General features: G+C 74.6%; 367 protein-coding genes, 3 tRNA genes, 27 pseudogenes and 1 riboswitch (2 of these 398 cut by a window edge). Of the genes and pseudogenes, 204 read left to right on the forward strand and 193 right to left on the reverse strand.

Annotated features, from left to right (window positions below; genetic code table 11):
• The 6 genes from VSR01_RS31420 to VSR01_RS31445 all read left to right on the forward strand — a co-directional run.
• Positions 1–1,416 carry the final stretch of a lectin gene (locus tag VSR01_RS31420; RefSeq protein WP_326452391.1) on the forward strand. It extends 1,821 nt beyond the left edge of the window, so 1,416 of the gene's 3,237 nt are visible here — the last part of the coding sequence; its start codon lies off the left edge, out of view; its stop codon occupies positions 1,414–1,416.
• A 152-nt stretch (positions 1,417–1,568) separates the two neighbouring features.
• Positions 1,569–1,728, forward strand: a riboswitch (cobalamin riboswitch).
• A 148-nt stretch (positions 1,729–1,876) separates the two neighbouring features.
• The gene (locus VSR01_RS31425) at positions 1,877–3,817 is read left to right on the forward strand and encodes a hypothetical protein (protein WP_326452392.1); all 1,941 of its coding nucleotides are present in this window, start codon (positions 1,877–1,879) and stop codon (positions 3,815–3,817) included.
• A complete protein-coding gene (locus VSR01_RS31430; RefSeq protein WP_326452393.1) occupies positions 3,814–4,893 on the forward strand; it encodes a hypothetical protein in 1,080 nt (359 codons plus the stop codon). The genes VSR01_RS31425 and VSR01_RS31430 overlap by 4 nt, the downstream gene beginning before the upstream one ends.
• 188 nt (positions 4,894–5,081) lie before the next feature.
• A complete protein-coding gene (locus VSR01_RS31435) occupies positions 5,082–6,353 on the forward strand; it encodes a CbiQ family ECF transporter T component (protein ID WP_326453924.1) in 1,272 nt (423 codons plus the stop codon).
• Complete coding sequence (locus tag VSR01_RS31440; protein ID WP_326452394.1) at positions 6,350–8,149, forward strand: ABC transporter ATP-binding protein; 1,800 nt, start codon at positions 6,350–6,352, stop codon at positions 8,147–8,149. The genes VSR01_RS31435 and VSR01_RS31440 overlap by 4 nt, the downstream gene beginning before the upstream one ends.
• Positions 8,146–8,952 carry an ECF transporter S component gene (locus VSR01_RS31445; RefSeq protein ID WP_326452395.1) on the forward strand — a complete coding sequence of 269 codons (807 nt, stop codon included), beginning with the start codon at positions 8,146–8,148 and terminating at the stop codon, positions 8,950–8,952. The genes VSR01_RS31440 and VSR01_RS31445 overlap by 4 nt, the downstream gene beginning before the upstream one ends.
• Positions 8,953–9,076: 124 nt before the next feature.
• Here the strand turns inward: VSR01_RS31445 and VSR01_RS31450 are convergent, their stop codons facing one another.
• The 6 genes from VSR01_RS31450 to VSR01_RS31475 form a co-directional block, all read right to left on the reverse strand.
• A complete protein-coding gene (locus VSR01_RS31450) occupies positions 9,077–9,751 on the reverse strand; it encodes a maleylpyruvate isomerase N-terminal domain-containing protein (RefSeq protein ID WP_326452396.1) in 675 nt (224 codons plus the stop codon).
• Between the two features lie 101 nt (positions 9,752–9,852).
• Positions 9,853–11,232, reverse strand: coding sequence for a nucleotidyl transferase AbiEii/AbiGii toxin family protein (locus tag VSR01_RS31455; protein ID WP_326452397.1), 1,380 nt, complete (start codon positions 11,230–11,232; stop codon positions 9,853–9,855).
• Positions 11,229–11,981 carry a hypothetical protein gene (locus VSR01_RS31460; protein WP_326452398.1) on the reverse strand — a complete coding sequence of 251 codons (753 nt, stop codon included), beginning with the start codon at positions 11,979–11,981 and terminating at the stop codon, positions 11,229–11,231. Before VSR01_RS31460 ends, VSR01_RS31455 begins: the two co-directional genes overlap by 4 nt.
• A gap of 93 nt (positions 11,982–12,074) precedes the next feature.
• Positions 12,075–12,284 (reverse strand): DUF397 domain-containing protein, encoded by a 210-nt coding sequence (locus tag VSR01_RS31465; RefSeq protein ID WP_326452399.1) that lies wholly within the window; start codon positions 12,282–12,284, stop codon positions 12,075–12,077.
• 82 nt (positions 12,285–12,366) lie between these two features.
• Positions 12,367–12,579 (reverse strand): DUF397 domain-containing protein, encoded by a 213-nt coding sequence (locus VSR01_RS31470; RefSeq protein ID WP_326452400.1) that lies wholly within the window; start codon positions 12,577–12,579, stop codon positions 12,367–12,369.
• A complete protein-coding gene (locus tag VSR01_RS31475) occupies positions 12,576–13,391 on the reverse strand; it encodes a helix-turn-helix domain-containing protein (RefSeq protein WP_326453925.1) in 816 nt (271 codons plus the stop codon). Before VSR01_RS31475 ends, VSR01_RS31470 begins: the two co-directional genes overlap by 4 nt.
• 129 nt (positions 13,392–13,520) lie before the next feature.
• On the opposite strand from VSR01_RS31475, the gene VSR01_RS31480 reads away from it, so the two are divergent.
• Positions 13,521–13,970 (forward strand): ATP-binding protein, encoded by a 450-nt coding sequence (locus VSR01_RS31480; RefSeq protein WP_326452401.1) that lies wholly within the window; start codon positions 13,521–13,523, stop codon positions 13,968–13,970.
• An 84-nt stretch (positions 13,971–14,054) separates the two neighbouring features.
• The gene (locus VSR01_RS31485; RefSeq protein ID WP_326452402.1) at positions 14,055–14,435 is read left to right on the forward strand and encodes a hypothetical protein; all 381 of its coding nucleotides are present in this window, start codon (positions 14,055–14,057) and stop codon (positions 14,433–14,435) included.
• Positions 14,436–14,648: 213 nt separating this feature from the next.
• Here the strand turns inward: VSR01_RS31485 and VSR01_RS31495 are convergent, their stop codons facing one another.
• Together VSR01_RS31495 and VSR01_RS31500 are read right to left on the reverse strand one after the other, a co-directional pair.
• Positions 14,649–15,635: an AraC family transcriptional regulator gene (locus tag VSR01_RS31495; protein ID WP_326452403.1), complete on the reverse strand. Its 987-nt coding sequence runs from the start codon at positions 15,633–15,635 to the stop codon at positions 14,649–14,651.
• A pseudogene (locus VSR01_RS31500) lies at positions 15,611–16,523 on the reverse strand (MBL fold metallo-hydrolase). Before VSR01_RS31500 ends, VSR01_RS31495 begins: the two are co-directional and overlap by 25 nt.
• Positions 16,524–16,722: 199 nt before the next feature.
• Here VSR01_RS31500 and VSR01_RS31505 point away from each other — a divergent pair.
• Complete coding sequence (locus VSR01_RS31505) at positions 16,723–17,823, forward strand: YihY/virulence factor BrkB family protein (RefSeq protein ID WP_326452404.1); 1,101 nt, start codon at positions 16,723–16,725, stop codon at positions 17,821–17,823.
• 176 nt (positions 17,824–17,999) lie between these two features.
• The gene (locus tag VSR01_RS31510; RefSeq protein ID WP_326452405.1) at positions 18,000–20,648 is read left to right on the forward strand and encodes a glycoside hydrolase family 9 protein; all 2,649 of its coding nucleotides are present in this window, start codon (positions 18,000–18,002) and stop codon (positions 20,646–20,648) included.
• 93 nt (positions 20,649–20,741) lie between these two features.
• Here the strand turns inward: VSR01_RS31510 and VSR01_RS31515 are convergent, their stop codons facing one another.
• A complete protein-coding gene (locus tag VSR01_RS31515) occupies positions 20,742–21,989 on the reverse strand; it encodes a PP2C family protein-serine/threonine phosphatase (protein WP_326452406.1) in 1,248 nt (415 codons plus the stop codon).
• A gap of 508 nt (positions 21,990–22,497) precedes the next feature.
• On the opposite strand from VSR01_RS31515, the gene VSR01_RS31520 reads away from it, so the two are divergent.
• Positions 22,498–23,232, forward strand: a complete 735-nt coding sequence (locus tag VSR01_RS31520; RefSeq protein ID WP_326452407.1) for a class I SAM-dependent methyltransferase — start codon at positions 22,498–22,500, stop codon at positions 23,230–23,232.
• 59 nt (positions 23,233–23,291) lie between these two features.
• Here the strand turns inward: VSR01_RS31520 and VSR01_RS31525 are convergent, their stop codons facing one another.
• The 6 genes from VSR01_RS31525 to VSR01_RS31550 form a co-directional block, all read right to left on the reverse strand.
• The gene (locus VSR01_RS31525) at positions 23,292–24,737 is read right to left on the reverse strand and encodes a sensor histidine kinase (protein WP_326452408.1); all 1,446 of its coding nucleotides are present in this window, start codon (positions 24,735–24,737) and stop codon (positions 23,292–23,294) included.
• On the reverse strand, positions 24,734–27,796 hold the full coding sequence (locus VSR01_RS31530; RefSeq protein WP_326452409.1) for an MMPL family transporter: 3,063 nt from the start codon (positions 27,794–27,796) through the stop codon (positions 24,734–24,736). Before VSR01_RS31530 ends, VSR01_RS31525 begins: the two co-directional genes overlap by 4 nt.
• Positions 27,797–27,927: 131 nt before the next feature.
• Entirely contained in the window at positions 27,928–28,149 is a 222-nt protein-coding gene (locus VSR01_RS31535) for a DUF7489 domain-containing protein (protein WP_326452410.1), read from the reverse strand.
• A gap of 171 nt (positions 28,150–28,320) precedes the next feature.
• Positions 28,321–29,001 carry a TetR/AcrR family transcriptional regulator gene (locus VSR01_RS31540; protein ID WP_326452411.1) on the reverse strand — a complete coding sequence of 227 codons (681 nt, stop codon included), beginning with the start codon at positions 28,999–29,001 and terminating at the stop codon, positions 28,321–28,323.
• A gap of 60 nt (positions 29,002–29,061) precedes the next feature.
• Positions 29,062–30,705, reverse strand: coding sequence for a glycoside hydrolase family 88 protein (locus VSR01_RS31545; protein ID WP_326452412.1), 1,644 nt, complete (start codon positions 30,703–30,705; stop codon positions 29,062–29,064).
• A gap of 129 nt (positions 30,706–30,834) precedes the next feature.
• Positions 30,835–31,341, reverse strand: coding sequence for a GNAT family N-acetyltransferase (locus VSR01_RS31550; RefSeq protein ID WP_326452413.1), 507 nt, complete (start codon positions 31,339–31,341; stop codon positions 30,835–30,837).
• Between the two features lie 388 nt (positions 31,342–31,729).
• On the opposite strand from VSR01_RS31550, the gene rsgA reads away from it, so the two are divergent.
• A complete protein-coding gene (gene rsgA, locus VSR01_RS31555) occupies positions 31,730–32,842 on the forward strand; it encodes a ribosome small subunit-dependent GTPase A (protein WP_326452414.1) in 1,113 nt (370 codons plus the stop codon).
• 61 nt (positions 32,843–32,903) lie between these two features.
• On the opposite strand, the gene VSR01_RS31560 is transcribed toward rsgA, so the two are convergent.
• The 4 genes from VSR01_RS31560 to VSR01_RS31575 form a co-directional block, all read right to left on the reverse strand.
• On the reverse strand, positions 32,904–33,035 hold the full coding sequence (locus VSR01_RS31560; protein ID WP_326452415.1) for a hypothetical protein: 132 nt from the start codon (positions 33,033–33,035) through the stop codon (positions 32,904–32,906).
• A 134-nt stretch (positions 33,036–33,169) separates the two neighbouring features.
• On the reverse strand, positions 33,170–34,204 hold the full coding sequence (locus tag VSR01_RS31565; protein WP_326452416.1) for a LacI family DNA-binding transcriptional regulator: 1,035 nt from the start codon (positions 34,202–34,204) through the stop codon (positions 33,170–33,172).
• Positions 34,205–34,351: 147 nt separating this feature from the next.
• Positions 34,352–34,837 (reverse strand): DUF456 domain-containing protein, encoded by a 486-nt coding sequence (locus VSR01_RS31570; RefSeq protein WP_326452417.1) that lies wholly within the window; start codon positions 34,835–34,837, stop codon positions 34,352–34,354.
• 167 nt (positions 34,838–35,004) lie between these two features.
• Positions 35,005–35,991 (reverse strand): helix-turn-helix domain-containing protein, encoded by a 987-nt coding sequence (locus VSR01_RS31575; RefSeq protein WP_326452418.1) that lies wholly within the window; start codon positions 35,989–35,991, stop codon positions 35,005–35,007.
• A gap of 2,957 nt (positions 35,992–38,948) precedes the next feature.
• On the opposite strand from VSR01_RS31575, the gene VSR01_RS31580 reads away from it, so the two are divergent.
• Together VSR01_RS31580 and VSR01_RS31585 are read left to right on the forward strand one after the other, a co-directional pair.
• Positions 38,949–39,977 carry a protein phosphatase 2C domain-containing protein gene (locus tag VSR01_RS31580; RefSeq protein ID WP_326452419.1) on the forward strand — a complete coding sequence of 343 codons (1,029 nt, stop codon included), beginning with the start codon at positions 38,949–38,951 and terminating at the stop codon, positions 39,975–39,977.
• Between the two features lie 93 nt (positions 39,978–40,070).
• Positions 40,071–40,586: an ATP-binding protein gene (locus VSR01_RS31585; RefSeq protein ID WP_326452420.1), complete on the forward strand. Its 516-nt coding sequence runs from the start codon at positions 40,071–40,073 to the stop codon at positions 40,584–40,586.
• A gap of 132 nt (positions 40,587–40,718) precedes the next feature.
• Here the strand turns inward: VSR01_RS31585 and VSR01_RS31590 are convergent, their stop codons facing one another.
• Entirely contained in the window at positions 40,719–41,843 is a 1,125-nt protein-coding gene (locus VSR01_RS31590; RefSeq protein WP_326452421.1) for a DUF2637 domain-containing protein, read from the reverse strand.
• A 177-nt stretch (positions 41,844–42,020) separates the two neighbouring features.
• Positions 42,021–42,950: a (2Fe-2S)-binding protein gene (locus tag VSR01_RS31595; RefSeq protein ID WP_442785592.1), complete on the reverse strand. Its 930-nt coding sequence runs from the start codon at positions 42,948–42,950 to the stop codon at positions 42,021–42,023.
• Positions 42,951–43,052: 102 nt separating this feature from the next.
• Here VSR01_RS31595 and VSR01_RS31600 point away from each other — a divergent pair, with 102 nt between their 5' ends.
• Positions 43,053–43,700, forward strand: a complete 648-nt coding sequence (locus VSR01_RS31600; protein WP_326452423.1) for a GntR family transcriptional regulator — start codon at positions 43,053–43,055, stop codon at positions 43,698–43,700.
• Positions 43,701–43,917: 217 nt separating this feature from the next.
• Here VSR01_RS31600 and VSR01_RS31605 read toward each other — a convergent pair whose 3' ends face one another.
• Together VSR01_RS31605 and VSR01_RS31610 are read right to left on the reverse strand one after the other, a co-directional pair.
• Positions 43,918–44,622: a hypothetical protein gene (locus VSR01_RS31605; RefSeq protein ID WP_326452424.1), complete on the reverse strand. Its 705-nt coding sequence runs from the start codon at positions 44,620–44,622 to the stop codon at positions 43,918–43,920.
• A 420-nt stretch (positions 44,623–45,042) separates the two neighbouring features.
• A complete protein-coding gene (locus tag VSR01_RS31610) occupies positions 45,043–45,930 on the reverse strand; it encodes an NAD(P)H-binding protein (protein WP_326453926.1) in 888 nt (295 codons plus the stop codon).
• 301 nt (positions 45,931–46,231) lie between these two features.
• Here VSR01_RS31610 and VSR01_RS31615 point away from each other — a divergent pair, with 301 nt between their 5' ends.
• Entirely contained in the window at positions 46,232–46,849 is a 618-nt protein-coding gene (locus VSR01_RS31615; RefSeq protein ID WP_326452425.1) for a TetR/AcrR family transcriptional regulator, read from the forward strand.
• A 143-nt stretch (positions 46,850–46,992) separates the two neighbouring features.
• Here VSR01_RS31615 and VSR01_RS31620 read toward each other — a convergent pair whose 3' ends face one another.
• Entirely contained in the window at positions 46,993–48,849 is a 1,857-nt protein-coding gene (locus VSR01_RS31620; RefSeq protein ID WP_326452426.1) for a PucR family transcriptional regulator, read from the reverse strand.
• Between the two features lie 440 nt (positions 48,850–49,289).
• On the opposite strand from VSR01_RS31620, the gene VSR01_RS31625 reads away from it, so the two are divergent.
• From VSR01_RS31625 to VSR01_RS31645, 5 genes are all read left to right on the forward strand, one after another.
• Positions 49,290–50,186: an FAD binding domain-containing protein gene (locus tag VSR01_RS31625; protein WP_326452427.1), complete on the forward strand. Its 897-nt coding sequence runs from the start codon at positions 49,290–49,292 to the stop codon at positions 50,184–50,186.
• Entirely contained in the window at positions 50,177–50,653 is a 477-nt protein-coding gene (locus VSR01_RS31630) for a (2Fe-2S)-binding protein (protein ID WP_326452428.1), read from the forward strand. Before VSR01_RS31625 ends, VSR01_RS31630 begins: the two co-directional genes overlap by 10 nt.
• A 4-nt stretch (positions 50,654–50,657) precedes the next feature.
• Positions 50,658–53,057, forward strand: coding sequence for a xanthine dehydrogenase subunit D (pucD, locus tag VSR01_RS31635; RefSeq protein WP_326452429.1), 2,400 nt, complete (start codon positions 50,658–50,660; stop codon positions 53,055–53,057).
• Between the two features lie 154 nt (positions 53,058–53,211).
• The gene (locus VSR01_RS31640) at positions 53,212–54,678 is read left to right on the forward strand and encodes an NCS2 family permease (RefSeq protein WP_326452430.1); all 1,467 of its coding nucleotides are present in this window, start codon (positions 53,212–53,214) and stop codon (positions 54,676–54,678) included.
• Between the two features lie 76 nt (positions 54,679–54,754).
• Entirely contained in the window at positions 54,755–55,915 is a 1,161-nt protein-coding gene (locus tag VSR01_RS31645; protein ID WP_326452431.1) for an XdhC family protein, read from the forward strand.
• Positions 55,916–56,388: 473 nt separating this feature from the next.
• Here VSR01_RS31645 and VSR01_RS31650 read toward each other — a convergent pair whose 3' ends face one another.
• Positions 56,389–57,603 (reverse strand): DUF4132 domain-containing protein, encoded by a 1,215-nt coding sequence (locus VSR01_RS31650; RefSeq protein ID WP_326452432.1) that lies wholly within the window; start codon positions 57,601–57,603, stop codon positions 56,389–56,391.
• Between VSR01_RS31650 and VSR01_RS31655 the strand changes: the two genes are divergently transcribed.
• Both VSR01_RS31655 and VSR01_RS31660 read left to right on the forward strand, forming a co-directional pair.
• Positions 57,598–58,245, forward strand: a complete 648-nt coding sequence (locus VSR01_RS31655; RefSeq protein ID WP_326452433.1) for a hypothetical protein — start codon at positions 57,598–57,600, stop codon at positions 58,243–58,245. The genes VSR01_RS31650 and VSR01_RS31655 overlap by 6 nt on opposite strands.
• A gap of 5 nt (positions 58,246–58,250) precedes the next feature.
• On the forward strand, positions 58,251–59,396 hold the full coding sequence (locus tag VSR01_RS31660) for a winged helix DNA-binding domain-containing protein (protein ID WP_326452434.1): 1,146 nt from the start codon (positions 58,251–58,253) through the stop codon (positions 59,394–59,396).
• Between the two features lie 43 nt (positions 59,397–59,439).
• Here the strand turns inward: VSR01_RS31660 and VSR01_RS31665 are convergent, their stop codons facing one another.
• From VSR01_RS31665 to VSR01_RS31675, 3 genes are all read right to left on the reverse strand, one after another.
• Positions 59,440–61,488, reverse strand: coding sequence for a sigma-70 family RNA polymerase sigma factor (locus tag VSR01_RS31665; RefSeq protein WP_326452435.1), 2,049 nt, complete (start codon positions 61,486–61,488; stop codon positions 59,440–59,442).
• 150 nt (positions 61,489–61,638) lie between these two features.
• The gene (locus VSR01_RS31670) at positions 61,639–63,036 is read right to left on the reverse strand and encodes a cellulose binding domain-containing protein (protein ID WP_326453927.1); all 1,398 of its coding nucleotides are present in this window, start codon (positions 63,034–63,036) and stop codon (positions 61,639–61,641) included.
• Between the two features lie 182 nt (positions 63,037–63,218).
• On the reverse strand, positions 63,219–64,760 hold the full coding sequence (locus VSR01_RS31675) for a beta-N-acetylhexosaminidase (protein WP_326452436.1): 1,542 nt from the start codon (positions 64,758–64,760) through the stop codon (positions 63,219–63,221).
• Between the two features lie 226 nt (positions 64,761–64,986).
• On the opposite strand from VSR01_RS31675, the gene VSR01_RS31680 reads away from it, so the two are divergent.
• Positions 64,987–65,844 carry a GntR family transcriptional regulator gene (locus VSR01_RS31680; RefSeq protein WP_326452437.1) on the forward strand — a complete coding sequence of 286 codons (858 nt, stop codon included), beginning with the start codon at positions 64,987–64,989 and terminating at the stop codon, positions 65,842–65,844.
• Between the two features lie 155 nt (positions 65,845–65,999).
• On the opposite strand, the gene VSR01_RS31685 is transcribed toward VSR01_RS31680, so the two are convergent.
• From VSR01_RS31685 to VSR01_RS31720, 8 genes and pseudogenes are all read right to left on the reverse strand, one after another.
• Positions 66,000–66,512 carry an SAV_915 family protein gene (locus VSR01_RS31685; protein WP_326452438.1) on the reverse strand — a complete coding sequence of 171 codons (513 nt, stop codon included), beginning with the start codon at positions 66,510–66,512 and terminating at the stop codon, positions 66,000–66,002.
• Between the two features lie 172 nt (positions 66,513–66,684).
• A complete protein-coding gene (locus VSR01_RS31690) occupies positions 66,685–67,278 on the reverse strand; it encodes a hypothetical protein (RefSeq protein WP_326452439.1) in 594 nt (197 codons plus the stop codon).
• A 444-nt stretch (positions 67,279–67,722) separates the two neighbouring features.
• Positions 67,723–69,252: an MFS transporter gene (locus VSR01_RS31695; protein ID WP_326452440.1), complete on the reverse strand. Its 1,530-nt coding sequence runs from the start codon at positions 69,250–69,252 to the stop codon at positions 67,723–67,725.
• 325 nt (positions 69,253–69,577) lie between these two features.
• On the reverse strand, positions 69,578–70,300 hold the full coding sequence (locus VSR01_RS31700) for a LysE family translocator (protein WP_326452441.1): 723 nt from the start codon (positions 70,298–70,300) through the stop codon (positions 69,578–69,580).
• Between the two features lie 162 nt (positions 70,301–70,462).
• A pseudogene (locus tag VSR01_RS31705) lies at positions 70,463–70,939 on the reverse strand (dienelactone hydrolase family protein); the annotation flags it as partial.
• Between the two features lie 103 nt (positions 70,940–71,042).
• Complete coding sequence (locus tag VSR01_RS31710) at positions 71,043–71,660, reverse strand: hypothetical protein (protein WP_326452442.1); 618 nt, start codon at positions 71,658–71,660, stop codon at positions 71,043–71,045.
• Positions 71,657–73,012, reverse strand: a complete 1,356-nt coding sequence (locus VSR01_RS31715) for an MFS transporter (RefSeq protein ID WP_326452443.1) — start codon at positions 73,010–73,012, stop codon at positions 71,657–71,659. Before VSR01_RS31715 ends, VSR01_RS31710 begins: the two co-directional genes overlap by 4 nt.
• A 50-nt stretch (positions 73,013–73,062) precedes the next feature.
• A complete protein-coding gene (locus tag VSR01_RS31720) occupies positions 73,063–73,935 on the reverse strand; it encodes a helix-turn-helix transcriptional regulator (RefSeq protein ID WP_326452444.1) in 873 nt (290 codons plus the stop codon).
• Positions 73,936–74,060: 125 nt separating this feature from the next.
• On the opposite strand from VSR01_RS31720, the gene VSR01_RS31725 reads away from it, so the two are divergent.
• Together VSR01_RS31725 and VSR01_RS31730 are read left to right on the forward strand one after the other, a co-directional pair.
• A complete protein-coding gene (locus VSR01_RS31725; RefSeq protein WP_326452445.1) occupies positions 74,061–75,782 on the forward strand; it encodes an AMP-binding protein in 1,722 nt (573 codons plus the stop codon).
• Positions 75,779–77,392 (forward strand): AMP-binding protein, encoded by a 1,614-nt coding sequence (locus VSR01_RS31730; RefSeq protein ID WP_326452446.1) that lies wholly within the window; start codon positions 75,779–75,781, stop codon positions 77,390–77,392. Before VSR01_RS31725 ends, VSR01_RS31730 begins: the two co-directional genes overlap by 4 nt.
• Here the strand turns inward: VSR01_RS31730 and gcl are convergent.
• The 4 genes from gcl to VSR01_RS31750 form a co-directional block, all read right to left on the reverse strand.
• Complete coding sequence (gcl, locus tag VSR01_RS31735; protein ID WP_326452447.1) at positions 77,376–79,160, reverse strand: glyoxylate carboligase; 1,785 nt, start codon at positions 79,158–79,160, stop codon at positions 77,376–77,378. The genes VSR01_RS31730 and gcl overlap by 17 nt on opposite strands.
• Before the next feature lie 402 nt (positions 79,161–79,562).
• Positions 79,563–80,465 carry a hypothetical protein gene (locus VSR01_RS31740; protein ID WP_326452448.1) on the reverse strand — a complete coding sequence of 301 codons (903 nt, stop codon included), beginning with the start codon at positions 80,463–80,465 and terminating at the stop codon, positions 79,563–79,565.
• Between the two features lie 268 nt (positions 80,466–80,733).
• On the reverse strand, positions 80,734–81,633 hold the full coding sequence (locus tag VSR01_RS31745) for a 2-hydroxy-3-oxopropionate reductase (protein ID WP_326452449.1): 900 nt from the start codon (positions 81,631–81,633) through the stop codon (positions 80,734–80,736).
• Positions 81,634–81,824: 191 nt separating this feature from the next.
• Complete coding sequence (locus tag VSR01_RS31750) at positions 81,825–82,643, reverse strand: TIM barrel protein (protein ID WP_326452450.1); 819 nt, start codon at positions 82,641–82,643, stop codon at positions 81,825–81,827.
• 525 nt (positions 82,644–83,168) lie between these two features.
• Here VSR01_RS31750 and VSR01_RS31755 point away from each other — a divergent pair.
• From VSR01_RS31755 to VSR01_RS31800, 10 genes and pseudogenes are all read left to right on the forward strand, one after another.
• A complete protein-coding gene (locus tag VSR01_RS31755; protein WP_326452451.1) occupies positions 83,169–84,509 on the forward strand; it encodes an AfsR/SARP family transcriptional regulator in 1,341 nt (446 codons plus the stop codon).
• Between the two features lie 5 nt (positions 84,510–84,514).
• Positions 84,515–85,282 (forward strand): hypothetical protein, encoded by a 768-nt coding sequence (locus tag VSR01_RS31760; protein WP_326452452.1) that lies wholly within the window; start codon positions 84,515–84,517, stop codon positions 85,280–85,282.
• A 5-nt stretch (positions 85,283–85,287) separates the two neighbouring features.
• Positions 85,288–87,726 (forward strand): TOMM precursor leader peptide-binding protein, encoded by a 2,439-nt coding sequence (locus tag VSR01_RS31765; protein WP_326453928.1) that lies wholly within the window; start codon positions 85,288–85,290, stop codon positions 87,724–87,726.
• The gene (locus VSR01_RS31770) at positions 87,716–89,716 is read left to right on the forward strand and encodes a TOMM precursor leader peptide-binding protein (RefSeq protein ID WP_326452453.1); all 2,001 of its coding nucleotides are present in this window, start codon (positions 87,716–87,718) and stop codon (positions 89,714–89,716) included. The genes VSR01_RS31765 and VSR01_RS31770 overlap by 11 nt, the downstream gene beginning before the upstream one ends.
• A gap of 161 nt (positions 89,717–89,877) precedes the next feature.
• Positions 89,878–91,487, forward strand: a pseudogene (locus VSR01_RS31775) (nitroreductase family protein).
• A gap of 119 nt (positions 91,488–91,606) precedes the next feature.
• Positions 91,607–94,630, forward strand: a complete 3,024-nt coding sequence (locus tag VSR01_RS31780; protein ID WP_326452454.1) for a lantibiotic dehydratase — start codon at positions 91,607–91,609, stop codon at positions 94,628–94,630.
• Positions 94,631–94,730: 100 nt separating this feature from the next.
• Positions 94,731–95,738: a lantibiotic dehydratase C-terminal domain-containing protein gene (locus VSR01_RS31785; protein ID WP_326453929.1), complete on the forward strand. Its 1,008-nt coding sequence runs from the start codon at positions 94,731–94,733 to the stop codon at positions 95,736–95,738.
• Positions 95,739–97,201: 1,463 nt separating this feature from the next.
• Positions 97,202–98,125 (forward strand): ABC transporter ATP-binding protein, encoded by a 924-nt coding sequence (locus VSR01_RS31790; protein ID WP_326453930.1) that lies wholly within the window; start codon positions 97,202–97,204, stop codon positions 98,123–98,125.
• The gene (locus tag VSR01_RS31795; RefSeq protein WP_326452455.1) at positions 98,122–98,877 is read left to right on the forward strand and encodes an ABC transporter permease; all 756 of its coding nucleotides are present in this window, start codon (positions 98,122–98,124) and stop codon (positions 98,875–98,877) included. The genes VSR01_RS31790 and VSR01_RS31795 overlap by 4 nt, the downstream gene beginning before the upstream one ends.
• Before the next feature lie 137 nt (positions 98,878–99,014).
• Positions 99,015–101,104, forward strand: a pseudogene (locus tag VSR01_RS31800) (YcaO-like family protein).
• Positions 101,105–101,202: 98 nt separating this feature from the next.
• On the opposite strand, the gene VSR01_RS31805 reads toward VSR01_RS31800, so the two are convergent.
• A complete protein-coding gene (locus VSR01_RS31805; RefSeq protein WP_093711265.1) occupies positions 101,203–101,391 on the reverse strand; it encodes a thiazolylpeptide-type bacteriocin in 189 nt (62 codons plus the stop codon).
• A gap of 239 nt (positions 101,392–101,630) precedes the next feature.
• Between VSR01_RS31805 and VSR01_RS31810 the strand changes: the two genes are divergently transcribed.
• The 6 genes from VSR01_RS31810 (at position 101,631) to VSR01_RS31835 (ending at position 107,803) form a co-directional block, all read left to right on the forward strand.
• Positions 101,631–102,959, forward strand: a complete 1,329-nt coding sequence (locus tag VSR01_RS31810) for an amidohydrolase (RefSeq protein ID WP_442785593.1) — start codon at positions 101,631–101,633, stop codon at positions 102,957–102,959.
• Positions 102,960–103,261: 302 nt separating this feature from the next.
• Positions 103,262–103,525, forward strand: coding sequence for a hypothetical protein (locus tag VSR01_RS31815; protein WP_326452456.1), 264 nt, complete (start codon positions 103,262–103,264; stop codon positions 103,523–103,525).
• Positions 103,526–103,986: 461 nt separating this feature from the next.
• Entirely contained in the window at positions 103,987–104,307 is a 321-nt protein-coding gene (locus VSR01_RS31820) for a helix-turn-helix domain-containing protein (protein ID WP_326453932.1), read from the forward strand.
• 83 nt (positions 104,308–104,390) lie between these two features.
• Positions 104,391–105,416 carry a 2-oxo-4-hydroxy-4-carboxy-5-ureidoimidazoline decarboxylase gene (gene uraD / locus VSR01_RS31825; protein ID WP_326452457.1) on the forward strand — a complete coding sequence of 342 codons (1,026 nt, stop codon included), beginning with the start codon at positions 104,391–104,393 and terminating at the stop codon, positions 105,414–105,416.
• A 5-nt stretch (positions 105,417–105,421) separates the two neighbouring features.
• Positions 105,422–106,330, forward strand: a complete 909-nt coding sequence (gene pucL, locus VSR01_RS31830; RefSeq protein ID WP_326452458.1) for a factor-independent urate hydroxylase — start codon at positions 105,422–105,424, stop codon at positions 106,328–106,330.
• 66 nt (positions 106,331–106,396) lie between these two features.
• Positions 106,397–107,803 carry an 8-oxoguanine deaminase gene (locus tag VSR01_RS31835; RefSeq protein WP_326452459.1) on the forward strand — a complete coding sequence of 469 codons (1,407 nt, stop codon included), beginning with the start codon at positions 106,397–106,399 and terminating at the stop codon, positions 107,801–107,803.
• 291 nt (positions 107,804–108,094) lie between these two features.
• Here VSR01_RS31835 and VSR01_RS31840 read toward each other — a convergent pair whose 3' ends face one another.
• Positions 108,095–108,952, reverse strand: coding sequence for an SCO2400 family protein (locus VSR01_RS31840; RefSeq protein WP_326452460.1), 858 nt, complete (start codon positions 108,950–108,952; stop codon positions 108,095–108,097).
• A gap of 114 nt (positions 108,953–109,066) precedes the next feature.
• Positions 109,067–110,041 (reverse strand): SDR family NAD(P)-dependent oxidoreductase, encoded by a 975-nt coding sequence (locus VSR01_RS31845; protein WP_326452461.1) that lies wholly within the window; start codon positions 110,039–110,041, stop codon positions 109,067–109,069.
• 295 nt (positions 110,042–110,336) lie between these two features.
• On the opposite strand from VSR01_RS31845, the gene VSR01_RS31850 reads away from it, so the two are divergent.
• Positions 110,337–112,487, forward strand: a complete 2,151-nt coding sequence (locus VSR01_RS31850) for a hypothetical protein (protein ID WP_326452462.1) — start codon at positions 110,337–110,339, stop codon at positions 112,485–112,487.
• A 47-nt stretch (positions 112,488–112,534) separates the two neighbouring features.
• Here the strand turns inward: VSR01_RS31850 and aceB are convergent, their stop codons facing one another.
• Both aceB and VSR01_RS31860 read right to left on the reverse strand, forming a co-directional pair.
• Positions 112,535–114,163, reverse strand: a complete 1,629-nt coding sequence (gene aceB / locus VSR01_RS31855) for a malate synthase A (protein ID WP_326452463.1) — start codon at positions 114,161–114,163, stop codon at positions 112,535–112,537.
• Positions 114,164–114,493: 330 nt separating this feature from the next.
• Positions 114,494–115,102 (reverse strand): annotated as a pseudogene (locus VSR01_RS31860) (nucleotidyltransferase family protein); the annotation flags it as partial.
• A 378-nt stretch (positions 115,103–115,480) separates the two neighbouring features.
• Between VSR01_RS31860 and VSR01_RS31865 the strand changes: the two are divergent.
• Positions 115,481–117,721, forward strand: coding sequence for a serine/threonine-protein kinase (locus VSR01_RS31865; protein WP_326452464.1), 2,241 nt, complete (start codon positions 115,481–115,483; stop codon positions 117,719–117,721).
• A 150-nt stretch (positions 117,722–117,871) separates the two neighbouring features.
• Positions 117,872–118,210 (forward strand): DUF5955 family protein, encoded by a 339-nt coding sequence (locus tag VSR01_RS31870; protein WP_326452465.1) that lies wholly within the window; start codon positions 117,872–117,874, stop codon positions 118,208–118,210.
• Between the two features lie 80 nt (positions 118,211–118,290).
• On the opposite strand, the gene VSR01_RS31875 is transcribed toward VSR01_RS31870, so the two are convergent.
• Entirely contained in the window at positions 118,291–119,064 is a 774-nt protein-coding gene (locus VSR01_RS31875) for an IclR family transcriptional regulator (protein ID WP_326452466.1), read from the reverse strand.
• A 247-nt stretch (positions 119,065–119,311) separates the two neighbouring features.
• On the opposite strand from VSR01_RS31875, the gene allB reads away from it, so the two are divergent.
• Complete coding sequence (gene allB, locus VSR01_RS31880; RefSeq protein WP_326453933.1) at positions 119,312–120,712, forward strand: allantoinase AllB; 1,401 nt, start codon at positions 119,312–119,314, stop codon at positions 120,710–120,712.
• A gap of 100 nt (positions 120,713–120,812) precedes the next feature.
• Here the strand turns inward: allB and VSR01_RS31885 are convergent, their stop codons facing one another.
• From VSR01_RS31885 to VSR01_RS31900, 4 genes are read right to left on the reverse strand one after another with little or no spacing between them, the layout of a single operon-like run.
• Entirely contained in the window at positions 120,813–122,168 is a 1,356-nt protein-coding gene (locus tag VSR01_RS31885) for a GH1 family beta-glucosidase (protein WP_326452467.1), read from the reverse strand.
• Positions 122,169–122,188: 20 nt separating this feature from the next.
• Entirely contained in the window at positions 122,189–123,067 is an 879-nt protein-coding gene (locus VSR01_RS31890) for a carbohydrate ABC transporter permease (RefSeq protein ID WP_326452468.1), read from the reverse strand.
• Positions 123,060–124,064, reverse strand: a complete 1,005-nt coding sequence (locus VSR01_RS31895; RefSeq protein WP_326452469.1) for a carbohydrate ABC transporter permease — start codon at positions 124,062–124,064, stop codon at positions 123,060–123,062. Before VSR01_RS31895 ends, VSR01_RS31890 begins: the two co-directional genes overlap by 8 nt.
• A 16-nt stretch (positions 124,065–124,080) precedes the next feature.
• Entirely contained in the window at positions 124,081–125,424 is a 1,344-nt protein-coding gene (locus VSR01_RS31900; protein WP_326452470.1) for an ABC transporter substrate-binding protein, read from the reverse strand.
• A gap of 151 nt (positions 125,425–125,575) precedes the next feature.
• Between VSR01_RS31900 and VSR01_RS31905 the strand changes: the two genes are divergently transcribed.
• The 4 genes from VSR01_RS31905 to VSR01_RS31920 all read left to right on the forward strand — a co-directional run bounded on the left by VSR01_RS31905 (position 125,576) and on the right by VSR01_RS31920 (position 130,321).
• Positions 125,576–126,991 (forward strand): ROK family transcriptional regulator, encoded by a 1,416-nt coding sequence (locus VSR01_RS31905; protein WP_326452471.1) that lies wholly within the window; start codon positions 125,576–125,578, stop codon positions 126,989–126,991.
• A gap of 74 nt (positions 126,992–127,065) precedes the next feature.
• Positions 127,066–127,899 (forward strand): AIM24 family protein, encoded by an 834-nt coding sequence (locus VSR01_RS31910; protein WP_326452472.1) that lies wholly within the window; start codon positions 127,066–127,068, stop codon positions 127,897–127,899.
• A 332-nt stretch (positions 127,900–128,231) separates the two neighbouring features.
• A complete protein-coding gene (locus tag VSR01_RS31915) occupies positions 128,232–128,858 on the forward strand; it encodes a bifunctional 4-hydroxy-2-oxoglutarate aldolase/2-dehydro-3-deoxy-phosphogluconate aldolase (protein ID WP_326452473.1) in 627 nt (208 codons plus the stop codon).
• Between the two features lie 122 nt (positions 128,859–128,980).
• Complete coding sequence (locus VSR01_RS31920; RefSeq protein WP_326452474.1) at positions 128,981–130,321, forward strand: cytochrome P450 family protein; 1,341 nt, start codon at positions 128,981–128,983, stop codon at positions 130,319–130,321.
• Positions 130,322–130,496: 175 nt separating this feature from the next.
• Here the strand turns inward: VSR01_RS31920 and VSR01_RS31925 are convergent, their stop codons facing one another.
• From VSR01_RS31925 to VSR01_RS31935, 3 genes are read right to left on the reverse strand one after another with little or no spacing between them, the layout of a single operon-like run.
• Positions 130,497–131,459, reverse strand: a complete 963-nt coding sequence (locus VSR01_RS31925; RefSeq protein ID WP_326452475.1) for a GlxA family transcriptional regulator — start codon at positions 131,457–131,459, stop codon at positions 130,497–130,499.
• A 35-nt stretch (positions 131,460–131,494) separates the two neighbouring features.
• Positions 131,495–132,004 carry a DUF6907 domain-containing protein gene (locus VSR01_RS31930; RefSeq protein WP_326452476.1) on the reverse strand — a complete coding sequence of 170 codons (510 nt, stop codon included), beginning with the start codon at positions 132,002–132,004 and terminating at the stop codon, positions 131,495–131,497.
• A complete protein-coding gene (locus VSR01_RS31935) occupies positions 132,001–132,516 on the reverse strand; it encodes an ATP-binding protein (RefSeq protein WP_326452477.1) in 516 nt (171 codons plus the stop codon). The genes VSR01_RS31930 and VSR01_RS31935 overlap by 4 nt, the downstream gene beginning before the upstream one ends.
• Positions 132,517–132,812: 296 nt before the next feature.
• Between VSR01_RS31935 and VSR01_RS31940 the strand changes: the two genes are divergently transcribed.
• Positions 132,813–133,652, forward strand: coding sequence for a helix-turn-helix domain-containing protein (locus VSR01_RS31940; protein WP_326452478.1), 840 nt, complete (start codon positions 132,813–132,815; stop codon positions 133,650–133,652).
• Complete coding sequence (locus VSR01_RS31945) at positions 133,649–133,858, forward strand: DUF397 domain-containing protein (protein ID WP_326452479.1); 210 nt, start codon at positions 133,649–133,651, stop codon at positions 133,856–133,858. Before VSR01_RS31940 ends, VSR01_RS31945 begins: the two co-directional genes overlap by 4 nt.
• A 21-nt stretch (positions 133,859–133,879) precedes the next feature.
• On the opposite strand, the gene VSR01_RS31950 is transcribed toward VSR01_RS31945, so the two are convergent.
• Positions 133,880–134,755 carry a LysR family transcriptional regulator gene (locus tag VSR01_RS31950; RefSeq protein WP_326452480.1) on the reverse strand — a complete coding sequence of 292 codons (876 nt, stop codon included), beginning with the start codon at positions 134,753–134,755 and terminating at the stop codon, positions 133,880–133,882.
• Between the two features lie 132 nt (positions 134,756–134,887).
• On the opposite strand from VSR01_RS31950, the pseudogene VSR01_RS31955 reads away from it, so the two are divergent.
• Together VSR01_RS31955 and VSR01_RS31960 are read left to right on the forward strand one after the other, a co-directional pair.
• Positions 134,888–135,885: pseudogene (locus VSR01_RS31955) on the forward strand (NADP-dependent oxidoreductase).
• Positions 135,882–136,283, forward strand: a complete 402-nt coding sequence (locus VSR01_RS31960; RefSeq protein ID WP_326452481.1) for a nuclear transport factor 2 family protein — start codon at positions 135,882–135,884, stop codon at positions 136,281–136,283. Before VSR01_RS31955 ends, VSR01_RS31960 begins: the two are co-directional and overlap by 4 nt.
• An 82-nt stretch (positions 136,284–136,365) precedes the next feature.
• Here VSR01_RS31960 and aroA read toward each other — a convergent pair whose 3' ends face one another.
• A complete protein-coding gene (gene aroA, locus VSR01_RS31965) occupies positions 136,366–137,607 on the reverse strand; it encodes a 3-phosphoshikimate 1-carboxyvinyltransferase (RefSeq protein ID WP_326452482.1) in 1,242 nt (413 codons plus the stop codon).
• Between the two features lie 337 nt (positions 137,608–137,944).
• Between aroA and VSR01_RS31970 the strand changes: the two genes are divergently transcribed.
• Both VSR01_RS31970 and VSR01_RS31975 read left to right on the forward strand, forming a co-directional pair.
• Positions 137,945–138,616: a HEAT repeat domain-containing protein gene (locus tag VSR01_RS31970; protein ID WP_326452483.1), complete on the forward strand. Its 672-nt coding sequence runs from the start codon at positions 137,945–137,947 to the stop codon at positions 138,614–138,616.
• 3 nt (positions 138,617–138,619) lie between these two features.
• Positions 138,620–139,623 (forward strand): annotated as a pseudogene (locus tag VSR01_RS31975) (MerR family transcriptional regulator).
• 104 nt (positions 139,624–139,727) lie between these two features.
• Here the strand turns inward: VSR01_RS31975 and VSR01_RS31980 are convergent.
• Positions 139,728–140,609: a helix-turn-helix transcriptional regulator gene (locus VSR01_RS31980; RefSeq protein ID WP_326452484.1), complete on the reverse strand. Its 882-nt coding sequence runs from the start codon at positions 140,607–140,609 to the stop codon at positions 139,728–139,730.
• Positions 140,610–140,826: 217 nt separating this feature from the next.
• On the opposite strand from VSR01_RS31980, the gene VSR01_RS31985 reads away from it, so the two are divergent.
• Both VSR01_RS31985 and gap read left to right on the forward strand, forming a co-directional pair.
• Positions 140,827–141,780, forward strand: a complete 954-nt coding sequence (locus tag VSR01_RS31985; RefSeq protein ID WP_326452485.1) for an aldo/keto reductase — start codon at positions 140,827–140,829, stop codon at positions 141,778–141,780.
• Between the two features lie 199 nt (positions 141,781–141,979).
• On the forward strand, positions 141,980–142,975 hold the full coding sequence (gap, locus tag VSR01_RS31990; protein WP_326452486.1) for a type I glyceraldehyde-3-phosphate dehydrogenase: 996 nt from the start codon (positions 141,980–141,982) through the stop codon (positions 142,973–142,975).
• Positions 142,976–143,024: 49 nt separating this feature from the next.
• Here gap and VSR01_RS31995 read toward each other — a convergent pair whose 3' ends face one another.
• Positions 143,025–144,716, reverse strand: a complete 1,692-nt coding sequence (locus tag VSR01_RS31995) for a hypothetical protein (RefSeq protein WP_326452487.1) — start codon at positions 144,714–144,716, stop codon at positions 143,025–143,027.
• 745 nt (positions 144,717–145,461) lie between these two features.
• On the opposite strand from VSR01_RS31995, the gene VSR01_RS32000 reads away from it, so the two are divergent.
• The 12 genes from VSR01_RS32000 (at position 145,462) to VSR01_RS32055 (ending at position 157,890) form a co-directional block, all read left to right on the forward strand.
• Positions 145,462–146,469: a sugar ABC transporter substrate-binding protein gene (locus tag VSR01_RS32000; protein WP_326452488.1), complete on the forward strand. Its 1,008-nt coding sequence runs from the start codon at positions 145,462–145,464 to the stop codon at positions 146,467–146,469.
• Entirely contained in the window at positions 146,466–147,518 is a 1,053-nt protein-coding gene (locus VSR01_RS32005; protein ID WP_326452489.1) for an ABC transporter permease, read from the forward strand. The genes VSR01_RS32000 and VSR01_RS32005 overlap by 4 nt, the downstream gene beginning before the upstream one ends.
• Before the next feature lie 67 nt (positions 147,519–147,585).
• A complete protein-coding gene (locus VSR01_RS32010) occupies positions 147,586–148,356 on the forward strand; it encodes an ATP-binding cassette domain-containing protein (RefSeq protein WP_326453934.1) in 771 nt (256 codons plus the stop codon).
• Between the two features lie 105 nt (positions 148,357–148,461).
• Positions 148,462–149,616, forward strand: coding sequence for an ROK family glucokinase (locus tag VSR01_RS32015; RefSeq protein ID WP_326452490.1), 1,155 nt, complete (start codon positions 148,462–148,464; stop codon positions 149,614–149,616).
• Positions 149,613–150,497, forward strand: coding sequence for a hypothetical protein (locus tag VSR01_RS32020; RefSeq protein WP_326452491.1), 885 nt, complete (start codon positions 149,613–149,615; stop codon positions 150,495–150,497). The genes VSR01_RS32015 and VSR01_RS32020 overlap by 4 nt, the downstream gene beginning before the upstream one ends.
• 154 nt (positions 150,498–150,651) lie before the next feature.
• A complete protein-coding gene (gene pcaDC / locus VSR01_RS32025) occupies positions 150,652–151,890 on the forward strand; it encodes a bifunctional 3-oxoadipate enol-lactonase/4-carboxymuconolactone decarboxylase PcaDC (RefSeq protein ID WP_326453935.1) in 1,239 nt (412 codons plus the stop codon).
• A 114-nt stretch (positions 151,891–152,004) separates the two neighbouring features.
• Positions 152,005–152,631, forward strand: a complete 627-nt coding sequence (locus tag VSR01_RS32030) for an MBL fold metallo-hydrolase (RefSeq protein WP_326453936.1) — start codon at positions 152,005–152,007, stop codon at positions 152,629–152,631.
• A 149-nt stretch (positions 152,632–152,780) separates the two neighbouring features.
• Complete coding sequence (locus VSR01_RS32035; RefSeq protein WP_326452492.1) at positions 152,781–153,560, forward strand: exodeoxyribonuclease III; 780 nt, start codon at positions 152,781–152,783, stop codon at positions 153,558–153,560.
• A 197-nt stretch (positions 153,561–153,757) separates the two neighbouring features.
• Positions 153,758–154,009 (forward strand): TfoX/Sxy family DNA transformation protein, encoded by a 252-nt coding sequence (locus VSR01_RS32040; protein WP_326452493.1) that lies wholly within the window; start codon positions 153,758–153,760, stop codon positions 154,007–154,009.
• Between the two features lie 40 nt (positions 154,010–154,049).
• Positions 154,050–154,811: an amino acid ABC transporter ATP-binding protein gene (locus VSR01_RS32045; protein ID WP_326453937.1), complete on the forward strand. Its 762-nt coding sequence runs from the start codon at positions 154,050–154,052 to the stop codon at positions 154,809–154,811.
• Between the two features lie 254 nt (positions 154,812–155,065).
• On the forward strand, positions 155,066–156,940 hold the full coding sequence (locus VSR01_RS32050; RefSeq protein ID WP_326452494.1) for a transketolase: 1,875 nt from the start codon (positions 155,066–155,068) through the stop codon (positions 156,938–156,940).
• A 29-nt stretch (positions 156,941–156,969) separates the two neighbouring features.
• Positions 156,970–157,890: a DNA polymerase domain-containing protein gene (locus VSR01_RS32055; protein ID WP_326452495.1), complete on the forward strand. Its 921-nt coding sequence runs from the start codon at positions 156,970–156,972 to the stop codon at positions 157,888–157,890.
• Between the two features lie 364 nt (positions 157,891–158,254).
• Here the strand turns inward: VSR01_RS32055 and VSR01_RS32060 are convergent, their stop codons facing one another.
• Complete coding sequence (locus tag VSR01_RS32060) at positions 158,255–158,650, reverse strand: DUF6479 family protein (RefSeq protein WP_326452496.1); 396 nt, start codon at positions 158,648–158,650, stop codon at positions 158,255–158,257.
• A 174-nt stretch (positions 158,651–158,824) separates the two neighbouring features.
• Between VSR01_RS32060 and VSR01_RS32065 the strand changes: the two genes are divergently transcribed.
• Both VSR01_RS32065 and VSR01_RS32070 read left to right on the forward strand, forming a co-directional pair.
• Positions 158,825–159,907: a cation diffusion facilitator family transporter gene (locus VSR01_RS32065; RefSeq protein WP_326452497.1), complete on the forward strand. Its 1,083-nt coding sequence runs from the start codon at positions 158,825–158,827 to the stop codon at positions 159,905–159,907.
• A gap of 293 nt (positions 159,908–160,200) precedes the next feature.
• The gene (locus tag VSR01_RS32070) at positions 160,201–160,956 is read left to right on the forward strand and encodes a ZIP family metal transporter (protein ID WP_326452498.1); all 756 of its coding nucleotides are present in this window, start codon (positions 160,201–160,203) and stop codon (positions 160,954–160,956) included.
• On the opposite strand, the gene VSR01_RS32075 is transcribed toward VSR01_RS32070, so the two are convergent.
• Entirely contained in the window at positions 160,922–161,683 is a 762-nt protein-coding gene (locus VSR01_RS32075; protein WP_326452499.1) for a hypothetical protein, read from the reverse strand. The genes VSR01_RS32070 and VSR01_RS32075 overlap by 35 nt on opposite strands.
• 334 nt (positions 161,684–162,017) lie before the next feature.
• On the opposite strand from VSR01_RS32075, the gene ggt reads away from it, so the two are divergent.
• From ggt to VSR01_RS32125, 10 genes and pseudogenes are all read left to right on the forward strand, one after another.
• Positions 162,018–163,811, forward strand: coding sequence for a gamma-glutamyltransferase (ggt, locus tag VSR01_RS32080; protein ID WP_442785731.1), 1,794 nt, complete (start codon positions 162,018–162,020; stop codon positions 163,809–163,811).
• A gap of 182 nt (positions 163,812–163,993) precedes the next feature.
• Positions 163,994–164,836, forward strand: coding sequence for a nitrilase-related carbon-nitrogen hydrolase (locus VSR01_RS32085; RefSeq protein WP_326452501.1), 843 nt, complete (start codon positions 163,994–163,996; stop codon positions 164,834–164,836).
• Positions 164,837–164,840: 4 nt separating this feature from the next.
• A complete protein-coding gene (locus tag VSR01_RS32090) occupies positions 164,841–166,172 on the forward strand; it encodes an aspartate aminotransferase family protein (RefSeq protein WP_326452502.1) in 1,332 nt (443 codons plus the stop codon).
• Complete coding sequence (hydA, locus tag VSR01_RS32095; protein WP_326452503.1) at positions 166,169–167,596, forward strand: dihydropyrimidinase; 1,428 nt, start codon at positions 166,169–166,171, stop codon at positions 167,594–167,596. The genes VSR01_RS32090 and hydA overlap by 4 nt, the downstream gene beginning before the upstream one ends.
• Before the next feature lie 26 nt (positions 167,597–167,622).
• Positions 167,623–168,633: pseudogene (locus VSR01_RS32100) on the forward strand (TIGR03842 family LLM class F420-dependent oxidoreductase); the annotation flags it as partial.
• Between the two features lie 105 nt (positions 168,634–168,738).
• Complete coding sequence (locus VSR01_RS32105; protein WP_326452504.1) at positions 168,739–170,253, forward strand: NCS1 family nucleobase:cation symporter-1; 1,515 nt, start codon at positions 168,739–168,741, stop codon at positions 170,251–170,253.
• A 270-nt stretch (positions 170,254–170,523) separates the two neighbouring features.
• Positions 170,524–171,351 (forward strand): annotated as a pseudogene (locus tag VSR01_RS32110) (inositol monophosphatase family protein); the annotation flags it as partial.
• 182 nt (positions 171,352–171,533) lie between these two features.
• The gene (locus VSR01_RS32115; RefSeq protein WP_326453938.1) at positions 171,534–172,961 is read left to right on the forward strand and encodes a phytoene desaturase family protein; all 1,428 of its coding nucleotides are present in this window, start codon (positions 171,534–171,536) and stop codon (positions 172,959–172,961) included.
• A gap of 189 nt (positions 172,962–173,150) precedes the next feature.
• Positions 173,151–173,557 (forward strand): annotated as a pseudogene (locus VSR01_RS32120) (YciI family protein).
• 8 nt (positions 173,558–173,565) lie between these two features.
• Positions 173,566–174,729 (forward strand): RNA polymerase sigma factor, encoded by a 1,164-nt coding sequence (locus VSR01_RS32125; protein ID WP_326453939.1) that lies wholly within the window; start codon positions 173,566–173,568, stop codon positions 174,727–174,729.
• A 58-nt stretch (positions 174,730–174,787) separates the two neighbouring features.
• On the opposite strand, the gene VSR01_RS32130 is transcribed toward VSR01_RS32125, so the two are convergent.
• Positions 174,788–175,162, reverse strand: a complete 375-nt coding sequence (locus VSR01_RS32130; protein ID WP_326452505.1) for a hypothetical protein — start codon at positions 175,160–175,162, stop codon at positions 174,788–174,790.
• A gap of 254 nt (positions 175,163–175,416) precedes the next feature.
• On the opposite strand from VSR01_RS32130, the gene VSR01_RS32135 reads away from it, so the two are divergent.
• On the forward strand, positions 175,417–175,887 hold the full coding sequence (locus VSR01_RS32135) for an SCP2 sterol-binding domain-containing protein (protein ID WP_326452506.1): 471 nt from the start codon (positions 175,417–175,419) through the stop codon (positions 175,885–175,887).
• 6 nt (positions 175,888–175,893) lie between these two features.
• Here VSR01_RS32135 and VSR01_RS32140 read toward each other — a convergent pair whose 3' ends face one another.
• Positions 175,894–176,406 carry an NUDIX hydrolase gene (locus VSR01_RS32140; protein WP_326452507.1) on the reverse strand — a complete coding sequence of 171 codons (513 nt, stop codon included), beginning with the start codon at positions 176,404–176,406 and terminating at the stop codon, positions 175,894–175,896.
• A gap of 189 nt (positions 176,407–176,595) precedes the next feature.
• Here VSR01_RS32140 and VSR01_RS32145 point away from each other — a divergent pair, with 189 nt between their 5' ends.
• A complete protein-coding gene (locus tag VSR01_RS32145) occupies positions 176,596–177,699 on the forward strand; it encodes a glycerate kinase (RefSeq protein ID WP_326452508.1) in 1,104 nt (367 codons plus the stop codon).
• Between the two features lie 3 nt (positions 177,700–177,702).
• On the opposite strand, the gene VSR01_RS32150 is transcribed toward VSR01_RS32145, so the two are convergent.
• Complete coding sequence (locus VSR01_RS32150; protein ID WP_326452509.1) at positions 177,703–178,101, reverse strand: VOC family protein; 399 nt, start codon at positions 178,099–178,101, stop codon at positions 177,703–177,705.
• Positions 178,102–178,251: 150 nt separating this feature from the next.
• Between VSR01_RS32150 and VSR01_RS32155 the strand changes: the two genes are divergently transcribed.
• The gene (locus tag VSR01_RS32155) at positions 178,252–179,211 is read left to right on the forward strand and encodes a helix-turn-helix transcriptional regulator (RefSeq protein ID WP_326452510.1); all 960 of its coding nucleotides are present in this window, start codon (positions 178,252–178,254) and stop codon (positions 179,209–179,211) included.
• A gap of 94 nt (positions 179,212–179,305) precedes the next feature.
• Here VSR01_RS32155 and pssA read toward each other — a convergent pair whose 3' ends face one another.
• The 10 genes and pseudogenes from pssA to VSR01_RS32205 all read right to left on the reverse strand — a co-directional run bounded on the left by pssA (position 179,306) and on the right by VSR01_RS32205 (position 192,057).
• Complete coding sequence (pssA, locus tag VSR01_RS32160) at positions 179,306–180,172, reverse strand: CDP-diacylglycerol--serine O-phosphatidyltransferase (protein WP_326452511.1); 867 nt, start codon at positions 180,170–180,172, stop codon at positions 179,306–179,308.
• Positions 180,159–180,815, reverse strand: a complete 657-nt coding sequence (locus VSR01_RS32165; RefSeq protein ID WP_326452512.1) for a phosphatidylserine decarboxylase — start codon at positions 180,813–180,815, stop codon at positions 180,159–180,161. Before VSR01_RS32165 ends, pssA begins: the two co-directional genes overlap by 14 nt.
• A 192-nt stretch (positions 180,816–181,007) precedes the next feature.
• A complete protein-coding gene (locus tag VSR01_RS32170; RefSeq protein WP_326452513.1) occupies positions 181,008–182,222 on the reverse strand; it encodes an acyl-CoA dehydrogenase family protein in 1,215 nt (404 codons plus the stop codon).
• A gap of 1 nt (position 182,223) precedes the next feature.
• Positions 182,224–182,754, reverse strand: coding sequence for a MaoC family dehydratase (locus VSR01_RS32175; RefSeq protein WP_326452514.1), 531 nt, complete (start codon positions 182,752–182,754; stop codon positions 182,224–182,226).
• A gap of 1 nt (position 182,755) precedes the next feature.
• Positions 182,756–184,999, reverse strand: a complete 2,244-nt coding sequence (locus VSR01_RS32180) for a protein meaA (protein WP_326453940.1) — start codon at positions 184,997–184,999, stop codon at positions 182,756–182,758.
• A pseudogene (gene ccrA / locus VSR01_RS32185) lies at positions 184,929–186,152 on the reverse strand (crotonyl-CoA carboxylase/reductase); the annotation flags it as partial. The pseudogene ccrA and the gene VSR01_RS32180, both read right to left, overlap by 71 nt.
• 448 nt (positions 186,153–186,600) lie before the next feature.
• Positions 186,601–187,395 carry a TetR family transcriptional regulator gene (locus VSR01_RS32190; RefSeq protein ID WP_326452515.1) on the reverse strand — a complete coding sequence of 265 codons (795 nt, stop codon included), beginning with the start codon at positions 187,393–187,395 and terminating at the stop codon, positions 186,601–186,603.
• A 151-nt stretch (positions 187,396–187,546) separates the two neighbouring features.
• A complete protein-coding gene (locus VSR01_RS32195; RefSeq protein ID WP_326452516.1) occupies positions 187,547–189,523 on the reverse strand; it encodes a 3-hydroxyacyl-CoA dehydrogenase family protein in 1,977 nt (658 codons plus the stop codon).
• Positions 189,524–190,134: 611 nt separating this feature from the next.
• On the reverse strand, positions 190,135–190,905 hold the full coding sequence (locus tag VSR01_RS32200; protein WP_326452517.1) for a GNAT family N-acetyltransferase: 771 nt from the start codon (positions 190,903–190,905) through the stop codon (positions 190,135–190,137).
• Positions 190,906–190,923: 18 nt separating this feature from the next.
• Entirely contained in the window at positions 190,924–192,057 is a 1,134-nt protein-coding gene (locus tag VSR01_RS32205) for an Rv2578c family radical SAM protein (protein ID WP_326452518.1), read from the reverse strand.
• A gap of 196 nt (positions 192,058–192,253) precedes the next feature.
• Between VSR01_RS32205 and VSR01_RS32210 the strand changes: the two genes are divergently transcribed.
• Positions 192,254–192,709 (forward strand): SRPBCC family protein, encoded by a 456-nt coding sequence (locus tag VSR01_RS32210; RefSeq protein ID WP_326452519.1) that lies wholly within the window; start codon positions 192,254–192,256, stop codon positions 192,707–192,709.
• 148 nt (positions 192,710–192,857) lie between these two features.
• The gene (locus tag VSR01_RS32215) at positions 192,858–195,494 is read left to right on the forward strand and encodes an MFS transporter (protein WP_442785594.1); all 2,637 of its coding nucleotides are present in this window, start codon (positions 192,858–192,860) and stop codon (positions 195,492–195,494) included.
• A 17-nt stretch (positions 195,495–195,511) separates the two neighbouring features.
• Here the strand turns inward: VSR01_RS32215 and VSR01_RS32220 are convergent, their stop codons facing one another.
• Positions 195,512–197,236, reverse strand: coding sequence for an MFS transporter (locus VSR01_RS32220; RefSeq protein ID WP_326452520.1), 1,725 nt, complete (start codon positions 197,234–197,236; stop codon positions 195,512–195,514).
• Between the two features lie 513 nt (positions 197,237–197,749).
• Here VSR01_RS32220 and VSR01_RS32225 point away from each other — a divergent pair.
• The 6 genes and pseudogenes from VSR01_RS32225 to VSR01_RS32250 all read left to right on the forward strand — a co-directional run bounded on the left by VSR01_RS32225 (position 197,750) and on the right by VSR01_RS32250 (position 206,391).
• A pseudogene (locus tag VSR01_RS32225) lies at positions 197,750–200,153 on the forward strand (SpoIIE family protein phosphatase).
• A gap of 49 nt (positions 200,154–200,202) precedes the next feature.
• A pseudogene (locus VSR01_RS32230) lies at positions 200,203–200,945 on the forward strand (class I SAM-dependent methyltransferase).
• Positions 200,946–201,016: 71 nt separating this feature from the next.
• Positions 201,017–201,850 (forward strand): M55 family metallopeptidase, encoded by an 834-nt coding sequence (locus tag VSR01_RS32235; RefSeq protein ID WP_326452521.1) that lies wholly within the window; start codon positions 201,017–201,019, stop codon positions 201,848–201,850.
• On the forward strand, positions 201,843–203,402 hold the full coding sequence (locus VSR01_RS32240; protein ID WP_442785595.1) for a M20/M25/M40 family metallo-hydrolase: 1,560 nt from the start codon (positions 201,843–201,845) through the stop codon (positions 203,400–203,402). The genes VSR01_RS32235 and VSR01_RS32240 overlap by 8 nt, the downstream gene beginning before the upstream one ends.
• Positions 203,399–205,393: a prolyl oligopeptidase family serine peptidase gene (locus VSR01_RS32245; RefSeq protein ID WP_326452522.1), complete on the forward strand. Its 1,995-nt coding sequence runs from the start codon at positions 203,399–203,401 to the stop codon at positions 205,391–205,393. The genes VSR01_RS32240 and VSR01_RS32245 overlap by 4 nt, the downstream gene beginning before the upstream one ends.
• A gap of 59 nt (positions 205,394–205,452) precedes the next feature.
• Positions 205,453–206,391 carry a S66 peptidase family protein gene (locus VSR01_RS32250; protein ID WP_326453942.1) on the forward strand — a complete coding sequence of 313 codons (939 nt, stop codon included), beginning with the start codon at positions 205,453–205,455 and terminating at the stop codon, positions 206,389–206,391.
• Between the two features lie 37 nt (positions 206,392–206,428).
• Here VSR01_RS32250 and VSR01_RS32255 read toward each other — a convergent pair whose 3' ends face one another.
• Together VSR01_RS32255 and VSR01_RS32260 are read right to left on the reverse strand one after the other, a co-directional pair.
• Positions 206,429–207,553 carry a sensor histidine kinase gene (locus VSR01_RS32255; RefSeq protein ID WP_326452523.1) on the reverse strand — a complete coding sequence of 375 codons (1,125 nt, stop codon included), beginning with the start codon at positions 207,551–207,553 and terminating at the stop codon, positions 206,429–206,431.
• Positions 207,546–208,328, reverse strand: coding sequence for a response regulator transcription factor (locus VSR01_RS32260; protein ID WP_326453943.1), 783 nt, complete (start codon positions 208,326–208,328; stop codon positions 207,546–207,548). Before VSR01_RS32260 ends, VSR01_RS32255 begins: the two co-directional genes overlap by 8 nt.
• Before the next feature lie 431 nt (positions 208,329–208,759).
• Here VSR01_RS32260 and VSR01_RS32265 point away from each other — a divergent pair, with 431 nt between their 5' ends.
• Entirely contained in the window at positions 208,760–209,938 is a 1,179-nt protein-coding gene (locus tag VSR01_RS32265) for a M14 family zinc carboxypeptidase (protein WP_326452524.1), read from the forward strand.
• 136 nt (positions 209,939–210,074) lie between these two features.
• Here VSR01_RS32265 and VSR01_RS32270 read toward each other — a convergent pair whose 3' ends face one another.
• On the reverse strand, positions 210,075–210,563 hold the full coding sequence (locus VSR01_RS32270; RefSeq protein WP_326452525.1) for a GNAT family N-acetyltransferase: 489 nt from the start codon (positions 210,561–210,563) through the stop codon (positions 210,075–210,077).
• Positions 210,564–210,694: 131 nt separating this feature from the next.
• Here VSR01_RS32270 and VSR01_RS32275 point away from each other — a divergent pair, with 131 nt between their 5' ends.
• Both VSR01_RS32275 and VSR01_RS32280 read left to right on the forward strand, forming a co-directional pair.
• Entirely contained in the window at positions 210,695–211,504 is an 810-nt protein-coding gene (locus VSR01_RS32275; RefSeq protein ID WP_326452526.1) for an exodeoxyribonuclease III, read from the forward strand.
• Positions 211,505–211,625: 121 nt separating this feature from the next.
• On the forward strand, positions 211,626–212,351 hold the full coding sequence (locus tag VSR01_RS32280; RefSeq protein WP_326452527.1) for a Mut7-C RNAse domain-containing protein: 726 nt from the start codon (positions 211,626–211,628) through the stop codon (positions 212,349–212,351).
• A gap of 100 nt (positions 212,352–212,451) precedes the next feature.
• Here VSR01_RS32280 and VSR01_RS32285 read toward each other — a convergent pair whose 3' ends face one another.
• From VSR01_RS32285 to VSR01_RS32300, 4 genes are all read right to left on the reverse strand, one after another.
• On the reverse strand, positions 212,452–212,928 hold the full coding sequence (locus tag VSR01_RS32285; protein WP_326452528.1) for a hypothetical protein: 477 nt from the start codon (positions 212,926–212,928) through the stop codon (positions 212,452–212,454).
• Entirely contained in the window at positions 212,880–215,411 is a 2,532-nt protein-coding gene (locus tag VSR01_RS32290) for a hypothetical protein (RefSeq protein ID WP_326452529.1), read from the reverse strand. Before VSR01_RS32290 ends, VSR01_RS32285 begins: the two co-directional genes overlap by 49 nt.
• Positions 215,408–217,375, reverse strand: coding sequence for an HSP90 family protein (locus VSR01_RS32295; protein ID WP_326452530.1), 1,968 nt, complete (start codon positions 217,373–217,375; stop codon positions 215,408–215,410). The genes VSR01_RS32290 and VSR01_RS32295 overlap by 4 nt, the downstream gene beginning before the upstream one ends.
• A gap of 205 nt (positions 217,376–217,580) precedes the next feature.
• Positions 217,581–218,606: a hypothetical protein gene (locus VSR01_RS32300; protein WP_326452531.1), complete on the reverse strand. Its 1,026-nt coding sequence runs from the start codon at positions 218,604–218,606 to the stop codon at positions 217,581–217,583.
• A gap of 313 nt (positions 218,607–218,919) precedes the next feature.
• Here VSR01_RS32300 and VSR01_RS32305 point away from each other — a divergent pair, with 313 nt between their 5' ends.
• The 5 genes from VSR01_RS32305 (at position 218,920) to VSR01_RS32325 (ending at position 223,072) form a co-directional block, all read left to right on the forward strand.
• Positions 218,920–219,573 (forward strand): ArsR/SmtB family transcription factor, encoded by a 654-nt coding sequence (locus tag VSR01_RS32305; protein WP_326452532.1) that lies wholly within the window; start codon positions 218,920–218,922, stop codon positions 219,571–219,573.
• Positions 219,574–219,616: 43 nt separating this feature from the next.
• Positions 219,617–220,375, forward strand: a complete 759-nt coding sequence (locus VSR01_RS32310; RefSeq protein ID WP_326453944.1) for an SRPBCC family protein — start codon at positions 219,617–219,619, stop codon at positions 220,373–220,375.
• Positions 220,376–220,596: 221 nt separating this feature from the next.
• Entirely contained in the window at positions 220,597–221,745 is a 1,149-nt protein-coding gene (locus VSR01_RS32315; protein ID WP_326452533.1) for a thaumatin family protein, read from the forward strand.
• Between the two features lie 69 nt (positions 221,746–221,814).
• Positions 221,815–222,000 carry a hypothetical protein gene (locus VSR01_RS32320; RefSeq protein ID WP_326452534.1) on the forward strand — a complete coding sequence of 62 codons (186 nt, stop codon included), beginning with the start codon at positions 221,815–221,817 and terminating at the stop codon, positions 221,998–222,000.
• A gap of 202 nt (positions 222,001–222,202) precedes the next feature.
• Positions 222,203–223,072, forward strand: a complete 870-nt coding sequence (locus tag VSR01_RS32325; RefSeq protein WP_326452535.1) for a L,D-transpeptidase family protein — start codon at positions 222,203–222,205, stop codon at positions 223,070–223,072.
• A gap of 165 nt (positions 223,073–223,237) precedes the next feature.
• Here VSR01_RS32325 and VSR01_RS32330 read toward each other — a convergent pair whose 3' ends face one another.
• Positions 223,238–224,383, reverse strand: coding sequence for a phosphatidylinositol-specific phospholipase C domain-containing protein (locus VSR01_RS32330; protein ID WP_326452536.1), 1,146 nt, complete (start codon positions 224,381–224,383; stop codon positions 223,238–223,240).
• Between the two features lie 183 nt (positions 224,384–224,566).
• Here VSR01_RS32330 and VSR01_RS32335 point away from each other — a divergent pair, with 183 nt between their 5' ends.
• From VSR01_RS32335 to alc, 3 genes are all read left to right on the forward strand, one after another.
• On the forward strand, positions 224,567–225,397 hold the full coding sequence (locus VSR01_RS32335) for a crotonase/enoyl-CoA hydratase family protein (RefSeq protein ID WP_326452537.1): 831 nt from the start codon (positions 224,567–224,569) through the stop codon (positions 225,395–225,397).
• Positions 225,398–225,573: 176 nt separating this feature from the next.
• Positions 225,574–226,497, forward strand: coding sequence for a LysR family transcriptional regulator (locus VSR01_RS32340; protein ID WP_326452538.1), 924 nt, complete (start codon positions 225,574–225,576; stop codon positions 226,495–226,497).
• 229 nt (positions 226,498–226,726) lie between these two features.
• Complete coding sequence (gene alc, locus VSR01_RS32345) at positions 226,727–227,827, forward strand: allantoicase (RefSeq protein ID WP_326453945.1); 1,101 nt, start codon at positions 226,727–226,729, stop codon at positions 227,825–227,827.
• A gap of 135 nt (positions 227,828–227,962) precedes the next feature.
• On the opposite strand, the gene VSR01_RS32350 is transcribed toward alc, so the two are convergent.
• From VSR01_RS32350 to VSR01_RS38070, 4 genes and pseudogenes are all read right to left on the reverse strand, one after another.
• Complete coding sequence (locus VSR01_RS32350; RefSeq protein ID WP_326452539.1) at positions 227,963–228,400, reverse strand: ankyrin repeat domain-containing protein; 438 nt, start codon at positions 228,398–228,400, stop codon at positions 227,963–227,965.
• Positions 228,401–228,409: 9 nt separating this feature from the next.
• Positions 228,410–229,240: a hypothetical protein gene (locus tag VSR01_RS32355; protein WP_326452540.1), complete on the reverse strand. Its 831-nt coding sequence runs from the start codon at positions 229,238–229,240 to the stop codon at positions 228,410–228,412.
• A gap of 32 nt (positions 229,241–229,272) precedes the next feature.
• A complete protein-coding gene (locus tag VSR01_RS38065) occupies positions 229,273–229,761 on the reverse strand; it encodes a hypothetical protein (protein WP_442785732.1) in 489 nt (162 codons plus the stop codon).
• Positions 229,722–230,237 (reverse strand): annotated as a pseudogene (locus VSR01_RS38070) (maleylpyruvate isomerase N-terminal domain-containing protein); the annotation flags it as partial. The pseudogene VSR01_RS38070 and the gene VSR01_RS38065, both read right to left, overlap by 40 nt.
• Before the next feature lie 117 nt (positions 230,238–230,354).
• On the opposite strand from VSR01_RS38070, the gene VSR01_RS32365 reads away from it, so the two are divergent.
• Positions 230,355–232,466, forward strand: coding sequence for a DUF5107 domain-containing protein (locus tag VSR01_RS32365; RefSeq protein WP_326452542.1), 2,112 nt, complete (start codon positions 230,355–230,357; stop codon positions 232,464–232,466).
• A 161-nt stretch (positions 232,467–232,627) separates the two neighbouring features.
• Here the strand turns inward: VSR01_RS32365 and VSR01_RS32370 are convergent, their stop codons facing one another.
• A complete protein-coding gene (locus VSR01_RS32370) occupies positions 232,628–233,683 on the reverse strand; it encodes a ketopantoate reductase family protein (protein WP_326452543.1) in 1,056 nt (351 codons plus the stop codon).
• Between the two features lie 309 nt (positions 233,684–233,992).
• Here VSR01_RS32370 and VSR01_RS32375 point away from each other — a divergent pair, with 309 nt between their 5' ends.
• Positions 233,993–234,418: an SseB family protein gene (locus tag VSR01_RS32375; RefSeq protein ID WP_326452544.1), complete on the forward strand. Its 426-nt coding sequence runs from the start codon at positions 233,993–233,995 to the stop codon at positions 234,416–234,418.
• A 140-nt stretch (positions 234,419–234,558) separates the two neighbouring features.
• Here the strand turns inward: VSR01_RS32375 and VSR01_RS32380 are convergent, their stop codons facing one another.
• The gene (locus VSR01_RS32380) at positions 234,559–236,184 is read right to left on the reverse strand and encodes a bifunctional phosphatase PAP2/diacylglycerol kinase family protein (protein ID WP_326452545.1); all 1,626 of its coding nucleotides are present in this window, start codon (positions 236,182–236,184) and stop codon (positions 234,559–234,561) included.
• 115 nt (positions 236,185–236,299) lie between these two features.
• Here VSR01_RS32380 and VSR01_RS32385 point away from each other — a divergent pair, with 115 nt between their 5' ends.
• The 3 genes from VSR01_RS32385 to VSR01_RS32395 all read left to right on the forward strand — a co-directional run bounded on the left by VSR01_RS32385 (position 236,300) and on the right by VSR01_RS32395 (position 240,392).
• The gene (locus VSR01_RS32385) at positions 236,300–236,965 is read left to right on the forward strand and encodes an HAD family hydrolase (protein ID WP_326452546.1); all 666 of its coding nucleotides are present in this window, start codon (positions 236,300–236,302) and stop codon (positions 236,963–236,965) included.
• Positions 236,966–237,826: 861 nt separating this feature from the next.
• On the forward strand, positions 237,827–239,020 hold the full coding sequence (locus tag VSR01_RS32390; RefSeq protein WP_326453946.1) for an aminotransferase class I/II-fold pyridoxal phosphate-dependent enzyme: 1,194 nt from the start codon (positions 237,827–237,829) through the stop codon (positions 239,018–239,020).
• Between the two features lie 94 nt (positions 239,021–239,114).
• Positions 239,115–240,392 carry an MBL fold metallo-hydrolase gene (locus VSR01_RS32395; RefSeq protein WP_326452547.1) on the forward strand — a complete coding sequence of 426 codons (1,278 nt, stop codon included), beginning with the start codon at positions 239,115–239,117 and terminating at the stop codon, positions 240,390–240,392.
• A 115-nt stretch (positions 240,393–240,507) separates the two neighbouring features.
• Here the strand turns inward: VSR01_RS32395 and VSR01_RS32400 are convergent, their stop codons facing one another.
• Positions 240,508–241,305, reverse strand: coding sequence for a DedA family protein (locus VSR01_RS32400; protein ID WP_326452548.1), 798 nt, complete (start codon positions 241,303–241,305; stop codon positions 240,508–240,510).
• Positions 241,302–242,093 carry an MBL fold metallo-hydrolase gene (locus VSR01_RS32405; protein WP_326452549.1) on the reverse strand — a complete coding sequence of 264 codons (792 nt, stop codon included), beginning with the start codon at positions 242,091–242,093 and terminating at the stop codon, positions 241,302–241,304. Before VSR01_RS32405 ends, VSR01_RS32400 begins: the two co-directional genes overlap by 4 nt.
• A 457-nt stretch (positions 242,094–242,550) precedes the next feature.
• On the opposite strand from VSR01_RS32405, the gene VSR01_RS32410 reads away from it, so the two are divergent.
• Positions 242,551–244,764, forward strand: a complete 2,214-nt coding sequence (locus VSR01_RS32410; protein ID WP_326452550.1) for a phage holin family protein — start codon at positions 242,551–242,553, stop codon at positions 244,762–244,764.
• A gap of 31 nt (positions 244,765–244,795) precedes the next feature.
• Positions 244,796–245,512: a Clp protease N-terminal domain-containing protein gene (locus VSR01_RS32415; protein ID WP_326452551.1), complete on the forward strand. Its 717-nt coding sequence runs from the start codon at positions 244,796–244,798 to the stop codon at positions 245,510–245,512.
• A gap of 82 nt (positions 245,513–245,594) precedes the next feature.
• Here VSR01_RS32415 and VSR01_RS32420 read toward each other — a convergent pair whose 3' ends face one another.
• The 3 genes from VSR01_RS32420 to VSR01_RS32430 form a co-directional block, all read right to left on the reverse strand.
• Positions 245,595–246,326 (reverse strand): class I SAM-dependent methyltransferase, encoded by a 732-nt coding sequence (locus VSR01_RS32420; RefSeq protein ID WP_326452552.1) that lies wholly within the window; start codon positions 246,324–246,326, stop codon positions 245,595–245,597.
• 75 nt (positions 246,327–246,401) lie between these two features.
• Positions 246,402–248,228, reverse strand: coding sequence for an AMP-dependent synthetase/ligase (locus VSR01_RS32425; protein ID WP_326452553.1), 1,827 nt, complete (start codon positions 248,226–248,228; stop codon positions 246,402–246,404).
• A 320-nt stretch (positions 248,229–248,548) separates the two neighbouring features.
• Positions 248,549–249,418, reverse strand: a complete 870-nt coding sequence (locus VSR01_RS32430; RefSeq protein ID WP_442785596.1) for a LysR family transcriptional regulator — start codon at positions 249,416–249,418, stop codon at positions 248,549–248,551.
• Between the two features lie 333 nt (positions 249,419–249,751).
• Here VSR01_RS32430 and VSR01_RS32435 point away from each other — a divergent pair, with 333 nt between their 5' ends.
• The gene (locus VSR01_RS32435; RefSeq protein WP_326453947.1) at positions 249,752–250,795 is read left to right on the forward strand and encodes a bile acid:sodium symporter family protein; all 1,044 of its coding nucleotides are present in this window, start codon (positions 249,752–249,754) and stop codon (positions 250,793–250,795) included.
• 38 nt (positions 250,796–250,833) lie between these two features.
• Here VSR01_RS32435 and VSR01_RS32440 read toward each other — a convergent pair whose 3' ends face one another.
• The gene (locus tag VSR01_RS32440; protein WP_326452555.1) at positions 250,834–251,769 is read right to left on the reverse strand and encodes a formate dehydrogenase accessory sulfurtransferase FdhD; all 936 of its coding nucleotides are present in this window, start codon (positions 251,767–251,769) and stop codon (positions 250,834–250,836) included.
• Between the two features lie 134 nt (positions 251,770–251,903).
• Between VSR01_RS32440 and VSR01_RS32445 the strand changes: the two genes are divergently transcribed.
• On the forward strand, positions 251,904–252,254 hold the full coding sequence (locus VSR01_RS32445) for a chorismate mutase (RefSeq protein ID WP_326452556.1): 351 nt from the start codon (positions 251,904–251,906) through the stop codon (positions 252,252–252,254).
• A gap of 181 nt (positions 252,255–252,435) precedes the next feature.
• Positions 252,436–252,522 (forward strand) — tRNA-Leu (locus tag VSR01_RS32450).
• On the opposite strand, the gene VSR01_RS32455 is transcribed toward VSR01_RS32450, so the two are convergent.
• Positions 252,485–253,837 (reverse strand): MFS transporter, encoded by a 1,353-nt coding sequence (locus VSR01_RS32455; RefSeq protein ID WP_326452557.1) that lies wholly within the window; start codon positions 253,835–253,837, stop codon positions 252,485–252,487. The genes VSR01_RS32450 and VSR01_RS32455 overlap by 38 nt on opposite strands.
• A gap of 171 nt (positions 253,838–254,008) precedes the next feature.
• On the opposite strand from VSR01_RS32455, the gene VSR01_RS32460 reads away from it, so the two are divergent.
• Complete coding sequence (locus VSR01_RS32460) at positions 254,009–254,605, forward strand: TetR/AcrR family transcriptional regulator (protein WP_326452558.1); 597 nt, start codon at positions 254,009–254,011, stop codon at positions 254,603–254,605.
• A gap of 15 nt (positions 254,606–254,620) precedes the next feature.
• Here the strand turns inward: VSR01_RS32460 and VSR01_RS32465 are convergent, their stop codons facing one another.
• From VSR01_RS32465 to VSR01_RS32475, 3 genes are all read right to left on the reverse strand, one after another.
• Entirely contained in the window at positions 254,621–255,865 is a 1,245-nt protein-coding gene (locus VSR01_RS32465) for a carbohydrate kinase family protein (protein WP_442785597.1), read from the reverse strand.
• A gap of 157 nt (positions 255,866–256,022) precedes the next feature.
• The gene (locus VSR01_RS32470) at positions 256,023–256,973 is read right to left on the reverse strand and encodes a pseudouridine-5'-phosphate glycosidase (RefSeq protein WP_326452559.1); all 951 of its coding nucleotides are present in this window, start codon (positions 256,971–256,973) and stop codon (positions 256,023–256,025) included.
• Between the two features lie 237 nt (positions 256,974–257,210).
• Positions 257,211–258,836, reverse strand: a complete 1,626-nt coding sequence (locus tag VSR01_RS32475) for an ABC-F family ATP-binding cassette domain-containing protein (RefSeq protein ID WP_326452560.1) — start codon at positions 258,834–258,836, stop codon at positions 257,211–257,213.
• 638 nt (positions 258,837–259,474) lie between these two features.
• On the opposite strand from VSR01_RS32475, the gene VSR01_RS32480 reads away from it, so the two are divergent.
• Positions 259,475–259,548 (forward strand) — tRNA-Met (locus tag VSR01_RS32480).
• Between the two features lie 165 nt (positions 259,549–259,713).
• On the opposite strand, the gene VSR01_RS32485 is transcribed toward VSR01_RS32480, so the two are convergent.
• Complete coding sequence (locus VSR01_RS32485) at positions 259,714–260,019, reverse strand: DUF6343 family protein (protein ID WP_326452561.1); 306 nt, start codon at positions 260,017–260,019, stop codon at positions 259,714–259,716.
• Positions 260,020–260,218: 199 nt separating this feature from the next.
• On the opposite strand from VSR01_RS32485, the pseudogene VSR01_RS32490 reads away from it, so the two are divergent.
• Both VSR01_RS32490 and VSR01_RS32495 read left to right on the forward strand, forming a co-directional pair.
• Positions 260,219–260,527 (forward strand): annotated as a pseudogene (locus tag VSR01_RS32490) (GNAT family N-acetyltransferase); the annotation flags it as partial.
• A gap of 346 nt (positions 260,528–260,873) precedes the next feature.
• Entirely contained in the window at positions 260,874–261,143 is a 270-nt protein-coding gene (locus tag VSR01_RS32495) for a GNAT family N-acetyltransferase (RefSeq protein WP_326452562.1), read from the forward strand.
• 34 nt (positions 261,144–261,177) lie between these two features.
• Here the strand turns inward: VSR01_RS32495 and VSR01_RS32500 are convergent, their stop codons facing one another.
• The 8 genes and pseudogenes from VSR01_RS32500 to VSR01_RS32535 all read right to left on the reverse strand — a co-directional run bounded on the left by VSR01_RS32500 (position 261,178) and on the right by VSR01_RS32535 (position 270,773).
• Positions 261,178–261,819 (reverse strand): TetR/AcrR family transcriptional regulator, encoded by a 642-nt coding sequence (locus tag VSR01_RS32500; RefSeq protein ID WP_326452563.1) that lies wholly within the window; start codon positions 261,817–261,819, stop codon positions 261,178–261,180.
• Positions 261,807–262,550, reverse strand: coding sequence for an enoyl-CoA hydratase family protein (locus VSR01_RS32505; protein WP_326452564.1), 744 nt, complete (start codon positions 262,548–262,550; stop codon positions 261,807–261,809). The genes VSR01_RS32500 and VSR01_RS32505 overlap by 13 nt, the downstream gene beginning before the upstream one ends.
• A gap of 148 nt (positions 262,551–262,698) precedes the next feature.
• Positions 262,699–263,886, reverse strand: a complete 1,188-nt coding sequence (locus tag VSR01_RS32510; protein ID WP_326452565.1) for an acyl-CoA dehydrogenase family protein — start codon at positions 263,884–263,886, stop codon at positions 262,699–262,701.
• Positions 263,883–265,990: pseudogene (locus VSR01_RS32515) on the reverse strand (ATP-binding protein). Before VSR01_RS32515 ends, VSR01_RS32510 begins: the two are co-directional and overlap by 4 nt.
• 61 nt (positions 265,991–266,051) lie before the next feature.
• Complete coding sequence (locus VSR01_RS32520) at positions 266,052–267,590, reverse strand: acyl-CoA carboxylase subunit beta (protein ID WP_326453949.1); 1,539 nt, start codon at positions 267,588–267,590, stop codon at positions 266,052–266,054.
• Positions 267,591–267,637: 47 nt separating this feature from the next.
• Positions 267,638–268,594 carry a TIGR03084 family metal-binding protein gene (locus VSR01_RS32525; protein ID WP_326452566.1) on the reverse strand — a complete coding sequence of 319 codons (957 nt, stop codon included), beginning with the start codon at positions 268,592–268,594 and terminating at the stop codon, positions 267,638–267,640.
• A 351-nt stretch (positions 268,595–268,945) separates the two neighbouring features.
• Positions 268,946–269,833 carry a DMT family transporter gene (locus VSR01_RS32530; RefSeq protein WP_326452567.1) on the reverse strand — a complete coding sequence of 296 codons (888 nt, stop codon included), beginning with the start codon at positions 269,831–269,833 and terminating at the stop codon, positions 268,946–268,948.
• A gap of 124 nt (positions 269,834–269,957) precedes the next feature.
• Positions 269,958–270,773 carry a TrmB family transcriptional regulator gene (locus VSR01_RS32535; RefSeq protein ID WP_326452568.1) on the reverse strand — a complete coding sequence of 272 codons (816 nt, stop codon included), beginning with the start codon at positions 270,771–270,773 and terminating at the stop codon, positions 269,958–269,960.
• A gap of 370 nt (positions 270,774–271,143) precedes the next feature.
• Between VSR01_RS32535 and VSR01_RS32540 the strand changes: the two genes are divergently transcribed.
• Positions 271,144–273,225, forward strand: a complete 2,082-nt coding sequence (locus tag VSR01_RS32540; protein WP_326452569.1) for a putative Ig domain-containing protein — start codon at positions 271,144–271,146, stop codon at positions 273,223–273,225.
• 114 nt (positions 273,226–273,339) lie between these two features.
• Here the strand turns inward: VSR01_RS32540 and VSR01_RS32545 are convergent, their stop codons facing one another.
• The 3 genes from VSR01_RS32545 to VSR01_RS32555 all read right to left on the reverse strand — a co-directional run bounded on the left by VSR01_RS32545 (position 273,340) and on the right by VSR01_RS32555 (position 276,811).
• Entirely contained in the window at positions 273,340–273,711 is a 372-nt protein-coding gene (locus VSR01_RS32545; protein ID WP_326452570.1) for a hypothetical protein, read from the reverse strand.
• A gap of 367 nt (positions 273,712–274,078) precedes the next feature.
• Complete coding sequence (abc-f, locus tag VSR01_RS32550) at positions 274,079–275,713, reverse strand: ribosomal protection-like ABC-F family protein (protein WP_326452571.1); 1,635 nt, start codon at positions 275,711–275,713, stop codon at positions 274,079–274,081.
• A gap of 252 nt (positions 275,714–275,965) precedes the next feature.
• Positions 275,966–276,811: an enoyl-CoA hydratase/isomerase family protein gene (locus VSR01_RS32555; RefSeq protein ID WP_326452572.1), complete on the reverse strand. Its 846-nt coding sequence runs from the start codon at positions 276,809–276,811 to the stop codon at positions 275,966–275,968.
• A 270-nt stretch (positions 276,812–277,081) separates the two neighbouring features.
• On the opposite strand from VSR01_RS32555, the gene VSR01_RS32560 reads away from it, so the two are divergent.
• A complete protein-coding gene (locus VSR01_RS32560; RefSeq protein ID WP_326452573.1) occupies positions 277,082–277,570 on the forward strand; it encodes an ATP-binding protein in 489 nt (162 codons plus the stop codon).
• Positions 277,571–277,633: 63 nt separating this feature from the next.
• On the opposite strand, the gene idi is transcribed toward VSR01_RS32560, so the two are convergent.
• Entirely contained in the window at positions 277,634–278,248 is a 615-nt protein-coding gene (idi, locus tag VSR01_RS32565; RefSeq protein WP_326452574.1) for an isopentenyl-diphosphate Delta-isomerase, read from the reverse strand.
• Positions 278,249–278,389: 141 nt separating this feature from the next.
• A complete protein-coding gene (locus VSR01_RS32570) occupies positions 278,390–279,328 on the reverse strand; it encodes a cation diffusion facilitator family transporter (protein ID WP_326452575.1) in 939 nt (312 codons plus the stop codon).
• Positions 279,329–279,950: 622 nt separating this feature from the next.
• Here VSR01_RS32570 and VSR01_RS32575 point away from each other — a divergent pair.
• The 16 genes and pseudogenes from VSR01_RS32575 to VSR01_RS32650 all read left to right on the forward strand — a co-directional run bounded on the left by VSR01_RS32575 (position 279,951) and on the right by VSR01_RS32650 (position 299,301).
• Positions 279,951–281,896 (forward strand): annotated as a pseudogene (locus tag VSR01_RS32575) (DUF5941 domain-containing protein).
• The gene (locus tag VSR01_RS32580; protein WP_326452576.1) at positions 281,893–282,645 is read left to right on the forward strand and encodes a phosphocholine cytidylyltransferase family protein; all 753 of its coding nucleotides are present in this window, start codon (positions 281,893–281,895) and stop codon (positions 282,643–282,645) included. Before VSR01_RS32575 ends, VSR01_RS32580 begins: the two are co-directional and overlap by 4 nt.
• Positions 282,633–283,694 carry an iron-containing alcohol dehydrogenase family protein gene (locus VSR01_RS32585; protein ID WP_326452577.1) on the forward strand — a complete coding sequence of 354 codons (1,062 nt, stop codon included), beginning with the start codon at positions 282,633–282,635 and terminating at the stop codon, positions 283,692–283,694. The genes VSR01_RS32580 and VSR01_RS32585 overlap by 13 nt, the downstream gene beginning before the upstream one ends.
• 13 nt (positions 283,695–283,707) lie before the next feature.
• Positions 283,708–284,449 (forward strand): annotated as a pseudogene (locus VSR01_RS32590) (CDP-alcohol phosphatidyltransferase family protein).
• Between the two features lie 17 nt (positions 284,450–284,466).
• Positions 284,467–285,339, forward strand: coding sequence for a glycosyltransferase family 2 protein (locus VSR01_RS32595; RefSeq protein WP_326453950.1), 873 nt, complete (start codon positions 284,467–284,469; stop codon positions 285,337–285,339).
• A gap of 82 nt (positions 285,340–285,421) precedes the next feature.
• Complete coding sequence (locus tag VSR01_RS32600) at positions 285,422–286,351, forward strand: ABC transporter permease (protein WP_326452578.1); 930 nt, start codon at positions 285,422–285,424, stop codon at positions 286,349–286,351.
• The gene (locus VSR01_RS32605) at positions 286,338–287,144 is read left to right on the forward strand and encodes an ABC transporter ATP-binding protein (RefSeq protein ID WP_326452579.1); all 807 of its coding nucleotides are present in this window, start codon (positions 286,338–286,340) and stop codon (positions 287,142–287,144) included. The genes VSR01_RS32600 and VSR01_RS32605 overlap by 14 nt, the downstream gene beginning before the upstream one ends.
• 327 nt (positions 287,145–287,471) lie before the next feature.
• The gene (hpnC, locus tag VSR01_RS32610; RefSeq protein WP_326452580.1) at positions 287,472–288,365 is read left to right on the forward strand and encodes a squalene synthase HpnC; all 894 of its coding nucleotides are present in this window, start codon (positions 287,472–287,474) and stop codon (positions 288,363–288,365) included.
• Entirely contained in the window at positions 288,362–289,306 is a 945-nt protein-coding gene (hpnD, locus tag VSR01_RS32615; RefSeq protein WP_326452581.1) for a presqualene diphosphate synthase HpnD, read from the forward strand. The genes hpnC and hpnD overlap by 4 nt, the downstream gene beginning before the upstream one ends.
• A 127-nt stretch (positions 289,307–289,433) precedes the next feature.
• Positions 289,434–290,903, forward strand: a complete 1,470-nt coding sequence (gene hpnE / locus VSR01_RS32620; RefSeq protein ID WP_326452582.1) for a hydroxysqualene dehydroxylase HpnE — start codon at positions 289,434–289,436, stop codon at positions 290,901–290,903.
• Entirely contained in the window at positions 290,900–291,970 is a 1,071-nt protein-coding gene (locus tag VSR01_RS32625; protein ID WP_326452583.1) for a polyprenyl synthetase family protein, read from the forward strand. The genes hpnE and VSR01_RS32625 overlap by 4 nt, the downstream gene beginning before the upstream one ends.
• A 95-nt stretch (positions 291,971–292,065) precedes the next feature.
• A complete protein-coding gene (shc, locus tag VSR01_RS32630; protein WP_326452584.1) occupies positions 292,066–294,114 on the forward strand; it encodes a squalene--hopene cyclase in 2,049 nt (682 codons plus the stop codon).
• Positions 294,115–294,117: 3 nt separating this feature from the next.
• Complete coding sequence (locus tag VSR01_RS32635) at positions 294,118–294,759, forward strand: phosphorylase family protein (protein WP_326452585.1); 642 nt, start codon at positions 294,118–294,120, stop codon at positions 294,757–294,759.
• A 5-nt stretch (positions 294,760–294,764) separates the two neighbouring features.
• The gene (gene hpnH, locus VSR01_RS32640; protein ID WP_326452586.1) at positions 294,765–295,793 is read left to right on the forward strand and encodes an adenosyl-hopene transferase HpnH; all 1,029 of its coding nucleotides are present in this window, start codon (positions 294,765–294,767) and stop codon (positions 295,791–295,793) included.
• Between the two features lie 125 nt (positions 295,794–295,918).
• On the forward strand, positions 295,919–297,877 hold the full coding sequence (gene dxs / locus VSR01_RS32645) for a 1-deoxy-D-xylulose-5-phosphate synthase (protein ID WP_326452587.1): 1,959 nt from the start codon (positions 295,919–295,921) through the stop codon (positions 297,875–297,877).
• Positions 297,874–299,301: an aspartate aminotransferase family protein gene (locus VSR01_RS32650; RefSeq protein WP_326452588.1), complete on the forward strand. Its 1,428-nt coding sequence runs from the start codon at positions 297,874–297,876 to the stop codon at positions 299,299–299,301. Before dxs ends, VSR01_RS32650 begins: the two co-directional genes overlap by 4 nt.
• Positions 299,302–299,394: 93 nt before the next feature.
• On the opposite strand, the gene VSR01_RS32655 is transcribed toward VSR01_RS32650, so the two are convergent.
• Positions 299,395–300,186, reverse strand: coding sequence for a tyrosine-protein phosphatase (locus VSR01_RS32655; protein WP_326453951.1), 792 nt, complete (start codon positions 300,184–300,186; stop codon positions 299,395–299,397).
• Positions 300,187–300,694: 508 nt separating this feature from the next.
• On the opposite strand from VSR01_RS32655, the gene VSR01_RS32660 reads away from it, so the two are divergent.
• Complete coding sequence (locus VSR01_RS32660; protein WP_326453952.1) at positions 300,695–301,447, forward strand: SGNH/GDSL hydrolase family protein; 753 nt, start codon at positions 300,695–300,697, stop codon at positions 301,445–301,447.
• Between the two features lie 14 nt (positions 301,448–301,461).
• On the opposite strand, the gene VSR01_RS32665 is transcribed toward VSR01_RS32660, so the two are convergent.
• A complete protein-coding gene (locus VSR01_RS32665; RefSeq protein ID WP_326452589.1) occupies positions 301,462–301,920 on the reverse strand; it encodes an ATP-binding protein in 459 nt (152 codons plus the stop codon).
• A gap of 178 nt (positions 301,921–302,098) precedes the next feature.
• Here VSR01_RS32665 and VSR01_RS32670 point away from each other — a divergent pair, with 178 nt between their 5' ends.
• From VSR01_RS32670 to VSR01_RS32685, 4 genes and pseudogenes are all read left to right on the forward strand, one after another.
• A complete protein-coding gene (locus tag VSR01_RS32670; RefSeq protein ID WP_326452590.1) occupies positions 302,099–302,923 on the forward strand; it encodes a helix-turn-helix domain-containing protein in 825 nt (274 codons plus the stop codon).
• 3 nt (positions 302,924–302,926) lie between these two features.
• Positions 302,927–303,175, forward strand: coding sequence for a DUF397 domain-containing protein (locus tag VSR01_RS32675; protein ID WP_326452591.1), 249 nt, complete (start codon positions 302,927–302,929; stop codon positions 303,173–303,175).
• 52 nt (positions 303,176–303,227) lie between these two features.
• Positions 303,228–304,043 (forward strand): SAM-dependent methyltransferase, encoded by an 816-nt coding sequence (locus VSR01_RS32680; protein WP_326452592.1) that lies wholly within the window; start codon positions 303,228–303,230, stop codon positions 304,041–304,043.
• A pseudogene (locus tag VSR01_RS32685) lies at positions 304,040–304,848 on the forward strand (SAM-dependent methyltransferase). Before VSR01_RS32680 ends, VSR01_RS32685 begins: the two are co-directional and overlap by 4 nt.
• 104 nt (positions 304,849–304,952) lie before the next feature.
• Here VSR01_RS32685 and VSR01_RS32690 read toward each other — a convergent pair.
• Positions 304,953–305,978, reverse strand: a complete 1,026-nt coding sequence (locus tag VSR01_RS32690) for a saccharopine dehydrogenase family protein (RefSeq protein WP_326452593.1) — start codon at positions 305,976–305,978, stop codon at positions 304,953–304,955.
• A 102-nt stretch (positions 305,979–306,080) separates the two neighbouring features.
• Here VSR01_RS32690 and VSR01_RS32695 point away from each other — a divergent pair, with 102 nt between their 5' ends.
• The 5 genes from VSR01_RS32695 to VSR01_RS32715 all read left to right on the forward strand — a co-directional run bounded on the left by VSR01_RS32695 (position 306,081) and on the right by VSR01_RS32715 (position 311,065).
• Positions 306,081–306,470 (forward strand): DUF5302 domain-containing protein, encoded by a 390-nt coding sequence (locus VSR01_RS32695; protein WP_326452594.1) that lies wholly within the window; start codon positions 306,081–306,083, stop codon positions 306,468–306,470.
• Positions 306,471–306,568: 98 nt separating this feature from the next.
• Positions 306,569–306,775, forward strand: a complete 207-nt coding sequence (locus VSR01_RS32700; protein WP_326452595.1) for a hypothetical protein — start codon at positions 306,569–306,571, stop codon at positions 306,773–306,775.
• Complete coding sequence (locus VSR01_RS32705) at positions 306,745–308,586, forward strand: M3 family metallopeptidase (RefSeq protein ID WP_326452596.1); 1,842 nt, start codon at positions 306,745–306,747, stop codon at positions 308,584–308,586. The genes VSR01_RS32700 and VSR01_RS32705 overlap by 31 nt, the downstream gene beginning before the upstream one ends.
• Positions 308,587–308,764: 178 nt before the next feature.
• Positions 308,765–309,721, forward strand: a complete 957-nt coding sequence (locus VSR01_RS32710) for a GNAT family N-acetyltransferase (RefSeq protein WP_326452597.1) — start codon at positions 308,765–308,767, stop codon at positions 309,719–309,721.
• Positions 309,722–309,874: 153 nt separating this feature from the next.
• A complete protein-coding gene (locus tag VSR01_RS32715) occupies positions 309,875–311,065 on the forward strand; it encodes an MBL fold metallo-hydrolase (protein ID WP_442785598.1) in 1,191 nt (396 codons plus the stop codon).
• A 41-nt stretch (positions 311,066–311,106) separates the two neighbouring features.
• Here VSR01_RS32715 and VSR01_RS32720 read toward each other — a convergent pair.
• Positions 311,107–314,120, reverse strand: a pseudogene (locus tag VSR01_RS32720) (glycoside hydrolase family 2 TIM barrel-domain containing protein).
• A 405-nt stretch (positions 314,121–314,525) separates the two neighbouring features.
• Here VSR01_RS32720 and VSR01_RS32725 point away from each other — a divergent pair.
• On the forward strand, positions 314,526–315,290 hold the full coding sequence (locus VSR01_RS32725) for a hypothetical protein (RefSeq protein ID WP_326452599.1): 765 nt from the start codon (positions 314,526–314,528) through the stop codon (positions 315,288–315,290).
• A 221-nt stretch (positions 315,291–315,511) separates the two neighbouring features.
• On the opposite strand, the gene VSR01_RS32730 is transcribed toward VSR01_RS32725, so the two are convergent.
• Complete coding sequence (locus tag VSR01_RS32730; RefSeq protein WP_326452600.1) at positions 315,512–315,805, reverse strand: YiaA/YiaB family inner membrane protein; 294 nt, start codon at positions 315,803–315,805, stop codon at positions 315,512–315,514.
• A gap of 145 nt (positions 315,806–315,950) precedes the next feature.
• On the opposite strand from VSR01_RS32730, the gene VSR01_RS32735 reads away from it, so the two are divergent.
• Positions 315,951–317,318 carry a tetratricopeptide repeat protein gene (locus VSR01_RS32735; protein WP_326452601.1) on the forward strand — a complete coding sequence of 456 codons (1,368 nt, stop codon included), beginning with the start codon at positions 315,951–315,953 and terminating at the stop codon, positions 317,316–317,318.
• A gap of 262 nt (positions 317,319–317,580) precedes the next feature.
• Here the strand turns inward: VSR01_RS32735 and VSR01_RS32740 are convergent, their stop codons facing one another.
• Positions 317,581–318,132, reverse strand: coding sequence for a hypothetical protein (locus VSR01_RS32740; protein WP_326452602.1), 552 nt, complete (start codon positions 318,130–318,132; stop codon positions 317,581–317,583).
• The gene (locus VSR01_RS32745; RefSeq protein ID WP_326452603.1) at positions 318,129–318,533 is read right to left on the reverse strand and encodes a hypothetical protein; all 405 of its coding nucleotides are present in this window, start codon (positions 318,531–318,533) and stop codon (positions 318,129–318,131) included. The genes VSR01_RS32740 and VSR01_RS32745 overlap by 4 nt, the downstream gene beginning before the upstream one ends.
• A gap of 188 nt (positions 318,534–318,721) precedes the next feature.
• Between VSR01_RS32745 and VSR01_RS32750 the strand changes: the two genes are divergently transcribed.
• Positions 318,722–322,777, forward strand: coding sequence for a CHAT domain-containing protein (locus VSR01_RS32750; protein WP_326452604.1), 4,056 nt, complete (start codon positions 318,722–318,724; stop codon positions 322,775–322,777).
• 99 nt (positions 322,778–322,876) lie between these two features.
• Positions 322,877–322,950 (forward strand) — tRNA-Pro (locus VSR01_RS32755).
• Positions 322,951–323,020: 70 nt separating this feature from the next.
• Here the strand turns inward: VSR01_RS32755 and VSR01_RS32760 are convergent.
• From VSR01_RS32760 to VSR01_RS32825, 14 genes are all read right to left on the reverse strand, one after another.
• Positions 323,021–324,283 (reverse strand): site-specific integrase, encoded by a 1,263-nt coding sequence (locus VSR01_RS32760; RefSeq protein ID WP_326452605.1) that lies wholly within the window; start codon positions 324,281–324,283, stop codon positions 323,021–323,023.
• Positions 324,283–324,573, reverse strand: a complete 291-nt coding sequence (locus tag VSR01_RS32765; protein ID WP_326452606.1) for a helix-turn-helix transcriptional regulator — start codon at positions 324,571–324,573, stop codon at positions 324,283–324,285. Before VSR01_RS32765 ends, VSR01_RS32760 begins: the two co-directional genes overlap by 1 nt.
• Complete coding sequence (repSA, locus tag VSR01_RS32770; RefSeq protein WP_326452607.1) at positions 324,570–325,961, reverse strand: replication initiator protein RepSA; 1,392 nt, start codon at positions 325,959–325,961, stop codon at positions 324,570–324,572. The genes VSR01_RS32765 and repSA overlap by 4 nt, the downstream gene beginning before the upstream one ends.
• Positions 325,958–326,557, reverse strand: coding sequence for a class I SAM-dependent methyltransferase (locus VSR01_RS32775; protein ID WP_326453953.1), 600 nt, complete (start codon positions 326,555–326,557; stop codon positions 325,958–325,960). The genes repSA and VSR01_RS32775 overlap by 4 nt, the downstream gene beginning before the upstream one ends.
• Before the next feature lie 62 nt (positions 326,558–326,619).
• Positions 326,620–326,802, reverse strand: a complete 183-nt coding sequence (locus VSR01_RS32780; protein ID WP_326454022.1) for a hypothetical protein — start codon at positions 326,800–326,802, stop codon at positions 326,620–326,622.
• Positions 326,799–326,984, reverse strand: coding sequence for a hypothetical protein (locus VSR01_RS32785; protein WP_326452608.1), 186 nt, complete (start codon positions 326,982–326,984; stop codon positions 326,799–326,801). Before VSR01_RS32785 ends, VSR01_RS32780 begins: the two co-directional genes overlap by 4 nt.
• A 93-nt stretch (positions 326,985–327,077) precedes the next feature.
• Complete coding sequence (locus tag VSR01_RS32790) at positions 327,078–327,257, reverse strand: hypothetical protein (RefSeq protein WP_326452609.1); 180 nt, start codon at positions 327,255–327,257, stop codon at positions 327,078–327,080.
• Positions 327,258–327,283: 26 nt separating this feature from the next.
• The gene (locus VSR01_RS32795) at positions 327,284–327,475 is read right to left on the reverse strand and encodes a hypothetical protein (protein WP_326452610.1); all 192 of its coding nucleotides are present in this window, start codon (positions 327,473–327,475) and stop codon (positions 327,284–327,286) included.
• Between the two features lie 54 nt (positions 327,476–327,529).
• Positions 327,530–327,874 carry a SpdD protein gene (locus VSR01_RS32800; RefSeq protein ID WP_326452611.1) on the reverse strand — a complete coding sequence of 115 codons (345 nt, stop codon included), beginning with the start codon at positions 327,872–327,874 and terminating at the stop codon, positions 327,530–327,532.
• 16 nt (positions 327,875–327,890) lie between these two features.
• Entirely contained in the window at positions 327,891–328,079 is a 189-nt protein-coding gene (locus VSR01_RS32805; protein ID WP_326452612.1) for a mobile element transfer protein, read from the reverse strand.
• Between the two features lie 19 nt (positions 328,080–328,098).
• Entirely contained in the window at positions 328,099–328,761 is a 663-nt protein-coding gene (locus VSR01_RS32810) for a DUF2637 domain-containing protein (RefSeq protein ID WP_326452613.1), read from the reverse strand.
• 76 nt (positions 328,762–328,837) lie between these two features.
• On the reverse strand, positions 328,838–329,014 hold the full coding sequence (locus VSR01_RS32815; RefSeq protein WP_326452614.1) for a hypothetical protein: 177 nt from the start codon (positions 329,012–329,014) through the stop codon (positions 328,838–328,840).
• 91 nt (positions 329,015–329,105) lie between these two features.
• On the reverse strand, positions 329,106–330,452 hold the full coding sequence (locus VSR01_RS32820) for an FtsK/SpoIIIE domain-containing protein (protein ID WP_442785599.1): 1,347 nt from the start codon (positions 330,450–330,452) through the stop codon (positions 329,106–329,108).
• A 6-nt stretch (positions 330,453–330,458) separates the two neighbouring features.
• Positions 330,459–330,815, reverse strand: coding sequence for an SCO3933 family regulatory protein (locus VSR01_RS32825; RefSeq protein WP_326452615.1), 357 nt, complete (start codon positions 330,813–330,815; stop codon positions 330,459–330,461).
• A 204-nt stretch (positions 330,816–331,019) separates the two neighbouring features.
• Here VSR01_RS32825 and VSR01_RS32830 point away from each other — a divergent pair, with 204 nt between their 5' ends.
• Positions 331,020–331,778: a GntR family transcriptional regulator gene (locus VSR01_RS32830; protein WP_326452616.1), complete on the forward strand. Its 759-nt coding sequence runs from the start codon at positions 331,020–331,022 to the stop codon at positions 331,776–331,778.
• Between the two features lie 9 nt (positions 331,779–331,787).
• Here VSR01_RS32830 and VSR01_RS32835 read toward each other — a convergent pair whose 3' ends face one another.
• The 9 genes from VSR01_RS32835 to VSR01_RS32875 form a co-directional block, all read right to left on the reverse strand.
• Positions 331,788–332,708, reverse strand: coding sequence for a nuclease-related domain-containing protein (locus tag VSR01_RS32835; protein ID WP_326452617.1), 921 nt, complete (start codon positions 332,706–332,708; stop codon positions 331,788–331,790).
• A gap of 857 nt (positions 332,709–333,565) precedes the next feature.
• On the reverse strand, positions 333,566–334,330 hold the full coding sequence (locus tag VSR01_RS32840; protein ID WP_326452618.1) for a tyrosine-type recombinase/integrase: 765 nt from the start codon (positions 334,328–334,330) through the stop codon (positions 333,566–333,568).
• A gap of 358 nt (positions 334,331–334,688) precedes the next feature.
• The gene (locus tag VSR01_RS32845) at positions 334,689–334,976 is read right to left on the reverse strand and encodes a helix-turn-helix transcriptional regulator (RefSeq protein WP_326452619.1); all 288 of its coding nucleotides are present in this window, start codon (positions 334,974–334,976) and stop codon (positions 334,689–334,691) included.
• 590 nt (positions 334,977–335,566) lie between these two features.
• Positions 335,567–336,205, reverse strand: coding sequence for an HAD-IA family hydrolase (locus VSR01_RS32850; RefSeq protein ID WP_326452620.1), 639 nt, complete (start codon positions 336,203–336,205; stop codon positions 335,567–335,569).
• Positions 336,202–336,624 (reverse strand): hypothetical protein, encoded by a 423-nt coding sequence (locus tag VSR01_RS32855; RefSeq protein WP_326452621.1) that lies wholly within the window; start codon positions 336,622–336,624, stop codon positions 336,202–336,204. Before VSR01_RS32855 ends, VSR01_RS32850 begins: the two co-directional genes overlap by 4 nt.
• 914 nt (positions 336,625–337,538) lie before the next feature.
• The gene (locus tag VSR01_RS32860; protein WP_326452622.1) at positions 337,539–338,189 is read right to left on the reverse strand and encodes a hypothetical protein; all 651 of its coding nucleotides are present in this window, start codon (positions 338,187–338,189) and stop codon (positions 337,539–337,541) included.
• Between the two features lie 183 nt (positions 338,190–338,372).
• Entirely contained in the window at positions 338,373–338,867 is a 495-nt protein-coding gene (locus tag VSR01_RS32865) for a DUF4231 domain-containing protein (RefSeq protein ID WP_326452623.1), read from the reverse strand.
• 187 nt (positions 338,868–339,054) lie between these two features.
• Positions 339,055–339,780, reverse strand: a complete 726-nt coding sequence (locus tag VSR01_RS32870; RefSeq protein WP_326452624.1) for a class I SAM-dependent methyltransferase — start codon at positions 339,778–339,780, stop codon at positions 339,055–339,057.
• A gap of 34 nt (positions 339,781–339,814) precedes the next feature.
• The gene (locus tag VSR01_RS32875; protein ID WP_326452625.1) at positions 339,815–340,159 is read right to left on the reverse strand and encodes a hypothetical protein; all 345 of its coding nucleotides are present in this window, start codon (positions 340,157–340,159) and stop codon (positions 339,815–339,817) included.
• Between the two features lie 75 nt (positions 340,160–340,234).
• Between VSR01_RS32875 and VSR01_RS32880 the strand changes: the two are divergent.
• The 3 genes and pseudogenes from VSR01_RS32880 to VSR01_RS32890 all read left to right on the forward strand — a co-directional run.
• Positions 340,235–340,694: pseudogene (locus tag VSR01_RS32880) on the forward strand (telomere-associated protein Tap); the annotation flags it as partial.
• Positions 340,695–341,550: 856 nt separating this feature from the next.
• Complete coding sequence (locus VSR01_RS32885; RefSeq protein ID WP_326452626.1) at positions 341,551–342,468, forward strand: hypothetical protein; 918 nt, start codon at positions 341,551–341,553, stop codon at positions 342,466–342,468.
• 454 nt (positions 342,469–342,922) lie between these two features.
• On the forward strand, positions 342,923–343,345 hold the full coding sequence (locus tag VSR01_RS32890) for a hypothetical protein (RefSeq protein WP_326452627.1): 423 nt from the start codon (positions 342,923–342,925) through the stop codon (positions 343,343–343,345).
• 968 nt (positions 343,346–344,313) lie between these two features.
• Here VSR01_RS32890 and VSR01_RS32895 read toward each other — a convergent pair.
• The 6 genes from VSR01_RS32895 to VSR01_RS32920 all read right to left on the reverse strand — a co-directional run bounded on the left by VSR01_RS32895 (position 344,314) and on the right by VSR01_RS32920 (position 349,949).
• Positions 344,314–344,643: a MoaF-related domain-containing protein gene (locus tag VSR01_RS32895; RefSeq protein ID WP_442785600.1), complete on the reverse strand. Its 330-nt coding sequence runs from the start codon at positions 344,641–344,643 to the stop codon at positions 344,314–344,316.
• 72 nt (positions 344,644–344,715) lie between these two features.
• Entirely contained in the window at positions 344,716–346,173 is a 1,458-nt protein-coding gene (locus tag VSR01_RS32900) for a catalase (protein WP_326452629.1), read from the reverse strand.
• Between the two features lie 182 nt (positions 346,174–346,355).
• A complete protein-coding gene (locus VSR01_RS32905; protein WP_326452630.1) occupies positions 346,356–347,456 on the reverse strand; it encodes an NADH:flavin oxidoreductase/NADH oxidase in 1,101 nt (366 codons plus the stop codon).
• A 150-nt stretch (positions 347,457–347,606) separates the two neighbouring features.
• Complete coding sequence (locus VSR01_RS32910) at positions 347,607–347,852, reverse strand: non-oxidative hydroxyarylic acid decarboxylases subunit D (RefSeq protein ID WP_326452631.1); 246 nt, start codon at positions 347,850–347,852, stop codon at positions 347,607–347,609.
• Positions 347,849–349,270 carry a non-oxidative hydroxyarylic acid decarboxylases subunit C gene (locus VSR01_RS32915; RefSeq protein WP_326452632.1) on the reverse strand — a complete coding sequence of 474 codons (1,422 nt, stop codon included), beginning with the start codon at positions 349,268–349,270 and terminating at the stop codon, positions 347,849–347,851. Before VSR01_RS32915 ends, VSR01_RS32910 begins: the two co-directional genes overlap by 4 nt.
• 37 nt (positions 349,271–349,307) lie before the next feature.
• A complete protein-coding gene (locus VSR01_RS32920; protein WP_326452633.1) occupies positions 349,308–349,949 on the reverse strand; it encodes a UbiX family flavin prenyltransferase in 642 nt (213 codons plus the stop codon).
• Positions 349,950–350,151: 202 nt separating this feature from the next.
• Between VSR01_RS32920 and VSR01_RS32925 the strand changes: the two genes are divergently transcribed.
• Positions 350,152–350,673 carry a MarR family winged helix-turn-helix transcriptional regulator gene (locus VSR01_RS32925; protein ID WP_326452634.1) on the forward strand — a complete coding sequence of 174 codons (522 nt, stop codon included), beginning with the start codon at positions 350,152–350,154 and terminating at the stop codon, positions 350,671–350,673.
• Positions 350,674–350,887: 214 nt separating this feature from the next.
• On the opposite strand, the gene VSR01_RS32930 is transcribed toward VSR01_RS32925, so the two are convergent.
• Complete coding sequence (locus VSR01_RS32930; protein ID WP_326452635.1) at positions 350,888–352,000, reverse strand: glycoside hydrolase family 18 protein; 1,113 nt, start codon at positions 351,998–352,000, stop codon at positions 350,888–350,890.
• A gap of 473 nt (positions 352,001–352,473) precedes the next feature.
• Between VSR01_RS32930 and VSR01_RS32935 the strand changes: the two genes are divergently transcribed.
• Complete coding sequence (locus tag VSR01_RS32935; RefSeq protein ID WP_326452636.1) at positions 352,474–352,902, forward strand: hypothetical protein; 429 nt, start codon at positions 352,474–352,476, stop codon at positions 352,900–352,902.
• Positions 352,903–353,030: 128 nt separating this feature from the next.
• On the opposite strand, the gene VSR01_RS32940 is transcribed toward VSR01_RS32935, so the two are convergent.
• Positions 353,031–353,585 carry a hypothetical protein gene (locus VSR01_RS32940; RefSeq protein ID WP_326452637.1) on the reverse strand — a complete coding sequence of 185 codons (555 nt, stop codon included), beginning with the start codon at positions 353,583–353,585 and terminating at the stop codon, positions 353,031–353,033.
• Positions 353,586–354,162: 577 nt separating this feature from the next.
• On the opposite strand from VSR01_RS32940, the gene VSR01_RS32945 reads away from it, so the two are divergent.
• A complete protein-coding gene (locus tag VSR01_RS32945; RefSeq protein ID WP_326452638.1) occupies positions 354,163–357,648 on the forward strand; it encodes a discoidin domain-containing protein in 3,486 nt (1,161 codons plus the stop codon).
• Positions 357,649–357,810: 162 nt separating this feature from the next.
• On the opposite strand, the gene VSR01_RS32950 is transcribed toward VSR01_RS32945, so the two are convergent.
• The gene (locus tag VSR01_RS32950) at positions 357,811–358,704 is read right to left on the reverse strand and encodes a LysR family transcriptional regulator (RefSeq protein WP_326452639.1); all 894 of its coding nucleotides are present in this window, start codon (positions 358,702–358,704) and stop codon (positions 357,811–357,813) included.
• Positions 358,705–358,806: 102 nt separating this feature from the next.
• On the opposite strand from VSR01_RS32950, the gene VSR01_RS32955 reads away from it, so the two are divergent.
• Positions 358,807–359,895: a zinc-binding alcohol dehydrogenase family protein gene (locus tag VSR01_RS32955; RefSeq protein WP_326452640.1), complete on the forward strand. Its 1,089-nt coding sequence runs from the start codon at positions 358,807–358,809 to the stop codon at positions 359,893–359,895.
• Between the two features lie 116 nt (positions 359,896–360,011).
• On the opposite strand, the gene VSR01_RS32960 is transcribed toward VSR01_RS32955, so the two are convergent.
• From VSR01_RS32960 to VSR01_RS32975, 4 genes are all read right to left on the reverse strand, one after another.
• On the reverse strand, positions 360,012–360,518 hold the full coding sequence (locus tag VSR01_RS32960) for a hypothetical protein (protein ID WP_326452641.1): 507 nt from the start codon (positions 360,516–360,518) through the stop codon (positions 360,012–360,014).
• 173 nt (positions 360,519–360,691) lie between these two features.
• A complete protein-coding gene (locus VSR01_RS32965) occupies positions 360,692–361,771 on the reverse strand; it encodes an SDR family oxidoreductase (protein WP_326452642.1) in 1,080 nt (359 codons plus the stop codon).
• 228 nt (positions 361,772–361,999) lie between these two features.
• Positions 362,000–362,671, reverse strand: a complete 672-nt coding sequence (locus VSR01_RS32970; protein ID WP_326452643.1) for a TetR/AcrR family transcriptional regulator — start codon at positions 362,669–362,671, stop codon at positions 362,000–362,002.
• Entirely contained in the window at positions 362,668–363,696 is a 1,029-nt protein-coding gene (locus VSR01_RS32975) for an alcohol dehydrogenase catalytic domain-containing protein (protein ID WP_326452644.1), read from the reverse strand. Before VSR01_RS32975 ends, VSR01_RS32970 begins: the two co-directional genes overlap by 4 nt.
• A gap of 889 nt (positions 363,697–364,585) precedes the next feature.
• Between VSR01_RS32975 and VSR01_RS32980 the strand changes: the two genes are divergently transcribed.
• Complete coding sequence (locus VSR01_RS32980; protein ID WP_326452645.1) at positions 364,586–366,115, forward strand: arabinofuranosidase catalytic domain-containing protein; 1,530 nt, start codon at positions 364,586–364,588, stop codon at positions 366,113–366,115.
• Positions 366,116–366,321: 206 nt separating this feature from the next.
• The gene (locus VSR01_RS32985; protein ID WP_326452646.1) at positions 366,322–367,101 is read left to right on the forward strand and encodes a FadR/GntR family transcriptional regulator; all 780 of its coding nucleotides are present in this window, start codon (positions 366,322–366,324) and stop codon (positions 367,099–367,101) included.
• 88 nt (positions 367,102–367,189) lie between these two features.
• Here VSR01_RS32985 and VSR01_RS32990 read toward each other — a convergent pair whose 3' ends face one another.
• The gene (locus tag VSR01_RS32990; RefSeq protein WP_326452647.1) at positions 367,190–368,551 is read right to left on the reverse strand and encodes a ricin-type beta-trefoil lectin domain protein; all 1,362 of its coding nucleotides are present in this window, start codon (positions 368,549–368,551) and stop codon (positions 367,190–367,192) included.
• Between the two features lie 497 nt (positions 368,552–369,048).
• Here VSR01_RS32990 and VSR01_RS32995 point away from each other — a divergent pair, with 497 nt between their 5' ends.
• The 4 genes from VSR01_RS32995 (at position 369,049) to VSR01_RS33010 (ending at position 376,494) form a co-directional block, all read left to right on the forward strand.
• Positions 369,049–370,185: a ricin-type beta-trefoil lectin domain protein gene (locus tag VSR01_RS32995; RefSeq protein WP_326452648.1), complete on the forward strand. Its 1,137-nt coding sequence runs from the start codon at positions 369,049–369,051 to the stop codon at positions 370,183–370,185.
• Positions 370,186–370,508: 323 nt separating this feature from the next.
• Positions 370,509–371,960: a lectin gene (locus tag VSR01_RS33000; RefSeq protein WP_326452649.1), complete on the forward strand. Its 1,452-nt coding sequence runs from the start codon at positions 370,509–370,511 to the stop codon at positions 371,958–371,960.
• Between the two features lie 83 nt (positions 371,961–372,043).
• Positions 372,044–374,452: a ricin-type beta-trefoil lectin domain protein gene (locus VSR01_RS33005; RefSeq protein ID WP_326452650.1), complete on the forward strand. Its 2,409-nt coding sequence runs from the start codon at positions 372,044–372,046 to the stop codon at positions 374,450–374,452.
• A gap of 59 nt (positions 374,453–374,511) precedes the next feature.
• Entirely contained in the window at positions 374,512–376,494 is a 1,983-nt protein-coding gene (locus tag VSR01_RS33010; protein ID WP_326452651.1) for an alpha-L-fucosidase, read from the forward strand.
• A gap of 55 nt (positions 376,495–376,549) precedes the next feature.
• On the opposite strand, the gene VSR01_RS33015 is transcribed toward VSR01_RS33010, so the two are convergent.
• Complete coding sequence (locus tag VSR01_RS33015; protein WP_326452652.1) at positions 376,550–377,032, reverse strand: MSMEG_6728 family protein; 483 nt, start codon at positions 377,030–377,032, stop codon at positions 376,550–376,552.
• A gap of 202 nt (positions 377,033–377,234) precedes the next feature.
• Between VSR01_RS33015 and VSR01_RS33020 the strand changes: the two genes are divergently transcribed.
• The 9 genes from VSR01_RS33020 to VSR01_RS33060 all read left to right on the forward strand — a co-directional run bounded on the left by VSR01_RS33020 (position 377,235) and on the right by VSR01_RS33060 (position 386,189).
• Positions 377,235–377,537 carry an urease subunit gamma gene (locus VSR01_RS33020; protein ID WP_326452653.1) on the forward strand — a complete coding sequence of 101 codons (303 nt, stop codon included), beginning with the start codon at positions 377,235–377,237 and terminating at the stop codon, positions 377,535–377,537.
• Between the two features lie 8 nt (positions 377,538–377,545).
• Positions 377,546–377,857 carry an urease subunit beta gene (locus VSR01_RS33025; protein ID WP_326452654.1) on the forward strand — a complete coding sequence of 104 codons (312 nt, stop codon included), beginning with the start codon at positions 377,546–377,548 and terminating at the stop codon, positions 377,855–377,857.
• On the forward strand, positions 377,850–379,571 hold the full coding sequence (locus tag VSR01_RS33030; protein WP_326452655.1) for an urease subunit alpha: 1,722 nt from the start codon (positions 377,850–377,852) through the stop codon (positions 379,569–379,571). The genes VSR01_RS33025 and VSR01_RS33030 overlap by 8 nt, the downstream gene beginning before the upstream one ends.
• On the forward strand, positions 379,571–380,296 hold the full coding sequence (locus tag VSR01_RS33035) for an urease accessory protein UreF (protein ID WP_326452656.1): 726 nt from the start codon (positions 379,571–379,573) through the stop codon (positions 380,294–380,296). The genes VSR01_RS33030 and VSR01_RS33035 overlap by 1 nt, the downstream gene beginning before the upstream one ends.
• Before the next feature lie 184 nt (positions 380,297–380,480).
• Positions 380,481–381,149 (forward strand): urease accessory protein UreG, encoded by a 669-nt coding sequence (ureG, locus tag VSR01_RS33040; protein WP_326452657.1) that lies wholly within the window; start codon positions 380,481–380,483, stop codon positions 381,147–381,149.
• On the forward strand, positions 381,137–381,949 hold the full coding sequence (locus tag VSR01_RS33045) for an urease accessory protein UreD (RefSeq protein WP_326452658.1): 813 nt from the start codon (positions 381,137–381,139) through the stop codon (positions 381,947–381,949). Before ureG ends, VSR01_RS33045 begins: the two co-directional genes overlap by 13 nt.
• A 420-nt stretch (positions 381,950–382,369) precedes the next feature.
• A complete protein-coding gene (locus tag VSR01_RS33050) occupies positions 382,370–383,731 on the forward strand; it encodes a lycopene cyclase family protein (protein ID WP_326452659.1) in 1,362 nt (453 codons plus the stop codon).
• Entirely contained in the window at positions 383,728–384,573 is an 846-nt protein-coding gene (locus VSR01_RS33055) for a class I SAM-dependent methyltransferase (RefSeq protein ID WP_326452660.1), read from the forward strand. Before VSR01_RS33050 ends, VSR01_RS33055 begins: the two co-directional genes overlap by 4 nt.
• Before the next feature lie 47 nt (positions 384,574–384,620).
• Positions 384,621–386,189 carry an FAD-dependent oxidoreductase gene (locus tag VSR01_RS33060; RefSeq protein ID WP_326452661.1) on the forward strand — a complete coding sequence of 523 codons (1,569 nt, stop codon included), beginning with the start codon at positions 384,621–384,623 and terminating at the stop codon, positions 386,187–386,189.
• Positions 386,190–386,250: 61 nt separating this feature from the next.
• On the opposite strand, the gene VSR01_RS33065 is transcribed toward VSR01_RS33060, so the two are convergent.
• Genes VSR01_RS33065 through VSR01_RS33080 form a run of 4 tightly spaced genes read right to left on the reverse strand, consistent with a single transcriptional unit; the run spans position 386,251 to position 391,272 of the window.
• Complete coding sequence (locus VSR01_RS33065) at positions 386,251–387,246, reverse strand: DUF5914 domain-containing protein (RefSeq protein WP_326452662.1); 996 nt, start codon at positions 387,244–387,246, stop codon at positions 386,251–386,253.
• Entirely contained in the window at positions 387,243–388,349 is a 1,107-nt protein-coding gene (locus VSR01_RS33070) for a phytoene/squalene synthase family protein (protein ID WP_326452663.1), read from the reverse strand. Before VSR01_RS33070 ends, VSR01_RS33065 begins: the two co-directional genes overlap by 4 nt.
• Complete coding sequence (crtI, locus tag VSR01_RS33075; RefSeq protein WP_326452664.1) at positions 388,346–389,905, reverse strand: phytoene desaturase family protein; 1,560 nt, start codon at positions 389,903–389,905, stop codon at positions 388,346–388,348. Before crtI ends, VSR01_RS33070 begins: the two co-directional genes overlap by 4 nt.
• Positions 389,902–391,272 (reverse strand): polyprenyl synthetase family protein, encoded by a 1,371-nt coding sequence (locus VSR01_RS33080; RefSeq protein WP_326452665.1) that lies wholly within the window; start codon positions 391,270–391,272, stop codon positions 389,902–389,904. Before VSR01_RS33080 ends, crtI begins: the two co-directional genes overlap by 4 nt.
• Positions 391,273–391,750: 478 nt before the next feature.
• On the opposite strand from VSR01_RS33080, the gene VSR01_RS33085 reads away from it, so the two are divergent.
• The 3 genes from VSR01_RS33085 to VSR01_RS33095 are packed head-to-tail and all read left to right on the forward strand — an operon-like array spanning position 391,751 to position 395,372.
• Positions 391,751–392,425, forward strand: coding sequence for a response regulator transcription factor (locus VSR01_RS33085; protein ID WP_326452666.1), 675 nt, complete (start codon positions 391,751–391,753; stop codon positions 392,423–392,425).
• Entirely contained in the window at positions 392,422–393,117 is a 696-nt protein-coding gene (locus tag VSR01_RS33090) for a DUF4255 domain-containing protein (protein WP_326452667.1), read from the forward strand. The genes VSR01_RS33085 and VSR01_RS33090 overlap by 4 nt, the downstream gene beginning before the upstream one ends.
• The gene (locus VSR01_RS33095; RefSeq protein ID WP_326452668.1) at positions 393,114–395,372 is read left to right on the forward strand and encodes an ATP-binding protein; all 2,259 of its coding nucleotides are present in this window, start codon (positions 393,114–393,116) and stop codon (positions 395,370–395,372) included. Before VSR01_RS33090 ends, VSR01_RS33095 begins: the two co-directional genes overlap by 4 nt.
• Positions 395,373–395,384: 12 nt before the next feature.
• On the opposite strand, the pseudogene VSR01_RS33100 reads toward VSR01_RS33095, so the two are convergent.
• A pseudogene (locus tag VSR01_RS33100) lies at positions 395,385–396,820 on the reverse strand (RICIN domain-containing protein).
• A 197-nt stretch (positions 396,821–397,017) separates the two neighbouring features.
• On the opposite strand from VSR01_RS33100, the gene VSR01_RS33105 reads away from it, so the two are divergent.
• The 12 genes from VSR01_RS33105 (at position 397,018) to VSR01_RS33160 (ending at position 411,101) form a co-directional block, all read left to right on the forward strand.
• Positions 397,018–398,613, forward strand: coding sequence for a phage tail sheath family protein (locus tag VSR01_RS33105; RefSeq protein ID WP_326452669.1), 1,596 nt, complete (start codon positions 397,018–397,020; stop codon positions 398,611–398,613).
• Between the two features lie 137 nt (positions 398,614–398,750).
• Positions 398,751–399,194: a phage tail protein gene (locus tag VSR01_RS33110; RefSeq protein ID WP_326452670.1), complete on the forward strand. Its 444-nt coding sequence runs from the start codon at positions 398,751–398,753 to the stop codon at positions 399,192–399,194.
• Positions 399,194–399,700 carry a hypothetical protein gene (locus VSR01_RS33115; RefSeq protein WP_326452671.1) on the forward strand — a complete coding sequence of 169 codons (507 nt, stop codon included), beginning with the start codon at positions 399,194–399,196 and terminating at the stop codon, positions 399,698–399,700. The genes VSR01_RS33110 and VSR01_RS33115 overlap by 1 nt, the downstream gene beginning before the upstream one ends.
• On the forward strand, positions 399,697–399,855 hold the full coding sequence (locus tag VSR01_RS33120; RefSeq protein WP_326452672.1) for a DUF6760 family protein: 159 nt from the start codon (positions 399,697–399,699) through the stop codon (positions 399,853–399,855). Before VSR01_RS33115 ends, VSR01_RS33120 begins: the two co-directional genes overlap by 4 nt.
• Before the next feature lie 3,191 nt (positions 399,856–403,046).
• Positions 403,047–403,571 (forward strand): hypothetical protein, encoded by a 525-nt coding sequence (locus tag VSR01_RS33125; RefSeq protein ID WP_326452673.1) that lies wholly within the window; start codon positions 403,047–403,049, stop codon positions 403,569–403,571.
• Positions 403,572–403,766: 195 nt separating this feature from the next.
• The gene (locus VSR01_RS33130) at positions 403,767–404,204 is read left to right on the forward strand and encodes a phage tail protein (RefSeq protein WP_326452674.1); all 438 of its coding nucleotides are present in this window, start codon (positions 403,767–403,769) and stop codon (positions 404,202–404,204) included.
• Between the two features lie 23 nt (positions 404,205–404,227).
• The gene (locus tag VSR01_RS33135; RefSeq protein WP_326453955.1) at positions 404,228–404,974 is read left to right on the forward strand and encodes a CIS tube protein; all 747 of its coding nucleotides are present in this window, start codon (positions 404,228–404,230) and stop codon (positions 404,972–404,974) included.
• A complete protein-coding gene (locus VSR01_RS33140) occupies positions 404,971–406,857 on the forward strand; it encodes a VgrG-related protein (protein WP_326452675.1) in 1,887 nt (628 codons plus the stop codon). Before VSR01_RS33135 ends, VSR01_RS33140 begins: the two co-directional genes overlap by 4 nt.
• Complete coding sequence (locus VSR01_RS33145; protein WP_326452676.1) at positions 406,857–407,303, forward strand: GPW/gp25 family protein; 447 nt, start codon at positions 406,857–406,859, stop codon at positions 407,301–407,303. Before VSR01_RS33140 ends, VSR01_RS33145 begins: the two co-directional genes overlap by 1 nt.
• Positions 407,303–409,261, forward strand: a complete 1,959-nt coding sequence (locus tag VSR01_RS33150; protein WP_326452677.1) for a putative baseplate assembly protein — start codon at positions 407,303–407,305, stop codon at positions 409,259–409,261. The genes VSR01_RS33145 and VSR01_RS33150 overlap by 1 nt, the downstream gene beginning before the upstream one ends.
• Positions 409,258–409,830 carry a phage tail protein gene (locus VSR01_RS33155; protein ID WP_326452678.1) on the forward strand — a complete coding sequence of 191 codons (573 nt, stop codon included), beginning with the start codon at positions 409,258–409,260 and terminating at the stop codon, positions 409,828–409,830. The genes VSR01_RS33150 and VSR01_RS33155 overlap by 4 nt, the downstream gene beginning before the upstream one ends.
• Positions 409,827–411,101 carry an NADase-type glycan-binding domain-containing protein gene (locus VSR01_RS33160; RefSeq protein WP_326452679.1) on the forward strand — a complete coding sequence of 425 codons (1,275 nt, stop codon included), beginning with the start codon at positions 409,827–409,829 and terminating at the stop codon, positions 411,099–411,101. The genes VSR01_RS33155 and VSR01_RS33160 overlap by 4 nt, the downstream gene beginning before the upstream one ends.
• Before the next feature lie 61 nt (positions 411,102–411,162).
• Here the strand turns inward: VSR01_RS33160 and VSR01_RS33165 are convergent, their stop codons facing one another.
• The 3 genes and pseudogenes from VSR01_RS33165 to VSR01_RS33175 form a co-directional block, all read right to left on the reverse strand.
• The gene (locus VSR01_RS33165) at positions 411,163–414,141 is read right to left on the reverse strand and encodes an eCIS core domain-containing protein (protein ID WP_326452680.1); all 2,979 of its coding nucleotides are present in this window, start codon (positions 414,139–414,141) and stop codon (positions 411,163–411,165) included.
• A gap of 199 nt (positions 414,142–414,340) precedes the next feature.
• On the reverse strand, positions 414,341–415,153 hold the full coding sequence (locus VSR01_RS33170; protein WP_326452681.1) for a hypothetical protein: 813 nt from the start codon (positions 415,151–415,153) through the stop codon (positions 414,341–414,343).
• A 293-nt stretch (positions 415,154–415,446) separates the two neighbouring features.
• Positions 415,447–415,841 (reverse strand): annotated as a pseudogene (locus VSR01_RS33175) (GNAT family N-acetyltransferase).
• A gap of 267 nt (positions 415,842–416,108) precedes the next feature.
• Here VSR01_RS33175 and VSR01_RS33180 point away from each other — a divergent pair.
• Positions 416,109–419,363, forward strand: coding sequence for a family 78 glycoside hydrolase catalytic domain (locus VSR01_RS33180; protein WP_326452682.1), 3,255 nt, complete (start codon positions 416,109–416,111; stop codon positions 419,361–419,363).
• A gap of 93 nt (positions 419,364–419,456) precedes the next feature.
• Here VSR01_RS33180 and VSR01_RS33185 read toward each other — a convergent pair whose 3' ends face one another.
• Positions 419,457–420,338 (reverse strand): NmrA family NAD(P)-binding protein, encoded by an 882-nt coding sequence (locus VSR01_RS33185; protein ID WP_326452683.1) that lies wholly within the window; start codon positions 420,336–420,338, stop codon positions 419,457–419,459.
• Positions 420,339–420,465: 127 nt separating this feature from the next.
• On the opposite strand from VSR01_RS33185, the pseudogene VSR01_RS33190 reads away from it, so the two are divergent.
• Positions 420,466–421,432: pseudogene (locus VSR01_RS33190) on the forward strand (LysR family transcriptional regulator).
• A 46-nt stretch (positions 421,433–421,478) separates the two neighbouring features.
• Here VSR01_RS33190 and VSR01_RS33195 read toward each other — a convergent pair.
• On the reverse strand, positions 421,479–422,114 hold the full coding sequence (locus VSR01_RS33195; RefSeq protein WP_326452684.1) for an MBL fold metallo-hydrolase: 636 nt from the start codon (positions 422,112–422,114) through the stop codon (positions 421,479–421,481).
• A 171-nt stretch (positions 422,115–422,285) separates the two neighbouring features.
• Here VSR01_RS33195 and VSR01_RS33200 point away from each other — a divergent pair, with 171 nt between their 5' ends.
• Positions 422,286–422,747, forward strand: a complete 462-nt coding sequence (locus VSR01_RS33200) for a MarR family winged helix-turn-helix transcriptional regulator (protein WP_326452685.1) — start codon at positions 422,286–422,288, stop codon at positions 422,745–422,747.
• Positions 422,748–422,780: 33 nt separating this feature from the next.
• On the opposite strand, the gene VSR01_RS33205 is transcribed toward VSR01_RS33200, so the two are convergent.
• Positions 422,781–423,698 (reverse strand): LysR substrate-binding domain-containing protein, encoded by a 918-nt coding sequence (locus VSR01_RS33205; RefSeq protein WP_326452686.1) that lies wholly within the window; start codon positions 423,696–423,698, stop codon positions 422,781–422,783.
• A 70-nt stretch (positions 423,699–423,768) separates the two neighbouring features.
• On the opposite strand from VSR01_RS33205, the gene VSR01_RS33210 reads away from it, so the two are divergent.
• The 3 genes from VSR01_RS33210 to VSR01_RS33220 are packed head-to-tail and all read left to right on the forward strand — an operon-like array spanning position 423,769 to position 426,364.
• Positions 423,769–424,962: a thiolase family protein gene (locus tag VSR01_RS33210; protein ID WP_326452687.1), complete on the forward strand. Its 1,194-nt coding sequence runs from the start codon at positions 423,769–423,771 to the stop codon at positions 424,960–424,962.
• Positions 424,959–425,654 carry a 3-oxoacid CoA-transferase subunit A gene (locus tag VSR01_RS33215; RefSeq protein ID WP_326452688.1) on the forward strand — a complete coding sequence of 232 codons (696 nt, stop codon included), beginning with the start codon at positions 424,959–424,961 and terminating at the stop codon, positions 425,652–425,654. The genes VSR01_RS33210 and VSR01_RS33215 overlap by 4 nt, the downstream gene beginning before the upstream one ends.
• Complete coding sequence (locus VSR01_RS33220) at positions 425,651–426,364, forward strand: 3-oxoacid CoA-transferase subunit B (RefSeq protein WP_326452689.1); 714 nt, start codon at positions 425,651–425,653, stop codon at positions 426,362–426,364. Before VSR01_RS33215 ends, VSR01_RS33220 begins: the two co-directional genes overlap by 4 nt.
• Here VSR01_RS33220 and VSR01_RS33225 read toward each other — a convergent pair.
• From VSR01_RS33225 to VSR01_RS33280, 12 genes are read right to left on the reverse strand one after another with little or no spacing between them, the layout of a single operon-like run.
• Complete coding sequence (locus VSR01_RS33225) at positions 426,322–427,602, reverse strand: 2-hydroxyacyl-CoA dehydratase family protein (RefSeq protein ID WP_326452690.1); 1,281 nt, start codon at positions 427,600–427,602, stop codon at positions 426,322–426,324. The genes VSR01_RS33220 and VSR01_RS33225 overlap by 43 nt on opposite strands.
• Entirely contained in the window at positions 427,599–428,723 is a 1,125-nt protein-coding gene (locus VSR01_RS33230) for a 2-hydroxyacyl-CoA dehydratase family protein (RefSeq protein WP_326452691.1), read from the reverse strand. The genes VSR01_RS33225 and VSR01_RS33230 overlap by 4 nt, the downstream gene beginning before the upstream one ends.
• Entirely contained in the window at positions 428,723–429,979 is a 1,257-nt protein-coding gene (locus VSR01_RS33235; RefSeq protein WP_326452692.1) for a CaiB/BaiF CoA transferase family protein, read from the reverse strand. Before VSR01_RS33235 ends, VSR01_RS33230 begins: the two co-directional genes overlap by 1 nt.
• Positions 429,976–431,112: a CapA family protein gene (locus VSR01_RS33240; protein WP_326452693.1), complete on the reverse strand. Its 1,137-nt coding sequence runs from the start codon at positions 431,110–431,112 to the stop codon at positions 429,976–429,978. The genes VSR01_RS33235 and VSR01_RS33240 overlap by 4 nt, the downstream gene beginning before the upstream one ends.
• Entirely contained in the window at positions 431,109–431,957 is an 849-nt protein-coding gene (locus VSR01_RS33245) for an alpha/beta fold hydrolase (protein ID WP_326452694.1), read from the reverse strand. Before VSR01_RS33245 ends, VSR01_RS33240 begins: the two co-directional genes overlap by 4 nt.
• Entirely contained in the window at positions 431,954–433,435 is a 1,482-nt protein-coding gene (locus VSR01_RS33250) for an alpha/beta hydrolase domain-containing protein (RefSeq protein ID WP_326452695.1), read from the reverse strand. The genes VSR01_RS33245 and VSR01_RS33250 overlap by 4 nt, the downstream gene beginning before the upstream one ends.
• Positions 433,432–434,514: an oligopeptide/dipeptide ABC transporter ATP-binding protein gene (locus tag VSR01_RS33255; protein WP_326452696.1), complete on the reverse strand. Its 1,083-nt coding sequence runs from the start codon at positions 434,512–434,514 to the stop codon at positions 433,432–433,434. Before VSR01_RS33255 ends, VSR01_RS33250 begins: the two co-directional genes overlap by 4 nt.
• A gap of 11 nt (positions 434,515–434,525) precedes the next feature.
• On the reverse strand, positions 434,526–434,942 hold the full coding sequence (locus VSR01_RS33260) for an oligopeptide/dipeptide ABC transporter ATP-binding protein (RefSeq protein WP_326452697.1): 417 nt from the start codon (positions 434,940–434,942) through the stop codon (positions 434,526–434,528).
• 35 nt (positions 434,943–434,977) lie between these two features.
• Positions 434,978–435,487, reverse strand: a complete 510-nt coding sequence (locus VSR01_RS33265) for an ATP-binding cassette domain-containing protein (protein WP_326452698.1) — start codon at positions 435,485–435,487, stop codon at positions 434,978–434,980.
• Positions 435,475–436,431, reverse strand: a complete 957-nt coding sequence (locus tag VSR01_RS33270; RefSeq protein WP_326452699.1) for an ABC transporter permease — start codon at positions 436,429–436,431, stop codon at positions 435,475–435,477. Before VSR01_RS33270 ends, VSR01_RS33265 begins: the two co-directional genes overlap by 13 nt.
• Positions 436,428–437,369: an ABC transporter permease gene (locus VSR01_RS33275; protein WP_326452700.1), complete on the reverse strand. Its 942-nt coding sequence runs from the start codon at positions 437,367–437,369 to the stop codon at positions 436,428–436,430. Before VSR01_RS33275 ends, VSR01_RS33270 begins: the two co-directional genes overlap by 4 nt.
• A gap of 40 nt (positions 437,370–437,409) precedes the next feature.
• Positions 437,410–438,993 (reverse strand): ABC transporter substrate-binding protein, encoded by a 1,584-nt coding sequence (locus VSR01_RS33280; RefSeq protein ID WP_326452701.1) that lies wholly within the window; start codon positions 438,991–438,993, stop codon positions 437,410–437,412.
• Between the two features lie 222 nt (positions 438,994–439,215).
• Between VSR01_RS33280 and VSR01_RS33285 the strand changes: the two genes are divergently transcribed.
• Complete coding sequence (locus tag VSR01_RS33285; protein WP_326452702.1) at positions 439,216–440,157, forward strand: PaaX family transcriptional regulator; 942 nt, start codon at positions 439,216–439,218, stop codon at positions 440,155–440,157.
• Positions 440,158–440,297: 140 nt separating this feature from the next.
• Here VSR01_RS33285 and VSR01_RS33290 read toward each other — a convergent pair whose 3' ends face one another.
• From VSR01_RS33290 to VSR01_RS33315, 6 genes are all read right to left on the reverse strand, one after another.
• Positions 440,298–441,233: a PaaX family transcriptional regulator gene (locus VSR01_RS33290; protein WP_326452703.1), complete on the reverse strand. Its 936-nt coding sequence runs from the start codon at positions 441,231–441,233 to the stop codon at positions 440,298–440,300.
• Positions 441,234–441,286: 53 nt separating this feature from the next.
• The gene (locus tag VSR01_RS33295) at positions 441,287–441,817 is read right to left on the reverse strand and encodes a hypothetical protein (RefSeq protein ID WP_326452704.1); all 531 of its coding nucleotides are present in this window, start codon (positions 441,815–441,817) and stop codon (positions 441,287–441,289) included.
• Entirely contained in the window at positions 441,817–442,863 is a 1,047-nt protein-coding gene (locus tag VSR01_RS33300) for an MFS transporter (protein WP_326452705.1), read from the reverse strand. The genes VSR01_RS33295 and VSR01_RS33300 overlap by 1 nt, the downstream gene beginning before the upstream one ends.
• 80 nt (positions 442,864–442,943) lie before the next feature.
• On the reverse strand, positions 442,944–444,278 hold the full coding sequence (locus VSR01_RS33305; RefSeq protein WP_326452706.1) for an alpha/beta hydrolase: 1,335 nt from the start codon (positions 444,276–444,278) through the stop codon (positions 442,944–442,946).
• Positions 444,279–444,372: 94 nt separating this feature from the next.
• Positions 444,373–445,230, reverse strand: coding sequence for a PaaX family transcriptional regulator (locus tag VSR01_RS33310; protein WP_326452707.1), 858 nt, complete (start codon positions 445,228–445,230; stop codon positions 444,373–444,375).
• A 79-nt stretch (positions 445,231–445,309) separates the two neighbouring features.
• Entirely contained in the window at positions 445,310–446,998 is a 1,689-nt protein-coding gene (locus VSR01_RS33315; protein ID WP_326452708.1) for an IclR family transcriptional regulator domain-containing protein, read from the reverse strand.
• A gap of 158 nt (positions 446,999–447,156) precedes the next feature.
• Here VSR01_RS33315 and pcaH point away from each other — a divergent pair, with 158 nt between their 5' ends.
• Genes pcaH through VSR01_RS33340 form a run of 5 tightly spaced genes read left to right on the forward strand, consistent with a single transcriptional unit; the run spans position 447,157 to position 452,188 of the window.
• Positions 447,157–447,897, forward strand: coding sequence for a protocatechuate 3,4-dioxygenase subunit beta (pcaH, locus tag VSR01_RS33320; protein WP_326452709.1), 741 nt, complete (start codon positions 447,157–447,159; stop codon positions 447,895–447,897).
• The gene (pcaG, locus tag VSR01_RS33325; RefSeq protein ID WP_326452710.1) at positions 447,894–448,448 is read left to right on the forward strand and encodes a protocatechuate 3,4-dioxygenase subunit alpha; all 555 of its coding nucleotides are present in this window, start codon (positions 447,894–447,896) and stop codon (positions 448,446–448,448) included. Before pcaH ends, pcaG begins: the two co-directional genes overlap by 4 nt.
• A 46-nt stretch (positions 448,449–448,494) precedes the next feature.
• Positions 448,495–449,856: a 3-carboxy-cis,cis-muconate cycloisomerase gene (gene pcaB / locus VSR01_RS33330; RefSeq protein WP_326453956.1), complete on the forward strand. Its 1,362-nt coding sequence runs from the start codon at positions 448,495–448,497 to the stop codon at positions 449,854–449,856.
• On the forward strand, positions 449,853–450,989 hold the full coding sequence (gene pcaDC, locus VSR01_RS33335) for a bifunctional 3-oxoadipate enol-lactonase/4-carboxymuconolactone decarboxylase PcaDC (protein ID WP_326452711.1): 1,137 nt from the start codon (positions 449,853–449,855) through the stop codon (positions 450,987–450,989). Before pcaB ends, pcaDC (VSR01_RS33335) begins: the two co-directional genes overlap by 4 nt.
• Complete coding sequence (locus VSR01_RS33340; protein WP_326452712.1) at positions 450,986–452,188, forward strand: 4-hydroxybenzoate 3-monooxygenase; 1,203 nt, start codon at positions 450,986–450,988, stop codon at positions 452,186–452,188. Before pcaDC (VSR01_RS33335) ends, VSR01_RS33340 begins: the two co-directional genes overlap by 4 nt.
• A gap of 24 nt (positions 452,189–452,212) precedes the next feature.
• Here VSR01_RS33340 and VSR01_RS33345 read toward each other — a convergent pair whose 3' ends face one another.
• From VSR01_RS33345 to VSR01_RS33365, 5 genes and pseudogenes are all read right to left on the reverse strand, one after another.
• Positions 452,213–453,142 carry a PDR/VanB family oxidoreductase gene (locus VSR01_RS33345; RefSeq protein ID WP_326452713.1) on the reverse strand — a complete coding sequence of 310 codons (930 nt, stop codon included), beginning with the start codon at positions 453,140–453,142 and terminating at the stop codon, positions 452,213–452,215.
• The gene (locus VSR01_RS33350) at positions 453,139–453,441 is read right to left on the reverse strand and encodes a hypothetical protein (protein ID WP_326454023.1); all 303 of its coding nucleotides are present in this window, start codon (positions 453,439–453,441) and stop codon (positions 453,139–453,141) included. Before VSR01_RS33350 ends, VSR01_RS33345 begins: the two co-directional genes overlap by 4 nt.
• The gene (locus VSR01_RS33355) at positions 453,438–454,451 is read right to left on the reverse strand and encodes an aromatic ring-hydroxylating dioxygenase subunit alpha (protein WP_326452714.1); all 1,014 of its coding nucleotides are present in this window, start codon (positions 454,449–454,451) and stop codon (positions 453,438–453,440) included. The genes VSR01_RS33350 and VSR01_RS33355 overlap by 4 nt, the downstream gene beginning before the upstream one ends.
• A gap of 110 nt (positions 454,452–454,561) precedes the next feature.
• Positions 454,562–455,326: an IclR family transcriptional regulator gene (locus VSR01_RS33360; protein ID WP_326453957.1), complete on the reverse strand. Its 765-nt coding sequence runs from the start codon at positions 455,324–455,326 to the stop codon at positions 454,562–454,564.
• Positions 455,327–455,461: 135 nt separating this feature from the next.
• A pseudogene (locus VSR01_RS33365) lies at positions 455,462–455,890 on the reverse strand (MarR family winged helix-turn-helix transcriptional regulator); the annotation flags it as partial.
• A gap of 91 nt (positions 455,891–455,981) precedes the next feature.
• Here VSR01_RS33365 and VSR01_RS33370 point away from each other — a divergent pair.
• From VSR01_RS33370 to VSR01_RS33385, 4 genes are read left to right on the forward strand one after another with little or no spacing between them, the layout of a single operon-like run.
• Positions 455,982–456,908, forward strand: coding sequence for an SDR family NAD(P)-dependent oxidoreductase (locus VSR01_RS33370; RefSeq protein ID WP_326453958.1), 927 nt, complete (start codon positions 455,982–455,984; stop codon positions 456,906–456,908).
• Positions 456,909–456,922: 14 nt separating this feature from the next.
• Positions 456,923–457,792 carry an amidohydrolase family protein gene (locus VSR01_RS33375; RefSeq protein WP_326453959.1) on the forward strand — a complete coding sequence of 290 codons (870 nt, stop codon included), beginning with the start codon at positions 456,923–456,925 and terminating at the stop codon, positions 457,790–457,792.
• Positions 457,793–457,803: 11 nt separating this feature from the next.
• Complete coding sequence (locus VSR01_RS33380) at positions 457,804–459,294, forward strand: acyl-CoA synthetase (RefSeq protein WP_326452715.1); 1,491 nt, start codon at positions 457,804–457,806, stop codon at positions 459,292–459,294.
• A 47-nt stretch (positions 459,295–459,341) separates the two neighbouring features.
• A complete protein-coding gene (locus tag VSR01_RS33385) occupies positions 459,342–459,809 on the forward strand; it encodes a MaoC family dehydratase (RefSeq protein WP_326452716.1) in 468 nt (155 codons plus the stop codon).
• An 87-nt stretch (positions 459,810–459,896) separates the two neighbouring features.
• Here the strand turns inward: VSR01_RS33385 and VSR01_RS38075 are convergent, their stop codons facing one another.
• The 3 genes and pseudogenes from VSR01_RS38075 to VSR01_RS33395 form a co-directional block, all read right to left on the reverse strand.
• On the reverse strand, positions 459,897–460,688 hold the full coding sequence (locus tag VSR01_RS38075; protein ID WP_442785733.1) for a hypothetical protein: 792 nt from the start codon (positions 460,686–460,688) through the stop codon (positions 459,897–459,899).
• 164 nt (positions 460,689–460,852) lie between these two features.
• Positions 460,853–461,326, reverse strand: a pseudogene (locus VSR01_RS38080) (hypothetical protein); the annotation flags it as partial.
• A 16-nt stretch (positions 461,327–461,342) separates the two neighbouring features.
• A pseudogene (locus VSR01_RS33395) lies at positions 461,343–461,373 on the reverse strand (IucA/IucC family protein) (its annotated part continues 1,797 nt past the right edge of the window); the annotation flags it as partial.

Genomic DNA, 461,373 nt, shown 5'->3' on the forward strand with positions numbered 1-461,373 from the left:
TGGATCTACACCGGCATGATCCCGTTCGACGTCGCGGGGCTCGCCCAGGCCAAGGGCGGCAACGCCGCGATGAACGACTACCTCGACACCGTGCTGCGCAGCTACACCGGGGACAACGGCTACGCCTGGGTCGGCAACGAGCCCAGCATCGAACTGCCCTGGGAGTACGACTACACCGGGCAGCCGTACAAGACGCAAGGCACCGTCCGGTCGATCCAGGACAGCATCTGGGCGAACAAGCCCAGCGGCCTGGCCGACGGCAACGACGACCTCGGCGCGATGAGCGCCTGGTACGTCTGGTCGGCGCTCGGCATGTTCCCGATGACCCCGGGCACCTCCGATCTCGCCCTGGGCTCCCCGGTGTTCACCCAGGCCGTGATCACCCTGCCGTCCGGCAAGACGCTGACGATCAACGGCAACGGCGCGGCGGACAACGCCCCTTACGTGCAGTCCGCGGCGTGGAACGGCGGGACGTGGAACAACGCCTACGCGCCCACCGCGGCCCTCACCTCCGGCGGCACGCTGGACTTCACCCTGGGCACCGCCGCCAACACCTTGTGGGCGACCGGCGCCTCGTCGGCCCCGCCGTCCTACGGCGGCAGCGTCACCGCCCCGCCGAAGCCGCGGATCGGCGCGATCACCTCGGGCGCCGGCGCCGACCTGTGCGTGGACGTGGCGCAGTCGGGCACCTCCGACGGCACCGCCGTGCAGATCTGGGGCTGCGACAGCACGTACGCCCAGGACTGGACGGTCGCCGGCGACCAGACGCTGCGCTCGCTCGGCAAGTGCCTGGACGTCTCCAACAGCGGCACCTCCGACGGCACCGTGGTCCAACTCTGGGGCTGCAACGGCACCGGCGCCCAGAAGTGGACCGCGGGCGCGAACGGTTCGCTGGTGAACCCGCAGTCCGGCAAGTGCCTGGACGACCCGAGCGCCTCGACGGCCAACGGCGCCCGGCTGCAGATCTACACCTGCAACGGCAGCGCCGCGCAGAACTGGACGCTGCCCGCCGTGCCCGCCGCCGCCCGCACCGGCGCGGTCGTCTCCGGCGTGTCCGCCACCCTCTGCCTGGACGACAACGGCGGCGCCACCGCCGACAACACCGCCATCCAGCTGTGGATTTGCAACGGCTCCGACGCGCAGAAGGTCACCGTCGCCGCCGACAGCACCCTGCAGATCCTCGGCAAGTGCCTGGACGCCGCGGGCAGCGGCACCTCCAACGGCACGCTGATCCAGCTCTACACCTGCAACGGCACCGGGGCGCAGCAGTGGCGCGCCACCACCTCGGGCCAACTGGTCAACACCCACTCCGGCCTGTGCCTGGACGACCCCAACGCGTCCACCACCACCGGCACCCGGCTGCAGCTGTACACGTGCAACGGCAGCGCCGCACAGAAGTGGAGCCTGCCGGCCTGAGCCCCGGCCTGACTCAGGCCTGAGTCACCTGCGCTCCGGCCTGACCTGCGACAGGTCTGCGAGCCGGTCCCGGCCGCCGGCCCGCGCGCCCCGTGCGCGCGGGCCGGCGCTGTAAGGGGCGCAGGGGAGTGGCGAAGGCAACGGTCCGCGACATTGACGGCACACCGTCCGGCATGGTGCGATGAAACGCATTTCCGAATCAGCAGCACCAGCAGCAGGGGAAGCCGGTCGAAGTCCGGCGCTGACCCGCAACCGTAGGCCCGCCGTCCGGCGGGCGAGCCGGACCACCTGCGCTGGTCGGCTAGTCACGATCGCCGTCGAGGACTACGGCACGGACGACTGGAGACGACCGCGCGCGGTCGCCCGCGCCCGGCCCGCCCTCCCCGTCGGCCGACCAGGGGGGCCACCCGTGTTCCGTCCCGTACCGCGGCCTCGTCGCGGACGACCGCGCGCCGTCGCCGTGCTCACCGCCGCCGCCCTCGCGGCGGCCGGGCTGGCGAGCGGCCTGCTGCCGGGCGCGCCGGCCGCCCACGCCGACCCGGTCGGCGCGTGCACCCCCGCTTCCGGCGTGATCGTCGCGGTCGACTTCGGCCACTGGAACGGCCCGGTGCTGCGCGGCTGCGACGCCCACCCCACCACCGGCCTCGACCTGCTGCACGACGCCGGGTTCAGCACCGCCGGAACGGCCCACGACGGCCCCGGCTTCGTCTGCCGGATCGGCGGCGACGGCTTCCACGACGGCACCCCGTACCCGACGCTCGCGGACGACGCGTGCGCGGTGGCCCCGCCGGTGAACGCGTCCTGGTCGTACTGGACCGCGCCGGCCGGGCAGGACACCTGGTCCTCCGGCACGGTGGGCCCGCAGAGCGACCATCCGCGGGACGGCGAGGTCGAGGCGTGGGTGTTCGGCCCCGCGGACATCGGCGGCCCCTCGTTCACCCCCGACTCGGTACGCGCCCGCGCCGCGACGACGCCTCCCGCGACCACGCCCGCCACGACCCCCGCCACCGGCCCGGCGACCGCCGGCCCCGTCGCGACGCCCGCCACGCCCGCGGCGACGGACACCGCGACGGACACCGCGACGGCTTCCCCCTCCACGGCGGCGCAGCCCACGGCCACCGGCGGCGCCCCCTCCACGAGCCCGGCAGCGGACCCCGCCGACGCCGCCGACCCCGCCGACCAGAAGGCCGCCGCGGCCGGCGCCGGCTACCTGGAGAGGCAACTCGCCGGCGCGGACCACCTGTCGAACGCCTACGGCCCCGACTACGGCCTGAGCGCCGACCTCGCCCTCGCGCTCGCCTCCACCGGAGGTCAGGACGCCGCGCTGACCGAGGTCACCGGCTACCTCGCGGGACACGTCGCCGAGTACGCCGACCCGGCCGGCGCCTCGCAGTACCCCGGCCCGTACAGCGGCGCCGCCGCCAAACTCGCCGTGCTCGCCGAGGTGACGGGCCAGGACGCGCACGCCTTCGGCGGCTTCGACCTGCTCGCCACCCTCACCGGCCACGTCTGCACGGCCGCGAAGGACGACGGATCGTGCACCGCCGAGGGCGACTTCGACCAGGCGTACTCCACCGTCTCCCAGGCGCTCGGCGTGCTCGCGCTGGCCCGCGGCGGCGTCGCACCGCCGCCGGCCGCGGTCGCCCGGCTGCTGCAACTCCAGTGCGCGGACGGCGGGTTCTCCTCCACGCTGATCGCGCCCGGCGCGGAGTGCACCTCGGACGTGGACACCACCGGCTACGCCCTGCAGGCCCTGACCCTCGTCCCCGGCCACGCCGAGCAGGTGGCCGCCGGGCGCGCGTACCTGGTGACATCCCAGCAGAAGAACGGCGGTTACCAGGGCGCCGCGGGCGTCAGCAGCAACTCCACTGCGCTCGCCGTGCAGGCGCTGCTGGCCGCCGACAACGGCCGCTCGCAGGAGGCGCGCGCCGGGCAGGCGTTCCTGCGCGCGACGCAGAACGGCGACGGCGGCTTCCGCGTCACCGACGCGGCGGGCGACTCCGACGTGCGGTCGTCCACGCAGGCGGTGAACGCGCTGGCCGGCACGCCGCTGACCACGCTCACCCACGCCCTCGGGCCGATCACCCCGGTGGGCGGCACGTCGGGCGGTTCCGGCGGCGCGTCGTCCGGGGGCTCCTCGGGGGGCCCGGCCGGTCCAGGCGGTCCAGGTGGCTCGTCGAGCGGCACGGGGACGTCCGGGGGCTCGTCCTCCGGCACGTCGTCCGGGTCGTCCGGGTCCACCGGTGCGTCGTCCGGCGGCCTCGGCCCGGACGGCTCGCTCGCCGCGACGGGCACGGACGTCCTGGCCGCCGCGTGTCTGGCGGTGCTCCTGGCCGCGTCCGGCGCGGTGATGGTCGCGGCGCGGCGCCGGGTCGCGCGCGGCGGCGGAGGCCACCGATGAGCCGCGCGGTCGTCCGTCCGGGTCGCGTGCGCCGCGCCGCCGCGTGCCTGGCGGCCGTGTGGGCGCTGGTGGTCGCCGCGTTCGCGGCCGGCGCCGGGCCCGCCGCGGCCTCGGCGCTGCCCATCGGCCAGTGCACCACCACCTCGGGCGTCGTGCTCGCGGTGGACTTCGGCCACTGGGGCGGGCCGCTGCTGCGCTCCTGCGGCAGCACACCCACCACCGGCTACACCCTGCTGAACCAGGGCGGTTGGGCCACCACCGGCACCCAGCGCGACGGCCCCGGCTTCATCTGCCGCATCGGCTACGCCCGTTACCAGGGGGGCAAGCAGTACCCGACGTCCGCCGACACGTCGTGCGTGGTCACCCCGCCCGCGACCGCGTACTGGTCGTACTGGCACGCCGATCCGGGCCAGGACACCTGGACCTTCACCCGGTCGGGGCCGATGAGCTACCACCCGAAGCCGGGCAGCGTCGACCTGTGGACCTTCGGCGCGACGAACTCCACGGGCACCCAGGGCCGCCCGACGTTCTCCCCGGACGCGGTGCGCGCGCACAACTCCGCGCCGACCGGCGGCAGTTCGGCGTCCGGCGGATCGAGCGGATCGGGCGGATCGAGCGGGTCCGGCACGTCCGGGGGTTCGGGCGCCTCGGGAGGCTCCGGCGCCACCGGCGGCTCGGGCTCGGCCGGCGGGGTCTCCGGCGGTTCCGGCGCGCGGCCGCCTGCCACGGGCGGTTCGCGCAGCGCGGGCGGTTCCGGCGGCGTCGGCGGGAAATCCGCGACCGGCGGCGCCGCGAACCCCGGGGGCGGGCATGCCACCGCGACCCCGCACCCGCGCGGCAGCGCGACGGCCGGAACTCCGACGCCCTCGGGGACGGCCGCGCCGGGCTCCGCCTCCTCGGCAACGCCCTTCACCAGTCCGTCGAGCGGCGTCCCGGTCGTGCGGGACGCCGAGCCGACCGCCGCGGTCGGCCACTCCTCCGGCTCCGCGCTGCCGCTGGTGATCACCGCGGCGGTGGTCGTGCTGCTCGGCTCGGTCGTCGCGCTCCGCGTCCGCCAGCGGCGCCGGTCGGGATGACGGCGGTGCCCGCACCGCAGCTCCCGCCGCCGTCCGAGCAGCCGCAGCCGCAGCAGTCCGCGTCGTCGGTGTCGTCCGGGTCGTCCGCGTCGTCGGGGTCGCCCGCGTCGTCGGGCTCGCCCGCGCGACCCGCGCGGGCCCCGCGGTCCGCGCCGCCCGCGTCCACGCGGCGCTCCGGCGCGTCCGGCATGACCGGCGGTCACGCCGGTCGGCGGCTGCCGCGCACCCTGCACCCGGTGGCGTGGTGGATCTGGGGCATCGCCATGGCCACCGCGGTCAGCCGCACCACCAACCCGCTGCTGCTGGGCCTGGTGCTCGCCGTCCTCGGCCTCGTCGTCACCGAGCGCCGCACCGACGCGCCGTGGGCCCGTGGATTCCGCTACTACCTGTGGCTGGCGCTGAGCGTCGTCGTCATCCGCGTGGTGTTCCGCTGCGTCTTCGCCTCCGCGACCACACCGACCGACCACATCCTCTTCTCGCTGCCGCACATCCCCACCCCGCACTGGTACGCCGGCATCCGACTGGGCGGCCCCGTCTCGCTGGAGGCCACGCTCTCCGCGGCGATCGACGGGCTGCGGCTGGCCTGTCTGCTGTGCTGCATCGGCGCCGCCAACACGCTGGCCAACCCCAAGCGCGCGCTGCGGGTGCTGCCCGGCGCGCTCTACGAACTCGGCGTCGCCGTCACGGTGTCGATGAGCGTCGCGCCCCAACTCGTCGAGAGCGTCCAGCGCGTGGCGCGCGCCCGCCGGCTGCGGGCCGGACGCGCCAAGGGAGTGCGGGCGCTGCGCGGCATCCTCGTCCCGGTCCTCGAAGACGCGCTCGAACGCTCGCTGCTCCTGGCGGCGGCCATGGACTCGCGCGGCTACGGACGCAAGGGCTCGGCCAGCCGCGCCTCGCGCCGGACCACCGCCGCGCTCATGCTGCTCGGCATGCTCGGCCTGTGCGCCGGCGTCTACGGCCTGCTCGACGCCACCACGCCGCGGGCCCTCGGGCTGCCCGCGCTGCTCGCCGGCACGCTGCTGTGCTGTTCCGGACTGGCGCTCGGCGGTCGCCGGGTGCGCCGCACCAGCTACCGCCCCGACCCCTGGCGCGGCCCGGAGTGGACGGTCGCGCTGTGCGGCTGTCTGTGCGCGGGGGTGCTCTTCGCGACCGCCGGGTACCACCCGGCCGACCTCAACCCGAGCCTGTATCCGCTGCGGTGGCCGTCACTGCCGTGGCCGCCCGCGCTGGCGATCCTGCTGGCCGGGGCCGCGGCCTTCGCGGCGCCCCCGCCGGTCCGTACGCCGCCGGTCCGTACGCCTCCGGTCCGTACGCCTCCTGTCGGCGCGCCTCCTGCCGACGCGTCCCCGGTCCGTACGCCCCATGCCCGTACGCCGCGGACGTCCGCCCCCGAGCCCGACGCCGGCCGCGCGCCCGCGTCCGGCGCCACCGATCCCACCCATGGCGAGGCCCTCCTGTGATCCGCTTCGACCACGTCAGCGTCCGCTACCACGGCGCGCGGACGCCGGTGCTCCGCGACGTCGACCTGCTCGTGGAGGAGGGCGAGCTGTGCCTGGTCGTCGGCCGCACCGGCGCGGGCAAGTCCACGCTGTTGGGCGCGGTCAACGGCCTCGTGCCGCACTTCACCGGCGGCACCCTGGCGGGCCGGGTCACCGTCGACGGACGCGACACCGCGCACCACCCGCCGCGCGAACTCGCCGACGTGGTCGGCGTGGTGGGCCAGGACCCGGTGGCCGGCTTCGTCACCGACACGGTCGAGGAAGAACTCGCCTACGCGATGGAGCAGTTGGCGATCCCCGCCGAGGTGATGCGCAAGCGCGTCGAGGAGACCTTGGACCTGCTGGGCCTGGCCGACCTGCGGCACCGCGCGCTCGGCGAGCTGTCCGGCGGCCAGCAGCAGCGCGTCGCCATCGGCTCGGTGCTCACCGCGCACCCCAGGGTGCTGGTGCTGGACGAGCCGACCTCGGCGCTGGACCCGACCGCCGCCGAGGAGGTGCTCGCCGCCGTCACCCGACTGGTGCACGACCTCGGCGTCACCGTGCTGCTGGCCGAACACCGCCTGGAGCGCGTCGTGCAGTACGCCGACCGCATCCTCCACCTGGCCGGTGACGGCACGGCGGTGTGCGGGCCGCCCGCCGAGGTCTTCCGCACCGCGACGGTCGCGCCCCCGGTGGTCGACCTCGGGCGGCTGGCCAGCTGGGACCCGCTCCCGCTGTCGGTGCGCGACGCCCGCCGCGCGGCCAGGACGCTCAGGGACCGGCTCACCGGCCGCCCGGTGCCGCCGGCCCGCCCGGCCGCGCCCGCCCCGGCCAGGCCACCGCTGCTGTCCGCGCGCGGCGTCGTCGTCCGCTACGGCGACGTGGTCGCGGTCCGCGAGGCCGCGCTGGACCTGCACGCGGGACAGGTGACCGCGCTCATGGGCCGCAACGGCTCGGGCAAGTCCTCGCTGCTGTGGGCGCTGCACGGCGCGGGACCCCGGCACGCGGGCACGGTCGAGGTGGGCGCGCCCGGCGGGCCCGACGGGGAGCGCGCGCCGGATGGGGAGCGTGCCAAGAACGCGGACGCTGCCCCGAACAGCGGCGAGAGCGGCGGCCCGCCCGGAAGCGGCGAACCGCCGCGCCGCAGGCGGCTGTTCGGCGGTCGGCAGCCGCGCACGAGCACCGCGCGCCGCGGCGTCGCGCTGGTCCCGCAGACCCCCACCGACCTGCTCTACCTGGACACCGTGGCCGCCGAACTCGCCCAGGCCGACCGGGAGTCGGCCGCGGTCCCCGGCGCGGCGCGCGGCATCCTGGACCGACTGGCGCCCGCCATCGGGGACGACACGCACCCCCGCGACCTGTCCGAGGGGCAGAAGCTCGCCCTCGTGCTCGCCGTCCAACTCGCCGCGGCGCCCTCGGTGGTGCTGCTGGACGAGCCGACCCGCGGCCTGGACTACCCGGCCAAGCGCGCGCTGGTCCGCATCGTCGACGACCTGGCCGCCGAGGGCCGGGCCGTGGTGATCTCCACGCACGACGTGGAGTTCGTGGCCGCGGCGGCGGACCGGGTCGCGGTGATGGCCGAGGGCGAGATCGTCGCCGACGGTCCCACGGCCGACGTGATCGTGGCGTCGCCCGCGTTCGCGCCGCAACCGGCGAAGATCCTCGCGCCCCTGCCTTATCTGACGGTGGGTCAGGTAGCCCACGCGATCGACGCCTTGGACGCGCTGGACACCTCGGACGCGCTCGACACCTCGGACGCGGCGGAGGCGGGACGATGAGCGCGGGGCGCGTCGCGGCCGTCCGCCTGCACGCCACGGCGAGCCTGACCATCGTGCTCGCCGCGCTCATCGGACTCGTCGCGTTCTTCTGGCCGTTCGTCGTCGCGCCGGGCCGCTTCGGCGCCTCGTACGCGCCGCCGCTGATCTTCGGCGTGCTGCTGGTACTGGTGCTCGCGGTCGTCTTCGCGCAGATCGCCGACGGCGGCATCGACGCGAAGGCGCTGGCCATGCTCGGTGTGCTGTCCGCCGTCGACGCGGCGGTGCGCCCGCTGGGCGCGGGCACCGCCGGGGTCGAGACGATCTTCTTCGTCCTGGTACTGGCCGGCCGGGTGTTCGGCCCCGGCTTCGGCTTCGCGCTCGGCTGCACCTCGCTGTTCGCCTCGGCCATGCTGACCGGCGGGGTCGGGCCGTGGATGCCGTACCAGATGTTCGGCTGCGCGTTCGTCGGCATGCTCGCCGGCGTCCTGCCGCGCGCCCGGGGCCGCGCCGAGGTGCTGATGCTCGCGCTCTACGGCTCCGCGTCCGGCTACCTCTTCGGCTTCCTGCTCAACCTGTCCTTCTGGCCCTTCTCCACCGACCCGGGCAGCTCCATCGCGTACCTGCCGGGCCTGCCGTTCACCGAGCAGTGGCACCGCTACCTCGCGTTCGACGCGGCCACGTCGCTCGGCTGGGACACCGGCCGCGCGGTCACCAACTTCCTGTGCATTCTGCTCGCCGGGCCCGCGGCCCTGGTCACCTTCCGCCGCGCCGCCCGCCGCGCCGACTTCACCGCGCCGGTGCGCTTCGAGCCGCCGAGCCCCTGACGCGCCGCGGCGCACCAGCGGCGGCGACCGACCGCGGGGACCGCAGACCCGGCCAGGGACCGTACTCCCGGCCCGGGACCGTGCGCCCGGCGAGCGGCCGTCCGGGCGATCGATCCCCGGACGGTCAGCCCAGGACCAGCGGCACCGCCGGCGCCGCGCCGCCCGCTCCCGCCGCCCGCGCCAGCGCGGCGCGCTCCTCGGCCGTCGCCGCGCGCCGCCCGGTGCCGACCAGCAGCGCGTCCCGGTCCGACCAGGCCGCCGGGTAGGCGGCCCCGGCGATCTCCTCCAGCATCGCGCGGGACCGGGCGAGCCCCTCGGCCGGCGGTTGCGCCGCGTCCGGCAGGTGCGCGACCAGGTCCAGGTGGTGCAGCGTCCACTCCATCACGTACGCGCCGAGGTAGTCGGCCACCGTCAGCACCTCGTCGCGGGTGCCCACCAGCCCGGCCGGGTCGGCGAGTTCGGCGGCGCGCCCGGCGGCGGAGCCGACGTCGTCCAGGTGGAACGCCAGCAGCCACGGCTCCTGGTAGGCCGCGGCCAGCCGTACGGTCAGCGCGTCGAGCGGATCGTCGCCGGCCGGGGGCGTCCGCGAGACGTTCCAGTACGTCACGGCGGTGCGCGTCGGCTTCCCGTCCGCGGGGGTGGCGAGGGTGATCAGGACGTCCTGGGCGTCGATGACCAGATGGCACACCAGGTCCCGGACCAGCCAGCCGGCGCACCCGGACGGCCGCTCGAAGTCGGCGTCGGCGAGGTCCTTCACCGCCGCGCGCAGCGCCGCCCAGGTCTGCGTGAAGAGCTCCATCCGGGCACGCTACCGGCACGGCGGGACGGGGGCGCGGGCGGACGCGGCCGGAGCGCGGGCGTGGCGTCGGCCGTGTGCGGCGACGGGCCGGGAGCTGCCGGCTACGCGCCGAGGTCCACCTCCGCGATGCGTTCGATCAAGCGGTCGCGGAAGCCCGGGTTGTGGGCGGAGAACTCCTGGGCGCGCGACGCCCAGGCCGGGTGGCCCAGCACATGGTCGACAGCCGCGGCGGCGCGGCCGTCGGCGGCGCCGAGGTCGGCCGCGCCCACGAGGTCACGGACCGCGGCCGCCGCGACGGCCGCGGGCGCCTTCTGGTCCGCGAGGCTCGCGAGCAGGGCGGGCAGGCCGCCGTCCCGGTACGCCGCGCGGCACGCGTCCAGCCACTGCGCCGACCACTGCCGCCGGGCCCCGCGCGGATCGTCGATCAGCGGCCGGAACGTCGGCTCCAGTGCCCAGCGCAGCCGCCTGAGCCATTCGTCCGGATCGCCCGCGAGGTGCGGATACTCCGCGACGAAGTGCCGCCACTCGTCGTCCGGGGACATGTCCGCCGTCACGTCCGGCGTGACCGGGGTGCCCGCGTAGTACGGGTCCGCGGCGATGAACACCGCGCCCAGGGTGGCGTAGTCGAGCGTGCAGTGCTCGGCGAGCAGCACCGCGTCGTACAGGTCCTTGCCCTGCGGGTGCATGTCCTGGGCCAGCCACACGAGCTTCCAGGCGAGGGAGAGTTCGGGCGTCGCGCCGAGCAGCCGCACGCCCGCGACCGTCGTCGTGACCGGCTCGACGGGCAGCAACTCGTTGAAGACGACGTCGAGTTGGACGATGCCGCCCGGGGTGCCCTGGCAGGTCCAGGGCAGCACCAGCCGGCGGCCGGGCACGCGGTCGTACGTCCAGATGTCCTCGCTCACCGCGTCGCGGGCGTCGAACCGGACGGCGGGGCGTGCGGGCTCGGCGGCCGGGGAGTCCGGGTCGCCGGGGGAGTCCGGGTCGCCGGGGGAGTCCGGGCCCGCCTCGGCGGCGGCGGTGGCAGCCGTGCGCTCGGCCGACCGCGCGATGTCCCGCAGGAGTTCGCCTGTGCGGTCCTCCTCGATCCGCCAGTCCCGGGGCACGACCACGAAATCCAGGTCCTTGGGCTCGCGCGCGGCCGCGCCGAACCACTCCGCGAGCAGCACGCTGCCGCGCAGCACGAGGTGGTCGCGCCAGGGCGAGCCGGCGATCGCGGCCAGCACGAGATCCATGGCGGTGCGGCGCGCCCTCCGCCACGCCGCCCGCGCCTGCCGGTCGGCGAACTCCGGGTCGCTCGTGCGGTAGGCGTGGGAGCGGTGCTTGAGCGCGGGGTCGAAGACGAAGCGCTGCCGGGCCGCCGCGTCCTCGATCCGGCGGAACGTGCGCGGCAGCCCCAGCCGGTCCAGCTCCGCCTCGGACAGCGGCGTGCGCGGCACCTCGACCCCGCTCACCCGCAGCGTCTCCCCGTACTCGCTCACCGCCCCGCCACCTCCTCGCGCCGCGCCGCCACGATCCACCCCTCGTCCACGGCGGTGTCGCTGTCGTACACCACGAACTCCTGCTCCACCTCGGCGATGTGCACGCCGAGGTCTGCCAACGCCCGCCGCAGCGCCGCCAACCGGCCCCGCGCGGTGGGCAGCCCGACGCCGTGGCAGCGCTGCGTGACGAACCGCTGCTCGCGCCCGGCCGGTCCGGCGACGCGGCGCGCGTTCCACGACACGTGCGCGTCGTGGGCCACCGCGACGGCGGTGAGCGTGGCCAACGGGCTTACGCCGGGGGAGCGTTGTCCGTCACGCGCGGCGGCCCCCGGCCCCGGCCCCAGCCCCGGCCCCGCGTCGAGCAGCACCTTCACGTGGTGCTCGAAGTAGCGCGGGGCGGTGCCATCGGCCGCCGTCCCGGGGCCGCAGCGGAGGGCCCACGCCCGCGCCTCCTCGTCGGAGCGCGGCACCGCGGGGTCCCACGGCGGGACCTCGATCTTCACCCGCACCGGCACGAATCCCGCGGCCCGCAGGTCGTCCGCCGCCGCGCGGCAGATCCGCACCTGCTCCTCGTACGGCCCGCATCCGCCCAGCGTGACCATCGGCTGCGACGGCACGCGCCCGCGCGCCAGCACGATGTGCGCGCACTTCCACCCCCGCGCCGCGGCCCACCGCTCCAGCCGCCCGACCTGCGCGTCCCCACCGTCGCAGCGCACGGTGACGTGCGCCTCGAACTCCCCCACCCTCATGCCCCGATGATGCCAAGCGCTCCCCGCGCACGCGAAACGACTTATCCCCGCCGCCCGGGCGACGAGCGGCGGGGCCGCCTCGCGGGCGGGTGGTCAGTGCCTGCCCGCGAACCGTCCCGCCTTGACGTCGGCGAGGAACGCGGTCCAGGCGTCCGTGTCGAAGGTCAGCGCGGGGCCGTGGGGGTCCTTGCTGTCGCGGACGGGGATCACGCCGAGGACGCCGTCGCCGACCTCCACGCACTGCCCGCCGTTGTTGCTGCTGTGACTGCTCTTCCGCCACGTGAGCGTGTGCTCGCCGTTCATGTGCTCATTCCTCCTCTTGGGACGGACAGGGCACACGGCCCCGCTGCCCGAGCCGGGGAGCGGGGCCGTTCGTGGCCGGTGGTCAGCGGGCTGCCGGGAAGCGGCCCGCCTTGACGTCGGCGACGAATGCGGTCCAGGCGTCCGCGTCGAAGGTCAGCACGGGGCCGTGGGGGTCTTTGCTGTCGCGGACGGGGGTCACGCCGGGGATGCCGTCGCCGACCTCCACGCAGTCGCCCCCGTTGGTGGAGTAGGTGGACTTGCGCCACTGTGCGGGAAGATCGCTTGCGCTGGTCATGCTGGAAGTCCCTTCAAATGCTGCCGGATGCGATCGGCGGATGCATCGGGCGACAGGGCGTAGCTGTTGAGTAGATCATAGGCGCGTTGCCCCGCTGCCACCTCCGCCGCGTCCAGCGCAGTCCTGCCCTGAAGGAACGCGTCCACGTACAGCACGTCCGCGCCCTGGTCGAAGCTGAGCAGCGTGAAGGGTCCGGCGAGACCGGGATGCGCGGCCACATCCTCGGGCAGCACCTGGATGACGGTGCGGGGATGCCGCCCGGCAACCAGCAGCCGTTCGAGCTGTGCCCGCATGACCGCCGGGCCGCCCAGCTTCCGTCGCAGTGCCTGCTCGTCGATGATGAACCAGGTGCGCGGGGGAAGTCCGCGCCCGAACACGTCCTGGCGCGTCATCCGCGCGGCGACCAGACCGTCGAGGTTGTCCAGCCGCTCGGGCGTCAGCATCGCACGCGCGTAGTCCTCGGTCTGGAGGAGCGCCGGGATGATCTGCGGCTGGAAGGACCGAATCGACGTCGCCTCACGCTCCATCTCGACGTACGGCAGGAACCAGCTCGGGTACGCGTACCGGACGACCAAGGGGTAGAACTCGCCGAAGAAGTCCGTGCCGAACGCGCGGTCGAGATCGGCGGCGAGATCCTTCGTCGGGACGCGCTTCGCGTTCTCCAAGTAGCTGATCATCGCTCCCGTGGTGAAGGCCCGCCGCGCGCTCTCCTCCTGCGACCACCCGCGCAGTTCGCGCTGCTTCTTCAGGTGACGGCCGAAGAAGGCCAGCAAGCTCTGGTTCGGCTCCGGCCGGCCGTTGTCGCTCTCCATCGGCACGTCGGGTCCCCTCTCCTCTTAACTCTCGGCCTGTTAAGGCTCGCCCTCTGTTGATCGTAGTTCGCAGTGCGCAAGCTTGTGTGCGGAAGGTCAGGACTCGATCACGGAGAGAGCAGGCGCACCATGCAGGCAACGGCGGAGGACGTCGCGACGTCCACGGAGATCGTGACCCGGCGGTGGCCGCAGCGCCCGGCGGCCGTGCGCGGGGCGAGGCGGCTGCTGCGCAGTACGCTCCTCGGCTGGGACCGCGCGCAGCTCGTGGACGACGCGGAGTTGGTGCTCTCCGAGCTGCTGGCGAACGCGGTCGTCCACGCCCGGGTCGCCGGGGCCACCGTCGAGACGCGCTTCGCGGCGCTCGGTCCCGCGGCCGTACGGGTCGAGGTGTGCGACGAGGACAGCCGCCATGTGCCCCGGCTGCGCGCGGCGATGCCGGGCGACCAGCGCGGGCGCGGCCTGCAGATCGTGGACGAGCTCACGGAACAGCGCTGGGGCTACGAGTGGCGCACGGACGACGCCGGGGCCGCCACCGGAAAGGTGGTCTGGGCTCACCTCGGCAGGCTGCGGCCGCTCTGACCTTTCCCGGGCCCGGTCGCCCGACCCGGCCCCCGAGTCACTCCCGACACCCGACGCCCGACAGACGAAGGACGAGAAGAAACCATGGGTATTCCGCAGAGCCGGAGCAGCGAGAGCGTCGCGGAAGGCCGCGTACCGGTCGTGTGCGAGGCGTCGACCTACGTACCGCCCGCCGTGAGGGCCGAGTCGGCGAAGGCGTATCTCGAGGTGAACCCCAGCCTCATCGCCGACGACCTGATGTGCCACCTGGAGGCGCACGCCGAGGGATCGCACTTCGCCATCGTCTACGACCACCTCGCCGGACCCGACGCCGGTGCCATCTGGACCAGTTGGGACGAGGACTTCCCCGCCGCGTTCTTCCTCCGCCCCGACTGCACGAGCGTCTCGCCGCAACAGGGCGTCCCCTGCGGGCACTTCGCCGCCCACCCCGGCGTCTGCTCGTGGCGGACCGAGAACCGGCGGTGAACCGGCCCGCCGGACGGCGGGGTCGGTCCCGGGAGCTTCGTCGTCGCACGCGAAGGGACGATGATCGGCCGGGTCCTGCTCAGGCGGGCCACCGGGCACCGCCGCCCGGTCGCCGACGGGAAGAGGGCGGCCCGGCCCCCGGCAGCGGGCGCGGATCGGGCCTGCGACGACGGCGGAAAGGCACGGAGTCAGGAACGGCGTCAAGGAACGGCGTCACGGCACGGCGTCACGGCATGGCGTGGACGTCCGCGCACGCGGGCCCTCGGGAGTTCGCAAGCGCTGTCCCGGGCCGGCGGTCGGCGCGGTGCTGCCGGCGGTAACGACCGGCCGAGATCCCGAACTCGCGCGTGAAAGCGTTGGCGAAGGCATAGGCGGAGCCGTAGCCGCTGCGCTGCGCTGCGCCACGGTGGACAGCGGGACGTCGGTCGTCTGGAGCAGGCGTGCCGCCACGGTGAGCCGCCACCACGTCAGATAGGTGAGCGGCGGCTGCCCCACCATGGCGGTGAACCTGCGCGCGAAGGCGGCGCGGGACAGGCCCGCGTGAGCGCCCAGCGACTCAACGGTCCAGGGATCGCCGGGGCGTTCGTGCACGGCACGGAGCGATCGCGCGATCACCTCGTCGTCGAGGGCCACGCACCAGCCGGTGGCCCGCAGGCCCGCACGTTCGGCCAGGCAGGCCCTGATCAGATGCACCAGGAGCACGTCGAGCAGCGCGGGAAGCACCAGGTCCCTGCCGTGCATCCGTTCGCCCAGTTCGCCGAGCAACAGGTCGATCGACGCCTGGAGACCCCGGTAACGGTCCGGCCGCGCCGGAAGACCCACCAGATCGGCGAGGTCCTGGAACAGCGGGTGCGGACGGGCCCGCTCAAGACGGTAGGCGCCGGACAGGAACCGGGCAGTGCCGTCGGCGGCGTTCACGAGTGTGTGCGCGGTCCCGTGCGGGAGCAGAACGGCGTCCCCCGGTCGCAAGGTGATGACCGCTTCGTCCGGCGCCGTCACCCGGAGGCGTCCCGCGGCGCCCACGTAGAACCGGGCACCCTCGAAGGCCGACACCTCCTCCTGCCACGACGGGGCCGCCGCTTCCAGGGACAGGGCGGGGCGCCCCACGCGCATGGTGCAGATCACGTCGCTGACCACGTCCATCGCCTCATCCTCCCTCGTCCGCCCCCGCCGGGTCAGGTGCCCGAGAACGGCGCCCATCGCTTGATCGCGAGCGAGCCGTGCGACCGCACGACTTCGGCGGCGCCCGCTCCGCTCAGGTGCGCCTGGCACGACCAGGCTGTTCGTCGCGGCGGCCTGCTCCAGGACGCGACGCCGGGACCGGGCGGCCTCGGCCTGGTCCTCGCTCAGGCAGGTGTCGTGATCGGGTTCCACCATCTGCAACGGGGTGTGGACCAGGTCGCCGACGAACACGGCCCGGTCGCCGCCGGAATCCAGCCACAGCACCGTCGAACCGGGTGTGTGACCGGGGGCGCGTTCAAGGACCAGGTCCTTCCCCATGCGGTGACTGTCGCCCTCCCACAGCACGGCCTGACCGGCCCGATGGACGGGCAGCACGCTGTCGTCGAACGTGACCCCGGAGCCGGCGGCGGACTGGAACGGCGACGTCGGCACGTGGCCGTTGGCGGGGTTCCAGAAGTCGAAGTCGGCCCGGCTGATCAGATACCGCGCGTTGGGGAACGTCGGCACCCACTCGCCGTCGACCAGCCGGGTGTTCCACCCCACGTGGTCGTTGTGCAGGTGGGTGTTGACGACGAGATCCACGTCCTCCGGCCGCACCCCGGCCGCCGCCAGACGGTCGAGGAAATCGCCGTCGCGCTCGTTGAACACCTCAACCTCGCGTTGCTTGTCATTGCCGAGGCCGGTATCGACCAGAATGGTGCGGCCCTCGCTTCGCAGCACCCAGGTCTGCACGGTCGCCTGCCACGCACCCGTCGTGGGGTCCAAAAAGTCGGGCGCCAGCCAGGATTCGTGCCGGCGCCACAACTCACCGGGCACGGACGGGAACAGCACATCGGTGGTGACGAACGCACCCTGCCACTCGACCACCCGCGAGACCTCGACATCACCGAGAACGATTTTCTTCACCCCTTCACCGTAGGAAGGGGCGGTGAGACACGAAATGTTCCGGGGTCTCTCCTTTTTAAGGCAGCGTCTCGCGGGAGCTTGGTACGTCATCGGTGGCCGAAAACGGACCACGTCCGCCATGCGCGCGCGAATGCGGGGCAGACACCGGGTGGCAGACGGTCTGCCCGCCGGTTCCGGCGTCCTGCGGTGAGGGGGAGTCGTGGCGACTCGCGACGGCGCGGCGCGTGACGCGCGCGAGGAGGCGCGGCAGCGGCCGACCGCGGGTGCGCAGCCGCGCACCGGCAGGGAGGCCCGCGTCCACCGCCGCGTCGGGCGCGCCGTCCTCGCCGGCTTCCGGTTTGCCCGGACACTGGGCCGGGCGTTCGCCGCGGCCTGGGACATGGACGCCACCGAGCGGGCCGCCGCCCTCACGTACTACGCCGTGCTCGCGCTCTTCCCCGCGGTGCTCATGACGTTCGCGCTGATCGGCCTGGCCGGCGGGCCCTCCGACAACAGCCTGTCCGCCGAGGTGACCGCGCTGCTGCCCGCCCAGTCGCGGGCCACGGTCGCCGGCGCGCTGGACCAGATGGCCGCCGACCACTCCGCGACGGCCTCGCTCGCCGCGCTCAGCGGATTCGGCGCGGCCTGGTCCGCGTGCAGCTACGCCGCCGTCTTCCGCCGCGCGCTGCACCACATCCACGGCGTGGACGACCACCGCCCGGCCTGGCGCACCGCGCCGCGCATCCTGCTCACCTCGCTGACGCTGCTGGTCCTGCTGGTCTGCGCGGCCGTCCTGCTGGTCGTCAGCGGCGAACTCTCCCGCCGCGCCGGGCACGTGCTGCACATCGGCGGGCCGCTGGTGTCCGCGTGGCGCTCGCTGCGCTGGCCCCTGCTGCTGGTCGTGGCCGGCGTCCTGGTGCTGCTGCTGTTCCGCTCCGGGCCGCGCGGCACCCGCTCCCTGCGCGCCATCGCACCCGGCGGCGCGGTCGCGGTCGGGCTGTGGCTGCTGGCCTCCGCCGGCTTCGCCGTGTACGCCGCGCGGATGGGCACCTACCACCGGCTGTACGGGCCGCTGGGCGGCACGGTGGCGTTCCTGGTCTGGCTGTGGCTGTCCAACCTCGCGCTGATGATCGGCGCGCACTTCAACGCCGAGCACACCAGGGCGGTGGCGCGACGCGACGAACGCGAGCGGGACACGTCAGCGCCGCGGAAGGCGAGTTCCGCGAACACGGCGTCCGCGAAGGCCGGGTCCGCGAAGACGGCGTCCGCGAAGGCCGGGCCCGCGCAGTCCGGTCCGGCGAACGCCCCTTCCGCGGGCTGAGCCCGCCCCGCCCGCGCGGGGCGCGGCCGTCGCGCGCCCCCGCCGTTTCGCCCGTGCCCCGCTCCTTGACGCGCCCACGTCCGGGCGCGCAGCATGTGGGAGCGCTCCCATAGGGTGCTGTGCCGGGGCCCTATGGGAGTGCGATCCCCCCACTCCTCGTTCTCCCTGGAGGACGCGTGTCCAGCATCCGCAGACCGTTCCCCCGTCGCCGCGGGGACGCCCCCGCCGCACCCGATCACCCTCCCCGCCCGCACCGGCGGTCCCGCCGCCTGCTCGCCGTCGCGGTCGCCGCGCTGCTGCCGCTCGTCGGCGTCGCGGCGCAGGGGGCCGCCCGCGCCGCGTCGGCCCGGCCCGCCGCCGCGTCCTCGTACAACTACGCCGAGGCGCTCCAGGACTCCATGCTGTTCTACGAGTCGCAGCGCTCCGGCGCGCTGCCCGCCGACAACCGGGTGAGCTGGCGCGGCGACTCGGACCTCGCCGACGGCAAGGACGTCGGCCTGGACCTCACCGGCGGCTACCACGACGCGGGCGACGAGGTGAAGTTCGGCTTCCCGATGGCCTTCTCGATGACCATGCTCGGCTGGGGCGGCATCGACGAGGCGCCGGGCTACGCCGCCTCCGGCCAGAGCGCGTACCTGCTGCGGAACCTGCGCTGGGGCGACGACTGGCTGCTGAAGGCGCACCCCTCGGCGAACGTCCTCTACGGCCAGGTCGGCGACGGCTCCAGCGACCACGCGTTCTGGGGCCCGGCCGAGGTCAACCCCGAGCCGCGCCCGGCCTACAAGATCGACGCGTCCTGCCCCGGCTCCGACCTGGCCGGCGAGTCGGCCGCCGCACTGGCCTCGTCCAGCATGCTCTTCGCGTCCTCCGACCCCACGTACGCCGCGAAGCTGCTGACCAACGCCAAGCAGCTCTACACCTTCGCCGACACCTACCGCGGCACGTACGACAAGTGCATCACCGCGGCCCAGGGCTACTACAACTCCTGGAGCGGCTACTGGGACGAGCTCGTCTGGGGCGCCCTGTGGCTGTACCGCGCCACCGGTGACAGCGCGTACGTCGCCAAGGCCGAGACGTACTACGCCCAGCTGCCCAAGATGCAGCAGACCAGCACGCCCGAGTACAACTGGACGCTGGCCTGGGACGACAAGTCCTACGGCGACTACGTGCTGCTGGCCGAACTCACCGGCAAACAGGTCTACATCGACGACGCCGAGCGCTGGCTCGACTGGTGGACGACCGGCGTGAACGGGCAGAAGGTCGCCTACTCGCCCGGCGGCGAGGCGTTCCTCGACACCTGGGGATCGCTGCGGTACTCCGCCAACACCGCGTTCGCCGCACTGCAGTTCGCCTCCTGGCTGAGCGCGCAGGGCAAGGACGCGGCCAAGGTGTCGACCTACCGCGACTTCGGCGCGCGGCAGATCGACTACATCCTCGGCGACAACCCCCGCCACGAGAGCTACGAGATCGGGTTCACCAACTCCGGCGCGAACAGCGCCTGGCCGCAGAACCCGCACAACCGCACCGCGCACGGCTCGTGGGACCAGTCGATGAACGACCCGGCGGCCACCCGGCACCTGGACTACGGCCTGCTCGTCGGCGGCCCGGGCTCGGCGGACGACGGTTTCTCCGACGAGCGCTCCAACTACGGTGAGACGGAAGGCGCGCTGGACTACAACGCGGGCTTCTCCGGCGCGCTCGCCGCGCTGACCGCGAGCTACGGCGGCACGCCGCGAGCGAACTTCCCGCCGAAGGAGACGCCCAACGGCCCCGAGGAGTACATGCAGGCGGCGGTGAACACCGCGGGCACGAACTTCTACGAGATCAAGGCGCAGGTGGTCAACACCTCCGGCTGGCCGGCCCGGCACCTGCTGCACGGCTCCTTCCGCTGGTACTTCACCCTGGACCCGGGTGTCGACCCCTCCCAGGTCGTCCTCAGCTCGCCGTACAACCAGTGCTCCGCGCCCACCGGTCCGACCCGGCTGTCCGGCGCCGTCGCCTACGTGACGATCAGCTGCGAGGGCCAGGACATCGCCCCGGCCGGGCAGTCCGCGTACCACCGCGAGGTGCAGTTCCGGCTCACCTTCCCCGGCGCGCACAACCCGACGGCCGACTGGTCCTACGCGGGCGTGGCCACCACGCCCGGCGCCGCGCCGGTCACCGTCGACCACGTCGTCCTCTACGACGGCGCCACGCAGGTCTGGGGCACCGCCCCGAGCGGCGACGGCGGCACCGCGGGCGGCACGAGTGCGGGCACGACGGCGGGCACGTCGTCGGGCACCTCCTCGGGCACCTCGTCCGGGACGAGTTCGGGCACGTCGTCCGGCACGACCGCCGGAACCACCACCGGCACGACCTCGGGGACGTCCTCCGGCGCCACCACCGGCGCCTCCGGCGGGACGTCGTCCGGCACGACGACCGGCACGACCGCTGGAACCACCACCGGCACGACCTCGGGGACGTCCTCCGGCGCCACCACCGGCGGGACCGGGACGCCGCCCGCCGTGGGATGCCGGGTCACCTACACCGTGTCGAGCCAGTGGTCCGGCGGCTTCCAGGCGGACGTCGCGGTGGTCGACACCGGCACGAGCACGGTCAACGGCTGGACGCTGACCTGGACCTTCGGCGGCGACCAGCACATCGGCAACGCGTGGAACGGCACCGTCACGCAGTCCGGCCAGAACGTCACCGCGCACGACGCCGGCTACAACGCCTCGATACCGCCCGGCGGCGGCGTCGACGTCGGCTTCACCGCCACCTACAGCGCGAGCAACGCCGCGCCGCACGGCTTCGCGCTCAACGGAACCGCTTGCACGACCAGTTGACCGGCGCCGCTCCGGGCGCCGCCCGCCCGGAGCCCCGTCCCGTCCCCGACCGCTCGGCCGCCGCACCCGTACCGCGGCGGCCGAGCCCCTTTCTCACAGCCGCATCACCAGCAGCGACACGTCGTCCTGCTGGCCGCTCGGGTCGGCCAGCCGCGCCAGCAGCGCGTCCGCCAGGTGCTCGACCGGCCGGTCGCGCAACGCGCCCGCCGCCTCGGCCAGTCGACCGAGCCCCACGTCGAGGTCCTCGCCGCGCCGCTCCACCAGCCCGTCGGTGTACAGCACCAGCGTGTCGCCCGGCCCGTACTCCACCGTGGCCTGCGGGCGCGGCACATGCTCCAGCCGCACGCCGAGCGGCGGATCGGTGGCCTGGTCGAGGAACTCGTGCCGGCCGTCGGCGCGGACCAGCAGCGGCGGCACGTGGCCCGCGTTGCTGTACGTCAACAGCCGGCTCTCCGGGAAGAGTTGACAGGCGAACGTGGTGGTGGCGAGCGCGCTCTCATGGGACCGCGCGTACAGCCCGAGCGTCTGCAGCGCGCTGTTCGGCCCGTCCGAGACGCGGACCGCGGCGCTCAGCGCACTGCGTAGCATGCCCATGATGCTCGCGGCGGCCACCCCGTGGCCGACCACGTCGCCCACCGTCAGCGCGAGCCGCCCCTCGGGCAGGTCGACCACGTCGTACCAGTCGCCGCACGCGTTCAGCCCCTCCAGCGCCGGCCGGTAGCGCACCGCGATCTCCGGGTGGACGGCCAGGTCGGGCGTCTCCAGCATGGCCCGCTGGAGCGCCAGCGCGGTGTCGTGGACGACCGCGGTCGACTCCTGCAACCGGCGGTTGGCACGCTGCAACTCCTGTGCATGCAGGAAGAGTTCGGCGTACGGCGCCTCGGCGTCCGGGTCCGTGCCGCTGCCCGGGTCCCGGCGCTCCTCGCGGACGAAACCGGTCACGTCCTCGATCCGGTGGATGATCAGCTCCACCCGGCCGTCGGGGCCCTTCACCGGCTGGTTCACCACGTTCCACCAGCGCGGCTCGAAGCTCCGGGAGTCGCCCGACCGCGGGATGGCGAACCGGTGCAGCATCAGCAGGCTCGCCCGGCCGGAGACCAGCACCGTCTCCAGCGAGCGGCGCTGCACCTCCGCGCCGTGCGAGGTCGGCTCCTGCGGGTCGGGCGGGAACGCGTCGAAGAAGTTGCGCCCGATCAGCGAGTCGGCGGAGCGGCCGGTCACCTCGCGGTACGCGTCGTTCGCGGTGACGATCCGCAACTGCCGGTCGAGGACCACACAGGCGACCGGCACGGCGGCGAACAGCGCGGCGTAGTCGATCCCGTCGCCCGCTCGCTGCTCCACCTCGGCCCCGCTCTCCTCGTCCCGTACGCCCGCCCGGCCGCGAGCACCCCGACCCGCGGCCCCGCCGGCCCCGCCGGCCTGCCCGGCCGCTGTGATCCGCCCGACCGCCGTGATCCGCCCGGGGCCCGCCTCCGGCCCACCCTGCCGTGGCCCGGCGCACGCGGCGCGCGGCACGCGGCTCACCCCGACAGCGGTCCGCCCGGTCGGCGGAACGCGCCACCGGCCCCCAGGGCTCCGGCGCGGCCCCTGGCGTCCCGCGTCCGGCGTGGGCGTCGCCGGAAAGCGGGCCTGGCGCGGCCCCCGGCGGGGTCCCCCCGGGCCCTCGCGGTGGTGCGGGCGGTTCGTCGGGCAGCAGCGCGACCCCGCGGCCCGCGGGGGCGCGGGCGGGCGCGAGGGGCCGGGCACAGCGCCTCGACCGAACCGGCCGCAGGCCCCGCGAACTGGGCTTCCGGCGGACCCCGCCGTAGCGTGGCGAGCCTCGTGACGTGCTTCGTGGGAGGGGGTCCGGGTGGACCGGGACATCCGTACGGTCGAGGACGTACTGGAGCTGCTGGACGGACTGTTCCCGGCGCCGGCCGACCGGTGGACGGCCGGCGCGGCCGACTGGTGGGACGGGTTCTACGCCGACCGCGCCCGGCCCGTGCCGTTCTTCGCCGACCGGCCGGACGAGAACCTGGTGTCGTATCTCGACCGCGGCCTGATCGCCCCGGCGCGGGCGCTGGACCTGGGCTGCGGGCCCGGCCGCAACGCCCTGTACCTGGCCGCGCGCGGCGTGCGGGTGGACGCGGTCGACCTCTCGCCGAAGGCCGTCGCGTGGGCGCGGGCCCGCGCCCGCGAGGCCGGCGCCGACGTGCGCTTCCACTGCGGCGACGCCTTCGCGGCCGACGCGCCCGTACCCGAGGGACCGTACGACCTGGTCTACGACTCGGGCTGCTTCCACCACCTGCCGCCGCACCGGCGGATCAGCTACCTCGCGCTCCTGGACCGGGTGCTGGCCCCCGGGGGTCATGTCGCGCTCGCCTGCTTCGCCGCCGGCGCCATGGGCTGCGAACTGCCCGACGCGGACCTCTACCGCCGGGCCACCCTGGACGGCGGCCTCGCCTACACCCCGCAGTCCCTGCGGCGGATCTTCGCCGACCTCACCGAGGTCGAGCTGCGGCGCATGCGCGACGAGCCGCCGGGCTCGCCGCACTTCGGCGAACCGTTCCTGTGGACGGCCCTCTTCCGCCGCCCGCCCGCCTGACCCGCCCGCGCCGGCCCACCCCCGCCGACCGGTCCCGGGCCCCTACGCCCGAGCCCGCGTCACCTGGCCGGGGCGTCGTCCGCCCGCGCCGCGAGCCGTACGGTCACCGTGGTGCCCACGCCCACCGCGGAGCTGACCGCGACACTGCCGCCGTGGGCGTGCACGATGGCCTCCACGATGGCCAGGCCCAGGCCCGAACCGCCGTAGGCGCGGCTGCGGCTGGCCTCGGCGCGCCAGAAGCGCTCGAAGACCCGCGGCAGGTCCTGCGGCGCGATGCCGGGGCCGTCGTCGGACACCTCGGCGCTGACCTCCCCGGCCGAGGCGGCCACGGTGACGTGCACGGAGGTCCCGGCCGGGGTGTGCTGCACCGCGTTGCCGACCAGGTTGCGCAGCACCTGCTGGAGGCGGGCGGCGTCGCCGGTCACCGGCGCGGGACCGGCCGCGGCCAGCGTGATGTCCCGCTCGGGGTGGATCACCTGCGCGTCCTCGACCACGCTGGCGGCCAGCGCGGTCAGGTCCAGCGGATCGCGCCCGATCGGACGGCCCGCGTCGAGGCGGGCCAGCAGCGACAGGTCCTCGACCAGCAGCCGCATCCTGCCGACCTCGTCCTCGATGTGGCCGAGCGCGGTGTCCAGGTGCGGACCGGTCAGCCCGCCCTGGCGGTGCAGGTCGAGCCAGCCGGAGATGGTGGACAGCGGGGTGCGCAGCTCGTGCGAGGTGTCGGCGGCCAGCGACCGCACGGTGGCCTCGGCGCGGGCCTGCGCGTCGAAGGCGCGGTTGACCGCCTCGGCGAGCTGGTCGGTCTCGCTGCGGTTGCCGCGCACCGGCAGCCGCTCGGACAGATGGCCCTGCGCGATGGCGTCGGCGGTGTCGGCCATCTTCGCCAGCGGCCGCATGCCCAGCCGCAGCACCAGCACGGCCAGCGCCAGCAGCAGCACGAGGGCCGCCGCGACGATGGACAGCTGGCGGACCACCAGCCGGTGGACGGTCGCGTCGTCCACCGACGTGTCGACGGTGAGGATCAGCGCGGCCGGCCGCACGGTGGGCTCGCCGTCGCGCCGCAGCGCCAGGCCCGGACTCGGGATGCGCACCGCGTCCAGGTCGTCCAGTCCCTCGCCGTTCTCGTAGTGCACGACGCGGCCGGCCGGCACCGCCGCGGTCACCCGCACCAGCCCCCGCGGGGCCAGGTCGGCCGAGCCGGTGGACAGCAGGACCCGGTCCCGCCCGTCCACCGCGATGCTGCCCAGCGGCGGCCCGAGCAGCGCCGACACCTGGTCGCCGTCGGCGGTCTGCGGGCCGCGGGCGAGCACGGCGCGGACCCGGGCCGCGCTGTCGCGCAGCGTCTGGGTGGAGCGCGAGTCCAGGAAGTCGTCGAGCAGCAGCGCGCTCGCCACCGCGCCGGCCGTCAGCCCGGCCACCAGCAGTATCGCGAGCCCGGCCAGGATGCGCAGCCGGACGCTGGAGCGGGTCCATTGGAGCCGGCCGCGCAGGCCCGCGACGATCACCGGGCGGCCTGCTGCCGCAGGGTGTAGCCGACGCCGCGCACGGTGTGCAGCAGCGGGGTGCGGCCCTGGTCGATCTTGCGGCGCAGGTTGGACACGAAGCGCTCGACCACGACCGAGTCGCCGCCGAAGTCGTACTGCCACACCGCCTCCAGGATCTGCGAGCGGGACAGCACCTGGCCCTGGTGGGACATCAGGTAGTGCAGCAGCCGGTACTCGGTGGGGGACAGGTCCACCGGCTCGCCGCCGCGCCGCACCTCGTGCCGCGGGTCGTCGATCTCCAGGTCGGCGCAGCGCAGCACCGGGTCGGGCTCGACGGCCGGGCCGCCCTTGGCGCGGCGCAGCAGCGCCTGGAGCCGGGCGCCGACCTCGACCACGCTGAACGGCTTGGTGACGTAGTCGTCGCCGCCCAGCCGCAGCCCGCGGACCCGGTCCTCGACCGCGTCGCGCGCGGTCAGGAAGAGCACAGGGACGGTGACGCCGCGGTCCCGCAGGAGCTGGAGGATCTCGAAGCCGTCCGGGCCGGGGAGCATCACGTCCAGCACGATCACGTCGGGCGGCCGGCGGTCGACCAGGGCCAGCGCCCCGGTCAGATCGCCGACCGCGTCGACGGCGAACCCCGCGAAGCCGAGCGCGGAGACCAGCAGCTGCCGGATACCGGGGTCGTCGTCGACGACCAGCACACGGTCCTGGCCGGGGCCGGTCCCGGCGCCGGCCGCGGCACCCCGGGCGGCGTGCGGGCCGGGGCCCCGGCCGGGGCCGCCGGCGGACGGGAGGTCGTCGACGTTCATGTGCGCTCCTCGGGCCGGGCCGGCGGGGTCCGCGCCCCGGTATCGGCAGGGTGGATCATCGTGCCACGGACTCCCGCTCCTGGCCGCCGCCGGCCACCGCGGTCCCCGCGCCGGGCCCGTGCCCCGCCTCGAAGCCGTCGCCCTCGACGTCCAGCCGGGGCAGGACGCGGGCCAGCCGGCGCGGAGCCACCAGGCGCGGTCGCCGAGCAGCGCCAGCACCGCGGGCACCAGCGTCATCCGCACCACGAACGCGTCGACCAGGACGCCGAAGGCCAGCGCGAAGGCGATCGGCATGATGTCCGGGTCCTTGCCGAACAGGAAGCTGACGAACACCGCGATCATGATCAGCGCCGCCGAGGTCACCACCCGGGAGGCGTTGCGCGCCCCGCCCAGGATCGCCCGGCGGGTGTCCCGGTGCCGGCCGTACTCCTCGCGCATCGCCGAGACCAGGAACACCTCGTAGTCCATGGCGAGCCCGAAGAGCACCGCCATGACGATGATGGGCGCGAAGCTCGCGACCGGTCCGGTGCTCGGCACGCCCAGCGGGCCCGACAGCCAGCCCCACTGGAAGACCGCGACGGTCGCGCCGAACGCCGCGCCGACCGACAGCAGGAACCCGGCGGTGGCCTTGACCGGGATCGCCAGCGACCGGAAGGCGACCATCAGCAGCAGCAGCGACAGGCCCACGACCACCACGGCGAACGGCAGCAGCGCGCCGTTGAGCTTGGCGGCCACGTCGATGCTCACCGCGGTCTGCCCGGTCACCGCGACCCGGCCGCCGTCCTGCCGGGCCACCGGCGCGGTGGCCGCGCCCAGCCGGGACACCAGGTCGCCGGTGGCCTGTGTGCGCGGCCCCGTGGTTGGGACGACCTGGATACGGGCGGCGACGCCGTCCTTCGCGGTGTCGACCGGGCTGACGTCGGCGATGCCGGGCAGGTGCGCGATCCGCTGCTCCACGGCGGCGGCGGTGCGGGCGGTGGACGCGGCGTCGGCGCCCTCGACCAGCACGATCAGCGGGCCGTTGGCGCCGGGCCCGAAGGCCCGGGAGACGGCGTCGTACGCCTGGCGGGTGGCGGTGGACCTCCCGTTGGAGCCGTCGTCGTTCAGGGCGGTCTTCAACTGCAGCGCGGGCGCGGCCACCAGCAACAGCCCGGCGGTGACGACGACCAGATTGCGCAGCGGGTGGCGCAGCACGCCGCCGACCCAGCGGGTGCCCAGGGTCGTCCGGTCCCGGTGGCCGGCCCGGGCGGCCCGCGAGCCGGGCCGGGGGACCAGCCGGCGGCCGAGCAGAGCCATCAGCGCGGGCAGCAGCGTGAGCGCGGTGACCACCGCCATCGCGACCGCGCCCGCCGAGGCCAGCCCCATCGAGGTGAGCATCGGCACGCCGGCCACCGACAGCCCGGCCAGCGCGATCAGCACGGTCGCGCCCGCGAAGACCACCGCGCTGCCCGCGGTCGCGGTGGCGCGGGCCACCGACTCCGCGACCGGCATGCCCGTGGCCAGCTGCGCCCGGTGCCGGGAGACGATGAACAGCGCGTAGTCGATGCCGACCGCGAGGCCGAGCATGATCGCCAGCGTCGGCGCGTTGTCGGAGATCCCGACCACCGAGGCCAGTCCCATCAGCGCCGTCATGCTGCCGACCACGCCGAGGACGGCGGTCAGCAGCGGCATCCCGGCCGCGGTCATCGACCCGAAGGTGATGAAGAGGATCGCCAGGGCGACCAGCACGCCGATCAGTTCGGTCGGTCCGACGGGTGCGGTGGAGGGTCCGTACGCGTCCCCGCCGTAGAGCGCGGTGAGCCCGGCGTGCCGCGCGGGCGCGCCGGTGGCCTTCAGCCCGTCGAGCGTCGCGGCGGGCACGTCGCCGTCCTTGGGCGTGCTGAAGTCCACCTGGGCGACCGCGGTGCGCCCGTCCGGGGAGACCGCGCCGTCCGCGGCGGGGTCGCCGACGGACACCACGCCGGGGACCTTCGCCGCGGCGGCCAGGCTGGTGTGCAGCGGCCCGTCGTAGGCGGGCTCGCTCAGCCGGTGGCCGGGCGGCGCCTGGAAGACGACCTGCGCCGACTCCCGGTCCGGGTCCGGCCAGTGCCGGTCCATCCGGGTCAGCGCGGTCTGCGCCGGGGAGCCGGGGATCGAGCTGCTGTTCTGGAAGGAGCCGGAGAACAGCAGTCCCAGGCCGACGACGGCCGCGAGGGCGACCGCCCATCCGATCACCATGGTGCGCCGGCGCCTGGCGCCGAAGGCGCCCAGCCGGTACAGGAGCGTGGCCATGAACCGTCCCTCGTGGGTCGCGGTGGAAGTGACACCGGCGATCCTGCGCGGCGGTCTTGAGGCCCGGCCTCCGCGGGAGTTGACGGTTCCTTGACGGTCGGGGGAGCGGTCCCGCGGCGCCCGACGGGCGGCTACCCGCGGACGGGGTCCTCTCCCGGGCGCTTCACGACGCGGTCGCCCACCGCGAGCGACTTCCACAGCCGGCGGCCGATCCGGAACCTCGTCGTGGCACCGTCGGCGAGGCGGATCTCGGCGACGTGGTACAGGTTCGAGCCGTCGAGCAGGCCCCGGGACTTGTCGGTGACGACGCCCTCCCAGGCGTCGTTCTGCCCGATTTTGTGTGATGTGACCATGAACCGGAGTCTAGGGGCGTGGGCGTGCGGCGGTGCAGTGCCGGGCGGCACCTCTTGCGGATGACACCTGTCATACGGCTCGTGCGGCTTGAGCGGCTCATACGGCTCGTGCGGCTCGTGCGGTCGGGGGCGCCGGTGCTCCTCCCCGGCGCGAGGGGACGGCCCGGGTGCTCAGCCGTGGGCGGTGGCGGCGATCCCGGCGAGGACGAGGTCGATGCCGGCCAGGTACTGCGCCCGGTCGTCGTGCTCGCGCAGGTGCGGGGCGACCTTGTGCGCGAAGGGGAAGCGGGCCGGGTCGCGCTCGGTCCAGCGGGCGGCGACGTCGGACAGGAAGGACGCGCGGTCGGGGTAGCCGCGGGCGGCGAGCCGGGCCGCCGCCGCGTGCTGCCCGGCCAGCCCGAGGACGTAGTTGAGCAGCGCGGACGCCGCGTCGAACTGCGCCCGCTCGGGAACGCCCAGCGGCTGGAGCTGCCCGCCGAAGCCCTCGAAGATCCGGAGCGTCGCGGACTCCCAGGGCTCCCGCGAGAGCTGGGCGCCGATCCAGGGGTGCGCCTCGATCGCGTCGTACAGGGCGAGCGCGATCGCGCGGACCGCCTCCCGGGGCGGCCGGTCCTCGGCCACCCAGGCCAGCGCCCGCGCGACCACGTCGTCGGTCGCCGTGCTGAGCAGCTCGTGCTTGTCGGCGACGTGCCAGTAGATCGCCCCGCTGCCGGTCGACAGACGGGCGGCGAGCGCGCGGAAGGTCAGGGCGGCCTCGCCCTCGCCGTCCAGGATCTCCACGGCGGCCGTGACGATCCGCTCCTTCGACAGCGCGTCGGCGCGCCGCTCACCGCGCTGGGGCCTGCTGCTCATGGCTCCAGTCTGGCACGGGTGGAACGCTGATCCACCCGCGCGGGGCCGGCCCGCGGACGGTCAGGGCCGCGTCTCCTCCGCGAAGTACAGGAACGCGCCCAGCCCGTGGAAGTCGTTCGTCGCCTGCGGCCGGTCGATGTAGTAGGAGTAGTCGGCGACGTTGGTGCCCACGGAGATCCCGGTCAGGTACGTCAGCCCGTCGTCGTGCAGCCAGATCCGGTTCAGCTCCCCGCGCACGCCCGCGGTCACCGTGGACCCGTACGCGGCGGCGGACACGTAGCCGCGCTTGACCGCGGTGTCGACGGTCTGCGTGAACATCGCCGAGCACGACGTCTCGGTCCAGTTGCCGGCGCTGTCGCCCTTGTCGACGACCTGGAACCACCGGCCGGTGGACGGGTCCTGGTAGGCGGCCATGCCCCGGACCAGATTCCGTACGATCGAGACGAGTTGGGCCCGGCGCGGGTGGTCGGCGGGGATCAGGTCGAGGATCTCGGTGGCGGCGATGCCGTACCAACCCACCGCGCGGCACCAGTATTCGGGGGCGAGCCCGGTCGACGGGTCGGCCCAGGAAGCCGACCGGGACGCGTCGTAGGCGTGCCGCATCAGGCCGTTCGGCTGCTGCAGATGGCTCGCGTACACCACCAGTTGCTCGGTCGCGATGTCGAAGGACCGTGCGCTGTCGCCGATGTATTTGCCGTACTGCGCCATGAACGGGTCGGCCATGAACGTGCCGTCGGACCACAGCTGGTTCGCCCGGTCGGCGCTGTCGCCGTGCCAGAACCCGCCGTCGGGGGTGGTCGGGTAGCCGCCGGAGGGGATCAGCCGGTCGTGGATCTGCTGGGCGGCCAGGCGGTACTTGACCTGCCCGGTCTCCCGGTACAGCGCGATCATCACCTGGCCGGGCATCATGCTGTCCAGGGTGTCGAAGGCGATGCTGATGTGCCCGGAGGAGTCGACGAAGCGGTCCGCCCACGCCTGGATGTACGCGATCAGCGCCGCCCGCCGCACCGGGTCGGTGGTGCGCTGCGCGACCTGGTACTGGCCCATCAGATACAGGGCGACGGGGTAGCTCCAGCCGCCGATGGTCGCCGGGGTGTAGCGCCGCATGGTCGAGTCGACCATCGCGTCGGACCAGTCCGTGCCCGGGAGGTCGGCGACGGTCAGCGCGTCGAGGTTGGGCAGGCCGCCGGTGTTCGTGCTGGTCACGCGGATGTGATGGACGCCCGCGCCCAGCGTCACGGCGATCCGCGCGTCGGCCCAGTGGTCCCAGGCCGCGGTCGGGGCGAAGCCGGGCGTGGCGGCGGCCTTCGCGTCGACCGTGACGCTGCCCGGGCGGTCCGCCGTGGTGCCGTTGGCGTAGCGCAGGTCCAGCGTGGCGGCGCCGGCGGAGGGCGCGGTGACGGTGAAGTCGACGTACGCGCCGGTCTCGTTGGTGGAGTTGACGAAGCCGGCGCCGGTGAAGCCCGGGTGGTCGAAGTCCACGGTGCCGTGGAAGACCGTGGCGCTCTCGGCCTGGTACACCGAGGAGAACGCGGGCTGGTAGGCGGTGTCCCCGGCCGGGGCGTGCGACGTGGCCGGCGGCGGGGCCTGCGCCGAAGCGCGTGCCGGGACGGGCGCCGACGAGGACGCCTGCGCCGAGCTGAGCGTTGCCGAACAGGTCGCGACGAGCACGGAGACGAGCGTTGCCACGGTGCGTGTGCGCATGTGACTCCCTTTCCCCTCACACGTGACGCCCTCCTCGGGGAGAAGGGCGTGATGGTGGTGGCGGCGTGAGGGATCGTCGCGTCCGGTGGGACAGGAGTCAAGAGTTAATACGTATTATCTGGCGTTCGGTCAGCGGGCGCCGGAGGGGTCAAGGTCGAGCCGGTACCACCCGCCCCGCTTGCCGCCGAGGTCCGCGGGATCGGCCGGGCCGTCCGGTACGAACCCCGCCTTGGCGAGCACCCGCCGGGACGCGGCGTTCGCGTCGGCCGCCGCCGCCCGCAGCGTCCGCAGGCCGTGCCGCGCCACCGCCAGCCGGGCCAGCTCGCGTACCGCCGCGGTCGCCACGCCGCGCCCGGTGGCGTCCCGCGCGACCCGGTAGCCGAGCGACGCGGCGCCGTCCGCGATGTCCATCAGGTTGAACCTGCCGAGCACCGAGCCGTCGTCGTCCACCAGCACGTAGAACGCGCAGATTCCGGCCGCCTGTTCGGCCAGCCGCTCGCCGAGCAACTCGTCGAACCGCTCGAAGAAGGCGTCACCGCGGTCGGACACCGAGGCGGCGAAGTAGCCGCGGTTCGCGACCTCGAACGCCAGGACCGCCGGACCGTGGTCGGCGCGCAACTCTTCCAGGACAGGCACCCCCGGACCCTACGCGCGCGCACGGGCCGCCGCCCAGCTGTTTTCGGGCGGCCGTACCGGCGCACGGGCGGGCCGCACGGGCGCGGTCCGCACCGGCCCACGGGCGCGCGCCACACCGGCGCACGCCGGACCCCGCGGAAAACCCGTGGCGACGGCGACGGCGGGACGCTAGGGTCGCCGTGTTCGTGAGGGCGGCCCGGTGCGGGCCGGGCCCTCGTCGGCCGTGGAGCGAGCAGGGAGGTGTGACCAGATGGCTGTCTTTGCGATGGGCGCTGCCCAGGACCAGAAGCTCGTCATGTTCACCTCCGTGGTCTCCGGCTGACCTCTTCCCACATGTCCGCGCGTGGCGCGCGCGGCGCCGGGGACTGCTCTGTCGAAGGGTTTCCCCTTGTCTTTCTCTTTTCGTGACGCCTCCTCGCACGCGCTCGTCCCCTACGGCTGGGACGACGTGTGGGAGGCGGAGTTCGCGCCGCACGCCGCGCGGGGGCTGCTGCCCGGCCGCGTGCTGCGGGTGGACCGCAACGCCTGCGACGTGTTCACCGCGGCCGGCACCGTCCGCGCGGACACCGCGCTGGTGATGCCGCACGACCCGATGCGGATCGTGTGCACAGGCGACTGGGCGGCGCTCGACCCGCAAGGGACGGACCCGCGGTTCGTCCGCGAACTGCTGCCGCGGCGCAGCCAGTTCGTCCGCTCGGCCTCCTCCAAGCGGTCCGAGGGCCAGGTGCTCGCGGCCAACGTCGACCACGCCGTCGTCTGCGTGTCGCTGGCGGCCGAACTCGACCTCGGGCGACTGGAGCGGTTCCTCTCGCTGGCCTGGGAGTCCGGCGCGGCCCCGGTGGTGGTGCTGACCAAGGCCGACCTGGTGCCGGACACCACACACCTGCTGGCCGACGCCGAGGCCGCCGCGCCCGGCGTGCGGGTGGTCGTCGCCAGCGCGGCCACCGGCGAGGGCGTCGAGACGCTCGCGGCGCTGCTCGGCGGCGGCACCTCGGTGCTGCTCGGCCAGTCCGGCGCCGGCAAGTCCACCCTCAGCAACGCGCTGACCGGCCGTGACACCCAGGGGGTGCAGGCCGTCCGGGACGCCGACGGCAAGGGCCGGCACACCACGACCACCCGCGACATGCTTCCGCTGCCGGGCGGCGGGGTGGTCATCGACACCCCCGGACTGCGCGGCGTGGGGCTGTGGGACGCCGAGACCGGCGTCGCCCAGGTCTTCGCCGAGATCGAGGAACTCGCCCGCGACTGCCGCTTCCACGACTGCTCCCACCAGGCCGAGCCCGGCTGCGCGGTGCTGGCCGCGCTGGAGGACGGCACGCTGCCGCACCGCCGGCTGAACAGCTACCGCAAGCTCCTGCGGGAGAACGGCTGGCTCGCCTCGCGCACCGACCAGCGGCTGCGCGCGGAGATGCGGCGCGAGTGGAAGCAGCGCACGGCGGCCGGCCGCGAGATGTACGAGCGCAAGCGCGGCGGCGGAGGAGGCCACCGCCGCACCTCCTGACCGCGGGGATCCGAACCGACCGCGGGGTCCGAACGACGGACGCGGGAGCCCCGCGGACGCCTCACCCGGCGCCGCCGTCCCTTCCCTGGCGGCGCCGGACGGCGATCGGGCTGCCCGCGCTCCAGAACGAGCCGATGACGCATGCGATCACGAGCGCGACGATCACGACCCCGAGAATCACGCTGTAGGCCATGCCGAACCTCCTCGCTGCCGGGCGGTCTTCACCTCCACCGCACCTTCACGTTCGCTGCCTGACCGTGACCTTCCCGTTGCCCGGCGTTTCCAATCCAGCGCTGGCGAACATGAATTCGGGACGGACCGCCCGGCTCAGGCGGAGGCCCGCACCACCAGCTGGGTCGGCGTCACGATCGGCGCGAGCGGGGCGGCGTCGGCCTCCGCGTCCGGCAGCGGCGCCACCCGGCGCAACAGCAGCCGCGCCATCATCCGGCCCATCTCCTCGATGTCCTGCCGGATGGTGGTCAGCGGCGGGTCGGTCCACTCCGCGACCGACACGATGTCGTCGAAGCCGACCACCGCGACGTCCTCCGGCACCCGCCGCCCGCTGGTCCGCAGCACCCGCAGCGCACCCGAGGCCATCACGTCCGAGGCGGCGAAGACCGCGTCCAGGTCGGGAAAGCGCTCCAGCAGCTCGGCCATCGCCGCCGCGCCGCCCTCCGGCGTGAAGTCGCCCTTGGCGATCAGCCGCGGATCGGCGTCCGGCAGCACGTCGCGGAAACCGTCGAGCCGGTCCACCGACGCCGTCTGGTCCAGCGGCCCGGCGATGTGCGCGATCCGGCGGCGGCCCAGGCCCAGCAGATGGCGGACCGCGTCCCGCGCGCCACCGCGGTTGTCGCAGTCCACGTAGAGCGTCTCGCCGTCCGACCAGGCCAGGCCCCCTATCACGGTCGGCACGCCCGCCCGCCGGGCCAGCGCGGGCAGCGAGTCGTCGTCGTGCAGCGAGAAGATCAGCGCGCCGTCCACGTGGCCGCCGGCCAGATAGCGGCCGACCCGGGCGTAGTCGGCCGTGCCCTCGGTCAACAGCAGCACCAACTGGTTGTCGCGCGCGGTCAGTTCCCGGCTGATGCCGCGGACCTGCTGGGCGAAGAACGGGTCGGCGAAGAAGCGCGTCTCGGGCTCGGCGACGACCACCGCGATCGCGTCGTTGCGGCGGGTGACCAGCGTGCGGGCGGCCTGGTTCGGCACGTAGCCGAGTTCGTCGACGGCCTGCCTGACCCGTTCCGCCAGCGGCGCGCGCACGCCCTCGCTGCCGTTGACCACCCGCGACGCGGTCGCCCGCGAGACCCCCGCGCGCGCGGCGACGGCCTCCAGTGTGGGTCGGGACGCGAAGCTCTGGTCGGACAACGGAGGGCTCCTTCGCGTACGGATAACAAAAACTCGGCGACGAATTGCGGCTGTGCACAGCGTAACCGTTTCGGCGGCGGCTGTGAGAGCGCTCTCTCGGAGACGCGGCCGGAAGTCGTGGGCTTCGGGGCCGGTCCCCCGGACGCCTCAGCCCGCGATCACCGCGCCCAGCCACGCACCCGTGACCAGCAGGCACGCCATCAGCTCGACCAGCACGGACCCGCCGACCGCCCGCATCGTGCGGCGGGTCGCCGCCCAGGCCGCGCGGTGGCCGCCGCCGTGCCGCACCCGGTCGCGTCCGTAGAAGGCGCCGACGAAGCCCAGGACCGCGCCCAGCACCGGCACCACGAAGAACCCGACGACCGCCACGCCCGTCGCGGTCAGCACCGCGCGCCAGTCCACGCCGGACTCGCGGATACGGCGCGCGGGCAGCAGCCACACCACGACCTGCCCGACCGCCAGCACGCCGGTCGCCGCAGCCAGAACCGCCCAGGTCAGCCCGGTGTGCCGGGACGTCGCCCACCACAGCAGGGCGGCCCAGCACAGCAGCGTCCCGGGCACGCCCGGAGCCGCGACGCCGAACAGGCCGAGCAGCAGCACCGCGGCGATCAGCGCCTCCTGTGCGGTCCCCATGAGGCCCACCCTGCCCGATTCCGCCGAGCCGCGCGCCCCGACCGCCCCCTTCGCGCTGTCCGCGCGCCGGTACGCGCCGTACGCGCGTTTTGTGCGCTGGGTGGGAACGGTGTGCGCCGGGGAGGGTGTGCGCCGGGGAGGGCTCAGGGCGCGCTTCGGCGCCGGGCTCAGGGCCGTACCACCCAGCCCCGCTCGTAGGACTGCCAGCCCAGCTGGAGGCGCGTGGTGACCTGGGCGATCTCCATCAGCCTGCGGACGCGCCGCTGCACCGTGCGCAGCCCGAGGTCGAGCTGCTTGGCCGCCGCCGCGTCGGTGAGGCCGGCCAGCAGCAGCGACAGGATCTGCAGGTCGGTGGCGTCCGGCTGGTCCAGCGGCGACTCGACGACCGCGCCCGCGCCGTCCAGCCGCAGCGGCACGGCCTGCCGCCAGACCGCCTCGAACAGCCCCATCAACGACTCCAGCAGCCCGCTGGCGTGCACCACCAGCGCGGCGGGTTCCGCGCGGTCGCGGGCGGTCAGCGGCACCATGGCGAGCGCGGCGTCGGCGACGACCAGCTTCGTCGGGACCCGCTCCACCACCCGCACCCGTTCCTCGCGGCCGAGCGCGGCGGCCAGTTCGGCCAGGCCCCCCGGGCCGCTGAGCACGTCCCTCTCCACCACCACGCGGTAGGCGACGCCGCGTCGCGTCGCGTCCTCCTCCGCGGCGTTGTCGGCGCCGGTGATCGCCACCGGCCGGTCGGTGACCAGGGCGCACACCTCGGACTCGGCGCCGAACTGCAACTGCAGAAAGCGCTGCGCCACCGCGTTCGCGCCGGTCACGACCTCCACCAGGTCGTGCACCGCCGGCTCGGTCGCCTCCGCCCGGAACTCCGCGGCGAGCACCGCGGCCGCCAGCTCCGCCTGCTCCAGCTCGTGCCGCTGCCGCGTCAGCAGCGCCGCGAGTGCCACGGCGGGCGGCGCCGCGACCCACCGCCCCGGCCGGGCCGAAGAACGCGCCACCAGCCCGTGGTCCTCCAGCCGCCGCAGCACCCGCCCGGTCTCGTCCTCCGCCAGCCCCAGCCGGTGCGCCAGGTCCGCGACCTCGGCCGCTCCCAGCCCCACCAGGGCGCGGTACGCGGATTCCTGCACGTCGTCGAGTCCGATGGCGGCCAGCACGGCGTTTCCCTCCGGGGGTGGTGTCGGATACGTCCCGTACGCCCCGGCGGCGACCTCCTCCGCGGGGGCGGTACGTGGACCGTACGCGGGGGCGCGGACGGGACCCGTAGGAGGGGAGCGATCGCGTGCGCGAGCGGGCGCGGCGCGGGGAGTCGTCGGCGTGCGCGGGCGGGGGCGGACGGGGGCGGGGCCGCGGGCGGGTGCGGGCGGGGGCGGACGCGGGCGAGTGCGGGCGGGGCCGCGGGCGGGTGCAGACGGGGACGGACGGGGGCGGGGCCGCGGGCGGGGCGGACGCGGGCGGGTGCGGCGCACCTGTGGGGCTCCGGCGGGGGAGGGTCGGCCGAGAGAACCGCCGCGAGGGCTGCGCGCAAGCCCTGCGCAGGCGGGGCCAGGCCGGGACGTGTGGGTCGGAAGGCGGGTATGCGTAGCCGGTGGCGGGAATGAGCCACGGCGGGTTTCCGCCGCGGGGGCTGCTCTCGCGGGTCCGCGCGGGCGTGCCAGTGTGATCGTTCGCCGTACACGTGATCAGCCCGGGGAAGCCGCGGGTGCGGCCGTGGCCGGGGCGGCCCCGGCTGTGGGGGCGGGGCCCGCCCCGGCGTTTCGCGTTTCCCCGCCGTCCACGCGGTGGACAATAAGGGCATGAGTCAGCGGGGCGACGCACCGGGAAGCCAAGAGGACGACTGGTGGCGGCAGTTGTACGACGAGGACGCCACGCGGGGGACCGCGCCGCGCACCCCGTCCGACGCCGCGCCGGACGTTCCCGGACCTGACACCGGCGCCGGGGGCGGCGCGGGCGACGCAACGGAGTCCGGGGCCCGTGCGAACCCCGGCCCGGCGGCCGGGGAGTCGACCGGACCGTCCGCGGGCCGCCCGCAGGGAGCGCTGCGGGGACCTCGGCCGGACCTCGGCCGGGAGCGCGACCCGCTCGACGCCCACTTCGACTCCGCCGTCAACGCCATGTCGCCGCCGCCCGCCCCGCGCGAGGGCACGATGCGGCTGCGCCGCCCGACGCCGCCGCCCGCCCCGCCCTCCTGGCCGCGCCCGACCCGCGCCGTCCCGCCGCCGCCGCGCCGCCCCGACCCGTGGACCCCCGACCCCGCGGCGAACCTCCCGGACGCGCCGGAGCTGCCGGACACGCCCGGCCTCGGCGACGCCCCGAGCGTTCCCGAGGCGCCCGAGGTGCCGGCGCCGCCGGACCTGTCCGACATCCCGAGGGTCCCGGAGGGTCCCCGCCTCGACACGCCGAGCGTCGCCGACGCGCCGGGCCTTCCGGAGCCGCCCGACCTCCCGGAGACCCCGGACCTGTCCGACTTTCCGCACCTGCCGGACACGCCGAGTCTGGAGACGCCGCACGTCCCGGAGGCCCCGGACCTGCCCGACTTCCCCCACCTCCCGAGCGCGCCGCGCCTCGGCGCCCCACGGCTGCCGGACGCCCCCCGCCTCCCCGCACCCCCGGACCTCCCGGCACCGCCCGAGACCGGGCCGCCGCCGGCCGTCGGCGACGCGAGCGGGGGCCGCTCCGCGGCGGACACCGGGACGCGGGCCGAGGCGCTGCCGCCCGCGGACGAGCCGTTGGCCCAGCCCTCGGACGTGCCCGCGAACGAGCCCGCCGAGGCCACCGGTTGGGACCGCTGGGCGACCCCGCGACCCGGCGCCGGGCCGGCGTCCCCGCCGACGTCCGACCCCCGCGATCGGGACTCCGCGTTCTGGGACCCCTGGACCGCGCCCCCCACCTTCGGCCGCGCCGCCCCGGCGGTGCCGCCGTCTCCGCCCGCCCCGGGCCCTGCTCCCGCGCCCCTTGAGGACGCCCGTCCCGCCGCGTCTCGGTCGTCGTCTGCTGCGGTCCCGGACTCGGACTCAAGCGCCTCCGCGCCCGCGCCCCTTGAGGACGCCCGTCCCACCGAGTCCCGGTCGCCGTCTGCTCCGGCCCCGGGTTCGGGCTCAAGCGCCTCCGCGCCCGCGTCGCGTGAGGACGCCCGTCCCGCCGCGTCCCGGCCGCTGTCGGCGCCCGCGCTGGGCCCTGCCGCCCCTGCGGCTACGCCCGACCCGGGCCCTGTCGACCGGTCCGCGACGCCCGAGGATGCCCGCCCCGCCGAGCCAAAACCCGCTCCCGGCTCGACGGCACGCCACGACGCGCGCCCGTCGTCGGCGGAGGCAGAGGCGGAGGTGGGGGCGGCGTCGCGCTCGCCGGACCGGGAGCTGGCCTCGTCGGAGGCTGCGCCGACGCCCCCTTCGGACGACGCCACCGGGGACGCCGGCAGCGCTCAGCCGTGGGACCCGTGGAACGCGCCGCCGACGTTCGGCCGCCGGGCCGAGGAACCCCGCCCGGAAGCCGAGCCGGTGGCCGAGTCCCCGGACGTCGCCGAGGAGTCCTGGGAGGACCCGTGGACCGCCGCTCCGACCTTCGGCGGCGCGGTGCACGAGGAGCCCGAGGACACTCCGCCCCCGGCCACGCCGCCGCCCCCGCCCCGTAGCTGGGACTCCTGGGTGACCCCGCGTGCGGCCACGCCCACCGCCCCCGCGCCGGCGGAGAGTTGGAGCAGCCCCACTCCGGCCCCGACCGCGGCCCCGGCCCCGGCTACGCCGCCGGAGCCCGAGCAGGCGCCCCGAGCCCCCGGCGCCGAGCGTCCCACGGCCCCGCGGCGCGACGACGACGTGGCCGGCGGCGGGGACGAAGCGCCGCCCGAGCCGACGCCGGGACGGCCGCAACCCTCCTTCAGGGACGACGCGTTGGAGACCGCCGCCAGCGAGGTCGAGGACGAGGCCGCCCGGGCGCCCGAGCCCACGCCGAGTCCGGCGGCGGAAGTCGGCGCGCAGCAACGGCCGTACCAAGAACGGCAGTTCGGCGCGTCGACCCCACAACGCCACCCCGTGTCCGCGACACCGCCGGCGCCCGAACCTCCGGCGCCCGAAGCTCCGGCGCCCGCACCCCGCCGGCCGCGGACGACGACCAGCCGGTGGCCGCGGATGCCCGCGCCGACACCGACGTCACCGACCCCGCCACCCCCGCTGCCACCTCCACCGCCGCGCCCCGCGAGGGGAGTTCCGCGGGGGAGACCGCGTTCGGGGTCGGAGAGGTGCGGTGGGCCCCGGAGTTGCCGCCGGGCTGGGTCCCGGCGCAGGGCGCGCGAGCCGAGGACGTACGGGAGCCGGAGGTGGTGGGCGGCGGGCCGCCGACGTACGGCCCGGAGCCGACCGCGTGGCCGGAGGCCCAACCGGACGCGCTGGACGGGCTGTTGGCGGACACGGTGCTGGACGGCGCGAGCTACGGCACGTGGACGCTGCGCACGGCGTCGATCCGTGGCGACTCCGCGCGCTATCGCGGCCAGCCCCGCCGCGACGCCCTGCTGACCGCCCGCTTCGGCGACGGGGACGACGCGCTGCTGCTGATCGCGGTGGCGAGCGGCGCGCGCGCCGCGGACGACGCGCACCGGGCCGCCCAGGACGCGGTCCGCTGGATCGCCGGGGCGGTCGGCCGCAGCAGGGCCCGGCTCGCGGACGACCTGCGGGCCGCCCGGCGCGGTTCGCTGAAGTCCGGGCTGCACCGGCTGACCGACCGCTGCTACGGCAGGCTGCGGGCCCGCGGCGAGGACCTGGGCCTGGACGAGGGCACGTACACCGCCTCGCTGCGCTGCCTGCTGCTGCCCGCCGACCCCGAGAGCCGGGTCCGGCTGTTTTTCGGGGTGGGGGAGGGCGGCCTGTTCCGCATCAGGGACGGTGCCTGGCAGGACCTGGACCTGGCGCCGGACGCGGCCTCCGCGCCGTTCCGGTTCCGGGCCACCGTGGCCCAGCCGGGCGACGCGCTGGTGATGTCCAGCGCGGGCCTGGCCGAACCGCTGCGCGGCGAACCGGAGTTGGGCGCACATCTGGCCGCGCGCTGGGGCGGCGGCCGGGTCCCGGGCCTGGCCGCGTACCTCGCCGACGCGCAGACCCGGGTGAAGGGTTACGCCGACGACCGCACCGTCGTGACGGTCTGGGACGCCTGAGCCCGCGAGACGCCTGAGCCCGCGATACGTCGGACGAATACCCCCGACCCTCAAGAACTCGTCAGAGCATGACTGGACGCAACCGGCGTGGGCATGCCTATCGGCAGAGACCAAAGGGGAAGCAGGACGCGCGATCGGGGGAAGCACACGGACATCACGGGGTTCCGGTTACGGCACACGGTCGCTCAATCCGACCTGCCCGCTGTCGCCGAGACGCGAAGACTGCTGCGGGAGTCGCTACGGCGGTGGGGAGTCCCGACACTGACCGACACCGCCGAACTGCTCACGACCGAACTGGTCACGAACGCGCTGCAGCACACGGCGGGCGGCGCCGTCCTGACCGCGACCCTCACCGAGGAACCGGGCGCGCCCGACGCGCCGCCCGGGAGACCGGTGGCGGCCCGCCTGCGCGTCGAGGTCCACGACTCGCTGGCCCGCCGCCCCAGCCCCGACACGCCCCACCGCGCGGCAGCGGCGGCCGAGGCGGGCGACCACGGCACCTCCGGCCGCGGCCTGCTCCTCGTCCAGGCCCTCGCCGACGCCTGGGGCGCCCACCCCCGCGGCACCGGCAAGGTGGTCTGGTTCGAACTGCGGGCGAGACCGGCGTAACCGCCCTGGCGGCACGAGCAGACGGACCATCGGCCGTCACGCACGGAAAAAGGCGGTCCCGGGCCGGCCCCGACCGCGACAGCGGAGGGACACCGGACCCGGGACCGCCCCAGCCCGAGAACGAACGGACGCTCAGCCGAACTGCCGCTCCATCTCGGCGAGTTTGCGCTCCAGCGAGTCCAGCCGCGGCAGCGTCATCGTGTCGTCCTCGGCCGTGAGGTCCACCGTCCGCGCCACCGGCGCCTCCGCGCCGCCCGCCTGCGCGCCGGAGGGCGAACCCGCCTCGTCCCGCACCGGCTGCAACGCCGGAAGCGCCCGCACGGGCAGCTCCCCGGCCGGAAGCTCCCCCGGCGCGCCCGCGGGGGCGCCCGCCGCGCCGGCCCCTATGGCAGGCTCCGTCGACGCCTGTCCCGACGCCGCGCCCCCGGCCGGCAACTCCACCTGACGCCCGCCGCGCGGACCCCGCGGCCAGGTCCGGTGCTGCCGGGTGAGCGCCTTGATCCGGGCCCGCTCCATCCGGTCGTGGTCACGGCGCCGCGCGTTGTTCTGCTCGCGCTGCCGCTTGTCCTCGCGGACCTCCTCGACCGCCTCGTCCAGCGAGCGCACGCCCTCCAGCAGCATCAGGGACCACGCCGCGTAGGTCTCGCGCGGCGCCCGCAGCCAGCGGACCATCCGGATCTGCGGCAACGGCCGCGGCACCAGGCCCTGTTCGCGCAGCGCCGCCCGGCGGGTCTGCTTCAGCGCGCGGTCGAAGAGCACCGCGGCCGACAGCGACATGCCGGCGAAGAACTGCGGCGCGCCCGCGTGGTCGACGCCGCGCGGCGCGTGCACCCAGTTGAACCAGGCGGCGGCGCCGGCGAACAGCCACACCAGCATGCGCGAGCCGAGGGCCGCGTCGCCGTGGCTGGCCTCGCGGACCGCGAGCACCGAGCAGAACATCGCCGCGCCGTCGAGGCCGAACGGGACCAGGTACTCCCAGCCGCCGGACAGGTTGAGGTTCTCCCGGCCGAAGCCGACCAGCCCGTGGAAGGAGAGCGCGGCGGCGACGGCGGCGCAGCAGAACAGCAGCACGTACGACGCGCTGCCGTAGATCGCCTCCTTGCGGCGGCGGCGTTCCTCGCTGCGCTCCCAGGAGTCCGTGGCAGCGCTCTCGCCGGACGCGCGGCGGTTGCGGAACACGACGACGCAGGCGACGAGGACGATCAGGCCGATGGCGCCCGAGATCACCCAGTCCAGCGTTATGTCGTTCAGTCTCATGTGCGGATTCCTCGGGTCGCTTCCGTCGCGCTCGGGCCGCGGGACGGCGTACGACCGACATCATGGCGAAGAGCGCGGCTGTGTGCAGACGTTACGGCACAAGAGCACGCGTACGGATCGCGTAGTCGAACTCCCGTGCCAGACAAGATGAGTTGAGCGAAATCGTAGCGCGGACGATCATCTTGTACGCGCGGGTCGGCGGATCGCCGGGCCGCGGCGGGTGCGGGGGCAGCCGGCGCAGGTGTCACCGGGGCTGACGGTGTAGAAGAGGCAGCAGGTGAGTCGGTCGCGGACCGGCGCGGACCCGGAGGCCGGTGCGGACCCCGCCTCGGCCGCGGAGCCGGCCGTCGCGCCGGACGCGGAGGCGGAGTCGCACGGGCCGGTGGGCGCGGCCGCCGAGCCGGGCGCCGCCGTGCCGGGCGCCGCCGGGGCGGGCGTCCGGTCCGCGCGGCGGAACCGGGCTCCCTCCGGCAGGAGTTCGGTCAGCTCGGCCACCGCGCGCCGCTCCTCGCCGAGCAGTCGGGCGATGTACCACAGGCCCTCGGCGATCTCGTCGGTCGCCTGGCGGCGCAGGGCGTGCGGGTGGCGGCGCACCAGCGGTGCGAAGGCGGCCAGCACGGGGTCCACATGCTCAGCCAGCGCGGTGCGCAGTTCCTCGCGCAGGGCGGCGGGACCGGCCACCGTGCGGGCGCCGGGCAGGAGTTCGGCGTCGTCGCCCGGCAGGCAGGCGAACTCCCGTACCCGTACCGAGAAATGGCCGTCGATCGGATGGAACGCCACGTCGGCGACGGGAAGTCGGGGCACTCGGCGGTGCAGGAACCACGGCACCGTGAACAGCAGGCAGGCCGGCCACAGATAGCGGTGCAGGGCGAGCGCGGCGGCGGCGTCGGGACGCGGCGGGACGCCGTGCGCGCCGCCGACGCGGCGGACGTCGCCGGCCACGAAGCGGGCCGTCGCCGGGCCGCCGCGGGCCAGCTCGGCCGCGGGCAGCCAGCCGGCGCTGGCCGGGGGAGCGGCGTGGGTGATCCGCAGACCGGGGAAGACCGCGGACAGGCGGGCGTAGGCGTCGCTGGTCGCAGGCATGGTGAGGCTTACCTTAACGATCATCGCCGGGTTTACCCTGGCTCGGTACGCCACCCGGGTGAGGGTCGTCCGGGCGACAGGGCACGCACGGCAGGGCAGGGCAGAGCAGGGCAGGAGGCGGCGCCGGTGGAGCAGGCCGAGCGGACCGGGCCGGTACGGCGGTCCGTACGCGACCAGGTGCTCGCGGCGCTGCGCGCGGAGATCACCGCGGGGGAGCTGGCGCCCGGGTCGGTGCACTCGGCGCCGGTGCTGGCGCTGCGGTACGGCGTGTCGGCGACGCCGGTGCGCGAGGCGATGCAGACGCTGGAGCGCGAGGGGGCGGTCGAGGTGCTGCCGAACCGCGGGTTCCGGGTGGCGGTGCGGACTCCGCGGGATCTGGCGGACCTCGCGGAGGTGCGGGCGCTGCTGGAGGTGCCGGTGGTGGTGTCGCTCGCGCGGACGGTGCCGCCGGCGCGGTGGGCGCGGCTGCGGCCGTTGGCGGAGGCGGGGGTCGTCGCGGCGGCGCGGGGGGATCGGGCGGGGTACGCGGAGGCGGACCGGGCGTTCCACCAGGCGCTGCTCGGGCTCTGCGGGAACGCGCAGCTGGTCGCGGTCGCGGTGGATCTGCACCGGCGGGCGCAGTGGCCGGCGCTCGGCTCCGCGGCGGCGCCCCGCCCGGCCGCGCTCACCGCTGACGCGGCGCAGCACGGCGCCCTGCTCGACGCTCTCGCGGCGGGCGACGTCGCCCTGGTCGAGCGCCTGGCCCGCACTCACGTCGCCGCCCCCTGGGGCTGACCGCCCCGGCGCTGAGCATCGCGCCCCCAGGGGCGCGGGGAACTGCGCGGCCGGCCTCCCCCAGAGCTTCGCCTGGGAGGTACCCCCAGCGGTGCGGAGGGTCGCCTCCGTCCCGAAGGGGCAATTGCTGTTGTGGACGGCCACCCGCCGGTGGACGGTTGCTCGCGCAGTTCCCCGCGCCCCCGGGGTGCGGGTTGGGCGTCGGGCCGGCCTGGCGCTAGGCCGGGAGCCAGGTGGGGAGGCCGCCCAGGAGGGTCTTGAGGCGGGCGGCCTCGGCGCGGAGGGAAGCCGCCTCGTCGTCGGGGGAGACCTCCGCGAGAGCGACGAGCGCGGCCGGCGTACCGACCACATGGCCGAGCGACACGCGAATCGCGAGCGACTCCGCGAACCCGTGCCGCGCCTCCGCGAGATCCCCCTCGGCCGCCGCGAGCCCGGCGAGGTGCCGCCACGTGAAGGACGTGAGGAAGGTGTCGCCGTGCGCCACGGCCCCCGCGTGCGCCCGGCGGTACGCCGCCTTCGCCGCCGCCGGGTTCGCCGCGATGTTCTCCGCCACCAGCCCCCGCCGGAAGTCCAGCAGCGGTCGCCCCGGCGAGGCCGGCGACAGCAGCGCCGCCGCGCGTCCGTACGCGCTGCTCGCCTCGTCCGCGCGGTCCCGCACCGAGAAGACCGTCGCCCCGTACGCCAGATACCCCCGCTCCGAAGCCGCGGCGCCGCGCTCCTCGTCGGTGTGGGCGAGCGCCTCCGCGGTGCGCAGCGCGTCCTCCGCCTCGGCCCACCCGGTCAGCTGGTAGAAGCACCCCTCGATGAGCAGTTCCGCCCGCGTCAGCGCGGCCCCCGGGTGCTCCGCGCAGAAGGGCGCGAGCAGCGCCGCCGCCTCCGCCCAGCAGCCGCGGGCCCGCAGCCGCCAGACGTCCGGCACCACGGCCGCGCCACCCGCGGACCCCCCTGAGCCCGCCGGTCCCGCCGCGTCCGCGGAACGCGATGAGTCCGAGGAATCGGACAAGGCCGTTTCCGTCACAGTTCTCCCCCAAGCACGTCGTCGAGCCCGCGTGATGAACAGTGGCGGCAGTCCAGCACGTGCGGGGGCCCCGCGCCAAGGGGTCGGAGATCACTTCTTGTGAACGGGATCACTTTCACGAGCGGACAAGGCGCGGCACACATGTCACCGCGCCGCCGCCCACCGGCCCGGTCGCGTTCAACCGCCGGCACCCGGTCCGCGGGGTGCGAGACGCGGACCGGGCGCCGGCGGGTCCGTCGCCGACGCCGGGTCCGCCGCCGGTCCGCGTCGGGTCGCGCCGGTTTGCGCCGGGCGCGCGCCGGGTCCAACCCGGCCCGCGTCGGGTCAGCCGCGCACGGCCGGCGCGAGCACCTCCTCGCACCACTGCCGGAACGTGGTCGGCATCGTCGCGCCGGGCGTGCGCGGCGTGTCCGGGCCCAGCTCCGCCGCGCGGAACATCTCCAGCGCGGCGTCCGCCATCGCCTCGGACGCGCCGAAGCCGAGCAGCCGCGCGCGGAACGCCTCGTCGGGGGTGCGCTCGAAGCGCACCGGCAGGCCCAGCACCTCGCCGGCGATCCGCGCCATGTCCTCGAAGGACAGATCCTCCGGGCCGAGCACCGGGACCTCCGCCACGCCCGTCCAGGTGTCGTCGAGCAGCAGCCGCGCGGCGACGGCGGCGATGTCGCGGGTCGCGACGGTGGGCACCTTGCGGTCGCCGGCCATCGGCACGGAGATCACGCCGCGGTCCCTGATCGCCGCGGTCTGGCGCAGCAGGTTGTCCATGAAGGTCGGCATGGTCAGCGCCCGGTAGGCGACGCCGGTGCGGGCGATCGCGTCGTCCATGGCGAGCGTCGCGGTGATGTTGCCGGCCGGCACGGTCAGCCCGCGGCCGACGGAGGAGATGCCGACCACCCGCTCGACGCCCTGCTCGGCGAACGCGCGCAGCCCGGCCCGGGCGAAACCGGAGTACGCCTCGTCCACGCTGGGCGCGGTCGGGTCCGCCGGCACCAGCCAGAAGACGGCCCGCGCGCCCGCGAACGCCTTGTCGACGACGGCGGCCTCGGAGTGCGAGCCCTGGACCACCTCGGCCTGCTCACGAACCCGCTCCGGCAGCCGCGAGGGGTCGCGGGCGATCACCCGGACGGCTTCGCCCGGCGTCCCGCCCGGCTCGCCGAGCAGGTGGTCCAGGAGCTGGCGTCCGATGGAACTGGTGGGTGCGGTGACGACGATCATGGAGATCTCCACGGGGTGCGTGACGTAACGGTCGGGACGGGCGCGGCGGCCCGGTCCCAGAAGTAAACTCTACCGTACCGTTTACTTCGGGGGGAGGGGAGCCGGGGCGAGGGGAGCCAGGGCGAGGCGGGGGCGAGCGAGGTGCGCCGAGGCGATGCGGGCGGGGGCGCGGCTCCGGGCGGGCGCCGCGACAGGGGAGACTGGGGTCCGGCGCACGGCCGGGCGGCCCGGCGGGACCGGACCCGGCCCGGCAGGGCCCGGCACGGATCGGCGCGGCGACGCGTGGAGGCGAGGAGTACGCATGGCGAGGCGCGGTGAGGAGCTGCGGCGGCACATCCTGTGGACGGCGAAGGACGTCTTCCTGCAGACCGGCTTCGAGCGCGCGTCCATGGACGTGGTGGCCGCGCGCGCGGAGACGTCCAAGCGCTCCCTCTACGCGCACTTCGAGAGCAAGGACAAGCTGTTCGTCGCCGTGGTCGACCTGGTCCGCGAGCTGTACCTCGGCCGGCTCGGCACCCCGGGGGACTACGCGCGGGACACCGCCGAGGCCGCGGTCCTCTTCTGCGGGCGCTTCCTCCAGCTCCAGCTGTGGGAGCAGTCGGTGCGCACGGTACGGCTGGGCATCGCCGAGGCCGAGCGGCTGCCCGAGGCCGCGGCGGAGCTGTACGACGCCGTCTTCGAGGCCACCGCTGAGCGGCTCGCGGCGTTCCTGGCCGAACGCTGCCGGCTCACCCCCGAGCAGGCGGCCGGGACCGCGCTGGCGCTGCTCGGCCGCACGGTGCACCCGCGGCTGTTCCGCGCGCTGCTCGGCGTCGACCAGCCGCTGTCCGACCGCCCCGAGGAGTCCGCGATCGCCGCCGACGTGGACCTCGCGCCGATCCGCGAGGCCGCCCGCCTGCTGCTCCCCGCGGACGCCTGACTCCGGCGGACGCCTGACTCCGGCGGACGCCTGACCCCGGTGGGCCCGCGACGCGCGCGCTCGGCCGGCGTACGGCTCGCGCGGTCCGGTCAGCGTGCGCGATCGGGTCAGCGTGCGCGGTCCGGTCAGCGTGCGCGGTCCGCTCAGCTCATCCGCAGCGCCAGGAAGAAGTCCACCTTGTCCTCCAGCCGGCCCAGGTCGCGGCCGGTGAGCTGCTCGATCCGGCCGATGCGGTAGCGCAGCGTGTTGACGTGCAGGTGCAGGCGGGTGGCGCACCGGGTCCAGGAGCCGTCGCAGTCCAAGAACGCCTCCAGCGTCGTGATCAGCTCCGCGCGGTGCCGCCGGTCGTACGCGCGCAGCGGGTCCAGCAGCCGCGCGGTGAACGCCCGCCGCACGTCGTCCGGCACGAACGGCAGCAGCAGCACGTGCGAGGCCAGCTCCTCGTGGCCGGCCACGCACACCCGGCCGGACCTGGCGGCGGCCACCCGGCGGGCGTGCCGGGCCTCCTCCAGCGCGCCGCGCAGCCCCTCGGGGGAGTGCACCGCCGCGCTGACGCCTATCGTCAACCGCCCGTCGCCGTCCAGGCCGCGCGACAGCGGGACGCGCAGCGCGCCCTGGAGCCGCTGGGCGGCCAGCGGCCGGGGCGGGCCGGGCTCGCCGTCCGGGCCCACGGGCTCCGGCAGCAGCGGCACCAGCGCCATCGCCTCGCCGTCGGCGTGCGCCACCGCGATCCGGTCGGCCTCGTCCGGGCCGGCCGCCGCGGGGTCCGCGAGCACCTCCTCCAGCAGCGTCTGCGCCACCGGCCCGGCCGGCACCTCGCCGCCCGACCAGTCCACCCTGGCCACCACGACCTGCCACCGCGGCTCGACGCGCCCGGCCCCGACGCCCGCGCCGCCCTGCGCGCCGCCGCCCGAGCCGCCCACGCCGCCCTGCGCGCCGCCCGTCCCGCCCGGCAGCAGCACCGGGGCCGCCGCGCGCAGCCGCGCGCCGATCTCGGCGGGGGCCGCGCCGCCGCGCACCAGCTCGAAGATCTCGCCGGCCAGCCGCCGCCGGACCGTGCGGGCCGCCTCGCGCCGGTCCCGCTCGACCGCGATCAGCTGGGTGACCCCGCGCAGCAGGTCGAGCCGCTCCTCCGGCCACTCGCCCGCGTCCGCCTCCACCGCGAGGAACCAGTCGGAGAGCACCGTGGCCCGCACGTCCGGCTCCGCGCCCGCGCCCGTCCCGCCGCCGCCCGCGCCCGCACCGCCCGCCGCCGCACCGCCACCGCCTGTACCGCCCCCGGCCGTGCCGCTCCCGCCGCCCGTGCCGCCCGCGCCCACCCCGCCCTGCGCGCCCGCACGGACCGGGAACAGCGAGTACACCCGGCCGGTCTGCGCGGTCACCCGGTGCGGCGCGGGCCGCCCGGTGCGCACCGCGGCCTGCTGCGCCCCGGCCAGCTCCGCCCGCACCGGCGCCGGCAGCGCGCGGCCCGCGCCGCCGATCTCCCGGCCGGTGGAGGAGAACACCCATGCCCGCAGATCCAGGTCGCCGGCCAGCAGGTCGAGCACCGCGTCCGGGCCGCCGCCGGCCGGGCCCGACGCCATCAGCCGCCGGTGCCGGTCGACCACCGCGGCCAGGTCCCCGGCCCGCTCGGCGGACACCTGCCGGACCACGTACTCCGTCACGGTGGCGAAGGCGACCGCGTCGTCCACCGCGAACAGCGGCAGCCGGTGCCGGGCGCAGGCGGCCACCAGGTCGTCCGGGGCCCCGGCCAGGTCGGCCTCGCCGGCCGCCAGCGCGGCCACGCCCGCGCCCGCCAGGATGCGTACGAACGGCTCGCAGTCCTGCGGGCCGCGCCGCCAGGCCAGGCCGGTCAGCACCAATTCGCCGCCGGTCAGGTAGCGGCTGGGGTCGCGCAGGTCGGTGGTCATCACGCCGCGGACGGTCCGGTCCAGCTCCTCGGCGCCGCCGAGCAGGCGCAGGCCCAGTGCTTCGGTGTCCAGCAGTGCGCGCAGCCGCATCGTTCGCCGCCTCGTCGTGGCAGGAGTCCCTGGCGGGGGCCGGCAGGGATCCGTGGGGGTCCGGGGCCCGGCGGGCTCCGGCGGGGACGCGGCGCCGCCGCGCCCGGCCGGCGCCGGGTGCAGGACCGCGCCGGCGCCGCCGGTGGGATACGGCGAGATCTCCGGCGGAGTCCTTTCGGAGGAATCTACAAGACCGGACCCCTGGCCAGCCAAGTGCTTCATGCGTTCGGTGACTGCACCCGGACGGCCGTACCGCCGTGTACTGGGCCCACACCACGTGCATTCCTGAACGGGAGGACCGCCGCCGGCGCCCGCCCCGACCCCCGCGCGAGACACCCCGCCCCCGCACCCCCGCCCGGGACACCACAGCCCCGAGCGGGACCCCGCACCCCCCAACGATCCCTCCGATCCCTCCGACCCCTCCGACGAAGAGAGCCCTCATGGAGTTCCTGCGTCCCGCCACCTGGCAGGAGGCGCTCGCCGCCAAGGCCGAGCACCCGGCGGCCGTGCCCATCGCCGGCGGCACGGACGTGATGGTCGAGATCAACTTCGACCACCGCAGGCCCGAGCGCCTCATGGACCTGGGCCGCATCGGCGAACTGGCGCAGTGGGAGACCGACGGCGACACCGTACGGCTGGGCGCGTCCGTGCCGTACAGCCGGATCATGGAGCAGCTGCGGACCGAGCTGCCGGGGCTCGCGCTGGCCTCCCATACCGTCGCCTCCCCGCAGATCCGCAACCGCGGCGGCGTCGGCGGCAACCTCGGCACCGCCTCGCCGGCCGGCGACGCCCACCCGGCGCTGCTGGCCGGCGGCGCCGAGGTCGAGGCGGAGTCGGTGCGCGGCACCCGGCTGATCCCGATCGACGACTTCTACCGCGGCGTGAAGCGCAACGCGCTTCAGAGCGACGAGCTGATCCGCGCGGTCCGGCTGAAGAAGGCGACCGGACCGCAGGCGTTCTCCAAGGTCGGCACCCGCAACGCGATGGTCATCGCGGTGTGCGCCTTCGGCATCGCGCTGCACCCCGACACCCGGTCCGTGCGCACCGGCATCGGCTCGGCCGCGCCCACCCCGATCCGGGCCCGGGCCGCCGAGGAGTTCCTCGCCGCGGCCCTGGACGAGGCCGGCCTGTGGGAGGACCGCGGGCCCGTACCGCCGTCCGTGGCACGGCAGTTCGCCGAGCTGGTGGCCGGCGCGGCCAACCCCATCGACGACGTGCGGGGACGGCCGGCTGACCGCAGGCACGCCCTCGGCGTGATGGCCCGCCGCACCCTCGGCTGGACCTGGGAGCAGTACCGCGGCGACGGACGAGACGACAGGAGCCGGTCATGCGCGTGACCTTCACCGTCAACGGGCGCCGCCAGGAGGCGGACGACGTGTGGGAGGGCGAGTCCCTGCTGTACGTGCTGCGCGAGCGGATGGGCCTGCCCGGCTCCAAGAACGCCTGCGAGCAGGGCGAGTGCGGCTCCTGCACGGTCCGCCTGGACGGCGTGCCGGTGTGCTCGTGTCTGGTCGCGGCCGGCCAGGTCGAGGGCCGCGAGGTCGTCACGGTCGAGGGGCTGGCCGGCGACAACGGTGAACTGTCCACCGTGCAGCAGGCGTTCGTGGACGCCGGCGCCGTGCAGTGCGGCTTCTGCACACCCGGGCTGCTGGTCGCCGCCGACGAACTGCTGGAGCGCTGCCCGCAGCCCTCCGACGCCGACATCCGCGAGGCGCTGTCGGGCAACCTGTGCCGCTGCACCGGCTACGAGAAGATCCTCGACGCGGTCCGCCTGGCGGCCGCCCGCACCGAACAGGCGGTCTGACACCATGGCCGGCACCCGCATCACCCGCACCCCCACCAGCCTGACCCAGGGCTCCGGCGGCGCCACCAGGGGCGGCGTCGGCGAGTCCACTCCGCGCCCGGACGGGGTGCTGAAGGTCACCGGGGAGTTCGCGTACAGCTCCGACCTCTGGCACGAGGACATGCTGTGGGGCTACACCCTGCGCAGCACCGTCGCGCACGCCAGGATCCGCTCCATCGACACCTCGCAGGCGCTCGCCACCTCCGGCGTCCACGCCGTGCTGACCTACGACGACCTGCCGACCGAGGTCACGCACTACGGCCTGGAGATCCGCGACACCCCGGTGCTCGCCCACGGCAAGGTCCGCCACCACGGCGAGCCGGTCGCGCTGGTGGCCGCCGACCACCCGGAGACCGCGCGCCGCGCCGCCGCCAAGATCGTGGTCGACTACGAGGAACTGCCGGTCATCACCGACGAGGCGTCCGCGACCGCCCCCGGCGCGCCGCTGGTGCACGAGGACCGCGACGACCACCACAGCGGCCACGTCCCGCACCCCAACATCGTGCACCGCCAGCCGATCGTGCGCGGCGACGCCGCCGCGGCCGCCGCCCGCGCCGACGTCGTGGTCCGCGGCTCCTACGTCTTCGGCATGCAGGACCAGGCGTTCCTCGGACCGGAGTCCGGGCTCGCGGTGCCGGCCGAGGACGGCGGCGTCGACCTGTACGTGGCCACCCAGTGGCTGCACTCCGACCTGCGGCAGATCGCACCCGTGCTGGGCCTGCCGGAGAGCAAGGTGCGGATGACGCTGTCCGGCGTCGGCGGCGCGTTCGGCGGGCGCGAGGACCTGTCGATGCAGATCCACGGCTGCCTGCTGGCGCTGCGCACCGGCAAGCCGGTGAAGATCGTCTACAACCGCTTCGAGTCCTTCTTCGGCCATGTCCACCGCCACCCCGCCAAGCTCTGGTACGAGCACGGCGCGACCCGCGACGGCCGGCTCACCCACGTCCGCTGCCGGATCGTGCTGGACGGCGGCGCGTACGCCTCCTCCTCGCCCGCGGTGGTCGGCAACGCGGCGTCGCTGTCGGTCGGCCCGTACGCGGTGGACGACGTCGACATCGAGGCGCTCGCGCTCTACACCAACAACCCGCCGTGCGGGGCGATGCGCGGCTTCGGCGCGGTCCAGGCGTGCTTCGCCTACGAGGCGCAGATGGACAAGGTCGCCGCCGAACTCGGCATGGACCCGGTGGAGTTCCGGCGGCTCAACGCGATGGAGCAGGGCACCGTGATGCCCACCGGGCAGGTGGTGGACTCGCCCGCTCCGGTCGCCGAACTGCTGCGCCGGGTCAAGGCGATGCCGATGCCGCCGGAGCGCCAGTGGGAGACCACCGAGGGCGCCGACGTGCGCGCGCTGCCCGGCGGGCTGTCCAACACCACCCACGGCGAGGGCGTGGTGCGCGGCGTCGGCTACGCGGTCGGCATCAAGAACGTCGGCTTCTCCGAGGGCTTCGACGACTACTCCACCGCCCGGGTCCGGCTGGAGGTCGTCGGCGGCGAGCCGGTGGCCACCGTGCACACCGCGATGGCCGAGGTCGGCCAGGGCGGCGTCACCGTGCACGCGCAGATCGTCCGGTCCGAACTCGGCGTCACCCAGGTGACCATCCAGCCCGCCGACACCCAGGTCGGCTCCGCCGGCTCCACCTCCGCCTCCCGGCAGACGTACATGACCGGCGGCGCGGTGAAGAACACCTGCGAGGCGGTGCGCGAGAAGGTCCTGGAGATCGGCCGCCGCAGGTTCGGCGCCTACCACCCGGCCTGGGCCACCGCCGAACTCCTGCTGGAGGACGGCAAGGTGGTCACCGACGGCGGCGAGGCGCTGGCCGGCATCGCCGAGGTGCTCGGGGACGAAGCGGTCGACCTGGAACTGGAGTTCAGGCACCGGCCCACCCAGGCCTTCGACCTGCGCACCGGCCAGGGCAACGGCCATGTGCAGTACAGCTTCGCCGCGCACCGCGCGGTGGTCGAGGTCGACACCGAACTCGGCCTGGTCAAGGTGGTCGAACTGGCCTGCGCCCAGGACGTCGGCAAGGCGCTCAACCCGCTGTCGGTGGCCGGCCAGATCCAGGGCGGCACCACGCAGGGCCTGGGCGTCGCGGTGATGGAGGAGATCGTCGTCGACCCGGTGACCGCGAAGGTCCGCAACCCCTCCTTCACCGACTACCTGATCCCCACCATCCTCGACACGCCGACCATCCCGGTGGACGTGCTCGAACTCGCCGACGCCAACGCCCCGTACGGGCTGCGCGGCGTCGGCGAGGCCCCGACCCTGTCCTCGACCCCCGCCGTGCTCGCGGCGATCCGGGCGGCGACCGGGCTGGAGCTGAACAGGACCCCGGTCCGCCCCGAGCACCTGACCGGGACGGACTAGGAAGCCGGACGCGGCGGCGCCACCAGCGGGCGCCGCGGTCCGGCGCGGCAGTACGGCAAGGCACCTCGGGCCGTCCCCGGGTCGTGCAGACCACATCCATCCCAAATCCCGCACCCCTGGTGCGGGTGCCCCTGTGAACCTTGGGAGTCGGCACATGACCCAGACGCCAGTGGAGCCGCGCACCGCGGCCGGGGACCCGCGCCCCGGGCCGCGCGGCCCGGACCAACGCCCGTGGCTCGACCGGTACTTCCACATCACCGCACGAGGCTCGACGATCCCCCGCGAGGTCCGCGGCGGCGTCACCACCTTCATGGCGATGTGCTACATCCTGCTGCTCAACCCGCTGCTGCTGTCGGGTCCCGACGCGCACGGCCACCGGCTCGGCCACGCCGCGCTGATCACCGCGACCGCGCTGGCCGCGGCCGTCTCCACGCTGCTGATGGGCCTGCTCGGCAAGGCGCCGCTGGCCCTCGCCGCCGGGCTGAGCGTCGCCGGGGTGATCTCCACCCAGGTCGCGCCGAACATGACCTGGCCGCAGGCGATGGGCATGTGCGTGCTGTACGGCGCGGTGATCGTGCTGCTGGTGGTCACCGGGTTGCGCGAGATCGTCATGAACGCCATACCGCTGCCGCTCAAGCACGGCATCACCATCGGCATCGGCCTGTTCATCGCGATGATCGGCCTGGTCAACGCCGGCTTCGTGGGCAAGGGCGACCCGCACGGCAGTGCGCCGGTCACCCTCGGCGCCGGCGGGCAGCTGGCCGGCTGGCCGGTGCTGCTGTTCTGCGTGACGCTGCTGCTGATCTTCATGCTCCAGGCCAGGGACGTGCCCGGCGCGATCCTGGTCGGCATCGTCACCGGCACCGTCCTCGCGGTGGTCGTCAACGCCGTCGGGCACCTGACCGCCGCCGACTGGGGCGGCACCGCGCCCCGGCTGCGGGGCAGCGCGGTGTCCATGCCGGACTTCTCGCTGCTGGGCCACGTGGAGTTCGGCGGCTGGGGCTCGATCGGCGGGATGACCGTCGGCGTCATCGTCTTCACCCTGGTGCTCGCCGGGTTCTTCGACGCGATGGCCACCATCATCGGCGTCGGCACCGAGGCCGGCCTCGCCGACGAGCGGGGCCGGATGCCGGGGCTGTCCAGGGCGCTGTTCGTCGACGGCGCGGGCGGCGCGATCGGCGGTGTCGCGGGCGCCTCCGGGCAGACCGTGTTCATCGAGTCCGCGACCGGCGTCGGCGAGGGCGCGCGCACCGGGCTGTCCGCCACCGTGACCGGACTGCTCTTCGCGCTCGGCCTGTTCTTCACCCCGCTCGCGCAGATCGTGCCCGGCCAGGTCGCCGCCGCGGCCCTGGTGGTGATCGGCGCGATGATGATGGGCAACGCCCGGCACGTCGACTGGTCGGACCGCGCGGTGGCCGTGCCGGTCTTCATGACGGTGGCCCTGATGCCCTTCACCTACTCGATCACCGCCGGCGTCGGCGCGGGCGTGGTGTCGTACACCGCGATACGCGCCGCGCAGGGCCGATGGCGCGAGCCCGGGCCGTTCATGTGGGTCCTGGCCGCCGTCTTCACCGTCTACTTCGCCCTGCACCCGATCGAGGGCTGGCTCGGCGTGAGGTAGCGCCGAGCCTCCGGAGCCGGCGCCCGACGCCCGGCGCCCGACGCCTTCCAGGCTGTCCCACGAGGAGACGATCACCATGCTGGACATCGCCGAGGAGCTGCACCGCTGGTGCGGGCTGGGGCGGCCGTTCGCGGTCGCGACCGTCGTCGCCACCGGCGGCAGCGCGCCGCGGCAGCCGGGCGCCGCGCTCGCCGTGGACGGCGACGGCGCCGTGATCGGCAGCGTCTCCGGCGGCTGCGTCGAGGGCGCGGTCTACGAGCTGTGCCAGGAGGCGCTGAACGGCCAGGGCCCCGACGTGGTGCTGGAACGCTTCGGCTACTCCGACGAGGACGCCTTCGCGGTCGGGCTGAGCTGCGGCGGCGTGATCGACGTGCTGGTGCAGCGGATCGACCCGGCGCGGCGGCCGGAGACCGCGCACGCCCTGGCCGCGGCGGCCGGCGGCGCCACCGCGGCGCTCGCCAGGATCGTGCGCGGCCCGGCCGAGCTGCTCGGCGCGGCCCTGCTGGTCGACGCCGACGGGGGCTTCGAGGGCACCCTCGGCGACCCGCGGCGGGACCGCGCGGCCGCGGCGCAGGCGCACGCCCTGCTCGCGGCCGGCCGCACCGGCACCGTGGAGATCGGCGCGGACGGCAGCCGCTGCGGCGTCCCGCTGACGCTGCTGGTGGAGTCGCGCACGCCGCCGCCGCGGCTGCTGGTGTTCGGCGCGGTCGACTTCGCGGCGGCGCTGGTCCGCGCGGGCGCCTTCCTCGGCTACCGGGTCACGGTGTGCGACGCGCGTCCGGTCTTCGCCACCGCCGGGCGCTTCCCGGACGCCGACGAGGTGGTGGTGCAGTGGCCGCACCGCTATCTGGAGGCCGAGGCCGCCGCGGGCCGACTCGACGCCCGCACCGCGGTGTGCGTGCTCACCCACGACGCGAAGTTCGACGTGCCGCTGCTGGAACGGGCGCTGCGGCTGCCGGTGGCGTACGTCGGCGCGATGGGGTCGCGCCGCACCCACCTCGCGCGGCTCGACCGGTTGCGCGAGAGCGGGCTGACCGACCTGGACCTGGCCCGGCTGCACTCGCCGATCGGCCTCGACCTCGGCGCGCGCACCCCGGAGGAGACCGCGCTGTCCATCGCCGCGGAGATCGTCGCGCACCGCTACGGCGGCACCGGCGCGCCGCTGACCGGCGCGCACACCCCGATCCACCGGACGCCCGGCGCCCCGGCCCGCCACCTCGGGCCGCCCGCGGCCTGAGCCCGGCAGGGCCGGGCCTGAGCGCGGCGTGAGCGCGACGCGGCCGCAACCCGGCCCGAGCATGGCCCTGGCCCGACCCCGGCTCGGCGCCCCGGCGCCCCGGCGCCCTGGCGCCCTGGCGGCCAGGCGGCCCCGGGCCCGGCGCGAGTCCGACCCGGGCCGGCCACGGTCCGACCCCGGCCCCGGTCCGACCCGGCCAACCACGCCCCGGCGCGCCGGCGGCCCGGGCCGCCGCGGCCCACACCCGTGCGCGGGGCCGTCCGCACCGGTGGCCGGGGCCGTCCGCACCCGTGTGCGGGGCTGTCCGCACCGGTGGCCGGGGCCGTCCGCACCCGTGCGCGGGGCTGTCCGCACCGGTGGCCGGGACCGTCCGCACCCGTGCGCGGGGCCGTCCGCACCCGTGGCCGGGGCCCGCTCACACCCGTGCGCGGGACCCGTCCGCCGGGACCGTCCGCACCCGTGGCCGGGCCCTCTCACTTCCCGGGCGGGAGCTGCGGCACCGGCTGGACCAGCCGCCGCCTGCGCAGCGCCGTGGTCCACGCGGCGACCTCGGCGGCGTCCGCCCCGCGCGGGTCCCACAGGCGGACGGTGGCGGAGTCGGCCACCTCGTGGAAGTGGCCGCGGAGATCGCGCAGCGCCCATCCGCCCGCGCGCCCGCGCCGGACCGGGAGCCCGACGACCGGGCCCGCGACGGTGTCGGCCTGCCAGACCAGCGCGCGGGTCAGCGGTTCCAGCAGCGGCGGGTCGAGGTGCAGGGCCCGCCACCGCGCCCAGGTCTGCCCGGGATCGTCGTGCAGCCGCTCGGTGAGCGAGCCCTTGAACGCGGTGGTGCGCGCGGTGAGTTCGGCGACCCGGGCGCGCAGCGCCGCGTAGGCGGCCGGGGTGTGGGTCCTGACCCGCCGCGGCACGTGCAGCAGCCGCACCCCCTGCTCGTTGCGGAAGCCGAGGCTGACCCGGCCGGTCGGGTCGACCGTGAAATGCGCCGTGTACGCGCCGACGGCGACGCTCATGGCCGCCGGGTCCAGCTCGGCGGGGTAGCGGCGCAGCCGCCGCAGCGCCTCGGCCGCCGCCGTGCCGGGCCTCCCCGACGCGGTGGCGAGCAGCCGCTCGTCTGCCGCGTCGGCCGGCTCGCCGGCGAGGGCGCCGAGGGCCGCCAGGCCGCCGCGCAGGAACAGCGCGGCCCCCGCCGACAGCTCCTCGGGCGGCCTTCCCGCGTACCGCGACAGGGCCCGTTCCAGATCGCGGAGCGCCGGCACGCGCTCGGCCACGCACGCCGCCCACGCGGCGCCGGTCAGCAACCGCCCGCTGTCCTCGGTGAGTTCGGCGTCCTCGTACCGTACCGCCCCGGGGCCGTCGAGCCGGACCCCGACCGACCGCAGCAGCGGGGCGAGCGCCGCCCGCGCGCCGGGCTCGCGCTGCACCAGCTCCCGCACCCGGCCCAGCCACGCGTACGACGGGCGTGCTCCGGTCACCTCGGCGCACAGACCGACGAAGGCGGCGATCTCGGGGCGGTACGCGGTCGCGCCGAGCGCCTGGCGGACCGCGGTGGCGTACGCGTCGCGGTGCGCCAGCAGGCCGTCCACGTCGTACGCGGACGGCAGCAGGGCGCGCACCCGCTCCACCAGGGCGCGGCGTCGCGGCGGCACCGGGATGCCCGCCGGGCGCAGCAGCAGGTCGAAGTGGTGCATGGCCAGGACGGTGCGCAGATACGGGTGCAGCCGCTCGCGGTCGGCCGCGGACAGCTCCTCGAAGGCGGCCAGCGGCAGTTCGAGCGACCCGGGCGCGTCGGGACGCCAGGCGGCGCCGGGTGGACCGGGTCGACGCTCCGGAGGGCGAGCCGGAACAGCTCCTCCACCTGCGGCGCCCTCCAGCCGCAGCGCGCCGCCGCCAGCGCCGCCGAGATCCGCTCCTCCCGGTCGGCCACGGACAGCGCGGTCCGCTCCCGCTGGATGCGCAGCGCCACCGTGCGGCGGTCCTCCTCGGACAGCGCGGCGACGGCGGCGGCACTGCGCGGGCCGGGCGCGGTCGCGCCGGGAGCCGAGCCGGGCGGCGCGCCCGGACGGACGCGTGGCTCCGCCGCCCCCGCCGCCCCCGCCGCGGACTCCGCGCGCTCGTCCGCCCGCGCCGCCCGCGCCAGCGCGCGGCTGAGCGCCCGCGGCCGCAACGGCGCGACCGTGCCGCCCCGCGCCATCCGCGGGAAGTCGTACCCGCGCCGCGCCGCCCACCACGGCCCCACCGGCGGAACCATCGCCGCCCCCTTCCGTCCACCCGCACCGCCGACCGACCGGGTCATTGCGGACAGGAACCGTCCTCAACGACCCCTACCGTGACAGCCATGCACAAGCCGCTGGACCTCCGCACCCTCAACCGCACCCTGCTCTCCCGGCAGTTCCTGCTGGAGCGGCGGGCCATGCCCGCGCAGGACGCCGTCGCCCATCTGCTCGGCCTCCAGTCGCAGCAGCCCACCTCCCCCTACCCCGGCCTGTGGTCCCGGCTCGACGGATTCCGCTTCGGGGAGCTGGGCTCCCTGCTCACCGGGCGCACGCTGGTGCGGCTGGTCCTGATGCGCGGCACCGTGCATCTGGTGACGGCGGCGGACGCGCTGCGGTTGCGGCCGTGGCTGCAGCCCATGCTGGACCGGGGCCTGCGCGCCTCGCCATGGGCGGCCGGCTGCGCCGGCGTCGACCGCGCGACGGCGGTCGCGTACAGCCGCGCGCTGCTGGCGGACCGGCCGCTGTCCTCCGCCGAGCTGCGGGCCGGCCTCGCCGAGCGGTTCCCGGACGCCGACCCGCTCGCGCTGCTCAACGCGCTGCGCCTGTGGGCGCCGCTGGTGCAGGTACCGCCGCGCGGGCTGTGGGGGCAGAACGCGGGCCCGCGCCACGCGATGCTCGACGCCTGGGCCGGCGCGCCGCTCGCCGAGGACCCGGACCTGCCGGGGCTGGTCCGCCGCTACCTGGCCGCGTTCGGGCCGGCGACCCCCGCCGACATGCAGAAGTGGTCGGGGCGCACCGGCCTGAAGCAGGTCTTCGCCGGGCTGCCGCTGCGCACGTACACCGCCGAGGACGGCCGTGTGCTGTACGACCTGCCCGACGCCGAACTCGCCGACGGCGACCGGCCGGTGACCGCGCGCCTGGTCGCCGACTTCGACAACCTGCTGCTCTCCCACGCCGACCGGGCCCGCATCCTCGCGCCGGCCGACAGGAGCCGCGTCATCAGCGTCAACGGGATGGTCAAGGGGACCGTGCTGGTCGACGGATTCGTGGGCGGCACCTGGCAGTTCGCGGGCTCCGCAGGAGGCTCCCGCCCGGCGCGCGGCCGCGGCGGTCGCAGGGAGGACGAGGACACGGCGGCGATCAGCGTCACGCCGTTCGCGCCGCTGCGCCCGGCCGACCGCGACGCGCTGGAGGCCGACGCGCTGCGGCTGCTCGCCGCCGCCCACCCGGACGCGCCGGCCCACGCCGTACGGTTCACCGCGCCGTGACGCGGGGACGCGGACGCCGTACCCCCGCGTCCCCGGCCGTCGCTCAGCGCGCCGCCTCGAACGCGCGCCCTGCCGGCGTCTCGGCCGGGCCGCTGTGGAACAGCCCGCTGCTCGGGCCGTCGTCCTTGGCGGGCAGGCCGAACCAGGCGTAGCGCTGGAGGTAGGGCAGACCGTCCAGCATCTTCGCCGCCGCGGTGACGAAGGCGGCCTGCTGCTGGTCGGTCGGGAAGCGGGTGCCGTGCGAGAAGTCGATCAGCGCGAACTCGGTGAGCCAGATCGGCTTGTGGTACCGGTCGTACACCGCCTGCAGATACGACCTGAGCTGCGCGACCGCGTCCGGCGTGGTGAAGTCGCCGCCGTACCAGTGCAGTGCGATGAAGTCGACGCGGTAGCCCTTGGCCCGCGCGCCGGACATGAAACGGTCCAGCCAGCCGCCCGGGGTGTCGCCGCCGTACGCCACCGCCGGGCTGCCGAGCACCTTGCCGGTCCGCATCAACGCCGGCCACAGCGCGAGCGCCTGATCGACCGTCATGTTCGACTGCCCTGACATGTCGGGCTCGTTGAAGCCCAGCAGATACGGACCCGCGGCCTCGGCGCGGGCCAGCGACGCGTCGTCGGCGCTGCCCGCGCCCCAGATCATCGGCACGAACCCCGGGCCGCTGATGCCGTCGTGGGAGGTGGACCAGGTGTAGTACCAGCTCGCGCCCGAGCGCTTCAGCGCGGTGTTCACGCCGTCGAAGCTCCACACCCCGACGCCCTTGCGGTCCGAGACCGCGGGCGCGGCGGGCGGCGGCGCGGCCGGCGCCACGGTCCCGCGCGGCGTGGCCTTCGGCGGGCGCGCGGCGGCGGAGGCGCCGGGCGTGCGGCCGGCGGTGCGCGTCGGGGTGGGCGAGGCGCTCGTCGTGGTGGGTGCGGGCGTGGCCGGCGCGGGCACGGCCGCGGTGACGGCGGGCCCGCTCGGCGCGGCGTGTGCGGCGGGCCGCGCCGGGTCCGCGGTCAGGTGCACCGCGAGCAGCGCGCCCGCGGCCACCGCCGCCACCGCGCTCACCGCCGCGGCCGGCCCGGCGACCGGCCCGTGCGGCAGCCGCGGGCGCGGTCTGCCGCCGCCCCGATGCGCACCGCTCCGCCCCCGCGGACGGGACGGCGGAGCGGTGCGCGCGGCCGTGGGGGCTACGGCCTCGGTGGGGGGCATGGGGGCCGCGGAGTGCGCGGCGGCGTGGCCCGCGGCCGGGTGCGCGGCGTACGGGCCGTGCGGGGTGTGCGGGCCGTGCGCCGCGCCCGACCAGCCCGCGGCCGGGGCGTGCGCGGCGGTCAGGTGGACCGGCACCGGCAGCAGGGGGAGGCCGCTGAGCAGCCGGTCCATCGGCAGCAGCAGACCGCACGCGTGCCCGCACACGTCGCAGCCGCGGACGTGCCGGGCGATCCGCTTGCGCCACAGCGGACTCGGCACGCCGTCCCAGCCGGCGACCACCGTGCGCAACTGCTCGCAGCCGTCGGCCGCGCCGAGCGCCCGCACCACCGTGCGCGAGGTCTCCAGCTGCTCCTTCATCCGCTGCACCTTCACGGCGGCGTGCTGCCGGCTGAGGCCGAGCGCCTCGGCCAGCTCGGTGCGGCCGATGTCGCCGGTCTCCTCCAGCCACCACAGCGCGAGCAGGGTGCGGTCGTCGTCGTCCAGCCAGCGGGTCGCCTCGGCGATCTCCCGCCGCTGGTCGGTCAGTCCGAGCCGCAGGATCGTCACCGAGGCGAAGTCCGAGGCCGGGTCGGGTATCGCCTCGGCCGCGTCCAAGGCGGTCCTGCGCTGCCAGTTGGCCCGGCGCGCCTGCTCGCGGTCGCGGACCTGGCGGACCGCGATGGCCACCAGCCAGGACCGGAACGCCGCCGGGTCGCGCAGCTCGCCGAGCCCGCGCACCACCCGCAGCAGCGTCTCCTGGACCACGTCGTCCACGTCGTCGTGCCCGTCCAGCGCCCGCCCGACCACGTTGTAGACCAGCGGCAGGCTCTGCGCGACCAGCACGTCGAGCGCCCGCTCGTCGCCCGCCCGGGCCGCCGCCACCATCGCTGGGTCGGGACCGACCCGCTCGCTGCCTCGCATACGCTCCGCTCCGTCACTCGTCCGGCCCGCGCCGCACCGCCGGGGCCATCGAACAGGAGACGGTGGCACGCCCGCGGGGATAACGGAAAGTCCCGGCCGCCGAAGCGGCCGGGACTCGGCGGCCCGTGACACCGGGGCCGCGGGGCGGGCTCAGCTCGCCGGCACCGTGTCCTTGAACGTGGTGCCCGCGCTGCGCAGCCCGGCCACCGTGGACTGGACCTGCGCCGGGGTCAGCACCTGGTCCTTGACGAAGTACACGTAGTCCACCTGCTCGTTGTAGGAGCGCGGCGTGCTGCTGGTCTGGCCGGCGAGGTCGATCAGCCAGTGGTTGAAGTCGATCCACTGCGGGGTCTCGGGCAGGTACGGCTCACCGTGCTGGGCGACCTGCTGGCCGTCGATGTAGTACGTGATGTACTGGTTGTCGATGGTGATCTGCAGGTCGTGCCAGCCGTCGAGGCTGCCGTACTGCTGGCCGTGGGTGTTCACCGCGTTCCACGGGTCGGGGTTGTAGGTCTCCCACGAGGTCTCGTACATGATGTTCTGCGTCTCGCCCCAGCCGCCGTTGGGCAGGTACTCGAAGTCCTGCTCGCTGTAGTCGGGGTCCATCGGCGCGTTCAGCGGCGTGAAGGTGAAGAACGTCTGGTTGACGTGGTCGCCGTCGGGGCCGCCGGTCGGCGTGTCGTTGAACTTCACCCGGGCCGCGTAGGTGCCGTTCTTGAACTTGCGGGTGGTGGTCTGGATCTCGGTCTCCTTGGTGCCCGCGGCGGTGCCGTCCGTGGTCAGCCGCAGGTTCATCACCTTGCCCGAGCCGTCGGCCACGAAGGTCACGTCCGACGGCGACCAGGTCGCGCCGGCCACACCCGGGCCGCCCTGGCCGGACTTCACCGTCCAGCCGTGCTGCTGGACGGCCGGGTCGGAGCTGCTGGAGTAGCTGAAGTCGTCGAAGAGCGTGGGGGCGTTGGGGTCGCCGGGGTTGCCCGGCGAGGTGGGCGGGTCGGTCGGGCCGCCGGGGTCGTTGCCGGCCGGCGCGGTGCCGTAGACCAGTGCGCCGGACTCCTGCACGGTGACCTTCGGCCAGTTGGCGTAGGTGGTCTGGGAGCCGCCGAAGGAGTAGTCGTCGGCCTGGTTGATGGTCTGCCAGTCCGAGCGGTAGAAGCGCAGTTGGAGGTCGCCGGTGTTCTGGCCGGGGGCCAGCGAGCCGGCGCTGGCGGTGAAGCCGATCTGCAGGTAGCGGTCGGCGGTGGCGGTGGGGTTGGCCAGGGTGCCGAAGGTGCCGGTCACGTTGGCGCAGCCCTTGACCGCCCAGGAGCAGGCGAACTTGTAGGTGACGCTCGGCCCGTCGGACTTGAAGTAGTAGCGCAGCGTGACCTGGCTGAGCGGCACCGAGGCGGACCCGGTGTTGGTCACCTCGAACCACGGCTCGACCTGGTCGGTGGTGGCGCCCGAGGCGCTGGTCTTGTACTGCACGGTCAGCGGGTCCTGGGCGGCGGAGGCCGGCAGCGCGGTCAGCGCCGCACAGGCCAGGCCCGCCGCGGCGGACACCGCCATCGCGGCGCGGACCCTGGTGGATACGCGGAACTTTCCTGACACGGTGATCCCTTTCTGCGGGGAGCCTGCCGGTCGCGGCGGGAAGTCGCCGCGGCACGGCCGGAGTTCGGGGGAGGGGTGGTGAGGGGGCAGGGAGGTGTGGGCAGGGAGGTGTGGGCAGGGCGGTGCGGGGCCGCCGGCGGTCAGCCGGCCGGTATCGGGCCGTGCCGTACGCCGAGCGCGGCCAGCCGCGCCCGGTGCGCGGTCAGCGCGGGCAGGAAGTCCTCGGACCAGCGGCTGCCGGGGTTCCAGACCCGGTCGGCGAGCGCGCACAGCCGCGGGAAGAGCAGGTACTCGGCCTGCCGCTCGTCCGCCACGAACTCCGTCCACAGGTGCCCCTGCGTGCCCAGCACCCGGGCGGCGGCCCGCGGCTCCCACGAGCCGGGCGCGGTGTCGGCCGCGTGCACCGCGCGCAGCTCCACCGGGTCGCCGGCCTGGCCGAGCGGCTCGCCGGGATCGGCGGACTGCGGATAGTCGAAGTACGTCGAGCGGTGCGGCGACATCACCACGTCGTGGCCGCGCCGCGCGGCGGTCAGCCCGTGGTCGGCGTCGCGCCACGGCATCACGGTGAAGCCGGGCGGCGGCGCGCCGGAGTCCTCCGCCCAGCACAGGGGCCTGCGCCCGGCCGCCGTCAGGTGGTCGCCGATCCGGCCGAGGAACCAGCCGTGCAGCGCCTTGGCGGCCGGCAGGCCCTCGTCGGCCGCCCGGCGCAGCGCCGCGGGAGAGGTCTCCCACTCCACCACCGGGCACTCGTCGCCGCCGATGTGCACGTACGGCGACGGGAACAGGTCCATCACCTCGTCCAGCACGGTCCGGCAGAAGTCCAGCGCCGCGTCGTGCACCCCGAGCACCTGCTCGCACACGCCCCAGTCGGTCCACACGTCCAGCGCCCGTCCCGGCACGTTGCCCAGCTCCGGGTACGCGGCCAGGGCCGCCCGGGTGTGGCCGGGCATCTCGATCTCCGGCAGCACGGTGACCCCGCGCCCGGCCGCGAACGCCACCAGCTCGCGCAGCTGCGCCGCGGTGTACGCGCCGCCGTGCGGCCGGTCGTCGTGGTGCGGGCTGCCGGCCCTGCCGACCATCGAGCGGGCCCGGAAGGCGCCGACCTCGGTCAGCCGCGGGTAGGCGGCCACCGGCATCCGCCAGCCCTGGTCGTCGGTGAGGTGCAGGTGCAGCACGGTCAGCTTGTGCAGCGCGATCAGGTCGACGAAGCGGCGGACGAAGGACATCGGCAGGAAGTGCCGGGAGACGTCCAGCATCGCGCCGCGCCAGCCGTACCGCGGCGCGTCGGCGATCCGCACGGCCGGCAGCCGCCACCGCACCCCCGGCGCCGGGCGGTCCGACAGCGCCTGCGCGGGCAGCAGTTGCCGGATCGTCTGCACGCCGTGCAGCAGCCCGGCGGGCCGCGGCGCGCGCAGCAGCACCCGGTCCGGCGCGACGGTCAGCTCGTACGCCTCGGCGGCCACGTGGCCGGCCCGCAGCCCCGCGCCCGCCGCCGGGTCCAGGGCGAGCACCACGGCGCCGTCGGGGGAGTCCGGCAGCGGCAGCCCGGTGGCCGGGCGCAGCAGCGTGCGCAGCAGCCGCGCCGCGTCCCGCGCGCCGTCGCCGGCGCGCACGGCGGTGTCGGCGCCGAGCGTGAAGCCGCCGGGGTCGCGGTCGAGTCGTACGGGGTGGGGGATGATCACGGCGGGCTCCCGGGGACGTCACCTCGGAGGGAGTGGCGGAACTTACCACTTGCCAACTGGTCTGGTACTGGTCAGAGAAAGTGGCATAGACCAGTAGTGGCGTCAAGGGGGCGTGCGGCGGACGGAACATGGGCGGAACGGGGCAGACCATGGCGGTGCGGCTGGTGCACTGGTCACCATCTGGTTAACCTTGGGGCGCACCACACGCGGGAAAGGGACAGGGAACATGACCAGTGAGCCGTCGCGCTCCGCACTGAAGCGCGAACGCGTCCGCGACCACCTCATGGAGCTGGTCGAGTCGCGGAAGCCCGGCGACCCGATCCCCTCCGAGCGCGCGCTGTGCGACCAACTCGGCGTCTCCCGGCCCACGTTGCGCTCCGCGGTGGACGAACTGGTCACCACCGGGCTGCTGGTGCGCGAGCACGGGCGCGGCATGTTCGTGGCCCGCGCCAAGATCACCCAGGAACTCAGCCCGGACCGCGACGCGCACCGGCTGCCGCAGGCCGCCGGCAGCTGGTCCAGCCAGGTGCTGGAGTTCGCGACGGTACGGGCCGGCGCCCGCGTCGGCCGCAAGCTGCACGTCTCACCGGCCGCCGAGGTCACCTACATCGCCCGGCTGCGGCTGGTCGACGGCGAGCCGATGGCGATCGAGTACCTGCACGTGCCGGCCGCGTTCGTCCCCGGGCTCGACGTCGCCGACATGGAGTCCGGCGACTTCTACGACGTGCTGCGCGAGCGCTACGGGGTGCGGGTGCACGAGGCCGTGCAGTCCATCGAGCCGACCGTCACCAACGAGGAGGAGGCCCGGCTGATCGGCGTCCCGGTGCTCTCGCCCGCGCTGCTCTTCGAACGCCTCACCCGCGACGACACCGGGCGGCCGGTGGAGTACGTCCACTCGGTCTACCGCGGCGACCGCTACCGCATCGTCTCCCGGCTCGCGCTCGGCGACGCCGCGGCGGGCGCGGCGGGAGCGGGCGGGACGCCGGCCAGGACCGGCCACCACCCCGGCATCCCGCCGGGCGACCTGGCCGGACGCGGCGACGTCCCCGCGCTGATGGTCGGGGACGTGCAGCCGGCGGAGTGAGGGGGCGGCCGCCCTGGGGCTTGCGAGCGGCCGGGCCGGGGGTGCGCCGAGAACCGCGCCGGGCCGGGCGCGGCGGGCCGGGGGTGCGCCGGAGCTGCGTCGGGCCTGGCGTGGTGGGCCGGGCGCGGCGGGCCGGGCGCGTCAGGCGCCCCGCGTCAGGCGGGCGAGGGGGCGCCGGCCAGCGGCTCGGCGGGGGGCTCGGGCTCGATCGCCCGCTCGGGCTCGGCGCCCGGCTGGAGTTCGCCGGCCGGTCGGGACGCGGCAGCCGGCTCCGGCTCGATCGCCGGTCGGATCGCCGACTCGATCGTGCTTCCGGCCGTCGGCTCGGCACCGGTGGCCGGTGCGGTGGCGGGCTGCGCGGACCACGCGGCCGGCGGGCGGGCGGTCAGCAGCGGGTCGACGGTGAGGTGGACCGCGCCGAGGGGTTCGGCCATCCGGCGCAGTGCCGCCTCCGACAGCCGGATCCACGGGTGCGTCGGGCCGAGCACCGAGCGCAGCCGGCGGTCGGTGGTGAACGCCACGGCCGTCCGGGTGCCCACCGGGGTCCGCCACAGACGGATCACCGCGCCCGCGGGCCCGCGCCGCACCGGCACGTACAAGGAGCGTCTCGCACCGTCCCCGGCGTCCGGTCCAGGCCCCGTCGACGGCTGGTGCTGACTCACGTGCATGCACCAACGGTATCCCGTGGGCCGCGGCGCCACCGCCCGGCCGTGGCGTACGGCCGGTGCGTGACGGGTGCGTGGTCGGCGCGTGGCCGCGCGGTCGGTGCGTGCCCGGCGCGGTCGGTGCGTGCCCGGCGCGTGCTCCGCGCACGAGCGGCGCGTGCGGGGCGTATCGGGGTCAGAGGGCGCAGCTCCAGCGCGGGGTGGGCCCCGCAACGCTGCGGGGCGTGCCCGCGTCGGTGTAGCCGACCCGCCAACTGAAGGCGGGGGCGCGCAACGAGCTGGAGCCGGGGTCGAGCCACACGCACCGGCTCATGTACGCGTGCACCTGCACCGAGACGGTCTGCTGCGGGGCCAGTGCGCCCAGCTCACACCACAGGTCGGCTGGCGAGTACGCGTCGAGCCGGCTCAGGCAGCGGCCGTCGGCCGAGCCGACCGGGTTGTCCGCGGAGCCCTCGTCGAGCAGGACGCGGACGGTTCCGGCGGTCACCGTGCCGGTGTTCGTCACGCTGAGTGTGAACTCGCCGTTCTCGGCTTCGTCGACCTCGGCGGTGAGCGGGGTCACCCGATTGTCGAGCACGGCGCCGACGGCGCTGGGCGCGCTGGGCGGGGTCGGTGCGGGTTGCACGGGCTGCGCGGGCTGCGCCGCGGAGCCCGTGGTCGAGGCGGCCAGCAGCAGGCCGGACGCGAGGAGGAGGCAGCCGGGCACGCGGACGAGGACGCGCAGCAGGCTGCGGGGGCGGGTACGGGTGCCTGCGCGGCGGCGGTTCATGGGGGCGGGGCCTCTCGACGGCGGGGCGCGCTGTGGGAGACAGGGTGCCTCGCGGCGGCGGGGGAGGGCGGCGACGCGGCGGGTGGCGCGGGGCGGATCCACCCGCATGACCCCTCCGGGGCGGGTCCGGGTGCGGGGTCGCGTCTGCCCCGCGGGGGTTTGTTCCCGGCTGCCGGGGTGCTGGGGTTGCTCGCGCTGGGGCACCTCCCAGGCGACGCTCTGGCGGACCCGCGCCGCCTCGGGGGTGCTGGACGCGGAAGCCGCCCCGGTCGGTGCACACGGGGGTGGTGCACCGACCGGGGCGGCTGGAGTGGGGGCCGGTGGTGGCCGGGTGTCCCGTCCCCACGATGACCCGGCCTGCCGGCCCCGGCCCCGGGACGCTCTCCGCTCAAGGGCGCCGGGGGGTTCGGGGTGCGGGAGAGCGGCGTACCGCTCTCCCGCGGCTCACATGTGGACGGCCACCGACTCGCCGTCCGCGACCTGCTCGGGCAGGCCCCTGCGGTACATCAGCAGCGCCAGCACCGTGCCGACCGCGAAGAAGCCGGCCGACCACCAGTACGCCACCGAGTAGCTGTGCAGCTGCGCGTGGGCGAGCGCCGCGGGCGACGCGCCGTGGCTGTGCACGTAGTTGGTCGCCGCGGTCGCCGCCAGCGTGTTCAGCAGCGCCGTGCCGATCGAACCGCCCACCTGCTGCATGGTGTTGACGCCCGCGGAGGCCACACCAGCGTCCCGCGCGTCGATGCCCGCGGTGGCCACGCTCATCGCGGTGGGCATCGCCAGGCCGACGCCCAGGCCCATCACGATCAGCGGCGGCAGCACGTTCGCCGCGTAGGAGCTGTTGCCGTCCAGCACGGTCAGCCAGGCCATGCCCGCCGCCGACATCGCCATGCCCAGCGGCACGATCGGCTTGGGGCCGAACCGCGGCACCAGCGTGTTGGTGGCGAGCTGCGCGGAGACCATCAGCGCGCCGATCATCGGCAGGAAGCCCAGGCCGGTCTTGATCGGGGTGTAGTGCAGCGACAGCTGGAGGTAGTAGGTCAGGAAGAGGAAGACGCCGAACATACCGACACCGGCGATGCCCAGCACCGCGAAGGACGCGCCGCGGTTGCGGTCGACCAGCACGCGCAGCGGCAGCAGCGGGTGCTTCGCGCGGGTCTGCCACCAGGCGAAGGCGGCCACCAGCACGACGCCCAGTAGCAGGAAGCCCCAGGTCAGCGGGGAGCTCCAGTCGTGGGTCTCGGCGTTGGAGAAGCCGTAGACGATGCCGAAGAGGCCGATGGTGACCAGCAGCGTGCCGGGGATGTCCAGCTTGGGCCGGTCGGCCGGGGCGCCCTTGCGCAGCAGTGCCATGCCGCCGATGAAGGCGACGATCGCGAAGAACAGGTTGACGTACAGCGTCCAGCGCCAGCTGAGGTGCTCGGTCAGCACACCGCCGAGCAGCAGGCCGACACCGCCGCCCGCGCCGGCGATGGCGCCGTAGATGCCGAACGCCTTGGCGCGTTCCTTGCTGTCGGTGAAGGTCGTGTTGAGCAGCGAGAGCGCGGCGGGCGCGAGCAGCGCGCCGAACAGGCCCTGCAGCGCGCGGCCGCTGACCAGCACCTCGAAGTTCTGCGCGGCGCCGGCCAGGGCCGAGGCGCCGGCGAAGCCGACGACGCCGACCAGGAAGACGATCTTGCGCCCGATCAGGTCGGCGAGCCGGCCGCCGAGCAGCAGCAGCGAGCCGAAGGCGAGGGAGTAGGCGGTGACGATCCACTGCCGGTTGCCGTCGCTGAAGCCGAGGGCCTTCTGCGCGGACGGCAGGGCGATGTTCACGACGGTGGCGTCGAGGACCACCATGAGCTGGGCGATCGCGATGACGCCGAGCACCCACCAGCGGTGGCTGGGGTGCTCGGCCTTGTCGGCGGCCGGTCCGGCCTCCACCGCCGGTGAGGCGGACGATCCGACGCTGGCGTCGGCGGGTACCTGAGTCGACATGGGACGGACTCCTGGAAAGGGCGGGGAAGTGTGCGGGAAACCGCTCAGGGCGCGCCGCGGCTGACGCTCCGCGAACGAAACGGTTTCGTACTCCACTGACGTTACGACGCGACCTATCGAAACGCAAACGTTTCGTTGGGGTGTGGCCTGTGTGACTGCTCACACACATCCGGCTCAACCCCGCAGGGCCCCCGCGGCGTCCTTCCCCTCACGTGCCCGGCGCCGGGCCGGCCGTCGTACGGGGGACTGGTCCGCGGACCGTGCCGACGCGCTCCGGGTCCGCTACGGGCCGCTCCGGGTCCGCTCCGGGTCCGCTCCGGGTCCGCTACGAGTCCGCCCGGCCGGTGACCGCCACCGCGACGCCGAGGCCGATCATCGCCAGGCCGCCGGTGCCGCCGATCGCGGCCATCCGGCGCGGCGAGCGCGCGAACCAGGTGCGGGCCGCCGACGCGGTCACCGCCCAGATGCTGTCGCAGATCAGCGCGAGCACCATGAAGACCAGGGCGAGCAGCAGCATCTGCTCGTGGACGCGGCCGGCGCCGCGGTCGACGAACTGCGGCAGCACGGCGGCGAAGAAGACCATCGTCTTGGGGTTGGTCACGCCGACGACGAAGCCCTCGCGCAGCGTGCGCAGGTCGCTCCCACGCGGCCCGCGCCTGCGCGGGCCGTCCGCCGCGTCCGCGCCGCCCGCCGCCTCGGGGCCGGCGCCGCCCGCCGCTTCCCCCGTGCCCGCGCCGCCCTCCTGCGCGGCCGTGAGCACCACCCTGCGGTGGCGCCACGCCTTGACGCCGAGGAAGACGAGATACACCGCGCCCGCCAGCTTCAGCGCGGTGAACACCACGACCGAGAGGGCGACGGCCTCGCCCAGGCCCACCGAGACGAGCGTGGCCAGGACGTACGCGCCGATCGCGTTGCCGACGACGCTGCCCAGCGCCGTGCGGCGGCCGTGCGCCAGGGCCCGGCCCAGCACGAACAGCACGCTGGGGCCGGGGATCAGTACGAGGACGAGTGATATCGCCGCGAAGCCCGCGAGTCTGTCCACCGACACGTCCGCTCCCTCTTCCGCCTCTCGCCGCCGCTTCCGCCCGTCCCGGAGCGTTCGCGCGGTCCCGGACGACAGACCCTAAGTCCCACCGGGCCCCGCTCGCACGCCGTTTGCGGCGCCCCGGCCCCGCCGCCGCGGCCCGCGGACGACGCCGGACCGCCCGGGTCACTCCGTCACGGGCAGGCACTCGGCGAGCAGGCCGACGACGTCCCGCCAGGCCCGCCGCGCGTGCCGCGGGTGGTAGCCGACGCCGGGGACCACGGGGTGGCCGACCGGCGGGTGGTGGAAGGCGTGCAAGGCGCCGCCGTAGACCGTGAGGCGCCAGTCGACGCCCGCGGCCTGCATCTCGGCGGTGAACGCGTCCCGTTGCGCGGGCGCCATGATCGGGTCCTGCGAGCCGACCCCGGCCCACACCGGGCAGCGGATGCGCGCGGCCTCGCCCGGCCGGCCCGTGGTCAGTGCGTTGACGGTCGCGATCGCGCGCAGGTCGACGCCGTCGCGTCCGAGCTCCAGCGCCACGGCGCCGCCGGTGCCGTAGCCGACGGCGGCGATCCGGTCGGGGTCGGTCCGCGGCTCGGCGCGGAGCACGTCGAGCGCCGCGTGGCCGATGTCCCGCATCCGCTCGGGGTCGGCGACCGCCGGGCCCCGTCGGTCCGCTGTTCCGCTGCCGGCGGACGGCGGGTCTGCGAGGCGTCCCGAACCCTCCCGTCGCCGTGGCCCACGGCGCGGATGGGACGCCCGGCGCTCACAGCAGGGAGCGGAGGCGGGCGACCAGCGCGTCCCGGACCGCCTTCTCGACGGCCGAGTCGATCTGCGAGGTCAGGTCGTGGCTGTCGTCGAGGTGGGAGAGCAGGGTGCGCAGGTCGAGGCCGCGGACGGTGCGGCGCAGGATGTCGTCCGTGGTGAGGGAGCTGTCGATGAGGGAGCCGGGGATCAGGCGGATCGCAGCCTTGAGGAAGCCGTTGAGGTGCGAGTCGTCCACCGCTTCGTCGGTGAGCTGCGAGGGGCGGGGCAGCCGGCCCTCGGCCTTCAGCCGGTCGACGGCGCCGAGCAGCCCGGCCCGCAGCGCGTCGATCTGCGCGTCCGTGCGGGCGCCGGGCCCGGCCAGCTCCAGGGTGAGGGCCTCGCGGGAGGTGCCGAGCCGGCAGGCCGCGTCGTCCAGGCCGATCAGGACGAGCTGCTCGACCAGGGCGTCGATGCCGGTCGAGACCGAGGCGACCGGCCGCCTGACGCACGGGTCGGCCGGGCGCAGCGGACTGTAGTGCCCGCCGCCGAAGGCCAGTTGGACGCCCAGCAGACCGCCCGCCAGCGCCGCGGCCAGCGCGGGGAGCGCCGCGGCGCGCAGCCGGCCCGCCCGGTTCACCGCTCGCCCCGCCGGGGCGCCGGGACCAGGGTCAGCAGCGCGGCCAGGGCGAGCGCGGCGCCGATCAGGAAGGCGTCGCGGAAGGCGTGGGTGGCGGCGCGTTCGAGCTGCGCATCCAGGTCGCGTTCGAGCCGCGCGGCCGCCGGCTTCTCCGCGGCGGGCAGCGTCAACTGCGCGAACGCCGGGTGCAGATCGGGCACCCGGCCGCCCTCCTGCCTGAGCTGGCGGACCAGGCCGCGGGCGAGGGAGACCTTGTCCTGGGCGCGCAGCGGGGCGTCCAGGACGAGCGCGGTGACGGCGTCCTGCGCGGGCGCCTGCGCGTCGCGCAGGTCCGCGGCGAACACCGGTGTGAGCAGCGCGAGTCCGAGCACCACCCCGGCGTGCCGGGCCGCGATGGTCCAGCCGCCGTGCAGCGCCTGCGGCGTGCGGTCGCGCATCGCCTGGACGGTCAGCCGGTCCAGCGTCAGCCCGAGCCCCAGCCCGACGAGCGCCTGGGGCCCGACCGTCCAGCCGAGCCGGGCCGACGGCAGCAGCGCCAGCGCGGCCAGGCCGCCCGCGATGAGCAGGCAGCCCGCCGCCGTCTCCGCGTCCGGCCCCGAGCGCAGCACCCGCGCCAGGGGCCGGGCGAGCAGCGCCGCGAGCGGGATCACCGAGACCGTCACGGCGGCCACGGCCGGCGACCGCCGCCAGCCGTCGACCAGCAGCAGCACGAACAGGAACAGCGCGGCGGTCAGCGCCGCCGACAGCAGCGCCAGCGCGATGTTCGGCCTGATCCGCACGCTGTGCCGCGGGGCGTCCTCGACGCTTCGCCGCCCCTTCCCGCGGCGTCTCGCGAGCGCGGTCGGGACGGCCAGCGCGGCGATCGGCACCTGGACGACGAAGATCGACCGCCAGGAGAACGCGTCGGTCAGCAGCCCGCCGGCCACCGGCCCCACGGCGGTCCCGAACACCCCGGCGGCGATCCACCAGGCCGTCCCGCGCCGCTCGTCCAGCTCGTCGACCAGGAGTCGCAGGCTGCCGACGACCGCGAAGGCGCCGCCCGCGGCCTGCACGCACCGCGCGGCGATCAGCACCCCCAGCGAACCGGCCACCGCGCACAGCGCCGAGGCCCCGGCGAACACCGCGATGCCCGCCGCGGCCAGCACCGCCGGATCACGCCGCCGGCACGACCGCGCGGCCGGACCGGCCGCCACCGCGAGCACGAGGTTGAACGCGATCAGCACCCAGGCGACCTGGCCCACCGTGCCGTTCAGCCGCTGCAGGATCTCCGGCAGCGCGAGGGTGACCACCGCGGAGTCGGCCAGCACGCACCCCACGGTCAGCGCGAGCAGCGACGCTGCCGGCCGCGGCATCTAGCTGCCGCCGATTCGATCACGCGTCCTGCGGGCCATGCCCGCAGAGCCTACGGCAGCAGGCCCGCGCGGCGCGCCGCGACCACCGCTTCCAGCCGGGTGTGCGCCCCCAACTTCCGCATCGCGGAGCGCAGATAGCTCTTGACCGTCTCCGGCCGTAGCCGCAGCCGCTCCGCGGCCACCGCGTTGGTCGCGCCCGACGCCACCGAGGCGAGCACGTCCAGCTCGCGCGGCGTCAGCTGCGGCGGCGCGGCCGGCGGCGGCGCGGTCGGCGCGGCCCCGGTGGAGGCGCCGGCCAGCCGCGCGCACGCGCTGAGCAGCTCCTGCCGCAGGTGCATGTCCGGGATGCGGCCGGCCAGCGCCCGCAGCTCCGCGTGCGCCTCCCTGACCTCCTCCCACGCCCGCGGGTCGGAGGTGGCCGGCGGCTGCGCGTACGACAGCAGCCGGTGCGCCTCGTCCCGTATCGCCAGCGCCTGTTCCAGCTCGCGCGCCGCGTCCAGGGCCATCGCCATCGGCCGGTCGCCGAGCGCGTACGGCTGGCGCAGCGCGCCGTACAGCACCCCGCGCACCCGCCGGTGCACCACGATCGGCACCGCGAGCACCGACCGCAGCCCCTCGGCGGCGACCGCCGCGTCGTACTCGTGACTGATCACCCGTGAGGTGCGGTAGTCGGTCACGGTGTACGGGCGGCCCATCGCCAGCGACTTGCCGCCCAGGCCGTTGCCGGTGGTGATGGCGAGGCCGCGCAGCGAGTCCGTGCTCGCGCCGGACAGCTCGGTGATCCGGAAGTGCCGCGCGCCGTGGCCCGCTTGCTGGCCGGCGCTGGGCACCAGGCCGCCGAACGCCACCGGCAGCAGCCCCGACCTGCGCATTCTCAGCAGCGCCGCCCGCACCTCGACCGCTTCTCCGCGCCCGCCGTCCATCGCGACCACTCCAGCCCGTCTCAAGCGGTCCGCCCACCCCCTTCCGGGGGTGGTGAGATCCGCGTCACCCGCAGCACGATGCTACTCAGGAGTCCTCACCCAGGAGTCCGTTACGAGGAGGACACATGGCGGCATCCGAAGCGACCGGGGCCTTCCGAGCCGCCAGAGACCTCCTGCTCGGCTTCCGCGAGGACTACGCAGCCGCCCGCTCCGCCTTCCGCTGGCCGCGCCCCGAGCACTTCAACTGGGCCCTCGACTGGTTCGACGTGATCGCCGCCGACCCCGTGACCGGACCGCGGACCGCGCTGTGGATCACCGAGGAGGACGGCGGCGAGACGCGGATCTCCTTCCGGGAGATGGCCGAGCGCAGCTCCCGCGTCGCCGGCTGGCTGCGCGCCCGGGGCGTGCGCGCCGGCGACCGGGTGCTCGTCATGCTCGGCAACCAGCCCGAGCAGTGGGAGACCGCGCTGGCCGCGATGAAGCTGCGCGCGGTGGTCATCCCCGCCACGCCGCTGCTCGGGCCCGCCGACCTGCGCGACCGCATCGACCGCGGCCGGGCCCGGCACGCGGTCGTCCGCGCCGCCGACACCGCGAAGTTCGCCGAGGTCCCCGGCGACTACACGCGCATCGCGGTCGGCGCCGCGCCCGCCGCGGACGGCGGCGCCGGCGCGGTGGGGGACACCGCGGACGGCTGGCTGCGCTACGAGGACGCGTACGCCGCGCCCGCCGACTTCGCCCCCGACGGCAGCACTCGTTCGAGTGATCCTCTGATGCTGTACTTCACCTCCGGCACCACCGCCCGGCCCAAACTCGTCGAGCACACCCACCTGTCGTACCCGGTGGGCCACCTCGCCACCATGTACTGGATCGGGCTGCGCCCCGGCGACGTGCACCTCAACATCTCCTCGCCCGGCTGGGCCAAGCACGCCTGGTCCAGCCTGTTCGCGCCGTGGAACGCCGAGGCGACGGTCTTCGTCCACAACTACACCCGCTTCGACGCCGGCCGGCTGATGGCGGCGATGGACCGCGCGGGCGTCACCAGCTTCTGCGCGCCGCCGACGGTCTGGCGGATGCTGATCCAGGCCGACCTCAGCGGCCTGCGCACCCCGCCGCGCGAGGCGGTCGCGGCCGGCGAGCCGCTCAACCCCGAGGTCATCGAGCACGTCGAACGCGCCTGGGGGGTACGGATCAGGGACGGCTTCGGCCAGACCGAGACCGCGGTGCAGGTCGCCAACACCCCCGGCCAGCAGGTCAGACCCGGCTCCATGGGCCGCCCCACACCCGGCTACGAGGTGGTGCTGGTCGACCCCGCCACCGGACGCCCGGCCGACGAGGGCGAGATCTGCCTCGACCTCACCGAGCGCCCGGTCGGCCTGATGACCGGATACGCCGGCGACCCGGAGCGCACCGCCGAGGCGATGAGCGGCGGTTACTACCACACCGGGGACATCGGCCGCCGCGACGCCGACGGCTGGATCACCTACGTCGGCCGCTCCGACGACGTCTTCAAGTCCTCGGACTACAAGATCTCCCCGTTCGAGCTGGAGAGCGCGCTGCTGGAGCACGAGGCGGTCGCCGAGGCGGCCGTGGTGCCCGCCCCCGACGACCTGCGGCTGTCGGTGCCCAAGGCGTACGTGGTGCTCGCCGGCGGCTGGCCGGCCGACGGGCAGACCGCGAAGGCGATCTTCGCGCACTCGCGCGCGGTGCTCGCCCCCTACAAGCGCATCAGGCGGCTGGAGTTCGCCGACCTGCCCAAGACCGTCTCCGGCAAGATCCGCCGGATCGAACTGCGCGAGGCGACCATGCACGACGGCAGCAGGGAGTACCACGAGGAGGACTACAGGTGAGCCGACCCTCGTACGCGCACGGCACCGGCGGCGCCCCGCTGCTCGGGGACACCATAGGCCGCAACCTCGACCGGGCGGTGGCCGCCCACCCCGACCGCGACGCGCTGGTCGACGTGCCCAGCGGACGGCGCTGGACCTACGCCGAGTTCGGCCGGGCCGTCGACGACGTCGCCAGGGGCCTGGCCGCCCACGGCGTCGCCAAGGGCGACCGGGTCGGCATATGGGCGGTCAACTGCCCCGAGTGGGTGTTCGTCCAGTACGCCACCGCCCGGCTCGGCGCGATCATGGTGAACATCAACCCCGCCTACCGCGTGCACGAGTTGGAGTACGTGCTCAGACAGTCGGCGGTCGCGGTGCTGATCGCCTCCACCGAGCACCACGGCAGCGACTACCGCGCGATGGCCGCGCAAGTGCGGGACGCCTGCCCGGAGTTGCGCGAGGTGATCCACATTGGCGAGCCGGCCTGGGACGAACTGACCACGGCCGGCGCCGACCTGGACCCGGGCTTCCTGGCCGCCGCCGAGGCGCGGCTCAGCTGCGACGAGCCGGTCAACATCCAGTACACCTCGGGCACCACCGGCTTCCCCAAGGGCGCCACCCTCTCCCACCACAACATCCTCAACAACGGCTACTTCGTGGGCGGCACCATCGGCTACACCGAGCAGGACCGGGTGTGCCTGCCGGTGCCCTTCTACCACTGCTTCGGCATGGTGATGGGCAACCTCGGCGTGACCTCGCACGGCGCCTGCATCGTGATCCCCGCGCCGTCCTTCGACCCGGCGGCGACGCTGCGCGCGGTCCAGCAGGAGCGCTGCACCTCGCTGTACGGGGTGCCGACGATGTTCATCGCCGAGCTGGGCCTGCCCGACTTCGACTCCTACGACCTGTCCAGCCTGCGCACCGGCATCATGGCCGGCTCGCCGTGCCCGGTCGAGGTGATGAAACGGGTGATGGCCGAGATGCACATGGCCGAGGTGTCCATCTGCTACGGCATGACCGAGACCTCGCCGGTGTCCACCCAGACCCGCCGCGACGACGACCTGGAGCACCGCACCGGGACCGTCGGACGGGCGCTGCCGCACATCGAGGTGAAGGTGGTGGACCCTACCAGCGGCGTCACCGTGGAGCGCGGTACCCCGGGTGAGCTGTGCACCCGCGGGTACTCGGTGATGCTGGGCTACTGGAACGAGCCCGAGCGCACAGCCGAGGCGGTCGACGCGGCCCGCTGGATGCACACCGGCGACCTCGCGGTGATGCACGACGACGGCTACCTCGCGGTGGTCGGCCGGATCAAGGACGTGGTGATCCGCGGCGGCGAGAACGTCTACCCGCGCGAGGTCGAGGAGTTCCTCTACACCCACCCCAAGATCTCCGACGTGCAGGTGGTCGGGGTGCCCGATGAGCGCTACGGCGAGGAGGTGCTGGCCTGTGTGATCCCGCGCGACCCCGACGACCCGCCCACGCTCGCCGAGATCGCCGACTTCTGCCGCGGCCGGATCGCCCACTACAAGGTCCCGCGCCACCTGCGCGTCCTCGACGCCTTCCCGATGACGGTCAGCGGCAAGGTCCGCAAGGTGGAGCTGCGGGAGGGCTTCAGCGCAGCGGGATGACCGCGGTCGGGGCGTGGCCGGGCTCGGTGGCCGTCTCCTCGTACTCGGTGACGTCGGAGATGTCGGCCGTGGTCGACATCGCGATGTCGGTGATCCGCTCCAGGATCGCCTCCACCACCACCGGCACCCGGTGCTCGGCGGCCAGGTCGCGGGCCCGCGCGAAGGCGGCGCCCAGCTCGGCCGGGTCGGTGACCCGGATCGCCTTGCAGCCCAGCCCCTCGGCCACCTTCACGTGGTCGACGCCGTAGCCGCCCAGCTCGGGCGAGTTGACGTTCTCGAACTCCAGGTTGACCTGGAAGTCGATGCCCAGACCGGTCTGCGCCTGCCGGATCAGCCCCAGATAGCTGTTGTTGACGACCACGTGCACGTACGGGACGCGGTGCTGCGCGCCGACCGCCAGCTCCTCGATCATGAACTGGAAGTCGTAGTCTCCGGACAGCGCCACCACCTCGGCGCCGGGGTCGGCGGTCGCCACGCCGAGCGCGGCCGGGATCGTCCAGCCGAGCGGCCCGGCCTGCCCGCAGTTGATCCAGTGCCGCGGCCGGTGGACGTGCAGCAGCTGGGCGCCGGCGATCTGCGACAGGCCGATGGTGGTGACGTAGCGGGTGTCGCGGCCGAAGGCGCGGTTCATCTCCTCGTACACCCGCTGCGGCTTCATCGGGATGTCGTCGAAGTGCGTGCGCCGCTGCAGTGAACCCTTGCGCGCCAGGTGGGAGGCGATCCACTCGGAGCGGTCGGGCAGGGCGCCGGCCGCCTTCAGCTCCTTGGCGACCTCCACGAAGAGGGCGAGCGCGGCGCGGGCGTCCGAGGCTATCCCGTAGTCGGGCGGGAAGATCCGGCCGATCTGGGTGGGCTCGACGTCCACGTGCACGAAGGTGCGGCCGGCCCGGTAGACGTCCAGCCGGTAGCCGGTGTGCCGGTTGGCCCAGCGGTTGCCGATGCCGAGCACGCAGTCCGAGGCGAGGAAGGTCGCGTTGCCGTAGCGGTGCGAGGTCTGCAGGCCGACCATGCCGGCGTTCAGCTCGTGGTCGTCGGGGATCGCGCCCCAGCCCATCAGCGTCGGCACCACCGGGGTGCCGGTCAGCTCGGCGAACTCCACCAGCAGGTCGCACGCGTCGGCGCCGATCACCCCGCCGCCGGCCACGATCAGCGGGCGCTCCGACGCCAGCAGGTACGACATCGCCTTCTCGATCTGCGCGCGCGAGGCGGTCGGCCGGTAGACCGGCAGCGGGCGGTACGTCTGCGGGTCGAAGTCGATCTCGGTCTGCTGCACGTCGACCGGCAGGTCGATCAGCACCGGTCCCGGGCGGCCCGAGCGCATCAGGTGGAACGCCTGCTGGAAGACGCCCGGCACCTGTGCGGCCTCCCGCACGGTGGTCGCCTTCTTGCAGACCGGCGCGGCGATCGCCGCGATGTCGACGGCCTGGAAGTCCTCCTTGTGCAGCATCGCCGTGGGCGCCTGGCCGGTGATGCACAGGATCGGCACCGAGTCGCCGGACGCGGAGTACAGGCCGGTGATCATGTCGGTGCCGGCCGGGCCCGACGTGCCGACGCACACGCCGATGTTGCCGGCCCGGGCGCGGGTGTAGCCCTCGGCCATGTGCGAGGCGCCCTCGACGTGCCGGGCGAGCGTGTGCCGGATGCCGCCGGCCGCTTCCAGCGCGGCGTAGAAGGGGTTGATCGCGGCGCCGGGCACGCCGAACGCGGCGTCCACGCCTTCCAGTCGGAGGATCTCCACGGCCGCGCGGGCGGCGGTCATACGGGGCATGAGGACTCCCGGCTCGGCTTCAATTCCGCAATACGGAAACTGACTTCTGTTGTACGGAATGAACGTAAGCGGGGGTGAGAGGGGAGTCAAGGGTGCGGGGGTGCGGGGGGAGCCGGTGCGGTGGCGGTAGCGGTGGCCGCGGGGACCCGGGAGCGCGGACCGGGCCGGGAGCGCGGACCGGGCCGGGAGCCGACGACGCGCGGACGCCCGGCGCGCGGTGGCCGCGGCCGGGCGTCGTCGGGGCGTGCGCGGGTGTCCGCGGGGGCGGGCGGAGGGTGTGTCGCGGGGGCGTGTGCGGGTGGGTGCCTCGCGGAGACGGGCTCGGGGAGGGGCCTCCCGGGGCGCGCGGGGCCTCCCGGGGCGTCTCGGGGCGGCGCGGGCCGGGCGGGTCGGGCGGGGCGGTCAGGCCGGGCCGCGCCTGATCAGCTCGTCGGCGGCGTCGTTGACCGGCTGCGGCGTGCCGGTGAGGTCCATCACGAACAGCGGCACGCCCAACTGGTCGGCGCGCATCCGGGCGTCGTGCGCGTAGCCGGCCAGCGAGAAGAACGCGCCCACCGCGTCCTCGTGCGCGCAGTTCAGCCAGAGGCACTCCACCTCGCGCAGCGGCGTCGGCAGCGTGGCCGGGTCGACCTGCGCCACCAGGCCGTCCCCGCGCAGGTCGATGCCGTTGGCGGTGCGGTCGCCGGCCAGCCGCACCTCGGCGAAGCCGAGCCACTTCAGGTACTGCGCGGCCGCGGTCAGCGCGTCGCGCGCGGTGCGGATCGTCACCGGGTGGAACGGCGGTCGCGGGGTCGGCGGCGGGGGCGCCTGCCCGGCCGGCTCGGGCGCGGCGGAGCGGCCCGCGGTGTACGCGGCGGGCGCGCCGGGCACGACGGGCCCGGCCGGGGTGACGGCCGCGGTGGGCGGGGACGCGGCGGTGGGGGCCGCGGGCGCCGCGGGCGCCGCGGAGGCCGTGGCCGACGCGGGGGCGCTCGGGTCCGCCGGGCGTGAGGCCGCGTCGCCCGCCGGTTCCGCGGTCCCCTCACCGGACCCGGCGCTCTCGTCCGCACCCGCCACGGGCAGCCGGACCAGCGCGCCGCACGCGCAGTCGAACTCCGGCTGCGGCCACTGGTCGGTGCGCCCGCAGTCCGGGCAGCGAAGGCGTACCCACGAGTCCTCCCACGAGCGGTGCCGCACCAGCACCGGTGCGGCGCCGCGCCGGATCGGCGGCGCCAGCGGCGTACCGCACGCGCAGGGGAACGTCGGCGCGCTGTAGCCGTGCTCGCGTCCGCAGGCCGGACAGCTCACGTGCACGCTCTCAGCCATGGCTCGAACTCCCCCGTCGGCCGCGGCTGGTCGGGCCGCGGGTGGTCGTCCGTCCATAGTGCAGGAAGTCCGCGCCGCCGGGGCCGTACCCGAACAGTCCGTGACGAAACGTCCGTGTCCTCCCGTCCGGCCGGGCCGTCCGCGCCGCGCTGACCACCGCTCACCTGCCGCCGCCGCGGGGGCCGTTGGCGCCGCCCGGCGGTGCGCTGGGCGCGACGTGGTGTCACGCACCGCCGGACGGGTTCAGGGGGCCGCGGAGCGGGCCGGTTCAGCCGGCGACGGGCAGCCCGGACAGCCGCTCGACGCCGCGCAGCAGCGCCGAGTGGTCCAGACCGCCGTCGCCCTGCGCGCGCAGCGCGGCGACCAGGCTCGCCACCAGCGAGCCGACCGGCAGCGCGGCGCCGACCGCGCGGGCCGCGTCGGTCACGATGCCCATGTCCTTGTGGTGCAGGTCGATCCGGAAGCCCGGGGCGAAGGAGCGGTCCAGGAAGTTGTCCTTCTTGCGGGCCAGCACGGTCGAGCCGGCCAGTCCGCCGCCGAGGACCTCCAGCGCGGCGCGCAGGTCCACGCCGGACTTCTCCAGGAAGACCACCGCCTCCGCGCACGCCTGGATGTTCACCGCGACGATCAGCTGGTTGGCGGCCTTCACGGTCTGGCCCGCGCCGTGCGGACCGCAGTGCACCACGGTGCTGCCGAGCGCGCCGAGCAGCGGTCGCGCCTCCTCGAAGTCGGCCCGCTCCCCGCCGACCATGATGGACAGCACCGCCTCCACCGCGCCGGCCTCGCCGCCCGAGACCGGCGCGTCCAGCACCCGGATGCCGCGCCGCTTCGCGGCCCGCGCCAGGTCGATCGAGGTCTGCGGGGTGATCGAGGAGGTGTCGATCAGCAGCGCGCCGCGCCGGGCGTGCGCGAGGACGCCGTCGTCGCCGTACGCGACCGCCTCCACCTGCGGTGAGGCGGGGACCATGGTGACGATCACATCGGCGTCCGCGACGGCCTCGGCGACGGAGGCGGCGGCGGTGCCGCCGCGGTCGGCCAGACGGCGCAGCTTCTCCGGCTCCAGCGTGAAGCCGGTGACGTCGTATCCGGCCCTGAGCAGGTTCTCGGACATGGGCGATCCCATGATCCCGAGCCCGATCCAGGCGACCTTGGGCAGTGCGGTGGTCATACGTCCGGCCTTTCGTACGGGGTGGGGTGGCGGGTGCGCGGCGTGCCGTCCCGGCAGGTGCGGCGGGGCCGTTGCGGCGGGTCCTTGCGACGGCGGCGTTGCGGCGGGCCTCGCGGCGGCGTTGCGGCGGGCCCTCGCGGCTGGGTTCGGCGCGGCCAGGGAGGCGCGGGCCAGGGGCGGCGGCGCCGAGGTCAGCGCAGCCAGTCGAAGGAGGCCGCCGAGCCCCGCGCGGAGGGCTTGTACTCCAGGCCGGTCCAGCCGCGGTAGCCGCGCGCGCGGAGCCGGCCGAGGAGGTCGGCCAGCGGGAGCGCCCCCGTGCCGGGCGCGCCGCGGCCCGGATCGTCGGCGATCTGCACGTGCGCGGTCAGCTCCGCGTACCGCTCGATCACCGCGGGCAGGTCCTCGCCGTTCATCGACAGGTGGTACAGGTCCAGCAGGAAGCGGGCGTTGTCGAGCCCGGAGGCGTCGTTGACCCGCCGGACCAGCTCCACCGCGGCGTCCGCGCTCACCAGCGGGCAGCGCGGCGACTCCCTGGCGTTGAGCGCCTCGACGAGCAGCACCGCGCCGGCGTCGTCGGCGGCACGCGCGGCCAGCACCAGATTCTCCAGCGCCAGGGCGTCCTGCTCGGCCGGGTCGACGCCGTCCACGCGGTTGCCGTAGAGGGCGTTGAGCGCGGTGCAGCCGACGGACGCGGCGAGGGCGGCGGCCACCTCGACGTTGGCCCGGAAGCGGTCGGACTCGCGGCCGGGGACCGACAGCGCGCCGCGGTCCGGCCCCGGCAGCCGCCCGGCGTAGAAGTTGAGGCCCACCAGCCGGGTGCCGGCCGACTCCAGCGCCGCGCGCAGGCCGTCGAGCGCCGAGCGCGGGGGAGTGGGGTCGTCCGGCCACGGCCACCACAGCTCGACCGCGTCGAAGCCGGCCGCGGCCGCGGCGGCGGGCCGCTCCAGCAACGGGAGTTCGGTGAACAGGATCGAGAGGTTCACGTCGAACCGCTCGGCGGCGAAACTCACGGGGATGCCTGCCTTCCGTATCGCGGAAGTTCACTTCTGATGTGCGGAACAGTCAAGCAGGCTTCCGTGTGCTGTCAAGGGCCCCACCTGGGCCGGGGACCGGGGTCGGCGCGCGCGGGGCCGGTCCGGGGAGAGGTGGTGGGCGCCCGTCGTGGCCGAAAGGTAGAGACCTCTGGAAGCAACCCCGGCGGGGAGATTTCTTGTCAGGTCGCACTGACTTAAAAGATCCCCGGTGATCCGCTTCCGGAAAAGCGGCATTCATGCTCCCGTAATACTGCGAAGAATGTCCGTTTGCTTACCCTTCGGGCTCGCCCGGCGGGACTGAAACCTGTTCCGCTTTCCTCTGGACAAGGTAAAGCTGCTGTCGTACTGTCGTTCGCGACTCGCCGATAGGTGTGGCCGGATCCGGCCACTCGCACCGCCCGGCTCACCACGGCCTGGCTGCGCCTGTCGCTCTGGTTCACGGGGACGGTGGAACATGAACGCACGGCTGACGCGCGCGCGGGCGCGGACGACTTGTGGCAGATGTCGTTGAATACCGCGCTGACCTCGGGCGAAGGTGCTGAGGGAAGCGAGCGGGGGACGTCAGGAACGGGCTCGGCGGCACGGTTCACCGTGCTGGGCATGCTGACCGTCGGCGACGGCACGGAGTCCGTCGCGCTGCAACCCTCCCGCCCCGCCGCACTTCTCGCGGCATTGCTGCTGCACGCGAATTCCGTGGTCTCCGCGGAATTCCTGCAACGCGTCATCTGGGGTGCCAGGCCGCCCGCCCAGGCGAAATCCGCTTTGCACAGTTGCGTACTCAGGCTGCGCCGGCTGTTCGGCAAATACGGCATCGCCCCCGATGCCATCCAGGCTGTTCCCGGCGGTTACCGCCTGATCGCGGACGCGGCGACCCTCGACCTGGTCGAGTTCCGCGGGCTGCTGGACCGGGCGTATTCCAGCCGGGACCCGGAGAACGAATTAGAGCTGCTGCGCGCGGCGCTGGCTCTGTGGCAGCCGCCGCTGATGGCCAATGTGCACTCCGAACTCCTGCACCGCGACGAGGTGCCGCGGCTGCGCGAGGAATGGCTGCGGGCCATCGAGCGCGTCTTCGAGCTGGAGCTGGCGCGCGGCCGGCACCGCGAGGCGCTCGCCGAGATCGGCGCGGCGGCCCGGCAGTACCCGCTGCACGAACGCTTCACCGAGCAGCTCATGGAGGCGCTGCGCCGCACCGGCCGCCGCGCGGAGGCGCTCGCGGAGTACCGCAGGACCAAGCGCCGCCTCGCCGAACAACTCGGCGTGGACCCCGGCCCCCAGCTCCAGCGCCTCGAACTCGACATCCTCAGAGGCGATCCCGCCCCCCCGCTCCCCTCCGCACCCTCCGCCCCCGCCGCGCCCGCGCTCCCCTCCGCCCCCGCCGCGATCCCGGCGACCGCCGGCCCCAGCCGCTCCCCGCCGGGACGCTGCCGCCGGGTCCGGTCGCCGACGCGCCCGGCCTCGGGGCGGCCGACGCGGGCGCTGTGCGCGGCGGTTCGGGGGCCGGGCCGGTCAACGCCGCCGCTGCGGCGGGTGGTGACGGCCACGCCGCCGCGGAGTCCGGTGCGGCGCTCGGCGGTTCGGGTCCGGCCGCCGACACCGGTACGGCTCCGGCGGGTCCCGACGTCGGTCCGGCCGGCCCGGGAACGCCGCCGCCGGGCTACGGCGCTGCCGCGCCCGGCCACGGGTACGCCGCGCGGCAGGCGGACGGCGCGGCGGCGGGATTCCCGGCCGCGCCCGCGGGGCGGGGCGGATCGCCGTACGGCTCCGGTGCGCCGGCGCCGGCGCCCGCGGACGGTACGGGGCCCGGCCCGGCGTCCGGCGACGCGTCCGCGGCGAGTGCGGTGAGCGCGGTGGGCGCGGGAAGCGCTGGCGCGGCGGGTTCGGCGCGCGTCGCCGGCGACGCCCACACCTCGCGCGACGCCCACGGCGTTCGGGAGGACCCGGCGCCCGGCGTCCCCTCCGGCCCGGCGTCCGAGCCTGCCGCGCCGTTCGCGCGCGGCACCGCCCCGGACGCGCAGGACGCCGCGTTCCGGGCCCGGCCGCCGCAGACCGCGGGCGGCGCTTCCGTCCCGCCGCGCGGAGCCGGCGACGGCCCGGCGCCCGTGGCCGGACCCGAGGCCCGGGCCGGCGCCGGAACCGTTTCCGCTGCCGAGCCCGTACCCGGCGCCGCCGCCGGCCCTCCGGCGGACGCCGCCGGTGGCCACCCCGTCGAGCAGGGCGGCAGCGACGTCGCCGAGCCCGGCGCCCCGACGTACGGACCGGGCGCGGCCCAGGCTTCCGCCCCCGGCGGTCACCCCGCCGGGCCGGGCGCCGGCTCCGACGCCGCCCCCGGCGCGGCGGCCGCCCACGGGCAGGGCGCCGAGGCCGCGTCTGTCGCGGAACCGGGCGTCCCCGGGAGCGACGGGGTGCTGACCGGCGAACGCGTGCTGGACGGGCTGGTCGGCGCCGGGCTGCTGCAGGAGGGCCCCCGCGGCCACTACCGGATGCACGAACTGCTCAGGACCTTCACCCGCGCGGCCGCCGAGGACGGCGTCGGCGCCCGCGCCCGGTCGGCCCGGCGCACCCCCCACACCCCCCGGCCCGGCGCCGCGGCAGACCTGCACCCCACGGAGGCGTGACTGACATGGTGGCACCGCAGCAGACGCGCGAGTCGCGCGCGACGCAGCACCCGCACGGCACGGACGGCGCCGCCGCCCCCGGCGGCCCGAACGGCACGCCCGGCACGGACGCCGCGCTCGCCGCGTACGAGGCGATCGCCGGGACCCGCCCGCGCATCCGCCGGGACGTGCTCTACACCCAGACCCCGGGCGGCGTGCACTTCCACAACGCCCGCGGCGGCTTCAGCGTCGTGATGCCCTCGGCGTACCGCTTCGCCTCGATCATCGTGCCGCACCTGACGGGCGCCAACACCGTCGCCGCGCTCTGCGCCGGCCTCGGTGACAAGCAGCGCGACATGATCACCCAGCTCGTGGGCACGCTCTACGCGCGTGGCTTCGCCCGGGACGCCGAGCCGCCGGCCGCCGACGCGCCCGCGCCGGAACCCGCCGTCGCCGAGCGCTTCGCCCCGCAGATCGACTACGTCGACCACTACGCCGACGACGCCGCCGCGCGGTTCCTGCGCTTCCGCACCGCGCGCGTCGCGGTGCTCGGCGAGGACCAGGTCGCGCGCTGGGCCGCGCTGTCGCTGATCCGCAACGGCTGCGCGACCGTCGCCGTGCCGGCCGGTCTCGACGCGGTGGGCGACGACGTCGCCGACGTCCGCGCGGAGGCCGCCGAACTGGTCGGCCAGGGCTGCCCGGTGGACCTGCGCACCCTCGAACGCGGCGGCGCCGCAGCGGAGTTCCTCTGGTCCTGGGCCGACCTGGGCGACTACGACATCGTGCTCGTCACCGGCGAGGACGCCGCCCGCCAGGCCGCGGCCCTCGCCGACGTGCCGGCCGGGCGGATGCTGGTACCGGCCTGGGCGTACGGCGGGTCGACCGTGATCGGCCCGCTGCTGACCGACACCTCCACCGGCTGCCTGACCTGCGCGGTGCTGCGGCTCGAAGCCAACGGCGACCCCGCGGACGCCGCCGCCCTGTGGGCCGGACTCGCACCCGCCGCACCGCGCCGCGCCTCCGGACCCGCCCCCGCGCGCGGCCCGGTCGCCGCGATGATCGGCAACCTGCTCGGCTACGAGGTCTTCCGCCTCACCACGCAGGCGCTGGCCGCCGAGACCCGCGGCCGACTCGTCGTCCAGCACCTCGACTCGCTCGACACCGTGGCCGAGCCGCTGCTGCCGCACCCGGCCTGCCCGTCCTGCGCGACGCGCCGCCCGCCGGTCGACACCGTGCCGCACCTCGCCTCGCTGGCCGAGGAGACGGATCCCCGGACCGGAGGGACGGCCGCGGGGGCCGCCGCCCGGCCGGGGTCGGCCGTCGAGGACGCGCAGAGCGAGGACGCCGCGCAGGCCGCCCTCGCGGAGATCACCGACCGGGCGGTCCTGGTGCAGGAGACCGCCGGCGTCTTCCGGCGGTTCGACGACGAGACGTGGGCGCAGACCCCGCTGAAGGTCAGCGCGGTCGAACTGGGCGCCGGGCACGGCGGGCGCCGCACCGTCGCCGCGTTCGACGTCCACCACGTGGCGGGCGCCCGGCTGCGCGCGCTGCTGCGGGCCGCCGAGGTCTACGCCGAGCACGTCGTGCCGCTCCACGACCCGCTGACCGGGCCCGCGCTGGAGTCCGCCCGTGCCACGTGGGCCCCGGTGGACCCCGAAGGGCTCGCCGTCGCCTCCGGTCTGGGCCGGCGCGACATCGCCGCCTGGCACGCCGCGACCTCGCTGCTCGACGGCCGGACCGTGCTCGTTCCGGCCGCGGCGCTGCGCACCTTCGGCCCGTACAACGCCGACCGCGTCGCGGAGCCCACCGCGGCGGGCACCGGCGCGGGACGCACCCCGGCCGAGGCGACCGCGCGCGGCGTGCTCAGCGCGCTCGCCCACGCCACGCTGCGCGCGGCCCTGCACGGCAGGACGCCGGTCCGGGCCGTCGACCCGGCGGAGCTGGAAGCGGCCGGCGACGCCGAACTCACCTTCCTCGTACGGTCGGCGGCCAACCTCGGCACGCCGCTGGAGATCCTCGACCTGGGCGCGCCGCCCGCGCACCCGGCGCCGGTGGTGCTGGCCACGGCGGACGGGCGCTGGGCGGTCGCCGCGGGGCTGCGGCGCCGCGACGCGCTCCTGGAGGCGGTCCGCGACGTCCTCGGCGCGGCCCAACTCGCCCGCGAAGAGCGGCCGTCGTCGGCCGAAGCCGGCGCGGACCCCGCGCGCGCCGCGGCGGCCCCGCACGGCGACCCCGACACCGGCGATCCGCTGCTGCCCGACCTCGACCCCGCGGCCCTCACCGCCGAGGGCGCGGCCGCGCCCGACCTCGACGCGGGCACCGACTGGGCCGGCCTGGCCGCCGCCCTGCGCGCGGCCGGGCAGGACCTGTTCGCGGTGCCCGCCGCGAGCCCCGACCTCGCGGCCGGCACGCTGCACGCCACCCGCGTCCTGCTCGGCACGGCGGGACCGGCCGATGACCACTGACCTCAGACCCCGGCCCGGCGCCGCCCCGCCGGGCGCGGTCGCCGACACCGCGAGCGCCGCGCCGCCCGCCCCGCTCGCGGCCCTGTCCGCGGCGATCACCGCGGCCCTGTCCGCCCACCACGGCGCCCCGTCCGCCGTGCCCCTGGCCACCCCGGTATCGGCCCTCCCGCTGGGCCTGCGCGACGAGTTGAGCGTCGACCCGGACGAGCCGCCCGGCGGCGGCGCGTCCGCGTCCGGGGCCGGGGTGTACGTCTACGGGCACCACGCGCTGGTCGGGCCGTTCGGCGGGGCGGGCGGGGGCGCGGCGTGCGGACGGTGTCTGGTGCGGCGGTGGCAGGCCGTGCGGACGCGGGGGCTGCGCGACGCGCTGGAGACCGGGACCGCGACCCGGGCGGCCGGGACCGCGCCGTGGGCCGTGCCGTTCGTCGCGGACGCGCTCGCCGCGGTGCTCGCGGCCAGGCGCACCCCGCCCGGCGGCGGACGCTTCCCGTACGCCTACCTCGTGGACCTGGAGACGCTCGCCGTCACGCCGTTCCGCTACGTGCCCGACGCCGAGTGCCCGGTGTGCGGCGACCGGCCGGCCGACAGCGAGGTCGACGCCCGCCTGGACGTGCCGAGTTCGCCCAAGCGCGCGCCCGACGCCTTCCGGGTGCGGCCCGCCGACGCCTACGACGTGCCGCTCGACCCCTTCGTCAACCCGGCCGCCGGGATGCTCGGGCCCTCCGTGGTGCCCGACCTCGCCTCCGCGTCCACCTCCTCGGCGATCGGCTCGTTCCTGCTGCGCTCCGGCGACTACCTGCGCGAGTGCTTCTGGGGCGGGCACACCGCGCGTTACCGCTCCAGCGTCCGCGTCGGCCTGCTGGAGGGCCTGGAGCGCTTCGCCGGGATGCGTCCGCGCGGCCGCCGCACCGATCTCACCGCCGCCTACGACGAGTTGGCCGCCGAGTACGGGGACCAGGTGCTCGACCCGCGCATATGCGGCCTGTACTCCGAGGAGTTCCACCGCGCCGAGCCGGGCGTGCGGCCCTTCGACCCGGCCCGTCCCGTCCCGTGGGTACGCGGCTGGAGCCTGCGCGACCACAGGCCCGTCCTCGTCCCGGAGATCCTCGCGTACTACCACGCGCCGGGCGGCCTGACCAACCGCTTCGTGCAGGAGAGCAGCAACGGCTGCGCGTCCGGCGGCAGTCCGGCCGAAGCGGTCTACTTCGGGCTGATGGAGGTGATCGAGCGCGACGCCTTCCTGCTCGCCTGGTACGGCCGCGCGCCGCTCACCGAGATCGACCCGTCCGGCAGCCGCCGCCCCGAGACCCGCGCGATGATCGACCGGCTGGCGATGTACGGCTACCGGGCCCGCTTCTTCGACACCCGCGTCTCGTTCGCGGTGCCGGTGGTGACCGCCGTCGCCGAACGCGTCGACGGCGGCATGGGCCGGCTCTGCTTCGGCGCCGGCGCCGGGCTCGACCCGGAGGCCGCGCTCGCCGCCGGGCTGTGCGAGATCGCCACCGACGCGGTCAATCTGCGCCGCAGGACGCTGCGCGAGGAGCGCCGACTGCGCGCGATGGCCGCCGACTTCGGCAAGGTCCAGGTGCTGCACGACCACCCGCTGCTCTACGGGCTGCCGGAGATGGCCCGGTACGCGGACTTCCTGCTGCGCCGCGAGGCGACCCCCGTCACGCCGCTGCACGCGCTCGCCCGGGACACCGTGCCGCCCGCCCGGGACATGCGCGACGACGTCGAGCACGTGGTCGCCGAGGTGGCGCGCGCCGGCTTCGACGTGATCGCGGTCGACCAGACCATGCCGGAGCAGCGCGAACTCGGCTTCCATACCGCGGGGGTGATCGTGCCCGGGCTGCTGCCCATCGACTTCGGCTGGACCAGGCAGCGCGCCCGGCACATGCGCAGGACGCGCGCCGCCCTGCGCGACGCCGGCCTCGTGCCACGGGAGTTGGCCGCCGACGACCTCAACCCGGCTCCGCACCCGTTCCCCTGACCCGGACACGGCGCCCCGGCGCCACGACGCACCGCGCCCGTACGACGGGCACCACGTACGACGCACCACGCACGACGCACCGCGCACCACCACGCGCCGCCCGGCGTGGACCGGCTCGCACCGGCCGGCAACGGCCTGGACTGGAGAGGAGAGGAGCAGCCGTGGGATTCGCCCATGAATACGCGACCGCCATCGTCCGGCGCGGCAGGTATCCCATGGAGCCCGTCGACTGGGTGCCCGACTGGGAGGACCGGCCGCGCAAGGGCAAGCACTTCCCTGCCGCGCCCGCCTTCCCGCTGCCCGAGGGACCTGCCGACGACGCCGCCTCCACCGTCCAGCGCGGACTCCACGGACCCTCCGGGGACGGGGAGTTCACGCTGCCGCTGCTGGCCGGCATGCTTCGCGACTCCTACGGACTGGTCGACCGCCGGCTCGCCGTGCAGGCCAACTCCGACCTCGGCACGCTGCCGATGTACACCCAGGCCAACTGGTCGCGCGGGTCCGCCTCCGGCGGCGGGCTCTACCCGGTCGGCGTGCACCTGATCGCGGGCCCCGGCGGCCCGCTCACCCCGGGCGTCCACTACTACGACACCCGGCACCACGCCCTGCGCCGGCTGCTGGCGGGCGACGTCACGCCGCAGGTGCGGGCCGCGGTCGGCCGACCCGCCGCGGGCCACGACCAGTTCCTCGTGCTCGGCGTGCGGTTCTGGCAGAACGCCTTCAAGTACAACAGCTTCTGCTACCACGTCGTCTGCATGGACACCGGCGCGCTGCTCCAGACCTGGCGGATCTGGGCGCGGGCGCACGGCCTCGACCTCGGGCCCGCCTTCTGGTTCGACGAGCCCGCGCTCGGCCGGCTGCTCGGCGTGACGCCCGAGGAGGAGGGCGTGTTCGCGGTCGTCCCGCTGCGGTGGCGCGGCGCGGGCTCCGTACGGGCGTCCGGGGACACGGCGGCCACCGGGGAGCCGGGCACCACGCCCGGGCCGCGGGTCCGGCACACCGACCAGGAGCGCTCGCGCCGCCTCACCGTCTTCGAGACCAACACCGCCGTGCACGCCGCCACGTTGGAGGACGCGGCGCTGCGGCCGGCCCCGGCGCGCTGGACGCCGCGCTGCCGCCGCGGGTCCCGGCAGGCGGCGAACGCATCGCGCTGCCCGCGCCAGAACCGCTGGACGCCGGGGTGCGGCGGGCGCTGCGGGCCCGGCGCAGCAGCTTCGGCCGCTTCCAGGCGACCACGCCGCTGGCCTCCGCCGCGCTGTCGACCGTGCTGGCCGCCGCGGACGCGGCCGGGCGGCTGGGCAGCGACGCCGAGACGCCCGGCGGGCCGCCGCTCACCCGGCTGCACGTCTTCGTCAACCACGTCGCGGGCGTGCCGCAGGGCGGCTACGTCTACGACCGCGCCGACCGCACCCTGCGGCTGGTCCGCCCCGGTCCGCCCGGGGAGTTCCTCCAGCGCAACTACTTCCTGGCGAACTACAACCTGGAGCAGGCCGCGGCCGTCATCGTGCCCGCCGCCCGCACCCACGCGGTGCTCGACGCGGTCGGCGACCGCGGCTACCGGCTGGTGAACGCGGTCGTCGGCGGCATCTCCCAGGCCGTCTACACCGCGGCCTCCGCGGCCGGCCTGGCGTGCGGCGTGGCGCTCGGCTTCGACGCCCTGTCCTACCGCGAGGACCTGGACCTCGAAGCCACCGGCGAACTCCCCCTGCTGCTCATGATGATCGGCCACGAGCGCCCCCGCCCGGCCGACTTCCGCTACGAGATCGCCTGACGGCCCGGCCATGGCGAGGGGAGCGATGCCCGCGGAACAGCGCGCGGGACGGTACGCGGTACGGCACGACGAACGGCACGCGGTGCGGCGCGGAACGACGACGGAGGGGAGTGGACGCGATGGGCGCGACCGCGGCTGAGACGGCGAACGGGACGGGGACGGCGCCCCCGGCGGCTCCCGCGGGCGCGGGCGCGTCGGCGCGGGCGACCGCTGACGCGGCGGGCGCCGCCGCCGACGGCCAGGACTGGGAGCTGAACCGGAGGTTCGTGCTGCGGCTGGCAGGGCTGCCGTTCGAGGCGGTGGAGGGGCTGCGGGACGCCGACGCGGCGGCATGGGCGTCGCGGGTGCCGGCCGCCGAGGACGCGCTCGCCGCGCTCGCCGCCGACCTGGACGCGCCGCTGACCGCGCTGGTCACCGCCGTCGAGGACCCGCGCGAGCGGCGCGCGGTGCTGGCTGTGCGGCGCGAGGTCTTCAACGCGCGGCTGCCCAAGGACGCCGGCGCGGTGCGGGCGGTCGCCGCCCGGCTGGACCCCGACGGCGCGGCGGCGCTGACCGCGTGGCTGGCGCGGCGCGAGGAACTGGCCGCGCTGCTGGCCGAGGGCGGCCCGCTGGTCGACGCGGCACTCGCCCGGGCCCGTGCGCGGCTGCGCGTGCTCGCCCGCGAGGACCGGCTGCGCCGCGGGCTGGTGCTGGCCTCGCCGACGCTGGACGCGCAACTCGACGCGTTCGTCGCCGAGTTCGAGGCGGCGACGGGCGTGACACCCGAGGTCGCGGCGACCGGCGGGACCGGGGCGAGCGGGGTGGTCCGGGCGGCCGGCGGGGCCGGCGTCTTCGCCGCGACCGCCGCGACCGCCGCGGCGGAGGGCGGCGGGACGCGGCGCGGCCGCGCGCCCGCGTACACCCCCGACAAGCGCGCGCGGAAGAAGGAGCGCTCGCTGCTGGCGTACCTCTACCGGACCGCGTGCAAGACCAGTCCGTTCAGCACCTTCACCGCGGTGGCGCCGGGGGAGTTCCGGGCCGGGGCGGGCGAGGTGCGCACCGACGGCGAGTGGACCGGGCACCCCCGGCTGAACGTCGTGGTGCTGGCCCGTCTCGCCGAGCTGATCGCCGCGGACCCCGCGCGGCGCGCCGACCTGCCGGTCACACTGTCCGCGGGCTGGGAGCTGGACGAGGACCGGGTGCGGTTCGTGCGGCGCTCGGTGACCGCGGGCGACGACAGCGCCGCGGTGAGCTTCGACGCCGCGCACGACCGGCTGTTCTTCCTGCGCCGCCGCGGCATGCTGGAACGCCTGCTCGCGCTCTTCGCGGACGGCGTCGCGCTGCGCCACGCCGACCTGGAGGCGTGGCTGGCCGCCGAGACCGGGGCGCCGCCGCACGAGGCGGCCCGCTACTGCGCGGCCCTGCTGGAACTGGGCATGCTCCAGACCGCGGGCCTCGCCACCGACGTCCACTCCGCCGACCCACTGCGGGACTTCCAGGCCGCGCTGCGCGACCTTGGCCGCGACTGGGCCGACGCCACCGCGGACCGGCTGGAGGCGGCGGCCGGCCACGTCGACGCGTACGCCGCCGCCGACGCCGCGGGACGGCGCGCGCTGCTCGCCGCGCTGCGCCGCGAACTGCTGGACGTGCAGAGGTCGTTGGGCGCGGCCGACGCCTCGCTGCCGCAGACCCTGCTCTACGAGGACGTCAGCGAGCGGCCGGTCGCCGCGGACGCCGAGCGCTGGCAGGCGCTCGCCGCGGAGCCGTTGCGGGCGCTCACCGGCATCCTGCCCGCCTTCGACGTCGCGCTGCCGCAGCGGCTGGTGCTCAAGGGCTTCTTCCTGGCCCGCTACGGCCGCGGCGGGCGCTGCGACGACCTGCTGCGGCTGGTGCACGACTTCCACGAGGACGTGTTCACGCAGTACCTCCAGTTCACGGCGCTCAAATCGCCCTGGGCGGAGGACGGTTCGCACGCGCCGGAGGAGAACTGGCTCGGCATGCCGGAGGTCGCCGCGCTGGACCGGGCCCGCGCGGAGTTCACCCGGCGGATGCGGGCGCTGTGGTCCGCCCACTCCGAACGCGACGCCGACGCCGCAGAGTTGGTGCTGGACGAGGACACGATCGACGCCGTGCGCGCCGAACTCGCCCCCCTCGGGTCCGCCTTCGACCCCCACAGCCACTTCGTCCAACTCGCCGACCGCCGCGACGACCCCCTCGTCGTCCTGAACAACTCCTACGGCGGCCTGGCCTTCCCCTTCACCCGTTTCACCCACTGCTTCGACACGACGTCCGCTTCCACCGCGGGCAGCGCGGCGCTGCGGTCGGGGCTGCGGGAGGTGCAGCCGGACGGCGCCGTGTTCGCGGAGGTCACCGCCGGGGCCGCGACGACGAACCTGAATCTGCACGGGCGGCTCACCGACTACGAGATCGTCTGCCCGGGGGAGACCAGCACCGCGCCCCCTGACGCGCGGCTGGACCTGGACGACCTGTACGCGGAGCACGACGCGGAGCGGGACCGGCTGGTGCTGCGGTCGCGGCGGCTGGGGCGCGAGGTGGTGCCGCTCTACCTCGGCTACCTGGTGCCGATGGTGCTGCCCGAGGTGCCGCGCACCCTGCTGCTGTTCTCGCCGACCTCGCGCTCCCGGCCGGAGGCGTGGCGCGGGGTGCCCGAGGGCCCCGAGCGCGGCGGCGTCACCTCGCGGCCCCGGGTGCGCTACCGCAGCCTGGTGCTGCACCGGCGCCGCTGGACCGCGGCCCCCGGCGCGCTGCCGGTCCGTACGCCGGGCGCGGACGACGCCGCCTGGTACCTGGCCTGGCAGCGCTGGCGCCGCGAACACGGCCTGCCCGCGCGGGTGTTCGCCACCGTTCGGCCCGCCGACGACGGCACCGGACCCGCCGCGGCCTTCGGCGGCGGCGCCAAACCGCAGTACGTCGACTTCGACAGCCCGCTCTCGCTGACCGCCCTCGAAGGACTGCTGGCCGGCGGCCCGGTCCGCACCGTCTTCGAGGAGATGCTGCCCGAGCAGGACGAGCTGCACGTGCGGTCCCCGCGCGGCCGGCACGTCGCCGAGGTCGCTTTGGAGATCGTCCCCCGCCCGGGCGGGCGGCCCGCCCCCGACCCCGACAGCCGCGCCCGGCACGGAAGGCAGGACACCCCCGCATGACCACCACCACCGCGCCGGACACCGCCGGCGCCCGGCCGGCGGGCCGCGCGGCGACTGGCAGGCGTACCACGTCTTCTACGCCGCGAGCACCCGCCCGTTCCTGCTCCAGTGCGCCCGCCCGCTGGTCGCCGGCCTCACCGCCGACGGCCTGATCAGCGGCTGGTTCTTCATCAACTACTGGCTGGAGGGCCCGCACATCAGGCTGCGGCTGCGACCCTCCTCGCCGGCCGCCGCCGACGCCGTCGCGCAGCGCGCCACCGCCGCGATCGAGGACTTCCTGCGCCGCAGGCCCGCGCTCTACGAGGTCAAGGACGGCTTCCTCGCCGAGCTGTACAACACCCTCTTCGAGCTGGAGTACCCCGGCGGCGAGCGCGACCGCTACACCGACGCCGCCGGGCGGATGCGGCTGCGCGCCAACAACTCCTTCAGCCCCGAGCCGTACGAGCCGGAGTACGGCAAGTACGGCGGCCCGGCCGGCGTCGAACTCGCCGAGTGGCACTTCCAGCGCTCCAGCGAACTCGTCGTCGAGGCCGCCGCCGGGATGAACCTGCACCTGCGGACCGTCCTGCTGGGCGTGTCCGCGCAGTTGATGATGACCATGTGCGGATGCCTGATCGCCGACCGCGACGCGCTGCTGCACTTCCTCGACCGCTACCACGAGTTCTGGAACTCCGCCTTCAGCGGCACCAACTACACCGCCCAGGACGGCTACGACCGCGCGTACCGGTCGATGGACGCGGCGCTGCCCCGGCGCTTCCAGGAGATCCGGCGGGCGGTCGCCGAGCCCGCGCCCGAACGGCTGCCGGGCTTCCTGCGCGGCTGGGCCGAGCACTGCCTGGACCTGCGGGACCGCGTCACGGCGCTCGCGGACCGCGGCGACCTGGTGTTCCGCTCCTGGGACGGCACCCGTGACCTGCACGTCACCGACCCCGCACAGGCGCTGCCGATGCTCGCCTCGCCGTATATGCACATGACCAACAACCGGTTGTCGGTGAGCGTCCGCGACGAGGCGTACCTGTCGTACGTGCTCGGCCGCGCCCTGCGCGAACCCGGACCGGAGCCCCGACCCGGGTCCGCGCCCGACCCCCAGCCGCCGGCGGCGCCGTGACCACCGCCGACCTGCTGGAGATGCGCCCCGCGATGCGCCCCGACGTCCTCGTGGGCCCGGCGCTGATGCGCGGACCGGTCGCGGTGCACCTGGTCAAGGACCCGGTGTCCGGGGCCCGGTTGGAGCTGGGCGCCAAGGAGCACTTCATCGTCAGCCGGCTCGACGGCACCCGCACCCTCGCCGAGATCGGCGCGGAGTACGCCGCCGCCTTCGGCGCCCGGCTCGGCCCGGCGCAGTGGCAGCAGATGCTGCGGCTGCTGTCCGTACGGCAGTTGCTCGCCGGCGCCGGGACCCCCGCCTCCGACGCGCCGCACGCGCCTACCGCCCGTCCCGCGGCCCCCCGGCCCGCCACGACGGCTGCGAGCGGCCCCAACTCCGCCGCGGGCAGGGACTCATGGCTGTCCGGGCGGACCCGGATGGTCGCCGACGCACCCGCGCTGATGGACCGGCTGCACCGGGCGACCGGCTTCGCCCGGCGGCCCGCGGTGCTCGCCCCGCTGCTCGCGCTGTGCGCCGCGCTGCTGGTCGCCGAGGCGCTGAGCTTCGGCGAACTCGCCCACGCCACCCACCGGTTGTTCGACGAGCCGGTGACGCTGTGCGCCGTCGGCGTGGTGCTGTGGTTCAGCCTGGCCGCGCACGAACTCGCACACGGCGTGGTCGCCCGCGCCTTCGGGCTGCGCGTCGCCGAGATCGGCCTGCGCCGCTACGCCGGCTTCATGACCTACCTGTACTGCGAGGTCGAGGACGTGCAGTTCCTCGGCGGGCGCGGGCGGCAGATCGCCGTCGCGTCGGCCGGCGCGGTCGCCAACCTGGTGTTCCTGCTGCCCTGTTGGCCGGTGTGGGCGCTGCTGCCCGGCTCGGCGCAGGCCGTGCCGTTCTTCGGCGGACTGATCCTGCTCGGCACCGCGATGGCGCTGCTCAACCTGCTGCCGCTGCCGCCGCTCGACGGCTACAAGGCACTCGGCTACGGCCTCGGCACGCTCCGACTGGCCACCGAGAGCCGGGCGTTCCTGCGCGCCGCGCCCCGCAGGAGCACCCGCGCCGCCTACCCGCCCCGGCTGCGCGCGGTCTACGGCGGCTACGTCGCGCTGTGCGCGGTGCTCGCCCTCGCCGCGATCGGCGCCGCCGGGCTGCTCTGCCGCCGCACCCTGCCCGGCAGGTGGGACGCCTTCTCCTTCTGGCTGCCGCTCGCCGCGGTGGCCGCGGCGTCCGCCCTGCGCCTGCTCGGCACCCGCGCCGCCGCCCGCCGCGCCCGCGCCGCGCCGCCCCCGCCCACCGGACCCGGGCCGCGCGCCGACACCCCTGCCCGCAGCGGCGACGCCACAGCCCGTACCGGAGACCCTGCCCGTACCGACACCCCTGTCCGTACCGAAGACCCGTCCCGTACCGAGAGCGAAAGCCGAACCGTGCCCGCACGCGCGCCCAGATCCGTACCGCACGACGAGACCGCGCCGGAGGCGCCCATGGAACCGGCCGGGCCACGGTCGCAGGAACCGGCCGTCGTGCTCGACGGCGTGAGCAAGCGGTACGGGGAGGTGCGGGCGCTCGACGGGGTGTCGCTGACCGTGGGCCGCGGCGAGTTCTTCGGCGTCCTCGGGCCCAACGGCGCGGGCAAGACCACCCTCGTGGAGATCGTCGAGGGCATGCGCCGGGCCGACGCCGGGACCGTCACGGTGCTCGGCGCCAGCCCGTGGCCGCGCAACATCGCGCTGCTGCGCCGCATCGGCGTGCAGACGCAGACCTCGGCGTTCTTCACCCGGCTGACCGCCGCCGAGCACCTGGAGACCGTCGCCGCGCTGCACGGCCTGGACCGCGAGGCCGCACGCCGCGCGCTGGACGCCGTCGACCTCGGCGACAAGGCCCGCAGCCGCGTCGACACCCTCTCCGGCGGCCAGCGGCAGCGGCTGGCACTGGCCACCGCCATGGTGCACGAGCCCGACCTGATCTTCCTGGACGAGCCGACCGCCGCGCTGGACCCCGAGGCCCGCCGCTCGCTGTGGGACGTACTGCGCTCGCTGCGCGGGCAGGGCCGCACCATCGTCTACACCACCCACTACCTGGACGAGGCCGAGGCGCTGTGCGACCGCGTCGCGATCATCGCGGCCAGGCTGGTCGCGCTCGACACGCCCAACGCGCTGATCCGCTCGCTCGCCGCGCCCGCCCGGCTGCTGGTCCCCGCCGACCGGATCACCCCCGACCAGGCCCGCGCCATCGAGGGCGTGGAACGCGTCCTGGTCGAGGGCGGCGAGGTGGTCATCGAGACGCACGCCGCCAACCGGGTGCTGGTCGCCGTCGGGGAGTTCGTGGACATGGACGCGATCCAGACCCGCACCGCCACCCTCGAGGACGCCTACCTGCGGCTGACCGGATCGGAGCACGCCCGATGAGCACCGCCTACGCCGCGCTGACCAGGGCCGCCTACCTGGCCTCGGTGCGCGACCGCACCACGGTCTTCTTCACCTTCGCCTTCCCGCTGGTCTTCCTGCTCGTCTTCGGCCTGCTCTTCCGCGACCAGACGGTCAACGACGGCCTGCCGTACATCAACTACACGGCGCCGGGCGTGCTGTCCTGGGGCGTCGGCAACGCCGCGCTGTTCGGGCCCGCCTTCGCGCTGATGCACTGGCGGCGCGACGACATCCTGCGGCTGGTGTGGCGCACGCCGACGCCGCTGCCGACCGTGCTCGGCTCCCGGTTCGCGGTCGCCGTCGGCACCGGCCTCGTGCAGGCGGTGCTCTTCACCGCCGTCGCGGTGCTGCCGGTGTTCGGGCTGCGGCTGTCCGGGGACTGGCCGCTGGCGCTGCCGCTGCTGGTGCTCGGCGTCACCGCGTTCCTCGCGATGGGCCTGGTCGTCGGCAGCCTCGCGGACACCCCGGAGGCGGTCGCCGCGATCGCCAACTGCGTGATGGTGCCGATGGCGTTCCTGTCCGGCGCCTTCTACCCCGCGGACCTGCTGCCCGGCTGGATCAGGACGCTGTCCTGGATCTTCCCGCTGCGGTACCTCGACCACGGGCTGACCAACGTCCTCGCCGGGCGTGCCGATCTCGGGCCGCTGGCCCTGGACTGCCTGGGACTCGCCGGCTTCGCCGCGGTCTTCGGCCTGATCGCCGCCCGCACCTTCCGCTGGAGCAACCGGACATGACCCTGGACACGGTTCATCCCCCGGCCGGAGCGGCCGCGTCGCCCGAGCCGGGCGGGGCGCCCGCGTCGCCCGAGCCGGGCGGTGCGCTCGGCGCGCTCGGGCCGCTTGAGGCCGCGGGCCTCGACCTCCAGCGGCGGCTGGCGCTGCGCGCCGCGCGGGCCGGCCTGCCGGCACCCGCCGTGGCCGTCCTCGGCGCGTACGACGTGCTGCGGCCCGAGCCGCCCGACCGGGCGCGGCACCGCGCCGCGGCGGTCGTCCACCTCACGCCCGACGCGGTGCTGGTCGGGCCATGGGGCCCCGGGTCGTACGCGGCGACGACTCCGGCGCCGGCCGCGGCCCCCGCGGACGGTGGTCCTGCTTCCGACGATGCCGACCCGCGCGGCGCCGCTCCCACAGCGGCGGGCGATCCGGCTGCCGGGCGCGCGGCGGACGGCGACCCGGCCGGTGGCGCTCCGGGCGCCTGCGGGGTGTGCCTCGGGGTGCGCTGGCAGCGGCTGCGGACCCGGACCGAGCGCGAGGCGCTGGAGACCGGGCAGGACGTGACCGCGGCGGGCCGCTGGCCGGTGCTGCCCGACTACACCGCGGACGCCGTATGGGCCCTGTACGCCTGGGCGTTCGGGGACGACGCGGGCGGCACGCGACTCGGCGGCGCGGGCGGCAGCGCCGCGCAGTCTGGCGGCGCGGCGAGCGGCGGGCGCGGCCGGTCGGCCGGGCGGTCCGAACCGACCGGCGCCGACGCCGCGTTGCCGAAGGTCACCCGCTACGACCTGGAGACCGGCCTGATCGGCACCGTGCCGCTGCTCGCGGAACCGCTCTGCCCGCACCACCAACCGCCCGCGGAGGAAGGCACGGTGACGCTCCAATCGCGGGAGAAGCCGGCCCCGGCCGCTACCGGCTGCGTTCGCCGGGCGGCTACCCCTTGCCCACCGCAGCGCTCGCGAACCAGGTCTGCGGCGTGCTCGGCGCGGGCACCTGGAACGACATCACGTCGCCGACGACCGCGCCGGTGGCCGGCACGGTGTTCATGCGCGGCTACGCGGGGCTGACCGACGTCACCTGGAGCGGCCAGGCCAACTCCTTCGCGGCCAGCCGCGACCTGGCGTTCCTCGAAGGGCTGGAACGCTACGCCGGCACCCACCGCCGCTCGCCGCGCGGCCTGGTCACCGCGTCGTACGACAACCTCGGGGACCGCGCGCTGGACCCGCGCGCATGCGGCCTCTACACGGCCGAGACGTACGCCGCGGACCCGATGCTCGCGCCGTTCGACCCCGCCCGTCCGATCCCCTGGGTGCGCGGGCACTCGCTGCGCGACGACCGGCCGCTGCTGGTGCCGGCCCGGCTGGTCTACTACAGCGCCGGCACCGACGCCGACCACTTCGTCTTCGAGTGCTCCAACGGCTGCGCGACCGGCAGCTGCCTGGAGGAGGCGGTCCTCTTCGGCCTGCTCGAACTCATCGAGCGCGACGCCTTCCTCAACGGCTGGTACGGCGACGCGCCCCTGCCCGAGATCGACCTCGCCAGCTGCGACAGCCCGGTGATCCGCGCGATGACCGACCGCGCCGCGCTGTGCGGCTACGACGTGCACGTCTACGACAACCGCGTCGACCTGCCGGTGCCGGTGGTCACCGGGCTGGCGGTGCGCCGCGACGAGGGGCCGGGCACGCTGGCCTTCGCCGCGGGCGCGGCACTCGACCCGGAGACGGCCGTGGAGTCCGCGGTGTCCGAGATCCTCACCTACCTCCCGCACCTGCCCCGCCAGGTCGCCGAGCGGCCTGCCGAACTGGAGGCGATGGCCGAGGACTTCGGCCTGGTCCGCCGACTCCCGGACCACGCGGCGCTGTTCGGGCTGCCGCGGATGAAGGAGCACGTGCGCGGTTATCTGGAGCCGCCCGCCGTACGGTCGTTGGCCGACACCTACGCCGCGTGGGAGCGCACCGGCCGGCCGCGCGGCACCGATCTGCGCGAGGACGTGCTGGCGGTGCGCGACGCGCTGACGGACGCGGGCTTCGACGTGATCGTGGTCGACCAGACCACGCCCGAGCAGCGCCGGGCCGGTCTGCACACGGTGTGCACCATCGTGCCGGGGCTGCTGCCCATCGACTTCGGCTGGGCGCGGCAGCGGGCGCTGACCATGCCGCGGCTGCTGACCGCGCAGCGGCGCGGGGGACTGCGCGACCGGGACCTGCGCGAGGACGAACTGCGGCGCGTGCCGCACCCGTTCCCGTGAGGCGGGCCCGACGCGGGCCGGAACGCCCGAAGGGTCCGCGGGCCGGGGAGCCGGCCGGCGGACCCTTCGGTCCCAGCGGTGGAACAGATGGAGCGGGGTCAGGCGGTGCAGCTCGTCGTGCTGGTGGTGCTCGAGCAGGTGCTGGTGCTGGAGCAGCTGGTCGACGAGCCGAGCATGACCTCGCTCGCGTCGGAGTAGTCGGTGATCTCGAACGTCTCGGACTCCAGCTCCAGGATCTCCTGGGCGAGGGAGGCGAGCGGAGTGTCCAGCTTGGAGATGTCAGCCATGGTGACTCCTTCTCGGCGGGTCGAATTCCGGCAGGCCGCCGCCTGCCGGCTGCAGCGGCCCACCTCGGGCCGCGATCCCCTTTCTACGCGCGTCCACTGGCACATCCGCTGGCCGATCGCTGTCACATCGCTGTCACCCCTGCGCGGGGTGCTGCTGTCGTGAACGCTGCGGCGGGCGGCGGTGGCGGCGGTGGCGCGGGTGCGGTGGACGCGGTGAACGCGGAGAGAGGGGTGCGACTGTGGCGGAAGAGGGCGTGGTGACGGCGGGCGCGGCGGTCGGGGCGGACGCGGTCGGCGGCGAGGTGCTCGCGGAGGCCGCGCGCCTGTACGCCGAGGTGCACCGCGAGCCGGAACTGTCGGGGGCGGAGGAGCGGACCGCGGCACGCTTCGGGGACCGGCTGCGCACCGCGGGGTACGAGGTCGCCACCGGCGTCGGCGGCCACGGCGTGGTGGGCGTGCTGCGCCGCGGTGAGGGCCCGACCGTGCTGCTGCGGGCCGAACTCGACGCGCTCCCGGTGCGCGAGGCCACCGGGCTGCCGTACGCGAGCACGGTCACCGAGCCCGTACCGGTGATGCACGCGTGCGGCCACGACGCGCACCTCGCCTGCGTGGCCGGCGCCGCGCACGCCCTGGCCGCGGACGCCGGCGGCTGGCGCGGCACGCTCGTGGTGGTCGGCCAGCCGGCCGAGGAGACGCTGACCGGGGCCGCCGCGATGCTCGCCGACGGCCTCTACGAGCGGTTCCCCGCGCCCGGCGTGGTGCTCGCGCAGCACACCGTGCCGCTGCCCGCGGGCATGGTCGCGCACACCGAGGGCCCGCTGCTGGCGGCGAGCGCGACGGTCGAGGTGGTGCTGCACGGCCGCGGCGGCCACGCGTCCGCGCCGCACCTGGCCGTCGACCCGGTGGTGGCCGCGGCGGCGCTGGTGCTGCGGCTGCAGACGATCGTCTCCCGCGAGACCGGACCGGGCGAGCCGCTGGTCCTGACCGTGGGGTCGCTGCACGCGGGCGGCGCGGGGAACGTCATCCCGGAGTCGGCCGTGCTGGAGGTGACGCTCCGGGCGTTCGCGCCGCGGACGCTGGACCGGGCGCTGGCCGCGGTGCGGCGCATCGTCCACGCGGAGGCGGCGGCCTCCGGCGCGGACCGCGACCCGGAGGTCCGCGAGGTGGCGCGGTCCGCGGCCACGGTCAACGATCCGGTGGCGGGGGCCGCGGTGCGGCGGGCCCACGAGCGCGCGTTCGGGGCCCGGCGGGTGACGCGCTGGCAGCCGTCGACGGCCACGGAGGACTTTCCGCTGCTCGGGCCGGCCGGCGAGCACCTGCACGGCGTGGCCGGCATCCGCAGCGCGTACTGGATGCTCGGCTCGGTCGGCCCCGAGCAGTGGGCCGCCGCCGGCGCCACCGCGGCGCAGCGCCTGGCCGCCCTCCCGGCCAACCACTCCCCGCGCTTTCGCCCCCACCCCCGCCTGACTCTCACCACCGGCATCCAGGCGATGACGGCGGCGGCCCGCACCCACTTGGCCGCCGTCGACGCGGAATCCCCCGTCCCGCAGCGCCCCCCCACTTTCTAGCCGAGACCGCGCCCCCGTCCCCGGCGCCCCGGCGCCCCGCCTCCCTGGCCCTGGCCGAGGTGCGCCCGTGCGGGCGGGCCGCGAACGGTGGGGCCCCGCCCGGGTCATCACCCGTGCGCTCGGCTCCGGGTTCCCGGCCCTGGTCGCAGGGGATGCGGGGCCGGGGTGGGCGCCCGGGCCGCGGGGGCGTCTGCGGCCGGGCCGGTGGCTGGGGTCTCGGCTATCGTCGGCTCGGGTCCTCCGCGGGGGAGGGCTGACCGATCGGCGCGGGTGGTGCCCGTGCCGCCGCCGTGGGGGCCGTGATGAGACTGAGGCTGGAGTTCACGACCGAGCCGTTCGACCTGGAGGAGCCGCCCGCGCACGCGGTGGCGGCGCGCGAGGTGGTCGAGGGCGGCACCCTGGACGCGGTGGACGTCGGGCCGTTCGGCAACACGGCCGAGGGTTCGGCGGACGCCGTGGTGGCCGCGGTCGGCGAGGTGCTCCGCAGCAGCCTCGCGGCGGGCGCGACCCGCGTGTCGTTGCAGGTCAACGTGCTCCCCGACGCCTCAGCCGAGACCCCGCGATGAGCCCCGCGGACCACCCGGACGGCCGGGACCGCACGGGCGGCCCCGACGGCCCGCAAGTGCCGGGCCGCACGCAAACGCCGGGCCGCCCGCAAGCGCCGGACCACAGAGCCCCGGACCACACAGCCCCGGACCACACGGAAGCGCCGGGCCGCGGAGCCGCCGGGGCCCGGGCGGGCGCGCAGGGCGGCGCGGGTACGCGGGACCGGTCGGGCGCTCAGGGCTCCGCCGACGCGCAAGGCCGCGCGGACGACCCCCCGCGCGGCGGCGGCCCGAACGACGACTTTCCCGCCGAGCCCGCGTCGACCGGCCCGGCGTCGACCGGCCGCGTGCGGGCGAAGGCGGGCACCCCCGCGCCCGCCGGGGCGGACCCGGCTGCCGGGGGAGCCCCCGTGACCTCGCCGGAGGCGACCGTCGCGCCCGCCCACCCCCTCGCCGACGCCGTCAGGCCGCTCGCGGACGCGATGGGCGCCTCGCTGCTCCCGCCGGAGCAGGCCCGCGGCGACGACGTCGTGCTCAGCTGGGAGGGCCGCGAGGTGGTCGCCGTGCGGCTGCCGCATCTCGCGGATTCGCTGGAGCACATCCTCGCCGACCTCCGGCGCCGGCACGGCCCGCTCGCGGAGCTGGGGCGCAAGGAGAAGCAGACGGTTGTACGCATCCTGGAGGAGCGCGGCGCGTTCTCGGTGCGGCACGGGGTGGAGACGGTCGCCTCCGCGCTCGGCGTCAGCCGCTTCACCGTCTACAACTACCTGAACAGGGAGAACGCGGCCCGCGGCGGCGAATGAGCGCGAACCCCGCGCGACACGCGCCGACCCGGATCTTCAACAAACTGTTGACGTTGGGTCGCGGCGGCTCGTAGCTTGCGAGGGTGACTTCCAGCACATCGCCGGGTCTCGCCCGGCTCAACGACGCCGCCGCCCCGGCGGCCGCACAACTGCTGCGCGAGGTGTGCGGGAGCACCGCGTGGTGCGCCGCGGTGGCCGCCGGCCGCCCGTACGCGGACCTCGCCGGACTGCTCGCGGCGAGCGACGCGGCCATGGCGGCGCTCACCGCCGCCGACCTCGCCGAGGCGATGGCGGCGCACCCGCCGATCGGCCGCCCGGCGCCCGGCGACCCGGCCTCCGCGCGCGAGCAGAGTGGCGTCGGCGACGCCGAGCGCGCCGAACTGCTCCGGCTCAACGCGGAGTACCAGCAGGCCCACGGCCACGTGTTCCTGATCCGCGCCGCCGGCCGCACCGGCGCGCAGATGCTCGCCGCGCTCAAGGGGCGCATCGGCAACGACCCCGACACCGAACGGGAGATCGTCCGCACCGAACTCGCCGGGATCAACCGGATCAGGCTCACCCGCCTGGCCGGCGCGGCGGCCGAGCCCGAGACCGCGCAGACCCCCGCGGCTGCCGATGCCGCCGCGACCCCCGACGCCACCACCCCCACCGCCTCCGTCTCCACGCACATCCTCGACACCAGCCGCGGCCGGCCCGCCCCCGGCGTGGACGTCACGCTGTCGGTCCGCGCCGGCGCCACCGCGCCCTGGACCGTGCTCGGCGCCGGCACGACCGACGCCGACGGCCGCTGCGCCGACCTGCCCGCGCCGCCCGAGGGGACCACCCACGTCCGGCTGGACTTCGCCGTCGAGCCGTACCTCGCCCGCACCCGTCACGCCACCGACCCGCGCACCCGCCCCGCCACCGATCCCCGCCCCCACACCGCGACCGACACCCGTACCAGCCCAGCCGAGGCCCAGCAGGACGCCCCCCGCACGGACTCCGGTCCAAGGGACAGCGGCGTGTTCTTCCCGGAGGTGGCGGTCGTCTTCGCCGTCGCCGCGGGCGAGCACTTCCATGTGCCGCTGCTGCTCAATCCGTTCGGCTACTCCGTTTACCGAGGGAGCTAAGCCCGATGACCGCCGCACCCCGGCCTGCCGCCGCCCGCACCACGTATCTCGGCCAGAACCAGTACGGCAAGGCGGAGAACCGCGTCGTCCGCGTCACGCGCGACGGCGCCACCCACCGCATCAAGGACCTCAACGTCTCGGTCGCGCTGTCCGGCGACATGGACGAGGTGCACTACTCCGGGTCCAACGCCAGCGTGCTGCCGACCGACACCACCAAGAACACCGTGTTCGCCTTCGCCAAGGAGCACGGCATCGACTCCGCCGAGGACTTCGGCCTGCGCCTGGCCCGGCACTTCGTCACCAGCCAGCCGCAGATCCACCGCGCCCGGATCCGCGTCGAGGAGTACGCCTGGCAGCGCATCGGCGACACCGGCCACTCCTTCGCCCGCACCGGCCAGGAGACCCGCACCACCGAGGTCACCGTCGACGGCCAGGGCGTCCAGGTGATCTCGGGGCTGAAGGACCTGGTGGTGCTCAACACCACCGACTCGGAGTTCTGGGGCTACGCCAAGGACCGGTACACCACGCTGAAGGAGGCGTACGACCGCATCCTGGCCACCGAGGTCACCGCGCGCTGGCGGTTCGGCTGGACCGGCGACGAGGCCGCCGTGCCGGACTGGGAGGACTCCTACGCCCAGGCGCGCCGCCATCTGCTGGAGGCGTTCGCCGACACGTACTCGCTGTCGTTGCAGCAGACCCTGTACGCGATGGGCACGCGGGTGATCGAAGGGCAGCCGGGCATCGACGAGATCCGCCTGTCGCTACCGAACAAGCACCACTTCCTGGTGGACCTGGAGCCCTTCGGGCTGGAGAACGACAACGAGGTCTACATCGCCGCCGACCGGCCGTACGGGCTGATCGAGGGAACCGTGCTGCGCGACGGCGCGCAGCCCCGCATCCCGGTGACGGACTGAGGAGGCCCCGCCGTGACCCCCGGAACCCCCGGAAACCCCGTGACCCCCGGAACCCCCGGAACCCCTGTGACTCCCGCGCCGGACAAGGGTGTTCGGCCCGCGCCGGCCGGGCGCATCGTGATCGAGAACTGCGCTGTCGCCACCGTCGACGCGCGGGACACCGAGTACGCCACCGGACACGTCGTGGTCGCGGGCGGCGTGATCGAGGCGGTGGGCGCCGGGCCCGCGCCCGACGGACTGGCGGACGTCGTCCGCCGGATCGACGGCACCGGCCACCTCGCCACGCCCGGCCTGGTCAACACCCACCACCACTTCTACCAGTGGCTCACCCGTGGCCTGGCCCAGGACAGCAACCTCTTCGACTGGCTGGTCGAGTTGTACCCGACGTGGGCGCGGATCGACGAGCCGATGGTCCACGCCGCCGCCTCGGGATCGCTGGCCATGATGGTCCGCGGCGGCGTCACCACCGCGATGGACCACCACTACGTCTTCCCGCGCGGCGCGGGCGACCTGCTCGGCGCGGAGATCAGGGCCGCGGCCGAGTTGGGGGTGCGGTTCACCGCCGCCCGCGGCTCGATGGACCTCGGCGAGAGCGACGGCGGGCTGCCGCCGGACTTCGCGGTGGAGAGCACCGAGGAGGCGCTGCGGGCCACCGAGGAGGCCGTCGACCGGTACCACGACGCGTCGTTCGGCTCGATGCTGCAGATCGCCGCCGCACCCTGCTCGCCCTTCTCCGTCTCCACCGAACTGCTGCGCGAGGCAGCGGTGTTGGCCCGCCGCAAGGGCGTACGGCTGCACACCCACGGCAGCGAGACGGTGGAGGAGGAGAAGTTCTGCCACGAGAAGTTCGGCATGGGCCCGACGGACTACTTCGAGTCCACCGGCTGGCTCGGCGAGGACGTGTGGATGGCGCACTGCGTCCACATGAAGGACTCCGACGTCGCCGCGTTCGGGCGCACCGGCACCGGCGTCGCGCACTGCCCGTCCTCCAACGCCCGCCTGGCCGCCGGGATCGCACGGGTGCCCGACCTGCTCGCCGCCCATGTCCCGGTCGGGCTGGGCGTGGACGGCACCGCGTCCAACGAATCGGGCGAGCTGCACACGGAGTTGCGCAACGCGCTGCTCGTCGGCCGGCTGGCCGGCGGCGAGAAGGCGCTCGACGTGCGCAAGGTGCTGCGGCTCGGCACCTACGGCGGTGCTCAGGTGCTCGGGCGCGCCGCCGAGACCGGCTCGCTGGAGGTCGGCAAGCTCGCCGACCTGGTGCTGTGGAAGCTCGACGGGATCGGGCACTCTACGATCGCCGATCCGGTGGCCGCGCTGGTCCTCGGCGCGGCGGCCCCCGTGACGCTGTCGCTGGTCGGCGGCGTGCCGGTGGTCGAGGACGGCAGGCTGACCCGGGTCGACGAGGACGCGATCGCCCGGGAGGCCCGCGACCAGGCCCGCCGCCTGGCCCGGATCGCCGGCCTCGCGTGAGCCGGTGCCGAGCCGGCGCCAAGGGTGAGCCGGTGCCGAGCCGCGGCGCCAAGGGTGAGCCGGTGCCGAGCCGGTGCCATGCGTGAGCCGGTGCCGAGCCGGCGCCACGGACCGCCGGCCGGGGAGGGACGGCCCCCGGCCAGCGCCGGCCCGTGCCTGAACGGGACCGGCGACGCCGCCCCCGGACCCGGTCCCGCCGCAGACCCGCGCGGACCCGCGGGTCCGCGCGCTCCGGGGGCGCCGCCACGCCGCCCGGCGCGGCCGTGACCGGCGGCATTCCGTACGGCCCGGTCAGAAGCAGAGCGTCAGTATGCAGATGTGCTGCTGGTCCGGGGGCGTCGCCGTCGGCGAGGACGTGGGCGTGCCGGGCGTCGTGCTCGGCGCGCCGGCGCCGGGCGCGGTGGTCGTCGCGACCGGCGAGGTCGGACGGGCGCCGGTGGTGGGGGCGACCGTGCCGCGCGCGGTGGTCGGCGGCACGGCCCGCGGGTCGTACGGCACACCGGCCGGCGAGCCGGCGGTGACCGTACGGGTCGGCGGCGGCAGGACGCGGGCGGAGCGGGACGGCCGCGCGGCGCCGGTCCCGGCGGGCGTCGTCGCGGGCGGCGTGGACCGCGGGGTGACCCCGCCCGCGTCGGGACCCGGGTCGGGCGTCGAGGCGGTGGCCGGGTCGCCCGAGGAGCCGGCCGCGACCGCGGCCAGCGTCAGTCCGCCGCCGAGCAGGGCGAGCGCGGTCGCCGCGGCCGCCCGCCGCCGGGTGCGCACCCGCCGCCCGCCGTCGACGGCGTGGGAGCCGACCGTCCCGGCGACCTCGACCGCGCGTACGGCGGCGGGCAGCGGCTCGGGCGGCGCCGCCTCGGAGACGGGCGCGGACACCGCCTCCGGCTCCGCCCGCGACCCGGGCTCGCGCTCGGCCTCCTCGGCCGCCGCGGGCTCACCCGCCTCCTCGGCCGCCACGGATCGCGCGACCGCCGCGGAATCCGCCGCCGCGTCGGACTCCTCGGCCGCCCCGGTTCCCTCGGACCCCGCCGCCTCCGCCGCCCGTGTGCGGGAAGCCGGCCCGTGCGGATCGATGTCCGGCGCGTACGCGCCGCAGTCCGGGCACACCAGGGCCCCGCCCAGCGGGCGACGGCATGTGGAGCACAAATCCATTCGCGACTTCCTGTACCTGCGGCCGTGGGCAGCCCGAAACGCTAGCACCGGAATCGGGGGACAAGGCGACACTTCTGTGAGGTTTTCGCGCAGATCCGGTCGGTCGTGCTCCCGCTACGCGAACGCGTCGACCCCGGTCAGCTCCGCCGACAGCGTCCACAGCCGCTCCGCCTGCGCGTCGTCCGCCGCCCAGGAGCGGACCCCGCCCATGGTCGTCGCGTCGTCGTCGGCGATCGGCTCCGCGATGTCGCAGTCCTCGCAGTAGACGCCGCCGAGCCCGTCCAGCCGCGGGCTGGTCGCCGCCCAGACCTGGGTGGCCGCGCCCTGCTCGGGGGTCTTGAAGCTGTGGTTGATCTGGTTGCCGTCCTCGTCGATCCAGCCGAAGTCGACCATCTCCTGCTTGCTCAGGTGTCGTTGCAGCGGCGTGAGGATGCCGCCGGGGTGCACGGAGAACGCGCGCACGCCGGCGTCCTTGGCCAGCGCGTCCAGCCGGCGCGCGAACAGCGCGTTCGCCGTCTTCGCCTGCGCGTAGGCGAGCCACTTGTCGTAGCCGTCGCGGGAGAAGTCCAGGTCGTCCCAGCGGATGCCGCCGCGGCGGTGCCCGCTGGAGGAGACCGCGACCACCCGGCCGCGGCCCCGGGCGATCGCCGGCCACAGCCGGTTGACCAGAACGTAGTGGCCGAGGTGGTTGGTGCCGAACTGGGACTCCCAGCCCGGCCCGACGGTGCTGTGCGGACTGGCCATCACCGCCGCGCTGTTGATCGTCAGGTGGATGTCGCGCCCGGAGGCCAGGAAGCGCTCGGCGAAGCGGGCGATGCTGTCCTGGTCGGCCAGGTCCAGCGTGTCGACCTCCACGCCGTCGATCCCGGCCAGCGCCTCGCGGGCGGCCTCGGGGCGGCGGGCCGGCACCACCACGTGCGCGCCGGCCGCCGTGAGCGCGCGGGTCGCCTCCAGGCCGATGCCGGAGTAGCCGCCGGTCATCAGCGCGAGCCGGCCGGTCAGGTCGATGCCCTCCAGTACGTCCGCCGCGGTGCTGCGCGCGCCGAAGCCGGAGCCGATGGGCCGCTGGGGAGTGGTCGTCGTCGTCATGCCTCCGACGCTACGAGGTGGAGTGCACTCCAAGGCAATGCGGCGCGGATCTTCAGCCAATGAATCCCGCGCACCGTCTTGACGGGTGGGCACGGTCACTTGACACTGCCTAACGGAACGGGGGCTTCCCCTGATCCGCAAGAAGAGAGCGTTCTCAAAAAGCCAATCAAAGGTGCAGGTCACTCCCGACCTGACATTGGTTCACCATCGGGGCGGCACAGCCCCCACATCGACCCCCACATCGCCGCGCCGACCCGGCTTCACTCCCCGAAGCCGGGCGAAAGGACATCCTCTGATGCGCAGCACCCCCTTCTCCGGCCCCGGCGGGCCGGGACCACGCTCGCACCGGCGCGCCCCGGCGCTCGTCGCGGCGCTGCTGCTGGCCGTCGCCGGGCTGCTCGGGCTGACCCGCGTGGCCGGCAGCGCGTCGGCCGACACCACCGACTACACCCAGAGCGTCAGCCAGCCCACCGCCTCGCAGGCGAAGATCACCTTCACCCCCACGTCCCCGGCCGCGTACGTCATCACGCACTACACGGTCAACGGCGCCAACCAGCAGAACGTCCAGATGGCCAACTCCGGCGGCACCTGGACGTACACGGTCTCCTCGCTGACCAACGGCGCGGTGCTGTCCTACTCGTTCACCTACGAGAAGAACGGACCGCAGTACGACACCCCGTGGTTCACCTACACCGTGGGCAGCGGCACCACCCCGCCCACCTCGCCGCCGACCAGCCCGCCCACCAGTCCGCCGGCGGCCAACTGCACCAACCAGTCCGACACCCCGGACTTCGGGCCGAACGTGCACGTCTTCGACCCGTCCATGGGCAACGCCGCGATCCAGTCCCAACTGGACGCGCAGTTCAACCAGATGAAGGACACCCAGACCGCGCAGTTCAGCGAGAACCGGGTGGCCGACCTGTTCAAGCCCGGCACCTACAACGTCGAGGACAACGTCGGCTTCTACACCTCGGTGGCCGGCCTCGGCCAGAACCCCGACGACGTCACGATCAACGGCGACGTCACCGTGGACGCCTTCAACGCCTCCGACGCGGGCAACGCCACCCAGAACTTCTGGCGTTCGGCCGAGAACCTGGCGATCAACCCCTCCAGCGGCACCGACCGCTGGGCGGTCGCGCAGGCCGCGCCCTTCCGCCGGATCGACGTGCACGGCGGCCTGGCGCTCTACCCGGCCAGCTACGGCTGGGCCAGCGGCGGCTACGTCGCCGACACCAAGGTCAGCGGGCAGGCCGCGTCGGTCTCCCAGCAGCAGTGGTACACCCGCGACAGCACCTACGGCAGCTGGGCCGGCGGGGTGTGGAACATGGTCTTCTCCGGCGTGAACGGCGCCCCGGCGACCACCTTCCCCAACCCGCCGGAGACCACCCTGGCCACCACCCCGGTCTCCCGTGACGTGCCGTACCTGTACATCGACGGCAGCGGCAAGTACCGGGTGTTCCTGCCGAGCCTGCGCACCAACGCCTCGGGGCCGAGCTGGGCGAGCGGCAGCACCCCGGGCAGCTCGCTGCCGATGAGCCAGTTCTACGTGGTCAAGGCCGGCGACACCGCGGCCACCATCAACAACGCGCTGGCGCAGGGCTGCAACCTGTTCGTCACCCCCGGCGTGTACCACCTGAGCCAGACGCTCAACGTCACCCGCGCCGACACCGTGGTGCTCGGCATCGGCTACCCGACCTTCGTGCCGGACAACGGCGTGAACGCGATGCAGGTCGCGGACGTCGACGGGGTGCGGCTCAAGGGCCTGCTCTTCGACGCCGGCACCACCAACTCCCAGGCGCTGCTGACCGTCGGCCCGTCCGGCTCCTCCGCGAGCCACGCCTCCGACCCGACGACGATCCAGGACGTGTTCTTCCGGATCGGCGGCGAGAAGGCCGGCAAGGCCACCAACAGCCTGATCGTGAACAGCAACAACGCGATCATCGACCACATCTGGGCCTGGCGCGCCGACCACGGCAACAGCGGCACGGTCGGCTGGACCACCAACACCGCCGACAACGGCCTGACCGTGAACGGCAACAACGTGCTGGCCACCGGGCTGTTCGTGGAGCACTACCAGAAGTACGAGGTGGTGTGGAACGGCCAGGGCGGCAAGACGATCTTCTTCCAGAACGAGATGCCGTACGACCCGCCCAACCAGGCCGCCTGGGTCAACCCCAGCGGCCAGAACGGCTACGCCGCCTACAAGGTCGGCTCCAACGTCACCACGCACGAGGCGTGGGGGCTGGGCAGTTACTGCTACTTCAACGTCAACTCGTCGGTGAACAGCTACCACGCGTTCGAGGCGCCCACCACCTCGGGCGTGAAGTTCCACGACCTGCTGACCGTGTCGCTGGGCGGCGTGGGCACCATCACCCACGTCATCAACGACACCGGAGCGGTCACCGCCTCCAACACCACGCCGACCAACGTGGTCAGTTACCCGTGACGCGCCCGACCGGTGCCGGCCCCGGCCGGCACCGGTCGCCCGCGCCCTCAGCCCTCCAGCTGCTCGTACGCCGGCAGCGTCAGGAAGTCCACGTAGGAGGCGTCCAGCGCGGTGCGCACCAGCAGGTCGTGCGCCTGCGCCCACCTGCCGGCCGCGAAGGCGTCCTCGCCGATCTCGTCGCGGATCGCCACCAGTTCGTCGGCGGCGACCTGCCGGACCAGCTCCGGCGTGGCCTTGACGGCCGCGCCGGCCTCCTCGAAGACCACCCCGGCGTTCACCCACTGCCAGATCTGCGAGCGGGAGATCTCGGCGGTGGCCGCGTCCTCCATCAGGTTGAAGATGGCCACCGCGCCGTGCCCGCGCAGCCACGCCTCGATGTAGCGGATGCCCACCTGCACCGCGTTGCGCAGGCCCTCGAAGGTCGGCTTCGCCTCCAGCGAGGCCACGTCGATGAGTTGGGCCGCGGTGACGTGGACGTCCTCGCGCAGCCGGTCCTTCTGGTGCGGCCGGTCGCCCAGCACCGCGTCGAACGACGCCCGCGCGATCGGCACCAGGTCCGGGTGCGCCACCCACGAGCCGTCGAAACCGTCGCCGGCCTCGCGGTCCTTGTCCGCCTTCACCTTCTCGAACGCCGCCCGGTTGACCTCCGGGTCGCGCCGGGACGGGATGAACGCGGCCATGCCGCCGATCGCGTGCGCGCCGCGCTTGTGGCAGGTGCGGACCAGCAGTTCGGTGTAGGCGCGCATGAACGGGGCCGTCATCGTCACCGCGTTGCGGTCCGGCAGCACGAAGCGGGCGCCGCCGTCGCGGAAGTTCTTCACGATCGAGAAGAGGTAGTCCCAGCGGCCGGCGTTCAGGCCCGAGGCGTGGTCGCGTAGCTCGTAGAGGATCTCCTCCATCTCGTACGCGGCGGTGATCGTCTCGATCAGCACGGTGGCGCGCACGCTGCCGCGCGGCACGCCCACGTAGTCCTGCGCGAAGACGAACACCTCGTTCCACAGCCGGGCTTCGAGGTGCGACTCGGTCTTGGGCAGGTAGAAGTACGGGCCCTGGCCGGCGTCGAGCAGCCGCCGCGCGTTGTGGAAGAAGTACAGCCCGAAGTCGACCAGTCCGCCGGGCACCGGCTCGCCGTCCACGGTCAGGTGGCGCTCGTCCAGGTGCCAGCCGCGCGGCCGCACCACCACCGTCGCCAGCTCGTCCGCCGGGCGCAGCGCGTACGCCTTGCCCTCGGGGGAGGTGAAGTCGATCCGCCGCTCGTAGGCGTCGATCAGGTTCAGCTGCCCGCCGACGACGTTCTCCCAGGTGGGCGCGGAGGCGTCCTCGAAGTCCGCGAGCCAGACGCGGGCCCCGGAGTTGAGCGCGTTGATCGTCATCTTGCGGTCGGTGGGGCCGGTGATCTCCACCCGGCGGTCCTCCAGCGCGGCCGGCGCGTCCGCCACCCGCCAGTCGCCGTCGCGGATGTGCGCGGTGTCCGGGAGGAAGTCCAGCGTCGCGGTGCGGGCGATCTCCGCGCGGCGGGCGCGGCGCAGCTCCAGCAGCTCGGCCCGGCGCGGCGCGAACCGGCGGTGCAGCTCGCCGAGGAAGGCCAGCGCCTGCGGGGTCAGCACCTCCTCGCCGCGGGGGACGGGCGGGGCGCTCGCGGAGACGGCCGCGGGGGCGGGGGCGCTTGCGGACATGCTGTCACTCCTCCAGAGGGGCCTGGGGTCTGCGGTCCGGCGTCCGCGGCCGGGTCCGGGGCCTGCGGTCCCCGGGGCCCGCGGCACCGGGTGCCGGGCCGCTGCGGGCGCCGACGCCGGGAGCCGGTGCCGTGCGCCCACGACGGGCGTTCTACCTGCATTCTGCAAGGTGGAGCATAGTTTTCGCAGTGCGGAAGTTCAACGTTTTGTGGCACGCGGTGCAGGCGTGTCCGCGGCCGGGCGCGGGTTCGCCTGCGCGTCCCCGCCGGCATCCGCGCCCGGACCCTCGGGCGCGTCCCCGCCGGTCTCCTCGCCCCGCCGGGGCGGGGCGAGGAGCCGCAGGTCGTCGGGGGTGTCGATGTCCGCGGGGTCGGCCACGTCCGCGCACTCCACCAGGAGCGTCTGCCCGGAGTGCTCGCGCAGATACGTCCGTGCGCCGCGGTCGCCGCCCGCGCTGCCCGCCACCCCCGCCCAGCGGCTCGCGCCGATCAGCACCGGGTGGCCGCGCCGCCCCTCGTACGCCGCCGCGGCCAGCGCCGAGTCCAGGTCATCGCCCGCCCGCGCCGCGGCCACCACCCGCGCCACCGCCGCGCCGCCCACCCCGGGCTGGTCCACCAGCGCGACCACCGCGGCCGCCGGGCGGACCCCGGCGGCGGCGAGGGAGGCCAGGCCGGCCCGCAGCGAGGAGCCCATGCCCTCGGTCCACAGCGGGTTGTCCACCACGACGCACCCCGACAGGTCCGCGCGCTCGCGCACCTCGGCCGCCGCCGCGCCCAGCACCACGTGCACCGGCCCGCAGCCGCCGGCCCGCAGCGCCCGTACCGCGTGCTCCACCAGCGGCAGGCCCGCGTACGGCAGCAGCGCCTTTGTCCGGCCGCCCAGCCGCCGGCCGCCGCCCGCCGCGAGGAGCAGCCCGGCCACGTCGTCCCTGCGCGCCATCGCGTCGTCCCTTCCGTCCCCTCCAGGCATACCGCGCACCGCCGCACGGCGGAACCGGGCACGGCCGGCGCGGCGTGTTCCGGTATCGTCGGGCCGTGCCCGGCGAGGGGCGCGACCGGGGGAGCACCTGGCGAGTTCGGGACAGGACGGGGGCCGATGGGCGAGCCGCACACCGGTCCCGGCATCCCGGGCCCGCACTCCGACGACCGGTCGCCGCGCACCCCGCCGCTCCCGTCGGCTCCGCCGGCGTCTCCGGCCCCGCCGCCGTCGCCCGTCCCGCCCACGCCCGCCGGACCGCCCGGCCCGGCTGGGCCGCCCGCCCCGGCGTCGCCGCCCGCGTCCGGGGGCCCCGGGACGCCCGCGTCGCCGCCCCCGCCCGTGGTTCCGCCCGCGGCCCACGGGGAGCCCGCACCAGGGCCCGCCGGAGCCTCGCTCGCGGCCGCCGAGCCGCTCGTGCCGCAGCCCGCGGCGTCGGCGGCTCCCTCCGCAGCCGACGCCGCCGCGGCGGGCGGGCTCGACGCCGACGCCGAAGGGCCCGCCGTGGTGGCCGGACACCGGGTCGGGCCGCGGGTGTACGACGGCGGCCTCGGGCCAGCGCATCTCGCGCACGCCCCCGGCGGGGAGCCGGTCGCACTGACGCTGGTACGGGCCGCCGCGGCCGCGCGGGAAGGGTTTGCCGCGGGCTTCCACCGGGACGCGCAGGCCGCGGGCCAGGTGCGCGGCGCGGCGCTGGTCCGGGTGCTCGGCAGCGGCCGGGAGGGCGAGCGCTACTGGCTCGCCGCGGCGTACGAGCCGGTGCGGACGCTGGCCGGCGCGGGGCCGCTGCCCACGCGGACGGTGCTGCGGCTGGTCTCCGGCATCGCTGAGGCGCTGCGCGTGCTGCACCACGCCGGCGTCGTGCACGGCGACCTGCGGCCCGCGCACGTGCTGCTCGCGGCGGAGGGGCCGCGGCTGAAGGAGTACGGCCTCGCGGGCGTCCCCGGCTTCGCGCCGGAGGCCGGCGAGGGGCCGGCGTTCCTGACGCCGGAGCAGGCCGCGGGGCAGCCGCCCGTCCCCGCGTCGGACGTCTTCGCGCTCGGGCAGATCGCCGCGTACGCCGCGATAGGGGTTCCGCCGTTCGGCGAGGACCCGGGCGCGGCGCGGACCCGGGTCCGGCAGGAGGAGCCCGACCTCAACGAACTCCCGGGCGAGCTGCGGGAGATCGTCACCCGCTGTCTGATCAAGGACCCGGCGCTGCGGCCGTCCCTGGCCCAGGTCACCACGATGTGCGCGCAGGCCGCGCCCCCGGGCGCCCCCGCGACGCCCTGGCTCCCCCCACACCTCCTGCACCCGCCCACACCACGCTTCCCGCCCGGCGCGCCCGGCGTGTCCGGGCCCACGGCCGCCCCCGCGTCGGCCGCGCCCCCCGCGCCTGCCGGGGTCTCCGGTCCGGCGGCCCCCGCGTCGCCCGCGCCGGCGTTTCCGCCCGCGCCGGGGGCCCAGTCCCCCGCAGCGGTGACTCCCGCGCCCGCGGCGACCCCCGCAGCGGCCTCCGCGCCCACCGCTCAGCGGCCCGCGCAGGCCACCGGGAGTGCGCCGCCCCCGGTCGCCGGGAGCCCGCAGACGGTCTCCGAGGCCGCCGCGCGGCAGCCCGGGCAGCCGCAGGACTCCGCGGCCGCGGCGCTGCCGCCCCCGGCCGCCTGGTCCGGCCTCCAGGTCTTCAGGGGCCCGAAGTTCGCCGCACCCCTGGGCGTCCCCGCGCCCGAGGCGCCCGCCGGCGGTCCGGGCCCGGGCGTCGCTCCGCAGGCCCCCGCGCCCGCGCAAGCCGCCGGCGACGGCGGCGTACCCGGAACGCTGCCAGGACCTCCGGGGCAGCCGGGACCTCCGGGGCCTCCGGGGCCCCCGGGTCAGCCGAGCCATCCCGGCCATCCCGGCCAGCCGGGGTGGCACTGGCGGCCTCCCGTGCACCTGCCGGTGCACTTGCCCGCGCGTCGGCGGCGCGGAGCCGGCGCCGCGCTCGCCGCGGTCGTCGTCGTGGGCGCGGCGGGCGTCGCGCTGGCCGTCGGGAGCTCGGACGGCGGCGGAGGCAAGGAGTTCGGCGCCGCGCCCCAGTCGTCGCCCACCGCGACCGCGACCGCGTCCTCGCCTCCCGCGGCGACCTCGCCTCCCACCTCGCCGTCCGGCGGCGGCGCGACCACCTCGCCGCTGCCCGTGGGCGACCGTTACGAGGGGATCCGGCTGGCCGCGGGCACCTCGCTGGTGCTCCAGGAGTCGCCGCCCGCGGTCCGTCCCGGGCCGTACGGCGGATCGTTCGGCTTCACCGAGCGCGGCGACGCGTTCGCCACGGACGCGCGGCACGGCACCCTGGCCGTGCTGGACCCGTCGACGCCGCCGACGCTCGCCTCGTGCGTCGCGAGCGCGGCCGGCGCCCCGGCCGCCGGCCGCCCGGCCGCCGGTACCGCGCTGGTGCCGCGCGGCACGGTGACCGCCGGCAGCCGGATCTGTGTGCACTCCGTCGACGGGACCGTCGCGCTGGTCACGCTGCGCCGGCTGCCGATGCCCGGCGACCCGGCGCCGTACGCGACGCTCGACGTGACGGTGTGGCCGGTCGCCGACCGCAGCGCCGAGGGCGACCAGTAGCGCACGAGGCCCCAACTCGCCCCGGTGACAGGGAAGTCGACCGAAAGCCGTAACAAATTCACACGACCATGTAGCGCGAGGACCGCCCGTTCGCGTTTACTGTCCGCCCCGGGGGGCAATCCCGAGACACGCGGCCCGACGAGGACAGCGGTGGGGGAGACGTACGTGCTGGACGACGACCGCAGTGGCGCTTCCGTGCGCCCGGAGGCGGACGACGCGGCTGTTGCCGTGCAGCGGGCGGTGGACCGCCTGCGGCACGAACTCGCCGCGTACCGACCGCTGTTACCGGACCGTGCGGTCGCCGAGGACGAACTCGACGCGCTCGCGGCGCAGGCCGCGACCGTGGCGGCGAGCGGCGCGCCCCCGGACACCGAGCGGGTGCACCACTCGCTGCTCCTGGTCGCCGCCGCGCTCGGCTCGGTCAGCGCGCTGACCGAGCCGCTGGGCGACGTCCGCCAGGCCGTCGAAGCGCTGGCCCAGCCCCACTGACGGCCCGCGGCCGCCGCCTCGCCCGCCTCGTGCCCACGCGCCGCCGCGCGCTCGTGCCCCGCGGACGCCCGCGCCCCCAATCACGCCCCCGGCGTCTCCCCGCTGCTGCTGAGCGCCGCGGCCAACCGGTGGGCCACCTCGCGCAGCACCGGGACGATCTTGTCGGTCGCGGTGTCCGTGACGCGGCCCGCGGGGCCGGAGATGGAGATCGCCGCGGCGGTCGGCGCGTCCGGGACGGGGACCGCGAGACAGCGGACGCCGATCTCCTGCTCGCTGTCGTCGACGGCGTAACCGCGCTCCCGGACGCGGGCCAACTCCGCCAGCAGGACGTCCGGTTCGGTGATCGTGCGGTCGGTCGCCGCGGGCATTCCGGTGCGTGCGAGCAGCGCCCGCACCTCGCCGGGCGGCAGCGCGGCCAGCAGTGCCTTGCCGACGCCCGTGGAGTGCGGCAGCACCCGCCGGCCGACCTCGGTGAACATCCGCATCGAGTGCCGCGAGGGCACCTGCGCGACGTACACCGCCTCGTCCCCGTCGAGCAGCGCCATGTTCGCGGTCTCGCCGGTGGCCTCCACCAGCTCCGCCAGATACGGCCGCGCCCAGGCGCCCAGCAGCCGCGACGCGCTCTCGCCGAGCCGGATCAGCCGGGGTCCGAGCGCGTAGCGGCGGTTGGCCTGCTGGCGGACGTAGCCGCAGGCGACCAGCGTGCGCATCAGCCGGTGGATGGTGGGCAGCGGCAGCCCGCTGCCGGCCGCCAGCTCGCTCAGACCGACCTCGCCGCCCTGGTCGGCCATCCGCTCCAGCAGGTCGAAGGCCCTCTCCAGGGACTGCACGCCCCCGGCGCGGTCAGCGGTCACGTCGTACCCCTCTACAGGACGCTTACGGGACGCTCCGCGGGGACGCGGAGCCACGGCGTGCGGAATGCGAGTTTCGCCAGGCGGAACCCTACCGCTCTTGACGTCCCGGCGGGCGATCTCCACCATGGCCGTCAACAGAACGTTGAAATCCCTGTGGCGGGCCGCCGGCGTGTCCGCACGGTCCAGTCGGCGGACAGGAGATCCCGTGACCCGGTACGGCGACGGCCAGGAGCGCGCGCCCGAGCGGCTGCCCCGCTCCGACGACGGCGAGGAGGCCGCCCCCGAGCGGCTGCTGCGCTCCACCCGCGTGGTGACCCCGGACGGCGAGCGGCCGGCCGCCGTCCACGTCCGCGGCGGCGTGATCGCCGCGGTGCTGCCGCACGACGCCCCGGCGCCGCCCGGCGCGCTGCTCACCGACCTCGGCGACCACGCGCTGCTGCCCGGCCTGGTCGACACCCACGTGCACGTCAACGACCCGGGCCGGGCCGAGTGGGAGGGCTTCGCGACCGCCACCGCGGCCGCCGCGGCCGGCGGCGTCACCACGCTGATCGACATGCCGCTCAACAGCATCCCGCCCACCACCTCGACCGCCCACCTGGAGGTCAAACGCGCCGCCGCCCGCGGCCGGGTGCACGTCGACACCGGCTTCTGGGGCGGCGCGGTGCCCGGCAACACCGCCGATCTGCGGCCGCTGCACGACGCCGGCGTCTTCGGCTTCAAGTGCTTCCTGCTGCACTCGGGCGTGGACGAGTTCCCGCCGCTCGGCCCGGCCGCGCTCGCCGAGGCGATGGCCGAGATCGCCCGCTTCGACGGCCTGCTGATCGTGCACGCCGAGGACCCGGTGCTGATCGGGAACGCCCCGCAGCGGTCCGGCCCGAAGTACGCCGACTTCCTCGCCTCGCGGCCGGCCGCCGCCGAGGACACCGCGATCGCCGGACTGATCGCGCTGGCCGGCCAGACGGGCGCCCGCGTGCACGTGCTGCACCTGTCCTCGGCGAGCGCGGTGCCGCTGATCGCGGACGCCAGGGCCCGCGGGGTGCGGCTGACCGCCGAGACCTGCCCGCACTTCCTGACCCTGACCGCCGAGGAAGTCCCGGACGGTGCCACGGAGTTCAAGTGCTGCCCGCCGATCCGCGAGGCGGCCAACCAGGACGCGCTGTGGCGGGCGCTGGCCGGCGGCGTCATCGACTGCGTGGTCTCCGACCACTCGCCGTCCACGATCGAACTCAAGGCCCGGGACACCGGCGACTTCGCCGCCGCGTGGGGCGGCATCTCCTCGCTGCAACTGGGGCTCCCCGCGGTGTGGACGCAGGCCCGCCGGCGCGGCCACACCCTGTCGGACGTGGCGGCCTGGATGTCCGCCGGCCCCGCCCGGCTGGCCGGGCTCGCCGCCAAGGGCGCCATCGAACCCGGCCGCGACGCCGACCTCGCGGTGTTCGCCCCCGAGGAGACCTTCACCGTCGACCCGGCCGGGCTGCACCACCGCAACCCCGTCACCGCCTACGCCGGACGCACCCTGCACGGCGTGGTCAAGGCCGCCTACGTCCGCGGCGCCCCGGTCGTCCGCGACGGCCGACTCACCGCGCGGACCCGCGAAAAGCCCGCCGGCCGGCTCATCGGACGGCCGACCGGCGGGAGTTCGCGCTGACGCTGCTCGTACTGACCCTGACTGCCTTGCGCGTGCTGACCCTGCCCGTGCTTCTCCTGCTCGCGCCGGCGCAGTTCACACCCGCGCGGTCAGAATGCGGTCAGGCCGCCCGGCGGGCCCGGCGGCGGTGCGCGGCCACGATGTCCGCGTACCGCCGGCCGCTGCCCTTGATGGTGCGCTTCTGCGTGGCGTAGTCGACGTGCACCAGACCGAAGCGCTTGTCGTAGCCGTACGCCCACTCGAAGTTGTCCATCAGCGACCAGGCGTAGTAACCGGCCAGCGGCACGCCCTGCTTGACCGCGCGGGCGCACGCGGCCAGGTGCTCCTCCAGGTAACGGGCCCGCTCCGGGTCGTCGACCTGGCCGTCGTCGCCGACGGTGTCGCGGTAGGCCGAACCGTTCTCCGTGACGAGGATGCGGTGCGCGCCGTACTCCCGCGTCAGCCGGAGCAGCAACTGCTCCAGGCCGTCCGCGTTGACCTCCCAGTCCATCGCGGTACGCCGCACGCCCGGCAGGTAGACCTGCTTGGCGTAGGGCGCGGGCCCGGTCGGGTCGTCGGTGACCACCTGGCGGAAGTAGTAGTTCAGGCCCAGCCAGTCCAGCGGCGCCGCGATCAGCTCCAGGTCGCCGTCCTTGGCCGGCAGGTCCACGCCGTACAGCTCCAGCATGTCCTGCGGGTAGCCGCGGCCGTGGATCGGGTCCAGCCACCAGCGGTTGGTGTGGCCGTCGGCCCGCTTGGCCGCCGCGATGTCGGCCTCCCGGTCGGTGGCCGGCTCGCACGGGCTGAGGTTGTTCACGATGCCCACCCGCGCGTCGGCGTGCGCGGCCCGCAGCGCCTGCGCCGCCAGACCGTGGCCCAGGTGCAGGTGGAAGGAGGCGCGGACGGCCGCGGTCAGGTCCGTCCAGCCGGGCGCCATGGTGCCCTCCAGATGGCCGATCCACGCCGAGCACAGCGGCTCGTTGAGGGTCGCCCAGTCCTTCACCCGGTCGCCCAGCGCGTTCGCCACCACCGAGGCGTACTCGCCGAACCGCTCGGCGGTCTCCCGCTCCGGCCAGCCGCCGCGGTCCTGCTGCGCCTGCGGCAGGTCCCAGTGGTAGAGCGTGGCGTTGGGCGTGATGCCCGCCTCCAGCAGGGAGTCCACCAGCCGGTCGTAGAAGGCCAGTCCGGCCTGGTTGACCGCGCCGCCGCCCTGCGGGACCACCCGCGGCCAGGCGATGGAGAAGCGGTACGAGTCCAGGCCGAGTGCCTTCATCAGCTCCAGGTCCTCGGGCACGCGGTGGTAGTGGTCGCAGGCGACGTCGCCGGTGTCGCCGTCCGCAACCTTGCCGGGGGTGTGGGAGAAGGTGTCCCAGATGGACGGGGCCCGGCCGTCCTCGTCCACCGCGCCCTCGATCTGGTAGGCGGCGGTGGCCGCGCCCCAGACGAAATCGGCGGGAAGAGCGCTCAGGTCGTTCACAAGTTACCTTTCGGTGGGGGTCACTTGACGGCGCCGGCGGTCAGACCGGCGACCAAGTAACGCTGCAGGAGCAGGAATCCGGCGACCACCGGCACGCTCACCACGAGCGAGGCGGCCATGACCTGGTTCCAGTAGACGTCGTTCTGGGTGGCGTACTCGCGAAGGCCCACGGCCAGGGTCCGGGTGCTGGAGTTCGTCATCACCGAGGCGAAGAGCACCTCGCCCCACGCGGTCATGAACGCGTACACCGACACCGCCACGATGCCGGGGATCGCGGCCGGCACGACCACGCGGAAGAGCGCGCCGAACGGGCCGCAGCCGTCCACCTTGGCCGCCTCGTCCAGGTCCCGGGGGATCGAGTCGAAGTAGCCGACCAGCATCCAGATGGAGAACGGCAGCGAGAAGGTGAGGTAGGTGATGATCAGCCCGAGCCGGCTGCCGTTGAGCGTGATGCCGGTGCTGTTCCCGATGTTGACGAAGATCAGGTACAGCGGCAGCAGGAAGAGGATGCCGGGGAACATCTGGGTGGACAGCACGGTCACCGTGAAGACCTTGCGGCCGGCGAACCGGTAGCGGCTCACCCCGTACGCCGCGAAGATCGCCACGATCACCGAGAACGCGGTGGCGCTGACCGACACGATCACCGAGTTGAGGAAGTAGTGCGCCAGCGGCACCGTCTTCCAGATGTCGATGTACGGCCGGACGGTGAGGCCGTGCGGGATCCACTGGAAGGAGCCCTGCACGTCCTGGAGGTTCTTCAGGGACGAGCTGAGCATCACGTACACGGGCGTGAGCACGAACAGCAGCAGGAGCGTCAGCACCACCCGCCGGGTCCACACGAAGGACCGCGGCTGCGCCATCGGCGACGGCTGCGCGGGTGTCCGAAGGGTCCTAGGCATCGGCCTCGCCTCGCTTGCGGCCCGTGACCAGCAGGTAGACCGCCGTCACCAGCAGCAGGAAGAGCAGCAGGAGCACGGACATCGCCGAGCCCGAGCCGAAGTTCCAGGTGATGAACGACGACTGGTAGATGTGGATGGAGATCAGGTCCGCCTGGTGCGGCGCGGACTGGCCGAACATCACGTACGGCGTGTTGAAGTCGTTGAACGTCCACAGGAACAGCACCAGCACCAGGACCTGGTTCACCGGCCGCAGCGACGGCATGGTGATCTTCCTGATCTGCTGCCAGACGCCGGCGCCGTCCATCGCCGCGGCCTCGTACAGCTCGCGCGGGATGTTCTGCAGACCGGCCATCAGCGCCAGGAACGCGAACGGCCAGGACTTCCAGACCGACACGATGACCATGGCCCAGAAGCTGTTGTCGCCGATCAGCCAGAACGGCTTGTTCGACGTGACGTGCAACTGGTCGTGCAGGACGTGGTTCACCAGGCCGGTGTCCTGCTGGAACATGAACGTCCAGGTGATCAGCGCCGCGTAGGCCGGCAGCGCGTACGGCACCAGGAAGATCGCCCGGAGCACCGCGCGGCCGCGGAAGGTGTCCTGCATCAGGATCGCCGCCGCGGTGCCGAGCAGCCAGGACAGGCCCACCGACAGCAGGGTGTAGGCCAGCGTCACCCAGAACGAGTGCAGCAGCGCCTGCCCGATCGGCTGGTGGATCTTGATCGCGGCCTTGTAGTTGTCGAAGCCGGACCAGGGGGCGCTGTTCCAGTGGTGGATGTAGAACAGCGTCAGGTTCTTGAAGCTGATCACGATGCCGAAGACCATCGGCACGATGTGGATCAGCAGTTCGGCCAGCAGGGCCGGCAGCAGGAGGAGATACGGCAGGCCGACCTGGCGCAGCCGTTCTGCGACACGCGGCCGGAGCCGGCGCCCGGCAGCGGTCTTCTCGCTGTCGGGGCCGGCTTCGGGCGCGCGCCTGGGAGGGGCGGTGGCAGTCATGGGAGCGGGCCGATCCTCAGGAGGCGGGCATCTGCTGCTGCGCCTTGGTCAGCGCGGCCTTGACGGAGTCGGTCGTCACCGGCTTGCCGGCCGCCGCGTCCGCGAACAGGTCCTTGACCGCGGTGCCGACCAGCGTCTCGAACTGGCTCTCGTTGGGCACCTGCGGCAGCGGCGCGGCCGAGTTGGACAGCACGCTCGCCAGCACCTTCAGGTCGGGCGTCTGGAACGCGGCGTCGCTCTGCGCCTCCTTGACCGGCGGCAGCGAGCCGTAGGTCCCGTTGAGGATCTTCTGCTCGGGCGTGGAGGTCATGAACTTCACGAACGCCTCGGCCGCGGCCTTGTGCTTGGTGTTCTGGAACACCGCCATGTTGATGCCGGCCACCATCGAGGTGATCGCCGCGTCACCGGTCGCGTTCGCGGTCGGCGTCGGCACCGGCACCACGCCGTACTCGTCGGGCTTCATGCCGTGCGCCTTGATCGAGGTCGCGGCCGACTGCCACATCATCATCGCGGCCTTGCCGGTGGCGAAGTCGGTGATGGTCTGGTTCTGGCTGTACTCCGCGTCGCCCTTGGCGGCGATCTTGTCGTTGGCGATGAAGTCCACGTACTGCTTGACCGCCGCGACGTTCGCCGGGGTGGTGAAGGTGGCCTTGCCGGAGGAGTCGAACCAGTCGGAGCCGCGCTGCTTGGCCAGCACGAAGGCGTGGTGGATGTTCTCGGCGCCGTTGCTGCCCTCGACCGCCAGGCCGTAGTGCCCGCCGGTGGTGAGCTTCTTGCCGTCGGTGACCAGCTCCTCCCAGGTCTTGGGCGGCGTCAGGCCGGCGTCGGCGAACATCTTCTTGTTGTAGTAGAGCCCGTAGGCCATCGAGTACAGCGGCACCGCGGCCGGGTCCTTGCCGGCCGCGCCGGCCGCCGCGATCGCCGCGGGCGCGAACCGGTCCTTGCCGCCGATGGCGGTGAACGCCGCGGAGTCCCACGGCATCAGCGCGCCGGTCGCCTGGAGCGAGGCGGACCAGGTGTTGCCGATGTTCAGCACGTCCGGGCCCTGGCCGGACGTGGTCGCCGCCAGGATGCGGTTGAGCAGGTCCGCCCAGCCGATGACCTCCAGCTTGACCTTGATGCCGGTCGCTTGCGTGAACTTGTTCAGCTCCGGGGTCAGCACCTGCTTGTCGTTGTCCAGGCTGGTGCCCTGGTTGCTGGCCCAGTAGGTGATGGTCTGGCCCTTGAGGCTGGCGGGGTCGTTGTTGCTGCTGCCGCCGTTGTCGTCGGAGCCGCCGCCGCACGCGGTGACGGTCAGACCGAGCGCGGCCACGAGGGCGGTGGCCGCGAGGAGTCTGCTGGAGGTGCTGGAGGTGCGCATACCGATGGCCTCTCGGGTCAGGTGGGATCGCTTCAGGAAGTGAACAGCGCCTGCGCCTTAATTCAGGCCGTGATTTAACTTGTGAGAAAAGGTGGCGTCAAGACCTTGAGCAGCGATAGATTCACGCCGGACGGGCGCGAGGGGAGAACCGATGGCTGAGCGGGGCAGGCGGACCGTGCGTGACCTGCGACGCGGCAACCGTGCATCGCTTCTGCGTCATTTGTATTTCGAAGGCCCCCTCAGCCGGCAGGAGTTGGGTCGCGACACCGGGCTCAGCGCGGGCTCGATCAGCAACGTCGTCGGCGAGCTGATCGCCGACGGCATGGTCGAGGAGGCCGGCGCCGTGGAGTCCGACGGCGGCCGCCCGCGCACCCTGCTCCAGGTGTCCGCCGGCTACGGCTACGTGGTCGGCGTCGACGTCGGCGAGACCCGGGTGCGGGTCGAGCTGTTCGACCTCGCGCTCACCGAACGCTCCTCCGCCGACCTGCCGCTGTCCGACAGCGGCCACGACGTCGACCACGTGGTGCGCCTCGCGCTCGACGGCATCGCCTCGGTGGTCCGCGAGGCCGGCGTCGACGACCGCGAGGTGCTCGGCGTCGGCATCGGCGTGCCCGGCATCGTCGAGCAGGGCGACCCCCGGCTCAGCCCGCCCGGCGAGGGCCACGGCATCGTCGTGCACGGCCAGACCATCGGCTGGGACGCGGTCCCGCTCGGCCGGCTGCTGCGGGCCGGCACCGAACTCCCGCTGTACATCGACAACGGAGCCAAGACCCTCGGCCAGGCCGAGATGTGGTTCGGCGGCGGCCGCGGCTCGGGCAACGTGGTGATCGCGCTCATCGGCTCCGGCGTCGGCGCGGCCGTCGTCGCCGACGGCACCCCGTACCGCGGCGCGTCCAGCAGCGCGGGGGAGTGGGGGCACACCACCCTGCGGGTCGGCGGACGCACCTGCCGCTGCGGCTCGCGCGGCTGCCTGGAGGCGTACGTCGGCGCCGAGGCGCTGCTCGCCCGCTGGCCGGGCGCGCCCGAGGGGGTCAGCGAGGAGAACGCGCTGGCCGCGCTGCTCGCCGCCGCCGACCACGACGAGACCGCCGCCGCCCTGCTCACCGAGGCCGCCGAGTACCTCGGCGCGGGCCTGGCCGACCTGGTCAACCTCTTCAACCCGCAGCGCATCGTCATCGGCGGCTGGGCCGGACTGCTGCTCGGGCCCAAGCTGCTGCCCGCGGTGCGCCAGTACGCCGCCGCGTACGCGCTGCACCACCCCAGCGCGCAGACCTCCATCGAACTGGGCCGGCTCGGCGCCGACGCGGTCACCGTGGGCGCGGCCACCCTGCCGCTGGCCCGCTTCCTCGACACCGGCGGCGAGCGCGTGGTGCGGCTGCCGGCGCAGGCCGACAACGCGCGGGCGGGGACGGCGGCGGGGACGGCGGCGGGGACGGCGGCGGGGGCGGGCGCCGGCGCGGAGTCCGGTACGGGTCCCGGCTCGGCTGCGGGTCCGGGCTCGGCTACCGGCTCCGGCACCGGTACGGGTGACACGGTGCGGAACCGAACCGCACGGGCGGTACGTTGACGGAAGGCGGTGTCCCGCGCACCGTTCGTCACCGTTTCGTCGTTCATCACCCCGTTCGTCCTGAGGAGCCCGCTGTGACCCTGCAGCAGCAGATCGTCGGCAACGCCATGCAGATGGTCGTCTGTACCCTCCAGCCCGGCCAGACCGTCTACTGCGAGGCGGGCAAGTTCCTGTTCAAGACCGCCGACGTCTCGATGGAGACCCGCCTCGGCGGCCCCGGCAGCCGCGGCGCGGGCGGCGCCGGCGGCCCCGGCGGACAGCAGGGCGGCGGCGGGATGGGCGGCCTGCTGCGGCAGGCCATGGGCACCGCGATGCAGGTCGGCCAGCGCGCCCTGGCCGGCGAGTCGCTGGCCTTCCAGCACTTCACCGCCCGCGGGCCGGAGGAGGGCACGGTCGGCTTCGCGGGCGTGCTGCCCGGCGAAATGCGCGCCCTGGAGCTCGACGGCTCGCGGGCCTGGTTCGCCGAGAAGGACGCCTTCGTGGCGGCCGAGGAGACCGTGCAGTTCGGCATCGCCTTCGCCGGCGGACGCCAGGGCATGAGCGGCGGCGAGGGCTTCATCCTGGAGAAGTTCACCGGCACCGGCACGGTGATCATCGCCGGCGCGGGCAACTTCATCGACCTCAACCCCGCCGACTTCGGCGGCCGCGTCGAGGTCGACACCGGCTGCATCGTCGCCTTCGAGGAAGGCATCCAGTACGGCGTGCAGCGCATCGGCGGCCTCAACCGCCAGGGCATCATGAACGCCGTCTTCGGCGGCGAGGGCCTGTCGCTGGCCACCCTGGAGGGCAACGGCCGGGTCATCCTCCAGTCGATGACCATCGAGGGCCTCGCCAACGCGCTGAAGAAGGCCCAGGGCGGCGACAAGCAGGGCCCCACCGGCGGCCTCTTCTCCACCCACGTCGGCTGAGCCGGCTCGGCCCGGTGACCCGCCCCGCGGTACGTACCAACGCGGCGTGTCGCCCGCGCGCAGGGGACACATGCCCCTCGCACGTCACGGTAAGGACACATCTGCCCGCGACCGGGGCATGGCGGCCCCCGCGGTACGGGTAACGTGCCTGCACCGGGGGCCCGCGCACCCGGCGGCATCGGCCGGCGTCGGCCGGCCGGCATCGGCAAGGACAGGCCCAGGACCGATCAGCTCAGCCGCGCACCGGATCGCCGCACGGAGATCCGGCCGGAACCCGTACCAGATCCGTACCAGGTCCGACCAGGACGCTCCAGGAAGGTGGGCGAACCGCCGTGTACCGCTGGGAGATCACCCGGGCCGCGCTGGCCCAGCGGGTCTTCGCCACCATCCGCGGCGAGAGCTACGACCAGGCCGCCGCCACCGCCGACACCCTGCTGTCGGCCGGCCTGACCACGTTGGAGATTTCGCTCACCACGCCCTTCGCCCTGGAGGCGGTCACCACGCTGGTCCGCGAGGTCGGCGACGACGCGGTGATCGGCGCCGGCACGGTCCTCGACGGCGTCTCCGCCCGGATGGCCATCGAGGCCGGCGCCCGCTTCCTGCTCTCGCCCAACCTCGACGAGCAGGTGCTGCGCACCGGCCACCGCTACGGCGTACCGGTCTTCCCCGGCGTCGCCACGCCCACCGAGGCGGTCCGCGCGCTGGAGCTGGGCGCCGACGCGCTCACCCTCTACCCGGCGATCTCCTACACCCCCGACTGGATCACCGACGTCCGCGCGATCCTGCCGCAGGCGCCGGTGCTCCCGGTCGGCGGCATCACCGTCGGCGCCGCGCCCGACTGGGTCGCGGCCGGCGCGGTCGCGGTCGGCATGGGCTCCGCGCTCACCGACGGCGACCGCGCGACCGTCACCAAGCGCCTGACCACCCTCCTGGAACGCCTGGCCGACTCCGGGAGTTGAGTCGGTAGCCGGGTGGGCGTGCACCGGGACGTACCGGCGGGCGCCGCCTGCCACGCCCGGCGGCCGGAGCCCGCGGCGGGGGCCGCGCGGGCGGCGCCCACTGGACACCGGGGAGGACCGCCATGACCACCGACATCGTCGACCTGACCGCCCTCGGCGAGGACTTCGTCACCGACCCCTATCCGGTCTACGCGGAACTGCGCGCCCGCGGCCCGGTGCACCGGGTGCGCACCCGGGACGGCGAGATGTGGCTCGTCGTCGGCTACGAGGAGGCCCGCGCGGCGCTGGCCGACCAGCGGCTGGCCAAGGACTGGCACGGGCTCACCGGCGGGGCGCTGGAGGACGGTGCGTACGGCGCCGGAGCCGATCCGTACGCGATCGGAGCCGATCCGTACGGCGGGGGCGATCCGTACGGCGGGAGCGATCCGTACGGCGCGGGTGTCGCGTACGGCGGCGGCGAGGCCGTGGTCACCGTGGGGCGGAACATGCTGGAGAGCGACCCGCCGCGGCACACCCGGCTGCGCAAGCTGGTCGCGCGGGAGTTCACCGCGCGCCGGGTCGCCGCGCTGCGCCCCCGGGTGGAGGCGATCACCGAGGAGCTGATCGACGCGATGCTGCCGGCCGGCCGTGCCGACCTCGTCGCGTCCCTCGCCTTCCCGCTGCCCATCACGGTGATCTGCGAGCTGCTCGGCGTGCCGGACCTGGACCGCGAGGCGTTCAGCGGCTGGACCCGCGCGATCCTGGGCGACGACGACGGCACGGCCGGCGCGGGAGCCGGTACGGGACCCGACGCCGTGGCCACGGTGGCCGAGGCGGAGGCGCGAATGGGCGCCTACCTCGGCGAGCTGATCGAGGACAAGCGCTGCTCGGGCCCGCGCGAGGACCTGCTCAGCGCGCTGATCCAGGCGCGCTACGACGACGGCGACCGGCTCTCCCCGAGCGAGCTGGTCGGCATGGCCTTCCTGCTGCTGGTCGCCGGGCACGAGACGACCGTCGGCCTGATCGCCAACGCGACCCTCGCGCTGCTCCGCCACCCCGACCAACTCGCCGCGCTGCGCGCCGACATGGACGGCCTGCTGCCCGGCGCGATCGAGGAGACGCTGCGCTGGGACGGCCCGGTGGAGACCGCGACCTACCGCTTCACCCGCGACGCCTACCCGATCGGCGGCACGGTGGTGCCGCCCGGCTCGGTCGTCGTGGTCGCGCTGGCCTCCGCGGACCGCGACGCCGCGCGCTACCCCAGCCCCGACACGTTCGACATCCGCCGCTCCACCCAGGGCCACCTCGCCTTCGGCCACGGCATCCACTACTGCCTCGGCGCCCCCCTGGCCCGCCTGGAGGGCGCGGTCGCCCTGCGCGCCCTCCTCACCCGCTGCCCCGACCTCGCCCTCGACGCCCCCGTCCCCGCCTACCGCACCGCCCTCCTCATGCGAGGCCCCCGATCCCTCCCGGTCCGCTTCTGAAAGCCCTGGGGGGCGCGAGGCAACCGGCCACCGGCGCGTCAGCCGGGAGACCGAGCCCAGCCGGGGCTCAAGCCCGGCGGGGCAGACGCGTCCCCGAAGGGGCGCGGGGAACTGCGCGATCAGCCACTCACCGGCGGGGCAGCCGGGGACAGGCCCAGCGGGGCAGACGCGGAGGTCAGGGGGCCGCGCCGGAGGCGAAGGTGCGGCGGTACTCCGTCGGCGTCGTCCCCAGAATCCGCTGGAAGTGCAAGCGCAGGTTCGTGCCCGTGCCGAGCCCGACATCCGCGGCGATCTGCTCCACGCTCCGCGCGGAGCGCTCCAGCAGCTCCCGCGCCATGTCGATGCGTGCCCGCATCACCCACTGCATCGGCGTGTACCCGGTGTCCTCCACGAACCGCCGGGAGAAGGTCCGCGGCGACACCGCCGCGTGCCGCGCGAGCACGCCGAGCGTGAGGTGCTCGCCGAGGTGGCGCAGCGCCCACTCGCGGGTCGCCGCGAACCGCTCGCCCAGCGGCTCCGGCACGCTGCGCGGCACGTACTGCGCCTGCCCGCCGCTGCGGTACGGCGCCGCGACCAGCCGCCGCGCCGCGTGGTTGGACGCGGCCACCCCGACGTCGCCCCGCAGGATGTGCAGGCACAGGTCGATGCCCGAGGCCGCCCCCGCCGAGGTGAGCACGTCGCCCTCGTCGACGAACAGCACGTTCTCGTCGACCCGCACCCGCGGGTGCTTGGCCGCGAGCGCCCGCGTGTAGTGCCAGTGGGTGGTGGCCCGGCGCCCGTCCAACAGCCCGGTCGCGGCCAGCGCGAACGCCCCCGTGGAGATCGCCGCGAGCCGCGCCCCCCGGTCCCGCGCGGCCACCAGCGCGGCGACGACGGCCGGCGGCGGGTCCTCACGGTCGGGGAAGCGGTAGCCGGGGATGAAGACGATGTCCGCCCAGGCGAGCGCGTCGAGGCCGTCCGCGACGTGGTATGACAGGCCGTCGCCGCCGGTCACCAGGCCCGGCGCCGCGCCGCACACCCGCACCTCGTACGGCATGCTCGCTCGGGTCGTGAACACCTGCGCGGGAATCCCCACGTCGAGCGGCTTGGCGCCCTCCAGCACGAGGACGGCGACACGATGCAGGCGGGAGGGCGGCACGGTGACCAGCGTAGACGCGGCGGCCGCCGCGAAGCTCACCCCGGCGGCACGCCGCCGCCGTGGCGCTCCGCCCAGTCCGCGCGGGCGGCGGCCAGCTCCGGCGCGACCGCACCGGTCAGCCGGTCGCCCAGGGCCCGTAACCGCTGCCCCAGATCGGTCACGCCCGCCGGGTCCAGGCCCCTGATCCACCAGTCGTCCACGACCTGGACGTTGACCACCGGAAGGTCGGGATCGCCGGCCTCGGTGAAGGGGATGCAGTCGATGGTGACGACGAGCACGCCCGAGACCTGCGCCGGGTCGGCCCCCGCGGCCACCGGGACGAGCAGGCCGCCGCGGTTGGCCTGGTGGACGATGCCGGCCAGATGGAGGTGCAGCCGGTCCGGCCGTACCCCGGTCCTGCTCGGGTCGTCCTCGGCCCACCAGGGCAGGTAGCCGCGGACGACCTCACCGCTGGTGGTCGAGACGGTCCAGGTGCGGGCGGACGGCACGGGAGGCATGGACGGCACGGCCGGTCCGGGGCCGTGCCCGTCGTCGGAGCGCTTCACGGCCCCACCTCGCCCCGGCGGCCCGAGCGTACGTCGCCCCGACCGCCGTCACGTACCTCGCCGCCGCCCGCGCGCACGTCACCCCGCCCGTCGACGCCCGCCTCGCCCCGGCGGCTCGCGCCCGCCTCGCCGCCGCTCACCGTGCACACCGCCCACACCAGCTTCCCCGGCCCGTCCCGGTCGCTGACCCCCCACGCCCCGCCAGTCAGCGCGTCGACCAGCTCCAGGCCGCGCCCGGACTCCTCCTCGGTCGAGGCCCTACGAGGCCGCGGCTTGCTCCCGCCGGCGTCGTGGACCTCGATCCGCACCCCGTCCGCCAGCCGCTCGAACCGCGTCGCGATCAGCCTCCCGACCGGCGGATGCGCGTGCGCGATCGCGTTCGTCACCAGCTCCGAGACGACGAGCTCGGCGTCGTCCACGACCTGCCGCAGATCCCACGCGGCCAGCTGCACGGCCAGCAACCGCCGCGCCCGGCCCACCGACAGCGGAGTCGGCGGCCACGTCTTCACCACGGACGGAGGCTCGTCGGCCGCCGACGGACGTTCGCCGGCCACTGCCCGCCTCACCTCCCAGCTCCCACGACGCCGGCCAACCGCCGCAAGCCGTACGGCGGTTGGACCGACCCGAGCGACAACCACCGTGAGTGACACGGCACTTGAGTCGAACTGGGTGGTTCACCCTGCAATAAGATCATATATGTGACCATCATCACTCCACTCCGTAGCCAAACGGCTACCCAGGAGGCTTAGCGTGACGTAGTGTCAGATCGCCTTCAACTAGTCAGTTGGGAAGGGATGGCGGGGGTCGTATGGTCAATCGCAAGGAGCTGGAACCCGAGAGCAGTCCACGTGCTGCGTACGGCGCGCGGGTGCGCACGTGGCGGGAGAACCGGGGGTGGAACCAGGAGGGACTGGCCCACGCGGCGGGGTGTTCGAGCCAGCACATTTCGGCCGTGGAAACTGCCCGCAAACCGCCGACCCTGCGGTTTTCGCGCAAGCTCGACTACGCCTTCGGCACGGCCAACACGGAGCACTCGTTCGAGCGCGAGTTCTACGAGTTGCGGCGCGGCTCGCTGCTGGAGGGCTTCCCCGAGTACCTGCGCCACGAGGGCCGGGCGGCCGAGATCCGGGTGTTCGAGATCGGGATCATCCCCGGCCTGTTGCAGACGCCCGAGTACGCACAGGTGTTGGCGAACAGCGCCGTCCGTCGAGGTTCCATCACGTCAGAACAGGCTGAGGAACGCCTCGCCTTCCTCGCTGAACGGCAAGCGAGCCTCGTACGCGAGCATCCGCCCATGCTCTTCGTGACCATGGACGAGAGCTGCATCCGCCGCTCGGTCGGCGGACCCGCGGTCATGGAGGCACAATTGGCACGGCTGGTCGAGTTCGCCGGGATGCCGAACACGCAGCTCCAGGTGGCGCCGTTTGCCATGGGCGAGCGACGGACCCTCAACCTGCCCGTCAACCTCCTGACTCTGGCGGACCGCTCCGTGATCGCCTACGCCGAATCACAGGCTCAAGGGCACCTCGACCGCGAAAGTGTGTCCGTGCTCCCGCTGTTGACGGCATACCATCAGCTACAGGTGGAAGCGATGTCCCAGGCGGACACCGTGGCCATGATCAACGAGTTGCGAAAGGGCACCCCGTGACGACCGAGACCCCCCGTTGGTTCAAGTCCTCGTACAGCGACAACGGTGGCACCTGCGTCGAGATCGCCGCGAACCTGGCTGGGTCCCGCGGCGTGGTCCCCGTCCGCGACAGCAAGGACCCGCACGGCCCGGTCCTCGACTTCTCCACCACCGAGTTCGCCGCCTTCGTCGCCGGCATCAAGTCCGGCGACTTCGGCACCGTCTGACCCCGCCGCGCGGGCGTCGGCTCAGGACGCCAAGGCGGTGAGGGTGGTCTCGGCGGTCAGCCGGAGGTCCTGGATCATCGGGTTCGGGTCGTCCCTGCGGCTGACCAGGACGACCCTGCTGGGGGGAGCGTCCTCGACCGGGACGGTGACCAGGCCGGTCCGCAGCGAGCTGCGGCGATCGCCGACCGGCAGCACGGCGATCGCCGTGCCGCTCGCGACGAGTTCGAGCTTGTCCTCGTAGCTCTCGATCGGCGGCACCCCGGCCCCGAGGAGTCGGTAGGAGGCCCAGTCCGCGGTGCCGGACGGGCACGGCGCCACCTCTTCGCCGGCCAGTTCTTCCACGGTCACCGACGCACGGTCGGCCAGGGGGTGGCCGCGCGGGACGACGAGCATCCGGGGCTCCTCGTACAGCGGCGTGGCGGACACGTCCTCGTCGGCGAACGGCAGCGGGGCCCGCGCGATCAGGGCGTCGACCCGCCTGTCCGTCAGTGCCCCGATGTCGCCGCAGCTCAGATGCCGGGTGGCGATCTCGGCGTCGGGTCGGCGGCGGCGCAGTTCTCGTACGGCGGGGGTGATCACCAGATCCTCGACGTAGCCGATGGTGATCCGACCGGTCCCGGTCTGCTCGCGCACGGCCAGTTCGGCCTGGCGGGCGGCGCGCAGCAGGGCCTGGGCCCGGGGGAGGAACGTCCGGCCGGCCGGGGTGAGCCGGGCGCCCTGCGGGGTGCGGTCCAGCAGCCGGGCGCCGAGATACTTCTCCAGGCGCTGGATCTGGCGGCTCAGCGCCGGCTGGGCCACGTGCAGGTCGGCCGCGGCCCGCCCGAAGTGCTGGTGCGCCGCCACCGCGGTGAAGTAGCGCACGAGCCGCAGCTCCAGGTCCTGTCCGAGATCGTTCACCCTTGCAGCGTACGACGGCGCGGCCCCCATGCCGTTTCGGAATGAGCCGCTTGCGGAACCGGTCTTGGACGGGCCCGCCGCCCGGGACCTTGACTGGAGGAGCAACGTTTCCCCGAGAAAGCGACAGGCTCGATGAAGGCGATCCAGTTCCACGAAGCGGGCGGGCCGGAAGTTCTGCGGTACGAGGAGGTGCCGGTTCCCGGCATCGGCCCGGGCGAGGTGCTCGTCCGGGTGCACGCGGCGGGCGTCAATCCGCCGGACTGGTACCTGCGCGAGGGGATGAAGGTCATGCCGGCCGAGATGAGGCCGGCGCTGGAGTTCCCCTGACCCCCGGAACGGACATGTCGGGCGTGGTCGAGGCGGTCGCTCCGGACGTGCGGGGGTTCGCCGTGGGCGACGAGGTCTTCGGCATGCTGCGGTTCCCCGGATTCGACGGCCGGACGTACGCCGAGTACGTGGCCGCGCCGGCCTCCGACCTGGCGCACAAGCCGGCCGGTGTCGACCACGTGCAGGCGGCCGGGGCGCCGATGGCCGTACTGACGGCCTGGCAGTACCTGATCGATCTCGGCCACGACGTGCCGTCCCCGTTCACCGGCCAGGTGCACCGGCCGGTGCCGATCACGCCGGGCATGACCGTGCTGGTCAACGGTGCGGCCGGCGGGGTGGGTCACTTCGCGGTGCAGGTGGCGAAGTGGAAGGGGGCGCACGTCGTCGCGGTGGCCTCCGGCCGGCACGAGCAGTTCCTGCGCAAGCTCGGCGTCGACGAGTTCATCGACTACACCACGGCGCGGGCCGAGGACGTGGCCGGCGGCGTCGACCTGGTGGTCGACACCGTCGGCGGCCCGGACAGCGCCCGCTTCCTGACCGTGCTCAGGCGCGGGGGCGCCATGCTCCCGGTGTTCTTCGCGCAGTACGACCCGGAGGAGACGGCACGTCTGGGCGTCACGGTCTCGAACATCCAGGTGCGGTCCAGCGGGGCCCAACTCGCTGAGATCGGGCGTCTGTTCGACGAGGGCAGGCTCCAGGTCGGGGTGGACAGCACCTACCCGCTGTCCGAAGCGGCCGCCGCGCACGCGCGAGCCGCGCGGGGGCACATCCAGGGCAAGATCGTGCTGACGGTGGCCTCGTGACCGCCGAACTCCACCAGGTGGTGGCGGCCTACGCGCACGCCCTGGACGAACTGGACGTGCCCGCGCTGGAAGCGGTCCTGACCGACGACACCACCTGGACCTTCACGATGCCCGGACGGGGAACGCTCGGCCCGGTCGCCGGACGCCCGGCGGTGCTCGGCTTCGTCCGTGACGGGCACGCGGCCGAGACCGGAAAGGTGCGGCACCACCTGGGCAACGTCGTGGTCACGGCGTCGGGCGCCGCCACTGCCGGGGTGCGGGCATATCTGCTGCAGACGAGGAACACCGGCGAGGGCGTCCAGATGCTCTCGACCGGGGTCTACACGTTCGGCCTGCGGAGGTCCGGCGGCGGGTGGCGGATCGCCGAGCTGACGCTGGCGCTGGACAACGCGTTGTAGGGCGTTGTTGCCGGGGGCCGGGGGCCGGGGGCCGGGGCTTGGGTCGGGGCCGGGCAGCGGGCGGCCGGGGGCGGCGCTACGGCTACACGCCCCACTCCTCGCGGACGCCCGCGAAGAACTCGTGGAACTCGGGGAACGTCTTCTTCACGCACCCCGGGTCGTCGAAGGTCGTGCCGGGGGTGCGCAGCGCGGCCACCGCGAAGCTCATGGCGATGCGGTGGTCGCGGTGGCAGGCGATCTCGACGGGCGCGGGCGCGCCGGGGTGGATCTCGATCCAGTCGCGGCCGGTCTCGACCCGGATGCCCTGCGCGCGCAGGTTGGCCGCGCACGCCTCCAGCCGGTCGCACTCCTTGACCCGGGTGTTGTAGACGTCCTCGATCCTGACCGGGCCGTCCGCGAAGGGCGCGATCGCGGCGAGCGTGGGCATCGTGTCGGAGATGTCCCGCATGGCGACGGTCAGGCCGCGGAGCCGGCCGGTGCCGGTGACGGTGGTGGCGTCCGCGCCGATCGTCACGTCGGCGCCCATCGCGCGCAGCACCTCCACGAACCGCAGGTCGCCCTGGAGCGCGTCCGTGCCCAGGCCCGGGACGGTCGCGGTGCGGCCGGTCAGCGCGGCGGCGGCGAAGAAGTAGCTGGCCGTGGAGGCGTCGGGCTCCACCGCGTAGTCCGTCGCGCGGTAGCCGCCGGGTGCGACCTCGAAGACGTCGCCGTCGCGGGTGACCTGTGCGCCGAAGCGCCGCATCATCGCGAGCGTGATCTCGACGTACGGCACCGAGACGATGCCGGTGACGCGGATGCGCAGGCCCTCGGCGGTCAGCGGGCCGGTGAGCAGCAGCGCGGTCAGGAACTGCGAGGACAGGCTCGCGTCGAGGTCGATCGCGCCGCCCTTGACGCCGTCCGCCCTGACGGTCAGCGGCAGGTGGCCCTCGGCCTCGTCGTGGGTGAGGTCGACGCCCAGCGAGCGCAGCGCCTGCGTGAGCGGGGCGACCGGGCGGCGGCGCATCTGCGCGGAGGCGTCGAAGCGGTAGACGCCGTGGCCGGCCGCGGCCAGCGCGGGCAGGAAGCGGGCGGCGGTCGCGGCGTCGCGGCAGTGGATCTCCGCGGAGCCGGCCGCGGGGCCGGCCGGACGCCCGGTGATCCGCCAGGCGTCGGCGGACGCGGACCGGTCGACCGCGTAGCCGAGCCGGGTCAGGCCCTCGGCGAAGCCGTCGGTGTCGTCGGAGAGCAGCGGGCGGCGCAGCACGGTCTCGCCTTCGGCGGCCGCGGCGAGGAACAACGCCCTCGCGGTCACCGATTTCGAGCCGGGCACGGCGAGGACTGTCACGGGTTGCCTCCTGGCGTCGGCGACGCCGCGGCGTCGGTTCAGGGGTACGGGCGCGGCGACGGCGACGCACGGCGCGTCGGGTTGTCACGGCCGCGGGCACGCGTCCCGTACGCCCTCGGACGGGTCGGCCCGCGCGTGAGTCTAGGGGCCGCCCGCCCCCGCCCGCGCCGAACGCCCCCGGTTCCGTCAGCTCGCCCCCGGTTCCGTCAGCTCGCGTCCGACCTCCGTCAGCTCGCGTCCGACCTCCGCCGGCTCGCGCCCGGCCTCCGCGTCGCCTTCGGGGTTGACCTTCACAGCGTGGCAAGGTCTTGAGTCGCGTTCCGAGGAGGTGGTCCCGATGACCATGGCAAGAGGGGACGCGGAGGCGAAGCGAGCGCTCCGGGGGCTGGAGGACGAGCGGGCGTCCGTGCGGCTGCGGGCTGCTCTGGCGGTCGGCAGCGCGCCCGACCCGCGGTTCGTCGACACGCTCGTCGAACGGTGCGCGGTCGAGCCCGAGTTCTTCGTCCGCGACATGCTGACCTGGGCGCTCACCCGTCACCCGGTGTCCCTGACGCTGCCGGGGCTGCTGCGCGAGCTGCGCTCCGAGCGCGCGCAGGCCCGCGGTCAGGCATTGCACACGCTGTCCAAGATCGGGGACCGGCGGGCATGGCCCGCGATCACCCGGGCACTGCTGTCCGACGCCGACGAGGACGTGGCGCGCGCCGCCTGGCGGGCCGCGGTCCTGCTCGTCCCGCACGGCGAGGAGACCGCGCTGGCCACGGACCTGGCGACGCAGCTCGGCCGTGGTGGGCGGGAGACACGGCTGAGCCTCAGCCGGGCGCTGCTGGCCCTGGGCGAAGCGGCCGGGCCGGCCCTGCACGCCGCGACGACGGCTGACGACCCCCGCGTGCGCGCGCACGCACGCGCCACCCGGCGGCTGTCGCGGGACCCCGACGCGGGATTCGAGCGGGCGATCGAGGAGGCCAAGCGCGTCGCCGCCCTCGCCGGAGCCCCCGGGACGGACGATTGACCCGTGTTGATCGGTGAGGTGGCCAGACGCTCCGGGGTCAGCGCCAGGATGCTCCGGCATTACGAGTCGCTGGGCCTCGTGCGGCCTTCGGGCCGTACGGGGTCCGGCTACCGGGAGTACTCCGCGGCCGACGTCCGGCGGATCTTCCACATCGAGAGCCTGCGGTCGTTGGGCCTGTCGCTGCGCGAGGTCGGACGGGCCCTCGACGATCCCGCTCTGACGCCTCCTGCGCTCGTCGGCGACCTGATCCGTCGGACGCGCGAGCGCATCGCGGCCGAGACCGAGCTGCTCACGCGGCTCCGCCGGATCCGTGCCGCGGACCCGGCCGACTGGCAGGAGGTGCTCCAGGTCGTCGCGCTCCTGCGGGCCCTGGGGTCGCAGAGCCCCGACGCACGCCAGCGCGCGGTCCTCGCCTCCGGCGACGAGGTTCCGGTGCCGGTGGAGGCCCTCGTCGAGGCGGTGCTCAGGGAGACGGAGCCGAACGTCGCGGGGGCCCTGCGGTGGGCGCTGGCGCGATCGGGCGGCGACGCCCTGGCGCTGCTGGCGGAGGGCCTCGGCTCACCGGAGGCCGCGGTGCGCGAGCGTGCCGTGCGGGCCCTCGTGGAGTTGCCCTCGGACAGGGCCGCGGCGCGGCTGCGGAAGGCGCTCGCGCACCCCGATGGCGTGGTGCGCGGGTACGCGGCTCTGGCACTCGGCGCGAGGGGGGTGGCCGACGCCGTGCCGGTGCTCGTCGACATGGTCGTGGAGGGGAGGAACGACACCGACGCGCCGATGCGCTGGGCGTGCTGGCGAGCGACGTCGCGACGGCGGACCGGATCGCCGCCCGGCTGGTCGACCGCCTCGCCGACGGCACGACCCCGGCGCCCGCGCGCGGGCGGCTGACCCAGGCGCTGGCGGACGTTCCGGGGACGACGGCGTTACGCGCCCTCGCGGAGCTGTCGCACGACCGGGACCGTGCTGTCGCGCTGACCGCCGCGTATCTTCTTCGGCTGCGTGAGGCGGGGTGACCGGGACCGCCCGGTCGCCCCGCACGGGTTTCCCTCCGGGGCTGCGTCTGCCCCGACGGGCCCGTCTCCCGGCCCGCGCCTCCCTGGCGGGATGACGTCCGGCGTCAGTGGGGGGAAGGCGTCGCGGACCAGCTGGCCAGGAGTTTGAGGCGGTCTTCGGACGCCGTGCCGGGCTCCGCCGTGTAGACGATCAGGTCGTGGACGGCGCGGCCGGGCAGGGGGAGGTCGAGGGACTGGAAGGTCAGTTCCACGTGGCCGACCTCGGGGTGGTGGAGGTGTTTGACGCCGTCGTGGCGGATCAGGACGTCGTGCGCGGCCCAGCGGCCGCGGAACTCGGGGCTGAGGGTGGACAGTTCGCCGACGAGTTCGCGCAGCGCCCGGTCCTGGGGCTCGCGGCCGACCTCGGCGCGCAGCAGCGCGGCCGTCGCGGCGCAGGCGGCGTCCCAGTCGACGTAGAAGTCGTGTGCGACGGGGTCGAGGAAGGTGAAGCGGGCGATGTTGGGCCGGCCGCGTCTGTCCACCGTGACGCTGTCGTACATCGGCGCGAACAGGGCCCGGGCCAGCGCGTTGCCGGCGACGATGTCCGTGCGGCCGTTGCGCACGAACGCCGAGGACGCCGTCATGGAGTCGAGCAGCCACCGCACCCGGGGCGGGACCTCGGCGTCCCTGCGGCGCGAGGGCGTACGGCTCTCCTGCCGCGACGACCGCGCCAGGTCGAACAGGTAGGTGCGCTCGTCGTCGTCCAGCCGCAGGGCGCGGGCGACCGCGTCCAGGACGTCCTCGGACACACCGCCGATGTGGCCCTTCTCCAGCCGCGTGTACCACTCGGTGCTCACACCGGCGAGGACGGCGACCTCCTCGCGCCGCAGCCCCGGGACCCGGCGACGCGTGCCGGCCGGCAGCCCGACCTGCGCCGGGGTGATCCTGGCGCGCCGGCTCGCGAGGAAGTCCCGGATCTCGCCGCGGTTCCCGGGAGATCGTTCCATGCCACTCATGGTAATCGCCGGTCACGACGGCAGGGGGGTCGAGCTTGTACCCCCGCAAACGCGACCTTCTCCGGCGGCGGCGATCGCGGTCTCCTGGAGGTCGACCGGCCGGACGGCGTGACGAGACGCGAACCGACACGCGAACCGACACGCGGACCGACACGCGGACCGACACCCGTTCCGGCACGGTCGCAGGAACAAGCACCGGAGGTAAGAGATGACGAGCAACGCGCTGACTGTGCCGGCGGTGGCGCTGGGCACCTGGGCCTGGGGCGACAGCGGAGAGGCGGGCGACGGCTACTTCGGCAGCCAACTGAGCGAGTCCGGTCTGCGCGAGGTCGTCGAGACGGCGCAGTCCGAGGGGTTCACCCTGTGGGACACCGCCGTGGCGTACGGGATGGGCCGCTCGGAGACGGTCCTCGGCCGGGCGCTGGCGGGCCTGGACCGCGGCCGGTACCAGCTGTCGACGAAGTTCACCCCGCAGCTCGCGGGCGACGGCGACGATCCCGTCGCGGACATGCTGTCGCAGAGCCTGGCCCGGCTGGACACCGACTACGTGGACGTCTACTGGATCCACAATCCCGCCGACGTGGAGCGGTGGACGCCGTCCCTGATCCCGCTGCTGCGCAGCGGCAGGGTCAGGCACGTCGGCGTCTCCAACCACAACGTGAAGGAGATCGCCCTCGCCGACCAGATCCTGGGCGAGGCCGGCTTCCGGGTGGAGGCGGTCCAGAACCACTTCAGCCTGCTGTACCGCGGCCCCGAGCGCGCGGGCGTCCTCGACTACTGCCGCGAGCACGGCCTGCCGTTCTTCGCCTACATGGTCCTGGAGCAGGGAGCGCTGACCGGCCGGTACAGCCCGGCGAACCCGCTGCCCGAGGGCAGCAACCGGGCGGCCGCGTACAACGAGGTCCTGCCCCGGCTGCAGGCGCTGACCGACCGGATGGGAGCCATCGGCGAGGCCCGCGGCGCGTCCGCCGCCGAAATCGCCACCGCGTGGGCCCTCGCCAAGGGGACGACCCCGATCGTCGGCGTCACGAAGGCGGCTCACGTCGACGGGCTGGTACGGGCCCGCGGCATCGAGCTCGACGAGGCCGAGATCGCGGAGCTGGAGGCGCTGGCGGACGCGACGGGCGTCGACACGCGCGGCTGGTGGGAGCAGGAGATGTGACGCGCGCGGGGTCCCCGGCCCGCCCCGGCACGGCAGGTGGCCGGCGGGGCGGGCGGTCGGCGACGCGGTGACCGGCCGTGCGCGTGGCTGGCGAGATCCTTGCGAACCGTGGCGCTCTCGCCGTCGGCACCCGGCTGACCTGCACGCGAACCTGGGGGCGTAAGGGAAGAAGCCGCTCCCGAGGAATGGGGACCCCGCAATGACCCGCATCGCCGTCAACGGATTCGGCCGCATCGGCCGCAACGTGCTGCGCGCCTGGCTGGAGCGCGACAGCGCCCTGGAGGTCGTCGCCGTCAACGACCTCACCGAGCCCCAGGCGCTCGCCCGCCTGCTCGCCTTCGACTCGACGGCAGGCCGCCTCGGCCGCCCGGTCGCCGTGGACGGCGACGACCTCGTGGTGGACGGCCACCGCATCCGCGCGCTGGCCGAGCGCGACCCGGCCAAGCTGCCCTGGGCCGACCTCGGCGTCGACATCGTGCTGGAGTCGACCGGCCGCTTCACCTCCGCCGAGGCGGCCGGCGCCCACCTCACCGCGGGCGCCCGCAAGGTCCTGGTCAGCGCGCCCTCGGCGGGAGCGGACGTGACGCTCGCCTACGGCGTCAACACCGAGGCGTACGACCCGGCCGCGCACACCATCGTCTCCAACGCCTCCTGCACCACCAACGCGCTCGCCCCGCTCGCCTCCGTGCTGGACGAACTCGCCGGCATCGAGCACGGCTTCATGACCACGGTGCACGCCTACACCCAGGAGCAGAACCTCCAGGACGGACCGCACCGCGACGCGCGCAGGGCCCGCGCGGCCGGCGTCAACATCGTGCCGACCACGACCGGCGCGGCCAAGGCGATCGGCCTGGTGCTGCCGCAGCTGGACGGCAAGCTGTCCGGCGACTCGATCCGCGTGCCCGTCCCGGTCGGCTCCATCGTGGAGCTGAACACGACGGTCGCGCGCGACGTCAGCCGCGACGAGGTGCTGGCCGCGTACCGGACCGCCGCCGACGGCCGGCTCTCGGGCGTCCTCGAATACTCCGAGGACGCGCTGGTCTCCTCCGACATCACCGGCAACCCGGCCTCGGCGATCTTCGACTCGGCGCTGACCCGCGTCGACGGCCGCCACGTCAAGGTCGTCGCCTGGTACGACAACGAGTGGGGCTTCTCCCAGCGCATCATCGACACCCTCGAACTGCTCGCCGCCTGACGGCCGTCCTCGCCTCCCCTCGGACGGCCGTACGTCCGTGCCCCCGCCCTCACCCGCGGGGGCACACCACCAGGTGGAAGCGGGGGTAGGCGGCGACCGGCCGGCCGCAGGCGAAGTGCCCGCGGACCGTGGCCGCGACCTCGGGCGCGACCGCGGGCAGCGGGAACCAGGAGGTGTCCAGCACCGCGAACCGCGCCGCCGGGTCGGCGACGCAGCGCAGGTCCTCGCGGTAGCTGGCCTGCCCGGTGATCTCCCGGTCGTAGCGGGTGCGCTGCAGGAAGTCCGGCGTCGGGTAGCGGCAGTGCGTGGGGTTGCCGAGCAGGTAGGCGACGTCGCCGAAGGCGAGATACGTCACCGGGGTGTCCGGGCCGATCCGGTCGCGCACGGAGGCGAGCCAGCGGCCGAGGTCCCGGCGGTCGTGGGCGCGTTCGAGCGCGGTGAAGTCCGCGTGCCGGGTGTCGAAGGAGTACGGCGTGGTGGGCCACGCCGGGACCGCGACGGCCAGCAGCGCGGCGACGCCGGCCGCCCACGTCCCCGCCGTCGCCCACGTCCCCGCTCCCGCTCCCGTGGTGCGCCGCGCCCGGCTCCCGGTCCCTGCGCGCCGCGCGCCTGCCGCCCGCCACGCCGCGGCCGACGTCGCCGCCACCACCACCGACAGCAGCACGTACGCCGCCGTAGCGTGCGCCGTGCGCCAGGGCAGCGGGCGCGCCGCCGCCGGCGGCACCGCCGCGCCCAGCAGCAGCGCCGCCGCCACCAGGGCCGGCGGCACCCGGTGCGGCGCGTCGCGCGTCGCCCGCGCCGCCGCGAGACCGCACAGCGCCGCGCCCAGCACCGGCAGCGCCGCCAGGTGGTACTGGAACCACTGGCCCTGCACGACCAGCGCGACCAGCACCCCGGCCACGCCCGCCCCGGTCAGCAGCGGCCACGCCCAGCGCGCCCGGCGGGTCGCCGCGCCCCGCGCGAGCAGCAGCACGGCGGCCGGCAGCAGCGCGACCGCCGGGTTCATCAGCGCCTCGGTGCCCACCGTCTGGGCGAGCAGCCGCAGATCCGCCGCGCGCAGGCCCTGCTGCACCGGGGTGTCGGGGTTGAGCGCGGACAGCTCGTTGAACCAGTGCCACTCGCGCGGCTGCACGGCGATCGCCAGCACGAACCCCGCCGGTGCGGCGAGCGCCGTCGCCGCCGCGGCCCACCACCCGCGCCGCCGGTCCAGCACGAACAGGGCGCCCAGCGGCAGCAGCGCGGTCGGCGCGGTGGTGTACTTCACCAGCACCGCGAGCGCGGCGAAGACACCGGCCGCGCCCGCGGCGACGGGTGTCCGGCGCAGCGCCAGGCCCGCCGCGAGCGAGGCCGCCGCGAGCCACACCGCGACCCACTCCGGCTGCAGGAAGTCCCACGCCGGCGCATAGACCAGCACCAGGCCCACCGCGACGGCCACCGCGGTCGCCTCGCGGCGCGGCAGGAAGCGGCCCAGCCCGCGCCGCAGCCACCACGCGAGCGCCGCGGTGAGCGCGATCACCAGCGCCCTGATCCACGCCTCGCGCACCGCCACCGGCCCGGCGGTGAGGTGGTCCAGGCCCGACAGCAGCCAGCGGTACGCCAGCGGCCGGTGCACGAACACCCCGGACGCGGCGAAGCCGCCGCGCCCCGACGCCCGCATGCCGCCCAGTACGTAGCGCACGTCGTGGTTGAGCCCGCTCCAGCACATCGCGCCGGCCGCCACCAGCGCGGCGGTCCCGGTCACCGCGACGACCGGCGTCGGCAGCGCGGCCCGGAGGCGGGGCCGGCCGCCGTGCCTGGCCTGTCGGAGGCGCTCGGCGCGCCCGGCCTGGCGGAGGCGCTCGGGGTGCCGGGACGTCCGGGGGCGCCCGGGGTGTCGGGGGCGCCCAGGTCGCCCGGGGCGCCCGGCCCGTCGGAGGCGTCGGTCCCGGCTGCCCGGCCGGGGGCGGCGGAGGCGTCTGCTGAGGTCACGGCGCCGACGCTAACCGCGCGCCGGGGCCCGGCCCAGGCGTGCGGCCCTACCGTGACCGCCGGGACGCCCACAATTCACCGGGCGTTGGCCGCGGCGTCCCGCGCCGCGCGGGGGCCGCCCGCCCGCGGCGGCGCGGCCCGGCGGAGCGCGGTGGGGAAGGCGCGGACTCTTGACGGATACTGGGGCCGCCGGGATGGTCGCACGCAACACACGGATGCAACCCCATCCCGGTTGCATCATGGGCAAGCGCAGGGAAAGGCAGAGCTTCGTGGCGATGGCAAGGGCGGGAAGGTCGGGAGGGACGACGCCGGCCGGTGCGGCGCGCGACGCGGACGGTACGGCGGGCGCGGTCCGCACGACGGACGCGGACGCCGACCGTACGAACAGGGCGGGCGCGGTCCGCGCGACGGCCGCGGGCGCCGGCCGTGCGCGCGCGGCGCGCGGCGTCCTCGCCCGGCGCGGCCCCGCCTCCCGAGGGACCCGCGGCCCCGCCTCCCCCGGGGCCCGCGGCCCCGCCGTGCGCAGGACCACCCGCCTCGCGGCCGGCCTGCTCGCCGCGGCCCTCGCCGCGACCGCGCTGGCCGGCTGCAGCGCCACCGGCGGCAAGCGCGCCGAGGACCGCGCCAAGAAGCTCGCCCACGCCAACGGCTCGGCCGTCGACACCCCGCGCTGGACGTTCGCGATGGTCACCCACTCCGGGGCCGGCGACACCTTCTGGGACATCGTGCAGAGCGGCGCCAAGCAGGCCGCCGCCAAGGACAACGTCAAGTTCCTGTACTCCAACAGCGACCAGGGCGACCAGCAGGCGCAACTGGTGCAGGCCGCCATCGACCAGCACGTGGACGGGCTGGTCGTCACCCTCGCCAAGCCGGACGCGCTCAAGTCCGTGGTGGCCCGCGCGGTGCGGGCCGGCATCCCGGTGATCACCGTCAACTCCGGCGCCGAGCAGTCCAAGCAGTTCGGCGCCCTCACCCACATCGGCCAGGACGAGAAGGTCGCCGGCAACGCGGTCGGCGACGAGCTGAACAAGCGGGGCCGCAAGCACGCCCTGTGCGTCCTGCACGAGCAGGGCAACGTCGGCCTCGAACAGCGCTGCGACGGCGCCAAGGAGACCTTCCACGGCACCATGGACAAGCTCTACGTCGACGGCACCAACATGCCCGACGTGCAGTCCGCGATCGAGGCCAAGCTGCAGGCCGACCACTCCATCGACGCGGTGGTGACGCTCGGCGCCCCCTTCGCCGCCACCGCCGCCACGTCCAAGCAGCAGGCCGGCTCCTCCGCCGAGGTCGACACCTTCGATCTCAACGCCCAGGTCGCCACCTCGCTCAAGGACGGCCGCATCGGCTTCGCCGTCGACCAGCAGCCGTATCTCCAGGGCTACGAGGCGATCGACCTGCTGTGGCTCTACCGCTACAACAACGACACCCTCGGCGGCGGCCGGCCGGTGCTGACCGGCCCGCAGATCGTCACCAAGGACGACGCCGACAAGCTGCTCGCCTACGCCAAGCGGGGCACCCGATGAGCACTGCGGACGTCCTGTCCTCCGGCCCCTCCGGCGACGAGCGGCTGGCTCCGCGCTCCGGGCTGCGCCGGCTGCTCGGCCGGCCCGAACTGGGCTCGGTGGTCGGCGCGTTGGCCGTCTTCGTGTTCTTCTCGCTGGTCGCCGACTCCTTCCTGCGCGCCTCCAGCATGGGCACGGTGCTCTACGCGTCCTCGACCATCGGCATCATGGCGGTGCCGGTCGCGCTGCTGATGATCGGCGGCGAGTTCGACCTGTCGGCCGGCGTGATGGTGACCAGCTCGGCGCTGATCTCGTCGATGCTCAGCTTCCAGATGACCGCCAACACCTGGGTGGGCGTGGGCGTCTCGCTGCTGGTCACGCTCGCGCTCGGCGCGTTCAACGGGATCATGCTGGTGCGCACCAAGCTGCCGAGCTTCATCATCACGCTCGGTACGTTCCTCATGCTCACCGGCCTCAACCTGGGCCTGACCAAGCTGATCAGCGGCACCGTGGCGACCAAGTCGATCAGCGACATGGAGGGCTTCCCGACCTGCCGCGACCTGTTCGCCTCGCACTGGACGGTCGGCTCGGTCGACCTCCAGGTCACCATCCTGTGGTGGCTCGGCCTGGTCGCGGTCGCCACCTGGGTGCTGCTGCGCACCCGCGTCGGCAACTGGATCTTCGCCGCGGGCGGCAACGCGGACGCGGCCCGCGCGGTCGGCGTGCCGGTGGCCCGGACCAAGGTCGGGCTCTACATGGCGGTCGCCTTCGCGGCCTGGATTTCCGGCCAGCACCTGCTGTTCTCCTTCGACGTGGTGCAGTCCGGCGAGGGCGTCGGCAACGAGTTCCTGTACATCATCGCGGCCGTCATCGGCGGCTGCCTGATGACCGGCGGCTACGGCAGCGCCATCGGCTCGGCGGTCGGCGCGTTCATCTTCGGCATGGCCAGCAAGGGCATCGTCTACGCCCAGTGGAACCCGGACTGGTTCCAGTTCTTCCTGGGGGCGATGCTGCTGCTCGCCGCCCTGCTCAACGCCTGGGTCCGCAGGCGTGCGGAGGCGAACGCATGACCACCGACGGCGGCTCCACCCCGTCCGGCCCCACGCCGGCCCCGCCCCCGCGCCCGGCGGCGGCCCGCTGGTCGCCCTGGAGGGCGTCTCGAAGTCCTATGGGAGCGTCCTGGCGCTGCGGGACGTCTCGCTGGAAGTGCACGCCGGGGAGATCACCTGCGTCCTGGGGGACAACGGCGCGGGCAAGTCCACCCTCATCAAGATCATCGCCGGCCTGCACCCGCACGACTCCGGCACGTACCGGATCGAGGGCGAGCCGGTCCGGCACACCTCCCCGCGCGAGGCGCTGGACCGCGGCATCGCGACCGTCTACCAGGACCTCGCGGTAGTCCCGCTGATGCCGGTCTGGCGGAACTTCTTCCTGGGCTCCGAACCCACCAAGGGCCGAGGGCCGCTGCGCCGCCTGGACACCGCGACCATGCGCGCCACCACGCACGAGGCGCTGCTGGGCCTGGGCATCGACCTGCGCGACGTGGACCAGCCGATCGGCACGCTCTCCGGCGGCGAGCGGCAGTGCGTGGCCATCGCCCGGGCGGTGCACTTCGGCGCCCGCGTGCTGGTCCTGGACGAGCCGACCGCCGCGCTCGGCGTCAAGCAGTCCGGCCTGGTGCTGCGGTACGTCGCCGCCGCCCGCGACCGCGGCCTCGGCGTGGTGCTCATCACGCACAACCCGCACCACGCCTACCTGGTCGGCGACCGCTTCGTGCTGCTGAAGCGCGGCGCGATGTCCGGCAGCCACCTGCGCGAGGACATTACGCTGGACGAGCTGACCCGGGAGATGGCCGGCGGCAGCGAGCTGGAGGAGCTGACCCACGAACTGAGCCGCCGCCCCACCTGACCCCGCCCGGCGCCCCGGCGCCACCGGGCACGCCCGGCGCCCCCGGCGCCGCCCGACGGGCAGAACCGACCCGAGCCGACCCCGACCCCACCCGGAGACGACCGATTGAGTGCCAATCGTGACCGCGTCCACCGCGGCAGCGCCGCCCGTGCCACGGTGTGGCGCGACGTCAGCGGCGCCGAACGCCGAGAGCGACGCTCGCACCTGACCGCGCCCCGGGTGCCCACCGTCGGCATCGACATCGGCGGCACCAAGGTGATGGCCGGGGTGGTGGACGCCGACGGGAACATCCTGGAGAAGCTGCGCACCGAGACGCCGGACAAGTCCAAGAGCCCCAAGGTCGTCGAGGACACCATCGTCGAGCTGGTGCTCGACCTGTCCGAGCGGCACGACGTGCACGCCGTGGGCATCGGCGCGGCCGGCTGGGTGGACGCCGAGCGCTCCCGGGTGCTGTTCGCCCCGCACCTGTCCTGGCGCGACGAGCCGCTGCGCGACCGGCTCTCCGAGCGCCTGCTGGTGCCGGTGATGGTCGACAACGACGCCAACACCGCGGCGTGGGCCGAGTGGCGGTTCGGCGCGGGCCGCGGCGAGGCCGACCTGGTGATGATCACCCTGGGCACCGGCATCGGCGGCGCCATCCTGGAGGACGGCCGGGTCAAGCGCGGCCGCTTCGGCGTGGCCGGCGAGTTCGGCCACATGCAGGTGGTGCCCGGCGGCCACCGCTGCCCGTGCGGCAACCGCGGCTGCTGGGAGCAGTACAGCTCGGGCAACGCCCTGGTGCGCGAGGCCCGGGAACTGGCCGCCGCCGAGTCCCCGGTGGCGTACGGGATCATCGACCGGGTCGGCGGCAATGTCCGCGACATCACCGGGCCGCTGATCACCGAACTGGCCCGCGAGGGCGACGCGATGTGCGTCGAGCTGTTCCAGGACATCGGCCAGTGGCTGGGCGTCGGCATCGCCAACCTGGCCGCCGCCCTCGACCCGTCCTGCTTCGTGATCGGCGGCGGCGTCAGCGCGGCCGACGACCTGCTGATCGGCCCGGCCAGGGACGCCTTCCGGCGCACCCTGACCGGCCGCGGCTACCGGCCCGAGGCGCGCATCGCCAAGGCCGAACTGGGCCCGGAGGCCGGCATGGTCGGGGCCGCCGACCTGGCCCGGCTCGTCGCCCGCCGCTTCCGCCGCACCAACCGCCGCAGAGTCGAGCGGTACGAGCGCTACGGCCGCGTCTACGGCTACGGACGGCAGGCCGCCGACTCATGACGACGACACCGCAGCGCCCGGGCACCGCGGACGCGGAGCCCCCGGACCCCGCGGCGCCCGCGCCGCACACGGCGGAGCGGGCCGACCGGGCCGACCGGGTCGATCGGACTGACCGGACCGGCCGGACCGACCGCGACGTCCGCCTGCCCCAGCAGCACACGGCCGGGCAGCACCAGGCGGCCGAGGAGCACGGCGCCGCCGGGGACCGCGGGTCCGCCGCGAACCGCACGGCCGCCGCGAACCGCACCGCCGCGGGCGACCGCGGGTCCGCCGAAGAACACCAGGCGGCCGGGGCGCACCCCGAAACGCTCCCGGAGGACCATCCCGCCGAGCCCGACCCGCGGCCGATGCGCGACCTGCCGCGCTGGGTCCGCTGGACGGTGCTGCCGCTGCTGGTGCTGGTCCCGCTCGGCTACGTGATCATCTCCGCCGAGCAGAGCCGCGACGGCGGCGTCAGCAAGCAGCAGGAGGCCGCCGCCCGGAACATGACCTGGGAGGAGCCGACCTCGCTGCAACAGCGCATCTACCAGGTGCCGTTCCCCGTCGGCGCCACCCGCGTCGGCTACCTGGAGACCAACTCCTGGGACACCAGCGCGCTGTACGCGCAGTTCACCACCACCGCGGGCGGCCTGGACACCTTCCTGGCCAGGATCGGCACCAGCCGCGACGCGCTGCGCGACGGCCGCGCCGCGCTGAGCCCGGCCCAGGCCAGGACGGCCGGCTGGTCCCTGTCGGACGCCGGCCCCTGGGGCGGCACCCAACTGCACACGGTCGGCGACCGCCCCGACCACGACATCGTCGTCGACCTCTCGGACGCCGACGCCCCCACCGTCTACGTCGTCTCCACCGTCAACTTCCAGCACGGCTTCGGGGGCGGGTGACCCACCCCGGGGCTTCACTCGATAGCGTGAGGCGCGATGAGCGACACGACCGACCAGACCGCCGCCGTCCTCGGCGCCGCAGCGCCGGCCGCGCACGGCGGCGGCTACGACGTGCACGAGGCCGGCTGACGACGGGTACGACGACCGTGACGACCTGCAACCCCCGCTGCAGTACCGGTTCGACGGCCCCGAGGACGCGCCCGTGGTGGTGCTGGGCCCGGCGCTCGGCGCGACCTGGCACATGTGGGACCGGCAGCTGCCCGAACTGACCGCCCGCTGGCGGGTGCTGCGCTACGAACTGCCCGGCCACGGCGGCGCGCCCGCCGAGCCCGCCTCCTCCGTCGACGACCTGGCCAGGCGGCTGCTCGCGGTGCTGGACGACGAGGGCATCGACGCCTTCGGCTACGCCGGCTGCTCGCTGGGCGCCGCGATCGGCGCCCGGCTGGCGCTGCTGCGCCCGGACCGGGTCGCCGCCCTCGCGCTGGTCTCGGCCGCGGCCCGGTTCGCCACCGGCGACACCTGGCGGCAGCGCGGCGTCGTGGTCCGCGCCAACGGCCTGGACCGCACCGCGCGGGCCACCCCCGAGCGCTGGTTCACCGGCGCCTTCCTCGCCACCCAGCCGGCCATCACTGAGTGGGCGGTGAAGATGGTCGCCACCACCGACGCCGCCTGCTACATCGCCGCCTGCGAGGCGCTCGCCGCCTTCGACGTGCGCGACGCGCTGTCCGGCATCACGGTGCCGACGCTGGTCATCGCCGGCGCCGACGACACCGAGACGCCGCCGGCCGACGCCCGGCTGCTGGTGGCCGGCATCCCCGACGCGCGGCTCGCCGTGGTCCCGGCGACCGGCCACCTGGCCCCGGTCGAGGAGCCCGGCGCGGTCGGCGACCTGCTGGCCCGGCACTTCGAGAGCGCCTGGGCCGACCACACCCCGGCGCCCACCCCGTTCGCGCCCGCGCCGCCGCCGGTGCCGCCGCGCCCGCCCGCCGGGTCCGGCGCCGGCCCCGCCCAGCCCGACCGTTACGCCGACGGTCTGCGCATCCGCCGCGAACTGGTCGGCGACGCCCAGGTGGACGCCGAGACCGGCCGCGGGGACGGCTTCGGCGCCGGCTTCGACGCCTTCGCCACCCGCTACGCCTGGGGCGAGCTGTGGACCCGCCCTGGCCTGGACCGGCGCACCCGCAGCTTCCTGACCCTCGGCGCGCTCACCGCGCTCGGCCGGCTCGGCGACATCGCCGACCACACCCGCGCCGCGCTGCGCAACGGCCTGACCCCGGCGGAGATAGAGGAGGCGCTCGTGCACACCGCGGTCTTCGCGGGCCTGCCCGCCGCCCGCGCCGCCCTGGAGGCCGCCCGCCCGGTGATCGAGCAGGAGACCCGGGCCGGCGACTGACGCGGGCGGCCCGCCCGCGCGCCCGTCCGCCCGTCCGCCCGTCCGTCGCGGCACCGGGCCGCCGGGTCCCGGTGCGCCCCGCGCGCGGGGCCGTAGCAGGATGGATCCATGAGCCTGAAGCTGACGAAGAAGCGGCACTCGTGCGTGGTGCTGGAGAAGGACGGCCGGACCCTGGCGATCGACCCGGGCGCCTTCAGCGAGGAGGACGCCGCGGCCGGCGCCGACGCGATCCTGATCACCCACGAGCACATGGACCACTTCGACGAGGGCCGGGTGCGCCGCGTGCTGGAGGCCGACCCGGCCGCCGAGGTGTGGACGCTCGCCTCGGTCGCCGGCACGCTCTCGGCCGCGTTCCCCGGCCGGGTGCACACCGTCGGCCACGGGGACGCCTTCGCCGCCGCCGGGTTCGACGTCCAGGTGCACGGCGAACTGCACGCGGTCATCCACCCGGACATCCCGCGCATCACCAACGTCGGCTATCTGGTGGACGGTTCGCTCTTCCACCCCGGCGACGCGCTCACCGTGCCGGACGCGCCGGTGGACACCCTGATGCTGCCGGTGATGGCGCCGTGGAACAAGATCTCCGAGGTCATCGACTACGTCCGCGCCGTCGCGCCGCGGCGCGCGATCGACATCCACGACGCGCTGCTCACCGACCTGGCCAGGCCGGTCTACGACACGCAGATCGGGCAGCTGGGCCGCGCCGAGCACGTCCGGCTGGCGCCCGGCGAGCAGGGCTGACCGGGGCAGCGGAGCGGGGCTGAGCGGGCAGGGGGAGCGGGGCTGAGCGGCCGGGGAGCAGGGCGCCCGGACGCGCGGGAGCGGGCCGGGGGAGGGCGACGTACCGGGCCGCGGCGGCGCTGTCGTACCCAGCCGCTAGGTTGGGGGGCATGCGCATCGCGACCTGGAACATCAACTCCGTCACCGCCCGGCTGCCGCGGCTGCTCGCCTGGCTGGAGAGCAGCGGCACGGACGTCCTGTGCGTCCAGGAGCTCAAGTGCACCCCCGAGCAGTTCCCCGCCGCCGAGCTGCGCGAGCTGGGCTACGAGGCCGCGGTGCACGCCACCGGCCGGTGGAACGGCGTGGCGGTGCTCTCCCGGGTCGGCCTCGCGGACGTGGTCACCGGCCTGCCCGGCGGCCCGCTGTACGAGGGGGTCGAGGAGCCCCGCGCGGTCGCCGCGACCTGCGGCCCGGTCCGCGTCTGGTCGGTCTACGTGCCCAACGGCCGCGAGGTGGACCACCCGCACTTCGCCTACAAGATCGAGTGGTTCGAGGCGCTGCGCGCCGCGGTGGCCGGGGACGCGGCCGGCGAGCGCCCGTTCGCCGTCCTCGGCGACTACAACGTGGCGCCGACCGACGACGACGTCTACGACCCCGCGGCCTTCGAGGGCGCCACCCACGTCACCCCGGCCGAGCGGGCCGCGCTCGCCGAGCTGCGCGGCACCGGCCTCAGCGACGTGGTGCCGCGCCCGCTGAAGTACGACCACCCGTTCACGTACTGGGACTACCGCCAGCTGTGCTTCCCCAAGAACCGCGGGATGCGCATCGACCTGGTCTACGGCAACGCGCCGTTCGCCAAGGCGGTCTCGGACGCGTACGTGGACCGGGAGGAGCGCAAGGGCAAGGGCGCCTCCGACCACGCGCCGGTCGTCGTCGACCTCGACGTCTGAGCCCCGGTCGGGGCCGGCCGGACGGGCGCGGCGTCGGCGGGCCGCGTCACCGGGGCGACGCGGCGTCGGCGGGCGCCGCGTCACCGGGGCGGGGGACGGTCAGGGCGTGTCAGCAGGCATTGCCCGGGCAGGACCGCGCCGCCCGTGCATGATGGCGCCCAAGCAACGCACCCACAGCGTGAACCCGGAGGCTCGACGTGGACTCCCTTCAACAGCTGCCGAACATCGGGGCGGTGCTCGCCGAGCGCCTGCGCCGCGCGGGCGTCGACGACGCGGGCGAACTCCGCCGACTGGGCTCGGGCCGGGCGTTCGAGAAGATCAGCCCCGAACTGCCCGAGGACGCCCGCACCCACACCCTGCTCGCCCTGGAAGGCGCCCTGCGCGGCATGCGCTGGACCGCCATCCCGCAGACCGAGCGCGACACCCTCGTCAACCGCGTCCTCGGCTGACCGCCGGACCGGCCCCGACCCCGCCCCCGTGCCCGCAGAGATGTCCGCCTCCCCGACCCCGTCCGGCGAACCCCTCATAGCCTTGCGCGGCGTCGACAAGCACTTCGGCGACCACCACGCGCTCCGCGGCGTCGACCTCGCGGTGGCCCGCGGCGAGAGCGTCGTCCTCATCGGGCCGTCCGGCGCGGGCAAGTCCACGCTGTGCCGGGCCGTGAACGGACTGACCCCGGTCGACTCCGGGACGATCACCGTCGACGGCGCGACGCTGCCCGCCGACCGCCGCGAGCTGGCCCGGCTGCGCGCCGACATCGGCATGGTCTTCCAGTCCTTCAACCTCTTCTCGCACCTCACCGTCCTGGACAACCTGACCGTCGCGCCGATCCGGGTGCGCGGCCGCGACCCGCGGGACGCCGAGCGGCGGGCCCGCGAGCTGCTGGAGCGCGTGGGCCTGGCCGACCAGGCGCACAAGCACCCCGCGCAGCTGTCCGGCGGGCAGCAGCAGCGCGTCGCCATCGCCCGCGCGCTGGCCATGGACCCCAAGGTGATGCTCTTCGACGAGCCCACCTCCGCGCTCGACCCGGAGATGACCGGCGAGGTGCTCGCGGTGATGCGGCAGCTCGCCGCGGACGGCATGACCATGCTGGTGGTCACCCACGAGATGGGCTTCGCCCGCTCGGCCGCCGACCGGGTGGTGTTCATGGCCGACGGCCGGATCGTCGAGGACCGGCCGCCCGCGGAGTTCTTCGCCGCGCCGCGCACCGCACGGGCCCGCGACTTCCTGGCCAAGGTGCTGCACCACTGAGGCGGCGGGGCCGTCCCTCCGAGGCCGGCGGGCCGGCCCGACGGGACGGCCCGCAAGGCCGGGCTCCCGAGGCCGCGGGGCCGACCGCCCGGCCGCCGGGCCCGGTCGCCCGTGTCCCGTTTGCACCGCTCCCGCACGGGCAGCCGCTGAGCTGAGGGGCGCCGCGCGCCGGCCCGGTCGTGCGCGCCCGCCCGCGACAGGCAATCCGCCACCAGCCAGGGCGCCACCAGCCAGGGAAACGGAGAGCAGTCCTCATGAACAGCACGGCCACCAGGGACCAGGTCCTCACCGACGCCGAGATCGCCGAGCTGGCGCAGCAACTGCGGGTCGACGCGGTGCGCGCGTCCGCCTCGGCCGGCTCCGGGCACCCCACCTCCTCGATGTCCGCCGCCGACCTCATGGCGGTCCTGCTCGCCCGCCACCTGCGCTACGACTTCAACGACCCCGGCCACCCCGGCAACGACCACCTGATCCTGTCCAAGGGCCACGCCTCGCCCCTGCTGTACGCCGCCTACAAGGCGGCCGGCGCGATCGACGAGAACGAGCTGCTCACCGGCTACCGCAAGCTCGGCAGCCGGCTGGAGGGCCACCCCACGCCCCGGCTGCCCTGGGTCGACGTGGCCACCGGCTCGCTCGGCCAGGGCCTGCCGATCGGCGTCGGCGTCGCGCTCGCCGCCCAGCGCCTGGACCACCTGCCGTACCGCACCTGGGTGCTGTGCGGCGACAGCGAGATGGCCGAGGGCTCGGTGTGGGAGGCGTTCGAGCACGCCGGCATGGAGGGCCTGGACAACCTCACCACGATCGTCGACGTCAACCGGCTCGGCCAGCGCGGCCCCACCCGGCACGGCTGGGACCTGGACGCCTACGGCCGCCGGATCCGCGCCTTCGGCTGGCACACCGTGGAGATCGACGGCCACGACATCGCCGCGATCGACGAGGCGATGGCCGCCGCCCGCGACAATCGCGGCGCGCCCACCGCGATCATCGCCCGCACCCGCAAGGGCAAGGGCGTCGTCGCCGTCGAGAACCTCGAAGGCCACCACGGCAAGCCGGTGCCGGACGCCGAGTCCGCGATCAGCGAGCTGGGCGGGGTCCGCGACATCCTGGTCCAGGTGCAGGGCCCGCCGGACGCCGACCCGCCCCGGCTGGAGGGCGGCGCCGATCCGCACGCCGCGCTGCCCTCGTACGACCGCGGCTCGGACGTGGCCACCCGCACCGCCTTCGGCGAGGCGATCACCGTCCTGGGCACCCGCCGCGCGGACGTGGTGGTGCTGGACGGCGAGGTCGGCGACTCCACCAAGGCCGGCCTGTTCGCCGACGAGCACCCCGAGCGCTACTTCGAGTGCTACATCGCCGAGCAGGAGATGGTCGCCACCGGCGTGGGCCTGGGCGTGCGCGGGCGCGTCCCGTACGCCTCCACCTTCGCCGCGTTCCTGACCCGCGCGCACGACTTCCTGCGGATGGCCGCGATCAGCCGCAGCGACCTCAAGGTGGTCGGCTCGCACGCCGGCGTCTCGATCGGCCAGGACGGCCCGTCGCAGATGGCGCTGGAGGACCTGGCGATGATGCGCGCGATCCACGGCAGCACGGTGCTCTACCCCTGCGACGCCAATCAGACCGCGCAGCTGACCGCCGCGCTCGCCGACGTCCCCGGCATCGGCTACCTGCGCACCACCCGCGGCGAGACCCCGGTGCTCTACGGCGCCGGCGAGGACTTCCCGGTCGGCGGCTCGAAGGTGCTGCGCTCCCACCCCGACGACCAGGTCACCCTGATCGGCGCCGGCGTCACCCTGCACCAGGCGCTGGCCGCCCACGACCGGCTCGTGGCGGACGGCATCAGGGCCCGGGTGATCGACCTGTACTCCGTCAAGCCGGTGGACACCCAGACGCTGCGCGAGGCCGCCGCGGCCACCGGGCGGTTCGTGGTCGCCGAGGACCACCACCCCGAGGGCGGTCTGGCCGACGCGGTTCTGGAGTCCTTCGGCAACGGCCATCCGATGCCGCTGCTCACCCGGCTCGCCGTCCACACCATGCCCGGCTCCGCGACGCCCGACGAGCAGCTGCACGCCGCGGGCATCGACGCGGACGCGATCGCGGCGGCCGCGCGCAAGCTCGTCGCCGCCCGCTGAGGCGGCGCCGTGACCACTCAGGGAACGCCATGAGCACGCTCGCCGTCGACGCCGGCCGCCGCACGGTCGAGGTGGCCCGCGCCGAGAAGGTCCTCTTCCCGGCCGGGCCGGACGCCCCCGCCGTCACCAAGGCGGACCTGGCCGCGTACTACCGCGAGATCGCGCCCTACGCGGTGCCGCACCTCAAGGGCCGGCCGCTGATGCTGGAGATGCACCCCGACGGGATCGGCGGCCGGCCGCTGATGCGCAAGAACGTCCCCGCGCACTTCCCGGACTGGGTGCACCGGGCGGAACTGGCCAAGGAGGACGGCACGGTCTGCCACGTCCTCGCCGACGACGCGCCCACCCTCGTCTACCTCGCCGGGCAGGGCTGCACCACGCTGCACCGCTTCCTGTCCCGCGCGGACCGCCCGCGCCACCCCGATCTGATGGTCTTCGACCTCGACCCGGCCGGCGACGACTTCGCGCCGGTCCGCACCGCCGCGCTCCAGCTCGGCGAGCTGCTGGACGCGGTACGGCTGCCCTGGGCGCCGATGACCAGCGGCTCGCGCGGGCTGCACCTGGTCGTCCCGCTGGACCGCGGGTCGGACGTGGACGAGGTCCGCGAGCTGGCGCGGGCGATCGCGGAGACGCTGGCCGCTCGGCACCCGGACACGCTCACGACGAAGGCGCGCAAGGCCGAGCGCGGCGACCGGCTCTACCTCGACGTGATGCGCAACGGTTACGCGCAGACCGCGGTCGCGCCCTGGTCGGTGCGGGCGCTGCCCGGAGCGCCCGTGGCCGCGCCGCTGCCCCCCGACGCGCTCCACGACACTTCACTGCACCCCCGTGCCTTCACCGTGCGCGACGCCCTCGCCCACGCCCGCACCGAGCCCTGGGCGGGCCTCCTCCCGGCCCGCCACCCCCGCGGGCTGCGCGGGGCCCGCTCCCGCCTCGACGCTGTGCGCTGAGCAATCACCAGGCCCACCCCGGCGCGCGTGACGCTGGGCGCCGCGCCAGTCAGGGGCGCGGGGAACTGCTCCCCCAGACTCCGTCCGGGGGTGCCCCCGACAACCAGCCACGGCCGGTGGTCCTGGGGGCACCTTCCGGGCGAAGCTCTGGGGGAGGACCGGGCTGCCCCATCAGGGCGGTGGCTGCCTGCGGGCCGCAGGTGGGTTGCTCGCGCAGTTCCCCGCGCCCCTGAAAAACGGGCCGGCGTCCTGCGCCATGCTCACGCTGACGCGAACCGGGCGCCGCGCCTGTTGCGGCGCGACGCCCAGCGCGGAGCTGACGCAGGGGGTGACGGGGGAGCGTTCTCCCGTCAGCGGGACGCGGTCAATCGACGTTGGGGCCCGAGTGCCGCCGCGGCCGGGTGCGTTCCTTGCCGCCGCGCACTCCCGCGTCGCGGACCTCGTACGGCATCCGCCGCCGCCCGTCCCGTGGCATCTCGTCCGGTTGTGGCTCCCGCGACTCGTGCGTGCGCGGCCCCTCGTCCTGGTGCCCGGGCCCGTGATCGTCGGGCGCCCCGACATCGTGCTCCCGGCGCGTGGACCACGCGCCGGCCCGCGGCCGCCTGCCCTGCGGGATCGGCGGCTCCTTGCCCACCCGTCGCATCCCCACCCAGACGGCGGCGATGAGAACGATCACCACGACGATGCCCAGCACCAGCGGCCCGATGCTGCCCGCGCCACCGACCGCGACGTCCGCGGCCCGCGCTTCGTAGAGAGACATTCCAGCCACCTCCTTGATGGGCGGATGCCCGAGATCCGGCGGGGAACACGACCCGACGACCGGGAAAGCCCATGTCCTCCCATCTCCTCACGCACCGTGACGCCCAGCCACCCGCGGTAGGCCGTCCGGAGGACGTGAGGAGCGGGGCGGACCCACGCGACGAGAGGCGCGGCGATGACCAGCACACGCACCGCGAGCACGAGGACGAGCGCGCACGCGGGCGCCCGCACGGGCGGCGGTGGGGACGGCGGCGAGGGCCGCGACCAGCGCGGTGGAGACGGCGGCGAGGGCCACGGCCAGGGCGGCGGCGCGGGCGACAGCGGCACCCGCGGCGCCGTCGTCGCCGCGCTCGCCGCCAACCTGCTGATCGCCGCGGCCAAGACCGTCGCCGGCCTGTTCGCCGGCTCGCCGGCGATGCTCTCCGAGGCCGCGCACTCGGTCGCCGACAGCCTCAACGAAGTCTTCCTGCTCACCTCGCTGCGCCGCAGCCGCCGCCCCGCGGACAGCGACCACCCCTTCGGCTACGGCCAGGAGCGGTACTTCTGGTCACTGCTCGCGGCGGTCGGAATCTTCGTGCTCGGCGGCTGCTTCTCGCTCTACCAGGGCGTGCGGGCGCTGGGCGGCGGCGAGCACGAGACCACCGCCGGCTACATCGCGGGCCTCGCGGTGCTGGGCGTCGCGCTGCTCGCCGAGGGCGGCTCGCTGCTCAAGGCGGTGGTCCAGACCCGCCGCCGCGGATCCGCCGAGACCGATCCGGCGCTGCGCACGGTGCTCGCCGAGGACGGCACCGCGGTGATCGGCGTGCTGCTCGCCGCGACCGGCATGATCGTCCACATGACCACCGGCGACGCGGCCGGTGAGGCCGCGGCGTCGATGGCCATCGGCGTGCTGCTGATGGCCGTGGCCTTCGGACTCGGCCGCACCGCGCACCGGCGGCTGATCGGGGCCGCCGCCGACCCCCGGCTGCGCGACCGGATCGGCGAGCTGCTCGCCGAGCAGCCGGAGGTCGACACGGTCGAGGAGCTGCTCACCATGCGGCTCGGCCTCGACTCCACGCTGGTCGCCGCGCGGATCGACCTGGTGCCCGGCATGGACAGCGAACGCGTCGAGGAGGTCAGCCTGCGCATCCGGCACGCGATCCGGGACCGCTGGCCCACCGCGGACCGCGTCTTCCTCGACATCACCGACGCCCGCCACGAACGCGCCGCCCGCGCGGACCCCCCGCCCCACGCCGCACAAGAGGACAGCGCTCCCTGACCGCCGCCCCGCGGCAGACGGATACGCCACAGGGGCGCGGCACACCGCTCCCCGGCCTCCGTCCGGGAGGTACCCCCGGCCGCCACGACGGCGCATTGGGACGCCGCCGGCGAGCAGGCCATGGCCCGCGCGGTGCTCGACCTCCTGGACGGCCGCGGCGGCGGCCGGCAGGGACAGGGCCACGGCGGTGGCGCCGGCGGCTCCGTGCCGGGCCGGGATCACCGCTGGTGAGCGCCCACGGGGTTAGGCGACCCTGAGTAGCGGGCGCACGCGGCGTCCGGGATCATGACCTCATGCCGGTCCTGATAGCCGCGTGCGCCTTCGCGATGACCCTGGTCGGCGGCGTCGTCGCACAGCACATCGGGGACCGCCGCCACCTCGTGCTCGGCCTCGCCGCCGGACTGATGCTCGGCGTCGTCGGCTTCGACCTGCTGCCGGAGGCGCTGGAGAACGAGCCCCGGCACGTCTTCGGGGTGCCCGCCGCGCTGCTGACCTTCGTCCTCGGCTTCCTCGCCCTGCACGTGGTCGAGCGGTCGGTCGCCATCCACCGCGCCCACGAGGGCGAGTACGCCTCCCACACCCACGGCCACTCCCACGCGCACGACCCGGTCAAAGGCGTCGGGCTGGCCGCCGCGGCGGCGCTGGTCGGGCACAGCGTGATGGACGGCTTCGCGATCGGCGCGGCCTTCCAGGCCGGCGACACCGTCGGCGTGGTCGTCGCCATCGCGGTCGTCGCGCACGACTTCGCCGACGGCTTCAACACCTACACGATCACCCGGCTGTACGGGAACGGCCGCCGCCGCGCCCAGATCCTGCTCGGCGCGGACGCGCTGGCGCCGGTGGTGGGCGCGGCCGTCACGCTCGCCTTCACCATCCCGTCCGGGGCGCTCGGCGCCTACCTCGGCTTCTTCGCCGGGTTCCTGCTCTACCTCGCCACGTCCGACATCCTGCCCGAGGCGCACAGCCCGCACCCGTCGAAGACCACCCTGATGTGCACGGTGGCCGGGGTGGCGCTCATGTGGCTGGTGATCGGTCTCGCTGACTCTTGATCTTCGGCGGGGTGGTCGCCGCCTTGGTCACGTCGGCGACCAGCTCCACCAGGTCCGAGCCGTACGCCTGGGAGTTGACCACCTTCAGCAGCAGGCAGAAGGTGCCGTCCAGGCCGTGCTTGCGGGCCAGCCTGGTGTGGTGCCTGGCCAGGTAGCGGACCGCCGCCTGGTTGGCGATGCCGCGCTGGCCGGAGGAGAGGAAGACCGGGCGCTCGTTGCCGGACTCGCGGGCCGAGGCCAGGCGGGCCAGCAGCACGTACTCCACCGAGCCCTTCTCCATCCGGTAGGTCTCGCCGCCGACGGCGATCGCGCCCTGCTCGGGACCGGGCGCGGCCTCGGTGTTGATCTCGACGCCCGGCAGCATCGACCGCAGGTGCGCGGCCAGCCGCAGGTTCGCCACCGGGCCGCCGATGCAGAACTCGGTGCGGGCGCCGAAGCCCTGCCAGGCGGTGTCGTGCGCGAGGACCTCCGCGTGCGCGCCGCACTCCTTGATCACCGCGGCCAGCTCCAGCAGCGCGAACGCGTCGTGCCGGGCCAGGCTCCAGCCGCGCGCGCCGGGGTCGCGCGGCACCACCAGCAGGCACTCGGACTCCTTGGGCAGCCCGAAGAACTTCTGCTTGCGGTCCAGCCGGCGCCCCCATATGTAGGTGCGGAGGAACCAGCCCAGACCCGCGCCTATGACCAGGGCCGCGAGGCCGATGACGAGGTTGCGCGCGTCGTCGCTCATGGCGCGGCATCGTAGCGGTGTTCGACCCGCGCCGCCTCCATGCCTCCGGGCGGGCGACGGCCGTCCGGGCGCCGTGTGACGTCCGGATGACGCCGCGCCCCGTGCTCCTGACGGGGCCGCAGTGGTGAAGTTACGCTGCCGGGACGGTCGTTGACCGGTCGTCGACGCGGATCTGGAGGCTTCGCCCATGGGCAACCAGCACACGCCACCACTCGGGCACACGCGGGCAGCCGAGCGCACCCGAACAGCCGGGCCCACGCAGCGGTCCGAACACACCCAGCCGGCCGGGCCCGTGCGGGCGCCCGGCCGCACGCGCGCACCACGCCGCCGCGCGGTGCGCGCCGTGGCCGCCCTCGCCGTGGCGGCGGCGGTCGGCGCGCTCACCGCGGCGGCGCCCGCCGGCCACCGCGCCCCGCCCGGCGCTCCGGCCGCCGCCGACCGCAGCCCGCTCGCGGTCGGCTACGGCGGGGCCGTCGCCAGCGTCGACCCCGACGCCACCGCCGCCGGCATCGAGGTGCTGCGCCGCGGCGGCAACGCGGTGGACGCCGCGGTCGCCACCGCCGCCGCGCTCGGCGTCACCGAGCCGTACTCCTCCGGGATCGGCGGGGGCGGCTACTTCGTCTACTACGACGCCCGCAAGCACCAGGTGTTCACCCTCGACGGCCGGGAGACCGCGCCGCACAGCGCCACCGACCAGCTGTTCGTGGAGAACGGACAGCCGCTGGCCTTCGCCGACGCCGTCACCAGCGGACGCAGCGTCGGCGTGCCCGGCACCGCGGCCACCTGGCAGACCGCGCTGGACGCCTGGGGCACCCGCCCGCTGAAGGACGTGCTGAAGCCCGCGGAGAAGATCGCCCGCGACGGCTTCACCGTGGACGCCACCTTCAACTCCCAGACCGCGAGCAACCTCGACCGGTTCAAGGACTTCCCCGACACCGCCGCGCTGTTCCTGCCCGGCGGGCAGCCGCCCGCGGTCGGCTCCACCTTCCGCAACCCGCAACTCCTGCGCACCTACCAGGAGCTGGGCGCCAAGGGCATCGGCGCGATCTACCACGGCGACATCGGCGCCGACATCGTGCGGACCGTCCGCAAGCCCCCGGTCGACCCCGCGGCCACCCGCGTGGTGCGCAGCGGCGACCTGACGGCCGCCGACCTCGCCGCGTACCGGGTCAAGAAGCAGGCGCCCACCCACACCACCTACCGCGGCCTGGACGTCTACGGGCCCGCGCCGTCGTCCTCCGGCGGCACCACCGTCGCCGAGGCGCTGAACATCCTGGAGCACACCGACCTGGCCGACGCCAGCCAGACGCAGTACCTGCACCACTACATCGAGGCCAGCAGGATCGCCTTCGCCGACCGCGGCCGCTGGGTCGGCGACCCGGCCTTCGAGGACGTGCCGACCGCTGGGCTCACCTCCAAGTCCTTCGCTGCCTCCCGGGCCTGCCTGATCAAGGACGACGCGGTCCTCACCAGCCCGCTGCCGCCCGGCGACCCCGCGCACCCGGCGCCCTGCGGCGCCGCCGGCCGGGCCGCCCCGACCACCTACGAGGGCGACAACACCACGCACCTGACGGTCGCCGACAAGTGGGGCGACGTGGTCGCGTACACCCTGACCATCGAGCAGACCGGCGGCAGCGCCATCACCGTGCCCGGGCGCGGCTTCCTGCTCAACAACGAGCTGACCGACTTCTCCTTCGTGCCGGCCTCGCCGGGCGTGCCCGACCCGAACCTGCCGGGACCGGGCAAGCGCCCGCGCTCCTCGATCTCCCCGACCATCGTGCTGAAGAACGGCCACGTCGACTTCGCGATCGGCTCGCCGGGCGGCGCGACGATCATCACCACGGTGCTCCAGGTGCTCACCGAGCACGTCGACCGGGGGCTGCCGCTGGTCGACGCGATCGCCGCGCCGCGCGCCAGCCAGCGCAACGCCGCCACCACCGAGCTGGAACCCGCCCTGTGGGACAGCCCGCTGAAGGCGGACCTGGAGGCGCTCGGCCACCACTTCACGCAGAACCCGGAGATCGGCGCGGCCACCGGCGTCCAACGGCTGCCGGACGGCCGCTGGCTGGCCGCGGCGGAGAAGGTGCGCCGCGGCGGCGGCGCCGCGGAGGTGGTCCGCCCCTCCTGAGCGGCGACGACGGGCGTGCCGACCGGCACCCGCCGAACGGGTCGCGACCGGGCGAAACGGAAACGTCTTCGCCCGGTAACGACCGCGCTCTTGCCACAGTGGTGACTGCGCTTCTACGTTCGTCCCACGGCGGGGATCTACGTGCGTAGAACCGGCGTGACGTCTCGTCAGAGGAGCTGCTCATGAGCAACGTCGTGCGTGCCGCGCTGGTCCAGGCCACCTGGACCGGCGACACGGAGTCGATGATCGCCAAGCACGAGGAGCACGCCCGCGCGGCGGCCGCCCAGGGCGCCCGGGTGATCGGTTTCCAGGAGGTGTTCAACGCCCCCTACTTCTGCCAGGTCCAGGAGGCCGAGCACTACCGCTGGGCCGAGCCGGTGCCGGACGGCCCGACGGTCCGCCGGATGCAGGCCCTGGCGAAGGAGACCGGCATGGTGATCGTCGTGCCGGTCTTCGAGATCGAGCAGTCCGGCTTCTACTACAACACCGCGGCCGTCATCGACGCCGACGGCTCCTTCCTCGGCAAGTACCGCAAGCACCACATCCCGCAGGTCAAGGGCTTCTGGGAGAAGTACTACTTCAAACCCGGCAACCTCGGCTGGCCGGTCTTCGACACCGCGGTCGGCCGCATCGGCGTCTACATCTGCTACGACCGGCACTTCCCCGAGGGCTGGCGCGCGCTGGGCCTGGCCGGCGCGCAGCTGGTCTACAACCCCTCGGCCACCAGCCGCGGCCTGTCGGCCTACCTGTGGAAGCTGGAGCAGCCCGCCGCGGCCGTCGCCAACGAGTACTTCATCGCCGCGATCAACCGGGTCGGCCGCGAGCCCTACGGCGACAACGACTTCTACGGCACCAGCTACTTCGTCGACCCGCGCGGCCAGTTCGTCGACGGCACCGCCTCCGACGACAAGGAGGAACTGTTGGTGCGCGACCTGGACTTCGGCCTGATCGAGGAGGTCCGGCAGACCTGGGCGTTCTACCGCGACCGCCGTCCCGACGCGTACGGCGACCTGACGGAGGCGTGAGCAGATGACCGCACCCACCGACCGCCACGCCGCCCTGCACGCCCGGCACCGCGCCGTGCTGCCCGACTGGCTGGCCACCTACTACGCCCGGCCGATCGAGCTGACGCACGGCGAGGGCCGGTACGTCTGGGACGCCGAGGGCACCCGCTACCTGGACTTCTTCGGCGGCATCCTCACCACGATGACCGCGCACGCGCTGCCCGAGGTCACCGCGGCGATCACCGAGCAGGCCGGGAAGATCCTGCACAGCTCCACGCTCTACCTCAGCAGCCAGGCCGTGGAGCTGGCCGAGCGGATCGCCCGGCTGTCCGGCATCCCCGACGCCCGGGTCTTCTTCACCACCTCCGGCACCGAGGCCAACGACACCGCGCTGCTGCTGGCCACCGCCTACCGCGGCTCCAACCAGGTGCTGGCGCTGCGCAACAGCTACCACGGCCGCTCCTTCACCTCGATCGGCGTCACCGGCAACACCTCCTGGTCGCCGACCAGCCTGTCCCCGCTGCAGACGCTGTACGTGCACGGCGGGGTGCGCACCCGCGGGCCGTTCGCGCACCTGAGCGACGAGGAGTTCACCGCGGCCTGCGTGGCCGACCTGGAGGACGTGCTCGGCCAGGCCGGCGGCACCGTCGCGGCCCTGATCGCCGAGCCGATCCAGGGCGTCGGCGGCTTCACCTCCGGGCCGGACGGGTTGCTGGCGGCGTTCAAGCAGGTGCTCGACCGGCACGGCATCCTGTGGATCACCGACGAGGTGCAGACCGGCTGGGGCCGCACCGGCGACCACTTCTGGGGCTGGCAGGCGCACGCCCAGGCCGGTCCGCCGGACGTGCTGACCTTCGCCAAGGGCATCGGCAACGGCATGTCCATGGGCGGCGTGGTGGCCCGCGCCGAGGTGATGAACTGCCTGACCGCCAACTCCATCTCCACCTTCGGCGGCAGCCCGATCACCACCGCGGGCGCGCTCGCCAACCTCGGCTACCTGGTCGACCACGATCTGCAGGGCAACGCCCGAAGGGTCGGCGGGCTGCTCAGGTCCCGGCTCGAAGCCCTGGCCGCCGGCAGCGGCATCGTGCGCGAGGTGCGCGGCCGCGGCCTGATGCTCGGCGTCGAACTCGTCGAGCCCGGCGGCGACACCCCGTCCGCGACCGCGGCGAGCCTGGTGCTGGAGGCCGCCCGCGAGCACGGCCTGCTGATCGGCAAGGGCGGCCGGGCCGGCAACAGCCTGCGCGTCGCACCGCCGCTGACGCTGACCGTCAGCGAGGCCGAGGAGGGCGCGGAGGCGCTCGGCGCCGCACTGAAGCAGGCGGAGTCCGCGATGGAAGGAGCGACCGCCGTATGAGCACCCCGTCTTCCGGCGGCGCCGCGGCCCGCACCATCGTCCGCGGCGGCCTGGTGATCACCGCCAGCGACGAGACGCACGCCGACGTCCTGATCGAGGGCGGCCGGATCGCCGCGCTCGCCGCGCACGACAGCGACGCCGCCGCGGCCTGGACCGCCGGCGCCGTCATCGACGCCACCGGCAAGTACGTCGTCCCGGGCGGCGTCGACGCGCACACCCACATGCAGATGCCCTTCGGCGGCACCACCGCCTCCGACACCTTCGAGACCGGCACCCGCGCCGCGGCCTGGGGCGGCACCACCACCATCGTGGACTTCGCCATCCAGAGCGTCGGCGCGAGCCTGCGCGCCGGGCTCGACGCCTGGCACGCCAAGGCCGACGGGCAGTGCGCCGTCGACTACGGCTTCCACATGATCGTCTCCGACGTCACCGAGCACACGCTCAAGGAGATGGACGTCCTGGTCGAGGAGGGCGTCACCAGCTTCAAGATGTTCATGGCCTACCCCGGCGTCTTCTACAGCGACGACGGCAAGATCCTCCAGGCCATGCAGCGCGCCTCCGGCAACGGCGGCCTGGTGATGATGCACGCCGAGAACGGCATCGCCATCGACGTCCTGGTCCGGCAGGCGCTCGCCGCGGGGAAGACCGACCCGCGCCACCACGGCGAGGTGCGGCACGCGCTGCTGGAGGCCGAGGCCACCCACCGCGCGATCCAGCTCGCCCGGGTCGCCGGCTCCCCGCTGTACGTGGTGCACGTCTCCGCCGAGCAGGCCGTGGCCGAGCTGGCCGCCGCCCGCGACCTGGGCCTGCCGGTGTTCGGCGAGACGTGTCCGCAGTACCTGTTCCTGTCCACCGACGACCTGGCCGCGCCGGACTTCGAGGGCGCCAAGTACGTGTGCAGCACCCCGCTGCGCCCGCGCGAGCACCAGGCCGCGCTCTGGCGGGCGCTGCGCACCGACGACCTCCAGGTGGTCTCCACCGACCACTGCCCGTTCTGCTTCAAGGGCCAGAAGGACATGGGCGTCGGCGACTTCTCCAAGATCCCCAACGGCCTGCCCGGGGTGGAGAACCGGATGGACCTGCTGCACCAGGCCGTGGTCGACGGCCGCATCAGCCGCCGCCGCTGGATCGAGATCGCCTGCGCCGCGCCCGCCCGGATGTTCGGCCTCTACCCGCGCAAGGGCACCCTCGCGCCGGGCGCCGACGCCGACGTGGTGGTCTACGACCCGCACGCCGAGCAGACGCTGTCGGCCGCGACCCACCACATGAACGTCGACTACAGCGCGTACGAGGGCCGCCGGATCACCGGCCGGGTGGAGACCGTGCTCTCGCGCGGCGTCCCGGTCGTCGACCGCGGCTCCTACGTCGGACGCGCCGGACACGGCAGCTATGTGCCCCGGGCCACCTGCGGCTACCTCGACTGAACGCTGCGATCTCTAAGGAACGCGCCATGGACTTCGGCCTCGTCCTGCAGACCGATCCGCCCGCCTGGCAGGTGGTCGACCTGATGCGCCGCGCGGAGGCCAACGGCTTCAGCCACGGCTGGACCTTCGACTCCACCGTGCTGTGGCAGGAGCCGTACGTCATCCACAGCCGCATCCTGGAACACACCGAGCGACTGGTGGTCGGCCCGATGGTCACCAACCCCGGCACCCGCGCCTGGGAGGTCACCGCCTCCACCTTCGCGACCCTCAACTCGATGTACGGCAACCGCACCGTCTGCGGCATCGGCCGCGGCGACTCGGCGATGCGGGTGGCCGGCCGGCCGCCGAACACCCTCGCCAGACTCGGCCGGGCGATCACCGCCGTCCGCGACCTCGCCGAGGGCCGCGAAGCGGTGGTCGACGGCACCACGATGCGGCTGCCCTGGGTGGTCGACGGCCGGCTGCCGGTGTGGATGGCGGCCTACGGGCCCAAGGCGCTGGCGATGGCCGGCGAGCTGGCCGACGGCTTCATCCTGCAACTCGCCGACGTCTTCCTCACCGAGCGGATGGTCAAGGCGGTGCGCACCGCCGCCGAGCAGGCCGGCCGCGACCCCGCCTCGGTGACCGTCTGCGTCGCCGCGCCCGCGTACGTCACCCCGGACGACACGCCCGAAGCCCTCGCACACGCCCGGGAGCAGTGCCGCTGGTTCGGCGGCATGGTCGGCAACCACGTCGCCGACCTGGTCGCGCGCTACGGCGAGCACTCCGCGCTGGTCCCCGAGGAGCTGACCGCGTACATCGCGCGCCGGCAGGGCTACGACTACGCCCACCACGGACGGACCGGCAACCCCGACACCGCCTTCGTCCCCGACGAGATTGTGGACCGCTTCTGCCTGATCGGCCCGCCGTCGGCGCACGTCGCCAAGCTCGCCGCGCTGCGCGACCTCGGCGTCGACCAGTTCGCCGTGTACGCCATGCACGACGCCAAGGAGGCCGTCGTCGACGCCTACGGCACGCACGTCATCCCCGCCCTGAACGGTCCGGGCGCGTCCGCGAGCGGCCCGGCCGCATCCGCGGACGGCCCCGGCACGTCCCCGAACGGTCCGCGTACGAGCTGACCCCGCCCGAGACGAGGTGTGCCCATGGCCATAGCCGCGCAGGCGGACGACCGCTTCGACCTCCCCGCCGACGCCGATCCGCCCACCGGCGACTACGCCAACCCCGACCTGCTGCCCGTGCCGCTGGCCCGGCGCACCTGGACCACCTACAACTTCACCGCGCTGTGGATCGGGATGGCGCACAACATCCCGTCCTGGACACTGGCCTCCGGGCTGGTCGCGCTCGGCATGGACTGGAAGCAGGCCGTGCTGACCATCGCGCTGGCCAACCTGATCGTGCTGGCGCCGATGCTGCTCACCGGGCACGCCGGACCCAAGTACGGCATCCCCTTCCCGGTGCTGGCCCGCGCCTCCTTCGGACTGCGCGGCGCCAACCTGCCCGCGCTGGTGCGGGCGCTGGTCGCCTGCTGCTGGTTCGGCATCCAGACCTGGATCGGCGGCCAGGGCGTCTTCGTGCTGCTCGACCGCGTGCTGCCCGGCGACTGGGCCGGCCGCGGCCACGTCGGCGGCTACCCGTGGCCGCTGTGGCTGTGCTTCCTGCTGTTCTGGGCGCTGGAACTGGCGATCATCGCCCGCGGCATGCAGACCCTGCGCCGCTTCGAGAACTGGGCCGCGCCCTTCGTGCTGGTCGGCGCGGTGGTGCTGCTGGTCTGGATCTCGGTCAAGGCCGGCGGCCTCGGCCCGCTGCTCGACCAGCCCTCCCAGCTCGGCTGGGGCCAACACTTCTGGAAGGTCTTCTTCCCGGCCCTGATGGGCATGATCGGCTTCTGGTCGACGCTCTCCCTCAACATCCCGGACTTCACCCGATTCGGCGCCGGCCAGCGCGCCCAGGCGTGGGGCCAGTCGCTGGGCCTGCCCACCACGATGACCGCCTTCGCGCTGCTGTCGGTGCTCGTCACCTCCGGCGCCCAGGCCGTCTACGGCGCCGAGGACACCACCTTGTGGGACCCGGTCGCGCTCAGCGCCAAGAGCGACAGCACGATCGGCCTGCTCTACGCGCTGCTGACCGTGCTGGTCGCCACCGTCTCGGTCAACATCGCCGCGAACGTGGTCTCGCCCGCCTACGACCTGTCGCACCTCGCGCCGAAGCTGGTGAACTTCCGCACCGGCGCGCTGATCACCGGCGTGATCGGCGTGCTGATGTTCCCGTGGAAGCTGATCTCCACCCCGGAGATCTACATCTACACCTGGCTCGGCGTGGTCGGCGGCGTGCTCGGCACCGTCGCGGGCGTCCTGATCGCCGACTACTGGCTGGTGCGCCGCACCGTGCTGCACCTGGGCGAGCTGTACGACCCGGCGGGCCGCTACTGGTACCGCGGCGGCTGGAACTGGCGCGCGGTCACGGCCTTCGTCGTCGGCGGCGTACTGGCGGTCGGCGGCTCCTACTCCGCGCCCGGCGCCGGACCCTTCCCGCGGCACGGCCTGATCCCGTTCCTCAAACCGCTGGCCGACTACGGCTGGGCGGTGGGCCTGGCCTCCGCGCTCCTGCTGCACCTGCTGCTGACGCGCACCGCACGGCCGGCCGCGGCGGGCGTCTGATTGGATGGCGGCATGGGGAACGAGGGGACTGCGGTGACGGATCAGGTCGCGGTCCGCGGCGGCTCGGCCGCCGCGGCCGGCACGCTGCCCTGCGGCGTGCCCGAGGAGGTGTCCGGGCACATGTCCGAGCAGGCGTCCGGGGACGGGCCCGGGTACCCGGACGGGCGGTCCGGGCAGCTGCCCGGCCGGTCCGCGCGCCCGTCCTCGGGCCTGTCTGCGGACCCGTCCTCGGGCCTGTCCGCGGACCCGTCTGCGGATCTGTCCTCGGGCCTGTCCGCGGATCTGTCCGACGAGCGGCTCGACGATCTGCTCGCCGCGGTCGAGCAGATCGTCCGCGAGGTCGCCGACGCCGAAGTCCTGCCCCGCTGGCGGCGGTTGGCCGACGCCGACATCGCGGTCAAGAACGGGCCGCACGACCTGGTGACCACCGCCGACCGGCGGGCGGAGGAACGCCTGACCGAGCGGCTCACCGCGCTGCTGCCCGGCTCCGTCGTCGTCGGCGAGGAGGCGGTCAGCGCCGACCCCGCCGTGCTGGACCGGCTGCGCGGCGACGCCCCGGTGTGGGTGGTCGACCCGGTCGACGGCACCGCCGCGTTCGTGCGCGGCGAGGACGGCTTCGCCACGCTGGTCGCGCTGGTGGCCGGCGGCGAGCCGCTCGCGTCCTGGACCTACGCGCCGCGCCGCGGCTGGTTCGCCACCGCGCGGCGCGGCGGCGGCGCGCACCTGGACGGCCGCCCCCTGCGGACCGCGGACGAGGACCGGCCGCTGCGGCTGTGGACCTCCAACCCGGTCTTCCGCACCGGCCGCGAACGCGCCCTGCTGGCGCGGCTGGAGGACTCCGGCGCGGTCTGTGCGCCGTGCACCTGCGCGGGCCTGGCCTACCTGGACGTGGCGCGCGGGGTGTCCGACGGGGTCGCCTTCTTCTGGGAGCTGCCCTGGGACCACGCCGCCGGGCTGCTGCTGGTCGCCGAGGCGGGCGGCGCGGACCGCACGCTGGCCGGCGCGCCGTTCCGCGTCGCCGGCGGCAACGAACTGCCGTTCACCGCGGCCCGGGACGCGGCGACCGCCGCGCGGATCGTCGCGGTGCTGCACGGCGGCGAGGACGGCGCCCGGTCGGCCGCCGGGCGGCCCGCGGGGCCGGCGGGGGCGGAGGAGAACGGGGTCCGCGCGGTGGCGCGGGCGGACGGGGAGCCGGCGGCCGGGCCGTCGGACGCGGAGCACGAGCCGGCGGGACAGCCGTCGGACGCGGACGGGGGTGGACGGCGGTGAGCCGTGCGGTGGTGGCCGACGCGGTCGTGGTCGGCGCGGGTCCCAACGGCCTGACGGCCGCGGCCGAACTGGCCAGGGCGGGCCTGTCGGTCCGGGTGTACGAGGCCGCGGACACCGTCGGCGGCGGCGCCCGCACCGAGGAGCTGACGCTGCCGGGCTTCCGGCACGACCCGTGCTCGGCGGTGCACCCCTTCGGCATCGGCTCGCCGGCCTTCCGCGCGCTGCCGCTGGCCCGGCACGGCCTGGAGTGGCTGCAGCCGGAGATCCCGATGGCGCACCCGTTCCCCGACGGCACCGCCGCGGTGCTCGCGCGCACGGTGGGGGAGACCGCCGCCTCGCTCGGCCCGCGCGACGCCGTCGTGTACCGCAAGCTGCTCACGCCGTACTCCGGGCACTGGAACGCCGTCGCCGCGGACTTCTTCCGGCCGCCGTGGTCGGGGCTGCCGCGCGACCCGTACCGCTTCGTGCGGTTCGGACTGACCGGCACGCCGCCGGTGGCGCTGCTGGCCAAGCGGTTCCACGGCGCCAAGGGGCGGGCGCTGTTCGCGGGCCTGGCCGGGCACGCGATCTCCAAGCTGAACGAGCCGTTCACCGGCGCGATGGCGATGCTGTTCGCGCTGGCCGCGCACGAGCGGGGCTGGCCGGTGGCCCGCGGCGGCTCGCAGGCCATCTCCGACGCGCTGGCCGGCTACCTGCGCGAGCTGGGCGGCGAGATCACCACCGGCGTGACCGTGCGCAAGCTCGACGAGCTCCCGCCGGCCAGGGCGTACGTCTTCGACACCTCGCCGACCGCGCTGGCCCGCATCGCCGCGCTCGGCGACGCCTACCGCGGCTACCGCTACGGCCCCTCGGTGTTCAAGATCGACTACGCGCTGGACGGCCCGGTGCCGTGGACCGCGCCGCAGGCCCGCCGGGCCGGCACCGTGCACGTCGGCCCCACGTACACCGAGATCGGCGACGCGCTGAACCGCGCGGTGACCGGACGGCCGCCGCAGACGCCGTTCCTGATCACCGCCCAGCCCAGCGTGGTCGACCCGTCCCGGGCGCCCGCGGGCAAGCACGTCTTCTGGGCGTACGCGCATGTGCCGCACGGCTGGCACGGCGATGCCACGGACGCGGTGGAGCGCCAGATCGAGCGGTTCGCGCCCGGCTTCCGCGACCTGGTGCTGGCCCGGGCCGTCACCGGACCGGCGGAGCTGGCCGCCCGCAACGCCAACTACGTCGGCGGCGACATCGCGTGCGGCGCGTTCGCCGGGCTCCAGACGGTGCTGCGGCCGCGGCTGGCCGCGATCCCGTACGCCACCCGGCGACCCGGCGTCTTCCTGTGCTCCTCGGCGACCCCGCCGGGACCCGGCGTGCACGGCATGAGCGGCCACAACGCGGCGCTCGCGGTGCTGCGCCACCTGCGCCGCACCGCCGCCCCGGCCCTGCGCGGCTAGCCGCTCCCGGCCGGGCGGCTTGCTGCTCCCGGCCGGGCGGGCTTGCTGCTCAAGCCCGCCCCGGCCCCGCCCGCGGAAAAAACTTCGGGAAATCTCCCGGACGGATGTCGAGAACGCGGCGTGTGCTCCGTCCCCGGGGTGGAACGCGACCACAATGGGCGGCCGCACCGCACCGAGGAGGCAACCACCATGGCCAAGTACCTGCTGCTCAAGCACTACCGCGGCGCACCGGAGCACGTGAACAACGTGCCGATGGACCGGTGGACCCCGCAGGAGGTCACCGCGCACATCCAGTACATGCGCGACTTCGCGGCCAAGCTGGAGGGCACCGGGGAGTTCGTCGACGCGCAGGCGCTCGCGCCCGAGGGCGCCTGGGTGCGCTACGACGGCGAGGGCCGGCCGCCGGTCACCGACGGGCCGTTCGCCGAGACGAAGGACCTGATCGCCGGGTGGATGGTGATCGACGTCGACTCCTACGAGCGGGCGCTGGAGTTGGCCGCCGAGCTGTCGGCGGTGCCGGGGCCAGCAGCAGGCCGATCCACGAGTGGCTGGAGCTGCGGCCGTTCATGGCCGAGCCGCCGACGATCACGGAGTGACGGTGTCGATGGAACCGGTCGACGGGCCGCTGCTGCGCAGCCTCACGCCCGGTGTGCTCGCGATCCTCGTCCGCCGCGGAGCCGACTTCGCGGCGGCCGAGGACGCGGTGCAGGACGCCCTGGTCGAGGCGGTCCGGGTGTGGCCGGCCGATCCGCCGCGGGACCCCAAGGGCTGGCTGGTCACCGTGGCGTGGCGCCGGTTCCTCGACCAGGCGCGGGCCGACGCGGCCCGCCGCCGGCGCGAGGACCTCGTGGAGGAGGAGCCGGCGCCCGGGCCCGCGCCGACCTCCGACGACACCCTCCAGCTGTACTTCCTGTGCGCCCACCCCTCGCTCAGCCCGTCGTCGGCGGTCGCGCTCACCCTGCGCGCCGTCGGCGGCCTCACCACCCGGCAGATCGCCCGCGCCTACCTGGTGCCCGAGGCGACCATGGCCCAGCGGATCAGCCGGGCCAAGCGCACGGTCTCCGGCGTGCGCTTCGACCGGCCCGGCGACGTGGCGACCGTGCTGCGCGTGCTCTACCTGGTCTTCAACGAGGGCTACTCCGGCGACATCGACCTCGCCGCCGAGGCGATCCGGCTCACCCGGCAGCTCGCGGCGGCGGTCGACCACCCCGAGGTGTCCGGCCTGCTCGCCCTGATGCTGCTGCACCACGCCCGGCGCGCGGGCCGGACCGCGCCGGACGGCAGCCTGGTGCCGCTCGCCGAGCAGGACCGCACACGGTGGGACACCCGCGCTATCGCCGAGGGCGTCGGCATCCTCCAGGCTGCCCTGGCCCGCGACCGGCTCGGCGAGTTCCAGGCCCAGGCCGCGGTCGCGGCGCTGCACGCGGACGCGCCCACCGCCGCGGAGACCGACTGGGTGCAGATCGTCGAGTGGTACGACGAACTGCTGCGGTTCACCGACAGCCCGGTGGTCCGGCTCAACCGCGCGGTGGCCGTGGGCGAGGCGGACGGCCCCCGCGCGGGCCTGGCGGCGCTGGCCGCGCTCGACCCGGCGCTGCCCCGGCACACCGCGGCGGCGGCCTACCTCCACGAACGCGACGGCGACCTCGCGCTCGCCGCCCGCCTGTACGCCGAGGCGGCGGCCAAGGCGCTCACCGTCCCCGAGCGCGACCACCTGACCCGCCAGGCCGCCCGCCTGAACACCACCCGCGCGGCCCGGGAGGGCTAGGACGGCCTCGGCGCACCGGCCGCGAGCGACGCCGGCCCGGCTCGGGCCGGCCCGGCGCTCAGGGGGTCATGCAGACGACGAAGGCGGTCACGGACCGGGTCACGCTGTCGGTGTTCTTCACACCGACGACCCAGCCGTCGCTTCCTCCGTAGGAACCGATGAAGTACGGGTCGCCGCTCTGGGCCCCGCCGCCGATGGCGCCCCCGCCGCCGGTGCTCACCATTCCCGCGGGGCAGGACGCGCTCGCCGTTCCGTACCGGCCGGGCCCCACCGAGACGTCCGTGCCCCAGTAACGCCCCACGGACGCGCGCGGCGCGCGGGTCGCGCCGTGCCCGCCGGCGTCGTCGTCCTGCGCGACGGCGAGTGTGGCCCCGCTCGTGGCGAGGACCGCCACGGCCACCAGGACGGACATCCTCGAACGCTTCATCTTCATGCCGGCCTCGCGCTTTCCGGTGACGGTGGATCGACGCGTGAACGTCGTGTCCGCGGTGTTCCCCGCCCGTCGGCGGGGGTTCCGCGGGGTCACCGGGCCGGCTGAAGCAGAACCGATTCCCCGCCGGGCGAAAGGGTGAGGGGGCGGCGACGGCGGCGCCGTGTCGTGCGGTGGGCCGCGCGCTTGTCACGGCGTGGGCGGGGACCTAGGCTTACTCGGCAGTAAACTTACTTCGGAGTAAGGATGGTTACGGCATGGCCGCGGTGGACGATCTGGACCTGGAGACGCTGGACTTCGCCTCGGTGGAGCCGAAGGAGTTTGCGCGGATCGTCAAGGGGCTGAGCGCCCGGCGCATCGAGGAGTTCATGCGCGGGCCGCAGCGCCGGCGGGTCCTGGACGAGGTGTTCGGGCGGATGCACACCCTCTTCAAGCCCGAGGCCGCCGGCAGCCGCGACGCCCTGATCCGCTGGCGGATCACCGAGGCGGACGGCGAGCCCGGCGACGTCTACGAGACGCACATCGCGGGCGGCGCGTGCACGGTCACCCCGGAGCGCACCGGCCGCACCCCGCAGCTCAGCCTCACGATGGGCGCGCCGGAGTTCCTCAAGCTGGTCTCCGGCAACGCCTCGGGGCCCACCCTCTTCTTCACCCGCAAGCTCAAGGTCAAGGGCGACATCCGGCTGGCCGGCGGGCTCACCTACTTCTTCGACATCCCGAAGGCCTGACGCGGCCTACCGCGGCGGGAGCCGCTCACCGGGGGCCAGGCCGTTGACCAGCTCCGCCGTGCCCGAGCCGGATTCCAGCGCGGCCAGCGCGGCGCGGACGCCGCGCGCGGCGACGGGATGGAGGTAGTCGTCCAGGGCGTCGACGGCCACCAGCTCCCAGGAGTCCAGCTCCTCCTCCTGCAACCGGATCGCGTCGAACTGCGCGGGGGTGAGGACCCCGCCGTCGTAGAGGTAGCGGGCCAGCGCGGGCCGGCCGGGCCCGGTGATCCAGTCGACGGCGAGCAGCGCCCCCGGTTCGAGGTCCAGCCCGATCTCCTCCAGCGTCTCGCGGCGCGCGGCCTCCCGCGGCGACTCGCCCGCGTCGGACTCGATCGTGCCGCCCGGCAGCGTCCACGTGCCGTCGTCGCGGTAGTTCGGCTCGACCAGGAGCACCCGGCCGTCGGCGGAGCGGAACAGCGTGTTCGCGCCCGCGATGATCTTGGGAAGCCCTGCGATGTAGGTGGCGAAGTCGGTGGTCATGCCGCCCAACTTACGGCCGGCGGCCCGTGACGGGTGAACCGGCGGCGGGATAGGGTCGCGGACGGCGCGACGTTCGGGATCGTCATCGGGAGAGATTGCGTGTCGGACGCTGCAACGAGAGCACATCAGGATCCGGACCCGGCGGCAGCGGCGGAACCGCTCACGGCACGGCATGGGCGGCTGCCGCGGGTGCTGATCGCCGCGGACAAGTTCAAGGGCTCGCTGACCGCGGCCGAGGTCGCCGAGCACGTCGCGGCGGGCCTGCGAGCCGTCGTGCCCGCCGTGTCGGTCACCGCGCTGCCGGTCGCCGACGGCGGCGACGGCACGGTCGAGGCGGCCGTCGCGGGCGGCTTCGAGCGCCGCGCGGTCCGCGTGACCGGCCCGCTCGGCGAGCCGGTGGACGCCGCGTACGCGCTGCGCGGGACGACCGCGGTGGTCGAGATGGCCGAGGCGTCGGGTCTGCGGCGGCTGCCGCCGGGCGTGTTCGCGCCGCTGAGCGCGACCACGTACGGCACCGGGGAACTGCTGCGGGCCGCCCTGGACGCGGGCGCGCGCACGATCGTGCTCGGCGTCGGCGGCAGCGCCACCACCGACGGCGGCGCGGGCATGCTCTGCGCGCTCGGCGCCCGCCTGCTGGACGCCAAGGGCGCGCCCGTCGCGCCCGGCGGCGGCGCGCTGGCCGCGCTGGCCTCCGCGGACCTGTCGGGTCTCGACCCGCGGCTCGCGCGGGCCGAGGTGGTCCTGGCCGGCGACGTGGACAACCCGCTGCTCGGTCCGAAGGGCGCAGCGGCGGTCTACGGCCCGCAGAAGGGCGCCTCGCCGGCGGACGTGGCCGCGCTGGACGCGGCGCTGACCCGCTACGCCGAGGTGCTCGGCGACCGGGAGGCCGCGCGGACGCCCGGCGCGGGCGCGGCCGGCGGCATCGGCTACGGCGCCCTGGTCGGGCTCGGCGCGCGGTTCCGCTCCGGGATCGAGGTGATGCTCGACGTGCTCGGCTTCGAGGCGGCGCTCGCGCACGCCGACCTGGTGATCACCGGCGAGGGCTCCCTCGACGCGCAGACCCTGCACGGCAAGGCCCCGGCCGGCGTCGCGGCGGCGGCCCGGGCCCGCGGCGTCCCCGTCGTCGCGGTCTGCGGCCGCCTCGCGCTGTCCGCCGCCGAACTCGCCGCGGCGGGCATCGGCGCGGCCTATCCGCTCTCCGCCCTCGAACCCGACCCGGCCCGCTCCATCCCCGGCGCCGGGCCCCTCCTCACCGAGGTCGCCGCCACCGTGGCCCGCGCCCACCTGGCCTGACGCTCAGCGGGCGAACTTCTCGATCGCCTGCGGGGTGACCGGGGTGAAGAAGTTGACCAGGTTGCCGTCCGGGTCGCGCACCAGGAGGGAGCGGTTGCCCCAGGGCATCGTCGTCGGACCGGCGACGACGTCCGTGACGACGCCGGCCAGGTCCTGGTGGACGCGGTCCACGTCGTCCACCAGGAACTCGGTGATCACGCTGTGGTTCTCCGCCGGGCGGGCGGAACCGGGGGCGAACAGCGGGACCGTGCGGGTGCCGGCGATCGCCAGCGTGGCGCCGCCGATCCTCAGTTCGGCGAAGTCCTCGGTGGCCCAGGCCGCCCGCGCGCCCGTGGCCCGTTCGTAGAACGCGACCAGGCGCGCCACGTCGCCGGTGATGACGCGGATCGAGACGAAATCCATGGGAATCTCCTCGGCTGTGCTGGAGCGTGCGGTTCCGCACGCGTCGTGCCCTGTGCTCACGCGTCGGTGTACGCGTTCATGCACCCTTGCTCCGCAGGCTAGGGGAGATAGGGGACAGAACCGGTCCGGTATTCGGGTTAGGCTGCGCGCATGTCCCGTCCGACCGGTCGCGTGCTGACCCTCCTGGAGCTGCTGCAGTCCGGCGGCACCAGGACCGTCGCCGAGCTCGCCGACCGGCTCGGCGTCGAGGGGCGGACGGTGCGGCGGTACGTGGACCAGCTGCTCGACCTGGGTGTGCCGGTGGAGTCGGTGCGCGGCCGCTACGGCGGCTACCGGCTCGCCCCCGGCTACCGCCTGCCCCCGCTGATGCTCGACGACGAGGAGGCGCTGGCCGTCCTGCTGGGCCTGGCCGCCGGACGCCAGGCGGGGCCGGCCACGCAGTCCACGGCGAGCGAGACCGCCTCGGCGAAGATCAGACGCGTCCTCCCGGGGCACCTCGCCCGCCGGCTCGACGCGCTCCTGGAGTCCCTCGCCTTCACCGACCGGCCCGACGAGACGGCCGCCCCGGACGCCGGGGTGCTGCTCACCCTCGCCGACGCGGTCCGCCACCGCCGGCCGGTCTCGATCCGCTACACCGACCGCGACGGCCGGCGCAGCGACCGCACCCTGCATCCGTACGGGGTGGTCGCCCACGCGGGCCGGTGGTACGTCACGGGCGCGGACGCCGCGATCGGCGAGGACCGGACCTTCCGGCTGGACCGCGTCGCCGACGCGCGCACGCTGCCCGGCTCGTTCGAGGCGCCCGGCGGTCCCGATCCGGCGCAGCGCCTGCTGACCGGGTTCGCCACGGCCGACTACCGGCACTGGGTGACCCTGCGCGTCCACGGCACGGCCGACCGGATCCGCGCCCGCCTCCCGGCGAGCGTCGCGGTCCTGGAGGAGCTGGACGGGTCCTGGCTGCGCGTCGAGCTGCGGGCGCAGCGGCTCGACTGGCTGCCGCCGGTGCTCGCCTCGCTGGACCTGCCCTTCGTCGTCGAACGCCCCGACGAACTCCGCGACCTGGTCGCGGCGTTCGCCGACCGCCTCGCGGCCTACGCCAGGCAGACCTGAGCGGGGCCGGGCCCGGACGGGCCCGGCCCCGGCACCAGGAGGAAGAGCGGGAAGGAAAGAGAGAAGAGCGGGAAGGAAAGAGAGCGGGCGAGCCTCAGCGCGCGGCGGCGCGGGACTCGCGGCGCGCGGCGCGGAAGGTGCTGACCCGCCGCGTCGTGGCGAAGCAGGGGATCGTCGCCGCCGCGGTGCACTGGAGCGCGCAGCCCGCCTGGAGGAGCTGGTGGCCGCCGGGCACGCCCAGCGACCACGCGGCCAGGCAGCCCATGCTGACCAGCGTCCAGCAGAAGGTGACCAGCGCGAGGCGCCCGCGCGGCTTGGGGTACTCCACGCGGCTCACCATGAGCCAGGCGACGCCCAGGATCGCCAGTACGGTCGGCAGGAACGGCAGCTCCAGCAGGACCAGCGAGACCACGGTCATCGCGCCGAAGGGGCTGGGCATGCCCTGGAAGACGCCGTCCCGCAGCGTGGTGCAGGAGAACCGGGCCAGCCGGAGCACCACCGCGAGCACCACGAGCACCGCGGCCACCGCGGCGATCTTGCCGTGCGCGTTCTGGGTCACGATGCCCCAGACGATCACGAAGTAGGCCGGGGCGAGGCCGAAGCTGATCAGGTCGGAGAGGTTGTCCAGCTCCGCGCCCATCGCCGAGCTGCGCAGCTTGCGCGCCACCAGGCCGTCGAACAGGTCGAAGACCGACGCCATCAGCATCAGCGTGACGGCGTTGGCCGCGCTGTTCTTGGACATCGCGCCGTCGCCGTCGCCCATCAGGTGCGGCACCAGCACGCCGGTGGTGGTGAAGTACACGGCCATGAAGCCGCAGATCGCGTTGCCCAGGGTGAGCGCGTCGGCGATGGACAGGCGGGTGGACAGCGGGAGGTCGGAGACCTCCTCCTCCAGCTCGCTGACCCAGTTCGACCGGCCGCCCTGGTTCGGGTGCGTCGTGTCCGGCTCAAGCACGGTCAAGGCGTGTCACCCCAGCCGTGGTGGTCTGCCCGACCTCGACCGCGGGCTCGACGCCCTCCGGCAGGTAGACGTCGACGCGCGAGCCGAACCGGATCAGCCCGATCCGGTCGCCCTGCTCGACCTTGCAGCCCCGCGGCACGTACGGCACGATCCGGCGGGCCACCGCGCCGGCGATCTGGACCACCTCGACGTCGCCGATCTCGGTGTCGAAGTGCCAGACCACCCGCTCGTTGTGCTCGCTCTCCTTGTTGAAGGCCGGGACGAAGCCGCCGGGGACGTGCTCGACGGAGGTGATCGTGCCGGCCAGCGGCGCCCGGTTGACGTGCACGTTCAGCGGGCTCATGAAGATCGCCACGCGGGTGCGCCCGTCCTTCCACGGCATCACGCTCTGCACCACGCCGTCGGCCGGGGAGATCACCCGGCCCTCCGCGATCTCCCGCTCGGGGTCGCGGAAGAACCACAGCATGCCGGCCGCGAGCGCGGTGGCCGGGACGGCCACCGCCGCCCAGCGCCCGGAGCGGCGTGCCTTGGCCAGGCTCACCGCCGCGGTGGCGACGGTCGGCAGGAGCCACGGCGACGCTCCGCGCGCCAGGCGCACACCGGCAAGCCTGTCGCGACGTGCAGAGGAATTGCTGTGGGGCATGGATGACCTTCGTAGCGGAGGGTGCCGCGAGATGTTTCGGGGGACGGCGGCTTTGGTCGATGGTATCGGCTGGGACGGGCAACTCGGCAAGCTCACGGGCGAGTCGATGGCCGGTTCCGATGCCTGGGACCATGACGGAGTGTGACGTTCGCCTCGAAAAATCACCTGACATATCGGGGCGAACCCGGATATTCAGTCCTGGAGTCGATATTCCTCCAGCAGCCTGCGTCCGATGATCATTTTCTGGATCTCGGCGGTCCCCTCGCCGATCAGCAGCATCGGCGCCTCGCGGTAGAGCCGCTCGATCTCGTACTCCTTGGAGAAGCCGTAGCCGCCGTGGATGCGGAAGGCGTCCTCGACCACCTCCTTGCAGAACTCCGAGGCCAGGTACTTCGCCATGCCGGCCTCCAGGTCGCCCCGCTCGCCGGAGTCCTTCGTGCGCGCGGCGCTGACCATCATCTGGTGGGCCGCCTCCACCTTGGTGGCCATCTCGGCCAGCTTGAACTGGATCGCCTGGTGCTGCGCGATGGGCTTGCCGAAGGTCTGCCGCTGCTGTGCGTAACCGATGCCCAGCTCGAAGGCGCGCCGCGCGACCCCGCAGCCGCGGGCCGCGACGTTCACCCGGCCGACCTCGACGCCGTCCATCATCTGGTAGAAACCGCGCCCGGTGGCCCCGCCGAGCACCCGGTCGGCGGGGACCCGCACGCCGTCCAGGACCAGTTCGGTGGTGTCGACGCCCTTGTAGCCCATCTTCTCGATCTTGCCGGGCACGGTCAGCCCCGGCACCGCGGGATTCGCGCCGAAGCCCGGCTCCTTCTCGATCAGGAACGTGGACATCGACCGGTGCGCGGGGGCGTCCTGCGGCTGCCCCTCGTCGGTCCGGCACAGCACCGCCACCAGGTTGGAGGAGCCGCCGTTGGTCAGCCACATCTTCTGGCCGTCGATGACGTACGCGTCGCCGTCGCGCACCGCCCGGGTGCGGATCGCCGAGACGTCCGAGCCGAGGCCCGGCTCCGACATCGAGAACGCGCCGCGCACCTCGCCGGTGGCCATCCGCGGCAGGAAGTGCTCCTTCTGCTCCTGGGTGCCGTGCTGCCTGAGCATGTACGCCACGATGAAGTGGGTGTTGATGATGCCCGACACGCTCATCCAGCCGCGGGCGATCTCCTCCACGGCCAGCGCGTAGGTCAGCAGCGACTCGCCGAGCCCGCCGTACTCCTCGGGGATCATCAGGCCGAAGACGCCGAGGTCCTTGAGCCCCTCGACGATCTGCGTGGGGTACTCGTCGCGGTGCTCCAGCTCGGTGGCGACCGGCAGGATCTCCTTGTCGACGAAGGAGCGCACGGTCGCCAGGATCTCCCGCTGGACGTCGGTCAGCCCCTCGGTACGCGCCAGGCGGTCGGCCATGTCAGTTCCCTCCCCGGCCGGCGGGCGCGCCGGTCGTCGGCTCAGGGCGGCCGGGGTGCTCCCCGCCGCGCTCCTTGACGTACGCGGCGGTCGGCACCATCACCTTGCGGCGGAAGACGCACACCAGGGTGCCGTCCTGCTTGTAGCCGCGGGTCTCGACGTGCACGATGCCCCGGTCGTCCTTCGACGAGGACGGCCGCTTGTCCAGCACGGTCGTCTCGCCGTAGATCGTGTCGCCGTGGAAGGTCGGCGCGACGTGCCGCAGCGACTCCACCTCCAGGTTGGCGATCGCCTTGCCCGACACGTCCGGCACCGACATGCCGAGCAGCAGCGAGTAGACGTAGTTGCCGACCACCACGTTGCGGCCGAAGTCGGTCGCCTGCTCCGCGTAGTTGGCGTCCAGGTGCAGCGGGTGGTGGTTCATGGTCAGGAGGCAGAAGAGATGGTCGTCGTACTCGGTGACCGTCTTGCCCGGCCAGTGCTTGTAGAGCGCACCGATCTCGAACTCCTCGTAGGTGCGGCCGAACTGCACGTCATACCTCCAGCTTGTTGGCCAGCCGGATCTCGTCCACGATCCGGCCGATGATCCCGGTGATACCGAAGTCCTTCGGGGTGAACACTGCCGCCACGCCCGCCGCGCGCAGCTGCCTGGCGTCCGCGGCGGGGATGATCCCGCCGACGACCACCGGCACGTCGTCCGCTCCGGCCCGGCGCAGCCGCTCCAGCACGTCCGGCACCAGCGCGGCGTGCGAGCCGGACAGGATCGACAGTCCCACGCAGTGCACGTCCTCGGCGACCGCCGCCGAGACGATCTGCTCGGGGGTCAGCCTGATGCCCTGGTAGACCACCTCGAAGCCGGCGTCGCGGGCGCGCACCGCGATCTGCTCGGCGCCGTTGGAATGCCCGTCCAGGCCGGGCTTGCCGACCAGCAGCCGCAGCCGGCCGCCGCCGAGCTCCGCCGCGGTCGCCGCGACCCGTTCGCGCACCCGCGCCAGCTCGCCGCCCGCCTCGGCGGCGACCGCCACCGGCGCGGACGTCACCCCGGTCGGCGCCCGGAACTCGCCGAAGACCTCCCGCAGCGCGCCCGACCACTCGCCGGTGGTCACTCCGGCCCGCGCGCACTCCACCGAGGCCGCCATCAGGTTCTCCTCGCCCGCGGCCGCCACGCGCAGCGCGGCCAGCGCCCGGTCGGCGCGCGGCTGGTCCCGCTCCGCCCGCCAGCGGCGCAGCGCGGCGACCACCCGCGCCTCGTTGGCCGGGTCCACGGTCATGATCGCGGTGTCCAGGTCGGCGGTGAGCGGGTTGGGCTCGGTCTGCTCGTACACGTTGACCCCGACGATCTTCTCCTGGCCGGACTCGATCCTGGCCCGCCGCGCGGCGTGCGAGGACACCAGCTGCGCCTTGAGGTAGCCGGACTCCACCGCGGCCATCGCGCCGCCCAGCTCCTGGATGTGCTCGATCTCCGCGGTCGCCCGCTCCACCAGCTCGGCGACCTTCGCCTCCACCACGTGCGAGCCGGCGAACAGGTCGTCGTACTCCAACAGGTCGCTCTCGTGCGCCAGCACCTGCTGGATGCGCAGGCTCCACTGCTGGTCCCAGGGCCGTGGCAGGCCCAGCGCCTCGTTCCACGCCGGCAGCTGCACCGCGCGGGCCCGGGCGTCCTTGGACAGCGTCACCGCGAGCATCTCCAGCACGATGCGCTGCACGTTGTTCTCCGGCTGCGCCTCGGTCAGGCCGAGCGAGTTGACCTGCACGCCGTACCGGAAGCGGCGGTGGCGCGGGTCCCGGATGCCGTACCGCTCGCGGGTGACGGTCTCCCAGATCCGGCCGAACGCCCGCATCTTGCACATCTCCTCGACGAAGCGCACCCCGGCGTTGACGAAGAAGGAGATGCGGCCGACCACCTCGCCCCGGCGCTCGCGCGGCACCTGCCCGGAGGCGAACACCGCGTCCAGCACCGCGATCGCCGTGGACATCGCGTACGCGACCTCCTGCACCGGCGTGGCGCCGGCCTCCTGGAGGTGGTAGCTGCAGATGTTGATCGGGTTCCACCTGGGCATCCGCGCGACGGTGTACGCGATCATGTCGGTGGTCAGCCGCAGCGAGGGGCCCGGCGGGAAGACGTGGGTGCCGCGGGACAGGTACTCCTTGACGATGTCGTTCTGCATGGTGCCCTGGAGCGCGGACACGTCGGCGCCCTGCTCCTCGGCGACCACCTGGTACAGCGCCAGCAGCCACATGGCGGTGGCGTTGATGGTCATCGAGGTGTTCATCCGCTCCAGCGGGATGTCCTGGAACAGCCGCCGCATGTCGCCGAGGTGCGCCACGGGCACGCCCACCCGGCCGACCTCGCCGCGGGCCAGCACGTGGTCCGGGTCGTAGCCGGTCTGCGTCGGCAGGTCGAAGGCGACCGACAGCCCGGTCTGCCCCTTGGCGAGGTTGCGGCGGTACAGCTCGTTGGACGCCTCGGCGGTCGAGTGACCGGCGTAGGTGCGCATCAGCCACGGCCGGTCCTTGGTACGGGGCCGGTCCGCGGGCGGCTGCCCGGGGAGGGCCTCCCGGTGCGCGGCAACTCCTCCTGGGAGGCCGTCATCACACGTTCCGGAAGCGGTTGATGGCCGGCAGGCACCGCTCGCGCAGCGCCGGGTCGGTGACGCCCAGCCCCTCGCGGGGAGCCAGCGCGAGGACGCCGACCTTGCCCTGGTGGCGGTTGCGGTGCACGTCGTACGCGGCCTGCCCGGTCTGCTCCAGCGGGTAGGTGCGGGACAGCGTCGGATGGATCTTGCCCTTGGCGATCAGGCGGTTGGCCTCCCACGCCTCGCGGTAGTTGGCGAAGTGCGAGCCGACGATGCGCTTCAGGCTCATCCACAGGTAGCGGTTGTCGTACTGGTGGATGTAGCCGGAGGTCGAGGCGCAGGTCACCACGGTGCCGCCCTTGCGGGTGACGTAGACCGAGGCGCCGAAGGTCTCCCGGCCGGGGTGCTCGAAGACGATGTCCACGTCCTCGCCGCCGGTCAGCTCGCGGATGCGCGCCCCGAACCGCTTCCACTCCCTGGGGTCCTGGGTGTGCTCGTCGCGCCAGAAGCGGTAGTCCTCCGCGGTGCGGTCGATGACCGCCTCGGCGCCCATCGCCCGGCACAGCTCGGCCTTCTCGGGGCTGGAGACCACGCAGACCGGGGTGGCGCCGCCGGCCAGCGCGAACTGCGTGGCGTAGGAGCCGAGGCCGCCGCTGGCGCCCCAGATCAGCACGTTGTCGCCCTGCTTCATGTTCGCGCCGTTGGCGGAGACGAGCTGCCGGTACGCGGTGGAGTTGACCAGGCCGGGCGCGGCGGCCTCCTCCCAGGTGAGGTGGCGCGGCTTGGGCATCAGCTGGTTGGACTTGACCAGGGCGATCTCGGCGAGGCCGCCGAAGTTGGTCTCGAAGCCCCAGATCCGCTGCTCCGGGTCGAGCATGGTGTCGTTGTGGCCGTCGGCGGACTCCAGCTCCACCGACAGGCAGTGCGCGACCACCGCGTCACCGGGCTGCCAGGCGTTGACGCCGGGCCCGGTGCGCAGCACCACGCCGGCCAGGTCGGAGCCGATGACGTGGTACGGCAGGTCGTGCCGCTTGGCGAGCGGGGAGAGCCGGCCGTAGCGCTCCAAAAACCCGAAGGTGGAGACCGGCTCGAAGATCGAGGTCCACACGGAGTTGTAGTTGACCGAGCTGGCCATGACCGCCACCAGCGCCTCGCTGGGCCCGAGTTCGGGCACGGGCACCTGCTCGACGTGGAGCGACTTGCGGGGGTCCTTGTCGCGGCTGGGGATGCCGGCGAACATCTCGGCCTCGTCCTTGTGCACGGTCACCGCGCGGTAGGACTCCGGCAGCGGCAGCGCGGCGAAGTCGGCGGCCGTGGTGTCCGGCGCCATGACCGCGTCCAGGATTTCCTTCATGTGACTCGCCTCCGGCGGTGCGCTCCGGCGCGGTGCGCGACGGCTGTCGCGTCGCGGTCGCGGTCGGGGCGCAGGGGTCGGTGTGGGTGGGGCGGGTGCCGTCGTCGGTTCGGCGAAGACGTGGCGGGTGGAGCGGTGAAGGAGGCGCGCTGTGGCGCGCCGGTGCCTGTGACGCAGGCGTCCGGACCGGGGCGCGGAGGCCCTCGGGACACACGGGGAGCGGTGGTGACCGCACCCCGCCGGTCCGGACGACGACTACCGTATGGCACTGCGTGCCAGTCGTAAAGACACTGCGTGCCAACAATTTCTCTCAAGTGTCACCCCGTCCGCGCACATGAGCAACAGCGGCCGTCCGGGAAGGCCGGACGGCCGCTGTCGGGCGGGCGCGGGGTATGGGGTGTGGGGGACGTGTGGGGGAGGGGCGTGCGGAGGCGCGGGCGGAAGGCGGTCAGGCCCGCCGCAGCGCCTCCTCGATGCTGCGCAGGATCTGCGCGGGTGAGGCGTCGGTACGGGCCACCGCGACCACCACCTCGCCCTGCCGGGAGGCCGAGGCGGAGCCGCTCTCCGACGCTGCCTTGGACGGTATCCGGCCGGACCCGATGCCGGTGCCGAAGGTGGCCTTGATGACGTCGAAGGCGTGGTCGAGCTGCGCCTCCACATCGCCCTTGCCGCCGGCCCGCAGCCAGCGCCGCAGCACGTGGTTGTGCGCCGCGACCACCGCGGACGCGGCCACCTCGGCCAGCAACGGGTCGTCGTCGCCGTCGCGGTGCGCGTCCTCGTCGAAGTGGCCCAGCAGATAGCGGGTGAACAGCCGCTCGTAGCGGGACACCGACGCGATCTCGCGCTCGCGCAGCGTCGGCACCTCGCGGATCAGCCGGTAGCGCTCGACCGAGATCTCCGGCACGTACGCGTACATCCGCAGCACCTCGGTGATGCCCCGGCACACGGTGTCCAGCGGGTGCTCGCGCGGGTCCGCGGAGTCCAGCACGGCCTGCACCCGCACCAGCGTGTCGTCGTGGTCGGGGAAGATCGCCTCTTCCTTGGAGCGGAAGTGCCGGAAGAAGGTGCGCCGGGCGACGCCCGCCGCCGCCGCGATCTCGTCGACGGTGGTGGCCTCGTACCCCTGGCTGCTGAACAACCGCATCGCGGCCGCCGCCAGGTCCTGCCGCACGCGGTGGCGCTGGGCGGCGGCGCGGCGGCCGCCTGCGGTCGCGGCGGGTTCGGTCTTCGCGGACTGCGGCATGTGGGGAACGTAACACGCCGGGCCGGCCGCTCCGGCGGGAGGCGGCCGATCACCGCAACCCGCCGGAAGACCCGGCCGGCCGGCCGCCCCGCGCGCGCCGAGCCGGGCCAGCCCGGCGCCGCGTCCCGGTCCGGCGCCGCGTCCCGCCGGCTCAGCGGCGGGCATACTCGCGGAAGCCCCGGCCGGTCTTGCGACCCAGGCACCCCGCGGACACCAGGTGTTCGAGCAGCGGCGCGGGCGCGAGACCCGGGTCGCGGAACTCCTCGTGCAGCACCTGCTCGATCGCCAGCGACACGTCCAGGCCGATAACGTCGAGCAGTTCGAAGGGCCCCATCGGGTAGCCGCCGCCGAGCTTCATCGCCGCGTCGATGTCGTCCACGCTCGCGTAGTGGTCCTGGACCATCTTCACCGCGTTGTTCAGGTACGGGAACAGCAGCGCGTTGACGATGAACCCGGCCCGGTCGCCGCAGTCCACCGGGTGCTTGCGCAGCCGGCCGCACACCTCGTGCGCGGTCGCCACCACGTCGTCCCCGGTCAGCACGGTGCGCACCACCTCGACCAGCTTCATCGCCGGAGCCGGGTTGAAGAAGTGCATGCCCACCACGTCCTGCGGGCGGCGGGTGGCCGTGGCGATCGCCACCACCGGCAGCGAGGACGTCGTCGTGGCCAGCACCGCGCCGGGCCGGCACACCTCGTCCAGCGCCCCGAACAGCCGCTGCTTGACCGCCAGGTCCTCGGCGACCGCCTCCACCACCAGGTCCGCGTCCGCGAACGGCTCGTACGAACCGGCCGCCGTCACCGCGCCCAGCGCCGCGTCCCGCTGCTCCGCGGTCAGCCGCCCCTTGGCGACCGAGCGGTCCAGCGAACCGGCCAGGCGCGCCACCGCCCGCTCGGCCTTCTCCGCGCCGCGGGCGGCGAGCACCACCTCGAAGCCCGCCTTGGCGAACACCTCGGCGATGCCGGTGGCCATCGTGCCGGACCCGGCGACGCCGACCCGCCGCACCGGGCGGCCGGCCACCCGGCCTGCGGCCTGACCCGCGGCCGGCCCGTCGGGCACCACGACCGCGCTGCCCGGCGCCTCGTAGCGGTAGAAGCCGCGGCCGGTCTTGCGGCCCAGCAGCCCGGCCGCGGTGAGCTGCCGCAGGATCGGCGCGGGCGCGTGCAGCCGGTCCCTGGTCGCCTCGTACATCGCGTCCAGGACGGTGGTGGCGGTGTCCACGCCGATCAGGTCCAGCAGCGCCAGCGGGCCCATCGGCAGCCCGCAGCCCAGCCGCATCGCGGCGTCGATGTCCTCGCGCCCGGCGTAGCGCGACTCGTACATCGCCGCGGCCTGGTTGAGGTAGCCGAAGAGCAGCCCGTCGGCGATGAAGCCGGGGCGGTCGCCGACCGGCACCGGCTCCTTGCCGAGGCTGCGCACCAGCGCGGTCACCGCGGCGGTGGCCTCCGGCGAGGTCAGCACCGTCGCGACCACCTCGACCAGCTTCATCGCGGGCGCGGGCGCGAAGAAGTGCAGGCCGAGCACGCGGTCCGGGCGGGCGGTCTCGGCGGCGAGCCGGGTGACCGACAGCGCGTTCGTCCCGGTGGCCAGGATCGCGCCCGGCTTCACGATCCGGTCCAGCTCCCTGAAGACCTCGCGCTTGGCGGCGTACCGCTCGTCGACCACCTCGATCACGAGGTCGGCCTCGGCGGCGGCCCGCAGGTCGGGGAAGGTGCGGAAACGGGCCAGCGCGGCGGTGCGCTCGGCCGCGGTGATCCGGCCGCGCTCGACCGCGTGGGCGGTGCCGCGCTCCAGGTCCGCGGCGGCGCGCCGGGCGGCGGCCGGATTCACGTCGACGCCGATCACCTCGTGGCCGGCGCGGGTGAGCACCTCGGCGATGCCGGCGCCCATGGTGCCCAGGCCCACGACGGCGATCAGGGCGAGCGGCGCGGCGTCGTCCGGAGCCGGGCCGGCGGTGCGTCCGGGGCGGGCGGCCGGCGCGGCGGCGGCCTCGGCGTGCGGGGTGGCGTGCGGGGTGGCGCGCGGGTTCGCGGGCGCGTCGGCGCGCGGCGCGGGCGCGGCCGGGACGTGCAGGCCGGGGGCGGCCGGGGCCGTATGCGCGGCCACGCGCGCGGGGGCGGAGGCTTCCATGGGGGCGGGAGGCTCCGCAGAGGCAGGGGTACGGGAGGGACGGTCCATCGCGTGACTCCAGACGCTGCTGGGGAGTGGGGTGGAGTCGCGGGCCGATCGCGCCTGTGGGCGCGCCCGCGCTGACCTGGCGGGCCCTGTCCCGGGGCCGCGCCGCGATGTGCCGAACCGACTGCGGTAGCCGTACGGGCGAACGGGGCTGCGTCACCGGCCGCCGTACGCCTCCCCCTGAGGGTAACCGGCGAGTAACTTCCGCGCTACCCCTGTGCGCAGATGAATTCCGCGGGGTTCAAATGAGCGGGGTGGGTGCGACGCCCGGGGCACGCGGGCGCGGTGCGCGGGCGCGGTGCGCGGGCGCGGTGTTCGCGGGCGGCGGGCCCTGGACCGTGTGGGGGCGCTGGTCCGGAGGCGGCGGTCGGCAGCGCCGGCCACGGGCCGGCCGGAGCGCGTATCCCGGCCAGCCGAGGGCGCGGATCCTGGGCCGGCGGCCGGCGGCCGGCGACCGGTGACCGGTGATCGGCGACCGGTGATCGGCGGCCGGTGATCGGCGACCTGCGGCGTCGCCGCCGTGCCGGTCGGCGACACCGCTCTGCGCGTCGGGGTCGGCCGCTCGGTCAGCCCGTCGGCTGCTCAGGAGCGGCCGCGCTGGCTGCGTTCCGCAGGTCGCGGGCGTAGCGCACCTCGCTCAGGGACACGCCGTCGAAGGTGTCGGTGGCCTCCGTGCCGTCCGGGGCGAAGCCGGCGGCGGCGTAGAAGCGGCGGGCGCGGGCGTTGTCGGCGAGCACCCACAGCAGCAGGCGCTCGCGACCCTGCGCCGCGGCCTGCCGGACGACCTCGGCCATCAGCGCGCGGCCGACGCCGCGCCCGGCCCACTCCGGCCGCAGGTAGAGCGCGTACAACTCGCAATCCGCCGTGGTGTCCGGCTCACCGCGGTACGGCCCGAACGCCGCCCAGCCGACGACGCGTTCCCGGGCGCTGCCGCCCGACGCGGAGTCGTCCCGCGGGGAGTCGCCCCGCGCGCTGCCGCCTGCCGCGGAACTGTCCCGCGTGCCGCCGCCCGTCGCGGAGCCGCCCTGCGGGGAGTCGTCCCGCGGGGAGCCGCCCCGCGCGCTGGCGCCCGCCGCGGAGCCGTCCTCCGGGGAGTCGCCCCGCGCGCCGCCGCCCGACGCGGAGTCGTCCCGTACCACCGCGAGGAGGTTCCGCACCCGGCCCCGCGACGTCGCGAAGAACTCCCGCCGCCGCGCCGCGTCCTCTGCCGGGTCCATCGTTGCGAGATAGCCGGCCGGCACGATCCCCTCGTAGGCCCACTGCCAGCCGCGCACCCGGATCTCGGAGACCACGGGCACGTCGGCCTCGTCCATCGCGCGAATCGCCACCGTCACCATGCACGGAGGGTAGACCGCTCACAGCAGCGTCAGCTGGGTGTTTTCCGGCGGGTCCGCGGGCCCGGCGCCCGGCGCGGCGCCGCCGTCCGGGAGGTCCGCGGCGGCGGGGCCATCACCGGGCGCGGGGCGGTGCGCCCCGCGCCCGTCCGCCGCCGCGGACCCGTCTTCCCGCGCCGGGGCGCCGAACCGCCGCCGCGGCTGCCCCCGCTGCCCCGGCCCGCAGCCGAACTCGGCCGCGAACTCGTGCACCTGGCGGGTGATCCGGCGCTGGTACCACTTCGGGGCGTACGCGCCGTCCGCGTACAGCGCTTCGTACCGCCGCACCAGGTGCGGGTGAGTGCGGGCCAGCCACGCCATGTACCACTCGCGCGCGCCCGGCCGCAGGTGCAGCGTCAGCGGCGTGATCGACGTCGCGCCGGCCGCCGCCACCGCCCGCACGGTGGCGCGCAGTTGCTCGGGGGAGTCGGTGAGGAACGGCAGCACGGGCGCCATCAGCACGGCCGCGGGTATCCCGTTCTCGCGCAGGGTGCGGCAGACCGCCAGTCGAGTCTGAGGGGAAGGAGTGCCCGGTTCCACGCTGCGCCACAGCTCGCCGTCGGTGAAGCCGACGGACAGCGCGACGGACACATCGGTGACGCTCGCGGCCTGCCGCACCAGTTCCAGGTCGCGCAGGATCAGCGAGCCCTTGGTGAGGATCGAGAACGGGTTCGCGCGGTCCCGCAGCGCGGTGAGGATGCCGGGCATCAGCCGGTACCGGCCCTCCGCCCGCTGGTAGCAGTCGACGTTGGTGCCCATGGCGACGTGCTCGCCCTGCCAGCGCGGCGAGGCCAGCTCCCGGCGCAGCAGCTCCGGGGCGTTCACCTTCACCACGATCTGGCTGTCGAAGTCGTGCCCGGTGTCGAGGTCCAGATAGCTGTGCGTCCTGCGGGCGAAGCAGTACACGCACGCGTGCGAGCAACCCCGGTACGGGTTCACCGTCCATTCGAACGGCATCCGCGAGGCGCCCGGCACCCGGTTCAGGATGCTGCGGGCGCGGACCTCGTGGAAGGTGATGCCGCGGAACTCCGGGGTGTCGAAGGTCCGCGTCGTCACCGCGTCCGCCGCGAACAGCGCCCCTTCCGATGTGTGGCTGCCCAGTGCGTCCCAGCGCATCGCGCCCTCCTCTCGTCGTCCCCCCGGGTTCCGCCGCCCTCTGCCGGCGCTCCGCCGCCCCGCGTCGGGGCCCGGCTCCCCACAATAGAACAAAGATTCGATACGTGCGTGTGGTTGGCTTGGGCGACACGTGAAGAACCGACGTGCACGGCCGCCGCGGCGGACCGGCGCGGCGGACACGAACCGAGGAGAACCCATGGCGCTGGTCGATGCCACCACGGAGCGGATCGTCGCGGCGGAGCCGGAGAAGGTGTACGAGGCGCTCGCCGACTACTCCGGCACCCGCGGCCGCATCCTTCCCGGCCAGTTCAGCGAGTACGAGGTGACCGCCGGCGGCACCGGCGCGGGCACGGTGGTGCACTGGCGGCTGCAGGCCACCAGCAAGCGGGTGCGCGACTGCCTCTTCGACGTCACCGCCCCCACCGCGGGCCAGTTGGTGGAGACCGACCGCAACTCCACGATGGTGAACACCTGGACCGTGACCCCGGCCGGCAGCGGCCGCAGCAAGGTCGTGGTAAGCACCACCTGGCAGGGCGCGACCGGCGTCGGCGGCTTCTTCGAGCGCACGTTCGCCCCCAAGGGGCTCAACCGCATCCACGACGAGCTGCTCGCCGCCCTCGCGGCGCAGGTCGAGGGGCCCGCGCAGGCGTAGCGCCGCAACGAGCGGTCATTCCGCGGGTTTCGTGATCGTTCACCGATAAGGGTGGTTTCGCCAACTTCCTGGGAATCGTCGCCCTCGTCCCTCGTTGTCGCCTCGTGCGGGAAACGTGGCGGAGCGGACGGGACGAGGGGAGCGGGGAGTGAGCGGCAGCACGCTGGCCGATCGCACGGCGGCGGACGAGGAGGGGCCGGGCGGCGCGGACGCCGGACGCGCGGCGGCGGCCGACGGGGGCGCGGCGGCCGACGGGGGTGTGGCGGCGGACGTCGGGCACGCGGCGGCCGACGGGGGCGCGGCCGGGAAGGCGGCCGCCCCGGCACGGGACGACCCGGGCGGCGCCGCGCGGCCCGTCCCCGGCGGCGCGCCACCCGCCGCCGAGACACTGAGCCCGCGCCGGGTCCGGCTGGTCTTCCTCGGCCTCATGCTGGCCCTGCTGCTCGCCGCGCTCGACCAGATGATCGTGGCCACCGCGCTGCCCAAGATCGTCGGCGAGCTGCACGGCCTGGACAAGATGTCCTGGGTCGTCACCGCCTACCTGCTGGCCTCGACCATCGGCCTGCCCATCTACGGCAAGCTCGGCGACATCTTCGGCCGCAAGGCCGTCTTCCAGTTCGCGATCCTGACCTTCGTGGTCGGCTCGGCGCTCGCCGCCTGGTCGCAGACCATGGACGAGCTGATCGCGTTCCGCGCCGTGCAGGGCATCGGCGGCGGCGGGCTGATGATCGGCGTGCAGGCGATCATGGCCGACATCGTGCCGCCCCGGCAGCGCGGCCGGTACATGGGCCTGATCGGCGCCGCCTTCGGTCTCGCCTCGGTGGCCGGACCGCTGCTCGGCGGCTTCTTCACCGACCACGCCTCCTGGCGCTGGTGCTTCTCCATCAACGTGCCCTTCGGCCTGATCACCCTCGCCATGGTCACCGCGGTGCTGAAACTGCCCAAGCCCGCCGTCCGCCCCAAACTCGACGTCCTCGGCGCGCTGCTGCTCGCCGGCGGCTCCACCTGCCTGGTGCTGCTGACCACCTGGGGCGGCGGCACCTACGCCTGGCGGTCCAGGGAGATCCTCGGCCTCGGCGCCGGCGCCCTGGTGTGCGCGCTGCTGTTCCTGCTGGTCGAGCACCGCGCCGCGGAACCCGTCATCCCCCTGCGGCTGTTCCGCGACGGCGTCTTCAACACCACCGCCGTCGTCGGCGGCGTGGTGGGCGTCGCGCTCTTCGGCGCCGCCAGCTACCTGCCGACCTTCCTGCAGATGGTGGACGGCGCCAGCGCGACCGGCTCCGGGCTGCTGATGCTGCCCATGATGCTCGGCGTGGTGCTCGCCTCCATCGTCGGCGGCCAGCTGATCAGCCGCACCGGCCGCTACAAGATCTTCCCGATCCTCGGCGGCGCGCTCTCCGCGGTGGGCATGTACCTGCTGTCGCTGCTGGACGCCGACACCCCGCGGGTGGAGTACAGCGTCTACATGGCCGTCCTCGGCCTGGGCATCGGCATGATCATGCCGGTCCTGGTGCTGGCCGTGCAGAACTCCGTGCGGCCGGCCGACATCGGCCCGGCGACCAGCGCCAACAACTACTTCCGGCAGATCGGCGGCTCGGTCGGCGCCGCCGTCTTCGGCACCCTGTTCGCCGACCGGCTGGCCACCCGGCTGACCGCCGAGCTGCCGCGCGGCGCCACCCTCCCCGACCCCGAGTCGATCACCCCGCAACTGGTCCGCACGCTGCCCGCCCCGGTGCGCGACGGCTACATCGCCGCCTACGCCGAGGCCATGCCGCGGATCTTCCTCTACCTGGTGCCGGTGCTCGTCCTCGGCTTCCTCTTCGCCTTCCTGCTCAAGGAGAAACCTCTGGTGTCCCAGCACGGCCCCGCCGCCCCGGCGGCCCACGACCCCGCCTTCGACCCGGCGTTCGACAACACCGCCTACGACCCGCACTACGACCCGCCGCGCACCCCGGCGGCCGGCACGCTGACCGCCGACCCGGAGCACCGGACCGAGGCGGTGCCCGGCGCCCGGCGCGGCACCGGCGGCGGCGTCCCGGTGTGCGGCACCGTGCAGCACTCCGACGGCACCAGCGTGGGCCGCGCCGCGCTCACCCTGATCGACGGCGCCGGGCAGCAGGTCGGCCGCGGCGCCACCGCGCAGGACGGCCGGTACGCACTGAGCACCCCCGGCAGCGGCAGCTACGTGCTGATCGCCTCGGCCGGCGGCCACCAGCCGCAGGCGGTCACCGTCACCGTCGGCGACCACCCGGTGGAGCTGGACGTGGTGCTGGGCGGCGCCGGGCGGCTGGCCGGCACCGTGCACACCGCGGACGGCACCCCGGTCAGGGACGCGATCGTCACCCTGACCGACGTGCGCGGCGACGTGGTGGCCACCGCCCGCAGCGGCCGCGAGGGCGGCTACCTGCTGACCGAACTCGTCGCCGGCGAGTACACCCTGGCCGCCAGCGCGCCCGCCTTCCGCCCGGCGGCCATGCCGGTGTCACTGCAGGCCGCCCGCGAGACCCGGCAGGACGTGGAGCTGGCCGGCGGCGCGGTGCTGCGCGGCGTCGTGCGGGCCCCCGGCGGACGGCTGGTGGAGGACGCGCGGGTGACGCTCCTCGACGCGGCGGGGAACGTGGTGGACTCGGTCACCACCGGCCCCGACGGCCACTTCCGGTTCGTGGACCTCGCCGCGGGGGAGTACACCGTGATCGCCGCGGGCTACCCGCCGGTGGCCACCGTCCTCCAGGTGGCCGGCGGCGGCCGCACCGAGCGCGACCTGCAGCTCGGCCACGTGGACTGAGAACCGCCCGGGTGTTGTCAGCCGCCGCCCGCGGAGACCTTGGCCAGGCCCCCGGGCGGCGCGCCCGCGCCCTCGTCCGGCTTCTCGTCCTTCGGGCACTGCGTCCCGCGGATCTGCGAGTAGCTCCCGCCGATCCGGTACGTCCCGGCGGCCGGCGCGTACAGCCGTGTCCAGTCGCCGTCCGAGGTCAGGCAGCCGTGCTTGTTGTCGTCGGCGCCCTCGATGCCCAGCACCGGCGACCACGGGATGCGCAGTAGCACCGAGCCGGGCCGCGGCATCGTCACCGACAGCTCCGCCGGCCCCGCCTCGTTGACCACCGCGGGGGGATCGGCCAGCGGCAGGGCCCCGGTCACCTCGTACAGCTTCCAGTGCGCGTCCTGCCACACCGGGCGCAGCCAGTCGTTGTTGCCGGCGGCGACGATCTTCGCCTCGGCCACCGCAGCGCCGTCCGGCCGGTCCGAGGGCAGCACCACGTAGTTGACGCTCCAGTTGCGCAGCCAGTCGCGGTAGGTGTCGGCGGTCAGGGTGCCGTCGTAGAACAGCGGGTTGCGCTCCACGTCGGCCTGACGGTTCCAGCCGCGGGCCAGGTTGACGTAGGGCGACAGGCCCGACGCCTCCCAGTGGGTGCGCAGCGGCACCACCTCGACGCGGCCGCGGTCGGCCTTGACCTGCCGCAGCTCGCTGATCAGCGGGGCCGCGTACTTGATGGTGGAGGCGACCGCCGAGGTGTTCACCTGGTCCACGATCGGCTTGGCGATCTGCCAGGCGGCGACGCCGGCGAAGGCCAGCCACAGGATCACCGACCGGCGGGTGCCCCACTTGCTGGCCATCGCGATGATCAGCAGCACCGTGCCGCCGAAGAGCAGCGCCAGCCGCTCGACGTTGCTCCCGATGGGTGACGGGATGATGTAGGTGAGCCCCACGCCCAGGGCGTACACCCAGGTGCCCAGGTGCAGCGAGCGCCAGGATTTCGGCACCACGAAGGCGGTCACCACGGCGGTGGCGAAGGGGATGATGGCGAAGTACCAGGCGAACGGCTGCACCCCGTAGAAGGGGAAGAGCAGCGAGGTCGCGCCGACCACCAGCGGCGGCATCACGGCCAGCACGTACGCCTCGTTGCGCCGGCCGGTCAGGAACAGCGAGGCGGCCACCACCAGCAGGAACAGGCCGGCGACCGGGCTGCACATGGTGGCGAAGGCGGTCAGCACCGCGACCGCGGCCAGCCGGGACGACCGGCCGCGCGCGGCCCGCTCGGCGGGGAACAGCAGCACCGTGGCGCCCAGCGCGAAGAGCATGCCCAGGGCGAACGTCACCCGGCCGGAGACGACGTCACACCAAAGAGCGAACACCGTCCACAGCACCGGCAGCAGCGGGCGCTGCACCCGGGCCCGCAGCAGCATCGCGGTCGCCACCGTCGCCGACAGCGTCCCGGCGATCACCGCGGTCGTCCGCACCCCCAGCACGGCCATGATGTACGGCGACAGGATGCTGTACGACGCCGGGTGCATGCCGCCGTACCAGGACAGGTTGTACGAGGCCGACGGGTGCGCCCGTATGAAGTCCGTCCAGGCGTACTGCGCGGCCATGTCGCCGGAGTCCTTGGCCAGGAACAGCGCCCAGAGCAGGTGCAGCACCGCGGCGGCCGCGGTGGCCAGGAAGATCGGATGGCGCGGGTCCAGCCATCGCAGAAGAGCCCGAGGTCCCCCGACCGGGGCCAGGCGCGCGGGCTGCCAGGTGGTCACGTGGCCTCTTCCGTCAGCGGTACGTCAGCGGGTGCCTCGGCGGCTGCGAGCCCCCGGCCGGGGTCCCGACCGGCGGGGGGCCGAACTGGTGCCGCGAGGTTTCCGGCCATAGTTCGAACACAGGTGTTTGGACGCTAGCACGCCCGGTTCGGTTGCTCGCGCGCGGGCGTGCGCCGGTTTCGTGCGATGCCTCCCCCGCCGGGTGGTCCCGGCCGTACGGTGGTAGCGGCACCGCAGATCTTGTGCCGGGGGGTCCGCAGCAAGGGGGCGGCTCTCCCATGGCCCGGCCCGGGAAGCAGCCCGGCCGGCCCGCGGGCGCCACGGGAAGGAGCCCCACGAACCATGGACCCCCGTCACCTTCAAGGCGGTCCCGGCGGTGCGGAACCGGCCGCCGGCCCGGCCCCCGGCCCCGCCGTCCCCGTGCTTCCCGTCGCTCCCGCTGGTCCTGTCCCATCCCCTGTTCCTCATGCCCACGGGGAGCGCGGCGAATCCGGCGAAGGCGGCGAGTTCGGCGTGTCCGGGCGGATTCCCCTCGCAGTGGTCGTCGTGGACGGCGAGGGGCTGGTCTCCCACTGGAGCTCCGGCGCCGGGCGGCTGTTCGGACGGCCACGCGAGGAGGCCGTGGGCCGCGCCGCGGCCGATCTGCTGCCGGTCAGCGGCGCGCTGACCGGCGACGCCGGCTACCCGACGGCCGGCCGGGCCCGGGTCTTCGACGCGCCGGACCGGCCCGGCGGCGTCCTGGACCTGCTGTGGTGGGCCTACCCGCTGGTCGGCCCCGGCCCCGAGCGGCTGCTGGTGCTGGCCGCGGACGCGGCCCGGGTGCTCCCGGAGCCGGCCGCGGCGACGGCCGCGGGGCGGGCCGGGACGTCCGGCCAGGACCCGGCCGTGGAGCAGGACCCCGCTCCGGGCCGGGACCCCGCCGCGCTCGTGGAGCGGATCGCCCCGGGCTTCGCGCTGCACACCGAGTTCGACGGCGCCGACGAACTCGCCCGCCGGCTGCCGGAGATCCTGCCCAGCATGAACCCGCTGGACAGCGCCAGGATCGTCGCCCAGGTGCTCGAACTGGGCTACCCGGTGCTGGAGATCAGCCTGGCACGACCGGGTGCCGGTCACCCCCGACTGGGGCGTGCCGCGCCGGGTGGAGCGGCAGGCCAGACGGCGTGCCGCGGCCGCCGCCGCGGCCCTCGACCCGGACGCGGTGCCCGAGGAGGACCTGGCGCCCGACCTGGAGTACGCCGCGGTCCGCGAGCACCTGGAGTTCCTCAACGAGGTCAGCGGCCGGATCGGCAGCTCGCTGGACCTGGCGCGCACCGTCCAGGAGGTCAGCGCCGCGGTGGTGCCGCGGTTCACCGACGTCGCCGGCACCTATCTGCGCGAACAGGTGCTGGCCGGCGAGGGCTTCCCGGACGGGCCGCCCGACGTCACCACGATGTGGCACCGGGTCGCCCTGGAGCACACCGACGAGCCCGGCCGCTGGGACGACGTGGTGCCGGTCGGCGAGTCCATGCCGTTCCCCGCGCAGACCCCGTTCTTCCAGTGCATGACCACGGGTGAGCCCGTGCTGGTGCCGCGCATCACCGAGGAGGCGGGCAACGCGATCGCCGCGCAGTTCCCCAAGCGCGACATCAGCCCGCTGATCAACAACCGCTCGATGCTGGTGGTGCCGCTCAAGGCGCGCGACGTCGTGCTGGGCTTCATGATCCTGCTGCGGCACCGCGAGCGCCCGGCGTTCAACGACATGGACCGCGTCACCGGCGCGGAACTCGCCGCCCGGGCCGGCCTGGTGCTGGACAACGCCCGCATGTACACGTACCAGGAGAACGTCGCCGACACCCTGCAGGACAGCATGCTGCCGCGCATCCCGGCGCGGATGCCGGGCTGCGACGTGGCCACCCGCTACCTGCCGGGCACGCTGCTGGGCCGGGTCGGCGGCGACTGGTTCGACACCATCAAGCTGCCGGGTTCGCGGCTGGCCCTGGTGGTCGGCGACGTGATGGGCCACGGGCTGAACTCCGCGGCGATGATGGGCCAGTTCAGGACCGCCGTGCAGACCATGGCCGCGCTCGACATGCCGCCCGCGCAACTGCTGCGCACCCTGGACGACCTGGCCCAGCGGCTCGGCGAGCAGTATCTGGCCACCTGCCAGTACGTCGTCTACGACCCGGTGGAGTCCGAGCTGCTGATCGCCAACGCCGGGCACATCCCGCCGGTGCTGGTGCGCGCCGCGGACGGCCGCGGCGAACTGCTGGACGTGCCCAGCGGCGCCCCGCTGGGCGTCGGCGGCGTGGCGTTCGAGGAGGTCAGGGTGCCGGTGGCGGCGGGCGACCGGCTGCTGCTGTGCACCGACGGCCTGGTGGAGGTGCGCGGGCAGGACATCGGCGCGGGCCTGGCCGCCCTGTGCGAGAGCGCCGCGCACCCGGCGGCCTCCATGGACGACGCGTGCGACGCGGTGATCCGCGCGCTCAACCCGCGCGGCGGGCGCAAGGACGACGTGGCGCTGCTGATGGCCCGCCTCGGCGGCATTCCGCGCGAGGACGTGGCCGCCTGGGAGCTGGAGATCGACCCCCGCGAGGTGGGCAGGGCGCGCCGGCTGGTCCGCGAGGCGCTGCGCGGCTGGGGCCTGGACGCGGTCGCCGACACCGCGGAGCTGCTGGTCGGCGAGGTGGTGACGAACGCGGTCCGGCACGCCCACACCCGCCGGGTGGGCCTGCGCCTGGTGCGCGCCGACGCGCTGTTGTGCGAGGTCGCCGACGACGACCACGAGGTGCCGGTGCTGCTGGCCGCCGAGCCGACCGACGAGGGCGGCCGGGGCCTGCGGATCGTCAGCCGGCTGGCCCGCGAGTGGGGCGTCAGCCGCACAGCGCAGGGCAAGACGGTGTGGTTCGAGCAGACGCTGCCGCGCCGGGCGGCACGCTGACGTACGGCCGCCGCGCCGGGCGGCGGGCCGAGCCGGAGGGGAGTTGCGGGTGGACGCGACGGACGCGACGAGCGGGTACGAGCAGGCGTGGGAGAGCTTCTGGCGGGACGCCCCGGACACGCCGGGCGCGGTGTTCTGGGACGCCGACCCGGCGGTGACCGCGGCCCGCCACCTGCCGTACTTCGAGAAGGCCTTCGACCCCGGGCTGCCGCTGATCGACCTCGGCTGCGGCAACGGCACCCAGACCCGGTTCCTGGCCGGCCGCTACCGGCGCGTGGTGGGAGTGGACATCGCGCCCGCGGCGGTGGCCAGGGCGGGCCGGGCGGACCCGCGGGGGCTGGCCGTCTACCGGTTGCTGGACGCCGCCGACCCGGCCGCGACCCGCCGGCTGCACGACGAACTGGGCGATGCCAACGTCTACATGCGCGGCGTGCTCCATCAGTGCGAGCCCGCCGACCGCGCCGCCCTGGTCGAGGGCATAGCGACGCTGACCGGGGAGCGCGGCCGGGTCTTCGCGGTGGAGCTGGCCGAGGCCGCCAAAGCGGTGCTGCTGGGCCTGGCGCGGGGGCCGGCCTGCCGGCCAAGCTCGGCGCGGTGTTCGCCCACGGCATAGCGCCCGGCGAGGTGAGCGACGCGGCGGTCACCGGGTACTTCCGCGACGCCGGCCTGCCGCCCGCCGCGCAGGGGGAACTGCCGCTGGTGACCACCGAGTTCACCGCGGGCGGCGAGGTGCTCGAACTGCCGTCGAAATGGCTGGTCGCGGCGCATGCGGGTGCTCCACTGGAGGTATAGACCACTGAAGTCATCCACAGGTCGGGCCCGGCCCTGGCAGCGGCCGGGCACGGCCGCGTAACGTGACGCGCATGAAGATCCTCATCTCGGCGGACATGGAAGGCGCGACCGGTGTGACCTGGCCGGCCGACGTGCTGCCCGGCAGCGAGCAGTGGCAGCGCTGCCGCCATCTGTTCACCTCCGATGTCAACGCCGCGGTGGCCGGCTTCTTCGACGGCGGCGCCGACGAGGTGCTGATCAACGAAGCGCACTGGACCATGCGCAACCTGCTGCTGGAGAAGCTGGACGAGCGCGCCCAGATGCTCACCGGCCGGCACAAGGACCTGTCCATGGTCGAGGGCGTCCAGCACGGCGACGTGGACGGCATCGCCTTCCTCGGCTACCACACCGGCGCCGGCACCGAGGGCGTCCTCGCGCACACCTACCTCGCCAACTCCATCACCGGCGTGTGGGTCAACGGCGAGCAGGCCAGCGAGGGCAGGCTCAACGCCCTGGTGGTCGCCGAGTACGGCGTCCCGGTGGTGCTGGTCACCGGCGACGACCGCACCGGCCTGGACGCACGGGGGTACGCCCCGCGCGCCCGCACCGTCGCCGTCAAGGACTACGTGTCCCGCTACGCCGCGGTCTGCCGCCCGCCGGCCCGCACCGCGGCCGACATCCGGGCCGCGGCCAAGGAGGCCGCCGCGCTGGCGGTGCGCCAGGAGCCCGCGCAGGCAGGGCCGTTCACCGTGGAGCTGGAGTTCGACGCGGTGCACCTGGCCGGCGCCGCGGCGGTCGTGCCCGGCGTCGACCGCACCGGGGAGCGCCGCGTGGCCTACACGCTGCCGACCATGTACGAGGCGATCCGCGCCTTCAAGGCGGTCACCACCCTCGTCTCGCAGGCCGTGGAGGAGCAGTATGGCTGAGCAGTCCGAGTCCCGGCGCCCCGCGGACGGGCCCGTCGTGGACGGCCGCGCGCTGGAGGAGGTGGTGCGCTTCACCTCCGACCTGATCCGCATCGACACCACCAACCGCGGCGGCGGCGACGGCGTCGAGCGCCCGGCCGCCGAGTACGTCGCCGAGCAGCTCGCCGACGCCGGCATCGAGCCGCGCGTCCTGGAGTCCGCCCCCGGCCGGGCCAACGTGGTCGCCCGCATCCCCGGCGCCGACCCGTCGGCCGACGCGCTGCTCGTCCACGGCCACCTGGACGTGGTGCCCGCCGAGGCCGCCGACTGGAGCGTGCACCCGTTCTCCGGCGAGGTGCGCGACGGCGTGGTGTGGGGCCGCGGCGCCATCGACATGAAGAACATGGACGCGATGATCCTGGCGACCGTGCGCGCCTGGGCCCGCTCCGGCCGCCGTCCGGCCCGCGACATCGTGCTCGCCTTCACCGCCGACGAGGAGGACAGCGCCGCCTACGGCTCCGGCTTCCTCGTCGCCGAGCACGCGGCCCTCTTCGAGGGCTGCACCGAGGGCATCAGCGAGTCCGGCGCCTACACCTTCCACGCGAGCGACACCCTGCGGATCTACCCGGTCGCCGCGGGCGAGCGCGGCACCGCCTGGCTGAAGCTGACCGCCAAGGGCAGGGCGGGCCACGGCTCCAAGGTCAACCACGACAACGCGGTCGCGCACCTGGCCGCGGCCGTCGCCCGGATCGGCGAGCACCGCTGGCCGGTCCGGCTGACCGCCACGGTCCGCGCGGCGCTCACCGAACTCGCCGCGCTGCACGGCGTCGACGCCGGCCCGCAGGCCCTGGCCGACGTGGACGCGCTGATGGACAAGCTCGGCCCGGCCGCCACCTTCGTCCGGCCCACCGTCCGCAACAGCGCCAACCCGACCATGCTCTCCGCCGGCTACAAGGTGAACGTGATCCCCGGCTCGGCCACCGCCTTCGTCGACGGCCGGGTGCTGCCCGGCGGCCAGGAGGAGTTCACCGCCACCCTCGACGAGCTGACCGGCCCGCACGTCGACTGGGAGTACCACCACCGCGAGGTGCCGCTGGAGGCGCCGGTGGACTCCGCGACGTTCGCCGCGATGCGCGAGGCGCTGGAGCACTTCGACCCGGGCGCGCACGCGGTGCCGTACTGCATGTCCGGCGGCACCGACGCCAAGCAGTTCTCCCGCCTGGGCATCACCGGCTACGGCTTCTCGCCGCTGAAGCTGCCGCGGGGCTTCGACTACCAGGCGCTCTTCCACGGCGTCGACGAGCACGTCCCGGTGGACGCGCTGCACTTCGGCGTCCGGGTCCTCGACCGCTTCCTGCGCGGCGCTGAGGCACGCGAGGAGAGCGCCGCACAGGAAGCGGGCACGGCGGCGGCCCCAGCGGCTGTCGCGGTCGGAGCGGCAGCCGGCCCCGGCGCTGCGGCGGCTCGTGCGGCCGCCGGCGGCGACACGGCGGGGGAGGCGGTCCAGACCGCCGAGCGACTTGCACGTCAGGATGTCGCCGGCGGCGACACGGCGGGGGAGGCGGTCCGATGACGCCCGGCGCACCGCCCGTGACCCCCTACGGCGCCTGGCCCTCGCCGATCGACGCGGCCACCGCCGCCGCGCACGACGGCAGCCCCGAATACGTGGGCGTGGTCGGCGACGAGGTGTGGTGGACCGCGCCCCGGCCCGCGGAGGCCGGCCGCCGCGCGCTGATCCGGCGCCGCCCCGACGGCACCGAGGAGTGCCCGCTGCCCCCGCCGTGGAACGTCCGCAGCCGCGTCATCGAGTACGGCGGCACCCCGTGGGCCGGCGCGGTCGTCGACGACTCCCCGCTCATCGTCTTCGTCCACCACCTCGACCAGCGGCTCTACGTCTTCCGTCCGGACCGGCCGGACGAGCAGCCGCAGCCGCTCAGCCCCGTCTCCGCGGTCGGCGGCGGACTGCGCTGGGCCGACCTGGCGCTGCACCCCGAGCGCGGCGAGGTCTGGGCGGTGCTGGAGGAGTTCACCGGAGAGGGCCCCAGCGACTGCCGGCGCGTCGCCGCCGCGGTGCCGCTGGACGGCTCGGCCGCGGAGGACCGCGGCGCGGTCCGCGAACTGGCCGCGACCGCCCACCGGTTCGTCACCGGTCCGCGATTGTCGCCGGACGGCCGGCAGGCCGTCTGGCTGGCCTGGGACCACCCCCTGATGCCCTGGGACGGCACCGAGCTGCTGATCGCCGACCTCGGGCCCGACGGACGGCTCGGCCCCTCCCGCACCCTGATCGGCGGCCCCGAGGAGTCCGTCGCCCAGGCCGAATGGGCGCCGGACGGCTCGCTGCTGGCCGCCACCGACCGCACCGGCTGGTGGAACGTGCACCGGGTGGACCCCGCCACCGGCGCGGCGGAGAATCTCTGCCCGCGCGAGGAGGAGTTCGCCGGGCCGCTGTGGAAGCTCGGCCAGCGCTGGTTCCGCCCGCTGGACAGCGGCCTGGTCGCCGTCCTGCACGGCGTCGGCGCACTGCGGCCCGCCGTCCTCGACCCGGCCACCGGCGGACTCACCGAGGCCGCCGGCCCGTGGACGGAGTGGAACCCCACCCTCGCGGTGGCCGGCGACCGGGTCATCGGGGTCGCCGCCTCCGCCCGCACCGCCCACGAGATCGTCGAACTCGACACCGCCACCGGCCGCTCCCGGGCGATCGGCGCCGTGCACCACGACACCGTCGACCCCGCCTACCTCCCCGAGGCGGTGGACCGCGTCTTCACCGGGCCCGGCGGCCGAGAGGTGCACGCGCACATCTACCCGCCGCGCAACCCCGAGGCCGCCGGCGAGGGCCCCGCGCCCTACGTGGTGTGGGCGCACGGCGGTCCCACCAGCCGCGCCGCGATGGTCCTCGACCTGGAGATCGCCTACTTCACCTCGCGTGGCATCGGCGTCGCCGAGGTGAACTACGGCGGGTCCACCGGCTACGGCCGCGCCTACCGCAACCGGCTGCGCGAGCAGTGGGGCGTGGTCGACGTCGAGGACTGCGCGGCGGTGGCCGGCGGCCTGGTCGCCGAAGGCGCGGCCGACCCGGCCCGGCTCGCCGTGCGCGGCGGCAGCGCCGGCGGCTGGACCAGCGCCGCCGCCCTCACCACCAGCGACACCTACGCCTGCGGCACGGTCATCTACCCCATCCTGGACCTCACCACCTGGACCAGGACCGGCGGCGAGACCCACGACTTCGAGTCGCAGTACCTGGAGTCGCTGATCGGACCGCTGGACGAGGTGCCCGAGCGGTACCGCGAACGCTCGCCGGTCAACCTCGCCGACCGCATCACCGTGCCCTTCCTGCTGCTCCAGGGCCTGGACGACGTGATCTGCCCGCCGGTGCAGTGCGAACGGCTGCTCGCCGCGGTGGCCGGCCGCGGCGTCCCGCACGCCTACCTCGCCTTCGAGGGCGAGAGCCACGGCTTCCGCCGGCTGGACACGATGGTCGCCTGCCTGGAGGCCGAACTCTCCCTCTACGCCCAGGTGTTCGGCTTCGAACCGCAGGGCGTGCCGCGCCTGGAGCTGACCACGTGAGCGCGGCGGGACCGGGCGCGACCGGAGCGGGGAAGCCGGCCGCTGGCCCGCCCGCGCCGGTGGCCGCGCTGGAGCGGCCGCGGCGGCTGCGGGCCGGCGACCGGATCGGGATCGTCGCGCCCAGCGGCGCCATCCCGCGCGAACGGCTCGACGCAGGCCTGGACATCCTGCGCGGCTGGGACCTGGAACCGGTGGTCGCCCCGCACCTGCTGGACGACCACCCGTCCGGCTACCTGGCCGGCGACGACCGCGACCGCGCCGCCGACCTGACCCGTATGTGGTGCGACCCCACCATCGCCGCGGTGCTCTGCGCCCGCGGCGGCTACGGGGTGCAGCGCATGGTGGACCTCCTCGACTGGTTGGCCATGCGGGCGGCGCTGTCCGCTTCCGGGCCGCCCAAGGCGCTGATCGGCTACAGCGACATCACCGCGCTGCACGAGGCGTTCGCCGTCCGGCTCGGCGTCGCCACCGTGCACGGCCCGATGTGCGCCACCGAGACGTTCCTCAAGGACGCCGCCACCCAGGAGCACCTGCGCGCGACCCTCTTCGCCCCGGAGGAGACGCGGGTGATCGCGCCGCCCACGGCCCGGACGCTGGTGCCCGGGCGGGCCGCCGGCGTGCTGCTCGGCGGCTGCGCCAGCCTGCTCGCCTCCGACCTCGGCACACCGTGGGCCCGCCGCTCCGCGGCCGGGGGGCTGCTCGCCCTGGAGGACGTCGGCGAGGAGGACTACCGGCTGGACCGCATCCTCACCCAACTGCTCCGCTCCGGCTGGCTCGACGGCGTGTCCGGCGTCCTGCTCGGCTCCTGGCAGGACTGCGGCCCCTACGACAAGCTGCGGGAACTCTTCCTCGACCGGCTCGGCGGCCTCGGTGTGCCCGTCGTCGAGGAGTTCGGCTTCGGCCACTGCCCCTCGACGCTGACCCTGCCGCTCGGCGTCCCCGCCGTCCTGGACGCCGACGCCGGCACCCTCACCCTGACCGACCCCGCACTGGTCTGACCCCGGCCGCACCGGGCCCGGTCCGCCGGCCGTCGGCTCAGCCCTGCGCCCGGGCGACCGGGAGGAGGACGTCGAAGCGGCAGCCCCCGGGGACGTTCTGCACGGTGGCGCGGCCGTGGTGGGCCTCGACGATGCCGCGCACGATCGCGAGGCCCAGGCCCGCCCCGGCCGGCGGCGTGCGCGCGCCGGTGCCGCGCCAGCCGGTGTCGAAGACCCGGGGCAGGTCGTCCGCGGGTATGCCGCCGCACCCGTCGGTGACCGAGAGCACCACCGCCCCGGCGGCCGGGTCCTGCCGGGCCGAGATTGCCACCGTGCCGTCGGCGGGGGTGCGGTGGATCGCGTTGGCCAGCAGGTTGGCCAGCACCCTGGTCATCTCCCGGCCGTCGACCTCCACCGGCACCGGCTCCACGCCGTCCCCGACCAGCCGCACCCCGTGCTCTGCGGCCAGCGGGTCCGCGCCGGCGATCGCGTCGCCTACCAGGTCGTACACCGACATCCGAGTGGGGGACAGCGGCAGCACGCCGGCCTGGATGCGGGAGAGCTCGAACAGGTCGGTGACCATGCCGCTGAGCCGGTCCACCTCCGTGCGTATCTGCCGGTGGTAGCGGGCCGGGTCCTCGGCGATGCCGTCCTCCAGCGCCTCGGTCATCGCCCGCAGCCCGGCCAGCGGGGTGCGCAGGTCGTGCGAGATCCAGGCGACCAGCTCGCGGCGGGAGGCCTCCAGCGCCCGCTCGCGCTCCCGCGAGGCCGCCAGCTTGGCGCTGGTGGCCGCCAGTTCCCTGCCCAGTTCGGCGAGCTCCGCCGTCGGCGCGGCGTCCGGCGCGGCGAACCCGGCGCCGTCGCCCAGCGCCCTGGTCGCCTCGGTGAGCGCCCGGCTGCCGGCCACCACCCGCCGCCCGAGGATCAGCGTGACCGCCAGCGAGACCACCGCGGCCATCGCGCACACCGTGGTGACCACCCCCAGATCGTGTTCCGACAGGAACATCGCCCATGCCACCGACAGCGTGCCGGCCAGCATCGCGGCGACCGTGACCACCGCGACCACCGCGAGCGAGAGCGCCACCGAGCGGTGCCGCAGCAGCCGCAGCACCAGCGCGCCCAGTAGCCCGGCCGCCACCGCGCCCAGCGCGGCGTAGGCCGCCATGACCAGCAGATCACGCATCGCGTCCACCTCCACGGCCCCCCGGGCCGGGGCCCGCCGCCGGTCTCCCCGCCGCGTCCGCCGCGTCCGCCGGGCCCGCCTCCGCCGACTCGCCGGGCGCAGCGTCCGGCGGGTCCGCCGCGTCGAAGCGGTAGCCGACGCCCCAGACCGTGCTGATCAGCCGGGGGCTGGCCGGGTCGTCCTCGATCTTCTCGCGCAGCCTGCGGACATGGACGGTCACCGTCGACAGGTCGCCGAACTCCCAGCCCCACACCCGCCGCATCAGCTCCTCGCGCCCCACCACACGTCCCGGGTGCCGCAGGAAGAAGGCGAGCAGGTCGAACTCCCGGATCGTCAGCGGCAGCTCCCGGCCGTCCCGCAACGCGCGGCGGGCCGCGGGGTCCAGCGCGAGCGCGCCCGAGCGCAGCCACGGTCCCGGATCGGGCGGGCTGCCCGCCCTGCGCAGCACCGACTCCACCCGCAGCACCAGCTCACGGGGGCTGAACGGCTTGGTCACATAATCGTCGGCACCCACCTCCAGGCCGAGGATGCGATCGTCCTCGTCGCCACGCGCAGTGAGCATCACCACCGGCAGCGGCCCGTCCTCGCGGATCCGGCGGCACACCTCCAGGCCGTCCATGCCCGGCAGCATCAGGTCCAGCACCACCAGATCCGGGCGGGTGGCCGCCGCGCGCGCCACCGCGGAGGGCCCGTCCGCGGCCCGGTCCACGGCGAAACCGGCCCGGTCGAGATATCCGGCGACGACCTCGGAGACGGTCGGGTCGTCATCGACCACCAGCACCCGCCGGCGGGGCAGGCCGGCTCGTGCGGTACGGGAAGGCGTGCGCTGTTCATGGTCCCGAGTCTGACATCCGCCACTGACAGTGACCATGCTTCCGCCGTTCGTCCCGCCCGCCGTCCCCGATCCGTAAGATCCGCCGCGGCGTACTCCTGCTGCGCCGCACGCCTGCCGCCGCCCTCGGCCGTCCTCCGTACGGCCTTCGGACCCGGTGCGGACGCGCGCGATGCGGACGACGAGCCTCCGCAAAAGGCCCGCATCGGTCCTGGTAGCACCGTTGACACCCCGATGCGGTGCGTGACCTACTAACGGGACCCACTACTCGATGTCGTAATACGGCCGGTCCCGACGCCGGCCGTCCCAGGGGGATTGCGGTGACGAGAGAGCAGTATCCGACGACAGCCGAAGTGACAGAGGGTGCCTGCTCGGTGACGGTGAGGTATCCCGGGATCTGCCGTCTGGAGGCGGTCGGCAGGTCGCGCGCGGGACGTCCGCTGCTGATGCTGTCGGTCGGGCAGGGTCCGCGGAACGTTCTGGTGGTGGCAGGCCCGCACGCCAACGAGGCGGCCGTCGGCGGTGCGACGGTGCTGCGGCTGGCCGAGCAGATCGCCGCGGACCGCGAACGCGGCGCCGACGACGGCACCACCTGGCGCTTCCTGCTGTGCATCGATCCCGACGGCGCCGCGCTCAACGAGCCGTGGCTGCCCGGCCCCTACACCCTGCGCGGCCACTACGAGCACTTCTTCCGCCCGTGCTCGGCCGAGCAGCCCGAGTGGCTGCCGCACGACGGCGGCCCGGGCCGCGCGGCGCTGCCCGAGACCCGCGCGCTGGTCGCGCTGCTGGACGAGCTGCGACCGGTGCTCCAGTGCTCGCTGCACGGCATCGACGTCGGCGGCAGCTTCGTGCAGCTCACCAGCGACGTGCCCGGGGTCCCCGAGCGCATCGGCAAGTCCGCAGCCGAGCTGGACATACCGCTGGAGAGCGGCTCGTCCGACGCCTTCCAGTGGCCCAGCCCCGGCCCCGGGGTCTATGTGATGCCGCCCGCCTCCGAGGCCGGCGACGGCGCCCACTCCACCTGGGCGCACGCCCAGCGCTACGACGGTGTCACCGCCGTCGTCGAGGTCCCGATGTGGGCCTGCGACCGCAGCGCCGACACCACCCCGCACCCCGACCCCGACCACGCGCTGCGCACCGCGGGCGCGGCACTGCGCCGCGACCTGCCCACCGTGGCCCGGGTGCTGGAGAAGATCGACCCGGACCTGATCGGCGCGGACAGTCCGATGCTGCGCACCGTCCGCGAACTCGTCGGCATAGGACCGCAGCTGAGTGCCGAGTGGGACCCCGCGCTGCGCCCGGCGGACGCGGCGCCGCTGCCCCCGATGACCACCGCGCGCGTCACCAGCATCGAGGTGTACGCGCAGCGCATCCCGCTGCGCGCCGCCGCCATGCTGCGCAGGATCGCCGCCGTGCCGACCGTCACGCACCTGGTCGACCAGTGGTGCGCGGCCTACGAGAGCGCCTACCACCCCCGCTGGGTGCCGGTCGCCGACCAGGTCGAACAGCAGGCGCGCAGCGTGATGGCGGTCTACGAGGAGCTGTGCACCTGAAGGCGCGGACCGGGCGCCGGCCGGGTTCCGGCTTCCGTCTTCCGTGGGCGCCCCGGGAGCCCCGGCGCCCGGCGGTGGCCGGTCCGGGCGCCGCGCGGTCCGGGCGTCGCTCGGTCCCGGCACCGCTCGGTTGCGCTCAGCCGCTCAGCGGCTTGCCCATGCACACGCTCAGCTCGTCGTGCCGGTAGTAGCCGAACTTGGGCACCGGGGTGTATCCCGACGACTCGTAGAGGGCGATGGCCTCCGGCTGCTTCAGGCCGGTCTCCAGCACCATGCGGGTGCGGCCCGCGGCCGTCGCGCTCGCCTCCAGCTCCGCCAGCAGCGCCCTGGCCAGGCCGCGGCCGCGCGCCTCGCGCATCACGAACATCCGCTTGATCTCCGCGTCGCCGTCCAGGAACCCCTCGGGCGAGGCGTCCTGCGCGCGCCAGCCGCCACTGGCCACCGGGGTGCCGTCGGTGTCGTACACCAGCAGATACAGGCCGCGCGGCGGCTCGAAGTGCGCCGCGTCCATCACCGTCAGGTCGCCGTCCCCGTACCGCTCGGCGTACTCCGCCTGCACGAGGTCGTTGAGCTTCATGGCGTCCGGGGCGTCGAAACGGGTCTTTCTGATCTCCACGCGCACCATCGTACGTGTGTGCGGTGACAGTCCCCGGAGGGGCGGCGCGGACACGCGTCGGCGGGCGTCCGTACGGCGGCCGGCCCGGCGCCCGACCGGCGCCCGGCGGGACCCGTAGGGCGGCCGGATAGGGTCCAGGCATGCTCACCGTCACGACAGCCAACGTCAACGGCATCCGCGCCGCCGCCAAGAAGGGCTTCCTGCCCTGGCTGGAGTCCACCGCCGCGGACGTCGTGTGCCTGCAGGAGGTGCGCGCCGAGCCCGACCAGCTGCCGGACGGCCTGCGCGACCCGGACGGCTGGCACGCCTACTGGGCGCCGGCCGCCGCCAAGGGCCGGGCCGGGGTCGCGGTGCTGAGCCGCCGCGCGCCCACCGCGGTGCGGGTCGGCTGCGGCGCGGCCGAGTTCGACGCCTCGGGCCGCTATCTGGAGATCGACCTGCCGCACGCCGGGACCACGGTCACCGTCGGCAGCCTCTACCTGCCCTCCGGCGAGGCCGGCACGCCCCGCCAGGACGAGAAGTACCGCTTCATGGACGTCTTCCACACCCATCTGACCGCCCTGCGCGCCCGCGCCCGCGAGGACGCCGGCCACGCGCTGGTCGTCGGCGACTGGAACATCGCCCACCAGCAGGCCGACCTGAAGAACTGGCGGTCCAACCAGAAGGCGGCCGGCTTCCTGCCCGAGGAGCGCGCCTGGCTGACCGGCGTCCTCGCCCCCGACGCGTGGACCGACGTGGTCCGCGCCCTGCACCCCGGCGCCGACGGCCCCTACTCGTGGTGGTCCTACCGCGGCAAGGCGTTCGACAACGACAGCGGATGGCGCATCGACTACCACGTGGCCACCCACGACCTGGCCAAGACCGCGGTCAGCGCGGTCGTGGAACGCGCGCCCTCCCACGACAGGCGCTGGTCCGACCACGCGCCGGTGACCGTCGCGTACGACGTGTAGGAGCAGCGCCGTCCGCGCGCCGCGCGCATGGTGCGAGGGGCCCCGGGAAAGGCCCTGCGACGAGGGCGTGCGCCCGAAACACGGGCGCGCCACCCCGCCGTACGGTGGCATGCTGGGCCGCGTGGACCGACCGCGCATCACCGTCACGATCGCCCCCGAGTTGCACGTCTTCGTCCCCGCCGCCCGCCGCGGCGGCGCACACGCACTCGCCACCGACGGCACGTCCTCGCTGGGCCACGTCGTGGAGTCCCTGGGCGTCCCGCTGACCGAGGTGGGCCGGCTCACCGTCGACGGCCGCGACGCCGAGCCCGCGCACGTCCCGCGCGACGGCGAGGACGTGACCGTGCACCCCGTGACCCGCCCGCAGCGGGTGCCGGGCGCCCCGCTGCGCTTCCTGCTCGACGTCCACCTCGGCACGCTCGCCCGCCGGCTGCGCCTGCTCGGCGTCGACACCGCCTACAGCAACGAGGACGTCGGCGATCCCGCGCTCGCCGCGTGGTCGGCCCGCGAGCGCCGCGTGATGCTCAGCCGCGACCGGGGCCTGCTGCGCCGCCGTGAGCTGTGGGCCGGCGGCTACGTCTACAGCGACCGGCCGGAGGAACAACTGCGCGACGTGCTCGGCCGGTTCGCGCCGCCGCAGGCCCCCTGGACCCGCTGCGTCGCCTGCAACGGACGGCTCGTCCGCGCCGACAAGGCCGCCGTCCGCGACCGCCTCCACGACGGGACCCGGTCCACCTACGACGTCTTCGCCGAATGCGCCGACTGCGCCCGCGTCTACTGGAAGGGCGCCCACCACGCCCGCCTCCAGGCCCTCGTCGACGAGATGACGCGGGGCGCGCAGCCGTAGCCTGCCGCCGCGCGCCGACCGGGGGCGTGGCGCCCACCACCAGGGGCCCGCGTCCCATCCCGGACCCTCGGCAGCCGCCGGCGGCCGGCCCGGCCCGGTGTCACCGCGCCGCGAGGGACTCCCGGGTGGCGGCGAGGGCGGCGGCCGCCTGGGGGAGACCGGCCGCCTCGCAGCGGGCGACGGCCGCGGTCAGGCGGGCGCGGGCGGCGTCGGGGGCGCCGAGGGCGTTGGCCTCCAGCAGCGCCGCGATGCGCACCGCCTCCGCCCGGGGCTCCTCGCCAGCCGGCCCGCCGTCCTCGTAGGCGCTGATCGCCCGCTCCATCTCGGCGAGCGCCTCCTGGTACGCGTGCGCGGAGGCGTGGCAGCGGGAGCGCTGGTAGCGGGTGGCGCCGCGCTGGTACCAGACGACGACATCGGGGGAGTCCGCGGCCGCCGCGATCACCTCGTCGGCGTGGGCGAGGTAGCCGAGTGCGTCGGCGAGCCCGTCGGCCTCCTGCGCGGCCATCGTCTGCCGGGCGAACTCCCGCATCATGCCGAGCACCGGCGCCGGGCGCGGGGCCTTCGCGTGGCCGGCCACCGCCCGGTCGTACGCGGTGCGGGCCGCGTCCCACAGGCCCGCCTTGGCCAGCGCCGCGGCGGCCTCGCAGGCGACGAGGGTGTGCGTGTACTGCTCGTCGGTCCACTGCGCCACCTCGTCCGCGAGCCGCAGGAACTCCTCGGCGGCGGCGCGCTGTTCGCCCAGGGACGCGAGCCCGCGGGCGAGGTTGAGCCTGATCTGCGCGGCCAGCCGCGGGTCCAGCTCCGCGGTGCCGCCGAGCACCACGGACTCCAGGACCGCCACCGCGTCCGCCGCCCGCCCGTCCTCGGCCAGCACGTCCGCCAGCTCCAGCCTGACCTGCGCGGCGTGCGCGGGCGCGTCCTCGCGGTCCAGCCGGTCCGCGGCCTCCGACAAGTGCCGTACGGCGCCGGTGAGATCGCCGGAGTGGGCGCACGCGTGGCCGAGCAGCGCGTGGAACGGGCCGAGGGACAGCGACGCGTCCGGCCAGCGCGCGGCAGCCGCCAGCGCCTGGTGGACCAGCGGCACCGCCTCCTCGGCGTGTCCGCTCTGCACCTTGATCTGCGCGAGCAGCGCCAGCGGGCGCGGGGTGCGCCACGGCTGGCCCGCGTCCTCCACCAGTTGCAGGGCGCGGTCGAGTTCGGCGGTCGCCGCCTCGAACTCGCCGGTGCGGGCCGCGACCTCGGCCGCGTACTGGCGGGCCGCGGAGGCGCGCGACGGCGAGCCCAGGCGCTCCGCCTCGGCCAGCAGCCGCGCCACCGCGGTCTCGAAGGCGTCGACCGCCTCCCGCGGCGGCTCGGGCAGCAGGTCCACCAGGTCGTGGCGGGCGACCATCGCGGCGCACTGCAGGATCGCCAGATACCGGTCGGGCTCGATGGCCCCGGTCTCCGACAGCCGCTGGGCGAGCAGCAGTTCGGCGGCCAGCTCGGCTCGGGCCTCGGCGGTGCGACCGGTGTCCGGCTCGCCGGCCCGGCGTCCGCCCGGTGCGCCGCGCCGTCCGTCTGCTGCGCCGCGGCCACCAGCGCCGTCGCCGCGCGGGCGCGTGCCGAGGCCGCGCGGCCCGGGTTCCCCGCGGCGTCGTAGCGGGCGGCCGCCTCCAGCATCGTGTCGCGCGCCGGGCCCCAGTCGTCGCGGTCGAAGCCGGCGAAGGCGCGGCGCTCGGCGAGTTCGGCGGCCAGCAGCTCCGCGGGGCCCAGCGCCTCGTCGTGGACATGGCCGGGCTCGGCGGCCCGCCGCTCCACCAGGTCCCACAGTCCGTCCGCGTCGGGCCGGCCGATCGCGGACAACTCTCGGGCGCGGCGCACCAGGTCACCGAAGTCCTCGGGGGCGGGTTCGGCGGCGGCGCCGACCGGCCCGGGCGCCGGCGCGGGTGCGGGCAGCGCGGGCCCCGCGGCCCGTACGCCCAGGGCCAGCGGCGCGACCAGCAGCGGCATGCGGGCCAGTCGGGCCAGCCGTCGCGCGCCGACCGCGTCGCTGCCGTTGCGCGCGTCGAACGCGGCGGCCAGCCGGGCGCCCTCGGCATGGACGTGGGCGAGCAGCGCGTCCACCGTCCAGGAACGGCCGGGCGGCCCCGAGACCGCCAGCGTGCCGTGCCCCTGGCCGGCCAGCCGGGCCAGCAGCACCTCCACACCGGTCAGGAACCCCAGCAGGTCCAGCGGTGTGCCGGTGGCCTCGAACATCGCCCGGTTCTCCGCCAGGATCTCCAGCCCGCGGCCCTCGTTGCGGGTCAGCGCGCAGAACTCCAGGTGCAGGCCGATCGCCTCGGCCATGTCCGGCTTGCCGCGGGCGAAGCGGTAGCCGGCCAGGTGGTGCGAACGCGCCTCGTCCGTACGGCCGGTGCGCACCAGCGGCAGCAGCGCGTAGGCCATGCTGACGTACGGCTCCTCCAGGCAGCTCTGGCCGCCCTCCAGCACCGGCCGCCACTCGCGCAGCGCCCGCTCGTCGTCGCCCGACGCCTCGTGGTGGCGGGCCCGCAGCCGGGTCTCGCACGCCTCGCAGTCGCTGAGGTCGGTGCGCGGACGGGTCGTCCACAGGTCGTACGCCTCGTCCGTCGCCGTGCCCGTGTGCCGGGCCACCAGATAGCGCATCGCGTACACCGGCTGCATGCCGTGCCCGGCCGCGGCGTACCGCTCGCGCATCTCGCCGGTCCAGCGCTCGATCGCGGCCAGCGGCATCTCGGGCAGCTGCAGCAGCGCGGTGGTCACCCACTTGAAGCGCCAGTAGAGCTGGTGCTCCTCCCACTCGCTGAAGTCCTCGGGACGCTCGTCCCACATCTTCATGATCCGCGCGAACGCCACCGGCGACTTCCGCTGCTCGCCGCCGTAGGTGTACGCGGACATCAGCTCGAACAGCGCGGTGACCAGGGCGCCCTTGTCGTCGAACTGCTCGGCGGCGGCGACCAGTTCCTCGGCCCGTACGGTCCGCGCCCGGCCGTAGGGGCGGTCGTTGTTCTCGCGCAGCGCCGCGAACACGGCGTCCGGGGTGTCCTCCGCGGCAACGGTCACTTGCCCTCCTCCTGCCCGCCGCCGTACGTGGTCCCGCCCTGCCCGGGACCGCCGGGAGCCCGGCCGCCCTGTCCCGGTGCGTCCTGTCCCGGTGCGTCCTGTCCCGGTCCTCCCCGCGCCGCGCCGTCCCGCGCCGGCGACTCGTGCATCGCGTGGTCCAGCAGCCCGATGAACGCGCGGTTGAGCAGCGCGCTCTCCGAGGCCCGCAGCGGCCTCCTGGTCATCAGCAGCGCCTGCCCGTAGAGCGCCTCGACCGCGGTGACCGCGAGCTCCCGCTCGCCGATCGAAGCGGCCCTGCGCACCAGCGGGTTGAGGTGGTTGAGCACCAACTGCGCCCGCGGCGCCTGTCCGCGCAGGCTGCCCAGGATGTCCGCCCACAACCCGTCGGAGGACGCGGCCAGTTCGCTGCGCGCGCGCTCGTGCCGCGCCTCCCGGTTGTCCAGCAGCAGGGCCGGCGCGCTCACCGGGTGGAAGCTGCGCAGCACCACGTCGCAGTCGAACTCGCCCACCACCTCGCGCGCGATGTGCAGGAACGCCGCGGCGGACAGCTCCGCGCCCGGGTCCACCGCGTCCAGGTGCGCGGTGACCGTCGCGGGGTCCAGATCGGTGACCGTGCAGCCCGGGCGGATCTCCGGCAGCCGGTGCACCAGGTCGCGGTCGTAGGCGTAGCCGCCGTTGACCACCCCGAGGCCGGCCGCCCCGGCGATCGGCGCGACCTGCCGGAACTCCTCGACGGTCTGCGTGACCAGCACCACCGGGTGCGTGCGGGTGAACTCGTCGAGCGTCACCTGCCCGTCGGTGGTCTCGAACGGCAGCCAGGGCAGCAGCAGTCGCAGCAGTTCGTCGTCGTAGCGGGCCAGCGCCTTGACCGCCAGGTGGTGCACGGCGATGAAACGGTGCAGCAGCGCCGGGTCGCTGGCCGACAGACCGGTCAGCCAGTCGCGGATGCGCGCGCCCAGCGCCTCCCGGATCGCCGCGAGCGTCTCGTCCTCGTACAGCGCCTCGCGCGAGGCGGTCGGCCGCAAGCTGTCCGCGTCGACCACGCAGCGCACGAAGAACGCCCAGTCCGGCAGGAGTTCGGGCGCCTGGTCGGACAGCAGCATGCCCTTCAGATGCACCCGGTGACCGGCCTGCCGGGACGGGTGCACCGACGTCGGCAGCACGTACGCCACGCCGCGCAGCCCCACCAGCGGCAGGTCCAGGTCGATGGTGTCCAGCGGGGTGAAGTCGAAGGTCCTGCGGCAGTGTTCGGCCAGCGCCTCGCGCCGGGCCTGCGGCGAGCCGTGCCGCACCTCCCACGGCGCCGGCGTCTCGTTGATCCGCACGCTCCCGCCGCGGTCGTCCTCGACCGTGACCTCGTGCCGCAGCAGGCTGCCGTAGTGCCGGGCCAGCGCGACCACCCGGTCCGGCGCGGTCCACTCCGCGGCGTCCGCGCGCGGCGTCAGCGCCACCGTGGTCCCGAACTCGGCGACCTCCCCGGCCGGCAGGGTACGGATCGCGTAGCGGCCGTCGGAGCCGCCGCGCCACTGCACCGCCGGGGCCTTCGGGTCGGCCGCGGAGCGGGTGGTGACGGTGATCTCGTCGGCGACGACGAAGCACGCGAGCAGACCGATGCCGAACTGCCCGATGAAGTCGGTCCTGGCCGACGCCAGCCGGTCGCCGTCCAGCCCGCCGTCCGCGTCGCGCTTGGAGCTGCGGCCGATGGTGGCCAGGAAGCGGTGCACGTCCGCCTCGGTCAGTCCGACGCCGCTGTCGGTGACCGTCAGCCGCCCGTCGCCGGCCCGGACCGTGATCCGCGCGGGCGCGGCCGGGTCCAGCGCCTGCCGCGCGGTGATCGCGTCCACCGCGTTCTGCAGCAGCTCGCGCAGGTACACCCGTGGGCTGGAGTACAGATGGTGCGAAAGCAGATCGACGAGGCCGCGCAGGTCGACCTGGAAACTGTGGGTGGCGGGGGCGTCTGACACCAGATCTGCTCTTTCGGTTCGTGGCCGTGCGGTGCTGCCGGGCGGTGCGGGGGCGGTGCGGGGATGTCGGGCGGTGCCGGTCGGGTGGTGCCGGTCGGGTGGTGCCGGTCGGGTGGTGGGGTGCCGCCGTGGGGAGCGGGAGGCGCGGGGTGTGGCCGGCGGTGCGTCGAGGGGGACGCGGACGGGCGCGGGGACGGTTGCCGGGTCAGGCTCCGACCAGGACGCGCCACCCGCGGAACGGCGCGGCCGGGTCGCGTCCGTCCAGGTACATCCACGGGAACTCCGTCACGCTGCCGTCCAGCACGCGGAACAGGTCCGCCGCCGCCTCGCGCTCACCGGCGAGCGCGAACGCCATCGCGAAGGTGTTGAAGCCACGCGTCCAGTCGCGCCGCCGCGGGTAGTCGGGGTGGTGCACCGAGCGCTCGGCCGCCTCGTACAGCGACACGATCACATCGGCCCCGCGCAGGTACTCCGTGCCCCGGCCACCGTCCATGTCCGCGCTGTCGTCCTGGAGATCCAGCCAGTGCTCCAGGTGCGCCACCGCGACGAGTTCGCCCAGCGTGCCGCCCGGCGGCACGGCCAGCATCGCCTCCCGCGCGAAGGCGTGCATCTCCTCGTGCGAGCCGCCCCACTTGCGGCAGATCTGCTGCAAGTGCTGCCGGTGCGCGGCCAGATGAGCGGGGCAGCGGCGCACCGACGCCTCGAACCTGCGCGCCGCGACCTGCGGACCGACCTGGAGCCCGCGCCCGCTGATCTGCAGGAAGTACCACGGCGCCACCCACTCGGGGACGGCCTCCGCGACCTCGTAGAGCAGGTCCTCCGCGGTGCGCAGCCGGGCGTGGAAGACCTCGAACTGCTCCCGTGAGACGTTCTGGGCCCGCTGCCGGGTCCTGGCCTCCCAGGCCCACTCGACGTGCCGGGCGCCGGACACCAGCAGCGCCAGCGGGTCGTGCGGCTCCGCGCGGGTCACCTCGCCCAGCCACCGCTCGCTGCCGGCGACCATCATCAGCCCCTCGACCAGCCAGGTCAGCTCCTCGCAGTCGCCGCTGTGCACGGCGCCGTCGAGCAGCGCGCGGATCTCCGGCCAGCGCCCGGCCGCGGCGGCCTCCCGCAGCGCGGCCAGCCGCGGGTCCCCGAAGCTCAGGTCCACCCGTGCGAGCGCGGCGCGCGGCCGTCTCGGCCACACCGGCCTGGTCGACTCCCCATCAGTACGGCGGCGGATCAACGGCATCCGGCCATCCCCCTTGCGTGACACTCCCCAGACGCCAGTACATATCACGATCACCTGACAATCAGCTCGTCGGACCCACGGTCGAGCGCTGTCCACGCGCGTCGACCCGGCCCACCCGAGGTGGTCCGTGCCGGTCCGCGCTGACCTGCGCCGGTCCGTGTCGGCACGCGCCGGTCCGCGTGCATCCGAGCCGACTCGTCCATGCCTCGCCGGCCCGCCCCACCTGTCCTCGGCCCCTGCGCCCGGCGCACCCCGCTCGGCCGACAATCATATTGCTCTGGACAAAAAAAATTTTCGGTGAGACGGTGGACCCATGCTGGACGTGAGCGTGATCGAGGACGCCGAGGCGGCCGCCGTGTCGCTGGACCCGATACGGGCCAGGCTGCTCGCCGAGCTGGCCGCCGGGCCGGCCTCGGCGGCGATGCTGGCCGCACGGGTGGACCTGCCGCGGCAGAAGGTCAACTACCACCTGCGGGCGCTGGAGCGGCACGGCCTGGTCGAGCTGGCGGGCGAGCGCCGCAAGGGGAACGTCACCGAGCGGCTGATGCGGGCCACCGCGGCGTCGTACGTCATCTCGCCGACGGCGCTGGGCGCGGTCCAGCCGGACCCGGCGCGGTTCCGGGACCAGCTGTCCGCGCGCTGGCTGCTCGCGGTCGCCGCGCGGCTGGTCCGCGACGTCGGGTCGCTCATCACCGGCGCCGACCGGGCCGGACGGCGGCTGGCCACGTACGCGCTGGACGGCGAGGTGCGGTTCGCGTCGGCGGCCCAGCGGGCGGCGTTCGTCGAGGAGTTGACGCGCGGCGTGAGCGCGCTGGTGGCCAAGTACCACGACCCGGACGCCGAGGGCGGCCGACCGCACCGCGTCGTCGTCGCCCTGCACCCGAGCGTCCGGCCGGGGCCGCGCGAGGCCCGCACCACCGAGGAGTTGCCGGAATCCGGCACAGGAGAGGACGGCAGCGATGCCTGAGCAGTCCGAGAGGCCCGACGTGTCGGGGGAGTCGCGGGGCGACATGAGCCCCGCGAGCCCCAACGGGTTCGAGATCGTGCGCGAGTTCGCGGTCGAGCAGAGCCCCGAACAGGTGTGGGAGGCGATCACCACCGGCACCGCGGGCTGGCTGTGGCCGATGGAGTACGAGCCCCGGGAGGGCGGCGCGGCCCCCTTCGGCGGCACGATCACCGCGTGGCAGCCGCCGCACCGGCTCACCGCGCGCTCCGAGAGCCCCGCCGGGGTGCCGCAGCAGACCTTCAACCAGCTCGACCACCTCGTCGAGCCGCGCGAGGACGGCGGTTCATGGGTGCGCTACGTGCACAGCGGGATCTTCGTCGACGACTGGGACAACCAGTACGACGGCGCGAACAGGCACACCGACTTCTACCTGCACACCCTCCGGCAGTACCTGCGCCACTTCCAAAAGCGGGCCGCGGTCTGGGCCACCGCCGACGCCGCGGGTCCCGGGGCGCGCACCCCCGACGCCCTGGAGACCGCGGCGCGCGCCCTCGGCCTTCCCACGGGCGGCCCGGACGCCTTCGGCCCGGCGCTCGGCGACACCCTGCGGGCCGCGCTGCCCGGCGGCCCGGCGGACGCGGTGCTGGACTACCGCACCCCGTACTTCATCGGGCTGCGCACCCCGGACGCGATGTACCGCTTCTTCGGCCGCAACCACTTCGGCGCGAGCGTCGGCGTGGCGGTCCACGACTTCGCACCGGGCGCGGACGCGGAGGCGCTGACCAAGCAACTGTCGGGCTGGCTGGCGGCCGTGTACGCGTAGGGGGCGTGCGCGTCCGGTGCGCAGGACCGGACGCGGCCCGTTTTGATGTCGGCTGGACGTCGGCTGGACGTGGGCCTGACGTCGGCTTGGACGTCGGCACGGAGGTGGGCCCGGACGTCGGCCTTGACGTCGGCCCGAGTGCCGGGCCGGATGCCGGCCGGGAGGCCCGGTCGCGGGCCCGGACGATTTCCGTTATCGCCCGGGACCCGCGCCCGTCTCCGGTGCATGGGACGCAGAGCCATGGGCAGGACGCGGGCCGGGTCGAGGGCCAGGGCCGGCACAGGAGGTCCGGCCGGGCGCTGGTCACCGCCGTCATCGCGGTGGCCGGCCTGTGCCTGGCCATGTACGCGGTCTCCGGCCGCCACCCCGACACGGCCGACACGGCCGACGGCACGGCGGCCGGCGGGAGTTCGCCGGCGGCCGTCCTCACCGCCGGCGGCACGGGTACGGCCGGCGGCAGCGCTCCGAACGGCGCCGGGGCGACCGTCGGCGGCCCGGACGGCACGCGTACCGGGGCGGGGACGGCGCCGCCGCCCCCGGGCGCGGCGGGGGTCGGCACTCCCGCAGGCGCCGGGCCGACCCGCACCACCCCGTCCGCGGCGAGGCCCGGTGCGGGCGCGCACCCCGCGGCCTCCGGCGCGGGGGACGCGGCGGCGTCGCGATCGAGCGCCGGCACCCGCCTGTTCACCCTCGTCAACCGCACCGACCGGACGATCTGGCCGGCCTCGGGCGAGCAGACCGCGCGGCCCGCGCTCGCCACCACCGGCTGGGTGCTGCCGCCCGGCCGCACCCTGACCGTGCGCGTCCCCGACCACTGGAACGGCCGCTTCTGGGCCCGCACCGGCTGTGTCTTCGACACCGCGGGCCGCGGCCACTGCGAGACCGGCGACTGCGGCGGGCTCTTCCAGTGCCGCGGCTACGGCGCGATCCCCGCCACCTTGGCGGAGTTCAACCTCAACGCCTGGGACGGCCTGGACTTCTACGACGTCAGCCTGGTCGACGGCGCCAACGTCCCGATGTACATCAACCTCGTCGGCGGTACGACCAAGGACCCGATCTCCGCCGACGGCTGCTCGGCGGCCGGCTGCACCCGCGCCGTCTCCTGCCCGGCCGCACTGCGCGTCACCGCCGGCGGCCGGACGATCGGCTGCGGCTCGGCCTGCGCGGTCTTCGACACCGACCAGTACTGCTGCCGCGGCCAGTGGGCCGACCGCTCACGCTGCCGCCCCGACCAGCGGCCCGTCGACTACGCGGCGGTGTTCAAGAAGGCCGAGCCGTTCGCGTACTCCTACGCCGACGACGACGCCACGAGCACCTTCACCAGCAAGGGCGAGGCGGGCTACCGGATCACCTTCGGCACGACACCGTAGCGGGCGCCGCCCGGCGGCCCGCCGTCCGGGGTCTTCGCTCAGCCCTTCCCCGCCGCCGCGTGGCCGGACGTGCCGACGCGTTTCCTCCAGGGCGTGGACGACCGGTTCTTCCCGCTGGAGTTCGAGCGCCGGGTGGTGCGCGAACGGCTCGGCCTGGCCGTCGAGGAACTGCCCGGCGGCCATCTGCGCGCCCTCAGCCGTCCGGAGGCCCTGACGGCCGCGCTGCTCGACGAGGCGGCGGCAGCGGGGAGATGACCGGCGCGCCTGGCCGACACCCGCAGGCGCGGCCAGGCGGCGGCGGTCGGCTACGGCTGGGCCGCGGCTCCCCGCGCGCCGCCGTACGGCCCCCGCGAACTCACCCGTACGGCCCCGTCATGAACGTGACCTCTGGGGCGAATCGGGCGTATTCGGGGGTCGGGTGCGGCACTTCGGGCCGAGGTTTGCGAGTATCGACGCGATGACTGCCGCTCCTCCCGAGACGCTTCCGCAGCGCCAGACCGACCCGAGCCGTGGCCGGCGACGCCACCGGCGCCGCCGCCGTGCCCTCCGCAAGGCGATGTACGCCGCGGCCGCGGGCGCAGCCGGCCTCGCCGTCATCGGCGCCGGCTACGTCCTGCTGGACCGGCCCGGCGGCGGCACGGCCGTCGCCGACGACGCCAAGCACGCCGCCGCCCGCGCCGAGGTCACCGGCGCCCCCACCGCGCGCTCCGGCGCCTCGGCGCTGAAGGACCCGCTGCCCCGCGCGATCCCCGGCCTCGGCCCCAGGACGCGTGCGAAGATCCCGGCGGCCACCACCCAGGTGCTGGTGGCGTCGGGCGCGGGCAAGGACTCCTCGCGGTCCGTGGTGACCCTCTGGTCGCGCACCGCCGACGGCCACTGGAAGGCCGGCACGTCCTGGCCGGCGCACAACGCTCTGCACGGGTGGACCGACGCCCACCACGCGGGCGACCTGCACAGCCCGATCGGCGTCTACACGCTCAGCGACGCGGGCGGCTTCGACGCGGACCCCGGCTCGCACCTGCCGTACCACCACTCCTCCAAGTTCCGCGCCGGAGGCGTCGGTTTCGACGGCGAGCCGCTGGACGAGGCGTTCGACTACGTCATCGCCATCGACTACAACCGCGTCCCCGGCCACTCCCCGCTCGACGGCACCCAGCCGCTCGGGCCCAGCCGCGGCGGCGGCATCTGGGTGCACGTCGACCACGGCGGACCGACCCACGGCTGCGTCAGCATCGCCGCCGCGCACATGGTGGAGCTGCTGCGCACGCTGCGGCCCGCCGACCACCCGGTGATCGTGATGGGCGACCACGCGTCGCTCGCGGTCTGACGGCGCCGCTCCGCGACGTGACGACCTGACGACCGGTCCGTGCCGTGTCCGTGCCGTGTCCGTGCCGGTCCGGCGACGCGTACGGTCCGACGGCCGACCCCCGCCGCACGCACCGCGGTCGGGCGCGCGCGACGGGGGCCGGGCGGTACGGAGCGGGCGGCGGGCTCAGCCGCGCGGCAGGACCAGCGACTGCACCTGCGGCAGCGTCCGCCAGTCGTTGGACGCCACCGTGGCGTGCGCGGCGGCCAGTTGGGCGACGCGCGCCTGCGCGTCGGACGCCGACGGGTTGGTGTCGTCCAGCGCGGGCGGCACGTTCTGCGAGTCGGTCATGAACAGCAGGTAGTGGTTGGTGTCGTACCAGCTCGTGTCGATGCTGCCGTTCAGGTACGCCGACGCGTCGCCGTCGAAGGCCACGAACCACGGCCGCAGCGAGGTGTCGGAGTAGCGCGAACGCGGGTCGCCCGCCTGGGCGTTGTGCACCGACGGGAAGATGTTCGCCTGCGCGGTCCTGCCCTGGCTGTGCAGGTCCCGCAGGTAGCCGGCGTACTCCTGGTCCGTCCACAGCGAGTCGGTCGGGTTGCCCTCCTCGACCGTGCCGGGGATGACCTCCAGGATCACCTTGCCGGCCAACTGCTGCCTGGTCGGCCAGTTGCCCGCCTTCGCGGCGTCGTCGAGGGTCGCGTACTGTCCGCCGCCGGGCTTGTTCAGCAGGTCGTTCGGCTTGAAGACGAGGTTGCCCAGATGGGCGCTGATGGACTGGTCGAGCTTGGCCGGGCTCATCCCGAAGTTCGCCTGGAAGCCCGCCTTCATCTCCAGCTTGATGTAGAGCGGCCCGTGGCCCGGGTGCGCGCTGAGCCAGACCCGGACGTCGTCCAGGCAGCTCTCCAGGTCCTTGTTGGCGCCGCCGGTGTAGAGGTCGGCGGGCGAGGAGGCGTTGACGCAGTTGTTGCCGTTGCTGGTCAGGCTGGAGTGGCTGACCTTCCACTCCGAGGTGAAGAAGTCGTCCCAGACGTCGAGTTCGATCATCGACGTGCCGGTGTCGAGCCCCTGCGCGAGATAGCTGAACGCGGACGGGTCATAGGTGTTGTGCAGACCGGAGGTGGTGGCTCCGGACAGCGGCAGGCTGTCGCCGTCGGCCGCGGAGGCCGCGCTCCCCGGCCCGGCGACGGTGAACGCCAGGCAGGCGGCGAGGGCGCCGAGCAGCGCGGTGCGCGCCGCCGTGCGCGAGCGTCCGGAGTCGCTCGTGCCGCCGGCGACGCCCGAGGCGCTGCGGGAGCGGCGGGGGAACCGAGGGGTCAACAGACCGTTCAACGTGTCCTCCTGTGGGGGATGGCTCTCCGCCAGGACGGTGACGTCCGCGCATGAATCGACGGAGACATGACACGTAACACGACCTGCATTCCTCCTGTCACCTCCGCATCCGGACTTTCCTCGCGCCTCGTACGGCGTACCGCGCTGTGGCCCCCGGCGGTCGGCGCGCCGCACAATCGGCGGATGGACGACGCCGAGACCACCCCTCCCGTCCCTTCGACTTCGGGTGCCCCCGCCGCCCGCTCCGCTCCTCCCGTACGCACCGAGCGCGCCGGCGCCGTGCACACTGTCGTGCTGTCCCGGCCCGCCGCCCGCAACGCCGTGGACGGCCCCACCGCGGCCCTGCTCGCGGACGCCTTCCGGGAGTTCGACGCCGATCCGGCCGCGTCGGTCGCGGTGCTCTGGGGCGAGGGCGGCGGCTTCTGCGCGGGCGCGGACCTCAAGGCGTTCGGCTCCGAGCGCGCCAACCGGGTCGCGGCGACCGGTGACGGGCCGATGGGGCCGACCCGGATGCGGCTGCGCAAGCCCGTCGTCGCCGCGATCAGCGGCCACGCGGTGGCCGGCGGCCTGGAGTTGGCGATCTGGTGCGACCTGCGGGTGATGGAGGAGGACGCGGTGCTCGGCGTGTTCTGCCGCCGCTGGGGCGTGCCGCTGATCGACGGCGGCACGGTCCGGCTGCCCCGGCTGATCGGCGCCGGCCGCGCGATGGACCTGATCCTCACCGGCCGCCCGGTCGGCGCGGAGGAGGCCCTGGCCATCGGTCTGGTGGACCGCGTCGTCCCCGCCGGCGGCGCCCGCGCCGCGGCCGAGGAACTGGCGGCGCGCATCGCCGCGTTCCCCCAGACCTGCCTGCGCCACGACCGCCTCGCCGCGCTGGAACAGGAGGGGCTGGACGAACAGGCCGCGCTGGCCGTCGAGTTCGGCCACGGCCTGGTCTCGCTCAGCGAAGCCCGTTCGGGCGCCGCCCGGTTCGCCGCGGGCGAGGGCCGCCACGGGAGGTTCGACCGGGCGTGACCGCGGTCGCGGCCGCGCGGTCTCCGCGTCTTCTGCTCTCCGGGCCTCTGGTCTCCGGGCCTCTGGTCTCCGGGCCTCCGGTTCCTGGCTTTCGGCTCCTGGTCTTCGGCTGCCGGCCTCGCGGGGATCGGTGAGGCGCGCCGCACGGTCGGCGTGAGAACGTTTAGCCTGGCTGTATGAAGGAGTGGGACCTCAGAAAGCTCCAGATCCTGCGCGCGCTCCAGGAGACCGGCACGGTGACCGCGGCCGCGGCGGCCCTGCGCATGACGCCCTCCGCGGTGTCCCAGCAGCTCGCGGCCTTGTCCAAGCAGGCCGGCACGCCGATGATCGAGGCGCGCGGGCGCGGCGTGCGGCTGACCGGCGCTGCCCATGTCCTGCTGCGCCACGCCGAGGTCGTCTTCGCCCAACTGGAACGCGCCGGCGCCGAACTCGACGGTTACGCGCGCGGTGACGCCGGCCTGGTCAGGGTCGGCACGATCGCCACCGCGATCGCGCGCCTGGTCGTCCCGGCGGCGGAGCTGCTGCGTCGCTCGGCCCCCGGGATCACGCTGTCGGTGCGCGAGACCGAGGCGGCCGAGGTCTACGAGGACCTGGCGGCCGGCGAGGTGGACGTCGCGGTGTCCCTCGCGGTCGACGCGCCGACCGCCCGCGACCCGCGGTTCGTGCTGTTCCCGCTGCTCGCCGACCCGCTGGACGTCGCGCTGCCGCCCGGCCACCCGATGGCCGACGCGCCGGGGCTGCGGCTGGCCCGGCTGGCCGAGGAGCCGTGGATCTTCGGCAGTCGCGGGCCCTGGCGCGACATCACCCTCGCGGTCTGCGCGGACGCCGGATTCGTGCCCGAGCAGGCGCACGCGGCCGCCGACTGGCCGGCGATCTTCTCCATGGTCGCGGCCGGCATGGGCGTCGCCCTGGTGCCGCGGATGGCGACGTCCGGCGGACTGCGCCGCGAGGTCGCCGTCCGGCCGCTGGAGTCGGACCGGCCGCGACGGCGCATCGTGGGCGCGGTGCGCGGCGGCGCCGAGGACGCCCCGCTGCTGCGCCGCACGATGGCGGCGCTCCGGGAAGCGGCCGAGCTGGACCCGACCGTGCAGCGCAGCTGAACGATTTCTTCAGTAAGTTTCGATGGACGTGAAGGAAGGGCGGGGGTGAGAGTGGGGGCATGAGACGAGACGACGTTCGAGACGACGATGCGCGGGGCGCGGGCGCGCAAGACGGCGGTGCGCGGGGCGCGGCTGCGGGAGATGACGAAGCGCGGGGCGCGCAAGACGACGCTGCGTGGGGTGACGGCGAGCGTGGGGCCGGCGGGGAGGCCCGGCGGGCTGCACCGCGCTGACACACTTCACCGGTGCCGCCGGGCCGTACGCGGGCGGCGATCCGTACGCCGACTACCGCAGCGCGGAGCTGCCCTTCGCCGGGCTGCCCGATCTGGCCGACCGGCGGCTGGGCGCCGCGGTGACAGCGGCGAACGACGAGTTCTTCGCCGAGCGGGAGAATCTGCTGCTGCCGGGCCCCGCGGTCTTCGACCCGGAACACTTCGGGCACAAGGGCAAGGTCATGGACGGCTGGGAGACCCGCCGCCGGCGCGGCGCGTCCGCCGCGGTCCCGCACCCGGAGGCCGACGACCACGACTGGGCGCTGGTACGCCTCGGGGTCCCGGGAATCGTGCGCGGCATCGTGGTCGACACCGCCCACTTCCGCGGCAACCACCCGCAGGCGGTGTCGGTCGAGGCGACCAGCCACTCGCTGTCCGCCGCGCCCGAGGACCTGCTGGACCCCGACGTGGAGTGGACGCAGCTCGTGCCGCGCACCGCGATCGGCGGTCACGCCCGCAACGCCTTCGCGGTCGGCGTCGAGCGCCGCTTCACCCACCTGCGGCTGCGCCAGTATCCCGACGGCGGCATCGCCCGCCTGCGGGTGCACGGCGAGGTGGTGCCCGACCCCGGCTGGCTCACCGAGCTAAGCACCTTCGACCTGGTCGCGCTGGAGAACGGCGGCGCGGTGGAGGACGCCTCCGACCGCTTCTACTCCCCGCCGGAGCACACCATCCTGCCCGGCCGCTCACAGAAGATGGACGACGGCTGGGAGACCCGGCGGCGACGGGACGACGGGCACGACTGGATCCGCTACCGCTTGGTGGAGCAGGGAGTGATCCGCGCGGTCGAGATCGATACCGCCTGCCTGAAGGGGAACGCGGCAGGCTGGGCCTCGCTGTCCACGCGTGACGGTGACGGCGGCCAGTGGACCCAGATCGTCCCCCGGGTGCGGCTGCAACCTGACAGCGTGCACCGCTTCCTGGTCAACCCGATACCCGCCACTCACGCGCGGATCGACATCTTCCCCGACGGCGGCATATCCCGGCTGCGGTTGTACGGCTCCCTCACCCGGGCCGGCGCCGAGCGCCTCAACGCCCGCGCAGAGGCGCTGAGCTGACCTCCGGGACGCGCCGGCGACACCTGTGCCGGCTCGTCCGGAGGCATGGAGGCCCGGGACCGGGAGGGGTACGGCGACCGCGGACACGGAGACACGAGGCCCCGGGACGCCCGCGGCACCGTGCTCAGCCGGCGCTCACTCGGCCCCGAAGAGCTTGATCAGGTCGGTCTTGCCGAACATCACGGCCGTGTCGATCGCGGACGGAGATCCGGCGGCGGGGTCCGCGCCGCCCTCCAGCAGGGCGTCGATCACGTCCTGCGCGCTTTTGAACACCGCCCCGGCGAGCGGGGACTGGCCGCGCTCGTTGATCTGGTTCGGGTCGGCGCCGCGAGTCAGCAGCGCCTTCACGCAGGAGGCGTGGCCGTGGTAGGCGGCGAGCATCAGGAGGGTGTCGCCGCGGTCGTTGGTGACGCCGAGGGGGACGCCTGCGTCCAGGCGGGCGGTGAGGCGTTCGACGTCCCCCTCGCGGGCGAAGTCGAAGGCCTCGGAGGTGAGGTCGAGCAGGTCGGTGGGGTGTCCGGGCTCGTCGGTTCCGGCGGCGGGAGCGCTGAGGTCGGGCGTGGGCTCGGTCATGTCTTCAGCCTACGCAGGACAGGGGCCGTTGAAGAAGGAGACCACGACGCGTCGGACCGGCCCGTCGCCGACCCGGATGTCCAGCGGGACGCACGCCCGGCCGTCCCCCGCGACGAAGAACCCGCCGTAGAAGGAGGTGACCGAGCCGGGGCAGCTGTGGAAGGTGACGGACGGGGCGGGCGTGTTGCCGTAGCCGCCGCCGAACTCCAGCCCGGCGCGAGCGCGCTGCTCGGCGCCCACGGTGACGGTGACGACCGCCCCACCGGCCACGTCGGGGCCGGCGCGGTAGTGCCAGCCGCCGGAACTGACGATGCCGTGCGCCTGCTGGTCGCCGGCCGCGAGGTCGCGCAGACCGTGCCAGGTGAGCGGTCCGACCGTGACGTCCCCCGAACCCGTCCCGGCCGCGGCGCCGGCGCCCGAACCGGCGGGGGAAGTGGGCGTTTTGGAAGAAACGACGGAGGCGCGCGGCGAGGCTCCGGAAAGGAGGGAGGACGCGACCGAGGACCCGGAGGAGCCGGCGGCGGGCGGTGCGGCCGAGGACGGTTCTGGGGACGGCGTAGAAGACGGCGAAGGAGAGGAGGCGGTGGGCTGGGAGGGGTCCGGATGGCCCTGCCAGCCGGGGACGCCCTGCGGAGGCGGCCCGGAGTGGCCGGGGACGAGCGCGGTGCCGTCGACGCACTCGACCGGGCGGGGATGGTCGATACTGCCGACCGGTGGCGGAGCGGAGGTCGGCGCCGGTAACGCGGGTGTCGGATGTGAGTGGGCGCCCAGCGTGCACCCACCGAGTAACGCCAACGCCCCGCAGACCACACCGGCCGCACGAAGCACTCGACCTGACATGGGCATCACCCCTTGCTCAGGACGGTACGTCCTCAGCCGAGCGGGGGCCAGACCACCAATTGCCGTACCAACTCGCGGTCCCCGTCCACGCGCAGGGCGCCCTCGTCCCAGGGCACCCGCCGGTAGAGGGCCAGCAGCAGGTCGCTCGCCGGACCGGAGAAGGTCGCGCCGGCCTCCGGACGCCTCCCGCCGGACCCGCCGTGCCCGCCGGCGGCATCGGGCCGGCCGGGGCGCTGCGGACCGCCGAAGCGCCGGTGGCGTCGAGGAGCAGGGTCCAGGCCACGCCCTCGTCGGCGACCAGCGCGACGCGCGCGGGGGAGTGCGGCCAGCCGTCCATCGAGCCGAACCCCACGTGCAGGAACTCGTCGACCGCGTCCACCGCGACGGCCGACGGGACGGGCAGGGGCGCGCCCGCCGCCTCCTGGGCGTCCCGCGCGTGCACCGCGGCCTCCTGGACCTGGTGGCGGGCGACGCTGCCGGAGGTCGCCGGATTGCCCGACCCCGCCCACCAGGTCCAGCACCCGGCGTCGGGACCGGCCGCGCGCAGGGCGTCCAGCAGCACGCGGGTGGAGCGCGCGGACCAGTCGAGCAGCCGGTCGGTGACGCCCGGGCCGGCAGGACCGCCGGGGGACACCGATGGCGGCGGGCCGCCGTGGGCCGCCGCGGACGGACCGCCGGGGGCCGGGGGCTCCCGGTCCGGGACGGCGTCGTCCCTCGGCGGCCGGGGCGCGGGGCCGGCCGCCACGGCCGCCGCCCAGAAGCGCTGCACCCCGCCGAGGTGCGCGACCAGGTCGGGCACCGTCCAGTCGGGGCAGCCGGGGACGCGCGCCCCCGGCACGGTCGCGGCAGCCGCCGACCGGAGCACGGCGGAGCGGTCCTCGATCAGCTCCAGCCAGTCCGCGAACCCCGGCCAGGGATAGTGCGAAGTCGTCATGGGGACCGTTCTAGCAGCGGGGACCGACAGCCCCTGGCGGCCGGGACGGGAAAGCTGTTCCATGGTCGTCGGCGGCCGACCGGCGACCGCGCCGCCCGAGACGGGGCGGTGAAGCGACAAAGCGACACCGAGCACGTGCACCACCAGGGTGAACGACCGGGACGACCAGAAGAGGTGGCCTTGGCTACGACCGTGCGACGTACCGCGGTGACGATCCCCGCCGCAGCCCTCGGCGCGGAGAACCCACTGCCCGCGCTGCGTCCGCTCGACGAGTTGCACCGGGTCGACGTCGGCGACCGGTCGCGGCTGCCGGCCGACATGGCACGGCAGTTGGGCTACGCCCCGCTGCGCACGCTGCTGCCGGTGCGGCTGCTCGACGGCTACGGACGGGACCGCGCCCCCGCCGCGCTCGACGCGCTGGTCATCGAGAACGACCTCGTCGAGGCGACCGTGCTGCCCGGCCTCGGCGGTCGGCTGTACTCCCTGGTGGACAAGGGGACCGGGCGCGAACTGCTCTACCGCAACCCGGTGTTCCAGCCGGCGAACCTGGCGCTGGCCGACGCGTGGTTCTCCGGCGGCGTGGAGTGGAACCTCGGCGCGACCGGCCACAGCGCCTACACCTGCCGCCCGCTGCACGCCGCCCGCGTCGCCGCGCCGGACGGCGGCGAGATGCTGCGGCTGTGGGAGTGGGAACGGCTGCGGGACCTGCCGTTCCAGATCGACATGTGGCTGCCGGAGCACTCGCGGTTCCTGTACGTCGGGGTGCGGGTGCGCAACCCGCACGACCACACCGTCCCCGCCTACTGGTGGTCGAACATCGCGGTCCCCGAGGCGCCCGGCACCCGTGTGCTGGCGCCCGCCGACAGCGCGTTCCGCTTCGACTACACCCGCGCCCTGGAACGGGTGCCAATGCCGCACCCCGCGGACGGCGTCGACATCGGCTACACCACCCGCGCCGAGCACGCCGCCGACTACTTCTTCGACCTCGCCGACGGCGAGCGCCGCTGGGTGACCGCGCTGGACGGCGAGGGCCGCGGCCTGGTCCAGACGTCCACCGACGTGCTGCGCGGCCGCAAGCTGTTCCTGTGGGGCACCGGCCGCGGCGGCCGGCGCTGGCAGGAGTGGCTCACCGAGCCCGGCACCGGCGGCTACCTGGAGATCCAGGCGGGCCTGGCCCGCACCCAGTTGGAGCACCTGCCGATGCCGGCGGACTCCTCGTTCAGCTGGCTGGAGGCGTACGGCCCGCTGCACGCCGACCCCGCCCGGGTGCACGGCGCCGACTGGGCGGACGCCCGCGCCGCCGCGGCCGAGGCGCTGGAGGCGGCGCTGCCGCGCACGGCGGTCGAGGAGGCCTACACCGCCTGGATCGCACACGCCGACGACGAGCCGAAGGACACGCTCGCCACCGGCTCCGGCTGGGGCGCGCTGGAGGCCGAGCGGGGCCGGCACCACCTGCCGGGCACGCCGTTCCCCGCGACCACCCTCGGCGCGGAGCAGAAGCCCTGGCTGGAACTGCTGCTCGCCGGCGTCTTCCCGCGACCCGCGGCCGACGGCCTCCCCGGCCACGCCCTGGTCTCGGCGCCCTGGCGGGACCTGCTGGAGTCCGCGGACACCTACCCGGGCAACGAGTGGTTCCTCGACTACCACCTCGGCATCGCGCAGTGGGCCGCAGGCGACCGCGCCCAGGCGGTGCGCAGTTGGGAACGCTCCACCGCCGCCCGTCCCTCGCCCTGGGCGCTGCGCGCCCTGGCCGTCGCGGAGACCGACGCGGACGAGCCGCAGCGCGCCGCCGACCGCTACGCCGAGGCGTGGGAGAGCCTGCGCGACAGCGGCCTCACCGGCGACGCGGCACGCGCCGTCCACCGCGCGCTGCTCCTGGAGGCGGTGCCCGCGATGCTCGCCGCCGGCCGCCCCGAGGACGCCGCCGCCCTGCTCGCCGCACCCGAACCCCCGGCCGAGGCTCGCTCCGAGTCTCAGCACGGGCCCCAGCCCGGGGCCCAGCCCGGAGCCGGCGCGGTCGAAGGGCCCGGGGAGGACGGCCGGCTGACCCTGCTGCGTGCCCGCACCGCGCTCGCCCAGGGCCGGCCCGACCGCGCCCGCGCGTACTTCGACGAAGGCTTCACCGTCGGCAATCTGCGCGAGGGGGACGAGACGCTCAGCGCCACCTGGTACGCGATCGCCGAGCAACTCGTCGCCGGCGACGGCCCGGTCACCGACGCCGTACGCGAACGGGCCCGCGCGCAGCACCCGTTGCCCGCGGCGTACGACTACCGGATGCGCCCCGAGACGTGACGCGGCGAACGCCTTCCGGCCGCCGGGCCTGGGGTGTTCGTGGCAGCGGTCCGCCGTGGCCGGATACCGGTTCGCCGCGGTTCGCCCTGGTTCGCACCGGTTCGACATAGTTGGACGTGGTCCGACGTGGGACGCCGTCACTCGCCGCGGCCGGCTGCCGTTCACAGCGCGCGCAGCGCCGCCAGTTCCGCCGGCGCCAGCTCGCCCGGGCCGCGGCGTTCGCGGGCGAGGCGGTTCGCGGTGCGCTGCAACGCCTCGTTGACCGGAGTCGGGACCCCGACGCTGCGGCCGAGCAGCACGATCTCGCCGTTGAGGTAGTCCGACTCGATCGAGCCGGTGCCGCGGACCAGGCTCTGCCACGACGAACCGCCGCCGCGCGTCCGGCCGTTGACCGGCCGCAGCTCCACCCGGGCGCCGCGCACCCGGGCCTGCTCGGCCACGCTCACGTATGCGATGCCCGCGGCGTCCAGCACCGCCGCGCCCTCGGCGCGCGCCCGCGCCGCCAAGTCGTCGCGCAGCCCGGCCAGTTCATCCCCCTCGTCCCCGGGGCCGGTCCCGGGGTTCCCGGGGTCGTCGGGTTTCCCGGGGTTCCCGGGCGCGCCGGAAGACGCGGCGGGGCCGCAGACCGCCTCGACCGCGTTCCCCAGGTTCGACAGCAACTTGGCGTACTTCCACGCCATCACCGTCTCCGAGACCGGCGCGGCGAACCCCGAGCCGTCCAGGTCCGCGGCGATCCGCCGGGCCCTGTCGTCGGCGCCCGCGGGGAACCGGCCCACGTGCAGGATGCCGGTCAGCGGCCCGCACGGCGCCTGCACCACGCCCGGCTCCAGATACGAGGACGGCAGCCACACGCACATCCCGTACACGTCGCGGAAGCGGCGCAGCGCGAGGCGCTCGTTCTCCACGCCGTTCTGTGCGCACACCACCGCCGGCCGGTCGCCGAACCCGGCCCACCGGTCGAGCGCGCCCGCCGTGTCCTGGGTCTTGACCGCCAGCACCAGCACGTCGCCGTCGCGCGGGGTCAGTTCGTCCGGTCCCTCGACCACCGGGACCGGCAGCACCCGGTCGCCGTCCGGCAGTTCGAGCCGCAGGCCGTGCGCACGCAGCGCCCGCGCGTGGTCCCCGCGCGCCACCAGCACGACCTCGTGCCCGGCGTCGTACAGCCGCCCCCCGATGGTTCCGCCGACCGCTCCGGCCCCGATGACGATGTATCGCATGACCGCAGCCTCGCACACGCCCCCGGGACCCGGACCCGGGGCGGTCCCCGCGGCTGCCGCCCGGGCCCGCAGGCGTGCGCGGACGCGGCGCCGCCCCCGCCGCGCCCGTGATGGGCGCCGCGGCGGCGGGACCCGGACAGGATCCGCCCCCGCGCCGACGCTCCGCGCCTTTTCCGGCTCCCGCGCGCATGCCCGGCGGAGCGCTGGGTACGCGCGGGGTTCAGTGACGACTCCAGTGACGACATCAATGACACCAGCGACGACTCGGCGGAGCCCCGAGCATCCGACGCGGCGAGAGGACCTTCAGCGATGACCGACATCAACCCCGACGGCGCCCTGCCCCCGGCCCAGCGCGCCCTGCACGAGATCGCCCACGGCAGCCAGAACGTCATCGCGCTGAGCACCCTCGCGGTCAGCGAAGTCCTGCTGCCGGTGCCCGGCGCCGACGAGGCCCCCGGCGGCGCGGCCGACGGCGCGCAGGCGCCGCGCGAGATCCAGCTGCCGGTCTACGAACAGGAGGACGGCAGGCAGCTGGTGCCGGTGTTCACCTCCGAGACGCGGATGGCCGAGGCGCTGCCCGCGACCCGCCGCTACCGCCTGGTCCAGCTCGCCGCGCTGAGCGGCGCCTGGCCCTCGGACGACCTGATCCTGTCCATCGACACGGGCAGCGCCGACGCGCTGAGCATCTCCGGCGAGGGCGTGAAGGCCCTGGCCGGGCTCGTCGGCGACAACTGAGCCCCCGGCCGAGCGACCCGCCCGCCGCCCGCACGGCAAACGCGACCCGCTCGGCCACGACTGTCCAGGCCGCTGCCCGGCCACCGCGTCGGCCACGGTCCCGGCTGTGTCCGGCCGGGCCCCGGCCACGGCTCGTTCGGCTAGGAGCGGCTCGGCACCGGGTCCGGGAGCCGGTCCGGCAGGCGGCGGCGGAAGCCGGACGCCGTGGACCGCTCCGGACCCCGGTAGACCCGCAGGGCCCGTGGCGCCTTGTCGAGCAGCAGCTCCTCCGGCGCGGGCGCCACCTCGCCGTCGAACGCGAGGTGGACGCCCGCGCCCGCGCCGGGCACGCGGATCCGCAGCCGCCGCACCGCCGCCGTGGCGTACACCGGCGAACCCGTGAGCACCCCGGTCAGCGCCGCGCCCATCAGCCGGGTACGGGCGAACGGCCCGCCGTCGACGACCCGCACGTCCAGCAGCCCGTCCGCCAGGTCACGGCGGCGCACCGGCGCCGGGCCCCAGCTGGAGTAGCGGCAGTTGCCCGCGAACAGCAGCCAGACCGAGCGCGCCCGCCCGTTGATCTCCACCTCCACCGGCTCGCAGGTACGCAGCACGTGGACCGCCGCCAGCACGCTGGCCGGCCAGCTCCCGACCCGCCGCGACCAGCGCTCCCGCACCCGCACCAGGTCGGGGTACGAGCCGATGCTGAAGGTGTTCAGATACGGCACCGGCTCGGCGGTCCTCCGCACCGAGCCGTCCACGCCGCTGCCGTCGCCGCTGCCGTCGTCGCCCGCCGTCCGGCCGCCGTCCCCGGGGCGCGTGCGGACCACCTCCGTGCGGCGCGCCACGTCCACCTCGGAGGCGCGGCCGCTCAGCACCGCCGCCGCCGTGTCCTCGACCGAGTCCAGGCCCAGGTCGAGCGCGAAATGGTTGCGGGTGCCGCCGGGGAACACCGCCAGCGGCAGGCCGTGCCGCAGCGCGACCGCCGCGGCCCGGGAGACCGTTCCGTCGCCGCCGCAGACGCCGAGCGCGCCGTTGGCCTCCACCGCCGAGCGTGCCGCCTTCTCCAGCAGGTCCGCGAGGTCGTCGTCCTCGGTCCGCTCCACCACCTCCGCCTGCGGGAGCGCGGCGCGGATCCGGTCCACCGGCGGCGTCAGCAGCGGCGGCGGGCCCGAGGCGGCGTTGACGACGACGTGCAGGCCCGCGCCGTCGTCGAGGGCCGGCGCGCGGGTGGCGGGCCCCGGATGCGGCCTGCGGCCGGCCGGCGGCACCACGGCGCGCAGCAGCAGCGCCGCCCCGACGCCCAGCGCGCAGCCGACCAGCACGTCGCTCGGGTAGTGCACGCCGGTGTAGACGCGGGAGAAGGCCACGCTCGCCGCGAGCGGCGCCACCGCCGTCCCCCAGGCGCCCGACTCGATCGCCACGCCCGCCGCGAACGCCGCGGCCGACGCGGAGTGCCCCGAGGGGAACGACGACGTGACCGGCTGCCGGTGCAGCTGCCGGATCAGCGGGACCGCGTCGAGCAGCGGGCGGGCGCGGCCCACCGAGCCCTTGGCCACGGTGTTGACGGCCAGCGACGCCAGCGCCAGCGAGCCCAGGCCGCGCAGCGCGGCGCGCCGCCCCTCCCGGCCGCCGACCGCCGCGATGCCGCCGGCCGCCGCCATCCACAGCCGGCCGTGGTCCGCGGCACGGCTCAGCCGGGGCAGCACCGGCTCCGCCCCCGGCCAGTGCCGCGCCGCCACGTGGGCGAACAGCGCCCGGTCCCAGCCCTTCCACGGGTACGTCATGCCGGGCGATTACCCGCGTGGGGCAGGGGCACGCCTCCGGCTCTTCCCGGCCCCGCGTGCTCGCCGGTGGGACGCCTTTCTCCGCGCCGCGCGGGCCGGCGGTACGCTCCACCGGGTGACCGCAGAACGCCCCGCCGCGCCCGAGCTGGTGATCTTCGACTGCGACGGCGTGCTCGTGGACAGCGAACGGATCGCGGTGCACATCGACGCGCGCGTGCTGGCGGAACTGGGCTGGCCGATGCCCCTGGAGGAAGTGGTCGAACGCTTCGTCGGCCGGTCGGCCGCGGACATGACGGCGGCGATCGAGCAGCACCTCGGCAAGCCGCTGCCGGCCGGCTGGCGTGAGCGGTACCGCGAGCTGTACCGGGAGGCGTTCGAACGCGAACTGGCGCCCGTGGACGGTGTGGTGGACGCGCTCGACGCGCTCGACGCACGCGGTCTGGCGACGTGCGTGGCGTCCAACTCCTCGCACGCGGGGCTGCGGCACAGCCTCGGGCTGACCGGGCTCCACGAGCGGTTCCGCGGGCGGATCTTCAGCGCGGCGGACGTCTCGCGGGGCAAGCCCGCGCCCGATCTGTTCCTGCACGCGGCGCGTGTGTCCGGCGTCGCGCCGGGGCGGTGCGTGGTCGTCGAGGACAGCCGGTACGGCGTGCGGGCCGCGTGCGCCGCGGGCATGCGCGTCTACGGGTACGCCGGGGGGCTCACCCCTGCGGGGTGGCTCGCGGAGGAGGGCGCGGTCGTCTTCGACGACATGCGCGACCTCCCGGCTCTCATCGCCTGAGCCGGCGCGGGCCTGTTGCCCGTGCGGGCCGCGTGCGCGGGAGCTGGTGGCTGTGGGCCTCGCCCGTGCGGGCTTCGTGCGTGGGCGGGGTGCGCGGACGCCGGGGGTCGCGGGGCCCTTGCCCGTGCGGGCCGCGTGTGCGCTGGGGGAGCCCCGGTCTTGACCGCGCGGGGCTGTGCGGGCGCTGGGGGCTGCGGGGCGGGGCTCTGCGGGGGTGCACCTTCGTCGGCGGCTGCGTCGCCGTGGGCGGGGTTTCTCCCACCCGCCCACCCGTGCGACTCGTGAGCGCCTGCGGGTGGTGGCACCCGCGGGGTCGCGCCGCCGCCGGCGACTGCCAGACGGCCCGCGCCGGCCGGGGTGACCGGGTTGGCCGCGCTTCCGCGCTGGCCGGACCGTCCGCGCCGGCCGGACCGTCCGCGCTTCCCCGCCGCGCCCCCGCGCCGCGCCGCGTCGCGTCCGACCGCGCTGGCCGCGCTGATCGCATCGACCGCGCTGTCCGAGCCGTCGCACCGTCCGCCCTTGTCCGTGCCGCCCGGCCCCGTGCCGCTTCGGCGTCATCGTGCCGTGCCTCCGCGTCGTGCCGCGTCTGGGCGTCGCTCCGCGCCCGCTGCCCGCTGCCCGCTGCCCGCGGTTCGCCCGCGCCCGGCTCCGCGCCTCCGCGCATTCGTCGCCCGCTGCCCGCTGCCCGCGGTTCGCGGTTCGCGTCGTCCGCGCTTCCGCGCCGGCCCCCGCGCCGCCGCGCCGCCGCGCCGCGGCGGACGGCTCGGTCGCTGCGTGCGGAACGGGTCGGCGGGGTCCGGTCGACGGGGGGCGGGGATGGGGGGAGAGTTGCGGGAGGAGGAGGTGGGTGGGTTGGCGGACGTGGACGTGCGGCCGGAGTCGGGGGTGCCCGTGGCGGGCTACTGGGCGCGGCACCTGGACGTGGGGGCCGGGGCTGAGGCGGCCGGGGGCGGGCCGGGGGTGCTGGACGCCGCCGGGGGGTACTGGGCGCGGCGCGGCATGCCCGGGGACGCGCGGCACGTCGTGGTCGCGCCCGGCGCCGAGCCGCTGCTGCTCGCGCTGCTCGCCGCCGCGGACGGCGACCCCGTGCTGGCCAGGCCCGCCGCCGCGTGGCAGGCGCCGGTGGCCCGGCTGCTGGGCCGTACCGTCCACACCGTCGCCACGCCCGCGGAGGGCGGCGGCGTACCGGACCCGTTCGCGCTGCTGGAGACGGTGCGCCGGGCCAGGTCCCGCGGCGCCGACCCGCGGCTGCTCGTGCTGTCCGCCGCCGACGACCCGAGCGGCACCGTCACCGCGCCGGAACTGCTCCACGAGACGTGCGAGGCCGCCGCGGAGGCGGGCCTGCTGATCGTCTCCGACGAGACGTACTCCGACACGCTCCACCACCGCGACACCGTGCTGCTCAGCCCGGCCGAGATGCTGCCCGAGCACACCGTCGTCCTCGCCGACCTGGGCGCCACGCTGGTGCCGCGGAGCGTCCCCGCCGCGCTCGCCCGCTTCCCCCGCACCCCGCGCGGCGCGGCCTGGCGCGAGCGCACCGCCGGCGTGCTGGGCGCGCTGCGCGCCGTGCTGCCGGGACCGGTGGCCGCGGCGGTCCGCTACGTGCTCGGCGAGCCCGCCGAGGTCGCCGAACACGCCGCCGCCGCCCATCGGCTGCACGCCGTGGTCTCCGCCGCGGCGTACCGCGCGGTCACCGGCGCGGGGGCCCTCAGCCGCCCGCCGCAGGCCGGCTTCCAGCTCTACGCGGACCTGGGCGTCCCCGGGCTCGACGCGGCGCTCGTGGAGGAGCGGCTGAGCGCGGCGCTGGGCCGGCCGGTGCTCGGCGGTCACCGGTTCGGCGACGACCCTGCCGAACCGCGGGTGCGCGTCGACACCGGCGCGCTGCTCGGCGTCACGCAGACCGAACGGCGTACCGCGCTGGCCGCCGCCGACCCCCTCGGCGTACCGCATGTCGCGGCCGGGCTCGCCGCGCTGACCTCGGCGTTCGCCGCGCTCATCGGATCCGCGGGGGTCGGCGGGCCGGCCGGTTCCGGATCGCGGGGCCGCCCGGCCTGACATACGTTCGGGGCGCGGCCGCCGCCCGCCCCCGCGGCGGCCGTGACCAGTCGCCGTGCCCGATGCCGCGCCCGCGCGGAGCAAGGGAGCAGTGATGCCGGAGCCGTACGACCGCCCTGCCGCCCAGCCCGCGCCGCCCGCCGGCCCGGCCCGCGGCCCGGCCGCTTCGACGGACTCCGGCAGGGCGCCCCGCACGGCCTCCGGCATCACGCCGGCCACGTCCTCCGGGGGCGCGGACCCCGCCCCCGCGCACCGCTCCCGCCGGGGCGACGCCCACCCGGCCCGGCGGCGCTTCCCGCACCTCGGCCGTACCGCCGCCCAGCCGCCGGCGGACCCGCCGCGTTCCTCCGACGGCCCTCCGGACCCCGCGCCGGGGGTGTCCGGCGCGGCGCGGGGGACCGTGGCGCGGACCCGGGTGCGGCGGGTGGGGGAGGTGCGGGAGTGGCCGCGGTCGTTCGCGGAACGGCTGAGCGCGCCGCGACCCGGGCCCGGGGTGCGTGACCTGGTGCGGCTGGTGCGGGAGTGCGCGGTGCGGCCGCCTCAGCGGGCGCTCGCGGACGCCGCGCTGCTGCCGGTCGCGCCGGGGCCGCTGCCGCAGGCCGGACCCGCGGACGTGGCCGTCACCTGGGCCGGGCACGCGAGCTGGGTGCTGCGGATCGGGGGCCTGACCGTCCTCACCGATCCGGTGTGGTCGCGCCGCATCCCCGGCACGCCCGCCCGGATCACCCCGGTCGGCGTGCCGTGGGACGCGCTGCCGCCGGTCGACGCCGTGGCGGTCAGCCACAACCACTACGACCACCTGGACGCGCCGACGATCCGGCGGCTGCCCCGGGACACCGCGTGCTTCGTGCCCGCCGGCCTCGGCGCCTGGTTCCGGCGGCGGGGCTTCACCCGCGTGACCGAACTGGACTGGTGGGAGGCCGCCGAGTACCGCGGTGTCCGCTTCGACTTCGTGCCCGCGCACCACTGGAGCCGGCGCACCCTCACCGACCTGTGCAGGTCGCTGTGGGGCGGCTGGGTGCTCGCCGACGGCGCGGGACGCCGCGTCTACTTCGCCGGGGACACCGGCTACGGCCGCTGCTTCGCCGACATCGGCCGCGCCCACCCCGGCATCGACCTGGCGCTGCTGCCGATCGGGGCGTACGCGCCGCGCTGGATGCAGCGCACCGTGCACACCGACCCCGAGGAGGCGGTGCGGGCGTTCACCGACCTCGGCGCGGCGGCGATGGCGCCGATGCACTGGGCGACGTTCCTGCTGTCCGGCGAACCGCCGCTGGAGCCGCTGCTGCGGCTGCGCGCCGCCTGGACCGCGGCCGGACTGCCCGAACACGCCCTGTGGGACCTGCCGGTGGGCGGCTCGCGCGTACTGTGAGCGGCGGGACGCCGCGGGCCCGCCGGCGGGTATGCCGGCCGGTACGACGCCCGCGGGTACGACGGCGCCGCGGCCGACGGGCGGCCCCGGACGCCCGGTCCGGTACGCCGCGGGCTCAGGCGCTGTGCGCGTCCGGGTCGTAGTCACCCTGGCACGCGGGCCCGGCGCCCGGAGCGCCGCCGCGCGCGCCACGGCCGTCCGGGCGGTCGCCGCCACCCCGGCGGTCGCCGCTCCGGCGGTCGCCGCCCCGCCGGCCGCCGTCCTGACGCGCGCCCTCCTCGTCCTGCCCTCGCGCCCCGCGCAGCCGCCGCACCACCGCAGGGCCCGCCGCGATCGCGAAGGTCAGCCCGATCGCCAGCACCACGCCCTGCCACGGCTCCGGGAAGAGCGAGCCGCCGAGGATGCCGATCAGCTGGTAGGCCGCCGCCCAGGCCAGGCACGCGACGATGTCGCCGCGCACGAACCGCCGCAGCGGCATCTCCGCGAGCAGGCACGCCACCATCACCGGCAGCCGCCCGGCCGGGATCAGCCGGGACAGCACCAGCACCGCCGCGCCGTGCTCGTCCAGCCGCTGCTCCGCCCGCTCCAGCGTGGTGTCGTCCACCCGCTCCTGCAGGCGGTGCAGCCACCGCGAGCCGCCGCGCGAGCGCACCCCGCGCAGCCCCAGCCAGTACAGCGCGACGTCGCCGAGGAAGGCCGCGAAGGACGCCACGGCGAAGACGAACGCCAGCGCCACCGGCTCGGTCTGGTGGAAGGCCACCACCGCGGCGCTGGAGACCAGCGCGCCGGTCGGCACCACGGGCACCAGCGAGCCCAGCACCACCAGCAGGAAGAGCGTCGGGTAGCCGATGGCCGACTGGGCGCCCTGCGAGGGCGGCGGGTTCGCGGCGGCGGACGCGAGGATGCCGATCATCCGGTGCTCTCCCGCCCGGCGGCGGTCACCTGCACGCTCTCCCCGTGCTCCAGCCGGTGCACGGCGACGCCGGGTGCGACCTCGCCGGCGATCCGCGCAAACTCCCGGCCCGGCGCGTGGAACTCGTGCGGCCGGACCGCGTCCATCCCGATCGGCCAGTAGGTGCCGTAGTGCACCGGCACCGCGGCGCGCGGCGCGAGGTCGGCCAGCGCTTGGGCGGCGCGGCCCGCGTCCAGGTGGCCGTGGCCGAGGAACGGACCCCAGCCGCCGACCGGCAGCAGCGCGACGTCGCAGGGGCCGACCGCCTCGGCCATGCCGTCGAACAGCCCGGTGTCACCGGCGAAGTAGGTACGGGCCTCGCCCTCCAGGACGTAGCCGAGCGCCTGCACCCGCTGCGGCCCGTACGGCAGCCGGCGGCCGTCGTGCGCGGCCGGCACCGCCCTGACGGTCAGGTCGCCGAAGGTCCTGCCGTCGCCCGCCGACAGCTCTTCCAGCCGCAGCCGGCCGGCCAGCCGGCGCAGGCCCGGCACGGCGGCCCGGGCGCCGCGCGGCAGCAGCACGGTGGTGCCGTCGGCGAGCCGCGACAGCGAGCCCAGGTGCAGGTGGTCGGCGTGCAGGTGGGAGACGAGCACGACCTCGGCGCGGGCGGCGCCGGGCGGCGGCAACGCGCCGCGCCGCCTGCGCAGGTGGGCCAGGCGCCGCGCGAACAGCGGGTCGGTGAGCACCGTCACCCCCGAGTCCCGCACCGTCGCCGTGGCATGCCCCCACCACGTGATCTCCACCGCCACCGCGCCCCTGCCCTTCCGTCGTGCGGCCCGCCGGCCGGCGTCCGCCCTCCACCACGGCCCGCGCCCGGAACGCCGCCGATCCCGCGCCGGGAAGGCCGCCGATCCCGTGCCGGGTACGCCGCCCGCGCCCGGATGCCGCCCGGCTCGCGCCCGGAGCGCCGCCGGCCCCGTGCCGGGTACGCCGCCGGCCCGCGCCCGGTCCGTCCGTGTGACGTCCGCGCCCGGCCCCGCGCGACCTGCGGGCCCACCCGCCGTACCGCCTGTCCGCAACCGCCTGCCCGCACCGGCCCCGCGTACCCCCGCCGCGCGCCCGGCGGGCGCGAGCACCGCAGGTCCGAGGGTATGCCCAACCGTGATCGGGCCGCACCGCGCGGTGTGGCAGTGTGGGGGCGTGCCTCAGCCGGGAGTGAGTCGGAGACGGGCCGCGGGCCGGAGCGCTCTGCGGGCCGCGGGCCGCGTGCTCGCGGTGTGGGCGGTCGCCTCGGCCACCCTGGCCCTGCTGGCGTGGGTGCTGCCGGACTTCCGGATCGAGTCGCCGGACGGCGGCAGCCCGACCCAGATCGCGGTCACCGCGGCGATCGGCGCCGGCGCGTTCGGCGTGCTCAGCGCGCTGGTCTGGCCGCTGATCGTGCGCGCGCTGCTGCTGGTGCCCGCCCTGGTGCTGGGCGCGCTGGTGTTCTTCCTCAACGGCTCGCTGCTGCTGATCGCGTTCCGCGTGACCCCCGGGGGCCCGGGCGGCGTCGGCATGGCGACCGCCGTGGTGATCGCCGCCGTGATGTCGGCGTCGTCCTCGGCCGCGAGCACCGCCCTCGCCGTGCGCGACGACGCCGCGTACGGCCGCAGGCTCGCCCGGCTGGCCGGCCGCCGGGCCCAGCACGCCGGCGAACTCCCGCCGCCGGACGGCCCCGGCACGGTCTTCCTCCAGCTCGACGGGGTCGGCCACGACGTGCTGCGCGAGGCGCTCACCCGCCGCCCGCCGACGATGCCGACCGTGGCGGACTGGTACCGCGACAGCCACCGGCTCGTCGAGTGGCGCACCGACTGGAGCAGCCAGACCGGCGCCAGCCAGCTGGCGATCCTGCACGGCAGCAACCACGACGTGCCGGCCTTCCGCTGGTACGAGAAGGAGACCGGGCAGGTCATGGTCTGCAACCGGCCGTCCAGCGCGGCCGAGCTGGAGCGGCGCGCGGTGGCCCGTACCGGCTCGCCCGGGTTGCTGGCCGACGACGGCGCCTCCCGCGGCAACCTCTTCACCGGCGGCGCCGAGCAGTCCGCGCTGGTGATGTCGGTCGCGGTGCGCGCCGGGACGTTCAGCCGGTCGCGCTCGGGCTACTTCGCCTACTTCTCCGACCCCGCCCACGCGGTGCGCACCGCCTGGTCGTTCAGCGCCGAGGTGTGCCGGGAGGTCGCCGAGTCCACCGCGGCGCGGCTGCGCCGGGACCGGCCCCGGGTCAAGCGCGGCGGGCTGTACCCGATGCTGCGGGCGTTCGCCACCGTCGTCGAGCGCGATGTCGCGGTGGCCGCGGTGATCGGCGACATGCTGGCCGGCCGCCGCGTGGTCTACGCCGACCTGGTCGCCTACGACGAGGTCGCGCACCACTCGGGCCCGCACAGCAGGGACGCCCGCAGGGTGCTGGCCCGCCTGGACCGCTCGGTGCGGCTGATCGCCGACGCGGCCCGGTACGCGCCGCGCGGCTACCGCTTCGTGCTGCTGTCCGACCACGGGCAGAGCGCGGGGGAGACCTTCGAGGGCGCGTACGGCCTCACGCTGCGGGAACTGGTGCGCACCGGCTGCGGGCTGGCCGACGGGACGGCGGCGGGGGCGCAGGGGCGCGGACGGGGGCGACGGCCCGGTCGCGGCCGTGGCAGCGGTCGCCGGCCGCGCGGCGGCGCCGAGGCCCGGGCGGCGGCGCGCTCGGCGCTGCGGCGGCCCGAGCGCGGTCGCGGCGCGGAGGAGGCGGAGTGCGAGGGCCCGCCGTCCGAGCCGGTGGTGCTGGCCTCGGGCAACCTCGGCCTGGTCTCGTTCCCCGACATCGAGGGCCGGGCGACGCTGGAGGAGATCAGCCGCCGCAGCCCCGAGCTGCTGCCCACGCTGACCGCTCATCCCGGGATCGGCTTCGTGCTGGTGCGCGGCCCGCACGGGCCGCTGGTGCTCGGCCGGGACGGCGGTGAGCACGAACCGGCCACCGGCCGGGTCAGACAGCCCGACCCGCTCGCGCCGTTCGGCCCCGGCGCGGCGGCGGCGGTGCTGCGCGCCGACGCCTTCCCGCACACCGCGGACCTGATGGTCAACTCCGCAGTCGACCCGGCGACCGGCGCCGTGCACGCCTTCGAGGAGCAGGCCGGCTCGCACGGCGGCCTCGGCGGCCCGCAGTCCCGGCCGTTCCTGCTGCACCCGGCGGAACTCGCGGTGGGGGAGGAGCCGCTGGTCGGCGCCGAGGCGCTGCACGGGCTGTTCCGCGGCTGGCTGGCCCGCGCGACGCCGGACCGCCCTGCCGTCGCGGCCGACCGTACGGTTCCGGGCCGCCTCCCGGGACCCGTAGCGGAACCCGTCGCGGACCCCGTCGCGGAATCCGTCGCGGACGCCGGATCGGACCTTGGTACGGACTCCTGCGCGGAGCCGGACGCGCCCGACTCCGTACCGCTGGGCGAATCGTCAACTGCGGGTTGACGCCGGGCGATCGTCAACCTAACGTTGACGTATGACTCAGCAGCCCGTGCGACTCGACGACCTCATCGACTACGTCAAGCAGCAGCACCCCGGCAGCGACCCGCTGGAGGACCTGGAGCACGCCGTCACCGTCGGCTCCCACCTCGGCGAGGTGGCCGACCACCTCATCGGGCACTTCGTGGACCAGGCCCGCAGGGCCGGCGCGTCCTGGACCGAGATCGGCCGCCACATGGGCGTCAGCAAGCAGGCCGCGCAGAAGCGGTTCGTGCCCAAGGTGCCCGAGGACCTCGACCTCGACGTCGAGGGCAGCTTCAGCCGGTTCACCCCGCGCGCCCGCAAGGCCGTGGAGGCCGCGCAGGAGGAGGCCCGCAAGGCCCGGCACGGCAGCGTCGAACCCGAGCACCTCGTGCTCGGACTGCTGCACCAGGAGGGGACCTTCGCCTACCGCGCCATCACCGAGCAGGGCGCGGAGCCCGACGCGGTGCGCGCGGCCGTCGCCACTCGGGGGCAGGAGAGCGAGCCGCTCACCGGGAACCTCCCGGTCGGCGCCGCGGCGAAGAAGACCCTGCAACTGGTGCTGCGCGAGGCGCTGCGCCTCGGCCACAACTACATCGGCACCGAGCACATCCTGCTCGGCGTCCTCAGCGACGAGCAGGACCGGTGCGCCGTCGCCCTGACCGGACTGGGCGTCACGCACGACGCGACGGAGCGGTGGGTGCTCGACCAGCTCTCCCGCATCCCCGGCTGACCGCGCACCGCCGACCGGCCGCCCGCCGACCGGCCGCCCGCCGACCGGCCGCCCGCGGTCCGCGGGCGGGCCGCCGGAACCGTCACGCCTCCTTGCGCAGCGCCAGCAGCCGGTACACCGGGTCGGCGCGCGGCACGTCCGGGTCGGGCAGCGTCAGCAGCCGCCCGGCCAGCGCCGCCGCCGACCGCTCGTCCAGCCGCAGCGCCGAGGAGAAGGCGCCCCGGGACAGGTCCTCGGCGACCCGGGCCGGCGTCCTGCCCTGCCCGTGGCCGGTGAACCGGGCCTCGCCGGCCCGCCGCAGCCCGTGCTCCGAGGCCACCACCGCCACCCGGGACTGCGCGTCGTACGCCCGGCGCACCCGGTACGGCGCCAGCAGCCGGTCCACGTCGCTGTCCGTGTCGTGCCCGGCGTCCTTGTCGACCGTGGTCACGAACGTCCCGCCGGGCCGCAGCACCCGCGCGCACTCGGCGATCACCGCGGGCGCGTCCGGCATCAGATGCAGCAGCCACACCGCGCTCACCGCGTCCAGCGACCCGTCGGCGAACGGCAGCCGTCTGCTGTCGCCCAGCGCGAGGCCCCCGCCGATCCGCAGCGCCGCGACCCGCGCCATGCCGATCGACGCGTCCACCCCGTACACCCGCAGTCCCGGCCGGGTCAGCCGCTCGCTGACCAGGCCCGTACCGCAGCCCACGTCCAGCAGCGTCCTCGCGTGCTCCGGCACCAGGGCGAGCACCGCCCTGGCGGCGGACCGCGCCCGTGGAACTCCCCCGCGCGTCGCGTCGTAACGCGCCGCCTCCAGGTCGTAGTCCAGCATGTGGGACATGCTAGGAGCCCCACATGAACGGCGGCCGACCCGCAGCCTTGCGCCCCGGTTACGGGCGATCCGGCCTCAACCCCGGTACAGCGCCTCGATCTCGTCCGCGTACACCGTCTCGATCACCCGGCGCTTGAGCTTCATCGACGGCGTCAGCGTGCCGCGCTCCTCGGAGAAGTGCGTGCCCAGGATGCGGAAGGTGCGAATGGACTCGGCCTGCGAGACCAGGGTGTTGGCGGCCACCACCGCCCGCCGGATCTCCAGTTCGAGTTCCGGGTCGCGCACCAGCTGAGCCGGCGTCATCCGCGGCTTGCCGCGCATCGTCAGCCAGTGCGCCACCGCGTCCGGGTCCAGCGTGATCAGCGCGGCGACGTACGGCCGGTTGTTGCCGACCGCGACGCACTGCCCGACCAGCGGGTGGCCGCGCACCTTCTCCTCCAGCACCACCGGCGACACGCTCTTGCCGCCGCTGGTGACCAGGATCTCCTTCTTGCGGCCGGTGATGGTGAGGTAGCCGTCCTCGTCCAGCGCGCCGAGGTCGCCGGTGGCCAGCCAGCCGTCGTGCAGCACCTCGTCGGTGGCCTTGTCGTTGTTGAGATAGCCGCCGAAGACCTGGCCGCCCTTCAGCCAGATCTCGCCGTCCTCCGCGATCAGCACGGTGGTCCCCGGCACCGGCAGGCCCACGGTGCCGAACCGGGTCTGCTCCGGCGGGTTCGCGGTGGCCGCGGCGGTGGTCTCGGTCAGCCCGTAGCCCTCGTAGATCGTCACGCCCGCGCCGCTGAAGAACAGCCCGAGCCTGCGGTCCATCGCCGAGCCGCCGGAGATGCCGTGCCGCACCCGCCCGCCCAGCGCCTCACGCACCTTGCTGTAGACCAGCTTGTCGTACAACTGGTGTTGCATCCGCAGTCCGGCGCTCGGGCCCGGGCCGGTGCCGAAGGCGCGCGCCTCCATCGCCTCGGCGTGCCGCACCGCGATGTCCACCGCCTTGTCGAACGGCCCGAGCCTGCCGCTCGCCTCGGCCTTGCGGCGGGCTCCCTGGAAGACCTTCTCGAAGACGTACGGCACCGCCAGCACGAAGGTCGGCCGGAACGACGCCAGCGACGGCAGCACGTCCACCGCCGCCATGCTCGGCTGGTGGCCCAGCCGGATGCGGGCCCGCACCGCCGCCACCTCGACCATCCGCCCGAAGACGTGCGCCAGCGGCAGGAACAGCAGCGTGGACGGCTCCTCGCCCGGCTTGTTGGCGAACACCGGCTCCCAGCGGGCCACCACGTTGTCGGTCTCCGCCATGAAGTTGGCGTGCGTGATCACACAGCCCTTGGGCCGGCCGGTGGTGCCGGAGGTGTAGATGACGGTGGCCACCGCGTCCGGGGTGACCGCGAGCCGGTGCCGCTCCACCACGTCGTCCCCGATGTGCCGCCCGGCCAGGGCCAGTTCGCTGACGCAGTCCGAGTCCAGCTGCCACAGCCTGGTCAGCCGGGGCAGCTCGTCCACCGCCGCGCCGACCGTCATCGCGTGGTCCTCGTGCTCCACGATCGCGGCCACCGCGTCCGAGTCGTGCAGCATCCAGCGCACCTGCTCGGAGGACGAGGTCGGGTAGACCGGCACCGACTGCGCGCCGATCGCCCAGAGCGCGAAGTCGAACAGCGTCCACTCGTAGCGGGTGCGGGACATGATGGCGACCCGGTCGCCGAACCTGATGCCCTCCGCCAGCAGCCCCTTGGCCACCGCGACCACCTCGTCGCGGAACTGCGCGGCGGTCACGTCGTGCCAGCCGCCCTCCCCGTCCGCGCGTCCGAGCACCACCTGGTCCGGGCTCTGCTCGGCGTTGCCGAACACGGCATCCGCCAAGCCACCGGCCTGAGGCGTGGTGACCAGTGGAGGAACGGTGAACTGACGCAAGACGTGTGCTCCTAGGACCGCGCTGTGCGGGCCCGTAAGCTACCTGATCCCCGACGGGAACGGGAGTGCCGCGACAACGCCCGGCGAAGGCGGAGAAGCCGCTGGTCGCAGGGCCTGCGACCGGTGCGGCAGCGCGATCGCGGGGCGCGGCGGCGCATTCCGGTACCCGGCCGGGCGGGGGGATCTCCACCAAATCTGCCCGCCCCTGTCACGGTCGCTCCACTCCCTGGGGTCTCATCTGCATCTTTCGCCACACCGCGCACCGGAGAACGGACGCCGGGGCAGGGGCCGGCAGAGCGGTCGCGGGTGCCCCGAGCGCGTCAGGGCAGCGGGCGGTGCAGCCGGTCGCCGCCGGCGAGGATCGCGTCGGCGAGGGCGTCCGCGGCCTGCTGCGCGGTGGACCGCCGCCGGCCGTGCAGCAGGACGAAGTCCACCGCGCCGAGTTCGGGCAGCCCCGAGCGCGCCGGCAGGCGCGCGAGCCCCTGCGGGACCAGCCCCTGGGTGTGCGCCATCACGCCGAGCCCGGCGTGCGCCGCCGCGACCAGGCCGCTGAGCGAGCCGCTGGTGCAGACCACCCGCCAGGTCCTGCCGTGCCGTTCCAGCACCTCGAACGCGCGCGCCCGGGTGATGCCCGGCGGCGGGAACACGATGAGCGGCACGGGACGCCGCGGGTCCAGCCGCAGCCGCTCGCCGCCGATCCACACCAGCTTGTCCCGCCACACCAGCCGGCCCGGGCCGTCCGGGCCGTCCCGCTTGGCCAGGCACAGGTCCAGCCGCCCCGCGTCCAGCATCCGGTGCAGCGTGCCGGACAGCTCGACGGTCAACTCCAGGTCCACCTCGGGGTGTTCGCGGCGGAAGCCGGCCAGGATCTCCGGCAGCCTGGTCAGCACGAAGTCCTCCGAGACCCCGAAGCGCACCCGCCCGCGCAGCCGGGTGCCGGCGAAGAAGCCGGCGGCGCGCTCGTTGGCCTCCAGGATCGTGCCGGCGAAGCCGAGCATCGCCTCGCCGTCCTCGGTCAGCTCCACGCCGTGCGTGTCCCGCGCGAACAGCCGGGCGCCGGCCGCCTCCTCCAGCCGGCGCACCTGCTGGCTCACCGTGGACTGCTGAACGCCGAGCCGCTGGGCCGCCTGGGTGAAGCTCAGCGTCTGCGCGACGACGAGGAAGGTGCGCAGTTGTACGGGATCGAACACGACGCCCACCCTAGCCGGTCATCGCGATCCGTGATGACAGTGAGTGCGGCCAGCGGGGTTCCCGATGTCCGCAGGTCACGGCAGGCTGGTGGGGTGCCGCCGCTCCCCACCCCCGCCGAAGACGCCGCACCGGACGCCGCACCGGACGCCGCACCGGACGCCGCACCGGGCGCCGCCCCGAGCCCCGTGTCCGGTGCCGTGCCGGACGCCGCCGACGCCGCCGCCGAGGCCGCGCCGTCCTCCGCGCCGGACCGGCCGGCGCCGCCGTCCCCTCCGAGCCCGGCGCGCCGCCTCGCGCGCCGCCTGACGCCGAGCCCGCGCCTGCCGCGGCGGCTGCCCGTCGACCCGTTCATCGCCGCGCTGCTCGGCACCGTGCTGCTCGCCGCGGTCCTGCCGGCCACCGGACGGGCCGCGGGCGTGGCACAGGGGACCGCGGACGCCGCCGTCGCGCTGCTGTTCTTCCTCTACGGCACCCGGCTGTCGACCCGCGAGGCGCTCGCCGGGCTGCGGCACTGGCGGCTGCACCTGACCGTGCTCGCCGCCACCTTCGTCGTCTTCCCGCTGCTGGGCCTGGCCGCCCGCGGCCTGGAGCCGTACGTCCTGGCGCCCCGCCTCTATCCGGGCTTCCTCTTCCTGTGCGTGCTGCCGTCGACCATCCAGTCCTCCATCGCCTTCACCTCGATCGCCGGCGGCAACGTCGCCGCCGCGATCTGCGCCGGCTCCTTCTCCAGCCTCGCCGGCATCGTGCTGACCCCGCTGCTGGCCGCCGCGCTCGTCGGCGGCGGCGCCGGGATCAGCGGGCACGCGGTGACCGCCATCGCGCTGCAGCTGCTCGCGCCCTTCCTGGCCGGACAACTGCTGCGCCGCTGGACCGCGAAGCAGGTCGCCCGGCACCGCAAGGTGCTCGCGCGCGCCGACCGCGGCTCGATCCTGCTGGTGGTCTACGCGGCGTTCAGCGCCGGCATGGCCGAGGGCATCTGGCACCAGGTCCCGGCGCCGCGGCTGCTGGAACTGCTCGTCGCCGAGGCGCTGCTGCTCGGCGTGATGCTCGCGGTCACCTCGTACGGCGCCCGGCGGCTGGGCTTCGACCGCGCCGACCGCGTCACCATCGTCTTCGCCGGCTCGAAGAAGAGCCTGGCCAGCGGGGTGCCGATGGCGACCGTGCTGTTCGGCTCGGGCGCGGGGCTCGTGGTGCTGCCGCTGATGCTGTTCCACCAGATGCAGCTGATGGTGTGCGCGGTGATCGCCAAGCGCTGGGCGCGGGAGGGGACGGACGCCGTACGGGAGCCGGTTCGCACGCCCGTACCGGCCGGCGGTCCCGCGCCCGGGCACGCGCCCGCGCCGGCGTCGGGCACGGGGAAGGGGACCGGCACCTGACCGGCGCGCGGCGCGGCGCTCCGGGAGCCGAAGCGGCGTCAGGGGGCCTGTGGTGCGGGCAGGGCGATACGTGCCTCGCCGGCGTAGACGTTCATCGAGTCCCCGCGCAGGAAGCCGACCAGTGTCAGCCCGGTCTCCGCGGCCAGGTCCACCGCGAGCGAGGACGGCGCGGAGACGGCGGCGAGCACCGGGATGCCCGCCATCACGGCCTTCTGCGCCAGCTCGAACGAGGCGCGTCCGGAGACCATCAGCACCAGGTCGTGCAGCGGCAGCAGCCCCGCGCGCAGCGCCCGCCCGACCAGCTTGTCCACCGCGTTGTGCCGTCCGACGTCCTCGCGCAGGTCCACCAGGTCGCCCTGCGGGGTGAACAGCGCCGCGGCGTGCAGGCCGCCGGTGCGCTCGAAGACGGCCTGGCCGGAGCGCAGCCGGTCCGGGAGCGCGGCCAGCGCGGCGGGTGTGAGACGCACCGCCCCGGGCCGGCCGCCGCCCCCGGGAGCGTCGGCGGCCCCGGGGTGCTCGGCGTCCTCGGCGTCCTCGGGAGACTTGGCGGCCTCGGGAGACTCGGCGGAGGGGAGCGGCCACCGGGCGGTGGTGCGCACCGCGTCCAGGCTCGCCTTGCCGCACAGCCCGCAGGACGACGTCGTGTAGACGTTGCGCTCCAGGGTGATGTCGGGGACCGGGACGCCCGGGGCCAGCCGCACGTCCACCACGTTGTAGGTGTTGACGCCCTCGGAGGTCGCGCCCGCGCAGTAGACGACGTTGGCGACCTCCTCGGCCGCGCCGATCACGCCCTCGCTGACCAGGAAGCCGGTGGCCAGCGCGAAGTCGTCGCCGGGGGTGCGCATGGTGATCGCCAGCGGCTTGCCGTTCAGCCGGATCTCCAGCGGCTCCTCGGCGACCAGCGTGTCCGCGCGGTGGGAGACCGCGTCGCCCCTGATCCGCAGCACCCGCCGCCGTTCGGTGACCCGTCCCATGCTCCGGCCCTCCTCGCCCTCGCCGCACCGGTGTCCGCCACCTGGTCGCGTACGACCCGCTCCTGGAAGGGTGTCATAGGGTTTGGGCGGCAGCCGCAGGCGAGCACCACGACCTACCAGGATGGCAGAGCGAGATGAACGACCAGCCGACCGCCGAGGGGACCTTGGTGGGCGACGAGGAAGCGCTGACCAGGCTTCGGGCCCTGCGCGGGAGCATCGACAATCTGGACGCGGCGCTGGTGCACCTGCTGGCCGAGCGCTTCAAGTGCACCCAGCAGGTCGGCGAGCTGAAGGCCGCCCACAACCTGCCGCCGGCCGATCCCGCCCGTGAGGCCGACCAGATCGCCCGGCTGCGCCGGCTGGCGGCGGACGCCCGCCTCGACCCGGCCTTCGCCGAGAAGTTCCTGAACTTCATCATCGAGGAGGTGGTCCGCCACCACCGGGCCATCGCCGCCAAGCAGGACGGCGCCGCGCCGCCGGCCTGACGGCTCCGCGGCGGCCGCCCCCGGACCTCGCGGCCGGCCGCCCCGGACCTTCCGGCCGGACTCCCCGTGGTCACCCGGCGTGACCGCCCGGCCGCCGTTTTCGCGGGTGAGGACCACCCCGAAACCTTGGTATCGTTGTAGCCGTCACCGCGAGCACGCACGGTCGCGGCGGCGTACCCGGGTCCGGGTGGCGGAATGGCAGACGCGCTAGCTTGAGGTGCTAGTGCCCTTTATCGGGCGTGGGGGTTCAAGTCCCCCTCGGACACCAGCGAAAAACCCCTCTGCGCAGGGGTTTTTCTGTTGTCCTGGCCGTCCGCGGGAGCGGCCGGGCCGGATTCCTCCCCGCGGGCCGGTCGCGCGGCGCGGACGGTGGCGAGGCCGGCGACGAGGCTCAGCGGGAGCGCGAGGAGCCAGACCAGGGCGGCCGGGCCGGTGCGGCCCAGGGCGAGTCCGGAGGTCGGGCCGATCGCGGTCCCGATGTCCTGCGTGGTGGACAGGGCGGCCTGGTACGTGGCGCCGCGGCCCGGCGCGGCGTGGCGGCTGACGAAGGCCGAGGTCGTGGGACCGGAGAGCATCATCCCGAAGGACATGACCAGGACCGCGGCGACCAAGACCGGGTAGCCGAGCCCGGCCGCGGCCATGGCGGCGAGGCCCGCGCCCTGCAGGGCGGCGCCCGCGAAGAGCACTCGGGCGGTGCCGCGGCGCCTGGCCCAGCGGCTGACCGCGGTCTGGAAGGCGACGGTGGCGACCGCGTCGACGGCGAAGAGGACCGCGTAGGCGGTGGTGCCCAGCGAGTGCAGCCGGCGCAGCAGCACCAGGCCGTCTGCCTCGAACCAGGTGAAGGTGATGGCGAGCAGGCCGCCGCCGAGGACGAGCAGGGCGAGCCGGCGGTCGCGCAGGATCTGCCCGAGCGCGCCCGCCGGCTCCTCCTCGTCGTCGCCCTCGGAGGTCCGCGGACCGATCGCGCGGTCGGAGGGGACGGCGACGCACACCGCGAGCACCGCGCCGGCCAGCAGCACCCCGGCCGCGGCGAACATGCTCGACAGGGAGAGGGCGACCGCCGCCGCCCCGAGGACCGGGCCGACGACGCCGCCGACACTGGCGACGACGCGGGTCAGCCCGTAGGCGCGGTGCAGGTCCTCGTCCGCGTGCAGGTCGCCGATCAGGGCGGCGATGGTGGGGTGGAAGGCCGATTCGAAGAGCCCGGCGAGCAGGAACGCCCCGATCGCCAGGACCGCGTGGTGCACCAGGAACAGGCTTCCGTAGCCGAGCGCCATGCCGGTCGTGGAGATCAGCAGCATGCGGCGGTGGCCGATCCGGTCGGCCAGGGCGCCCCCGGCCAGGCCGCCGGTGAACTCGCCGACCGCCTGGACCAGGAACAGCGCGCCGGCCGCCGCGCCGCTCAGCCCGCCGTCCCGGTGCGCCCACAGGACGACGAAGGGGAGCATCACGCCGTCGGCCAGGGCGCCGAGCAGCCGGACGGCCAGCAGGCCCCGGAAGGCCAGCGTGACCTGGCGGTTCGTCAGCGCGGTGGCGGAGTGGGGCGTCGGCGCCGGACCGGGTGGCGTCGCGGGCGCCGTCATGCCCGGCTCCCCGGGGTCGCCGGGCGGTGGTTCGGGTTCATCGGGTTCACGGGGACTTCTCTCTCCCGGTGCGGCAGGGCCGGACGGCGCGCTCGCCGCAATATCGAGGCATGGTGACTCGTTATGAGAGTAGCATCATATCGAGGCATCGTGTCTTGATAAGCTGGCCGTATGTCACGCACCGCCGGCAGCCGCGCCGCCCCGGGCCGCCCCCGCAGCGAGGCGGCGCGGATCGCCGTGCTCCACGCCGTGGACGACATGCTCGTCGAGCAGGGATACGCGGCGATGACGATGAAGGGCATCGCCGAACGGGCCGGTGTCGGACGGCAGACCGTCTACCGCTGGTGGTCCACCAAGGCGGAGATCCTGCTGGAGGCGAGCGTCCACGACGCGCGGCGCGAACTGGCCACCGAGCCGCGCGCCCGCCCCGCCGACGACCTGGCCGTCTACCTCGCGGCGCTGACCGCGTTCCTCACCGTCTCACCGGCCGGACTCGCCTACCGGGCGCTGCTCGGCGAGGCCCAGCACGACAAGGCGGTGCGCGACCTCGTCCGCGGCGCGGGACTCGTCGGCGCCGCCACGGCCGCCGTGCTCGACCGGGTCCGCCCGCACGCCCCCCGGATGCCTGCCGCCGACCTCGCCGCGGCCCAGCTCACCGGCCCCGTGATCGCCGTCATCCTGGAGACCGGGATCGCCATGGCCCCCGCCCGGCTCGGCGAGCACGTACGGCTACTGCTCACGGCCTGGGGCGGGGACCCGGACCGCTGAGCGTGTCCGTCCCCGCTACGCAGGGGCGGTCACGCCGTCGTCCAGGCCCAGCCGTGCGGCCGCCGGCCTGCCGCCCACCACGGTCACGGCGGTCGCGGCCGTGGCGCAGGCCGCGGCCAGGGCCGCCGGGAGCGGCGCGCCGGTCAGGCGGGCCGCGAGGAGGGCGCCGGTGAACGCGTCGCCCGCGCCGGTGGTGTCGACCGGGGTCACCGGCAGCCCGGGGACGCGGGCGACGACACGGCCGCCGCGCGCCGCCAGCGCACCCATCGCGCCCAGCGTCACCACGACCGTCGTGCCCGGCAGCCGCGCGCTCAGCTCGGCCGCGTCGTCGGCGGCCCCGTCCTGGTCGGTGGCCGCGTCGGTGGTCTCGGGGCGGCCGCACAGCGCCGCGGCCTCCGCCGCGTTGGGCAGCAGCAGGTCGACCCCGGCGACCGCCTCCAGGAAGCGCGCCACACCCGAGGCGCGCAGGAAGCCCGCGGACGCCGGGTCGACGCTCACCGGCACGCCACGGGCGCGGGCCGCCTCCCCGACCACCGCCGCGAGGGCGCGACCGGGCGCGGAGAACAACAGGTAGCCGGAGACGTGGACATGGCCGACGCCGTCCAGCAGCGCCGCGTCCCAGTCCCGCGGACCGAGCCGCAGCGCCGCGCCCGAGTCGGTGACCAGGGTGCGTTCCGCGGCGGCGTCGACCAGCGCGATCACCACGGCCGTCGGCAGGTCCGGGTCGACCCGCAGCACCGGCTCCACACCCGCTCGCCGCAGCGCGGCCCGGTGCCAGCGCGCGGTGTCCGCGCCGGCCTTGGCCAGCAGCCGTACGGTCAGGGGGCCGGCGCCGCTCGCCCCGCTGGGCGCAGGAGGCGCGGTGTCCGCGCCGCGGGTTAGCCGGTACGGGCCCGCAGCGGCGGACGCGCCAGCCGCGGGCGGACCGCTCGCGTCCGGATCACCGGCGTCCGGATCAGCCGCGTCCCAATCACCACCGTCCGGATCACCCGCGGGCGGACCGCTCGCGGACGCACGGCTCGTGTCCGTACGGCTCGCGTCCGCGCGCCTCGCGTCCGTACCGCTCGCGTCCCTACCGCTCCCGTCGGCGTGCGCGCCGCCCGGTCCGGGGTGCGGGCCGCCTGCCGCGGTGACCGCCCAGCACGCCACGTTCGCGCCCGCGCCGCCCGGCAGCAGCTCGATCCGCGCGGCCGTGTCGGTCGCGGGCGCGAGGGGGTCGCGGTGGCGGGCCACCACGTCGGTGACCACCTCGCCGACCACCAGCAGGCCGGAGCCGGGCGGCCGGCGGCCCGGAGACCGCCCGGCCGCACCCGTCTCCGCGTCGGCCCGCGCGTCGGCCCCCGCGGCCTGGCCGGCCCCGCGGCCCGGGCGGCGTCGGTGACGGCGCCACCCGCCTCGTCGCCCGCGGCGAGCCGCGTCACCGGGAGCGTTCCGCCCAGCTCGCGGCGATCGCGCCGGCCAGCGCGACGTTGCCGCGCACCGCGGCCAGGTTGGCCTCCAGGGACGCGCCGCCGGTGTGCTCGGTCAGATACGCCAGCAGGAACGGCGTGATCGCCTGCCCGGTGACGCCCTCGCGGTCCGCCGCCGCCAAGGCCTGGGCCAGCACCCGGTCGTGCAGCTCCGGGTCGAGCTGGTGCTCGGCGGCCACCGGGTTGGCCACGATCAGCGCCGACTCGTGGCCGCCGAGCGCGTCCTGCGCGGCCATCACCGCCGCGACCTCGTCCGGCGCGCGGACCGTCCAGTCCACCGGTTCGCCGGAGTCGGTGAGGTAGAAGCCGGGGAAGCGGTCGGTGCCGTAGCCGAGCACGCCGATGCCCAGCGTCTCCAGCCGCTGGAGCGTCGCCGGCACGTCGAGGATCGACTTGACGCCCGCGCACACCACCGTGATCCGCGTCCTGGCCAGCAGGGACAGGTCCGCGGACTCGTCCTGCACCTCCGTCCAGCCGCGGTGCACCCCGCCCAGCCCGCCGGTGCCGAAGACCCGGATGCCGGCCCGCGCGGCCAGGAACGCGGTGCCCGACACCGTCGTCGCGCCGCTCGCCCCGGCGGCGAGCGCCGGGGCGAGGTCGCGGAAGCCCAGCTTGCGCAGCGACGGGTCCTGCGCGACCCGCTCGACCTGGTCCTTGTCCAGGCCCACCCGGGGCACGCCGTCCAGCACCGCCACGGTCGCCGGCACCGCGCCCGCGTCCCGGACGATCTGCTCCAGCTCCCGCGCCACCTGGAGGTTGCGGGGCCTGGGCAGGCCGTGGGCGATGATCGTGGACTCGAGGGCCACCACCGGGACGCGCGCGGCCAGCGCGTCGGCGACCTCGTCGGACAGGGCGGGCGCGGCGACCGCGCGGGGACCGTCAGTGCTCAAGCTGCTCATGGCCCTTACCTGGCACGCCGGGCCCGCCGCCAAACATCGAGGCGGGGCCGGCACGCGGGTCCGTACGCCTGGGCCGTCCCGGCCGCGCCCGTGGCACCTGCGCAAACCGTCCTCCCGAGGCCGGACCGCCCTCCCGGGCCGGGCAGCCCTCCCGGGCCGGGCAGCGCTCCGGGGGCCGGGGCCGCCGTCCTGGCCCGCGCCGCCCTTCCGAACCGGGCGACGCGGGCCGCCCGCGGCTCACACCTCCTCCTCCGCCACCCGCACCAGCTCCCCCTCCTCGATCCGCAGCCACCGCGTGATCCCCAGCTCGCGCAGGAACGGCAGGTCGTGGCCGGCCACCAGCAGCGCCCCCCGGTACGAGGCGAGCGCGGTGACCAACTGCCCGACGGACGCCATGTCCAGGTTGTTCGTCGGCTCGTCGAGCATCAGCAGTTGGGGCGCCGGCTCGGCGAGCATCAGCGCGGCCAGCGTCGCGCGGAACCGCTCGCCGCCGGACAGCGACCCGGCCGGCCGGTCCGCCCGGGCGCCCCGGAAGAGGAACCGGGCCAGCCGCGCCCGCACCTCGTTGTCGGTCGCGGACGGCGCGAACGCCGCGACGTTGCCCGCCACCGACACCTCCGGGTCCAGGACGTCCAGCCGCTGCGGCAGGTACCTGACCGGCACGTGCGTCATGACCAGGCCCGCGGCCGGCGGCACCTCGCCGGCGATCGTGCGCAGCAGCGTGGTCTTGCCCGCGCCGTTCGCGCCGATCAGCGCGATCCGCTCCGGCCCGTGCACGTCCAGCTCCGCCCGCACGCCGTGCCGCAGCTCCAGCTCGCGCAGCGTGAGCACGGTGCGGCCGGCCGGAACCGCGGTGTGCGGCAGGTCGATCCGGATCTCGTCGTCGTCGCGGACCGCCGCGACCGCCTCCTGCAACCGCTCCCTGGCCCCCTCCAGCCGGTCGGCGTGCAGCTGGCGGTGCTTGCCCGCGGACACCTGGGCCTGCCGTCTGCGCTCGTTCATCACGATGCGCGGTTCCCGCTTGGCGTCGTACATCTTCTGCCCGTACCGCGCCCGCCGGGCCAGTTTGACCTGGGCTTCGGCCAGTTCGCGCTGCTGCCGCTTCATGTCGGCCCCGGCGGCGCGCACTTGGCGCTCGGCCGCCTCCTGCTCGACGGCGAGCGCCTCCTCGTACGCCGACAGGTTGCCGCCGTAACCGTGCACCTCGCCGCCGCGCAGGTCGGCGATCTGGTCGACGCGCTCCAGCAGTTCGCGGTCGTGGCTGACCACCACCAGCACGCCGCGCCACGCCTCGACCGCCGCGTACAGGCCGCGTCTGGCGCGCAGATCGAGGTTGTTGGTCGGCTCGTCCAGCAGCAGCACGGCGGGGCGGCGCAGCAGCAGCGCGGCCAGCCGCAGCAGCACCGACTCGCCGCCGGAGACGTCGCCGACCGTGCGGTCCAGGCCGATCCGGTCGAGGCCGAGGCCGGCCAGGGTGGCGCGGGCGCGCTCCTCGACGTCCCAGTCGTCGCCGACCGCGGCGAAGTGCTCCTCTGCGGTGTCGCCCGCCTCGATCGCGTGCAGGGCGGCCCGGGCCGCGTCGATGCCCAGCGCCCGGTCGACCCGCAGCGAGGTGTCGAGCGAGACGTCCTGCGGCAGGTAGCCGATCTCGCCGCTCGCCTTCGCCGTGCCCGAGGCGGGGGTCAGTTCGCCGGCGAGCAGCTTCAACAGGGTGGACTTGCCCGCGCCGTTGAGGCCGATCAGGCCGGTGCGGCCCGGGCCCACCGACCAGGTGAGGTCGTCGAAGACGCCGGTCCCGTCGGGCCAGGCGAAGGTCAGGCGGGTGCAGACGAGGGACGCGGCGGTGGACGGTGTCGATGACATGAGGGGCTCCCGGTCGCTGGCGTGGGTGGTGATCTGGGCAGCGGAACGGGTCACCGGGTGTGCGTGCGGCCTGGAGCGGCGAGCGGTCCGGGGCGTACGGCCGCGGCCGGCCGCGCGGGACGCGACGGGAACGCGGAGGGGACGCGACGGGAACGCGGAGGGCATCGGACGCGGAGGCGTACGGTCACGCGGGAGGCGTGGGGCTCCGGGGGCTGCTCGTGGCCGGGGTCGCGCACACATGCCGCGGCGGGGCGTCGTACGGACACGACGCGGCGCGGACAACGGTGACCCGGAGGCTCACACGAGCAACGGCCCACTCCTTCGGACGACGACAGGCCGTCACCGACGGTAGGCGGCGACCACCCCGGCCGCAACGTGTTTTCCACGCGGCCCGCGCGCGGGGTGCTTGCGAGGCCGCGCCGGTTCGCGTCGGCCCGCGCCGGTTCGCGTCGGCCCGCGTCGGCGGCGCGGGAAGCCGTGCCGAGCCGCGCCGGGGGTGCCGCGAGGTGTCGCCCGGGCCGGGCCGACGCCCCCGGCAATCGGTGCGGGGGGCGCGGGGCCGCCTGCCGGCGGCCGTGTGGCCCGGGCGGGGCGATTTGGCGGGAGGGTGCGACAGCACGTAAGGTGGTGTTCACCGACGCGGGGTGGAGCAGCTCGGTAGCTCGCTGGGCTCATAACCCAGAGGTCGCAGGTTCAAATCCTGTCCCCGCTACTCAGGGCGAAGGCCCGGCACGATCGACTGTGCCGGGCCTTTCGCATGCCCGCTCGTATCGTCGGTGGCTCGGTGGCTCGGTGGCTCGGTGGCTCGGTGGCTCGGTGGCCCGGTGGCTCGGTGGCTCGGTGGCTCGGTGGCTCGGTGGCCGGCTGCTCGGCCGTCTCAGCGGCGCCGGCCGCGGGGCCGCGGCGGGTCCTCCCGCTCCACCGGCCGGTACGGCGGGACCGACCGGCCCGGCTGGTAGTGCGGCCCCTGGCGGATGTGGCGGATCACCAGCACCGTGTCGACGAGCGCCAGCGCGGCGATCGCCGCGGTCACCGCGGCCCAGCCGGGGTGGTCGGCCAGCGCGAACCCCACCGCGGCGGCCGTGCCCCACACCACCCCCAGCACGGCCAGCGTCAGGCGCAGCCGCAACGGGCTGCGCGCCTGCACGGGCTCGGAACCCGTCCTGTGCGTCGTCGGCGACATCTCGCCATCTCCCTGATCGCGTGTCCGCCCGTCGGCCCGCGAGCTCCGTCGACGCCCCAGCCGCCGACCGGCCCGCCTGGCCTCGCCTGCTCGACCCCCCTCCGTCCCCGCGCCTGCCCGGTCCGGCGGCCGGGCATACGCACCGGCCGGGCGGAAATACGGAGGCGGCGTGCCGGGGCGGCGCGTAGGGTGCCTCGCCATGGCCCTGACCATTCGTGACTACCGCGCCGAGGACGCCGAAGCCGTCGCGGAACTGCTGCGCGAGACACTGCCGTACCTGGTGCACACCGCCCGCGGCGTGCACGCGCTGGCCACCGCGTCGCCCGCGCGGCAGCACTACCGGCTGCTGCTCGCCGAGGACGACGGCCGGCTCGTGGGCTGCGCCCGCGCCGGCGTCTTCGCGGACACCGACGACCCCGGCCGGACCTTCGCCAACATCACCGTGCGCCCCGCCGACCGCGGCCGCGGCGCCGGCAGCGCGCTGCTGGCCGCGGCGGAGGCCCACCTCACGGCCATCGGCGGGCACACCGCGTACGCCTGGGCGGAGGACCGGCCCGAGCACCACGCCTTCGCCACCGCCCGCGGCTACCGGCGCGGCCGGTCCTCGCGGTTCCTGCGGCTCGACCTCGCCGAGCGGCCGCCCGCCCCCTCCGTCGCCGAGGGGGTGCGGCTGCTGCCCGCCGCGCACTGGGCCGACGACCTGCGGCCGCTGTACGAGGCCGACGCCGAGAGCTTCCTCGACGAGCCGAGCGACGTGCCGCCGGACGCCATGAGCTTCGCCGACTGGCGGACCGTGATCTTGGGACCGGCCCGAGTTCGACCCCGCGCTGAGCATCGCCGCCGAGGTGGACGGGGTGGTCGCCGCCTTCGTCATCGCCCACACCGACGGCCGGGACCGGTACTTCTCCGCGCGCACCGCCGCCCGCCCGGCCTTCCGCAGGCGGGGCCTGGCCAGGGCCGCGAAGGCCCACTCGCTGCGGCTCGCCCGCGCCGCCGGCTACCGCGAGGCCTTCACCGGCAACGACGACGGCAACGCCCCGATGCTCGCGATCAACCGCGGGCTCGGCTACCAGACCTTCGCGACGGAGTGGCGGTACATCCACGACCTCACCGGCCCCGCCTGATCCCGCCTGCCGCCTGCCGCACCGGGTGTCCGGCTCAGTCCGGGCGCGGAGCCCGCAGCGCCGCGTCCAGCAGCAGCGACCACTGCCGGACGATGCCCGCGCGGCGCGCCGAGTCGTCGGTGAGCAGGTTGGCCAGGCCCAGGCCCCTGGCCATGTCCAGCACGCCCTGGACGGTCTCCCGCACGCCCGGCAGCGACTCGTCCGCGTCCAGGATCTCCACCGCGAGCCGGTGCGCCTCCCGGCCGATCCGCGCCTCCAGCGCGCCCACCAGCGGACGCAGCGCCTCCTCGTCGGCCGCCGCGACCCACAGGTGCAGCGCGGCCCGGAACAGCGGGCCGGTGTGCACGTCGACCAGCAGTTGCACCACCGCGCGGGTGCGGTCGGGCCCGGTCGCGGGCAGCGCCCGCGCCGCCCGCTCGCGCACCGCGATCATCCACTGCTCCGCGACGTGCGCGACGGCCGCGGTGAACAGCTCCTCCCGAGTGCGGAAGTGGTGCTGCGCCGCGCCCCGTGACACCCCGGCCCGCGCGCACACCACGGCGACCGTGCTCCCCGACCAGCCGTGCTCGGCCAGGCACGCCATCGCCGCCTCAAGGATGCGCTGCCGGGTCGCCCGGCTCCGCTCCTGCTTGGGCGTACGGTCCACGGCCGCGGGTCCGGCGGTCACAGGGCCCACGGCGGGTCCCGCCTCTCCAGCAGCGCCCGCACGCCCTCGGCGGCCTCGGCCGAGGCGAAGAGCCGCGCGCTCTGCGCGGTCAGCGCCGGCGCGTCCGCCTCCAGCAGCTCGCGCAGCCGCGCGGTGGTGAGCCGCTTGGACTCCGCGAGGCCCTGCGGGGAGGAGGCGCGCAGGCCGGCCAGGATCGCGTCGAGCGCCTCGACCGGCGCGGTCACCAGGCCGGTCCTGACGGCCTCCGCGGCGTCGAAGGACTCGCCGGTCAGGATCCACCGGGCGGCGGCCCGGTGGTCGGCCCTGGCCAGCACGGGGATCGACGCGACCGACGGCGCGAGGCCGAGCCGCACCTCGGAGAACGCGAACGTCGCGCCGGTCCCCGCGACGGATATGTCGCAGGCGGCCAGCAGTCCGAGCCCGCCCGCCCTGACGTGGCCGTCGGCGCGCGCGACCACCGGCTTGGGCAGCTCGGCGATCTGCCGGACCAGCTCGACCAGCAGCCGCGGACCGTCCGCGAAGCCGTCGGCCTTCAGATCCGCACCGGAGCAGAAGGCCGGGCCGGTGTGGGTGAGCAGCACCGCGCGCACCGCGTCGTCCCTCGCGGCCTCGTCCAGCGCGCCGGTCAGCTCGGCGATCAGCGCCGCGGACAGGGCGTTGCGGTTGTGCGGCGAGTCGAGGGTCAGGACGGCGATGCCCCGGTCGGCGTCGCGGCGCACCAGGGGCGTTGCTGTGGTCACGGCGGACTCCAGTCGTGCGGAGGTCGGAACAGACGGAACCGGGGGAGCAGGCGGAACGGGGGGAGCAGGCGGAACAGCGGGAACAGACGGAACGGGGGGAGCAGGCGGAAGAGGCGGGACGGGCGGGCGATCGGCCGGCGGCGCGCGCTCAGTAGGACTTGGGCAGGCCCAGGGTGTAGTGGGAGACGAAGTTGAGGATCATCTCCCGGCTGACCGGGGCTATGCGGCCGACCCGGGACGCGGTCAGCAGCGAGGCGAGGCCGAACTCGGCGGTCAGGCCGTTGCCGCCGAGGGTGTGGACGGCCTGGTCCACGGCCTTCGCGCAGGCCTCCGCTGCGGCGTACTTGGCCATGTTGGCCGCCTCGCCCGCGCCCATGTCGTCGCCCGCGTCGTAGAGGTACGCCGCCTTCCACATCATCAGCCGGGCCAGTTCGAGTTCGATGTGCGCCTGGGCCAGCGGGTGGGCGATGGCCTGGTGGGCGCCGATCGGCTGCTTCCAGACCTCGCGGGTGCGGGCGTACTCCACGGCCCGGTCCAGCGCGTAGCGGCCCATGCCGAGGCAGAACGCGGCGGTCATCACGCGCTCGGGGTTGAGCCCGGCGAACAGCTGGAGCAGCCCGGCGTCCTCGTCGCCGACCAAGGCGTCGGCGGGCAGCGCGACGTCCTCCAGGACCAGCTCGAACTGCTTCTCCGGCGCGGACAGTTCCATCTCGATCTGCCGGTACTCGAAGCCCGGGGTGCCGCGCTCCACGATGAACAGGCACGGCTTGAGCCGCCCCGTGCGCGCGTCCTCGGTGCGGCCCACCACCAGCGTCGCGTCGGCGATGTCGACGCCGGAGACGAACACCTTGCGGCCGGTGAGCCGCCAGCCGCCGGCCGGGTCGCGGCGCGCCGTGGTGGTGATGCGGTGCGAGTTGGAGCCGGCGTCGGGCTCGGTGATGCCGAACGCCATCCGCACCGAGCCGTCGGCGAGGCCGGGCAGCCAGCGCCGCTTCTGCGCCTCGGCGCCGAACCGGGCGATGACCGTGCCGCAGATCGCCGGGGACACGATCAGCAGCAGCAGCGGGCAGCCCGCCGCGCCCAGTTCCTCCAGGACCAGGGCCAGTTCGGCGAGGCCGCCGCCACCGCCGCCGTACTCCTCGGGGAGGTTCACACCGAGGTAGCCGAGGCCGCCGGCCTCCTGCCACAGCTCGTCGGTGTGCCGGCCCGCCCGCACGGCGGCGGTGAAGTACGCGCGTCCGTACCGCCGGCCGAGGTCGCCCACGGCGGTGCGCAGCGCCCGCCGCTCGTCGCTTTCCAGCAGCGCGCTGTCGAAGGTGCTCCGGACGGTGCTCATGGCCCTGTCTCCTCCTTGACGACGGCGAGTACGGCGCCGAGTTCGACCTGGCGGCCGACGTCGGCGGTGAGTTCGGTGAGCGTCCCGGTGACGGGCGCGGCGATCACGTGCTCCATCTTCATCGCCTCCAGCCACAGCAGGGGGCGGCCGGCCTCGACGCGGTCGCCCGGCGAGAATTCACCTATCCGGATGACGGTGCCGGGCATCGGCGCACGGAGCGAGCCCGGCGCGGCCCGCTGTCCCGGCTCGGTGAAGCGCGGCAGGGCGGTCAGCGAGATCCGCACGAAGGGGGAGTCCACGAACACCCGTTCGGCGTAAGCGGCGACCTCGAAGGCGTGCCGCACGCCCGCCACGTCCAGCACCACGCGGTCCGGCGCGGCGCTGACCAGCGTGGTGTCCTCGAACCCCGCGGCGGTCAGCGCTCCGGCCCGCTCCAGCCGGTAGCGGATGTCGTACGTGCGCCCGTCCGGCTCGCTGCGGAAGCGTTTCAGCTGCGGCTGCGAGAAAACGTTCCGCCAGCCGCCGAGCCGCACGCTCACGGGGACGGCCCCACGGCCGGGGCCGCCCGGCCCGCCCGGCCCGCCCGCCGCGGACGTCGCGCCCGATGTGCGCCGCGCCGCGTCCGCGAGCGCCGCGGCGAGCGCGGCCAACCGCTCTGGCCCGTCGCCGCCCCCCGCCGCGTCGCCCTCCGCCGAGTCGCCCTCAGCTGGTGCGCTGCCCTCCGCCGCGCCGACGCTCCCCGCGGGGCCGGCCCCTCCGCCGGGCCGATGCCCAGCTCCCGCGCGTGCCGGGGCAGGAAGTCCGTGTCCAGGCGCGCCGCCGCGAAGTCGGCGTGGCGCAGGGCGCGGACCAGCAGGTCGCGGTTGGTGACCGGGCCGTGCAGCCGGGCGCGGTCCAGCGCGTGGGCGAGGCGGCGCACGGCCTCGGCGCGGGTCGGCGCCCAGGCGATCACCTTCGCCAGCATCGGGTCGTAGTGCACACCGACCGTGTCGCCGCCGATCGCTCCGGCGTCCAGCCGCAGGCCCGCCACGCGGTCCGCCGGGGTGCCGAACTCCGCGTCCACGCCCGGGACGTCGAGCCGGAACAGCGGCCCCGGCTGCGGCTGCCAGCCGCGACTCGGGTCCTCCGCGTACAGCCGCGCCTCGATCGCGTGGCCGCGGGGGCGCGGCGCCCGGTCCGGCAGCGCGGCGCCCTCGGCGATCCTGATCTGCCAGGCGACCAGGTCGAGGCCGGTGACGCACTCGGTGACCGGGTGCTCCACCTGGAGCCTGGTGTTCATCTCCAGGAAGTACGGGCGGCCGTCGCGCGCGAGCAGGAACTCCACCGTGCCCGCGCCGGTGTAGCCGAGCGACGCGGCGGCGCGCGCCGCCGCCTCGTGCAGGGCCCGCCTGACCGGGTCCGGCAGACCGGGCGCGGGCGTCTCCTCGACGACCTTCTGGTGCCGCCGTTGCAACGAGCAGTCGCGTTCGCCGAGCACCCACACCGTGCCGTGCGCGTCGGCCAGCACCTGCACCTCGATGTGCCGCGCGCCTTCCGCGTACGGTTCGAGGAAGACCTCCCCGTCACCGAAGGCGCTCACCGCCTCCGACCGGGCGGCAGCCAACTCGTCCTCCAGCGCCGCCAGTTCGCGGACCACCCGCATACCGCGCCCGCCGCCGCCGGCCGCCGCCTTCACCAGCAGCGGCAGGTCGGCGTCCGTCACCGCGGCCGGGGCGAGCGCGGCGAACAGCGGCACGCCGGCCGCGGCCATCAGCTCCTTGGCGCGGGTCTTGGAGCCCATCGCCTCGACCGCGGCGGCCGGCGGACCGATCCACACCAGTCCCGCCGCCTCCACCTGCCGCGCGAACTCCGCGCTCTCGGACAGGAATCCGTAGCCCGGGTGCACCGCGTCCGCGCCGGCCGCGCGGGCCGCCGCGATCAGCAGGTCGGCGCGCAGATACGTGTCCGCGGGCGCGTCGCCCGGCAGCCGCACCGCCGCGTCCGCCTCCCGCGCGTGCGCGGCGTCCGCGTCCGCGTCGGAGTGCACCGCGACGGTCGCGATGCCCAGGTCGCGGCAGGTGCGGAAGACCCGGCGGGCGATCTCGCCGCGGTTGGCCACCAGCACGCAGCGGATCGTCCCCGGCCGGCGTCCGCCGTCCTCGTCCCGTCCGTCATCGTCCCGCCCCTCACATCCGGAAGACGCCGAAGCCGCCGCGCGCGCCCTCGACGGGCGCGCCGTGCACCGCGGACAGGCACAGGCCGAGCACCGTGCGGGTGTCGCGCGGGTCGATCACGCCGTCGTCGTAGAGCCGCCCGGACAGGAACATCGGCAGCGACTCCGCCTCGATCTGCTGCTCGACCATCGCCCGCAGTGCCTCGTCCGCCGCCTCGTCGTAGGGCCGTCCCTTCGCCAGTGCCGACTGGCGGGCCACGATCGAGAGCACACCGGCCAGTTGGGCCGGGCCCATCACCGCGGACTTCGCACTCGGCCAGCTGAACAGGAAGCGCGGATCGTAGGCGCGGCCGCACATGCCGTAGTGCCCGGCGCCGTAACTCGCGCCCATCAGCACCGAGATGTGCGGGACCCGCGAGTTGGACACCGCGTTGATCATCATCGCGCCGTGCTTGATGATGCCGCCCTGCTCGTACTCGCGGCCCACCATGTAGCCGGTGGTGTTGTGCAGGAACAGCAGCGGGATGTCGCGCTGGTTGGCCAACTGGATGAACTGCGCGGCCTTCTGGGACTCCTGGCTGAACAACACGCCCTGGGCGTTGGCCAGTACGCCGACCGGATAGCCGTGCACCTCGGCCCAGCCGGTCACCAGGCTCGGCCCGTACAACGGCTTGAACTCGTCGAACTGCGAGCCGTCGGCGATCCGCACGATCACCTCGCGCGGGTCGAACGGGATGCGCAGGTCGCCCGGCACGATGCCGAGCAGGTCCTCCTCGTCGAACAGCGGCGGGCGCGGGTCGGGGCGCGGACTCGGGCCCAGCTTGCGCCAGTTGAGCCGGGCCACCACCCGGCGGGCGGTGCGCAGGGCGTCCGGCTCGTCCACCGCGAAGTGGTCGGCGAGGCCGGAGACGCGCGCGTGCATGTCCGCGCCGCCCAGCGACTCGTCGTCGCTCTCCTCGCCGGTCGCCATCTTCACCAGCGGCGGACCGCCGAGGAAGACCTTCGAGCGCTCCTTGACCATGATCACGTGGTCGGACATCCCCGGCACGTACGCGCCGCCGGCGGTGGAGTTGCCGAACACCACGGCCACGGTGGGGATCCCGGCCGCCGACAGCCGCGTCAGATCGCGGAAGAGCGCGCCGCCGGGGATGAAGATCTCCTTCTGGCTGGGCAGGTCGGCGCCGCCGGACTCCACCAGGCTGATCACCGGCAGGCGGTTGGCGAACGCGATCTCGTTCGCCCGCAGCGCCTTGCGCAGCGTCCACGGGTTGCTCGCGCCGCCGCGCACCGTCGGGTCGTTGGCGGTCACCAGGCACTCGACGCCCTCGACGACGCCGATGCCGGTGACGATGGACGCGCCGGTGGTGAAGTCGCTGCCCCAGCCGGCCAGCGGCGACAGCTCCAGGAACGGGGTGTCGGGGTCGAGCAGCAACTCGATCCGCTCGCGCGCGGTGAGCTTGCCGCGGGCGCGGTGCCGGTCCTGGTACTTCGGGCCGCCGCCGGCCAGCGCCTCTGCGTGCGCCGCGGACACCTCCGCGAGCCGCTCCAGCATCACCGCGCGCCGCTCCGCGAAGTCCGCGCCGCGGACGCCGAGCGCGCTCACGCGTCGCCGCCCGCCGGGAGCGGACCCGCGCCGCGGAAGCTCGCGCCCGCGTCCGCGCCCGCGTCTTCACCCGCGTCCGCGCCTCCGCGCCCGCCCGCGCCCCCGCCCGGGCCCGGGCTGCCCGGGTCCGCCCCTTCGCCCGGGTCCGCGCCTCCCGTCGGCGGCCGGCCCGACCCCGGCGGCCCGACGAACGTCTGCGCGATCGACAGCCACGTCTCGGCGTCCTCGCCGACCGCCCGCACGGCCAGGTCGTCGCGGTGCCTGCGGCGCACCGCGAGCAGGCACAGGTCCAGCGCCGGGCCGGTCACCCGCTGCGCCGCGTCCGGCGGGCCGAACGTCCACAACGACCCGTCCGGCGCGGTGAGTTCGATCCGGAACGGCTCCGCGGGCGCCGGCCTGCCGTACACCGAGAACGCGTAGTCGCGGGCGACGACGGCCAGCCGCGCGACGTGCCACAGGCGGGCGGTGGGGGAGCGGCGCACCCCGAGCGCGTCGGCCACGTCCTCGCCGTGCGCCCACGTCTCCATCACGCGGGCGCCGGCCATCGACGCGGTGCTCATCGGCGGCCCGTACCAGGGGTGCCGCACGGACGGCCGCTCGGCCGCGCTCGCGGTGAGCGCGGCCCCCAGCGCGGTGCTCGCGCCGCGCCACCGGGCCAGCAGTTCGGCCGGAGCGGCCCGCGCGCCCGTCTCGGCGCCCTCGTCCACGTAGCGGTCGAACGCGCCCGCGGCGACGGCGCGTTCGGCCGCGAAGGCGTCCGGGTCCGTCACCGCGAGCAGCGCCCGCTCCTCGGTCCAGGCGAGATGCGCGATCTGGTGCGCGATCGTCCACCCCTGCGCGGGCGTGGGCGTGGCCCATCCCGCCGCGTCCAGCGGCGCGACCAGGGCGTCGAGCGACGCCCACTCGGCGCGGAGGTCGTCCAGTACGGCACGAACGGCTTGCGGATCCGGCACGGGTCCCTCCGGGGGACGTCGGGGGCACGGCGGCGTACGTGGCGCGGGTCCCGCCGGGGACCCGGGGGGCGCACGGCGTGGCGCGGGCGCGAGGCGGCGCCCCTCGCGGTGGGCCCGGGGCGTGCGCTGTCTCGCCGGTTGCCGTGCGGGTCGAGCGTGGCATCGGCGCCAGAAACAAGCAAGCGTGCATGCATGTTTTTTCGCCGCGCCCCTTTTCGCCGGGCGTCGCGGCGCCCACCGTCCGCACCGCGCCCACCGCCCCACCGCTCCGCGACGCCCACCGCGGCAGCGGCAAACCCGCCCCGGCGCGGGCGCCGGGCCGGGCCGTGCGGCGGCGCCCCTCGGGGCGCGTCAGAGCACGCGCGTCGCGCCGATCGGCTCCTGCGGCGCGACGCCCGGGGGCATCGCCGGGTGGCGGCCGAGGAGGATCACGCCGACGACGATCGCGGCCAGGCCGACGGCCTCCCAGGCCAGTGCGCCGGTGCTGAAGCGCACCCGGTCGCCGAGGAAGCCGACGCCGCAGGCGATGCCCGCCAGCGGCTGGGCCGCGGTGAGCGACGGCAGCGACATGCGCAGCGCCGCCGTCTCGAAGGCGCTCTGCACCAGCAGCATGCCGGTCAGCCCGATGACCACGATCGCGTACGGCTGCCAGTGCGCGAACAGCCCGGCCACGCCGTCGTCGCGGACGAGCTGCCCGCAGATCCTGGTCAGCGCGTCCTGCAGCCCGTAGAGCAGGCCCGCGGCCAGTGCGAGCAGCGCGGCCTCGGCGGAGGCGTGCAGGCGGCGCGCGCCGAGCGTGAGCAGCAGCGCGAGGCCGGCCACCACGCCGAAGACCAGCCAGTGCCGCAGCGGGCCCGCGTCCGCGTCGCCGCCGCGCGGCTGCCCGGCCACGATGAACGCGGTGACGCCGGCCGCGAGCAGCAGCACGCCGCCCCAGCCGGACCAGCCGAGCGGCTGCCGGGTGAGCCGGCGGGACAGGGCCATCGCGAACAGCAGGTTGGTGGCGGTGAGCGGCTCGACCAGCGTCACCTCGCCGTAGGCCAGCGCGACCGCGCCCAGCACCTGCCCGGCGACCATCAGCGCGATGCCGCACAGCCAGTCCGGCATCCGGATCAGGTGGAGCAGCAGCCGGAAGGACAGGAAGTCGGCCAGCGGGGCACGCGAGGCCGCGCGCTGCTGCAGCACGAACCCGAAGCCGAGGCAGCAGGCGGCACCGACTCCGAGGAGGAACACGGCCACGCCGCCACTTTAACCTCCGGGGCCGTGAGCGCCCGCCGGTTCCGGCCGGACGCGCGGCGACCGCCGTTCGCGCAGGCCGCGGGCGGTGGCGGGCGGCGGCGTGCCGGCCGCCCCCGTGTCGCGCCTACGCCTCCTCGCCCGGCGCGGTCCGCGCGCTCTCCCACACCGTGAGGAAGGCCAAGCGCAGGCACGCCGCCAGCGCCGGGTGCTCGATGTAGAGCGCGGTGGTCGAGCCGGTGCCGGCCACCGGGTCGGGCATGTCGCACAGCACGAGCGACGCGTCCGCGATCACCAGCTTCAGCGGCAGCTCGTCGGCGAACCGGCACTCCTCGCCCGCGGCCGTCGAGCGCCGTACGTTCTCCAGGGTCTCGGGGTCGGCCAGCGCCTCGTGGGTGTAGATCGCCCGGACCGAGCCGCCGGCCCTGCGCAGCCGGCGCACCGCCTTGATCCCGGGGGTGTTCAGCGCGGGCGCGACGAAGGGCGGCTTGGAGAAGCTGAGCAGCTCCCGCCTGGCCTGGTTCTGGATGTCGGCGAACGCCTCGGCGATCGACTTGGGGTCGCGCAGGATCTCCACGTAGTCCAGCGGCACGGTCTGCGAGCGGCCGTCGGCCCAGACCGGGACCAGCGCGGCGGTCAGCGCGCTGGAGACCCGGTCCAGACGCTCCAGCGCCTCCCGCTGCAGCGCCATCAGCCGGGCCACCGCCAGCTCCGGCGCGACCGCGGAGAAGGTCGCCACCCGTCCCGGGTGGGCGGTCGCCAGCCGCCGTCTGACGAGCGCGTCCAGCACGTCGTAGACCCGCTGCCGGGGGACGTCCGCCTCGCGGGCGACCTCCGCGGCGGTGTACGACTCCCGGCGCACCAGGGCCAGGTAGACGCGTGCCTCGTAGCGGGCCAGGCCGAGCGCCACCAGGTCGTTGACCGGTCCGTCCTCCGTGTCCATGGCGCCACAAGGTATACGGCGGAGATCGCCCGGCGGAAGCACGGCCCGCGCCGGCGCCCGCGCGGGCCCGTGCGGCGGCGTCCGGACGGTCTCGGGGCGGTCTCAAGGGGAATCCTTTGCCAAGACCCGGTAGTCCCTTGAACCGACTGTCACTACCTTTCTCCTGGCCACCACTCAACGTGGTGACAGCATGCACGCACCGCACCCGCCGCACCGATCGCCGCCGACAGCAGCCCTTCACCTGGGTCGCCGGCGAGAACACCGATGAACGTGTGCCACACGAAGTCCCAGGCGTACCGCTCCACGATCTGTTGTCATGACCGTGACACAAAACGGACCGTTGTGGGACGACCCGGGAGCCGACCCCCCCATGGAGGGCAGTTCATTGCAGTCCAAGAGTCCCGGCCGGGCCAGACGAGCGATCCGCCGCGCCACCCTCGCGGTCGTCGCCACCGGAGCCCTGGTCACCGGCGGTCTGGTGGCCGCCGCCGCTCCGTCCGTCGCCGCCGCGGCCCCCGCGGCGTCCACCGCCGCGTCCACCGCGTCCACCGCGTCCACCGGCGCGAACGCGACCGGCGCCACCGGATCGAGCGAGGGCAACGCGCAGCACCTGTGCGCCTCGCCCGCCAAGGGCGCCATGTCGTGCCTGTCGCTGGTGCGCACCGACACCCTGCACCACCTGGGCGTCACCCCGAACGCGACGCCGTCCGGCTACGGCCCGACCGACCTGCAGAGCGCCTACGCGCTGCCGTCGAGCGCCGGGTCCGGCGCGACCGTCGCCATCGTGGACGCGCAGGACGACCCGAACGCCGAGGCCGACCTCGCCACCTACCGCAGCCAGTACGGCCTGCCGGCCTGCACCACGGCCAACGGCTGCTTCAAGAAGGTCAACCAGACCGGCGGCACCAGCTACCCGTCCCCCGACTCCGGCTGGGCCGGCGAGATCTCGCTCGACCTCGACATGGTCAGCGCGGTCTGCCCGCAGTGCCACATCCTGCTGGTCGAGGCCACCTCGGCGTCCATGACCAACCTGGGCACCGCCGTGAACACCGCGGTGTCCCTGGGTGCGAAGTACGTCTCCAACAGCTACGGCGGCAGCGAGTCCTCCTCGGACACCTCCTACGACAGCTCGTACTTCAACCACCCGGGCGTCGCCATCACCGTCAGCTCCGGCGACAGCGGCTACGGCGTGGAGTACCCGGCCGCGTCCAAGTACGTCACCGCGGTCGGCGGCACCTCGCTGAGCCGCGCCAGCGGCACCACCCGCGGCTGGACCGAGTCCGTGTGGGGCTCCAGCTCCGGCGGCGAGGGCGCGGGCTCCGGCTGCTCGGCGTACGACGCCAAGCAGAGCTGGCAGACCGACACCGGCTGCAGCAAGCGCACCGTCGCCGACGTCTCCGCGGTCGCCGACCCGAACACCGGCCTCGCCGTCTACGACAGCTACCAGGCCAGCGGCTGGCAGGTCTACGGCGGCACCAGCGCCTCCTCGCCGATCATCGCCTCGGTCTACGCGCTGGCCGGCACCCCGGCCGCGGGCACCGTGCCGGCGTCGTACCCCTACGCGCACACCGGTTCGCTGAACGACGTGACCAGCGGCGCCAACGGCTCCTGCTCCAGCTCCTACCTGTGCACGGCCAAGTCCGGCTACGACGGCCCGACCGGCCTCGGCACCCCGAAGGGCACCGCCGCGTTCACCAACGGCGGCTCGACCGGCGGCAACACCGTCACCGTCACCAGCCCGGGCAACCAGTCCACCCAGGTCGGCACCGCGGTCAGCGTGACCGTCCACGCCACCGACTCCGCCTCGGGCCAGACCCTCACCTACAGCGCGAGCGGCCTGCCGGCCGGCCTGTCGATCAACTCCTCGACCGGCGTCATCTCCGGCACGCCGACCACCGCGGGCACCTCCTCGGTGACGGTGACCGCGACCGACTCCACCGGCGCCTCCGGCTCGGCCTCCTTCACCTGGACCGTCACCACCTCCGGCGGCGGCGGCTGCACCCCGGCCCAGCTGCTCGGCAACCCCGGCTTCGAGTCCGGGAACACGGTCTGGTCCGCCAGCTCCGGCGTGATCGACAACAGCACCGGCGCGCCGGCCCACTCCGGCTCCTACAAGGCCTGGCTGGACGGCTACGGCAGCACCCACACCGACACGCTGTCGCAGTCCGTGACCATCCCGGCCAGCTGCACCAGCGCCACCTTCACCTTCTACCTCTACGTCTCGACCGACGAGACGACGACCAGCACGGCCTACGACAAGCTCACCGTCGCGGCCGGCTCCACCACCCTGGCCACCTACTCCAACCTCAACAGCTCCAGCGGCTACGTGCAGAAGAGCATCAACCTCTCCTCGTACGCCGGCCAGACCGTCACGCTGAAGTTCACCGGCACCGAGGACTCCAGCCTCGCCACCTCCTTCCTCATCGACGACACCGCCGTCAACGTCAGCTGACGACCGCCGACAGGGAAGCGCACCCCACCGCGGCGCGCGGCGCTCCCGCGCGCGGGTGAGACACGACGGGCCCGGGCCGGCCCCACTGCCGGTCCGGGCCCGTCCGTGCGCAGGTCACCGCACGTCCACGGTGACCTTCCACCCGGCGATCGCATGGCACGCGACCGCGCCGGGGCGCGGGCTCGGGCAGGCCCGCCGGAAGCCGCTCAACTCGGCGGTTCCCGCCCGTGTGCCGCGATAGACGCCGGGTGAGACCTCGGTGAGCGCGCCGCCCCGCTCGGCCGGCGGCGCGTCGCCCGCCGTGAGCCGCACGCGCAGGGTGCTGCCGATGCTCAGGCACACACCGCGGGCCTTCGTGCCGGGGTCGGGGGTCACCAGCACGTCGCCGCAGTCGGGCTGCGAGGTCGAGGGGCCCGGGTCCGGCCGCCCCACCCGGACGCCGTCGGCGGAACCACAGCCGGCCAGCAGCGCCGCGACCGCGACCACCGCGACCGCCGCCGCGAGCCCCGCCGTCCCGGCAGCCCGTGCCGGCCTCGCCCGCGCGGCGCCCGTCGTTCCCGCCGTCGCGCCAGCGGTCCCCGTCGTTCCCGCCGTCGCGCCAACGGTCCGCGTCGCTCCCGCCGTTCCCGCCGTTCCCGCCGTCCGCCGCGCTCTCGCGTTCCGCGCTCCCCGCGCACGCATCGCCGCACACTCCTCTCACCCACGGCCGCCCTGGTCGGGAGCGGCCGGTCCTGGGTGGGACGCAGCGGCGGCCGGTGCGGTTCCCTCCGGGGCGGTCCACCGCGGTGCGTGCGCCCGCGCCGGGGCCACCGGCCCGGCCGGCCGGCGCCCGGTTCGCGCCGCGGCCGGGAGGTCAGCGCTCGCTGACCCGCCCGCCGGCGACCTCCAGCCGCCGGGTGGTGTGCACCGCCTCCAGCATCCGGCGGTCGTGGGTGACCAGCAGCAGCGTGCCGTCGTACGAGGCGAGCGCCGACTCCAACTGCTCGATGGCGGGCAGGTCCAGGTGGTTGGTCGGCTCGTCGAGCACCAGCAGGTTGACGCCCCTGGCCTGGAGCAGCGCGAGCGCGGCACGGGTCCGCTCGCCCGGCGACAGCGTCGCCGCCGGCCGCTTCACGTGGTCGGCCTTGAGCCCGAACTTCGCCAGCAGGGTGCGGATCTCGGCCGGCTCCAGGTCGGGCGCCGGCGCCCGGAAGGCGTCGAGCAGCGTGTCCTCACCGCGGAACAGGGCGCGGGCCTGGTCGACCTCGCCGACCCGCACGCCGGGGCCGAGCGCGGCGCTGCCCTCGTCGGGTGCGATCCGGCCGAGCAGCGCGGCCAGCAGGGTGGACTTGCCCGAGCCGTTGGCCCCGGTGATCGCCACCCGGTCCGCCCAGTCGATCTGCAAGTCCACCGGGCCCAGGGTGAAGTCGCCGCGGCGGACCACCGCGCCGCCCAGGGTGGCCACCACCGCGCCCGAGCGCGGCGCCGCGGCGATGCGCATCCGCAGCTCCCACTCCTTGCGGGGCTCCTCGACCACGTCGAGCCGCTCGATCAACCGGTCGGTCTGCCGTGCCTTGGCGGCCTGCTTCTCGCTGCCCTCGGCGCGGGCGCGGCGCGCCACCTTGTCGTTGTCCGGCGCCTTGCGCAGCGCGTTGCGGGTGCCCTTGTCCATCCAGGCGCGCTGCCTGCGGGCGCGCTCCTCCAGGCCCGCCTTGGTCTCGGCGTACTCCTCGTACTCCGCGCGCGCGTGCCGGCGGGCGGTGGCGCGCTCCTCCAGGTACGCCTCGTATCCGCCGCCGTAGGAGGCCACGGTCTGCTGGGCGAGGTCGAGCTCGACGACGCCGGTGACCGTGCGGGCCAGGAACTCGCGGTCGTGGCTGACCAGGACGGTGCCCGAGCGCAGCTCCGAGACGAACTTCTCCAGCCGCTCCAGGCCGTCCAGGTCCAGGTCGTTGGTCGGCTCGTCCAGCAGGAAGACGTCGTAGCGGCTGAGCAGCAGGGAGGCCAGGCCCGCGCGGGCGGCCTGCCCGCCGGACAGCGACCGCATCTGCTGGTCCAGGCCGACCCCCAGGCCCAGCGCGGCGGCGGCCTCCTCGGCGCGCTCGTCCAGGTCCGCGCCGCCCAGGGCGAGCCAGCGCTCCAGGCCGGCGGCGTACGCGTCGTCCGCGCCGGGCGCGCCCTCCACCAGCGCCTGCGTGGCCGCGTCCAGGGCGGCCTGCGCGGCGCTCACCCCGGTCCGCCGGGCTAGGAACTCCCGTACGCTCTCCGCGCGCCGGTCCGGCTCCTGCGGCAGGTGCCCGACGGTGGCGGTCGCCGGGCTGAGCCGCAGCGTGCCCTCCTCGGGCTCGCCGAGCCCGGCCAGCAGCCGCAGCAGTGTGGACTTGCCCGCGCCGTTCACACCCACCAGGCCGATCACGTCCCCGGGGGCGACCACCAGGTCGAGCCCGGAGAACAGCACGCGGTCGCCGTGGCCTGCGGCGAGGTTCTTCGCAACGAGGGTCGCACTCATCAGGCTGTGCATCCTAGCCGCCGCGGGTGCGGCCCCACCTCCCGGTTCGCCGCCGGCGGCGGTGTGCGGCCTGCCGGCGGCGGGCGGTGTGCGGGGCGGCGCGCGTGTCCGTCGTACGGGCCCGGCCGGCTCCGGACCGGCTCCGGACCGGCCCTCCACGGCCTCCCACCGGCCTCCGGCCTCCCACCGGCCTCCGGCCTCCCACCGGCCTCCGGCCTCCCACCGGCCCCGGACCGACGCTCGGAACGGTCCTCAGACCGGCCCGGTCCAGCCGAACGCCGGCTCGCGGCGCTCCAGGAAGGCCGCGGCGCCCTCCTTCGTCTCGCCCGAGGCGTCGGCCTGGCCGGCCCAGTAGCCGGCGCGGACCCGGTCGGAGCCGGAGCCGGAACCGGAGCCGGAACCGGAGCCGGAGCCGGAGTCGGCGGTGAGAGCGGGGCCGGCCTCCGGAGCGGCGAGGTACTCCTTGGCGGCCACCTGGGTGAGCAGCGAGCGCCGGACCAGCGCCGCGGTGAACTCGCGGACGCGCGCGTCGAGTCCGTCCGGCTCCAGCACCTCGTCCACCAGGCCGGTGCGCAACGCCCGCTCGTCGTCGATCAGTTCGGCCGAGAACAGCAGGTGCTTGGCGGTGGACGGCGAGGTCAGGGCGGCCAGCCGGCGGGTCGAGGACGGCGGGTAGGCCAGGCCGAGCCGCGCCGGGGTCACGCCGAACCGCGCGCCCCGCGCGGCGAACCGCAGGTCGCAGGCGACCGCGAGCTGGCAGCCGCCGCCCACGCAGAAGCCGCGCACCGCGGCCAGCGTCGGCTTCGGGAACGCGGCGAGCGCCTCCTCGGCCGCCACCGCGGCGTCCTGCGGCGCCCGCGGCCCGCCCGGCCCGGCGAAGTCGGTGATGTCGGCGCCCGCGCAGAAGGTGTCGCCCGCGCCGGTGAGCACCAGGACCCGCACCGCGGGGTCGGCCGCGAGGGCGGCGAGCAGCCGGGGCAGCGCGTGCCACATCTCCAGCGTCATCGCGTTGCGCCGGGCCGGGTTGCCGATGGTCACGGTCGCGACGCCGTCCCCGGTGCTCAGCAGCAGCGCGGGCGCGGGGTCGGGCGCGGGCATACGGGCTCCTCGGCGGGCGGGACGCGGTCGGCGCGGCGGGCGCCGCGGACGTGCGCGCGCACCCATGATCCCATCCGCGCCGTCCGGACCGGCAGCCGGTCGCCAGTGGTCGGAAACGGGCGGGAAACGGTCCCGTCCGGTCGTGAACCGCTGAAAGGCGCGGACTTACGGTGACCGGCCGTTGCGGCCCCGCGCGTCCCGGACACTCGAACGGTGAGGCGGGCCCGGCCGGGGGGCGGGGGACTCGCGCGGACACGTCACGCGAAGGCGATGGTGGGTACGGTCATGGAGGTGCGCGGGAGCGTCCCGCCGGGTCAGGTTCCGTCCCCGAGGCCGTACGAGGGCGTGTGGCGCTTCACCGTGCCCGCCCTGGACTCCTCCGTCCCGCAGGTGCGCCACGGCGTCCGCGGCCTGCTGCGCGACCAGAGCGTGCCGGTGGAGGAGGACGTGCTGTACGGGCTGCTGGTGATCGTCTCGGAGCTGGTCACCAACGCGGTCAAGCACGCCGCGGTGCTCTCCCCGCAGATCGCGGTGGAGCTGGCGGTCGGCGCCGAGTGGGTCAGGGTCGCGGTCGAGGACAACCACCCGTACCGGCCCACCGCGCTGGAGACCGACCACGGGCGCACCGGCGGGCGCGGGCTGCTGCTGGTGAAGACGATCGCCGACGAGGCCGGCGGCTCCTACGACATCGCGCAGACGCCGGGCGGCGGCAAGGTGATCTGGGCGGCGCTGCCGCTGCGGCCTCCGTCGGTGTACTGACACCGCAGCGGGGCCCGGCCCGCGCGGGGCCGGGCCGTGCGCCGCGCGTCCGCCAGCAGCAGGCTACCAGCCGGCCGCGCCGCCGGTGACCTCGCGGACCGCGGGCAGCACCGCGTCCAGCACGGTCGGGAACCACGCGGAGAACGGGCCGGTCCCGCGCAGCCGGTCCAACTGCTCCGGCGTGGCGAAGAGCGTCTCGCCGATCTCCTCGGGGTCGGGGTCCAGCGGCGCGTCGACGGTGCCCACGAACAGGTGGTTGAACTCCTGCTCGACCAGTCCGGACGCCGGGTCCGGGTGGTTGTAGCGCACCGTGCCGGCCGCGCGCATCAGGGCGGGCGCGACGCCCAGCTCCTCCGCGGTGCGCCGGGCGGCGGCCACGAACGGCTGCTCGCCGGGGTACGGGTGGCCGCAGCAGGTGTTGGACCACACGCCCGGGGAGTGGTACTTCCCGAGCGCGCGGCGCTGCAGCAGCATCCGGCCCTGCTCGTCGAAGAGGAAGACGGAGAACGCCCGGTGCAGCCGTCCCGGCGCGAGGTGCGCCGACAGCTTCTCCGCCGTGCCGATCGTGACGCCGGCCTCGTCGACCAGTTCGAGCATGATCGGTTCCGCGACCCCGTTGGGGGACGGCGCGGCGGCGGGGGAGGAGCCCGGTCGGCCGGTGGCAGGACTGGTTGGCATATCCATCCTTCGGTTCGACGACAAGGCCCTAGTCTGCCTCACCGCCGACCGCGCACCCGCCCGGGCCACCGGGTCACCGCGGCGCCGGGTCCGCGTCGCAGCCTCACCGGAGCGCCGGCGCCGCCGGACCCGGCCGCCGGGTCACCGGCAGAGCCCCGCCTCGTGCTCCGCGTGCCCGGCCGGCTCCAGCTGGAACGTGCAGTGCCCGACGTCGAAGTGCGCGCCCAGGCAGCTCTGCAGGTCGTGCAGCATCTTCTCGTAGCCGACCGTCTCCAGTACGTCGTGGCCGACCACCACGTGCGCGGAGAGCACCGGCATCCCCGAGGTGATGGTCCAGGCGTGCAGGTCGTGCAGGCCCTCCACGCCGGGCAGCGACTCGATGTGCCGCCGCACCTGCGCCATGTCGACGTCCTTGGGCGCCGCCTCCAGCAGCACGTCCAGCGCCTCCCGCAACAGCTGCCAGGTGCGCGGCACGATCAGCACGCCGATCAGCAGCGACGCCACCGCATCCGCCTGCCGCCAGCCGGTGCCCAGATAGACCACGGCGGCGACCACCACCGCGAGCGAGCCCAGCGCGTCGGCCATCACCTCCAGGAACGCGCCGCGCACGTTGAGGCTCTCCGACCGGCCGCGCAGCAGCACCGCCAGCGACACCGAGTTGGCGACCACGCCGATCAGGCCGAAGACCACGGTCAGCCCGGCGTCGATGCCGTGCGGGGTGATGAGGCGGCGCACCCCCTCGTAGAAGATGAACGCCCCGACCCCGAAGAGCAGCACCGCGTTGAGCACCGCCGCCAGGATCTCGGCGCGGGCGAAGCCGAAGGTGCGGCGCTCGCTGGGCGGCCGGGCCGCCACGTGCACGGCGAGCAGCGCCATGCCGAGGCCGGCCGCGTCGGTGGCCATGTGCCCGGCGTCGGCGAGCAGCGCCAGCGAGCCGGTCAGCGCGCTTCCGGCCACCTCGGTGGCCAGCACCAGCAGCGTGATGCCCAGCGCGATCCGCAGCCTGCCGCGGTACGCCGCGCCCGCCGTGCCGGACGCGGGCGGCCCGTGGTGATGGCCGTGGCTGTGCCCTGCCCCCATCGGTGCCGCTCCTTCCCCGAGGTTCCGCGGTTCTCCTGCCCGAGCTGCGCGGTCCGACCCGGGTGTCCGAGCGCCCCGCCCGCCCGGAACGCCCCGGACGCCTGGGCGCCCGAGTGCCGCGCGCCGGCCAGTCAACTACGGTCACGCACCGTGGGCAAGCCGGTACTGGAGACCGTTGTCATGTGCGGTGACCTGCGGTGATGAGGCGCGCCCTGGGTGTGGCCGATCGGGCGGCGCGGATCACCCGAACGGATGACGGGAGGCGCGGCGGGAAGGTGACCGGCAATGCTTCGGCCAAGGCCGCCGCGGGCCGGTTGTCCGGCATGCGGCGAATCAAGGATGATGATCACACCAAGGCGCCAAGTCCAGGCGAACGGGCAGTGAACGGCCGCCGTCCGCAATCCGATAGCCTCGCCGGTGCCCGGCCCGGCCCCGCCCTTCCCGGCGGCCCCGCGGCGGGCGCATTCCGCACGCCCCGACCTACGCTCCGACCCCCGTCACACACCAGACACCCCAGCCGCAGATCCGTCACCCGTCACATCACCCGTCGCACCGCCCGTCACATCACGCGTCACGCCGCCACCAGTCATCCGTACACCACGCATCGAGGGAGTGGGTTCCGCTGCCGACCGCCATCCTCACCGGCCCGCCCGCCGCCGGTACGCCGTCGCCGCTCGCGGAGGACCTGCGGGCACTGGGCTTCCAGGTCGCCGCCGCGGCGACGGCGGCCGAGGCCGCCGAGCGGCTGGCGGCCCTGCCGGCCGGGGAGCGGGTGGCGCTGGTGGACCCGCGCTTCGTCGGCCACCGCCACGCGCTGCGGCTGGCGCTCACCGACCCGCGCTTCGACGCCGCCGCCGTCCCCGGCGCGCTGTCGGTCAAGCCCGCCGCCCGCCCCGCGCTCGGCCGCGCGCTCGCCGCGGCGGCCCGCGGCGACGACCGGCCGGGGACCGCCCCGGGCGGTGCGACCGGCGGCCCCGACGGCGGCGCCGTCAGCGGCCACGCCCCCGCCCACGCTCCCGCGACCGGCGGCGGCCTCGCCACCGCCCGCCCCGACGCCGGCCCGGAGACCCGCCCCGACGTGCTCCCCGACGTGCTCGCCGCCGGCCTCGACGCCGACGGACTGCTGCACCGCGTCGACCTCGGCGTGCTGGTCGCCGCCGTCCCGCGGGACGAGGCAGCCCGGGCCGAGGCCGCCGGCGCGGTCGCCGGCGTCGACGAGGAGTCCGTCCGGCTGCGCAGCGCCGTCAAGGCCCGCGACGGCTTCTTCACCACCCACTGCATCAGCCCGTACTCGCGCTACATCGCCCGCTGGTGCGCCCGCCGCGGACTGACCCCGAACCAGGTGACCACCGCCTCCCTGGTGGTCGCGCTGATCGCGGCCGGCTGCGCCGCCACCGGCGCCGGGCCGGCTACGTCGCGGCCGGCGTGCTGCTGCTGGCGTCCTTCGTCCTGGACTGCACCGACGGCCAGCTGGCCCGCTACTCGCTGCAGTACTCCACCCTCGGCGCCTGGCTCGACGCGACCTTCGACCGCGCCAAGGAGTACGCCTACTACGCGGGCCTGGCGCTCGGCGCGGCCCGCGGCGGCGACGACGTGTGGGCGCTGGCGCTCGGCGCGATGGTGCTGCAGACCTGCCGGCACGTGGTCGACTTCGCCTTCAACGAGGCCAACCACGACGCGACCGGCAACACCAGCCCCACCGCGGCCCTGTCCGGACGGCTGGACAGCGTCGGCTGGACGGTGTGGGTGCGCCGGATGATCGTGCTGCCCATCGGCGAGCGCTGGGCGCTGATAGCGGTCCTCACCGCGCTCACCACGCCGCGGATCACCTTCGTGGTGCTGCTGGTCGGCTGCGCCCTGGCCGCCTGCTACACCACCGCGGGCCGGGTGCTGCGCTCGCTGACCAGGAAGGCCCGCCGCACCGACCGCGCCGCGACCGCGCTGCACGACCTGACCGACAGCGGCCCGCTCGCCGAGGCCGTCGCCCGCGCGGCGCGCCCGCTCGCCGCCCGGCTGCCCGGCTTCGCGCCGCCCGCCCTCGCCCTGGCCAGCGCCGGCCTGCTCACCGCGACCGCCGCGCTCGCCCCCGAGGGCAGCTGGTGGGTGGTCGCCGCGGCGGCGGTGTACGTGCTGACCTCGGGCGTCGCGGTCGCCCGGCCGCTGAAGGGCGCGCTGGACTGGCTGGTCCCGCCGCTGCTGCGGGCCGGCGAGTACGGAACCGTGCTGGCGCTCGCGGCCGTCTCACAGGTGAACGGCGCGTTGCCCGCCGCTTTCGGGCTGGTGGCGGCCGTCGCCTACCATCACTACGACACGGTGTACCGCATCCGCGGCGGCGCCGGGGCGCCCCCGCGGGCCCTGGTGCGGGCGGCCGGCGGGCACGAGGGACGGGCACTGCTGGTGGTCGTCCTCGCGGCCGCCCTCGCGCAGCACACCGGATTCCGGACCGCCCTGACGGCGCTCGCCGCCGTACTCGCGGTCCTGGTCCTCATCGAGAGCATCCGCTTCTGGGTGGCTGCTCACCTGGCGGGCGCCCCCGCCGTCCACGACGAATCAGGAGAACCCGCATGATCGGCCTCGTGCTGGCGGCCGGCGCCGGACGGCGTCTGCGCCCCTACACCGACACCCTGCCCAAGGCGCTGGTGCCGATCGGTCCGGAGGGCGCGCGGGACAGCCTCACCGTGCTGGACCTCACCCTGGGCAACTTCGCCGAGATCGGCCTCACCGAGGTCGCGGTCGTCGTCGGGTACCGCAAGGAGGCCGTCTACGAGCGCAAGGCGGCGCTGGAGGCCAGGTACGGCGTCACCCTGACCCTGATCGACAACGACAAGGCCGAGGAGTGGAACAACGCCTACTCCCTGTGGTGCGCCCGCGACGTCCTCAAAGAGGGTGTGATTCTGGCCAACGGCGACACCGTGCACCCGGTGTCGGTGGAGCGGACGCTGCTGGCGGCCCGCGGCGACGGCAAGCGCATCGTGCTGGCGCTGGACACCGCCAAGAAGCTCGCCGACGAGGAGATGAAGGTCGTCACCGAGCCCGGCCGCGGGGTGCGCCGGATCACCAAGCTGATGGACCCCGCGCAGGCCACCGGCGAGTACATCGGCGTCACCCTCATCGAGGGCGAGGCGGCGGCCGAGCTGGCCGACGCGCTCCGGGCCACCTTCGAGCGCGACCCCGACCTGTACTACGAGGACGGCTACCAGGAGCTGGTGGACCGCGGCTTCACCATCGACGTCGCGCCGATCGGCGAGGTCGCGTGGGTGGAGATCGACAACCACGACGACCTCGCCAAGGGCAGGGAGATCGCGTGCCAGTACTGACCCGGCTGATCCCCTCGCCGGTCGTCGTCGACATCAACGGAGGGGCGCTCGCCGACCTCACCCGGCTGCTGGCCGACCAGCGCATCTCCACCTCCGGCCGGCTCGCCTTCGCCATGAGCGAGGGCTCCGGCGCCCGGCTGCGCGACCGGCTGGCGCCCGAACTGCCCGGCGCCGACTGGTTCCCGGTGGCCGGCGGCACCATCGACGCCGCGGTCAAGCTGGCCGACGCGATGCGCGGCAAGCGCTACGACGCGGTGGTCGGCCTGGGCGGCGGCAAGATCATCGACGTGGCCAAGTACGCCGCCGCGCGGGTCGGCCTGCCGATGGTCGCGGTCGCCACCAACCTCTCCCACGACGGCCTGTGCTCGCCGGTGTCCACCCTGGACAACGACAACGGCCGCGGCTCGTACGGGGTGCCGACCCCGATCGCGATGGTCATCGACCTGGACGTGATCCGCGAGGCCCCGGCCCGGTACGTCAGGGCCGGCATCGGCGACGCGGTCTCCAACATCTCGGCCATCGCCGACTGGGAGCTGGCCCACCGCACCAACGGCGAGCCGATCGACGGGCTGGCCGCCGCGATGGCCCGCAGCGCGGGCGAGGCGGTGCTGCGGCACCCCGGCGGCATCGGCGACGACGCCTTCCTCACCACCCTCGCCGAGGGCCTGGTGCTCTCCGGCATCGCCATGTCGATCAGCGGCGACACCCGGCCCTCCTCGGGCGCCTGCCACGAGATCAGCCATGCCTTCGACCTGCTCTTCCCGCAGCGCGCCGCCGCCCACGGCGAGCAGTGCGGCCTCGGCGCCGCCTTCGCCATGCACCTGCGCGGCGCCCGCGAGGAGTCCGGGCTGATCGCCGAGACGCTGCGCCGGCACGGCCTGCCGGTGCTGCCCGAGGAGATCGGCTTCTCCGAGGCGGAGTTCGTGCAGGCCGTGCGGTACGCGCCGCAGACCCGCCCCGGGCGCTTCACCATCCTGGAACACCTCGACCTGTCCGACACCGACATCAGGGACGCATACGCCGACTATGCCAAAGCCATCAGTAGCTGAACTGCGCCCCGTCGTGCACCCCGCGGGGGTCAAGGACCGGCGCAGCGGCGAGCACTGGGCCGGCCTGCTACATGCGCGAGCTGTCGCTCCGCATAGACCGGCACGTGGCGCCCACCGCGATCACCCCCAACCAGCTCACGTACCTGATGACCGTGTGCGGCGTGCTCGCCGCGCCGGCGCTGCTGGTGCCCGGGATCGCCGGCGCCGTGCTCGGCGTCGTGGCCGTCCAGCTCTACCTGCTGCTGGACTGCGTGGACGGCGAGATCGCCCGCTGGAAGAAGCAGTTCTCGCTGTCCGGGGTCTACCTCGACCGGGTCGGCGCCTACCTGTGCGACGCCGCCGTCCTGGTCGGCTTCGGGCTGCGCGCCGCCGACCTGTGGGGCGACGGCCGGATCGACTGGCTGTGGGCGTTCCTCGGCACCCTCGCTGCCCTCGGCGCGGTGCTGATCAAGGCCGAGACCGACCTGGTCGGGGTGGCCCGCCACCAGGGCGGGCTGCCGCCGGTCAAGGAGTCCGCCGCCGAGCCGCGCTCGTCCGGCGTGGCACTGGCCCGCCGGGCCGCCGCCGCGCTGAAGTTCCACCGGCTGGTGCTGGGCGTCGAGGCGTCGCTGCTCATCCTGCTGCTGGCGATCGTCGACCAGGTCCGCGGCGATCTGTTCTTCACCCGGCTCGGCGTCGCCGTCCTGGCCGGAATCGCCCTCCTGCAGACGCTGCTCCACCTGGTATCGGTCCTCGCCTCCAGCAGGCTGAAGTGACCGGCGGGCAGGCGCCGCTGAAGCTCGGCGCGGTGATCATCACCATGGGCAACCGGCCGGCGGAGCTGCAGGACCTGCTGGACTCCGTGGCCAAGCAGCAGGGCCCGCCGATCGAGGTGGCCGTGGTCGGCAACGGCTCCCCGCTGCCGCCGCTGCCGCCGGGCCTGCGCACCGTGGAGCTGTCGGAGAACCTCGGCATCCCCGGCGGGCGCAACGTCGGCATCGAGCTGTTCGGCCCCGGCGGCTCGGACGTGGACGTGCTGCTCTTCCTCGACGACGACGGCCTGCTGCCGCACCAGGACACCGGCGAGCTGCTCCGCGAGGCCTTCGCCGCGGACCCGCGGCTGGGCATCGTCAGCTTCCGCATCGCCGACCCGGAGACCGGTGTCACCCAGCGCCGCCACGTCCCCCGGCTGCGCGCCTCCGACCCGATGCGCACCTCGCGGGTGACGACCTTCCTCGGCGGCGCCAGCGCGGTCCGTACGGCGGTGATCGGCGAGGTCGGACCGCTGCCGGCGGAGTTCTTCTACGCCCACGAGGAGACGGACCTGGCCTGGCGGGCGCTGGACGCCGGCTGGATGATCGACTACCGCTCCGACCTCGTGCTGCACCATCCGGCCACCTCGCCGGCCCGGCACGCGGTCTACCACCGGCTGGTGGCCCGTAACCGGGTGTGGCTGGCCCGTCGCAACCTGCCCTGGCCGCTGGTCCCGGCGTACCTCGGCGTATGGTTCGCGCTGACCGTGCTGCGGCGGCCGTCCCGGCCGGCGCTGCGCGCGTGGCTCGGCGGGTTCCGCGAGGGCTGGGCCACGCCGTGCGGTGAGCGCAGACCCATGAAGTGGCGGACGGTCTGGCGGTTGACCCGACTGGGCCGACCCCCGATCATCTGACAAGCTCGGACCTGAGAGCATCAGGCGCAGCCCGGGAATCCCCCTGCACCCGGCGCGCACCTTGAGGACGAAAGTGTCAACTGTGAGCGAGACAACGCACGATGGTGCGGTCGCCGTGGGCGCCCCCCCAGCGCCGACGGCCGACGACGGCCTCAGCCCCGCGCAGCTTGCGGCCAAGTACGGCCTGTCGGTCAGCGGCGCCCGACCCGGTCTGCTGGAGTACACCCGGCAACTGTGGGGACGCCGACATTTCATCAACGAGTTCGCCAAGGCACGCACCCAGGCCCAGTACACCCAGGCCCGCCTCGGCCAGCTCTGGCAGGTCATGACGCCGCTGCTCAACGCGGCCGTCTACTACCTGATCTTCGGTCTGCTGATCGGCACCAGCAAAGGCATCGACAACTTCATCGCCTTCCTGGTGACCGGCATCTTCATCTTCACCTTCACCCAGTCCTCGGTGCTCAGCGGGGTCCGCGCGGTGGCCGGCAACCTCGGGCTGATCCGCGCGCTGCACTTCCCCCGGGCCTCGATGCCGATCGCCTTCACGCTGATGCAGCTCCAGCAGCTGATGATGTCGATGTTCGTGCTGATCGCCATCGTGCTGATGACCGGTGAGGTGCCGGACGCCTCCTGGCTGCTGGCGATCCCCGCGCTGCTCACCCAGTGGGTGTTCAACACCGGCCTGGCGATGATCGTGGCCCGGCTGGGCAGCAAGATGACCGACCTCGCCCAGCTGATGCCGTTCATCCTGCGCACCTGGATGTACATGTCGGGCGTGATGTACAGCATCACCAACCTGACCAACCACGCGCCGCACTTCGTGCGCATCCTGCTCGACATCAATCCCGCCGCGGTGTACATCGACCTGATGCGCTTCGCGCTGATCGACAGCGTCACCGGCTCCCAGCTGCCGCCGCACGTGTGGGCGAGCGCGGTGTGCTGGGCGGCGCTGGTCGGGGTCGGCGGCTACATCTACTTCTGGAAGGCTGAGGAGCAGTATGGCCGTGGCTGAGCAGCAGACCGTCGAGCGGAAGCCCGCCGCCGGCACCCGGGTGCCGACCGTCGTCGTGGACGACGTGCACATCGTCTACAAGGTCTACGGGGCGGGCACCGGCAAGGGCAGCGCCACCGCCGCGCTGGCCCGGCTGCTGTCCCGCAAGTCCAACCCCAACATCCGCCGGGTGCACGCGGTGCGCGGCGTCACCTTCACCGCCTACCGCGGTGAGGCGATCGGCATCATCGGCTCCAACGGCTCCGGCAAGTCCACCATCCTGCGCGCCATCGCCGGGCTGCTGCCGCCGGAGAGCGGGAAGATCTACACCGATGGTCAGCCGTCGTTGTTGGGTGTGAACGCGGCGTTGATGAATGATCTGACCGGTGGGACGAATGTGATCCTGGGTGGTCTGGCGATGGGGATGTCGCAGGAGGAGGTGCGGCGTCGGTATCAGGGGATCGTGGATTTCTCGGGGATCAACGAGAAGGGTGATTTCATCTCGTTGCCGATGCGGACGTACTCCTCGGGCATGGCGGCGCGGTTGAGGTTCTCGATCGCGGCGGCGAAGAATCATGATGTGCTGATGATCGACGAGGCGCTGGCGACGGGTGACCGGGCGTTCCAGAAGCGGTCGGAGGCGCGGATCAGGGAGTTGCGCAAGGAGGCCGGCACGGTCTTCCTGGTCAGCCACAACAACAACTCCATCCGGGACACCTGCGACCGGGTGCTGTGGCTGGAGAAGGGCGAGCTGCTGATGGACGGCCCGACCGACGAGGTCATCAAGGCGTACGAGGCCCACACGGGCAAGTGACGTGACCCGGCGTCGCCCACTCGGCGCCGCCGCGGGAAACACCGCGGAAATACCCGACCCCCGCCGGATGATCCGGCGGGGGTCGCGTGTTGTCACCGATGCCGAACTGTCATGCCCCAGGCGTACGCCGGGGCCTGGCCGGTCGTAAGCTGTACCGGTGCTGGGAGCCCTGCCGATGACCGATACCGGGTGTGTGACGCCCATCGCGGCGTGTCCGAAATGGGAAGATTCGTCCGGGCGGTGTAGAACGGGGGATGTGGCGGCCATGACGATCGGGACCATCGCGTTCCTGGGCACGCACGCCGCCTGCGTACCGGGTACCGCGCGGTGACCGGGGACACTGCGTCCCGGGCGGTGCTGGACAAGGCCGCGCGCGAGAACTTCCCCGTGGCGCCCGTGTTCCTGCCGCGCGCCTGGCGCCAGGACCTGATGGCCGTGTACGGCTTCGCCCGGCTGGTGGACGACATCGGCGACGGCGACCTGGCCGGCGGCGGCCGCGACGACGCGGTGCTGCTCGGCCTGGACCCCGAGGCGGCCGGCGACCGGGTCGCCATGCTGGACGCCTTCGAGGCCGACCTGCGCCGGGTCTTCGACGCCCCCGGCGAGCCGTCCCACCCGCTGCTGCGGGCCCTTGGGCCCACCGTGCGGCGGCACTCGCTCAGCCCCGAGCCGTTCCTCGGCCTGATCGCCGCCAACCGGCAGGACCAGACGGTGCGGCGCTACGCCACGTACGAGGACCTGCTGGCGTACTGCGAACTGTCCGCGAACCCGGTCGGCCGGCTGGTGCTCGCCATCACCGGCACCGAGAGCCCCGAGCGGGTCAGGCGCTCCGACGCCGTGTGCACCGCGCTGCAGATCGTCGAGCACCTCCAGGACGTCGCGGAGGACCTCGGCAGGGACCGGATCTACCTGCCCGAGCAGGACATGAAACGCTACGGCGTGGACGAGGCGGACCTCGCCGCGCCGCGGGCGGACGAGCGGGTGCGCGCCCTGATCGCCTTCGAGGCGGACCGGGCGGGCGACCTGCTGGACGACGGGACGCCGCTGGTGGGCAGCGTCCGCGGCAGGCTGCGACTGCTGCTCGCCGGCTTCGTCGGCGGCGGACGCGCCGCGCTGCACGCGGTCGAGGCCGCGGGGTACGACGTGCTGGCCGGTTCGCCCAAAGCCACCAAGCCCGGCCTGCTGCGCGCGGTGGGATCGACATTGCGAAGGAAGGGGTGAGCCGGGACGTGAAGGGTTCCGAGCACACGTCCGGTCAGGTACTTGCCGCATACAGGTACTGTGAGACCGTGACCGGCCATGAGGCCCGCAACTTCGCGTACGGGATCCGCCTGCTGCCCACCGCCAAGCGGCAGGCGATGTCCGCGCTGTACGCGTTCTCCCGGCGGGTCGACGACATCGGCGACGGCGACCTCGCCACGGACGAGAAGACCCGTCGGCTGGAGGAGACCCGCCAGGTGCTGGTCCGGGTCCGCGCCGGCGAGGTCGCGCAGGACGACACCGACCCGGTCGCGGTCGCACTCGCCGACTCCGCGCGGCGCTTCCCGCTGCCGCTCGGCGGTCTGGACGAACTGATCGACGGCGTCCAGATGGACGTTCGGGGCGAGACCTACGAAACGTGGGACGACCTGGCCGTTTACTGCCGTTGTGTGGCAGGTGCGATCGGAAGGCTCTCCCTGGGCGTTTTCGGCACCGTGAATGGGCACGATCATGCACGTGCCGCCGAATACGCCGACACGCTCGGCCTCGCCCTGCAGCTCACCAACATCCTGCGCGACGTCCGCGAGGACGCGGGCAACGGACGGACGTACCTGCCCGCCCAGGACCTGGCCAAGTTCGGCTGCGCGGCCGGCTTCGAGGGCGACCTCCCGCCGGCCGGCTCCGACTTCGCCGGCCTGGTGGAGTTCGAAGTGCGCCGCGCCCGCGCCCTGTTCGCCACCGGCTACCGGCTGCTGCCGATGCTCGACCGGCGCAGCGGCGCCTGCGTGTCGGCGATGGCCGGCATCTACCGCCGGCTGCTGGAGCGGATCGCCGCCGACCCCGAGGCGGTGCTGCGCGGCCGGGTCTCGCTGCCCGGCCGGGAGAAGGCCTACGTCGCGGTCCGCGGCCTGGCCGGACTCGACGCCCGCCGCACCGCCCGCGAGCCACGGAGCGACGCGTGACTCCTTCCCGCGACGGCGCGGGTCACCACCCACGGCACCAGGCAACCCCGCAGGCCCGCACCGCGTCACTTCCCGCGACAGGCAGCGCCGGCGACGTCGCGCGCGCCGCCGCACGAGGGGAGGGCGCATGACCACCGCACCGGCCGGCCCGCAGGTCGGCACCGGTCCCGGCCCCCGTACGGCCGTGGTGGTCGGCGGCGGTCTGGCCGGCGTCACCGCGGCCCTCGCCCTGGCCGACGCGGGGCTGCGCGTCACCCTGACCGAGGCCCGCCCACGCCTGGGCGGCCTCGCCTTCTCCTTCCGCCGCGGCGAGTTGTCGGTCGACAACGGCCAGCACGTCTTCCTGCGCTGCTGCACCGCCTACCAGTGGTTCCTCGACCGGATCGGGGCCCGCGACCTGGTCACCGTGCAGCGCCGGCTGGACGTGCCGGTGCGCGACGCGGCCACCGGCCGGGTCGGCCGGATCGGCCGCACCGCGCTGCCGGTGCCGCTGCACCTGGTGGCGAGCCTGGCGCGCTACCCGCACCTGTCGCTGAAGGAGCGCGCCTCGGTCGGCCGGGCCGCGCTGGCGCTGCGTGGCCTGGACCCGCAGGACCCGGCGCTGGACGGCGTCGACTTCGGCGGCTGGCTGGCCGGCCGCGGCCAGTCGCCGCGGACCGTGGAGGCGCTGTGGGACCTGGTCGGCGTCGCCACCCTCAACGCCAGGGCGGGCGACGCCTCGCTGGGCCTGGCCGCCAAGGTCTTCAAGACCGGACTGCTCTCCGACCCGGCCGCCGCCGACATCGGCTGGGCCTCGGCCCCGCTCGGCGACCTGCACGACGGCCGCGGCCGCGGCGCGCTGGACGCCGCCGGGGTGCGCGTCCTGCTGCGCGCCCGGGCCACCCGGATCGCCGCGGCGCCGGCCGACGACGGCGGCCCGCGGGGGACTGCCGGCGCCACGGCGCGGGCGGACGGCGCCGGCTGGCGGGTCGACATCGAGACCGGACCCGGCCGTGGCGAGCAACTGACCGCCGACACCGTGGTGTTGGCCGTGCCGCAGCACGAGGCGCACGGCCTGCTGCCGCAGGGCGCGCTGGAAGAGCCGGAAAAGCTGTTGCGCATCGGCACGGCCCCGATCCTCAATGTCCATGTGATCTACGACAGACAGGTGCTCGACCGGCCGTTCCTCGCGGCCGTCGGCAGCCCTGTCCAGTGGGTCTTCGACCGCACCACCAGCTCGGGACTCACCGGCGGCGGCCAGTACGTGGCCGTCTCCCAGTCCGCGGTGCACGACGAGATCGACCTGCCCGTCGCCGAACTGCGCGAGCGCTACCTGCCGGAGCTCGAGCGGGTGCTGCCCGCCGCCCGGGGCGCGGGGGTCCGCGACTTCTTCGTCACCCGCGAGCGCACCGCGACCTTCGCGCCGACCCCCGGGGTCGGCGCGCTGCGCCCGGGCGCGGCGACGCGCCTGCCGGGCTTCTTCCTGGCCGGCGCGTGGACCGCCACCGGCTGGCCCGCGACCATGGAGGGCGCCGTGCGCAGCGGCCTGCGGGCCTCCCGAGAAGCGTTGTCCGCCCTCGGACTGCCGTTCGACTCCGGCGTCCTGGAGGCGGCATGAGTGCAATTGGTGCGACAAGAGGAGAGAACGTGACCGCTGACAGCGTCTCCGCGCTGCTGGAGAACGGCCGCATCCTGACCACACCGGTACTGCGCGCGGCCGTGGCACGCCTCGCCCCGCCGATGGACACCGTCGCCGCCTACCACTTCGGCTGGATCGACCAGGCGGGCCGGCCCGCGGACGGCGACGGCGGCAAGGCGGTGCGGCCCGCGCTCGCGGTGCTGTCGGCGCAGGCCGCGGGCGCCCCGCCGGAGACCGGCGTGCCGGGCGCGGTCGCGGTGGAACTCGTGCACAACTTCTCGCTGCTGCACGACGACCTGATGGACGGCGACGAGCAGCGCCGGCACCGCGACACGGTGTGGAAGGTGCACGGTCCGGCCCAGGCGATCCTGGTCGGCGACGCGCTGTTCGCGCTGGCCAACGAGGTGCTGCTGGAGCAGGGCACGGTCGACGCGGGCCGGGCCACCCGGCGGCTGACCACGGCCACCCGCAAGCTGATCGACGGCCAGGCCCAGGACATCTCCTTCGAGCACCGCGAACGGGTCACCGTGCAGGAGTGCCTGGAGATGGAGGGCAACAAGACCGGCGCGCTGCTGGCCTGCGCCAGCTCCATCGGCGCGGTGCTCGGCGGGGCCTCGGAGTCCGACGCCGACGCGCTGGAGGAGTACGGCTACCACCTCGGGCTGGCCTTCCAGGCGATCGACGACCTGCTCGGCATCTGGGGGGACCCGGCGACGACCGGCAAGCAGACCTGGAGCGACCTGCGGCAGCGCAAGAAGTCGCTGCCGGTGGTGGCCGCGCTGGCGGCCGGGGGGTCGGCGTCGGAGCGGTTGGGTGAACTGCTGGCCGCCGACGCGAAGAATCTGGAAAACGACGCCTTCAGCGAGGAAGAGTTCGCCATGCGTGCGGCGTTGATCGAGGAGGCCGGTGGCCGTGAGTGGACTTCGCAGGAAGCCCGCAGGCAGTACGCGACCGCGATCGCCGCGCTGGACAAAGTGGACATGCCAGACGAAGTCCAACGTAAGCTCGTAGGCCTGGCGGATTTTGTGGTGGTTCGCGAAAAGTAAGCCGATGTGGAGCGCATGACGTCGCCGGTCCCTAACGTGTGACGGCAGACGGCCGCCCCCAACACCGCAGAAGTCTCAACTGCAAAGGGGAAGCCATGACAGCGACGACCGACGGAAGTCCAGGGACGCCAGCCCGTAGGACGCCTTCGGCCAGCAGCGCCTCGTCGCCGGATCCTGTTCCATCCGGCGGAGCCGAGGCGGCGGCGCAGCGTGCCGTGCAGCGCGCCGCAGACCACCTTCTGGCACGGCAGCACCCGGACGGATGGTGGAAAGGCGACCTCGAAACCAACGTGACCATGGACGCCGAGGACCTGATGCTCCGTCAGTTCCTGGGCATCGACGATCCGTCGGTCACGGCCGCCTCGGCCCGCTGGATCCGTTCGCAGCAGCGTGAGGACGGCGCCTGGCCGACCTTCCACGGCGGCCCCGGGGACCTGTCGGCGACCGTCGAGGCGTACGTGGCGCTGCGGCTGGCCGGCGACGCGCCGGACGAGGCCCATATGCAGCTCGCCGCCAAGTGGTCGCGGGCCGAGGGCGGCGTGGCCTCCGCGCGGGTCTTCACCCGCATCTGGCTCGCCCTGTTCGGCTGGTGGAGCTGGGACGACCTGCCCGAGCTGCCGCCGGAGGTCATCTACCTGCCCAAGTGGATGCCGCTGAACATCTACTCCTTCGGCTGCTGGGCCCGGCAGACCATCGTGCCGCTGACCGTGGTCGGCGCGCACCGCCCGGTGCGGCCGGCGCCGTTCGGCATCGACGAGCTGCACGTCGACCCCCGGCGGCCCAACCCGCCGCAGCGCAAGGCGCCGCTGACCTCGTGGGACGGCGTCTTCCAGCGGCTGGACCAGGTGCTGCACCTGTACCGCAGGATCAGCCCCCGGGTGGTGCGGCGCAGCGCGATGAACGCCTGCGCCCGCTGGATCATCGAGCGCCAGGAGGCCGACGGCTGCTGGGGCGGCATCCAGCCGCCCGCCGTCTACTCGGTGATCGCCCTGCACCTGCTCGGCTACGACCTGGACCACCCGGTGCTCAAGGCGGGCTTGGAGTCGCTGGATCGTTTCGCCGTGTGGCCCGAGGAGGGCGTGCGGATGATCGAGGCGTGCCAGTCCCCGGTCTGGGACACCTGCCTGGCCACCATCGCGCTCGCCGACTCCGGCCTGCCCGCCGACCACCCGGCGCTGATCAAGGCAGCCGACTGGATGCTCGGCGAGCAGATCACCCGTCCGGGCGACTGGTCGGTGCGCCGCCCGCAGCTCGCGCCCGGCGGCTGGGCCTTCGAGTTCCACAACGACAACTACCCCGACATCGACGACACCGCCGAGGTCGTGCTGGCGCTGCGCCGGGTCGCCCACCCCGACCAGGCCAGGGTGGACACCGCCATCGACAAGGCGGTCCGCTGGAACGTCGGCATGCAGTCCAGGAACGGCGCCTGGGGCGCCTTCGACGCCGACAACACCAGCCCCTTCCCCAACCGGCTGCCGTTCTGCGACTTCGGCGAGGTCATCGACCCGCCGTCGGCCGACGTCACCGCGCACGTCGTGGAGATGATGGCGGCGCTCGGCCTGGAGAAGGACCCGCACACCCGGCGCGGCATCGACTGGCTGCTGGCCGAGCAGGAGGACAACGGCGCCTGGTTCGGCCGCTGGGGGGTCAACTACATCTACGGCACCGGCTCCGCGGTGCCCGCGCTGACCGCCGCCGGCCTGCCCGCCTCCCACCCGGCGATCCGCAAGGCCGTCGCCTGGCTGGAGTCGGTGCAGAACGCCGACGGCGGCTGGGGCGAGGACCTGCGCTCCTACTCCGACCTGGAGTGGGCCGGCCGCGGCCACTCCACCGCCTCCCAGACCGCCTGGGCGCTGCTGGCGCTGCTGTCGGCCGGGGAGCGGGACAGCGACGCGGTCACCCGCGGCGTCGCCTGGCTGACCGCCACCCAGCAGGAGGACGGCTCCTGGGACGAGCCGTACTTCACCGGGACCGGCTTCCCCCGGGACTTCTCGATCAACTACCACCTGTACCGCATGGTCTTCCCGCTCACCGCGCTCGGCCGCTACGTGCGCGACGAGCCCTTCGGAACCACGCACGTCGCGGCGACCGCGGCGACCACCGCCGGCGGCGTCCCCGCCGGCACGACAGGAAGGGGTGCCTAGTTCGTGGGCCATACCCGACCACCGCTGCTCGTGGTGTGCGCCCTGCGCATCGAGCGGTTCGCCCTGCGCAGGGGCGCGGCCAGGAGCGCCGCCTCGACCGCGGACGCTCCGGACCTCGCGGACACCGTGACCGTGCTGCGCACCGGCATGGGACCGAAAGCCGCGCACCACGCCGTGGTCGAGGCCCTGCACGACCCGAAACTGCACGACGCGGCCGTCGTCACGACCGGCTTCTGCGCGGGGCTCGCCCCGGGCATGCGGCCGGGCGACATCGTCGTCGCCGACGACGGCCACGAGAGCGCGGTGCTGGCCGCCGCGCTCAAGGCCGTCCTCGCCGACCGGGGCCACACCGTGCACACCGGCACCCTGGCGGAATCCGACCATGTCGTGCGGGGCGCCGAGCGCACCGCACTCGCGGCGACCGGTGCCATCGCCGTCGACATGGAATCGGCCGCGATGCGGCGCGCCGCGCTCTCCGAGGGCGCGCACCGCGTCGCGGCCGCGCGCGTCGTCGTCGACACGCCCGAGTACGAACTCGTGCGCGTCGGAACGCTTCGCACCGGGATCATCGCTTTCCGGGTGCTCAGAGATCTTGTTCCCGCCCTTCTCGAATGGCACCGCACTACCGCGCTCCCCTGGAGGTGAGCTAGATGGCCATGCCGCTCCGTCAGACCATCCGTGTCGCGTCGTACCTCTTCGAACAGAAAATGGTCAGGCGCCGCGAAAAGTTCCCGCTCATCGTCGAACTCGAACCGCTCTTCGCCTGCAACCTCAAATGCGAGGGCTGCGGCAAGATCCAGCACCCGGCCGGGGTGCTGAAGCAGCGCATGCCGGTGGCACAGGCCGTCGGCGCGGTGCTGGAATCGGGTGCGCCGATGGTGTCGATCGCGGGCGGCGAGCCGCTGATGCACCCCCAGATCGACGAGATCGTGCGGCAGCTCGTAGCCCGTAAGAAGTACGTGTTCCTGTGCACCAACGCGCTGCTGCTGCGCAAGAAGATGGACAAGTTCACCCCGTCGCCGTATTTCGCCTTCACCGTGCACATCGACGGCATGCGCGAGCGGCACGACGAGTCGGTGGCCAAGGAGGGCACCTTCGACGAGGCCGTGGAGGCGATCAAGGAGGCCAAGCGCCGCGGCTTCCGGGTGACCACCAACTCCACCTTCTTCAACACCGACACCCCGCAGACGATCATCGAGGTGCTCGACTACCTCAACGACGACCTGCAGGTCGACGAGATGATGCTGTCGCCCGCCTACGCCTACGAGAAGGCGCCCGACCAGGACCACTTCCTGGGCGTGGAGCAGACCCGCGAGCTGTTCCGCAAGGCCTTCGGCGACGGCAACCGCAAGCGGTGGCGCCTGAACCACAGCCCGCTGTTCCTGGACTTCCTGGAGGGCAAGGCGGACTTCCCCTGCACGGCCTGGGCCATCCCCAACTACTCCCTGTTCGGCTGGCAGCGCCCCTGCTACCTGATGAGCGACGGCTACGTCCCCACGTACCAGGAGCTGATCGACAAGACCGACTGGGACAAGTACGGCCGCGGCCGGGACGCCCGCTGCGACAACTGCATGGCCCACTGCGGCTACGAGCCGACCGCCGTCCTCGCGACCATGGGCTCGCTGAAGGAGTCCATCCGCGCCGCCCGGGAGACCGTCGCGTCGAACCGCGCCAAGTGACGACCGCGGACGAGTCACCGGCCGGCGCCCACGGGTCCGGCCGGTGGCTCGTCCGCGTACCGTCGGCGGCCACGGACAGGAGACCGCCGATACGCACCCATCCGGCAGGGGAACGAGGTCTGCACATGTCGATGCTGGAGAACATCAGAAGCCCGCGCGACCTGAAGGCGCTGCCCGACGGCCGGCTCGACGAGCTCGCCGCGGACATCCGCCACTTCCTCGTCCAGACCGTGGCCAGGACCGGCGGCCACCTGGGGCCCAATCTCGGCGTGGTGGAGCTGACCATCGCGCTGCACCGCGTCTTCGACTCGCCGGCCGACCGCATCCTGTGGGACACCGGCCACCAGGCCTACGTCCACAAGATCCTCACCGGCCGCCAGGACTTCTCCAAGCTGCGCAGCAAGGGCGGCCTGTCCGGCTACCCCTCGCGCGCGGAGTCCGAGCACGACGTGATCGAGAACAGCCACGCCTCCACCGTGCTGGGCTGGGCCGACGGCCTGGCCAAGGCCAACGAGGTGCGCCACCGCAGCGACCACGTGGTGGCCGTCATCGGCGACGGCGCGCTCACCGGCGGAATGGCCTGGGAGGCGCTGAACAACATCGCCGCCGCCAAGGACCGCCCGCTGATCATCGTGGTCAACGACAACGAGCGCTCCTACGCCCCCACCATCGGCGGCCTGGCCAACCACCTCGCCACCCTGCGCACCACCGACGGCTACGAGCGCTTCCTGTCCTGGGGCAAACAGCTCCTCCAGCAGACCCCGGTGGTCGGCCGCCCCCTCTACGAGTCGCTGCACGGTGCCAAGAAGGGCTTCAAGGACGCCTTCGCGCCGCAGGGCATGTTCGAGGACCTGGGGCTGAAGTACCTCGGCCCGATCGACGGCCACGACATCGCCGCGGTGGAGTCCGCGCTGCGCCGCGCCCGCCGCTTCCACGGCCCGGTGCTGGTGCACTGCCTGACCGAGAAGGGCCGCGGCTACCCGGCCGCCGAGCAGGACGAGGCGGACCGCTTCCACACCGTGGGCGCGATGGACCCGCTGACCTGCGCGCCGCTCGCGCCCTCCGCGGGCCCGTCGTGGACCTCGGTGTTCGGCGACGAGATGGTGCGGATCGGGGCCGAGCGGCCCGACGTGGTCGCCATCACCGCCGCCATGCTCCAGCCGGTGGGCCTGGCGAAGTTCGCCGAGGCGTTCCCCGACCGCGTCTTCGACGTCGGCATCGCCGAGCAGCACGCGGCGACCTCGGCCGCGGGCCTGGCCACCGGCGGCCTGCACCCGGTCGTCGCGGTCTACGCGACGTTCCTGAACCGGGCCTTCGACCAGGTGCTGATGGATGTCGCACTGCACAACTGCGGGGTGACGTTCGTGCTGGACCGGGCCGGCGTGACCGGCGTGGACGGCGCCTCGCACAACGGCATGTGGGACATGTCGATCCTCCAGGTGGTGCCCTCCCTGCGGATCGCCGCGCCGCGCGACGCCGACCAGCTGCGGGCGCAGCTGCGTGAGGCGATCGCGGTGGACGACGCGCCCACCGTGGTCCGCTTCCCCAAGGAGACCGCGGGCGAGGCCGTCCCCGCCGTCGGCCGCGTCGGCGGCATGGACGTGCTGCACACCCCGGCCGACGGTCTCGGCGAGGACGTGCTGCTGGTGGCCGTGGGCGCGCTGGCCGGCGCCTGCCTGTCCGCCGCCGACCTGCTCGCCGGGCGCGGCATCGGCGTCACCGTGGTGGACCCGCGCTGGGTCAAGCCGGTCGACCCCGAGCTGCCGGGCCTGGCCGCCCGGCACCGGCTGGTGGCCGTGGTGGAGGACAACGGCCGGGCCGGCGGCGTCGGCTCCTCGGTCGCCCAGGCGCTGCGCGACGCCGGGGTGGACGTGCCGCTGCGCGACTACGGCATTCCGCAGCAGTTCCTCGCGCACGCCAAGCGCGGCGAGGTGCTGGCCGACATCGGGCTGACCCCGGCCGAGATCGCCGGCGGCATCGGCGCGGCGCTGACCCGTATCGACGCGCGCGCCGCCGTGCCGGCCGTCCGCGGCGGCGACCCCGTACCCCAGGGCAAGGACATGCAAGGAGCAGGAGAGCGATGACAGCGTCCGACGGCACCCAGACGGCGCCGGCGACCGAGCCGACCAAGGGCTTCGACCTGGCGACGCTGCTCGCCGAGCGCGGCGGCGAGCGCTACGAGCTGCACGCCAGGTACCTCAACCACCAACTGCCGCGCATGCTGCACACCATCGGCTTCGACAAGGTCTACGAACGGGCCGAGGGCGCCCACTTCTGGGACGACGAGGGCAACGACTACCTCGACATGCTCGCCGGCTTCGGCGTGATGGGCGTGGGCCGGCACCACCCGGTGGTCCGCAAGGCGCTGCACGACGTCCTCGACGCCGGACTGGCCGACCTCACCCGGTTCGACTGCCAGCCGCTGCCCGGCCTGCTCGCCGAGAAGCTCCTCGCGCACACCCCGCACCTGGACCGGGTGTTCTTCGGCAACAGCGGCACCGAGGCGGTCGAGACCGCGCTGAAGTTCGCCCGCTACGCCACCGGGAAGCCGCGCGTGCTGTACTGCACCCGCTCCTTCCACGGCCTGACCACCGGCTCGCTGTCGGTCAACGGCGAGAGCGGCTTCAAGGACGGCTTCGCGCCGCTGCTGCCGGACACCGCCGTCGAGGTCGGCGACCTGGACGCGCTGGCCAGTGAGCTGAAGCGGGGCGACGTGGCCGCGCTGATCGTGGAGCCGATCCAGGGCCACGGCGTGCACATCCCGCCGCCCGGCTACCTGCGCGCCGCCCAGGAGCTGCTGCACCGGCACAAGGCGCTGCTGATCTGCGACGAGGTGCAGACCGGCATCGGCAGGACCGGCACCTTTTGGGCCTACCAGCAGGAGGAGGGCGTCGAGCCGGACCTGCTGACGGTCGCCAAGACGCTGTCCGGCGGCTACGTCCCGGTGGGCGCCACGCTCGGCCGGGACTGGATCTTCAAGAAGGTCTACTCCTCGATGGACCGGGTGCTGGTGCACTCGGCGAGCTTCGGCTCCAACGCGCAGGCGATGGCAGCCGGCCTGGCCACCTTGTCGGTCGTCGAGGACGAGCAGCTGGTGGAGAACTCCCGCCGGGTCGGCGGCCTGCTGCGCGACCGGCTGGCCGCGCTCACCGACCGGTACGAGTTCCTGAAGGAGGTCCGCGGGCGCGGCCTGATGGTCGCCATCGAGTTCGGCCGGCCCAAGTCGCTGGGCCTGCGCAGCCGCTGGACGATGCTGCAGGCCGCCCGCAAGGGCCTGTTCGCGCAGATGGTGGTGGTGCCGCTGCTGCAGCGGCACCGCATCCTCACCCAGGTCTCCGGCGACCACATCGAGGTCATCAAGCTGATCCCGCCGCTGGTCTTCGACGAGGCCGACGTGGACCGCTTCGTCACCGCGTTCACCGCGGTGATGGACGACGCGGAGGGCGGCGGCGGCCTGATGTGGGACTTCGGCAAGACCCTGGTCAAGCAGGCCGTCGCCAACCGCTGACGGGGGCCCGGCCGGGCCCGACGCGGCCCGGCGGGCTCGGCGGGCCTGGCGGGCTCGGTCCGGTCGGTCCGGTCGGGCTTCGGCCGGCCCGGCTCAGTCCGCGGTGAGGAACCGCTCCTGGAGCAGGGCCCGGCGCGCGTGGCCGAGCCCGAGGCCCTCCTCCAGGTAGCGGTCCACCGAGCCCCAGCGCTCCTCCATCGTGGCGAACGCGGTGTGCAGGTACTCCAGCCGCGCCTCGAACAGCGGCGCGAGCAGCTCGCTCACCACCGGGTCGATGTCCGTTCCGCTGCTGCCGTCGCCGCGCACGACCTTGTAGCGGCGGTGCCGGGCGTTGCTCGCCAGGTAGTCCTCCTCGATCGCCGAGCGCCGCACGCCGAGCGCCAGGAGCACGATCGCCATCGTCGTCCCGGCCCGGTCCTTGCCCGCGGCGCAGTGCATCAGCGCCGGGGCCGCCGGGTCGCCGTCGTCGGCGAGCATCGCCAGCACCCGGCCGTGCTCCCCGGTGCGCTCCAGGACCAGCGCGCGGTAGGCCGCGGTCATCCGGGCCGCCGCCCGGCCCTCGCCGAGCAGTTCGCGCAGCGCCGCCACGTCGCCGTTGCGCACGATGCTCCAGAAGCCGGCGCCCTGCGCGCCCTCCGCGGGGTCGCTGAGCGGCAGGTTGAGGTTGCGGGTGCCGGGCAGCGCGGTGTCCGGGCCCTCCAGCGCGATGTCGTCGCGGTTGCGGAAGTCGAAGACGGTGTGCAGCCCGAGCCCGGCCAGGTACGCGGCGTCGTCCTCGGTGGCGTGCGCGAGGTGGCCGCTGCGGAAGAGCAGGCCGGGGCGCACCCGGCGGCCGTCCTCGGTCGGCAGCCCGCCGACGTCGCGGAAGTTGCGCACGCCCGTCAGCGCGGGCTCCGGCGCCGGCTCCCACGACGGCGACCCGGCCGGTCGCGCCGGTCCCGCCGCCGCTCCCGCTCCCGCCGCCCCGGCCGGTCCCGCGGGGGCGTCCTGGCTCGCTTCCTGCGTCACCTGTGCTCCTTTTCCCGCACCGGCGCGCTCCCTCGCGCCCGGTGCGCTGCGGCTCGTCCCGCGGCCCGGGCCGCCCGTCCGGCAGCCCCGCGCGGCTGGGGCCTGTCGTGTGGATCTCCGCGGCCCCAGTGCCGACGATACGGCAGCGGCGCCGGCGCGCAGGCCCGCGTATTCCGGCTGGCGGCGGGGTGACCTGGTGGGATGAATCACGTCGCACGCCCGCGTCCCTACGGTCGCGTAGGTCGCGGGGTGAGGGGAAAGATGGCGGGACGTGGCTGACAGTTCGCGCAAGGACAACGGCATCTCCGGCAACCCCGGCGCCTCGGACGGGACCCGCGCGCCGCGCGCCTCCGGCGACCCCGGCGCCTTCGGATCGTACACCGCGGTGGGGGACAGCTTCACCGAGGGCGTCGGCGACCCCGGCCCCGACGGCAGCTTCGTCGGGTGGGCCGACCGGCTCGCCCTGCTGCTCGCCGAGAACCGCGCGGCGGCCGGGCCGCCCGGCGACTTCCGCTACGCCAATCTGGCGGTGCGCGGCAAGCTGCTGGACCAGATCGTCGCCGAGCAGGTGCCGCGCGCGGTGGAACTCGCCCCGGACCTGGTGACCTTCTGCGGCGGCGGCAACGACATCCTGCGCCCCGGCTCCGACCCGGACGCGGTCGCGGCCCGCTTCGAGGCCGCCGTCGCCGACCTGACCGCCGCGGTCGGCACGGTGATGGTCTGCACCGGCTTCGACACCCGCGGGGTGCCGGTGCTCGGCCTGCTGCGCGGCAAGATCGCCACGTACAACGCGCACATCAGGGCGGTGGCCGACCGCTACGGCTGCCCGGTGCTCGACCTGTGGTCGCTGCGCTCGGTGCAGGACCGGCGGGCCTGGAGCGAGGACCGGCTGCACCTGTCCACCCAGGGCCACACCCGGGTGGCGCTGCGCGCCGCGCAGGTGCTGGGGCTCACGCCGCCGGCCGACCCGGACGAGCCGTGGCCGCCGCAGTCCCGGCGGCTGCCCTCGGAGGTGCGCAGGGAGAACATCCAGTGGGCGCGCGCGTACCTGGTGCCGTGGATCGGCCGCCGGCTGCGCGGGGAGTCCTCGGGCGACGACGTCGAGCCCAAGCGCCCCGACCTGCTGCCGCTGCGGTGAGCTGACCGGAAACGTCAGCGGGGCGTGCGGTGCGCGGCCAGTTCGGCCCACACCACACGCCCCGTACCGCTGTCCGCCGGCTGCGAGCCCCAGGCCAGCGCCAGCACGCTCACCAGCAGCAGCCCGCGCCCGCCCTCCTCGTCGGCCTCGGCCACGCACGGCACCGGCGCTCCCGTGCCGCAGCCCTGGTCGGCGACCTCCAGCCGGACCACCGCGCCCGCGTCCTTCAGCACGCAGGTGATCTTCTCGCTGTCGGTGTGCCGGACCGCGTTGGTGAACAGCTCGGTGACCACCAGACCGGCGTCGTCCCACACCTCGGGCGTACAGCCCCACTCGCTCAGGCGCGCACGTATGCGCCCGCGGGCGTCCGCCACGGACGCGCTCTGCGCGGGCAGCCGGAAGACGTCACGGCGGCCGAGGTCGCCGACACCCTCCCGGCGGCCGAGCCGGACGGTGTCAGAGGAAGGAACCACCCCGTAACTATGAGGCTCGCCCGGGACACATGGCAAGCGTCGTTCTGTAATTTGCAGAATCGTGGGGAACACGCTGTTCGCGGTCGTGACGACATGACACACTACGTGTCAGTCAAGGGAGTTGGAGGGCAGGCACGTGATGGACCCCCGGCCGGGAGGTGCCCCGACCGTTCTCCGCATGGTGCTCGGCAAGCGCCTCCAGGACCTCCGGGAGAAGGCCGGCCTCAGCTACGAGGAAGCCGGACGCGCACTCGATGTGACGCACGCCACCATCCGCCGGATGGAAAAGGCGGAAGTGGGACTGAAGCTCCCGTACGTCGAGAAACTCCTGATCACGTACGGAATCACCGAGGCCGAGCAGATCGGCGGGTTCCTCGCCCTGGCCCGCGAGGCCAACCGGCCCGGCTGGTGGCACAGCTTCCGCGACGTGCTCCCCGACTGGTTCAGCGCCTTCGTCAGCCTCGAGGGCGAGGCCGCGGTGATCCGCGCCTACGAGCCGCACTACGTCCCCGGCCTGCTGCAGACCCCCGACTACGCCCGCGCGGTGCTGCACGCGGGGCTCCCGCACGCCGCCGCCGAGGAGATCGACCGGCTGGTCGACCTGCGTATCGAGCGGCAGTCCCTGCTCACCCGGCCGGACGCGCCGCTGCTGTGGGTGGTGATGGACGAGACGGTGCTGCGCCGCTCGATCGGCGGGCGCGAGGTGATGCGCGACCAGGTCGCCGCCCTGGTGCGCGCCACCGAGCTGCCCAACGTACGCCTCCAGGTGATGCCGTTCGCCGCAGGTCCGCACCCCGCGATGTACGGGCCGTTCCACATCTTCCGGTTCCAGATCCAGGAGCTGCCGGACATCGCCTACTCCGAAAGCCTGGTGGGCGGCGTCTACTTCGACGATCGCGACGACGTGTCGACGTTCCTGGAGGCCCTGGACCGGATGTGCGCCCAGGCTGCGCCCGCACAGAGCACCAAGGCCATCCTCGATGGCATGCGCAAGGAGATCTGAACCATGGATCGCGTCAGCAATGACGGCATATACAACGGCATGCCCGCCAACCGCCTCGGCACCGACGGCTGGCGGAAGCCGTGGAGCGGCGGGAACGGCGGTTCCTGCGTCGAGGCGAAGAAGCTCAACGACGGCCGGGTGGCGCTGCGGCAGTCGACCGACCCCGACGGGCAGGCCCTGATCTACACCAACCACGAGATCACCTCGTTCATCATGGGTGCCAAGGCCGGAGAAGCGGATTTTCTGCTGTGAAGACGAACCAGGCGGCGAAGGCGAACCCGCCGCAGCGAGTGGAGGACGGCGCGTGACCGAGCAGGGGTTCACCGCGGACCAGATCGACACCAGCCTGCCGCACCCGGCCCGGATGTACGACTACTTCCTCGGTGGCAAGGACAACTACGAGGTCGACCGCGAGGCGGCCGACAGAGTGCTGGCCGCCGCTCCCGAGGTCGCGGTCTTCGCCCGCGCCAACCGCGCCTTCCTGGCCAGAGCGGTCCGGCACCTGGCCCGTTCCGGGGTGCGGCAGTTCATCGACATCGGCACCGGCATACCGACCTCGCCGAACACCCACGAGGTCGCCCAGGCGGTCGACTCCGAGGTGCGCGTGGCGTACATCGACAACGACCCGATCGTGGCCACCCACGCCGGCGCGCGGCTGCTCGGCACCGGCAACACCGGGTTCTTCCTGGGGGACATGCGCGACCCGAGCACCATCCTGGGACACCCCACCATCGGCGAGCTGATCGACGTCCAGGAGCCGATCGCCGTCCTGCTGGTCTCGGTGCTGCACTTCGTCGGCGACGCGGACGACCCGGCCGGCCTGCTCGCCGCCTACCGCCGGGCGCTGCCGCCCGGCAGCTTCCTGGTGCTCTCGCACGCCACCGCCGACTTCCACCGGGAGGAGGCGGTCGAGGTGGCCGAGATCTACAAGAACAGCACCGCGCCGCTCACCCCGCGCACCCACGCCCAGGTGCTGGACCTCTTCGCCGGCTTCGAACTGGTCGAGCCCGGTCTGGTCCAGGTCCACCAGTGGCGCCCGGACGAGGACGCCGCCCCGCACGGCGGCGGCCCGGTCGGCGTCTACGGCGGCATCGGCAAGGTCGCCGGGGGCCCGGCATGACCCAGGAGGGCTTCCCCGCCGAGCGGATCGACACCAGCAAGCCGCACCCGGCCCGGATGTACGACTACTACCTGGGCGGCAAGGACAACTACGAGGTCGACCGCGAGGCCGCCCAGCGGGTGGTCGACGTGCTGCCGGACATGCCGGCCGGCGCGCGCGCCAACCGGGACTTCCTGCAGCGCACGGTCCGCTACCTCGCGCGGTCCGGTATCCGGCAGTTCATCGACATCGGCACCGGCATCCCGACCTCGCCGAACACCCACGAGGTGGCCCAGTCGGTGGTCCCGGACGCCCGCGTGGTCTACGTGGACAACGACCCGATCGTGGCCACCCACGCCGGCGCCCGGATGGTCGGCAGCGGCAGGACCGGGTTCTTCCTCGGGGACGTCCGCAGCCCGCGGACCATCCTGGAGCACCCGTCCGTCGCCGAACTGATCGACTTCGACCAGCCGGTGGCCCTGCTGCTGGTGGCGCGGTGCTGCACTTCGTCACCGACGACGAGGACCCGGCCGGCATCCTCGCCGAGCTGCGCGAGGCGCTGCCGGCCGGCAGCCACCTGGTGCTCTCGCACGCCACCGAGGACTTCCACCGGGGGAGGCTGAACGAGGTGTACAAGGTCTACACGAAGGCCACCGCGACCCTCAACACCCGCAATCACGCCGAGGTGCTGGCCCTGCTCGACGGCTTCGACCTGCTGGAGCCCGGCCTGGTCCAGGTGCCGCTGTGGCGCCCGGACGGCGCGCAGCCGACCGCGGAGGACCTGGCGAAGGTCGGCTTCTACGGGGCGGTCGCCCGCACGTCCTGAGCCCGCGGCCGGTCACGGCGCTCGCCGCGGTGTCCGTCGCGGCCCCGGCCCCCGTTCCCATCCGGAGCGGGAGCCGGGGCCGCGTCACCGCTGCGCGACCATCGTCACCGCAGCGCGTCCATCGTCACCGTCACGCCGTCCAGGGACGCCGCGAAGTCCGCGCCGAGCGCCCGCGACGGCGTCTGGAAGCCGGTCGGCAGCCGCCCGATCCGCGGCATGATCCGCAGCACCGAGTCGGCCGTCAGGCTGTACGGGTTCGGGCCGGTGAGCGTGGCCGTCACCGTGTTTCCCGCCGCGTCCCTCGCCCGCCCCCACACCTCGCAGCGCGCGCCGTCCAGAGCGCGTTCGCCGGGTCCGCGCACCAGCTTGCCCGCCACGCCCGCCACCGCGCCCCGCAGCGGCCCGCGCAGCATCCGCGCCGCGGCCAGCGCCGCCGCGGGCACCGCGGTGTAGGTGGTGATGTCGGGGATGCCGGTGGAGTGGTACGCCGTGCTCACGTCCCCCCACGGCACCGACACCACCGTGCGCGCGCCCGACGGGAACGCCGCCCGTACCCGGCGCGACCCCAGCGGCACGGTACGGATCTCGCCGCCCGCCCTGATCCTGCCGCCCTCGGCCGCGCCGGTCAGCGCGGTGCGCGCGGTCCCCGGGCTGGCGCCGCCGCCGGCCAGGAACGCCAGGTCCAGCTGGGTGGCGTCGGGCAGCCGGGCGGCGAGCAGCGCCGCCACGCAGTCGGTCGGCACCACGTCGAAGCCCGCGCCGGGCAGCAGCACCACCCCCGCCTTCGCCGCGCGCGGGCCGAACGCGAACAGCGCCTCGAACACGTCGATCTCGCCGGTGATGTCGAGGTAGGCGGCGCCGGTGTCGACGCACGCCCGGGCCATCGGCAGCGCGGTCCGCCCGAACGGCCCCGCGCAGTGCGCCACCGCGTCCACCCCTTCCAGGCCGCGGCGGATCGCGGCCTCGTCGTCTAGCCCGAACACCCGGTGCTCCAGGCCGAGTTCGGCGGCCAGCGGCAGCAGCTTGGCGGCGTTGCGGCCGGCCAGCACCGGACGGGCTCCGTCCGCCGCGGCACGGCGCGCGATCAGCCGGCCGGTGTACCCGGTGGCCCCGTACAACAGCCAGGTCATGGATGTGATCCTCCTCGGCGGTGGTGACCGGAACCGTACACGCGCCGTCTGTCACCCGGATATCCGGTGGGCGGCGAGGGCGTGGCGTGGGAGCCTGGTGGTATGAGCGAGACACAGCACACCGCCGCCGCGGCCGCCTCACCCGCCGAGGCCGTCCGGGACGCCGCGCCGGCCGGGGACGCGGGGGCCGACGCGCCGGACGCCGCCGCGGCGTCGGAGGCGTCGGGCGCCCCCACGGCGTCCGCGGCGTCCGCGGCGTCCGAGGCGTCCGCCGGGAGCGCCTCGGGGGACGCGTCGCAGGACACACCGGGGGACGCGTCGCAGGACGCGTCGGAGGACGACGTCAAACGCAAGTTCCGTGAGGCGCTGGCCCGCAAGCAGGGCTCCCGCCGCGGCGGCGCCGGGGGCGGCGGCGGGCCCGACCAGTCCAAGGTCCACGGGGCGCACGGCCGCGCCGGAGGCCCCCGCGAGTTCCGCCGCAAGAGCGGCTGACCCCGCGTCACGCGCCGCGGCGGACCGGAACCCCGTACCCGGGTCCGGTCCGCCGTCACGGGCTGTGCGGCGCGACAGCGCAGCGTAGGGTCGGCCGGGTGACCACGACGAACCCGTTCTTCGCCCCCAGCCCCCTGCCGTACGAGCTGCCGCCGTTCGCCGAGATCCGCGACGAGCACTACCTGCCGGCCTTCGAACGCGGGCTGGCCGAGCACCTGGCCGAGGTGGAGGCCATCGCGGCCGACCCCAGCCGGCCACCTTCGACAACACGCTGGTGGCGCTGGAGCGCAGCGGCGCGCTGCTGAACCGGGTCCACGCGGCCTTCGCCAACCAGGCGTCCGCGCACCTGACGCCGACCGTGCAGGAGATCGAGCCGCGGATCAGCGCGATGCTCGCCGAGCACGACGACGCGGTGCACCTCAACTCCGCGCTCTACGCCCGGATCCGCGCCCTCCACGACAAGCGCGACGCGCTGGGCCTGGACCCCGAGTCGCTGCGGCTGCTGGAGCGCTACCACACCCGCTTCCGCCGGGCCGGCGCCGAACTCGACGAGGCCGGCCGCCGCCGGCTGCGCGGACTGAACGCCGAGATCGCCGCCGCCTCCACCGCCTTCGGCCAGAACGTGCTCGCGGCCGGCCGGGCCGGCGCCCTCGTCCTGGACGACCCCGCCCTGCTGGCCGGCCTGTCCCCGGACGCGGTCGCCGCCGCCGCGGCGAACGGCCGCGCGCTCGGCCACGACGGGAAGTGGGTGCTCAGCCTGCGCAACTTCTCCAACCAGTTCGAACTCGCCTGGCTGGAGAACCGCGAGGTGCGCCGCCGGCTGCTCGCCGCCTCGCTGGACCGGGCCCAGGACACCAACGGCCCGCTGGCCGTCACCATCGCCACCCTGCGCGCCGAGCGCGCCGCCCTGCTCGGCTACGACAGCCACGCCGCCTACGTGGTCGAGGACCGCACCGCGGGCAGCACCCGGGCCGTCACCGACCTGCTGGAGCGCCTGGTGCCGCCGGCCGTCGCCAACGCCCGGCGCGAGGCCGAGGCGCTCGCCGAACTCGCCGGCGGACCGGTCGAGGCGTGGGACTGGGCGTACTGGTCCGACAAGCTCCGCAAACAGCGCTACGACGTCGACGAGGCCGCGCTGCGCCCGTACTTCGAGCTGGAGCGGGTGCTGCACGACGGCGTCTTCCGCGCCGCCCGCGAGGTCTACGGACTGACCCTCGCCGAACGCCCCGACCTGCCGGGCTACCACCCCGACGTCCGGGTCTTCGAGGTCTTCGACGCCGACGGCAGCGGACTCGGGCTGTTCCTCGCCGACTTCTACGCCCGCGACACCAAGCGCGGCGGCGCCTGGATGAACTCCCTGGTCCGCCAGTCGGGGCTGCTCGGCCACCGGCCGGTGGTGGTCAACAACCACAACATCGCCAAGCCGGCGCCCGGCGCGCCCACGCTGCTGACCTTCACCCAGGTGGACACGCTCTTCCACGAGTTCGGCCACGCCCTGCACGGCCTGCTCTCCGCCGTGCGCTACCCGTACTTCTCCGGCACGGCGGTCCCCAGCGACTTCGTCGAATTCCCTTCCCAGGTCAACGAGATGTGGTCGCTGTGGCCCGAGATCCTCGGCCACTACGCGGTGCATCACGAGACCGGCGAGCCGATGCCCGCGGACGTGGTGGCGCGGATGAAGGACGCCGCCGCCTTCGGGCAGGGCTTCGCCACCGTGGAGTACCTGGCCGCGACGATGCTGGACTGGGCCTGGCACACACTGCGCGCCGGCGAGGACCCCGGCGACCCGCTCGCCTTCGAGGCCCGGGCGCTGGAGGACGCCGGACTCGCGCTGCCCGCCATCCCGCCGCGCTACCGCACCACCTACTTCACCCACGTCTTCAGCAGCCAGTACAGCGCGGGCTACTACTCCTACATCTGGAGCGAGGTGCTGGACGCGGACACCGTCGACTGGTTCGCCTCGCACGGCGGAATGCGGCGCGAGAACGGCGACGTCTTCCGCCGCGAACTGCTGTCCAAGGGCGGCAGCGTCGACCCGATGCAGGCGTTCGCCGCGGTCCGCGGGCGCGCACCGGACGTGGCACCACTGCTGCGCCGCCGCGGCCTGGCGAACTGAGGCGGGAGCCTCCCGGCCTGCGGCGGCGCCCCGGCGGTGCCGGAGGCATCCGGCAGGCGCCCGGCGACGGGGCGGCTCGCGGCTCGGTGGCCCGGCGTCCGGTGCGCTCTCCCGTACCTCCGCCGGGGCGCCGAAAAGCCCGTGCGGCGCGCGCGGTCCCTGGGACACGATGGGCGCCATGGGCTGGACGCTGACCACCGACCTCGACGCCTTCCTCGCCGCCGCCGGCCCCTTCCTGCACGCCCGCCCGGTGGAGAACTCGGTACCGCTCACCATCCTCGACACCCTGCGCCGCCGGGGCCCGGACGCGTACGGGCCGCAGCCGCCGCTGTTCGGCCACTGGCAGGGGCTGGGTGCGGTGGGTGGGGCGGGCGCGGCCGGGGGAGCGGGGTTCGGGGAAGGCATGCCCGCAGCCGGGGCAGCCGCGTCCGCGCCTGGGGAGGACGTCGCCGCCGCCGTGCTCCAGACGCCGCCGTTCCCGCCGCTGCTCACGGCCGCGCCGCGGGCCGCGGCGGTCGCGCTGGCGGACGTGTGGGGGGAGGCCGTCGAGGCCGGTCGGGCTCCCGTGCCCGGCGGAGTGCGCGGCGAGGCGGCGGCGGCCCGCGCGTTCGCCGCCGGGTGGCAGCGGCGCACCGGCGCGGGCCTGGTGCCGCGTCGCGACACCCGCGTCCACCGGCTGGCCGCACTCACCCCGCGCGAGCCCGCGCCGCCGGGCGCGGCCCGGGTCGCCGGTCCGGCCGACCGGACGCTGCTGCTGCGCTGGCAGGCCGCGTTCGCCGCCGACGTCGGCGCGGACGTGCCCGGCGGCGACCGGGCCGTCGATGACGCCGTCGCCCACGGGCTGCGCACGCTGTGGGAGTTGCCGGACGGCCGTCCCGTGGCGATGGCGGGCGTCACCCTGCCCGCCGCAGGGGCGGTCCGCGTGGTGGCCGTCTACACACCGCCCGAGCACCGCGGCCGCGGCTACGCCGGCGCCGCCGTCGCCGCGGTCTCCCGCGCGGCCCTGGACGCCGGCGCGCGCGAGGTGCTGCTCGTCACCGACCTCGCCGACCCGGTCAGCAACGGCCTGTACCGCGCGCTCGGTTACGTGCCGGTGGCCGACACGGTCGAACTCGACTTCACGCCCGCGCCCTGACCCCCGTGGTCCGCGGCGGGGCCCCGGCCGGGGCCCCGGGCGCCATGCCAACTTGTCGCGGCGGCGGTCGGGGCCATGGGTGCAGCGCAGCGTCACCGCATAATGGAGTCGGCGGCGAACACCTCCGCCACCCCCGAACCCGCTGGAGGGCCCGTGACCGACGCCGGCCGACCGCCGTCCCGACTCGTGAGAATGCGGCCCGCGCCCTTCGGCGCCGACCCCGCCGGCGCCAGGCTGGAGCGCATCCTGCGGTCGCCCAACTACGCCGACGGCGCCTTCGTGAACCCCGTCGCGGGCAGCAGCGTGGCCACCGGCGGCCTGATCAAATCCCTCCCGGAGAGCATGCGCAAGGAGGCACGGCGGGCCCGCAAACCGCGGCGGCCGATCCCGGTGCACCCCACCACGCTCGCCGACCTCGCGAAACCGGCCGCGTCGGGCCTGCGGCTGACCTGGATGGGCCACTCCTCGGTGCTCGCCGAGATCGGCGGGCGGCGGGTGCTGTTCGACCCGGTGTGGGGCGAGCGCTGTTCGCCGTTCCCGTTCGCCGGGCCGCGCCGCGTGCACCCGACGCCCGTCCCGCTCACCTCGCTGACCGGCCTGGACGTCGTGGTCATCTCGCACGACCACTACGACCATCTGGACATGCCGTCGATCACCGCGCTCGCGGACAGCGACGTGGTCTTCGCCGTGCCGCTCGGCGTCGGCGCCCACCTGGAGCACTGGGGCGTGCCCCCGGAGCGGCTGCGCGAGCTGGACTGGAACGAGTCCACCGAGGTCGCCGGGCTGACCCTGACCGCCACCCCGGCCCGGCACTTCTGCGGGCGCGGCCTGCGCGGACGCCAGCAGACGCTCTGGGCGTCGTGGGTGGTCACCGACGGCGACCACACCGTCTACCACAGCGGCGACACCGGCTACTTCCCCGGCTTCGCCGACATCGGCCGCGAACACGGCCCGTTCGACGCGACGATGATCCAGATCGGCGCGTACAGCGAGTACTGGCCGGACATCCACATGACGCCCGAGGAAGGCATGCGCGCCCACCTCGACCTGTCCGGCGGCACGCCGGCCGGCGTGATGCTGCCGATCCACTGGGGCACCTTCAATCTCGCGCTGCACCCCTGGGCGGAGCCCGCCGAGGGCACCGTCTCCGCGGCCCGCGCGGTCGGCGCGAAGATCGCCACCCCGCGGGTCGGCGCGCCCTTCGAGCCCGCGGACCCGCAGCCGGACGACTGGTGGTGGCGCGAGGTCGCCGTCCGCCCGCAGGGCGGCTGGCCCGAGCACCCCGCGCCGCCGCCCCCGCCGGAGGCCCCGGCGCCGCGGGACGGCGTGCCGGCGGAGGCGTAGCAGCCGCCGGCCGCGGGAGCGGGGCGGGGGTGACGCCGCGGTCAGCCCTCGCCCGCGGCCCGCAGCGCCTCGAAGGTGAAGCCGAACTCCGCGGGTGCTGCGGTGAGGTGGAAGTCCGGCAGCACCAGCGGCCCGCACGCGGCGCTGCCCAGGCCGTGCAGGCCGTGGTCCAGGTGCAGCCACACCCGGTCGCCGCGGGCCAGTTCGTGGGTGTGCTCGGCCGCGTCCAGCGCCCGCGTGCTCCACGGCCGCACGGTCATCCAGAACACCGGCGCGCCCGTCACCCGCAGCCCCCCGCCGTCCGGTCCGCGCAGTTCCGCCCATCGCACGTCGGCCCGCGCGCCGTTCTCCTGCGGGCGTACGTACGGGGTCTGCAACGCCTCGACGCCCGCGCGGTACCGGCCGATCCGGGACGCCTGCCGGCTGTCCGGATACGCCTCGCCGGGCCCGCCGCCGTACCACTCGACGTCGGTCAACTCCGGTGGCAGTTCCATCCGTACGCCCAGCCGCGGCAGCGGCACCGGCCAGTCGCCCTCCGGCGCCACCGAGACGGTCAGGCGCAGCAGGTCGCCGGACGCGGTCCACGCGTAGTCGGCGCGCAGCCCGAGGTCGGTGGCCGCGGGCGCGACGCGGGTCCGGACGGTCAGCGCGTCGCCGCCGGCCTCGACCCGCACCACCCGGTGCCGCATCCGGTCCAGGCCCAGCGCCCGCCACCGCTCGGCCAGCCGGCTCGGCTCGAACCACGCCATGCCGCGGTCGTTGTCGATCGGCGCACGCCACACGTCGAGCCGGGGCCGGCCACCGACAGGCCGTCCAGCGCCAGCAGTTCGCCGCTCGCCGCGTCGAAGACGCCGGGGCCGAGGCGGACCGTGCCGTCCGGCTCGCGCCGGGGCTGTTCGGGTCGACCGGGCGCGCCCGGCCGCGCCGTGGCCGCCGCTGTGGTCGTGCTCGCCACGCCCGGCCGCGGCGTCGCCGCCGCTTCCGCTGCGGAAACCGCTTCCGCCGCGGAAACCGCCGCCGGGAACTGCTCCCACGCCACCTCGTGGCCCGCCGGCGCCCACGCGGCGTCCTCCGCGAGCACCGCCCGCACCGTCCACCACGCCTCCGCGCCCGCCGCCCCCCGCCGCGGCTCCGGCGGCAGGTCGACCTCCGCGCTCGCGCCGGGCGCCAACGGCGGCACCACCAGCGGCCCTTCGCCGATCGCGACGCCCTCCTCCTCGTACACCCAGGAGAAGGCGAGCCCCGAAAGGTCCACGACGTCATGGAGGTTGGTGACGGCGACCACCCCGCGCGCCGCGTCGCCCGCGATCCGCACCGGCTGGACCACCTTCTTGTACTCCACCAGGCCGGGCGACGGCGTCCGGTCGGGGAAGAGCAGCCCGTCGCAGACGAAGTTGCCGTCGTGCAGCTCCTCGTCGAAGTCGCCGCCGTAGGCGAAGTACGCTGTCCCGTCCGGCGCTCGGCGGCGCAGCCCGTGGTCGATCCACTCCCAGACGAACCCGCCCTGGCAGCGCTCGTACGTCTCGAAGATCCGCTGGTACTCGCTCAGTCCGCCCGGCCCGTTGCCCATCGCGTGCGCGTACTCGCAGAGCACGAACGGCATCGCGCGCCGCCGCGCGTCCAACCGCGCGTCGGCCAGCGGCGGTTCCTCCCCGCGGCCGATCAGCTCGGACTCCGCGTGGTCGGCGTACATCCGCGAATAGACGTCCACGTCGGGGGAGTTCAGGTCGCCCTCGTAGTGGATCGGCCGGTCCGGGTCGCGCTCCCTGATCCACGAGGCCATCGCGGACAGGCCGCGTCCGGTCCCGCACTCGTTGCCGAGCGACCACATCACGACGGACGGATGGTTCTTGTCCCGCTCCACCATCCGCGCGGCCCGGTCCAGCAGCGCCGGCGTCCACCGCTCGTCGTCCACCGGGTTCCCGCGCCAGCCCACCTCCTCGAAGCCGTGCGTCTCCAGGTCGCACTCGTCGACCACCCACAGCCCCAACTCGTCGCACAGGTCGAGGAACGCGGGATGCGGCGGATAGTGGCTGGTACGCACCGCGTTGACGTTGTGCTGCTTCATCAGCAGCAGGTCGCGGCGCATCGTCTCCGGCCGCACCGCGCGGCCTCGGTCGGGGTCGAACTCGTGCCGGTTCACCCCGCGGAACAGCACGCGACGGCCGTTGACCTTCAGCACCCCGTCCTCGACGGCGACCGTGCGGAAGCCGATCCGCAGCGGAACGCGCTCGCCCCCGGTCGCCAACTCGGCGTCGTACAGCCGCGGTCGCTCCGCCGACCACGGCTCGACCGGCACCGTCACCGGCTCACCGGTCGGCGCCTCGATCCCCAACTCGGGTACGGTCAGCGTGCCGCCGGGTGTGCAGTCCACCCGCAGCGTCCCGAGCCCGCTGCGGTGGTCGTAGCCGCTGTGCACGAAGAAGTCGGCGACCGCGTCCCGCGGACGCTCGATCAGCGTGACGTCGCGGAAGACGCCCGGCAGCCACCACATGTCCTGGTCCTCCAGGTAACTGCCGGACGACCACTGGTGCACCCGCACCGCCAGCACGTTCCCGCGCGGCCGCAGCAGCGCGCCGACCTCGAACTCCACCGGCAGCCTGCTGCCCTTGAAGGTGCCCAGCTCGCTGCCGTTCAGCCAGACCCGCGCGCACGACTCCACGCCGTCGAAGCGCAGCACCGCCGCGCCGCCCGGCCAGTCCCGCGGCAGGTCGAAGGCGCGCAGGTGGTCCCCGGTGGGATTCTCGGTCGGCACGTGCGGCGGGTCCACCGGGAACGGGTAGCGGACGTTGGTGTACGCGGGGCGGCCGTGTCCGTGCAGCGGCCAGTGCGAGGGCACCGGCAGCTCGTCCCAGCCCGAGGCGTCGAACCCCGGCCGGGCGAAGGAGTCGTCGTGCGCGTCCGCCCTCGCCGCCAACCGGAACCGCCACACCCCGCCCAGGTCCAGCCGGCGCGCGTCCGAGGCGGCCCACCACGCGCGCGGCGGGAGCGCGCCCGAGCCCGGGGACACGTCCTCGTAGTAGGGGAGCGTGCCGGGCGGCTGCGCCTGGTGCATGGTCGTTCTCCTCGCCTGTTCCTGCCTCGCCGTTCACGTCACTCTGCCCGGCCGCGCGTGGCCGCTGCCTGCGGGGTCGATTCTCCGAGGGGGCGGGGCGCGGCGCCAGACGTATTGATCACGTATCGCGCGGGTGTGCGAGTGGGGGGCGGGGACGGGGAGGGCCGGTCGCGCGGCCGGTGTGCCCAACGGGCGGGCGCCGCAGGCGAGTTGCGGGTCTCCGCCGGGGGAGCGGGGGGGCGTGGCCGGGACTTGACCCGTACGCCGGGCGCTGCGATGTTGCCCGCCCTGGCGTCTGCCGGCCACGGATCTTGGGGGACCTTCACGATGGCACTCGGCCTTGTCCATGCCGCTCACGCCGCTCACGCCCTTCACGCCGCCCACGCCCTTCACACCACGCACACCGTGCCCGCCACGCACACCGTGCCCGCCACGCACACCGTGCCCGCCACGCACACCGTGCCCGCCACACACGCAGCCCACGCGGTCCCCGCGACCCCCGCACTCCACGTCGGCCGCGCCGCCGAGGCGGTCGACTCGCCCGCCGCCGCGGCCGGACCCGTCGCGGGGCTGGGCGGGCACGGCGCCTTCGTGCTGGTCGCCGTCGTGGTGGTGGTGATCGCGGCCGTGGCGATCATCCCGCTGATCATGGACGTGCGCCGGGCCACGGCGTGGCGCCAGCAGATCACCGACCGGCTGATCGACCGCGCCGACGATTCGCAGGAGGTCCGCGACCTGCTGCGCGACCTGCGCGAACCACGCGGCGTACGCGGCCTGACCCGCAGTGTGATCGCGATCCTCATCCTGGCGCTGGTCGGCTTCGCGCTCGCCGTCGCGATGCTCTCCTCGGGCGCGGACTCCGGGGACCTGCGCAAGACGATCGTCACCTCGCTGATGACCGTCCTCGCCACCGTCGCGGGCTTCTACTTCGGCACGCTCGGCGCGCAGAACAGCGCGGAGGATGCGCGGCGCGCGGCATCCCCGTCCAAGAAGCAGCCCCCGGCGCCGCCCGGCGGCCCGGACCTGGCCGCCGCGCCGGCGCCCACTCCGGCCGCCGGGCCCGCCGCGTCCGCCGCGTCCGCCGCCGATCCCGCCGCGGGAAGCCCACCCCCGCCGCCTGCCCCGCCCGGCCGGTCGGCCCCGGGCGACCCGACCGACCCGGCTGCCTGAGCCTGCGGGGCGCCGCGACCCGAGGCGGCAGGCGGCAGGCGGCCGTGCAGGGCGCCGGTACCGGGCGCCGGGCGGGAACAGGGCAGGGGTCGGGCGAGGAGCGGATCAGGTCCAGGAGCCGGCCAGGACCGGGCCAGGTTCAGGACCCCGTCAGGACCGGACCAGGTCCTGGAGCCGCCCAGGACCGGACCCAGGCCCGACCCCGCCCGGCCCCTGAGCCCTCAGACGCCCTCGACCTTGAACGGATCATGCTCCGCGAGCAGCTTGTCGAGGCGGGCCTGGTCCACCCGGCTCACCACCTGCCCCACCTCCTGGCGGTCCCGCACCACCTTCGCGAGCGTGAACGCGGACGTCACCACATAGAGCAGCCCGACCGCCAGGAACGCCCGTATCCAGGCGCCCACCGGCAGATACGCCACCCCCACCACCATCGCCCCGAGTGACAGCGCGAACGACAGTGCCGCCTGGACGGCGAACGCCGCCGTCGTCTGCTGCTGAGGAATCACCTTCGTCATGCCGCCCACTGTGCGCCGCGCCCACCCCGCGGGCATGAGTACGGGTACTCACGCCCTTGCGACCGCCTTACTCATCCCGCTTGCTCCGGTACGCGGCGCAACCGCGGCTGCTCCACCGGTCGTCGTTCTCTGTGAGGAGGGACACATGGCGACGGATCGTCAGCTCGCCGAGCTGCGCGCCCGGGTCGAGCAACTCCGGTCGGTGCACGGCGCGATGGCGTTGGAAACCGCGGCCGCGCGCCACGACCTGGCCGAGGCGCTGCACGAGGCCGGAGAACTGGCCGAAGCCGAGCGGCAGTTCACGCTCGCCTGCGAGGGCTTCGTGCGGCGCTTCGGCTCCTCCCACCCGTTCACCCTGACCTGTCTGAACAACCTCGCCCTGATGCTGCGGGACATGCGCCGCTGGGACCAGGCGCTGAGCATCCTGGCTCGGGTGCACGGCGAACGCTCCGCGCTGTTCGGCGCCGCCCACCCGCTGACCCTCAACGCCGCCAACAACTTCCTCGGCGTGCAGGTCCGCAGGGGCGCGCTGGCCTCCGCCGCGTCCGAGTACCCGGCGCTGCTGGCGGCCTGCGAGCACACCTTCGGTCCCGACGACCCGTCGACGCGCGCGATCCGCCGGGACTACGCCGACGTGCTGACCCGCCTGGGCCGCCACGAGGACGCGGCCGCGCTCCGCGGAGCGTCCGCCGTGCACGGCATCGGCCCTGTCCTGCTCGGCTGCGCCCGGCTGGTGCGCTACACCGGGCTGTTCCCCATGTCGATGACGGCGAGCCGGTACGGCGCCGACATGGAGCTGGCGGTCCACCGCGGCGCGAGGACCGACCTCGGCCGCGGCCGGGACATACGCGACGACGACCTGGGGATCACCGTCGCCGTGGTGGCCGCCGACGATCTGCCGGGGCGGTACGACCCGTCGGAGAACCTCCTGGAGCCGGCCGACCACGTCGCCGACGCCCTCGGCGCGCTCGGCGAGCATCTGGCCGACGCCGACAGGGAGTTGGGCGACGGCAGACTGCGGGTGCGGGTCCATGTGCACCACGACGGGTGGCCGCGGCTCAGCCGGCTGCCGTCGCTGGCCGTCGACCGCCGGCTGATGTCCGCGCGGGACCGGGCCCGGCACGACCGCCTGATGGCGCAGACGCCGGTCGTGCCCCGCCGGGCCGGGGACCCGCGGGGCAAGCGCCGCGCCCTGCTCGGCGGGCGCGGGGGTTTCACGGTCCGCCTGGCCGCCGCGCCGTACGTCGTGGTGTCGACGACGGTCGGCGTCGCGCAGCGGCCCCTGCCCTCGCGTCGCAGGTGTGAGGTCTCCCGCTCGTTGCGACTGCGCGGACCGCGTCAACCGCTCGGCGGCGCACCGCCGTTGCCGTCGCGCGGGCCGTCCGCCGCGATGCCTGCCGTGGCGGCGGTGTCGTCCCGGCCGCTGCCGTCGTCCAGGTCCTTGCGCAGCAGTGACGTCACCGCGCCCCCTGCCTGCCGGGTGAGTCGCCCGGCGCAGTCGATCCCCAACTGACGTGCGAGACCACGCCCGTAGAGATCGACGGCGGCCTCGACGAGGTCCGCCTGCGCGCCGACGGCGAGCCGCGCCCGGTGACGCGCGGTGGCCAGCAGACCCGCGCCGAGGACGGCGGCCGGCCACCATGCCGCCGACAGCGGCAGGCAGAGCAGCCCCCAGCCCGTCAGGGTCGCCGCCGCACCGCAGCCGGCGCGTGCCTCGGTGAGCTCGGAGCGGACCTGATCGGGCACCAGCAGCCACAACCGCGGCCAGACCGCGGTCAGATCGAGGTGGTACGCGGTGTGGACGCGCGTGTCGACCGCGTACAGCCGGTCCCCGATCCACGTCGGGCGGGACGCCGGCACCGGGCAGATCGCGTCGCGCCGGGCGATCGCGGCCCGCAGCGCGTCCGCCGCCGGCCCTCGGCGCCGCCGACCGCGAAGAACGCCGACCTCGCGGCCGCCACCTTCTCCTCCGCACGTCGCCAGCGCTCCGCGCGCCGCTCGGCGAACGGCCGCAGCAGGCGCTCCCGGCCCGACGCCCACCACACCCGTTCGACCAGCCGCGCCGCCGCCGACGCCACGAGGCCGGCCGCCGCCGAGGCCGCGGTGAACCCGGCCGCCGCGATCAGCACCGTCCCGGCCCGGCCGCTGGCGGGCGCGCCGGCGACCGAGTCCAGCCAGTCGGTCAGCGGACGCGGATCGAGCGCGTGCCGCTGGCCGAGCACCACGGCGGCGGTCAGCGCGGAGACGTAGAGCGCGCCGGGGAGCAGCAGCAGCGCGGCCCAGCGGCCGGCCAACTGCCGCCCCAGCTCGGCCAGTACGGCGCTCACAGCCGGAACGTCCGGGACACCAGGCGGGCGTCGGTCAGACCGCACACCGGCGGCGCGGCCCGCGTGCCGTCCGGCGCGCGCTCCTGCGGCTCCAGGCGCGGGCAGGCGGCCGCCGCGGGGCACCCCCATGCGGTCACCACCGGATGCCCGCCGGCCGCGAACGGCCGGTACGCCCGCGATCCGGTGGTCAGCCCGTCGATACCGTGACGGGCGAAGGCGTCGTCCAGCGCGTCCAGGTCCGCCAGCACCGACGCCGACGAGCCGACGGCGCCCGCCCCGGCCGCCCCGCGCAGCCGGCGCAGCACGTCGCCGACCCCGTAGCGTTCCGCCCGCTCGCGCAGGCCCTCGTCCCCCGCCTGCGCGCACAGCCGCGCCAGCCGCTCCGCCGCCTCGTCCACCACCGGCCCCCGTCCTGTCCGCGCCGCCCCTTACGCCCTACCCGTTTCAGAGGCAGGATCAAGTTACCGGCCCGGCACAGTCGTCGGGCCCCGCACGGCCGCCCTGCCCGCACCGTCGTGGTCGTCCGGTGGCCGCGGCGGCGAGGGCGGGGGACCGGGTGTCGGCTCCACCGGAACGGAGGTCGGGACGGATGGGGGACCTGGAGCGCTACCTGCGGACCGGCGACGCGCGGGACCTGCCGCCGCTGCAACCGGCGGTGCTGCCCGCGCGGCCGGGCGAGGACGCGGCGGCCACCGCCCGACTCGCGGTGCTCCGGTGGTACCGCTACACGCATCTGCCGGGCGTCGCCGGCCTCCAGGAGTACCGCGCCGCGGTGCGGCTCGCGGCCCTGCTGCACGGTGTTCCGCGGGGCGCGCCCGAACTCCCGGTCGGACTGCGCCCGTACGCGGACGGTGTCCGCGACCGGCGGGCCGGACGTCGTACGAGCGGACGTGGCACGGGCCGGCGGCGGCCGGGAGAAGCGGCGAGCGGCGGCCCCTTCGGCGGCAGGTTCCGGCGCGGAGTCCGGCAAAGCGCAGGCGCGAGCGCGGACGCCGGAGTGCTCGGCCCGGCTCGGATCGACGAACTGCTGTTCCTCATGGAGCGGTTCGAACGACGCGGCGACTTCTCCGCGTTGGAGACCGCCCGGGGCCTGCAGGAGCGATGGCTGCGCGAGGACGCCACCTCACCGCGCGAGCGCGCGGCCCTGCTCACCGACCGGGCCCGGCTGCTGCTGGCCGTCGGCGACATGGGCGCCCACCGCTCATGGCTGGAGGAGGCCGAGCGCTGCGCCGGCCTCGCGGCAGAGCACTCCGCCAGGCAACCCGGCGACGACGAACCGCGCCTGGCCAACCGGCTCTTGCTGCAAGGTCGTTGCGCAGCCGCAAGCCACCCCGCCGACCGCGGCGGGCTCGAACGCGCGGTGCACGCCGTACGCCGCGGTGCCGAGGCGGGCCGGCAGCGCACTCCGGCACACCTGCACCACGCGGCCGAGCTGACGGACCTCCTCACGCGCTGGTACGAGGCGACCGGCGCCCCGGAAGCACTGAGGGAGGCGCTGACCACCGCCCGCGATCTGGTCCGGGCCACGCCGCCCGAGCACCGAGCGCTGGCCGACCACCGGGACACGCTGGAGGCGCTGCGGGCGAAGGCGGCGCCGGTACTGGGCGTGCACGTGGTGGACACGCTGCTGCGGCCGGCGCGGGAGGGAGCCGGGGAAGCAAGGAGGGCCGGCGGGACCTCGGCGCGTACCGGCGCGGCTCCCGCACCCGCGGCTCCCGCGAGCGCGGCTCCCGCACCCGCCGCTCCCGCGAGCACCGTTCCCGGGCGAGCCGCTCCCGCGACCACAGGGGCAGCGCCCACCCGTGTCCCGGCCCCCGCCCCCGACCCCCGGCTCGCCGCATGGTGGAGCACCGCCGAGAACGACGACGCGCCGTCCGCGGACCGGCGGGCCGCCGCGCTCGCCCTCGTGGACGCCGTGCCACCGGGGGACCCCGACCGGCCCGCCGCCCTGCTGCTCGCGGCGGAGACCGAGGTGGAGCACTGGACGCGCGGCTCGGACCAGGCGTCGCCGGCGCGGGCGCGCGAGTGGGCGCAACGGGCGGCGGACGCGGCACGGCCCGGACACCCGCTGGCCGGCCCGGCGCTGACCGCGCTCGCGGAGTCCACGCTGCTCATGGCCGCCAATCCGTCGCCCGGCGTCGGCACCACGTCCGTCGAGCGCCTCGCCGACGACGCGATCGCAGCGACCAGGCGCGCCGTGGAAGCCCTGCCGGCCGACGACCCGGACACCCCCCGCCGCCTGGAGCGGCTGGCGGACGTCATGATGGGCGCCGCCGACGTGCTGAGCGACCCCACCGTGGTGTCGGAGTCCATCGATCTGCGCCGGCGGGCTGCCGCGCTGACGTCGGAGGACGACCCGTTCCGCCCGTTCCGGCTGTCCAACCTGGCACACGCCCTCGCCACGGGCGCCCGCACCGAGCGGTCCGCCGCCCTCGCCGAGGAGGGGCTCGCGGTCGCCCGGCAGGCCGCGGACGCGCTGCCGCGGGACCACCCACGCAAGCACGAACTCCTTCTCAACCTCGCCTCGCACCTCATCGAGACCCGCGGGGAGGGCGACCAGGCCCTGCGACGGCTGGCCGAGGCCGAGCGGCTCTACCGGTTCGGCCTCACCAGGCTGCCGCCCGGCCACCGGGACCGCCCCCGTTTCACCAGCTCCGTGAGCCAGGTCCTGCACCTGCGGTACGACGAGACCGGTGACCGCGGCATCCTCGACGAGGCCGTGGCCCTGGCCCGTGAGGCGGTCGCCCAGACGCACGCCGACGACGAACACCGCACGTCGCGCCTGATCCTGATGGCTCGCGCGCTCACCGCCCGCCACGAGCTGAGCACGGCGGACGGCGCCCCCGACGCGGACCTGCGCGCCGAGGCGCTGGACGCCTGGGACGCCGTCGCCGCCGACCCGCGGCTGCCGGACCCCAAGCGTTTCGAGGCCGACGAGCACCGCGCGGAGCTGGCCGCGGCCGGTGACGATCCGGAACGCGCGCTGGGCGTCCTCGCGGCGTCCCTCGCACGGATCTCCCCGCTCTCGCGCCGCTCGCTCACCCGCCCGGTCCGGCTGGCCGCCACCTGGCGGGGAGCGCAGCTGGCCGCCAGGGCGGCCGTGGCGGCCATCGACGCGGGACATCCGGACCGGGCGGTCGAGCTGCTGGAGGAGGGGCGCGCGGTCCTCTACCACCAGGCCATGGCCTCCGGACGGCTGCGCACCCTGCTGCGCGAGACCGACCCGGGCGCGGCGCGGCGGCTGGCGGAAATCGACGAGGAGCTGTCCACCGCCGACGCCTACGGGAACATCGCCGCGATCGTGACCAGGACGCACGTCGAGCGCGGCTTCGGCCGGGCACCAGAGGTCACCGAGGACAGCGTCGACCCGCGCCCCGGCCACGCCGCGCGCACCCGCCGGCTCGCCGCGGAACGCGAGCGTATCCTCGCAGGCCTCGCCGACGACCCGCGCGTCACCGCTCCGGGGCCGGGACCGGGACCTGGCCTGTCGGAGCTGCGCGCCGCCACGGCCGGATGCACCGTGGTCTTCGTTCTGGCGCACCGGACCCGCGGCGACGCCCTGCTGATCCCCGCCGACCCGGAGCAGCCCGTCGAGCACATCCCGCTCCCCGGCCTGACCGAGGCGGCCGTCGAGCGGCGGACCGCCCTGCTGGAGGCGGCGGTCGGCGACGCCACCGACCCCGAGGTCGGCCCCGACCGCAGGGAGGGGGCCCAGCGCGACCTGCACGAGGTGCTCGCGTGGCTCTGGGACGAGGCGACCGAGCCGGTGCTGGCCCGGCTCCCGGACGCGTCGCCCGCGCCTGGCACGGCGCGGGCGGGCCACGCGGACGCGGCGGGCAAGCCACGGCTGTGGTGGTGCCCGGTGGGACCCGTGGTCCGGCTGCCCCTGCACGCCGCGGGACGCCACCCGCGCGACGCCGCGGACGACCCCCGCCCGTCCTTCGCTTCGGTGATCGACCGGGTGGTTCCCTCCTACACCCCTACGCTCGCGGCGCTGGCCCACTCCCGCAGGCCCGGGGCGACGCCTTCGGCCGGGACCGGGCGGGCCGGCAGCGCGCTGGTCGTGGCCGTACCGGAGAGCGGGGGAGCGCCGCCGCTGCCGCTGGCTCGGCGGGAGGCCCGGGCGGTGGGCGAGACGCTGCCGGGGGCCACGCTGCTGCTCGGCGACGACGCCGACAGCGCCACCGTGGAGGCGGCGCTCCCGCACCACGCGGTGGTCCATTTCGCGTGCCACGGGGACCGCGACCCGGCGCTCGGCCTCCTGATGGGCGGCCGCCTGCACCTGGCCAGGGGCGAGACGCTGTCCGCCGAGCGCGTCCAGGAGATCCCGCTGGAGCGCGGCGCCCTCGCCTTCCTCTCCGCGTGCAGTACGGCGGAGGCGGTGCCCGACCTGCCCGACGAGCCGATGCACCTGGCCGCAGCGTTCCAACTCGCCGGCTTCCGCGACGTGATCGGCACGCTCTGGCGCACCCCCGACACCCCGCGGATGGCCGGGGCGATCTACCGGGCCCTGACCGCCGACGGTACCCGTCCCCCCGACACCACCGCGTGCGCCCGGGCCCTCAACGACGCCCAGCTCGCCGTCCGCGACGCCTTCCCCGCCACGCCCACCCGCTGGGCCGCCTACCTCCACACCGGCGCCTGACCACGACCCCCCGACGCCACGCGCGATCACCCCCCGAAGTGCGGTATTGTTCTCCTGCGCGGTCAGCCCGGGGCCTCCACCCCACCGGCCGACCAGCACCGGGACGTGGCGCAGCTTGGTAGCGCACTTGACTGGGGGTCAAGGGGTCGCAGGTTCAAATCCTGTCGTCCCGACGGTGCACGAAGCCCGCTGGCGGAGTACGAAACTCCAGCTCAGCGGGCTTCTTCGCGCTCGCGGACCCCGTCAGCGGACGATCCGCAGATGCCGCCTCGGCGTCGCCTCTGGGACCACTTTGGGACCAGCCTCGGGTTTGGGACCCGGCGCGGGGTCGATCTTGCCTCCACCCAGGTGCGCGGACAGCGCCGCGCCGGCCAGGTCGACCGAGCGCCGGTTGGGGTGGAGGTAGCGCTGCGTCGTCGTGAGCGATCCGTGTCCGGCGATCTTCCGCAGGACGTGGAGGGGGACCCCGGCATCCGCCATCCACGTCAAGCCGGTGTGCCGAAGGTCGTGACGCCGAAGGTGCTCGTACCCGAGGCGGACCACGACCTCATCCCAGTGGGTGGCGTCCCGCAGCACCGCCGTGGTGATCCGCCCACCACGCGGGCCGGTGAACAACCGGGCCATCGGATCGCGGCCGGCCGCGTCGAGCCGACGAGCGACCATGGGGCGAATCTCGGGGATGATCGGCACCGTCCGACGCCGCTTGCCCTTGGTGCCCTTGTCGATCAGCCCACCGGGTCCCGTGGTGGTCTGCCGGCACACCTCCCAGGTCCACGCCTCCCGGTCGATGTCCTTCACACGCACACCGGAGACCTCGCCGATGCGGGTAGCCGTGCACGCCTCGAACCGCACCACGTCGCCCCAGCCCTCGAACTGCCCGGCCGACCGTGCGACGAGCGCCACCGCCAGCCGATCAAGCGCGTCCCAGCCCGGCAGCGCCAGCGATCGAGGATCGTCCAACTCGTCTTCGGCCCGCTTGTACTCCTGCTGCCAGCCCGAGACCCGCGCGGGATTCACGTCGACCAGACCGTCACGCACGGCCTGTTCCATGATCCGAACCAGGACGGCAAGGCTGTTCTTCACCGTCGACCGGCCGCACTCGTCAGCGATCCACGCGTACACCGCACGGTCCACCAGGCCGTTGACCAGAGTCTGCACCTGGAGATGTCCGAGCGCGGGCACCACGCGCAGTCGCCACCCGGCACGGTACGGGTCGAGGGTCTTGGACTCCAATCCGCGCATGGCCAGATCCCACACGGAATCGCCGTACTCCGCCAGCGTCATCGTCGCGATGGCCGGCGTGATCCCCCGGCTTGCCGCCTTCCGCATCCGGTCGAGCCACGCATTCGCCGAATCCTCACTCGGCAGCATCTCCGAGCGGGACACCCGCCGCTTGGTCTGGGGATCGATCCAGCGCACCCGGGCGCGGTGGGGGTTGGGGTTGCCCGGCCGGTACTCGATATCGGTGGCGAGCTTGACGCCGGCCGGAGGGGTCTGCGCGGGCATCAGGCAGCCGCCCCGGGCACGACCCGGCGCGAGGACAACCACGCCTCCACGTCCGGCACGCTGTACATGGTCACCCGCGACGTGAGCCGCACGAACGGCGGCCCCTGCATGGGTGTCGACGTCCGCCACCGCCGCAGCGTCGAAGGGTCGACCCCGAGCAGGTCTGCCACGTCCTCAGTGGTGTACCACCCGCTGTGCAGCAGGTCCGGGCGGTTGTCCCCCGCGTGCGGTTCCGCGGGCAGCACCCGCAGCAGACCACCGACTTGAGCAGTCGTCAGGAACCGTTTCACGTCCAGTCCTCCTCTTCGGTGATCTCTGCGCGTGCTTGCCGTGCGGTGTCGCGTGCTTGGGTGATGTCGCGGTGGATCTGCTGGGCGAGCCAGGATTCGCCGGGGGTGTGTCCGTGGCCGGCGTAGGCCCAGTGCGCGATCACGAGGGTGGTTGCCTCGGGGTCGGTGTCGGGGTCGGGCAGGCCCAGGGCGCGGCGTTCCTGCTCGGCGCGGTAGTCGGCGCGTGCCTGGCGGAGCGCACCGAGGGTGGTGGAGTAGCGGCGGGCTTTGGTGGAGAAGTGGCCGCGGAAGCCGAGCATGTGTGCCCAGGCCCACAACCGCCGGCCCGGGTACAGAGTGTCAAGGTCCCAGCAGGCTTCGATCAGGCGGCGGGTGTGCTGGGGCAGGTCGGGCAGCTTGTCCAACTCCGCGAGTTCACCGATCCGCCGGTCGACAGTGCCGGTCGTCTCCGCTGCTTTGGTGGCGTACTTGGCAACGTAGGAGGCCACGGCCTGTTCGGTGAGTTCCTCGCCGTGTCCGAACGCGCCGATGGGCTGCACGTCGAGCTGGGTGCCCCAGCGCAGGGTGCGGGCCGGCTGGTCACCCGCGGCCGGGACCGACACGGAGGCGCGGGCGGCAGCGGCGCGCAGGGCATCACCGAGCAGGCCCGCGGTCGCCCACGAGGGCGGGGCGGTGTCGGGTCCTTCGGGGCCGTCGAAGCGGATCACGGCGTGGAAGTGGATCGCGCCGCGCTTTTGGTACTCGGCGACCTTCCCGTAGGACACGCGCAGGCGCTCGCGCAGCTCGCGTTGGGTGATGCCGGCGCGGGCGGCGAGTTCGCGGGGGAGGTAGATGGTGACGTAGCGCCACAGGTCGGAGGCGTGGTTGTTCCACAGCACCGCGCCGGCGTAGTCGTACGACTCGGGGTCGATCGGCGTGCCCAGCTCCGCAGCACCGTCCGGGTGCGTGGTGCCGCAGCGGCAGCGACCGGCGGTGGGGCGATTGTGGACCGGGCCGAAGCTGGGGGCGGTGAGGGTGGCGAAGACGCGGGGATGGTCGGTGACGGTGGCCGGGACGCCTTTGCCGCCGGTCAGGCCGGACAGGATGAGCTGGTAGGTGTCGCCGGCGTAGGTCCACGCGCAGGCCGGGCAGCGCGAGGCGCGGCGGTTGCCGCAGGCGACGCGGAGCCGGCCGCCCGGCTCGTCGGCGGTGGAGTAGGAGTACAGGACCTGCCCGGTGCTCGGGTCGAGGGTGGTGGTCGAGCCGGTCAGGTGGATTGGGTCGGCGCAGCCGCCGGTTCGGGTGATCTGCTGCTGCCAGCGGTCGAAGCCCGGTTGCCCGGCCACCCGGAGGAAGTCCCCCCAGGTGGTCGGGTCCAGTCCCGCCGGTAGGTCGGCGGTGAGGGTCATGCGGCGGCCCCCATGCCGGATGCGGCGTGGTGGGCGAGGAACTGGCGGGCGATGTGCAGGGTGTAGGCCGGGGGGATGGCTTCGCGCAGGCCGTCGCGAGAGGCCCAGGGCATGCCCATCACGACCCGGGCGAGGGGGACGTTGGAGAAGTTGCCGACGATGTGCATGAACTCCCCCGGGCCCACGGGGCGGCCCATCTTGGCGTTCGGCGCCAGGTGCCGGGGGTGGTGCCGGTGCCCGAGAGGGAACGAGGTCTCGAAGTGGCGGTGGCGGTAGGTGCGCAGTCCGAACATGGACCCGCACAGCTCTACCGGGTCGTTCAGCGGGGCGCCGGGCACGTTCTCCATCACCCACGGCCGACCGGACGCGTTGAGCAGGTCCCGGACAGGGGCGATCAGGTCAGGGTGGTCGCGGTGGCGGATCTGCTGGGCGCGGGTGTAGCGCTGGCACGGGCATGAGGCGTGGATCAGGTCGAACTCACCGCCGTGCGCGGCGAGGTACTCCAGCGCGTCACCCTGGACGAAGGTGAACGGGTAGCGCGGCTGAGGGGCGAGATCGACGCCGGTCACGGTGAACCCGGCCAGGCGGTAGCCCATGCCGGCGCCGCCCTGCCCGCAGAACAGGTCCAGCACCCGCAGGCCATGGGAAGCAGGAGCATTCACCGCTGCTCACCGCCCTCGCGGGGATGGGTGTCGATCCACGCCTCTGCGCACACCTTGTGGACGGGCTTGCCGCGCTCGGAGCGCAGCGGGGTCGGCTTGTCGCACAGGACGCAGGGCTTGTCGCCGGTGTGGTCGAAGTGCTCGGGCGAGCGCCAGTCGAGGAAGGCCACGACGGTCACCGCCCGGCCGTGGCGAGCGCGGGGCGGGCGGGGGTGGTGCCGGTGCCCTTGCAGGCGGGGCAGGTGGCGGTGATGGTGCGGCGGGTGCCGTCTGTGTTGCGGGTGCCGGTGGTGACCTGGACGGTGGGGAAGCCGTCGCAGTGAGCGCAGATGTGGCCCGAGGCATGGGTGTGCTGGGGCATGATGGGAGATCCCTTCCGGGTCGTTGATCTGGACTGGGGGTTGGGCTCCCGGGGCGGCGGATACTTGGCGGTAGAGGCCGCCCCGGGGGCCGTTCAGCGCTGGCCGGAGATCCGGCGGAAGATGCGGGAGCTGTAGTCCGGCTCGTTCCGCACCTCGGTCCCGTCCGGCATGATCGTCAGCAGGGTGCCTTTCTTGGCAGCCTTCTGAAGCCACCGGTCGTCGCGCATGAGGTGGGCTTCCACCTCGACGGTTTCGCGGATCTTCTTGAACATGGCGGTCAGTTCTTTCGGTGTGGTGATCAGCGGCGGCGGTTGCCGCGGCGCTTGGAGTAGGCGGGCGGGAGCGCGTTGTACGCCTCCTGGCCCTGCTGGAACGAAGCGGCGTCGCCCTCGTTCTGCGCGGTGTTGTCGAACTCGCGGGAGATGCGGCGCATGGTCCTGCGGTCGCCGTGGCGCTTGGCGATGGCGAACTCACGGCCGAGTTCGGCCATGGCGGGGTTGGCCTGGCCTGTCCCCGCTGCTGCGACGGAACAGGCCCATGACGTTCACCGGCCCTTGCGGGAGTCGTTGAGGATCGCGCGGGCGACGACCGCGACGACGGCCAGGGACATGGCGGTGATGGCGACGGCCAGCAGCATGGAGACCAGGACGACGCCGACGATCAGGACCACGGCGGTGCCGCCGACGACGACGGTGGCGACGGTGCCGGGGGTGAGCTGGACGACCGGCCGGCCGGACTGCGCGACCGGGGCCGGGGTCGGGGCGGGGGCGATGGTGGTGGGCTGGACCGGGGCGACGGGCGCGGTGCCCGGGTCGGCCGGGACCGTGGTCGCCGGGGGCGCGGCGGGGGTGGTGTAGGTGTCGGTGGGCGGGTACTTGGGCTGGAACATGGCGTGTCCTTCCAGGTCAGGCGGTGCAGGTGTGGGTTCGGGCGGCGAGTTCGGCGGCGGAGCGGCTGGCGTAGTCGTTGGACCAGCCGCAGCGCGGGGCGGTGCACGCGGCGACGGTGGCGGTGCGTCCGTGACGGTCGCGGTGGTCGCCGACCTCCACGGGGCCGATCCGGGCGGTGTTGGTGAAGCGCTCGGGGCGCGACATGACGGTGTCTCCTTCCAGGTCAGGTGAGGTGCGCGGCGATGGCGTCGGCGAGCGCGGGCGGGACGCCGAGGCGGGTGCGCAGGGTCGCGGTGTCGATGGGCCGGCCGGTCTGCGCGTGGTACGCGTCGGCGATCTTGCGGGCATGCGCCACCAACGCGGCCGGGACCGGTGCAGGCGCAGGGGCGGAGGGAAGCTCCGGCACAGGCACCGGGCCAGAGGCCGGAACCATGGCGGGGGTGCGGTCGAGGGTGATCGGGTCGGGATCGGCCGGCGTATCGCTCGCGGTCGCGTCGTTGACCGAGACGGGAGCGGGGAGGCTGTGAGCCAGGAGGCTTCCGCCGAAGAACGCCAGGGCGGGCCATCCGGCAACCAGGACGCGAAGGACTGCCGGGACGTGGTGCATGTCCAGCAATCCAGCGGTGGCGACGTTCGCACCCAGGGACGCGGCAAGCGCGATGACGAACCAGGTCCAAGCTGCGCGGGCGGGATGACCGGCCGCCCGCAGGGCGCGCATGCGGTGCCACGCAGCGACGAGAAGCAGATCAACGCTGATGGGGTAGGCCCAGGCTTTCCAACCGGTCTGTCCGGCAGCGTCGGCGATGTCGTGCAGGTGCGCGAAGGACAGCGAACCGGCGATCACGGCTTGGATCAGGATCGGGTCCACACGCGGGATGCGGGCCATGAGAGTTCACCTTCTTTCCGAGGGATCGGGCCCGGAGCCAGGCCAGGCGACACGGCCCCGGACGGAGCGAGGTTGATCAGGCAGTGCCGGTGCCGAGGCAGGTCAGGCAGACGCCTTCCTGCTGACCGACGTTGCGGTGGCGTCGGCCGACGCGGACGGTCACGGCGACCTGTCCGGTGCCCTTGCACACCTCGCACGGGTCCGGTGCCGGCGGTTGGGCCAGGGCGGGTACGGGGGTCTTCTTGCGGGCCACGGGGATGCCTCCTTCCAGGGGTTTTCGACATGGGGCGGGTAGGGACCTGGCGCGAGATGCGGTCGCGCCGACCGGTGGAGCAGGAGGGGATTCAGGCGGTGGCCGGGACCGGCACACCCGTGGCGTCGTCGGGGAGCGGGGGCAGGTCCGGGCGGAAGTCGGAGAGCGCAGGCACGTCCGGCGTCAGGTCGGCGTGGCGGTTGCACGCGGCGACCGCGGTGCGCAGGGTGACGTTCGCGGTGCGGATACGCGACCACCCGCCCGTACTGTCCGCGGCGATGGCCACCCCGCGCTGTTCCGGCGCGATGGCGAGAACCGCGGCCAGGGCGTCGGGGGCGATGTCGCCGAAGGCCATCTTCGCGGAGGCTTCGTCGTTGACGCGGTGGCACACCCGGCCGGTGAGCTGGGCACGGAGCATGGTCACCCCGTCACCGAGTTCGGAGCCGAAGCGCTGCCCGCACACTTCCAGGTAGATGCCGGCCGCGCGGGCGAGCTGGCCGAGGCGGATCAGGGCGGTGATGATCCGCTCCCGCCGCTTCTTCTGGGACGCCGCCGACACCAGCAGCAGTTCCGCCACCTCGTCGACGATCACGACGATCGGCACCGGCCGGGTCTTGTCTGGCAGGCCCCAGATGTCGGACGTGATCTGCGCGTCGGGGGTGTCGGCGCTGATCCGCTGCGCGGCCCGGATGAGCTGGAACCGCTCGCCCATCTCCGCCACCAGCGCGTCCAGCAGGTCCGCGGCGGTGTCCGGGTCGGTGGCCAGGGCGGTGAACCGGCGGGCCAGCGGTGCGAGTTCCACGCCCTTGCAGTCCACGCCGACCAGCGCCACCCGCTGCGACGCCAACTCCTTGATCAGGCCACGCTGATACACCGACTTGCCCGATTCGGTCGCGCCCACGGTCAGGCTGTGCGGGACCCGGCGGAAGTCCCGGTAGTGCACCGACCCATCACCCCGGACCGCGACCGGCACCCGCAGCGGCGAGCGCTCGGCACGGGCCGGCAGGTGCACGCGGTTCAGCACGTCGTAGCCGGTCATGGACAGTTCCAGGACCCCGGAGCGGATCTCCCGCACCGCCACGTGGTGCAGCCGCCAGGAGTGCCGCAGCCGGTCCGCCGCCGTGATCACGTCGTAGGCGTCCTGCCCCGGCTGCAACCGGATGCGGGCCACCAGGCCGGTCCGGGTCTGGCGCACCCGCAGCAGCTTGGGCGGGCGGTTGGCCGGCATCTCCCGACGCATCGCCCGCGCCAGCAGGATGCGCGCCCGCGACGGGGGCACCGACAGACCGCACGCGTCCATCACCGACGCGTAGGACCAGGTGACCCGGATGTGCGCCGCGGGGCCGCCGATGATCATCCAGTACAGGTCCGGGCGGACCCGGCGCACGAACAGCACCGCGGCGATCCCCCCGCCGGTCAGCACCAGGACAGTCACCACGGCCGGTCAGCCCTTGCCGTTCGACGCAGCCGCCGGCACCAGCGAGGTCACCGCGACCGCACGGAAGCTGATCCCGTGGCGCTTCTGCCCGTTGAACTCGTTCTCCCAGTCCCGCGCCCGCAACCCCGTGACCGCCACCAGCGTGCCCGGCGTCAGCGTCGCGTCCACACCAGTGTTCGGCACGGTCACCTGGTACAGGTCACCCTGCCCCTCGTCCGACACCAGCAGGCCCACGGTCATGAGCTGCGCACCAGTCTCCCGGTCGACCGCGATCTCCCCGGTCTGCTTGTTCACCAGCTTCGGAACCGGAGGCGTCGCAACGAACACCGCGGCGGTCGAAAGATCGATCTTGAACGAAGCCATCACGTTCTCCTCGGAGCGAGGCGACCGCCAGTCGGTCACCTCTCTAGAGATGACTCCAGTGAACGTCACCTCTCTAGAGATGTCAACACGTCTCTAGGGATGTTTGCCACGGTCCGTGAGGACACGCTCCTACCGTGGAACGTTTCTTTCGCGGAAGGAACGAAGACCCCTAAGCTGTCTAGAGAGGCAGAGGAGAGATCATCAATGGGCACCCCTGACGCCGGGCGTCAGCCGAAGTACCAGCGGATTGCCGACGCGCTGCGGGAAGCGATCCAGTCGGGCGAGTACGGCCCGGGGGACCGGCTGCCAGGTGAGAACGACCTCATGGCCACCTACGAGGTCGCCCGGATGACCGCGCGGCAGGCTCTCGGAGTGCTCCAGAACGAAGGCGTCGCCGAGTCACGGAAGGGTGCGGGGGTGTTCGTCCGGTCCTTCCGGCCGCTGCGACGGCGGGGCATCCAGCGGCTGGCCCGGTCCCAGTGGGGCGAAGGGCGCTCGGTCTGGGAGACGGACACCGAGGACCGCGCGCTGGTGGTCGATCAGCTCAAGGTCACGGAGGAGGAACCGCCCGAGCGCATCGCGGAGGTGCTCGGAATCGAAGCAGGCCAGCGCGCATGCGTCAGGAGCAGGCGGTTCGTCCTGGACGACAAGCCGATCCTGCTGGCGAAGTCGTACCTCTCCTCAGACCTGGTAGCCGGCTCGGCCATCACACAGGAGGACACCGGCCCCGGCGGGATCTACGCGCGACTCGGCGAACTCGGCTACAAGCCGGTGCACTTCCGCGAGGAGATCCGCAGCCGCATGCCGTCCGCCGACGAGGCCCAGCGACTCGGCCTCAGCATGGGCACACCCGTCATCCTGATCGTCCGCACCGCCTTCGCCGACGAGGGCCGCGCCGTCGAGGTGAACGAGATGACCCTCGACTCCGCGTCGTACATCCTGGAGTACGACTTCGACGCGTAGGCCATCGACTCAGAGTTGCCGGTCGCTCCAACGGCGTTTCTGAGTGGCCTTCCACACGTCGGCTCGTCTGGCCACTTCGAACACCGACGAGACACGATACTCCGGCAGGTGTTGGGGAAGAGAGGCGAGGTGTTCCGCAATGGAGAGCCCGTCAACGACCAGGACCGGCGGTGCGGTTGTCGTAATCTTCATTCCCGCTGCTCCGACGATGGCGATCACAGGCTGAACGGACACGGGCCATCCGCACCAGTAACGAAGGAGCTTGGCCGTACGGTCTGCCTCGTTTAGGGAGAAGCGGACGTGATCAGTGGTCCGGTTGTTCACCCGAATCACATGATCACCGACCCACACGCGGGCGTCTGGATGATGCTTCGAGTTGATCGTGAAGACGCCGGCCGGACCGATGGCCATGTGATCGATGTCGGCACCGCTCGGCCACCGGACAGCGTGAAGAATCCGCCAGCCGCGGGCTTTCAGCGCTTCGAGGGACTCACCGACTGCCTGCTCTCCTTCCAAGCCGGTACGCCAGTCATCGGCTCCAAGGGAGAGCCGAAGCCCTCTTGCCACGAGGCGGACGAGTGCACTGCGTTGGCTTTCGATCTCACGGACCTTGTCAGCCACGGCCGCCCCGGGAGGATTGCGGGCGAGGTCGTTATCCCGTGTCAGCGGGGGTAGGGGCGGAATCGACGTGGGAGCAGCCTTCAGCCGCGGCGGTAGCGGAGCCGGAGCCGGGCGTGGTTCGGACCTCTGATCGTGCTGCCAAGCTTTGAGTGCCTGGCGGGCCGCCGACTCGTACTCGGGGACCTCGATCGTTACCTCTCCCGTCTTCATGTTCAGCCAGGCAACGGCCTGCCCCCGTGGGCCACCCAGGTTGACATACAGGCGGTCCTGCCCGTTTTTCCGCCACCGGTTGACGTGCAAGTCGTCCATCGCACCCCCGAGTCCGCACTCCTCACGCACCCAGGTCAGCACACCGGAAGCCGGAGGCGGCAGAGCGCGAATCGGCCATCAGCGCGGCGATCTTGTTACAGGTTTCTCTACCTCATCAAGTGCCCGCGCACGGCGCGGGCTGGCCCCTGCTGCCCGGCCCGCCCCCTGCCTTCGGCGGGGCGGCCGGCCGCTGGGGCCGCTCCCAGCGGCCCCGAGGGTAGGAATCGAACCGCGTGTCAGAGACGTGCCTCCGGCGGGGGCGCTCAGGCTCCGAGATGGACCAGGGTCGCCGGCGCCCGCGCGTTCGTCGGGGCGGGTGTGGGAGCTTCCATCCCGCCCGCCATCGACCCGGGCAAGCCGAGCAGGCGCGGCCCCTGGCGTCCAGATCGTTCGTACAGTGGCGCGCTCCATCTGGACGCCAGGAACCACGCCCGCTCCACAGGAGTGCGGGCCGAAGGCAGACGGGATGGAAGCCGGGGGAGTGGTGGGTTGAGGTGGGTTCGTCTGGGACCACTTTGGGACCACACGCTATGCACGCGGACGAACAACGCCAGCTCAGATGAACGGTCGAACGTGACTCAATGCGTCTCTGACCTGCGGAAACCCTTGAACCTATGATCTGGGGGTCAAGGGGTCGCAGGTTCAAATCCTGTCGTCCCGACGGTGCACGAAGGGCCCGCTGGACTGGCATTCGGCCAGGTCAGCGGGCCCTTTGTCCTCTCTGGTAATAATGTTCATCTGATGCCGGGTCAGTAGCCAGGGACCACGTGGGGACGGTGGCTCAAGAAAACCTGCAGGTCAGCGGTTGTTTTGCCAGGGACCAAGATCGCCTTTTGCGGTCGGGCATTGTGTACTTCCTACAATCTCCTCAGCGTTGCCGACATGGCGGGTGAGGGTGGGGGAGGAGTGTGTACGCCGGTGAGGTGGGTGCTGAGGGTGTGGCTGGCGCGGGTGACGGTGTGCAGGTCGGGGTGCAGGTAGCGCTGGGTGGTCTGCAGGGAGCCGTGGCCGGCGATCAGGCGTAGGACGTGCAGGGGCACTCCGGCATCTGCCATCCAGGTCAGGCGGGTGTGGCGCAGGTCGTGGTGGCGCAGGTGGTCGTAGCCGAGGGCGAGTACGCGCTGGGCGATCATCGGGCGGACCTCCTGGACGAGGGGGACGCGGCGGGCGACCTTGCCCTTGGTGTTCTTGTCGGCGAGGCCGCCGGGGGAGGGCGTGGTCTGGCGCCGGACGGTCCAGATCCAGTTGGTGAGGTCGATGTCCTTGACGCGGGCGCCTGATACTTCGCCGATGCGGGCGGCGGTGCAGGCGGCGAAGGTGACGGCCTCGCCCCAGCCCGGGTACTGGTCGGCAGAGTGGGCGACCAGGGCCGCGGCGAGTTCCTGCAGCGCGCCCCAGTCGCGAAGGGCGAGCGCGCGGGGGTCGTCGAGTTCGTCTTCGGCGAGCTGGTACTGGCGTTGCCAGCCTTTGACCCGGGCGGGGTTGGCGGTGATGAGTCCATCGCGGACGGCCTGCTCCATGACGCGGACGAGGACGGCGAGGGTGCTCTTGACGGTGGAGCGTCCTTCGCCGTCGGCGATCCAGGCATAGGCGGTGCGGTCGACGGCGCCGTTGGTGACCAACGGTGACCGGCAGGTGCCCGAGCGCGGGCACGACGCGAAGTCGCCACCCGGCGAGGTAGGGGTCGGTGGTCTTGGGCTCCAGTCCGCGAAGCGCCAGTTGCATGTGGGCGTTGCCGTATGCGGCCAGGGTCTGCGTGGCGGCTGCCGGGTCGACGCCTCGGCTTGCCGAGGCGAGCAGGGAGTCGATCCATTCATGTGCTGCCTCGGGGGTGGGGTGTGCCTGGGTGATCGAGCGCCGGCGCTTGGTGTGGGGGTCGACCCAGCGGACGCGGGCCTTATAGGAGAGCCTTCGGTCCTGGCGGTGCTCGATGTCGTGCGACAGCGGGACGGCGACGGGGAGCTGGTGGCGGTAGGGCAATCAGGCCGCCTTTTGCCGCGGGTGGGGTGTGGTGCGGCGTGTGTCGAGCCAGTGCTGAAGGTCTTGCGCGGCGTAGAGGACGACGCGCTCGGACAGGCGAATGAACGGCGGCCCCTGCGGCGGCTGCTCGGCGCGCCACCGCCGCACCGAGGAGGGGTCGACCCGCAGCAGCCGGGCCACCTCCTCGGTGGTCAGCAAGGGCGAGGCGAGTGGGCCTGCCTGGGCCGGTCGGGCGGTGAGCGAAGCCGATAGGGAGGTCGGCTCCGGCGAGATGGCGTGCTGCGGCATGCACTTCCTCGGTGATGATCACTGGGTCCACCGCGGCCGACGAGGACCGTCTGCGCTGGCAGGAGGCATCGCGTGCTGCCTCCTGCAGCTCTAGGGCGTGTCCGCAAAGTCGTGCCTGCCCCGCGACGCCTGGCACGCGCTCCCCCAGCCTGGCGGCCGGGGGTGCCCCCAGCTGCGTTGTCGGGCCCGTCCGAGTAGGCCCACTACGAGGACGACCCTCCGCCTTGCGATCTGGGGGCGCCGCCCAGGCGAAGCCCTGGGGGAGCACCAGACGCCGCGGGGCCGCCCTCCGGGCGACGACACGACTTTGCGGACACGCCCTAGCGGTGCCTGACCTGCGGTGCACCAACCATCTTCACCACGAAACGCGTTTTGCCTGACGGAACTTTCCGTGCTGCTTGGCAAGTGGGCAGCGCCGAACGCCGCCGCGCAGGCGTTGTAGCAGGTGCCTAGAAGGCGCCTGCTCTATCCGCTGAGCTACGGGGGTTGACCTGCGCGAACGAGAGACTGATGGGCACTGGCCCCTGCTGTCGTGGGACGAATATTAATGGTGACGTCGGGTATTGGAACTGTCCGAATGCCCCTGCGGGTCACGTGTGCTGTGCATCTGGTGCTGTGTTGAGGAGAGGTGCCAGGGCACTGCGGAGATCTTCGATCTGCCGGTAGTAGAGGGCGGTCATCCCCACTTCGCGGGCTGCTGTGACGTTGGCGGCAGTGTCGTCGATGAACAGGCAGCGGTGGACCGGGGCACCGGCCTGTGCGGCGGCCGTGATGTAGACGCGTGGATCAGGCTTCATGACCCCGATGCGGGAGGTGTTCACCACGGCGTCGGCGAGATCGTCGAGCCCTTGCTGGGCGAGGTCCCATTCCAGCCGGGTGGTTGCGTTGGAGACCAAGGCGACGGTTGCGACCGTGCGGGCTTGGGCGAGGAGGGACACGACCTGGTGATCGACGCGGGGCACCAGACTGGACCAGTCGGTGACTGCGGCGTGGGCGCGGTCAGCCGATCCGCAGATCGCAGCGAGGTCCGCAGCCCCTGCGGAGCGCCACTGCTCGTCGGTGATCTTTCCTGTGATTGCGGGGTGCAGGCGAGACGGGGCGAAGGCTGCTGCCGCGATTGCGCCTGTCGGGAGTCCATGGCTGCTTTCGATGTCACTGGCGGTGGGCCAGTGTCGAAGAACGCCATCGATGTCGCAGAGCACGGCGTCGTAGGGGCGTGTGGTCATCATGAGTACTCCTTGGTGATGGCTTTCCGCGCGCTCACTTCGGCGGCGTAGGTGGCCCAGTCGCCGGCGGAGAGACGTTGCCAGGCGACGGCGATGTCAGTGTGAATGCCCGGGGTGCGGGCGAGGATCGCGGCGGGGATCTCGGTGGCGAGCTGGAAGAGTGCGCTGCTGCGGGCCTGGTTGGGCCGGATGCCCAGGTTGTTCAGCCGCTGGGTCAGCTGTGTGGTGCTGATCGGCCGTCCGGGCTGGCCGCCTGGAAAGAGCCAAGGTGATGGTGTTAGGGCGCCGATGGTCGCGTGGCCCTTGCGGTTCGCGGCGACCATGCGGGCCAGTTCGGCGACGGGCTCGGTCAGTTGTATGGGTGCATTGCCGAGGTGTAGACGTACTTCGTGAGCGCCGACCTCGACGTCCTCGATGGCCAAGCGTGGCGCCGACGCCGACCAGGACTTGGCGGAGGTGGGCGAGGGGAGGGCTGTCGGGCAGTTCATCGAGGGCCTCGTGGGTGAGGGCTCGTCGGCCGGCCGCGAGGTCGGCCAGGACCGGGGAGACGGAGGTTTGTTCAGCCACCGCCTGGCGGTGATGGGGTGCTCGGTGGTGGCGATGTTGCGCCGAAGTGCTTCGAGGCCGGGGTGGAGGGCATTGGACGCAGGGCCGAGCAGTTCGTTGAGGCGTCGGTTGATGAGGCACGCGCGCACTGGCCGGGGTGCGGGTAGTCGGGATCGTTACAGGTGGGGCAGGTGTGCTAGACCTCAGGGACGGTGCAGTCTACGCAAAGGGGCTCGTCGAGCGTGCCGGAGACGACCGCCTCGAATCTCCCGCATTCCGAGCATGATGCCGGGCGGCGCTGACAGGCCGGGCACCACGGTCGGCCCGTGGTGCGGGAAGTGCCAAACTCCCTGATCAGGCCACTAAGTTGTAGGAGGATGAAGTCCCCGCTGGGTGCCGCCCTGACCTCGCGACCTGCAGTTTCTCGCCCGTCTGATGCAATTCCCGAGGGCTGGGATAGGGAGGCTTCCTCGTCGTCCGGTTCGCACGTCTCCCGCTGTCGACTGATGGCGGTGGCGAACCGGACGGGCATCGAGCCCCCGCGAGCCCCTGCCGAGTGCTGTGCCCCCTGGCGGCGGCAGATCGAGAGATGTCTCCGAGAGACCAAGCGAGTCGGTTACACGTTGCCGTTGCCCGTCGGGCTGCCCCCTCCGCTCCGAAAGACCAGGCCGCCGTGACCTGTCACATACTGAGCCGGTGTGCCGCGTGCACCGCGCGCAGGACGTCACTTTCGCCGACGCGGCCAGGGCGTGACACCGGCGGGCTGCCGGCAGCTCAATCAGGCGAGGGGTCAGGGCCGCGGGCAGTCAGGGCCAGCCGGATCGCCGTTGGGGCGCCGGTCCATCGCTCGGATGAGGAGTTCGGCCCGGACCAGCAGGCCGACGCCGAAGACCGTGCAGGCGAGCATGATGCACCAGCCGACGGCTTGGGCGTTGGACTCGTGGTGGAAGACGTACGGGGTGAGCACCGCCATCACGACGGCGAGCGCCGTCAGTGCGGCCAGCCACAGCCATCTCATCGGCCTCTCCCTTGGATCGTCACCGGCACGCGGCAGGGCTGCACGGCTGGTGGTGTCAGGACGGGCCCGCCTTGGACTCGCCCCGCTTGGGCAACCCTCTGAGCACTCGGGGGACACGGCCGCCGGCAGCAGCCACAGGCCGGTCATGCCGGTGAAGGTGATCGCCGCGACCATGAGCACGTCGCCGAAGTCGCGGTTCGTGGTGCCGATGACGCCGGCCGCCATGGACAGGGCGGCGACGAAGACGATTAGAAGCCACCACCGGGTGCGCCCCATCCAAATCGGCCTGGAGTACAGGCCGCTGTACCACCAAGACATGGCCGCGATCAGGGTGAAGCTGAACGCGGCACCGGGGACGACGATCGCCATCCAGGGCTTCGCGCTGTCGCCGGCCGGCAACAGGTCGCCCCACCGGTCACCCATGGCTTCCAGGAACCACAGGTAGTGGCACGGTGACCAGCGTGCAGGCCCACAGCGCTAATCGCACAGGCCAGCCGGTCAGTCCGTCAGGTGTCCCGTCGGTCGTCATAACCAAGACGGTACTGAGTGACCGGGTGTGCACGTTGGGTGTTCGGTCGGAAGTGGCGCGTTTCGTGCCCTCGGACGTCACTCACTGGCTTGGCCAGCCGGAGCTGCGGCCACCTGGTTGGGCTGGTCCAGCTGCTGCTGTCGGCGTCGCTGCTCACCGCGCAGGGATTCGACGACGCCGGTGAAGTGCTTCAGTGCATCCTTCTCGTTGAGGTCGGTGTACTCGCCGACTCCGAGGGCGAGGGCGTTGGCCTGCTCCTCGATGGCGTCGGCGGTCTCGCGCAGGAAGTAGCTGCGCTCGCGGAACTTGTAGTAGCCGGTGAAGGTGGCCGCCAGCGTGATGGCGAAGCTGATGGCGATGGTTAGGACGTTCTGCCAGGTTAGGTCATCGGCGGTGTTCAGCGAGGCGATGGTGGTCGTCGACGTCGCGCCCACCATGATCAGGGACTGCAAGCTGTTGTGGATGCGCCGGTACTTGCGGCTCTCGCGCTGGAACTGATCGATGACGTCGGCGACCTCCTGGCGGTACAGGCGTCGGCGGTGCTCGGTTGACGGGTAGGTAGAGGCAGCCACCCGTAGACCTTCGCGAGCAGCGCTGCGTCGGCACGCTCCAACCGTGACGCCTGATCGTCCTCTGCATCTCAGGCCAAGTTGCTCAACTCCCCACTCGTGACCGTGCGTTCGCGGTCAATCACGCATGTCCTGTGACATCGCACTTTGAGCGTGTGCCATCGAAGTTTGAGTGGCGTGGATCACTGTGTCAGGGGCGTCGTGCGAGGAAGACGAACTCTTTGCCTGGCCGGTCAGGCGCATCGCGGACGTCTTGCAGCACGTAGCCGTGGGCGACCAGGTCCGTCTCGACCTCGTCGCGCTCCCGGAAGCGCAGCGTTGAATCCGAGGTCAGCACCTGTCCGTCCGCGGCGAAGATGTAGGTCCAGCGGAAGGTCACGAGGGGCTGGCTCACCTCGATCAGCTGGACCCAGCTCTCGACGGAGCCGACGCCCGGGATCTCCGTCACGCGGTAGGAGCGCTCGCGGGTCCATTCTTCCCAGGCGCGTCTGGACGGATCACGGGTCTCGAAGACCAGGTGCCCGCCGGGCCGTAGTGCCTCGTAGGCCCCCTGCAGCGTCTTCTGCCAGATGTCCGGATCGACGATGGCCTGGGCGACGTTCGCTGTCATCGTCGCGAGGTCGACCTGCAATGGCGGGAGGGCTGTGGCATCACCGCAGATCCAGCGCACTCGCTCGCTGCCCGGTTTGGCCCGGGCGACGTCGACGGATGCCTGGGCGGGATCGATGCCGACGACGTCGACCCCGCGGCCGGCCAGGAGAAGTGCGAACACCCCGGTGCCGCAGCCGATGTCCAGAACTTGGTGCGCCCCGAACTCTTCCGTCATCCGGAGGTACACATCGAGATCGCTGCGGTCGGGGTCGAGCGGATCGTAGATCGCGGCGAGTCGTGGGTGCCCGAAGCAGTCGTCTGCCATGCGGCCGAACGTATGCAGAGCCGACCTCGAAGAGCTACTGGGTTTCGCCGGACGCGGCTGGCTGGGGTTCTCGGGCGAAGCTGAGGTAGAGCCTCGTGATGGTCGTGAGGGTGAGCCAGGTGTGGTGGACGTCGAGGAACGATCGCCACGATAGCGTTGCGATGAGCCCTTGTGCGTCGTGGTCCTTGATCGTTTGGTAGTAGTCCTCGGGCATGCTCGGCCGGGGCACTGGCCGTTCGTTGGGGAATCGTGGGCTGAGGATTCGCTTGAGCAGCCAGAGCGGAACCTGCCACCGGAGCGTGATCTGCCGCAGGTTTTGCTTGCTCCAGCCTGCTTCGTGCTTGATGAGCCCGGTCCTCTCGAAGCCACCACCGGTCAATGAACGGTGCCGTCGAAGCCGGAGATCGGGCTTCGTCCAGATCGGAAGGTATGCCCGCGTGGCGTTTCGGTGGAGGCGATGGCGATCCACAAGTCCGTCGACCCCTCGCATGGCGGCGGTGCTGTCGGCGATCAAGTCGACGGTCAAGGGCGGCATCGGCAAGCTGCGCGAGCGCCCGCAGGGCACGCGGTACCGGCCGGGGGAGCGGTGGCCGGCGTTGGAGCGGCTGACGTGGCGCCCGGACATCCGGGCGGCGGTGATCTCGGCGGCCCGGGTCAACATCCACCGCAAGCTGCTCAAGACCGCGCTTGCCGCCAGTAGCACGCCGCCGCCGACCGGCGCCGTGGTGTTCGGCGAGGATGCGCTGCTGCCGATCGCGCTGCTGTCGGACTGCGTCGTCTACCCGGCCGCCGGCCCTTCCCCGCTGGACGTGCTGCCGTACGACGCGGCCGGGAAGCCGGCGCCGGGCACGTTCCGGCACGGGGTCTCGCCGGGGATGGTCAAGCACGAAGGCACGCGGGAGCTAGTTCGTTGATGCCGCCAGGATCGCCGCAGACTGCCTTCCCGCACTGCTCTCGCCGAAGTCGGGTGTCATGGTTATTCATGACCCGAACGAGGATGTGCAGATGAGGTTTCGGAGTGCGGCGGGGAATGTGAGCGGCGTGCTTTTGTAGATGACGTGACCTTCCCGGTGAGAATTCAGCTCGCTATCGGAAAATAGCTAGGCGAGGTGCATGCGCTTCCATGTGCTGACCCTGCGCGAAGGCGTGTTTTCACTGGGGCCATCTGGCAGCGCCCGACGGAGACGTCAGCGGATGGCGGCTGTGCCAGGGCTCGGGCGCATGACTTCTGTTGTCCGGAAATGTTGCGTGCGCTAAGGATCAAGGTGGTGAGAACAAGGGTGGAGTGGATCGATTCTCCGGGTGGTCCGTTGGCGGCCGTATGTGAATCCCGGGGCTGCCCTGTGGTCGGCGTCGCAGAATGAGTACGCTGGCGCCTGTTCCGTAGAGGGCATCGGTGTTACTGCGATGCCGCGCGACGGTGAGGGGCCAGTGGATATCGAAGCATCGGTGACGGATGTAGTGCGCGATAGCATGGAGGACCTCACGTGGACGTCCTGCGGCTCTTTTGAGTCGACAGGTCGTATCGTGCTGTTCGATGCTGCTTCCCAGGCCTGTGAGTTGAGCGACGAGGAGTGCTTGGAGTTCGCCTGGCCGCAGGGAGCGGGTATGGTTCACGTTGCTGAGATTTCTGCTGACGACTCCGCGGCTCGGATCGTCGGATTCAGGTTGAGCGGGGACCGCTGACTCTTCAGGCCTTCGGTTGGCGCGCATCGGGTCGCGGTGTTGCGAGCTCGGAGGCGAGTGGCGGGAATGGATGGGGGTGGGGTCGTGGTCACGGTGTTGTGTGAGGTCGATTTCGAGGTCGGGAGTCGGGAGGAGTTCGGGCGGCGGGCGGTGGAGTGGGTGGTCGGGGGTGCCCGGGCGCTGGCGGGAAATCTGCTGCGGCGTGTTTCTGCGGATGGGTCGGTGCCCAAGGGCAGGGTGACCAATGGGTTTCTGGGGCCGGCGGGAGTGGAGTGGGGGTATGTCTCCATTACTCGCATGCAGAAGAGCGGGCTGCGCCAGGTCGGGAAGGTCGTGGAGGATGCGGCGATCGCCTGGGCGGAGAAGGAGGCGGTCAAGGGGATCGAGGGGATGAACCTGGGGTTCAATCTTCTGGAGACGTCGACGATTCCGGGGGAGAGGCTCATCCGTTTCGAGGCGGAGATGGTCGAGGACGCCGATGGCTGGTGCCGGGTGAATTTCCAGGCGCCGGAGAGTCGGCTGGAGGATGTGGCGACGCAGCGGGCGTGGCTGGACTTTATGCACGCGTTCTGCGATGAGGTGAACCCGTCGTACGGGCAGATCTCGTACGACTACGGTGCGTACCCGCTGACGGCTCTGGAGGCGGTGACCGGGCCGCCGTGGACCGTTTACTCGGAGGCGATCGCGGCGTCGCGGCAGGTTCTGCGGGGCTATGACTGGCTGACCGTCTGCGCTGACGAGCTCGCCGAGAGCCTTGGCGGTATCGACGTGCTGCGGGCGAGCGGTGCGTTCGCGCGGGTCGAGCCGTTGCGGTCCGGTGGGGTGTGGCTGCTGGCCACCGAGGAGTACGGGGACTACACCGATCCGCGGGTGGCGGCGGTGTGGGAGGCAGTGGCGCCGGTATTGCGGCACGGCACTCCCAGTCGGGATCGAGCAGAGCGGGAAGAGTCCCCGGTGCGGCTGGTGTTCCGCGATGCGGCGGAGATCTCCCGCTCAGCGTGACTTTTTGCTCCTCCTGGGGCTCTGGCGAGTGGTGCGCCGTTGGCCGCGGTCCTGGCTGCGGTTCGCGCGTGCGCATACGTGTGGGGGTGTTGGCGTACCGGCATCGCCTCTACTCGCGCGCCATGGGAAGGGTCGAAGCGACCGGCTCGGACGCCGGCAGGCACGAGGGTCCCGTGAGGTCGCGGTGCGCTCGGCGCGGGTGGGCCGATGGCGTAGCCGGACTCGTTGGCGCAGCGGGGGAGTCTGTGTGGCGGCGGTGCCTTCGCCCAGATGGAGCGGTCGTGGTCCGGCAGCGTGTACGCCGTGCAACGCGGGGGGCGGATCGGGACGGTGTCGCAGGGCCGGGGTGTGGACGCGGCTGCTCTGTCGGTGGTGCCGCTTACGCTCTTCGATGTGGGTGCCGCTTCGGGTGAGTGGTGCCGGGTGAGTGGTTGTGAGCTGGGGAGGTTGCACGGTGGGCGGTGACGGGTGGTCGCAGACGGGGCCGTACGAGGAGGATCTGGCGGCGGCGTTCCGGCGGGCTCAGGAACGGGAACTGGAGCGGGACGACTACGGCTTCGGGGGCCGGGCCATCGACGAGCTGTGGGCCGACGAGGAGTGGCAGGAGTTCGTGCTGACGGGCGGTACCGGCACGGTGCTGGACCAGTGGCGGCTGATCGATGCCGGGGCGGACGATGACGTGGCGATGATGCGGCCGCTGACGGACCGTGAGATACGGACCTGGGCGGCCGGCGGCGCGCCGACGCGTGAGGAGTGGCTCGACGCGCTCGACTCCGGGCTGCTCGAATATCCGGGGCGGGGCTCCGGCAGGTGTACGCCGTTGTACGTCGACGGCCGCCCGTCGGAGATCGGCTACTGGGGCGTCACCGCGGATTGACACCTTGGTGCGTCGACGCCGATACGAGCTGATCTGATCCAGCGAAGTCCTTCCAGTGACCCGCTGGGCTCCTGGCCGAGGCGCCACAGCTCGGCCGCTGTCTCTCACGCAGCTCTCACGGACTGTCCGTCACCGATGGGTAGTCGGTGTCATGGCGGAGGCGCTGACCGAGCGCTGACCTGCACCGTCGGGACGGGAGCTGACTCCGACGGACGGTGCCTCACGGCGGGCCGGACGCTGGGGGTCAAGGGGTCGCAGGTTCAAATCCTGTCGTCCCGACGGTGCACGAAGCCCGCTGGCGGAGCACGAAACTCCAGCTCAGCGGGCTTCTTCGCGTTCCCGGACCCTGTCAGCGGACGAACCGCAGATGCCGCTTCGGCGTCGCCTCTGGGACCACTTTGGGACCAGCCTCGGTTTTGGGACCCGGCGCGGGGTCGATCTTGCCTCCACCCAGGTGCGCGGACAGCGCCGCGCCGGCCAGGTCGACCGAGCGCCGGGTGTAATGGTGTGCTCGGGTTTTGGAACTGTCCGAATCCCTGCCGCACGCGGCATGCCAGCCCCCGCCCGGCCGGCGCTCCCGCGGATGTATCTGCTTTGGCTCGCCGGAACCCTTGCCTCGCTCGTTGGCGACGCGGCCATGTACTTCGCCCTCGGTTGGGCGGCCACTGCCCACGGCGGTGCGATGGCTGCTCTGGTCCTCACCGCTATCACGCTTCCGCGCACAGTTCTGTTGCTTCTGGGCGGTGCCGTATCGGTGACCGGTTCTGCGCCCGCCGGGTGTGTTCTCGTCGGCCCGGTCGCCGGGAGAAGGGGCGGCCTGGCGGCGGCAGGAGCGGCCTGGCGGCGGCAGCGAGGCGACCGTGGTCTCCCCGAGCGCACCGACCAGGAGATCGCCGCCGCGGTGGCGCGGCGGGAGGCCGAGGCCGCCGGCGGCTACGCTCGATCCGTTGGTCCGCAACGGGGCCGGCTCACGGCTGGACCTGGCGCGCGAGCCGGCCTTCCATGCGGTACAGCTCCAGCTGGGGCGTGGTGAAGAACGACAGGGACGTTCCGGCCTCGAAGTCGTCGACGTGGACCACCGTGGCGCCGCTTTCCTCCTGCCAGGAGATCACGTAGAGGCCGGAGCCGATGCGGGACCATGTGTACGCGCTGCTGCCCCGTGTTCCGGCTCCTTCGCCGGCGACGATCTCGTAGCTGACCGTCGGGGAGTCCGCGGCGTAGGTGTTGGTCGCGGTGAGGGGCGGATAGGTCACGAGAAAGCTGCCGCCCGCGAACGGGGGAAGCAAGGGAAGAGTCACGGTTGTCCTCTCATGTGCCGAGCGGTTGATCGTGGAGCTTCGGGGGCGTCGCCGAAGGGAACTACAAGGGAACTACAGGGCGGCGCGAATCGCGTCCGGAAGGTCCGCGTCGACGCGCCGCCAGTACCAGAAGAAACGCTCCTGGATCGCCGGGACCGTCAGCGCCTTGTACTGTCCGGCAAGGGTCGCGACGAAGCGGGTCTTCTCCTCGGCTGTGAACACACTGCGGTAGAGGGTGCCCGCCTGGCTGAAGTCGTCGTCGTCGGGGCGCAGCGTGTAGGCGCTGCGAACGAGTTCGCCGTCGGTCTCCCAGCCGGCCTCGTCGAGCCCGCTGGCGAGGTCGGGTTCGGGGCCGCCGGCCGGCCCGTAGGAGTTCGGGAAGTAGCTGCGGTGCTCGGGTTCGGCGAAGTGGTATCGCATCTGACCCTCGTGCGAGTAGGTGTGCACTTCGGCGGCGTGCGGTCGATTGACCGGGAGTTGGCTGAAGTTCGCGCCGATGCGGTAGCGCTGGGCGTCGTTGTACGCGAACACACGGGCCATGAGCATCTTGTCCGGGGAGATCCCCGTGCCCGGTACCTGGTTTCCGGGCGAGAAGGCCGCTTGTTCGATCTCGGCGAAGAAGTTGCGCGGATTGCGGTTCAGGATGAAGGAGCCGACCTTGATGCGCGGATAGTCGGCCTTCGGCCACACCTTGGTCAGGTCGAAGGGGTTGAGGCGGTAGGTCTTCGCCTCCTCGTAGGGCATGACCTGGATGTACATGTCCCAGGCGGGGAACTCGCCGCGTTCGATCGCCTGGTGAAGGTCACGGCGATAGAAATCCGCGTCGGCCCCGGCGATACGCTCTGCCTCCTCGGCTCCCAGCGCTCGCACGCCCTGCCGGGACAGAAAGTGGTACTTCACCCAGAACCGCTCACCGTCGGCGTTGATCCACTGATAGGTGTGCGAGCCGTAGCCGTTGAGGTGGCGCCAGGAGCGGGAGAGGCCCCGGTCGCCCATCAGATAGGTGACCTGGTGTGCGGACTCGGGCGAGAGGGTCCAGAAGTCCCACTGCATGTCGGCGTCACGCAGGCCCGAGCCGCCGAGCCGCTTCTGGGAGTGGATGAAGTCCGGGAACTTCATCGCGTCGCGGATGAAGAAGGTCGGGGTGTTGTTGCCGACGATGTCGAGGTTGCCCTCTGCGGTGTAGAAGCGCAGCGCGAACCCGCGCACGTCACGCCAGGTGTCGGGCGAGCCCTGCTCACCGGCCACGGTGGAGAACCGCACCAACGTCTCCGCCGTCGCGCCCGGCTGGAAGACCGCGGCGCGCGTGTAGCGTGACACGTCCTCCTCGACGGTGAACGTGCCGAAGGCGCCGCCGCCCTTGGCGTGCGGGTTGCGCTCGGGCACGCGCTCCCGGTTGAAGGCCGCGAGCTTCTCGACCAGGTACCTGTCGTGCAACGCGGTGACGCCGTCGGAGCCGGTCGTCAGCGAGAACTCGTCGCTGGGGACCGGGGCTCCGGATTGGGTGGTCGTCGACGGGCGTTCGGTCATCGCCGTTCTCCTTTGCGGGAAGCTCATCTGGGCCTACGGGCTCGATCCGCGGGCGGCCGGGCCTCGGTCGGCGCCTGCCTCACTGTCGCTGGAAGCGATCCTACGATAGACATTGTCTAAGACAAGATAAAAGCTAGTTACGGATGTGTTGGGGTTCTGGACGGCGGCCGTGACCGGGTCGGTCAGACGGAACGGTGGTACTGGTTCGGCACGTGGACGTCGCCGCCGAGCTGCCGGGCGGCCTGGCGGGCCCAGGAGGGATTGCGCAGGAGTTCGCGGGCGAGGAGGACGGCGTCGGCCTGGCCGTCGGCGAGGATGCGCTCGGCCTGGTCGGGCTCGGTGATCAGACCGACGGCGGCGACGGGCATCCTGGTCTCGTTCTTGACGCGGGCGGCGAAGGGGACCTGGTACCCGGGGCCGACGAGGATCTTCGCATGGGGTGCGTTGCCCCCGCTGGAGACGTCCATCAGGTCGATGCCGTGTTCCAGCAGGAGGGGTGCGAGGGCGACGGTGTCGTCCGCGGTCCAGCCTTCGCGGTCGTCGTCGGTGTTCTCGGTGAGCCAGTCGGTAGCCGAGATGCGGAAGAACAGCGGGAGTTCGTCGGGCCAGACGGCGCGGACCGCGTCGCAGACCTCGAGGGCGAAGCGGATGCGGTTCTCGAAGGCGCCGCCGTACTCGTCGGTGCGGTGGTTGGTGTGGGGGGAGAGGAACTGGTTGATGAGGTAGCCGTGGGCGCCGTGGATCTCGGCGACCTCGAAGCCGGCGTTCAGGGCGCGGCGGGCGGCGTCGGCGAACTGTCGGACGATGACGGCCATCTCGTCGCGGGTGAGCTCGTGCGGGGTGGGGCGGTCGTCGTCGAACGGCAGTGGGCTGGGCGCCACCGGAAGCCACCCGTACTCGGCGTCTGGCGCGATCGGGCGGCCGCCGACCCAGGTGCGTTCGGTCGAGCCCTTGCGGCCGGCATGAGCTATTTGGATTCCCGGGACGGTGTTCTGTTCCTTGAGGAAGCGGGTGATGCGGCGGAACGCCTCCACCTGGTGGTCGTTCCAGATGCCGAGGTCGTAGGGGGAGATGCGCCCCTCGGGGCTGACAGCGGTGGCCTCGGTGATGATCAGTCCGGTCCCCCCGGTGGCGCGTGCGGCGAGGTGGGTGAAGTGCCAGTCGTTGGGGGCTCCGATGGCGTCGCCCTCCGGCGCCGCGGAGTACTGGCACATCGCCGCCATCCAGACGCGGTTGGGGATCGTCAGGGACCTGGCGGGGTACGGGGTGAAGAGGGAGCTCAACTCACGACTCCTTGTGCGTGGCTGTGGCGGACCTGCGGCGACGCGCCGCGATCGACTCGCGTGGTCTGCAGGGCGGGTCAGGGCGGGTATGGAGGTGTCCGCCGGGGGTTGTGCGGGTGGGGTTCGGCGGGGGCCCAGGGGTGACAGGGATCAGCCGCGGCGCTGGGGCACCGGTGGCATGGCGAGCATGCCCGGGATGTCGGCCGGGTCGACCTTCCAGTCCTGGGGGAACGAGGCGGGGTCGGTGGCGGTGGGGCCCTCGGTGGAGCGGTAGCTGTAGAAGCAGGTGTCGCAGACGTGCATGGTCCACGCGCCCGGCACGGGCGAGGTGGTCATGACGCGCACGGTGGACTGCTCACAGCGCGGGCAGACGGTGGTGTCGAGGGGGGAGGTCATGTGATCAGTCCCTTCAGCAGCGTCTCCCACGCCGCGGTGGCTGACGGGTTGGCCACCTCGTGGGCGTAGTGGCCGCGGGTCTCGGGCGAGATCGGGGTGGTGGCGTCGATGACCACCTTGTGGACGATGCCGTCCGGGTCGGAGCTCGGGTCCAGAGCCAGTACGGAGCCGTTGGGCACGGTGACCAGGTCGTGCTGGGGGTGGAAGCGCACCGACAGCGCCCACATGACCTGGGCGAGGTTGAAGGGGTCGATGTCGTCGTCGTCGACGATGATCACCTTGCAGTAGGCCAGGCCGTGGGGGGTGGTCATGGCGCGCATGCCGACGGCCTTGGCGTGGCCGCCGAAGCGCTGCTTGACGGAGATGATGCCGAGCAGGCCCTGGGTGTACATGGCGTTGACCGCCACGACCTCGGGGAAGTCCGCCTTGAGCTGCCGGTACAGCGGGACGCTGGTATTCAGGGCGAGGGCGTAGTCCATCTCCGTCCACGGCTTGCCGAGGTAGAGGTGCTCGAAGATGGGGTCGGTGCGGTGGCTGACCCGGGTGACGCGGATGACGGGCTGGCTGCGGGCGCCGGAGTAGTAGCCGGTGAATTCACCGAAGGGGCCCTCGATCTCGCGTTCGCCGCAGATGATCTCGCCTTCGAGGATCACCTCGGAGCCCCACGGCACGTCGAGGCCGGTCAGGGGCGCCTTGGCGATGCGGTAGGGGGCGCCCTGGATGGCGGCGGCCATCTCGTATTCGGACTGGTCGTAGGCCAGGGGCATGCCGCCGACGGTGGAGATGACGGGTTCGTTGCCGATGGCGATGGCGATGGGGAGGTTCTCGCCGCGTTCCTCGGCCTTGTGCAGGTGCAGGCCGATGTCGTGTGCGGCCAGCGGCTGGATGCCCAGACGGTCCTTGTCCTTGACCTGAATGCGGTAGATGCCGGCGTTCTGCTTGCCGAAGTGCTCCGGGTCGTCCGGGTCGCGGGTGACGACGATCGCCTTGTCGATGTAGGAGCCGACGTCGTGCTCGTTGAGGCGGAACAGCGGCAGGATCTGGAAGAGGTCGATGCCCTCGGTCAGCGTGTGCTCCTGCCAGGGGGCGTCGGTACGGCGCTCGACCCGGCCGGGAAAGGCTTCCCCGCGTTCGGCGAACTCGAAGAACTGCTCCTTGACGGGAGTGTCCTTGGCCATGCCGAGCATGAGGGCGTGGTTGGGCCAGGAGCCGACGACGTTGAGGGCCACGCGGGCCTTCCCCTGCTCGTACCCCTCGATGGTGTCGAACAGGAGGGCCGGCCCGCGGTCGGTGAGGTTGGTGGTGGCGGCGGCCGCGGAACTCAGGTCGGGCTCGGGCCTGACGGGGTCGGAGTAGTTCAGGAGCTGGTTGTTCTTCCGCAGGGTTTCGAGGAATTCCCGCAGGTCGGCATAGGCCATGGGTTGTCCTTCGTCCTTCTTGGGGACCTGCCCGGGGTCAGGCGATGGTGTCGTCCGCGGGCAGGACGTCATGGAGGCCCTCGGACTCGGCGGGCGCGGCGGCCCGTGAGTGGCGTTCGACGGCCAGTCCGCTCCAGCGGCGCGCAGTGGGCAGCCGGAGCCCGAACTGGTCGAGGGTGCGGGCGACGATGTGGTCGACGACGTCGTCGAGATCCTTGGGGTGGTTGTAGAAGGCCGGCGTCGGAGGCAGGATCGTCACGCCCATGCGGGACAGCGCCAGCAGGTTCTCCAGGTGGATGGTGGACAGCAAGGTCTCGCGGGCGACCAGGACGAGCTTGCGGCCCTCTTTGAGAGTCACATCCGCCGCCCGGCCGACGAGATCCTGTGCGAAGCCGGCGCGGATACCCGCGACCGTCTTCATGCTGCACGGGACGATCGCCATGCCGTCGGTGGGGAAGGAACCGCTGGAGATGGACGCTCCCTGATCCTGCGGTCTGTGGTTGACGACGGCCAGCGCTGCCACCTCCGGCACGGTGCAGTCGGTCTCCAGAGCGATGGTCGCGCGGGCCCACCGGCTCATCACGAGATGCGTCTCCACCTCCATGTGGCGCAACGCCTCCAGCAGCCGGATGCCGATGACAGCCCCGGTGGCTCCGGTCATGGCTACGACGAGTCGCATGAACGCGCCTTCCAACGACAGAGAAAGGACGTACACGTCCCTTCTTCTCGGACTACGATACTCCGTGTACGTCCCAATGCGAGCGGCTGGTCCCTGGCCTTGTCGTCGACGCGGCGGAGCGGGGCGGCCGGTGGGCGGGAGGCGAGAGCTCGTGGCAGCCTGGCAGCCTGTTGGCTCGACATGCGCGCAGGAGGAGCACAGCATGATCAGTGAGGAGGGCGCCCGGATCAGCGAGGAGGGCGCCCGCGCCGGAGGCGAAGGGAACGGCGGCGCCCACGCGGTCAGCCGCGACGAATCCGTGGTCCGGGGAATCTCGGGGGCCGGCAACGTCATCAGGCGTCTGTTCCAGCAGCGCACCCGGCTGTGGCAGCAGACGCTGCCCGACGACATCACGGGGCCCCAGTTCACCGTCCTCGGCGTGCTCTACCTGCGCGGGGCAATGGACCAGCGCAGTCTGGGCCGCCACGCGAGCCTGGACAAGTCCACTGCCGCGCCCATCGTGGAGAGGCTGAGGACGCGAGGACTGCTCACCGTGGAACGGGACTCGGCCGACGCGCGCCGCAAGGTCCTCGTTCTCACGTCAACCGGGCGCGAGACAGTCCTTCGGCTCGCCCCCTATGCCGCCCAGGTCGAGGATCTGCTGCTGGGAGACCTGTCGCCCGCCGAACGCGAACAGTTCTTCCACCTGGCGTACAAGATCCTCGGCGTTCATGACGCGACGTGAGCCGTACCGGGACACGCTCGGGCGTGGTCCACGTCGGCCGGCGTTGCGATCGCGTCGCATCTCGAACCGGCCGACGTGGAGGAGTTGCTGACGCACGGCCCCAAGGAGTTCGCGCACTCCTTCTTGACGAGCTCCGGCGAACTCCGCGAGGAGATCGAGCGGACGGCCGGACGCAAGCTGATCTCCTCCACGGCCGCGAGCAGCGGTGCTCAGCTCAGCTCTGCCGCAGGGGCGGCATCGGGACGGGTACGGAGTAGGCGCTCGCTCCCGCGCCGACACCGCCCTCGCAGGTGTTGGGCGGGTCGGTGGTCACGCCGCGGGTCGAGGGGCGTTCCGCGGCCCAGAACATGTACCCCAGCAGGCCGTTGGTGGTGCCGGCGCCGGCCGGTGCCGCGTTCTGCGTCCAGCTGCCGGTGGCGTTCTGCAGCGAGGAGGAGAAGTCGGTGCATTCCGGCCTCACCTGGGAGCCCTCGGCGATATAGAGGCTGCCGGTGAACTTCGCGGGGGCCAGCGGCGGGATCGGAGGACTGTAGTTGGCCTTGCCCGTGATGTGTTCCTGCCAGTTCGACTCCGCGCCGCCGGCCGACGGCTGCTTGCTGGGCACCATCGCGTTGGCGTAGTCCAGCACCGGGGCGCCGGGGGTGAGCCAGTGCGCGGTCGCGTACTGGTCGAGGGCGATGAGCCAGCGGTCGCCGGCCGCGACGTCGATGGTGAGCCGCGCGGTCGGATCGGCGCCCGAGGCGTCGTACGGGTGCGCGGCCCGGTAGGCGTCGATGAACGCCTGGAGGCCCGCGGTGTTCGGACCGGAGCTCTGCTCGTAGTCGATCTCGATGCCGACGCCGAGCCGGGTGGCCAGCGCGGCGGCCTTCTGCCCGAGCAGTGTGGGGTTCTGGGCGAGCGCGCTGTTCCAGTCGTCGGTGTAGGTGATGCCGCCGATGGAGAGCATCACGCGGATGCCGTGGCTGGTGAAATAGTTCACCACCGCCTGGTTCATGCCGACCGGGACGCCGTCGGCGTTGCCGCTGTTCGTCGTGCCGTTGAGGAGGGTGAGCGGGTTGACGAAGCTGAGCACCACCAGGTTGACGGAGGGGCGGCCGTCACCGCGGTCGATGAGCCAGTGGTTGTTGTGGTCGAAGTCGGTCATGTCGCGGACGGTTGCCCATGTGCAGGCGTCGTCGCCGCAGTGCCATGCGCCGTAGACCTGCGGAGCGTTGCCGGCCGCGGCGCTCGCGGCAGTGGCGGGAGCGGCCGCGGGAAGGGCGGCCGCGACGGCCGCGAGTGCGGCTGCCGCCGCGAAGGACTTCACTCTGCCGAGCAGCACACGCATGAACGCCTCCTGGCGATTAGGGAGTCTCCGTGAAGGGGTGTGCCACCGTGACGGATTGGTCTGGACCTTGTCAATGAGGGCTCCATACCATGACGAATCGCCGGCTCCTTCGAGCCCACGAGGTTCATCAGCGCATGCGGCGCACCGGGCTTCTCCCACGACGGCACGTCGCCGGTCCGTGTCCCCGAGGCGGCAGGCGTGTCGAGGGCGAGCCCGCCCATCTCTCAGACGGTCCAGGGCGCGGCCACCACCACCACCGACGGCTACTACGGCTACGACAGCCACACCGACGTGGAAACCCTGACGGACGGTACCGGCCAGACCAAGGCCACGTATGGGGCTCCTTCACCGACAAGAACGGTAATCTGCGGTTCAACGGGACGACGTCGGACTTCGTCCGGGTCTCCTACGAGGATGGAAAAATCGTTGACGTCCAGGACTTCGATGCGACGAGTTCCAAGGACGGCAAGGCCATGAAGTACATCGCCGGGGACATCAATGGCAAGATGAACCCAGCCGGTAAGGGGCAGGCGAACAATGTGGTTTATGTCGCCCAGAGCGCGGAACAGGCGCAGCAGGTGGCCTCACACTTCGCAGGTGATTCCCGCGTCCGGGTGATCCACCCCAGCAGCGGATTCGACACAGGGCGAGTTTTCAACGGGGTGACCGGCGGGGCGCACGCGGAACGGCTCAGTCCGCGCATCGCCGGCCGCTTCCTCGGAGTTGCGGGCTATCTGATGCCGTTCGCACAGTCCAACAGCTATATCAGAAGCTTCGGCTTCTGGGGTGGTCTCATGGAGATGGGCAAGGACTTCATCGATCCTTTCGGGGTCGCAGATTCCGTCTCGCCCCACTCGCACTCGAGCAACATATGCGATCCGTCATCGGGGAACTGCGCCTGACCGTGCCCGAACGGCCCCGTGTGGTACTGCCGGACCCGTCCGGCAGTACCACACGGGGCCTCGGGTCTCAGGCACCGAGAACGTATCAGCCCTGACGATCGAGGCGATCGTGGGCGAGGTGGTCCCGGTCAGTGCGGAGACATGACCAGGGAACCGATCACGTCCAGCCCGACGCGGGCTGCCAGCCAGGGGGCGCGCTCAGCTTCCACCTGCTTGACGTGAACGAAAACGGTGTGGTCGCTCGCGGGTTCGGTCAGGTCGAGATCGCGCGCGTTCACGCACATGGTCACGTATGCGCCCCTGGAACCGCCGATGCCGAGGCCGATCTCGGGCGCTTCGGGCCAGCCCGTGAAATCCCACCGTACCGCCGCGGGATTCTTTCCCAGAGCCGCCAGGAACGGCTCCGTCATGTCCGGCGACATTCCCCAACTCTGCAGCCACACGGGGAGGCGTGCAGACGCGTCTCGCCCGCCGGACGAGACCCCGTCGTCCGTCTCGCTCCAGTGGTCCGCACCGGGCAGCAGCTGCAGCAAGGAAGTCACGGCGTGCTCCGAGAAAATCCGCGCCTCGAAGTCGACTTCGAGTTCACTGGTGTCGGCGATCCCCAGAAGCTGATCGACGACCTGCAATGCGTTCCCGAGTTCCGGCGTCCTCAAGATGGGCTGCGCATATGAGTTGGACATGACTGCCAGTTTGTCATGGGTGAGGAGTGCGAGCTTGCCGTTTCGGTCGGCTGCTGCGGTGGGCGGACAGCGCTCCACCGGCCTGATCGACCGAGCGCGGGGACGACGCGCACCGGCCGGAGCGGGTGCTTGGGCGGAAGCGTGCGGGTCGGTTCACCGGAGCCGCTCCGAGGGGCCCACCCTCCCCGGGGTCGACTCGCCGGCGCTCGCGGCGCCGCATCTCTTGACACGGAGTTGTCCTCGGGCTCACGATCGCGCAGCACCATGGGAGAGCGCTCTCCCCGATCGCCCGTCCATGCCCCGCTCCTCCGTCAGAAGAGTCGATCAGGAGAGTCGATGGGAAACGCCGATGTCCCGTGCCGGCGCGCCGGTCGTGGCCGTAAACGCTTCCGGGCGTTATCCGCGTGCACGGCGCCCAGCGGGCCCACCGGCCACGGCTGCTCCTCGTGGGAGTTCCAGGTCTTCGGCGCCGCCGGCAGCGGCTCGCCGGCCCCGGCTTCCACTCCGGCTCCCACCCCGGCCGGTCACGGGGCTGGCGCGAACCCCCACCCCGAACAGCACCAGCCATAGGAGAGCCGTGTCCACACGAACGCAACGCCGCCCCCACCGTCCGCCGGGCTTCGCTCCGGTACCCCGGAGGACCGGCAGAACCCTCTGGACGGCGGCCCTCGCCGTCCTGGCGCTGATCACCGCCCTGCTCGCCTCCGGCGCGACCACCGCGAACGCGGCCCCCACGCTGCTCTCGCAGGGCAAGGCCGTCACCGCCTCCTCCGTGAACGCCGGCAACGCCGCCGCCAACGCGGTGGACGGCAACACCGGCACCCGCTGGGAGAGCGCCTGGAGCAACCCGCAGTGGCTGCAGGTGGACCTGGGGGCGACCGCGACGATCAGTCAGGTCGTGCTCCAGTGGGAGACCGCCTACGCCAAGGCGTACCAGATCCAGGTCTCGGCCGACGGGTCGACCTGGACCCCGGTCTACTCGACCACCACCGGTCCCGGCGGGACCGAGACCCTGAACGTCAGCGGGACCGGCCGCTACGTGCGGATGTACGGCACCGCGCGCGGCACCGGATACGGCTACTCGCTCTGGGAGTTCCAGGTCTTCGGCACCTCGGGGACCGACGGCGGCGGCGCGACCTGCGGCACGCAGAACGCGGCGCTGAACCAGCCGGCGACCGCCTCCTCCACCGAGAACGCCGGCACTCCCGCCGCCGCGGCGGTCGACGGCAACACCGGCACCCGCTGGTCGAGCGCCGCCGCCGACCCGCAGTGGCTCACGGTCGACCTGGGGTCCACCCTGACGATCTGCAAGGCCGCCCTCAACTGGGAGGCCGCCTACGCCACCGCGTTCCAGCTGCAGACCTCGACGGACAACACCAACTGGACCACGATCTACTCCACCACCACCGGAACCGGCGGCGCCCAGACCCTGAACGTCAGCGGGACCGGCCGGTACATCCGGATGTACGGCACGGCCCGCGGCACCGGCTACGGCTACTCGCTGTGGGAGTTCCAGGTCTTCACCGGCGGCACGGGCGGCACGGGCGGCACCGGCGGGAGCGGCGGCAGCACACCGCCCACCGGCGACTGCGGCACCACCAACGCCGCCCTCGGCCACCCCGCCACGGCCTCCTCGACCCAGGACGACAACCCGGCCTACGACGCGTTCTACGCCACCGACGGCAGCACCCTGACCCGCTGGTCGAGCGCGGTCGCCGACCCGCAGTGGATCATGGTGGACCTCGGCGGCAGCCTGCCGGTGTGCCAGGTGGTGCTCCAGTGGGAGAACGCCTACGCCTCCGGCTTCCAGCTGCAGACCTCGACCGACAAGACCAACTGGACCACGATCTACTCCACGACCACCGGAACCGGCGGCACCCAGACCCTCAACGTCACGGGGACCGGGCGCTACGTGCGGATGTACGGCACGGCCCGCGGCACGGGCTACGGCTACTCCCTGTGGGAGTTCGCCGTCCGCACGGTCGGGAACCAGACCGTCACCATTCCGCCGCCCCCGTCGCAGCCCGCACCGGGCAGCTGCCCCTGGCTCAACGAGCCCAACGTGGCGGTCTCGACCCGGGTCGCCCAGCTGATGGGCGCGATGACGCAGGACCAGAAGGCCGGAATGCTGCACGGCGACGGCTCGAACGTCTACATCGGGCAGATCGCCGGCCAGCCCTCGCTCTGCATCCCGGACGTCAACCTGGAGGACGGGCCGACCGGCGTGGGCGACGGCCTCGGGGGCGTCACCCAGTTCCCCGACGGCGAGACCTCCGCGGCCACCTTCGACCCCGCCTACGAGCATGACTTCGGCGTGGCGGTGGGCCAGGAGTTCGCCGGCAAGGGCGTCAACGTCTCGCTCGGCCCGACGATCAACATGGTGCGCGACCCGCGCTGGGGCCGGTCCTACGAGACCTTCGGCGAGGACCCGTACCTCACCGGCGAGATCGTCAGCGCCGACGTCCAGGGCATGCAGAGCCAGGGCGTGATGGCCATGGTCAAGCATGCGGCCGCGTACAACATCGAGCAGCCGTCGGCGCCCGGAAACGAGATCGTGGACAGCCGCACCCTGCAGGAGATCTACCTGCCCGGCTTCCAGACCGCCATCGAGAAGGGCGGCGCGGCGGCGCTGATGTGCGGCTACAGCATGGTGAACGGCTCCTACTCCTGCCAGAACCCGCAGATCGAGAACGTCCCGATGTACCAGCAGGCCGGGTTCCAGGGCTTCATCTCCTCGGACTGGGGCGGCATCCACTCCACCGCGCCCTCGGCCAACGCCGGCGAGACGATCGAGATGCCGTTCGGCGGGTTCTTCGGCGCCAACCTGGAGCAGGCCGTCGCCGCAGGCGAGGTCACCCAGGCCACCTTCGACACCATGGTGTCCCGGGTGCTGACCCAGATGTTCCGCTTCGGCATGTTCGACAAGGCGCCCACCGGCTCCACCACCGCCATCGTGGCCACTCCCGCACACCGCGCGGTCGCACTGCGCGGTGACGAGGAGGGATCGGTCCTGCTGAAGAACAACGGCGTGCTGCCACTCGATCCGAACGGCGGCGAGTCCGTCGCGGTCATCGGCACCAACGCCAGCGCCGGCGTGATCACCGCCGGCGGCGGCAGTGGCACCGCCACCAGCACGGGCACGTACACCCCGCTGTACGGGATCCAGCAGCGCACGGCCGGCACCGACGTCAAGGTCGGCTACGACGACGGGACCAACCAGAGCAGCGCGGTCGCACTGGCGAAGTCCTCGAACGTCGCGATCGTCTTCGCGGCCGACAACTACGGCCATGAGGAGGCCGACAACACCACGCTCAACCTGCCGAACAACCAGGACGCGCTGATCTCCGCGGTCGCCGCGGCCAACCCGAACACGATCGTGGTGCTCAGCGACAACTCGGCGATCATGATGCCGTGGCTGAACCAGGTCGCGGGCGTGTTCGAGACCTTCTACCAGGGACAGGAGTTCGGCCAGGCGATCGCGGAACTGCTGTTCGGCGACGTGAACCCGTCCGGGCACCTGCCGATCACCTTCCCCGCCTCGCTCGCGCAGGTGCCGGCGAACACGGCCGCGCAGTGGCCGGGCGTCAACGGCACCGTGCAGTACTCGGAAGGGCTGAAGATCGGGTACCGCTGGTACGACGCGAACAACGTCACGCCGCTGTTCCCGTTCGGCTTCGGTCTGTCCTACACCAGCTTCTCGTTCAGCAACCTCAAGGTCGGGGCGCTGACCAACGGTCAGGCGACGGTGACGGCCACCGTCACCAACACCGGAAGCCGGGCCGGGACCGAGGTGTCCCAGCTGTACGTCGGCGATCCGGCCTCGGCCGGCGAGCCGCCGCACCAGCTCAAGGGCTTCCAGCGGATCACGCTGAACCCCGGCGCGTCCGGCACGGTCACGTTCACGGTGACCGCGCACGACCTCGCGCACTGGGACACCGCGTCGAGCAACTGGATCGCCTCGGCGGGCACCTACCAGATCCTGGTCGGCGACAGCTCGCGCAACCTGCCGCTGACCGGCAACCTCACCAACCCGAACGACGTCACGGCCAACGCCATGGACTGACCCGGGACCGCCGCTGAGGGGCGTGGGGTTCCGCTGCCTGCCACGGCAGCGGAACCCCACGCCCCTGTCACGGGACGCGGCCCGGCAGGCGATCGCAGGCTCGACGTGACGGTGCGCGCGCTCGGCGGGCCGCGGCACCGGATCCGACGGTCGGAGCAGGCATCAGGTGGTCGAGACGATCGCTCGGGTGACGGCCGTGACCGCCGGGGTGGGGCGGCCGGGGAGCCGCGCCACGAGGACCCGGCGGATCTCGGGGGGCGCGCCTTCGACGTGCAGCAGGCTCACCCCGGGCGGCAGCACCGGCGACAGCCGCCAGGGCACCGTCGTCACCCCGAAGCCCGCGGCGACCAGCTGAAGCTTCGTCAGCCAGTCGCGCGCGCAGTGGACGACGTCCGGCCGCCCGGGCAGGCCGGGCCAGACGCCGAGCAGCGGCTCGGCGTTCGACGCCGGGGCGGCGATCCACCGGGCGTCGACCAGTTCGTCGACGTGCACCGTGGTGCGGCCGGCGAAGTCTCCGGTCGAAGGCGCCGCCACGACCAGTTCGGTGTCCGCGACGGTCTCGACGTGCAGGCGCGGCGACTCGCCGTCCACCGGCCGGTGGGGCGGGCGGGACGTCAGCACCGCGAGGTCGATCGAGCCCGCGCGCAGCGCCCGGACCAGGGAGGGCGTGGTGCCCTCGGTCGTCGTGACCGTGATCTGCGGGTCGGTCGCCGCGAGCCGGGTGAGCGCGAGGGGCAGGATGGCCGCGCCCGCGCTCAGGAACAGCCCGAGCCGCACCACTTCGGCGCGCGGGAGGGTCCCGGTGAGGTCGCGCTCGGCCGCCGTCAGGCAGTCCAGGATCGTGCGGGCGTGGCGCAGCAGGGTCAGCCCCGCGGGGGTGAGCCGTACTCCGTCGGGGCGGCGTTCGAACAGGGCGGCGCCCGCGCTGCGTTCGAGGGAGGCGGCCTGGCGCGAGACCGCCGACTGGGTGTAGCCGAGCCGGACGGCTGCCGCGGTGAAGCTGCCGGACTCGGCGATCTGCCGCAGGACCCGCAGGCCTGTGCTGGAGATGTCCATGCGATGTACGCATACCACAGATGCCGGATCGTCGCTTCCGGCATGCCTCGCGGGTTCCTAGTGTCGATCCCGAGGAACGAGGACGAACACGGAGGTCATCAGGTGCGAGCAGCAGTTCTGACGCAGTTCGGCGCGCCGCTCACGGTGCGGGAGGTTCCCGATCCCGAGGCCGGCGGCGGCGAGGTGGTGGTCCAGGTCCTCGCCGCCTGTGTCGCCCCGTACGCGGCTGAGGTCTTCAGCGGCGAGCGGAAGTACCCCCTGGTCCCTCCCGTCGTGCCCGGGATCGGCGGGGTGGGACGGATCGTCCACGTGGGCCCGGACGCCACCCGGCTGCGCCCCGGCGACCTGGTGTGGTGCGACTCCACGGTGCGCTCGCGGGACGACGCCCTGACGCCCGACATCACGCTTCAGGGCTGGAGCTCCCGCGGCGAGGGCGGCGCGCGCCTCGCCCGGCACCTGCACGACGGGTCGTTCGCCGAACTCATGCGGGTCCCGACGGAGAACGTCTTTCCGCTTCCCGCGGCGGCGGGGGACGACCCTGCCCGCTGGGCCGCGCTCACCGTGCACGTCATCCCGTACGGCGGGCTGCTGGCCGGCGGGCTCGCGGCCGGTGAGACGCTGCTCGTCAGCGGGGCCACCGGCAACTTCGGCAGCAGCGCGGTCGCGGTCGCGCTCGCCATGGGGGCGGGCCGCGTGGTCGCCCCGGGCCGCAACCGGGCCGCGCTCGACCTCCTCGCCGACCGGTTCGGGCCGCGTCTGCGCCCGGTCGTGCTCACCGGGGACGAGGCCGGCGACCGCGCGGCGATGTCCGCGGCGGCCGGCGGCCCGATCGACATGGTGATCGACCTGCTGCCGCCGCGCGCACCCAGCTCGGCGGCGCGCACGGCGGCCATGACCGTGCGGGAACACGGCCGCGTCGTGCTCATGGGCGGCGTCGGCATGCTCGGCGGCGACGACTTCGCCCTCCCGTACCCCTGGATCATGCGCAACTCGATCACCGTGCGCGGCCAGTGGATGTACCCGCGTGCGGCGAACGTCGGCATCGTCCGGCTCCTCGCCTCGGGCGCCCTGGACCTCGCCCCCGAGCGGGTCCGGTCGTTCGGCCTCGACGACGTCAACGACGCCGTCGCCTACGCCGCCTCCCACGGCGGCCCGTTCGACCGCACCGCCCTCACACCACCGGTCCGCTAGGGACCGCGGGGTCGGTCAGCAGGCCCTCGGCCGCCGCGGCGGGGAACTCGCGCAACGCGGTCCACGGGCGGTCCCGTGCACCGTCCGCGGCGGCGACCTCGGAAGCGTCCGCCGGATCAGTACGGGTTGGTGAGGAGGTAGTCGTCGTCGTCCGTGACGAGGTTCTGGCCGTTGACGAAGGTGCCGCCGGTGAGCTGGACGTGGAGGTTGGCGAGGTCCGCCGCGTGGACGGTGCCGGTGAGGGTGGCCTCGGAGTTCCAGCACGGTGACGTCGCGCTCTGCCAGGGCGGCGTGCCGTTGCTGACGACGGTCTGGCTCCACGCGCCGGTGGACGGGTTCTGTGTCGCGTTGTAGGCGACCGTCACGTAGAGGACGTAGGCGCTCTGCCGGCACACGTCCAGGGAGTAGCGCGCGTCCTGGCCGCCGGAGTCGAACTGCACCCAGCCGTGAATGCTGCCGACCTGGTAGTTGCCGCCGCCGCTGGACACGTTCGCCACTTCCGTGAAGGGGAGCTGGGTCCCCCAGGCGGCGTGCGCCTGCGTCGGGGTGACCAGCATCGCGCCGGACAACGCGGCGACCGCGGCCACCGTACTGGCGAGACGCCGGCTGATCGCTGTGCTCATCGACGAACCTCCGGTTCGTGGTGTGGGGGGATGGCCACCGTAACCGCCGCATATTTATGCGTCCATAGGACGTTCGCAAGCGGAATCCCCGAGTGCCGCTTTCCGGCCACCCGCCCCTCCGGCCACTTGGTTCCCGGGCCGCTCGCCCGTCACGAGACCGGCCCGGCCGGGCGTCACGCCGGCAGGTGCTCCGTCGCCGTGTCGTCGCCGAGGGGGAGGCGTTCGAACAAGGTGGGCGGCTCGGGGGGTGTCGCGAGGAGTGCGCCGAGCCGCGGTATCTGGCCCGCCACCTTCGCGCTGTGCTCGCTGAACGCCTGGATCGAGGTGAACATCTGGATCACCAGCAGGCGGCCGTCGTCCTCGCCGCGCGCGCGGTGTACCGAGTAGTGCAGGCAGCCAGGTTCGGCGCGGATCTGCTCGGCGAGCTCCGCGAGGACCTCGACCAGGTCGTCGCGTCGTTCCCTCTTCGGCTCCATCGTGGACACGGCGAGGACCGGGCCGGTCCCCGCCGGCCGCGGGTCGCGCAGCAGGGCCAGCGCCGCGTCGGCCTCGGCCCGGCCGCGCATCCGGATCTCGCGCCCCGCCTCCTTCGCCGCCGAGGCCGCGACCGCGACGTCACCGACCTGGCCGGCGGTCACCTGGTCCGGCTCGCCGGTCTCGGTGAGACGCGTCGCCACCGGCCCGAGCAGCAGGGTGAAGACCCGCTGCCGCCCGGCGAGTTCGGCGGCGAGGACCTGCCGCATCATCGACAGGGCGGCCTGTTCCATGCTGACCAGGCCGCTGCCGGGAATCGGCGTGACCGCGGACTCCCCGACGACCAGGACGTAGGCGCCGCGGGGGCTCAGCCGGGGCACGAAGGCCCGTGCGACGGCCATGTGCGCGGTCGCGAGATCGACGAAGGCGCTCTGCCAGTCGGCCTCGTCGATCTCCCAGAGGGGTTTGCCGGCCCACCAGCCGCCGATCGGGGCCACCACGTCGTCCACCCCGCCGAGCCTGCGCTCCATCTCGTCGGCAAGCTGCTCCGCGCCGGCGAACGTCGTGTAGTCGTGGACCACCAGGTGCAGGCGGTCGGTCGCGGCCTCGCCGAGCACGCGCCGGAACTCCTCGGCCCGCTCCTGGGTGCGGGTGGGGACGACGACGTCCGCACCGGCGGCGAGGTAGGCGCGGACGACGCCTTCGCCCACGGCGCCTGTGCCGCCGGGAACGGCCACCTTCCGGCCGGAGAGATCGGCTGGGGTGTTGCTGCTGTTCATGGGATCACTCCTGGGGAGCGGCGTGGGGACAGCCGTGCGACGGACCGCTGCTGGTCCCACGCCGACGAGAAATGTTGGGCACTCCAACGTTGTCTATGCCAATGTAGCTCGGAAGTGTTGGGGTGTCCAACGATCGACGTCGGGGACGACGGGCGCGGACCCGCGCTCCCACGCCCGCCGCCGCAGCGCCTCGCTCCTACGTGCCCGGCGCCTCGGGAACGGCTCGGCTCACCGACCGTCGGCGTCGACGTCGAAGAGGTCGGCCAGGACGGCCGTCGAGGGGACGGCGGTCTCCGGGAGGCGGCCCAGCGCCGCGGAACCGAGGCAGACCGCCGCGGCGGCCCGCCGACCGTAGGCGGTCAGGTCCTTCGGCCAGGTGTCCGCGGGCTGCTGCACCAGCAGGGCCACCGCACCGTGCAGGCCGGCGCAGATGCCGCGGGTCAGCTCGTCGGCGTCGCCGCGCAGGGACCCGGCGGCCACGCAGGGTCCCACGGCGTCGGCCAGGTGGCGGAAGCAGTCCGCGGCGATCCGACGGGTGATCGCGCTGGCCGGGGAGTTCATCACCAGCCGGTAGCGCAGCGGGTGCGCGAGGCCGAAGGCGATGTAGGCGGCGCACCGCAGGTACAGCGCGGTGAAGGGGTCCTCGACGCCCGCGCCGGCCGCCCGCATGTCGTCGCCGAGCCGTTCCCAGACCCGCAGGCACACCGCGTGCAGCAGCTCCTGCCGGCCGGCGAAGTGCAGGTAGACCGCGGGGGTGGAGACGCCCACGAGCGCGGCGATGCCGCGCACGGTGACGGCGTCCTCCCCCTGCTCGTCCAGCACCGTCTCGGCCGCCTCCAGCAGTTCCGCGCGGAGCCGGCCGCCCTCGCCGGGGCGGGCACGCTTGCGGCCGGGGGTCACGGGGCCGGCCGCGGGTGGACGAACGCGGGCTTTCCCGCGGGCGGGTCGAGGAGGACCTCGGGCGCCTGGTCGTACGGGTAGGGGCCGGCGAGTACCGCGCTCGGGTCGAGGGTCCCGGACGCGAGGTGGGCCAGCACCTCGGGGATGAAGGGCGTGGCGTGCGGCGGACCGGTCATGAAGGTGACGCCGGTGCCGTACAGGTCGAAGTAGGGCAGCGGGGGCTCGGTGAAGTACACCGAGCGCGCCACGCAGGCGCCGCCGGGTCGCGCGGACCGCAGCGCGCACCTCAGACCGTCGGGGTGCGCGGAGACGTCCACGGCCAGGTCGAAGTCGCCGTCCACGCGGGCGGGATAGTCCTCGACCAGCTCGGCGGCGGCGCCCAGCCGGGCCGCCGCCTCGACCCGCGCGGGCGAACGGTCCACGTACACCACGCGCGCCGACTTCAGCGCCACCGCCGACATCACGGTCAGCAGGCCCAGGGTCGCGGTGCCCCCGACCACGAGGACGGCGGCTCCCGGCCGCGCCGCCAGCGTCGGGCTGACCGCGCGGTAGGCGTCCACGAGGTTGTCCGAGCAGAACGCGGCCACCACCGGGTCGACGCCGTCGGGCAGCGCGACGAGGTTGGCGGACGCCCACGGCACCCGCACCACCTCGTCGAACAGGCCGCCCCAGCGCCCGCCCGCGGTGGTCCCGTAACTGGCCAGGCGCGGGACCGTGCGGCACGCGCCCGGCATCGCGTGCGCGCACGCGTCACAGGCGCCGCAGCTGATGTGCCAGGGGACGACGACCCGGTCGCCGGGGCGCAGCGGGCCGTCCCCGCCGACCTCGACCACCTCGCCGACCGCCTCGTGCCCCAGTGCGTACGGCGGTTCGAACGGGCTCGGGCCGCGCACCAGGCGCCGGTCGAGGTCGCACGCGGAGGAGACGATCGGGCGTACGAGCACGTCGGAGTCCGCCTGGAGGACCGGCGCGGGCGCCTCCCGCCACTCCACGGCCCCCGGGCCGACCAGGGTCAGGCTTCGCATGACGCCCCCTCATGTCGCACCCGCCGGACCTCGTGCCCTGGGCCGCCGCCAGGTTAACGCCGTCAAGTTGACGGTGACAAGCTGCCTTTTCCGGTCGGCTCGCGGACGGCGCGCCGCCGACGGCTACGCCTGGCGACTGACCTGTTCGGCGCCGCCGCCGCGCGCGCCCACCGGCTGGATCACGCGGTGAGTGAGCGTTAACAGTGCTTGGGCATCCGTAGCCCCGGGTCCGGCCGACCGCGGGCTCGGGTCAGCAACAGGCTTGTGCCGCACGCCCCTTGAGGCGGGGCCGCAGGATGTGTCAGTCTCATGTCGGCACACCCTGCCGGGCATCGTCCCGGTGGTCAGCTGCGCACGCCTGTGACCCCCCACGCCGGATGTGAGCGCTCACTTTTGCCGGGAGCGGCCGCATCCTCTCCTTCAGGAGTGTCCTGTGACCCGAGGACCGGCCCTGACCGGGCCAGACCATCCGCCTCACCCGCCGGGCACCGCGGGGGTCCCGCGCCGGCGACCGGCCTTCTTCTGACCGCGCCGCCACCGCCGTAGTCTCCCGCGGGACGTCCCGTGCCGCCTCCGGACGGTCGTCCGCCCCGGCCGAGGCCCTGACCCGTCGTGCCCGGACGCTCGCACCGGCGACGCGCGGACGGGTGCACGCGGCACACCACCCACGCACCCGCGCCGTGCACCCGGACCGCGCACCCGAACCGTGCACCCGCGCCGTGCCCCGGACCGTGCCCCGGACCGTGCACCCGCGCCGTGCACCCGCGCCGTGCCCCGGACCGCGCACCCGCTGGTTCCCGGCGTGCGCGCGCCCCGCGCGCCGCCGCCTCGCGAGCCGGTCCGCGGGAGACCCGCCGTCCCCGTACGTCTCTCCTCGAAGGAGGCTCCGATGCACCACCGCTCGATCACCGGGCCCGCCGGCCTGCGGCGCGCGAGACCGCTCGCCCTGTTCCTGCTGGTCCTCGCCCTGGCGCTGGCCGGCTCCCTGTTCGGCGGGCGTGCGTCCGCGAGCGGCCCGGCGAGGGCCGCGGCGCCGACCGCCGGCGCCGCCGCCGCGTCCTCGCTGCCGTGCGACATCTACGCGGCCGGCGGTACGCCGTGCATCGCGGCGCACTCCACGACCCGGGCGCTGTTCGCGGCGTACGACGGGCCGCTCTACCAGGTCCAGCGCGCGTCCGACCACGCCTACCACGACGTGGGCCTGCTCGCCGCGGGCGACTATGCCGACGCGTCGTCCCAGACGTCCTTCTGCGCCGGCACCTCGTGCACCATCACCAAGATCTACGACCAGACCAGCCGGCACAACGACCTGCCCATCTCCACGGGCGGCTACTGGAAGGGCCCGGGGCCAGGCGGTTCGGACATCGGCGCCGACGCCGCGGCCCTGCCGGTCACCGCCAACGGTCACCCGGTGTTCGGCGTCAAGTCGACCCAGGGCACCGGCTACCGGATCGACCACGCCTCCGGCGCCCCCACCGGCTCCCAGCCCGAGGGCATCTACATGGTGACCTCGTCGAACTTCACCAACCAGTGGTGCTGCTTCGACTACGGCAGCGGGGAGAACTCGCACACCGACACCGGCAACGCCACCATGAACGCCATCTACTGGGGCAACGCCTGCTGGTTCGGCAACTGCGTGGGCACCGGGCCCTGGGTCGAGGCCGACCTGGAGAACGGCATGTTCCACACCGGCAGCGGCTCGAACAAGGACCCCAACAACCAGGGCGTGCACTACCCGTTCGTCAGCGCCTGGGAGAAGAACAACGGCACCAGCAACTTCACGCTGAAATACGGCAACGCCGGCGGCGGGGGGCTGACGACCACCTACTCCGGGGGCCTGCCGAACGGCTACTCGCCGATGAAGACCGACAGCTCACTGCTGCTGGGCACCGGCGGCGACAACAGCGTGTCCGGCCAGGGCGAGTTCTTCGAGGGCGCCATCACCGCCGGCTTCCCCACCGACGCCACCGAGAACGCGGTGCAGGCCGACATCGCCGCCGTCGGCTACAGCGGCAACGGCACCACCCCGCCTCCCGGCAGCGCGCTGCGCAACACCAACGCCAACCGCTGCCTGGACGTTCCGAACCTCAGCCAGACCAACGGCACCCAGGTGGCGCTGTGGGACTGCAACGGCGGGTCGAACCAGCAGTGGGCCCTGACCGGCGCCAAGGAACTGCGGGTCTACGGCAACAAGTGCCTGGACGACGAGGCCAACGGCACGGCGAACGGCACCCGGGCGATCATCTGGGACTGCAACGGCCAGACCAACCAGCAGTGGAACCTCAACTCCGACGGCAGCATCACCAACGTCAGGTCCGGACTGTGCCTGGACGCCGCCGGCGACGGCACCGCCAACGGCACGCTGGTCCAGCTGTGGCAGTGCACCGGAGCCACCAACCAGAAGTGGACCCGGAGCTGAACCCGCCCGCGGTCCGCGGCTGATCCCCGGCCCGGTCCGCCCCGCGCGCCCGCCGTCCGGCGCGCACGCCCACGGGCCGTCCCCGGCCGGCACCGGCCGGGGACGGCCCCTCGAAGCCTGATCTGCGACCGAGCGCGGGCCACGACGCCGGGTGAAGGGTCGCGTATCGTGTGAGCCTCTGGCGGACGACGGAGGAGGCGCGCGCTGTGGACGGCGACCCGGCACCGGCGGGCCCCGGCGCCTCCGCACCGACGCAGGCGCCCGAGCCGGACCCGGCGGCGTACCGCCCCGGCTACGAACTCGTCGCCGAGGAGATCCTGCGGCTGATCGTGGAGCTCCGCCTCGTACCCGGTGACCGGATGCCCACCGAGAACCAGTTGGCGTCGCGGCTGGGGACCAGCCGGACGGTGGTGCGCGAGGCGGTCAAGATCCTGTCCGCCATCGGCCGGGTCCGCGCCCAGCGCGGCCGCGGCCTCTTCGTGGCCGACGACGAGGGGATGCTCGGTTCGTCGCGGTGGGGCGGGTTCTTCCTCCCGACCGACCTGGAGCACGTCTACGACCTGTTCGAGTTCCGCACGGTGCAGGAGGTCGCGGCGAGCCGGTTGGCGGCGGTGCGGGCCACGCCGGCGGAGCTGCGGGCGATCGAGGCGGCTGCGCAGACCTGTCGGGAGGGCCATCTCAGCAATCGGCGCGAGGTGTTCGACCGGGGCGACGACGCCTTCCATCTGGGCGTCGCGGCGGCCTCGCACAATCCGTTCCTGGTGGACGCGGTGCGTGAGGCCAGGCGGTTGCAGCGCCAGTCCAGCGTCATCGGGCTGCACGGGAGGGTCGGCGGACATGCGGAGGAGGCCGTCGCGGAGCACGCGGCGATCCACCGCGCGATCAGGGACGGCGACCCCGAGGCCGCGGCACGGGCGGCCACCGTCCACCTGGACAACACCCTCCAGGACTACCGCCGCGAGATCCGGCGCCGCGTCTTCGGCTGAGACACCCGCCCCCCCGGCCGTCCGGGGCGTGCGGCGGAACGACGAGGGCCGGGGCCGGGCGGGGAGGCGCCCGGCCCCGGCGCCCGGCTCAGCCCCGCAGGCTCCAGCGCTGGTTGGCCTGCCCGTTGCAGCTCCACAACTGGATCTTCGTGCCGTTGCCCGTGGCCTGGCCGGACGCGTCGAGGCACAGCCCGGACTGCACACCGGTGATCGAGCCGTCCGCGGCGAGGTTCCACTGCTGGTTGGCCTGGCCGTTGCAGTCCCAGATCACCGCCGCGGTGCCGTTGCCCGTCCCCTGGCCGGAGGCGTCGAGGCACTTGTCGCCGTAGACCATGAGCTGCTTGCCCGAGGTGTAGGTCCACCGCTGGTTGGCGCCGCCGTTGCAGTCCCACAGCTCGGTCTGCGTGCCGTCGGCCGTCGTGGCGTCGGGCACGTCGACGCAGCGCCCCGACTGCGCGCCGACGATCTCCTGGCCGCCGGACGGCGGGGTGGTCGGCGGCGTGCTGGTGGGCGGAGCGCTGCCGCCGAACTGGGTGAAGAAGCCCCACACCACGCCCGAGGTCCAGGTGTGCCAGCCGTCCCCGGTGGACCCGTCGATGGGACCCGGGTCGTGGCCGGCCCCGTCGAAGGCCGCCCACACCACGGGGTGTCCGGCCGTGCAGCCGGAGTAGGCGGTGACGATGTGGGTCAGGCTGCCGTACGCCGGCTCCGGCGGGTTCTGCGGGGTGCAGCCGTCGTTTCTGACGAACGTGTCGCGCAGCGCCCGCCCGTCGGCGATCGGCAGGACGTTGTCCCTGATGCCGTGCAGCCCGATGTAGGCGACGGGTTGGGTGCCGCCGCCGCACCCGCTCAGGTTGGCGCCGGAGTACACGGCGACGGCGCGGAAGACCGCCGGCCGGGCGCAGGCCAGCGCGTACGTCATCGCGCCGCCGTAGCTGAAGCCCGAGGAGAACACCTGGCCCGTGTCCACGCACAGGCCGCCCTCGATCTGCCTGAGCATGTCGTCGACGAAGGTGACGTCCTGGCCGTTGGTGTTGGCCCAGCCGTTGTTGAGGCCCTGGGGGGCGACGAAGACGGTTCCGTTGCCGTCGTTGTCCGCGAGCCGCCGCAGGCCGTAGTAGGACCAGTTGTATCCGTCGGTGCCGCCGGAGTCGACGTCCTCGGCGGTGCCGCCCACCCAGTGGAACCCGAGGACCAGCCGGTAGGGGTGGTTCTGGTCGTAGCCGGCGGGGACCCGCAGGATGTAGCTGCGGTTCTGGCCGCCGCTGGTGATCGTGTGGCTGCCGCTCGACAGCGACGGCGCCTTGCCGCAGCCGGCGGTGGCTGCGGCGGGAGCCGCCGGGGCGGCCGGGGCGGCCGCACCGGCGTTGGCGCCGAGCGCGGTTCCGACGGCTGCCAGGACGAGCGCCAGGGCCGACAGCATCGGCATGAGCAGGGTTCTGCGTCTCATCTGTCCTCTTTCGTCGTGGGGGGAACCGAGGAGCCGCCGGTCCGCGGGGGGGGGGGGGGGGGTGCACGGGGCGGTGCGGTTCGCGGACGGCCGAGGATGAGGCTGTGGTCCAGACCTGTGAGCGTTAACAGATGCTCTCTCCTGTGCGACTCATGGTGGGGAGGGAGAGCTGATGTGTCGTACTGACACCGGCCGCAGCGTGCATCACCCCGCAGGCCCTGTCAACCCTTCTCGCGTGCGCCACGTCGATCGTCCGGAACGCGGGGGTGCGTGCCCCGCGCCGCCGGCCTCTCGCGGCCGGGACCGTGCTGTCGCACTCTTGACAGACCCTCGGGAGTGAGAGCACCGTCTCACCCCGAAACCTCTCAGCAATCCGACGTCACAGCGGTGCCGTACGAGGCGCACATGTGAGCGCTAACGCCGACCGGAGCGCACCTCGCACGGACCCTGCGGCCCGTGCCGTCCACCACACTGTCCCCCACCAGTGAGGAATCCCGATGAACAAGCACTCCGCCCTCCTGGCGGCGGCCCTGGCCGCGGCGCTCGGCGCGGGCGCGGCCCTGCCGGCGGCAGCCGCGACCACCGGTGCGCGGGCCGCCGCCGCCCCCGCGGCCACGGCCACCGCCCTGCGGCTGATGCCGCTGGGCGACTCGATCACCTGGGGCTACGCCAGCCCGTCCGGGAACGGCTACCGGGGCTACCTCTACAACGACCTCGCGGCGGAGGGCCACGCGCAGGACTTCGTCGGCTCGCTGCGCGGCGGCACCATGTCCGACCCGGACAACGAGGGCCACTCCGGCTGGCGCATCGACCAGATAGCCGGCATCGCCGACTCCGTCCTGGCCGCCTACCAGCCCAACGTGGTCACGCTGGAGATCGGCACCAACGACCTGAACGGCAACTACCAGGTCTCCACCGCCCCCGACCGGCTCAGGTCGCTCATCGACCAGATCACCCGGGACGTCCCCGCCACGACCGTCCTGGTGGGCACCGTCATCGTCTCCACCAGCGGCACCGAGGAGGCCGTCCGGCCGGGGTTCAACGCCGCGCTGCCCGCGATCGTGCAGGGCGAGCAGGCCGCGGGCAAGCACGTGAGCCTGGTGGACATGAGCGCGGTGACGACCGCGGACCTGGCCGACCAGCTGCATCCCAACGACAACGGCTACCGCAAGATGGCGGACGCCTTCAACGCCGCGGTGCAGGCCGCGGACGCGGCGGGCTGGATCAGACCGCCGGGCTCCGCCGCGGCCGGGCAGGTGCGCTCCGGCATCGCGGGCAAGTGCCTCGACGTCAACGGCGGCGACAGCGCCGACGGGACGCCCGCGGACATCTGGACCTGCAACGGCTCGGCCGGACAGACGTGGTCCGCGAGGACCGACGGCACCCTGCGGGCGCTGGGCAAGTGCCTGGACGCCACCGGCCGCGGCACGGCCGACGGCACCAAGATCGAGCTGTGGGACTGCAACGGCGGGACGAACCAGCAGTGGCAGGCCTACAACGGCGGATACCGCAACCCGGTGTCCGGGCGCTGCCTGGACGACCCCAACCTGTCCGCCACCGACGGCACCCAGCTGGTCCTGTGGGACTGCAACGGCGGCGCCAACCAGCAGTGGACGGCGCTGCCGGTGTCCTGAGCACCGGAGAACGAGCCCCGTCCCCGCCCCCGCCCACGAGGCCAGGAGCAGCCGCCCACCCTGGGTGAGCGCTAACAGCGGCCGCTCCGAACCCCTGTGATCCCCGTGATTCCCGTGATCCCGCGCGGGCCGCCGGCGCGCCCGCCGCCCCCGCACGCACATCCCCCCGAACGGCCACGCCCCGCGTCGTCTTCCCCCCACACACACATCCGGAGAACTGGACCATGCAGCCTTCACCCGTTCCACCTCCCACCACGGCGGCGAGGAAACGCCGCTCACCGGCGGCGGGCCGGCGCCGCTTCCCGGCGACAGCCGCCGCCTGTGTGACGGCGCTGCTCGCCACGCTGCTGGCGACCGCGCTGACGTGGTCGGCGCCGGCGTCGGCGGCGGCCGCACCGCTGGTGAGCACGGCCTCGGGACGCTGTCTGGACGTCAAGGGCAACGTCGACACACCCGGCAGCACCCTGGAGATCTGGGACTGCAACGGCCAGGCCAACCAGGCGTTCGACCTCACCTCGGCGGGTGAGCTGCGGACGCTGGGCGGCACCCGCTGCGTGGACGCCTCGGGCGGCCGGACCGCACCGGGGACGCCGGTGATCATCTGGACCTGCAACGGCCAGGCCAACCAGCAGTGGCGGCACAACGCCGACGGCACCGTCACCGGCGTGCAGTCCGGGCTGTGCCTGGACGTCGACGGCGCGGCCACCGCCGCCGGCACCGCCGTCGTCCTGTGGACCTGCAACGGCCAGAGCAACCAGAAGTGGAGCACGGCGTCGACGACGACGCCGCCCACCACCCCGCCGGCCGGCGGCTCGCACTCCTGCGACATCTACGCCGCGGGCGGCACGCCGTGCGTGGCCGCGCACAGCACGGTCCGGGCGCTCTACAGCTCCTACGGCGGCAGCCTCTACCAGGTCAGGCGCTCATCGGACAACACCACCAGGGACATCGGGGTGCTGACGGCGGGCGGCTACGCCGACGCCGCCGCGCAGGACGCGTTCTGCGCGGGGACCTCGTGCGTGATCACGGTGGTCTACGACCAGTCCGGCCACGGCAACGACCTGTGGTACCAGGGCTCGGCCCAGGTGCCCGGGTCGAGCCAGAGCAGCCCCGCGAAGGCGACCTCGGAGTCGCTGACGGCCGGCGGGACGAAGGCGTACTCGCTGTACATCAACCCCGGCAACAGCTACTGGCGGGACGGCCACCTGACGGGCGTGCCCACCGGCAGCGCCCCCGAGGGCGCGTACATGGTCACCAGCGGCACCCACGTCAACAGCGGCTGCTGCTTCGACTACGGCAACAGCGAGACCGACCGCAAGGCCGACGCGGCCGGAGCCATGGACGCGATCAACTTCGGCACCGAGTGCTGGTTCGGCGGCTGCTCGGGCAGCGGCCCCTGGGTCCAGGCGGACCTGGAATGGGGCCTGTACTCCGGCGGCAGCCAGTCCTGGAACCCCGGCCAGCGCGCCTTCCCGAGCACGTTCGTCACCGCGATGCTGAAGAACAACGGCACGTCCCGGTTCGCCCTCAAGGGCGGCGACGCGCAGTCCGGCAGCCTGACCACGCTGTGGGACGGCGCACTGCCCAGCGGCTACAGCCCGATGAAGAAGCAGGGGGCCATCGTCCTGGGCAGCGGCGGCGACTGCTGCAAGCCCGGCGGCGGCGCCAACCTCAGCGCCGGCACCTTCTACGAAGGGGCCGTCGTCGCGGGATACCCGTCCGACGCGACGGACAACGCGGTGCAGGCCGACATCGTCGCGGCCGGCTACCGCTGACCCGACCCCGCGCCCGCGGACCCGCGCGGGCGCGCCTCTCCCGGCACCGGCAGCAGGACACCCCACCCCGAAAGGACACCACCGTGTCAGCACTCAGCCGGCTGTTCCGGCGACTACGCACCTCGACGGCCGTGATCGCGGGCCTCGTCATGGCCGCCGGCGGCATCGTGGCCACCGTCGCCCAACCCGCCCAGGCCGCCACCTCCGTGACGATCAACGGCTCGTCGGCCGGCCGCACCTTCGACGGCGTCGGCGCGATCAGCGGCGGGGGCGGCAACAGCCGCCTGCTGATCGACTACCCCGAGCCCCAGCGCGCCCAGATCCTGGACTACCTGTTCCGCCCCGGCTACGGCGCCTCGCTGCAGATCCTCAAGGCGGAGATCGGCGGCGACACCAACTCCACCTCCGGCGCCGAGCCCAGCCACGAGCACACCAGGGGCGACCTGAACTGCAACCGCGGCTACGAGTGGTGGCTGATGGAGCAGGCCAAGGCCCGCAACCCGAACATCAAGCTGTACGGGCTCGCCTGGGGCGCGCCCGGCTGGATCGGCAACGGCACCTTCTGGTCCACCGACATGATCGGCTACGTGGTCTCCTGGCTGGGGTGCGCCAAGCAGCACGGGCTGACCATCGACTACCTCGGCGGCTGGAACGAGCGCGGCTACAACATCTCCTGGTACGAGCAGTTGCGCAGCGCCCTCAACAGCAACGGCTACGGCTCGGTCAAGATCGTCGCGGCCGACTCCGACTGGACCGTCGCGGGCGACGTGGACTCCAACGCGGCCTTCGCCTCCGCGGTCGACATCATCGGCACCCACTACCCCTGCGGCTACCGGTCCGCCCAGACCAGCTGCACCGTGCCGTCGTCCGCCACGTCCTCCGGCAAACAACTGTGGGCCAGCGAGAACGGCTCCGACGACTACAACGCCGGGGCGAACGCGATGGCCCGCGGCATCAACCGCGGCTACATCGACGGCCGGATGACGGCGTACATCAACTGGCCCGTGGTCGCCGCGATCACGCCGAACATCCCGTACCCCACCATGGGACTGGCGCTCACGCCGCAGCCGTGGTCCGGCTACTACGCGATCGGCAAGAGCGCCTGGGTGATGGCGCAGACCAGCCAGTTCACCGCGCCGGGCTGGCAGTACCTCGACTCCTCCAGCGGGTACATCGGCGGCAACCGCAACAACGGCAGCTACGTGTCCCTGAAGTCGACGAACAAGACGGACTACTCCACGGTCATCGAGACGATGGACGCGAGCGCCGCCCAGACGCTGAACTTCAGCGTCACCGGGGGACTGTCCACCGGGACGGTGCACGTGTGGTCGACCGACGTCAACTCCGGCAACCCGGCGGACTACTTCGTGCACTCCGCCGACATCACCCCGTCCGGCGGCGCCTTCAGCCTCACCGTGCAGCCCGGCCGGGTCTACACCGTCACCACCACGACCGGCCAGGGCAAGGGCACCGCGACCGGACCGGCCCGGAGCGCCATGAGCCTGCCGTACAGCGACTCCTTCGACGGCGACACCGCGGGCACCGAGGCGAAGTACCTCATGGACTGGCAGGGCGCCTTCGAGGTCGTCGCCTGCGGCGGCGGCCGCAGCGGCATGTGCGTACGCCAGATGAGCGCGCAGGCCCCGATCACCTGGGACCCGCTGACCGACCCCCACACCATGCTCGGGGACCTCAACTGGGGCAACTATACCGTCTCCTCCGACGTGCTGCTGGAGAAGTCCGGGTACGCCGAACTGCTCGGCCGCGCCAACACGCAGAGCTACAGCGGGGCGGCGGGCCTGAACGCCTACCACCTGCGGGTCAGCGACAGCGGCGCCTGGTCGATCCTCAGCTCCGACACCGGCGGCACGGTGACCACGCTGGCCCACGGCACCACCGCGGCGCTGGGCACCAACCGGTGGCACGCCCTGTCCCTCGCGTTCTTCGGCAGCACCATCACCGCCTCGATCGACGGCGCCGCCGTGGGGTCGGCGAGCGACTACGGCTACGCCGCCGGCCAGGTCGGCTACGCCACCAGCCAGGGCGAGACGGCGCAGTTCGACAACCTGTCCGTCACCCCCGGCCCGGGCGGCACGGGCGGCGGCACGAGCGGCCCGATCACCGGCGTCGCCTCCGGGCGGTGCGTGGACGTGCCCAACCAGTCGCAGACCAACGGCACCCAGGTCGAGCTGTGGGACTGCAACGGCGGCGGCAACCAGCAGTGGACCAGCACCGCGGCCGGCGAACTGCGGGTCTACGGCGGCTCCTGCCTGGACGCCGCGAACCAGGGCACCGGCGCCGGCACCAAGGTCGACATCTACACCTGCAACGGCGGCGCCAACCAGAAGTGGACGTTCAACGCCGACGGCACCGTCACCGGCAATCAGTCCGGACTGTGCCTGGACGCCACCGGCAACGGAACGGGCAACGGCACCCTGCTGGAGCTGTGGACCTGCAACGGCGGCGGCAACCAGCAGTGGACGCGCGGCTGACGGCCCCGGCCGGCCGCGTCCCCCTCGCAGTTTCCGTCAACCGACCTGAAAGGGCTCCCATGTCCCCCTCCCCGCACCCGATCAGCCAGCGCCGGCTGCTGGCGGCGGCCGGCGCGGGCTCCGCCGTCGGCCTGCTGCGGTTCGCGCCCGGGGCCGCCGCGACCGACGGCCCCGGCAGCTACACCGCGAGCTGGTCGTCGGTGGACCAGCACCCTCCGGCCCCGGCCTGGTTTAAGGACGCCAAGTTCGGCATCTACTACCACTGGGGCGTCTTCAGCGTCCCCGCCTTCGGCAACGAGTGGTACCCGCGCAACATGTACATCGGCGGGTCGGCCGAGAACAGCCACCACATCGCCACCTACGGCGACCCGTCGGTCTGGCCGTACCACAACTTCATCGACGGCGCCCGCGACAAGAGCGGTGCCTTCGTGCAGTTCGCCCCCAGACTGGCCTCCGCCGGCGGCGCCTTCGACCCCGACGCGTGGGCGCGGCTGTTCAAGGCGGCGGGCGCGAGATTCGCCGGCCCCGTCGCCGAGCACCACGACGGGTTCTCCCTGTGGAACAGCAGGTCCAACCCGTGGAACTCCGTGCAGCACGGCCCGAAGCTCGACCTGGTCGACCTGCACGCGCAGGCCATCCGGGGCCAGGGGCTGAAGTTCATGGCGTCGCTGCACCACGCCTACCACTTCAACGGCTACTACGACCACGTGCCGTACCAGTCGGACGCCACGCTGCGCGTCCTGTACGGGCAGCAGGGCACGGCCGCGGAGAACCAGCTCTGGTACGACAAGCTGATCGAGGTCATCGACGGCTACCAACCGGACCTGATCTGGCAGGACTTCGACCTCGGACTGGTGCAGGAGTCCTACCGGCTGCAGTTCCTGGCGTACTACTACAACAAGGCCGTCTCCTGGAACAGGGACGTCGTCGCGACCTACAAGGACGGCCTGGACGACAAGGGCGAGGTCTTCGACTTCGAACGCGGCGGACCCTCCGGCCTCATGACGCCCTACTGGCTGACCGACGACAGCGTCTCCTCGTCCAGCTGGTGCTACACGAACGGCATCGGCTACTACACCACGCAGGCCCTGCTGCACGCGCTGATCGACCGGACCAGCAAGGGCGGCACCATGCTGCTCAACATCGCCCCCATGGCCGACGGGACCATCCCCGCCGGTCAGCAGAACGTCCTGCGCGGGATGGGCGACTGGCTCGGCCGCTTCGGAGAGGCGATCTACGGCACCCGCGCCTGGAGCAGCTACGGCGAGGGCCCCACCGCGATGGGCGGCGGCTCGTTCAGCGGCCCCAAGGCCGGTGTCGCGCAGGACGTCCGGTTCACCCGCAGTCAGGACGACAAGGTGCTCTACGCCACCTCGCTGGGCTGGCAGGGCGGCACCATGACCATCTCGACCCTCAACTCCCGCCAGTTCGACATCAGCGGCCTGACCAGCGCCCAGCTGCTGGACGACACCGCCGGCAGCTACATCGGCCTGCCCGCGCCGACCCAGGACGCCTCCGGCCTGCACCTGGCCATGCCGTCCTCCGGCGCGCCCTTCAGCGCCCTGGCGTACACGGTCAAGCTCACCTTCTCCGGCCAGATCCCGCCGCTGGGCGGCGGCGGGACCGGCACCGGGTACGTGAAGATCGCCAACGCCACCAGCGGGCTGGTGCTCGACAGCGGCGGCAACGTCGCCTCGGGCTCCAACCTCAAGCAGTGGACCTACGACGGCAGCACCAACCTGCAGTGGCAGCTGGTGGACCTCGGCAACGGCTACCACCGCATCGTCAACCGCACCAACGGCATGGTGGCCGACAGCTGGGGCGACACCGCCAACGGCGCGCCCGCGCGGCAGACGAACTGGAACGGCGGCAACAACCAGCAGTGGTCGCTCACCGACCTCGGCAACGGCCGCTACCGGATCGTCAACCGCGGCACCGGCACCGCTCTCGACGGCGCCGGCAGCACCGCGGCCGGCGCCACCACCGTGCTGTGGGCGCCCAACGGCAGCACCAACAACCAGTGGACCGTCACCGGCGTCTGAACCGCGCCCTGCGGGGGCGGTGCGGCCGCACCGCCCCCGGGGTCCCTGCCGGCCGCTACCTCGGCAGGGCCCAGGGGCGGTCGGTGGCCGGCCAGACGTAGGGCAGGTCCGGGGGAGTGCCGGGGAACAGCGGCCCGTAGTGGGCGGGGGCGCGGGTGAGCAGGGCGGAGCGGTGGCTGCGGTGGAACGCCGGGTCGCCCAGCCACGGCGGCAGTTCGCCGGCGGCGGCCAGCTCCGCCTGCTCGCGCGGCGGCGCCGCACCGGCCCGGTGGGCGGCGAGATCGGCGAGGAGAGTCGCGGCGCAGGTGTCGGCCCGGCCGGTGGCCGTCCACACCGCGCACACGTCGAGGCCGTACCGCACCAGCGCCTCCTCGTAACCGGCCCACATCCGCACCGCCGGGTGGTGGCGCCAGCCGTAGCCGGGGACGGTCAGGCCGCGCAGCACCTGGATGGCCTCGACCCGCTGCTTGCCCAGGCGGCGGGCGTCCAGGACGTCGGCGGAGGCGGTGAAGCCGGGGTAGGGGAGAAAGGTCTGCACACCCCATTACCGTCCGATCCGCGGCCCGGTCCCAGCCGCCACGCGGGCCGGACCCGTAATGGCTCCGGCGCCGGCACGAGGGAAACCAGCGCCGCCCGCGTGGGCGGCCGCCGTCATTGTGCGAGCCGCTGTAACAGCGGTTAACGCGGCCGAAACCGCCGCAAACTACTGTCGCCCCACCCGACCACGGTGAGGTGCGGCAGTGCAGTTGACCCCCCACGAGCAGGAGCGCCTGCTCATCCACGTCGCGGCCGACGTGGCCGAACGCCGCCGGGCCCGCGGCCTGCGGCTCAACCACCCCGAGGCGGTGGCCCTCATCACCGCCCACGTGCTGGAGGGCGCCCGCGACGGCCGCACCGTCGCCGAGCTGATGGCCTCCGGGCGCACCGTCCTCAGCCGCGCCGACGTCATCGACGGCATCGCGGAGATGATCCACGACGTGCAGGTGGAGGCCACCTTCCCGGACGGCACCAAGCTCGTCACCGTCCACGAGCCGATCGTCTGAGGGCCGCCGTGATCCCCGGAGAGATCCTTCACGGCGACGGACCGGTCGTGCTGAACGCGGACCGCCCGGTCGCCCGGCTGACCGTGCTGAACACCGCCGACCGGCCGGTCCAGGTCGGTTCCCACTACCACTTCGCCGAGGCCAACCCCGGCCTGCGGTTCGACCGCGCGGCCGCCCGCGGCCTGCGGCTGAACATCGCGGCCGGCACCGCCGTCCGCTTCGAGCCGGGCATCCCCGCGGAGGTCGAGCTGGTGCCGATCGCCGGGGCGCGCGTCGTGGCGGGCCTGCGCGGCGAGACCGGAGGCCCCCTCGATGGCTGAACTGTCCCGCGCCGTATACGCCGACCTGTACGGGCCCACCACCGGCGACCGGGTCAGGCTCGCCGACACCGACCTGGTCGTCGAGGTCGAACGCGACCTGGCGGGCGGCCCGGGCCTGGCCGGCGACGAGGCCGTCTTCGGCGGCGGCAAGGTCATCCGCGAGTCGATGGGCCAGGGCCGCGCCACCCGCGCCGAGGGCGCACCCGACACGGTGATCACCGGCGCGGTCGTCCTGGACCACTGGGGCGTGGTCAAGGCCGACGTCGGGATCGCCGACGGCCGCATCACCGCTCTCGGCAAGGCCGGCAACCCGGAGACCATGGACGGGGTCCACCCCCGTCTGGTCATCGGCCCCGAGACCGAGGTCATCGCCGGCAACGGCCTGATCCTGACCGCGGGCACGATCGACGCCCACGTGCACTTCATCTCCCCGACCCTGATGCACCAGGCGCTGGCGTCCGGCGTCACCACCGTGATCGGCGGCGGCACCGGACCCGCCGAGGGCACCAAGGCCACCACCGTCACACCCGGCGGCTGGCACCTGGCCCGGATGTTCGCGGCCCTGGAGGCGTACCCGGTCAACGTCGGCCTGCTCGGCAAGGGGAACACCGTCAGCCGTGCCGCGATGCACGCCCAACTCGCCGGCGGGGCGATCGGGTTCAAGATCCACGAGGACTGGGGGGCCACCCCGGCGGCCATCGACGCGTGCCTGACGGTGTGCGACGAGACCGGGGCGCAACTCGCCATCCACACCGACACCCTGAACGAGGCGGGGTTCGTCGAGGACACCCTCGCCGCGATCGCCGGACGCGGCATCCACGCGTACCACACCGAGGGCGCGGGCGGCGGCCACGCGCCGGACATCATCACCGTGGTCTCCCACCCCAACGTGCTGCCCTCGTCCACCAACCCCACCCGGCCGCACACCCTCAACACCGTCGAGGAGCACCTCGACATGCTGATGGTCTGCCACCACCTGAACCCCGCCGTGCCCGAGGACCTCGCCTTCGCCGAGTCCCGCATCCGGCCCTCGACCATCGCCGCCGAGGACGCCCTGCACGACCTCGGCGCGATCAGCATCATCAGCTCCGACTCCCAGGCGATGGGCCGCATCGGCGAGATCGCGCTGCGCACCTGGCAGACCGCGCACGTGATGAAGCGCCGCCGCGGCGCGCTGCCGGGCGACGGCCGCGCGGACAACCACCGCGCCCGCAGGTACGTCGCCAAGTACACCATCAACCCCGCCGTCGCCCAGGGCATCGACGCCGAGGTCGGCTCCGTCGAGACCGGGAAGCTCGCCGACCTGGTGCTGTGGTCGCCGGCGTTCTTCGGAGTCAAACCGCACCTGGTCATCAAGGGCGGGCAGATCGCCTACGCGCAGATGGGCGACGCGAACGCCTCCATCCCCACACCCCAACCCGTGCTGCCGCGGCCGATGTTCGGCGGCGTGGGCGCGGCCCCCGCGGCGAACTCCGTCAACTTCGTCACCAGCGCGGCGATCGACGCCGCGCTGCCCGAACGCCTGGGCCTGGGCAAGGCGTTCACCGCGATCCACAGCACCAGGGAGGTGACCAAGGCCGACATGCGCGAGAACGACGCCCTGCCGCGGGTCGAGGTCGACGCCGACACCTTCACGGTGCGCATCGACGGCGAGGTGGTGGAGCCGGCTCCGGTCGCCGAACTCCCCATGGCCCAGCGGTACTTCCTCTTCTGATGGCGCGCGGGACGCCTGACGGCGCGGCGTCGGCGGACGCGGTGGCCGACGCCCGGACCGCCCTGCTGCTGCTCGCCGACGGACGCTTCCCGGCCGGCGGCCACGCGCACTCGGGCGGCGCGGAGGCGGCGGTCGTCGACGGACGGATCCGTGACGCCGCCACGCTCGCGGACTTCTGCCGGGGAAGGCTGCACACCCAAGGACTGGTCGCCGCCGCACTGGCCGCGGCGGCGACCGCAGGCGGCGACCTCCTCGCGCTCGACGAGGCCTGCGACGCCAGGACGCCCTCGGCCGCGCTGCGCGAGGTCTCCCGGCGACTCGGCCGGCAGCTGATGCGGGCCGCCCGGACGGCGTGGCCCGACCCCGCCCTCGACCGCCTGGCCGCCGCACGGCCGCGCGGGGCGCACCAGCCGGTGGTGCTCGGCGCGACCGCCCGGGCGGCCGGCCTCGGCCCGGCCGACGCCGCCCACGCCGCCGCCTACGACAGCGCCGGCTCGCCGGCCACCGCGGTGGTCCGGCTGCTCGGCCTCGACCCCTTCGACGCCGCCGCGGTCCTCGCTCGGCTCGCCCCCGAGATCGACCAGGTCGCCCGCGAGGCCGCACGGCACGCCGTCCGCGCCGTCGCCGAGGGCGAGACCGCGCTGCTGCCGGCCGCCTCCGCGCCGATCCTCGACATCGCCGCGCAGGCGCACGCCGCCCGGCCCGTCCGGCTGTTCGCCTCATGACCTCCCGGGCGGTCCGGGAGGCCCGGGCGGGCCGGGCGGGCCGGCAGGTCAAGGCGTCCGGCTCCGGCCGCCGCACCCCGCCGTGGCCCCGCGGAGCCGCTCCACCCTCCGTGGCCCCGCGGAGCCGCCCCACCCCCCGTGCCGGCAGCGCCGGACACGCCGTCCCCCGGCCGAAGGAGCCGCCATGCACCTGGACCACCCCGAGGTCTTCCCCCAGCGGTACGCCCACACCGCGACGCCCGGCCCGCGCGCGCTGCGCATCGGGCTCGGCGGCCCGGTCGGCTCCGGCAAGACGGCGACCGTCGCCGCCCTGTGCCGGACGCTGCGCGACGAGATCGGCATCGGCGTCGTCACCAACGACATCTACACGCGCGAGGACGCCGAATTCCTGCTGCGGGCCGCTGTCCTGCCGCCGGAGCGGATCACCGCGGTCGAGACCGGCGCGTGCCCGCACACCGCGATCCGCGACGACATCTCGGCCAACCTCGAAGCCGTCGAGGATCTGGAGAGCGCCGCCGGCCGGCTGGACCTGGTGCTGGTGGAGTCCGGCGGCGACAATCTGACCGCCACCTTCTCCAAGGGCCTGGCCGACGCGCAGATCTTCGTGATCGACGTGGCCGGCGGCGACGACATCCCCCGCAAGGGCGGCCCCGGCGTCACCACCGCCGACCTGCTCGTGATCAACAAGGTCGACCTCGCCCCGTACGTCGGCGCCGACCTGGACCGCATGGCGCGCGACGCCGCGGACCAGCGCGGTGACCTGCCGGTGGTGTTCACCTCCGTCAACCGCGGCGACGGCATCGCGCCGATCGCGGCCTGGGTGCGCGAACGGCTCGCCGCGTGGGCGCACTGAGCGGCGTCCGCGCGACCGCGCGGATCAGGGCGGTCGCGGCGGGCCCCGGCGACAGCACCGCGCTGCCGCTGCTCGCCGGGGACGGTCCGCTCGCCCTGCGCAGGACCCGCGCGCACGGAGCGGGCGCGGCGGTCACCGTCGTCGGCGCGATGAGCGCGCCGCTCGGCGGCGACCGGCTGCGGATCGAGGCCGAGGTCGCCGCGGACGCGCGGCTGACGGTCGGCTCGGCCGCCGCGACCGTCTCGCTGCCCGGCCGCGAACAGGACCCGGCGGCGTACGAGGTGCGGCTGGCCGTCGGGCCGGGGGCGGAACTGCGCTGGCTGCCCGAACCGGTGATCGCCGCCCGCGGCAGCGACCTGCGGATGACCACCGTCGTCGACCTCGCCCCCACCGCGCGCCTGGTGCTGCGCGAGGAACAGATCCTCGGCCGGCACCGGGAGACCTCCGGCCGCCTGACGTCGCGGCTGACCGTGCGGGTGGCCGGCCGCACCCTGCTCGACCAGGAGGTCTCCTTCGGCCCCGGCGCCGCGCCCGGCTGGGACGGTCCCGCGGGTCTCGCCGGCTACCGCGCCGTCGGCCAGCTCCTGCTCGTCGGGCCCCCCGCGCCGGGGCCTTCCGCGCCGGGGCCTTCGGCGCCGGACACGCCCGCGCTGCTCGACGCCGGCGGGCACGGCCGCGCCGCCCGCACCCCGCTGGCCCTGCCCGGCATCGACGGCCCCGGGCGGGCCGTGCTGGTGACGGCGGTCGCCGCGGACGGCCGCCGCCTGCGCTCGCTGCTGGAACAGGCGAGAGCGCTGTGACCACCGCGGAGGAAGCCGCCCGACGCGGGTGACGTCAGCGTCGGCGGCGGCTCCTGCCGGCCGCGTCAGCGGGACGCGCGTGCTCCGCGGAGAAGCTCGCCGCGACGCGCGGTGGGCGCAGCCACGGAGGGACCGTTCGGCGGCGGTCGGCGCGCTCGATCCGGTGAACCCGCGGGGCGGGCCCGGCGCCTGCGGGGCCCCGCGCGACGCGAGCCGTGATGCTGAGGGAGGGAGCGCCGGCGGCGGCGCGCCGTGGGCGGGCAGCGCTGGGTGGCGACGGCGGGCCCGGCGCCGTAGCTCCCGGTCACGGCGAGCGGCCGGCAGCCGGCGGTGGCCCGGTCGGACCGTCCGCAGGGCGGAGGCAGCGGGAGGCGCCGGGAGGCAGCGGGAGGCAGCGGGAGGCAGCGGGAGGCGGCGGGGATGGCGCTGGACGCGGATGTGGTGATCGTCGGCGCCGGCGCCGCGGGACTGTCGCTGGCGCACCGGCTGGCCGCCCCGCGCTTCGCCTGGCCGGTGGACGTCCTGCTCCTCGACGCTCCCGCCGCCCTGCGGCCCCCCGAACGCACCTTCTGCTACTGGGAGGACGGCGGCGGGGAGTACGACGCCGCACTGGCCGCCCAGTGGGACCGGTTGCGGCTGCGCGCCCCGGACGGCCGCGACGTCCTGGTCCGCCTGGGGTCCGCGCGCTACAAGATGCTGCCGTCGCGCTCCTTCGAAGCGTGGGCCGGGCAGCGGATCGCGGCCGCGCCGTGGGTGCGCCGCGCGGCGGCCGAGGTGCGGGAGGTCCGCGACGACGGCGCGGACGGCGCCCGCGTCGTCGGGCTCGACGCCCACGGGCGGCCGGCCGCCTGGCGGGCCCGCTGGGTCTTCGACTCCCGGCCGCCGCCCGCGCGGCCCGCGCGCACCCGGCTGCTCCAGCACTTCCGCGGCTGGTTCGTGCACTGCGAGCGTCCCGCCTTCGACCCGCGCGCGGCGGACCTGATGGACTTCCGCACGCCTCGGCCGGCGCGCGGCGTGTCCTTCGGGTACGTCCTGCCGCTGGGACCGCGCGACGCGTTGGTGGAGTACACCGAGTTCTCCCCGGCGGTGCTGGACGACGCGGGCTATACGCGCGCGCTGCGGCACTACACCGAGGAGGTGCTGCGCCTCCCGCCCTTCCGTGTCGAGCGCCGCGAACAGGGCGTCATCCCCATGACGGACGCCCGGCCGTCCCGCCGGGCGGGCGCGGCGGTCTTCCGCGTCGGTGCCGCGGGCGGGGCGACCCGGCCGGCCACCGGCTACACCTTCGCGGCCGTCCAGCGGCAGACCCGCGAGGTGGCGGCGGCACTGGACGCGGGCCGCACCCCGCTGCCGCCGCCCGCGTACCCGGCCCGCGCGCTGGCGATGGACGCGGTGCTGCTGCGCGCCCTCGACACCGGCCGGGTGGACGCGGCCGCGTTCTTCACCCCGCTCTTCGCGGGCGTTCCGGCCGACCGGCTGCTGCGCTTCCTCGACGGACGCACCGGTCTGCGCGAGGACCTCGCCGTGGGGCGGCGCACCCCCGTCCTCCCGATGCTGCGCACCGCGCTCGAACTGCCGCTGCTCCGGCGCCGCCCTCCGGCCGGGGACCGCCGGGACCGCCCCGCTCCGCCCCCGCCCTCGTCCCCGGCGTCCCCGGTGTCCCCGGCCGATCGTGCCGCCGGAGCGAGCCCGCGCGCCGAGGCGCCCGCCGCCGGAGCGCGCCCCCGAGAACCACTCGCCGAGCCCCACGCCCCCCTGCCCGAGGAGGACCACGGCCCATGACACCGCTGCGGGACACCGGACGCCCAGACCCGTCCGACCCGTCCGACCCGTCCGACCCGACCGGCTCAGTCGGCCTGTCCGGCCTGTCCGGCCTGTTCGACCCGTCCGGACTGTCCGACGCCTTCGACCGCGCCGCGCCGCGCTACGACCGGCTCACCGCCGTCAACCCCGGCTACCGCGCCGACCTCAGACGCTCCGCGCGCCGACTGGCCCTGCCCGGACGGGGCGCCGGACTGCGGCTGCTGGACCTGGGCTGCGGCACCGGCGCGTCCACCAAGGCGCTGCTCGCCGCCGCCCCCGACGCCGAGATCGTCGCCATGGACGCCTCGGCCGGGATGCTCGCCCGCGCCGCCGCCAAGCGCTGGCCGGCCGGCGTGACCTTCGTGCACGCCCCGGTCGAGCGGCTCGCCGAGGCCGCGGTCACCGGACCGTTCGACGCGGTGTTCGCCGCCTACCTGTTCCGCAACCTCGCCGACCCCGACGCGGGCCTGGCCACGGCGCGCGACCTGCTCGTCCCCGGCGGCCGGCTGGCGGTGCACGAGTACACGCTGAGCGGCCGGGCGGCCCACCGGGCGGTGTGGCGGGCGGTCTGCGCGGCCGTCGTCGAACCCGCCGGCGCGCTCGCCGGCGACCGCGGCCTCTACCGCTACCTGCGCCGCAGCGTGCTGGAGTTCGACACCGCGGGCGCGTTCGCCGGACGCGTGGCGGCGGCCGGTTTCCGCGACGTGCGGGCGCTGCCCATGCCGGGCTGGTCGACCGGCATCGTGCACACCTTCGTCGGCCGCGCGCCGTCGGTCCGCGCGCGCACCGCGGCGGGGGCGACGCGGACGGCGGCGCGGTGAGCCGCACGCCGCCCCGCCGGCCCCTGAGCGCGAGCCGGACGGCTGCCGTGCGGCGCTCCGCCGGCCTCGTCGCGGGCCGCGGTGCCGGCCCCGCGGGCCCGGGGCGGGACCGCCGGGCGGAGGTGCTGCCCGCCGCGCCCGGCCGGCCGCGCCTGGACGCCGAGGACCCGCCCCTCGTCGCCGTCGTCGGAGGCGGCATCGCGGGGCTCGCGGCGGCCACCGGTCTGGCCGAACGGGGCGCCCGCGTCACCCTGTTGGAACGCGAGGCGCAACTCGGCGGCCGGCTGGCCGGCTGGCCGACCGTGCTGTCCGACGGCACGGCGGTCACCATGAGCCGCGGCTTCCACGCCTTCTTCCGCCAGTACTACAACCTGCGGGCCCTGCTGCGCCGCGCGGACCCCGGGCTGGGCATGCTGACCGCGCTGCCGGACTACCCGCTGTGGCACGCCGGCGGGCTGCGCGACAGCTTCGCCAAGGTGCCCCGCACCCCGCCGTGGAGCGCGCTGGGATTCGTCGCGCGCAGCCCGTCGTTCGCCCTGCGGGACCTGGCGGCCGTCAAGGCGCGGGCGGCGCTGCCGCTGATGGACGTGCGGGTGCCCGAGGTCCACGAACGGCTGGACGGCACCAGCGCGAGCGCGTTCCTCGACGCGATCGGCTTCCCCGCCGCCGCCCGGCACCTGGCCTTCGAGGTGTTCTCCCGCAGCTTCTTCGCCGATCCGGACGAACTGTCCGCCGCCGAACTGGCGTTGATGTTCCACATCTACTTCCTCGGCTCGTCCGAGGGCCTGCTCTTCGACGTGCAGGCCGAGCCGTTCCCGCAAGCCCTGTGGGAGCCGCTGGCGGGGTACCTGACCGAACTCGGCGCGCGGCTGCGCTGCGCGGCGCCGGTGCGGACGGTCCGGCCGCTGGGCGACGGCCGGGTCGCGGTGGACGGCGCCGTCTACGACGCGGTGGTGCTCGCGCTGGACACCGGCGGCCTGCGCGCGGTCGTCGCCGGCTCGCCCGGCCTCGGCGGCCCGCGGTGGCGGCGGGACGTGGCCGCGCTGCGCACCGCGCCGCCGTTCCTGGTGTCCCGGCTGTGGCTGGACCGCCCGGTCGCCGGCGAGCGGGCCGGGTTCCTCGGCACCAGCGGGTACGGTCCGCTGGACAACGTCAGCGTCCTGAACCGCTGGGAGGGCGAGGCGGCGCGCTGGGCCGCCGCGACCGGAGGGTCGGTGGTCGAACTGCACGCCTACGCCGTCGAGCCGGCCGCCGACCGCGCGGCTGTCCAGCGGCGGGTGCGGGAGGAGCTGCGCCGCGTCTACCCGGAGACCCGCGGCGCCCGCGTCGTCGACGCCCGGCACGAGTGGCGGGAGGACTGCCCGCTGTTCCCGGTGGGCGGTCACCGGCGGCGACCGGGCGTCCTCACCGAGGACCCCGCGGTGGTGCTGGCCGGGGACCTGGTCCGCACCGGGCAGCCGGTCGCCCTGATGGAGCGCGCGGCGACCTCCGGGTTCCTCGCCGCGAACGCGCTGCTCGCCCGGTGGGGCGTGCGCGGGCAGACCCTGTGGACCGTGCCGGCCCGCGGCCGCAGCGGTGCGCTGCGCGCCCTGTCCCGTGTCCTGTCCCCGCGCTGAACCCCGCCCCGGGGCGGCGCTGCCGGGGGCCGCCCGGCCCCCGAGAGAATGCGACGAGGCGTCACCCGGGGAAGCGGCCCTCGGCCCGCAGGGCGTGGCGGCGTTCGGCGTAGGCGAGGTCGTCCCGCCACAGCCGCGCCGCGGCGGCCCGCACGACAGGGCGCAGGACCGGGGCGGCGGCGCGCGCGACGGCGAAGCCCGGCCGGTCGGAGGTGGCGAGCACCGCCTCGATCACGGCGGTGCGCGGACGTCCCCGGTGGTCCCGGCCCAGCGGCGTGGCGTGCGTCTCGACGGACGAACCGCGGCCCTCGCCGTCGGTGATGTGCATGACGACCGTACGGGGCTCGGGCGCGGTGAAGACGGCCCGGACCGGGACGACGATCCGCCGGGTCAGCCGGAAGGACACCCGCACGGCCAACGCGTCCTCGTGCGCCGGCTCCTCCACCGTCAGGTCGACGAACGAGTAGGGGTGGAACCAGGCGCCGTGCCAGGGGTCCAGGCGGTTGGCGAGCACGTCGGCCGGCTCGCACACCCCCGACACGTCGTGCACGGCGGCGAGCGTCGCGGCGGCCGCGGGGCGCGCGGGCAGCACCGGCCGGTCGAGCGGCTCCTCGCCGCCGGACGCGTCCAGCCGCACCCACGCGAGCACCCCGTCGTCATGGGCGGGCAGCGGCGACCAGCCGGGCGCGGGCCGGCCGTCGAGCGCCAGGCCGTGCCAGCGGCAGACCAGCGCGCCGCAGCTCACCCGGGCGTCCCTCAGCGGCGCGCCCAGGTGCGGGCAGGCGCCCGGACCGGCCAGCAGCCGCCCGGCCGCGTCGCGCCAGGCGACCACCTCGACGCCCGCCACGGTCCGTGCGAAGGGACGGCCGGCGGTCACCGCCGAGGACGCGGCGAGCACGTACCAGTTGCCGGAGGGCCGGTCCTGGGCGCGTTTCAGGGCGCCGGCGATCAGACCGGGACGGGCCTCGCGCCAGGTGGGGCGCTGCCCCTCCCACGGCACCGGCCGGCGGTGCAGGCGCAGCGGCACCCCACGGCGGCGCGGCGCGGCCCCGGTCACGCCGCCTCCGGCGCCGCGACGGGCCGCCGCTCGGCCCGGGCGGCCCGAATACGGGCCGCGCCGACCCGGGCCAGGCCGTCGAGGGCCACCGACAGCCGGACCCGGCGCGGGACGGCGGAGCGGCGGTGCAGCACCGACCAGCCGTCGCGCTCGACCGCGGCGAGGATGCCGCCGTAGAGCACGAACGCGGTGCGGACGCACGGCCGGGACACCGGATCGAGCATGGCGATCCCGGGCAGCGCGCGGCCGTAGAAGCCCCGGGTCGCCGCGGCGAAGTCGCGCAGCGCCGCGGTGACGCGCCGGTCCCGCCGGCCGGTGGCCCGGCTCCACTCCAGCCTCGCCCGGTCCACCCCGTGCGCGGCGAGCAGGTCGGCGGGCAGGTAGACGCGCCCGCGGTCGAGGTCCTCGCCGACGTCGCGAAGGAAGTTGGTCATCTGGAACGCCACGCCCAGGTCCGCCGCGTGGGGTTCCGCCTCCGGCCGGGGCACGACATGGCCGAGGACCGGCAGCATCTGCAGGCCGATGACGGCCGCGGAGCCGTGCATGTACCGCCGCAGCGCCGGGAAGTCGGCGTAGTCGGACACGCTCAGGTCGGCCCGCATGGACGCCAGGAAGTCCGTGAAGTGCGCGGGGTCGATGGCGTAACGGCGGGCGGTGTCGGCCAGCGCGCGCACCACCGGGTCGTCCTCCGGCGGGTTCGACGGGTCCTCCGGCGGGTCCTCCGGCGGGTCGTCCGGCCGGCTCCCCGCCGGGTCCCCCGGCTCGTTCCGCGGCCGGCCCTCCGACGGGTTCGGCGTCCGGTCGGCCGTCGGCGGCTGCGCGGGGGACGCGGCCAGCTCGGCGCTCAGAGCGTCGGACAGGCGCCGCAGGGCGGCCTCGCGGGCGGCCGGACCGGCGGTGCGGCCGAGGTCGTCCACGATGTCGTCGGCCCGGCGGGCGAAGCCGTACAGCGCGTGCACCGCGGGCCTGCGGTCGGCCGGCAGCAGCCGGGTGGCCAGGAAGTAGGTGCGTCCGTGCCGGGCGTTGAGCGCGCGGCACCGCACGTAAGCGGCGCGCAGCCGCGGGTCGTGGATGCCCGCGGCGTCGAGTTCGTGTCGGGTCATGCCGGCCCCTTCCGGGCGGGAGGTCGGACGGAGGCGGCGCCGCCGCGGGCGGCGCCGGTACGGTCGGCCGCGGCGGGCCCGGTGATGCGGGCGGCGGCGAGCTTGCCGGAGATGAGCGCCGTCGGCACGCCCACCCCCGGGGTGGTGCCGCAGCCGGCGAGCACCGCGTTCTCGGTCCCGCGCACCAGGTTGGCGGGGCGGAAGGGACCGGTCTGGCCGAAGGTGTGGGCCAGTGAGAAGGGCGTGCCGGCCATGTGGCCCTGCTCGGTCCAGTGCGCCGGGGTGAACAGGCTCTCCCGCTCGATCGCCGCGCCCAGCCCGTCCAGACCGCGGCGCTCCAGCTCGGCGATGATCCGGTCGCGGTAGCGGGGCCCGAGCGCGCGCCAGTCGGCGGCGCCGGGGCCGATGTCGGTGTTGGGGCAGGGCGCGAGCACGTAGTGGACGTGCCGGCCGGGCGGGGCGAGCGACGGGTCGTGGGCGGTGGGCCGGGTGATGAGCAGGGACGGGTCGCTCATCAGGCGACCGGTCGCGGTCAGCTCCTGGAAGGTGCTGCTCCAGGCGTCGCCGAAGGACAGCGTGTGATGGCCCAGTTCGGGCCAGGTCCGGTCCGTTCCCGCGTGCAGGACGACCGCGGACGGCGAACGGCGCAGGCGCAGCAGCCGCCGCGGGGTCCGCCCCAGCAGCCGGTAGGCGTGCGGGAGTTCGCAGCTGAGCACGACCGCGTCGCAGGGGATGCGCCGGCCGGTGGTGTGCACGGCGGTGACCCGGCCCGCCGCGCCGCGTTCCAGCCGCACCGCCTCCTGGCCGTACAGCAGCTCGGCGCCCGCGTCCCGCGCCGCGCCGGCCAGGGCGCGGGGCACCGCGTGCAGGCCGCCGCGCGGGAAGTACACCCCGGCGACGGTGTCCATGTAGGCGATCACGGCGTAGGCGGCCAGCGCCCGGGCCGGCGGGACCCCGGCGTACAGCGCCTGGAAGGAGAAGACGCGGCGCAGCCGTTCGTCGCGCAGGAACCGGCCGATCCGCGCGTCGAGCCGCCCGAAGCCGCCCAGGGCGGCGAGCCGGGCCAGGTCCGGGTGGAGCAGGTGCAGCGGCGAGTCGACGTTCGCGTCGATGAACCGGCGCATCTGCACCCGGTACAACTGCTCCAGCCAGGTCCGCAGCCGCCGGTAGCCGGCCGCCTCGGCCGGGCCGGCGAACGCGCGCACCGCCTCCTCCATGGCCTCCGGCCGGGTGTGCACGTCCAGGCTGCTGCCGTCGGCGAACCGGGCCCGGTAAGCCGGGTGCAGCTCGACCAGCTCCAGCCGGGCGTCCGGCGACTCGCCGACCGCCGCGAGCGCCTCGGCCAGCAGGTGCGGCATGGTCAGCACGGTGGGACCGGTGTCGAAGCGGTAGCCGCCCAGGTCCAGCCGCCCGGCCCGGCCGCCCGGCGCGGCGTCCCGCTCCACCACGGTGACCCGGCGGCCCGCGCCGAGCAGGTGCAGCGCGGCCGCCAGCCCGGACAGGCCGGCGCCGATCACCACCACATGGTCCGTACGGCCGGGGACGGTGCGCGTCATCGCGTGTCCTCCGGGGGAGCGGGGTGCCCGGCGGCGGCCCGGAGCACGCTCAGCAGGCGGGCGCGGGCCGCCGGTTCGAGCGGCGCGGCCTCCAGCGCGGCCGTGCACGCGGCGGCCAGTCGGCCGATGTGCGCCTCCACCGCGGCGCGGGCGCCGGTGGCGACGAGCACCTCGCGCACCCGCTCCAGTCCGGCCGGCGACAGCCCGCCGTCGCCGAGCGCCTCGTCGAGCACGCCGAGGCTCTCCCGGTCGCCGGCCCGGCGGGCCCGCTCGCGGGCCACGGCGACCAGATGGGTGGCCTTGCCGGTGCGGATGTCGTCCCCGGAGGGCTTGCCGGTGACCCGCGGGTCGCCGAACACCCCGAGGAGGTCGTCGCGCAGTTGGAAGGCCAGACCGGCGCTGCGTCCCGCGGCGCCCAGCGCGCGGCGGACCCGGGGAGCGGCGCCCGCCAGGGCCGCGCCGAGCGACAGCGGCCGCTCCACGCTGTACAGACCGCTCTTGAGCACGGCGGTGCGCAGCGCGCCGTCCGGCTCGCCGGGGTCCCGGCCGCCCGGGCCGGCCGCCTGGCCGAGCAGGTCCAGGTACTGGCCCGCGACCATCTCCGTCCGCATGGCGCGCCACACGGCCTGCACCTCGCCGCGTACGGGCTCGGGGAGCGCGGTCTCGGCCAGCAGGTCGTCGGCCCACGCCAGCGCGAGGTCCCCGGCCAGCACCGCCGCCGACCGGCCGAACGCGGCCGCGCCGTCCGGCCCGGACGGCGGACGGCCGCCGAGCCGTCCGGCGAGCGCGACGTGCACCGCCGGGCGTCCGCGCCGGGTCGGCGACCCGTCCATCACGTCGTCGTGGATCAGCGCGCAGCACTGGATGAGCTCCAGCGCGGCGGCGACACGCAGGACGGCGCGCGGTCCGGGGCGCGCGCCGTCCGCAGGGCCGCTGTCGTCGGCCCGGGCCTCCGGGGCCTCCGCGCCCGCCGCGCCCATCTCCGGGGTCGCCGCGCCCGGATCCGGGGCCTCCGGGCCCTCGACCGGGCGTTCCCGCGCACCCTCGTCGCGCCCGTCGGCCGCCGCGCCGCCGCCGCAGGCCCGCCAGCCCCACCACACCAGGGCGGCCCGCCGCCTGGACCCGCCGGACAACGCGAAGTCGGCGAGCCCCCGGGCGAGGTCGTCGGCGACGACCTTGTCGAGCGCGGACGCCTCGGCGACCCGTCTGTCCAGCACCTCCCGCAGCGTGTGCGCGACGGCGGACGTCGGATCGCGGTCCCCCGCGTCGGCCGCCCCCTCGGCCGCCGTGTCCTCGGCCGCGGACCCCTCGGCCGCCGTCCGCTCGTCAGGCCCGCTGACGCACGGTCCCTGACGGAACGTCATCATGCGCCGGTCCGCGGAGGAGGGACCGGGATCCACGGGGGAGCCGGGCGGGCGAAACGCATCGGGCTGTCCTCTCGTCGCACGAACACGCCCGATCCGCGGACGGAATTCGAGCACAGGTGACCACGAGTGACAAGTGTCTCCCGTTTCAGCACCTTTTCTCAGTATTTGCGTCGCGGTCGTAGGGCATCGGTGCCGCGCACGGCGGCAGCCCGACGGCCGATCGGGTGAGGGCGGCCGGAGGGCGCCGAGGGCGGCCAGGGGCGCCCAGGGGGGCGCCCGGGGGCGGCCGGGCGCGGCGACGCGCTCGACGCGGCGTCGGTGGTACGCGTGGGACGTGGGGCGCGTCACTGACGCAAGTGGCACCAGACGGAACCGGAGACCGTAAGTTGACGTCATCAACAGTCATAAGGACTCGGCGGCGGCGGCGATCACGACGAGGGGGTTGGTCGCCACACGGGGGTGCGCCGCCGGGGACGTCATGGGAGGGAACTTGCACGACTCTTCACAATCCATCCCCTTGGAACCCGGCCAGCGGATTCCGGTCGTGGTCCACGCCCCGGACCCGATCTCGCGGGAGGGGGTGATCAGCCAGTTACGGCAGCACCCCGTGGTGGACCTCGTCGAGGAGGCCGACGCGCCGAAGGAAGGAGTGGCCCTGCTGCTCGCCGACTCGCCCGACCCGGCCTCGCTCACGTGGCTGCGACGCGTCGTGCGCCAGAGCAGCCTGCGGCCGGTCCTGGTGGTGAGCCAGATCCGCGAGGCGGACATCCTCGACGTCTTCGAACTGGGCGTCGGGGCCATCGTCTGGCGCCACGAAGCCACCTCGCAGCGGCTGCTGAGGGCGGTGCGCGCCGCACACCGCGGCCAGGGGGAGCTGCCGTCCGACCTGCTCGGCCGGCTGATCAGCCAGGTCGGCAGCCTGCGGACGGTCGCCGTCCGGCCGTCGGGCGTGCAGCCGTCCGGCCTGTCGCCGCGCGAGACCGACGTCCTGCGCCTGGCCGCCGACGGGCTGGGCACCGCCGAGATCGCCGTGAAACTCTCGTACTCCGAACGGACCGTCAAGAACATCATGCAAGGTCTGACCACCCGGCTCGCGCTGCGCAACCGCACGCACGCCGTCGCATACGCCCTGCGGGAGGGATACATCTCGTGATCCACGAAGTGGACAGCCTCCTGAAGGGCCTGCTGGAAGGCGGCGCCCTGGCCGGCGCCGACGTCAAGATCGCCTTCGACCCGCCGACCCGAGACTGGGCGGCCCGCCAGAACGCGCCCGCCTTCGACGTCTACCTCTACGACATCCGCGAGGACGTCCACCGGCGCGAGCGCGGGCTAGCGGAGGTCCGCGACGAGCGCGGGGTGGTCGTGCGCCGGCGCAGACCGCCGCGCTGGTTCCGGCTGTCGTACCTGGTCACCGCCTGGACCAAGCAGCCGGAGGACGAACACCGACTGCTCTCGGCGGCGTTGGCCACCCTGCTGCCGCACGAACTTCTGGCGCCCGACGAGTTGCCCGGCGCCCTGGCCGCGCTGGGCCTGAGCGTGCCGCTGGCCGTCTCCGGCGTCCAGACCGAGGCGCGGTCGCTCGCCGAGATCTGGTCCGCGCTCGGCGGCGGCCTCAAACCCTCCCTGGACATCGTCGTCACCGTGCCGTTCCCGGCCTACCCCGACTACGACGCCGGACCGCCGGTCACCGAGGGCGCGGTGGTACGGGCCAGGGAGCTCGACGGGCCCCTGGAGGACGGCGAACGCGCCCACCAGGCGCGGCACCTGACGGCCGGCGCGTCGGAGCCGGGCGACGGGCCGGCCCGCGTGCCCGGCGCGCCGATCCGGCCCGGGGCGGCCCGATGACCGGCACCCTGGGCACTTCGCCCGAGGCGAGCACGGTGCCGGCCGGCACGGCGCCGGCCGGCACCGGCGGCCCCACCGCCGACCCGGCCGATCCGCCCGCCGGTACCGCGCACCCCGACGCTGCGCACCTCGGCTCCGCCGATCCCGACGCCGCGTCCCAGGACGCCGAAAGCGTGCTGCTCGCCCGGCTGGCCCGGCTGCGCGCGCGGGTCGCCGCGCTCGTGGAGCGGAACAGCGCGGGCGACCCGACCGCGGCCGACCCGCTGCGCGGCCTGTACCTCGACGACGCCGCCGTCCGGCACCACCTGGCGCGCGAAGCCGCCCCCCGGTTCGCCGCGGACGGCCGGCCCGCGGTCGGCACACCGGTGTCGGAGGAAGCGCCCCACGCGGACGACGAGAAGCCCGACGCCGCGTCGGGCGACCGGCTGCGCCGGCTCGCGCTGCGCCTGGGGCTGACCGCGCTGGACGTCGACATCCTGCTCATCGCGCTCGCCCCGGATCTCGACCGCGGCTTCGAGCCGCTGTACGGGTACCTGAACGACGACGTGAGCCGCCGGCGGGCCACCGTCGGACTGGCGCTCGACCTGTGCGGCCTGGCGCCGTCGCGTGCCGCGGCGCGGGAACGCTTCCACCGCACGGCGCCGCTGACCGCGCTCGGCCTGCTGCTGGTGGAGGAGCCCGAACGCCCCTTCCTCAGCCGCTCGTTGCGGGTCCCGGACCGCCTGGTCGACCACCTGCTCGGCGGCGACGGCCCGGACGCCGCACTCGACGGCTACGTGCGGCGTCTGGACACCCGCGGACCCCTCGCCCACGTGCAGCCCGCCGGGTCGCCGGCGCCGCGGCTCGCCGCGTACCTCGCCACCGGCGCGCGGGCGGTCTACCTGCGAGAGCGCCGGGAAGGCGACGGCCTGCTGTGCGCCGCCGCCGCGCTGCACGCCGCCGGCCGCGACGCCCTGCACTTCACCCCCGCTCCGGCCGACCGCGCCGCTGCCGGCACACAGGGCCAGGAACCGGCGGACCACCACGGCGCCGACCGGTACGGCCCGGTGGCGGAACTGCTGCGCGAGGCCCGGCTGCGGGGCTGCGCGATCGTGGTGTCGCCGCTGCCCGACCGGCCGGGCCCGCTGATCCGGGCGCTCATGGTGCCGGACGTGCCGGTGGTGTTCGCCGGGCCGGCGCCGTACGACGCGCAGTGGTGCGAGCGCGATCCGCTGGTGCTGGACGTGCCCTGGGCGCCGTCGGCCGCCGCGGACGCCTGGGCGGCGGCCCTGGGCCTGGGCGCGGAGCAGCAGCCGGGGTTCGACCTGGCCGCCACCGTCGCCCCCTACCGCCTCGGCGGCGACCGGATCGCCCGCGCGGCGCGCACCGCCGTCGAGCTGGCGGCGTTCGAGGGCGCCGCGCTGACCGCCGGCCATGTGCGGGCCGCCGCCCGCCGGCAGTCCGCCTCCGGCCTGGAGCAGCACGCCCGGCGGATCCGGCCCGCGGTCGGCTGGGACGACCTGGTGCTGCCCGAGGAACGCCTGGAACAGTTGCGGGAACTGGCGCTGCGCGCCCGCTACCGCGAGCGCGTCCTCGGCGACTGGCGGCTCAGTGCCGGCGGCGGCCGCGGCCGGGGCGTGCTCGCGCTGTTCGCCGGGGAGTCGGGCACCGGCAAGACGCTGTCGGCCGAGGTGGTGGCCGCCGACCTCGGACTGGACCTGTACGTCGTCCAGCTCTCCTCGGTCGTCGACAAGTACGTCGGCGAGACCGAGAAGAACCTGGAGCGCATCTTCACCGAGGCCGACAGCACGGACGCGGTGCTGCTCTTCGACGAGGCCGACGCCATCTTCGGCAAGCGCTCGGAGGTCAAGGACTCCCACGACCGCTACGCCAACATGGAGAGCGCCTATCTGCTGCAGCGCCTGGAGGCGTTCGACGGCATCGCCCTGCTCACCACCAACCTGCGGGCGAACATCGACGACGCCTTCACCCGGCGCCTGGACCTCGTCGTCGACTTCCCCTTCCCGGACGCCGGGCAGCGGCTGGCCCTGTGGCGGCACAGCCTGGTCCACGTGCCGTGCGAGGAGGACGTGGACCCGGCGGTCTGCGCGGCGGAGTTCGAGCTGGCCGGCGGGTCGATCCGCAGCGCGGTGGTGACGGCGGCCTACGCGGCCGCCGGCCGCGGCGAACCGGTCACCACCGCCGACCTGGTGGCCGGGGCCCGCCGCGAGTACCGCAAGGCGGGCCGCCTGGTCCCCGGCGACCTGGGACTGTGAGGCCCGCGGGTCTCAGCCGTTGTCGGGCTTGACCAGGTACCAGCCCTGGTCGTCGTCGTCGCTGCAGGTGTACAGGGTGAGGTTCTTGCCGTCGCCCGCGTCCTCGCCCTTGTTCGCGAAACCGGCGACGTCCAGGCACAGCCCGTTGCTCGCGTAGTTGCGGATCCAGTACAGGCCGCCGCTGTTGGGCCGCTCGACCAGGTACCACAGCTGGTTGTCGGTCAGCGACCTGGTGCACGCGCTCTCGTACAGGGGGGAGGTGAGGTCGGCGGCGCCGGTGCCGGACGGATCGATGCAGTAGCCGGTGGTGATGTTGCGGAGCTGGACCAGATCGGCGTTGCCCGGCCCCTGGCCCTTGGCCACGGTGTCGAGGTCGTAGACCTGGTTGACCTTGGCGGGGTTCGCGGCGCAGGTGTACTGGCTGACCGGGCTGCCCGAGGACCCGGTGGCGAAGGCGGGCGCGGCGCACTTCTGCGTCGTCCCGTTCCTCAGCATGACGTTCTTGAACTTGTCGTCCGCGGGTGGCTTCTTGGCCCCGCCACCGCCGCTCTTGGGCGCCTGGGTCCGCGGCGCCTGGGTCTGCGGCGTCTGCGGCGCCTGGGTCTGCGGCGGCGTGGTCGTGGGCGGCGCCTGGGTCGCCGGCGGCGTGGACGGGGGCGGCGGGGACAGCGTGGCGGCGGCCACCTCGTTGAACTCGGTGGCCTTGCTGCTCACCGACGGCCGGTAGGCGATCCAGATCATCGCGAAGGCGAGGGCCAGCGCGATCAGCATGCTGAGCAGCACACCGATCCAGCGCGGCAGCAGCCCGGGCTGGACGTACGTGCCCTGCACGGGCAGCGGTTCGGCGCCGGAGCGGTGCACGGTGAGGGTGTAGGGCCGGGACTGCTTGGCGCCGGCCCAGATCGTCTGCCGGGGCTTGAGCGTCGCCTTGACGAAGGCGGCACGGCCGGGCGGGATCTGGACGTTGGCCGGGTGGATGTCGTAGCCGAGCTGGTCGCCGTTGTCGCTGCCGCCGACGGAGGCGGTGAGTTTGACGTTGCCAAGGTTGTCGACGGCCAGCCGGGCCGGCCGCGGAAGCGGCCCTTGACGACCGGCGGGACGAGCTCGGCCCGCACCTCGGTAAACGGGGTGACCGTGATGGCGCCCTCGGGCACGGTGGTGGCCTGCGGGTGCTCGGTCGGGACGATCTGCACGCCGTACGGGGTCGGTCCCGCCGCGGCGTCCGGGGTGCGCGGCGGGGCGAAGGTCAGCTCCACGGTCCCGGTCGTGCCGGGGTAGAGCCGGAGGACCTGGGGCTCCACGGTCGTCCACGGGGCCAGGTCGCCGACCGGTACGAACCGGTACTCGTCGACGACGTCGCCGGTGTTGCGCAACCGCAGCCGCACGGTGGTGCTGCCGCCCGGGTCCACGGTGGCCGAGGCGGGTTCGAGGGAGGTCCACAGACTCATGAGCCGACGCTACGGCGAGCGGCGCCGCGGTGTCGCAGGCCCCGGGGCACCCTCGCACGGCGCCCTTCGGGCAGATCGACCGCCCTTCCGGGCAGGAGGCGCTGCCCCCGGAAAGGTACCCAAGGCCCTTCTGGGAGCGCGACCACCCGACGAATGTGGAACGAGTCACTGAGTCATACCCGCGAGGAGAGCAGAACATGCCGTCGTATCTGTCGCCGGGCGTCTACGTCGAGGAGGTCGCCAGCGGTTCGCGCCCGATCGAGGGCGTGGGCACCTCCGTGGCGGCCTTCGTCGGCCTCGCCCCGACCGGTCCGCTCAACCGGCCGACGCTGGTGACCAACTGGTCCCAGTACGTGGCCGCCTTCGGTGAGTTCACCGACGGCTACTACCTGGCGCACTCCGTCTACGGCTTCTTCAACAACGGCGGTTCGGCCGCGTACGTCGTGCGCGTCGGCGGCGCGCCCGCCGGGGAGGGCCAGGACGCCGAGATCTCCGCCGCGGCCCCGGCCCCGGCCGGCCCGCCGGCGCTGCCGGGCGCCCCCGCCGAACTGGGGACGTTCACGGTGCGCGCGCTCGCCGCGGGCAGCACCGGCGCGCTCAGCGTCGAGGTGGCCGACGCGCAGGGCGACGGGCCCGCGGAGCGGTTCCGGCTCCTGGTCAAGGACGGCGACAAGACCGTCGAGACCTTCGACGTGTCCGCGAAGAAGCAGGGCCGCAGCTACGTGGTCACCCAGGTCAACGAGCGCTCGAAGCTGATCAGCGTGGAGGAGGCGGCTCCGGCCGCGCAGCTGGCCAGGCCGGACAACCAGACGGTGGCGCTCGCCGCCCCCGCGCCCGCCGCCGCGCCCGCCGCCCTCCCGGTCGAGCAGGCGTCCGGTGGCCACCCCGGCCCGGCCGAGTACCTCGGCGACTCCGCCGACCGCACCGGCTTCGGCGGCCTGGAGGCCGTCGACGAGATCTCGATGGTCGCCGTGCCGGACCTGATGGCCGCCTACCAGAGCGGCGCGATCGACCTGGAGGCGGTCAAGGCCGTCCAGCTCGGGCTGATCGCGCACTGCGAACTGATGGGCGACCGGGTCGCCGTCATCGACCCGCCGCCCGGTCTGAACGCCCGTGACGTGCGGGTGTGGCGGCAGGAGACCGCGGGCTACGACTCCAAGTACGCGGCCCTCTACTACCCGTGGATCAAGGTCTTCGACCCGGCCACCGGCCAGGCCCGCATGGTCCCGCCGAGCGGCCACGTCGCGGGCATCTGGGCCCGCAACGACTTCGAGCGCGGTGTGCACAAGGCCCCGGCCAACGAAGTCGTGCGCGGCGCCGTCGACCTGGAGAACCAGATCACCCGCGGCGAGCAGGACCTGCTCAACCCGATCGGCGTCAACTGCATCAGGTCCTTCCCCGGCCGCGGCATCCGGGTGTGGGGCGCCCGCACCCTGTCCTCCGACCCGGCCTGGCGCTACGTCAACATCCGCCGGTACTTCAACTACCTGGAGGAGTCGATCCTGATCGGCACCCAGTGGGTGGTGTTCGAGCCCAACGACCAGGCTCTGTGGGCCCGCATCCGGCGCAACGTCTCGGCGTTCCTCGTCAACGAGTGGCGCAACGGCGCGCTCTTCGGCTCGCGCCCCGAGGAGGCCTTCTACGTCAAGTGCGACGCCGAGAGCAACCCGCAGGAGTCGGTGGACCTCGGACGCGTCGTCTGCGAGATCGGCATCGCGCCCGTCAAGCCGGCCGAGTTCGTGATCTTCCGGCTGGCGCAGTTCTCCAGCGGCAGCGGCGAGCTGGAGGAGTAGCCCGCCCCCCGTGCTCCCGATCGGGCACGCCCAACGGCGGCGGACCGGCCGCCGGCGGCGGCGTCCGGCAGTGAGCACATCGCAGTACATCGCCCGTCACATCGGTACGCAGTGAGCAGAAGGACAGACAGCGCCTCATGACCAGCCAGCCCGGTGACACCCTCACATCACACAATTTCGGCATCCAGATCGACGGTGTCATGGTCGAGTTCCTGCACGAGGTCAGCGGTCTGACCATGGAACAGGACGTCATCGAATACCAGCAGGTGTCCGCGCAGGGCGTGCCGGTGACGAAGAAGATGCCCGGCGTGAAGAAGGCCGGGGCGGTCACCGTCGTGCGCGGTGCGAACGGCTCCAGCGCGTTCACCCAGTGGATCAACGACTCGATCGCCGGCCAGATGGCCACGGCCCGCAAGAACGCCACGATCATCTTCATGGACACCACGAACCAGCCGGTGCTCCGCTACCACCTGCGCAACGCCTGGTGCCACAAGGTCGAGCCCAGCGCGGTCAAGGCCGGCGAGGCGTCGGCCCTCACCGAGACCGTGTCGATCACCTACGAAGAACTGGTCATCGAGTAATGCGCCGCACGCCCACCCGCCCGTCCGCCGCGCCCGCACCGCCGGGCGGGGCGGACGGGCCGGCGGCAGCCGCCGCGCCCGAGACCGTGGTCGAGGCAGCCGCCCCACCGCCCCCGGCGGCGCCCGAACGGCAGTCGCTGCGCACGGAGTTCGAGTTCGAGCTGCCGCGCGGCTACGTCGACCAGTCCGGCACCGTCCACCGCACCGGGACCATGCGGCTGGCCACCGCGCGCGACGAGCTGATCCCGCTGCGGGACGTCCGCGTCCAGGAGAACCCGGCCTACCTGTCGGTGGTGCTGCTCGGCCGCGTCATCACCCGCCTGGGCACGCTGCCCCTGGTGCACGACGGCGTGGTGGAGAACATGTTCGCCTCCGACCTGGCCTTCCTCCAGGACTTCTACCGGCAGGTCAACGCCGAGGGCCACACCAGGGCCGGGGTCACCTGCCCGCACTGCGAGCAGCCCTTCGAGGTGGAACTCGGCGGGAGCCGCCTGGGGGAATCGTGACGTACGCGACCGACCGGATCCACGAGGAGATCGCGTACGTCGCCTACCACTTCCACTGGAGCCTGGAGGACATCCTGGACCTCGAACACCGTGACCGGCGGCGCTACACCCAGGAGATCGCCGCCCTCGTCGAGCGCGCGGCGGCGGAGGGCTGATGGGGCTCCTCGACAGGTTCCGCGACCGCCGGGCCGAGCCCGCGGCCGCGCCGGCGCGACCGGCCGCCACCGGTGGCGGCGCGCCCTCGACCGGTCGCGCCGAGGCGGCCGGCGGCGCGGTGGCGGCCGGCGGCGCCGGTCCGGCCGGACCCGGGACGACGGAGCCGCGGGGCGCGGCGCGCGGCTGGTCGACCCTGCCGCCGCTCGCCGGCACGACCGCCGCGCCGGGGCAGGTGCCGGTCGCCGACGCGCGGTTCAGCGCCTCGCTCGCCACCTGGCAGGACCCCTCCTTCGGCGGGACGCTGTCGCACGCCGTGCTGGACGGCGCTCCCAGCGGTCTGATCAGAGGCGCGCTGACCCCGTCGGCCGCCGGCCCGGTGGAGGTCCAGCCGGCCCTGCGCGTGGCGGCCCTGCCGGTCGCCCGGCGGAGCAGCGCCGCCGCCGAACCCGCCGAGATCGGTGCGGGGGAGACGCCGTGGACCCGCGCGGACGCCGGTGCCTCCGGCGCCGGCAGCGCGCTGCCGGTGCGCCCGCCGACCGGCACCCGCGTCACCCCGGTGGCTGCGCGGGCGCCCCGCGCCGCCGCGACCTCCCGGCTGACCACGGCGCCCGCGGTCCAGCGGCGCGTCCTGCCGACCGCGCCCACGCCAGGCGGGCGGCCCGCCGCGCCGGCGCGCCCGTCCTCGACGTCGGCCGCCGCGTCCCCGGGGTCCTCGTCTTCGCTGCCGGCACCTGCCGCCCCGTCGGCTTCAACTGCGCGCGTTTCGGTCCCGCGGCCCCCGTCCTCGACGTCGGCCGCCGCGGCTCCGGCGTCCCCGTCTTCGACGCCAGCCGCCGCATCCCCGGCGTCCCCGTCTTCGCTGCCGGCACCCGCCGCTCCGGCGCCTCCGTCCTCGACACCCGCCGGCGGGGCGCGCCCGTCCTCGACGCCCGCCGGCGCGGCCGGCACGGAGCAGGTCGGCCTCGGCTCGCCCTCGACCGGTAGCAGGACGCCGCGCCCGCCAGGCCCTTCCCCGCAGGCCCGTCCCGTGCTCGGCGCGCCTCTGCCCGCCCGCCCGCCGTCCGCGCGGCCGATCGGGCCGGCCGGGCCGGCCGGGTCGCAGCAGGCGGCCGGCACGTCCCCCACGCCGGGCCCGGGCCCGCTCCCCGTACAGCGCTCGGTCGCGTCGCCGCCCCCGGCCGCCGGTGGCCGGGGCGGTACGCCGACCGCCCCGCGCACGACCGGCGCGGCACGCCCCGGCGCCGTGCCGCCGGGCGGCTCGGGCCCCTCCCCGAGGGGCGGCAGCGCGCCGACGCCGGTCACGCCGACGACGGGCGGGCCCACCGGCCCCGCGCGTCCAGGCGGAACGCCACGGAGCGGCCCCGGTCCCTCGCCGGCCGGCGGCGGCACGCCGCCCCCGGCCGACCCGGCCACGGGCGGACCCGCCGGACGGCCCGGGGCGCAGCCCGTCCCCCGGGAGCACGGCAGCGACCGGACAGCGGTCCAGCGTGCGGTGACGGCTCCCGGACAGGCCGCGGACCCCCGCGCCCTCGCGGGCAGCGCCCCGGTCGCGCCCGCCGCAGCCACGGCTCCGCCCGCCGACCAGGCACCGGTCACGGCCGCGCCGCACCAGGGCTCGGACGGCACGGGTTCCGCGATCACGCTGCCCGTCGTGCCCGTCCGGCGGACCGCGGCGCCCCACGGCTCCGACGGGCCCGCAGGATCGAGCGTGCCGGCAGGGCGTACGGCGACGCCTGTCGTCCGCGTGCAGCGCGCGTCCGCGTCCGCGACCCCGGGCTCCGGATCGGCCGACCGCGCGACGAGCGGCACGCGGCAGCAGGGCGCGCGTCCCGCGGGCGGCACTTCGGGTCACCGGCCGCCGGCGCCCCGAAGCGCCGCCGCGAACGGGCCGGTTGCCGGAGCCGCCGGAGCCGCCGGAGCCGCCGGAAGCGTGGAGGCTTCGGGCGTCGTGGAGACTTCGGGCGTCGGGGGACAGGACGCCGTGCCGAACGGGCCGGCGCCAGAACCGCGGCAGGACCGGAGTGGCAACGGTTCGGCGCGGCGTTCGCTTCCGCTGGCCTCGGCCCGGTCCCTGGCCTCCGCCCTGACGCCGGTCATGCCCGGCGCGCCCGCCGGGCAGCAGACGGGCCAGACCGGCCGGCAGAGCGGAAGCGCGCCCACCGGACATGGCGGCGCCGTCAGGCCGGCCGCGGTCCAGCGCACCACGCAGCCCGCCGCCGCGCGACGGAGCGCCATCGGGCCCACCGTGCAGCGTGGCGCGGCCCCCGCGGCGGTGCCGTGGCGACGAACGACCGCCGCCTCGGCGCCCGGCACCGGCTCCGCCACTGGCTCCGCCACCGCCACTGGCTCCGCCACCGCCACTGGCCCCGGCTCCGGCCCGAGCCCGGCCGGGAGCGCCGCGCCGCCCGGCCCGGCAGCCGGCAGCCCCGGCGTGCTTCCCGCGGCCGGGCCGGCCCAGGGGCGTACGGCTGCGTCCGCGGCGGTCGGCCTCGGCACCGGGAAGTCGCCCAGGGCCGCAGTCGCCGCACCTGGGGCCCCGGCGGGTGCCGCCGCCACGACGCGCGCGCCCCTGCCCGGTGGCGCGATGCCCGTGGCGCCGGTCGGTGGCGCGGCGGCCGTACGCACCGGGTTCGACACCGCACCGCCGACCGCTCCGGTGACGGGCCCGCCGACCGGGCCGTCCCGCAGCGGCGTCCCGCCGGTGCAGCGCCTTGCCGCCGCTTCCCCCGCCTCCGGGGCCGCCGCGCCCGGCCGCCTTCCGGGCCCAGTCGGCCCGGGGCAGCAACCGCCCGCGTCGCCCCGGCCCGCGCACGGACCGAGCGTCGCGGCCCGTCCCGTCGTATCCCTGGCACCCGCTTCCCCGGCTTCTCCGGCCGGTCCCGCGTTCCCCGGCAGCCCGGCGCGACCGGCCCCCGCACCCGGCCGGGCCCCCGCGTCCGTCCCGGCACCCGCACCTGTCCCGGCGTCCGTACCCGGCCTACCGTCCACGCCCGTCCCGCTGCCCATGCCCGATCCGTCGTCCACGGCCGTACGGCCGGCCGGCGCGCCGGTGGTGCAGCGTCGTGCGGTGCCTTCCGGACCGGGCCCGAGACCCAGACCCGGACCTGTGCCCGTGGCGACGGCCGGCCGGCCGTCCCCGTCAGCCGGTCCGGCGGCGGCGCCGCCCGCAGCCCCGCCGACCCCGCTGCCGGTGCCGCCGCCCGCGGCCCTGCCGGTGCAGCGGTCGGCGGCCGGCGGCGCGCCCGCGCGCACCGGGGCCCTGTCCGTGCGGCGCCACACCGCGGGGAGACCCGCGGCCGGCGCGGCGCCGGGCCTCGGCAGCCCGGTGCGGTCCGTGCCGTCCGCGTCAACCGTGCCGGCCGCGCCGCCCGCCGCGAGCCCCGCCCGCACCCAGGTCCAGCGCCGTACCCCGGTCTCCGGCACCGTGCACACCGGAGCCGGAGCCGGAGCCGGAGCCGGAGCCGACCACGACCGAGGCCGGCCGGTGAGCGGCGACTTCGACGCGCGACGGCTCACCGACCGCCAAGTGGAGGCCCTGGCCGACCGGTTGAGCGCGCCGCTGGCCAGGCGGCTGCGCTTCGACCCCCGTAAGCTGACGGAGCCGCAGACCGACGAGCTGGTCCATCGCCTCTTCGGCCCGCTGACCCGGCTGCTGCGCACGGAGTTCCGTCTCGACCGCGAACGCATCGGCAGGCAGCGTGATGCGCGCCGCTGACCGCGAACCCCTGACCGGGGACCGGGACCCGGGCGCCGGAGGCCGGTCCACGGGCGGCGCGCGCCCGCGGGCCGTGACCGAGCGGCCGGAACCGGCCGGGCCGCACCGGGCGGCCCGGCCGCAGGAGCCGGCGTCCCGCCCGACCGCACCCGCGGGGCCGCGAGGTCCCCGACCGCAAGCGAAAGGCCGACCGCGATGAGCAGCGATCTCGATCCGGGATCCTCGATCTTCTTCACCCTGACCATCGACGGCGAGGACCTGGGCTACTTCAACGGTTGCGAGGGGCTCGCCTCCGAGGTGGAGATGGAGCACTACCAGGAGGGCGGCAACAACGGGTTCGTCTGGCAACTGCCCACCCGCGTCACGTACTCGACGATCCGGCTGACCCGTCCCCTGACGGCCGGCACGGCGAACGTGGCGGCCTGGATCTCGTCGGTGACCACCGGCGTGTCCCGGCCGACCGCGGAGATCGCCGCGCTGCGCGCCGACGGCTCGGTGGTCGCGCGCTGGGGCCTGCTGGACGTGGTGCCGGTGCGCTGGCAGGGGCCGACGCTCGACCCGGCGAGCCCCGGCGTCGCCACCGAGGTCCTGGAGATCGCGCACCACGGCTTCACCGACGTGGAGGGCGAGTAGCGATGTCGAAGTTCGAGAACTCGATGGACCACAAGTGGAACAAGGCGAGCAACAAGGTCGCCGACGCCATCGGCAGCCTGGTCCACGCCATGCTGGTCATCCACGAGCCGCCGCTCGGGCACAGCACCACCCCCGGCCCGCTGATCAAGTCCTTCAGCTTCGAGTTCAACCCCTCCCAGCTCGCGCTGACCCGCCGCGCGCAGTGGAACTCCACGCCCGCGGCGGCGGTGCGCGACGGGGTGCTGCCGGAGTTCATGGGGCCCGAACCGCGCGAGCTGAACGTGACGGTGTTCCTCGACCGCTCCGACGACCCGGACAGCAACGACGTCATGAAGATGGTGGAGTCGCTGTTCTCCTGCTGCGAGGTGACGTCGATGAGCCTGGCGGCGAAGCAGCCCTCCACGCCCTGGGTGGTCTTCGAGTGGGGGTCGTTCAGGACGGCCAGGTTCACCGCCTACGTCGAGTCGGTGGAGGCCCAGTACACCGTCTTCGGCACGTCCGGAATGCCGATCCGGGCCACCTGCCAGCTGCGCCTGCACGAGATCCCGACCAGGACCGCGGGACAGAACCCGACCTCGGGCGCCCTCACCGCGCGCCGCGTGCACCGGCTGGTCGCCGGCGACTCCCTGCAGTCGCTGGCCTGGCGCGAGTACGGCGACGCCGCCGCCTGGCGGACCATCGCCGAGACCAACGGCATCGACGACCCGGCGCGGCTCACCCCCGGCACCGAACTCATCCTGCCCGCGGCCGAGGAGGTCACCACGCCATGACCAAGATAGCCTTCTCCAGCGTCATCGACGTCAGGGTGAACGGCCGCTCCCTGCGCTCGCCCGTGGCCGACCACCTCGTCGACGCCTGGGTCGACCTCGCGTCCGGCGTGCCCGGCGCCTTCCACCTGGCCTTCCGCGACAAGGCGCGGCGGGAGGTGCTCGGGCTGGCCGACATCACGATCGGCTCGAAGGTCGAGCTGGCGCCGGTCGCCGACGGCAAGGGCGCGCAGGACACGCTGCTCACCGGCGAGGTGACCGGCCTGGAGGCGGACTACGACGGCACCGGCACCTTCACCGTGGTGCGCGGCTACGACCTCGGCCACCGCATGCTGCGCCGGCGCCGCGTGGTCGGCTACACCGAGATGACCGCGAGCGCCATCGTGGCGAAGCTGGTCGCCGACAGCGGCATCCCGGTCGGCGCCATCGAACCCACCAGGCCCGCCTACGAGTTCATCACCCAGGACAACGTCACCGACTGGGACTTCGTGTGCCGGCTCGCCGAGGAGAACGAGAAGGTGGCGTACCTCGACTCCGACGGGCTGTTCCGGTTCGTCGGCCGCAAGCGGGCCTTCGGCGCGCCGCCGCAGGGCACCGAGAGCGACAAGAGCCAGTTCGTCCTGCAGGGCGGCGTCGACGTGCTGCGCTGCCGGGCCGCCGTCACCTCCGCCGACCAGGTCCCGCAGGTGGAGGTGCGCGGCTGGGACGTGCAGGCCAAGCGGAAGCTGAAGGAGAAGGTGCGGGCGGCGGCCAACCCGGCGATCGACAACGGCGCCTCGCCCGGCGAGATGGCGGCGGCCTTCACCGCCGGCGACCTGGTCGAGGCCGGCACCCCGTACGACCGGCAGCCGCAGGTCAAGCGGGCCGCGCAGGCACTGGCCGACGACGTGACGTCCTCCTTCGCCGAACTGGAGATCACCGTCCACGGCAACCCCAGGATCCGTCCGGACGTCGCGGTGCTGCTGGAGGACGTCGGCAAGCCCTTCGAGGGCAAGTACACGGTGACCGGGGTCCGGCACACCTTCGAGAACGGCCGCCCCTACCGGACCCGGGTGAGCGTCAGCGGGCGGCAGTGGCGGTCGCTGTACGGGCTCGCCTCCGGCGGCACGACGGCCGCGCCGCGCCTGCCGAGCGTGGCCAACGCGCTGGTCACCGACGTCAAGGACCCGCTGCGGCTGGGCCGGGTGAAGCTCACCTTCCCGTGGCTGGACGACACCTACGTCAGCGACTGGACCCGCACCGTGCAGTTCGGCGGGGTCGGCGGCGGCAGCATCGTCCCGCTGGACGTCAACGACGAGGTGCTGGTGGCGTTCGACCGCGGCGCCCTGGACCACCCGTACGTCCTCGGCGGCCTCTACAACGGCAAGGACCGCTTCCGGCCCGGCGACGTGGAGCTGTACGACCGGGTCAGCGGCAAGGCGAACCGGCACACCCTGGCCGACCGGGAGTACAACCGCGTCGACCTGCTCAGCCAACAGAGCGGCCTGCGCAAGCGCGGGGTGCGGCTGAGCACCGGCAACGACCGGCTGGTGGTCCACCTGGACCGGACGAACACCGAGATCAGCATCGACAGCCGGGGCAGCGTCTCGATCAAGGGCAGCACGACGGTGTCCGTCAAGGCCGGCGCCGACCTGAGTCTGAAGGCCGGCGGGAAGCTCAGCCTGCAGGCGGGCGGCGAGATGAGCCTGAACGCCGGGGGCGTGATGAACCTCGACGCGGGCGGGGCGCTGACCGTCAACTCCACGGCCATGGAGATCGGCGCGCGGGCCGCGCTGAGCGTCTCGGCCGCGCTCGACGCGAACTTCAACGCGCTGAACATGCAGATGGAGGCCGCCAACATCGCCATGCTCGGCAACGTCACCGCCAACGGGATGGAGGTCATCTGATGCCCGAGCAGTTCGTCGGCTCCGGTTGGTCCTTCCCGCTGCGGATCGGCCCGACCGGCGGCATCGCGCTGGTCAGCGGGGAGCGGGAGGTCGAGGAGGCCATGCACCTGGTGCTGGCCACCGCGCCGGGCGAGCGGCCGATGCGGCCGGAGTTCGGCTGCGCCATCCACGACATGGTCTTCGCACCGGTCAACGAGTCCACCGTGGGCCGGATCCAGCACGAGGTGTTCACCAGCCTGGACCGCTGGGAGCCGCGCATCGAGGTGCACGAGGTGGAGGTGACCGTCGGCGAGGAGCCGGGGGTGCTCTTCATCGACGTGCGGTACGCCATCCGCGGCACCAACAACCCGCGCAGCCTGGTCTTCCCGTTCTACGTCATCCCCTCCCACGACGATCCCGAGCCGCCGTCGCGCGACGGCACGCCGGCCACCGAAAGCGACCGCTGATGGCACTGCCCTCCCCGAACCTCGACGACCGCCGTTTCCAGCAGTTCGTCGACGACGCCAAGCGCTTCATCCAGCGGCGCGCGCCGGAGTGGACCGACCACAACGTGTCCGACCCCGGCGTCACCCTCGTGGAGACCGTCGCCCACCTGGCCGACCAGATCGTCTACCGGCTCAACCGGGTCCCGGAGAAGAACCACCTGGCCTTCCTCGACCTGGTCGGGGTGACCCTCTTCCCGCCGTCCGCGGCGCGCACCGACGTGACGTTCTGGCTGTCGGCCCCGCAGGACGACCCGGTCGTCGTCCGCACCGGCACCGAGACCGCCACCGTCCGGGCGGACAGCGAGGAAGCGGTCGTCTTCAGCACCGAACGCGACCTGGTCATCGTGCCCACGCGGTTGCTGCACCTGGCCGTGCAGCACAGCGGGCAGGCGGTGACCGACAGGACCGCGGACCTGGCGGCGGGCCGGGACGTGCTGTGCTTCGCCGAGGCGCCTTCGGCCGGCGACAGCATGCTGCTCGGGCTCAGCGCCGCGGCCCCGCACTGCGCGGTGGCGCTGCGGCTGGACAGCCAGGTCGACGGCGTCGGCGTCGACCCCCGGCAGCCGCCGCTGGCCTGGGAGGCGTGGACCGCCGACGGCTGGACGGCGTGCGAGGTCGAGGAGGACGGCACCGGCGGCCTGAACCGCCCCGGCGACGTGGTGCTGCACGTGCCGGGCGGGCACATCCTGTCCCGCACCGGCCGGCACGAGGCGGGCTGGCTGCGCTGCCGGGTCACCGAGCCGGAGCCGGGCCAGCCCTTCTACACCACCTCGCCGACCGTGCGCTCCGCCGAGGCGTTCACCACGGGCGGCACGGCACCGGCCGTGCACGCCGAGACGGTCCACGACGAGGCGCTCGGCGAGTCCACCGGGCTGCCCGGGCAGCGGTTGCGCCTGGCCCACGCGCCCGTCGTCGGCGACGTGCCGCCGCTGCACCTCCAGGTGGCCGAGTACGGGGGGTGGACCGACTGGCAGGTCGTCCAGCACTTCGCGGCCTCCGGCCCCAAGGACCGGCACGTCACCCTGGACGCGGCCACCGGTGAGATCGCCTTCGGCCCCGCGGTCCGCGAACGCGACGGCAGTCTGCGGCAGTACGGCGCGGTGCCGCCCAAGGGCGCCGTGATCCGGGCCGCCCGCTACCGCACCGGCGGCGGACGCACCGGCAACGTCGCCCGCGGCGCCATCAGGACGCTGCGCGACTCCGTCCCCTACGTCGCCGAGGTCGTCAACCGCGAGGCCGCGCACGGCGGCGTGGACGGCGAGACGGTGGCGGAGGCCAAGGCGCGCGCGCCGCTCACCCTGCGCGCCCAGGACCGCGCGGTGACCCTGCGGGACTACGAGGAACTCGCCCGGCACGCCGCGCCGGAGACCGCCCGCATCACCTGCCTGGAAGGCGACGAGGGGGAGCACGGCGCCTACGCGGTGCGTGTCCTGGTCGTCCCGCGCGCCGTGCCCGACCCCGGCGGCAGGCTGCGCTTCGAGCAACTCGTGCCCGCGGACTCCCTGTTGCGGCGCATCACCGACTACCTCGACGAACGGCGGCTGATCGGCACCCGGCTGGCCGTCGGCCCGCCCTACTACCAGGGCGTGACCGTCGTCGCGACCCTGCACGCCTTCCGCGGCGCCGACGCCGAGCGCGTCCGCCGCGACGCGCACGACGCGCTCTACCGGCACCTCGACCCGCTCACCGGGGGCGCCGACGGCACCGGCTGGCCCTTCGGCCGCCCCGTGCAGTCCGGCGAGATCTTCGCGGTGCTGCAGCGCGTGCCCGGCGTGGAACTGGTCGACGAGGTGCAGCTGCACCCGGCCGATCCGCTGACCGGCAAGCGCGGCGACCGGACCGAGCGCATCGACCTCGACCCGCCGTCGCTGGTGTTCTCCTACGACCACCGCGTCCGGGTGATCGGGGGCACCTCGTGAGGGGTTCCGTCGAGGGCCTCGGCTCCGCCGTGCCGCTGGGCACGATGCTGCCCGCCGTCTACGCCGACGACGACATGATGCAGCGCTTCGTCGGCGGCCTCGACGAGGTGCTCGCGCCCTTCCTGAACGTCCTGGACTGCCTGGAGGCGTACTTCACCCCGTCCCTGGCGCCGGCCGACTTCACCCGCTGGCTCGGCTGGTGGGTCGGCGCGGAGACCGACGGCATCGAGGACGACGACGCGGTCGGCGAGGCGCGGTTGCGCGCCGCGGTCGCCGCCGCCGCGCGCCTGCACCGCGTCCGCGGCACCCGCGCCGGCCTGGCGGAGGCGGTGCGGCTCGCCTTCGGCGTCGAGCCCGAGATCACCGAGAGCGGCGGCGCTGCCTGGAGCGCCGCGCCCCGTGGCCCGGTCCCCGGCGAGAAGCGCCCCCGCCTGCACGTCGCCATCCGTCTGCCCGAGCCGACCGCCGCGGACGAGTACCGGCTGGACGACCTGGTCGCCGCCACCCGTCCCGCGCACATGCCCTACACGGTCCAGGTGACCGCCGTCGAGAGGACCGCCGAGTCATGACCGCCAGCCAGGCACCCGGCCACCACGAGGACCGCACACAGGCCCCGGCCCAGGCCGCCGTCGACGCCGGTACGCAGGCCGGCACGCAGGAGGAGCCGACCGTGGTCTGCGAGCAGTGCGGCACGCGGCAGGATCCGCACCAGGCGTTCTGCGAGAGCTGCAACGCGGTGCTGCGGTGGAGCCCGGGCCCCGGCCGCCCGGCCGCGGGCGGCGCGGCCGTGGCCGCCTCGCCCGCGGGGCAGGCCGCACCGGCGGCACGCGCGGAGCCCGCCGCGGCCGGGCGCCGGGAGGGGGACGACACGCTGGAGACCCCGCCGGTGCCGACGGACGGGACCGCCACGGACCCCGGCCCGGCCGCGGACCAGGACGCGGCCGCGGCCGCCGAGCGGGCGCGGGCCCTGCTCGTACCGGTCGCCGATCCGCAGGCGCTGCCCGACCGGCCGCCGACGGTCGCGCCGGTGCTGCCGGGACGGCCCGCGCCCGTACGGCCCGAGGTCCGCGCACCGGGGGAGCAGGACGTCGTCGGCGGCCTCGCCTGCCCGTGGTGCGGGACGGCCAACCCGGCCGAGCGCCACTTCTGCTCACGCTGCGCGATGTCCATGACCGCCGGACCCGCGGACGGCGCGCGGCGCCCGTGGTGGCGGCGGGTGCTCGACCACCGGAACCAGGAGCAGCCGTGGGCCGGCGACCGGCCGCGGCTGCGCCGCACCCTGGGCCGCGTCCTGCGCTGGGCCGTCTGGGCCGTGGTCGCCGCGCTCGCGGTGACCGGCCTGGTGCACGTCGGCGACGGGATCGACGCCACCCGCGACCACTTCGCCAAGCGGGTCCCGGTGGCGCCGGACTCGGCCACCGCCTCCCACTCGTACGCCCAGCACGGGCCGGGCCTGGCCTTCGACAAGTTCAACAACACCTGGTGGGGCCCCGGCATCACCGGGTCCGACCAGGGCGAGTGGATCGAGGCCCACTTCCAGGAGCCGGTGAACCTGCTGGACGTCGGCATCACCGCCGGCGAGTCCACGCACGCCGACACCCTGTCGAAGTCCGCGATCCCGCACCGCATCGACGCCCGCGTCACCACCGACGACGGCAAGGTCACCACCAAGACCCTCCTCCTGGACCAGGCCAGCGGCTTCCAGAAGCGGGACTTCGACTTCCGTGACGTCACATCGGTGCGGTTCACGGTGGTCACCGCCTACAACACCAGCTCGACCAGGCAGGTGGCCGTCGCCGAGATCGAGTTCTACGGCCCCTCCCAGGCGGGCTCCTCCTAGGACCGCTTCCCCGGAGGACTCCTCCGGGGACCGCTCACTGGCTCCAGTCCATGTCGGCGCCTTACTCGACCCGTTCGTAGCCGACCACGACCAGGTGCCGGGCGTCCGTGTCCCAGACGCTGACGGAGCCGGTCTGCGGGTCGAGGTAGGTCACCTGCCCGATGCGGTCGGTCCGCCGGACGTAGCCCGGGATCTCGGGGTACTGGAGGGTTCCGGTGGACGTTCCGACGTCGGCGATCCGGTAGGTGTAGGCGCTTCCCCCGGCGGCCGGGGCCATGGTGGAGGAGCTCGCGCTCGCGGCGGCCGGGGTCAGGGAGTAGGAGTAGCCCGTGGCCTCGTCGCCGCCGGTCCCGGACATCGGCACGTCCTCGTCGCCGCCGGTCCCGGACATCGGCACGTCCTCGTCGTAGGCCGGCGTCGACATCGGCACGTCCTCGTCGTACACCGGCCCCGACGCCTGACCGTCCGGCACGTGGGCCGCTTCCACCCTGTTGACGTGATTTCTGAGGGACCGTTCTGCTATGTGCAGCAACTGCGCCATCGACGAGACCGTGTACTCGTTGCTGAGCGCGGCCACGGTCTGGGCCAGGGCGGCGGGCATGCTCGTGGGCTGGATATACGCCTTCTGCTTGCCCTTCTCCCTCTGGTACCACGCGTAATAGAAGCCTTGGTCGGTCTGCATCACCGACATGATCGTGCCCCAGCCGGGGGATGACGTGGTCATCGTCATGCGCTTGGGCTTGGACGGCTTCTTGCCCGAGTCCGGCTTCTTCGCGGCGTACTTGCCCTTGTCCGGCCGGCGGACGACGGCCTCCCCGGCCTCACGCTTGTTGTCCTGCTCCTTATGCCCGGTCTTGTCCTTCACGATCCGGTAGACCCTGGTTCTGAGCGCCTCCAGAGTCCGCTCGGAATCCACCTTGTGGATGATCCTGGCGAGTTCGGGATAGCTCGCCCCCTGCTCCTCCACCCAGTACTTGAGGAGCTGCCTCCTGTAGTCCTGGTCTTGTCCGAACCAGGCTTCCTGGATCCGCTGCTGGTCTGCGGAGTTGGTGATGACGTCGTCGGCGTGCTGCCTGGACTTGACGTGCTCCGCCCCAGGGCCGACAGGGGCATGGCCCTGCTCGGTGGCCGCGACGTCCTGTGTGCGGGTATAGGACGAGTAGACCGTCCGCCCGTCCTCGTCGGTGCCCAACTCGACGTCGCTGAGGGAAGGGGTGCGGTAGTTCCGCCGTGCGGCGAATCCGGCCGGCACGATGCTTTCCAGGCCGTGTTTGTCGTAGGCGTCCTCGGGGGGGTTCATGCGCGACAGGGCGGGGGTGGCCGGCAGCCGCGACGCCAGCTCCAGCATGTACTCCTTGAAAGCGGGGTCACTGACGACGTGCGCCTGGTGCCGGTAGAGGTTTTCGAGCGATTCCCAGTAGTAGAAGCCGGGGTTCGGGTCGAAGTCGAGGTTTCCGAACCCCGCCTTCGACCGGTAGTACTCCAGGGCCGCGGTGCAGCACAGGCAGCCACGGTACCGGCCCATGATGGCGTGCTCGCCGTGGACCTCCTTGGGGCTGATCCCGGACCTGTGCAGCGCCAGCAGCAGTTTCTGCTCGGCGTGCATCAGCTTTTTCTCCTCCTTCACCGTGAGCAGGAAGATCGCGCCCTCGTACTTCTCGTCGGTGAGCAGCGTGTGCAGCCGCGAATCGCTGATGTCCACGAGGGACACGCGCTTGCCATAGCGCTTGCGCAGCGCCTCGGCCGTGGCGTCGCTTCCGGACGTATGGCGCACACCCGCCATGACCGCCTGGGTCTTGTCCTCGGCCCGTTTCATCCGGTCCGCATACTCGTAGGCGTCCGGTCCCGCCAGCCCCTGCGCCCGGCCGTCCGCGCTCTGGTGGGTCGAGACCAGGGCCGCGTAGCCGCCCTGACCGCCCTTGGTCTCGAACCTCTTCAGAGCCTGCATCGACTCGTTGTAATTCGAGGCGAAGAGCAGCCGGTTGTTGATCAGCATGCCCTGGACCTCGCGCTCCCGGGTGTCCCTGACGCCCTCCGCCTCCTGGACCCCGGCGACGGCGTCGTACACCAGGAAGGCCTGGTGGGACAGGGTCTGGGAGGTCTCGTCGTCCTGCATGGACCGCGCGTACCGCCGTCGGACCTCGTCGGGGCCCTGGCCGTGCCGTCCGCCGCCGTACGCCTTCGTCCACTCTTCCTTGACGGCCTCGTCGATCTCCATCGCCGTCTGCTTGGGCGTCTTCTTGTTGCCCGCGCGCTGCACCGGAGCCGCGCCCGGACGGAGAAGACGTGCCACGGCGTGGTTGCCCGCCGCTGCCTGCAAGGAGCGAACCCGGGCGATGGCCGCCCCGCCGGCCGGCCGCTGGACCCGCTGGACCGCCGCGGTCGACCGCTGGACCGCGCCGGCCGGCTCGGTCTCGTGGTGGCCCGCGCCGGCCGAGGGGGCCGTCGCGGCGCCCGCCGCGAAGGCCGCGCCGTCGGCCGCCGCCGCACGCTCGGAGTCCTGCCGGGGGTCGGTGACGCTGAGGCCGGCGCCGTTGTCGTCGCCGGTCTCCCGGATGCCCCTCAGATTCTTGTCGACGTGGCCCAGTTCGTGCCCCATGATCTCCTTGTCGCCGGCCGCGCCCGGTCCCAGGAAGACATGCGCTCCCACCGTCATCGCCTGCGCGCCCAGCGCCTCGGTCGCCCGCTGCGCCACGAGGTCGTCGTGGATACGGGCGCCGGAGAAGTCGTTGCCGTAGAAGGACTCCGCCTCGGCGCGCAGCGCCCCGGGCAGCGGCCGGCTCGGCGAGGAGAAGGCGGACGCCAGCAGCGCGCTCTGGGCGGCGGGGTCGACGCCCCCGCCGTCGTCGTGACCGCAGCCGGCGTCGTGGACGTGCTGGTCCGGCGCCGCGTCCCGGGCGACGGCGCCGGGATCGGCCAGGCGCTGCAGCGAGAGCACTCCCGCGGAGGTGAGCGCATGGGGCGCGGGCGGGACCGGGCCGGTGGTCTTCTGCCGGGCGTCCGGCGCGTTCCCGTTCAACTGCTCCGGCCGCGACCGCATGGGATCTGCCTCCGCGTGTGTGGGTGAGCCCGTCCGAATCAGCCTCGCACCCGCGCCGGAGCGCTACAAGGGACCGCCGTGCGCGCTTGCGGGCAGACACCGCTGCCCCAACGGCCTGCCCTCATGGCCCACGGCGGTCCGGGGCGCCGCCGACGGCATCGGGCGCGTCCGCCGGTCGCCGCACAGGAGCCGACCGGGGTCAGACGCCGTCCTTGTGGCCGTTCGCGGCGAGCAGTTGCTCCATGCTCTTGTGGGCGGGGGCGGCTTTGGCGTTGCTCTCGCCGTGGAAGCGTCTGAGGTACTGGAAGAGGATCCGCACGCACGTGTCGCGCTTGTCGTACTCCGCGTCGTCGACGAGGCGGAAGTCCTCGGAGATCTCCTTCGTCCGCCCGTCCGGGCCGGTGTAGAGGGGGTGCCAGATCATCCGGACGTTCGGGTTGAGCCGCTGGACCAGCCGCAGCTCCGGGACCTCCAGCCGGATCAGGATGCTGTCGGGGTCGTAGGCCCGTACGAAGATGTGCACCGGGCCGGTGGCCAGCGACACGAACGCCTTGGACAGGATGCTCCACATCGGTCCGGTCAGCTTCCAGTCCGGGTGCAGTTCGAGGACGTTCAGCACGCTGCCGATCCGGGTCTGCGCCAGCGGTGTGTGGCCCTTCGCGTGCGCGTAGTCGTTGACCTCGATGCCGCCGGCCCACAGGGCCATGGTGGGCGTCTTGAGCTCCAGGTGCTTCGTCATGAGCGTGACGAACTCCTGGTACCACGTGTTCGTCGTGCGGATCTCGCGCTGCGCCTGGCGGTCGCTCGTGCGCGCCGCCGCCTCGGCGTTCAGCGCGCCCTGCGAGTCGACCCCGCCGTGCAGGAGTTGCCACGCGGCGTCGGCCTCCGCCTGGGGAATGCCCGCGGCCTCGGTCAGCTTCCGGTAGGTCTCCCACTCGGGGTGCTCCGTGGGCCGCGTGGCGTAGTGCTCTTGCAGGGCGTCGGCCGGCTTGCGCTGTACCCAGCGGGTCACCGCGGCGTTCCCCGCCTACTGCTGAAGCGCGGCCAGACCCGTGGGCGGCGGCGCCGCCCGCCCGGCGGCCCGGTGCGCCTGCTGCGGCTCCGCCGCTCTCCGTAACTCGTGCACGCTCCTCGCCCCTCCCCGCCCCGCCCGGTCGACGCACCGAGCCTAGAGCGGGGGAGGCGGCCGGGCGATGTACAAGAGGGCAGCGTCGAAGGCACGTTCCCGGGGACGTTCGGGTGCCGGGACGCGGCCCGGCGCGGGACTGCCGAAGTAGCCTGTCCGGCCTTGGCCGCGGAGCCGGTTCACAGAAGGATGAGTCCCGCCGCGGTCGGGGTGAACCCGCACGCGGTGACGTAGAACGACCGCAACTCCTCTTCGAAGTCGACGTGGAGCCATTCGCACCCGGCCGCGCGGGCCCGGCGCGCGGCCTCGGCGACGAGCTCGGCTCCGACTCCGGTGCGGCGACGGCCCCTTGCGACCACGGTGTCGAGGACGAACGCGTGGACGCCGCCGTCCCACGCGACGTTGACGAAGCCGACGAGGTCTGCGTCGTCACGGGCGCAGACCCAGCCGAGGCTGTGACGGCGCACCTGGGCCAGCCAGTCGATGTCCAAGACCGGGTGGTCGAAGCCCTGTGCGTGCAGGCGTTCAGCGCGGCGTTGTCGAAGTCGCCCCGCCACTCGTACGCGATCGCCATGGCACGAGCTTAGAACGCGCCGCTTCTGCCCGCCGCTTCTGCCCGCCGCTCTCGCCCGCCGGCATCCGGTGGCGCCGGTGCGCGGGGTGCGCGGGGTGCGCGGGGTGCGCGGGGTGCGGCAGGGACGGCGGGGTCTGCGGGCGATCGGCGCCCGGTGTCTTGTTTTCTCCGCGCAGCCTGTGGTTGCATGACATAAGTGGATATTGAAACGATTCAATACGTCGGGTGCGCAGCCCGCGCCGGATCGTGTCGTCGATGGAGGCAGGCGTGAGAAAGCGCGGATTCGCTCTCGGACTGATGCTGTCGCTCGTGGCCGCGGCGTCGACGCTCGGCCCCGCGCCCGGCGCGGCGGCAGCGGCAGCGGCCGGCTCGGACCACCAGCGGGACGCGGCGTCCGCGTCCGCGCCGACCGTGGGCGGGCTGGAGGTCGAGCACCAGGTCGAGCCCCTGGGCGTCGACGTCGCCCGCCCCAGGCTGAGTTGGCAGGTGACTCCCGGCCGCGCGAACCCCGGCCGCGCGGCCGATCCCCAGGCGGCCTACGAGGTCGAGGTGTCGACGTCGCCCGGCGGCCGGGGAACGGTGTGGGACAGCGGACGGGTGCGCTCCTCGCAGTCCTTCGACGTCGCCTACGGCGGTCCCGCCCTCGCCTCCCGGACCGCCTACCACTGGCGCGTCCGGGTCTGGGACCGTGCCGGAGACGTGTCGCCGTGGAGCGCGCAGGCGCGTTTCGAGACCGCCTTCGTCGACCCCGGTGATTTCCAGGGGACATGGATCGGTGCGCACGCGGCGGCGCCCGCGCTGCGGCTCGGCGACGCGAACTGGATCTGGTATCCCGAGGGCGACCCGTCCGACTCGGCGCCGGCCGGGACGCGCTACCTGCGCCGGACCTTCGACCTGCCGGCCGGCGAACACCTCACCTCGGCCGAACTGCAGTTCACCGCCGACGACAGCTTCACGGTGTACGTCGACGGAGCCGAGGCCGTCAGCTCCCCGAAGGTCGCGAACTCCTGGAGCACCGCGAGCGTCCTCGACATCGCCGCCTATCTCCATGCGGGCGTCAACGTGCTGGCGGTGGCGGTGACCAACACCAGCCAGGGTCCCGCGGGCGCGATCGGCAGCCTGCACTTCGAGGGCGCGGGAGCGCCCGACGACCTGGTCACCGACGGCGGGTGGAAGGCGTCGGACTCCGCCGCCGACGGATGGCAGCAGCCCGGCTACGACGACGGCGCGTGGCCGCGGGCCCTGGTGGCCGCGCACTACGGCGCGGGCCCGTGGGGCACGTCGGTGTCCGCCCCGCCCGCGCCCGAGACGCTGCTGCGCGACGAGTTCACCGCCGGCAAGCGCATCGCCTCGGCGCGTGCCTACGTCGCCGGCCTGGGCTACGACAAGCTCTACCTGAACGGCCGGCGCATCGGCGACCGCGAGCTCGAACCCGGCTTCACGGTCTACGACAAGACGGTCCTGTACTCGACGTACGACGTCACCGGCACGCTGCGCACCGGCGACAACGCCATCGGCGTCAGTCTGGGACGCGGCTACTACGGGATGACGAACCCGGACGAGTGGAAGGCGTCGCCGTGGTGGGGCGAGCCCAAGCTCAAGCTGGAACTCGACATCGCCTACACCGACGGCACGCACCAGCGCGTGACCAGCGGCAGCGGCTGGAAGGTCTGCGACGGGCCGACCACCACGCAGTCGCTGTGGTTCGGCGAGTCCTACGACGCCCGGCTGGAGCAGCCCGGCTGGAACGCCCCCGGCTTCGACGCCGGCGCCTGGCGCCCCGCGCTGACGGTGAACGGCCCCACGGGGACGCTGCGTTCGGAGAGCTTCCCGCCGATCAAGGCGACCGGGCACCTGACGGCGCAGCGCGTCACCACCCCGGCCGCCGGGACCCACGTGTACGACTTCGGCAGCCCCACCTCGGGCTGGGCGCGCGTCGCGGTCCAGGGCCCCGCGGGATCGACGGTCACGATCACCTACGGCGAGAAGCTGCGCGCCGACGGCACGGTCGACAACACCGGCGGCTTCGGGATGGCCCTGCAGACGTACACGTACACCCTCAAGGGCGACGGGGTGGAGAGCTACCAGCCCAGCTACAGCTACGCCGGCTTCCGCTACGCCCAGGTCGTCGTCCCCCAGGGGGTCGCCCTGCGGTCGGTCGACGGCATGAGGCTCCACACGGCGGTGTCGTCCACCGGTGACTTCACCAGTTCGAGCGACCTGCTCAACCGCTACCAGGACGCGCAGGCGAACACCGTCCTCAACAACCTGTACTCGGTGCCGACCGACACGCCCATGTACGAGAAACGGCCGTACACCGCGGACGGATTCCTCTACGCGGACTCGGCGATCGACAACTTCGACATGGAGAACTTCTACGAGAACTGGATGCGCTCGCACCGCGACGAGCAGGGCGCCGACGGGTCGCTCGACCCGACGGTGCCCACCACCGAGTCGGGCAAGCTGGTCAAGGACCCGGTCTGGTCGGCGAGTTACGTCCTCGGCACCTGGGACCTGTACTGGTACTACGGCGACCGGCAGGCGGTCGCCGACAACTACGCCGGCATGAAGGCCTGGTTGGCCTACTACGAGCACGAGATCGCCGGCACCGGCGGCGTCTACACCGGCTTCAGCTACGGCGACTGGCTCTCCCCGGAAGGCGCCGCCGCGCCGGAGGGCACCCGCCTGTCGGGCACCGCGTACATCTACCTCACCGCGACGAGGCTCGCGACGATGGCGAGGGCGCTGGGCCACGACGCCGACGCCCGGCACTTCGACGCCTTCGCCGCACAGGTCGCGAAGTCCTTCAACGCGGCCTTCTACGACAGCGGCCGGGGCGCCTACGTCGACGACCCGGCCGCGGGCTACCGGCAGACCTCCAACCTGCTCCCGCTGGCGTTCGGCCTGGTGCCCCAGGAGCACCGCAAGACCGTGGCCGACCACCTCGTCGCCGACATCCACGCGCGCGGCGACCACCTGGACACCGGGGCGCTGGGCACCAAGGTGCTGCTGCCGGTCCTCACCGACACCGGGCACGCCGACCTGGCGTACAAGGTCGCCACCAACCCGACGTACCCCGGCTGGGGTTACTGGTTCGAGGGCCTGGGCGCCACCACGATGTGGGAGGAGTGGAACGCCGACTCGCGCTCGCACGACCACGCCTTCATGGGGACGGTGGACGACTGGCTCTACCAGGACGTCGCCGGCATCCGGGCCGCCGCGCCCGGCTACACCGAGGTGACGATCCAGCCGCACGCCGGCGGCGGCCTGACCCACGCCTGCGCGCACGTCGCCTCGCCGCTCGGCCGGATCGCCTCGTCGTGGAGGCGGGCGCGGGACCGGTTCACCCTGACCGTCGACGTGCCCGCGGGATCGACCGCCGACGTCCTGGTCCCTGTCGGCGACCGCCAGAAGGTCCACGCCCCCGCCGCCGCCGGCCCCGGCCCCCGCGCGGACGGCTACGCCCACTTCACCGTGGGAGCCGGGACCCACGTGTTCCGGGTGACCGGACAGGGCATCTGAGGCCGGGCGGGGCATCTGATGCCGGGCGGGGCGGCTGAGGCCGGCCGGGGCGGCTGAGGCCGGACGCAGAGCGGCTGGTCCGGGCGGTCCCGGCTAGGACCGGGCGGCCGGCACGAGGGCGGTCTCGCACCACTGGTGGAAGGCGGTGCCTGCGGTGGTGGCCGGGTCGCGGGGCTCGGCGTCGTAGATGCCGTCGTTCTGCGCCTCGACCATCTCGGCCATGCCCTGCGCCATCGCCTGGCTCGCGCCGCGCCGGAGCATCGCGGCGCGGAAGTCCGGGAGGGGGATCTGGCGGTAGGCCACCGGGCGGCCGAGGGCCTTGGAGATCACCTCGGCCATCGCCTCGGGGGTCAGGTCGTCGGGGCCGGCCAGCGGGACGCGGGCCGGGCCGCTCCAGGCGGGGCCGAGGAGGAGCCCGGCCGCGGCCGCCGCCGCGTCCCCGGTGGCGATCGTCGGCAGCGGCCGGTCCGCGGTGTTCGCCATGGCGAACGCTCCCTGCTCCGCCATCGCCCCCGCCTGGCGGAGCAGGTTCTCCATGAAGAACGGCAGGGCCAGCGCCCGGTAGTGCACGCCGGCGTCCACGAACAGCTCGTCCATCGCCAGCGCGGCCGACAGCAGGCCGGCCTCGCGCCGGTATCCGTGGCCGAGCGAGGTGACGGCCACCACCCGCACGCCGCCGCGCGCGGCCTGCTCGCAGGCGGCCCGCGAGAAGTCCAGGTAGTAGTCCCTGGCCGGGGCGGCGTGGTCAAAACCGGCCGGGGGCACCAGCCAGAACAGGCGGTCCGCGCCGTCGAGCGCCTTCGCGATCGTCGCGGCGTCGCCGTGGGAGCCCTCCACCACCTCGGCGCGGGCCCGCACGCGCTCCGGCAGCCGCGAGGCGTCGCGGGCGACGACGCGGACCTTCTCCCCGCTGTCCAGGACGCGGTCCAGGACCTGCCGGCCGATGTCGCCGGTCGGCGTGGTGACGACGATCACGAGTACCTCCGTGGAAGACGGTCGAACGGCGGGCCCCGCGGCGGGGCGGCGCCGGATGTCTTCGAGTCAACCCGGGGCGCGGGCGCGCGTGAAGGACCGGCTCGGTCAGGGTTGATACCCTGGTGGTATGAATGACCTGGAGGTGCGCCAGCTCCGGTACTTCGTCGCGGTGGCCGAAGAACTCCACTTCGGGCGGGCCGCCGCCCGGCTGGGCATGGCGCAGCCGCCGCTGTCCCGGTCGATTCGGCTGCTGGAGAAGCAGCTCGGCGTGGCGCTGTTCGAGCGGACCACCCGGCAGGTGAGGCTCACCGCGGCCGGGGAGGTCCTGCTGCGCGACGCCCGGACCGCGCTGGAGGCGGTCACCGCGGCCGCGCGCCGGGTCCGGGAGGCGGGGAAGGCGAGACCGCGGCTGCGGATCGCGCTCAAGGCGGACGTCGACGGCGGCCTGCTCCCGCAGATCCTGGACGCCTACGGCGCCGAGGGCGCGGCCCTGCCGCCGGAGCTGGTGCTCGGCGGCTTCGGCGAGCAGCCGCAGACACTGCGCGACGGCCTCGCCGACGTGGCGCTGGTGCTGTGCCCCTTCGACGCCCGCGGTCTGGACAGCGAGCCGCTGCTGACCGAGAAGGTCCTGGTCGCCCTGGCGGCCGCCGATCCGCTGGCCGCCCGGCCGCGGCTGAGCCTGGCCGACCTGGCCGACCGGAAGCTCCCCGGCGGCTCCCCGGCCAGCGCGCTGGCCCGCCGGGACCCGGCCCGGGGCCGCGCCGCCGGCCTCCAACCTGTCGGAGATCTTCAGCCTCGTCGAGACGGGCAGCGTCGTGTTCTTCACCCCGGCCTCGGTGGCCAGGCGCTACCCGCGCGCCGAGATCGTCTACCGGCCGGTCGACGACGTGCCGGACGCCACGCTCGCCGTCGTCTGGCCCCAGGAGGCCCGGTCGCCGGCCGTCGCCGCGTTCGTACGCGCCGCCGCCGCGGTCGCGGCCGCCGCCTCCACCGAGCCGGCAAAGTCCGCCGCCTCCGCCGAGCCGGCAGAGTCCGCCGCCTCCGCCGCGCCTCCCGTACCGGCCGCACCCGGCGTGCGCGCCGCATCCGCCTGACGAGCGCGCCGGCCGGGGGACGGGACCGCCGACGGCGCCCCGGTGCTCACAGGGAGACGCTCTCGCCAGCGGCAGGCAGGGCGAGGTCGAGGCCGGTCAGTCCGGCCAGGATGGTACGGGTCGACTGCTGGCCCAGGGCGCTGAGCATGAGTTCGTGGATCTGGAGCACCTGGCGGGGCCGCACCGCGCGCAGGTACTCGGCGGCCTCGCCCAGCTTGGTCCACGGCCCGCTGGTGGGCAGCAGCAGGGTGTCGACCGTGGCGTCGGGAACGGCGTACGCGTCGCCCGGGTGGAACAGGGACTCGTCGACCAGATAGCCGACGTTGTCGACCTCCGGGATGTCCGGGTGGATCGTGGCGTGCCGCCGCCCGTGGACCGTGACGGCGAAGTCGCCGACGTCGAACGAGTCCCCGGCCGCGACGGCGCGCACCCGGCCCTCGTGGGCGCCGAGTGCGTCGAGCACCGCGCGCGGCCCGTAGACGCGCAGCTCCGGATCGGCGTCCAGGGCGGCCGCCACCAGGGCGTCGTCGAAGTGGTCGAAGTGCTCGTGGGTGATCAGCACGGCCGCGGCGCCGGCGACCGCGTCCTTCGCCTCGGGTGTGAACGTGCCGGGGTCCAGCACGAGCGTGGCGCCGTTCTTCTCCAGGGCGACGCAGGCGTGGGCGAACTTGGTCAGTTCCATGGTCTTCCGTTCCTGGGCTGGCTCGCGGGCCAGTGGGCCCGCGAGGGGTGGTTCGAGGGCTTGATCGTACAGGGAAGTGTACAGCTTTGCTGTATGTTTTCGCCGTGGCCGCCCGGCGGGAGGAGTCGCCGCGGCGCCGGCGGAAGTACAGCACAGCTGTATAGTCGGCGCATGGCTGACCACGATCGTCTGGCGGAACGGCTGCGGATCTCCGTCGGCAGGTTCGTGCGCGCGACGCGCTCGCGCGCCGACGCCCTGCAGCCGCCGCTGGCCGCGACCATGGGCCTGCTCGACCGCGACGGCGACGCCTCCACCGCGGCCCTGGCCCAGCGGCGCGGGGTGCGCCACCAGAGTCAGAGCCGCACGGTCAAGGAGCTGGAGGCCCTGGGCTACATTGCGCGGCGCGAGGACCCGCGGGACGGTCGCCGTATCGTGGTCACCCTCACCGAGCGGGGGCGCGCCGCCCTGGACCGGGACCGCGCGGCCAGGCGCGACTGGATCGCCGAGGCGGTCGAGGCGCTTCTGACCCCGGAGGAGCAGGCGCGGTTGAGCGCACTGCCGCAGCTCCTGGACCGGCTGTCCGGCTACGAGGACGGGCAGGGGCGGTCAGGGCGCCGCGGGCGCCGCGGGTGAGGCGGGGCAGTGAGACGGTGAGACGGCCCGCGGTCACCGGTCGCGCGGCGGCCGTGCGGCGGCAGCCGGGCGGGTCATCCGCCGGATCACCTCGACGGTGCGCAGCAGGTGGGGCTCGGCCCGGTCGGCCCGGTGGGCGACGGCCAGGTCGACGGTGGCGGCCGGCCGGACCAGCGGCAGGTAGACCACACCGGGGAGGGTCAGCGCCGTGACCGGCTCGGGCACGACGGCCGCCCCGAGGCCCCCCGCGACCAGGGTGACCAGCGTCGACGTCTCGCTGACCTCGTGCCTGATCCGCGGCTCGACGCCGGCCTCGCGCAGCACCCGCAGCACCACGTCGTACATGACGGAGCGGTGGTTGGACGCGTGCACGATCAGATCCGCGCCGGCCAGGTCCGCGGCGCGCACCCGCCGCCGCGCGGCCAGCCGGTGGTCGGCGGGCAGCGCCACCACCAGCCGGTCGCGGCGCAGCAGATGGGCGGCGAGCGAGGGATCGGCCGCCGGCGGCCGCAGCATGGCGACGTCGACGGTCCCGTCGCGCAGCGCCTCCGCCTGGTCGGGCGCGAGCATCTCGCCCCGGAAGGAGAAGTCGATGCCGGGCAGCTCCGCGGACAGGTGCCGGGAGAGCGCGGGCAGCAGGCTGTACGTCGCCGACCCCACGCAGCCGATCGCCAGCCGCCCGACGACGCCGTCCGCGACGCGGCGGGCCAGGTGGGCCGCCTCGTCGACGCCGGCCAGGATCGCGCGGGCGCGTTCGAGGTAGGCCCGCCCCGCCTCGGTGAGGTCGACGCGGCGCGTGGTGCGGTGCAGCAGCGCGACCCCGAGTTCGCCCTCCAGCTGCCGGATCGCCTGGGACAGCGGCGGCTGGGCCATGTGCAACCGCTCGGCGGCGCGGCCGAAGTGGCGCTCCTCGGCGACGGCGACGTAGTAGCGCAGGTGGCGCAGATCCATATCGCACACCTCTCAATCGGCCCTGATATGGATACTTCACTCTATCGCCGACCGCTCCTACCGTGACAGCGTGACTGCATTCATCTACGCCGCGACCCGCACACCCTTCGGGAAGTTCAACGGCGCACTGGCCGGCGTCCGCCCCGACGACCTCGCCGCCGCGGCCGTCACCGGACTGCTCGCCCGCGCCCCCGGGCTCGACCCCGCCGCCGTCGACGAGGTGGTCTGGGGCAACGCCAACGGAGCGGGAGAGGAGAACCGCAACGTCGGACGGATGGCCGCCCTGCTGGCCGGCCTGCCCACCACCGTGCCGGGCACGACCGTCAACCGCCTGTGCGGGTCCTCGCTCGACGCCGCGATGGCCGGCTCCCGCCAGATCGAGACCGGCGACGCCGACATCGTCCTCACCGGCGGCGTGGAGTCCATGACCCGCGCGCCCTGGGTGCTCCCCAAGCCCGCCCGCGGCTTCCCCGCGGGGGACACGGCGGCGGTGTCGACCACCCTCGGCTGGCGGCTGGTGAACCCGCGGATGCCGCAGGAGTGGACGGTCTCGCTCGGCGAGTGCAACGAGCAGCTCAGGGAGCGGCACGGGGTGAGCCGCGCGCGTCAGGACGAGTTCGCCGCACGCTCGCACCGGCTCGCCCACCAGGCATGGGAGGACGGCTTCTACGACGAGGTCGTCACCGCGGTGGAGGGGCTGGACCGCGACGAGGGCATCCGCCCGTCGACGACCCCGCAGGTGCTGGCCGGGCTCAAGCCGTCCTTCCGCCCCGACGGGACGATCACCGCCGGGAACGCGTCGCCGCTGTCGGACGGCGCCTGCGCGGTGCTGCTCGGCAGCGAACGGGCGGCCGGCGCGATCGGCCGCGAGCCGCTCGCCCGGATCGCCGGCCGCGGCGCGACCGCGCTCGACCCCCGGGACTTCGGCCGCGCCCCGGTCGAGGCGGCCGGCCGCGCGCTGGAGCGGGCCGGCGTCGGCTGGGACCAGGTCGGCGCGGTGGAGCTGAACGAGGCGTTCGCCGCGCAGTCCCTGGTGTGCGTGGACGCGTGGCTGAAGGAGGGCCTGCGCGACCCGGAGCTGGTCAACCAGAAGGGCGGCGCGATCGCGCTCGGACATCCGCTGGGCGCCTCCGGCGGGCGCCTGCTCGGCACCCTGGCCGCGGTGCTGCGCGAGCGGGGGGAGCGGTACGGCGTCGCGGCGATCTGCATCGGCGTCGGCCAGGGGCTGGCCGTCGTGCTGGAGAACCCGGAGGCCCGCTCATGAGCCGCGCACGCCTGCTGCAGACCTGCGACGAGGCGGTGGCGGGGATCGAGGACGGCTCCACCGTCCTGGTCGGCGGCTTCGGTTTCGCCGGGATGCCGTTCGACCTCATCGACGCGCTGATCCGCCAGGGCGCCCGCGACCTCACGATCGTGTCCAACAACGCGGGCAACGGCGAGGTGGGCCTGGCCGCGCTGCTCAAGGCCGGCCGGGTGCGGAAGGTGGTCTGCTCGTTCCCGCGGCAGTCCGACTCGTACGTCTTCGACGAGCTGTACCGGGCCGGGCGGATCGAGCTCGAACTGGTGCCGCAGGGCAACCTCGCGGAGCGGATGCGCGCGGCGGGCGCGGGCATCGGGGCGTTCTTCTGCCCCACCGGGGTCGGCACCTCGCTGGCCGAGGGCAAGGAGACGCGGACCATCGACGGCCGCGACTACGTGCTGGAGCACCCGATCAGGGGCGACTACGCGCTCATCTCCGCGCACCGGGCCGACCCGATGGGCAATCTCGTCTACCGCAGGACGGCCCGCAACTTCGGGCCGGTCATGGCCACCGCGGCGGCCACCACGATCGTCCAGGTCGCCGAGGTCGTCCCGCTGGGCGGACTCGACCCCGAGGCCGTCGTCACCCCCTCCATCCACGTCGACCGGATCGTCCCGGTCCGGGCCCGGCACTACACCGTCCAGGGAGCACGATGAGCCTCGTGACCGCCACCGCCGCCGACGTGGTCGAGCACCTCGACCGCGGACCGCTGACCACGGACGAGCTGGCCGCCGTCATCGCCCGCGACATCCCGCACGGCTCGTACGTGAACCTCGGCATCGGGCAGCCCACCAGGATCGCCGACCACCTGGGCGCGGACCGCGCGGTCGTCCTCCACACCGAGAACGGCATGCTCAACATGGGCCCCGCGGCGACCGGCGACCAGGTGGACCCGGACCTCACTAACGCCGGCAAGGTGCCCGTCACCGAACTGCCGGGGGCGTCCTACTTCCACCACGCCGACTCCTTCGCGATGATGCGCGGCGGCCACCTCGACGTGTGCGTGCTCGGCGCCTTCCAGGTGAGCACCACCGGCGACCTCGCCAACTGGCACACCGGCAGGCCCGACGACATCCCCGCCGTCGGCGGCGCCATGGACCTGGCCATCGGCGCGAAGGAGGTCTACGTGATGATGACGCTCTTCGCCAAGAACGGCGCGGCCAAGCTGGTGCCGGCCTGCACCTACCCGCTCACCGGCGTGCGCTGCGTCAGCCGGGTCTACACCGACCACGCCACCTTCGAGATCACGCCGCGGGGCGCCCGGGTGCGGGAGACGTGGGGCAGCACGCAGGCCGGCCTGATCGCGCGGCTGACCGGAGCCGCTCAGCCGCGGTCGGGCAGCGACTCGATCCAGCGCGCGACCTGATCGTGCAGCGCCGCCGGGTCCAGGGAACGGCCGTCGGCGTTGTCCGCCCGGATCTCCGTCACCGGCACGCCCGCCTCCCGCAGCGCGTGCGTGGTGAACCAACTGCTGCGGCTGTCCGGGCTGATGAGGTGGACCACGCCGTCCACCCGGTGGGCGCGGGCCTCCTTCACGTACCACTCCACCGACCAGGGCGGCGTGTACATCTGGTCCCGGAAGGCGCAGAACCGGGCGGCCAGGGCGCGCAGCGGGTCGTCGCCGTAGCGGGCGTAGGCGTCGGCCGCCAGCGCCAGGTACATGGACCAGACGAACACCGCTCCGTGCGACTGCTCGAAGGAGCGGTAGAAGTCCATGTCGAACCACAGGCCGCGGCCGATCCACATCAGCCTGCGCCGCTCCCGCGGCACGACCGCCCGGCCCTCGTCCACGAGCGAACTGACCTCGCGGTAGAGGGACTCGGCCGCCGCGGTCGCCCACGGCGTGCCCCGGTGCCACTGCGGGATCATCACCGCGGGGATGACGTCGTTGACCGGGACGGGGCACCGCGGGGCGGACGCCAGCAGGTCCCTGGTCCTGCGGTTCCACTCGGCCTGCTCGTTGGACAGCGCCATCACCCGCGCCAGCCGCTCCCGGCTGAACCGGGCCCCGGTGAGCTGCTCCAGCCGCGGGACGAGCTCCCGCATCTCCTGGTGCAGCAGGTCGACGCGCGGCGCGCCGATGGCCGTCTCCCAGTCGTGGCGCATCAGCTCCCACCAGTTGACCGGCACGGCCTCGGCCGCGGCGCTCTCCAACGGCAGGAAGGGCACGCCCAGTTCGCTCTCCCACAGCTGGAACATCCGGCGCAGGCTGTCGCCCGAGCCGTCGGCCATCACCACCGACGGCAGCGGCAGCCCGCCCCACGGCGCGTCGTCGCCGCGCGGGGAGAGCGCCTCGGCCAGGGGCAGCGCGCTGTACTGCTCGACGTCGTCGGGCAGCCCGCGCTCGCGCAGCGCCTCCAGGTACCGGCCCGACATCCGCTTGGCGGAGATGATGGACGACCACCACTGGTTGACCACGTACGGCACGTCCATGGCGCGCAGCAGCTCGTGCGGGACGTCGGCGTTCAGGAGCGCGAACGGGCGCCCCCGCGCCGCCTCGCCGCGCAGCCGCGCGAACCACTCGCGCTGGTGGGCCAGCGCCTCGCCGGCCGCGGCCAGCCGCGGGCGGGCGGTGCGGGTACGGGTGTCGGTGCGGTCGCTCATCGCGTCATCCGTGCTTCCTGGGAGAGGAGTCGGTCGCTCAGGCCGGGCAGGTCGATGCCGGCGTAGGGCTGGTCGCGCAGCAGCGCGGCGGGCGCCGCCGTCGCCGCCGCCAGCGCGGGGTGCACCCACCGGTGGGCGTCGTCGTACCGGCGGCAGTAGGTGAGGACGTACTGCGCGCCGCCGTCCGCGAGCGCGTCGCGGACGGCCGTGCCGAGCGGCGGGCGGACGGCGGCGGGAAGCACCGCCCGCGTGTAGTGGTCGGCGAGGGCCTCCAGGGTCGGCTCGCCGACGGGCGGCTGGTCGCCGCCGTCACCCCAGTCGTGGTCCTCGCCCACCACCAGCCATCCGTCGCCTTCCAGCGCGTCGTAGACGTCGGCGGTGTCGTGGCTGCTTCCGCTCAGGAACAGCCGCCGTCCGGCCGGCGCGGCGTCCCCCGCGGCGTCCCCGGCCAGCGCGGCGGTGAGGGTGTCGGCGTACTCCCGGGCCGGCATGGCGGTGCCCGCGGCGTACCGGCGCAACCGCTCGCCGCCCGGCAGCGCGCCCGCCCGGCGGCGCAGCGCGGTGCGCGCGGCGCGGGCCGCGTCGTGGTCGGCGACCGCCTCGGCCAGCTCCGCCGCGTCCAGGGCGCGTCCGCGCCAGGCCGCCAGCTGGTCGGCGAACCGGCGGAGCCGGCCCAGGTTGTAGCGGCGGGTGGGCTCCCCGGGCAGGTGCAGCAGGTCCACGAAGTGCACCGGGGGGAAGGTCTCGGCCCCGATCCTGCGCAGCTCCCTGAGCGTGTGGAACAGCTGGAGCGAGGCGTCGCAGTCGTGGGTGACGACGATCAGGTCGGGCGCCGGGTCGCGGTCCTCGGGGGCGAGGATCGCCGCCAGGACGTTCACCACCTGCGGGTCGACGGCGCCGTCCAGATAGGTGCGGGCCAGCGAGGTGTCGCGTCCCGCGCGCCCGGCCAGCCGGACCGGCAGGGCGCCGGCGGCCGTGATCAGCTCGACCGGGGTGTCGCAGCCGACGTAGCCGACCACCGGCAGGCCCCGCGCGCGGTGGCGCCGCGCGTGCAGTCCCCGGTCCTCGTGGGCCGCGCGCAGCGCGGCGGCCGGCCGGTGCGCCTGGAGGGGCTGCGCCATCAGACCACCCCCTCCCGGCGCCGCGCGGCGATCTCCTGCGCCGACAGCCCGCCGATCTCCGCGAGCAACTCCTCGGTGTGCTCCCCGAGATGGGGGGCGGGCTGGTCGAGCCGGACGTCGGCGTAGGAGAACCGGATGGGGACGCCGGGGCCCATCAGGCCGGTGGAGCCGTGCTGGGGGTGGCCGAGTTCGACGACCTCCTCGCGGCGCAGCACGTCGGGGTTGCGCAGCGCGTCCGCCGGCTCCAGCACCTCGGCGGCCGGCACGCCCTGCCCGGTCAGGGCGGCGACGGCCTCGGCGCGCGGCCGGCCCTGCGACCAGGCGCCGACCATCTCGTGGAGCTCGGTCGCGTGCCGCACCCGCTGGTCGCGGGTGGCGAACCGCTCGTCGTCGATCAGCTCCGGGCGGCCCATCGCCCGGAAGACGCCGCGGGCGAAGGTGTCGGTCGGCCCGCACAGCGCGATCTGCCCGTCCTTGGCCGGGAAGATGCCGAACGGCGCCAGCCGCGGCACCGCGTTGCCCGAGCGCAGCGGCATGCCGACCTGCGCGAGGGCGTCGAAGGGCTCGGTGGACAGCAGCGAGGTCAGCGCGCCGAGCATGGAGACGTCGACGTGCTGGCCCACCCCGTCCTGGTCGCGCTGGAGCTTGGCGGCCAGGGTGCCGATGACCGCGTAGAGCGGCGCCAGCAGATCGCCGACCGGCAGGCCGAAGCGGACCGGGTCGGTGCCCGGCTCGCCCGCCGTGTACATCACCCCGCTCAGCGCCTGGATGATGGAGTCCATCGCCTTGGCGGTGCCGCCGCCGGCGCCGAACCCGCTGATCGAGGTGTAGATCACCGACGGGTTGACCGCCCGCACGTCCTCGTAGCCGACGCCGAGGCGGTCCGCGGTGCCCGCCGCGTAGTTCTCCACGACGATGTCCGCGTTGCGGGCCAGCCGCAGGAAGGTCGCGCGTCCCCGCGCGTCCTTCAGGTTCATGGTGATGCTCTTCTTGTTGCGCCCGCGGCCCATCATCGACACCGACATGTCGGTCTCGGAGGTCCTGGCGGCGCTCAGCCCGTTCGGTCCGTAGTACGGCGAGTTGGTGCGGGCGCTGTCGCCGCCGGTGGCGGGGTTCTCGACCTTCACGACGGTGGCGCCGAGCCCGCCGAGCAGCAGCGTGGCGTAGGGACCGGACAGCGCCGTGGTCAGGTCGAGGACCACGGTGCCGGCCAGCGGGCGGCTCGGCGTGCGGTCGGATTGCGACGTGTCGGTCACCGCTGTTCTCCCTGCGTGATGGTCACGATGTCGTCGCCGCTCCAGTCGAAGCGGGTGTCCAGGCCGGCCCTGCGGCTGATGTCGCGGACGTAGTCGAGGACGTCCTCGCCGCCCGACGTCCTGGTCACGGGCACGGGCCGGCCCCGGTCGTCGATGCGGCACGGCAGCAGCCGGGCGTGCACCCGCCCGTCGTCGTCGACCTCGACGGAGGCGACGACGGTGTTCCTGGACTCGGGGTGGAAGGGGTAGTACGGCATGTCCGGGTCCGGGGCGAAGCCGTAGAGCTCGACCCTGCGCCGCGCCCACGCCCGGCGTTCCGGGCTGTCGTCGCCGTCGGCGGGGGTGAGGGCGCGGGTGACGGTCACGAAGTTCCCCAGGCCGTGGTAGACGGGCCGGCCGCGGTAGATCTCGATGCCGCGCATGATGTGCGCGTGGTGGGCGAAGACCGCGTGGGCGCCGGCATCGATCGCGGCCTGCGCCACCGGCCGTTCGTACATCGCGAGCACGGCCGGGGTGTGCCCGACGCCCTTGTGCAGGCCGACCACCACGATGTCCGCCCGCTTCCGGGCGGCCCGGACGTCCTGCCGCATCGCGTCGAGGCTGGCGGGCTCGGCGAAGGTGTACGTGCTGGGCGGCCCGCCCGGGCTCGCGTGGTCCAGCTCGTAGTGCGTCAGCACATGGACGTAGGCGCAGCCGGGCTTCGCCGAGGTCGCCCAGCTCTCGCGCGGGCCGACGCAGTTGTAGCTCAGCACGGCCACGGTGCGGTCGCCGGCGCGGACCACGGCCGGCGTCCTGGCCTCGGCGAGAGTCGCGCCCGCGCCCGCCGTGGCGAGGCCGTGCTCGCGGGCGTGCCGCACGGTGTCGAGCACGCCCTCGGGCCCGGCGTCGGCGATGTGGTTGCCGGCCAGCGTCACCGCGGAGAAGCCCGCGCGGGCCAGGGCGCCCAGCGCCGCCGGATCGGCCGGCGGGGCCGGGACGTCCGTGCTGGTCTGCGTCGTGGTGGTCGAGTGCGGCACCTCCACGTGGCCGACGACCGCGTCCGCGCCCAGCAGGACCGGACGGCTCGGCTCGAAGAACGAGTCCGGGTCGGGCTCGTCGAGGATGATGTCGCCGACGGCGAGGAGCGTCGTCATCGCCAGTGCCCTCCGTTGGTCTCGTAGTCGGCGAGTTCGGCGAGGAAGACCTTCACCTCGCGGGCCAGCCGCCGCGGGCGCTCCTCGGCCATGAAGTGGCCCTCGTCCTCGAACAGCACGGTCTTGCTGTGCCGCACCGCGGTCGCGGCGCGCAGCGCCGACTGCGGGGAGATGACGCCGTCGCGCAGCCCGGCCAGGGACAGCACGGGCACCTCGACGGTGGCCAGGATCTTCGCCAGTTCCTCGTTGTCCGCGGCCTCGGGGAAGGGCATGCCCTGGTTCACCAGCGCCTCCTCCTCGGTGTAGGCGAGGTGGTGCTCCACCAGCCGGGCGAGCGTCCGCTCGCGGATGCCGAGCCGCTCCTCGCCCTCGGTCGGGCCGCCGATGATGCCGAACTGCTCGCGCAGGACCGCCGGATCGCGGCGTCCTTCGACGACGCGTCTGCGCCCGGCCGACGACGAGGTGTCCCCGGAACGGTCGTGCGGGGTGCCCACGACGCTGACCAGGGCCCGCAGCCGCTCGGGATGGTTGCGGGCGAGGTGCCAGCCGATGCCGGCGCCGTGCGAGACGCCGGTGTAGACGAAGGTGTCGATGCCGAGGTGGTCGGCGACGGCCAGCACGTCCGCGCCCCACTGGTCCAGCCAGCCAGCGGCAGGCGGCCGGGCCAGGTGCGTCGAGCGTCCGAACCCCCGCGCCTGCACCGTCACGACCGTGCAGTCGTACGGGTCCTCGGCGAGGATCGCCGGATACGGCCCGAAGCCGGAGGCGCTGGAGATGACGACGTCACCGCCCGCGCCGTGCTGTTCGAACCAGACGTCGGCGCCGTCGAGGGCCAGGATGCTCACGAACGGGTTCCTTTCTCCTGGACCGCCGCTGTGCCGGCGGCCTCGTCGGGCAGATGGGGGAGTGCGCGGTCGCGCGCGGCGGCCAGCAGTGCCCGCGCGTCGGCCTCCAGGAGCAGCCCCTGGGCGGTGAGCCGCGCGCACGCGGCCTCGTACCGGTCCAGGTAGTGCCGCCGGGTCGGGTAGAGCGCGCGCAGTTCGCAGGCCGGCAGCGGGTCCGCGTGGCCGATCATCGCGGCGACCATCTCCGCGGTGCCCATGGGCGCCCAGGGCGAGGGGCGGCAGTAACCGGGCGCCGGCGTGCTGTGCGGGCGGTAGGCCGCCAGCGGGGCCTCGACCCAGGGGGTGCGGACACTGCCCAGGACGTTGCCCCGCTCGTCGCGGGCCAGTTCCTGCACGGCCCCGGCGCCCTCGGGGTCGGCGTAGGAGAAGCGCTCCACGCGCGGCGGAGCGGCGCCGGTGGACGCCCAGCGGTGCAGCAGGGCGTACCCGGCGCGGGCCACGGCGTCCATCCGGGCGTCGCTGAGCCGTTCGTTGATGCGCCGCAGCGGCACGTCGTGCCCGCGCCGCGCGAACTGGGTGCGGTTGGTCAGCACCGGCCACAGGTGCGGGTTGTCGTGGGAGGTGCCGGCGACCTGGTAGAGGCGGTAGCGGTCGCCGGGCGCGTCGCTGTCCTCGCGCAGCGCCGGGCGGTGCGTCTCGCTCTCCAGCTCGCTGAGCATCTCCATGACCGGTACGTCGGCGGGGCCGATGACGCGCCGCGGGTCGTCGTCCGGCAGCACCGGGGAGCCGTCGCCCAGCGGCGGGTAGCCCGCGGCGCCGGCGGCCCCGGAGGAGATGCCGATGAGGTAGCCGTCCACCGCCGGCGCCCCGCCGGGCAGGCGGTGCCGCTGGTGGAAGCCGTCGCCCAGGAACACCCGGCAGAAGCTCCCGGTGTTCGACCAGCCCGACAGGTAGACGTGCCGCACCCGGTCGGCCAGGCCGGCCAGCGGGCTGCGGGCGGGGGTGCGCAGCGCGGCGAGGATGCCGCCGACGACGTCCCAGCGCAGTCCGGCGGCGGGGATCGACAGCTCGCCGTAGCGCCGGGGGTCGAACGCCTCGCGCATCGTGGCCGCCATCCGGTGGTCCTGGGTGATGCCCACCCAGGCGGCTCCGGTGCCGGTGATCCAGGGGTGCGCGGTCTGCCAGGTGCTCGCGCTGTCGTAGTCGGGATGCAGCGGTTCGGCCAGGACGACGCCGTTGAAGCGCTCGGCGGTCGGGGCGCGCACCAGGACCCGGGTGACGTACGGCTGTTCGCCCATCTGTTCCAGCACGCCGTCGCGGTGGCGGTACTCCCCGGCGGTGCCGGCGGCGAGGAACTCGCGCTCCCGGTAGCCGTGCGGCCCGAGGTCGACGCCGACGCCGTCCGCCGGCAGGCGGCTGGTGCCCAGCGGCTGCGAGGCCGCGGTGACCTCCAGCTCGTGCAGGTGGCGCAGGGTCATGGCGCGGTGCTCCCGGTCGCCTCGCGGGGGTGGGTGAGGTCGTCGGACCAGGGCGGCAGCTCGTCGGCGCGGTGGCAGGCGACCTGCCCGCCCAGGGGCGCGGGCCGCAGCAGGGGCCGTTCGCTGCGGCACCGGTCGACCGCGAAGGGGCAGCGGTGCGCGAACGGGCAGGCGTCGCCGAGCGGGGCCTGCCGGGCCGGCGGCAGGGCCAGCGCCTCCCGGCGCTCGCGGCGCCTGCGCTGCCGGTCGAGGTCCTGCAGCGGCGCCGACACGACGAGCTGGCGGGTGTAGGGGTGCTGCGGCCGCCGGTGGACGAGCTCCGCCGGCCCGGTCTCCATCACCCGGCCGCGGAAGAGGACCACGAGATCCTCGGCGATGTGATGGACGACCGACAGGTCGTGGGTGATGAACAGCAGCGACAGGCCCAGGTCCTGCTGCAGCTCCAGGAGCAGGTTGAGGATCTGCGCCTGGACCGACAGGTCGAGCGCGCTGACGGCCTCGTCACAGATCAGCAGCCGCGGCTGGAGGATGAGCGCGCGGGCGATGGAGATGCGCTGGCGCTGCCCGCCGGAGAACTGGGCCGGGTAGCGGTCCGCCGTCTGCGCGGGCAGCCCGACCTTGGACAGCATGGCCCGTACGCGTTCCTCGCGGTCGGCCGGCGGCAGCGGGCGGCCGGTACGGGCGGCGTGCGCGCGCAGCGGCTCCTGGAGGGTGTAGCCGATGGTCTTGGTCGGGTCCAGGGAGCTGTACGGGTCCTGGAAGACCACCTGGATGTCCTGCGGCCGGGCGCCGCGGCGCAGCCCGTTCAGCACCTGGTCGCCGTACGCGACCTGGCCGGAGCTGAGCGGGGCCATGCCGAGAACGGCCTTGGCGACGCTGGACTTGCCCGACCCGGACTCGCCGACCAGGCCGACCGCGCGGCCGGCCGGGACGCTCAGGCTCACCCGGTCCACCGCCCGGCGGTGCCGGCGGCGGCCGATCGGGTAGTCCACCACGAGGTCGCTGACGGTGAGTTCGGCCGCGGCGTCCGCCTGTGCCGCGCCCTTCGCGGCGCCACCTTTCGCGGCGCCGCTCTTCACGGCCGCGCCCTTCACGGCTGCGCCTGGAGGAGTTCGGTGTGGATGCATCGGCTGACACGCTCCTCGTTCACTCGGATCAGCGGGATGTCGTGGCCCGCGCAGTCGGACTCCGACAGGGCGCACCGGTCCTTGAACCGGCAGCCGTCGAAGCGGCTGCCCGGCGGCGGAACGGACCCGGCGACGGCGTGGATCGGCGCGCGCCGCGGGGCGTTCTCCGGGCTGGAGGCCATGAGCGCGGCGGTGTACGGGTGGGCGGCGGCGCCGAAGGCCTCCTCGGCCGAGGCCCGTTCGACGACCTGGCCTGCGTACATGACCGCCACGTGGCTGCAGATGTCGGCGACCACGCCCCAGTCGTGGGTGACCAGCAGGACGGCCATGCCGCTCTCGCGCTGCAGACGGCGCAGCAGGGCCAGGATGTCCGCCTGCACGGTGACGTCCAGCGCGGTGGTCGGCTCGTCGGCGATCAGCAGGTCGGGGAGCCGGCCAGGGCGGCCGCGATGGCGACGCGCTGGGCCATCCCGCCGGAGATCTGGAACGGGTAGCGCCTGGCCATCTCCTCGGGGTCGGGGAGCTCGACCATCTCCATGAGTTCGAGCACCCGGCGCCGCGCGGCCTGCCGGGACATCCCGGTGTGCGCCCGCACGATCTCCGACAGCTGCGACCCGATCCGGAAGGAGGGGTCGAGCGCGACCATGGGCTCCTGCGAGATCAGGGCGATCCGGGTGCCGCGCAGGGCGGCCAGCTCCTTGCCGGTGGCCCGGGTCAGCTCGCGGCCGTCGAAGACCACCGAGCCGCCGGTGACGGCGCCGTTGGCCTCCAACAGGCCGAGGACCGCCCGCGCCGTGACGGACTTGCCGCTGCCGGACTCGCCGACCAGGCCGAGGGTCTGCCCGGCGTCCAGGTCGAAGCTGACGCCGGAGAGGACCTCCACCTCGCCGCGCGGGGTGAGGAAGGAGACGCTCAGGTCGCGCACCGACAGCAGGGCGGTCCCCTTGGGGGCCGGGCCGGCGCGGCCCCGGCACGCCGGCGGGCGCTCTTCTTGACCCGCAGGCCGCCGGAGGAGGTGTGGTTCTGCGCGGTGACGTCGCGCACCGTGTCGCCGAGCACGCCCAGGGCGAGCACGGTCAGGGCGATCAGGCCGCCGGACGGAACCAGCAGCCACGGCGCCGTGCTCAGCGTGGTGGCCGCCTCGTTGACCATGCCGCCCCAGGTCGCGGCGGGCGGCGGCGGGCCGAGCCCGAGGAAGGTCAGACCGGTCTGGATGCCGATGGCCAGCGCGGCGAACAGCGAGGTCTGGACGATGATGACGCCGCGGCAGCGCGGCAGGATGTGCCGGAAGATGATCTGGGTGCGGCTCAGCCCGAGCAGCTCGGCGGCCGAGACGTACAGCTCCTGCCGGGCCGTCATCGCCGCGCCGCGGACGATGCGCATCGTGCCCGAGGCGCCGAGCACGCCGAGAGTGATCATCGCGGCGGCGATGGAGTGGTCGAAGATGGAGAGGATGGCCAGCAGGATCACGATCACCGGCACCGACATCACGATGTCGGCGGCCCGCATGACGAACCGGTCGAACCTGCCGCCCAGATAGCCGGTGGCGACGCCGAGCGGCACCGCGACCGCCAGGTGCGCGGCCACGCCCTCCAGGATGCCGATGATGGACGACCGGCCGCCGTACAGCAGCCGGCTCAGCACGTCCCGGCCCAGGCTGTCGGTGCCCAGCCAGTGCGCGCCGGAGGGCTTGTCGAGGATGTCCCGCAGGCTCTGGTGCAGCGGGTCGGCCGGCGCGATGACCGGGGCGAGCAGGCAGCAGACGAACAGCAGCAGGAGGAATCCCGCGGTGATCCGGCCGCGCCAGGTGGCCAGCACCGCGCGCAGGACACCGCGTCTGATGGCGGGGGAGTCGGTTGCCGTGGTCATGAGACGCGGACCTTCGGGTTGAGGAGGCCGTAGGCGAGGTCGATCAGGAGGTTGATGACGATCACGGAGAGGGTGAAGAAGACGCCGACGCCGAGGATCACCGGCACGTCGTGGTCGAGGGTGGCCTGCGTGGCGAGCGAACCGAGGCCGGGCAGGACGAAGACGTTCTCGATGAACACCGCCCCGCTGAGCATCCCGACGGAGACCAGTCCCAGCGAGGTCACCACCGGGATGGCGGCGTTGCGCAGCACGTGCCGGTAGCGCACCGACCGCTCCGGGACGCCGTTGGCCCGCAGGAACTTCACGTAGTCGGTCTCCAGCACCTCCATCACGGTGTCGCGGGTCTGCTTGGCGACGGAGGTGATGCCCTGCAGGCTCAGCGCCAGCACGGGCAGCACGATCGACTTCAGCCACCCCGCGGGGGAGGCCGCGAAGTCCTGGTAGCCGGTGGCCGGCAGCCAGCCCAGGTGCACGGCGAAGAAGGTGACCAGGATCAGGGCGATCCAGAAGCTGGGCAGCGCGAAGCCGAACAGCGAGACCACGTCGATGAACCGGCCCAGCGCGCCGCCGCGCACCGCGCTGGCGAAGCCGAGGGCGACTCCGGCGACGGCGCTCAGCAGCATGCTCGGCACCAGCAGCGACAGCGTGACGCCCAGCCGGCTGTTCAGGCTGGACATCACGTCCACACCGCTGATGATCGAGGTGCCCAGGTCGCCGTGCAGGGCGCCGGACAGCCAGTGCCAGTAGCGGACGGCCCACGGGTCGTCGAGTCCGAGCTGGTCGCGCAGCGCGGCCAGGCTCTGGGGCGTCGCGTTCTCCCCGAGGATCGTGCGGGCGGCGTCGCCCGGCACGACCGCCTCCAGGCCGAAGACGATCAGGGAGACGATCAGCAGGAGGGGGATCGACATCACGAGGCGATGGGCTATCAGCCGCCACACGGCGCGCCTCCTGTTCCTGGGGTCGGCGGGGCCGCGCGGGTCACTTCAGCCGCCAGGACAGGTCGGCGGTGGGGCCCACGGGCATGGGGTTGGGGTTCAGCACCGACGACTGGACGTTCTCCAGCGCCGCCGCCGTGTAGTAGACGTTCTGGGTGGCGAAGATCGGCACGGTCCAGGCCAGGTCCTGCAGCCGCTTCGACGCCTGCTGGTAGCGCGTGGTGCGGGTCTGCGCGTCGGTGGCCGTCGCGGCCTGCTGCAGGATGGAGTCGAGCGTGCCGTCGGCCGAGCCGAAGGGGTTGAACAGGCCGCTCATGATCTGCGAGTTCAGCTCGGACATGGTGGTGCCGGCGGTGGGGAAGATCACCGCGGCGTACTTCTTGGACAGGGCGTCCGCGGTGAACTGGGCGATGCCCGTGGTCTGCACCTGGAGCGTGACGTCGATGCCGATGGCCTTCAGCGCGTCGGCGATGGCCTGCGAGTAGGTGTCGTTGACGTCGAGCACGGACTCCGTCAGGACCTTCAGCTTGAACCCGTTCGGGTAACCCGCCTGCGTGAGCAGGGACTTGGCCTTGGCCACGTCGTAGCCGTAGCCGATGCCGCGGTCGTAGCCATCGGTCCCCGGCAGCAGCACCTGGTTGCTGCCCGAGGCGTACGCGCCGGCCAGCGCCTTGGCGATCGCGGGGCGGTCGAAGGCCAGCGCGATCGCCTGCCGCACCCGCACGTCGGCGAGGGCGGGGGCGACGGCGCCCTTGCGGTCGACCAGGTTGAGCGACCAGTTGAAGAAGGGCGCGGTGTCGACCTTCAGGCCCGACCGCTTGGCGGCGGACGCGGTGTTGGAGCTGCCGGAGGCGAACTGGACCTGGCCGGTCTGGGCGGCCGACAGCACGGCGTTCGGGTTGTTGATGACCCGGACGACCGCGGAGTCGAAGTGCTGGGCGGCCGGCTGGAAGTAGTGCGGGTTCTTCTTGTACACGTACCGGTTGCCGGAGACCGAGGTGGCGCCGTCGTAGACGAACTGGCCGGTGCCGTCGCTGGAGGTCAGCAGTGACGCGGGGGCGGCGAGCCCCTTGGGCCCGATGAGGTTGCCCATCCCGTTGTACTGGGTCAGCGTGGACGCAGCCTCCGGGGTGGGCTTCTTGTAGGTGATGCGCACCTTGGTGGGCGCGACGGCCTCGATCTTGTCGACCGGCCCCACCTTGCCGACCAGGCCGCCGCCCGCGCCCAGGAAGTAGTTCATCGAGGCGACGGCCGCCTTGGCGTCCAGCGCGGAGCCGTCGGAGAACGTCACGCCCTGGCGCAGGGTCAGCTCGAACACCTTGTTGGTTCGGTCGGTGAAGCCCCACCGCGTGGCCAGGTCGGGGACCAGCTCGCCCTTGCCGCTGAGGTAGATCAGCGGGTCGTAGGCCAGCGAGACGAAGACCGCGGAGCCGCCGTTGCCGGCCTTGGCCGGGTCCAGGCTCACCGGCGGCCCGGGGAACTGCAGGGACAGTTGGGAACTGGTCTGCGAACCGGCCCCACCGCCGGAGCAGCCTGCCAGCGCCACGGCGCAGGCGGCGGCCACAGCCGCCAGACGCGGACGGGTGGTTCCTGGGTGGCGCCCGGAGGCGGAGATGAAGCCGTGCATTGCGCTCCTCAGCGACTGTGATGGGGACCACGAGATGGGGCGAACGTATCCGCGTCTGTAACGAGCGTCAATAGAAGTGCAACGTATTGTTCCCTCGGGTGTGATGCGCGGGGCGAGCGTTGATCACCCCTGACGTTGACATTCGCAAGGGTGATCTCGATGATTCGAGCAAGCGTTGTGACGTCCGGCACCGAATGTGTGATCAGTTGGAGGAGTGTCGCTGTGGACACGAGAGCTCGCTCGGCCTCGGCCCGGGACTCCGCGGAACAGGCGATGCCCCGCATGCAGGACGGCCCGTCCCCCCAGCACCTTTTAGTGACTCTGCTGGGCGACTACTGGCTCCGCCACGACCGGCACCTGTCCTCGGCCGGACTGATCGACCTGCTCTCCGAGTTCGGCATCAGCACCTCCAGCGCGCGGGCGGCGATGAGCCGGCTGCTGCGGCGCGGTGTCGTCGAGGTCCGCAAGGTGGGCCGCCAGACCTTCTACCGCCTGGACGACCGGGCGGCCGAACGCGTCCGCGAGGGCGGCCTGCGCATCGCCGCCTTCGGCCTGGACCACGACTGGGACGGCCACTGGACCGTCGTCGCCTTCTCCGTGCCCGAGGACCGGCGCGACAGCCGGCACCTGCTGCGCTCCCGGCTGCGCTGGTTCGGCTTCGCCCCGCTGTACGACGCGGTGTGGGTGTCCGCCTCCGCCAGCGCCGCCGACGCGCAGACCGTGCTGGAGGAGCTGAACATCTACACGGCGACGGTCCTGCGCGGCACCACCGACCTGACGGCCGACCGGTCGCCGCTGGCCGCGTGGGACCTGGACGCGGTGGCCGAGGTCTACGCCTCCTTCATCGACGAGACCCGTCCGCTGCTGGAGGAGGCGCTGGCCGGCCGGGTCACGCCGCGCAACGCGCTGATCGCGCGCACCCGGCTGATGGACACCTACCGGCGGTTCCCCGGCATCGACCCCGGCCTGCCCAGCGGCCACATGCCGGCCGGCTGGCCCCGCGACCAGGCCCGCTCGCTGTTCACCCAGGCGTACAACGCGCTCGGGCCGCTGGCCGAGACACGGGTCAAGCAGATCATGGCCCTGCACGACGAGGACGCCGCCGCGCAGGCGCGCTTCCAGTCCGTGGACTGGCCGCAGGCCACCGCCGTCACGGTGCCCTGACCGGCTCGGCGGGCCGCCGGGGCGGTGCGCCGAGCCGGCGGCGGTGCCTCGGGCCGACCCCGGTGCCGCGGCGGCGGTGCCTCGGGCCGCCCGCGGGCCGCCGGGGTGGTCGGCCGGCCGGGGCGCGTCGCGCCCCGGCGTCAGTACGTCGCCCAGACCTCGCTGGTGCGCTGCTCGGTCAGCTCCGCCAGGCCGCTGTCGTGGGCGGCGACGATCTGCCGGAACCGCAGCGCGGCGAGCGGGGCCAGCCCGTCGTAGAGCGCCGTGAAGACCTGACGGGCCCGCGCCCGCGGCCAGTCGGCGGGCAGGAGCTCGTCCGGCAGGCTCGGGTCCAGGCCGGGGAAGACCCGCCAGGCGTCGAAGACCCGGGTGCGGACGACCAGGGCCTCGCTGGGGCTGACGGTCCCGGCCTCCGTCTGCGCCAGCGACTCCCGGTGGTCGGCCAGGAAGCGCCGGTACGACGCGGCGACGTCGTCCAGGTCCCACGCCCGCAGCGGGGAGTCGCCGCCGGCCTCGGTGGCCCTGAGCACGGTCAGGTTCCCGACGCCGGCCGCGCGCAGGATCGGCCCGAGCGTTCCGGGGTCGGCGTGCGCGGACACCCACAGCCCGTCGAAGAGCGGCGCGAACCCCAGCCACCTCAGATAGCTGCGCACCCGGTGGCGCACGTGCCGCTCCTGCTCCGGCACGCTGAAGGCGGCGACCGTCCACACGCCGTCCCACTCCTGCGACCGGGCGCCGAACCGCATGATGCTGGCGGTCTTCTGCCGGCTGTCCTCCCGCCCTTCGTCGCTCAGCCGCAGATACGACTGCCGGCCGGACTTCTCGGCCGCCAGGACGCCGCGCTTGACCAGCCGGTTGGCCGTCGCCCGCGCGCTCGTCTCGCTGATCCCGAACTCGGCCAGCAGCGCGATGAGCCCGCTCATCGGCAGGGCCGCGGTGTTGTCGAGCCAGTACTCGCCGAGCAGCGTCGTCAGCAGCCGCTGCGGCGACGCCCCGGTCTGCTGGCGCGGGAGGACACTGCCCTCTTCCGCGCGCCGCAGGACCAGCGCCTCCAGGGACGGCTTCTCCAGTGACATGCCGCCAGCCTATCGGGGGCCGCCGGCCGCCGCCCCCCGCCGTACCGGATTGCTCAGGCCGGTGCGGTGGCCTCGTCACTGGTGGCGGAGCGGCCGCGCAGGGCGACCAGCGCGAGCACGGCGGACAGCAGCGCCGCCGAGCCGCAGACCACGAACCCGATCGCGTAACCGTGCCCCAGCGCGTCCAGGGCCAGCGGATGCAGGTCGGCCAGCTTCGGCGAGGCCGCGGAGGCGCCGCCCACCGCGAGCGGACCGCCCTCGCGCAGCACCGCGGAGCCGGCGCCCTTGACCGGACCGGCCAGCGCCGAGCCGTGCAGCGTGGAGGAGAAGCTGCTCGCCGCCCGGCTCAGGGCGACGGCGCCGATGATCGCGGGGCCGAGCGTGAAACCGAAGTCGCGCAGCAGATTGGTCGTCGCGCTCGCCATCCCGGCCAGACGCACCGGCACGGTGTTGACGGCTGTCGCGGTGATCGACGAGACGGTCACGGCGAAGCCCAGGCCGACCAGGCCGAGCGGCACGATCAGCGACACGAAGGCGCGGTCGGTGATCGGCAGGGTGGCCGCCCAGTAGTCGCCGGCGGCCATCAGCAGCAGGCCGGCCCCAGGAGCAGTTGCGGCGCCACCGTCCTCAGCAGCCGCTCCGTGAGGGGCAGCATGACCAGGGCGATGCCGTTGAGCAGCAGGAAGGCCATGGCGGTCCGCATCGGCGGCTGGTCCTGGACCGGACCGAGCCGGATGCTGACGCCGTACGCGGTGCCCAGGAACGCGAACATGCCGATCACGGCCACCAGGGAGGCCACCGCGAAGGACCGGTTGCGGAACAGCGCCAGGCGCAACAGCGGGGACTTCACCCGCAGTTCCGCGACCACGAACGCGGTCAGGAACACCGCCGACAGCACGAAGGCGGCGACGATCGAGGTGGAGCCCCAGCCGTCCGTCGGTCCCTGGATGATGGCGTAGAGCAGGGCGAACAGGCCGAGACCGATGGTGACCTGCCCCGCCGGGTCCAGTGAACGGCCCTCTGGTGCACGGGAGTTGATCGCGAACTTGGCGCTGACCACAGCGCTGGCGGCGCCGATGACAGTCACCACGATGAACGACCAGCGCCACGAACCGTACGTGGCGGTGATGCCGCCGAGCAGCGGGGCGAGGAAGCCGCCGGTGGACAGCAGCGCCGCCCACAGGGCGATCACCCGGGCCCGCTGGGCGTGCGAGGCGGTGCCGGCGGCGAGCATCGCCAGCGAGGTCGGGAAGAGCGCCGCCGCGCCGAGCCCGGCCAGCGCCTGGCCGACCCACAGCTGGTGGATCCCCGAGGCGGTGGTGCTGACCAGCTCGCCCGTCGCGAGCAGCGCGGCGCCGCCGACCAGCAGCCTCTTGCGGCCGAACAAGTCGCCCAGCAGACCGAACGTCAGCTCCAGCACGGCCACCGGCAGCAGGAACGCATCGGAGATCCAGGTCAGTTGGGAGCCGACCGGGTGCAGGTCGCTCTGGAACAGCCCGTTGAGAGTGGCCGGGATGGCCAGGCCGATCTGGGCGAGACACACGGCGAGCAGCCCTGCGGCCAGGGTGCCCTTGCTCAGGCCGGGCCCGGAGGTGGCGGTGGCGGACGCGGCGTCGGTCGTCGTTGACACGGTGCGCTCCTCGGGGGTTCAGCGCCGGACGCCGGAGAGGTCGCCGGGCCGGTAGGGGACGAACGCCGCGCCGCCCAGGTTCAGTTCGACGGCGCCGCGCTGGAGCCGGCGGGGGTGGCGGCGTCATCCCAGCGCCCGGTGTCCAGGCGGTGCTCCAGCGCGTGCAGCGAGGCGACGATCTCCGCGGTGGTGAAGTTGCAGTGGCCCTGCCGGGCGACATAGGCCTGCCGCAAGCGCGCCGAGTCGCCCGAGGCGCGCACCCGCCGCGCGAATGCGTTCTCCTGCTCCACGGGGACGAGCTGGTCCGCGGTGGTGTGCACGTCGAGCAGCGGAACGGCCAGGCCCTGTCCGGCGGTCGAGGTGCGGCGCAGGCTCCGCACGGCGGCCGGGCTCGCGGTGGTGTGCGCGCCGCGGGTCAGCGCGGTCAGGTCGTCGCGCAGGCTCAGCCCGGCCTGCCGGTACAGGGCCTCGACCTGCGGGGCGCGGACGGAGGCGTGCAGCAGCGCGGCGTAGTCGACGCCCGCGTTCCAGGAGGTGTTGCCCCCGGCGGCCTGCTCCACCGACCAGCGGGCCGGGACGATGAAGGACAGCAGACCCTGGGCGATCCACTCGTACTGCTGCGCCTCCTGGCCCGCGTAGTCGCCGGGAGCCGGGGCGTCTTGGCCGGGCGCCCAGTCCGCGAGGTTGAGATACGCCGCGGCCAGCGCGATCCGGGCCCGCCCCGACGGCGTCTGCTGCGCGGCGGCCACGGCGGCGGTGAGCCGGCCGGCGAGGGCGCCGGCCTCGTCCGCGCTGCCGAATCCGACGAGGCGCTCGGCGTCGGCGGGGTCGAAGAAGGAGGCCAGCGTGTACTCGGCGTCGAGTTGGTAGTCGTCCAGGTCCACACCGCCCGCGACCAGCCCGCACAGCCCGAGCGCGCCGTCGACGCGTCCGGCGCCGTCCCGGGCGATCTGGGCGTTGACCAGGCCGCCCATCGACTCGCCGACGGAGATGACCCGGTCCGGTTCGCCGACCTGCTCGCGGAACGCCGCGAGCGCGGCGAGCTGGTCGCGCTCGGCCGACCGCAGCGCCCACATCGAGCCGCCGGGGTCGTAGGAGGAGCCGACCAGCGCGTAGCCCTCGGCCAGCAGTTCGGCCTTCGCCGGGTCGCTCGGCGCGTCGGCGGCGGTGAGCGGCCCGAAGCCGTGGCTGTAGAGCAGGACGGTGCCGTTCCAGCGCGCGGGCAGGTCCGCGATCCAGGCGGCGCCGTCCGCGAGGGTGCCGGACGACTGGCTGCTCGACGGCTGCGTGCGGGGAAGCCGCGTGCTCGCGGGGTGTGCGCCGGTCGCCGCGTCGGCGGCGACGGCCGGGACGGCGAGGGAGAGCAGGAGGGCCGCGCAGCCCGCGGCAAGTGCACGAGAGGGCAGTCGGGGCATGGGAAGGCTCCACATTCCGGGCGGGTGAGCGAGCCGAAGTGCGACGAATGTAGGGCTGTCTCATGATGGCCGTCAACGCAGTGACGAATATTGTTCAGTCGAGGTCGAGGGTGTCCAGCAACTGCGCCGCGGACTGCGCGGCGGGGCGCTCCCAGCGGCGGGCCAGGCCGCGGAAGACGGACTCCGCCCGTGCGGCCGGCCAGTCCGCCGGCAGGTGCTCGGCGGGAAGGTGCGGGTCCTGCCGGACCAGGCCGAGCCAGTCGGTGTGCAGCAGGAGTTGGCCGGCGAGTTCGCCGGGGAAGCCGGGGACCGGATCGGTGCGGTCCCAGCGCTCCAGGAAGGACCGGTAGCGCGCGCCGATAGCGGGCACGTCGAACGCCTGCTCCAGCACCTCGCGGACCTCGGTCGGCTCCGCCACGGACGCCCGGAAGACCCGCAGGTACGCCTCCAGGCCGAGTCCGGCCACCGCCTCGCGCACGTCCACCGGCGCCGGGGCCACCCACAGGCCGTTCTGCAGCGGGCCGAAACCCGCCCAGATCAACCGGGAGCGCAGGTCGTGGCGTTCGCTGCGCCAGGCTTCGGGGAGGGAGAAGCCGACCATGGTCCACCGGCCGTCCCAGTCGCGGTTGACCGCGCCGGTGCGCCACACCCTGTCCCGGCCGTCGGTCAGCACCTGGACCGCGTGCGGGGTGAGCCCGAAGTAGGTCTTGCGGCCGTGCCGGTGCCGCTCCAGCAGGGCGCGCTTGACCATCCGGTTCAGGGTGGTGCGCACCGCCTCCTCGCCGACCCCCACCTGGCCGAGCACCGCGATGACGCTGCCGGAGGAGACCGCGAACGGCCGCCCGAGCAGGTGGATGCCGAAGAAGGACAGCATCAGGGACCGGGCGCGCGGTTCGGGCGCGTCGGCGGGCGGGCCGGCAGGCGCGTCGGCGGGCGGGGCGGTGCTGGTCACGGGCCCAGCGTAGAGCCGCGGGTCGCATGCCGGGGAACGTACGCCGCCGTCGTGACCGCCGTCCGGAAGTGGACGCATGTCAGCGCGGTGCGGACGGCCGGGAGCCGCTCACCACTGCGAGGTCGGCGCCGATGCGCTCCGCGGTCTCGCGCAGCGCCGGCAGGACGCGCGTGCGCGCCTCCTGCGCGGAGGTGCGCCCGGCGTGCAGCGAGACGTTGGCCGCCGCGACCACCGAGCCCTCGCGGCCGAGCACGGGAACGGCGATGGACCGCACGCCCTCCTCCAACTCCTGGTCCACCAGCGCGTATCCGTCCTCGGCGACGCGGTCGAGCACGGCGGACAGCCGGTCCGGGTCCGTCAGGGTGAGGCCGGTGAGCGGTGCCAGGCCGGCGCGCGCGAGCCACCGCGCGCGCTCGGCGGCGGGCAGCCCGGCCAGCAGCACCCGGCCCAGGGACGTGGCGTGCGCGGGCAGGCGCGTCCCCACGGTCACCGACACCCGCATGGTCCGGCTGGCGGCCACCCGGCCGACGTAGCGGATGTCCTCCCCGTCCAGGACCGCCACCGAGGCGGAGTCGTGCACCCGGCGCACCAGTTCCGTCAGGTGCGGCTCGGCGATCTCGCCCAGCGAGAGGCCGGCCAGCGGCGCGTAACCGAGGTCCAGCACCCGGGGCAGCGGCGTGAACAGCCCGTCGTGCGCGTCGACGTAGCCGAGGTTCCGCAGCGTCAGCAGCGAGCGGCGGGCGGTGGCCCGGGCCAGCCCCGTGGCGTGGGCGACCGCGGACAGCGTCATCCCCCGGGGGTCCTCGCCGAGCGCGGCGAGCACGGCCAGACCGCGGGCCAGGGACTGCAGATACTGCGGCCCGGACTCCCGCTTGGCCTCGGCGGTCCGGTCGGCGACGGGCGCGCCGACCCCGCCGGGCCCGGCGAGCCCGCCGCCGACCCCGCCGACCCCGCCGGGCCCTGCGGCGGGCGAGCCGAGGGCCGCCGTCATCCGGTCGGCCGTGCGCCGCAGCCGGTCCAGCGTGTGCTCGCGCAGCTCGTCGGCGCTGTGCCGGCTGGTGTGGCTGACGATGCTCAGCGCGCAGACGATCCCGCCGTCCGGGGCGCGGACCGGCACGGCGACGGCGATTAGGCCCGGCTCGATCAACTGGTCGTCCACCGCCCAGCCCCGCTCCCCGGCGGCGGCCGCCAGCGCGCGGAAGTCGTCGTGCGAGGGGCGGGGCGCGGTACGCGGGGGCACGGCCGGGAAGCCCTCGTCCCGCGGGTCGGCCGCCCACCGCTCCCGCCAGGCCGCCCACTGGCCGGCCGACCAGCCGGCCGCGAACAGCGGGCCCGGCGCGCAGCGCTCCGCGGGCAGCGCGTCCCCGACCCGGAACGCGACGGACAGCGCCCGCCGCCGGGTCTCCTGCACCACGAAGCGGACCGCGTCGCCGTCCGGGACGGCGAGGGAGACCGACTCGTCGAGTTCCCGCGCCAGTTCGGCGGCGAGCGGGCCGAGCACGGCGGGGAGGGCGCTGGCGCGCAGATACGCCGCGCCGAGCACCATCAGCCGCGGCGCGAGGACGAGCTCCCGCTCCTCCTCGCGCAGGTAGCCGAGCCGGACCAGGGTGGCGGCGATGCGGTCCACCGGGGAGCGGGCCAGCCCGGTCGCCTTCGCCAGCTCGCTCGGCCGCAGCCGGCCGCCCGGCGCGTGCGCGAGCACGCGGAGCACGGCGAGACCGCGCTCGAGTGGGCCGACGGAGGCGTCGGCGCTGCCGGTGGACGGCATAGGACCTCCATGGACGCTGCTGGGTCCGGCACACCGTACCCGCAGGTCGCATCGTCGCCGACCTGTTGACAGCGGACCGCGCCGGGGCAGAGACTCGCGGCCATGAATATTGAACGATAGTTCATCAGGCGAACACAGGCGATCGCAGAGGGGCTGGCATGACACCCGACCAGAGCACCATCGACGCGGAGATGGCCGCCGTCCGGCCGGACGGCAGAGCGCATCCCCGCCGCGGCTACACCCCCTACCGCAGCAGCGTGCTGCGCCACCCCAGACAGCCCCTGGTCGTGGTCGAGGACCCGGAGGCCGTGGAGCTGACCGGCCCGGTGTTCGGCGCGAGCGACGTCACTGACCTCGACGCCGACCTGACCCGGCAGCACACCGGAGAGCCGCTGGGGGAGCGGATCACCGTCAGCGGCCGGGTGCTGGACCGCCAGGGGCGTCCGGTGCGCGGGCAACTGGTGGAGATCTGGCAGGCCAACGCCTCGGGCCGCTACGCCCACCAGCGCGACCAGCACCCCGCCCCGCTCGACCCGAACTTCTCCGGCGTGGGGCGCTGCCTCACCGACGACCGCGGCGGCTACCGGTTCACCACCGTCAAGCCCGGCGCCTACCCGTGGCGCAACCACCTCAACGCCTGGCGGCCGGCGCACATCCACTTCTCGCTGTTCGGCACCGCCTTCACCCAGCGCCTGGTCACCCAGATGTACTTCCCCGGCGACCCGCTCTTCCGCCACGACCCGATACTGCGATCCGTCACGGACGAGTCGGCCCGCGACCGGCTGGTGGCCGCTTACGTCCACGAGCTGTCCGAGCCGGAGTTCTCGCTCGGCTACCGCTGGGACATCGTCCTGGACGGCCCGTCGGCCACCTGGACCGAAGGGGAGGAGCAGCGGTGACCACGCCCTCGCAGACCGTCGGCCCCTTCTACGGCTACGCATTGCCCTTCGCCAAGGGCGGCGAGATCGCGCCCGCCGGCGACCCGCGCACCCTCACCGTCCACGGCGTCGTCCGCGACGGGGAGGGCGCCCCGGTGCCCGACGCGCTGCTGGAGTTCTGGCAGTCCGCGCCCGACGGAAGCCGGGCCGGAGCCCCGGGCTCGCTGCGCCGCGACCCGGTCACCGGCGCCGTCCTCGGCCGCGACGGCGTCGAGTTCACCGGTTTCGGCCGGGTTCCCACCGACGCCGACGGGCACTACGCGGTGCGCACCCTGCCGCCGCCGGACGACGCGCCGTACCTCTGCGTGGCGGTGTTCGCCCGCGGCCTGCTGCACCACCTGTACACGCGCGCCTATCTGCCGGGGCACCAGGACGACGCGCTGCTCGCCGCCCTGCCCGAGGACCGGCGCGCGACGCTGATCGCCCGTCAGGAGCGGGCCGGCGTCCACCGTTTCGACATCCGGATCCAGGGGGGCGGCGCGGAGGAGACGGTCTTCCTTGAGTTCCACTGATCGCCGGCCGCCGGCCGCGAGCGACGACGACGCCGCGGATCCCGGCCTGCTCGCCTCCGCCGACGACGGCGCGGACCTCGGCCTGCTCGCCCCCGGCTGGGCCGGCTCCCCGGTCGAGGCCGCCACCGGCGACCGTGCGCTGCTCCGGGCCGTGCTCGACGCCGAGGCGGCGCTCACCCGTGCCCTCGGCGCACCCGAGGACGTCTGCGCCGAGGTCGACGCGGCCGCCGCCGCGGACCGCTTCGACGTGCGGGCGGTCGCCGTCCGGGCCCGCGGCGGCGGGAACCCCGTGATCCCCCTGGTCGCCGACCTCGCGGCCGCGGTCGGCGAGGAGGCCGCGCAGTGGGTGCACCGCGGCGCCACCAGCCAGGACGTCCTCGACACCGCGATGATGCTGGTGGCGCGGCGGGCCCGCGGCCTGATCCTCGAAGACCTCGACGCCACGGCCGCCGCCCTGGCCGGGCTCGCCGCCGAACACCGCGCCACCCCCATGGCCGGCCGCACACTCACCCAGCACGCCGTGCCCACCACCTTCGGCCTCAAGGCGGCCGGCTGGCACACCCTGGTCCGCGACGCCCGCGACCGCCTCGCGGCCGTCGTCCTGCCCGCCCAGCTCGGCGGCGCGGCCGGCACCCTGGCCGCGCTCGACGGCAGGGTCGGGCTGTTGGCGGCGTACGCCGCGCGGACCGGCCTGGACGAGCCGCTGCTGCCCTGGCACGTGCTGCGCACCCCGGTCGCGGACCTGGGCGCCGCCCTCGCATTCGTCGGCGGCGCGCTCGGGAAGATCGCCGCCGATGTGCTGGTGCTCTCCCGCACCGAGATCCGCGAGCTCTCCGAGGGAGCGGGCGGCGGCTCCTCCGCCATGCCCCACAAGGCCAATCCGGTCCGGGCGGCGCTCGTCGCCGCCGCGGCCCGCCGGCTCCCGCAGCACGCGGCCGTGCTGTTCGCCTCGATGGCCGCCGAGGACGAACGGCCCGCCGGGGCCTGGCACGCCGAGTGGCCGACGCTGCGCGACGCCCTGCGGCTGGCCGGCGGCGCCGCCCGGGACACCGCGGAGCTCACCGCGGGCCTGCGGGTCCACCCGCGCCGGATGCGCGAGAACCTCGACCTGACCCGGGGGCTGCTGCTGTCCGAGCGCCTGGTCGCCGCCCTCGCGCCGCTGGTCGGCCGGACCGCCGCCCGGCGGCTGCTCACCCGCGCCTCGGACACGGCCGGCCGCGAGGGCCGGCCGCTGGCGGACGTGCTCGCCGAGCAGCCGGACCTGCGCGGCCGCCTCGACCCCGGCCGCCTGCGCGAACTCCTCGACCCCACCCACTACCTGGGCGCGGCGCCCGCACTGACGGACCGGGCGCTGCGGGCCGCCCGCACCGGCTCGGCGACGGCCGCGGACCACCGGAGGACTCGATGACCACGCTCCACCACACCGTCGAGGGCCGTGCGGACGCTCCGGCCCTCCTCCTCGGCCCCTCGCTCGGCACCTCGCTGCGGCTGTGGGACGCGCAGGCGCCCGCCCTGTCCCGGGACCACCGCGTCGTCCGCTACGACCTGCCGGGGCACGGCGGCTCCCCGGCCTCGCTGCTGCGGGAGCCGACCGTGGCCGGCCTCGGCGCGCTCGTCCTCGAACTCGCCGACTCCCTGGGCATCGAGCGCTTCGGCTACGCCGGCGTCTCGCTCGGCGGGGCCGTCGGGCTCTGGCTCGCCGCCCACCACCCGCGGCGGATCACGTCCCTGGCCGTGGTCTGCTCCTCCGCGCACTTCGGCGAGCCGGCGCCGTGGCACGAGCGCGCCGCACGCGTGCGCGCGCAGGGCATGGAGTGGATCGCGGACACCGCGCCGGCCCGCTGGTTCACCCCCGCCTTCGCGGACACCGGCACCGCCCGGGACCTCGTCGCGGACCACCTGGCCGCCGACCCGGCCGGCTACGCGGCCTGCTGCGACGCCCTGGCCGCCCTCGACCTGCGCGGCGACCTCGGCCGCATCACCGCCCCCACCCTCGTCGTCGCCGGACGGCAGGACGCCGCGACGCCTCCGCGGCACGCACGCGAACTGGCCGACGGCATCGACGGATCCGGCCTCGTGGAGATCGACCGCGCCGCCCACCTCGCGCCGGCCGAACAGCCGGAACGGGTGCTGCACGCCCTGCTCGGCCACTTCGGCCCGCCCGCGGGGGACCGTTTCGCCGCCGGCGCCGCCGTCCGCCGCGCGGTCCTCGGCGACGCCCACGTCGACCGCGCCACCGCCGCCACCACACCCTTCACCGCGCCCTTCCAGGACCTGATCACCCGCTACGCCTGGGGAGAGATCTGGACCCGCCCCGGGCTCGACCGCCGCACCCGCAGCTGCATCACCCTCACCGCGCTGGTGGCCGGCGGCCACCACGACGAGCTGGCCATGCACATCCGGGCCGCGCGCACCAACGGGCTCTCCCCGCAGGAGATCCAGGAGGTCCTGCTCCAGTGCGCCGTCTACTGCGGCGTGCCCGCCGCCAACACGGCCTTCGCCATCGCCCACCGCATCCTCGAAGAACAGGCTCCCGCATGACCACGACCGCACCGCCCCTGCCCGCCCGCACCACCGTCGGCATCGTGGGCGGCGGCCCCGCCGGCCTGCTGCTCGCCCGCCTGCTGCACCGGGCGGGCATCGACTGCGCCGTCCTGGAGGCCCGCGACCGCGCCTACGTCGAGCAGCGCCAGCGCGCCGGCATCCTGGAGCAGGGCACCGTCGACGCGCTGCGCTCCAGCGGGGCGGCCGAGCGGCTGGACCGCGAGGGCCTGGTCCACGACGGCATCGAACTGCGCTGGGACCGGCGCGCCCACCGCATCGACTTCCCCTCGCTCACCGGCGGCCGCAGGGTCTGGGTCTACGCCCAGACGGAAGTCGTCAAGGACCTCGTCGCGCTGCAACTGCGCGACGGCGCGCCGCTGCTGTTCGACGCGCCGGTCTCGGCGGTCAGCGGAGCCGGCACCGACCGCCCGGTCGTCCACTACGCGCACGGCGGCGCCGAGCACACGCTCGCCTGCGACTACGTCGTCGGCTGCGACGGCTACCACGGCGTCACCCGCAAGGCCGTGCCCGAGGGCGAGCTGCGCACCTTCGAACGGGTCTACCCCTACTCCTGGTTCGGCATCCTCGCCGATGTGCCGCCCTCCAGCGACGAGTTGGTCTACGCGCACTCGCCGCGCGGGTTCGCGCTGCTGAGCATGCGCTCGCCGCGGGTCAGCCGGCTCTATCTCCAGGTGCCGGGCGGCACCGACCCGGCGGACTGGTCCGACGAGCGGATATGGGACGAGCTGGACGCCCGCTTCGCCGTCGACGGGGACTGGCGGCTCGCCCGGGGACCGATCACGCAGAAGTCGGTGCTGCCGATGCGCAGTTCCGTCACCGAGCCGATGCGCTGGGGCCGGGTGCTGCTCGCCGGCGACGCCGCGCACATCGTCCCGCCGACCGGCGCCAAGGGCCTGAATCTCGCGGCCGGCGACGCCGTCGTCCTGGCCCGGGCGTTCGAGGAGCTGGCACGGACCGGTTCCACGGCGGGCCTCGACGCCTACTCGGACACCTGCCTGCGGCGGGTGTGGCGCGCGGAGCACTTCTCCTGGTTCATGACGACGACCCTGCACACCGCCCCGGACCAGTCCGCGTTCGACACCCGCCTGCAGTTCTCCCAGCTGGACCGGATCGCCGCCTCCCCGCACGCCGCCGCGGAACTGGCCCTGAACTACGCGGGCCTGCCGGTGGGCTGAGCCCGGCGGGGGCGGGCGGTCCGGTCACAGGTCCAGGGTCAGCCGGCCGCCGGGCGTGCGGCAGCGGGACACGCAGACCATCATCGTCTCCCCGGCGGCGCGCTCCGCGTCGGTCAGGACGCTGTCGCGGTGGTCGACCTCGCCCGCCAGCACGTCGGTCTCGCAGGTGCCGCAGGTGCCCTCCGCGCAGGAGTACAGGACGTCGACGCCCGCCCGCTGGAGCGTCCGCAGGACGCTGCGGTCCGGCGGGACGGTCAGTACGACGCCGGACCGGGCGAGTTCCACCTCGAACGCGGTGTCGCCCGAGGCGTCGGCGGGGGCGGCGGTGAAGAGTTCGGTCCGCAGCGCGGACGCCGGGACGCGGTCGGCGACGTCCGCCAGCAGCGACGCCGGGCCGCAGGCGTAGACGAGTTCGCCCGGGCGCAGCCCGGCGAGGTGGGCGTCCAGGTCGAGGCGGCCGGTGGTCAGGGTGACGCGCTCGGCGGGATGGCCCCGCGTCAGCTCCTCGACGAAGGCCATGCGGGAGCGTGAGCGCCCGCCGTAGAGCAGCGACCAGTCGGAGGCGGCGGCGGACGCCGCGGCCAGCATCGGGAGGATCGGTGTGATGCCGATGCCGCCGGCGACGAAGCGGTGGTGCGGCGCCGGCTCCAGCGCGAAGTGGTTGCGGGGGCCGCGGGCCCTGAGCCGGTCGCCGGCGCGCAGCCGGTCGTGGACGAAGTCGGAGCCGCCCCGCCCGTCCGCCTCCCGCAGCACCGCGATCCGCCACCGCGCGGCGCCGGGCACGCCGCACAGCGAGTACGAGCGCTCCAGGCCCTCGGCCAGCAGCAGGTCCACGTGCGCGCCGGGCTGCCAGTCGGGCAGCGCCCGGCCGTCCGCCTGCCGCAGGGTCAGCGACACGACGCCGACCGCCTCCTCGCGGCGGTCGGCGACGACCAGGTCGATGGTGTCGTTCACCGGTGGGTGTCCTCGGGAAGGTTGGGAAGGTCCGGTTGGTCGGGGTGTCCGGGGTGTTCGGGCTGTCCGGGCTGTTCGGGGTGTTCGGGGTGTCCGGGGTGTCCGGGGTGTCCGGGGTGTCCGGCATCGTCGGGCTGATCGGCGTGGTCGGGGTGGTGCAGGAGCCAGTCCCACATCTCGACCGGGTCCTGGCAGCGGTGCTCCGCGGCGCAGTGGCAGGTGCCCAGCAGCACGTCGGTGCCGGGCAGCCAGCGGATGCGGAAGACGCCCGGTGCGTCGGAACCGCGCTCCGGGATCATCGCGCGGCCAGCCTGGCCAGGATGCGCCGCGCCGCCAGGCCGCCGGTGTCGATGTTGATGCTCAGCTCCTGATAGCCCTCGGGCTCGGTGTCCAGGCAGCGCTGCAGCACGTTGAGCGCGTCCACGTCCTGCATGACCACGGTGTGGTTGAAGTCCCGCAGGAAGGCGGTGACCTCCTCGTCCTCGACCGCGAAGTTCCGCGAGACGGCCCAGAAGTCGTAGACCCGGCCGGGCGCCGAGGGCGTGATGGCGTAGGTGATCTCGGTGCGGAAGACGGGCGTGTCCTGGCCGGCGGGGCTGATCCGGCTGTGCAGCAGGTACAGGCAGGGCGCGAAGTACTCGATGTCCTGCAGCCGCCGGATGCGCCCCTCGATGCCGGTGGAGCGCGCGTAGAAGGGCGGGCACTGCGCGTCGGGCATGTGCCGGGAGACCCGGACGATGCCCGCCTCCTCGTCGACCTCGGTGGTGATCGGGGTCTCGGCGACCTCCGGCGTGCCGATGTAGCCGCCGTGCAGGTAGGTCTCGTGGGAGAGGTCCATCAGGTTGTCGACCAGCAGGCCGAAGTCGCTGTCCACGGGCTCCATGCCGGTGACCGTGACCCAGCCCTCCCCGGCCAGGTGCGGGGCGCGCGGAACGGCGTCCGGGTCGGCCGCCTCGCGGTCGCCGATCCAGACCCAGACCATGGAGTCGACCTCCGCCACCGGGTAGGAGGCGACCCGCGCGGTCCGCGGGACGCGCTTCTGTCCCGGGACGAAGACGCAGGCGCCGGTGGTGTCGTAGGTGAAGCCGTGGTAGCCGCACACCACCGTGTCGCCGTCCAGGCGGCTCTCGGAGAGCGGGTAGCGGCGGTGCACGCAGCGGTCGGCGAGGGCGACGGCCCGTCCGTCGCCGGTCCGGTACAGCGCGAGCGGCTCGCCCAGGACGGTGCGGGCCAGCAGGTCGCGGCCGACCTCGGCGGACCAGGCGGCGACGTACCACTGGTTGCGGGCGAAGGCAGTGTGCGTGGTCATGGCGAGAGTCCCGTTCCTCCACGGCGGAGCGCCGGTGCTCCGCGTGGGGACAGGTTCGGGACCGCGGCGGCTCGCGGACAAGGGGACTTCCGCCGGGCGGAAGCCCCGGCTCAGGACGAGACGGGTTGCCACCCCAGGGCCCGTGAGATGCCGCGGCCGGCCACCTGGACGGCGGGGACGAGCGCATGTGTCCGCGCCCCGGCGGCCGGGACCACCACCGAGACGGCCGCGACCACGTCGCCGCGCGGCCCGCGCACCGGCGCGGCCACCGACAGCGCGTCGTCGGTGATCTGACGGTCGCTCACCGCGCAGCCGGCCCGCCGCACCTCGGCCAGCACCCGGCGCAGCCGAACCGGGTCGGTGACGGTGAAGGGGGTGAACGCGGCCAGCTCCCCGGCGCAGTAGCGGTCCTGCAGCGCGGCGCCCGCGTGGGCGAGCAGCACCAGGCCGACCCCGGTGGCGTGCAGCGGCCAGCGCGCCCCGACCCGGCTGTGGACGCCGACGGCGGAGCGGCCCGAGATCCGCTCGGTGTAGAGCACCTCCAGGCCGTCGCGTACCGCGAGCTGCACGTTCTCGTGGGTGGCCTCGTAGAGGTCCTCCAGGAAGGGCATCGCCGCCTGCCGCAGGACCACCCCGCGCGGAGCCAGCGCCGCGACCTCCCACAGCCACAGGCCCACGTGGTAGCGGCCGTCGTCGCCCCGCTCCAGCGCGCCCCACGCGGTGAGCGCGCCGACCAGCCGGTGCGCGGTGGGCAGCGGCAGGTCGGCGCGGCGGGCGATCTGGGTCAGCGTCTGGGCGGGGTGCGCCTGCCCGAAGGAGCCGAGCACGTCGAGCAGGCGGTCGGCCGCCGAGCGGGCGGCGGAGGCGCCGGACACGGGGGCCGGGGTGCCGGGGCGGGGTGCCGGGGCCGTCGGCGGCGTCAGCGGCCGTCGGCGGCGGGCGCGGCGGACCCGGAGCGCGCGGCGGGCCGGGAGCGCTCCGCCGGCGCGGCGGGCGGCGGCGTCCGAGGGCTCCGCGATCCGCAGCAGCAGGTCGTGCAGGGTCCGCCGCTCCTGCGCGCCCAGCGGCGCGAGCAGCTCGTCGGTGACCCGGGCGCCGTCCTGTTCGCTCTCCCGCAGCAGCCGCCGGCCGGCCTCGGTGAGGACGACGATCCGGTTGCGCCGGTCGTTCGGGTCGGGGCGGCGCTCGGCCAGTTCGAGCCGTTGCAGGTCGTCGACGAGGCTGACGATGGCGCTGGGGTCGTAGCCGAGCCGGTCGCTCAACTCCCGCTGCCGGGCGCTCTCGACGACGGACAGGTAGCGCAGCAGCGCGTAGTGCCGCAGCCGCAGGCCGTGCTGCTCCAGGCCCGCGTTGAACAGGCTGCCCGAGCGCAGGCCCAGGCGGTACAGCAGGTATCCGGTGTCCGCGTGCAGGCCGCGCATCCAGGGTGCGTCGCTCATGGGCGCATCATGGCGCACAATGGCAGCCGAGAGCAACTATTGACAGCAACAATGATTGATCCTAGCTTCTTTCTTCATGAGCGCTGAACCCATTCCCCCCCTCGATCTCACCGGCAAGGTCGCCGTCGTCACCGGCAGCGGACGCGGGCTCGGCCTCGCCTACGCCACCGCTCTGGCCCGGTCCGGCGCGGCCGTCGTCGTCAACGACCTGGACGCGGACGTCGCCGAGCAGGCCGCCGCGACCATCACCGAAGCCGGCGGACGAGCCGTCGCCGAGGCCGTGGCCGTCGGCGACAGCGAGGCCGCGGACCGCCTGGTCGCCCGCGCCGTCAGCGAGTTCGGACGCCTCGACGTCATGGTCACCAACGCCGGCATCCTGCGCGACCGGGTGCTGTGGAAGATGACCGACGAGGACTTCGACGCCGTCATCGGCACCCATCTGCGCGGCACCTTCACCTGCGCCCGCGCGGCCGCCGTCCGCATGCGCGAGCAGGGCGAGGGCGGCACCCTGGTGATGGTCGGCTCCCCGGCCGGACAGCGCGGCAACTTCGGCCAGACCAACTACGCCGCCGCCAAGGCCGGCATCGCCGCCATGGTGCGCACCTGGTCGATGGAGCTGGCCCGCTCCGGCATCACCGTCAACGCGATCGTGCCGGTGGCCGCCACCGCGATGACCGAGACGATCCCCGCCTTCGCGCCCTACGTCGAGCGCTGGCGGCAGGGCAGCCCGCTGCCCGACTTCCTGCGCAAGGGGGAGGGCTTCGGCAGCCCCGAGGACTGCGCCGCGCTGCTGCCCTTCCTCGCCTCCGACGCGGCCCGCGACGTCACCGGCCAGTGCATCGGCATCGGCGGCGACCGGCTCACCCTCTGGTCGCACCCGCAGGAGGTCGCCGTCGCTTACGCGGACGGCGGCTGGACCCCGCAGGCGCTGGCCGCCGGCTGGCACGGCTCGGTCGGCAGCGCGCCGCAGTCGGTCGGCATCCCCGCACCGCGCATCCCGGCGGGGGAGGGCGAGTGAGCGCCGAGCGGCCGATGGACGTGGCCGGCCTCGCCGCCATCGACGTCCACACCCACGCCGAGGTCTCCGCCCGGGGGAACGCCTCGCTGTCCGCCGAGCTCGACACGGCCTCCGAGGCGTACTTCAAGGTCGAGGGCAACCGCAAGCCCACCCTCCCGGAGATGGCCGCCTACTACCGCGAGCGGAACATGGCCGCCGTCGTCTTCACGGTCGACGCCGAGCACGCCACCGGCACCACTCCGGTGCCCAACGAGGAGGTGGCCGAGGCCGCCGCCGCCAACCCCGACGTCCTCATCCCCTTCGCCTCCGTCGACCCCTTCCGCGGCAAGGCCGGCGTCCGGCTGGCCCGCCGGCTGGTCGAGGAGCACGGGGTGCGCGGCTTCAAGTTCCACCCCAGCATCCAGGGGTTCTTCCCCGACGACCGGATGGCGTACGGCCTCTACGAGGCCATCGAGGAGACCGGCACGGTCGCCCTCTTCCACACCGGCCAGACCGGCATCGGCGCGGGCGTGCCGGGCGGCGGCGGCATCAGGCTGAAGTACTCCAACCCGATGCACGTGGACGACGTCGCCGCCGACTTCCCGCACCTGAAGATCATCCTCGCGCACCCCTCCTTCCCCTGGCAGGACGAGGCGCTCGCCGTCGCCACCCACAAGCCGGGCGTGCACATCGACCTGTCCGGCTGGTCGCCCAAGTACTTCCCGCCGCAACTGGTCCAGTACGCCAACTCGCTGCTGCAGGACAAGGTGCTCTTCGGCTCGGACTTCCCCGTGCTGACCCCGGACCGCTGGCTCGCCGACTTCGCCAAGCTGCCGATCAAGGACAGCGTCAGGCCCAAGATCCTCAAGGACAACGCCGCTCGGCTGCTGGGACTCACCTCCTGAAGGAACCTGACATGCGCAACGAGGGCATCGGCTCCTGGCCCGCCCGGCGGGCCCGCAAGACCCCGCACCGCACCGCGCTCGTCCACGGCGGACGCAGCCTCAGCTACGCCGACCTGCACGAGCGCACCACCCGGCTGGCACACGCGCTGCGCGCGGCCGGCATCCGCCGCGGCGACCGGGTCGCCTACCTGGGCCCGAACCACCCCGCTTACCTGGAGACCCTCTTCGCCACCGGCATCCTCGGCGCGGTCTTCGTCCCGCTCAACATCCGGCTGGCCGCCCCCGAGATCGCCTACCAGCTGCGGGACAGCGGCGCCCGCGCCCTCCTGCACGCCCCGTCCTGCGCCGAACTCGTCCCCGCGGACACACCGCTGACCATCCAGATCGGGCCCGCGTACGAGAGCGTCCTGGCCGCGGCGGACACCGAGCCGATCGACGAGACGGTCCCGCCGGACGCGCTGTGCCTGATCATGTACACCTCCGGGACCACCGGCCGCCCCAAGGGCGCCATGCTCACCCACGCCAACCTCACCTGGAACGCGGTCAACGTCCTGGTCGACCATGACCTCACCACCGACGAGCGGGCCCTGGTCTCCGCCCCGCTCTTCCACACGGCCGGGCTGAACATGCTCACCCTGCCGGTCCTGCTCAAAGGCGGCGCCTGCGTCCTCGTGGAGTCCTTCGACCCGGCCGCCACGCTGGAGCTGATCGCCGCCCACCGGATCACCTTCATGTTCGGCGTCCCGACCATGTTCGACCTCGTCGCCCGCGAACCCGGCTGGGCGCGGGCGGACCTCTCCTCGCTCCGGCTGCTCACCTGCGGCGGCGCACCCGTCCCCACACCGCTCATCCACACCTACCAGGAGCGGGGCCTGACCTTCCTGCAGGGCTACGGCATGACCGAGGCGTCCCCCGGCACGCTCTTCCTCGACGCCGAGCACGCCGTCAGCAAGGCCGGCTCGGCGGGCGTCCCGCACTTCTTCAGCGACGTGCGGGTCGTCGGGTCCGACGGACTGCCCGTCGAGCAGGGGCAGGTGGGCGAGGTCGTGGTCAGCGGCCCGCACGTCAGCCCGGGCTACTGGGGACTCCCGGCCGAGACCGCGGCCGCCGTCCGCGACGGCTGGTTCCACAGCGGCGACGCGGCCCGCGTGGACGCGGACGGCTACGTCACCATCGCCGACCGCATCAAGGACATGTACATCTCGGGCGGCGAGAACGTCTACCCGGCGGAGGTCGAGGACGCCCTGCTCGCACTGCCCGGCGTGGCCGAGTGCGCGGTGATCGGCGTCCCCGACGAGCGCTGGGGCGAGGTCGGCCGGGCCTTCGTCGTTGCGGCCCGCCCCGGCGCGGTCACCGCCCCCGACCTGCTGGCCGGGCTGCGCGGCAGGCTCGCCAAGTACAAGATCCCCGCGTCGGTGGTGCTGGTGGCGGAACTCCCGCGCACCGCCTCGGGAAAGCTCCTCAAGCGCAAGCTCCGTGCAGAGCACGGCGGCCGGCGGTGACCCGCACCGCGGCCGACGCACCCTCCGAAAGGCAAGGACACCCACCCATGACCACGCCCTCGACCGTCACCGTGCACGGTCTCGACGAGCTCAAGGCCCTGGCCGGCACCGACCTGGGCGCCAGCGACTGGATCGAGGTCACCCAGGAGCGCATCGACGGCTTCGCCGACGCGACGGACGACCACCAGTGGATCCACACCGATCCCGAGCGCGCCGCCGCCGGCCCCTTCGGCGCCCCGATCGCGCACGGCTACCTCACGCTGTCGCTGTTCATCCCGCTGTTCACCGGCCTGCTGGAGGTCGAGGGCGTCAGCACCAAGGTCAACTACGGCCTGAACAAGGTGCGTTTCCCGTCACCGGTCCGCGTCGGCTCCCGCATCCGGCTGGTCGCGCGGCTCGCCGAGGTGGAGGAGGTCCCCGGCGGCGTGCAGATCACCGTCGACGGCACGATCGAGATCGAGGGCGCCGCCAAGCCGGCCGCGGTGCTGCAGAGTCTCTCCCGCTTCTACGCCTGACCGTCCGGCCCGCCCCGGCCGTCTGGCACGCCCCCGGCCGACCGGCGGGCACGGCACGCCCCGGCCGACCGGCCCGCACGGCACGCCTCAGACGTCGAGGTGGTGGACGGTGGGGTGGGGGTGCATGAGGAAGTCGTGGTGGGAGATGTTCCACGCGTAGGCGCCCGCCATCGCGAACACGACGCGGTCGCCGGGGCGCACCGCGGGGACGGGCGCCGCGCGGGCCAACAGGTCCTTCGGCGTGCACAGTTGGCCGACGAAGGTGACCGGTCCCGGACGGCCGGGCGGCCGGGGCCAGGGGTGCGGCCAGTCGGCCACGGGCAGGACGTGGCAGGGCTGGGAATGGCCGCGCGCCGCCGGTGTGCGCAGGTGGTGGGTGCCGCCGCGGACCACCGCGAACTCCTCGCCGTGGCTGTGCTTCACGTCGAGCACGTCGGTGGCGTACCAGCCGCAGTACGCGGTCAGCGCGCGGCCGGGCTCCACGCGCAGGCGCAGCTCGGGGCGGGCGTCGGCCAGGCGCGCGAGGGCGGCGCCGTAGCCGACCCAGTCGAACCGCGCGTCGGGGTCGCCGTAGTCGACCGCCATGCCGCCGCCGACGTCGAGTTCGCGCAACGGGACGCGGTGACGCCGGGCGAGGTCGTCGGCCCAGGCCGCCACCGACCGAGCCGCCGCCGCCAGTTCGGGCGCGGCCAGCCCGCTGGCCAGGTGGGCGTGCACCCCGGCGAACTCCAGCGGCGGACAGGAGCCGTCGGTGAGCATGCGCAGCGCCATGTCCGCGTCCCGCGGGTCGAGCCCGAACGGCGAGGGCCGGCCGCCCATGGCCAGCGGGACGGACGCCAACAGGCCGTCGGCGACGGGCACGTCGACGCGCAGCAGCACCGCGACGCGGGAGTTCGGGTTGCTGCCGGTGCCGGTGCGGGTGCCGGTGCCGGTGCCGGTGTGCGGGTGGGGGAGCCGGCCCGCCGCCGGCCGGGGGCGCGCGCGGCGGCGAGGTGCGCGAGGACGCGCAGCTCGTGGACGCTCTCGACGTGGAAGCGCCGCACCCCGCGGTCGAGGGCCGCCGCGATCTCCGCCGGGGTCTTGCCCGGTCCGCCGAACGCCAGCGGACGCCCCGGCAACACGCCCGCCACGTGCGCGAGTTCGCCGCCCGAGGCGATTTCGAAGCCGTCCACGTGCGGCGCCAGCGCGGCCAGCACCCGCGGCTCGGGGTTGGCCTTGGCCGCGTAGTACAGCTCCACGCGCGGCGGCAACGCGGCCCGCACGGCTGCCGCGTGAGCCCGCAGCGCCACCAAGTCGTAGAGGTACGTGGGCAGTCGGTCCGTCGGCAGGGCGAGGACCGCCTGACGCACCCGGGGGTCGACGGCGCTCACCGCGCGGCTCCGCTGGCACAGCGTCGGTGGTCCGCGCCGCGCCGGTCGCTCGCGCCGGCCCGGTCCTCCGAGGCCGGCGCGGTCCCGTTCCCGAGCGGCCCGCCGTCCGCGGGGCCGGCCCGGCCACGCCGGCCACCGCGGCGGCACTCCCGCGGCGCGGTCCCAGCGGCGACGGCAGCCGTACGTAGGACGCC

Origin of the sequence: Actinacidiphila sp. DG2A-62 (assembly GCF_035825295.1) — a bacterium.
Lineage (GTDB): Bacteria > Actinomycetota > Actinomycetes > Streptomycetales > Streptomycetaceae > Actinacidiphila.

Coding starts and splice junctions, on each gene's coding strand:
- VSR01_RS31430 (WP_326452393.1), top strand. CDS start 3,814: ATGAGCCGCGCGGTCGTCCGTCCGGGTCGCGTGCGCCGCGCCGCCGCG.
- VSR01_RS31435 (WP_326453924.1), top strand. CDS start 5,082: ATGACCGGCGGTCACGCCGGTCGGCGGCTGCCGCGCACCCTGCACCCG.
- VSR01_RS31445 (WP_326452395.1), top strand. CDS start 8,146: ATGAGCGCGGGGCGCGTCGCGGCCGTCCGCCTGCACGCCACGGCGAGC.
- VSR01_RS31450 (WP_326452396.1), bottom strand. CDS start 9,751: ATGGAGCTCTTCACGCAGACCTGGGCGGCGCTGCGCGCGGCGGTGAAG.
- VSR01_RS31460 (WP_326452398.1), bottom strand. CDS start 11,981: ATGAGGGTGGGGGAGTTCGAGGCGCACGTCACCGTGCGCTGCGACGGT.
- VSR01_RS31465 (WP_326452399.1), bottom strand. CDS start 12,284: ATGAACGGCGAGCACACGCTCACGTGGCGGAAGAGCAGTCACAGCAGC.
- VSR01_RS31470 (WP_326452400.1), bottom strand. CDS start 12,579: ATGACCAGCGCAAGCGATCTTCCCGCACAGTGGCGCAAGTCCACCTAC.
- VSR01_RS31475 (WP_326453925.1), bottom strand. CDS start 13,391: ATGGAGAGCGACAACGGCCGGCCGGAGCCGAACCAGAGCTTGCTGGCC.
- VSR01_RS31480 (WP_326452401.1), top strand. CDS start 13,521: ATGCAGGCAACGGCGGAGGACGTCGCGACGTCCACGGAGATCGTGACC.
- VSR01_RS31485 (WP_326452402.1), top strand. CDS start 14,055: ATGGGTATTCCGCAGAGCCGGAGCAGCGAGAGCGTCGCGGAAGGCCGC.
- VSR01_RS31495 (WP_326452403.1), bottom strand. CDS start 15,635: ATGGGCGCCGTTCTCGGGCACCTGACCCGGCGGGGGCGGACGAGGGAG.
- VSR01_RS31530 (WP_326452409.1), bottom strand. CDS start 27,796: ATGGCCACGCTCCTGTACCGGCTGGGCGCCTTCGGCGCCAGGCGCCGG.
- VSR01_RS31535 (WP_326452410.1), bottom strand. CDS start 28,149: ATGGTCACATCACACAAAATCGGGCAGAACGACGCCTGGGAGGGCGTC.
- VSR01_RS31540 (WP_326452411.1), bottom strand. CDS start 29,001: ATGAGCAGCAGGCCCCAGCGCGGTGAGCGGCGCGCCGACGCGCTGTCG.
- VSR01_RS31545 (WP_326452412.1), bottom strand. CDS start 30,705: ATGCGCACACGCACCGTGGCAACGCTCGTCTCCGTGCTCGTCGCGACC.
- VSR01_RS31560 (WP_326452415.1), bottom strand. CDS start 33,035: ATGGCCTACAGCGTGATTCTCGGGGTCGTGATCGTCGCGCTCGTGATC.
- VSR01_RS31570 (WP_326452417.1), bottom strand. CDS start 34,837: ATGGGGACCGCACAGGAGGCGCTGATCGCCGCGGTGCTGCTGCTCGGC.
- VSR01_RS31585 (WP_326452420.1), top strand. CDS start 40,071: ATGCCTATCGGCAGAGACCAAAGGGGAAGCAGGACGCGCGATCGGGGG.
- VSR01_RS31590 (WP_326452421.1), bottom strand. CDS start 41,843: ATGAGACTGAACGACATAACGCTGGACTGGGTGATCTCGGGCGCCATC.
- VSR01_RS31595 (WP_442785592.1), bottom strand. CDS start 42,950: ATGATCGTTAAGGTAAGCCTCACCATGCCTGCGACCAGCGACGCCTAC.
- VSR01_RS31610 (WP_326453926.1), bottom strand. CDS start 45,930: ATGATCGTCGTCACCGCACCCACCAGTTCCATCGGACGCCAGCTCCTG.
- VSR01_RS31615 (WP_326452425.1), top strand. CDS start 46,232: ATGGCGAGGCGCGGTGAGGAGCTGCGGCGGCACATCCTGTGGACGGCG.
- VSR01_RS31620 (WP_326452426.1), bottom strand. CDS start 48,849: ATGCGGCTGCGCGCACTGCTGGACACCGAAGCACTGGGCCTGCGCCTG.
- VSR01_RS31625 (WP_326452427.1), top strand. CDS start 49,290: ATGGAGTTCCTGCGTCCCGCCACCTGGCAGGAGGCGCTCGCCGCCAAG.
- VSR01_RS31630 (WP_326452428.1), top strand. CDS start 50,177: ATGCGCGTGACCTTCACCGTCAACGGGCGCCGCCAGGAGGCGGACGAC.
- pucD (WP_326452429.1), top strand. CDS start 50,658: ATGGCCGGCACCCGCATCACCCGCACCCCCACCAGCCTGACCCAGGGC.
- VSR01_RS31640 (WP_326452430.1), top strand. CDS start 53,212: ATGACCCAGACGCCAGTGGAGCCGCGCACCGCGGCCGGGGACCCGCGC.
- VSR01_RS31645 (WP_326452431.1), top strand. CDS start 54,755: ATGCTGGACATCGCCGAGGAGCTGCACCGCTGGTGCGGGCTGGGGCGG.
- VSR01_RS31650 (WP_326452432.1), bottom strand. CDS start 57,603: ATGCACCACTTCGACCTGCTGCTGCGCCCGGCGGGCATCCCGGTGCCG.
- VSR01_RS31660 (WP_326452434.1), top strand. CDS start 58,251: ATGCACAAGCCGCTGGACCTCCGCACCCTCAACCGCACCCTGCTCTCC.
- VSR01_RS31665 (WP_326452435.1), bottom strand. CDS start 61,488: ATGCGAGGCAGCGAGCGGGTCGGTCCCGACCCAGCGATGGTGGCGGCG.
- VSR01_RS31670 (WP_326453927.1), bottom strand. CDS start 63,036: ATGGCGGTGTCCGCCGCGGCGGGCCTGGCCTGTGCGGCGCTGACCGCG.
- VSR01_RS31680 (WP_326452437.1), top strand. CDS start 64,987: ATGACCAGTGAGCCGTCGCGCTCCGCACTGAAGCGCGAACGCGTCCGC.
- VSR01_RS31685 (WP_326452438.1), bottom strand. CDS start 66,512: ATGCACGTGAGTCAGCACCAGCCGTCGACGGGGCCTGGACCGGACGCC.
- VSR01_RS31690 (WP_326452439.1), bottom strand. CDS start 67,278: ATGAACCGCCGCCGCGCAGGCACCCGTACCCGCCCCCGCAGCCTGCTG.
- VSR01_RS31695 (WP_326452440.1), bottom strand. CDS start 69,252: ATGTCGACTCAGGTACCCGCCGACGCCAGCGTCGGATCGTCCGCCTCA.
- VSR01_RS31715 (WP_326452443.1), bottom strand. CDS start 73,012: ATGCCGCGGCCGGCAGCGTCGCTGCTCGCGCTGACCGTGGGGTGCGTG.
- VSR01_RS31720 (WP_326452444.1), bottom strand. CDS start 73,935: ATGGACGGCGGGCGCGGAGAAGCGGTCGAGGTGCGGGCGGCGCTGCTG.
- VSR01_RS31725 (WP_326452445.1), top strand. CDS start 74,061: ATGGCGGCATCCGAAGCGACCGGGGCCTTCCGAGCCGCCAGAGACCTC.
- gcl (WP_326452447.1), bottom strand. CDS start 79,160: ATGCCCCGTATGACCGCCGCCCGCGCGGCCGTGGAGATCCTCCGACTG.
- VSR01_RS31740 (WP_326452448.1), bottom strand. CDS start 80,465: ATGGCTGAGAGCGTGCACGTGAGCTGTCCGGCCTGCGGACGCGAGCAC.
- VSR01_RS31745 (WP_326452449.1), bottom strand. CDS start 81,633: ATGACCACCGCACTGCCCAAGGTCGCCTGGATCGGGCTCGGGATCATG.
- VSR01_RS31755 (WP_326452451.1), top strand. CDS start 83,169: ATGTCGTTGAATACCGCGCTGACCTCGGGCGAAGGTGCTGAGGGAAGC.
- VSR01_RS31765 (WP_326453928.1), top strand. CDS start 85,288: ATGGTGGCACCGCAGCAGACGCGCGAGTCGCGCGCGACGCAGCACCCG.
- VSR01_RS31770 (WP_326452453.1), top strand. CDS start 87,716: ATGACCACTGACCTCAGACCCCGGCCCGGCGCCGCCCCGCCGGGCGCG.
- VSR01_RS31780 (WP_326452454.1), top strand. CDS start 91,607: ATGGGCGCGACCGCGGCTGAGACGGCGAACGGGACGGGGACGGCGCCC.
- VSR01_RS31790 (WP_326453930.1), top strand. CDS start 97,202: ATGGAACCGGCCGGGCCACGGTCGCAGGAACCGGCCGTCGTGCTCGAC.
- VSR01_RS31795 (WP_326452455.1), top strand. CDS start 98,122: ATGAGCACCGCCTACGCCGCGCTGACCAGGGCCGCCTACCTGGCCTCG.
- VSR01_RS31805 (WP_093711265.1), bottom strand. CDS start 101,391: ATGGCTGACATCTCCAAGCTGGACACTCCGCTCGCCTCCCTCGCCCAG.
- VSR01_RS31815 (WP_326452456.1), top strand. CDS start 103,262: ATGAGACTGAGGCTGGAGTTCACGACCGAGCCGTTCGACCTGGAGGAG.
- VSR01_RS31820 (WP_326453932.1), top strand. CDS start 103,987: ATGGGCGCCTCGCTGCTCCCGCCGGAGCAGGCCCGCGGCGACGACGTC.
- pucL (WP_326452458.1), top strand. CDS start 105,422: ATGACCGCCGCACCCCGGCCTGCCGCCGCCCGCACCACGTATCTCGGC.
- VSR01_RS31840 (WP_326452460.1), bottom strand. CDS start 108,952: ATGGATTTGTGCTCCACATGCCGTCGCCCGCTGGGCGGGGCCCTGGTG.
- VSR01_RS31845 (WP_326452461.1), bottom strand. CDS start 110,041: ATGACGACGACGACCACTCCCCAGCGGCCCATCGGCTCCGGCTTCGGC.
- VSR01_RS31850 (WP_326452462.1), top strand. CDS start 110,337: ATGCGCAGCACCCCCTTCTCCGGCCCCGGCGGGCCGGGACCACGCTCG.
- aceB (WP_326452463.1), bottom strand. CDS start 114,163: ATGTCCGCAAGCGCCCCCGCCCCCGCGGCCGTCTCCGCGAGCGCCCCG.
- VSR01_RS31890 (WP_326452468.1), bottom strand. CDS start 123,067: ATGCCTAGGACCCTTCGGACACCCGCGCAGCCGTCGCCGATGGCGCAG.
- VSR01_RS31895 (WP_326452469.1), bottom strand. CDS start 124,064: ATGACTGCCACCGCCCCTCCCAGGCGCGCGCCCGAAGCCGGCCCCGAC.
- VSR01_RS31900 (WP_326452470.1), bottom strand. CDS start 125,424: ATGCGCACCTCCAGCACCTCCAGCAGACTCCTCGCGGCCACCGCCCTC.
- VSR01_RS31905 (WP_326452471.1), top strand. CDS start 125,576: ATGGCTGAGCGGGGCAGGCGGACCGTGCGTGACCTGCGACGCGGCAAC.
- VSR01_RS31920 (WP_326452474.1), top strand. CDS start 128,981: ATGACCACCGACATCGTCGACCTGACCGCCCTCGGCGAGGACTTCGTC.
- VSR01_RS31940 (WP_326452478.1), top strand. CDS start 132,813: ATGGTCAATCGCAAGGAGCTGGAACCCGAGAGCAGTCCACGTGCTGCG.
- VSR01_RS31970 (WP_326452483.1), top strand. CDS start 137,945: ATGACCATGGCAAGAGGGGACGCGGAGGCGAAGCGAGCGCTCCGGGGG.
- VSR01_RS31980 (WP_326452484.1), bottom strand. CDS start 140,609: ATGGAACGATCTCCCGGGAACCGCGGCGAGATCCGGGACTTCCTCGCG.
- VSR01_RS31985 (WP_326452485.1), top strand. CDS start 140,827: ATGACGAGCAACGCGCTGACTGTGCCGGCGGTGGCGCTGGGCACCTGG.
- gap (WP_326452486.1), top strand. CDS start 141,980: ATGACCCGCATCGCCGTCAACGGATTCGGCCGCATCGGCCGCAACGTG.
- VSR01_RS32005 (WP_326452489.1), top strand. CDS start 146,466: ATGAGCACTGCGGACGTCCTGTCCTCCGGCCCCTCCGGCGACGAGCGG.
- VSR01_RS32020 (WP_326452491.1), top strand. CDS start 149,613: ATGACGACGACACCGCAGCGCCCGGGCACCGCGGACGCGGAGCCCCCG.
- VSR01_RS32035 (WP_326452492.1), top strand. CDS start 152,781: ATGCGCATCGCGACCTGGAACATCAACTCCGTCACCGCCCGGCTGCCG.
- VSR01_RS32045 (WP_326453937.1), top strand. CDS start 154,050: ATGTCCGCCTCCCCGACCCCGTCCGGCGAACCCCTCATAGCCTTGCGC.
- VSR01_RS32050 (WP_326452494.1), top strand. CDS start 155,066: ATGAACAGCACGGCCACCAGGGACCAGGTCCTCACCGACGCCGAGATC.
- VSR01_RS32055 (WP_326452495.1), top strand. CDS start 156,970: ATGAGCACGCTCGCCGTCGACGCCGGCCGCCGCACGGTCGAGGTGGCC.
- VSR01_RS32060 (WP_326452496.1), bottom strand. CDS start 158,650: ATGTCTCTCTACGAAGCGCGGGCCGCGGACGTCGCGGTCGGTGGCGCG.
- VSR01_RS32065 (WP_326452497.1), top strand. CDS start 158,825: ATGACCAGCACACGCACCGCGAGCACGAGGACGAGCGCGCACGCGGGC.
- VSR01_RS32070 (WP_326452498.1), top strand. CDS start 160,201: ATGCCGGTCCTGATAGCCGCGTGCGCCTTCGCGATGACCCTGGTCGGC.
- VSR01_RS32075 (WP_326452499.1), bottom strand. CDS start 161,683: ATGAGCGACGACGCGCGCAACCTCGTCATCGGCCTCGCGGCCCTGGTC.
- VSR01_RS32085 (WP_326452501.1), top strand. CDS start 163,994: ATGAGCAACGTCGTGCGTGCCGCGCTGGTCCAGGCCACCTGGACCGGC.
- VSR01_RS32090 (WP_326452502.1), top strand. CDS start 164,841: ATGACCGCACCCACCGACCGCCACGCCGCCCTGCACGCCCGGCACCGC.
- hydA (WP_326452503.1), top strand. CDS start 166,169: ATGAGCACCCCGTCTTCCGGCGGCGCCGCGGCCCGCACCATCGTCCGC.
- VSR01_RS32105 (WP_326452504.1), top strand. CDS start 168,739: ATGGCCATAGCCGCGCAGGCGGACGACCGCTTCGACCTCCCCGCCGAC.
- VSR01_RS32125 (WP_326453939.1), top strand. CDS start 173,566: ATGGAACCGGTCGACGGGCCGCTGCTGCGCAGCCTCACGCCCGGTGTG.
- VSR01_RS32130 (WP_326452505.1), bottom strand. CDS start 175,162: ATGAAGATGAAGCGTTCGAGGATGTCCGTCCTGGTGGCCGTGGCGGTC.
- VSR01_RS32135 (WP_326452506.1), top strand. CDS start 175,417: ATGGCCGCGGTGGACGATCTGGACCTGGAGACGCTGGACTTCGCCTCG.
- VSR01_RS32140 (WP_326452507.1), bottom strand. CDS start 176,406: ATGACCACCGACTTCGCCACCTACATCGCAGGGCTTCCCAAGATCATC.
- VSR01_RS32150 (WP_326452509.1), bottom strand. CDS start 178,101: ATGGATTTCGTCTCGATCCGCGTCATCACCGGCGACGTGGCGCGCCTG.
- VSR01_RS32155 (WP_326452510.1), top strand. CDS start 178,252: ATGTCCCGTCCGACCGGTCGCGTGCTGACCCTCCTGGAGCTGCTGCAG.
- VSR01_RS32165 (WP_326452512.1), bottom strand. CDS start 180,815: ATGCCCCACAGCAATTCCTCTGCACGTCGCGACAGGCTTGCCGGTGTG.
- VSR01_RS32170 (WP_326452513.1), bottom strand. CDS start 182,222: ATGGCCGACCGCCTGGCGCGTACCGAGGGGCTGACCGACGTCCAGCGG.
- VSR01_RS32190 (WP_326452515.1), bottom strand. CDS start 187,395: ATGCCGCAGTCCGCGAAGACCGAACCCGCCGCGACCGCAGGCGGCCGC.
- VSR01_RS32195 (WP_326452516.1), bottom strand. CDS start 189,523: ATGGAAGCCTCCGCCCCCGCGCGCGTGGCCGCGCATACGGCCCCGGCC.
- VSR01_RS32200 (WP_326452517.1), bottom strand. CDS start 190,905: ATGGTGACGGTGGCGATTCGCGCGATGGACGAGGCCGACGTGCCCGTG.
- VSR01_RS32205 (WP_326452518.1), bottom strand. CDS start 192,057: ATGCGCTGGGACGCACTGGGCAGCCACACATCGGAAGGGGCGCTGTTC.
- VSR01_RS32210 (WP_326452519.1), top strand. CDS start 192,254: ATGGCGCTGGTCGATGCCACCACGGAGCGGATCGTCGCGGCGGAGCCG.
- VSR01_RS32235 (WP_326452521.1), top strand. CDS start 201,017: ATGAAGATCCTCATCTCGGCGGACATGGAAGGCGCGACCGGTGTGACC.
- VSR01_RS32240 (WP_442785595.1), top strand. CDS start 201,843: ATGGCTGAGCAGTCCGAGTCCCGGCGCCCCGCGGACGGGCCCGTCGTG.
- VSR01_RS32245 (WP_326452522.1), top strand. CDS start 203,399: ATGACGCCCGGCGCACCGCCCGTGACCCCCTACGGCGCCTGGCCCTCG.
- VSR01_RS32255 (WP_326452523.1), bottom strand. CDS start 207,553: ATGCGTGATCTGCTGGTCATGGCGGCCTACGCCGCGCTGGGCGCGGTG.
- VSR01_RS32270 (WP_326452525.1), bottom strand. CDS start 210,563: ATGGTGCGCGTGGAGATCAGAAAGACCCGTTTCGACGCCCCGGACGCC.
- VSR01_RS32275 (WP_326452526.1), top strand. CDS start 210,695: ATGCTCACCGTCACGACAGCCAACGTCAACGGCATCCGCGCCGCCGCC.
- VSR01_RS32300 (WP_326452531.1), bottom strand. CDS start 218,606: ATGCCGTTGATCCGCCGCCGTACTGATGGGGAGTCGACCAGGCCGGTG.
- VSR01_RS32305 (WP_326452532.1), top strand. CDS start 218,920: ATGCTGGACGTGAGCGTGATCGAGGACGCCGAGGCGGCCGCCGTGTCG.
- VSR01_RS32310 (WP_326453944.1), top strand. CDS start 219,617: ATGAGCCCCGCGAGCCCCAACGGGTTCGAGATCGTGCGCGAGTTCGCG.
- VSR01_RS32325 (WP_326452535.1), top strand. CDS start 222,203: ATGACTGCCGCTCCTCCCGAGACGCTTCCGCAGCGCCAGACCGACCCG.
- VSR01_RS32335 (WP_326452537.1), top strand. CDS start 224,567: ATGGACGACGCCGAGACCACCCCTCCCGTCCCTTCGACTTCGGGTGCC.
- VSR01_RS32340 (WP_326452538.1), top strand. CDS start 225,574: ATGAAGGAGTGGGACCTCAGAAAGCTCCAGATCCTGCGCGCGCTCCAG.
- VSR01_RS32350 (WP_326452539.1), bottom strand. CDS start 228,400: ATGACCGAGCCCACGCCCGACCTCAGCGCTCCCGCCGCCGGAACCGAC.
- VSR01_RS32355 (WP_326452540.1), bottom strand. CDS start 229,240: ATGTCAGGTCGAGTGCTTCGTGCGGCCGGTGTGGTCTGCGGGGCGTTG.
- VSR01_RS32370 (WP_326452543.1), bottom strand. CDS start 233,683: ATGCGATACATCGTCATCGGGGCCGGAGCGGTCGGCGGAACCATCGGG.
- VSR01_RS32375 (WP_326452544.1), top strand. CDS start 233,993: ATGACCGACATCAACCCCGACGGCGCCCTGCCCCCGGCCCAGCGCGCC.
- VSR01_RS32380 (WP_326452545.1), bottom strand. CDS start 236,184: ATGACGTACCCGTGGAAGGGCTGGGACCGGGCGCTGTTCGCCCACGTG.
- VSR01_RS32395 (WP_326452547.1), top strand. CDS start 239,115: ATGCCGGAGCCGTACGACCGCCCTGCCGCCCAGCCCGCGCCGCCCGCC.
- VSR01_RS32400 (WP_326452548.1), bottom strand. CDS start 241,305: ATGATCGGCATCCTCGCGTCCGCCGCCGCGAACCCGCCGCCCTCGCAG.
- VSR01_RS32415 (WP_326452551.1), top strand. CDS start 244,796: ATGACTCAGCAGCCCGTGCGACTCGACGACCTCATCGACTACGTCAAG.
- VSR01_RS32420 (WP_326452552.1), bottom strand. CDS start 246,326: ATGCTGGACTACGACCTGGAGGCGGCGCGTTACGACGCGACGCGCGGG.
- VSR01_RS32440 (WP_326452555.1), bottom strand. CDS start 251,769: ATGGGACGGGTCACCGAACGGCGGCGGGTGCTGCGGATCAGGGGCGAC.
- VSR01_RS32445 (WP_326452556.1), top strand. CDS start 251,904: ATGAACGACCAGCCGACCGCCGAGGGGACCTTGGTGGGCGACGAGGAA.
- VSR01_RS32455 (WP_326452557.1), bottom strand. CDS start 253,837: ATGACGGCGCCCGCGACGCCACCCGGTCCGGCGCCGACGCCCCACTCC.
- VSR01_RS32460 (WP_326452558.1), top strand. CDS start 254,009: ATGTCACGCACCGCCGGCAGCCGCGCCGCCCCGGGCCGCCCCCGCAGC.
- VSR01_RS32470 (WP_326452559.1), bottom strand. CDS start 256,973: ATGAGCAGCTTGAGCACTGACGGTCCCCGCGCGGTCGCCGCGCCCGCC.
- VSR01_RS32475 (WP_326452560.1), bottom strand. CDS start 258,836: ATGTCATCGACACCGTCCACCGCCGCGTCCCTCGTCTGCACCCGCCTG.
- VSR01_RS32485 (WP_326452561.1), bottom strand. CDS start 260,019: ATGTCGCCGACGACGCACAGGACGGGTTCCGAGCCCGTGCAGGCGCGC.
- VSR01_RS32510 (WP_326452565.1), bottom strand. CDS start 263,886: ATGAGCACCGTCCGGAGCACCTTCGACAGCGCGCTGCTGGAAAGCGAC.
- VSR01_RS32520 (WP_326453949.1), bottom strand. CDS start 267,590: ATGCTGGAGCGGCTCGCGGAGGTGTCCGCGGCGCACGCAGAGGCGCTG.
- VSR01_RS32535 (WP_326452568.1), bottom strand. CDS start 270,773: ATGGACACGGAGGACGGACCGGTCAACGACCTGGTGGCGCTCGGCCTG.
- VSR01_RS32540 (WP_326452569.1), top strand. CDS start 271,144: ATGGAGGGCAGTTCATTGCAGTCCAAGAGTCCCGGCCGGGCCAGACGA.
- abc-f (WP_326452571.1), bottom strand. CDS start 275,713: ATGAGTGCGACCCTCGTTGCGAAGAACCTCGCCGCAGGCCACGGCGAC.
- VSR01_RS32555 (WP_326452572.1), bottom strand. CDS start 276,811: ATGCCCGCGCCCGACCCCGCGCCCGCGCTGCTGCTGAGCACCGGGGAC.
- VSR01_RS32560 (WP_326452573.1), top strand. CDS start 277,082: ATGGTGGGTACGGTCATGGAGGTGCGCGGGAGCGTCCCGCCGGGTCAG.
- idi (WP_326452574.1), bottom strand. CDS start 278,248: ATGCCAACCAGTCCTGCCACCGGCCGACCGGGCTCCTCCCCCGCCGCC.
- VSR01_RS32570 (WP_326452575.1), bottom strand. CDS start 279,328: ATGGGGGCAGGGCACAGCCACGGCCATCACCACGGGCCGCCCGCGTCC.
- VSR01_RS32580 (WP_326452576.1), top strand. CDS start 281,893: ATGATCGGCCTCGTGCTGGCGGCCGGCGCCGGACGGCGTCTGCGCCCC.
- VSR01_RS32605 (WP_326452579.1), top strand. CDS start 286,338: ATGGCCGTGGCTGAGCAGCAGACCGTCGAGCGGAAGCCCGCCGCCGGC.
- hpnE (WP_326452582.1), top strand. CDS start 289,434: ATGACCACCGCACCGGCCGGCCCGCAGGTCGGCACCGGTCCCGGCCCC.
- VSR01_RS32625 (WP_326452583.1), top strand. CDS start 290,900: ATGAGTGCAATTGGTGCGACAAGAGGAGAGAACGTGACCGCTGACAGC.
- shc (WP_326452584.1), top strand. CDS start 292,066: ATGACAGCGACGACCGACGGAAGTCCAGGGACGCCAGCCCGTAGGACG.
- hpnH (WP_326452586.1), top strand. CDS start 294,765: ATGGCCATGCCGCTCCGTCAGACCATCCGTGTCGCGTCGTACCTCTTC.
- dxs (WP_326452587.1), top strand. CDS start 295,919: ATGTCGATGCTGGAGAACATCAGAAGCCCGCGCGACCTGAAGGCGCTG.
- VSR01_RS32650 (WP_326452588.1), top strand. CDS start 297,874: ATGACAGCGTCCGACGGCACCCAGACGGCGCCGGCGACCGAGCCGACC.
- VSR01_RS32670 (WP_326452590.1), top strand. CDS start 302,099: ATGGTGCTCGGCAAGCGCCTCCAGGACCTCCGGGAGAAGGCCGGCCTC.
- VSR01_RS32675 (WP_326452591.1), top strand. CDS start 302,927: ATGGATCGCGTCAGCAATGACGGCATATACAACGGCATGCCCGCCAAC.
- VSR01_RS32690 (WP_326452593.1), bottom strand. CDS start 305,978: ATGACCTGGCTGTTGTACGGGGCCACCGGGTACACCGGCCGGCTGATC.
- VSR01_RS32695 (WP_326452594.1), top strand. CDS start 306,081: ATGAGCGAGACACAGCACACCGCCGCCGCGGCCGCCTCACCCGCCGAG.
- VSR01_RS32710 (WP_326452597.1), top strand. CDS start 308,765: ATGGGCTGGACGCTGACCACCGACCTCGACGCCTTCCTCGCCGCCGCC.
- VSR01_RS32730 (WP_326452600.1), bottom strand. CDS start 315,805: ATGACGAAGGTGATTCCTCAGCAGCAGACGACGGCGGCGTTCGCCGTC.
- VSR01_RS32735 (WP_326452601.1), top strand. CDS start 315,951: ATGGCGACGGATCGTCAGCTCGCCGAGCTGCGCGCCCGGGTCGAGCAA.
- VSR01_RS32750 (WP_326452604.1), top strand. CDS start 318,722: ATGGGGGACCTGGAGCGCTACCTGCGGACCGGCGACGCGCGGGACCTG.
- VSR01_RS32760 (WP_326452605.1), bottom strand. CDS start 324,283: ATGCCCGCGCAGACCCCTCCGGCCGGCGTCAAGCTCGCCACCGATATC.
- repSA (WP_326452607.1), bottom strand. CDS start 325,961: ATGACCCTCACCGCCGACCTACCGGCGGGACTGGACCCGACCACCTGG.
- VSR01_RS32775 (WP_326453953.1), bottom strand. CDS start 326,557: ATGGGCTACCGCCTGGCCGGGTTCACCGTGACCGGCGTCGATCTCGCC.
- VSR01_RS32785 (WP_326452608.1), bottom strand. CDS start 326,984: ATGCCCCAGCACACCCATGCCTCGGGCCACATCTGCGCTCACTGCGAC.
- VSR01_RS32790 (WP_326452609.1), bottom strand. CDS start 327,257: ATGTTCAAGAAGATCCGCGAAACCGTCGAGGTGGAAGCCCACCTCATG.
- VSR01_RS32795 (WP_326452610.1), bottom strand. CDS start 327,475: ATGGCCGAACTCGGCCGTGAGTTCGCCATCGCCAAGCGCCACGGCGAC.
- VSR01_RS32800 (WP_326452611.1), bottom strand. CDS start 327,874: ATGTTCCAGCCCAAGTACCCGCCCACCGACACCTACACCACCCCCGCC.
- VSR01_RS32805 (WP_326452612.1), bottom strand. CDS start 328,079: ATGTCGCGCCCCGAGCGCTTCACCAACACCGCCCGGATCGGCCCCGTG.
- VSR01_RS32810 (WP_326452613.1), bottom strand. CDS start 328,761: ATGGCCCGCATCCCGCGTGTGGACCCGATCCTGATCCAAGCCGTGATC.
- VSR01_RS32825 (WP_326452615.1), bottom strand. CDS start 330,815: ATGGCTTCGTTCAAGATCGATCTTTCGACCGCCGCGGTGTTCGTTGCG.
- VSR01_RS32830 (WP_326452616.1), top strand. CDS start 331,020: ATGGGCACCCCTGACGCCGGGCGTCAGCCGAAGTACCAGCGGATTGCC.
- VSR01_RS32835 (WP_326452617.1), bottom strand. CDS start 332,708: ATGGACGACTTGCACGTCAACCGGTGGCGGAAAAACGGGCAGGACCGC.
- VSR01_RS32845 (WP_326452619.1), bottom strand. CDS start 334,976: ATGCCGCAGCACGCCATCTCGCCGGAGCCGACCTCCCTATCGGCTTCG.
- VSR01_RS32850 (WP_326452620.1), bottom strand. CDS start 336,205: ATGATGACCACACGCCCCTACGACGCCGTGCTCTGCGACATCGATGGC.
- VSR01_RS32860 (WP_326452622.1), bottom strand. CDS start 338,189: ATGGGTGACCGGTGGGGCGACCTGTTGCCGGCCGGCGACAGCGCGAAG.
- VSR01_RS32870 (WP_326452624.1), bottom strand. CDS start 339,780: ATGGCAGACGACTGCTTCGGGCACCCACGACTCGCCGCGATCTACGAT.
- VSR01_RS32900 (WP_326452629.1), bottom strand. CDS start 346,173: ATGACCGAACGCCCGTCGACGACCACCCAATCCGGAGCCCCGGTCCCC.
- VSR01_RS32910 (WP_326452631.1), bottom strand. CDS start 347,852: ATGACCTCCCCCCTCGACACCACCGTCTGCCCGCGCTGTGAGCAGTCC.
- VSR01_RS32915 (WP_326452632.1), bottom strand. CDS start 349,270: ATGGCCTATGCCGACCTGCGGGAATTCCTCGAAACCCTGCGGAAGAAC.
- VSR01_RS32920 (WP_326452633.1), bottom strand. CDS start 349,949: ATGCGACTCGTCGTAGCCATGACCGGAGCCACCGGGGCTGTCATCGGC.
- VSR01_RS32925 (WP_326452634.1), top strand. CDS start 350,152: ATGATCAGTGAGGAGGGCGCCCGGATCAGCGAGGAGGGCGCCCGCGCC.
- VSR01_RS32930 (WP_326452635.1), bottom strand. CDS start 352,000: ATGCGTGTGCTGCTCGGCAGAGTGAAGTCCTTCGCGGCGGCAGCCGCA.
- VSR01_RS32935 (WP_326452636.1), top strand. CDS start 352,474: ATGAAGTACATCGCCGGGGACATCAATGGCAAGATGAACCCAGCCGGT.
- VSR01_RS32940 (WP_326452637.1), bottom strand. CDS start 353,585: ATGTCCAACTCATATGCGCAGCCCATCTTGAGGACGCCGGAACTCGGG.
- VSR01_RS32950 (WP_326452639.1), bottom strand. CDS start 358,704: ATGGACATCTCCAGCACAGGCCTGCGGGTCCTGCGGCAGATCGCCGAG.
- VSR01_RS32960 (WP_326452641.1), bottom strand. CDS start 360,518: ATGAGCACAGCGATCAGCCGGCGTCTCGCCAGTACGGTGGCCGCGGTC.
- VSR01_RS32965 (WP_326452642.1), bottom strand. CDS start 361,771: ATGAACAGCAGCAACACCCCAGCCGATCTCTCCGGCCGGAAGGTGGCC.
- VSR01_RS32975 (WP_326452644.1), bottom strand. CDS start 363,696: ATGCGAAGCCTGACCCTGGTCGGCCCGGGGGCCGTGGAGTGGCGGGAG.
- VSR01_RS32980 (WP_326452645.1), top strand. CDS start 364,586: ATGCACCACCGCTCGATCACCGGGCCCGCCGGCCTGCGGCGCGCGAGA.
- VSR01_RS32990 (WP_326452647.1), bottom strand. CDS start 368,551: ATGAGACGCAGAACCCTGCTCATGCCGATGCTGTCGGCCCTGGCGCTC.
- VSR01_RS32995 (WP_326452648.1), top strand. CDS start 369,049: ATGAACAAGCACTCCGCCCTCCTGGCGGCGGCCCTGGCCGCGGCGCTC.
- VSR01_RS33010 (WP_326452651.1), top strand. CDS start 374,512: ATGTCCCCCTCCCCGCACCCGATCAGCCAGCGCCGGCTGCTGGCGGCG.
- VSR01_RS33030 (WP_326452655.1), top strand. CDS start 377,850: ATGGCTGAACTGTCCCGCGCCGTATACGCCGACCTGTACGGGCCCACC.
- VSR01_RS33035 (WP_326452656.1), top strand. CDS start 379,571: ATGGCGCGCGGGACGCCTGACGGCGCGGCGTCGGCGGACGCGGTGGCC.
- ureG (WP_326452657.1), top strand. CDS start 380,481: ATGCACCTGGACCACCCCGAGGTCTTCCCCCAGCGGTACGCCCACACC.
- VSR01_RS33050 (WP_326452659.1), top strand. CDS start 382,370: ATGGCGCTGGACGCGGATGTGGTGATCGTCGGCGCCGGCGCCGCGGGA.
- VSR01_RS33055 (WP_326452660.1), top strand. CDS start 383,728: ATGACACCGCTGCGGGACACCGGACGCCCAGACCCGTCCGACCCGTCC.
- VSR01_RS33070 (WP_326452663.1), bottom strand. CDS start 388,349: ATGACCCGACACGAACTCGACGCCGCGGGCATCCACGACCCGCGGCTG.
- crtI (WP_326452664.1), bottom strand. CDS start 389,905: ATGACGCGCACCGTCCCCGGCCGTACGGACCATGTGGTGGTGATCGGC.
- VSR01_RS33080 (WP_326452665.1), bottom strand. CDS start 391,272: ATGATGACGTTCCGTCAGGGACCGTGCGTCAGCGGGCCTGACGAGCGG.
- VSR01_RS33085 (WP_326452666.1), top strand. CDS start 391,751: ATGGGAGGGAACTTGCACGACTCTTCACAATCCATCCCCTTGGAACCC.
- VSR01_RS33095 (WP_326452668.1), top strand. CDS start 393,114: ATGACCGGCACCCTGGGCACTTCGCCCGAGGCGAGCACGGTGCCGGCC.
- VSR01_RS33105 (WP_326452669.1), top strand. CDS start 397,018: ATGCCGTCGTATCTGTCGCCGGGCGTCTACGTCGAGGAGGTCGCCAGC.
- VSR01_RS33110 (WP_326452670.1), top strand. CDS start 398,751: ATGACCAGCCAGCCCGGTGACACCCTCACATCACACAATTTCGGCATC.
- VSR01_RS33115 (WP_326452671.1), top strand. CDS start 399,194: ATGCGCCGCACGCCCACCCGCCCGTCCGCCGCGCCCGCACCGCCGGGC.
- VSR01_RS33130 (WP_326452674.1), top strand. CDS start 403,767: ATGAGCAGCGATCTCGATCCGGGATCCTCGATCTTCTTCACCCTGACC.
- VSR01_RS33135 (WP_326453955.1), top strand. CDS start 404,228: ATGGACCACAAGTGGAACAAGGCGAGCAACAAGGTCGCCGACGCCATC.
- VSR01_RS33140 (WP_326452675.1), top strand. CDS start 404,971: ATGACCAAGATAGCCTTCTCCAGCGTCATCGACGTCAGGGTGAACGGC.
- VSR01_RS33145 (WP_326452676.1), top strand. CDS start 406,857: ATGCCCGAGCAGTTCGTCGGCTCCGGTTGGTCCTTCCCGCTGCGGATC.
- VSR01_RS33150 (WP_326452677.1), top strand. CDS start 407,303: ATGGCACTGCCCTCCCCGAACCTCGACGACCGCCGTTTCCAGCAGTTC.
- VSR01_RS33160 (WP_326452679.1), top strand. CDS start 409,827: ATGACCGCCAGCCAGGCACCCGGCCACCACGAGGACCGCACACAGGCC.
- VSR01_RS33165 (WP_326452680.1), bottom strand. CDS start 414,141: ATGCGGTCGCGGCCGGAGCAGTTGAACGGGAACGCGCCGGACGCCCGG.
- VSR01_RS33195 (WP_326452684.1), bottom strand. CDS start 422,114: ATGGAACTGACCAAGTTCGCCCACGCCTGCGTCGCCCTGGAGAAGAAC.
- VSR01_RS33200 (WP_326452685.1), top strand. CDS start 422,286: ATGGCTGACCACGATCGTCTGGCGGAACGGCTGCGGATCTCCGTCGGC.
- VSR01_RS33205 (WP_326452686.1), bottom strand. CDS start 423,698: ATGGATCTGCGCCACCTGCGCTACTACGTCGCCGTCGCCGAGGAGCGC.
- VSR01_RS33215 (WP_326452688.1), top strand. CDS start 424,959: ATGAGCCGCGCACGCCTGCTGCAGACCTGCGACGAGGCGGTGGCGGGG.
- VSR01_RS33220 (WP_326452689.1), top strand. CDS start 425,651: ATGAGCCTCGTGACCGCCACCGCCGCCGACGTGGTCGAGCACCTCGAC.
- VSR01_RS33225 (WP_326452690.1), bottom strand. CDS start 427,602: ATGAGCGACCGCACCGACACCCGTACCCGCACCGCCCGCCCGCGGCTG.
- VSR01_RS33230 (WP_326452691.1), bottom strand. CDS start 428,723: ATGGCGCAGCCCCTCCAGGCGCACCGGCCGGCCGCCGCGCTGCGCGCG.
- VSR01_RS33240 (WP_326452693.1), bottom strand. CDS start 431,112: ATGACGACGCTCCTCGCCGTCGGCGACATCATCCTCGACGAGCCCGAC.
- VSR01_RS33250 (WP_326452695.1), bottom strand. CDS start 433,435: ATGACCCTGCGCCACCTGCACGAGCTGGAGGTCACCGCGGCCTCGCAG.
- VSR01_RS33270 (WP_326452699.1), bottom strand. CDS start 436,431: ATGACCACGGCAACCGACTCCCCCGCCATCAGACGCGGTGTCCTGCGC.
- VSR01_RS33280 (WP_326452701.1), bottom strand. CDS start 438,993: ATGCACGGCTTCATCTCCGCCTCCGGGCGCCACCCAGGAACCACCCGT.
- VSR01_RS33290 (WP_326452703.1), bottom strand. CDS start 441,233: ATGTCACTGGAGAAGCCGTCCCTGGAGGCGCTGGTCCTGCGGCGCGCG.
- VSR01_RS33295 (WP_326452704.1), bottom strand. CDS start 441,817: ATGGCCGCCGGCGACTACTGGGCGGCCACCCTGCCGATCACCGACCGC.
- VSR01_RS33305 (WP_326452706.1), bottom strand. CDS start 444,278: ATGCCCCGACTGCCCTCTCGTGCACTTGCCGCGGGCTGCGCGGCCCTC.
- VSR01_RS33315 (WP_326452708.1), bottom strand. CDS start 446,998: ATGCCGTCCACCGGCAGCGCCGACGCCTCCGTCGGCCCACTCGAGCGC.
- pcaH (WP_326452709.1), top strand. CDS start 447,157: ATGACACCCGACCAGAGCACCATCGACGCGGAGATGGCCGCCGTCCGG.
- pcaDC (WP_326452711.1), top strand. CDS start 449,853: ATGACCACGCTCCACCACACCGTCGAGGGCCGTGCGGACGCTCCGGCC.
- VSR01_RS33340 (WP_326452712.1), top strand. CDS start 450,986: ATGACCACGACCGCACCGCCCCTGCCCGCCCGCACCACCGTCGGCATC.
- VSR01_RS33350 (WP_326454023.1), bottom strand. CDS start 453,441: ATGATCCCGGAGCGCGGTTCCGACGCACCGGGCGTCTTCCGCATCCGC.
- VSR01_RS33355 (WP_326452714.1), bottom strand. CDS start 454,451: ATGACCACGCACACTGCCTTCGCCCGCAACCAGTGGTACGTCGCCGCC.
- VSR01_RS33375 (WP_326453959.1), top strand. CDS start 456,923: ATGGACGTGGCCGGCCTCGCCGCCATCGACGTCCACACCCACGCCGAG.
- VSR01_RS33380 (WP_326452715.1), top strand. CDS start 457,804: ATGCGCAACGAGGGCATCGGCTCCTGGCCCGCCCGGCGGGCCCGCAAG.
- VSR01_RS33385 (WP_326452716.1), top strand. CDS start 459,342: ATGACCACGCCCTCGACCGTCACCGTGCACGGTCTCGACGAGCTCAAG.